Source organism: Kitasatospora sp. MAP12-44 (assembly GCF_029892095.1).
In the GTDB taxonomy this organism is placed as follows: Bacteria; Actinomycetota; Actinomycetes; order Streptomycetales; family Streptomycetaceae; genus Kitasatospora.
This window is the reverse complement of the sequence record NZ_JARZAE010000004.1, coordinates 6,574,232-7,025,529: the sequence shown is the minus strand read 5'-3', so window position 1 is coordinate 7,025,529 and position 451,298 is coordinate 6,574,232. Positions and strand designations below refer to the sequence as shown.

Annotated in this window: 412 protein-coding genes, 8 tRNA genes, 5 pseudogenes and 1 riboswitch (2 of these 426 running past the window's edge); of the genes and pseudogenes, 230 read left to right on the top strand and 195 right to left on the bottom strand. The window is 72.0% G+C overall.

The window, feature by feature from the left end:
• The 8 genes from pucD to P3T34_RS32000 all read left to right on the top strand — a co-directional run.
• Window positions 1–2,012 carry the 3' portion of a xanthine dehydrogenase subunit D gene (gene pucD, locus P3T34_RS32035; RefSeq protein ID WP_280669533.1) on the top strand. The gene continues 349 nt to the left of window position 1, outside the view, so only the last 2,012 of its 2,361 coding nucleotides appear in the window; the start codon falls outside the window, past its left edge; the stop codon is at window positions 2,010–2,012.
• A gap of 251 nt (window positions 2,013–2,263) precedes the next feature.
• On the top strand, window positions 2,264–3,754 hold the full coding sequence (locus P3T34_RS32030; protein ID WP_280669532.1) for an NCS2 family permease: 1,491 nt from the start codon (window positions 2,264–2,266) through the stop codon (window positions 3,752–3,754).
• A gap of 106 nt (window positions 3,755–3,860) precedes the next feature.
• Window positions 3,861–5,039: an XdhC family protein gene (locus P3T34_RS32025; RefSeq protein WP_280669531.1), complete on the top strand. Its 1,179-nt coding sequence runs from the start codon at window positions 3,861–3,863 to the stop codon at window positions 5,037–5,039.
• Window positions 5,040–5,109: 70 nt separating this feature from the next.
• Complete coding sequence (locus P3T34_RS32020) at window positions 5,110–5,688, top strand: helix-turn-helix domain-containing protein (RefSeq protein WP_280669530.1); 579 nt, start codon at window positions 5,110–5,112, stop codon at window positions 5,686–5,688.
• Between the two features lie 157 nt (window positions 5,689–5,845).
• Window positions 5,846–6,742 carry an SDR family NAD(P)-dependent oxidoreductase gene (locus P3T34_RS32015; RefSeq protein ID WP_280669529.1) on the top strand — a complete coding sequence of 299 codons (897 nt, stop codon included), beginning with the start codon at window positions 5,846–5,848 and terminating at the stop codon, window positions 6,740–6,742.
• 149 nt (window positions 6,743–6,891) lie between these two features.
• Window positions 6,892–7,539, top strand: coding sequence for an RNA polymerase sigma factor (locus P3T34_RS32010; protein ID WP_280672517.1), 648 nt, complete (start codon window positions 6,892–6,894; stop codon window positions 7,537–7,539).
• Window positions 7,536–8,453: a hypothetical protein gene (locus tag P3T34_RS32005; protein WP_280669528.1), complete on the top strand. Its 918-nt coding sequence runs from the start codon at window positions 7,536–7,538 to the stop codon at window positions 8,451–8,453. Before P3T34_RS32010 ends, P3T34_RS32005 begins: the two co-directional genes overlap by 4 nt.
• Window positions 8,454–8,961: 508 nt before the next feature.
• Window positions 8,962–10,167 carry a globin domain-containing protein gene (locus P3T34_RS32000; RefSeq protein WP_280669527.1) on the top strand — a complete coding sequence of 402 codons (1,206 nt, stop codon included), beginning with the start codon at window positions 8,962–8,964 and terminating at the stop codon, window positions 10,165–10,167.
• A 33-nt stretch (window positions 10,168–10,200) separates the two neighbouring features.
• Here the strand turns inward: P3T34_RS32000 and P3T34_RS31995 are convergent, their stop codons facing one another.
• Entirely contained in the window at window positions 10,201–11,604 is a 1,404-nt protein-coding gene (locus P3T34_RS31995) for an amino acid permease (RefSeq protein ID WP_280669526.1), read from the bottom strand.
• Between P3T34_RS31995 and P3T34_RS31990 the strand changes: the two genes are divergently transcribed.
• Window positions 11,524–11,730 (top strand): hypothetical protein, encoded by a 207-nt coding sequence (locus P3T34_RS31990; protein ID WP_280672681.1) that lies wholly within the window; start codon window positions 11,524–11,526, stop codon window positions 11,728–11,730. The two genes, P3T34_RS31995 and P3T34_RS31990, sit on opposite strands and share 81 nt — an antisense overlap.
• Before the next feature lie 23 nt (window positions 11,731–11,753).
• Here P3T34_RS31990 and P3T34_RS31985 read toward each other — a convergent pair whose 3' ends face one another.
• From P3T34_RS31985 to P3T34_RS31970, 4 genes are read right to left on the bottom strand one after another with little or no spacing between them, the layout of a single operon-like run.
• Window positions 11,754–13,493, bottom strand: a complete 1,740-nt coding sequence (locus P3T34_RS31985; RefSeq protein WP_280669525.1) for an SDR family oxidoreductase — start codon at window positions 13,491–13,493, stop codon at window positions 11,754–11,756.
• The gene (locus P3T34_RS31980) at window positions 13,490–14,335 is read right to left on the bottom strand and encodes a M24 family metallopeptidase (protein WP_280669524.1); all 846 of its coding nucleotides are present in this window, start codon (window positions 14,333–14,335) and stop codon (window positions 13,490–13,492) included. The genes P3T34_RS31985 and P3T34_RS31980 overlap by 4 nt, the downstream gene beginning before the upstream one ends.
• A gap of 26 nt (window positions 14,336–14,361) precedes the next feature.
• Window positions 14,362–15,438 (bottom strand): PDR/VanB family oxidoreductase, encoded by a 1,077-nt coding sequence (locus P3T34_RS31975; RefSeq protein ID WP_280669523.1) that lies wholly within the window; start codon window positions 15,436–15,438, stop codon window positions 14,362–14,364.
• A gap of 19 nt (window positions 15,439–15,457) precedes the next feature.
• Complete coding sequence (locus tag P3T34_RS31970) at window positions 15,458–16,345, bottom strand: metal-dependent hydrolase (RefSeq protein WP_280669522.1); 888 nt, start codon at window positions 16,343–16,345, stop codon at window positions 15,458–15,460.
• A gap of 240 nt (window positions 16,346–16,585) precedes the next feature.
• Here P3T34_RS31970 and P3T34_RS31965 point away from each other — a divergent pair, with 240 nt between their 5' ends.
• The 9 genes from P3T34_RS31965 (at window position 16,586) to P3T34_RS31925 (ending at window position 21,081) form a co-directional block, all read left to right on the top strand.
• Window positions 16,586–16,777 carry a ferredoxin gene (locus P3T34_RS31965; protein WP_280669521.1) on the top strand — a complete coding sequence of 64 codons (192 nt, stop codon included), beginning with the start codon at window positions 16,586–16,588 and terminating at the stop codon, window positions 16,775–16,777.
• 240 nt (window positions 16,778–17,017) lie between these two features.
• A complete protein-coding gene (locus tag P3T34_RS31960; protein WP_280669520.1) occupies window positions 17,018–18,514 on the top strand; it encodes a PQQ-binding-like beta-propeller repeat protein in 1,497 nt (498 codons plus the stop codon).
• Window positions 18,515–18,608: 94 nt separating this feature from the next.
• A tRNA-OTHER gene (locus tag P3T34_RS31955) sits at window positions 18,609–18,700 on the top strand.
• A gap of 1,006 nt (window positions 18,701–19,706) precedes the next feature.
• A tRNA-Arg gene (locus tag P3T34_RS31950) sits at window positions 19,707–19,798 on the top strand.
• Window positions 19,799–19,971: 173 nt separating this feature from the next.
• Window positions 19,972–20,063 (top strand) — tRNA-Arg (locus P3T34_RS31945).
• Window positions 20,064–20,236: 173 nt separating this feature from the next.
• Window positions 20,237–20,328: transfer RNA gene (locus P3T34_RS31940), tRNA-OTHER, on the top strand.
• A 173-nt stretch (window positions 20,329–20,501) separates the two neighbouring features.
• Window positions 20,502–20,593: transfer RNA gene (locus tag P3T34_RS31935), tRNA-Gln, on the top strand.
• Window positions 20,594–20,766: 173 nt separating this feature from the next.
• Window positions 20,767–20,858: transfer RNA gene (locus tag P3T34_RS31930), tRNA-OTHER, on the top strand.
• A gap of 132 nt (window positions 20,859–20,990) precedes the next feature.
• Window positions 20,991–21,081, top strand: a tRNA-Gln gene (locus P3T34_RS31925).
• Window positions 21,082–21,150: 69 nt separating this feature from the next.
• Here the strand turns inward: P3T34_RS31925 and P3T34_RS31920 are convergent.
• Complete coding sequence (locus tag P3T34_RS31920) at window positions 21,151–21,906, bottom strand: MerR family transcriptional regulator (protein WP_280669519.1); 756 nt, start codon at window positions 21,904–21,906, stop codon at window positions 21,151–21,153.
• Between the two features lie 96 nt (window positions 21,907–22,002).
• Between P3T34_RS31920 and P3T34_RS31915 the strand changes: the two genes are divergently transcribed.
• Entirely contained in the window at window positions 22,003–22,491 is a 489-nt protein-coding gene (locus P3T34_RS31915; protein ID WP_280669518.1) for a DUF6194 family protein, read from the top strand.
• A 42-nt stretch (window positions 22,492–22,533) separates the two neighbouring features.
• Here the strand turns inward: P3T34_RS31915 and P3T34_RS31910 are convergent, their stop codons facing one another.
• Window positions 22,534–23,031, bottom strand: coding sequence for a hypothetical protein (locus P3T34_RS31910; protein ID WP_280669517.1), 498 nt, complete (start codon window positions 23,029–23,031; stop codon window positions 22,534–22,536).
• 429 nt (window positions 23,032–23,460) lie between these two features.
• Here P3T34_RS31910 and P3T34_RS31905 point away from each other — a divergent pair, with 429 nt between their 5' ends.
• Window positions 23,461–24,369 (top strand): oxidoreductase, encoded by a 909-nt coding sequence (locus tag P3T34_RS31905; protein ID WP_280669516.1) that lies wholly within the window; start codon window positions 23,461–23,463, stop codon window positions 24,367–24,369.
• Between the two features lie 17 nt (window positions 24,370–24,386).
• Here P3T34_RS31905 and P3T34_RS31900 read toward each other — a convergent pair whose 3' ends face one another.
• The 11 genes from P3T34_RS31900 to P3T34_RS31850 all read right to left on the bottom strand — a co-directional run bounded on the left by P3T34_RS31900 (window position 24,387) and on the right by P3T34_RS31850 (window position 35,783).
• Complete coding sequence (locus P3T34_RS31900) at window positions 24,387–25,259, bottom strand: LLM class F420-dependent oxidoreductase (protein ID WP_280669515.1); 873 nt, start codon at window positions 25,257–25,259, stop codon at window positions 24,387–24,389.
• 109 nt (window positions 25,260–25,368) lie between these two features.
• Window positions 25,369–26,118, bottom strand: coding sequence for an IclR family transcriptional regulator C-terminal domain-containing protein (locus P3T34_RS31895; RefSeq protein ID WP_280672515.1), 750 nt, complete (start codon window positions 26,116–26,118; stop codon window positions 25,369–25,371).
• 201 nt (window positions 26,119–26,319) lie between these two features.
• A complete protein-coding gene (locus P3T34_RS31890) occupies window positions 26,320–26,787 on the bottom strand; it encodes a hypothetical protein (protein ID WP_280669514.1) in 468 nt (155 codons plus the stop codon).
• A 4-nt stretch (window positions 26,788–26,791) separates the two neighbouring features.
• Complete coding sequence (locus tag P3T34_RS31885; protein WP_280669513.1) at window positions 26,792–26,983, bottom strand: hypothetical protein; 192 nt, start codon at window positions 26,981–26,983, stop codon at window positions 26,792–26,794.
• Window positions 26,984–27,356: 373 nt separating this feature from the next.
• The gene (locus tag P3T34_RS31880; RefSeq protein WP_280669512.1) at window positions 27,357–28,070 is read right to left on the bottom strand and encodes a Crp/Fnr family transcriptional regulator; all 714 of its coding nucleotides are present in this window, start codon (window positions 28,068–28,070) and stop codon (window positions 27,357–27,359) included.
• Between the two features lie 190 nt (window positions 28,071–28,260).
• Window positions 28,261–29,721: a catalase gene (locus P3T34_RS31875; RefSeq protein WP_280669511.1), complete on the bottom strand. Its 1,461-nt coding sequence runs from the start codon at window positions 29,719–29,721 to the stop codon at window positions 28,261–28,263.
• Window positions 29,722–29,763: 42 nt separating this feature from the next.
• Window positions 29,764–31,029, bottom strand: coding sequence for an allantoicase (alc, locus tag P3T34_RS31870; RefSeq protein ID WP_280669510.1), 1,266 nt, complete (start codon window positions 31,027–31,029; stop codon window positions 29,764–29,766).
• An 8-nt stretch (window positions 31,030–31,037) separates the two neighbouring features.
• On the bottom strand, window positions 31,038–32,405 hold the full coding sequence (allB, locus tag P3T34_RS31865) for an allantoinase AllB (RefSeq protein WP_280669509.1): 1,368 nt from the start codon (window positions 32,403–32,405) through the stop codon (window positions 31,038–31,040).
• Between the two features lie 96 nt (window positions 32,406–32,501).
• Complete coding sequence (locus tag P3T34_RS31860; RefSeq protein WP_280669508.1) at window positions 32,502–33,641, bottom strand: glycerate kinase; 1,140 nt, start codon at window positions 33,639–33,641, stop codon at window positions 32,502–32,504.
• A 343-nt stretch (window positions 33,642–33,984) separates the two neighbouring features.
• The gene (locus tag P3T34_RS31855; protein ID WP_035796059.1) at window positions 33,985–34,881 is read right to left on the bottom strand and encodes a 2-hydroxy-3-oxopropionate reductase; all 897 of its coding nucleotides are present in this window, start codon (window positions 34,879–34,881) and stop codon (window positions 33,985–33,987) included.
• A 44-nt stretch (window positions 34,882–34,925) separates the two neighbouring features.
• Entirely contained in the window at window positions 34,926–35,783 is an 858-nt protein-coding gene (locus tag P3T34_RS31850; RefSeq protein ID WP_280669507.1) for a TIM barrel protein, read from the bottom strand.
• Window positions 35,784–35,961: 178 nt separating this feature from the next.
• On the opposite strand from P3T34_RS31850, the gene P3T34_RS31845 reads away from it, so the two are divergent.
• The 6 genes from P3T34_RS31845 (at window position 35,962) to P3T34_RS31820 (ending at window position 40,216) form a co-directional block, all read left to right on the top strand.
• Complete coding sequence (locus P3T34_RS31845; protein WP_348534764.1) at window positions 35,962–36,216, top strand: thiamine-binding protein; 255 nt, start codon at window positions 35,962–35,964, stop codon at window positions 36,214–36,216.
• Window positions 36,213–36,596, top strand: coding sequence for a helix-turn-helix domain-containing protein (locus P3T34_RS31840; RefSeq protein ID WP_280669505.1), 384 nt, complete (start codon window positions 36,213–36,215; stop codon window positions 36,594–36,596). The genes P3T34_RS31845 and P3T34_RS31840 overlap by 4 nt, the downstream gene beginning before the upstream one ends.
• 175 nt (window positions 36,597–36,771) lie before the next feature.
• Window positions 36,772–37,302, top strand: a complete 531-nt coding sequence (uraD, locus tag P3T34_RS31835; protein WP_280669504.1) for a 2-oxo-4-hydroxy-4-carboxy-5-ureidoimidazoline decarboxylase — start codon at window positions 36,772–36,774, stop codon at window positions 37,300–37,302.
• Between the two features lie 94 nt (window positions 37,303–37,396).
• Window positions 37,397–37,732, top strand: coding sequence for a hydroxyisourate hydrolase (gene uraH / locus P3T34_RS31830; RefSeq protein ID WP_280669503.1), 336 nt, complete (start codon window positions 37,397–37,399; stop codon window positions 37,730–37,732).
• Between the two features lie 18 nt (window positions 37,733–37,750).
• Window positions 37,751–38,665 (top strand): factor-independent urate hydroxylase, encoded by a 915-nt coding sequence (gene pucL, locus P3T34_RS31825; protein ID WP_280669502.1) that lies wholly within the window; start codon window positions 37,751–37,753, stop codon window positions 38,663–38,665.
• Window positions 38,666–38,833: 168 nt separating this feature from the next.
• Window positions 38,834–40,216, top strand: coding sequence for an 8-oxoguanine deaminase (locus P3T34_RS31820; RefSeq protein ID WP_280669501.1), 1,383 nt, complete (start codon window positions 38,834–38,836; stop codon window positions 40,214–40,216).
• Window positions 40,217–40,417: 201 nt separating this feature from the next.
• On the opposite strand, the gene gcl is transcribed toward P3T34_RS31820, so the two are convergent.
• On the bottom strand, window positions 40,418–42,205 hold the full coding sequence (gene gcl, locus P3T34_RS31815) for a glyoxylate carboligase (RefSeq protein ID WP_280669500.1): 1,788 nt from the start codon (window positions 42,203–42,205) through the stop codon (window positions 40,418–40,420).
• A gap of 317 nt (window positions 42,206–42,522) precedes the next feature.
• On the opposite strand from gcl, the gene P3T34_RS31810 reads away from it, so the two are divergent.
• From P3T34_RS31810 to P3T34_RS31800, 3 genes are all read left to right on the top strand, one after another.
• Window positions 42,523–43,524 carry a transposase domain-containing protein gene (locus P3T34_RS31810; protein ID WP_280669499.1) on the top strand — a complete coding sequence of 334 codons (1,002 nt, stop codon included), beginning with the start codon at window positions 42,523–42,525 and terminating at the stop codon, window positions 43,522–43,524.
• 152 nt (window positions 43,525–43,676) lie between these two features.
• Entirely contained in the window at window positions 43,677–44,024 is a 348-nt protein-coding gene (locus tag P3T34_RS31805; protein WP_280669498.1) for a peptidase inhibitor family I36 protein, read from the top strand.
• 83 nt (window positions 44,025–44,107) lie between these two features.
• Window positions 44,108–45,052: a hypothetical protein gene (locus P3T34_RS31800; protein WP_280669497.1), complete on the top strand. Its 945-nt coding sequence runs from the start codon at window positions 44,108–44,110 to the stop codon at window positions 45,050–45,052.
• Here the strand turns inward: P3T34_RS31800 and P3T34_RS31795 are convergent.
• Together P3T34_RS31795 and aceB are read right to left on the bottom strand one after the other, a co-directional pair.
• Window positions 45,049–45,438: a gamma-glutamylcyclotransferase gene (locus tag P3T34_RS31795; protein ID WP_280669496.1), complete on the bottom strand. Its 390-nt coding sequence runs from the start codon at window positions 45,436–45,438 to the stop codon at window positions 45,049–45,051. The genes P3T34_RS31800 and P3T34_RS31795 overlap by 4 nt on opposite strands.
• An 85-nt stretch (window positions 45,439–45,523) precedes the next feature.
• Window positions 45,524–47,176: a malate synthase A gene (gene aceB, locus P3T34_RS31790; RefSeq protein WP_280669495.1), complete on the bottom strand. Its 1,653-nt coding sequence runs from the start codon at window positions 47,174–47,176 to the stop codon at window positions 45,524–45,526.
• A gap of 190 nt (window positions 47,177–47,366) precedes the next feature.
• On the opposite strand from aceB, the gene P3T34_RS31785 reads away from it, so the two are divergent.
• On the top strand, window positions 47,367–48,158 hold the full coding sequence (locus P3T34_RS31785; RefSeq protein WP_280669494.1) for an IclR family transcriptional regulator: 792 nt from the start codon (window positions 47,367–47,369) through the stop codon (window positions 48,156–48,158).
• Between the two features lie 37 nt (window positions 48,159–48,195).
• Window positions 48,196–48,633: a hypothetical protein gene (locus tag P3T34_RS31780; RefSeq protein WP_280669493.1), complete on the top strand. Its 438-nt coding sequence runs from the start codon at window positions 48,196–48,198 to the stop codon at window positions 48,631–48,633.
• Between the two features lie 10 nt (window positions 48,634–48,643).
• Here P3T34_RS31780 and P3T34_RS31775 read toward each other — a convergent pair whose 3' ends face one another.
• The 4 genes from P3T34_RS31775 to P3T34_RS31760 form a co-directional block, all read right to left on the bottom strand.
• A complete protein-coding gene (locus P3T34_RS31775; protein WP_280669492.1) occupies window positions 48,644–49,849 on the bottom strand; it encodes a family 16 glycosylhydrolase in 1,206 nt (401 codons plus the stop codon).
• A 4-nt stretch (window positions 49,850–49,853) separates the two neighbouring features.
• Window positions 49,854–49,967: riboswitch (cyclic di-AMP (ydaO/yuaA leader) on the bottom strand.
• Window positions 49,968–50,166: 199 nt separating this feature from the next.
• Window positions 50,167–50,901, bottom strand: a complete 735-nt coding sequence (locus P3T34_RS31770; RefSeq protein WP_280669491.1) for a LuxR C-terminal-related transcriptional regulator — start codon at window positions 50,899–50,901, stop codon at window positions 50,167–50,169.
• Between the two features lie 55 nt (window positions 50,902–50,956).
• Window positions 50,957–52,030, bottom strand: coding sequence for a class I SAM-dependent methyltransferase (locus tag P3T34_RS31765; RefSeq protein ID WP_280669490.1), 1,074 nt, complete (start codon window positions 52,028–52,030; stop codon window positions 50,957–50,959).
• Between the two features lie 98 nt (window positions 52,031–52,128).
• Window positions 52,129–52,323: a DUF1059 domain-containing protein gene (locus tag P3T34_RS31760; RefSeq protein ID WP_280669489.1), complete on the bottom strand. Its 195-nt coding sequence runs from the start codon at window positions 52,321–52,323 to the stop codon at window positions 52,129–52,131.
• 196 nt (window positions 52,324–52,519) lie between these two features.
• Between P3T34_RS31760 and P3T34_RS31755 the strand changes: the two genes are divergently transcribed.
• Window positions 52,520–52,855: a MoaF N-terminal domain-containing protein gene (locus P3T34_RS31755; protein WP_280669488.1), complete on the top strand. Its 336-nt coding sequence runs from the start codon at window positions 52,520–52,522 to the stop codon at window positions 52,853–52,855.
• Window positions 52,856–52,909: 54 nt separating this feature from the next.
• On the opposite strand, the gene P3T34_RS31750 is transcribed toward P3T34_RS31755, so the two are convergent.
• Window positions 52,910–54,115: an alpha/beta hydrolase-fold protein gene (locus tag P3T34_RS31750; protein WP_280669487.1), complete on the bottom strand. Its 1,206-nt coding sequence runs from the start codon at window positions 54,113–54,115 to the stop codon at window positions 52,910–52,912.
• A gap of 92 nt (window positions 54,116–54,207) precedes the next feature.
• Complete coding sequence (locus P3T34_RS31745; protein ID WP_348534714.1) at window positions 54,208–54,870, bottom strand: TetR family transcriptional regulator; 663 nt, start codon at window positions 54,868–54,870, stop codon at window positions 54,208–54,210.
• Between the two features lie 151 nt (window positions 54,871–55,021).
• On the opposite strand from P3T34_RS31745, the gene P3T34_RS31740 reads away from it, so the two are divergent.
• Window positions 55,022–55,786, top strand: coding sequence for an SDR family NAD(P)-dependent oxidoreductase (locus P3T34_RS31740; RefSeq protein WP_280669485.1), 765 nt, complete (start codon window positions 55,022–55,024; stop codon window positions 55,784–55,786).
• 75 nt (window positions 55,787–55,861) lie between these two features.
• Here P3T34_RS31740 and P3T34_RS31735 read toward each other — a convergent pair whose 3' ends face one another.
• Genes P3T34_RS31735 through P3T34_RS31720 form a run of 4 tightly spaced genes read right to left on the bottom strand, consistent with a single transcriptional unit; the run spans window position 55,862 to window position 58,211 of the window.
• The gene (locus P3T34_RS31735; RefSeq protein ID WP_280669484.1) at window positions 55,862–56,785 is read right to left on the bottom strand and encodes a phosphotriesterase; all 924 of its coding nucleotides are present in this window, start codon (window positions 56,783–56,785) and stop codon (window positions 55,862–55,864) included.
• On the bottom strand, window positions 56,782–56,913 hold the full coding sequence (locus P3T34_RS31730) for a hypothetical protein (RefSeq protein ID WP_280669483.1): 132 nt from the start codon (window positions 56,911–56,913) through the stop codon (window positions 56,782–56,784). Before P3T34_RS31730 ends, P3T34_RS31735 begins: the two co-directional genes overlap by 4 nt.
• A 35-nt stretch (window positions 56,914–56,948) precedes the next feature.
• Entirely contained in the window at window positions 56,949–57,536 is a 588-nt protein-coding gene (locus tag P3T34_RS31725) for a DUF4865 family protein (protein ID WP_280669482.1), read from the bottom strand.
• A 36-nt stretch (window positions 57,537–57,572) separates the two neighbouring features.
• Window positions 57,573–58,211: a TetR/AcrR family transcriptional regulator gene (locus P3T34_RS31720; protein WP_280669481.1), complete on the bottom strand. Its 639-nt coding sequence runs from the start codon at window positions 58,209–58,211 to the stop codon at window positions 57,573–57,575.
• A gap of 81 nt (window positions 58,212–58,292) precedes the next feature.
• On the opposite strand from P3T34_RS31720, the gene P3T34_RS31715 reads away from it, so the two are divergent.
• Together P3T34_RS31715 and P3T34_RS31710 are read left to right on the top strand one after the other, a co-directional pair.
• The gene (locus P3T34_RS31715) at window positions 58,293–58,631 is read left to right on the top strand and encodes a tetratricopeptide repeat protein (RefSeq protein WP_280669480.1); all 339 of its coding nucleotides are present in this window, start codon (window positions 58,293–58,295) and stop codon (window positions 58,629–58,631) included.
• Window positions 58,632–58,829: 198 nt separating this feature from the next.
• Window positions 58,830–59,378 (top strand): GNAT family N-acetyltransferase, encoded by a 549-nt coding sequence (locus tag P3T34_RS31710; RefSeq protein WP_280669479.1) that lies wholly within the window; start codon window positions 58,830–58,832, stop codon window positions 59,376–59,378.
• A 60-nt stretch (window positions 59,379–59,438) separates the two neighbouring features.
• On the opposite strand, the gene P3T34_RS31705 is transcribed toward P3T34_RS31710, so the two are convergent.
• The 5 genes from P3T34_RS31705 to P3T34_RS31685 form a co-directional block, all read right to left on the bottom strand.
• Window positions 59,439–59,810 carry a nuclear transport factor 2 family protein gene (locus P3T34_RS31705; RefSeq protein ID WP_280669478.1) on the bottom strand — a complete coding sequence of 124 codons (372 nt, stop codon included), beginning with the start codon at window positions 59,808–59,810 and terminating at the stop codon, window positions 59,439–59,441.
• Window positions 59,811–59,946: 136 nt separating this feature from the next.
• Window positions 59,947–60,171, bottom strand: coding sequence for a hypothetical protein (locus P3T34_RS31700; protein WP_280669477.1), 225 nt, complete (start codon window positions 60,169–60,171; stop codon window positions 59,947–59,949).
• Window positions 60,172–60,174: 3 nt separating this feature from the next.
• Complete coding sequence (locus P3T34_RS31695) at window positions 60,175–60,372, bottom strand: nuclear transport factor 2 family protein (protein ID WP_280669476.1); 198 nt, start codon at window positions 60,370–60,372, stop codon at window positions 60,175–60,177.
• A 111-nt stretch (window positions 60,373–60,483) separates the two neighbouring features.
• Window positions 60,484–61,269 (bottom strand): hypothetical protein, encoded by a 786-nt coding sequence (locus P3T34_RS31690; RefSeq protein WP_280669475.1) that lies wholly within the window; start codon window positions 61,267–61,269, stop codon window positions 60,484–60,486.
• Between the two features lie 104 nt (window positions 61,270–61,373).
• The gene (locus P3T34_RS31685; RefSeq protein WP_280669474.1) at window positions 61,374–61,820 is read right to left on the bottom strand and encodes a DUF1772 domain-containing protein; all 447 of its coding nucleotides are present in this window, start codon (window positions 61,818–61,820) and stop codon (window positions 61,374–61,376) included.
• Window positions 61,821–61,911: 91 nt separating this feature from the next.
• On the opposite strand from P3T34_RS31685, the gene P3T34_RS31680 reads away from it, so the two are divergent.
• Window positions 61,912–62,490: a TetR/AcrR family transcriptional regulator gene (locus tag P3T34_RS31680; RefSeq protein ID WP_280669473.1), complete on the top strand. Its 579-nt coding sequence runs from the start codon at window positions 61,912–61,914 to the stop codon at window positions 62,488–62,490.
• A gap of 136 nt (window positions 62,491–62,626) precedes the next feature.
• Here P3T34_RS31680 and P3T34_RS31675 read toward each other — a convergent pair whose 3' ends face one another.
• Entirely contained in the window at window positions 62,627–63,316 is a 690-nt protein-coding gene (locus P3T34_RS31675; protein WP_280669472.1) for an alpha/beta hydrolase, read from the bottom strand.
• 347 nt (window positions 63,317–63,663) lie between these two features.
• On the opposite strand from P3T34_RS31675, the gene P3T34_RS31670 reads away from it, so the two are divergent.
• The 7 genes from P3T34_RS31670 to P3T34_RS31640 all read left to right on the top strand — a co-directional run bounded on the left by P3T34_RS31670 (window position 63,664) and on the right by P3T34_RS31640 (window position 72,045).
• Window positions 63,664–64,083: a hypothetical protein gene (locus tag P3T34_RS31670; RefSeq protein ID WP_280669471.1), complete on the top strand. Its 420-nt coding sequence runs from the start codon at window positions 63,664–63,666 to the stop codon at window positions 64,081–64,083.
• A 314-nt stretch (window positions 64,084–64,397) separates the two neighbouring features.
• Complete coding sequence (locus P3T34_RS31665; RefSeq protein ID WP_280669470.1) at window positions 64,398–65,111, top strand: hypothetical protein; 714 nt, start codon at window positions 64,398–64,400, stop codon at window positions 65,109–65,111.
• Window position 65,112: 1 nt separating this feature from the next.
• The gene (locus P3T34_RS31660) at window positions 65,113–66,735 is read left to right on the top strand and encodes a DNA polymerase Y family protein (RefSeq protein ID WP_280669469.1); all 1,623 of its coding nucleotides are present in this window, start codon (window positions 65,113–65,115) and stop codon (window positions 66,733–66,735) included.
• Window positions 66,736–66,813: 78 nt separating this feature from the next.
• Complete coding sequence (locus P3T34_RS31655) at window positions 66,814–70,116, top strand: error-prone DNA polymerase (protein ID WP_280669468.1); 3,303 nt, start codon at window positions 66,814–66,816, stop codon at window positions 70,114–70,116.
• Window positions 70,117–70,196: 80 nt separating this feature from the next.
• On the top strand, window positions 70,197–70,424 hold the full coding sequence (locus P3T34_RS31650) for an RNA polymerase subunit sigma-70 (protein ID WP_280669467.1): 228 nt from the start codon (window positions 70,197–70,199) through the stop codon (window positions 70,422–70,424).
• Window positions 70,425–70,430: 6 nt separating this feature from the next.
• A complete protein-coding gene (locus P3T34_RS31645) occupies window positions 70,431–71,003 on the top strand; it encodes a Clp protease N-terminal domain-containing protein (RefSeq protein ID WP_280669466.1) in 573 nt (190 codons plus the stop codon).
• A gap of 52 nt (window positions 71,004–71,055) precedes the next feature.
• Window positions 71,056–72,045: an aldo/keto reductase gene (locus P3T34_RS31640; RefSeq protein WP_280669465.1), complete on the top strand. Its 990-nt coding sequence runs from the start codon at window positions 71,056–71,058 to the stop codon at window positions 72,043–72,045.
• A 21-nt stretch (window positions 72,046–72,066) separates the two neighbouring features.
• Here the strand turns inward: P3T34_RS31640 and P3T34_RS31635 are convergent, their stop codons facing one another.
• The 6 genes from P3T34_RS31635 to P3T34_RS31610 form a co-directional block, all read right to left on the bottom strand.
• Window positions 72,067–72,789 (bottom strand): winged helix-turn-helix domain-containing protein, encoded by a 723-nt coding sequence (locus P3T34_RS31635; protein WP_348534712.1) that lies wholly within the window; start codon window positions 72,787–72,789, stop codon window positions 72,067–72,069.
• 95 nt (window positions 72,790–72,884) lie between these two features.
• Window positions 72,885–73,076, bottom strand: coding sequence for a hypothetical protein (locus tag P3T34_RS31630; protein ID WP_280669464.1), 192 nt, complete (start codon window positions 73,074–73,076; stop codon window positions 72,885–72,887).
• 137 nt (window positions 73,077–73,213) lie between these two features.
• Window positions 73,214–73,789 (bottom strand): ATP/GTP-binding protein, encoded by a 576-nt coding sequence (locus P3T34_RS31625; protein WP_280672511.1) that lies wholly within the window; start codon window positions 73,787–73,789, stop codon window positions 73,214–73,216.
• 43 nt (window positions 73,790–73,832) lie between these two features.
• Entirely contained in the window at window positions 73,833–74,180 is a 348-nt protein-coding gene (locus P3T34_RS31620) for a DUF742 domain-containing protein (RefSeq protein ID WP_348534763.1), read from the bottom strand.
• A gap of 65 nt (window positions 74,181–74,245) precedes the next feature.
• Window positions 74,246–74,653 carry a roadblock/LC7 domain-containing protein gene (locus P3T34_RS31615; RefSeq protein WP_280669462.1) on the bottom strand — a complete coding sequence of 136 codons (408 nt, stop codon included), beginning with the start codon at window positions 74,651–74,653 and terminating at the stop codon, window positions 74,246–74,248.
• Window positions 74,650–77,292 carry a nitrate- and nitrite sensing domain-containing protein gene (locus tag P3T34_RS31610; protein ID WP_280669461.1) on the bottom strand — a complete coding sequence of 881 codons (2,643 nt, stop codon included), beginning with the start codon at window positions 77,290–77,292 and terminating at the stop codon, window positions 74,650–74,652. The genes P3T34_RS31615 and P3T34_RS31610 overlap by 4 nt, the downstream gene beginning before the upstream one ends.
• A gap of 326 nt (window positions 77,293–77,618) precedes the next feature.
• Here P3T34_RS31610 and P3T34_RS31605 point away from each other — a divergent pair, with 326 nt between their 5' ends.
• Together P3T34_RS31605 and P3T34_RS31600 are read left to right on the top strand one after the other, a co-directional pair.
• The gene (locus tag P3T34_RS31605; protein ID WP_280669460.1) at window positions 77,619–79,445 is read left to right on the top strand and encodes an AMP-dependent synthetase/ligase; all 1,827 of its coding nucleotides are present in this window, start codon (window positions 77,619–77,621) and stop codon (window positions 79,443–79,445) included.
• Between the two features lie 163 nt (window positions 79,446–79,608).
• A pseudogene (locus P3T34_RS31600) lies at window positions 79,609–80,926 on the top strand (carbohydrate-binding protein).
• A 66-nt stretch (window positions 80,927–80,992) separates the two neighbouring features.
• Here the strand turns inward: P3T34_RS31600 and P3T34_RS31595 are convergent.
• The 3 genes from P3T34_RS31595 to P3T34_RS31585 form a co-directional block, all read right to left on the bottom strand.
• Window positions 80,993–81,790 carry an SGNH/GDSL hydrolase family protein gene (locus P3T34_RS31595; protein ID WP_280669459.1) on the bottom strand — a complete coding sequence of 266 codons (798 nt, stop codon included), beginning with the start codon at window positions 81,788–81,790 and terminating at the stop codon, window positions 80,993–80,995.
• A gap of 409 nt (window positions 81,791–82,199) precedes the next feature.
• Window positions 82,200–82,808, bottom strand: coding sequence for a hypothetical protein (locus P3T34_RS31590; protein WP_280669458.1), 609 nt, complete (start codon window positions 82,806–82,808; stop codon window positions 82,200–82,202).
• A gap of 264 nt (window positions 82,809–83,072) precedes the next feature.
• Entirely contained in the window at window positions 83,073–84,104 is a 1,032-nt protein-coding gene (locus tag P3T34_RS31585; protein ID WP_280669457.1) for a hypothetical protein, read from the bottom strand.
• Between the two features lie 238 nt (window positions 84,105–84,342).
• Here P3T34_RS31585 and P3T34_RS31580 point away from each other — a divergent pair, with 238 nt between their 5' ends.
• From P3T34_RS31580 to P3T34_RS31570, 3 genes are all read left to right on the top strand, one after another.
• The gene (locus P3T34_RS31580) at window positions 84,343–85,512 is read left to right on the top strand and encodes an exonuclease SbcCD subunit D (RefSeq protein ID WP_280669456.1); all 1,170 of its coding nucleotides are present in this window, start codon (window positions 84,343–84,345) and stop codon (window positions 85,510–85,512) included.
• Window positions 85,509–88,544: an SMC family ATPase gene (locus P3T34_RS31575; RefSeq protein WP_280669455.1), complete on the top strand. Its 3,036-nt coding sequence runs from the start codon at window positions 85,509–85,511 to the stop codon at window positions 88,542–88,544. Before P3T34_RS31580 ends, P3T34_RS31575 begins: the two co-directional genes overlap by 4 nt.
• 158 nt (window positions 88,545–88,702) lie before the next feature.
• On the top strand, window positions 88,703–90,802 hold the full coding sequence (locus P3T34_RS31570) for an RICIN domain-containing protein (protein ID WP_280669454.1): 2,100 nt from the start codon (window positions 88,703–88,705) through the stop codon (window positions 90,800–90,802).
• A gap of 77 nt (window positions 90,803–90,879) precedes the next feature.
• On the opposite strand, the gene P3T34_RS31565 is transcribed toward P3T34_RS31570, so the two are convergent.
• From P3T34_RS31565 to P3T34_RS31555, 3 genes are all read right to left on the bottom strand, one after another.
• Entirely contained in the window at window positions 90,880–91,107 is a 228-nt protein-coding gene (locus P3T34_RS31565) for a hypothetical protein (RefSeq protein ID WP_280672680.1), read from the bottom strand.
• 62 nt (window positions 91,108–91,169) lie between these two features.
• Window positions 91,170–91,592 carry a YjbQ family protein gene (locus P3T34_RS31560; RefSeq protein WP_280669453.1) on the bottom strand — a complete coding sequence of 141 codons (423 nt, stop codon included), beginning with the start codon at window positions 91,590–91,592 and terminating at the stop codon, window positions 91,170–91,172.
• A 201-nt stretch (window positions 91,593–91,793) separates the two neighbouring features.
• Window positions 91,794–92,060, bottom strand: coding sequence for a hypothetical protein (locus tag P3T34_RS31555; protein ID WP_035796144.1), 267 nt, complete (start codon window positions 92,058–92,060; stop codon window positions 91,794–91,796).
• Window positions 92,061–92,838: 778 nt separating this feature from the next.
• On the opposite strand from P3T34_RS31555, the gene P3T34_RS31550 reads away from it, so the two are divergent.
• On the top strand, window positions 92,839–93,894 hold the full coding sequence (locus P3T34_RS31550; RefSeq protein ID WP_280669452.1) for a glycosyltransferase family 2 protein: 1,056 nt from the start codon (window positions 92,839–92,841) through the stop codon (window positions 93,892–93,894).
• A gap of 9 nt (window positions 93,895–93,903) precedes the next feature.
• On the opposite strand, the gene P3T34_RS31545 is transcribed toward P3T34_RS31550, so the two are convergent.
• Window positions 93,904–95,493 (bottom strand): Na+/H+ antiporter, encoded by a 1,590-nt coding sequence (locus P3T34_RS31545; RefSeq protein WP_280669451.1) that lies wholly within the window; start codon window positions 95,491–95,493, stop codon window positions 93,904–93,906.
• Between the two features lie 180 nt (window positions 95,494–95,673).
• On the opposite strand from P3T34_RS31545, the gene P3T34_RS31540 reads away from it, so the two are divergent.
• Window positions 95,674–96,342: a lysophospholipid acyltransferase family protein gene (locus P3T34_RS31540; protein WP_280669450.1), complete on the top strand. Its 669-nt coding sequence runs from the start codon at window positions 95,674–95,676 to the stop codon at window positions 96,340–96,342.
• Between the two features lie 13 nt (window positions 96,343–96,355).
• On the opposite strand, the gene P3T34_RS31535 is transcribed toward P3T34_RS31540, so the two are convergent.
• Both P3T34_RS31535 and P3T34_RS31530 read right to left on the bottom strand, forming a co-directional pair.
• Window positions 96,356–96,447: transfer RNA gene (locus P3T34_RS31535), tRNA-Gln, on the bottom strand.
• A gap of 196 nt (window positions 96,448–96,643) precedes the next feature.
• On the bottom strand, window positions 96,644–97,087 hold the full coding sequence (locus P3T34_RS31530; protein ID WP_280669449.1) for a GNAT family N-acetyltransferase: 444 nt from the start codon (window positions 97,085–97,087) through the stop codon (window positions 96,644–96,646).
• A 185-nt stretch (window positions 97,088–97,272) separates the two neighbouring features.
• On the opposite strand from P3T34_RS31530, the gene P3T34_RS31525 reads away from it, so the two are divergent.
• Genes P3T34_RS31525 through P3T34_RS31515 form a run of 3 tightly spaced genes read left to right on the top strand, consistent with a single transcriptional unit; the run spans window position 97,273 to window position 99,004 of the window.
• Window positions 97,273–97,629, top strand: a complete 357-nt coding sequence (locus P3T34_RS31525) for a YciI family protein (protein WP_280669448.1) — start codon at window positions 97,273–97,275, stop codon at window positions 97,627–97,629.
• Window positions 97,629–98,870 (top strand): RNA polymerase sigma factor, encoded by a 1,242-nt coding sequence (locus P3T34_RS31520; RefSeq protein ID WP_280669447.1) that lies wholly within the window; start codon window positions 97,629–97,631, stop codon window positions 98,868–98,870. The genes P3T34_RS31525 and P3T34_RS31520 overlap by 1 nt, the downstream gene beginning before the upstream one ends.
• Window positions 98,867–99,004 carry a hypothetical protein gene (locus tag P3T34_RS31515; protein WP_280669446.1) on the top strand — a complete coding sequence of 46 codons (138 nt, stop codon included), beginning with the start codon at window positions 98,867–98,869 and terminating at the stop codon, window positions 99,002–99,004. Before P3T34_RS31520 ends, P3T34_RS31515 begins: the two co-directional genes overlap by 4 nt.
• Before the next feature lies 1 nt (window position 99,005).
• On the opposite strand, the gene P3T34_RS31510 is transcribed toward P3T34_RS31515, so the two are convergent.
• The 5 genes from P3T34_RS31510 to P3T34_RS31490 form a co-directional block, all read right to left on the bottom strand.
• A complete protein-coding gene (locus P3T34_RS31510; RefSeq protein ID WP_280669445.1) occupies window positions 99,006–100,838 on the bottom strand; it encodes an ABC transporter ATP-binding protein in 1,833 nt (610 codons plus the stop codon).
• Window positions 100,839–100,955: 117 nt separating this feature from the next.
• A complete protein-coding gene (locus tag P3T34_RS31505) occupies window positions 100,956–101,729 on the bottom strand; it encodes an SDR family oxidoreductase (RefSeq protein WP_280669444.1) in 774 nt (257 codons plus the stop codon).
• Complete coding sequence (locus tag P3T34_RS31500; protein WP_280669443.1) at window positions 101,726–102,646, bottom strand: SDR family oxidoreductase; 921 nt, start codon at window positions 102,644–102,646, stop codon at window positions 101,726–101,728. The genes P3T34_RS31505 and P3T34_RS31500 overlap by 4 nt, the downstream gene beginning before the upstream one ends.
• Window positions 102,646–103,587, bottom strand: a complete 942-nt coding sequence (locus P3T34_RS31495; protein ID WP_280669442.1) for an alpha/beta hydrolase — start codon at window positions 103,585–103,587, stop codon at window positions 102,646–102,648. The genes P3T34_RS31500 and P3T34_RS31495 overlap by 1 nt, the downstream gene beginning before the upstream one ends.
• Window positions 103,584–105,122 carry an NAD(P)/FAD-dependent oxidoreductase gene (locus P3T34_RS31490; RefSeq protein WP_280669441.1) on the bottom strand — a complete coding sequence of 513 codons (1,539 nt, stop codon included), beginning with the start codon at window positions 105,120–105,122 and terminating at the stop codon, window positions 103,584–103,586. Before P3T34_RS31490 ends, P3T34_RS31495 begins: the two co-directional genes overlap by 4 nt.
• 160 nt (window positions 105,123–105,282) lie before the next feature.
• Here P3T34_RS31490 and P3T34_RS31485 point away from each other — a divergent pair, with 160 nt between their 5' ends.
• The 4 genes from P3T34_RS31485 (at window position 105,283) to P3T34_RS31470 (ending at window position 109,827) form a co-directional block, all read left to right on the top strand.
• A complete protein-coding gene (locus P3T34_RS31485; protein ID WP_280669440.1) occupies window positions 105,283–106,041 on the top strand; it encodes a MerR family transcriptional regulator in 759 nt (252 codons plus the stop codon).
• 182 nt (window positions 106,042–106,223) lie between these two features.
• Complete coding sequence (locus P3T34_RS31480; RefSeq protein WP_280669439.1) at window positions 106,224–107,477, top strand: MFS transporter; 1,254 nt, start codon at window positions 106,224–106,226, stop codon at window positions 107,475–107,477.
• Between the two features lie 116 nt (window positions 107,478–107,593).
• Window positions 107,594–108,934 (top strand): MFS transporter, encoded by a 1,341-nt coding sequence (locus P3T34_RS31475; protein WP_280669438.1) that lies wholly within the window; start codon window positions 107,594–107,596, stop codon window positions 108,932–108,934.
• Window positions 108,935–109,020: 86 nt separating this feature from the next.
• Window positions 109,021–109,827 (top strand): inositol monophosphatase family protein, encoded by an 807-nt coding sequence (locus P3T34_RS31470; RefSeq protein WP_280672509.1) that lies wholly within the window; start codon window positions 109,021–109,023, stop codon window positions 109,825–109,827.
• Between the two features lie 52 nt (window positions 109,828–109,879).
• Here P3T34_RS31470 and P3T34_RS31465 read toward each other — a convergent pair whose 3' ends face one another.
• The 4 genes from P3T34_RS31465 to P3T34_RS31450 all read right to left on the bottom strand — a co-directional run bounded on the left by P3T34_RS31465 (window position 109,880) and on the right by P3T34_RS31450 (window position 115,464).
• Complete coding sequence (locus P3T34_RS31465; protein ID WP_280669437.1) at window positions 109,880–111,106, bottom strand: cytochrome P450; 1,227 nt, start codon at window positions 111,104–111,106, stop codon at window positions 109,880–109,882.
• A gap of 32 nt (window positions 111,107–111,138) precedes the next feature.
• The gene (locus P3T34_RS31460) at window positions 111,139–111,861 is read right to left on the bottom strand and encodes a tRNA-dependent cyclodipeptide synthase (protein ID WP_280669436.1); all 723 of its coding nucleotides are present in this window, start codon (window positions 111,859–111,861) and stop codon (window positions 111,139–111,141) included.
• A 730-nt stretch (window positions 111,862–112,591) separates the two neighbouring features.
• Window positions 112,592–114,079 (bottom strand): pyridoxal-dependent decarboxylase, encoded by a 1,488-nt coding sequence (locus P3T34_RS31455; protein WP_280669435.1) that lies wholly within the window; start codon window positions 114,077–114,079, stop codon window positions 112,592–112,594.
• On the bottom strand, window positions 114,076–115,464 hold the full coding sequence (locus P3T34_RS31450; RefSeq protein ID WP_280669434.1) for a diaminobutyrate--2-oxoglutarate transaminase family protein: 1,389 nt from the start codon (window positions 115,462–115,464) through the stop codon (window positions 114,076–114,078). The genes P3T34_RS31455 and P3T34_RS31450 overlap by 4 nt, the downstream gene beginning before the upstream one ends.
• A 148-nt stretch (window positions 115,465–115,612) precedes the next feature.
• Between P3T34_RS31450 and P3T34_RS31445 the strand changes: the two genes are divergently transcribed.
• Entirely contained in the window at window positions 115,613–116,221 is a 609-nt protein-coding gene (locus P3T34_RS31445) for a methyltransferase domain-containing protein (protein WP_280669433.1), read from the top strand.
• 82 nt (window positions 116,222–116,303) lie between these two features.
• On the opposite strand, the gene P3T34_RS31440 is transcribed toward P3T34_RS31445, so the two are convergent.
• Entirely contained in the window at window positions 116,304–117,197 is an 894-nt protein-coding gene (locus tag P3T34_RS31440; protein ID WP_280669432.1) for an aldo/keto reductase, read from the bottom strand.
• Window positions 117,198–117,274: 77 nt separating this feature from the next.
• Here P3T34_RS31440 and P3T34_RS31435 point away from each other — a divergent pair, with 77 nt between their 5' ends.
• Window positions 117,275–117,790, top strand: a complete 516-nt coding sequence (locus P3T34_RS31435; protein WP_280669431.1) for a hypothetical protein — start codon at window positions 117,275–117,277, stop codon at window positions 117,788–117,790.
• A 7-nt stretch (window positions 117,791–117,797) separates the two neighbouring features.
• Here the strand turns inward: P3T34_RS31435 and P3T34_RS31430 are convergent, their stop codons facing one another.
• Window positions 117,798–118,775 carry a hypothetical protein gene (locus P3T34_RS31430; RefSeq protein ID WP_280669430.1) on the bottom strand — a complete coding sequence of 326 codons (978 nt, stop codon included), beginning with the start codon at window positions 118,773–118,775 and terminating at the stop codon, window positions 117,798–117,800.
• Between the two features lie 78 nt (window positions 118,776–118,853).
• Window positions 118,854–119,921: an RNA ligase (ATP) gene (locus P3T34_RS31425; protein ID WP_280669429.1), complete on the bottom strand. Its 1,068-nt coding sequence runs from the start codon at window positions 119,919–119,921 to the stop codon at window positions 118,854–118,856.
• A 301-nt stretch (window positions 119,922–120,222) separates the two neighbouring features.
• Between P3T34_RS31425 and modA the strand changes: the two genes are divergently transcribed.
• From modA to P3T34_RS31400, 5 genes are all read left to right on the top strand, one after another.
• A complete protein-coding gene (modA, locus tag P3T34_RS31420) occupies window positions 120,223–121,050 on the top strand; it encodes a molybdate ABC transporter substrate-binding protein (RefSeq protein WP_280669428.1) in 828 nt (275 codons plus the stop codon).
• A 2-nt stretch (window positions 121,051–121,052) separates the two neighbouring features.
• A complete protein-coding gene (locus P3T34_RS31415) occupies window positions 121,053–121,859 on the top strand; it encodes an ABC transporter permease (protein ID WP_280669427.1) in 807 nt (268 codons plus the stop codon).
• Complete coding sequence (locus P3T34_RS31410) at window positions 121,859–122,920, top strand: ABC transporter ATP-binding protein (protein ID WP_280669426.1); 1,062 nt, start codon at window positions 121,859–121,861, stop codon at window positions 122,918–122,920. The genes P3T34_RS31415 and P3T34_RS31410 overlap by 1 nt, the downstream gene beginning before the upstream one ends.
• A gap of 71 nt (window positions 122,921–122,991) precedes the next feature.
• Window positions 122,992–123,735: a dienelactone hydrolase family protein gene (locus tag P3T34_RS31405; protein WP_280669425.1), complete on the top strand. Its 744-nt coding sequence runs from the start codon at window positions 122,992–122,994 to the stop codon at window positions 123,733–123,735.
• Between the two features lie 17 nt (window positions 123,736–123,752).
• Window positions 123,753–124,028: a DUF6295 family protein gene (locus P3T34_RS31400; protein ID WP_280669424.1), complete on the top strand. Its 276-nt coding sequence runs from the start codon at window positions 123,753–123,755 to the stop codon at window positions 124,026–124,028.
• 3 nt (window positions 124,029–124,031) lie between these two features.
• On the opposite strand, the gene P3T34_RS31395 is transcribed toward P3T34_RS31400, so the two are convergent.
• Both P3T34_RS31395 and P3T34_RS31390 read right to left on the bottom strand, forming a co-directional pair.
• Window positions 124,032–124,757: a peptidyl-tRNA hydrolase gene (locus tag P3T34_RS31395; RefSeq protein ID WP_280669423.1), complete on the bottom strand. Its 726-nt coding sequence runs from the start codon at window positions 124,755–124,757 to the stop codon at window positions 124,032–124,034.
• Window positions 124,758–124,766: 9 nt separating this feature from the next.
• On the bottom strand, window positions 124,767–125,687 hold the full coding sequence (locus P3T34_RS31390) for a hypothetical protein (RefSeq protein WP_280669422.1): 921 nt from the start codon (window positions 125,685–125,687) through the stop codon (window positions 124,767–124,769).
• Between the two features lie 110 nt (window positions 125,688–125,797).
• On the opposite strand from P3T34_RS31390, the gene P3T34_RS31385 reads away from it, so the two are divergent.
• Window positions 125,798–126,169 carry a YbjQ family protein gene (locus P3T34_RS31385; RefSeq protein ID WP_280669421.1) on the top strand — a complete coding sequence of 124 codons (372 nt, stop codon included), beginning with the start codon at window positions 125,798–125,800 and terminating at the stop codon, window positions 126,167–126,169.
• A 24-nt stretch (window positions 126,170–126,193) separates the two neighbouring features.
• On the opposite strand, the gene paaE is transcribed toward P3T34_RS31385, so the two are convergent.
• From paaE to P3T34_RS31355, 6 genes are all read right to left on the bottom strand, one after another.
• A complete protein-coding gene (gene paaE / locus P3T34_RS31380; RefSeq protein ID WP_280669420.1) occupies window positions 126,194–127,261 on the bottom strand; it encodes a 1,2-phenylacetyl-CoA epoxidase subunit PaaE in 1,068 nt (355 codons plus the stop codon).
• Entirely contained in the window at window positions 127,261–127,758 is a 498-nt protein-coding gene (gene paaD / locus P3T34_RS31375; protein ID WP_280669419.1) for a 1,2-phenylacetyl-CoA epoxidase subunit PaaD, read from the bottom strand. The genes paaE and paaD overlap by 1 nt, the downstream gene beginning before the upstream one ends.
• Window positions 127,752–128,627: a 1,2-phenylacetyl-CoA epoxidase subunit PaaC gene (gene paaC / locus P3T34_RS31370; protein ID WP_280669418.1), complete on the bottom strand. Its 876-nt coding sequence runs from the start codon at window positions 128,625–128,627 to the stop codon at window positions 127,752–127,754. Before paaC ends, paaD begins: the two co-directional genes overlap by 7 nt.
• A 13-nt stretch (window positions 128,628–128,640) precedes the next feature.
• Window positions 128,641–128,928: a 1,2-phenylacetyl-CoA epoxidase subunit PaaB gene (gene paaB, locus P3T34_RS31365; RefSeq protein WP_280669417.1), complete on the bottom strand. Its 288-nt coding sequence runs from the start codon at window positions 128,926–128,928 to the stop codon at window positions 128,641–128,643.
• Window positions 128,921–129,904, bottom strand: a complete 984-nt coding sequence (paaA, locus tag P3T34_RS31360) for a 1,2-phenylacetyl-CoA epoxidase subunit PaaA (protein ID WP_280669416.1) — start codon at window positions 129,902–129,904, stop codon at window positions 128,921–128,923. The genes paaB and paaA overlap by 8 nt, the downstream gene beginning before the upstream one ends.
• A 121-nt stretch (window positions 129,905–130,025) precedes the next feature.
• A complete protein-coding gene (locus tag P3T34_RS31355; protein WP_280669415.1) occupies window positions 130,026–131,327 on the bottom strand; it encodes a M20 family metallopeptidase in 1,302 nt (433 codons plus the stop codon).
• A 689-nt stretch (window positions 131,328–132,016) separates the two neighbouring features.
• Between P3T34_RS31355 and P3T34_RS31350 the strand changes: the two genes are divergently transcribed.
• Window positions 132,017–132,319, top strand: coding sequence for a GNAT family N-acetyltransferase (locus tag P3T34_RS31350; protein ID WP_280669414.1), 303 nt, complete (start codon window positions 132,017–132,019; stop codon window positions 132,317–132,319).
• Between the two features lie 98 nt (window positions 132,320–132,417).
• Here P3T34_RS31350 and P3T34_RS31345 read toward each other — a convergent pair whose 3' ends face one another.
• Window positions 132,418–134,928 (bottom strand): RICIN domain-containing protein, encoded by a 2,511-nt coding sequence (locus tag P3T34_RS31345; RefSeq protein ID WP_280669413.1) that lies wholly within the window; start codon window positions 134,926–134,928, stop codon window positions 132,418–132,420.
• A 303-nt stretch (window positions 134,929–135,231) separates the two neighbouring features.
• Between P3T34_RS31345 and P3T34_RS31340 the strand changes: the two genes are divergently transcribed.
• A complete protein-coding gene (locus P3T34_RS31340; protein WP_280669412.1) occupies window positions 135,232–136,239 on the top strand; it encodes an aldo/keto reductase in 1,008 nt (335 codons plus the stop codon).
• 111 nt (window positions 136,240–136,350) lie between these two features.
• Complete coding sequence (locus P3T34_RS31335; RefSeq protein WP_280669411.1) at window positions 136,351–136,950, top strand: TetR family transcriptional regulator; 600 nt, start codon at window positions 136,351–136,353, stop codon at window positions 136,948–136,950.
• Between the two features lie 7 nt (window positions 136,951–136,957).
• On the opposite strand, the gene P3T34_RS31330 is transcribed toward P3T34_RS31335, so the two are convergent.
• Window positions 136,958–137,284 carry a hypothetical protein gene (locus tag P3T34_RS31330; RefSeq protein WP_280669410.1) on the bottom strand — a complete coding sequence of 109 codons (327 nt, stop codon included), beginning with the start codon at window positions 137,282–137,284 and terminating at the stop codon, window positions 136,958–136,960.
• Window positions 137,285–137,464: 180 nt separating this feature from the next.
• On the opposite strand from P3T34_RS31330, the gene P3T34_RS31325 reads away from it, so the two are divergent.
• The gene (locus P3T34_RS31325; RefSeq protein WP_280672507.1) at window positions 137,465–139,381 is read left to right on the top strand and encodes a putative Ig domain-containing protein; all 1,917 of its coding nucleotides are present in this window, start codon (window positions 137,465–137,467) and stop codon (window positions 139,379–139,381) included.
• A gap of 164 nt (window positions 139,382–139,545) precedes the next feature.
• Entirely contained in the window at window positions 139,546–140,088 is a 543-nt protein-coding gene (locus tag P3T34_RS31320) for an ADP-ribosylglycohydrolase family protein (protein ID WP_280669409.1), read from the top strand.
• Window positions 140,089–140,190: 102 nt separating this feature from the next.
• Here the strand turns inward: P3T34_RS31320 and P3T34_RS31315 are convergent, their stop codons facing one another.
• Window positions 140,191–140,457 carry a GlsB/YeaQ/YmgE family stress response membrane protein gene (locus tag P3T34_RS31315; RefSeq protein ID WP_280669408.1) on the bottom strand — a complete coding sequence of 89 codons (267 nt, stop codon included), beginning with the start codon at window positions 140,455–140,457 and terminating at the stop codon, window positions 140,191–140,193.
• Between the two features lie 212 nt (window positions 140,458–140,669).
• Between P3T34_RS31315 and P3T34_RS31310 the strand changes: the two genes are divergently transcribed.
• The 10 genes from P3T34_RS31310 (at window position 140,670) to P3T34_RS31265 (ending at window position 148,628) form a co-directional block, all read left to right on the top strand.
• Complete coding sequence (locus P3T34_RS31310; protein ID WP_280669407.1) at window positions 140,670–141,374, top strand: response regulator transcription factor; 705 nt, start codon at window positions 140,670–140,672, stop codon at window positions 141,372–141,374.
• Window positions 141,375–141,710: 336 nt separating this feature from the next.
• Complete coding sequence (locus P3T34_RS31305; protein WP_280669406.1) at window positions 141,711–142,889, top strand: HAMP domain-containing sensor histidine kinase; 1,179 nt, start codon at window positions 141,711–141,713, stop codon at window positions 142,887–142,889.
• Window positions 142,890–143,013: 124 nt separating this feature from the next.
• Window positions 143,014–143,454 (top strand): hypothetical protein, encoded by a 441-nt coding sequence (locus P3T34_RS31300; protein ID WP_280669405.1) that lies wholly within the window; start codon window positions 143,014–143,016, stop codon window positions 143,452–143,454.
• Window positions 143,451–143,696, top strand: a complete 246-nt coding sequence (locus tag P3T34_RS31295; RefSeq protein WP_280669404.1) for a hypothetical protein — start codon at window positions 143,451–143,453, stop codon at window positions 143,694–143,696. The genes P3T34_RS31300 and P3T34_RS31295 overlap by 4 nt, the downstream gene beginning before the upstream one ends.
• A gap of 424 nt (window positions 143,697–144,120) precedes the next feature.
• Entirely contained in the window at window positions 144,121–144,687 is a 567-nt protein-coding gene (locus P3T34_RS31290; RefSeq protein WP_280669403.1) for a cysteine dioxygenase family protein, read from the top strand.
• Window positions 144,681–145,073: a rhodanese-like domain-containing protein gene (locus P3T34_RS31285; protein WP_280669402.1), complete on the top strand. Its 393-nt coding sequence runs from the start codon at window positions 144,681–144,683 to the stop codon at window positions 145,071–145,073. Before P3T34_RS31290 ends, P3T34_RS31285 begins: the two co-directional genes overlap by 7 nt.
• 152 nt (window positions 145,074–145,225) lie before the next feature.
• Window positions 145,226–146,338, top strand: coding sequence for an ATP-binding cassette domain-containing protein (locus P3T34_RS31280; RefSeq protein WP_280669401.1), 1,113 nt, complete (start codon window positions 145,226–145,228; stop codon window positions 146,336–146,338).
• On the top strand, window positions 146,328–146,996 hold the full coding sequence (locus P3T34_RS31275; RefSeq protein WP_280669400.1) for an ABC transporter permease: 669 nt from the start codon (window positions 146,328–146,330) through the stop codon (window positions 146,994–146,996). Before P3T34_RS31280 ends, P3T34_RS31275 begins: the two co-directional genes overlap by 11 nt.
• A complete protein-coding gene (locus tag P3T34_RS31270; RefSeq protein WP_280669399.1) occupies window positions 146,993–147,661 on the top strand; it encodes an ABC transporter permease in 669 nt (222 codons plus the stop codon). The genes P3T34_RS31275 and P3T34_RS31270 overlap by 4 nt, the downstream gene beginning before the upstream one ends.
• Before the next feature lie 52 nt (window positions 147,662–147,713).
• Entirely contained in the window at window positions 147,714–148,628 is a 915-nt protein-coding gene (locus P3T34_RS31265; RefSeq protein WP_280669398.1) for an ABC transporter substrate-binding protein, read from the top strand.
• Between the two features lie 105 nt (window positions 148,629–148,733).
• On the opposite strand, the gene P3T34_RS31260 is transcribed toward P3T34_RS31265, so the two are convergent.
• Entirely contained in the window at window positions 148,734–149,480 is a 747-nt protein-coding gene (locus tag P3T34_RS31260; protein ID WP_280669397.1) for a transglycosylase SLT domain-containing protein, read from the bottom strand.
• Between the two features lie 540 nt (window positions 149,481–150,020).
• On the opposite strand from P3T34_RS31260, the gene P3T34_RS31255 reads away from it, so the two are divergent.
• Together P3T34_RS31255 and P3T34_RS31250 are read left to right on the top strand one after the other, a co-directional pair.
• Window positions 150,021–151,778, top strand: coding sequence for a carbohydrate binding domain-containing protein (locus tag P3T34_RS31255; RefSeq protein WP_280669396.1), 1,758 nt, complete (start codon window positions 150,021–150,023; stop codon window positions 151,776–151,778).
• 116 nt (window positions 151,779–151,894) lie between these two features.
• Complete coding sequence (locus P3T34_RS31250; RefSeq protein WP_280669395.1) at window positions 151,895–152,704, top strand: hypothetical protein; 810 nt, start codon at window positions 151,895–151,897, stop codon at window positions 152,702–152,704.
• Window positions 152,705–152,713: 9 nt separating this feature from the next.
• Here the strand turns inward: P3T34_RS31250 and P3T34_RS31245 are convergent, their stop codons facing one another.
• From P3T34_RS31245 to P3T34_RS31235, 3 genes are all read right to left on the bottom strand, one after another.
• Entirely contained in the window at window positions 152,714–154,129 is a 1,416-nt protein-coding gene (locus P3T34_RS31245; RefSeq protein ID WP_280669394.1) for an FAD-binding oxidoreductase, read from the bottom strand.
• Between the two features lie 37 nt (window positions 154,130–154,166).
• The gene (locus P3T34_RS31240) at window positions 154,167–155,117 is read right to left on the bottom strand and encodes an alpha/beta hydrolase-fold protein (protein WP_280669393.1); all 951 of its coding nucleotides are present in this window, start codon (window positions 155,115–155,117) and stop codon (window positions 154,167–154,169) included.
• A gap of 124 nt (window positions 155,118–155,241) precedes the next feature.
• The gene (locus tag P3T34_RS31235; RefSeq protein ID WP_280669392.1) at window positions 155,242–156,465 is read right to left on the bottom strand and encodes a serine hydrolase domain-containing protein; all 1,224 of its coding nucleotides are present in this window, start codon (window positions 156,463–156,465) and stop codon (window positions 155,242–155,244) included.
• Window positions 156,466–156,696: 231 nt separating this feature from the next.
• On the opposite strand from P3T34_RS31235, the gene P3T34_RS31230 reads away from it, so the two are divergent.
• Window positions 156,697–157,566: an NAD(P)-dependent oxidoreductase gene (locus tag P3T34_RS31230; RefSeq protein WP_280669391.1), complete on the top strand. Its 870-nt coding sequence runs from the start codon at window positions 156,697–156,699 to the stop codon at window positions 157,564–157,566.
• A gap of 63 nt (window positions 157,567–157,629) precedes the next feature.
• Here the strand turns inward: P3T34_RS31230 and P3T34_RS31225 are convergent, their stop codons facing one another.
• Entirely contained in the window at window positions 157,630–159,582 is a 1,953-nt protein-coding gene (locus P3T34_RS31225) for a phospholipase C, phosphocholine-specific (RefSeq protein ID WP_280669390.1), read from the bottom strand.
• A gap of 152 nt (window positions 159,583–159,734) precedes the next feature.
• Here P3T34_RS31225 and P3T34_RS31220 point away from each other — a divergent pair, with 152 nt between their 5' ends.
• Complete coding sequence (locus tag P3T34_RS31220) at window positions 159,735–160,319, top strand: alpha/beta hydrolase (protein WP_280669389.1); 585 nt, start codon at window positions 159,735–159,737, stop codon at window positions 160,317–160,319.
• An 8-nt stretch (window positions 160,320–160,327) separates the two neighbouring features.
• A complete protein-coding gene (locus P3T34_RS31215) occupies window positions 160,328–160,930 on the top strand; it encodes a class I SAM-dependent methyltransferase (RefSeq protein WP_280669388.1) in 603 nt (200 codons plus the stop codon).
• A gap of 34 nt (window positions 160,931–160,964) precedes the next feature.
• On the opposite strand, the gene P3T34_RS31210 is transcribed toward P3T34_RS31215, so the two are convergent.
• Together P3T34_RS31210 and P3T34_RS31205 are read right to left on the bottom strand one after the other, a co-directional pair.
• Window positions 160,965–161,171, bottom strand: coding sequence for a DUF397 domain-containing protein (locus P3T34_RS31210; RefSeq protein WP_280669387.1), 207 nt, complete (start codon window positions 161,169–161,171; stop codon window positions 160,965–160,967).
• Window positions 161,161–162,000, bottom strand: a complete 840-nt coding sequence (locus P3T34_RS31205; protein ID WP_280669386.1) for a helix-turn-helix transcriptional regulator — start codon at window positions 161,998–162,000, stop codon at window positions 161,161–161,163. The genes P3T34_RS31210 and P3T34_RS31205 overlap by 11 nt, the downstream gene beginning before the upstream one ends.
• Before the next feature lie 159 nt (window positions 162,001–162,159).
• On the opposite strand from P3T34_RS31205, the gene P3T34_RS31200 reads away from it, so the two are divergent.
• From P3T34_RS31200 to P3T34_RS31185, 4 genes are all read left to right on the top strand, one after another.
• Window positions 162,160–162,399: a hypothetical protein gene (locus P3T34_RS31200; RefSeq protein ID WP_280669385.1), complete on the top strand. Its 240-nt coding sequence runs from the start codon at window positions 162,160–162,162 to the stop codon at window positions 162,397–162,399.
• A gap of 53 nt (window positions 162,400–162,452) precedes the next feature.
• A complete protein-coding gene (locus tag P3T34_RS31195) occupies window positions 162,453–162,701 on the top strand; it encodes a hypothetical protein (protein WP_280669384.1) in 249 nt (82 codons plus the stop codon).
• Window positions 162,702–162,768: 67 nt separating this feature from the next.
• Window positions 162,769–163,623 carry an oxidoreductase gene (locus P3T34_RS31190; protein WP_280669383.1) on the top strand — a complete coding sequence of 285 codons (855 nt, stop codon included), beginning with the start codon at window positions 162,769–162,771 and terminating at the stop codon, window positions 163,621–163,623.
• Window positions 163,624–163,665: 42 nt separating this feature from the next.
• The gene (locus P3T34_RS31185; RefSeq protein WP_280669382.1) at window positions 163,666–164,088 is read left to right on the top strand and encodes a nitroreductase/quinone reductase family protein; all 423 of its coding nucleotides are present in this window, start codon (window positions 163,666–163,668) and stop codon (window positions 164,086–164,088) included.
• 93 nt (window positions 164,089–164,181) lie between these two features.
• Here the strand turns inward: P3T34_RS31185 and P3T34_RS31180 are convergent, their stop codons facing one another.
• The 4 genes from P3T34_RS31180 to P3T34_RS31165 form a co-directional block, all read right to left on the bottom strand.
• Window positions 164,182–164,940 carry a GNAT family N-acetyltransferase gene (locus P3T34_RS31180; protein ID WP_280669381.1) on the bottom strand — a complete coding sequence of 253 codons (759 nt, stop codon included), beginning with the start codon at window positions 164,938–164,940 and terminating at the stop codon, window positions 164,182–164,184.
• A gap of 45 nt (window positions 164,941–164,985) precedes the next feature.
• Complete coding sequence (locus P3T34_RS31175; RefSeq protein WP_280669380.1) at window positions 164,986–166,029, bottom strand: LD-carboxypeptidase; 1,044 nt, start codon at window positions 166,027–166,029, stop codon at window positions 164,986–164,988.
• Between the two features lie 114 nt (window positions 166,030–166,143).
• Window positions 166,144–167,631, bottom strand: coding sequence for an MFS transporter (locus P3T34_RS31170; protein WP_280669379.1), 1,488 nt, complete (start codon window positions 167,629–167,631; stop codon window positions 166,144–166,146).
• A gap of 103 nt (window positions 167,632–167,734) precedes the next feature.
• On the bottom strand, window positions 167,735–168,424 hold the full coding sequence (locus tag P3T34_RS31165) for a TetR/AcrR family transcriptional regulator (protein WP_280672502.1): 690 nt from the start codon (window positions 168,422–168,424) through the stop codon (window positions 167,735–167,737).
• A gap of 287 nt (window positions 168,425–168,711) precedes the next feature.
• Between P3T34_RS31165 and egtA the strand changes: the two genes are divergently transcribed.
• The 5 genes from egtA (at window position 168,712) to P3T34_RS31140 (ending at window position 174,202) form a co-directional block, all read left to right on the top strand.
• Window positions 168,712–170,058 carry an ergothioneine biosynthesis glutamate--cysteine ligase EgtA gene (egtA, locus tag P3T34_RS31160; protein WP_280669378.1) on the top strand — a complete coding sequence of 449 codons (1,347 nt, stop codon included), beginning with the start codon at window positions 168,712–168,714 and terminating at the stop codon, window positions 170,056–170,058.
• A gap of 32 nt (window positions 170,059–170,090) precedes the next feature.
• Complete coding sequence (egtB, locus tag P3T34_RS31155; protein WP_280672500.1) at window positions 170,091–171,398, top strand: ergothioneine biosynthesis protein EgtB; 1,308 nt, start codon at window positions 170,091–170,093, stop codon at window positions 171,396–171,398.
• Window positions 171,398–172,171 (top strand): ergothioneine biosynthesis protein EgtC, encoded by a 774-nt coding sequence (gene egtC, locus P3T34_RS31150; RefSeq protein ID WP_280669377.1) that lies wholly within the window; start codon window positions 171,398–171,400, stop codon window positions 172,169–172,171. Before egtB ends, egtC begins: the two co-directional genes overlap by 1 nt.
• Window positions 172,168–173,145, top strand: coding sequence for an L-histidine N(alpha)-methyltransferase (egtD, locus tag P3T34_RS31145; protein WP_280669376.1), 978 nt, complete (start codon window positions 172,168–172,170; stop codon window positions 173,143–173,145). Before egtC ends, egtD begins: the two co-directional genes overlap by 4 nt.
• Before the next feature lie 136 nt (window positions 173,146–173,281).
• On the top strand, window positions 173,282–174,202 hold the full coding sequence (locus P3T34_RS31140; RefSeq protein ID WP_280669375.1) for a diiron oxygenase: 921 nt from the start codon (window positions 173,282–173,284) through the stop codon (window positions 174,200–174,202).
• A 39-nt stretch (window positions 174,203–174,241) separates the two neighbouring features.
• On the opposite strand, the gene P3T34_RS31135 is transcribed toward P3T34_RS31140, so the two are convergent.
• Window positions 174,242–175,606, bottom strand: a complete 1,365-nt coding sequence (locus P3T34_RS31135) for a hypothetical protein (protein ID WP_280669374.1) — start codon at window positions 175,604–175,606, stop codon at window positions 174,242–174,244.
• A 534-nt stretch (window positions 175,607–176,140) separates the two neighbouring features.
• Here P3T34_RS31135 and P3T34_RS31130 point away from each other — a divergent pair.
• Genes P3T34_RS31130 through P3T34_RS31115 form a run of 4 tightly spaced genes read left to right on the top strand, consistent with a single transcriptional unit; the run spans window position 176,141 to window position 180,426 of the window.
• Complete coding sequence (locus P3T34_RS31130) at window positions 176,141–178,057, top strand: nucleotidyltransferase domain-containing protein (protein WP_280669373.1); 1,917 nt, start codon at window positions 176,141–176,143, stop codon at window positions 178,055–178,057.
• Entirely contained in the window at window positions 178,054–179,187 is a 1,134-nt protein-coding gene (locus P3T34_RS31125; protein WP_280669372.1) for a hypothetical protein, read from the top strand. Before P3T34_RS31130 ends, P3T34_RS31125 begins: the two co-directional genes overlap by 4 nt.
• Entirely contained in the window at window positions 179,165–179,959 is a 795-nt protein-coding gene (gene fabG / locus P3T34_RS31120; protein ID WP_280669371.1) for a 3-oxoacyl-ACP reductase FabG, read from the top strand. The genes P3T34_RS31125 and fabG overlap by 23 nt, the downstream gene beginning before the upstream one ends.
• A 35-nt stretch (window positions 179,960–179,994) precedes the next feature.
• Window positions 179,995–180,426 (top strand): NUDIX hydrolase, encoded by a 432-nt coding sequence (locus P3T34_RS31115; protein ID WP_280669370.1) that lies wholly within the window; start codon window positions 179,995–179,997, stop codon window positions 180,424–180,426.
• 58 nt (window positions 180,427–180,484) lie between these two features.
• On the opposite strand, the gene P3T34_RS31110 is transcribed toward P3T34_RS31115, so the two are convergent.
• Window positions 180,485–182,362 carry an NAD(P)-binding protein gene (locus tag P3T34_RS31110; RefSeq protein ID WP_280669369.1) on the bottom strand — a complete coding sequence of 626 codons (1,878 nt, stop codon included), beginning with the start codon at window positions 182,360–182,362 and terminating at the stop codon, window positions 180,485–180,487.
• A 133-nt stretch (window positions 182,363–182,495) separates the two neighbouring features.
• On the opposite strand from P3T34_RS31110, the gene P3T34_RS31105 reads away from it, so the two are divergent.
• Together P3T34_RS31105 and P3T34_RS31100 are read left to right on the top strand one after the other, a co-directional pair.
• Window positions 182,496–183,737, top strand: coding sequence for a cytochrome P450 (locus tag P3T34_RS31105; protein WP_280669368.1), 1,242 nt, complete (start codon window positions 182,496–182,498; stop codon window positions 183,735–183,737).
• 102 nt (window positions 183,738–183,839) lie between these two features.
• Window positions 183,840–184,706, top strand: a complete 867-nt coding sequence (locus P3T34_RS31100) for a metallophosphoesterase (RefSeq protein ID WP_280669367.1) — start codon at window positions 183,840–183,842, stop codon at window positions 184,704–184,706.
• Here the strand turns inward: P3T34_RS31100 and P3T34_RS31095 are convergent.
• Both P3T34_RS31095 and P3T34_RS31090 read right to left on the bottom strand, forming a co-directional pair.
• Window positions 184,703–185,431 (bottom strand): polysaccharide deacetylase family protein, encoded by a 729-nt coding sequence (locus P3T34_RS31095; RefSeq protein ID WP_280669366.1) that lies wholly within the window; start codon window positions 185,429–185,431, stop codon window positions 184,703–184,705. The genes P3T34_RS31100 and P3T34_RS31095 overlap by 4 nt on opposite strands.
• Complete coding sequence (locus tag P3T34_RS31090) at window positions 185,431–186,576, bottom strand: glycosyltransferase (protein WP_280669365.1); 1,146 nt, start codon at window positions 186,574–186,576, stop codon at window positions 185,431–185,433. Before P3T34_RS31090 ends, P3T34_RS31095 begins: the two co-directional genes overlap by 1 nt.
• A 371-nt stretch (window positions 186,577–186,947) precedes the next feature.
• Here P3T34_RS31090 and P3T34_RS31085 point away from each other — a divergent pair, with 371 nt between their 5' ends.
• The 5 genes from P3T34_RS31085 (at window position 186,948) to argS (ending at window position 193,352) form a co-directional block, all read left to right on the top strand.
• Complete coding sequence (locus P3T34_RS31085) at window positions 186,948–187,625, top strand: response regulator transcription factor (protein WP_280669364.1); 678 nt, start codon at window positions 186,948–186,950, stop codon at window positions 187,623–187,625.
• Window positions 187,626–187,662: 37 nt separating this feature from the next.
• Window positions 187,663–189,021, top strand: a complete 1,359-nt coding sequence (locus P3T34_RS31080) for an ATP-binding protein (protein WP_280669363.1) — start codon at window positions 187,663–187,665, stop codon at window positions 189,019–189,021.
• Window positions 189,022–189,103: 82 nt separating this feature from the next.
• Entirely contained in the window at window positions 189,104–190,075 is a 972-nt protein-coding gene (locus P3T34_RS31075; protein WP_280669362.1) for a CAP domain-containing protein, read from the top strand.
• A 71-nt stretch (window positions 190,076–190,146) separates the two neighbouring features.
• On the top strand, window positions 190,147–191,610 hold the full coding sequence (locus P3T34_RS31070; RefSeq protein ID WP_280669361.1) for an NAD-binding protein: 1,464 nt from the start codon (window positions 190,147–190,149) through the stop codon (window positions 191,608–191,610).
• Entirely contained in the window at window positions 191,607–193,352 is a 1,746-nt protein-coding gene (argS, locus tag P3T34_RS31065) for an arginine--tRNA ligase (RefSeq protein WP_280669360.1), read from the top strand. Before P3T34_RS31070 ends, argS begins: the two co-directional genes overlap by 4 nt.
• A 75-nt stretch (window positions 193,353–193,427) precedes the next feature.
• Here argS and P3T34_RS31060 read toward each other — a convergent pair whose 3' ends face one another.
• Entirely contained in the window at window positions 193,428–193,721 is a 294-nt protein-coding gene (locus P3T34_RS31060; protein WP_280669359.1) for a hypothetical protein, read from the bottom strand.
• Window positions 193,722–193,968: 247 nt separating this feature from the next.
• On the opposite strand from P3T34_RS31060, the gene P3T34_RS31055 reads away from it, so the two are divergent.
• Window positions 193,969–196,062: a prolyl oligopeptidase family serine peptidase gene (locus tag P3T34_RS31055; RefSeq protein ID WP_280669358.1), complete on the top strand. Its 2,094-nt coding sequence runs from the start codon at window positions 193,969–193,971 to the stop codon at window positions 196,060–196,062.
• A gap of 7 nt (window positions 196,063–196,069) precedes the next feature.
• Here P3T34_RS31055 and P3T34_RS31050 read toward each other — a convergent pair whose 3' ends face one another.
• Window positions 196,070–196,420 carry a hypothetical protein gene (locus tag P3T34_RS31050; RefSeq protein ID WP_280669357.1) on the bottom strand — a complete coding sequence of 117 codons (351 nt, stop codon included), beginning with the start codon at window positions 196,418–196,420 and terminating at the stop codon, window positions 196,070–196,072.
• A gap of 171 nt (window positions 196,421–196,591) precedes the next feature.
• Between P3T34_RS31050 and P3T34_RS31045 the strand changes: the two genes are divergently transcribed.
• Both P3T34_RS31045 and P3T34_RS31040 read left to right on the top strand, forming a co-directional pair.
• The gene (locus tag P3T34_RS31045) at window positions 196,592–196,783 is read left to right on the top strand and encodes a hypothetical protein (RefSeq protein WP_280669356.1); all 192 of its coding nucleotides are present in this window, start codon (window positions 196,592–196,594) and stop codon (window positions 196,781–196,783) included.
• Window positions 196,784–196,971: 188 nt separating this feature from the next.
• Entirely contained in the window at window positions 196,972–199,017 is a 2,046-nt protein-coding gene (locus P3T34_RS31040) for a transglycosylase domain-containing protein (protein ID WP_280669355.1), read from the top strand.
• A 99-nt stretch (window positions 199,018–199,116) separates the two neighbouring features.
• On the opposite strand, the gene P3T34_RS31035 is transcribed toward P3T34_RS31040, so the two are convergent.
• From P3T34_RS31035 to P3T34_RS31025, 3 genes are all read right to left on the bottom strand, one after another.
• Window positions 199,117–200,655, bottom strand: coding sequence for a hypothetical protein (locus P3T34_RS31035; protein ID WP_280669354.1), 1,539 nt, complete (start codon window positions 200,653–200,655; stop codon window positions 199,117–199,119).
• Window positions 200,656–200,852: 197 nt separating this feature from the next.
• Window positions 200,853–201,275, bottom strand: a complete 423-nt coding sequence (locus tag P3T34_RS31030) for a hypothetical protein (RefSeq protein WP_280669353.1) — start codon at window positions 201,273–201,275, stop codon at window positions 200,853–200,855.
• A gap of 126 nt (window positions 201,276–201,401) precedes the next feature.
• Window positions 201,402–201,809 carry a DUF3224 domain-containing protein gene (locus P3T34_RS31025; RefSeq protein ID WP_280669352.1) on the bottom strand — a complete coding sequence of 136 codons (408 nt, stop codon included), beginning with the start codon at window positions 201,807–201,809 and terminating at the stop codon, window positions 201,402–201,404.
• A gap of 117 nt (window positions 201,810–201,926) precedes the next feature.
• On the opposite strand from P3T34_RS31025, the gene P3T34_RS31020 reads away from it, so the two are divergent.
• Window positions 201,927–202,415, top strand: a complete 489-nt coding sequence (locus P3T34_RS31020) for a glutathione peroxidase (protein ID WP_280669351.1) — start codon at window positions 201,927–201,929, stop codon at window positions 202,413–202,415.
• A gap of 47 nt (window positions 202,416–202,462) precedes the next feature.
• On the opposite strand, the gene P3T34_RS31015 is transcribed toward P3T34_RS31020, so the two are convergent.
• Complete coding sequence (locus P3T34_RS31015) at window positions 202,463–203,671, bottom strand: cytochrome P450 (protein WP_280669350.1); 1,209 nt, start codon at window positions 203,669–203,671, stop codon at window positions 202,463–202,465.
• Between the two features lie 10 nt (window positions 203,672–203,681).
• Window positions 203,682–204,092, bottom strand: coding sequence for an HIT family protein (locus tag P3T34_RS31010; RefSeq protein ID WP_280669349.1), 411 nt, complete (start codon window positions 204,090–204,092; stop codon window positions 203,682–203,684).
• Window positions 204,093–204,286: 194 nt separating this feature from the next.
• On the opposite strand from P3T34_RS31010, the gene P3T34_RS31005 reads away from it, so the two are divergent.
• Entirely contained in the window at window positions 204,287–205,807 is a 1,521-nt protein-coding gene (locus P3T34_RS31005; protein WP_280669348.1) for a HAMP domain-containing sensor histidine kinase, read from the top strand.
• Here the strand turns inward: P3T34_RS31005 and P3T34_RS31000 are convergent.
• The gene (locus P3T34_RS31000; RefSeq protein WP_280669347.1) at window positions 205,784–206,740 is read right to left on the bottom strand and encodes a LysR substrate-binding domain-containing protein; all 957 of its coding nucleotides are present in this window, start codon (window positions 206,738–206,740) and stop codon (window positions 205,784–205,786) included. The two genes, P3T34_RS31005 and P3T34_RS31000, sit on opposite strands and share 24 nt — an antisense overlap.
• Before the next feature lie 82 nt (window positions 206,741–206,822).
• On the opposite strand from P3T34_RS31000, the gene P3T34_RS30995 reads away from it, so the two are divergent.
• From P3T34_RS30995 to P3T34_RS30970, 6 genes are all read left to right on the top strand, one after another.
• Entirely contained in the window at window positions 206,823–207,527 is a 705-nt protein-coding gene (locus tag P3T34_RS30995) for a succinate dehydrogenase cytochrome b subunit (RefSeq protein WP_280669346.1), read from the top strand.
• The gene (locus P3T34_RS30990) at window positions 207,524–209,473 is read left to right on the top strand and encodes a fumarate reductase/succinate dehydrogenase flavoprotein subunit (RefSeq protein WP_280669345.1); all 1,950 of its coding nucleotides are present in this window, start codon (window positions 207,524–207,526) and stop codon (window positions 209,471–209,473) included. Before P3T34_RS30995 ends, P3T34_RS30990 begins: the two co-directional genes overlap by 4 nt.
• On the top strand, window positions 209,470–210,198 hold the full coding sequence (locus tag P3T34_RS30985) for a succinate dehydrogenase/fumarate reductase iron-sulfur subunit (protein WP_280669344.1): 729 nt from the start codon (window positions 209,470–209,472) through the stop codon (window positions 210,196–210,198). Before P3T34_RS30990 ends, P3T34_RS30985 begins: the two co-directional genes overlap by 4 nt.
• Before the next feature lie 88 nt (window positions 210,199–210,286).
• Window positions 210,287–212,395, top strand: a complete 2,109-nt coding sequence (locus P3T34_RS30980; protein WP_280669343.1) for a restriction endonuclease — start codon at window positions 210,287–210,289, stop codon at window positions 212,393–212,395.
• Between the two features lie 190 nt (window positions 212,396–212,585).
• A complete protein-coding gene (locus P3T34_RS30975; protein ID WP_280669342.1) occupies window positions 212,586–213,362 on the top strand; it encodes an alpha/beta hydrolase in 777 nt (258 codons plus the stop codon).
• A 396-nt stretch (window positions 213,363–213,758) separates the two neighbouring features.
• Window positions 213,759–214,751: an RNA ligase family protein gene (locus tag P3T34_RS30970; protein ID WP_280669341.1), complete on the top strand. Its 993-nt coding sequence runs from the start codon at window positions 213,759–213,761 to the stop codon at window positions 214,749–214,751.
• 92 nt (window positions 214,752–214,843) lie between these two features.
• Here P3T34_RS30970 and P3T34_RS30965 read toward each other — a convergent pair whose 3' ends face one another.
• Entirely contained in the window at window positions 214,844–215,464 is a 621-nt protein-coding gene (locus P3T34_RS30965) for an ATP-binding protein (protein WP_280669340.1), read from the bottom strand.
• Between the two features lie 181 nt (window positions 215,465–215,645).
• Here P3T34_RS30965 and P3T34_RS30960 point away from each other — a divergent pair, with 181 nt between their 5' ends.
• The 6 genes from P3T34_RS30960 to P3T34_RS30935 all read left to right on the top strand — a co-directional run bounded on the left by P3T34_RS30960 (window position 215,646) and on the right by P3T34_RS30935 (window position 219,006).
• Entirely contained in the window at window positions 215,646–215,927 is a 282-nt protein-coding gene (locus P3T34_RS30960; protein ID WP_280669339.1) for a hypothetical protein, read from the top strand.
• Window positions 215,920–216,183, top strand: coding sequence for a hypothetical protein (locus tag P3T34_RS30955; protein WP_280669338.1), 264 nt, complete (start codon window positions 215,920–215,922; stop codon window positions 216,181–216,183). The genes P3T34_RS30960 and P3T34_RS30955 overlap by 8 nt, the downstream gene beginning before the upstream one ends.
• 178 nt (window positions 216,184–216,361) lie before the next feature.
• Window positions 216,362–216,637 carry a hypothetical protein gene (locus P3T34_RS30950; RefSeq protein WP_280669337.1) on the top strand — a complete coding sequence of 92 codons (276 nt, stop codon included), beginning with the start codon at window positions 216,362–216,364 and terminating at the stop codon, window positions 216,635–216,637.
• Window positions 216,597–217,142 (top strand): DUF6879 family protein, encoded by a 546-nt coding sequence (locus P3T34_RS30945; RefSeq protein WP_280669336.1) that lies wholly within the window; start codon window positions 216,597–216,599, stop codon window positions 217,140–217,142. Before P3T34_RS30950 ends, P3T34_RS30945 begins: the two co-directional genes overlap by 41 nt.
• 39 nt (window positions 217,143–217,181) lie before the next feature.
• Complete coding sequence (locus P3T34_RS30940; RefSeq protein WP_280669335.1) at window positions 217,182–218,033, top strand: helix-turn-helix transcriptional regulator; 852 nt, start codon at window positions 217,182–217,184, stop codon at window positions 218,031–218,033.
• Between the two features lie 397 nt (window positions 218,034–218,430).
• A complete protein-coding gene (locus P3T34_RS30935) occupies window positions 218,431–219,006 on the top strand; it encodes a hypothetical protein (RefSeq protein ID WP_280669334.1) in 576 nt (191 codons plus the stop codon).
• A 50-nt stretch (window positions 219,007–219,056) separates the two neighbouring features.
• Here the strand turns inward: P3T34_RS30935 and P3T34_RS30930 are convergent, their stop codons facing one another.
• From P3T34_RS30930 to P3T34_RS30920, 3 genes are all read right to left on the bottom strand, one after another.
• Window positions 219,057–219,266, bottom strand: a complete 210-nt coding sequence (locus tag P3T34_RS30930; protein WP_280669333.1) for a DUF397 domain-containing protein — start codon at window positions 219,264–219,266, stop codon at window positions 219,057–219,059.
• A gap of 125 nt (window positions 219,267–219,391) precedes the next feature.
• Entirely contained in the window at window positions 219,392–219,601 is a 210-nt protein-coding gene (locus P3T34_RS30925) for a DUF397 domain-containing protein (protein WP_280669332.1), read from the bottom strand.
• Window positions 219,598–220,428, bottom strand: a complete 831-nt coding sequence (locus P3T34_RS30920) for a helix-turn-helix transcriptional regulator (protein WP_280669331.1) — start codon at window positions 220,426–220,428, stop codon at window positions 219,598–219,600. Before P3T34_RS30920 ends, P3T34_RS30925 begins: the two co-directional genes overlap by 4 nt.
• A 107-nt stretch (window positions 220,429–220,535) precedes the next feature.
• Between P3T34_RS30920 and P3T34_RS30915 the strand changes: the two genes are divergently transcribed.
• From P3T34_RS30915 to P3T34_RS30895, 5 genes and pseudogenes are all read left to right on the top strand, one after another.
• Complete coding sequence (locus P3T34_RS30915; protein ID WP_280669330.1) at window positions 220,536–220,775, top strand: hypothetical protein; 240 nt, start codon at window positions 220,536–220,538, stop codon at window positions 220,773–220,775.
• A 16-nt stretch (window positions 220,776–220,791) separates the two neighbouring features.
• A complete protein-coding gene (locus P3T34_RS30910) occupies window positions 220,792–221,079 on the top strand; it encodes a hypothetical protein (RefSeq protein ID WP_280669329.1) in 288 nt (95 codons plus the stop codon).
• Window positions 221,076–221,324, top strand: a complete 249-nt coding sequence (locus P3T34_RS30905; RefSeq protein WP_280669328.1) for a hypothetical protein — start codon at window positions 221,076–221,078, stop codon at window positions 221,322–221,324. Before P3T34_RS30910 ends, P3T34_RS30905 begins: the two co-directional genes overlap by 4 nt.
• 288 nt (window positions 221,325–221,612) lie before the next feature.
• A pseudogene (locus tag P3T34_RS30900) lies at window positions 221,613–221,837 on the top strand (glycosyl hydrolase family 28-related protein); the annotation flags it as partial.
• A 120-nt stretch (window positions 221,838–221,957) separates the two neighbouring features.
• Window positions 221,958–222,911, top strand: a complete 954-nt coding sequence (locus P3T34_RS30895; RefSeq protein ID WP_280669327.1) for a hypothetical protein — start codon at window positions 221,958–221,960, stop codon at window positions 222,909–222,911.
• On the opposite strand, the gene P3T34_RS30890 is transcribed toward P3T34_RS30895, so the two are convergent.
• On the bottom strand, window positions 222,905–223,558 hold the full coding sequence (locus P3T34_RS30890; RefSeq protein ID WP_280669326.1) for a class I SAM-dependent methyltransferase: 654 nt from the start codon (window positions 223,556–223,558) through the stop codon (window positions 222,905–222,907). The two genes, P3T34_RS30895 and P3T34_RS30890, sit on opposite strands and share 7 nt — an antisense overlap.
• A gap of 89 nt (window positions 223,559–223,647) precedes the next feature.
• Between P3T34_RS30890 and P3T34_RS30885 the strand changes: the two genes are divergently transcribed.
• Window positions 223,648–224,628, top strand: coding sequence for an aldo/keto reductase (locus P3T34_RS30885; RefSeq protein WP_280669325.1), 981 nt, complete (start codon window positions 223,648–223,650; stop codon window positions 224,626–224,628).
• Here the strand turns inward: P3T34_RS30885 and P3T34_RS30880 are convergent.
• Window positions 224,535–225,830, bottom strand: coding sequence for a glycosyltransferase family 87 protein (locus tag P3T34_RS30880; protein ID WP_280669324.1), 1,296 nt, complete (start codon window positions 225,828–225,830; stop codon window positions 224,535–224,537). The genes P3T34_RS30885 and P3T34_RS30880 overlap by 94 nt on opposite strands.
• Window positions 225,824–227,260 (bottom strand): polyprenol phosphomannose-dependent alpha 1,6 mannosyltransferase MptB, encoded by a 1,437-nt coding sequence (mptB, locus tag P3T34_RS30875; protein ID WP_280669323.1) that lies wholly within the window; start codon window positions 227,258–227,260, stop codon window positions 225,824–225,826. The genes P3T34_RS30880 and mptB overlap by 7 nt, the downstream gene beginning before the upstream one ends.
• A gap of 252 nt (window positions 227,261–227,512) precedes the next feature.
• On the opposite strand from mptB, the gene P3T34_RS30870 reads away from it, so the two are divergent.
• From P3T34_RS30870 to P3T34_RS30835, 8 genes are all read left to right on the top strand, one after another.
• Window positions 227,513–228,274, top strand: a complete 762-nt coding sequence (locus P3T34_RS30870) for an ABC transporter ATP-binding protein (protein ID WP_280669322.1) — start codon at window positions 227,513–227,515, stop codon at window positions 228,272–228,274.
• 52 nt (window positions 228,275–228,326) lie between these two features.
• The gene (locus P3T34_RS30865) at window positions 228,327–230,936 is read left to right on the top strand and encodes an ABC transporter permease (RefSeq protein ID WP_280669321.1); all 2,610 of its coding nucleotides are present in this window, start codon (window positions 228,327–228,329) and stop codon (window positions 230,934–230,936) included.
• A 199-nt stretch (window positions 230,937–231,135) separates the two neighbouring features.
• Window positions 231,136–232,125, top strand: a complete 990-nt coding sequence (locus tag P3T34_RS30860; RefSeq protein WP_280669320.1) for a DUF4129 domain-containing protein — start codon at window positions 231,136–231,138, stop codon at window positions 232,123–232,125.
• Between the two features lie 141 nt (window positions 232,126–232,266).
• Window positions 232,267–233,286, top strand: a complete 1,020-nt coding sequence (locus P3T34_RS30855; RefSeq protein WP_280669319.1) for a DUF4129 domain-containing protein — start codon at window positions 232,267–232,269, stop codon at window positions 233,284–233,286.
• A 298-nt stretch (window positions 233,287–233,584) separates the two neighbouring features.
• Window positions 233,585–234,097 (top strand): hypothetical protein, encoded by a 513-nt coding sequence (locus P3T34_RS30850; RefSeq protein WP_280669318.1) that lies wholly within the window; start codon window positions 233,585–233,587, stop codon window positions 234,095–234,097.
• A 119-nt stretch (window positions 234,098–234,216) separates the two neighbouring features.
• The gene (locus tag P3T34_RS30845; protein ID WP_280669317.1) at window positions 234,217–235,230 is read left to right on the top strand and encodes a MoxR family ATPase; all 1,014 of its coding nucleotides are present in this window, start codon (window positions 234,217–234,219) and stop codon (window positions 235,228–235,230) included.
• Window positions 235,227–236,558 carry a DUF58 domain-containing protein gene (locus P3T34_RS30840; protein WP_280669316.1) on the top strand — a complete coding sequence of 444 codons (1,332 nt, stop codon included), beginning with the start codon at window positions 235,227–235,229 and terminating at the stop codon, window positions 236,556–236,558. The genes P3T34_RS30845 and P3T34_RS30840 overlap by 4 nt, the downstream gene beginning before the upstream one ends.
• Window positions 236,559–236,614: 56 nt before the next feature.
• Window positions 236,615–237,148: a hypothetical protein gene (locus P3T34_RS30835; RefSeq protein WP_280669315.1), complete on the top strand. Its 534-nt coding sequence runs from the start codon at window positions 236,615–236,617 to the stop codon at window positions 237,146–237,148.
• A 102-nt stretch (window positions 237,149–237,250) separates the two neighbouring features.
• Here P3T34_RS30835 and P3T34_RS30830 read toward each other — a convergent pair whose 3' ends face one another.
• The 4 genes from P3T34_RS30830 to P3T34_RS30815 all read right to left on the bottom strand — a co-directional run bounded on the left by P3T34_RS30830 (window position 237,251) and on the right by P3T34_RS30815 (window position 240,000).
• The gene (locus tag P3T34_RS30830; RefSeq protein WP_280669314.1) at window positions 237,251–238,132 is read right to left on the bottom strand and encodes an ABC transporter permease; all 882 of its coding nucleotides are present in this window, start codon (window positions 238,130–238,132) and stop codon (window positions 237,251–237,253) included.
• A complete protein-coding gene (locus P3T34_RS30825; RefSeq protein ID WP_280669313.1) occupies window positions 238,092–238,958 on the bottom strand; it encodes an ATP-binding cassette domain-containing protein in 867 nt (288 codons plus the stop codon). The genes P3T34_RS30830 and P3T34_RS30825 overlap by 41 nt, the downstream gene beginning before the upstream one ends.
• On the bottom strand, window positions 238,955–239,413 hold the full coding sequence (locus P3T34_RS30820; RefSeq protein WP_280669312.1) for a MarR family transcriptional regulator: 459 nt from the start codon (window positions 239,411–239,413) through the stop codon (window positions 238,955–238,957). The genes P3T34_RS30825 and P3T34_RS30820 overlap by 4 nt, the downstream gene beginning before the upstream one ends.
• A 62-nt stretch (window positions 239,414–239,475) precedes the next feature.
• Window positions 239,476–240,000, bottom strand: a complete 525-nt coding sequence (locus P3T34_RS30815; RefSeq protein ID WP_280669311.1) for a GNAT family protein — start codon at window positions 239,998–240,000, stop codon at window positions 239,476–239,478.
• 241 nt (window positions 240,001–240,241) lie between these two features.
• On the opposite strand from P3T34_RS30815, the gene P3T34_RS30810 reads away from it, so the two are divergent.
• The 18 genes from P3T34_RS30810 to P3T34_RS30725 all read left to right on the top strand — a co-directional run bounded on the left by P3T34_RS30810 (window position 240,242) and on the right by P3T34_RS30725 (window position 259,444).
• Window positions 240,242–241,414, top strand: a complete 1,173-nt coding sequence (locus P3T34_RS30810) for a homoserine O-acetyltransferase (RefSeq protein WP_280669310.1) — start codon at window positions 240,242–240,244, stop codon at window positions 241,412–241,414.
• Between the two features lie 14 nt (window positions 241,415–241,428).
• Window positions 241,429–242,853, top strand: coding sequence for a PLP-dependent transferase (locus P3T34_RS30805; RefSeq protein ID WP_280669309.1), 1,425 nt, complete (start codon window positions 241,429–241,431; stop codon window positions 242,851–242,853).
• A complete protein-coding gene (locus tag P3T34_RS30800) occupies window positions 242,850–244,148 on the top strand; it encodes an ATP-grasp domain-containing protein (RefSeq protein WP_280669308.1) in 1,299 nt (432 codons plus the stop codon). The genes P3T34_RS30805 and P3T34_RS30800 overlap by 4 nt, the downstream gene beginning before the upstream one ends.
• Window positions 244,145–245,431, top strand: coding sequence for an MFS transporter (locus P3T34_RS30795; RefSeq protein WP_280669307.1), 1,287 nt, complete (start codon window positions 244,145–244,147; stop codon window positions 245,429–245,431). Before P3T34_RS30800 ends, P3T34_RS30795 begins: the two co-directional genes overlap by 4 nt.
• Window positions 245,428–246,132, top strand: a complete 705-nt coding sequence (locus tag P3T34_RS30790) for an alpha/beta fold hydrolase (protein ID WP_280669306.1) — start codon at window positions 245,428–245,430, stop codon at window positions 246,130–246,132. Before P3T34_RS30795 ends, P3T34_RS30790 begins: the two co-directional genes overlap by 4 nt.
• The gene (locus tag P3T34_RS30785) at window positions 246,129–246,407 is read left to right on the top strand and encodes a phosphopantetheine-binding protein (RefSeq protein WP_280669305.1); all 279 of its coding nucleotides are present in this window, start codon (window positions 246,129–246,131) and stop codon (window positions 246,405–246,407) included. The genes P3T34_RS30790 and P3T34_RS30785 overlap by 4 nt, the downstream gene beginning before the upstream one ends.
• Window positions 246,404–247,699, top strand: a complete 1,296-nt coding sequence (locus tag P3T34_RS30780; protein WP_280669304.1) for an acyl carrier protein — start codon at window positions 246,404–246,406, stop codon at window positions 247,697–247,699. Before P3T34_RS30785 ends, P3T34_RS30780 begins: the two co-directional genes overlap by 4 nt.
• Window positions 247,696–249,240 carry a class I adenylate-forming enzyme family protein gene (locus tag P3T34_RS30775; RefSeq protein ID WP_280669303.1) on the top strand — a complete coding sequence of 515 codons (1,545 nt, stop codon included), beginning with the start codon at window positions 247,696–247,698 and terminating at the stop codon, window positions 249,238–249,240. The genes P3T34_RS30780 and P3T34_RS30775 overlap by 4 nt, the downstream gene beginning before the upstream one ends.
• Window positions 249,224–250,519: a type III PLP-dependent enzyme gene (locus tag P3T34_RS30770; protein WP_280669302.1), complete on the top strand. Its 1,296-nt coding sequence runs from the start codon at window positions 249,224–249,226 to the stop codon at window positions 250,517–250,519. Before P3T34_RS30775 ends, P3T34_RS30770 begins: the two co-directional genes overlap by 17 nt.
• Before the next feature lie 4 nt (window positions 250,520–250,523).
• The gene (locus P3T34_RS30765; RefSeq protein ID WP_280669301.1) at window positions 250,524–250,775 is read left to right on the top strand and encodes an acyl carrier protein; all 252 of its coding nucleotides are present in this window, start codon (window positions 250,524–250,526) and stop codon (window positions 250,773–250,775) included.
• Window positions 250,772–251,968, top strand: coding sequence for an acyl-CoA dehydrogenase family protein (locus P3T34_RS30760; protein ID WP_280669300.1), 1,197 nt, complete (start codon window positions 250,772–250,774; stop codon window positions 251,966–251,968). The genes P3T34_RS30765 and P3T34_RS30760 overlap by 4 nt, the downstream gene beginning before the upstream one ends.
• Window positions 251,961–253,124 carry an acyl-CoA dehydrogenase family protein gene (locus P3T34_RS30755; RefSeq protein WP_280669299.1) on the top strand — a complete coding sequence of 388 codons (1,164 nt, stop codon included), beginning with the start codon at window positions 251,961–251,963 and terminating at the stop codon, window positions 253,122–253,124. Before P3T34_RS30760 ends, P3T34_RS30755 begins: the two co-directional genes overlap by 8 nt.
• The gene (locus P3T34_RS30750) at window positions 253,121–253,792 is read left to right on the top strand and encodes a 4'-phosphopantetheinyl transferase superfamily protein (RefSeq protein WP_280669298.1); all 672 of its coding nucleotides are present in this window, start codon (window positions 253,121–253,123) and stop codon (window positions 253,790–253,792) included. The genes P3T34_RS30755 and P3T34_RS30750 overlap by 4 nt, the downstream gene beginning before the upstream one ends.
• Window positions 253,793–253,794: 2 nt before the next feature.
• On the top strand, window positions 253,795–254,715 hold the full coding sequence (locus P3T34_RS30745) for a hypothetical protein (RefSeq protein ID WP_280669297.1): 921 nt from the start codon (window positions 253,795–253,797) through the stop codon (window positions 254,713–254,715).
• Between the two features lie 2 nt (window positions 254,716–254,717).
• Window positions 254,718–256,268, top strand: a complete 1,551-nt coding sequence (locus tag P3T34_RS30740; protein WP_348534711.1) for an AMP-binding protein — start codon at window positions 254,718–254,720, stop codon at window positions 256,266–256,268.
• Between the two features lie 56 nt (window positions 256,269–256,324).
• Window positions 256,325–256,828 (top strand): flavin reductase family protein, encoded by a 504-nt coding sequence (locus P3T34_RS30735; protein WP_280669295.1) that lies wholly within the window; start codon window positions 256,325–256,327, stop codon window positions 256,826–256,828.
• Between the two features lie 3 nt (window positions 256,829–256,831).
• On the top strand, window positions 256,832–258,115 hold the full coding sequence (locus P3T34_RS30730; protein WP_280669294.1) for an aspartate kinase: 1,284 nt from the start codon (window positions 256,832–256,834) through the stop codon (window positions 258,113–258,115).
• Between the two features lie 63 nt (window positions 258,116–258,178).
• Entirely contained in the window at window positions 258,179–259,444 is a 1,266-nt protein-coding gene (locus P3T34_RS30725; RefSeq protein ID WP_280669293.1) for a homoserine dehydrogenase, read from the top strand.
• A 20-nt stretch (window positions 259,445–259,464) separates the two neighbouring features.
• Here P3T34_RS30725 and P3T34_RS30720 read toward each other — a convergent pair whose 3' ends face one another.
• A complete protein-coding gene (locus tag P3T34_RS30720) occupies window positions 259,465–259,950 on the bottom strand; it encodes a GNAT family N-acetyltransferase (RefSeq protein ID WP_280669292.1) in 486 nt (161 codons plus the stop codon).
• A 175-nt stretch (window positions 259,951–260,125) separates the two neighbouring features.
• Between P3T34_RS30720 and P3T34_RS30715 the strand changes: the two genes are divergently transcribed.
• A complete protein-coding gene (locus P3T34_RS30715) occupies window positions 260,126–260,662 on the top strand; it encodes a GNAT family N-acetyltransferase (protein ID WP_280669291.1) in 537 nt (178 codons plus the stop codon).
• Here P3T34_RS30715 and P3T34_RS30710 read toward each other — a convergent pair.
• The gene (locus P3T34_RS30710; RefSeq protein ID WP_280669290.1) at window positions 260,652–260,951 is read right to left on the bottom strand and encodes a hypothetical protein; all 300 of its coding nucleotides are present in this window, start codon (window positions 260,949–260,951) and stop codon (window positions 260,652–260,654) included. The genes P3T34_RS30715 and P3T34_RS30710 overlap by 11 nt on opposite strands.
• Before the next feature lie 93 nt (window positions 260,952–261,044).
• A complete protein-coding gene (locus P3T34_RS30705; protein ID WP_280669289.1) occupies window positions 261,045–261,590 on the bottom strand; it encodes a 2'-5' RNA ligase family protein in 546 nt (181 codons plus the stop codon).
• 144 nt (window positions 261,591–261,734) lie between these two features.
• Between P3T34_RS30705 and P3T34_RS30700 the strand changes: the two genes are divergently transcribed.
• Window positions 261,735–262,709 (top strand): zinc-binding dehydrogenase, encoded by a 975-nt coding sequence (locus tag P3T34_RS30700; RefSeq protein WP_280669288.1) that lies wholly within the window; start codon window positions 261,735–261,737, stop codon window positions 262,707–262,709.
• Window positions 262,710–262,984: 275 nt separating this feature from the next.
• Here P3T34_RS30700 and P3T34_RS30695 read toward each other — a convergent pair whose 3' ends face one another.
• From P3T34_RS30695 to P3T34_RS30665, 7 genes are all read right to left on the bottom strand, one after another.
• A complete protein-coding gene (locus tag P3T34_RS30695; RefSeq protein WP_280669287.1) occupies window positions 262,985–264,223 on the bottom strand; it encodes a styrene monooxygenase/indole monooxygenase family protein in 1,239 nt (412 codons plus the stop codon).
• A gap of 78 nt (window positions 264,224–264,301) precedes the next feature.
• The gene (locus P3T34_RS30690) at window positions 264,302–264,883 is read right to left on the bottom strand and encodes an ATP/GTP-binding protein (RefSeq protein WP_280672498.1); all 582 of its coding nucleotides are present in this window, start codon (window positions 264,881–264,883) and stop codon (window positions 264,302–264,304) included.
• A gap of 34 nt (window positions 264,884–264,917) precedes the next feature.
• Window positions 264,918–265,346, bottom strand: a complete 429-nt coding sequence (locus tag P3T34_RS30685) for a DUF742 domain-containing protein (protein WP_280672496.1) — start codon at window positions 265,344–265,346, stop codon at window positions 264,918–264,920.
• 116 nt (window positions 265,347–265,462) lie between these two features.
• Complete coding sequence (locus P3T34_RS30680) at window positions 265,463–265,927, bottom strand: roadblock/LC7 domain-containing protein (protein WP_280669286.1); 465 nt, start codon at window positions 265,925–265,927, stop codon at window positions 265,463–265,465.
• Window positions 265,924–267,945 carry an ATP-binding protein gene (locus P3T34_RS30675; protein ID WP_280669285.1) on the bottom strand — a complete coding sequence of 674 codons (2,022 nt, stop codon included), beginning with the start codon at window positions 267,943–267,945 and terminating at the stop codon, window positions 265,924–265,926. The genes P3T34_RS30680 and P3T34_RS30675 overlap by 4 nt, the downstream gene beginning before the upstream one ends.
• 693 nt (window positions 267,946–268,638) lie before the next feature.
• Window positions 268,639–270,528, bottom strand: coding sequence for a peptide-N4-asparagine amidase (locus P3T34_RS30670; RefSeq protein WP_280669284.1), 1,890 nt, complete (start codon window positions 270,526–270,528; stop codon window positions 268,639–268,641).
• Window positions 270,529–270,743: 215 nt separating this feature from the next.
• Complete coding sequence (locus tag P3T34_RS30665) at window positions 270,744–270,971, bottom strand: hypothetical protein (protein WP_280669283.1); 228 nt, start codon at window positions 270,969–270,971, stop codon at window positions 270,744–270,746.
• A gap of 123 nt (window positions 270,972–271,094) precedes the next feature.
• Between P3T34_RS30665 and P3T34_RS30660 the strand changes: the two genes are divergently transcribed.
• From P3T34_RS30660 to P3T34_RS30650, 3 genes are all read left to right on the top strand, one after another.
• The gene (locus P3T34_RS30660) at window positions 271,095–271,574 is read left to right on the top strand and encodes a gamma-glutamylcyclotransferase (protein ID WP_280669282.1); all 480 of its coding nucleotides are present in this window, start codon (window positions 271,095–271,097) and stop codon (window positions 271,572–271,574) included.
• 141 nt (window positions 271,575–271,715) lie between these two features.
• Window positions 271,716–272,876 carry a PP2C family protein-serine/threonine phosphatase gene (locus tag P3T34_RS30655; RefSeq protein WP_280669281.1) on the top strand — a complete coding sequence of 387 codons (1,161 nt, stop codon included), beginning with the start codon at window positions 271,716–271,718 and terminating at the stop codon, window positions 272,874–272,876.
• Between the two features lie 105 nt (window positions 272,877–272,981).
• Window positions 272,982–273,698, top strand: a complete 717-nt coding sequence (locus tag P3T34_RS30650) for a flavodoxin family protein (RefSeq protein ID WP_280669280.1) — start codon at window positions 272,982–272,984, stop codon at window positions 273,696–273,698.
• Window positions 273,699–273,702: 4 nt separating this feature from the next.
• On the opposite strand, the gene P3T34_RS30645 is transcribed toward P3T34_RS30650, so the two are convergent.
• On the bottom strand, window positions 273,703–274,986 hold the full coding sequence (locus P3T34_RS30645) for an IS21 family transposase (protein ID WP_280669279.1): 1,284 nt from the start codon (window positions 274,984–274,986) through the stop codon (window positions 273,703–273,705).
• A gap of 424 nt (window positions 274,987–275,410) precedes the next feature.
• Here P3T34_RS30645 and P3T34_RS30640 point away from each other — a divergent pair, with 424 nt between their 5' ends.
• The 3 genes from P3T34_RS30640 to P3T34_RS30630 all read left to right on the top strand — a co-directional run bounded on the left by P3T34_RS30640 (window position 275,411) and on the right by P3T34_RS30630 (window position 277,566).
• Window positions 275,411–275,668, top strand: coding sequence for a hypothetical protein (locus P3T34_RS30640; RefSeq protein WP_280669278.1), 258 nt, complete (start codon window positions 275,411–275,413; stop codon window positions 275,666–275,668).
• Window positions 275,665–276,468: a DUF2637 domain-containing protein gene (locus tag P3T34_RS30635; RefSeq protein WP_280669277.1), complete on the top strand. Its 804-nt coding sequence runs from the start codon at window positions 275,665–275,667 to the stop codon at window positions 276,466–276,468. Before P3T34_RS30640 ends, P3T34_RS30635 begins: the two co-directional genes overlap by 4 nt.
• Before the next feature lie 255 nt (window positions 276,469–276,723).
• Window positions 276,724–277,566, top strand: coding sequence for a siderophore-interacting protein (locus P3T34_RS30630; RefSeq protein WP_280669276.1), 843 nt, complete (start codon window positions 276,724–276,726; stop codon window positions 277,564–277,566).
• A 21-nt stretch (window positions 277,567–277,587) separates the two neighbouring features.
• Here P3T34_RS30630 and P3T34_RS30625 read toward each other — a convergent pair whose 3' ends face one another.
• A complete protein-coding gene (locus P3T34_RS30625) occupies window positions 277,588–277,815 on the bottom strand; it encodes a DNA mismatch repair protein MutT (protein WP_280669275.1) in 228 nt (75 codons plus the stop codon).
• Window positions 277,816–277,846: 31 nt separating this feature from the next.
• Here P3T34_RS30625 and P3T34_RS30620 point away from each other — a divergent pair.
• Both P3T34_RS30620 and P3T34_RS30615 read left to right on the top strand, forming a co-directional pair.
• A pseudogene (locus tag P3T34_RS30620) lies at window positions 277,847–278,116 on the top strand (UTRA domain-containing protein); the annotation flags it as partial.
• Between the two features lie 298 nt (window positions 278,117–278,414).
• The gene (locus P3T34_RS30615) at window positions 278,415–279,566 is read left to right on the top strand and encodes a M48 family metalloprotease (protein ID WP_280669274.1); all 1,152 of its coding nucleotides are present in this window, start codon (window positions 278,415–278,417) and stop codon (window positions 279,564–279,566) included.
• Between the two features lie 55 nt (window positions 279,567–279,621).
• Here the strand turns inward: P3T34_RS30615 and P3T34_RS30610 are convergent, their stop codons facing one another.
• Window positions 279,622–280,665, bottom strand: a complete 1,044-nt coding sequence (locus P3T34_RS30610; protein ID WP_280669273.1) for a glycosyltransferase — start codon at window positions 280,663–280,665, stop codon at window positions 279,622–279,624.
• Window positions 280,666–280,888: 223 nt separating this feature from the next.
• On the opposite strand from P3T34_RS30610, the gene P3T34_RS30605 reads away from it, so the two are divergent.
• Window positions 280,889–281,716, top strand: coding sequence for a hypothetical protein (locus tag P3T34_RS30605; RefSeq protein ID WP_280669272.1), 828 nt, complete (start codon window positions 280,889–280,891; stop codon window positions 281,714–281,716).
• A gap of 156 nt (window positions 281,717–281,872) precedes the next feature.
• Here P3T34_RS30605 and P3T34_RS30600 read toward each other — a convergent pair whose 3' ends face one another.
• Window positions 281,873–283,066, bottom strand: a complete 1,194-nt coding sequence (locus P3T34_RS30600) for a transposase (protein WP_280669271.1) — start codon at window positions 283,064–283,066, stop codon at window positions 281,873–281,875.
• 89 nt (window positions 283,067–283,155) lie between these two features.
• Here P3T34_RS30600 and tnpA point away from each other — a divergent pair, with 89 nt between their 5' ends.
• Window positions 283,156–283,584: an IS200/IS605 family transposase gene (gene tnpA / locus P3T34_RS30595; RefSeq protein ID WP_280669270.1), complete on the top strand. Its 429-nt coding sequence runs from the start codon at window positions 283,156–283,158 to the stop codon at window positions 283,582–283,584.
• Window positions 283,585–283,768: 184 nt separating this feature from the next.
• On the opposite strand, the gene P3T34_RS30590 is transcribed toward tnpA, so the two are convergent.
• The 3 genes from P3T34_RS30590 to P3T34_RS30580 form a co-directional block, all read right to left on the bottom strand.
• Window positions 283,769–284,995 carry an MAB_1171c family putative transporter gene (locus tag P3T34_RS30590; RefSeq protein ID WP_280669269.1) on the bottom strand — a complete coding sequence of 409 codons (1,227 nt, stop codon included), beginning with the start codon at window positions 284,993–284,995 and terminating at the stop codon, window positions 283,769–283,771.
• Window positions 284,988–285,461 carry a ParH-like protein gene (locus P3T34_RS30585; RefSeq protein WP_280669268.1) on the bottom strand — a complete coding sequence of 158 codons (474 nt, stop codon included), beginning with the start codon at window positions 285,459–285,461 and terminating at the stop codon, window positions 284,988–284,990. The genes P3T34_RS30590 and P3T34_RS30585 overlap by 8 nt, the downstream gene beginning before the upstream one ends.
• A gap of 299 nt (window positions 285,462–285,760) precedes the next feature.
• Window positions 285,761–286,333 carry a CGNR zinc finger domain-containing protein gene (locus tag P3T34_RS30580; RefSeq protein WP_280669267.1) on the bottom strand — a complete coding sequence of 191 codons (573 nt, stop codon included), beginning with the start codon at window positions 286,331–286,333 and terminating at the stop codon, window positions 285,761–285,763.
• Window positions 286,334–286,469: 136 nt separating this feature from the next.
• Between P3T34_RS30580 and P3T34_RS30575 the strand changes: the two genes are divergently transcribed.
• Window positions 286,470–286,943, top strand: a complete 474-nt coding sequence (locus tag P3T34_RS30575) for a VOC family protein (RefSeq protein WP_280669266.1) — start codon at window positions 286,470–286,472, stop codon at window positions 286,941–286,943.
• 95 nt (window positions 286,944–287,038) lie between these two features.
• The gene (locus P3T34_RS30570; protein WP_280669265.1) at window positions 287,039–288,001 is read left to right on the top strand and encodes a pyridoxamine 5'-phosphate oxidase family protein; all 963 of its coding nucleotides are present in this window, start codon (window positions 287,039–287,041) and stop codon (window positions 287,999–288,001) included.
• 32 nt (window positions 288,002–288,033) lie between these two features.
• Here P3T34_RS30570 and P3T34_RS30565 read toward each other — a convergent pair whose 3' ends face one another.
• The 3 genes from P3T34_RS30565 to P3T34_RS30555 form a co-directional block, all read right to left on the bottom strand.
• The gene (locus P3T34_RS30565; RefSeq protein WP_280669264.1) at window positions 288,034–288,495 is read right to left on the bottom strand and encodes a nuclear transport factor 2 family protein; all 462 of its coding nucleotides are present in this window, start codon (window positions 288,493–288,495) and stop codon (window positions 288,034–288,036) included.
• Between the two features lie 84 nt (window positions 288,496–288,579).
• Window positions 288,580–290,079, bottom strand: coding sequence for a glutamate synthase subunit beta (locus P3T34_RS30560; RefSeq protein WP_280669263.1), 1,500 nt, complete (start codon window positions 290,077–290,079; stop codon window positions 288,580–288,582).
• A 110-nt stretch (window positions 290,080–290,189) separates the two neighbouring features.
• Window positions 290,190–291,053 (bottom strand): SAM-dependent methyltransferase, encoded by an 864-nt coding sequence (locus tag P3T34_RS30555; RefSeq protein ID WP_280669262.1) that lies wholly within the window; start codon window positions 291,051–291,053, stop codon window positions 290,190–290,192.
• A 201-nt stretch (window positions 291,054–291,254) separates the two neighbouring features.
• Between P3T34_RS30555 and P3T34_RS30550 the strand changes: the two genes are divergently transcribed.
• Together P3T34_RS30550 and P3T34_RS30545 are read left to right on the top strand one after the other, a co-directional pair.
• On the top strand, window positions 291,255–292,856 hold the full coding sequence (locus tag P3T34_RS30550) for a carboxyl transferase domain-containing protein (protein WP_280669261.1): 1,602 nt from the start codon (window positions 291,255–291,257) through the stop codon (window positions 292,854–292,856).
• 160 nt (window positions 292,857–293,016) lie between these two features.
• Window positions 293,017–293,838: an amidase domain-containing protein gene (locus P3T34_RS30545; RefSeq protein WP_280669260.1), complete on the top strand. Its 822-nt coding sequence runs from the start codon at window positions 293,017–293,019 to the stop codon at window positions 293,836–293,838.
• Between the two features lie 146 nt (window positions 293,839–293,984).
• Here P3T34_RS30545 and P3T34_RS30540 read toward each other — a convergent pair whose 3' ends face one another.
• Complete coding sequence (locus P3T34_RS30540; protein ID WP_280669259.1) at window positions 293,985–295,019, bottom strand: XRE family transcriptional regulator; 1,035 nt, start codon at window positions 295,017–295,019, stop codon at window positions 293,985–293,987.
• A gap of 365 nt (window positions 295,020–295,384) precedes the next feature.
• On the opposite strand from P3T34_RS30540, the gene P3T34_RS30535 reads away from it, so the two are divergent.
• From P3T34_RS30535 to P3T34_RS30515, 5 genes are all read left to right on the top strand, one after another.
• Entirely contained in the window at window positions 295,385–295,918 is a 534-nt protein-coding gene (locus tag P3T34_RS30535; RefSeq protein ID WP_280669258.1) for a DUF4328 domain-containing protein, read from the top strand.
• Between the two features lie 165 nt (window positions 295,919–296,083).
• Window positions 296,084–297,064, top strand: a complete 981-nt coding sequence (locus tag P3T34_RS30530; protein ID WP_280669257.1) for an SPFH domain-containing protein — start codon at window positions 296,084–296,086, stop codon at window positions 297,062–297,064.
• Window positions 297,065–297,084: 20 nt separating this feature from the next.
• Complete coding sequence (locus tag P3T34_RS30525; protein ID WP_280669256.1) at window positions 297,085–297,399, top strand: hypothetical protein; 315 nt, start codon at window positions 297,085–297,087, stop codon at window positions 297,397–297,399.
• A 10-nt stretch (window positions 297,400–297,409) separates the two neighbouring features.
• Entirely contained in the window at window positions 297,410–298,057 is a 648-nt protein-coding gene (locus P3T34_RS30520; protein ID WP_280669255.1) for a GPP34 family phosphoprotein, read from the top strand.
• A 94-nt stretch (window positions 298,058–298,151) separates the two neighbouring features.
• On the top strand, window positions 298,152–298,646 hold the full coding sequence (locus P3T34_RS30515) for a GNAT family N-acetyltransferase (protein ID WP_280669254.1): 495 nt from the start codon (window positions 298,152–298,154) through the stop codon (window positions 298,644–298,646).
• On the opposite strand, the pseudogene P3T34_RS30510 reads toward P3T34_RS30515, so the two are convergent.
• Both P3T34_RS30510 and P3T34_RS30505 read right to left on the bottom strand, forming a co-directional pair.
• A pseudogene (locus P3T34_RS30510) lies at window positions 298,643–299,299 on the bottom strand (SDR family oxidoreductase); the annotation flags it as partial. The gene P3T34_RS30515 and the pseudogene P3T34_RS30510 sit on opposite strands and share 4 nt — an antisense overlap.
• 66 nt (window positions 299,300–299,365) lie before the next feature.
• On the bottom strand, window positions 299,366–299,779 hold the full coding sequence (locus tag P3T34_RS30505) for a hypothetical protein (RefSeq protein WP_280669253.1): 414 nt from the start codon (window positions 299,777–299,779) through the stop codon (window positions 299,366–299,368).
• 243 nt (window positions 299,780–300,022) lie between these two features.
• Here P3T34_RS30505 and P3T34_RS30500 point away from each other — a divergent pair, with 243 nt between their 5' ends.
• From P3T34_RS30500 to P3T34_RS30480, 5 genes are all read left to right on the top strand, one after another.
• Window positions 300,023–302,824: a BTAD domain-containing putative transcriptional regulator gene (locus P3T34_RS30500; protein WP_280669252.1), complete on the top strand. Its 2,802-nt coding sequence runs from the start codon at window positions 300,023–300,025 to the stop codon at window positions 302,822–302,824.
• Window positions 302,825–303,064: 240 nt separating this feature from the next.
• Window positions 303,065–304,609: an MFS transporter gene (locus tag P3T34_RS30495; RefSeq protein ID WP_280669251.1), complete on the top strand. Its 1,545-nt coding sequence runs from the start codon at window positions 303,065–303,067 to the stop codon at window positions 304,607–304,609.
• Window positions 304,606–305,208: a helix-turn-helix domain-containing protein gene (locus tag P3T34_RS30490; protein WP_280669250.1), complete on the top strand. Its 603-nt coding sequence runs from the start codon at window positions 304,606–304,608 to the stop codon at window positions 305,206–305,208. Before P3T34_RS30495 ends, P3T34_RS30490 begins: the two co-directional genes overlap by 4 nt.
• A gap of 119 nt (window positions 305,209–305,327) precedes the next feature.
• Window positions 305,328–305,822, top strand: a complete 495-nt coding sequence (locus P3T34_RS30485) for a DUF1003 domain-containing protein (RefSeq protein WP_280669249.1) — start codon at window positions 305,328–305,330, stop codon at window positions 305,820–305,822.
• A 158-nt stretch (window positions 305,823–305,980) separates the two neighbouring features.
• Complete coding sequence (locus tag P3T34_RS30480; RefSeq protein ID WP_280669248.1) at window positions 305,981–306,442, top strand: molybdopterin-dependent oxidoreductase; 462 nt, start codon at window positions 305,981–305,983, stop codon at window positions 306,440–306,442.
• Window positions 306,443–306,446: 4 nt separating this feature from the next.
• On the opposite strand, the gene P3T34_RS30475 is transcribed toward P3T34_RS30480, so the two are convergent.
• Window positions 306,447–308,480 carry an NADPH-dependent 2,4-dienoyl-CoA reductase gene (locus tag P3T34_RS30475; protein ID WP_280669247.1) on the bottom strand — a complete coding sequence of 678 codons (2,034 nt, stop codon included), beginning with the start codon at window positions 308,478–308,480 and terminating at the stop codon, window positions 306,447–306,449.
• 169 nt (window positions 308,481–308,649) lie between these two features.
• Here P3T34_RS30475 and P3T34_RS30470 point away from each other — a divergent pair, with 169 nt between their 5' ends.
• Entirely contained in the window at window positions 308,650–310,035 is a 1,386-nt protein-coding gene (locus P3T34_RS30470; RefSeq protein WP_280669246.1) for a protein kinase, read from the top strand.
• 6 nt (window positions 310,036–310,041) lie between these two features.
• On the opposite strand, the gene P3T34_RS30465 is transcribed toward P3T34_RS30470, so the two are convergent.
• Entirely contained in the window at window positions 310,042–310,698 is a 657-nt protein-coding gene (locus P3T34_RS30465) for an alpha-ketoglutarate-dependent dioxygenase AlkB (RefSeq protein WP_280669245.1), read from the bottom strand.
• A 189-nt stretch (window positions 310,699–310,887) separates the two neighbouring features.
• Between P3T34_RS30465 and P3T34_RS40000 the strand changes: the two genes are divergently transcribed.
• Both P3T34_RS40000 and P3T34_RS30455 read left to right on the top strand, forming a co-directional pair.
• Window positions 310,888–312,135, top strand: coding sequence for a helix-turn-helix transcriptional regulator (locus P3T34_RS40000; protein WP_348534710.1), 1,248 nt, complete (start codon window positions 310,888–310,890; stop codon window positions 312,133–312,135).
• Between the two features lie 193 nt (window positions 312,136–312,328).
• Window positions 312,329–314,254, top strand: a complete 1,926-nt coding sequence (locus P3T34_RS30455) for an AfsR/SARP family transcriptional regulator (RefSeq protein ID WP_280669244.1) — start codon at window positions 312,329–312,331, stop codon at window positions 314,252–314,254.
• 278 nt (window positions 314,255–314,532) lie between these two features.
• Here P3T34_RS30455 and P3T34_RS30450 read toward each other — a convergent pair whose 3' ends face one another.
• From P3T34_RS30450 to P3T34_RS30430, 5 genes are all read right to left on the bottom strand, one after another.
• Window positions 314,533–315,006 carry a cupredoxin domain-containing protein gene (locus tag P3T34_RS30450; protein WP_280669243.1) on the bottom strand — a complete coding sequence of 158 codons (474 nt, stop codon included), beginning with the start codon at window positions 315,004–315,006 and terminating at the stop codon, window positions 314,533–314,535.
• Between the two features lie 96 nt (window positions 315,007–315,102).
• Window positions 315,103–315,864, bottom strand: a complete 762-nt coding sequence (locus P3T34_RS30445) for a ferritin-like domain-containing protein (protein ID WP_280669242.1) — start codon at window positions 315,862–315,864, stop codon at window positions 315,103–315,105.
• Window positions 315,865–315,930: 66 nt separating this feature from the next.
• Window positions 315,931–316,818, bottom strand: a complete 888-nt coding sequence (locus P3T34_RS30440) for a ferritin-like domain-containing protein (RefSeq protein ID WP_280669241.1) — start codon at window positions 316,816–316,818, stop codon at window positions 315,931–315,933.
• A 196-nt stretch (window positions 316,819–317,014) separates the two neighbouring features.
• Window positions 317,015–317,776, bottom strand: a complete 762-nt coding sequence (locus tag P3T34_RS30435) for a YcnI family protein (RefSeq protein ID WP_280669240.1) — start codon at window positions 317,774–317,776, stop codon at window positions 317,015–317,017.
• 75 nt (window positions 317,777–317,851) lie between these two features.
• Entirely contained in the window at window positions 317,852–318,622 is a 771-nt protein-coding gene (locus P3T34_RS30430; protein WP_280669239.1) for a hypothetical protein, read from the bottom strand.
• Between the two features lie 108 nt (window positions 318,623–318,730).
• Here P3T34_RS30430 and P3T34_RS30425 point away from each other — a divergent pair, with 108 nt between their 5' ends.
• Window positions 318,731–319,564 (top strand): pentapeptide repeat-containing protein, encoded by an 834-nt coding sequence (locus P3T34_RS30425; RefSeq protein ID WP_280669238.1) that lies wholly within the window; start codon window positions 318,731–318,733, stop codon window positions 319,562–319,564.
• Between the two features lie 33 nt (window positions 319,565–319,597).
• Here P3T34_RS30425 and P3T34_RS30420 read toward each other — a convergent pair whose 3' ends face one another.
• Window positions 319,598–320,143, bottom strand: a complete 546-nt coding sequence (locus tag P3T34_RS30420) for a DUF3515 family protein (RefSeq protein WP_280669237.1) — start codon at window positions 320,141–320,143, stop codon at window positions 319,598–319,600.
• Window positions 320,144–320,366: 223 nt separating this feature from the next.
• Between P3T34_RS30420 and P3T34_RS30415 the strand changes: the two genes are divergently transcribed.
• The 4 genes from P3T34_RS30415 to P3T34_RS30400 all read left to right on the top strand — a co-directional run bounded on the left by P3T34_RS30415 (window position 320,367) and on the right by P3T34_RS30400 (window position 327,149).
• Window positions 320,367–321,056 carry a hypothetical protein gene (locus P3T34_RS30415; protein ID WP_280669236.1) on the top strand — a complete coding sequence of 230 codons (690 nt, stop codon included), beginning with the start codon at window positions 320,367–320,369 and terminating at the stop codon, window positions 321,054–321,056.
• 112 nt (window positions 321,057–321,168) lie between these two features.
• Window positions 321,169–323,991: an apolipoprotein N-acyltransferase gene (lnt, locus tag P3T34_RS30410; RefSeq protein ID WP_280669235.1), complete on the top strand. Its 2,823-nt coding sequence runs from the start codon at window positions 321,169–321,171 to the stop codon at window positions 323,989–323,991.
• Window positions 323,992–324,195: 204 nt separating this feature from the next.
• Window positions 324,196–325,578: an MFS transporter gene (locus P3T34_RS30405; RefSeq protein ID WP_280672494.1), complete on the top strand. Its 1,383-nt coding sequence runs from the start codon at window positions 324,196–324,198 to the stop codon at window positions 325,576–325,578.
• A 44-nt stretch (window positions 325,579–325,622) separates the two neighbouring features.
• Complete coding sequence (locus P3T34_RS30400; RefSeq protein WP_280669234.1) at window positions 325,623–327,149, top strand: terpene cyclase/mutase family protein; 1,527 nt, start codon at window positions 325,623–325,625, stop codon at window positions 327,147–327,149.
• A gap of 70 nt (window positions 327,150–327,219) precedes the next feature.
• Here P3T34_RS30400 and P3T34_RS30395 read toward each other — a convergent pair whose 3' ends face one another.
• Window positions 327,220–327,924, bottom strand: a complete 705-nt coding sequence (locus P3T34_RS30395; protein ID WP_280669233.1) for a DJ-1/PfpI family protein — start codon at window positions 327,922–327,924, stop codon at window positions 327,220–327,222.
• Between the two features lie 154 nt (window positions 327,925–328,078).
• Between P3T34_RS30395 and P3T34_RS30390 the strand changes: the two genes are divergently transcribed.
• The 3 genes from P3T34_RS30390 to P3T34_RS30380 all read left to right on the top strand — a co-directional run bounded on the left by P3T34_RS30390 (window position 328,079) and on the right by P3T34_RS30380 (window position 331,969).
• Window positions 328,079–329,083 carry a helix-turn-helix domain-containing protein gene (locus P3T34_RS30390; RefSeq protein WP_280669232.1) on the top strand — a complete coding sequence of 335 codons (1,005 nt, stop codon included), beginning with the start codon at window positions 328,079–328,081 and terminating at the stop codon, window positions 329,081–329,083.
• A 278-nt stretch (window positions 329,084–329,361) separates the two neighbouring features.
• Window positions 329,362–331,092: an LCP family protein gene (locus tag P3T34_RS30385; protein WP_280669231.1), complete on the top strand. Its 1,731-nt coding sequence runs from the start codon at window positions 329,362–329,364 to the stop codon at window positions 331,090–331,092.
• Between the two features lie 130 nt (window positions 331,093–331,222).
• Complete coding sequence (locus P3T34_RS30380; RefSeq protein WP_280669230.1) at window positions 331,223–331,969, top strand: hypothetical protein; 747 nt, start codon at window positions 331,223–331,225, stop codon at window positions 331,967–331,969.
• On the opposite strand, the gene P3T34_RS30375 is transcribed toward P3T34_RS30380, so the two are convergent.
• Genes P3T34_RS30375 through P3T34_RS30365 form a run of 3 tightly spaced genes read right to left on the bottom strand, consistent with a single transcriptional unit; the run spans window position 331,970 to window position 335,102 of the window.
• Window positions 331,970–332,851 (bottom strand): hypothetical protein, encoded by an 882-nt coding sequence (locus tag P3T34_RS30375; RefSeq protein WP_280669229.1) that lies wholly within the window; start codon window positions 332,849–332,851, stop codon window positions 331,970–331,972.
• A gap of 20 nt (window positions 332,852–332,871) precedes the next feature.
• The gene (locus tag P3T34_RS30370) at window positions 332,872–334,701 is read right to left on the bottom strand and encodes a GMC family oxidoreductase (protein WP_280669228.1); all 1,830 of its coding nucleotides are present in this window, start codon (window positions 334,699–334,701) and stop codon (window positions 332,872–332,874) included.
• Window positions 334,698–335,102, bottom strand: a complete 405-nt coding sequence (locus tag P3T34_RS30365) for a hypothetical protein (RefSeq protein ID WP_280669227.1) — start codon at window positions 335,100–335,102, stop codon at window positions 334,698–334,700. Before P3T34_RS30365 ends, P3T34_RS30370 begins: the two co-directional genes overlap by 4 nt.
• 239 nt (window positions 335,103–335,341) lie before the next feature.
• On the opposite strand from P3T34_RS30365, the gene P3T34_RS30360 reads away from it, so the two are divergent.
• The gene (locus P3T34_RS30360) at window positions 335,342–336,142 is read left to right on the top strand and encodes an SURF1 family protein (protein WP_280669226.1); all 801 of its coding nucleotides are present in this window, start codon (window positions 335,342–335,344) and stop codon (window positions 336,140–336,142) included.
• Window positions 336,143–336,150: 8 nt separating this feature from the next.
• Here the strand turns inward: P3T34_RS30360 and P3T34_RS30355 are convergent, their stop codons facing one another.
• On the bottom strand, window positions 336,151–336,843 hold the full coding sequence (locus P3T34_RS30355) for a cupin domain-containing protein (RefSeq protein WP_280669225.1): 693 nt from the start codon (window positions 336,841–336,843) through the stop codon (window positions 336,151–336,153).
• A 173-nt stretch (window positions 336,844–337,016) separates the two neighbouring features.
• Between P3T34_RS30355 and P3T34_RS30350 the strand changes: the two genes are divergently transcribed.
• Window positions 337,017–337,151, top strand: coding sequence for a hypothetical protein (locus tag P3T34_RS30350; RefSeq protein ID WP_280669224.1), 135 nt, complete (start codon window positions 337,017–337,019; stop codon window positions 337,149–337,151).
• 132 nt (window positions 337,152–337,283) lie between these two features.
• Window positions 337,284–338,768 carry a M1 family metallopeptidase gene (locus P3T34_RS30345; RefSeq protein ID WP_280669223.1) on the top strand — a complete coding sequence of 495 codons (1,485 nt, stop codon included), beginning with the start codon at window positions 337,284–337,286 and terminating at the stop codon, window positions 338,766–338,768.
• On the opposite strand, the gene P3T34_RS30340 is transcribed toward P3T34_RS30345, so the two are convergent.
• Window positions 338,765–339,733, bottom strand: coding sequence for a LysR substrate-binding domain-containing protein (locus tag P3T34_RS30340; RefSeq protein WP_280669222.1), 969 nt, complete (start codon window positions 339,731–339,733; stop codon window positions 338,765–338,767). The two genes, P3T34_RS30345 and P3T34_RS30340, sit on opposite strands and share 4 nt — an antisense overlap.
• A 242-nt stretch (window positions 339,734–339,975) precedes the next feature.
• Between P3T34_RS30340 and P3T34_RS30335 the strand changes: the two genes are divergently transcribed.
• Window positions 339,976–341,982 carry an Ig domain-containing protein gene (locus tag P3T34_RS30335; protein ID WP_280669221.1) on the top strand — a complete coding sequence of 669 codons (2,007 nt, stop codon included), beginning with the start codon at window positions 339,976–339,978 and terminating at the stop codon, window positions 341,980–341,982.
• A 190-nt stretch (window positions 341,983–342,172) separates the two neighbouring features.
• Window positions 342,173–343,318, top strand: coding sequence for an AI-2E family transporter (locus tag P3T34_RS30330; protein WP_280669220.1), 1,146 nt, complete (start codon window positions 342,173–342,175; stop codon window positions 343,316–343,318).
• 22 nt (window positions 343,319–343,340) lie between these two features.
• On the opposite strand, the gene P3T34_RS30325 is transcribed toward P3T34_RS30330, so the two are convergent.
• Window positions 343,341–343,589, bottom strand: coding sequence for a DUF6296 family protein (locus P3T34_RS30325; RefSeq protein ID WP_280669219.1), 249 nt, complete (start codon window positions 343,587–343,589; stop codon window positions 343,341–343,343).
• A gap of 124 nt (window positions 343,590–343,713) precedes the next feature.
• Here P3T34_RS30325 and P3T34_RS30320 point away from each other — a divergent pair, with 124 nt between their 5' ends.
• Window positions 343,714–345,279, top strand: coding sequence for a glycosyl hydrolase family 28-related protein (locus P3T34_RS30320; protein WP_280669218.1), 1,566 nt, complete (start codon window positions 343,714–343,716; stop codon window positions 345,277–345,279).
• Here the strand turns inward: P3T34_RS30320 and P3T34_RS30315 are convergent.
• The 12 genes from P3T34_RS30315 to P3T34_RS30260 form a co-directional block, all read right to left on the bottom strand.
• Window positions 345,224–346,927 (bottom strand): enoyl-CoA hydratase-related protein, encoded by a 1,704-nt coding sequence (locus P3T34_RS30315; protein WP_280669217.1) that lies wholly within the window; start codon window positions 346,925–346,927, stop codon window positions 345,224–345,226. The genes P3T34_RS30320 and P3T34_RS30315 overlap by 56 nt on opposite strands.
• A 108-nt stretch (window positions 346,928–347,035) precedes the next feature.
• On the bottom strand, window positions 347,036–347,455 hold the full coding sequence (locus P3T34_RS30310; protein ID WP_280669216.1) for a TOBE domain-containing protein: 420 nt from the start codon (window positions 347,453–347,455) through the stop codon (window positions 347,036–347,038).
• A 143-nt stretch (window positions 347,456–347,598) separates the two neighbouring features.
• Entirely contained in the window at window positions 347,599–350,349 is a 2,751-nt protein-coding gene (locus P3T34_RS30305) for a SpoIIE family protein phosphatase (protein WP_280669215.1), read from the bottom strand.
• Window positions 350,350–350,416: 67 nt separating this feature from the next.
• The gene (locus P3T34_RS30300) at window positions 350,417–351,370 is read right to left on the bottom strand and encodes a hypothetical protein (RefSeq protein WP_280669214.1); all 954 of its coding nucleotides are present in this window, start codon (window positions 351,368–351,370) and stop codon (window positions 350,417–350,419) included.
• Window positions 351,371–351,450: 80 nt separating this feature from the next.
• A complete protein-coding gene (locus P3T34_RS30295) occupies window positions 351,451–352,938 on the bottom strand; it encodes an APC family permease (RefSeq protein ID WP_280669213.1) in 1,488 nt (495 codons plus the stop codon).
• A 320-nt stretch (window positions 352,939–353,258) separates the two neighbouring features.
• Window positions 353,259–353,666: an SHOCT domain-containing protein gene (locus tag P3T34_RS30290; RefSeq protein WP_280669212.1), complete on the bottom strand. Its 408-nt coding sequence runs from the start codon at window positions 353,664–353,666 to the stop codon at window positions 353,259–353,261.
• A gap of 162 nt (window positions 353,667–353,828) precedes the next feature.
• A complete protein-coding gene (locus P3T34_RS30285; protein ID WP_280669211.1) occupies window positions 353,829–356,027 on the bottom strand; it encodes a putative Ig domain-containing protein in 2,199 nt (732 codons plus the stop codon).
• A 351-nt stretch (window positions 356,028–356,378) separates the two neighbouring features.
• Window positions 356,379–357,887: a HAMP domain-containing sensor histidine kinase gene (locus P3T34_RS30280; RefSeq protein WP_280669210.1), complete on the bottom strand. Its 1,509-nt coding sequence runs from the start codon at window positions 357,885–357,887 to the stop codon at window positions 356,379–356,381.
• Window positions 357,884–358,552: a response regulator transcription factor gene (locus P3T34_RS30275; protein ID WP_280669209.1), complete on the bottom strand. Its 669-nt coding sequence runs from the start codon at window positions 358,550–358,552 to the stop codon at window positions 357,884–357,886. Before P3T34_RS30275 ends, P3T34_RS30280 begins: the two co-directional genes overlap by 4 nt.
• Before the next feature lie 79 nt (window positions 358,553–358,631).
• Window positions 358,632–359,465 (bottom strand): putative protein N(5)-glutamine methyltransferase, encoded by an 834-nt coding sequence (locus P3T34_RS30270; protein WP_280669208.1) that lies wholly within the window; start codon window positions 359,463–359,465, stop codon window positions 358,632–358,634.
• Window positions 359,466–359,503: 38 nt separating this feature from the next.
• Window positions 359,504–360,406 carry a DJ-1/PfpI family protein gene (locus tag P3T34_RS30265; RefSeq protein WP_280669207.1) on the bottom strand — a complete coding sequence of 301 codons (903 nt, stop codon included), beginning with the start codon at window positions 360,404–360,406 and terminating at the stop codon, window positions 359,504–359,506.
• Complete coding sequence (locus P3T34_RS30260; RefSeq protein WP_280669206.1) at window positions 360,403–360,993, bottom strand: cysteine hydrolase family protein; 591 nt, start codon at window positions 360,991–360,993, stop codon at window positions 360,403–360,405. Before P3T34_RS30260 ends, P3T34_RS30265 begins: the two co-directional genes overlap by 4 nt.
• Window positions 360,994–361,248: 255 nt before the next feature.
• On the opposite strand from P3T34_RS30260, the gene P3T34_RS30255 reads away from it, so the two are divergent.
• Together P3T34_RS30255 and P3T34_RS30250 are read left to right on the top strand one after the other, a co-directional pair.
• Window positions 361,249–361,953 carry a hypothetical protein gene (locus tag P3T34_RS30255; RefSeq protein WP_280669205.1) on the top strand — a complete coding sequence of 235 codons (705 nt, stop codon included), beginning with the start codon at window positions 361,249–361,251 and terminating at the stop codon, window positions 361,951–361,953.
• A 176-nt stretch (window positions 361,954–362,129) separates the two neighbouring features.
• Window positions 362,130–363,140, top strand: a complete 1,011-nt coding sequence (locus P3T34_RS30250) for a LuxR C-terminal-related transcriptional regulator (protein WP_280669204.1) — start codon at window positions 362,130–362,132, stop codon at window positions 363,138–363,140.
• A 33-nt stretch (window positions 363,141–363,173) separates the two neighbouring features.
• On the opposite strand, the gene P3T34_RS30245 is transcribed toward P3T34_RS30250, so the two are convergent.
• The 22 genes from P3T34_RS30245 to hemA all read right to left on the bottom strand — a co-directional run bounded on the left by P3T34_RS30245 (window position 363,174) and on the right by hemA (window position 387,818).
• Entirely contained in the window at window positions 363,174–363,899 is a 726-nt protein-coding gene (locus tag P3T34_RS30245) for a class I SAM-dependent methyltransferase (protein ID WP_280669203.1), read from the bottom strand.
• Window positions 363,900–363,903: 4 nt separating this feature from the next.
• A complete protein-coding gene (locus tag P3T34_RS30240) occupies window positions 363,904–364,344 on the bottom strand; it encodes a hypothetical protein (protein WP_280669202.1) in 441 nt (146 codons plus the stop codon).
• A gap of 38 nt (window positions 364,345–364,382) precedes the next feature.
• Window positions 364,383–364,832 carry a hypothetical protein gene (locus P3T34_RS30235; protein ID WP_280669201.1) on the bottom strand — a complete coding sequence of 150 codons (450 nt, stop codon included), beginning with the start codon at window positions 364,830–364,832 and terminating at the stop codon, window positions 364,383–364,385.
• A complete protein-coding gene (locus P3T34_RS30230) occupies window positions 364,829–365,161 on the bottom strand; it encodes an acyl carrier protein (RefSeq protein ID WP_280669200.1) in 333 nt (110 codons plus the stop codon). The genes P3T34_RS30235 and P3T34_RS30230 overlap by 4 nt, the downstream gene beginning before the upstream one ends.
• Before the next feature lie 34 nt (window positions 365,162–365,195).
• Window positions 365,196–366,947 (bottom strand): acyl-CoA dehydrogenase, encoded by a 1,752-nt coding sequence (locus tag P3T34_RS30225; RefSeq protein WP_280669199.1) that lies wholly within the window; start codon window positions 366,945–366,947, stop codon window positions 365,196–365,198.
• Window positions 366,944–368,698, bottom strand: coding sequence for an acyl-CoA dehydrogenase family protein (locus tag P3T34_RS30220; protein WP_280669198.1), 1,755 nt, complete (start codon window positions 368,696–368,698; stop codon window positions 366,944–366,946). The genes P3T34_RS30225 and P3T34_RS30220 overlap by 4 nt, the downstream gene beginning before the upstream one ends.
• Complete coding sequence (locus P3T34_RS30215) at window positions 368,695–370,479, bottom strand: fatty acyl-AMP ligase (protein WP_280669197.1); 1,785 nt, start codon at window positions 370,477–370,479, stop codon at window positions 368,695–368,697. Before P3T34_RS30215 ends, P3T34_RS30220 begins: the two co-directional genes overlap by 4 nt.
• A gap of 71 nt (window positions 370,480–370,550) precedes the next feature.
• Window positions 370,551–371,936, bottom strand: a complete 1,386-nt coding sequence (locus P3T34_RS30210; RefSeq protein ID WP_280669196.1) for a condensation domain-containing protein — start codon at window positions 371,934–371,936, stop codon at window positions 370,551–370,553.
• On the bottom strand, window positions 371,926–372,723 hold the full coding sequence (locus tag P3T34_RS30205) for an alpha/beta fold hydrolase (protein ID WP_280669195.1): 798 nt from the start codon (window positions 372,721–372,723) through the stop codon (window positions 371,926–371,928). Before P3T34_RS30205 ends, P3T34_RS30210 begins: the two co-directional genes overlap by 11 nt.
• Before the next feature lie 115 nt (window positions 372,724–372,838).
• Window positions 372,839–373,045 carry a hypothetical protein gene (locus P3T34_RS30200; protein ID WP_280669194.1) on the bottom strand — a complete coding sequence of 69 codons (207 nt, stop codon included), beginning with the start codon at window positions 373,043–373,045 and terminating at the stop codon, window positions 372,839–372,841.
• A gap of 238 nt (window positions 373,046–373,283) precedes the next feature.
• Window positions 373,284–373,706, bottom strand: a complete 423-nt coding sequence (locus P3T34_RS30195) for a FixH family protein (protein ID WP_280669193.1) — start codon at window positions 373,704–373,706, stop codon at window positions 373,284–373,286.
• Window positions 373,703–375,151: a hypothetical protein gene (locus tag P3T34_RS30190; RefSeq protein WP_280669192.1), complete on the bottom strand. Its 1,449-nt coding sequence runs from the start codon at window positions 375,149–375,151 to the stop codon at window positions 373,703–373,705. The genes P3T34_RS30195 and P3T34_RS30190 overlap by 4 nt, the downstream gene beginning before the upstream one ends.
• A gap of 93 nt (window positions 375,152–375,244) precedes the next feature.
• Complete coding sequence (locus P3T34_RS30185; protein ID WP_280669191.1) at window positions 375,245–375,973, bottom strand: DUF4097 family beta strand repeat-containing protein; 729 nt, start codon at window positions 375,971–375,973, stop codon at window positions 375,245–375,247.
• Window positions 375,974–376,047: 74 nt separating this feature from the next.
• Window positions 376,048–376,695, bottom strand: coding sequence for a response regulator transcription factor (locus P3T34_RS30180; protein ID WP_280669190.1), 648 nt, complete (start codon window positions 376,693–376,695; stop codon window positions 376,048–376,050).
• On the bottom strand, window positions 376,683–378,005 hold the full coding sequence (locus P3T34_RS30175; protein WP_280669189.1) for a sensor histidine kinase: 1,323 nt from the start codon (window positions 378,003–378,005) through the stop codon (window positions 376,683–376,685). Before P3T34_RS30175 ends, P3T34_RS30180 begins: the two co-directional genes overlap by 13 nt.
• Before the next feature lie 128 nt (window positions 378,006–378,133).
• Complete coding sequence (locus P3T34_RS30170; protein WP_280669188.1) at window positions 378,134–378,985, bottom strand: ester cyclase family protein; 852 nt, start codon at window positions 378,983–378,985, stop codon at window positions 378,134–378,136.
• Window positions 378,986–379,157: 172 nt separating this feature from the next.
• Window positions 379,158–381,056, bottom strand: a complete 1,899-nt coding sequence (locus tag P3T34_RS30165; RefSeq protein WP_280669187.1) for an ABC transporter ATP-binding protein — start codon at window positions 381,054–381,056, stop codon at window positions 379,158–379,160.
• A gap of 31 nt (window positions 381,057–381,087) precedes the next feature.
• Complete coding sequence (locus tag P3T34_RS30160) at window positions 381,088–382,818, bottom strand: ABC transporter ATP-binding protein (protein WP_280669186.1); 1,731 nt, start codon at window positions 382,816–382,818, stop codon at window positions 381,088–381,090.
• 22 nt (window positions 382,819–382,840) lie between these two features.
• A complete protein-coding gene (locus tag P3T34_RS30155) occupies window positions 382,841–383,338 on the bottom strand; it encodes a MarR family transcriptional regulator (protein ID WP_280669185.1) in 498 nt (165 codons plus the stop codon).
• A 26-nt stretch (window positions 383,339–383,364) separates the two neighbouring features.
• A complete protein-coding gene (locus tag P3T34_RS30150; protein ID WP_280669184.1) occupies window positions 383,365–384,879 on the bottom strand; it encodes a BTAD domain-containing putative transcriptional regulator in 1,515 nt (504 codons plus the stop codon).
• On the bottom strand, window positions 384,879–386,480 hold the full coding sequence (locus P3T34_RS30145; RefSeq protein WP_280669183.1) for a fatty acid--CoA ligase family protein: 1,602 nt from the start codon (window positions 386,478–386,480) through the stop codon (window positions 384,879–384,881). Before P3T34_RS30145 ends, P3T34_RS30150 begins: the two co-directional genes overlap by 1 nt.
• Window positions 386,481–386,582: 102 nt before the next feature.
• The gene (gene hemA / locus P3T34_RS30140; protein WP_280669182.1) at window positions 386,583–387,818 is read right to left on the bottom strand and encodes a 5-aminolevulinate synthase; all 1,236 of its coding nucleotides are present in this window, start codon (window positions 387,816–387,818) and stop codon (window positions 386,583–386,585) included.
• A gap of 267 nt (window positions 387,819–388,085) precedes the next feature.
• Between hemA and P3T34_RS30135 the strand changes: the two genes are divergently transcribed.
• Window positions 388,086–389,621: a long-chain fatty acid--CoA ligase gene (locus P3T34_RS30135; protein WP_280669181.1), complete on the top strand. Its 1,536-nt coding sequence runs from the start codon at window positions 388,086–388,088 to the stop codon at window positions 389,619–389,621.
• A 21-nt stretch (window positions 389,622–389,642) separates the two neighbouring features.
• On the opposite strand, the gene P3T34_RS30130 is transcribed toward P3T34_RS30135, so the two are convergent.
• Window positions 389,643–390,134, bottom strand: a complete 492-nt coding sequence (locus tag P3T34_RS30130; protein WP_280669180.1) for a MarR family winged helix-turn-helix transcriptional regulator — start codon at window positions 390,132–390,134, stop codon at window positions 389,643–389,645.
• Between the two features lie 238 nt (window positions 390,135–390,372).
• Window positions 390,373–390,615, bottom strand: coding sequence for a DUF6059 family protein (locus tag P3T34_RS30125; protein ID WP_280669179.1), 243 nt, complete (start codon window positions 390,613–390,615; stop codon window positions 390,373–390,375).
• A 191-nt stretch (window positions 390,616–390,806) separates the two neighbouring features.
• On the opposite strand from P3T34_RS30125, the gene P3T34_RS30120 reads away from it, so the two are divergent.
• The 9 genes from P3T34_RS30120 (at window position 390,807) to P3T34_RS30080 (ending at window position 401,719) form a co-directional block, all read left to right on the top strand.
• Window positions 390,807–391,175, top strand: a complete 369-nt coding sequence (locus P3T34_RS30120) for a hypothetical protein (RefSeq protein ID WP_280669178.1) — start codon at window positions 390,807–390,809, stop codon at window positions 391,173–391,175.
• Between the two features lie 69 nt (window positions 391,176–391,244).
• Complete coding sequence (locus P3T34_RS30115) at window positions 391,245–392,675, top strand: FAD-binding oxidoreductase (RefSeq protein ID WP_280669177.1); 1,431 nt, start codon at window positions 391,245–391,247, stop codon at window positions 392,673–392,675.
• 13 nt (window positions 392,676–392,688) lie between these two features.
• Window positions 392,689–393,462 (top strand): SDR family oxidoreductase, encoded by a 774-nt coding sequence (locus P3T34_RS30110; protein ID WP_280669176.1) that lies wholly within the window; start codon window positions 392,689–392,691, stop codon window positions 393,460–393,462.
• A 122-nt stretch (window positions 393,463–393,584) separates the two neighbouring features.
• The gene (locus P3T34_RS30105) at window positions 393,585–394,547 is read left to right on the top strand and encodes a GNAT family N-acetyltransferase (protein WP_280669175.1); all 963 of its coding nucleotides are present in this window, start codon (window positions 393,585–393,587) and stop codon (window positions 394,545–394,547) included.
• A gap of 37 nt (window positions 394,548–394,584) precedes the next feature.
• Entirely contained in the window at window positions 394,585–396,186 is a 1,602-nt protein-coding gene (locus P3T34_RS30100) for an FAD-dependent monooxygenase (protein ID WP_280669174.1), read from the top strand.
• Between the two features lie 82 nt (window positions 396,187–396,268).
• On the top strand, window positions 396,269–397,774 hold the full coding sequence (locus P3T34_RS30095) for an FAD-dependent monooxygenase (protein WP_280669173.1): 1,506 nt from the start codon (window positions 396,269–396,271) through the stop codon (window positions 397,772–397,774).
• Window positions 397,775–397,879: 105 nt separating this feature from the next.
• The gene (locus P3T34_RS30090) at window positions 397,880–398,857 is read left to right on the top strand and encodes an NADPH:quinone oxidoreductase family protein (RefSeq protein ID WP_280669172.1); all 978 of its coding nucleotides are present in this window, start codon (window positions 397,880–397,882) and stop codon (window positions 398,855–398,857) included.
• A 197-nt stretch (window positions 398,858–399,054) separates the two neighbouring features.
• Window positions 399,055–400,086 carry a methyltransferase gene (locus tag P3T34_RS30085; RefSeq protein WP_280669171.1) on the top strand — a complete coding sequence of 344 codons (1,032 nt, stop codon included), beginning with the start codon at window positions 399,055–399,057 and terminating at the stop codon, window positions 400,084–400,086.
• Window positions 400,087–400,117: 31 nt separating this feature from the next.
• Complete coding sequence (locus P3T34_RS30080; protein ID WP_280669170.1) at window positions 400,118–401,719, top strand: FAD-dependent oxidoreductase; 1,602 nt, start codon at window positions 400,118–400,120, stop codon at window positions 401,717–401,719.
• A 67-nt stretch (window positions 401,720–401,786) separates the two neighbouring features.
• On the opposite strand, the gene P3T34_RS30075 is transcribed toward P3T34_RS30080, so the two are convergent.
• Complete coding sequence (locus P3T34_RS30075; RefSeq protein ID WP_280669169.1) at window positions 401,787–403,379, bottom strand: FAD-dependent monooxygenase; 1,593 nt, start codon at window positions 403,377–403,379, stop codon at window positions 401,787–401,789.
• A gap of 207 nt (window positions 403,380–403,586) precedes the next feature.
• Between P3T34_RS30075 and P3T34_RS30070 the strand changes: the two genes are divergently transcribed.
• The 17 genes and pseudogenes from P3T34_RS30070 to P3T34_RS29990 all read left to right on the top strand — a co-directional run bounded on the left by P3T34_RS30070 (window position 403,587) and on the right by P3T34_RS29990 (window position 419,410).
• On the top strand, window positions 403,587–404,036 hold the full coding sequence (locus tag P3T34_RS30070) for a DUF1772 domain-containing protein (RefSeq protein WP_280669168.1): 450 nt from the start codon (window positions 403,587–403,589) through the stop codon (window positions 404,034–404,036).
• On the top strand, window positions 404,033–404,563 hold the full coding sequence (locus tag P3T34_RS30065; protein WP_280669167.1) for a hypothetical protein: 531 nt from the start codon (window positions 404,033–404,035) through the stop codon (window positions 404,561–404,563). Before P3T34_RS30070 ends, P3T34_RS30065 begins: the two co-directional genes overlap by 4 nt.
• A 41-nt stretch (window positions 404,564–404,604) precedes the next feature.
• The gene (gene asnB, locus P3T34_RS30060) at window positions 404,605–406,473 is read left to right on the top strand and encodes an asparagine synthase (glutamine-hydrolyzing) (RefSeq protein ID WP_280669166.1); all 1,869 of its coding nucleotides are present in this window, start codon (window positions 404,605–404,607) and stop codon (window positions 406,471–406,473) included.
• Window positions 406,474–406,666: 193 nt separating this feature from the next.
• Window positions 406,667–408,613, top strand: coding sequence for a BTAD domain-containing putative transcriptional regulator (locus tag P3T34_RS30055; RefSeq protein WP_280669165.1), 1,947 nt, complete (start codon window positions 406,667–406,669; stop codon window positions 408,611–408,613).
• A gap of 180 nt (window positions 408,614–408,793) precedes the next feature.
• A complete protein-coding gene (locus P3T34_RS30050) occupies window positions 408,794–409,165 on the top strand; it encodes a TcmI family type II polyketide cyclase (protein ID WP_348534709.1) in 372 nt (123 codons plus the stop codon).
• Window positions 409,162–409,587, top strand: coding sequence for a cupin domain-containing protein (locus tag P3T34_RS30045; RefSeq protein WP_280669164.1), 426 nt, complete (start codon window positions 409,162–409,164; stop codon window positions 409,585–409,587). The genes P3T34_RS30050 and P3T34_RS30045 overlap by 4 nt, the downstream gene beginning before the upstream one ends.
• Window positions 409,584–410,864, top strand: coding sequence for a beta-ketoacyl-[acyl-carrier-protein] synthase family protein (locus P3T34_RS30040; RefSeq protein WP_280669163.1), 1,281 nt, complete (start codon window positions 409,584–409,586; stop codon window positions 410,862–410,864). The genes P3T34_RS30045 and P3T34_RS30040 overlap by 4 nt, the downstream gene beginning before the upstream one ends.
• Entirely contained in the window at window positions 410,861–412,123 is a 1,263-nt protein-coding gene (locus P3T34_RS30035; protein WP_280669162.1) for a ketosynthase chain-length factor, read from the top strand. The genes P3T34_RS30040 and P3T34_RS30035 overlap by 4 nt, the downstream gene beginning before the upstream one ends.
• Before the next feature lie 26 nt (window positions 412,124–412,149).
• A complete protein-coding gene (locus P3T34_RS30030) occupies window positions 412,150–412,413 on the top strand; it encodes an acyl carrier protein (protein ID WP_280669161.1) in 264 nt (87 codons plus the stop codon).
• Window positions 412,413–412,859, top strand: a pseudogene (locus P3T34_RS30025) (SRPBCC family protein); the annotation flags it as partial. The gene P3T34_RS30030 and the pseudogene P3T34_RS30025, both read left to right, overlap by 1 nt.
• A 12-nt stretch (window positions 412,860–412,871) precedes the next feature.
• The gene (locus P3T34_RS30020) at window positions 412,872–413,609 is read left to right on the top strand and encodes an SDR family NAD(P)-dependent oxidoreductase (protein ID WP_280672490.1); all 738 of its coding nucleotides are present in this window, start codon (window positions 412,872–412,874) and stop codon (window positions 413,607–413,609) included.
• A gap of 29 nt (window positions 413,610–413,638) precedes the next feature.
• Window positions 413,639–414,388, top strand: coding sequence for an SDR family NAD(P)-dependent oxidoreductase (locus P3T34_RS30015; RefSeq protein WP_280669160.1), 750 nt, complete (start codon window positions 413,639–413,641; stop codon window positions 414,386–414,388).
• A 1-nt stretch (window position 414,389) separates the two neighbouring features.
• On the top strand, window positions 414,390–414,716 hold the full coding sequence (locus P3T34_RS30010) for an antibiotic biosynthesis monooxygenase (RefSeq protein ID WP_280669159.1): 327 nt from the start codon (window positions 414,390–414,392) through the stop codon (window positions 414,714–414,716).
• Window positions 414,713–415,072 carry an antibiotic biosynthesis monooxygenase gene (locus tag P3T34_RS30005; protein ID WP_280669158.1) on the top strand — a complete coding sequence of 120 codons (360 nt, stop codon included), beginning with the start codon at window positions 414,713–414,715 and terminating at the stop codon, window positions 415,070–415,072. Before P3T34_RS30010 ends, P3T34_RS30005 begins: the two co-directional genes overlap by 4 nt.
• Entirely contained in the window at window positions 415,056–416,309 is a 1,254-nt protein-coding gene (locus P3T34_RS30000) for a cytochrome P450 (protein WP_280669157.1), read from the top strand. Before P3T34_RS30005 ends, P3T34_RS30000 begins: the two co-directional genes overlap by 17 nt.
• A 301-nt stretch (window positions 416,310–416,610) precedes the next feature.
• Window positions 416,611–417,048: a cytidine deaminase gene (locus tag P3T34_RS29995; RefSeq protein ID WP_280669156.1), complete on the top strand. Its 438-nt coding sequence runs from the start codon at window positions 416,611–416,613 to the stop codon at window positions 417,046–417,048.
• 154 nt (window positions 417,049–417,202) lie between these two features.
• Window positions 417,203–419,410 (top strand): WD40 repeat domain-containing protein, encoded by a 2,208-nt coding sequence (locus P3T34_RS29990; protein WP_280669155.1) that lies wholly within the window; start codon window positions 417,203–417,205, stop codon window positions 419,408–419,410.
• A gap of 71 nt (window positions 419,411–419,481) precedes the next feature.
• Here the strand turns inward: P3T34_RS29990 and P3T34_RS29985 are convergent, their stop codons facing one another.
• Complete coding sequence (locus tag P3T34_RS29985) at window positions 419,482–420,924, bottom strand: hypothetical protein (RefSeq protein WP_280669154.1); 1,443 nt, start codon at window positions 420,922–420,924, stop codon at window positions 419,482–419,484.
• Between the two features lie 323 nt (window positions 420,925–421,247).
• On the opposite strand from P3T34_RS29985, the gene P3T34_RS29980 reads away from it, so the two are divergent.
• From P3T34_RS29980 to P3T34_RS29970, 3 genes are all read left to right on the top strand, one after another.
• The gene (locus P3T34_RS29980; protein ID WP_280669153.1) at window positions 421,248–421,676 is read left to right on the top strand and encodes a hypothetical protein; all 429 of its coding nucleotides are present in this window, start codon (window positions 421,248–421,250) and stop codon (window positions 421,674–421,676) included.
• 132 nt (window positions 421,677–421,808) lie between these two features.
• The gene (locus P3T34_RS29975) at window positions 421,809–422,489 is read left to right on the top strand and encodes a class I SAM-dependent methyltransferase (protein WP_280669152.1); all 681 of its coding nucleotides are present in this window, start codon (window positions 421,809–421,811) and stop codon (window positions 422,487–422,489) included.
• Window positions 422,490–422,516: 27 nt separating this feature from the next.
• On the top strand, window positions 422,517–423,923 hold the full coding sequence (locus tag P3T34_RS29970; RefSeq protein ID WP_280669151.1) for a prolyl oligopeptidase family serine peptidase: 1,407 nt from the start codon (window positions 422,517–422,519) through the stop codon (window positions 423,921–423,923).
• Window positions 423,924–424,065: 142 nt separating this feature from the next.
• Here the strand turns inward: P3T34_RS29970 and P3T34_RS29965 are convergent, their stop codons facing one another.
• Together P3T34_RS29965 and P3T34_RS29960 are read right to left on the bottom strand one after the other, a co-directional pair.
• The gene (locus P3T34_RS29965) at window positions 424,066–424,398 is read right to left on the bottom strand and encodes a DUF397 domain-containing protein (protein ID WP_280669150.1); all 333 of its coding nucleotides are present in this window, start codon (window positions 424,396–424,398) and stop codon (window positions 424,066–424,068) included.
• Window positions 424,398–425,249, bottom strand: a complete 852-nt coding sequence (locus P3T34_RS29960) for a Scr1 family TA system antitoxin-like transcriptional regulator (RefSeq protein WP_280669149.1) — start codon at window positions 425,247–425,249, stop codon at window positions 424,398–424,400. The genes P3T34_RS29965 and P3T34_RS29960 overlap by 1 nt, the downstream gene beginning before the upstream one ends.
• A gap of 222 nt (window positions 425,250–425,471) precedes the next feature.
• On the opposite strand from P3T34_RS29960, the gene P3T34_RS29955 reads away from it, so the two are divergent.
• Window positions 425,472–425,936: an ATP-binding protein gene (locus P3T34_RS29955; protein WP_280669148.1), complete on the top strand. Its 465-nt coding sequence runs from the start codon at window positions 425,472–425,474 to the stop codon at window positions 425,934–425,936.
• Between the two features lie 360 nt (window positions 425,937–426,296).
• On the opposite strand, the gene P3T34_RS29950 is transcribed toward P3T34_RS29955, so the two are convergent.
• From P3T34_RS29950 to P3T34_RS29915, 8 genes are all read right to left on the bottom strand, one after another.
• The gene (locus tag P3T34_RS29950) at window positions 426,297–427,184 is read right to left on the bottom strand and encodes a glycosyltransferase family 2 protein (protein ID WP_280669147.1); all 888 of its coding nucleotides are present in this window, start codon (window positions 427,182–427,184) and stop codon (window positions 426,297–426,299) included.
• 148 nt (window positions 427,185–427,332) lie between these two features.
• Window positions 427,333–427,803 (bottom strand): GNAT family N-acetyltransferase, encoded by a 471-nt coding sequence (locus P3T34_RS29945; protein WP_280669146.1) that lies wholly within the window; start codon window positions 427,801–427,803, stop codon window positions 427,333–427,335.
• 133 nt (window positions 427,804–427,936) lie between these two features.
• The gene (locus tag P3T34_RS29940) at window positions 427,937–428,536 is read right to left on the bottom strand and encodes a hypothetical protein (protein ID WP_280669145.1); all 600 of its coding nucleotides are present in this window, start codon (window positions 428,534–428,536) and stop codon (window positions 427,937–427,939) included.
• A gap of 1 nt (window position 428,537) precedes the next feature.
• On the bottom strand, window positions 428,538–429,581 hold the full coding sequence (locus P3T34_RS29935) for a hypothetical protein (RefSeq protein WP_280669144.1): 1,044 nt from the start codon (window positions 429,579–429,581) through the stop codon (window positions 428,538–428,540).
• 256 nt (window positions 429,582–429,837) lie between these two features.
• Window positions 429,838–430,056 (bottom strand): MbtH family NRPS accessory protein, encoded by a 219-nt coding sequence (locus tag P3T34_RS29930; protein ID WP_280669143.1) that lies wholly within the window; start codon window positions 430,054–430,056, stop codon window positions 429,838–429,840.
• An 89-nt stretch (window positions 430,057–430,145) separates the two neighbouring features.
• Window positions 430,146–431,435 carry an aminotransferase class I/II-fold pyridoxal phosphate-dependent enzyme gene (locus tag P3T34_RS29925; RefSeq protein WP_280669142.1) on the bottom strand — a complete coding sequence of 430 codons (1,290 nt, stop codon included), beginning with the start codon at window positions 431,433–431,435 and terminating at the stop codon, window positions 430,146–430,148.
• A 19-nt stretch (window positions 431,436–431,454) separates the two neighbouring features.
• Window positions 431,455–432,756, bottom strand: coding sequence for an MFS transporter (locus P3T34_RS29920; protein ID WP_280669141.1), 1,302 nt, complete (start codon window positions 432,754–432,756; stop codon window positions 431,455–431,457).
• On the bottom strand, window positions 432,749–451,298 hold the 3' portion of the coding sequence (locus P3T34_RS29915) for a non-ribosomal peptide synthetase (RefSeq protein ID WP_280669140.1). It continues 3,023 nt past the right edge of the window; only the last 18,550 of its 21,573 coding nucleotides appear in the window; the start codon falls outside the window, past its right edge; it ends in the stop codon at window positions 432,749–432,751. Before P3T34_RS29915 ends, P3T34_RS29920 begins: the two co-directional genes overlap by 8 nt.

Below are 451,298 nucleotides of genomic sequence, written 5' to 3'. Positions count from 1 at the left end.
TCGCGATCGTCGCCGCCGACCACCCGGAGACGGCCCGCCGCGCGGTGAAGAAGATCAAGGTCGAGTACGAGGTACTCACCCCGATCACCACCGAGGAGCAGTGCCTCAACCCCGAGGTGTACGGCTACGTCCACGAGCCGCACGAGTTCAAGTCGCACGGCCACGGGAACATCTGCCACAGCCAGAAGCTGGTGCACGGCGGCGGCGTGACCGACGAGATCCGCGCGCTGGCGGACGTGGTGGTCAGCGGCCACTACGAGGTCGGCATGCAGGACCAGGCCTTCCTCGGCCCGGAGTCCGGCCTGGCCGTGCCCGCCGAGGACGGCGGCATGGACCTCTACGTCGCCACCCAGTGGCTGCACGTGGACCGCCAGCAGGTCGCCCCCGTGCTCGGCATCCCGGAGGAGAAGCTGCGGCTGACCCTCGCCGGTGTCGGCGGCGCCTTCGGCGGCCGCGAGGACCTGTCGATGCAGATCCACGCCTGCCTGCTGGCGCAGCGCACCGGCAAGCCGGTCAAGATCGTCTACGCCCGTGACGAGTCCTTCTTCGGCCATGTCCACCGCCACCCCGCGAAGATGTACTACGAGCACGGCGCCACCCGCGACGGCAAGCTCGTCTACGCGGACGCCCGGCTGGTGCTGGACGGCGGCGCGTACGCCTCCGCCTCCCCCGCCGTGGTCGGCAACGCCGCGTCGCTGGGCCACGGCCCGTACAACATCCCGAACGTGCGGATGGAGGCGATCGCGCTCTACAGCAACAACCCCTCCTGCGGCGCGATGCGCGGCTTCGGCGCCGTCCAGGCCTGCTTCGGCTACGAGACGCAGATGGACAAGCTCGCCGCCGCCCTCGGCATGGACCCGGTCGAGCTGCGCCAGCTGAACGCGATGTCGGAGGGCGACTCGATGCCCACCGGCCAGGTCATCGACTCGCCGGCCCCGGTCGCCGAGCTGCTGCAGCGGGTCAAGGACATGCCGCTGCCGCCGCCGCTGGACCTCGCCAACCTCGACGTCCGCACGCTGCCCGGCGCGCTGTCCAACACCTCGCACGGCGAGGGCATCGTGCGCGGCATCGGCTACTCGGTCGGCATCAAGAACGTCGGCTTCTCCGAGGGCTTCGACGACTACTCCACCGCCCGGGTGCGCCTGGAGGTCATCGGCGGCGAGCCGGTCGCCATGGTGCACACCGCGATGGCCGAGGTCGGCCAGGGCGGCATCACCGTGCACGCCCAGATCGCCCGCACCGAGCTGGGCGTCGAGCAGGTCACCATCCACCCGGCCAACACCGAGGTCGGCTCGGCCGGCTCCACCTCCGCCTCGCGGCAGACCTACATGACGGGCGGCGCGGTCAAGTACGCCGCGGAGGCAGTGGCCCAGGCGCTGATCGAGAAGGGCCGCAAGCGCTACGGCTGGACCCACAACGACCTGTCGCTGATCGGCGGCAAGGTGGTCTCGGAGTCCGCCGGTGTGCTGGTCTCGATGGTCGACCTGCTGGGCGAGGACGCGATCGACCTGACGCGTGAGCACCACCACCGCCCGACCGTCCCGTTCGACAAGGAGACCGGGCAGGGCTTCGGCCACGTCCAGTACACCTTCTGCGCCAACCGCGCGGTGGTCGACGTGGACGTCGAGCTGGGCCTGGTCAAGGTGGTCGAGTTGACGGCCGCTCAGGACGTCGGCAAGGCGCTGAACCCGCTCTCGGTGATCGGCCAGATCCAGGGCGGCTGCACCCAGGCGCTCGGCCTCGCGGTGATGGAGGAGATCATCGTCAAGGACGGCAAGGTCCGCAACGCCTCCTTCACCGACTACCTGATCCCCACCATCCTGGACGTCCCGCCGATCCCGGTGGACATGCTGGAACTGCCCGACCCGAACGCCCCCTACGGGCTGCGCGGCGTCGGCGAGGCCCCCACCGTCTCGGCCACCCCGTCCATCGTGGCCGCCATCCGCCAGGCCACGGGGATCGCTCTCAACCGGATCCCGGTCCGGCCGGAGCACCTCACCGGGACGCTCTAGCCCCACCCCCAACCTCCCCGGGGCGGTGACCGTCTTCCCCACCGCCCCGGGGGTGCACCACCCAACACGCAGTTTCGTAGTGCACCATCCCGCTGCCTCTCCCACGCCGGGGCTCTGCAGCGGTGCGCTCCACCCCGCACCGCAGGCACTACAGAGTGCACCTCGTGAGCCGAGCAAGTCCCCCACGCCGTCTGCCTTGACGCCATGGTCGGCTCGCCCACCCCAATCCCCTTTGAACCTTGGGAGTGGACATGTCCCGGATCCCCACGGAGCCAGGCACCACTGAAGAGATCCCCGCCCAGGCCGGCACCCCCACGCCGCCCTCGGAAACCCCACCGAAGAACGCGCTCGATGCGTACTTCAAGATTTCCGCCAGAGGCTCGACCTTCGGCAATGAAATGCGTGGCGGCCTCACCACCTTCATGGCGATGGCCTACATCCTGCTGCTCAACCCGATCCTGCTCGGCGGCGCCGACAAGACCGGCTTCCACCTGAACACCGGTCAGCTGACCACCGCCACCGCGCTGGCCGCGGCGGTCACCACCATCCTGCTCGGCGTGGTCGGCAACGTGCCGCTCGCCGCCGCCGCGGGGCTGAGCGTCTCCGGTGCGGTCTCCGCGATCGTGGTCCCGCACACCACCTGGGCACAGGCGTTCGGCCTGTGCATCATCTACGGTCTGCTGATCGTGCTGCTGGTCGTCTCCGGCCTGCGCGAGAAGATCATGAACGGCATACCCCTGCCGCTCAAGCACGCGATCACCATCGGCATCGGCCTCTTCATCTCGATGATCGGCCTGGTCAAGGCCGGCTTTGTGCACCACGGCCCGGACCCGTACGGGCCGCCCGTCTCGCTCGGCCCCGCCGGCACCCTCACCGGCTGGCCCGTCCTGATCTTCTGCGTGACCCTGCTGAGCATCTTCGTGCTGCTCGCCCGCAACACCCGCGGGGCGATCCTGATCGGCATCGTCGGCGGCACGGTCCTCGCCTTCATCGTCCAGGCCGTGGCCAAGCTGCCCGCGACCGCCTGGACCAGCTCCGTCCCGAAGTGGCCCGGCAACCCCGTCGCCGCTCCGAACTTCGGCCTCTTCGGCCACGTCGACATCTTCGGTGCGTTCAGCGGCAAGGGCATGGGCGCGATCAGCGCCTCGGTCGCCGTCTTCACCCTGGTGCTGGCCGGCTTCTTCGACGCGATGGCCACCATCATCGGCGTCGGCACCGAGGCCGGCCTGGCCGACAAGCAGGGCCGGATGCCCGGGCTCAGCAAGGCCCTGCTGATCGACGGCACCGGCGGTGTGATCGGCGGCTTCTCCGGGGCCTCCGGCCAGACAGTCTTCGTCGAGTCCGCCACCGGCGTCGGTGACGGTGCGCGCACCGGCCTCGCCTCGGTGGTCACCGGTGGCCTGTTCGCCCTGATGCTCTTCTTCTCCCCGCTGGCCGGCGTCGTGCCGGTCGAGGTCGCCTCCGCCGCGCTGGTCGTCATCGGCTCGATGATGATGAGCCAGGCGCGCCACATCGACTGGAGCGACCGCGAGGTCGCCATCCCGGCCTTCCTGACCGCCGTGCTGATGCCGTTCACCTACAGCATCACGGCGGGTGTCGCCGCCGGTGTGATCACCTACGTTGTGATCAAGGCCGGTAAGGGCAAGTGGCGCGAGCCCGGTCCGCTGATGTGGATCCTGACCGCCGTGTTCGTCGTGTACTTCGCGCTCACCCCCGTCAAGGAGTGGCTGGGAGTGCACTAGCAGTCAGCAGTACCGCCGCTGTGCGGGGCCACCGGTCCCGCACAGCGGCTCCCGCCATTGATCCGCTTCCTTGATCACCACCAACACCGCGTTAGGAGCCACGGACATGCAGGACATCGCCGAGCAGTTGCAGGTCTGGCACGCCGCCGGGCGCTCGTTCGCGGTGGCGACGGTGGTGGGCGTCTCGGGCAGCGCGCCGCGCGACCCCGGGGCGGCGCTGGCGGTGGATGCCGACGGCGAGGCGATCGGCAGCGTCTCCGGCGGGTGCGTGGAAGGGGCCGTGTACGAGCTGTGCCGGGAGGCGATCGCCTCCGGGGAGCCGGTCCTGGAACGCTTCGGGTACAGCGACGAGGACGCCTTCGCGGTGGGTCTGACCTGCGGCGGCATCCTCGACGTGTTCGTCCAGCCGATCGTGCCGGGCGCCGACGCGGCGCTCGACGCGGGCATCGTCTACATCGCCTCCGGCACGCCGGTGGCACTGGCCCGGGTGATCGAGGGCCCGGCGGCCCTGCTCGGCGCGACGGTGGCCGTCACCGCCGACACCCACCACGGCTCGCTCTCGCCGGCCCCCTCGACGACCGGCGCCCTGGAGCGCTCCGCCGTCGCCGAGGCGCGGGCCATGCTGGACGCCGGGAAGACCGGCAAGCTCACCCTCGCTCTGGACGGGCGCCCGTGCGACCCGACGGACCAGGGCACTCTGACCTTCTTCGTCGAGTCCTACGTCCCCGCGCCGCGGATGCTGGTCTTCGGCGCCATCGACTTCGCCGCCGCGGTGGTGCGGATCGGCAAGTTCCTCGGCTACCGCGTGACGGTCTGCGACGCCCGGCCGGTCTTCGCCACCGAGCGCCGATTCCCGGACGCCGACGAGGTGGTGGTCGACTGGCCGCACCGCTACCTGGACTCCCAGCTCGGCGCGATCGACGGCCGGACCGTACTCTGCGTGCTCACCCACGACGCCAAGTTCGACATCCCGCTGCTGGAGCGCGCGCTGCGCCTGCCGGTCGGCTTCGTCGGCGCGATGGGCTCGCGCCGCACCCACCTGGACCGCAACGCGCGGCTGCGCGAGGTCGGCCTCACCGACGCCGAGATCGCCCGGCTGCGCTCGCCGATCGGCCTGGACCTCGGTGCCCGTACGCCCGAGGAGACCGCCGTCGCGGTGGCCGCGGAGATCGTCGCGCACCGCCGCGGCGGCGGCTGCCTGCCGCTCTCGGCCGGCCACGGCCCGATCCACCACGACCTGGAGCGCGCCGACGACTCGCACGCCCAGCAGCACGCGGCGGCCTGACGGGTCACCCGGCCGCACGCCTCGGGCGGCCGTAGCTCTCGGGCTGCGGGCGGCCGCTTATGCTGGGGCCGTGACACCGAGAACGGGGCAGGGGACAACGCTGCGGGCGGATGCCGCGCGCAACCGCGCCCGGGTCTTGCAGGTCGCCCGCGCGCAGTTGGCCGCCGGCGACCGCTCGTTGCAGCTGAACGCCATCGCCCGGCTCGCCGGTGTCGGCGTGGGGACCGTGTATCGGCACTTCCCCAACCGCCATGCGCTGATCGAGGCGCTCTCGGCGGAACGCTTCCGGGAGTTGGTCGCAGAGGCGCAGGCGGCGGCCGCCACCGAGGACGCGCTCGCGGGCCTGCACCGCCTCCTGCGCTTCGCGCTTGACCGCGCGCTGGACGAGCCCGGCTTTGCGGCCGTACTGGAGTCCAGGGGCGATGCCGACGCGCAGACCTCGGAAATGAAGGCCGAGCTCGACCAAGCCGTCGCCGATCTGCTGGGCCGCGCCCGCCAGACCGGCACCATCCGGAGCGGCATCGAGGCGGATGACGTGCGCCGCCTGCTCTGCGGCGTCGAGCATGCCGTGCGCTCCGGGGACAGCGACCCGGTGCGCCGGGAGCTCTACCTCAGCACCCTTCTCGAGGGTCTGCGCCCTCCTCGCTGACCGCAGCACGCCCGCGGCATCCCAACCGGCCGGTGCCGGGAAACCCGCCGGGCCGACCCATTCCTCGTTAACCGGATAGGTATCCGTTTGTAGTAGCATGCCCACACAGAAGCGGATAGCTATCCGAATAATCCGCCATCGGCGAAGGGGCAGAGCAATGAGCCAACGGGCAGTGGTGACAGCGGGCACCGGGGGTATCGGCCTGGAGACCGCGAAGGGACTCGCTGAGCACGGGTTCGCCGTCACCGTGGTCGGCCGCAGCGCCGAGCGCGGCGCGAGCGCCGTCCAGCAGATCGCGGCAGTCGCAACCGGGCCCGCACCGCGATTCGTGGCTGCCGACCTCGCAGCGCTCGACCAGGTACGTGCGCTGGCCGCGCACCTGGCGGCGGAGGGTCCGCTGGACGTGCTGGTCAACAACGTCGGCGCGATGTTCGCTCAGCGGCAGCAGACCGTCGACGGCATCGAGGCGTCGTTCGCCGTCAACCACCTCTCGCCCTACCTGCTGACCGAGCTGCTGCTCGACCAGCTCCAAGCAGGTAGGCCGGGCCGGATCGTCAACGTCACCTCTGGCGCGATCAAGGTCGCCAAGCGCACCTTCGACGCCGTGGAACCACCGGGCGGCTACTACGGCTTCCACTGGTACGGCCGCGCCAAGCTCGCCAACCTCGCCTATACCCTGCACCTGGCCGAGCGCCTGCACGGCACCGGCGTCACCGTCTTCGCAGCCGACCCCGGCGGCGCCGCGACCGACATGACCAACGGCACCATGACCTCGCCGAAGATCGTCTCCCCGGCACTGCGCCTGCTGTGGCCGCTGGTCCGCCGGACCTTCGAACGCTCCACCGCCGGCCCGGCAGCCGTTGCCGCCCGGCCGTCCGTCTTCGCCGCCACGGATGCCTCGCTCGACGGGCGGACCGGCCTGCTCATCGGGCCCGAGGCCCGGCCGGTCCCCGCCTTCCGCGGTAGCACCGACCTCCAGGTCATCGACAACGTCCTCAGGCTCAGCCGGGAGTTGGCCCCCCTGCAAGGTGGTCCCGGAGCTCAGCCGAGGTGAGGAGACGCGATCGTGCGGGGTGTAGCGGGGTGTAGCGGGGTGTAGGGGCACCCCTGCGGTCGAGCCGTCACGGACCGATGGCCGATGATGGCGCAGTGCTAGAAGCAGACCAGTTCGGCGCCGATGGCGGCGCCGACCCGCCACCGCCGCTGATACCCGACCTCTCCGAGGCCGTCCGCGCCGCGCAGGGAGGCGATGAGGAGGGCTTCCGGCAGCTCTTCCGTGCCGTCCAGCCGCCGCTGCTGCGCTACCTGCGGGTGCTGCTCGGCGGGGACGGCGCGGACGCCGAGGACATCGCCTCCGAGGCCTGGCTGCAGATCGCCCGCGACCTGCACACCTTCCACGGCGACGCGGACGGCTTCCGCGGCTGGGCCGCCACCATCGCGCGCAACCGGGCGATGGACCACCTGCGTGCCAAGCGCCGCAGACCCGTGGCGGACCTGCCGGTGGAGTACCTCAGCGAACTCCCGGCCCGGGACGACACCGAGGGTGCCGTACTGGCCGCCGCCGGTACCGAGCAGGCGCTGGCGCTGATCGCCGGCCTGCCCAAGGACCAGGCCGAGGCGGTGCTGCTGCGCGTCGTCCTGCAGCTCGACGCCGAGAGCGCCGCCCGGGTCCTGGGCAAGCGCGCCGGAAGCGTCCGGATGGCCGCGCACCGGGGCCTGCGCAAGCTGGCCGCACTGGTCGAGTCCGCCGGCGCACTGCCCACGCCGCGGACCCCCGTGGGAACTGCGAAAAAAAGTTCTCCCGAAGGTGTGACACAAACCGGTGCGACGACGCTGAAGGACATGAGATGAGCACCAACCGACCCGGTCGGATCGACCGCGCCGCCGCCGAGCAGCTGCTCAGCGGTGCCACGGACGGCAGACAGGGCGGTCCGGGCGCCCTCTCCGAGCTGCTCGCCGCCGCTGCCGCACCTGGCACGCCGCGCGAACTGGTCGGGGAGCAGGCCGCTCTGGCCGCGTTCCGGGAGGCCGCTCGGCTCGCGCCCAGCCCTGCTCCTGCTCCCTCCCAGCCCCGGAGACGATCGATGGCCGACTGCGCACCTGCGCGGTTCCTCAGCGCGAAGATCGCTGCGGCCGCGCTCACCGCGACGGCCCTCGGCGGCGTCGCGGTGGCGGCCGGGACCGGGAACCTGCCGGTGGCCTTCGGGGGTTCGCCGGCCGGCACACCGGTGGCCCACCCCTCGCCGCTCGCGTCGATCAGCCCCTATGGGCAGCACCCCGGCTCCGGCCGCCCGAGCCCCGACGGGCACGGGCGAAGCACCGGACAGCCGGACGACGGGACGGCGCCGACCGGCCCGGCCGCGCTCTGCCGGGCCTGGGCCGGCGCCGGGCAGCCCACCGCGGACCCCGAGTTCGCGCCGCTGCCGCACGAGGCGGGCGGCGCGGGGAAGGTCCGGGCGTACTGCGCGAAGCTGCTCGGCGCCGACGGCGGTGCTTCGGATGGCGCCTCGGACGGTGCTTCGGGCAGCGCTTCGGGCAGCGCGGATCCCAGGGGCGGTGGCAACGCGCAGGGCAACGGCGGCCGTCCGAGCGACGGCGACTCGGCGCACGGGAAGAACGGCGGCGACGGTCGTCCCACCGCCAAGCCCACGACCAGCGCCTCGGCCGACCCGACACCCACCCGCGACAGACCGGGCCAGGGCGAGCAGTCGCCCACCTCGGTGCGGCCGGCGATGGCCTGGAGCGGCCAGCCGCCGGCGCACTGACCCAAGAACTCCGGACGGATTGGCGGTCTCCCCGGACACGCCGTCCGCCCGGGAACCCGGCGGCACCGACCGTGCGTGAGTCGACTGCCGCCGCCGGAGAACTGGTGGGCTCCCCCGGGCTCACCAGCTCTCCGACGTAAGCCCTGGGCCCGATCCGGTTGGGGTCGACCGGATCGGGCCCGGGCGCTGCACACTCGGACGCGCTGCACACCCGGACCGCCTGGCGAGAGCTGGACGCGGCAGCACCACACGACCCACACGTCACAACCGCCAAGGGCGAGTGACGCCGCGATCGCTCTACGTGTATGGTGCCAGGAGCGCTCGAACATGGTTTCCCGGGACGGTAGTTGTGCATTCTTGGGGGAGATCTTGTCATGCTCTTGACATGGTCCTGCCTTGACAGTAAGCCCCGACACCGACGGGACGGACAGTGCAAGACGCAAGGGCGGCGACCTTTTCTCGGCGCCAAGGACATCAGCCGCCAAGGGCTCTGACGAATCGCCACCACATGACTGACGACCTGACCCTGATCCGTGAGAGCTTCGCCCTGCTGCGGGACTCCGGGGACAAGCTGACCGCGCACTTCTACGCGACCCTCTTCCTGCACAACCCCGAGGTCCGCGCCTTCTTCCCGCCCGCGATGGACAGCCAGCGCGACCGGCTCTTCCAGGCCCTGGCGGGTGCGGTCCGGATGCTCGACCGGCCCGAGGAGCTCACCACCTTCCTGCGCCAGTTGGGCCGCGACCACCGCAAGTACGGTGTGCAGAGCGCCCATTACGACGCGGTCGGCTCGGCCCTGCTGGCCAGCCTGCGCAAGTTCGCCGGGGAGGCCTGGACCGAGGAGTACGAGCGCGCCTGGGCGCAGGCGTACGGGCAGATAGCCGACGCGATGAGCGGCGCGGCCGAGGAGGAGGCCGGCCTGACCCCCGCCAGCTGGCTGGCCGAGGTGGTCGGGCACGAGCTGCGCACGCCCGACCGCGCCGTCCTGACGCTGCGCCCGGACGCGCCCTTCCCCTACCGCGCCGGGCAGTACACCACGGTGGAGACCGCCCGCTGGCCCCGGGTCTGGCGGCCGTACTCGATCGCCAACGCCCCGCGCCGGGACGGCCTGCTGACACTGCACGTCAAGGCGGTGCAGGCCGGCTGGGTGAGCAACGCGCTGGTCCACCACACCCAGGTCGGCGACGTCGTGCGGCTCGGTCCCGGGCGCGGCACGATGGTGCTGCCGGACCGGCCGGCCCGGCGGGTGCTCTGCGTGGCCGGCGGGACGGGCCTGGCGCCGATCAAGGCGCTGGTCGAGGACATGATCGCGCGCAACCGCCCATTGACCCTGCACCTGTTCGTCGGCGTCCGGCACGAGGCCGACCTCTACGACCTGCAGTCGCTGCGCCAACTCGCCGCCGTCTTCCCGCGTCTGCTGATGGTCACGGTGGTCTCCGACGAGATCGGCTACTCCGGTGTGCAGGGCCGGCTGCCCGAGGTGGTGCCGGCGCAGGGCCACTGGGGCGAGCACGAGGTCTTCGTCAGCGGCCCCGACGACATGGTGGTCAGCATGGTCGAGCGGTTCCAGCGCGACGGCCTGCCGGCGGAGCGGCTGCACTACGAACTCAACACCACCCCCGAGGCGTTGGACATCACCATCGGACTGCTGGATGCCGTGGCGCCGCCGCCGCGCCCCGCCGGACCGGCCTGGGGCCGCTTCGATCGACCCTAGCCCGGCTTCGATCGGCCCTAGCCCGGTCGCGTGCTACCCGAGCGCGGCGGCCTTGCGCCGGCGGTCGACGATCGCCGCGGCCGCCAGCACCACGGCGGCGGCCACCAGTGAGAGGACCATCTGGATCCGTCCGTCGTGGTCGGTGAACATGTAGCCGACCACGAAGCCGATCAGCCCGATGGTCGCCCAGGTGAGGTACGGGTAGAGCCACATCCGCACGGTCAGCCGCTCCGGCGACTCGCGCTCGATGATCTTCCGCATCCGCAGCTGCGAGAAGCAGATCACCAGCCAGACGAAGAGCGCCACCGCGCCGGAGGAGTTCAGCAGGAACTGGAAGACCGTGCCCGGCGAGGTGTAGTTGAAGAAGACCGCCAGGAAGCCGAAGACCACCGAGGAGAGGATCGCCGTGCGCGGCACCCCGCGCGCGCTGACCGTCGCGAACGCCTTCGGCGCATCCCCGCGCTGCCCCAGTGAGAAGGCCATCCGGGAGGCCGTGTAGAGGCCCGAGTTGAGGCAGGACAGCACGGCCGTCAGGACGATCACGTTCATCACCTGCGCCGCGCCGGGGATCCCGACGTGCTCCAGGACCGCGACGTACGGGCTGCCCAGCAGCTTGGCGGAGTTCCACGGCAGCAGCGTCACCACGATGGCGATGGACCCCAGGTAGAAGATGCCGATGCGCCAGATCACGCTGTTGGTGGCCCCCCTGACCGCCTTCTGCGGGTCGGCCGACTCACCGGCGGCCAGCGTGACGATCTCGCTGCCCATGAACGCGAAGACCACCGTCAGCATGCCGTGGAACACCGCGCCGACGCCGTGCGGCAGGAAACCGCCGTGGCCGGTCAGGTTGGTGGTCCCGACCGCGTGGGTGCCGGGCAGCAACCCGAACACCGCCAGCACGCCGACCACGATGAAGGCGGCGATCGCCACCACCTTGATGCCCGCGAACCAGAACTCGAACTCCCCGTAGGAGGCGACCGAGAAGAGGTTGGTGGCGGTCAGCACCGCCATCACGAGCAGTGCGAACGCCCACTGCGGGACGCCCGGGAGCCACCCGTTGAGGATCTTCGCCCCCGCGGTCGCCTCCACCGCCAGCACCACGACCCAGAAGAACCAGTACAGCCAGCCGATGGTGAACCCCGCCCACCGCCCGAGCGCGCGGTCCGCGTACGCGGAGAACGAGCCGCTCTGCGGGTCCGCCGCGGCCATCTCGCCGAGCATCCGCATCACCATCACGACCAGCACCCCGGCCAGCGCGTAGGAGAGCAGGATCCCCGGTCCGGTGGCCGCGATTCCGGCACCCGAGCCGACGAAGAGTCCGGCACCGATCACGCCGCCGATGGCGATCATCGAGAGATGACGGTTCTTCAGTCCAGCCTGCAACTGCCCACCGGGGGCCGCTTCGTGGACGGAACTGGAGTCGATATCGGTGGTCATGGCCTTCTGCTGACCTTCCTGCGTGACGGCATTGCAACGCCAGGAAAGATAACCCGAATATTCGAATTCCGTAACCCCGCCGATTCCCAACAACATCACCACGGCGAATACTTGAGCATTATTTGAGGATAGCGAAATACTCGGCCGACTCAGCCCAGGTCGAGGCGGGCGGCCAGCCGGAGCAGGCCGGGTGAGATCCGGCCGAGCAGCCGGGCCGCCTTGGCCTCGAAGGTGACCGGGACGACCGCCTGACGGGTGCGCACCGCGCGGACGATCTCGGCGGCGACCTTCTCCGGCGGGAACCCCCGGCGGGCGTAGAGCTTGGAGGCCCGCGCCTGCTTGGCGGCCTGCTCGGCGGCCGACAGGCCGGAGAAGGTGGAGGTCCGGGTGATGTTGGTGTTGACGATGCCGGGGCAGATCGCGCTCACCCCGATCCCGGTCGGGGCCAGTTCGGCGCGCAGGCAGTCGGAGAGCATCAGCACGGCGGCCTTGCTGGTGGCGTAGGCGGCCAGCATCTTGGAGGGCAGATAGGCCGCCGCCGAGGCCAGGTTGACGATGTGCCCGCCCTCGCCGCGCTCGGCCATCAGCGTGCCGAACGCCCGGCAACCGTGGATCACCCCCCAGAGGTTGACGTCCAGGACCCGCTGCCACTCCTTCTCGGTGGTCTGCAGGAAGGTCCCCGAGTGGCCGATCCCGGCGTTGTTCACCAGGACGTCCGGCACCCCGTGCGCGGCCGCCACGATCCCGGCGAACGCGTCCATCGCCGGGCCGTCGCTCACGTCGACCTGGTAGGCGGTGGCCACCGGGCCCAGCAGCGAGGCGAGTTCGGCGGTGCGCTGGGCGGCGGTGAGGTCGAGGTCGCAGACCACCACCCGGGCGCCCTGCTCGGCGAAGGCCAGCGCGGTGGCCCGGCCGATGCCGCTGCCGCCACCGGTGACGACCACCAACTGCCCTTCCTGGCGAGCCGGTTCACCGCCGGACTCGATCTGCTCGGCGAACTCCCTTACCATCCCGGCCACTACGGTTCCCTTCTCCAGCAACGCGGACCAGTGGGTGGCCCGCACCTCGCGCCTGGTGAGTCGCGGCACCCAGCGCTCCAGCCCCTCGGAGAGGAAGCCGCTGACGTAGCGGTCCCGGGTCAGCGTGATCAGCTGCACCGGCACCCGGGTGGGCCGCTCGCGCGGCTCGCGCAGTCGCGGCCGCATATTGGCGCGGTACAACTCGATTCCCCGCACCGCATCCTGACGGAGCGTCTGCTGCGGATGGTCCGGGCGTGGGGTGACCGCCTCCAGGTCGCGCAGCACCCGAGGCCAGGCCCGGGCCAGCCCGAAGCGCCAGGTCGCCGGCGCCAGGAAGGGCAGGTGGAAGGCGGTGATGTACCAGGAGTGTGCGCCCTGGACCAGGAGTTGGCGCAGGTGGCGCGGGGTCGGCCGGCGCAGCCGGTGGCGGATCCAGAAGCCCATGTGGTCCAGGCACGGCCCGGACATCGTGGTGTAGGAGGCCAGTCGCCGCTCGGAGCCGGGCTCGGTGACGGCCTCCCAGGACTGCAGCGAGCCCCAGTCGTGGGCGACCACGTGCACCGGGCGGTCCGGGCTGACGGCGTCGGCCACCGCGAAGAGGTCGGCCGCCAGCAGCTCCAGGCGGTAGTCCTCGCGCCGGGCCGGCACCCCCGACTCCCCCGCGCCGCGCACGTCGTAGCGCACCACGTGGTGGTCGGCGGCCAGGTCGGCGGCGACGTCGTCCCAGACCCGGTGGGTGTCGGGGTAGCCGTGCACCAGCAGCACGGTCGGCGCGGCCGGGTCGCCCTGCTCGAAGACGGCCAGGGCGAGGCCCGCCGAGTGCACGGTCCGGCGGCGGGTGGCGTGCTGGGGCGTGGCGTGCTGGGTCATCGGGCTGCCTCCGCAAGGGTGTTCCAGCGCCGCACGTGCGGCAGGTCGTCGTCGAGCCAGTAGGCGTCGTCGTCGGTGACCACCAGCAGCTCCTCGAACTTGATGCCGACCTCACGGAAACCGATGTGCGGCTCGACCGCCCACAGGCCCGGGGTGGGCGCGTGGCGGGAGGACCGGCCGTCCGCCCAGAGCGGTGAACGCCCGTGCAGGCGCTCGCTGATGAGCTCCCGGCCGAGCGTCTGCAGGGTGCGTACGCCGAAGCCCAGCAGGTTGACCCCGGCCGGCCCGCGGCTGACCGTGCGGGTCACCTGGTGGCCGATCACCCGCCCGGGGTAGACCTGGTGGCGGTTGTCGTAGCCGTGCGCGGCGATCTGCGCGTCCACGGCCGCGTAGACCTCGCTCAGCGGCTTGCGGGCGCGCACCTCGCGCAGGATCAGCTCCCGGTAGACCTGGAGGTCCAGCGCCAGCCGGTCCCAGACCGGGTTGTCGCCGACCTTGCCGCCGTAGCCGATGTCGGCGGTGTAGCCGTCCACCACCGGCGCGCAGTCCAGCACGTACGGCATGCCCTCGCGCAGCACCCGGCCGCCGGCGAAGAACTGCAGCGGGGTGTGGAAGTGCCGGAACGCCGTCCGGTCGCCGAACCAGGCGAACGGGATGTGGAAGAAGTCCTGCACCCCCTCGGCCACCAGGCAGTGCCGCAGCTTGGCGGTGGCCTGCCGCTCGGTCACCCCCGGTTCGATCCAGGCGGCGACCGTCTCGGCGCAGCGGTAGGCGAGTTGCTGGACTTCGCGGAAGCGGTCGAGATCCTGGGTACTGAACGGAAACGTCGGAATCGTCGGCACGGAAGCACTCCTCACAGGTCCACTCCTCACAGGTCCAGGACGAGATGGTCGCCTTCGGCGGCCCGGGAGACGCAGGGCAGCAGGGCGCCGTCCGCCCGCTCCTCGGCGGTCAGCCGGCGGTCGCGGTGTTCGGGGGTGCCGGCCAGCAGCTGCACGCGGCAGGTGCCGCAGAAGCCCTGGTGGCAGGAGTACGGCAGGTCGGGGCGGGCCGCGCGCAGCACGTCCAGCGCCGAGCGGTCCGCCGGGACGTCCAAGGTGGGCCCGTCCGCACCGAGTTGGACGGTGAACGGCTTCCCGTCGGTGATCGGCGCGGCGGCGAAGCGCTCGAAGTGCAGGGCGGTGGCGGGCGAGGCGTCCATCGCCCGCTGGACCGCGGCGAGCATCGGGGCCGGGCCGCAGCAGTACACGGCACTGCCCGGCCTGGCACGTTCCAACAGCTGGGCACCGGTGGGCACTTCGCTGACCAGCAGGCTGACCCGCTCGGGGGCCAGTGCGCGCAGCTCCTCGACGAACGGCATGCTCGCCTCGCTGCGCCCGGCGTAGCGCAGCTGCCAGTCCAGGCCGCGCCGCTGGGCCTCGCGGGCGATCGGCAGCAACGGGGTGATGCCGATCCCGCCGGCCAGCAGCAGCAGCTTCGGCTCGCCGCAGAACGGGAAGCCGTTGCGCGGGCGCCGCACGGTGAGCCGGGCGCCGACGTGCAGTTCGTCGTGGATCTCGACGGAGCCGCCGCCGCCCTCGGCGAGCCGGCGCACGGCGATCCGGTAGGTGGCGCGGTCGGCGGGGTCGCCGCAGAGCGAGTAGTGCCGCTCGCGCCCGGAGGGCAGGGTCAGGCGCAGGTGCGCACCAGGCTGCCAGGCGGGCAGCGGGCCGCCGGCCGGGTCGGCCAGCCGCAGTTCGACCACGTCCTCGGCGACCTGGCGGTGCCCGGTGACCGCCAGGGTGAGCGGCAGCCCGCCCAGCGGCTCGGGCCGGCGGGGGTTGCGGCGCAGCAGCGGGCGGCCCAACGCGGGGGTGTAGTGGTCGCCGAAGGCGGTGAGACCGCGCATGAAGCGGTCCAGCCGCGGGCGGCCGTAGAGGTCGCCGGGCGCAGTGGTGAGGTCCATGGATCGGGCGCTCCGGGGCTCAGCGGGCAACGGCGGCACGGGCGGCCGGGGAGGTGGCGAGGTAGCTCAGCGCCTGGGCGCTGGATCCTTCCTGGGTGGGATGGTAGCCGCGCTTGAGGTAGCGCAGACCGGAGCGCAGCGAGCGCACCGGGTCGGGCAGCATCCCGCGCCGCGCGGTCGCGTGCGCCTCGCGCCAGCTGGGCCTGATCCGCCCGTCCAGCGTGGGATCGGCCGCCAGCAGGAAGCGCACCCCGCGGACCCACAGGTGCACCAGCAGCGGTCCGGAGACCAGCATGCCGCGCACCCGGCGCAGATAGCCCGGGTCCAGGTGGACCATCAGGTCGTACGCCACACTGCGGTGCTCGACCTCCTCCGCGCCGTGCCAGCGCAGCAGGTCCAGCATCGTGGGGTCGGCCTTCGCGCGGTCCAGGCCGGGCGAGTTGAGCGCCCAGTCGCCGAGGAACGCGGTGAAGTGCTCGATCGCGGCCACGAAGGCCACCCGCTCGATGATGTTCTCCCGCCGCTGGCGGGCGCTGAGCCCCGGCTTCTCGCCGAGCACCCGCTGGAAGAGCCAGCTGATCTGCCGTACGTACGGCCGCGGGTCGAGCCCCTGCGTCATCAGGTGCTCCAGCACCCCCTGGTGCGCCTCGGCGTGGATTGACTCCTGGCCGATGAAGCCGAGCACCTCCTCGCGCAGCTGCTCGTCCCTGATCATCGGCAGGGCCTCCTTGAAGACCCGGATGAACCACCGCTCGCCCTCGGGGAGCAGCAGGTGCAGCACGTTGATGGTGTGGGTGGCGAACGGCTCGTCCGGGATCCAGTGCAGCGGAAGCCGCGACCAGTCGAACTGCACGTCGCGCGGTTCCAGCACGAGGTTGTCGTGCACCTCGTGGGCGGTACCGGACATGGGGACCCTCCTGACCTGCGGGGGTGATGGGCGCAGTTCAAACTACTGGCGGGTACGACGCTCCACAAGGGTTTCGGCCATTCTTATCGACAACTAGTCTAATAGCGCGAATGGACCCCATCGCCGGCGTTGATCACACCAATCCCCTGACGGCCCATCACTCGGCTCCCTAGACTCCGATGGTCCCGGACTGATCGTTTTCCGCAGCCGGGACCGACGTCACCGGATGGGAGTTCACAGATGAAGATCACAATTGATTCGGACACGTGCATCGGCGCTGGACAGTGCGCACTGATCGCGCCCGGGGTGTTCACCCAGGACGACGACGGCTTCGGCACCCTGATCCCCGGTAAGGAGGACGGCGCCGGCGACCCGCTGGCCCGCGAGGCGGTCCGCAGCTGCCCGGTCCAGGCCATCACCATGGACGAGTAGCCCAGCCGGAACCTCGCGAGAACCGGCGGGCGCGGGCCTGCTCCGCAGGGCCGCGTCCGCACCGCGCTGCCAACACCCCACCCTCTTACGGATCTTGACGGACTCTGCCATGATCATCCGAGGTCGGCGCCACCGGGCGGCCGACGTGTCCCGGGGGTGTGAGCAGTGATGACGGGGGAGCCGAGCGACCGGACCGATAGATCCGACAGGTCCGACAGGTCCGACAGGTCCGGCGGATCGGTGTGGGCGTGGTTCAGCAAGGGTGGGGACGTCAAGCTGGTGATCACCGGCGGACTGTTCGGCGCCTTCTTCGGGACGCTCGGGTTGGGTTCGCTCCTCGGGTCGGACTACGGCTACGGAGGGGTCAGTCTCGAGGCCTTCGGGCTCATCAGCATCCTCGGACTGATGGTCAGCGGCGCCGGTCTTGTCGTCGCGCTGATCCGTCCGCGCCTGGGCCTGCCCTCGATCGCCGTCGGTGCGCTGGTCGGCCTGGGCGTCTTCGTCCTCTTCGCCGGCGCGGGCCTGGGCCCCAGCTGGAAGGCTCCGCTCGACCGGCCCACGGACGTCCGCGCCGTCGGCAGCTGGACCAGCGGTGACCTCGTGATCCGGGCCCGTCCCGACCAGGTGGTCGCGTACCGCAGCGCCACCGGCGAGGTCGCCTGGCGTTGGACTCCGCCCGGCGAGGACTCCGTCTGCGCGATGAGCCGCGAGACCGGGCACGGCATCGGGTTGATCGGCCACGCCGGCCTCGACCAGCCGTGCGCCGCCGTGGTCGCGCTCGACCTGTCGAGCGGCACGGCCCGCTGGACGGCCCAACTGGACGCGCCGGCCCGCTCCGGCGACTCGGCCGCAGCCGGCGTGCTCGCCATCGCGGGCGACAGCGCCGTCCTCCAGGAGAACACCGACTGGCGCGCACTGAACCTGGCCAACGGCTCGGCGGCCTGGCGCAGCGCCCCCGCCCCCGGCTGCACACCGCTGCGCGTCGCGGGTGGCGCTGGTGGTGGCGGCGCGGGTGGCGCTGGTGGCGCGAACTCCGTGGTGACCGTCGCGGATTGCGGCTCCGCCGCCCCGGTGCTGCGCTCCCTGGCGGCGCAGGACGGCAGGGAGCAGACGCAGGTCGCGCTGCCGACCGCCAACGGGCTGAACGACCTGGCCGTGCTCTCCACCGCCCCGCTCACCCTGTGGGTCGACGAGAACGGCGAGCGCGGTACGCACGCCGTGCTCAGCTACGACCAAGCAGGCCACCTGCGTTCCTCGATTCCCGTCTCCGGTGACGAGTACGACCTGGACATCCTCCTCGGCGGATCCACCGACTCGTTCGCATCCTTCACCGCCCGCCCGCTGTACAGCGCACTGGTCGTCGGTGACCTGCTCATCGTGCCGGCCGAGAAGCCGAACGACGTCACCTTCAGCCGGTCGAAGAACGGCATCAACCGCAACGCCACCGGTCGCCTGGTCGCCTACTCGCTCGCCGACGGCAGCAAGCAGTGGACAGCGGGGTTGGACGACCAGACGATCGGCCTCGCGGTTGATCCCGCCGGCACCGGAATCTGGGCACTGACCCAGAACACACTGTCCCGGATCGACGTCGCCATGGGACACCGGTCCACGAGCCTGGGCATCAACGGCGGCGTCTCGTACCTGCCGGTGGACCTCTCAGTCTCCGCCGGCAACCGGTTCACCATCGTCTCCGAAGACGGCACCAGCAACGAACCACCGGTCGTCGGCCTGCACTGACGGAACGCGTCAGATGGGGGTCAGCCAGGTATCAGCGCCGACTGGCACAGTTCTTCCTGTGAACGGGACAGGCGGAAGCCCGGACCGGGAGCACGGATAGGTGCCCGGAGCGGTTTATCGGGGACCGGAGCCTCGGCTCCGGTCGGGTCCTTGCGGCCCACGCAGGTTCGAATCCTGCCCTCTCCGCCCAAGTCGACCGGCCCATACGTCAGGCAGCCTGTCGCGGTGGACGGCATCACACCCCTGGCGGGACGGCGAACGGGTCATACCCCTCGGGCATGAAACAGCCGTAGTCCTGTAGTGGTTGCGGATCGTTCAGCACGATGTGCTTGCACTCGCCCGCAGGTGAGAGTCCGTCCGGGCAGTCCGGAATCCGTTAGCCGGGGAGTCCGGCGGACGCTGGTGCGTCGGCTGCGAGCCGACCGAATCGGTCCAGCAGAGCCCACACAGCGTCATAGACATCGCAGATGTCCTCGGCTGCCCTCCGGATCGACGATCACTACGTCCTGGCGCATCCGAACGCTGATCGTCATACCCGCCGTCGGGGCTGGCATCTCATCCACCGAGCCACGGTACTGCGTCGGAAGCGCGACCGACCGCGGATTCGGCCAGCAGGGCACGCCCCGGCTCTGAGATCCACTGGGCACCGAGCCATCTCGTGAAGCCCCCGGTAGGACAGGTCCGCCAAGATCATGTCCGTAGCAACCAGAGGCTGCACATTGGTCACCCATGTCGCCACGCTCGACGTCCCGCGCCATGTGGTGGAGTTCCTCGCTCACCTGCTGGGGAACTCCCAGACGCTCCCCGGACGCTGGGACCGTTTCGGCAGGCCGTGCTGGTGCTGCGCTGCTTCCGCGACCGCGGTTGCGTGCACTGCTCGGCCCGCAACGCCGGCGCCTCCCAGGCCACCGGCTACCACTACCAAGGGCCAGTCCGAGCAAGCACGTCACGCTCAGCCCGACCCGCATCGGCGACATCGCCCGCGCCGCCCTCGTCCTCAACGGGACCAGCCCTTTCCGCCCAAGTAGGTTGCCGCCCCGGGAGATTGTTCCCCTCGGGCGGCTGCCGCGCGTCCGCAGGAAGTCGACCAGCCCGACGTCCCACGCGTCAGGCGACGGTCAGTCGGGTATCAGCGGTGGCTGGCAGAGTTCTTCTTGTGAACGGGACGGGCGGAAGCCCGGACCGGGAGCATGGATAGGTGCCCGGAGTGGTTTATCGGGGGCCGGGGCTTCGGCTCCGGTCGGGTCTTTGTGGCCTTCGCAGGTTCGAATCCTGCCCTCTCCGCCCAAGTAGGTTGCCGCCCCAGGGAGATACTCCCCCGGGGCGGCTGCCGTACGTTCGCAGGAAGTCGACCAGCCCGACGTCCCACGCGTCAGGCGACGGTCAGTCGGGTATCAGCGGTGGCTGGCAGAGTTCTTCTTGTGAACGGGACGGGCGGAAGCCCGGACCGGGAGCATGGATAGGTGCCCGGAGTGGTTTATCGGGGGCCGGGGCTTCGGCTCCGGTCGGGTCTTTGTGGCCTTCGCAGGTTCGAATCCTGCCCTCTCCGCCCAAGTAGGTTGCCGCCCCAGGGAGATACTCCCCCGGGGCGGCTGCCGTACGTTCGCAGGAAGTCGACCAGCCCGACGTCCCATGCGTCAGGTGACGGTCAGTCGGGTATCAGCGCCGGCTGGCAGAGTTCTTCTTGTGAACGGGACGGGCGGAAGTCCGGACCGGGAGCATGGATAGGTGCCCGGAGCGGTTTATCGGGGACCGGAGCCTCGGCTCCGGTCGGGTCCTTGCGGCCCACGCAGGTTCGAATCCTGCCCTCTCCGCCCAAACACATCGCCGCCCCAGGGAGATACTCCCCCGGGGCGGCTGCCGCGCGTTCACAGGAAATCGACCGACCCGACGTCCCATGCGTCAGGTGACGGTCAGTCGGGCATCAGCGGTGGCTGGCAGAGTTCTTCTTGTGAACGGGACGGGCGGAAGCCCGGACCGCGAGCATGGATAGGTGCCCGGAGCGGTTTATCGGGGACCGGGGCTTTGGTTCCGGTCGGGTCCTAGCGGCCCACGCAGGTTCGAATCCTGCCCTCTCCGCCCAAACACATCGCCGCCCCAGGGAGATACTCCCCCGGGGCGACTGCCGCGCGTTCACAGGAAATCGACCAGCCCGACGTCCCACGCGTCAGGCGACGGTCAGTCGGGCATCAGCGCCGGCTGGCAGAGTTCTTCTTGTGAACGGGACGGGCGGAAGCCCGGACCGCGAGCATGGATAGGTGCCCGGAGCGGTTTATCGGGGACCGGGGCCTCGGCTCCGGTCGGGTCCTAGCGGCCCACGCAGGTTCGAATCCTGCCCTCTCCGCCCAAGTGCGTCACCACCCCGGGGGGCGGCTGTCGTGTGTTCAGGGAAGTCGGCGGGTCCGACGTTCCGGGCGTCAGGTAGGTGTCAGGGGTGGCTGGCACAGTTGTTCCCGTGAACAGGGCGGGCGAGCATGGATAGGTGCCCGGAGCGGTTATCGGGGGCCGGGGCTTTGGCTCTGGTCGGGTCCTTGCGGCCCACGCAGGTTCGAATCCTGCCCTCTCCGCCCAAGTAGGTTGCCGCCCCGTGGGGCTGTCGTACGTTCAGGAAGTCGGCGGGTCCGACGTTCCATGCATCAGGTAGGTGTCGCTGGTGGGTGGCGACTGGATGTGTCGGCCCCGGACATGTGGGGTGCTGAGGTTGCCAGTGAGAGCACAGCGCTGAGCGCGGCAGCGCCGTCGAGGAGGGCTTTGGAGCGGGCCGCGATGCTGGCGTCTCTGGCAGCCAGCGCGGAGGCGACATCCTCCGATCGGCGGGCGCGCCGTAGCTCCGGGATCAGGGCCCGAAGGGGTGCGATGCGGTAGCCGGCCTTGCGCAGTTGGTGAACGATCCGTACATCCCGGACTTGGGCGGGTGTGTATCGGCGCGTACCGCGCGCGGGGTCGCGGTCGGGGACGACAAGCTCCTCCGCGTCCCAGTACCGCAACGTCGAAGGGCGCACGCCGAGAGCGGCGGCGAGTTCGGAGACGCTCATCGAGTCCGATGCACGTACGTCTTCGATCGGCTCGCTGGAGATTGCCCGGGCGGCCTCCTTGGCCAGCCTCAGTTCCGTGCGCTCTGTGTCGAGTCGGGCGTGCGCCGCATCGAGAAGGGCGAGCATCAGCTGCGAGGCGGGGTACTGGTGAACGGCCCGAACGATCTTCTTGGCCTCGGTCGGACCCGTGCCTGCCGCGAGTGCCCGGTAGGCCAGCGCGGACTGGAGATGTATCTCTCCATAGATCCGGTAGCCCGTGGCTGTGCGCGTCGCAGCCGGAAGCACACTGTCGCGTTCAAGATTGCGAACCTGTTGGACGGAGCACCCGGCACGCCGTGCGACATCGACGGTGCGCATGTCACCCGATTTGAGACCTGACATCTTGAATCCCCTGAATCCCCTGGGTCTTAGGCTCGAAGTCTCCACTAGGACTTCAATGCAACGCTTGAGCACATGACCATAGACGAGATCATCAGCTTCATGGAGGGCCTCGATGGTGTCCTGGCCATCAGGCCGGCACCCGGTGACGGCTCGCCGGAAATCAGCTGGGGCGACACCTTCTTCTCCTACGCACCTGACGGCGTCACCCCGACTATGAGCCAGCCGTTCGCGACAGTCGTGACCAAGAACTACCCCGGCGACGAGGCATCAGGTCTGGACCGCCCGGGCACCTTTCGCGTGAACATCTCCGCCGGGAAGGAACCGTTCATTCGGTGGACCGGTCACGCACCACGCGAAGCAGCCACCACCGAGGTCGACCCCAGCGCCGTCGACACTGTGACTGCGCACCCCGTCTACGGCACCGTGGGCTGGCTGGCAGTGGTGAACCCGGGCTCGCGCACGGAAGCGGCGACCTGTGAACTGCTGCGTGCGGCCTATCACCTCGCACGCGCACGCTATGAGCGACGCGCTGAATCGACGCCATGCGCAGAGTCGCAATGAAGTGGGCGTGATCACGGACTAGACGGGCCGAAACTCAGGCCGCTATCCTGTCGACATGTCAACCACGGGGAACCACAAGCCTTCTGAGGCGATCTTAGCACCTAATGGCCTGTCGCACAAGTCGTCCCGCTGGGTCACCGGTGGGCTGGTGCCCGAACGCGGGCCTCGGCGCACGCTGGCGCTGGCGAGCTTCGTCAACCAGGTCGGCAGCGCGGTGTTCATGGTGAGCGCCGCGCTGTTCTTCACCCGCCCGGGATGGGCGTCGGCGCGCTGGTCGGCCTGCTCTCCGGGATCCCGGTCGGGTGGCTCGCCGACCGGCGCGGCCCGCGTGAGGTCTACCTGTTGACGCTGACGGTCCAGGCCGGCGCGATGGCGGCGCTGGTGCTGGTTCAGTCGTTCTGGCTGTTCGTCCTCGTGGTCTCGCTCACCGAGCTGGCCGGCTCGGCCAGTGCGGCGGCCAAGGCGCCGCTGCTGCGCGGCGGTCAACCTGGCCGGCAGCATCGGGGCCGTACTGGCCGCGCTCGTCGTCCAGTTGGACACCCGCACCGCCTACCGGTGCCTGGTGCTGGGCAACGCGCTCAGCTTCCTGGTCACCGCGGCCATCGCCTACCGGCTGCCCTCCCTGCGGCCCGTCCAGGAGCCGCCGGGGAGCGGGCGGTGGACCGCGCTGCGGGACCTGCAGGTCCGGGTGAGTCGCGGGATCGACGGCAACCGCCGCCTCGTTCGAGCTCCGCTACAGCCTTGCGCCGGCGCACGCGCAGGGGCAGTACTCGGGCGTCTCCCGGCTGAGCAGCGGTCTGGCGGACGTCGCGACGCCCTCTGCGCTGGGCCTGCTCTGCATCACCTGGGGTGCGCCCGGCTGGGCCGAGCAGTCGCGCCCCGCCTTTGCTCCTGCCGCCTGAACTCCACCCCCTCCACGAAAACCTCCACGAAGACGTCCACAAAAACCTCCACGAAAGGCCTTTCCCGATGAAGGACACCACCGCGACCGCGACCGCAACCGCCGCCGGCAGCTGGCGGCTCGGCGACCTCGACGTCAACCGGCTGGGCTTCGGCGCGATGCGGCTGACCCAGCACGGCCCGGCGTTCGCCGAGAACGCCCCGCCGAGCGACCGCGCGCAGGCCATCGCGGTGCTGCGCCGCGCCGTCGAGCTCGGCGTCAACCACATCGACACCGCGGCCTTCTACTTCTCGCCGCTGCGCTCCGCCAACGAGCTGATCAACAGCGCGCTCGGCCCCTACCCGGACGACCTGGTGATCACCACCAAGGTCGGTCCCGGCCGCGGCCCGTCGGGCGACTGGCACCACGCCGGACCGGAGCAGCTGCGCGGCCAGGTCGAGGAGAACCTGCGCCAGCTCGGCCGCGACCACCTCGACGTGGTGAACCTGCGGATCCTCGGGAGCGCCTCGATCGCCGAGCGCTTCGGCGTACTGGCCGACCTGCGCGAGGCCGGGCTCATCCGCCACCTGGGCGTCTCCAACATCAACGCCGAGCAGCTCGCCGAGGCCCGGGCCATCGCTCCGGTGGTCTGCGTGCAGAACCGGTACAGCGTCGACTCCCGGCGCGCGGACTCGGACGACCTGCTGCGGACCTGCGGCGAGCTGGGCATCGCGTTCGTGCCGTTCTTCGCGATCGCCAGCGCCGGGCGCGAAGGCGGCACGAAGACCACCGAGAGCGAGGAACTGCTCGCGATCGCGCGGGCGCATGGCGCGAGCCCCGCGCAGGTCCGACTGGCGTGGACGCTGGCGCAGGGCCCGCACGTGCTGGCGATCCCGGGCACCGGCAACCCGGACCACCTGGTGGAGAACGTCGCCGCCGGCACCCTGCGGCTCTCGGCGGACGAACTGGCCCGCCTGGACGCCCTCGACCAGGAGTGACCAAGCAGAGCTAGGCCTCAGCCGATCGCGGCGATCCGGGGGACGACGCGCTCGGCGAGCAGCTCGGCGAACTCCACCGGATCGCGGTCCGGCGCCACCTCCAACTCGTCGATGCCGAGCCGCGCGTAGCGCTCGGCATTGGCGAGGAAGCCGTCGACGTCATCGAGGAAGGGTCCGACGGCCATCGCGGTCTTGGTGATGGAGTCGTAGTCCCGGCCCTCGTCGGCGCAGTGCGCGCGCAGCACGTCGAGCTTGGCCGCCACCTCCTCGGGGCTGCTGGCGAAGAGGTTGCAGGCGTCCCCGTACCGCGCCACCATCAGCAGGGTCTTCTTCTCTCCCCCGCCGCCGATCACGATCTGCGGGTACGGCCGGCTGAGCGGCCCGGGCACGCACAGCGTCTCGGCGAGCTGGTAGTGCCGGCCCTGGTACGGCCCGTTGTCCTCGCTCCACATCTGCTTGCAGATCTGCAGCGTCTCCTCCAGCCGCTCGAAGCGCTCGCTCACCGGCACCACCGGCACCCCGAGCGCGCGCTGCTCCCGCTCGTACCAGGAGGCGCCGATGCCGAAGCGGGCGCGACCGCCGCAGAGCACGTCCAGGGTGGCCACGATCTTGGCGAGCAGGCCGGGGTGACGGTACATCACTCCGGTGACCATCACGCCGAGCGTCATCCGCTCGGTGACGGCGGCCAGGTAGCCGAGCGTGGTGTACGCCTCCAGCATCGGCTCCTCGGCGGACCCGCCGAGGATCTCCATCTGGAAGTAGTGGTCCATCACGGTGAACGCCGAGATCCCGGACTCCTCGGCGATCCGCGCCGTTCGGGCCAGGGTGCCGGCGATCCGGGCCGGGTCGGTCGGGGTCGAGTAGTTCCAGTAGTGCAGGCCGAGCTTCACCGAGAAACCTCCAGTCAGCGGGAAACCCCCGCCCCGAAGTTACTCGACCTGGTCGCCGCGCCCGGGACAACGCGGCCACGGAGCACCCGATTTGATCAGACCACCATGGTCAGACCGCCATGGCCAGCATCAGCGGCGCCGCCCGCTCCGAGAGCAGTTCGGCGGCGGCCCGCAGCCGGTGGGCGTTGTCGACCGGCATCGACATGGCCAGGCAGCCGACCGTGCTGCCGGCGATGACCGGGACGGCGGCGCAGACCGTGCCGAGCGCGTACTCCTGCAGGTCCAGCGTCGGGACGGTGGAGGGCTGGCGCTCCAGCCGGTGCATCAGCTGCTCGGTGTCGGTGATGGTGCGCGAGGTCAGCCGGGCGATCGGGTGCCGCGAGAGGTGGTCGAGGCGGCCGTCGTGGTCGAGCTGGCTCAGCAGGCACTTGCCGATCGCGCTGGCGTGCGCGGTGGCCTTGAAGTCCACCCACTCGTGCACCGCGGGCGCGTCCTCGCCGAAGGCGACCGCCTCCACCGTCAACTCGCCGTCGTAGTACCGGCTGAAGTAGACGGCGGCGCCCAACTCGTCGCGCAGCTCGGCGAGCTTGTGGTTGAGCCTGATCCGGATCAGCTGCTCGCGGTTGGACTGGCCGAGCATCGCGAAGGTGCCGCCGAGCACCCAGCCGCCGTCGTAGGGCTGCAGATAGCCCTCGTTGGCCAGGACGGTGGTCAACTCGCGGACGGTGCCCGCGGGCAGCCCGGTCTCCCGGACGAAGTCGCCGAGCGTGGCGCCGCAGGAGTGCCGGTCCGCCACCTCCAGCAGCCGCAGGGCGCGCCGCAGGGAGGCGTGCGGCCCGGACTCACCCTGGTCGAGCATGATCTGACGACCCTGGCCGTGTGCCGGCATCGGCCTCCCCTTTCCGCTCCCGAGCTACCACCCTCAGCCTATCCATGACGTGCCGTCCACACCCCCTGGTCGCAAGAGATTCCCGCAGGTGACGGGTATTGGCCGATTGGCATATGCCAGACGCAGCTGCCCGGACCCCGCACAGCCGAATCCCGGCGCCGCCGCGCGCGTTCAGCGCCCCCGGGCCAGCCGTTGGAGGTCCGCGCGGTCCTTGGGCCGGTCCAGCCACCGCTTCCAGCGGACCGTGTCGGCCATGGTCAGGAACCGCAGAGCGCCGATCGGCTCCGCCCGCGCCAGCAACTGCCCGACATCGCCGAACAGCTCCGGGAACCATCCGTCAAGCACCTCGAACCGGCCGTCGACCAGCCGGATCGCCCTCGTCCCCCCGTACGGAGCCGGCTGCGGTCTGCCCAGCTCCATGGCACGCTGCCAGGCCAGCCCGCGCGCCACGATGTCGAGATCGGAGATCTCCTCGCGCAGCCCGCGCAGATAGAACGGCGCGCTGCCGGCGATCACGAAGTCCTCCACCGGAAGGCCCAGTTCGGCGAGCCGGTCGAACGGGGCGGTCGACAGGCGGGACAGCAGCACGGGCAGCCGCGCCACCGCGGGGCCGGGGGACGACTGCTCCGTGCTGCTCACCGCGCTAGCTCCGCAACGCGGCGAAAGCCGCGATCAGCGGCGGCAGCGCGGCCAGGAAGCCTGCCAGCGCCGTGATCACCACCGCTGCCTTGACCGGGGCGGTCCGGCTCATCCGGGCCACCGCGAAAGCCGCCAGTGCCAGTGCGGCGAGGACCACGATCCCGCCGACCAGCACCGGCCACACATCCGACTGCACGTCGCCTCCTTGAAGTTGTCAGCTGCCGAGCCCTGGATCACGACCGCCGGCCGACGCCTTGGTAGGAGGCGTCGCGGGTGCCGTCGGCGGCGATCCGACCTCCACGGTAGGGCGGGGCCGCCGCCGACTCCAGGGCTGCCGGCGAGCAGTGCGGCAGGCGCGAAAGGCGCTCAGAACCTGTAGAACGACAGAGTCTTGGCCCGAACCGGAGGTCTAGCCTGGTCAGGTCGTCACTGGTGTTCGCTGCCGAGCCCGGTCCGGCGTTCCACGCAGGCGGAGCCGCGGGGGTGGTAGCCCGCTGCTCCCGCCTGCTTTCGTCTACCGCGCAGGCGTGCGTTCGACGTAGCCGAGCTCAGCACGCGCTCAGCAGCGCTCACTCCGCGGCCAGTTGCTCCAGTGCGTCCAAGTCACGGACCAGCAGGCGGCGGTAGCCGGTCTCGATGACGCCGCTCTCCCGCAGCTGGCGCAGCGCCTTGGCCACTGCGGCCTCGGAGGACGAGACCAGCCCCGCCAGGTCGGACTGGCTCAGCGGAACCGTGATCGCGACGTGCTCGCCCAGCGCCTCCCCGTACGAGGCGGCCAGCTCGACCAGCGCCCGGGCGAGGCGCACGGAGACCGGGGAGCCCGCCTGCTCCACTCGCACCCGGTTGGCCGAGCGCAGCTTGAAGCTGAGCGAACGCATCAGCGCCATCACCACCTCGGGCTCGCGCCGGAACAGGGCGACGAAGGCGTCGTGCGTGATGACCCGGGCGGTGACCCGGCCGACCGCGGTGACGGTGGCCGAGCGCGGGCGGTCGTCCAGGACGCCGAGCTCACCCACCAGGTCGCCCGCCGCCCGGATGGTGAGCAGCGTGACGTGCCCGTTGGCCGTCACTCCGGTCACCTTGACCAGGCCGCTCAGGATCAGCAGCAGGTGGGCGGCCTGGTCCCCCTCCCGGAGCAGCAGGTCGCCGGGTTCGTAGGCGTACAGCGCTCCCTCCGCCAGGACCGCCTGGCGGGCTCGCGCGGACAGCAGGTTGAGGTAGGAGCCCGACGGCCAGAGCCGTTGGTGCTGCGCCGACTCGCCGTCGTCGCCGCCGTTGTCCATGCGCCACCTCCTCGACACGCTCCGGGATCCGCGGATCCCGATGATCTCAGAGGAACCCCGCCTGCGGTACGGGGAGCGGGAAATGCGATGGACCCTCCCCACTGTCCGAGGGGAGGGTCCATCCGAGGGTGCGTCAGAGAGTCTTCAGCGAGCGAGAGCCCTCAGCGAGAGCGAGTCCTCAGCGAGGCGGTCAGGCCTCGTCGCCGGCGCGGAGCTTGGCGACGGCGGCCTCCAGGCGGCGGCCGTAGTTCTCGTCCGCGGCGTGGAAGTGCGCGAGGTTCTTCTCGACGATGTCGTCGCGGGTCACCTGGGCCAGGAAGCCCGCGATGTTGTTGATCAGGCGCTCCTGCTCACCGGCCGACATCACGCGGAACAGCTCGCCCGCCTGGAAGAAGTCGTCGTCCTTGGTGTGCGCGGGGGTGGTGTACGTGCCGGTGTGGCCGTTGAGGGCCACCGGCGCGGCCAGCGCGCTGTCGGTCTGGGCGGGGCCGTCGTACGAGTTGGGCTCGTAGTTCTTGCCGCGGCCGGACTTGTTGACCGCAGCGAAGCCATCGCGGCCGTAGTTGTTCGCCTCGGTCGCCTTGGGGGCGTTGACGGCGAGCAGGGTGTGGTTGACGCCGAGGCGGTAGCGCTGGGCGTCCGCGTAGGCGAAGAGCCGGCCCTGGAGCATCTTGTCCGGGGACGGGCCGATGCCGGGAACGAAGTTGTTCGGCGAGAAGGCCGACTGCTCGACCTCGGCGAAGACGTTCTCGGGGTTCTTGTTCAGGACCAGCCGGCCGACCTTCTGCAGCGGGTAGTCCGCGTGCGGCCACACCTTGGTGAGGTCGAACGGGTTGAAGCGGTAGTCGGCCGCCTCGGCCACCGGCATCAGCTGGACGTACAGGGTCCAGGACGGGAACACACCGCGCTCGATGGCCTGGTGCAGGTCGCGCTGGTGGCTGTCGGCGTCGGAGCCCACCACCTCGGCGGCCTGGGCGCCGTCCAGCGAGCGGATGCCCTGGTTGGTCTTGAAGTGGTACTTGACCCAGAAGGCCTCGCCCGCCTCGTTGACCCACTGGTAGGTGTGCGAGCCGTAGCCGTTCATGTGGCGGTACGAGGCCGGGATGCCGCGGTCGCCGAAGAGCCAGGTGATCTGGTGCGTCGAGGCGGGCGAGTGCGCCCAGAAGTCCCAGACGTTGTCGGCTTCCTGGATCCCGGTGAAGGGGTCGCGCTTCTGCGAGTGGATGAAGTCGGGGAACTTGATCGGGTCCTTGATGAAGAACACCGGGGTGTTGTTGCCGACGAGGTCGTAGTTGCCCTCTTCGGTGTAGAACTTCAGCGCGAAGCCGCGGGGGTCACGCACCGCGTCGCTCGAACCGAGGTTGCCCGCGACGGTGGAGAAGCGCAGGAAGACCTCGGTGCGCTTGCCCACCGAGGCAAGGAAGTTGGCGCGGGTGAACTGCGAGACCTCGTCGGTGACCTCGAAGTAGCCGTACGCGCCCGAACCGCGGGCGTGCACCACGCGCTCCGGGATGCGCTCGCGGTTGAAGCGCGCGAGCTTCTCCAGCAGCTGCTGGTCCTGGATGAGCAGCGGGCCGTACTCGCCGGCGGAGGCCGAGTTCTGGTTGTCGGCGATGGGGGCGCCGGACTCAGTGGTCAGGATCTTGGACATAGCGGTCCTTCGGAAAGAGAGGCGGTGCGTGGAGAGAAGAATTCAGACGCCCAGCAGGCGCCAGATCGCGGCGGCCCGGCGGGAGGTCTCGGTGCCGTCGGGGCCGTCGGCGGGCTGCAGGGCCGTCACGGCGGCGGTGAGCTCGGCCGGGGCGGCGAGCGGACGGGCCGTGGCGAGGGTGGTCGCCTCGGCGCCGGTCAGGCCGGCCTCGGTGAGGGCCTGGACGGCCTCGGCGGCGGGCAGCGCGTTGAACCAGCGCAGCGCGAGGGCGGCGCGGCCGGCCTCGGTGAGCCGGCCGGTCAGCCGCAGCCGGGCCAGGCCGCCGTCCGGGTAGACGTTGATCCGCACGTGGGTGACCGGGCGGCCTACGTCCAGGCGCAGGCGGTGGCGGGTGTCGGGCTGCAGGCGGGTGCGCGGCAGGATCTCGAACCAGCCGTCAGGGTCGGTGGACGGGTCCCCACCGGAGGTGGCGTCATAGCCCACCAGGTCGGCCCAGCCGGGGGCGTTGGCGACGAAGTGGGTGGTGTCCACCTCGGCGGCCAGGACCTCGCCGCCCCCGGCCAGGGCGATCTGTACCCAGTCGTTGGCCTTGTCGCGCCGACGCCGGGTCTCCCAGCCGTCGCCCATGACGGAGGCGCGACCGGGAGAGTTCAGGTTGTGCGGGGAGGAGAAGTAGCGGTCCGAGGCGGCCTCGGCCACGCCGCCGTACTCCTGGGCGGCCAGGTCGAAGGTGAGGCCGTCCAGGTCGCGCGGGTCGGGCAGCACCTCGCCGTGCACCCGCAGGCGGGCCACGCCGCCGTCCGGCCAGATGTTCAGCCGGACGTGGGTGTAGCGGGTCGGGTCGCTGACCTCGAACGCGTGGGCGGTGTCGCCCTGCAGCGCGGTGCGCGGGACCAGATCGGTCCACTCGGCGCCGTCCAGCTCCTCGACCGACGGGTGGCCGGGTATCGAGGCGGCCTGCACCGAGCCGGACTCCGGGTAGTTGCCAGTGAAGTGCGCGGTGTCCACGATCACGCCGTGGATCCGGCCGGCCACACCGAGCCGGACGATCGCCCAGTCGTGGTCCTCGTCGGTGGGGTGCGGCTGCTCGGCGCTGACGCCGCGCCGGCGCTTGCTCTCCCAGCCGTCCATGATCTGGCCCTTGTGGCCGAAGGTGTGCGCGCGGAACTCGGCGGCCTTGGCGACCAGGAGGTTCTCCGCGTCGGCGAAGGTGTCCTCGTTGGTGGCCACCACGCCGGCGCCCAGCAGGCGGGAGGCGAGGTTGACCAGCTCGGTGAAGGCGGCGGCCGGGGTCTGACTGGTACTCATCTCGCTCCTCAGCGGGTACGAAGGATCTGCCGGCCGAACGGTTCGGCGTCCACGTCCACCACCTGGCCGCGCAGCCAGGTGGTCTGCACGGTGCCGGTCAGGGTCTTGCCGGCGTACGGGGTGACGGGGTTGCGGTGGTGCAGGGCGTCCGGGTCGACGGCGAATTCGCCGTCCGGGTCGAAGGCGACCAGGTCGGCGTCGTTCCCGACCGCGATGGCGCCCTTGGTGCCGGTCAGGCCGACCAGCGAGGCCGGACCGGCCGCCATCCAGCGGACCACGTCGGACAGGCTGTGGCCGCGCTTGCGGGCCTCGGTCCAGATCGCCGGCAGGCCCAGCTGCAGGGAGGCGATGCCGCCCCAGGCCTTGGCGAAGTCGCCGCTGCCGCCGTACTTCTGAAGGAGCTTCAGATCCGGGGTGGAGGGCGAGTGGTCGGAGACGATCGCGATGAACTCGCCGGCCGCCAGGGCCGCCCAGAGCAGGTCGCGGTTGGACTCGTCGCGGATCGGCGGGCAGCACTTGAAGGCCGTGTCGCCGTCCGGGACCTCCTCGGCGGCCAGCGTCAGGTAGTGCGGACAGGTCTCCGCGGTCACCTGGACGCCGTCGGCGCGGGCCTGGCGCAGCAGCGGCAGCACCGCCGCGGACGAGACGTGCAGGATGTGGACGCGAGCGCCGGTGCGCCGAGCAGTGTCCAACAGCCGTGCCACGGCGGTGGATTCGGCGTCGTCGGGGCGCGAGGCGAGGAAGTCGCGGTAGTGCGTGCCGGGCTGCTGCGGGGCCGCCTCCAGCACGGCGGGGTCCTCGGCGTGGATGATCGCCAGGGCGCCGATCCGGGCCTGCTCGGTGAGCGCGGCCTCCAGGTCGGCGGCCTCCACGTGCGGGAACTCGTCCACGCCGGAGGGGGCCAGGAAGCTCTTGAAGCCGAAGACGCCGGCCTCGTGCAGCGGCTCCAGATCGCCGGTGTTGCCGGGGATCGCGCCGCCCCAGAAGCCGAGGTCGACCCAGGCCTGACCCTCGGCGATCTTCCGCTTGGCGTCCAGACCGGCCACCGTGGTGGTCGGCGGTATGGAGTTCAGCGGCATGTCGATGACGGTGGTGACACCGCCTGCGGCGGCGGCCCGGGTGGCGGTGGCGAAGCCCTCCCACTCGGTCCGGCCCGGCTCGTTGACGTGCACGTGGGTGTCGACCAGGCCGGGCAGCAGGGCCACCTCGCCGAGGTCGGTGAGGTGCGCGTCGCCGACCAGCAGCGAGCCATGGGCGGCGATCTGCTCGATCCTGCCGTCCCGGACCAGCACGTCGGCCGGGCGCTCACCGTCCGGGAGGACCACCCGGCGCGAGCGGATCACCGCGGTCGCCACTGGCAGCTCGCTGAGCGGCATCTAGACCTCCGGAGTGGGGGTTTCAGGTGGGGTGGCTCGGAGCCTAGGCCCGCCTTCAACAAAACGTCAATGTAGGAAAGTACTACTGTCCGAAAACTAGGCCAGCAGGTCGGCCGCCAGTCGCTCCCCCGCGACCTCGGCCAGTTCCGCCGCCTTGATGAGGCTGTCCCCCGGCTGCTCGGCCAGGTCGGTGAGCGCGTACGCGGCGACGAAACCCGCCCCGCGCCACTCGCTCTCCGACAGTTCGAGCCGTCCAGCCACAGCGGCCACCGGAACCCCCGCCCCAGTGGCCGCCGCGGCGACGCCGGCGGGGGCCTTGCCATGGAGCGTCTGTGCGTCCAGGCACCCCTCGCCGGTCACGACCAGGCGTGCCCCACGCACGGCCTCGTCGAAGCCCAGCAGCTCGAGCAGAAGCTCGATGCCGGGCCGCATGGTGGCGCCGAGCAGGGCCAGGGCGGCGAAGCCGACCCCTCCTGCAGCCCCGGCGCCGGGGGCGTCTCGGAAGTCCTCGCCGGTGGTGGCCGCGACCACGTCGGCCCAGCGGGTCAGCCCGGCCTCCAGGACCAGCAGGTCCTCGCCGTCGGCGCCCTTCTGCGGGCCGTAGACGGCGGTGGCACCGCGCCGGCCGAGCAGCGGGTTGTCCACGTCGCAGGCCACCACGACCTCGATGCCCTTGAGCGTCTTGGCGATCGATCCGGGGTCGATGCGGTGCAGCCGGCGCAGGGCCGCACCGCCGGGGGGCAGTTCGGCGCCCTCCGAGTCCACCAGGGAGACGCCCAGCGCCTGGACCATGCCGGCGCCGCCGTCGGTGCAGGCGCTGCCGCCCAGACCGAGCACGATCCGCCGGGCACCGAGGCTGATCGCCCGTCCGATCAGCTGGCCGACCCCGTAGGAGCCGGCCGCGAGCGGCGCGGTGCGTCCGCCGGGGAGCCTGGCAAGCCCGGAGGCCAGCGCGAGCTCGACCACGGCGGTCTCGCCCTTGACGGCGATCGCGGCGTCCACCGGCAGGCCGGTCGGACCGGCCACCTTGGCGGGTATCCGGGTGAAGCCGGCCGCCAGCGCGGCGGCCAGCGTTCCCTCGCCGCCGTCGGCGACCGGGAGCTCGCGGACCTCCAGCTGGGGCGCGACCTTGCGGATGCCGGCCGCCAGGCGGGCGGCGACCTCGGCGCCCTCCAAGGTGCCCTTGAACTTGTCGGGAGCTACGACCACATGGCCCTGGGTGGGGGTGGCGGGCATGGTGGGGCCTCACTTCCGAGTGGCGCTGGGTGACGTGCTCTCAATGATCGGGGTGCGACCCCCTCCCCGCCGTTCCTCCCGTCCCGCTTCCGACGTACGGGAGGCTCCCCTCGGCGAGGGAGGGGGCCGGGCGGCGCCTGCACGACCGAAGTGCGGTGCGCCGCCGGTTGGCACGGCCAGCGGGGCAAGGATGAGCACCACCGCCCCGCTGACCGATAAGGCCCTCCTGGTGACGCGGGCACGACCGGACAGGTACACGCCACCAGGAGGAGTTTCAGGTGTAACCACAAGAGGTGCCGCGCGCAGCGCGCCCCAAGAAGGGTGGCGGCGGGCGACGGGTGGGTTACTTGACCTCGCGGCCCGCGAGGCGCTCGACGCCGCGCAGCAGGGCCGAGTGGTCCAGCGAGCCGTCACCGTTGGCGCGGGCCGAGGCGACCAGCTGGGCGACCAGCGAGCCGACCGGCAGCGGGGCCTCGACGGCGCGCGCGGCGGCCGTCACGATGCCCATGTCCTTGTGGTGCAGGTCGATCCGGAAGCCCGGCGCGAACTCGCGGTTGACCATGTTGGCCTTCTTGCGGTTCAGCACCGTGGAGCCGGCCAGGCCGCCCGCGAGGACGTCCAGCGCGGCCTGCAGGTCGACGCCCGCGTTCTCCAGGAAGACCACGGCCTCGGCCACGACCTGGATGTTCACGGCCACGATGAGCTGGTTGGCGGCCTTCACCGTCTGACCGGCACCGGCCGGGCCGACGTGGATGACCGTGGTGCCCAGCGCGTCGAAGAGCGGCTTGGCCTCGGCGAAGTCCGCCGCCTCGCCACCGACCATGATGGACAGGACGGCCTCGATGGCACCGGCCTCGCCACCGGAGACGGGGGCGTCCAGGGTGCGGATGCCCTTCTCCTTGGCGGCGGCGGCGACCTTGATCGAGGTCTGCGGGGTGATGCTGCTCATGTCGATCACGAGCGAGCCGGCCTTGGCGTTCTCCAGGACACCGCCCTCACCGAGGATGACCTGCTCGACGTGCGGGTCGGCCGGGACCATGGTGATGATCACGTCGGCGCCGGTCACGGCGTCGGCGATGCTGGTCGCGCCCTTGCCGCCGGCCGCCACCAGGGCGTCGATGGCGGACTGCTCGAGGTTGAAGCCGGTGACGGTGTGCCCGGCCTTGACCAGGTTGGCGGCCATCGGGCTGCCCATGATGCCGAGACCGATGAAGGCGATGGTGCGGGGGGTGGCGCTCACAGCGCTGATCCCTTCGTAGCTGGGGAGGGTGGGATGCACAGTGGTCAGGCGGAGCGGAGCTCGCGCGGCAGCCACTCGAAGCTGTCGGCGCTGACACCGGTGGACGGGCGGTACTCCAGGCCGATGCGGCCCTGGTAGCCGGCCGCGTCGAGGCGGGCGAACAGGTCGTCGAAGTCCAGCTCGCCGGTGCCGGGCTCGTTGCGGCCCGGGTTGTCGGCGATCTGCACATGGCCGATCTTGTCCGCGTGGGTGGCGATGACGGCGGCCAGGTCCTCGCCGTTCACCGCCAGGTGGTAGAGGTCGCAGAGGAACTTGGCGTTGCCCAGGCCTGTGGCGGCGTTGACCTTGTCGACGATCGCGACGGCGTCCTCGGCGGTCCACAGCGGGTAGTCCGGGGCGTCCACCTTGTTGAGCGCCTCGATCAGCAGGACGGCGCCGATGCCGTGCGCGGCCTGCGCGGCGAGCACCAGGTTCTCCAGCGCGAGCTGGTCCTGCACGGCCCGGTCCACACCGTCGACCCGGTTGCCGTAGAGGGCGTTGAGCCCCGTGGCGCCGAGCGACCCGGCCAGCGCGGCGGCCACCGGGACGTTCTCCCGGAAGCGGTCCCGCTCGGCGGGGAGCGAGACGGTGCCCTTGGCGCCGACCGTGAGGTCGTCCACGAAGTTGAGGCCGGTGAGCCTGACACCGGCGTCCGTGAAGGCCTTGCGGAGCGCGTCCTGCTCGGCCTCGGACGGGGTGTGGTCGGCCCCGAAGGGCCACCACAGCTCGGCGGCGGTGAAGCCGGCGGCCGCCGCGGCGGCGGGACGCTCCAGGAGCGGAAGCTCACTGAACAGGATCGACAGGTTGACCGTGACGCGGCCATTCAAGGACGCGTGCTTGGAAGCGGCAGTCACGTCAATCACCTTTCACTCTTCCGACAACCTCATTCCATGATGCGGAAGAGGGATTCTGCTTGGTGGAAGCATGGCACGAGGACCCGAGCCAGTGTCAAGACCGCCGCAACAATTTGTTGAAGTGGAGTCCGATCGACCGGCCCCTTCCCCCCCAGCAGCCGCTCGCTACAGTGAGCAGGTGCGATTGATGGTGGAGTTCACGACAGAACCGTTCGAACTGGTCAACTTTCCGGACCACGCCGTGGCGGCCCGCCGCGCGGTGGACGAGGCAGGGCTGGCCGTCTCGGTCGGCCCGTTCGGCACCAGCGCCGAGGGTGCGGCCGACCGCGTCCTCGCGGCGGTGGACCGGCTGCTGCGCGAGAGCCTGGAGGCCGGCGCGAGCCGGATCTCCTTCCAGGTCAGCGTGGTCCCCGACGCCCCGGAAGGAGTGGGTACGCAGTGACCGACGCCATGGAACACCCGCTCACCGCGGCGATAAAGCCGCTGCTGGACGCGGTCGGCGCGACGGCGCTGGCCGTCTCCGAGGCCAAGCCCGACGACGTCGTCCTGGAATGGGACGGCGCCCCGGCCGTGGCCGTCCGGCTGCCCCACCTCAGCAACGCCCTGGACAGGCTGCTCGCCGAGATGACCCGGCAGTTCGACGGCCGTCCGCTCACCGAGCTCGACCGGCTCGAGAAGCAGCGCGTCGTCGCCCTGCTGGAGGAACGCGGCGCCTTCACGGTCCGCCATGGCGTGGAGACCGTGGCGTCCGCACTGGGCGTCAGCCGGTTCACGGTGTACAACTACCTCAACCGGCAGGTCGACGGCCCGAAGGCCGACTGACCAGGCCAGTCTCGCCGAATGCCGTACCCCGGCACACTTGGCGGATCGCACACGAAACCGCCCGGTCACCACCGGCGGTTCGAAACGTAACCACCAAGGCTTCAACAAAGTGTTGACGACCGGGGGTGGTGGATCTAGCTTTTGCGGGTGGCACCACTCTTCAGGAGGTCCACCCGTGACCAACCACCACCCCGCGTCGTCCGACGCAGCCGACGCCCTCGCGGCGTTGGCGGCGGCTCCGGCCGCCGAGTTGGAGAAGCACCTCTTGGAGGTCTGCTCCAGCCCCGCCTGGGCCGCCGCCGTCGCGGCCGCCCGCCCCTGGTCCGACCGCCACGCCCTGCTCACGGCCAACCTGACGGCCATGGCGGGACTCACGGTCGCCGACCTCGGCGACGCCATGGCCGGTCACGCCCGGATCGGCAAGCCCAAGCCGGGCGACGCCACCTCCGAGCGCGAGCAGGCCGGCATCCACGGAGTGGACTCCGCGCTCCTCGATGAACTGCACGAGGCCAATGCCGCCTACGAGGCGAAGTTCGGCCACGTGTTCCTGATCTGCGCCACCGGGCGCACCGCCGCGACCATGCTGGCCGCGCTGCGCGAACGGTTCCCCAACGACGCGGCCACCGAGGCCGAGATCGTCCGCGGCGAGCTTCGCAAGATCAACGACATCCGTCTCAACCGCTTGTTGGACGAGACCGCCAGCTGATCTGACTAATCGCCCGCCCGTCGCCCGCCACCACCCTTCCAACGGCGCGCTACGCGCGGCACCCATCTCAGCTACCAGTGAGGTCACTTCAGCCATGACTGGCATCTCCACGCACGTGCTCGACACCAGCCTCGGCCGCCCGGCCGCAGGCGTCCCGGTCGAGCTCGCACTGAACACCGAGGGTGGCTGGAAGGTGCTCGGCACCTCCGCCACGGACTCCGACGGCCGGGCCAAGGACCTGCCGGCCGTGGAGGCGGGCTCGGTCGTCCGGCTCCGGTTCGACACCGCCGCCTACTACGCGGCGACGTCGGACGAGGCGCCGTTCTTCCCCGAGGTCTCGATCGTCTTCACGGTCGCGCCCGCGCAGCACCACTATCACGTGCCGTTGCTGCTGAACCCCTTCGGATACTCCGTCTACCGCGGAAGCTAGAACCTAGGAGCCAACGCCATGGCCCACGTGCTCGGTCAGAACCAGTACGGCAAGGCAGAGAACCGGATCGTCCGGGTCTACCGCGACAGCACCCGTCACGAGATCAAGGACCTGAACGTCTCGGTCGCCCTCTCCGGCGACCTCGACGACGTCCACCTCACCGGCTCGAACGCCAACTGCCTGCCCACCGACACCACCAAGAACACCGTCTTCGCCTTCGCGAAGGAGCACGGCATCGAGTCGGCGGAGGCCTTCGGCATCACGCTGGCGAAGCACTTCGTGGACAACAACGAGCCGATCCACCGTGCCCGGATCCGGATCGAGGAGTACACCTGGGACCGGATCAAGACCCCGGACAACTCCTCGCGCTTCATCGGCTCCGAGGAGGTCGGCCACTCCTTCTCCCGCAACGGCGGTGAGGTCCGCACCTGCGAGATCACCTACGACGGCACCACCGTCCAGGTGATCTCCGGCCTCAAGGACCTGGTCGTGATGAACACCACGAACTCCGAGTTCTGGGGCTACATCAAGGACAAGTACACCACCCTGAAGGAGGCCTACGACCGGATCCTCGCCACCCAGGTGACGGCTCGCTGGAAGTACTCCTTCACCGGCGTGGACGACGAGGCCCAGCCGAACTGGAACCGGTCCTACAGCCACGTCCGCCGGCACATGCTGGAGGCGTTCGCGGAGACCTACTCCTACTCGCTGCAGCAGACCCTGCACGCGATGGGCACCCGGGTGCTGAACAACCGGGCCGAGGTCGACGAGGTCCGCCTCGAACTGCCCAACAAGCACCACTTCCTGGTCGACCTGGAGCCGTTCGGCCTCAAGAACGACAACGAGGTGTACTACGCCGCCGACCGGATGTACGGCCTGATCGAGGGCACCGTGCACCGCGAGGGCGTCGTCCCGGTCATCCCGGTCGCCTGACCGCGAAGCGATCCGCTCCGTACCGCCCCCACCACCGCCTCCCCGCGGGCCCGGACGGTACGGAGCATCGTGGCGCCCGAGGGATTCTCGCACCGCCGTCCCGCCCTCGGGACAACACCAGCTCCGACGGCGGTCGCTCCTCCCCCACCGCTCCCTAGGAGAGACACCATGGCCGTCCAGCCTCCGCCCGCCGACCAGCGGATCGTGATCGAGAACGTCGCCATCGCCACGGTCGATGCCAACGACACCGAGTACACCCGGGGCCACGTCGTGATCCTCGGCAACAAGATCGAGTCGGTCGGCGACGGCCCCGCGCCGCAGTGGCTGGACAACGTGGTGCGCCGGATCAACGGCGAAGGCCATCTGATCACCCCGGGCCTGGTCAACACCCACCACCACTTCTACCAGTGGATCACCCGCGGCCTGGCCCAGGACAACATCCTCTTCGACTGGCTGGTCGCGCTCTACCCGACCTGGTCGCGGATCGACGACAAGCTCGTGCACGCCGCCGCCCAGGGCTCGGCCGCCGCGCTGCTCAAGTCGGGCTGTACCACCGCGAGCGACCACCACTACGTCTTCCCCAAGGACGGCGGCGACATCCTGGGCGCCGAGATCGAGGCCGTCCAGGAGCTCGGCATGCGCTTCACCGCGCTGCGCGGCTCGATGGACCGCAGCAAGAAGGACGGCGGCCTGCCGCCGGACCACGCGGTCGAGAAGACCGAGGACATCCTGATCGCCTCCGAGGCCGCCGTGGACCGCTACCACGACGCCTCCTTCGACTCGATGCTGCAGATCGCCATCGCGCCCTGCTCGCCGTTCTCGGTCTCCACCGAACTGATGCGCGAGGCCGCCCTGCTGGCCCGCCGCAAGGGCGTGCGGCTGCACACCCACGGCTCGGAGACGGCCGAGGAGGAGCAGTTCTGCAAGGAGCTGTTCGGCATGGGCCCGACCGACTACTTCGAGTCCACCGGTTGGCTGGGCGAGGACGTCTGGATGGCGCACTGCGTCCACATGAACGACTCGGACATCGCCAAGTTCGCCGAGACCGGCACCGGTGTCGCGCACTGCCCGTCCTCCAACGCCCGCCTGGCGGCCGGCATCGCGCGCGTCCCGGACATGCTCAAGGCCGGCGTGCCGGTGGGCCTGGGCGTGGACGGCACCGCCTCCAACGAGTCCGGCGAGCTGGGCACCGAGCTGCGCAACGCGCTGCTGATCAACCGCCTGCACGGCAGCCCGAAGGCGCTCACCGCGCGCAGCTCGCTGCGCCTGGGCACCATGGGCGGCGCTCGGGTGCTGGGCCGGCAGAACGAGATCGGCTCGATCGAGGTCGGCAAGCTCGCCGACCTGGCGCTCTGGAAGATCGACGGCATCATGCACTCCTCGATCGCCGACCCGGTGGCCGCCCTGACGCTGGGCGCGTTGCCGCCGCTGTCGGTGCTCTTCGTCAACGGCAACGCCGTCGTCGAGAAGGGCAACCTGACCACGGTCAACGAGGACCGGATCGCCCTGGCCTGTGCGAAGGCCGCTCGCGAGCTCGCCGCCCGCGGCTGATCCCTTCCCCTGAACTCCGGGCCGCCCAGGGACGGTGCGTGTCCCGGACTCCGTCCGCCCCAGCCGGGGCGTACGGACCGCAGCCCCGGACCCACGGCGAGGGTCCGGGGCTGCGGCGTGCCCGCCTGTGGTACCCCTCCCCCGCCCAACGCGAAGGGCCCCGCAGACGCAAGCGTCTGCGGGGCCCTTCGGTCGGTCAGATCAGACCTTCAGCGGCTTGATCGCCGTCGGAGCGTGGCCCGGCTCGGTGGCCAGCTCCTCGAACTCGCTGATGTCGCTGATGTCGGCCGTCTTGCTCATCGCGATGTTGGTGATCCGCTCCAGGATCGCCTCGACCACGACCGGCACCTGGAACTCGGCGGCGAGCTTCTTGGCCTGCTCGAAGGCGGCGCCCAGCTCGTTCGGGTCGGTGACCCGAATCGCCTTGCAGCCCAGGCCCTCGACCACCTTGACGTGGTCGACGCCGTAGACGCCCAGCTCCGGGGAGTTGATGTTCTCGAACTCCAGGTTGACCTGGAAGTTGATGTCCAGGCCGATCTGCGCCTGGCGGATCAGGCCCAGGTAGGCATTGTTCACCAGCACGTGGACGTACGGGATCTTGTGCTGGGCGCCGACGGCCAGCTCCTCCAGCATGAACTGGAAGTCGTAGTCGCCGGAGAGCGCGACGACCGGGCTCTCGGGGTCGGCGGTGGCGACACCGAGGGCGGCCGGGATGGTCCAGCCGAGCGGGCCGGCCTGGCCGCAGTTGATCCAGTGGCGCGGCTTGTAGACGTGCAGCATCTGCGCGCCGGCGATCTGGGAGAGGCCGATGGTGGTGACGTAGCGGGTCTCCGGGCCGAACGCCTTGTTCATCTCCTCGTACACGCGCTGCGGCTTCATCGGCACGTTGTCGAAGTGGGTGCGGCGCTGCAGGGTGGCCTTGCGCTCCTGGGTCTCGGCGACCCACGCGCTGCGGTCGGGCAGCTTGCCGGCGGCCTTGAGCTCCTTGGCCACCTCGATGAAGAGCTCCAGCGCGGCCTTGGCGTCGGAGGCGATGCCGAAGTCCGGCGCGAAGATCCGGCCGATCTGGGTGGGCTCGATGTCCACGTGGACGAACTTGCGCTCGCCGCGGTAGACGTCCAGCTTGTAGCCGGTGTGGCGGTTGGCCCAGCGGTTGCCGATGCCCAGGACGAAGTCCGACGCCAGGAAGTTCGCGTTGCCGTAGCGGTGCGAGGTCTGCACGCCGACCATGCCGGCATTCAGCTCGTGGTCGTCGGCGATGGCGCCCCAGGCCATCAGGGTCGGGATCACCGGGGTGCCGGTCAGCTCGGCGAACTCGACCAGCAGGTCCGCGGCGTCGGCGTTGAGGATGCCGCCACCGGCGACGATCAGCGGGCGCTCGGAGTCCAGCAGGAACTGGATCGCCTTCTCGATCTGCGGGCGGGTCGCGGCCGGCTTGTAGACCGGGAGCGGCGCGTACGTCTCGGGGTCGAACTCGATCTCGGTCAGCTGGACGTCGATCGGCAGGTCGATCAGGACCGGGCCCGGACGGCCGGAGCGCATCAGGTGGAAGGCCTGCTGGAAGACGCCGGGGACCTGCGCGGCCTCCAGGACGGTCGTCGCGGCCTTGGTCACCGGCTTGGCGATCGAGGCGATGTCGACGGCCTGGAAGTCCTCGGTGTGGAGCTTGGCGACCGGAGCCTGGCCGGTGATGCACAGGATCGGGATCGAGTCGGCGATCGCCGAGTAGAGGCCGGTGATCATGTCGGTGCCGGCCGGGCCCGACGTGCCGATGCAGACACCGATGTTGCCGGCCTTGGCCCGGGTGTAGCCCTCGGCCATGTGCGAGGCGCCCTCGACGTGCCGGGCGAGCGTGTGGCGGATCTCGCCGGATGCCTTGAGGGCGGCGTAGAAGGGGTTGATCGCAGCGCCGGGCACGCCGAATGCGACGTCAACGCCCTCGCGCTTGAGGATCTCCACCGCCGCGCGGGCGGCTGTCATTCGAGGCATCGGGTTACTCCTGCGGTCAGTTCCACGATACGGAAATTTGGTTTTGGTATGCGAAATAAAGGTAGGACGCAGCCCGACGAGGCGTCAAGAGTCCAGTGGGCCCATCTTCAACAACTCGTTGAAGCTCCACCATTGGCGATCCCACCAGGAAGACCCCCCGATCTCCCCGCAAAGCCGTACGGAACGCACCATCCGCATGCGCAGCACCCGCGCGCAGGCAGCTTGGGGCCACGCACCTAGGTGCCAGCTCAGGACCGGTGACACCGCCGACGGGGTCGGAAAAGCTGGCCGCTCCCCGCCCACGCAGAGGAGTCGCCGTGTCCGATGTCGCCGATGTCGCAGGGATCGGCCTGCTGATCCACACCTACCCCGCGGACGCGGTCGACTCCGCGGTCGCCGCCTGCGGGCGGACCGAGCAGCGCAAGCGCCTGCTGTCGGCGCGGTTGATGGTCTACTTCGTCCTCGCCATGGCCCTGTTCTCCCCCGCGCCCTATCTGGACGTGATGCGCCGCCTCACCTCCGGGCTGCGCTGGGGAGGGCTCTGGGCCGACGAGCGACTGCCCAACAAGGCGAGCATCTTCCAGGCCCGTGAGCGCCTGGGCAGCGGCCCGCTGCACGCGCTCTTCAGCTCCGCCGTCCGCCCGCTGGCGGCGCCGGACACCCCGAACGCGCACTGGCGCGGTCGGCGCGTCCTGCTCCTGCAGGAGGAGCAGGTCGAGCTGCCCGAGAGTTCGGGCGAGACCGCCCGGCTGCGGGTCAGCGGACTGGTGGAGCGCGGCAGCGGGGCGGTCCTGGACGTGGCCCTGCTGGACGGCGAGTCGCCCAGGACGCTGCTGCGCTCGGTCGGTCCGAGAAGCCTGCTGCTGGTCGACCGGCTGCCGCTCGACCCCGAACTGATCGCCACCGCCACGGCCGGGGGCATCGCGCTGGTCTGGCGCCTGCCGGCCGTCCGGATTCCCGTCCAGAGCGAACGGCGCTCGCCCGACGGCTCGTTCCTGGCAGGCCTGGGCGGCCGACTGCTGCGGGTGATCGCGCCCGATGTGGTCACCACCCTGCTCGATCCGGCCGTGCCCGCCGCCGACTTGCTCGACGTCCTCGCTCGCGGCGCCGAACAGCACGGCGCCCTGCGGGACGCCCTGCTCGGCGGCGCCCAGCAGCACGGGCCGCTGACCAGTCGGACCCCCGACGGCGTCCGCCAGGAGGTGTACGGGCGGCTGCTGGTGCACTACGCGATCCGGCAGTCCATGCAGTACGCCCGGTCCGCGATGGAGCCGGCGGCGGGTCAGCGCGCCCGAATTCGCACGACAATGCCCGGATAAAGACCGGTCCGACACCTGTAAGCAGCCGCTAAACAAACGGCATTGCCGCCCGAATGGGCCGCGCGTAAATTTTCAGGTGTCGGCAGGGGGAACAACCCGGAACCCCGGAACCTGCCGAAAGGAATGCCCAGCACTTCAACGGAGGAAAACCCATGCGCATCAAGTCTGTCGTCGGTCTCGGCGTCGCTGCCGCCGCTCTCGCCACCCTGGGCCTGGCCGGCACCGCTTCGGCCAACTCGGTCACGCTCTACTACAACTCGAACTACGCCGGCGAGTCGGTCACCTTCTACGGCAACGTCCCGAACCTCGCGGGCTACTCGTTCCCGTCCGATGGCTCCGTGAAGAACAACGCGGCCTCGGCCTGGAACAACGACAGCAGCTACGCGTTCATCTGGTACAACTCCAACTACGCCGGCTCCTACGACACCCTGGCCCCGTACAGCGGCGAGGCCCGCCTGGTCAACACCTACAACGAGGACGCCGCCATCAGCTTCTCCTGATGCAGGGTCGGCCGGTCGGCCGGGGGTTCGCCCCGGCCGGCCGCCGCCATCGTCCCCACCCGGTTCGACGAGGAGTCCCCGGCATGTCCCGTTCCTTCCGCATCCTGCCCGCCCTGCTGGCCGCCGTGAGCTGCGCGGGCGTGCTGGCCTCGGCCTCCGGCTGCTCCGGTGCCGCCGATGCCGCCGCCCCCTCGCCGGCCGCCACCCCCACCGTCCTGAACAGCACCGCGCTGCGGCTGCCGACCGCCGACTACCAGCTGAGCCCGGACACCTCGCTCCAGCTCAGCAAAGCCTCGGAACTCCTGATCTCAAGTTGCGTAAAGCGCTACGGTCTGACCTTCAATGGCACTCCCCCCACTGCAAAGAGCGGACCCGCGACGCAGACCGAAATGCGATACGGGGTGACCAGTCCGGAGCAGGCGAAAACCACCGGATATCATTTCGGACCGGCCGACCAGGGATATCTTCCGAATTCCGCCCCGAAAAAGGAGGCACCGGAGAACACGGACCCGGGGTACCAACTCGTACTCGCCGGGAACGGAACTCCCGGAAAACCCGGAACCGCCACGACCTATCACGGTCAACCGGTCGGCCCGAACGGCTGCGCGGGCGAGATGCACACGAAACTGCAGGACGGTGCGACCTTCCTCGGAGAGGCCGCACTGGTCCAGCAGATCAGCGACGAGAGTTTTGCCGACTCCATGAAGGTGCCGGCTGTGCAGAAAGTGTTCGAGGCCTGGTCCACCTGCATGCTCGCCAAGGGGTTCCACTACGCCACCCCGCTGGACGCGGTGAACGACAAGGCCTTCGGCGGCCCGACGGCGAGCCCGACCGAGCTGCTGACCGCCCAGGCGGACGTGGACTGCAAGCAGCAGGGCAACGTCGTCGGCGTCTGGTTCACCGCCGAGGTGGACCGCCAGCGGGCCCTGATGGCTCCGCACGCCGGCGAACTGGAGACCATCAAGAACCAGATGCAGGCCCAGGCCGCGGTCTTCGCGGATGTCCTGCGCAGCGGCGGCGCGGGTTAGAACGTCCTGCCGAGGGTGGCCAGATAGGCCCGCCAGCCGCCGAACTCGGTGATCTCCTTGTGCACGCCGCGCTCCAGCTCGCCGCGGGCCAGGACCATCGAGAAGCAGGCGCTGCCGTCCTCCAGCTTGATGATCCCGAACTCCAGCTCGCGCGGCTCACCGGGCAGCACCACGTCACGCAGCAGCTCCGGGCTCACCTCGTACAGCTCGCCCTCTATCGCGGTGGTCACCGACGGGTCGGGCAGCAGGCCGGGGCAGACGTCGCGGATGGAGAAGAAGCGGTGGCCGGGCGCGGTGCGGACGACACCGAGCAGCGGGGCGTCGCCGAGCAGGGCGTTGAACTCGCCGCCGCGCATCGCCTGGCCGTTGAGGAACATGCGGACCATGAGGGTGGAACCTTTCGGAGAGAAAGCGCACGGTCCACTGGGGACAGGTTGCCCCGGTGGACCGTACGAAACGGCAGTAAGCGGCTCAGCCGAGCAGTGCGTAGCCTGGCAGCGTCAGGAAGTCGACGAAGTCCTCCGCGAGCGAGACCTGCTCGAAGAGTTCGCGGGCTTCGGCCCACCGGCCGGCCTCGTACGCATCGTCGCCCAACTCCGTACGCAGCGTGGCCAGTTCCGCGGACACCAGGCTGCGGACCAGCTCGGCGGTGACCTTCTCACCGCTGTCGGCCAGCACCACGCCGTTGTGGATCCACTGCCAGATCTGCGAGCGGGAGATCTCCGCGGTCGCGGCGTCCTCCATCATGTTGAAGATCCCGACCGCGCCCAGGCCGCGCAGCCAGGCCTCGCTGTAGCGCAGGCCGACGGCGACGGCGTTCTGCAGGCCGGCCTCGGTGCACTCGCCGCCGGAGCCAGCGATGTCGAGCAGCTGACTGCCCGTCACCTGCTCGCTGGAGCCCGGGTTCTCCTTCTGGTTGGGCCGCGCGCCGAGCACCGCGTCGAACGAGGCGCGGGCTACCGGCACCAGGTCGGGGTGGGCGACCCAGGAGCCGTCGAAGCCGTTGCCGGCCTCGCGGTCCTTGTCGGCCTTGACCTTCTCCAGCGCGGCCGCGTTGACCGCGGGGTCCTTGCGGGAGGGGATGAAGGCGGCCATCCCGCCGATCGCGTGCGCGCCGCGCTTGTGGCAGGTCTGCACCAGCAGGCGGGCGTAGGCGGCCATGAACGGTGAGGTCATGCCGACGCTGTTGCGGTCCGGCAGGATGTACTGCTCGCCGGCGTCGCGGAAGTTCTTGACGATCGAGAAGAGGTAGTCCCAGCGGCCGGCGTTGAGCCCGGCGGCGTGGTCGCGCAGCTCGTAGAGGATCTCGTCCATCTCGAAGGACGCGGTGATCGTCTCGATCAGCACGGTCGCCCGGATGGTGCCGTGCGGGATGCCGAGCTTCTCCTGCGCGTAGCTGAAGACCTCGTTCCAGAGCCGCGCCTCAAGGTGGCTCTCGGTCTTCGGAAGGTAGAAGTACGGGCCGGAGTTGGGGTCCTCGGGACCCTTGGCGATCAGCCGCGCGGCGTTGTGGAAGAAGTAGAGGCCGAAGTCGAAGAACGCCCCGGCCACCGGGACGCCGTCCACCAGCAGGTGGTTCTCGTCCAGGTGCCAGCCGCGCGGGCGGACCACGACGGTGGCGAGTTCGGCGGCGGGCTTGAGGGTGTACGCCTTGCCCTGCTCGGAGGTGAAGTCGATCCGGCCCTCGTAGGCGTCGATCAGGTTGAGCTGACCGGAGACCACGGCCTGCCAGGTCGGCGAGGTGGCGTCCTCGAAGTCGGCCAGCCAGACCTTGGCGCCCGAGTTGAGGGCGTTGATGACCATCTTGCGGTCGGTCGGGCCGGTGATCTCCACCCGGCGGTCCTGCAGCGCGCGCGGCGCCGGGGCGACCTTCCAGTCACCGGCGCGCACATCGGCGGTCTCGGGCAGGAAGTCGAGCCGACCGGCCTGGGCGATCTCCGTTCGTCGGGTCTTTCGTCGGGCAAGGAGCTCCTGCCGGCGGCCTTCGAAAGTACGGTGCAGGCCCACCACGAACGCGACCGCCTCCGGAGTGAGCACCTCCTCCGCACGGGGGACGCGCGGTCCGGCGACAGTGACGACCGGAGCGGCGGGTGAGGCGCCGACAGGTCCATTGTCTGTAGCCATGGGCAGGACACTCCTTGGACGGTTGAGCCTGTTAAGGGAGCTCCGGTGGGAACTTCCTTGATCTGAACCCGCCTACTGGCGAGTTGGATTCTGTAAGGTGGAGACTAGTTTCCGCGATACAGAATTTCAACGGTTTGTTGAGGTAGATCGCTGGGAGCCTACTCCTCCCCCGAGAGCAAAGGGAACGCCGGTGGCCAGCACCCCTGCCGCATCGACAGGCTCCGACCGCAGCGCCGGTAGCGTGCAGTCCGTCGAGCGCGCCTTCCAGCTCCTGGAGGCGCTGGCCGACTCCGGCGGCATCGCCACCCTCAGCGAGCTGTCGACCACGTCGGGCCTGCCGATGCCGACCATCCACCGGCTGGTTCGTACCCTGGCGCAGCAGGGTTATGTCCGCCAGGACACCGCTCGTCGCTACACCCTGGGCCCCCGGCTGATCCGGCTGGGCGAGACGGCCGGCCGGCTGCTGGGCAGTTGGGCCCGCCCGTACCTGGCGGAGCTGATGGAGGCCACCGGCGAGACCGCCAACCTGGCGGTGCTCGAGGGCGGCGACGTGGTCTATGTGGGCCAGGTGCAGTCGCGGCGCTCGATGCGGATGTTCACCGAGGTCGGCCGGCGGGTGCAGCCGCACTGCACCGGCGTCGGCAAGGCGCTGCTCGCCCAGCTCCCCGAGGACGAGGCGCGCGCCGTACTCGGCACCCAGCCGCTGCCCGCCCACACCGCCTTCACCGTCACCGACCCGACCGCGCTCTTCGCCCAGCTCGCCGAGGCGCGCGAGGCCGGCTATGTGGTCGACGACCAGGAGCAGGAGATCGGGGTGCGCTGCATCGCGGTGGCCGTTCCGGGCGCGCCGACCCCGACCGCCCTCTCGGTCTCCGGCCCCGAGGCGCGGATCCGCGCACTGGAGGAGCAGGCCGGCAGCGCCTCGCTGGTGCCGGTGATGCGCCAGATCGCCGAGCGGCTCGGCCAGGTGCTCGCACCGTAACGACACGTGCGCGCGCGGTGGCGTAGCGTCGATCGGCATGACGCCTCTGCTGACCCCGCTGCTCACCACCGCGCTGCTGCTCGCCCCCGCGAGCGCCGACCTCAGGCCTGTGCCGCTCCCCGCGGTCGAGGCCCAGCCGGGCGGCACCGCGACGGTGCACGCGCTGGTCGCCAACGGGGGGCCGGACACCGCCGGGGCGTTCACCGTGGTGCTCCGGCTGCCCGCCGGGGCGACGGCGATCGGGCCGTACTTCCCCGCGGCATGCACGGTCGACCCGAGCGCGACGCGGGTCCGCTGCCCGTTCCCGGCCGGGCTGCCCGCGCTCGGGTCGGCGACGGCGCTGGTGCCGGTGCGGATCGCCGCGCAGGCCCGCGGCACCCTGCGCGGCCGGATCACCGTGCAGAGCGCCGCCGACCCGGATCCTTCGAACAACACGGCGGAGTTCGAGATCCAGGTCGGCGGCGCGGGGGCCTGACGGGTAGTGCTTAGCGGTACACGCGGACGTAGTCGGCGGCGAAGCTGATCGGGGCGGTGCCCTGCGGGCCCGGGTGGTACTCGCCCGCGCCGACCGACAGGTTGAGGATCAGGTAGGCCGACCAGTTGGCGCCGACACCGGTGTTGTCGGAGTAGACCTTGACCCCGTTGACGTACCAGTCCACCGAGTTGGCGCCGTAGTACGTGCCGATGGTGACCCACTGGCCCGGCTTCACCGCGCCGGCGTTGGTGTAGTAGTCCTGCCCGGGGTTGACGTGGTTGGTCAGCTCCAGCAGGTTCGGGTTGTCCGGGTGGTACTCGAAGGAGTCGACCTCGTTGCCACCGTTCTGCCAGGTCCACAGCGCGGGCCAGGCGCCGGAGCCGGTCGGCAGCTGGACCCGGGTCTCGGCGTAGTCGCCGGTCTTGACCTTGAAGCCCTCAGCGGTGCCCTCGGTGGTGAGCAGCCCGGTGGTCCAGGCCTGCTTGCCGTTCTCCAGGATGTGGCTGCTGGGCTGGGCGGTGAAGGTGGCCACACCGTTCGCCGTCTGCACGTCGGACGGGTCCAGCCAGTCGAGCTTGTTGTCGTCCGGGTTGTGGGTGCCGTACTTGTACGAGCTGGTGGTGGCCGACTGCCAGTGCGGGTCCTGGGCGAGCGGGGTGTTGAACTCGTCGGACCAGGTGAGGGTCTTGCCCGCGACGGGCGAGGCGGGCGCGGGCGCGGGGGTCGGCGCCGGAGCGGGCGTCGGGGTCGGGGTCGGCGCGGGCGCGGGGGCAGGCGTCGGGGCCGGGGCGGGCGCCGGCGCGGGCTTCGAACCGACGGTCAGGGTCTGCGTCGTCAGGTTGTGCCAGGTCCCGGCGATGTCCTGGTAGAAGCCGAACTCACTGTACGTACCGGTCGGGAACGTCCGGGCGGCGGTGGTCAGCGTCAGACCGCCGGGGCAGATCCGCGCGTTGGAGAGCGAGCCGGGGAAGTCGAGGTTGTTCCCGGCCGCGTCCCGCACGCCGACGCCCACCGTGCGCGCGGTGAAGCAGCTGGAGGAGTGCAGCGTGAGGGAGGCGGTGGTCGCGCTCCCGGCGGGTGCGGTGGTCGGGGTCAGCCGGTCCTGGGTGACGCTGAGCGCGCTCGCGGCCTGCGCCTGGACAGCCACCGGGACGGCCAGCAGGCCGACCACTCCGGCTATCGTGCCAAGGCGTGCGGGGGTACCAGAAAAGATCATGGGGTTCCTCTGCGACGCCTGCGGGGTGAGCTGTCGGGTTCGGGCCCTGAGAGGTCGGCCCGGCCGTCGACGGACGGCTTCACCCCGAGTCGCGGCCACGCGCGCACATGCGCAGGCGGGGTCGCGGCAACTGACCTGGTTCCCCCACTCCTGCCCATGCGGTGCCGTGGTGCCCGCCGGCGGGTGGGCAGGACTCGGCGTCCCGGCGGCAGGGCCCGCCAGAGGCGGACGGACTGCAGCCTAGGCAGACGGTCCGCATACGGACAAGGAGCTGTCGGAAAGCTCACACGGGCTTTACAACAGCCCCGGGAGCACGCTCAGCGCCGCTGCGCGGCCTCCCGCCAGAGCGTGGCCGCCGCAACCCGGCTGTGCACCCGCAGCTTGGCGTAGGCGTGCTCCAGGTGCTTGTCCACGGTCCGCTCGGAGACCTCCAGACGGCGGCCGATCTGCCGGTCCGTCAGGCCCGACGCGAGCAGGTCGAGCACCGCGGCCTCGCGTGCCGTGACCTCCGCCGGCAGCCGTACGGGCGGCGCGAGGCGGTCCAGCGCGTGGGTCAGCCGGGCCCGCAGCAGGGTGGCGCTCGCGAGGTCGGCGTCACCGAAGTCGGTGCCCGCGCGATTCACCACCAGGCAGACGGTCCGTCGCCCGCTGCGCGCCCAGCCGGCCGGGAAGGCCATCGCCAACTGGTACTCGACGCCCGCCGGGCACAGCGCCTCGGCGTAGGTGCCCAGTCGGTGGTACTCGGTGCGGGACTGCAGGTCGGAGCGGCGCAGCGGCACGCCGGTGCCGGTGTCGGTGTGCCGGAAGAGCGAGTCATCGCGCGCGTACCGGAAGAAGCCGGCCACCGCCTCGGGGCTGAACAGGTCGGCCGGCGCGGTGACCGGGTGGCGCCCGGTCGGCGTACGGGTCGACCAGGTGAGGCTGTCCCCCGGGACGGCCCCGAGCAGCGCCGGGAACAGCGCCGGAAGGAGCGTCTCCTCGTCGACGGCATCGAGCAGGAGGTCGATCACGGCGAAGATCCGCCGCAGACCCGCCTCCCCGGACGGAGCCACTCTTGGAGCGTGCTCCGTCCGGGGAGGCGGGTCAAGCCGGGCCCGACATTCCGGCTTACCTGCTGGCGGCGTACACCCGGTTCACCGGGCTCTCGGCGGCCAGCTTCCAGTGGTGCAGTCCGGCTTCGTCGGCGATCCGCCGCATGGCGCCCTCGCCGGCGTGGTTGCCCATCGCCTGCGGCCCGTGCTGGGCCAGCGCCGAGGGCAGGCAGACGGCGACCGACGCGGAGACCACCGCGCGGCCGATCGGGTTGGCGTTCTCCCGGACGTCCGCCGAGACGTTGGGCTCGACGATCATGCAGCTGCCGTCCGCGGCGAGCGCCTCCCGGGCGTGCTCCAGCGCGCTGCCCGGGTCGCCCATGTCGTGCAGGCAGTCGAAGAAGGTGATCAGGTCGTAGCCCTCGCCGGGGAAGTCCTGCGCGCTGGCCACCTCGAAGCTGACCCGGTCGGCCATCCCCTGCTGCTCGGCGTTGCGGCGGGCCGCCTCGACCGAGGGCTGGTGGAAGTCGAAGCCGTGGAACGTCGAGGCCGGGTAGGCCTCGGCCATCAGCAGGGTCGACCAGCCGTAGCCGCAGCCGATGTCGGCGACCTCCGCGCCCTTGCGCAGCTTGCCCTCGGTGCCGTTCATCGCCGGGATCCACTCCGGGACCAGCGAGCCGCTGTAGCCGGGGCGGAAGAACTTGGCAGTGCCGGCGAAGAGCGCGTTGCTGTGCTCCTCCCAGCCCACCCCGCTCCCCGTGCGGAAGGCCTCCATCAGGACGTCCTCGGTGCCGTACAGCGCCTGCATCATGGTGAAGAACCCGGCCGCGTAGGTCGGCATGGACGGGTCGGCGAGCACCGCGGCGTGCTCGTCGGGCAGCAGGTAGGCGTCCTTCTCGGGGTCGTACATCACGTACTCGCCGGCCACCTGCGCGGCCAGCCACTCCCGGACGTAGCGCTCGTGCAGGCCGGTCTTCTCGGCGAGCTCCATGGAGCTCATCGACCCCGAGCCGGCCATCGCGGTGTACAGCCCCAGCCGGTCGCCCAGCGAGGTGCACAGCCCGGCCGCCGCCGCGCCGCCGTCGGCCACCACCCGCATCAGGAACTCCATCACCTTGTCCTGGTCCAGGTTCTCCATCTGCATGGCCATCGGGACCGCCTCCTCGTCGCCTCCCCCCACTCCAGCAGGCAGCGGGAACCCCGCGCCATACGGGGAATCCCGTACGGCGCGGGGTCCGGGTGACGCTGTCAGGTGTGCTGGAGGATCAGCTCGTCCTTGAGGCCGGCCCTGATCTGGGCCCGCAGCTCGGCGGAGTCCGCGTGGCCGTGCACCGAGACCGCGTGCTCGGTGGCGCAGCGCACGACCTCCTCCTCCTCGCCGGAGATGGCCAGTGAGCAGTTCATCTCGCTCGGGTACTCGCGGCAGTCGGCAACCTTGCGCATGATCGACCTCCCGACGTCCCGCCGCGCCGCGCTGACCGGCGGGCCACCAGCTGGCCGGAGGACCGGCATACGGCGGTACGGGCGTGTCGCACGGCCATTATCCCTCCGACGGCACGGTCCGATAGCTTGGAGACGCAAAGCCTTTGGGGGGCGATCGTCTCCCTCACCCGGCCCGGAAACGAGGAACTCCGCCAGCATGACCGAGACCGATCCCCTGCCGGGCTTCGCCGGCCGGACGTACCTCTTCCAGGTCGACAACGGCGCCGCCTTCCGCAACTCCTACTCCAGCGACGGCTCGCGGCTGCGCTGGGAGGGGCTCGGCGAGTCGGCCGGGCAGTGGGACGACGTCGCGCTGCACGTGGCACGGGTCGCGCCCGAGGTGTACTTCGTCAGCTGGACGGAGAAGAGCGGCCTCACCGTCAGCCATGTGATGGACCTGGCGGCGCTCACCGTGCGGGTGTTCTGGACGTACGAGGGCGAGGGCGGCCGGGTCGGCGAGCTGCACACCGGGACGCTGCGGCCGGTGGCCTGAGCCCGCTGACGGCTTCCAGCTGACGGGGCCTCCGGTCTCGCCGCCTCGCCGGGTTCAGGACGGTGGCGCCAGGTGCTGCGAGAGCCACTCCAGTGAGCTGGGCATCAGCCGGCTCCAGGTCTGGAGGTTGTGGCCGCCCGCTTCCAGCATGCTGTACGAGATCGTCATCGGGCCCTGGACGGCGGCCACGAACCGGTCGGTCTGCTGCCGGTAGTCGCCGTCGCCCTGCTTGGTGCCCGCCACCAGCACCGAGACGGCGGGCGCCGGCAGGTTCTTCAGCCGCCACACCAGGTCGGCCTGGTCGCGCAGTTGCTGACTCCCGGCGAAGAGGTCACCGGTGGTGTCGTCCTCGGCCGCCTTGTAGTAGCCGGAGAGCGAGACCGCGGTCGGGAAGACCTCGGGGTGACGCATCGCCAGCTTGAGCGCGCAGTAGCCGCCGGTCGAGTCGCCCATCACGCCCCAGCCGCGACCGTCCGGGATGACCCGGTACGAGGCGGCGATCACCTTCGGCACGTCCTGCGAGAAGTACGCGTCGGAGGGCGGGCCGCCGGGGACGTCCTCGCACTCGGTGTCGCGCGGCATCGCCGGGGAGGGACGCATCAGCACCAGCACGGTCGGCTGCATCTTGCCGGACAGGTTCAACCCCAGTGCGGTACCAGGGTAGTTGAGCCCGGTGACCAGGTTCCTGGCATCCCCCGGGAAGCCGGTCATCACGACCACGGCGGGGAACTTCCGGTTCGCGTAGGCGGGCTGGAAGTACTGCGGCGGCAGGTAGACATAGGCGTCGGTGGTCAGGCCGGACTGCGCTCCGGTGATCCGCACGGCGTCGATCTGCCCGGCCTGGGCCGGCTCCCGGCCGACCGCGCCGCCACCCTGGACGTCCTCCCTGCCGAGCGGCTGCACCGGGATCGGCCGACCACCGGACCCGCGGCCGCCAGACCCGCCGCCGGACCTGCGGCTGTCGGCGCCGATCCCGGCGAGGTCGGCACTGGTCGGCAGCTTGCTCTGGACGGTCACCGGCGAGGTGTCGCCGCCGCCCAGCAGTTCGTCCCAACTGCCGTAGAAAGCAAAGTAGTTGTTGGCCAGCAGGCCGAGCGCGACCAGCAGGGTCAGCTGGGTGGCCAGCAGCGCGGCGATCCGTCCGAGCACCGCCTGCCAGCCCTGCCGGGCCAGCCGGGGCCAGATCCGCACGGTGCCGGCCATCGCCGACAGGGCCACCAGGATCGCCAGTGCCAGCACCTTGTGGCTTGTCAGACCCATGTACGCCCTACTCCCGCTACTCCCGCGCCGTGTCTACCGGTGTCGTACACCGGCGTATACCCTGCCCAGCGGTTCCCTACCGGTGCGTCACCCTAGTCGGTCGGGCGGCCCTCCCCCGACCCGGCGGGCCCGCGGGCGTCGTCCCAGAGCCGCAGGCCGGCGGTCAACTCCCTTACGCAGCGCGCCGCCAGCTCGCCTGGCGAACCGGGTCCGGTGACGTCCACCTCGGTGGCCGCCCAGCTCTCCAGGGCGACCCGGATCGCGGCGGTGGCAGCGGCCGCCGCGAGCCTGATCTCCAGCGGGTCGGCGGCCGGGCCGCAGCGGGCGGCCAGCACCGGCACGAGTTCGTCCTCGGAGTTCTGGTGGACGGCCTGCCAGACGATCCGCAGCCCGGGGTCGGTCAGCAGCCGGCGGGTGGCCTGCAGGCCCTGCGCCATCTGCGGGTCGCCGGGCGTCAGCGCCTCGACCGCCGCGCGCTCCAGCACCTGCGGCACCGGCAGGTCGGCCGGGCCGCTCACGATCAGCTCCACCCAGCGCCGTCCACCGGCCGCGAGCAGCGGGGCGACGGCCTCCTCCTTGGTGCGGAAGTAGCGGTAGAAGGTGCGCAGCGCGACGCCCGCGCGGCGCGCGATCTCCTCGGCGGTGGTCGCCTCCGCGCCGCGCTCGGCGAAGAGCTCGGCGGCCGCGGCGGCGATCTCCAGCTGGGTCTCGGCACGGCGGCGCTCGGTCAGCGAGGGGCGGGTGGGTTCGCTCATGCGTCCCACGCTACGCCCGATGCCTACTTGGCGCATGTAGCCATGCTGGCGTACAACGCCATGGTGGCACGTTGTGCCATTCGAGCGTACGGTGGCAGAGCGGGTCCACGGGAGCCGTCCCCCTTTTTGAGCTTTTGAATGGAGCACCACCATGCAGCGCTTCACCGGTCGTCGAGTCCTCATCACCGGCGGCGGCTCGGGCATCGGCCAGGCCACCGTCCACCGGATCCTCGCCGAGGGCGGCCGGATCGTCACCGTGGACGTCAACGAGGCCGGCCTGCTGGCCACCGCCGAGCGGGCCGCGGCCGACGGCACCGCCGACCGGCTGACCACCGCCGTCCTGGACATCTCCGACGAGGACTCGGTGCGCTCGGGCGTGGCCGCCGCCCTGGACACCCTCGGCGGCCTGGACGTCCTGGTCAACGCGGCCGGCATCCTGCGCTCCTCGCACACCCACCAGACCAGCCTGGAGTTCTGGAACACCCTGCTGAAGGTCAACCTGACCGGCACCTTCCTGATGGTGCGCGAGGCGCTGCCCGCCCTGCTGTCCACCGGCAGCGGCGTGATCGTCAACTTCAGCTCGACCTCGGCGACCTTCGCCCACCCCTACATGGCCGCCTATGCCGCGACCAAGGGCGGCATCCAGTCGTTCACCCACGCGATCGCCCAGGAGTACTCCAAGCAGGGTCTGCGCGCGGTCTGCGTCGCCCCCGGCAGCATCGACAGCGGCATGACCAACAACCCCGGCCTGCCCGCCGACACCGACTTCAGCCTGCTCGCCAAGCTCGCGCCGGCCCTCGGCCACGGCTTCGCCGGGCCGGACACGGTGGCCGGCGTCATCGCGATGCTGGCCAGCGACGACGGCGCCTTCATCACCGGCACGGAGATCCGGATCGACGGCGGCACGCATATGTGAGCGGGCGGCTGCCGAGCGGGCGGCTGTGAACAGGCGGCTGCCGAGCGGGCGGCTTGAGCGGGCGCTCGCGCCTGGTCAGCGGCTGGGCCCCCAGTGCGCCGCGAAGGCCCGAGCGGGGTTGCCGCGGAAGATCAACTCAGCCTGCTCCGCGCCCAGTTCGCGGATGATCCGCGGACGCAGCCCGGTCAGCAGGAACGGCATCCCCGGACCGCCGCCGCTCGCATGCCGGGCAGCGGCGGTCGTGGTGTCACCGCCCAGCAGCAGGCGGTCGCCGTGGCCGGCCTCGACGAGCGCGATCATCACGTCCAGCAGCCGCCAGTCGGTGGCGTGGTTGGCCGTCGACGGCCCGTCGAACGCCAGGTACGCCCCCGCCTCGGCGAGCTCGCGGTGCACCCTCGGGTCCGGGAATCGGTTGAGGTGCCCCAGCACGACGGACTGCGGCGGCACGCCGAGCCGCCCGCAGAGCAGTTCCAGGACGTCGAGCGCGCCGGTGCCCAGCTCGTGGTGGACCCCGATCGGCGCCCCGGTCGCATGGTGCGCCTCGGCGGCGGCCGCCATCACGATCCGGGCGTGCTCGTCCAGGCCGTGATATCCGCCGGCCACCTTGATCAGCCCGGCCCGCGGTCCGTCGCCGCGGATGCCCGCCGTCAGCTCCGCCGTGAAGAGCTCGGCCAGCCCGTCGTAGAGCTCCGCGGGCACCAGCCGGTCGTAGTGCGCCGCCCGGTGCAGCCCGGTGGCGGCGACCAGGTGGATGCCGCTGCGGCGGGAGAGCTCCGCGAGGTGGTCGGCCCCGCGCGCCATCCCGTACGGGGTCCACTGGACGACCGCCCGGCCGCCGGCCGCGTGGAACTCCGCCAACTCGGCCGCGGCGGCCCGCGGATCGTCCAGCTCCTGGCCGGGCAGCTGCGGGCTGCGGAGGAAGAGGTGGTCGTGCGCGTCGCAGACGCCCAGCTCGGCCGGGTCCAGGTCGCCGAGCACCGTGCGGACGGCGCCGCTCACCGGTCCAGCCCCGCGAACGTGGCGGCTGCCACCCGGAGCGCGGCCAGCGCCGCGTCCTGGGTCTGCTGGTCCTGCAGCTGGTAGCCGACCTCGCGGTCGAGCACGCGCTGGGTCATGCTCGGGGTCATGCTCTGGGTCTCCCGTTGCTCGGTTTGTCGATTCATCACCAGTGCCGCCTCTGGGGCAGGTTGTCCAGTTCGGGGCTGCTCAGGTGCAGGACCTGGTAGTGGTCGCCGTCAGCGCCGTCAGCGCCGTCCGGCTGCTCGACCCAGAGGGTGAAGGTGACCAGTTCCCAGCGCTCGGTGTCGATGGCCAGCGCGGTGGAGTGCACACCCGGTTGCCGGTGCGGCAACTCCGCGAGCGCCCGTTCGATGGCCTCGGCCGGATCGCACGCCGGCGGGACGGACTCGACCCGCCGAATCGCCGTACGCGGCACGCTCGTACGCGCCGGGCCGTCGCGGAACGCCAGGCCGAGCCAGGAGCGGACGGCCGGGCGGCCGAAGTCGTTGCTGAGCGCCCGGAAGCCCGGACCCCAGAGGAAGCAGTTCATCCCCTCGGCCGAGTGCCAGAGGTAGAACGGCGCGTACTGGTTGACCGGCGAGCCGGCCACCCCGCGCTCGCGGATCAGGAAGGCCTTCAGGCCGAGCCCCGCAAAGTCGTCCAGCAAGTGGCCCTTGTCGGCCACTCGTTGACGGATGATCCGCATGTCGTAGTCGGCCGGGAGGGTGATCTCGTACTGCATGGCCTGCACGGTCGTGCCCCCATCTCTCGATCTCTCGCCTGGTCTTCAGCTCTTGCCGTCTCCGTCGGTGCTGCAGTCGGTGCTGCCGTCGGTGCCGCAGGCGGTGCCGCTCACCTGGGTGGCCAGCAGCGCGAGCGCGCCGCGGATCGCCTGGCGGAAGGGCTCCTCGGAGCCCGCGGCCCGGGCGAGCACGTAACCGCCCTGGACCACGGCCACCACTGCGGCGGCCAACTCCTGCGCCGGCGGCCCGGGCAGCAGCTCACCGCGCCGGCGCCCCTCCTCGATCACCCCCGCGATCAGCTCGCCCAGCCGGTCGAACGTCTCCCGCACCGGTGCCCGCAGCGCCTCGTCGGCGATCACCTCCGGATCCTGCGCCATCCGCCCGACCCGGCATCCGCGCAGCACGTCGCGCTCGCGCAGCAGGTACCCGGCGATCCGCTCGTACGCGGTGCCGGGTGCGGACAGCTGCGCCTGCGCCTGGCCGAGCAGCTGCTCGGCGCTGCGGCGCATCGCGGTGGTGGCGAGGTCGGGCTTGCCGCTGAAGTGGTGGTACATGCTGCCCTGGCCCACCCCGGCGCGCTGCTGGATCGCCTTGGGACTGGTGCCGACGTAGCCGCGCTCCCAGAGGAGCTCCTGGGTGCTCTCGATGAGCCGTTCCTGCGTTGCCATGATCAGAGTGTACATACTAGTAGGTACAGCGGGAATAGTTGAATCTTCACCCGTTGTTGTTGTGGACCAGACCCGACCATCTGAGGAGCGACCGACGTGACCGCCTTCACCACCACACCCGCCGAGGAGTACGCGCGCGCTCAGCTGTTCTTCGACTCCAGGGCCTACGCCGACGCCGCCCTGATCCTGCGCGAACTGGTCGCCCAGGAGCCGGGCAACCTCTCGGTCCGACTGCTGCTCGCCCGCAGCTACTACCACTCGGCCCAGCTCACCCGCGCAACCGCGGAGCTGCACCGCATCCTGGAGCAGGACCCGGCGGAGAGCTACGCCCGCCTGATGCTCGGCCGCACCCTGCAGCGCCGGGGGCACCACGACGAGGCCCGCCCGCACCTGCGGCTCGCGGCGGCGATGACCGGCGACCTGCCGGAGCAGTAGCCGCCGGGCGGGGCCGGCGGGCGGGCGGGCCACGACGGAGCGGCTGACAGAATCTGTTAACCGTCAGCCGTCAGCCGTTATCCGTCAGCTGTCATCGGTCAGGTGTCACCCGTTGCTCGACCCGATCCGCAGCCAGCCGCCGCAAAAGTCGGCTGGCCCGACTTCTCCCGCCCAGCAGGGGAACGGGATGATGCCCGGATGACCGATCACCTCTCGCCCCACGTCTCGCCCTCATCGCCAACCGTGGAGCGGCTCACGCACTACACGAAGGTCGAACAGAGCCAGATCCTCGGCGACGGCGCCGACCCCTTCGGCGTGGCCGATCTCGGCTTCAAGTGGCTGCCCAAGGAAGAGCACTTCGGCATCAGGCGGGCAGGACGCCTCGTGGCACACACCGGCCTGTTGAGGATCCCCCTGTCGATCGGCGGGGTCGACACCCCGGTGGTGGGCGTGGGCGGCGTGGCCGTCGCGCCTGACCAGCGAGGACGCGGACTGGCACGGCTGGTGGTAGCGGGCGCCCTGGACCACGCACGGACGATGGGACCGACGTACGGGCTGCTGTTCTGCCGTCCCCCGCTCGTGGCCCTCTACCAGCGGCTCGGCTGGCGGGCGCTCGAGCAGGACGTCCAGGTTGATCAGCCAGCGGGACCCGTGATCATGCCGCTCCACACCATGTGGACGCCACTGCACGATGCCGAGGCCAGCTGGCCCGCCGGCACGGTACGCCTGCTCTCACTCCCCATGTAGGGGAGCCCTGGCACAGACGAGGCCGCCGGCTCCGACCGGCGGAGCGCCCGGACCGTCGCGCTAGGACGGTTGGGCTCCCCCGCCGACGAAGGTGTAGAGCTCCACGATGACGCCGTCCTTGCAGTGGGCGATGTCCATTCCGGTAGCGACGGGCGGTTGACCGGCGGGGCCGAACTGGAAGCCCAGGTGGCCGAGATCGTCGTTGACGGAGACGGGACCGTCGGGCCGGAAGACCCAGTCCGGGGCCTGCGCACGCAGCTCCGTGGCGCGCTGGGCGAGCGCCTCTCGGCCTCGGACGACGCGGTCGGGTTCGTGCCACACGACGTCCTGGGCGTAGGTCTGCGCGATGGCCGCGTTGCGGCGCTCGGCGTCCGGTTCATTGAAGACGTCGAGGAGGTTGCGGCGCATCAGGTCGGCGACGGCGCTGTTCATGGGCGGTCCTCCGGGTTGGCTTGCAGGGTGAGTTGTGGCCCGGCCGGCAGTCTCACGCGACGTACGCACGGTCTCCCCCGATTACTCCGAATGCGGCATGTCCCCCGGCCCTCCATGCCGCGCTACTCGGACGTCCTCAACTCATCAGCTCGGGCGCGAAGTAGTCACGCAGTCGAGCGATCTTCCCGTCCCGGATGCGGAAGATCTGCACCAGCGAGACAGCCACGTCCTCCCCGTCTCCGTCGCCGTCTCCGTCCCCGTCGAAGATCGTGTCGATCTCGGCGATGAACACGTCGGGATCAGCGGTGGTGTGCAGCACATATCCGGACTTCTCAAGGTTCGGCGAGCGGTGGTCCTTCACCGGTTACTCGTAGTACGCCGCCATCGCGCTACGGATCGCGTCGCGACCCACCAACCTCCTGGGGAAGGTAGCGCCGGCAGGCATGAGCGGCGCCTCGAAGACACCGTCCGCGGCGAAGGTCTCGGCAAGAGCATCGGCGTTCCGGGTCATGGCCCCGGCGTAGAGGTAAGTCTCGAAGATCTGCTGCGGCGTTCGGGACACGGCGGGCTCCCTGGAGTCGGACTTGGACTCGGACTTGGAAAGCCAGACAATCACAGTGACGCTCTCCGGGAACGCCGACCCTCGACTCGTTCATCGACGTCATCAACGACCTCAGCCAGATCTCCGTCCTGCTCCAGCCGCCGCGTTGTGCAGGTGCTCCAAGGCCGTCCGTATCTGGCGGTGACCGGCTTCGCTGCTGGACCACAAGCGCGTACGGCGGCGCGGGTTCGCGCGATCCCAGGTGTCGTAGTCCAGGACGGCGACGGTCTCCGACAGCCGCCATCGTGAGGAGCCCCACGAGGCTTCAGGGACTTCGACGAGGCCGTCGATGAGTTCGACAGCTGCGGCAGTTGAGGCAGCTGCGGCGTCTGACGCAGCTTGACTGTCCATGGGCCACGGCCTCCATGTCGCGACTGCGTCGGTGAGGGCATGGGATTCGATCAAGTGCGGGATCGATGGGGCGGTCGGGAGGTAGGGGCTGCCGCCGTCGACGTCGGTGCCCACGCTCCCGTCGGTGTGGATCAAGTCCCGGCAGGGCTTCGACACCCGCTCCCCGGTCCACGCGAAGTACCACCCGCCTCGCCTGGGATCCGGCCACGCCCGGGTGTTCAGGCCGAAGTGGTCGTATTCCCATCCGCAGGACGTCTCGTGCCGCTCCCCGTTCACGACCCAGCTGCGCCGAACCGAGTAGCGGAGGCCGCCGAACTTCTGCTCGAAACCCTCGCACCGGAGGATGAGCTCCATGGGAGCGGGAACGAGCCTGCCCGCGTGGTCGCGCACCCGCCAGAACTCGATCGGCGACCCGAACCGGGAGGGACTCTCACGTCGGCCCGCACGGCGCAGGAACTCCTGTGCACGAGTGGAGAGTTCGGATGGTTCTTCCAGGATGTGCAGCACCCTGAACTTCATTTCCCTGGGAAGGTGTGACGGTCAGGCAGCCACGATACCGGGCGCTGGCGCAGGCTCGGGGAGTGCGCCCCGCGCGGTCTCGACCCGCGGGCTCAGGTGAGGGCGGCGGCCAGCAGGGCGAAGGCGGCGATGATGACGGCGACGCGGGCGTAGTGGAAGCGGTCCCAGCGGTTCATCTGCTCCTTCCAGTCCTCGGGCCGGTTCTCGGGGGTCCACGTCTTGCCCTGGTTGTTGATCGGGACGAGCAGCAGGAGCGACATGATCACGCTGAGGATCAGCAGCGCGCCGGCGATGACGACGAGGCCGGTGCCGTGGCGGTGCCATCCGGCGATGGCCCAGACCGCGCTCAGGACGAGCGAGCTGATGTACCAGACCGGCATCGCGGCGCCGAGCATCCGGCCGCCGTGGGCGCGGCCGAGTTGGCCGCTGTCCTCGGGGAGTGCGTTGAGGATCGGGTTGATGACGAAGGCGACGGAGAACTCCACCCCCACCATCACTCCGACGACCACGATGGTGACGACCTTGAGTGCGTCGAGCATGATGACCCCTCCTGGGATCTAGCGCTGCTAGGTGATGAGGCAACGCTAGTACTGCTGCCGCTCTCTTGTCTAGCAGTGCTAGGATCGGGTCATGTCGGTACAGGAACGCAAGGAACGCGAACGGGCGAGCCGCGAGCGCCTCATCGTGGCGACGGCCCGCGAACTCGCCGAGCGGCAGGGCTGGGACGCGGTCACCACCCGCCGGCTCGCCGAGCGCATCGAGTACAGCCAGCCCGTCCTCTACAGCCACTTCCGCGGCAAGCGCGAGATCATCGGCGCCGTCGCCCTGGAGGGTGCCGCCGAGATGGCTGCGGCGCTGCGGGCCGCGACCTCCGCCGCGGACGGCCCTCGCACCCGGGTCACCGCCCTCGCCCGGGCCTACCTCGACTTCGCCGAGCGCAACCCGGCGGTCTACGACGCCATGTTCCAGCTCGACGGCGGCCTGGCCTTCGCGGCCGAGGACACCCCGGAGCCGCTGAAGGACGGCTTCGCCGCCCTGCTGGAAAGCCTCGGCGAGGTCGCCGGGGACGGCGTCCACCCGGGACTTTTCACCGAGGTGTTCTGGGCGGCCCTGCACGGGCTGGCCACCCTGACCCGGGCGGGACGACTCCCGCCCGCGGAAGCCGAGCGACGGGTGGAGCTGCTGGTGGACCGGCTCGCCATCGTCTGACACACCGTCCGGGCGACCGGGGTCTCCCGGCCCTTCCGGCCCGACAACAAGTCCACAGGTCAAGCACCCAGCAGCCGCTGGCCCGTCAACGTATGACGGTGTCGCCAGGTGCTGCTGGGACGGCCCTTGGGCCTTCCTACACCGATTTCGCGGCGGTACGGATCATGTCGAGCACGAGGCTGGGGTCGGAGAGCATCGGGACGTGGCTGGTGTCGGCCTCGACGGTGGTGGAGCCCATGCGCTTGGCCATGAATCGCTCCAACTCCGGATTGATCGCGTGGTCCTGCTTGCCCACGATGTACCAGCTGGGCTTCGACTTCCAGGCGGGGTTGTCGGTCTTGGCGGTGGCGAGCAGATCGGCGGGCGGCGCGCCCTGGGTTGCCCAGACGAGCTGCTGGTCCGGCTCGGGCAAGTCTCCGCAGAAGTGCGAGATGCCGTCCCGAGCGATCCAGATGCGCCCGTCCTCGACCTCAAGGTGGGAGAACAGCGGCGGGGCGTCGTACTTGGCGATCAGGTCCTGCGCCGTCTCGCCGGCGTCCGGGCCGAGAGCGGCGATGTAGACCAGTCCGGCGACGCGGTCGTCGGTTCCGGCCGCGCTGATGACGAATCCGCCCCACGAGTGGCCGACGAGGATGGCCGGGCTGCTGACCCGCGCCAGCGCGCGGGAGACCGCGTCGACGTCGCCTTCGAGGCTGTCGAGGGTGTTCTGGGCGGACACCACCTCGTGCCCCTCCTGCTGAAGGGTGGGGATCAGCTTGCTGAAGCACGAGCCGTCGGCCCATAGTCCGTGGGCGAAGACGATGCTCGGCTTGGTCGGCGTCGACACAGTGCGCTCCTCTGCTCGGCACGGATCACAGATCCGCACTCTTTGATCTCTGCTCCGAGTCGACACCAGGGAGGGCCAGGACGCACCTCCGGCAAACCAATCGGACATCCGATGTTGCGACGTGGTCGCTGGCTTTCGGACTCGCCAACTGCGCGAACAACCGCCGGCCATCGCGAACGTGCGAGTCGGCCCACCAGCGAAGACGCAGTTCACGTGTGTGCCGGTGAGCTTCGACCTCACTCTTGCGAGGGGTTTGCCGCCAGAAGCTGCCGATGATGTGGTGCGTACCCATACGGTCCTCCTTGGTCGGGTTCATTGGAGCCGACGGACGTTGGAGAGGACTTCGCATGTTCGAGAACAAGAAGATCCGCGCGGTGGTCTGGGCGGGTGCCGCCGTCAGCCTCGTCACCGGAGGGGTGTGCGCCGGGGTGGCGGGGGCGGCTTCCCCGGCCCCGACCAAGGCGACGGCCCCGTACGCGCAGGCGGCTGCGGTGGTCAACGCCGACGGGACCATCGACCGGTCCAAGGGCGTCGCGGCGGTCACCAAGGTCGCCACCGGGCGGTACTGCGTGGAGCTGGAGGACAAGACGCTGGACGTGTCGAAGCTCGTTCCCGTCGCCACCCTCCAGCTCTACGGCTTCGAGTACAACGTCCAGGTGGTGCCGCGGCCGGACCCGACATGCGGGTCCCGTGCGGACACCATCCTCGTCGGCACCGGCAAGCAGAACGTGTGGGCGGACCTGCCGTTCGACCTCGTCGTTCCGTAACCCGCAGCAGCGGCGCGGCCCGTCACAGCGGACTTCACGCCGCACCGTGACGGCCTACCGGCCCGGTGCACCGTAAGCGCGGTAGCCCGCTGACGCCGCCCGCGCATCCCGCGCGGGCGGCGTCAGTCGTGAGTTGGATGTGCAACTGAGGGCGACAGGCGCGGGTCATTCAGCACCTGTGGCTACCGTCCGTCTCGGCGACCTCGCCAGCCGTCGTGAACATCCGCCAACAATCGCGAACGGTCACAAGTCGTCGGCGGATTCGGGGCGGATTCGACTTGTATCTTTGCGAACGAATGTTCGATGCTGGAGGTGTGACCACTCCCGTGCTCCTCCCGCAGGCGGTGCCGGTGTCGGCGCCTCTGGGGGGCGGGCCGGCATCCGGGGCGATGCTGGCGGGGGTGCTGCCTGAGGGTGGGGTGCGCCGGGGGGCGGCGGTGTCGGTGGTGGGGGATGTGGGGCTGCTGCTCGCGCTGGGGGCCGGGGCGGCGGGTGGCGGCGGGTGGTGTGCGGCGGTGGGGCTCCCGGAGCTCGGGCTGCTCGCGGCCGACGGGTACGGGATCGATCCGCAGCGCTTGCTGCTGGCGGACGCCCCGGGGCAGCACTGGCCGGAGGTGGTGTCCGCACTCGCGGGGGCGGTCGAGGTGATCCTGCTCCGCCCGTCCGGGTCGGTCGCGCCGCAGCTGGCTGCCCGGCTCGGTGCGGTGCTGAGGCGCAGCGGGTGTGTGCTGCTGGTGGCCGGGGGGTGGCCCGGGGCCGGGTTGCGGCTGAGTGTGCGCAGCAGCCGGTGGGTCGGTCTCGGAGCCGGCCACGGACTGCTGGCCGGGCGGCAGGCGGAGGTGCTGGCGCAGGGGCGCGGGGCGGCGGCGCAGGGGCGTGCGGTGCGGTTGTGGCTGCCGGACGAGCACGGGGTGGTCCGGGCGCTGACCGCGCAGGAGTCGCGGGAGTGGGTGGACAGCGCGGCGGGCAGCACGGCGGACGACGCGGCGGGCAGCGCAATGGGGCGGGTCGGGTTGACGGCGGTGTGAGATGACAGCTGCCGAGGACGAGGTGGACGCGCTGCGGGTGCTGGTGGTCTGGTACCCCGACTGGCCGATCGCCGCCACCGGCGGGGTGGCGGAGGCGGCCGGGTCGGAGGCGGCCGGGCCGGGGGCGGCCGGGCCGGGGGCGGCCGGGTCAGAGGCGGCAAGGCCGCTGGCCGTGGTCGAGGGCGGGCAGGTGTCGGCCTGTTCGGCGGCGGCCCGGGAGGCGGGGGTACGGCGCGGGCAGCGGGTGCGGCTCGCGCACCGGCTCTGCCCCGAGCTGCGGCTGCGCGAGCGCGATCAGGAGGCCGAGACCCGGCGGTTCGAGCCGGTGGTGGCGGCGGTCGAGGCGTTCACGCCGCGGGTCGAGGTGCTGCGGCCGGGGCTGTGCGCGATCCAGGTGAAGGGGCCCGCACGGTACTTCGGCGGGGAGCAGGCGCTGGTCTCGGCGATCGCGTCCGCCCTCGCCGGGCTCGGCGAGGACGGCGCCGGGCCGACCGGGGCGCGGGTGGGGGTGGCGGACGGGGTCTTCGCGGGGGTGCTCGCCGCACGAGCCGGGGCGATGGTCCCCGCCGGGCGGACGGCCGACTTCCTGGCGCCGTACCCCGTCGAGGTGCTCGACGACGAACCGCTGGCCGGGCTGCTGGTACGGCTCGGGATCGCGACGCTGGGCGACTTCGCGCGGCTGCCGGCGGCCACCGTCGCCGACCGGTTCGGCCCGACGGGCCTGGCCGCCCACCGGCTGGCCCGGGGGCTGGAGGCCCGTCCGCCCGTCACCAGGGCGCCGGGGCTCGACCTGGCGGTGGAGCAGCTCTTCGACCCGCCCGAACTCCTCGCCGAGCCGCTGGTCTTCGTAGCTCGCACCCTCGCCGAGCGCCTGCACACCGCACTCGCCGACGCGGGGCTGGCCTGTCGGCGGGTGAGCGTCGAGGTCAGCTGCGCGGACGGGCGGACGGCGGCACGACTGTGGCAGCACGAGGGGCGGCTGCCCGCGTCGGCCCTGGCCGAGCGGGTGCGTTGGCAGCTGCAGGCCTGGCAGGGCAGCGGGTTCTTCGGTCCGGAGTCGGGCGGGTTCACCGCGCTGCGGCTGGTGCCGGACGAGCTGGTGGCCGACCACGGTCGGCAGTTGGCGCTCTGGGGGCAGGCGCTGGCCGAGGACCGGGTGGAGCGGGCCGCCGCCCGGGTGCAGGCGCTACTGGGGTACGGCGGGCTCTGCCGGGTCGAACCGAGGGGCGGCCGCGGGCCGGGCGAGGTCCTGGTCCGGGTGCCCTGGGGCGATCATCCACCGGCCGCCGCCGATCGGGACGCCCCCTGGCCTGGACGGTTCGGGCACCCGGCGCCGGCGGTCGTGCTGCCGGTACCGACGCCGGTGGCGGTGCTGGCGGCGGACGGCGCGGCGGTCCAGGTGACCGGACGGGCCGAGGTCTCGGCGCCACCCGCCCGATTGGCGTGGGATGGACAGGCGTTCGCCGTCACGGGGTGGGCCGGGCCGTGGCCCGCCGTCGAGCGGTGGTGGGAGCCGGGGGCGAGTCGCCGGCGGGCCCGGCTCCAGGTCGCCCTCGCGGACGGACGGGCCCTGCTGCTGGCCGTGGAGGGCGGCACCTGGGCGGTGGAGGCGGCCTATGCCTGAGAGCCGAGAGCCGAGAGCCCGTGGAGGGAGATGTGCCGGAGACCGGCACAGCGAAGATCGGAACAGAGCAGGGTCACCATGGGATTCGACAGCCAGTCCAAGCTCTCCTGGAGCGAACTCCATCGCCGGATGGCCGGGCACCGCAGACGTGAACCGGTGGAGCGGGCCGAGCCCGTCGCCACGGTCCTCCAGCTCCCGAACGGCCGACCGCCGCAGTCCCAGCCCCAGCCCCAGCCCCAACCCCAGCCGCCACGGCCTGCGCGGGCCGAGCCCTGGGCCGAGCTGCACGTCCACTCCGCGTTCAGCTTCCTGGACGGCGCGAGCGAGCCGGAGGCGCTGGTCGAGGAGGCCGTCCGACTCGGCGTCGAGACCCTCGCGGTCACCGACCACGACGGACTGTACGGAGCCGTCCGACTCGCCGCGGCCGCCCGCGCCGCAGCAGGCCACCTGCGCACCGTCTTCGGCGCCGAGCTCAACCTCCGCTCCCCACACCCGCACCCGCACCCACACCCACACCCGCGCCGCCCGAGCGAGCACCTGCTCGTGCTGGCCCGCACCCCGGAGGGCTACCGCCGCCTCTGCGCCGAGATCAGCGCCGCCCAGCTGGCAGGCGAGGGCAAGGGCCGCCCGGCGTACGACTTCGACCGGCTCGCCGACGCCCACCAGGGCCAGTGGGCCATCCTCACCGGCTGCCGCAACGGCCGGGTGCGGCAGGCCCTCGCCGAGCACGGCCCAGCCGCCCGATCCACCCAAGGCGCCCTGCGCGAACTCCACTCCCTCGCCGACGCGTTCGGCCAGGAGAACGTCTACGTCGAGCTGATCGACCACCGCCTGCCCGGCGACGACCCGCGCAACGACACCCTGGCCGCCCTGGCCGCACAGGCGGGCCTGGCCGTGGTCGCCTCCAACAACGTGCACCACGCCTCCCCCGCCCAGGGTCAACTCGCGCAGGGGCTGGCCGCGTTGCAGGCCCGCAGGACGCTCCAGGAGGCAGCCGGCTGGACCAGGGCGGCGGGCACCGCCCATCTGCGCTCGGGCGCCGAAATGGCGGCCCGCCTCGCCCGCTTCCCCGGCGTCCAGCAGGCCACCGCCGAGCTCGGCCGCGCCTGCTCCTTCGAATTCTCGGTACTGGCACCGAAGTTGCCCGGCTTCCCGGTGCCGCCCGGCGAGACCCCGATCAGCCATCTGCGCGCCCTGACCGCGCGCGGCGCGGCGCAGCGCTTCGGCCCCGGGCATCCGGACCACCGCATCGCGGCGGAGCAGCTGGCCCACGAGCTGGACGTCATCGAACAGCTGGACCTGGCAGGCTACTTCCTGACCGTCCACGACCTGGTGGAGTTCTGCCGCCGGACGGACATCTGGTGCCAGGGCCGCGGCTCGGCCGCCAACTCGGCGGTCTGCTACGCCCTGGGCATCACGGCGGTCGACCCGATCCACTACCGGCTGCTCTTCGAGCGCTTCCTCAGCATGGACCGGGACGGCCCGCCGGACATCGACCTCGACATCGAACACCGCCGCCGCGAGGAGGTCATCCAGTACGTCTACCAGCGGTACGGCCGCGAGCACGCGGCGCAGGTCGCCAACGTGATCACCTACCGGCCGAAGCTCGCGCTGCGCGACGCGGCGCGAGTCCTCGGCTATCCGATGGACCAGGTGAACGCCTTCTCCCGGCAGGCCGACTTCCGCTCGGCCCCCGGACCGGACACTCTCGTGCCCGATGACGTCCTCGCGCTCAGCAGTCAACTTCACGGCCTTCCACGGCACTTGGGCATCCACTCGGGCGGCATGGTGCTGACCGAGGAGCCGATCGGCGAGATCTGTCCGACCGAGTGGGCCCGGATGCCGGGCCGGTCCGTGCTGCAGTGGGACAAGGAGTCGACGGCCGGGGCAGGGCTGGTCAAGATCGACCTACTGGGCCTCGGCATGCTCTCCGCCCTGCACGACGCCTGCGACCTGGTCGCCGAGCACCAGGGCATCCGCTACGACCTGGCCACCATCCCCGCCGACGACCCGGACGTCTACGAGATGCTCTGCCAGGCCGACAGCGTCGGAGTGTTCCAGGTCGAGTCGCGTGCCCAGATGTCCACCCTCCCCCGACTGAAGCCGCGCACCTTCTACGACCTGGTGGTCGAGGTGGCGCTGATCCGGCCGGGGCCGATCCAGGGCGGCTCGGTGCACCCGTATCTGCGCCGGCGGGCCGGGCTGGAGGCGGCCGACTGCCCGCACCCGTTGATGGAACGGGCCCTGGGCAAGACCCTGGGCGTGCCGCTCTTCCAGGAGCAGATGATGCAACTGGCCATCGACTGCGCCGGGTTCACCGGCGCGGAGGCCGACCGGCTGCGCCAGGCGATGGGGGCCAAGCGCTCCCATCAGCGAGTGGCGGAGCTGCGCCGCAGGCTGCTGGACGGGATGGCCGCCCGGGGCATCCCGGATCCGGTCGCCGAGGACATCTTCACCAAGATCGAGGCTTTCTCCAACTACGGCTTCCCGGAGTCGCATTCGATCAGTTTCGGCTATCTGGTGTATGCCAGCGCCTGGCTCAAGTACCACCACCCGGCGGCCTTCACCTGCGCATTGCTGGCCAACCAGCCGATGGGGTTCTACTCGCCGCTCAGCCTGATCGCGGACGTCCGGCGGCACGGGGTGACGGTGCACCCGGTGGACGTCAACGCCAGCCGGGCCCGGCCGACTCTGGAGGGGCTGCCGCAGGCCCCGGCGATCCGGTTGGGTCTGGCGACCGTCCGGGGCCTGGGCGACGAGCAGGCCCAGCAGGTGGTGGACGGACAACCGTACGGGGGGCTGGAGGAGTTCGCGCACCGCACCGGCTTGCCCGCCGCGATCCTGGAGGCGCTGGCCACCGCCGGCGCCTTCCGCTGCTTCGGCCTGACGCGCCGTCAGGCACTGTGGGCGGCGGGAGCGTTGGCCACCGGCGGCGGCGCCGATCTACTGACCGGGACGACCCCGGGCCTAACCGCCCCCGCGCTGCCGGCGATGACACCCGTCGAGGAGACCATCGCGGACCTCTGGGCGACCGGCTCCTGCCCCGCCAGCCACCCCGTCGAGCACGTCCGGCGGATCCTGGACGGCTGCGGCGCGCTGCCCGCCCGCGCCCTGCCGGACGTCGCGCACGGCACCCCCGTCCTGGTCGGCGGACTGGTGACGCATCGCCAGCGCCCGCCCACCGCAGGCGGCGTGCTCTTCATCAGCCTGGAGGACGAGACCGGTCTGATCAACGTGGTCTGCAGCCGCCCGGTCTGGGAGACGCACCGCCGGACGGCGCTGGACCGAGCCGGCCTGCTGGTCCACGGTCGCGTCGAGCGCAACCAGGGCGCGATCAACCTGGTCGCCACCCGGCTGACCCCGCTGCGGGTGGCCGTTTAGGGCTTGCCCGGGCCCTAGCGTTCCACGGGCGACTGTCAACCAGGGTTGACAGTCGCCAGGTGTCAACCTAAGTTGACACCATGAGCGAGACCAACCAGCTCGCCGCAGATGCGAGCAGCCGCGACCCCGCCGTCGGCCTGCGGGCCGTCCGTGCCCTGCGCGACCTTGCCGACCGGCTGGAGGACCTCCAGGTCGACAACGCCCGGGCGCACGGCTGGTCCTGGCAGGAGATCGCCGCCTGCCTCGGCGTCAGCCGGCAGGCGGTGCACAAGAAGCACGCCCGACGCACCTTCGGAAAGGACGAGTGACCGACCATGCTGGAACGATTCTCCGACGACGCCCGCCGGGCGATCCCGCTGGCGCTGACCGAGGCCGACCGGCTCGGCCACACCCACGTGGGCACCGAGCACCTGCTGCTCGCCCTGCTCCACCTCACCGACGACCCGGCCGTCGACGTGCTGATCCGCTCCGGACTCGACCTGGAGACCGCCCGCGCGGCCGTGGTACGGCTGCTCGCGGCCGGCCCCAGCGCAGTGGACGCCGAGGCGCTGGGCGCCATCGGCATCGACCTGGCGGCCGTCCGTGAGGCGGTGGAGGCCGCCTTCGGACCGGGCGCGCTGGACGGACCGGGGGACACCGCGGGCGAGCCGCGCCGCGGCTCCCGCCTGCCCCGCGTCGGCGGACGCAAGCCATGGACCCGACCGGCCAAGAAGGTCCTTGAGCTGGCCGTACGCGAAACCACCGCACTCGGCGGCCGCACCATCCGCCCCGGCCATCTCGTCCTCGGCCTGCTCAAGGAGGGCGACGGCGTGGCCGCCAGGGTCCTGCACCAGCACGGGCTCGACTTCACCGCCGTACGCGCCGCCGTCCTACCCGCGCTGCGCTGACCGGAGACTGCGCCAACGCCGCCGGACCGGTCCGGCCTGGCAGGATGCCGGTATGAGCTATCTCGCGGCCGACTCCCGCTACGCCTCGATGACCTACCGCCGCGCCGGGCGCAGCGGCGTGCAGCTGCCCGCCGTCTCGCTCGGCCTGTGGCACAACTTCGGTGACACCCAGCCACTGGAGGTGCAGCGCGCCGTGCTGCGCCGGGCCTTCGACCGGGGCGTCACCCACTTCGACCTCGCCAACAACTACGGGCCGCCGTACGGCTCGGCGGAGAAGAACTTCGGCACGCTGTTCGCCCAGGACTTCCGCCCCTACCGCGACGAGCTGTTCATCGCCTCCAAGGCCGGCTACGACATGTGGCCGGGCCCCTACGGCGACGGCGGCTCGCGCAAGTACCTGCTGGCCAGCCTCGACCAGTCGCTCGCTCGGATGGGCCTGGACTACGTGGACGTCTTCTACTCGCACCGCCACGACCCGGACACCCCCCTGGAGGAGACCATGGGCGCGCTCGCCTCGGCCGTCCGCCAGGGCAAGGCGCTGTACGCGGCGATCTCCAACTACCCGGCCGAGCAGCATCGCGAGGCGGTCGCGATCCTGCGCGAGCTGGGCACGCCGGTGCTGCTCAACCAGGCCCGCTACTCCCTCCTGGACCGGGCGGTCGAGGAGGGAGTACTGGAGGCGGTCGGCGACACCCAGACCAGCCTGATCGCCTACTCCCCACTCGCCCAGGGTCTGCTGACGGACCGTTATCTCAGCGGTGAGGTGCCGGCCGGCTCGCGGATGTCGGTGGGCCACTTCCTCAAGGAGGAGGTGCTCACCGGCGCCAAGTTGGAGCAGCTGCGGGCGCTCGCCAAGGTGGCCGAGCTGCGCGGGCAGAGCCTGGCGCAGCTCGCGCTGTGCTGGGTGCTGCGCGACCCGCGGGTGGTCTCGGTGATCATCGGTGCCAGTAGCGTGGCCCAACTCGACCAGAACATCGACGCGTTGGCGGCCGGGCCGCTGAGCGCCGACGAACTGGCCGAGATCGACCGGCTGAGCCGTTGAGCAGGCCTGGCCGGGCAGGGATCAACTAGCGCTGGCCGGCGCGTACTTGTAGCCGACTCGGCGTACCGTGACGATGCTGTCGCGGTACGCCGCGCCCAGCTTGCGCCGCAGTCGCGCGACGTGCACGTCGACCGTGCGCCCGTCGCCGACGTGGCCGTAGCCCCAGACCGCGGTGACCAGGTAGTCCCGGGTGTGCACCCGCTGCGGGTGCTGGGTCAGGTGCGCGAGCAGCTCGAACTCCAGGTAGGTAAGATCGAGCAACTCCCCGTCGACATAGGCACTTCGGCGCTCCAGGTCGACGCTGATCCCGTGCGCCGCCGGCCTGGCCGTCGGCTGCGGCGCGGCGCTGGGCACGGGCAGCGGGTCGACGGCCGCCGCCGGCTCGGTCGGCACCAGCACCAGGTAGCCGACCAGCGACTGCGCGCCGCCCTGCACGCCCAACTGGGCACCGTACTGGGCGAGTAGACCCTGCGAGAGGGCCGAGTGCGGAAGTGCGGCGACCACCGCCGCGCCGGCCGGCAGTGCGTTGAGCAGCTCAGGGACGACCGGCACCGAGGCGAGCGGCACCGAGGCAAGCGGGGCCGCCGCGCTCGGCGGCTGCGCCGAGGTCCGGGGTGCTGAGGTGCGGGGTGCCGCGGCCGGATGCCATCGCTCGGCAGCCGAGGGCGCCGAGGAGACCGAACGGACCGCCCGCAGGTGCGGGGTGGCGGCGGGAGCGGAGAGGATGGCAGTGGAAGAGGACATGAGGCAGCTCTTTCGCGCGAGACGGTGGGTGGGGATCGTCTGCGCATCGGACGGACTCGGCGGTCCTCAGCTGAGCGGGGGTCGATGACCTGCGGTCAGCTGCGGGCGGTCCGGGACGCGCGAGGCGAGCCCGGACAGGTCTGGTCGAAGAGGTGCGGCTGCCGGGACGGCCAGAACGGCTCGAGGTCCTGACGGCCTCGGCTGCTGTCCACGGTGGTGTGCATGCCCCCATTGAAGCAGATGCCGACGGCGCGGCACGGCATCGCCGGCAAACGCTGCGCACTCATGACTCGCCTCCCCCAACGATCCGCCCGGCGCGGGTCGCGCGCCTCGGTGTGATGATCCAAGCGTTCCACGCCGACCGCCCGCAGGGCAACTCCGTGTCCAGCCCGTGGGCTGCGCGACCTGCAAACCGACCGCCCGCTCAGCGGCGGCGATCGGCGGCGTGCTGGACGAGCCGGACCAGCAGCTCCTTGCCGTCCTCGCGGCGCCGCGCGTCGCAGAGCACCACCGGGACTCCGGGGTCGAGGTCGAGCGCGGCCCTGACGTCCTCGACGGCGAAGACCTCGGTGTCCTCGAAGCAGTTGACCGCGACCACGAACGGGATGCCGCGCCGCTCGAAGAAGTCCACCGAGGGGAAGCAGTCGGCGAGCCTGCGGGTGTCGGCCAGCACCAGCGCCCCCAAGGCGCCGAGCGCCAACTCGTCCCAGACGAACCAGAACCGGTCCTGTCCGGGAGTGCCGAAGAGGTAGAGGGCCAGCCCGGGGCGCAGGTCGATCCGGCCGAAGTCCATCGCCACCGTGGTGGTGCGCTTGGCCTCCACCCCAGCCGTGTCGTCGAAGGACCGGCCCAGCTCGCTGAGCCGCTCCTCGGTACGCAGCGGACGGATCTCGCTCACCGCGCCGACCAGAGTGGTCTTGCCCACCCCGAATCCGCCCGCCACCAGGATCTTCAGCGCGACCGCCTGCGCACCGGGAATACCACTGGGACGCCGCTGGATTGACGATGCATCAGAAATGGCATCAGCAACGGCGCCAGAGCGGTCAGAGCGCACGGAGTCCATTGATCACTTCCCGGAGCAGGCGCTCGTCCGGGAGTTCGGCGAGCGGGACGGGGCGGGTGACGTCGATCAGCTCGGCGTCGTGCAGGTCGCCGAGCAGCACCCGCACCACACTGACCGGCAGGTCGGTGTACGAGCCGAGCTCGGCAACGGTGAGTGCCCCGCGCCGGCACAGGTCCAGGATCGCGTGGTGCTCGGGATCCAGGACAGGGGTGGGCAGTTGGTCGTTCCGATCGGCCGAATCACGCAGCGCGATCATGGAGATCAGGTCGAAGAAGCCGTCGCCGACCGGCCTGGTCCGACCACGGGTCATCGAGAAGAGCCGGACCATCGGCCCCGCCTCGTCATCGAACCACTGCTCGTCCGCGGCTGCTGGGCCGCCCACCCCCGAGCCTCTCATCCGGTCGGCGTCCGCGGATCCGAGGCCAGGTGCTCGCCGACCCGCTTGACCAACAACGCCATCTCATAGGCGATCTGGCCGATGTCGGCCTCCGCGTCGCACAGCACGGCCAGGCAACTGCCGTCCCCGGCAGCCGTGATGAAGAGGAAGGCCTCGTCCAGCTCGATCATGGTCTGCCGCACACCGCCCACCCCGAAGTGCCGGCCGGCACCCTTGGCCAGGCTGTGGAAGCCGGCCGCGACCGCAGCCAGGTGCTCGGCGTCCTCCCGGCCCAGTGCCTGCGAGGCGCCGGTGGCCAGACCGTCACTGGAGAGGATGACCGCGTGCCGCAACGAGGCGACCCGTCCTACCAGGTCGTCCAGGAGCCAGTTCAGGTCGCCGGACGGCGGGGTCATTGCGGTCATCGATCATGTCCTTCCAGTGCTGCGGGTGGTGCTGGTCGTGGAGCTGCCGGCAGAGCCGGTGGTACGGGAGAGGAGGTCAGCGCCCGGCGCACGTCGCGGACCGACGGCGCGGGGGCGGCCGGCGACGGTACAGGAGGCGCAGGGGGCGCGGGGGTCGCAGCAGGGGCCCGAGCCGGGCGCCCGGGATCCGCCCGACCGCGACTGAAGCCGCGCTGGAACGAGGCGAAGGTGGCCCGGGCCTCCTCCGGCGACCGCTCGCGGACGGCCTGCTCCGGCTGTTCGGCGCGGCCGGCGGCGTCCTTCAACTGCGGTGCCAGATTGGCCTGTCGGACCCGACGTGGCAGCAGCCCACCGCCCGGCGGGTCGGCCGGGGCGTCCGGCGAGGCAGCCACGGCAGGCGACGCCGGAGCTGACTCAGCAGGTGCGGGGTCCGCGTCCTGGCCGGGGCGCCGGTGCCGACCGGTGCCGCCGGAGGCGGGCACCAGGACCGGTCCGCCGGTCGCCCGCCGCCGCGGCAGCCCTCCGGGCGTCCGCGCGGGCTCGGCGGCGGCCGGCTTCGGACCGGTGACCGACCGCTGCTGGCCCTTCACCCTCGGCTCCAACCGCCGCGGCCCGCCCTCACCACCGGCCACCGCCACCAACTCGCGCTGCCGCGCGGGAGCGACAGCGGGACCAGGGGAGGGAGCAGAAGCAGCAACGGGAGCGGGAGCAGGGACGGCGGCAGGCGGCTCGGCGATCCCGCCCGACACGTCGGCCAGCAACTCGCGCGGGATCAGCACCACCGCACTCGTCCCGCCGTACGGCGAGGGCCGCAGCTGCACCCGGATGCCGTGCCGCCGGGCCAGCCGGCTGACCACGAAGAGCCCCAGCCGGTCGGTGTCGGCGAGGTCGAACTCCTGCTCCACCTCAAGCCGTTGGTTGATCTCCGCGAGCGCCGACTCGCTCAGCCCGAGCCCGCGGTCGTCGATCTCCAGCGCGAAGCCGTGCGCGACCACCTCGCCCTGCACCGTCACCTGGGTCTGCGGGGGCGAGAAGACCGCGGCGTTCTCGACGAGTTCGGCGATCAGGTGGGTGACGTCGGCGACCGCGCTGCCGAGCAGCCCGGTGCCGGGGAACGGCCGGACGATGACTCGGGCGTAGTCCTCCACCTCGCCGACCGCCGCGCGGACCACGTCGACCATCCGCACCGGCTTGCGCCAGGCCCGGCCCGGCGAACCGCCGGAGAGGATGATCAGGCCCTCGGCGTGCCGGCGCATACGGGTGGTCAGGTGGTCCAGCTTGAAGAGGTCGTCCAGTTCGGCCGGGTCCTCGGTGCGCCTCTCCATGGTGTCCAGCAGGGTCAGCTGCCGGTGCAGCAGCACCTGGCTGCGCCGGGCCAGGTTGACGAAGACCGCGGAGACACCGCGCCGCAGGTCGGCCTGCTCCACTGCGGCCTGGATCGCGGCCCGCTGCACGGAGTTGAGGGCGCGGCCGACCTGGCCTATCTCGGCCGAGCCGAAGTCCAGATCCGGCGTCTCAGCGGCGAGGTCCACCAGCTCGCCGTGCCGCAGCCGGCGCATCACCGAGGGCAGCCGCGAGCCGGCCAGCTCGTTGGCCGCGTTGCGCAGGCCGATCAGCTCGCGGACCAGGCCTCGGCCGATCCGGAAGGAGATCATGATGGTGAGCACGATCGCCAGCAGGCCGACCACACCGGCTATCGCCCCGCGCCAGACCAGGCCCATCGCATAGGAGGTGGCTCGGGCGCCGATGCTGTCGGCCAGTTGGGTGTTGACCCCCGCGATGTCGTCCAGGGTCAGATCGGCGGTGCGCCGCCAGGCCTGCGTACCGAGGTCGCGGGCGGCGAAGGTCGGGTCGGTGGAGCTCTGGAACTCCCGCTCGGCGAGGTCCAGTTCGGCCCAGTCCGCGCCGGACCTGACGGTCTGGTAGGCCGCCTGGTCGGCCGGGTCCAACTCGCCTATGTAGACGGTGAACAGGGCCTGCTGGTCGTGCATCGGGTCGAGCACCAGCTGGTACTCCCCCGCGCTGGGCACGGCGCTGGCCTGCAGGCCCTCCATCGCCGCGTCCTCCTGGGAGAGGTACTCGCGGGCCCGGCCCAGTTCGATCAGGATGGTCCCCTGGCGGGGCAGTTGGCCGCTCTGGGCGCTGATGAAGGCGCCCTGGAAGTCGAAGCTGGGCTTGACCAGGTCGCTGTACTGGCTGAGCGCGAACTCCCAGGCCACCCCGTTGCGCCCGACCTGGCCGCGCAGCACGGCGAGCTGGCCGCTCACCGCGAGCACGTCCTGGAGCCGGGCCCGCTCGGCGGCGCTGAGCTTGCCGGCGTCCGAGCCGCTGAGCCGGCTCTGCAGGGCCTGCAGATCCTGGTCGGTGACGGTCTGGGCCTTCTGGTAGTCGTCCTGGACGCCCTCCGCCTGAGGCCTGGCCAGCAGGAGGACGGCGGCCCGGCGTTCGACCTGCAGATCGCGGGTCAGCTGGTCCACCGGCGCGCCGAAGGTCTGGTAGGTCGATGCGGCAGCCAGCTGGTTCCAGACGTCGCTGGTGGTCGCCAGCGTGGCGTAGGCCCACAGGCCCACGAGCGCGACGATGGGCACCAGGAGCAGCGCGATGATCTTCGCGCGGATCGAGCTGCTGCGCAGACGCATGAAGTCCTCGGTCGGATGTGCCCGGGGTGGACGGTCGGTCCACATCGGGCGAGCGGGGCATACGGCAGGCCGAGCAGGCCCGACGGATGCGTCAAGCCGGTGGATCTGCGCGAGCTTACTACTCCTTCCATGCTCGTTCGAAGGGGTCCGGAGCAGGGGTTTGAGAAGACTGCACAACTGTCGTTGGCAGGCGCATGACCACTGGCACAACCGGTCCCAGCTGGTGCCGATCCGGCGCAGGGATCCACACAGCCCTGGGCAGCGCCGCCACGATCCGATAGCTTCAAACCCGGGCCCCGGCAGGGGCGGAGACGGCCAGGAGGATCGTGCACGAGCTGAGCACCCCGCCGCTGGCACCGCCCGCGCCGGGCGGGCTCGCGGACTCGGTGTACGAGAGCGCCGAGCACAGCCCCGACCTGCTGCTGTACTCCAGGCGCAGCGCGGACCGCGGCGGCTGGACCGATGTGAGCGCGCTGCGCTTCCGCGACGAAGTCCTCGCTCTGGCCAAGGGCTTACTCGCCCGCGGCGTGCGCTTCGGCGACCGGGTCGCCCTGATGTCGCGGACCAGGTACGAGTGGACGGTGTTCGACTACGCCCTCTGGTCGATCGGCGCGATCTCGGTACCGGTCTACCCGACCGCCGCCGCCGAGCAGGTCCGCTGGATCCTCGCCGAGACCCATGCGGTGGCCTGCGTGGTCGAGCACGAGGACCACGCGATGACGGTCGGAGCGGTCTGCGACGCTCTGCCGCACCTGGCCGACATCTGGCAACTGGACGAGGGCTGCGTGGCGCGGCTCGTGGAGGACGGCCGATCCGTCCCCGACGCCCTGGTGCACCGCCAGCGCCTGGCGGTCACCGCCGAGTCGATCGCCACCGTCATCTACACCTCCGGGACCACCGGCCGTCCCAAGGGCTGCCTGCTGACGCACGGCAACTTCACCGCCGAGGCGGACAACGTGCTGGCCGGCTGGAGCGGGCTCTTCAACGAGAACAGCAGCGAGCAGGCCAGCTCACTCCTCTTCCTTCCGCTCGCGCACGTCTACGGACGGATGGTGCAGGTCGCCGCGCTGCGCGGCGGGGTGCGGATCGGCCACGTCGGCGACCTCGGCTCGGACGCGCTGCTGCCCGCGCTGGCCTCGTTCCGCCCGACCTTCCTGCACGCCGTCCCCTATGTATTCGAGAAGCTCTACGCGCAGGCCCGGCACGCCGCCGAGGTGGCCGGGCGCGGCGAACTCTTCGAGCGGGCCGCCGAGGTGGCGATCCGCTGGGCGCGGGCCAACGAGCGCCGGGCGCTGGGCCACGGCACCGGGCCCGGGCCGGGGCTGCGGGCCCGCCACCTCGCCTTCGACCGGATGGTCTACCAGCGGATCCGGGCCGCATTGGGAGGCCGGGTGCGCAATGTGATGTGCGGCGGCTCCACGCTCAGCCGCGACCTCGGGCTCTTCTTCGCGGGCGCCGGGATGACCGTCTACGAGGGCTACGGGCTGACCGAGACGTCGGCGGCGATCACCGCCAACCCGGCCGGCAAGCCCAAGTTCGGCACGGTCGGCAGGCCGGTGCCCGGCGCCTCGCTGGTGATCGCCGAGGACGGCGAGGTCTGGGTGCGCGGCGCCTGCGTCTTCGTCGGCTACCTCAACCACCCGCGCTGCACGGCCGAGGCGCTGCGCGACGGCTGGTTCGCCACCGGCGACCTCGGCTCGCTCGACCAGGACGGCTACCTGACCATCATCGGCCGCAAGAAGGAGCTGATCGTCACCAGCAGCGGCAAGAACCTGGCGCCCGCGGCGCTGGAGGAGCGGGTGCGGATCCATCCGCTGGTCTCCCAGTGCCTGGTGGTCGGCGACAACCGGCCGTACGTGGCGGCGCTGATCACCCTGGACGCCAGGGCGCTGGAGCACTGGCGGCAGACGCACCGCCGCCCCCCGCAGGACGAGTGGAGCACGCTGGCCGACGAGGAGCTGCACGCCGAGATCCAGCGTGCGGTGGCCGCCGCCAACACCGCCGTCTCGCGCGCCGAGTCGATCCGCGCCTTTCGCCTGCTGCCAAGGGACTTCACCGTCGAGCAGGGGCTGCTGACCCCCTCGCTGAAGCTGCGCCGCAAGGCCATCGAGGACTGGTACGCGGCGGACATCGAGGAGCTCTACACCCCCTGACCGTCCGTCCTTGGAACCTTAAGAACAGGGTAAGCGGCCGCGCTGCCTCTTGACCGCCGAGTTGGTCTAGTCCATTTTTATGGGACGTTCGTGCGCCAGCCGCCCCGCGCGCCCCCACATCGCGCGGGACGGCTCCCCCACTGCCGCCCACTGGAGAGTCCCGATGGATCGCGCCACGCCAGCTCCCACCTCAGCCCTCCCCGCCCCCGCCGCCGTCCGCGCCCCCGGCGCACGCCGCCGTCGCACCGCTGCGCTCGTCGCCGGCCTCAGCCTGCTCGCGGGCGGCCTGGCCGCCGTCGCGTCCGGCGGCTCCGCGCTCGCCACGACCACCACCGCGGCCACCGCCGGTGCGCTGGGCAGCAACTGGTACGCCTCGGCGCCGTACCTGATGCCCGAGGACAACACCCCGCCGGACGCCGCCGCGGGTGATGGACGCGACCGGCCAGAAGGCCTTCCAGCTGGCCTTCGTGCTGGACTCCGGCGGCTGTACGCCGGCCTGGGGCGGCACCTCCTCGATCGACACCGACACCACCATGCCCGCCGTGATCCAGACCATCCGCAGCAAGGGCGGGGACGTCTCGGTCTCCTTCGGCGGCTACGGCGGCAACAAGCTGGGCCAGGGCTGCGGCACGCCCGAGGCCACCGCCGCCGCGTACCAGAAGGTGGTCACCAAGTACGGCCTGCACGCCATCGACTTCGACCTGGAGGAGCCGGAGTACGAGAACACCGCGGCGATCCACAACGAGATCGGCGCGGCCAGGATCCTCCAACAGGACAACCCCGGCATCTACATCTCGATCACCACCGCCGGCACCACCGCCGGGACCGGCTGGTTCGGCACCCAGATGCTCAACGAGGCGAAGTCGCAGGGCTTCACGCCGAACAACTTCTCGATCATGCCCTTCGACGGCGGCTTCAACGGCGGTGCCGCACAGACCGCCGCGCTGGTCAGCTTCAACGGCATCCTGCAGAGCACCTTCGGCTGGGACGCGGCCACCGCCTACGCCCACGAGGGCGTCTCGATGATGAACGGGCGCACCGACGCGGCCGAGTACTTCACCCAGGCCGACTTCCAGACCGTGCTGGACTTCGCCACCGCGCACGGGTTGGCCCGCTACACCTTCTGGTCCGTCAACCGGGACCGGCAGTGCACCGGGGCGGTCGACCCCGGGCTCTCCGGCGCCTGCTCCAGCGTGACGCAGAACGACTGGGACTTCACCAAGTACACGGTGAAGTTCGCCGGTGCGACGCCGCCCACCACGCCTCCCACCACCCCGCCGGCCACTCCGCCCACCACTCCCCCCACCTCCCCGGGTGGCGGGACCTGCACGGCCGCGCCGTGGAGTGCGACCACCACCTACACCGCGGGCAGCAAGGTCTCCTACAGCGGGCACAACTACCACGCCAAGTGGTGGACGCTGAACGAGATTCCGACCGCCAGCGGCCAGTGGGGAGTCTGGGGCGACGACGGACCCTGCTGACCGTCGCAGCACGCCGCCGCCCCCGAGCAGTCGACTGCTCGGGGGCGGCGGCGCCTTGAGGTCGGGTCAGGAGGCGTCTGCGGTGAAGACGGGCAGGTAGCCGTACTCCTGACCGCTCTGGGTGGGGTGGTAGCTCTCGTCGATGGGGAACGTGGTGCTGTTCAGCCAGGGGTCGCTGTTGCAGATCTCGTGGCCCGAGAAGCTGCTGCGGACGTCACCGAAGGTGAAGCCGGCCTTGGCGGCGTGCTGCGCTATCACCGAGTCCAGCGCGTCGGCGGCGCCGTTGATGGCGCTTCTCGAGGTGTCGCCGATGCCGAACCAGCAGTTCCCGCCGATCTGGTAGAGCTCCGGGTAGCCCATCACCACGACGTGCGCGTTCGGCGCGTCGGCGTGGATCGCCGAGTAGACCTGGTCGAGCAGCCCGGGCAGTGTGCTCTTTGCGTAGGCCTCCGCGCTGTTCACCGCGCTGAGACAGGCGCTGGTGCCCTCCAGCACGCAGGTCTCCATGGTGCTGGCGAAGCCCGCGTCGTTGCCGCCGATGGTGATGCTGACCAGGGTGGTGGCGGAGCTCAGGGCGGAGACCTGGCTGTTGAGCACGTCACTGGTCACCGCGCCCGAGCAGGCGACGGAGGTGTACGAAGACGGGGCGTGCGCGTTCGCCCACAGTTGCGAGTAGGCGTTCGTGCTGCGCTCGCAACTGCCGCTGCTGCTGGTGTAGCTGCCGGCTCCCACACCGGACGAGTAGGAGTCTCCCAGCGCTACGTAGTTGACCGACGCGGCGTTGGCGGGTGACGCCATGACGATGGTGGCCACGGCGAGCGAGAGCGCCATGACGGCGCCGGACAGAGTGCGGACGGGACGCATCGGACCTCCACGAGGGCGGGGACTGTGACACGGGTCACTCTGTGGTACCAGTCACGCAGTGTTCTGGGAAGTGCCCATGCCAAAGTTGTTGACGCGAATTCTCGTTCGAGGGTGCGAAGTTGGCCGCGCGGTCGGCCCAGCGCACCCGAAGTCGGCTGATGTCGGGTCATATCACCGCGCATGGACATCTGCTGATCGCTGTTCAGTCTTTTCGTCGCACGCTCGCCACACAACGGACATCGCACGCCGCTCGACCGATGCAGACCGCAAGCAAGACGGAAGTAGGAGGAAAGCGGACGAGGAGGGGCGAAGCGGACAGCCCGACAGCCGCTCCCCTGGTGACTGTCAGTGACGGAACGTCAGGACGTCACACGGACTCGCCGCGGTCAAGCGGGGGCGATGTGAGGGATCAGTCGGATATCGCGGAGAATCGGCAGCCGTCCAGCGGGAGTTCCTCGATCACCTCGTTGGCCGCCGCCGGAACACCCAGGTGCAGAGCGGCCGCCCGCACCGCGACCCGGGCCTGCCGCAGACCCGGCGCACCCCAGCCGAGCAGCTCGACGGCCAGGCCGGGGGCGACCAGCAGTCGCCGGTAGTGCCGGCCGGAGGCCGGATCGGGCACGCTCGGTCCCACCGCGTGCAGCGACGCCGCCATCCGCACCCGCGCGCACTCGTGGCCGTTGTTCGCCGAGCCGACCCGGTCGTAGAGGTAGCCCAGGTAGTGCGCGGGGCCGATCCGCGCCTGCGCCTCCTCGGCCGCCTCGCGGGCCAGCGCCGCGCCCGGGTCGCCGCCGTCCTCGCTCTCCAGCGAGCCGCCGGGCAGGCTGACGATGCCGTCCCGCGGGTTGATCAGTGTCAGCACCCGGCCGTCGGGCACGAAGAGCCAGCCCCAGGACTGCTTCACCGGCAGCCACTCGGGCACCGCCTCGTCGGGACGCCAAGGCCAGCCCGCGGCCGGACGGCGCCGGACGCGGCCGAGCAGGTCCGCGATCTCCGCGCTGTACTCAATCCGCTGCATGCATCCCCCTCCGGTGTCGGGCTGGTCGGGCCGGTCTCGGGCCGGTCGGTCCGGCCGCTCTGGTGCGGTCACTGGTGCCTGCGCGGGGGCCGGGGCCGGGGCCGGCACAGGTTTCGGCTGTCGGGCGGCGGCGCGCGGGCACGCGCCACCGCGGGGTCCGACCTGTTGATCTTCCCCGAACACGCGGTCGATGAACAGTCCTCGCAGCCGCACGGGGCAAGCATGCCGCCCCGGACAGGCCCCTTGACACGGGCCGACCGGAACTCACTCCATCGCCTCACCGCCCCGCTCGGCCGCCGGCTGCGGCAGGACGAAGCCCGGCCGCACCCGCACCGGACCGGCCACGCCGACCGGCCCGCCGACCCCGCCGACCGGCTGCCGGGCCAGCAGCCCCCGCACGCCGTCCGCATCCAGCGCCGTGAGCCGCCCGTCGGCCAGCGCCCAGCCGCGGACCGTCCCCGGCCGCTCCCGCGTGCCCGGGCGCCCGGCCCGCCGACCCCGCCCGCTCCGCGCGCCGCGGGGGCGGGTGCTGTGCACCAGCAACTCGCCCGTCAGCCCGGCCGCGCAGGCGGCGGCGAGCGTGACGCAGAAGGCCTCGGCGCCGCGGGTCGGCTCGTACAGCGCTCCGTGCTCTACGCGGAGCTCCACCGTCGTGGCCGCCTCCCGCTCCCCTCCCCCTCCCCCGGCGCCGCCGCGCGGCGGGCTCGCCCGGTCCGTGCCCGTCCGCAGCACCAGCCGGTGGCAGCCGCCGCCCAGCCCCTTGACCAGCGCCAGGTAGACCGCGGTGACGTACGCCAGCAGCTCCTCCGCCAGCTCCCACCACCCGTCCGGCGACCCCAGCGCGTCGAGCAGCGCCTGGTAGGCCGCCGTGATCCGCACCCGCGCCAGGTGGTCCGCCACCAGCTCGGGCAGCAGCCCGGCCAGCCCCGCGCCGTCGTAGCGGAACGGCTCCCCGGCGAGCTCCGGATCGGCCGCGTACGCCACCCGGGCGGCCGGGCTCTGCGGGGCCATGCCGTGCGCCGCGCAGAAGTCCGCGAAGTCGAGCGGCTCCAGCACCCGCAGGTGCACCTCAAGGCCCTGCTCGAGCGCGGCCCGCAACTGGCACTCCGTCCGGTGCAGGTAGCGCGGGTAGTCGGTGTCCCCGAAGATCCCGTAGCGCGCCAGGCTGCGGAAGTCGACGAGGTCGGCCGCCACCGCGAGCGCCACCGGCTGCACCAGCGGCGCACCCCCGCCCCCGCCGACCAGCAGCCCCAGCGGTCGCCCGGTGGACCTGTCCCGCTGCGCGTTCTCGGACATGACTGCCTCCCTTGATCACCACACCGGACCACCCACTGGCCCGACGCCGCCGACCATACACAGAGCGACTGACACTCCACTTTCCGTGACGATCAGCAACCATCAGGCATCTCACCCGCACTGTCAGTGCTCGTTGCTAGGGTCGCCGCAGTAGCCATCCATCCCTACGACCCCATCCCTCCGCCCCGTCTCTCACCGCCCGTCGTCCCCCGCCCCCGCGGCCCTCCCGGAGCACCTCATGCGACTGCTGCACACCTCGGACTGGCACCTGGGCCGCTCCTTCCACCGGGAGAACCTGCACGACGCCCAGCGCGCCTTCCTCGACCACCTGGTCGCGGTGGTGCGCGAGCGGCAGGTGGAGGCCGTGCTGGTCGCCGGTGACGTCTACGACCGCGCGCTGCCCGGCCTGGAGGCGGTCGGGCTCTTCGACGAGGTGCTGCACCGGCTGGCCGACCTGGCCGTGCCCGCCGTCTTCATCAGCGGCAACCACGACTCGGCCCGCCGCCTCGGCGTCGGCGCGGGCCTGATCGGCCGGGCCGGCATCCATCTGCGCACCGACCCGCAGGGCTGCGCGACCCCGGTCGTCCTGCGCGACGAGCACGGCCCGGTCGCCGTCTACGGGCTGCCGTACCTCGAACCGCTGCTGGTGCGCGAGCGCTTCGGCCTGGAGCGCGGCGGCCACGCGGCCGTGCTCGGCGCGGCGATGGACCAGGTCCGGGCCGATCTGGCCGACCGCCCGGCGGGCACCCGCGCGGTCGTCCTGGCGCACGCATTCGTCACCGGCGGCGCGCCCAGCGACAGCGAGCGCGACATCGCGGTGGGCGGTGTGGCCGCCGTCCCGGCCGCCGTCTTCGACGGGGTGCACTACGCCGCGCTCGGCCATCTGCACGGCGCCCAGACCCTCGCCCCGCACCTGCGCTACAGCGGCTCCCCGCTGGCCTACTCCTTCTCCGAGGAGTTCCAGGAGAAGTCGATGTGGCTGGTCGACCTGGCCGCCGACGGCACGGTGGCCGCCGAGCGGATCCCCTGTCCGGTCCCCCGCCCGCTGGCCCGGTTGCGCGGCACGCTGGCCGAGCTGCTGGAGGACGAGACGTACGAGCGGCACGAGCAGTCCTGGGTGCAGGCCACGCTGACTGACCCGGGCCGCCCGGCCGACCCGATGGAGCGTCTGCGACGGCGCTTCCCGCACACCCTCCAGCTGCTCTTCGAACCGGCCGAGGAGGCCGGCGACGGCCTGCCCTCCTACGCCGCCCGGGTGCGCGGGCGCAGCGACCTGGAGGTCGCGATGAGCTTCGTCCGCCACGTACGCCCGGGCGTCGAACTGGACGAGGCCGAGCGCGACTGGCTGCGCGAGGGGTTCGAGCAGGTCCGGGAGTCCGACGACCGCAACCGGGAGCTGCCCCGATGAGACTGCACCAGCTGACCGTCACCGCCTTCGGCCCGTTCGCCGGCCGCGAGCAGGTGGACTTCGACGCGCTCTCCACCGGCGGGCTCTTCCTGCTGCGCGGGGCCACCGGCGCCGGCAAGAGCAGCGTGCTCGACGCGGTCTGCTACGCCCTCTACGGCGAGCTGCCCGGCACCCGCAAGGCCAACCGGATGCGCAGCGACCACGCCGAACCGGACCGGCTGACCGAGGTCCGCCTGGAGCTGACCCTGGGCGGCCGCCGCCTGGAGATCACCCGGATCCCCGAGCAGCGGCGCCCCAAGAAGCGCGGCACCGGCTGGACGCTGGAGAAGGCCCAGACGCTGCTGCGCGAGTGGACCGCCGACGCCGGGGAGGGCGTGCCGGGCTGGCGGGCGGGCAGCAGGTCCCACCAGGAGACCGGCGAGGAGATCCTGCGGCTGATCGGGATGAGCCGCGAGCAGTTCTGCCAGGTGGTGCTGCTGCCGCAGGGCGATTTCGCGCGCTTCCTGAAGGCGGACGCCACGCACCGCGGCGAGTTGCTCGGCAAGCTCTTCGACACCGCGCGGTTCGGCCGGGTCGAGGGCTGGCTCGCCGAGCGCCGCCGACAGCAGGAGGCGGCCGTGCAGGCGGGTCGGCGCCGGCTGCGCGAGCTGGTCAGCCGCACCGGGCAGGCCGCCGGTCCGGGTGCCGAGCCGGCCGCCGAGTGGATCCCGGCGGAGGGCGAGGCGGGCGCGGCGGACGGCGAGCTTGCCGCGGCAGCGCTGGGCTGGGCGGCGGTGCTGCGCAGCGGCGCGGCCGAGCGGCTGGCGGTCGCCGAGTCCGCGCTGGCCGGAGCCGAGCAGCGCCAGCGGGCCGCGCAGCGCGCGCTGTCGCAGGCCGAGGAGCTGGCCGGTCGCCAGCGCCGCCACCGTGAGGCGCTCGGCCAGGCGGCCGAGCTGGCGAAGAGCGAGGAGCAGGACGCCGCCGACCGGCAGCGGCTGACGCTGGCGCAGGCGGCCCTCGGCGTGGAGTCCGCGCTGCGGCTGCGGGCGACCGCGGCGGACGGTCACCGCCGGGCCCGGGCGGCAGAGCAGGAGCAGCGCCGCCTGCTGGCGGCTGTCTCAGATCTGCCGGACGCCGCGGTCGCCGAGCTGACCGCCGCCGAGGCGGCCGTCCGGGAGGCGATCGGCCGGCTGAAGTCGGCTGCCGACGACGAGCGCCGCTGCACCGAACTGGCCGCCGAGGAGCGCACCGAGGCCGCCGACCGGCGCGCGGCCGAGGAGCTGGCCGAGGAGGCCGAGGGCTGGCTGGCCGGCTACCAGGCCGAGTCGGACGCGCTCACCGAGCAGGAGGCCGCGGCCCGGGCGGCCGCCACCCGCACCGAGCAGCTGGACGCCCGCCGGATCGAGACGCAGGCGCGCCTTGAGGCCGCCCGCCGGCGTGACGCGCTGCGCGCCCGGGCCGCCGAGGCCGAGACGGGCCAGCTCGTCCTGCACGAAGCGGCGTTGCAGGCCAAGGAGTACACCTTGGAGCTGCGCCGCCGCCGGCTGGACGGGATGGCCGCCGAGCTGGCCGGCCGGCTGCGCGCCGGGGAGGCCTGCCGGGTCTGCGGGTCCGCCGCGCACCCGGCGCCGGCCGTGCCCTCCGGTGCGCCGGTCGGCCCGCAGGACGAGGAGCGGGCGGCCGGTGTCCAGCAGTCCGCCGAGCGCGCGCTGGCCACCGCCCGGGACGAGCTGACGCAGGTGCAGGTGGAGGCGGCCACGGCGGCCGGCACCGCCGGCGAGGAGCCGGTCGCCGAGTTGGCCGAGCAGTTGACCGTGCTGACCCGTGAGCACCGGGCCGCCCGGCAGGCCGCCGAGCAGCTGACCCTGCTGCTGCAGCGCCGCGAGCGGCTGGAGCAGGGGCAGCAGCACTACAGCACCCAGCTGCACCACGGCCGCGAGCGGGTGGCCGCCCGCACCGCGCGCCTGGAGACGCTGGCCGCCGAGCGGCAGGAGCTGTCCCAGCGGGTCGCGGCGGCCCGCGGCGACGCACCGTCGGTGGCCGAACGGGCGTCCGGCCTGGATCGGTTGGCGGGCCGGCTGGGCGCGGCGGCGGCGGCCGGGCGGGCCGCGGCCGAGAGCGCGGACCGGCTCGCGCAGGCCGAGGCGGAGCTGACGCGGGCGGCCCGGGCGGCCGGCTTCGGCACGCCGCAGGAGGCCGAGGCCGTCCGGCTGTCGGACGAGCGGCAGGCGCAGCTGCGCCATCACCTGGAGCGGCGGGCCGCCGAGCGCTCGGCGGTCACCGGTCTGCTGGCCGATGCCGAGCTGGTCGCGGCGGCGGCCCGCCCGCCGGCCGATCCGGCGGGCGCGCAGGGCGCGCTGCGCGCCGCCACCGAGCGGCTGACCCTCGCCTCCGCCGCCGAGCACAGCGCCCGTACGCGCTGTGCCGAGCTGGCCGGCCTCGGTCGGCAGTTGACCGGTCTGGCTCGCGAACTGGCCCCGCTGCTGGCCGAGTTCGGCCAGATCACCCGGCTCTCCCAGCTGGCCGGCGGCACCGGCGGCGACAACCGCCTGAAGATGCGCCTGGAGTCGTATGTGCTGGCGGCCCGGTTGGAGCAGGTCGCGGCGGCGGCCAGCGCCCGGCTGGTGCGGATGTCCGGCGGTCGCTACACCCTGGTGCACAGCGACGAGCGGACGGCCGGCGGCCGGCGTTCGGGCCTGTCGCTGCTGGTGGTGGACGCCTGGACGGGCACCGAGCGGGACACCGCCACGCTCTCCGGCGGCGAGGGCTTCTTCGCCTCGCTGGCCCTGGCACTCGGCCTGGCCGACGTGGTCACCGACGAGGCGGGCGGCATGCCGCTGGACACCCTGTTCATCGACGAGGGCTTCGGGACGCTGGACGAACAGGCGCTGGAGGAGGTGATGGACGTGCTGGACGGCCTGCGCGAGCGCGACCGCGCGGTCGGCATCGTCAGCCATGTCGCGGATCTGCGCCAGCGGATCCCGGCCCAGCTGCTGGTCCGCAAGGGCCGGCACGGCTCAACCCTCCAGCTCACCGGGCCGGAGGCGGGCTGAGCGGGCTGAGAGCGTCAGTACGGGATCACTTCTGTCAGTTCCTGTCACACCCGTTGACAGATTCAAACAAAACCAAATAATTCTCGACATGGGACCCGGCTGACCCCACCATTTCGGCGTCCCTCCGACGGAAGGCGTTTGGAATGTTTGAATCCCGGTTGACCGATTCGCGGCCGCGGCTGCTACGCCTGGGAGCGGTCTCACTCTCCTCGGCCCTGCTGGTGCTCGGTTCGCTGACCGGCGCGGCCCCCAGCGCCACCGCCGCCGCGGCCACCCCCACGCCGCAGCTGAACAACGGTCTCGCCCTGACGCCGCCGATGGGCTGGAACTCCTGGAACTCGCTCGGGACAGGGGTCAACCAGCAGCAGGTGATCGACACCATCGACTACATGTCCGCCAACGGCCTGGTGGCGGCCGGCTACAACACGGTGACGATCGACGACGGCTGGTCCAAGAGCTACCGCAGTGGGCAGAGCAGCCCCTTCGCCAAGACCGCCTACGGCTCGATGCAGCTCTACGACGCCAACGGCAACCCCGTCAGCGGCACGGACGGCACCGGCAACGACCCCACCAGCGGCCACCTGACCCCGGACCCGGGCAACTTCCCGAACCAGGTCGTCAACGGGCAGACCATGAACGGCATCCAGTACCTGGCCTGGTACGCCCACAGCAAGGGCATGAAGTTCGGCCTCTACGGCACCGACACCTACACCACCTGCCAGGGCCACCCCGGCAGCCTGGGCCACGAGAGCACCGACGCCGCCGACTTCGTCTCCTGGGGCGTCGACTACGTCAAGTACGACGACTGCCCGTACGGGCCGCCGATCACCGGCCCGGACGGGCACAACTACGGGACCCAGGGCGAGGGCAAGGAGCTCACCGAGTCCATGTACGCCCGGGTCCAGGCCTTCCAGCACGCGCTGGACGCCGCCTCGGCCGCCCAGGGCCGCCCAAAGGTGGTGCTGAGCGTCTCCGCCCAGCCGGTGCACTCCGGCATCCCGTACCTGGAGAGCCCGACCGACCCGGCACGCTCGGACTCGGTGATCGCCGCGGCCGGCACCCCGCAGTACAACGCCCCCGGCTACGCGCCCACCGGCGTCTGGTGCGGCCAGGTCGCCAACCTCTGCCGGATCGGCGGCGACCGCCAGAGCGACCTGAGCGGAGTGCTGTACGGCGCCGCGCTGGGCACCTCGCTGCAGTACGCGTCGAACATCAAGCCCGGTAGCTGGAACGACATGGACATGATGTTCGCCGGTTGGAACGACGTCTACGGCCTCTACGGCGTCACCGACACCTGCACCTGCCACAAGCCGTTCACCGACACCGAGTCGGCCACCGAGATCTCCATCCTCTCGATGATGGCCGCGCCGCTGATCTCCGGCGCGGACCTGCGCACCGCCGCCGCCTCCCAGCACACCTCGAACGGCACCACCTGGTCGACCGGCCTCAGCAGCACCTCGCTGGCCATCTACAAGAACGCCGGCGTGATCGCCGTCGACCAGGACGCGCTGGCCAAGCCGGCCACCCTGGTCGGCTCGGCGCCGAACTCCTCCACCGCCCCGGTCGTCCTCAAGCGCCAGCTCTCCAACGGCGACACCGCCGTACTGCTGATCAACCAGGACCCGGCCAACACCCAGACGATCAGTACCAGCCTCAGCGCGCTGGGCCTGAACGGCAGCAGCTACGCCTACCAGGACCTCTGGTCGCAGGCCACCGGCACCTTCACCGGCGCCATCAGCGCCTCCGTCGCCCCGCACGGCGTGGCGATGTACCGGATCAGTGGCGCCACCACCAACCGCACCCCCGCGATCGTCGGCGACGGCAAGTACCACAGCCTCTCCAACGGCGGCCCGAGCGGCAACGTCCTGGAGGTGGCCGGCACCTGCAGCGCCCCCGCGAGCGGCGGCGCCGACATCAACACCTGGTGGTCGACCCACACCTCCGAGCAGTGGACCTTCACGGCCAACGGTGACGGCACCAGCCACCTCACCGACAACTGCGCCACCGGCACCCAGGTCCACGGCACCCTCACCGCCACCGGCGGCGCGGGCTCCCCGGTCAGCGTGCTCAACGCCTACGACCCGAACAACGCCTACCAGCAGTGGGTGGTCACCCAGAACACCGGTACCGGCGCCCTGACGATCACCAACAAGGCCACCGGTGACGTGCTCGACACGGCGAGCGGCGCGGCGGGAGCCGCCGCCGTGGTGAACCCGGGCAGTACCAGCAGCACGCAGAGCTGGCTCGCCGTCAGCTGAGGCGGCCCGCTCGACCGGCCGGTCCGAGGCCTGACCTGCGTCCAGGGCTCGGGCCGGCCGGTGCTGTTGCTGCGCCGTCAGCCCGAGCAGGCGCCGCGCTGGGCCTGCTGCCAGGCGCAGACCGGGCAGAGCGTGCTGCCCGGCTGCTCGGCCGCGAACTCGGTCGGCTCGCCGCACAGGACGCAGTCGGCGCGCGGACCGGCGCCCTCGGCGCCCGGCGTCAGCGCGGCCACCGCGTCCGGCACCTTCGGCACATCCCGCACAGACACGGGAGCGGCGCAGTACGTACTCGATTCGTCCGTCACGCCGCCTTCCTACCCGCTGCGCACCGCCCGGGGCAAGTAGGCGAATCGGTAAGCGGCAGCGCTCAGCCCAGGAACGACAGCCGCACGGTCCGACGCGGATTGTCCCGGTTGGTGTCGATCAGCACCACCGACTGCCAGACGCCCAACGCCACTCGCCCGCCGATCACCGGCAGGGTGGCATGCGGGGCGACCAGGCCGGGCAGCACATGGTCGCGGCCGTGGCCCGGGCTGCCGTGCCGGTGGCGCCAGCGGTCGTCGGCGGGCAGCAGGTCGCGCAGCACCGCGAGCAGGTCGTCATCACTGCCGGCACCCGTCTCCAGCACCGCCACACCGGCGGTGGCGTGCGGGACGAAGACATTGAGCAGCCCGTCCCGCCCGGACGCGATGTCGTCGAGGAAGGCCGTGCAGCGATCGGTGATGTCCAGGGCGACCTCCTGGTCGCCGGTGATGATCTCGAAGGTCTGGGAGTGGAAGGTCTCGGCCATGGCGCCATCCTGGCCCATGAGGAGAAGAATCCGGTGAAGAATTCGGGCATATCGGGTGAGTGGACGCCGAGTGCGCCCGAACCCTGGACGGGCGGACCGGCACGGCCCGACAATGCCCGCTGCGCGGGCCGACCACTCCCGGTTCCGGGCATGCAAAAGGCCCGGTGGTCGGTCTCCCTCCCACCGGGTCCGCGGCCGACGCTATCCGCGGCTGCCGAAGAGGCTGCGCTTCAACCGCCGCAACGGGGCCAGCAGCAACACCCGCGCCGTACGACGCGGAGCCGCCGGAGTGCTCACGCCACGCGGCGTCAGCTCCCTTATCAGGCCGAGCGCTTCGGCGGTGTCAACCACCGAGAGCGCGGGCGCACCGAGCACGGCCAGGTGCCGGTCGATCCGCCGACCGGTCGCGCCGACGCCGCACTGGATCGCCGGCACTCGGGGCCTGTTCCGCACTTGCATGTGTTCCATGAGATTCCCACCCCTACGAGGCGCCAGGGCCGTGAGGCGAAGACTATCCGTGAGGGACGGTCTTCGCGCAACCGTCCTGGTGTTCTGCCACCGTATCGTGTGATGACAACTCACGTGTCACCAGGGACCAATGGCGTCGGTCACGACTGCGCATCGATGGGGCGAATCCGTCGATACGCCCGACTCCCCTTCCTGTACCGGCCCCTGACCAGGCATCGGACCCGAAACGGCGCTCGACTGACAAGGGGTCAGGCCGGGCGCACCACGGGGGCGGGCAGCGGCGGAGCCGGGCGCAGAGCCAGGCGCACGGCCGGACCGGCGGCCGACCGGGAGAGCCGCGGAGCGACCCACTGTCCGACCCGCTGTCCGACCCGCTGTCCGACCCGGCGAGCCAGGTCCGGCGGGCTGAAGAGAAATATTCGGAAATTGAACGCACACTGGGATTGACTGGAACGTTACGTCCAAGCAATATCGTGCAAGCAGGAGACTTCGGGCTTAACGCCCGCCAAGTTGTTCGACTGATGAACACACTGCCGTTATTGCTTCCGTCACCTCAGAGCCACTGTCCGGCCACCTCAACGCTGCGGTGGCCAGGCTCGAACCAGGTCGACGGACCGGCGGCCGGCCGCTGAGGGTCGGCCGGGCCGCCACCAGGCTGCCGGTGCCACCGCCGTACGGGCGGAGGCACCGGCGGTCGCACCCTGGGCCGTCCGATGCCCGCCGCTCGCTAGAGTGTGCTGGTCAGGCATCCGGCCCTCCCGTGGAGACAGAGAACAGCGTGCGCGTCCTCCTCAGCATCGTGCTCCCCGTCCACGGCGTGGAGCGCTTTCTGCCGCGCTGCCTGGACTCCATCCTCGGCGGACCGGCTGCCGCGGACGGCCACGAGGTCGAGGTGATCGCGGTCGACGACCTCTCCCCCGACGGCTGCGGCCGGATCCTGGACGAGTACGCCGCCGCCGACCCCCGCCTGCGCGTCCTGCACCTGGCCGAGAACCAGGGGCTGGGCGGCGCCCGGCTGGCCGCGCTGCCCGAGGCGCACGGCGAGTACATCTGGTTCGTCGACAGCGACGACTGGCTCCCCGAGGGCACCCTCGAAGCCGTCCTCGCCGAGCTGCGCGCCGAGCGGGCCGCGGCGCAGCCCGTCGACGTCCTGCTCACCGGCTTCAGCCATGTCTACCCCGACGGCTCCACCGAGCCCAACCCCTGGCGGCACGTGCTGGCCGGCTCGCCGCTGGAGGCCGGCTGCACAGCGGCCGAGCACCCGGCGCTGCTGCAGAGCGTGCTGTCGGTCTGGAACAAGATCTTCCGCCGCGACTACCTGGACAGCCTGGGGGTCTCCTTCGGGCGCGGCTACTACGAGGACATCTCGGTCACCTACCCGGCGCTGGTCGCCGCCCGGCGGCTGCGCTACCTCGACCGCTCCTGCTACAACTACCGCCGCGGCCGCCCGGGGGCGATCACCGCGACCTCCTCCCCCAAGCACGCCGACGCCTTCGCCCAGTACGACGCGATCTTCGCCTTCCTGGACCGGCACCCGAGCGAGCTGCGCACCCTGGTCTTCGAGCGGACCGTCAAGCAGGCACTGACCGTCTACGACACCCCCGGGCTGGTCCCCGCCGAGCTGCGCAAGGACTTCTTCCACCGGATCGCCGCCCACTTCGCCCGGCACCGCCCGGCCGGCTACCGCTTCCCCGGCGGCCTCAGCGGCCTGCGCTACCGACTGGCCGCCCGCGACGCCCGGTTCGCCTACGACGAGCTGCGCCGCACCGGTCGGCTGCCGCGCACCGTCAAGGAGAGCCTCGTCCCGGCCCTGCGGCGCGGCCTGCGCGCTTGACCTGACGTCTCAGACCTCGCCCAACCCCGCCTCCTCCAGGTCCAGCGTGTGCTGCAGGACGCCCCGGGTCGCGTCGCTGATCCGGTGCTCCTGGTAGAGCCGCTGCAACTCGGCGCTCTCGGCTGCGATCAGGTCGCGGCGCAGGCGGCGGTAGGCGGTCACGGTGGCCACGTCCTCGGACGGCTCCTCGTCGGAGAGCTGCATCCGGGCGTGGTCGAGCCGGGCGCCGAGGTCGCGGCGCATCCGATCGGCCACCACGTCCGGCACGCTCTCGGCGCCGACCATCTCGTCCAGCCGGCTCAGCGCGACCCGCAGAACGGCCTTGGCCGCCTGCGCCTCCTCGCGCGCAGTGGCCTCCGGCTCCAGCGCGATGCCCGACGCGCGCACCACCGGCGCGAGCGTGAAGCCCTGGACGACCAGGGTGAACGCGACCACCGCCGTGGTGAGCACCAGCACCAGCTCGCGGTAGCGCAGTGGCGTCCCGTCCTGGGCGAACAGCGGCATGGTCAGCGCGGCCGCCAGCGGCATCACACCGCGGGTGCCGGCCCAGGTCATCACCGCGGGCACCCGCCAGTTGAGCCCGCCGGACAGCTCCTGGTCGCCGCCGCGCAGGCGCAGCCGGTGGGCGATCCAAGCGGTCGGGAAGATCCACACCAGCCGCAGCAGGATCAGCACCAGGCCGATCAGCAGCGCCTGCCAGCGCCAACCGCCGCCGCCCTGCGCCAGATCGTCGATCAGCCCGGGCAGTTCGAGGCCGATCAGCGCGAAGACCACGCTCTCCAGCATGAAGACCACCGTGCGGTAGACGGCGTGCACCTGCAGCCGGATCCGGGCGTTGGTCAGCCGGTGGCCGCGCGCGCCGAGCACCACGCCCGCGACCACCACGGCCGTCACGCCCGAGGTGTGCAGATCCTCCGCCAGGACGTACGCGACATACGGGGTGACCAGCGCGATGACGGTCTCCAGCACCGGGTCCTCGGTGCGCGCCCGGATCAGCGAGACCAGCGCCGCCACCAGCCAGCCGATCACCGCGCCGCCGCCCGCCAGCAGCACGAACTCCCCGGTCGCCGAGGCCAGCGAGACCGAGCCGGCCGTCACCGCCAGGCTGATCGCGACCTTGAAGAGCACCAGGCTGGTGGCGTCGTTGAAGAGGCTCTCGGACTGCACCAGGGTCTGCACCCGCGGCGGCAGCGCGAGCTTGCGCCCGAGCGCGGTGACGGCCACCGGGTCGGTGCTGGCCAGTACGGCGCCGAGCACGAAGGCCATCGCCGGGGAGAGCGGGGTGAGCGCGGAGGCTATCGCGCCCACCGTGAAGGCGGAGGCCAGCACCAGGCCCAGCGCCAGCACGGTGACGGGCCGCCAGACGGCTTTGAGCTCGCGCCAGGAGATCTCCTCGGCCGAGGCGTAGAGCAGCGGCGGCAGCACGGCGACGCTGATCACCTCGGGCTGCACGGTGATCCGCGGGACGAACGGCAGCAGCCCCACCAGCACACCGGCGACCACCAGGAGCGACGGCGCGGGGATGCTCCAGTGCCGGGCCCCGGTGGCCACGGCCGTGGCCAGGATGACGAGCAACAGCACTGTTGTGACACCGCTCACCCTCGTGACACCTCCCCTCGGGATCGAGCACTCGGGGCGGCTCGACCCGCTTATTGTATGAACCGTCGGACCGGCGTTTCGGGCTTTTGCCTGGTCATCAGGTGGGGCCCGGACGAACGGATGCCTAACGAATGTCGTACTGTGCGACGATCAACGCAGGCTGGCGCCAGGGGAGGGACCATGATCCAGATCGTCACCAAGCTGGTGCTCAAGCCGCTGGCCCGGTTGATCTACCGGCCGGTGATCGAGGGCCGCCGCAACGTGCCCCGCAAGGGCCCGGTGATCCTGGCGAGCAACCACCTGTCGTTCATCGACAGCATTGCGATCATCGTCGCCTCACCCCGCCCGGTCTGCTTCCTGGCCAAGGACGAGTACTTCATCGGCAAGGGGATCAAGGGACGGCTGCGCAAGTCGCTCTTCGAGGCGATCAACGCCGTCCCGGTCGAGCGCGGCACCGTCCACCTCGCACAGGCCGCGCTGGACGCCGCACTTGAGGTACTGGAGGACGGCAACGCCTTCGGCATCTACCCCGAGGGCACGCGCTCGCGCGACGGCCGGCTCTACCGCGGCAAGACCGGCGTCGCCTGGCTGGCGATGACGGCGGGCGCCCCGGTGGTCCCCGTCGCCCTGGAGGGCACCGAGCAGCTCCAGCCGGTCGGCACCCGGATCCCGCGCCTGCGCCGGGTCACCGTGCGCTTCGGCAAGCCGCTGGACTTCACCGAGCTGCACGGCCAGGCCCGTTCGGCCAAGGCCCGCCGCCAGGTGACCGACGAGGTGATGGCCGCCGTCCACGAGCTCTCGGGCCAGGAGCTGGCCCAGGTCTACAACGAACTCCCCAAGGCCGCCTGACCGCTGACTCCGGCGGAGAGGGCAGGATTCGAACCTGCGAAGGCCACAAGGACCCGACCGGAACCAAAGCCCCAGCCCCCGATAAACCACTCCGGGCACCTATCCATGCTCCCGGTCCGAGCTTCCGCCCGTCCCGTTCACAAGAAGAACTCTGCCAGCCAGCGCTGACACCCAACTGACCGTCACCTGACACATGGAACGTCGGACCCATCGACTTTCCAGACGCTGTCAGCCGCGCAAGTCGCTCAACTGCGGGGCTGCACAAGGGCCGCACCGGTCAGCAGGCGTTCGGTGCACGACGTCACGATGGGCGAGCGAGGTACGCCGTTTTGGCGTCCGGGGAGAACCCGCATGCTCGGTAGAACGCGTGGGTGGCAGGCCTGCGCGAACCCGTCATCAGCATCGCTTTGTAGCAGCCTGCGTCCCATGCGGCTTGGAGGGTGCGGGCCATGATCTGCCGGCCAAGACCTGTGCCCCGCAGGGTCTCCTCGACGACGACGTTCTCGATGACCGCGTACGGCGACACGGATCGCGTGAGGTTCGGAATGATGTTCAGGTACGTCGTGGCGACGACGACCCCATCGACCTCGAGCACGAACAGGTGCAGGCCGGGCGAGCCCAGAATCTGCGCGAATGCCACTGCGTCGGATCCGTCCTGCAGAACCGGGTCCGCCGGGTGCAGTTGCCGGTAGAGGCGCTGAAGGTCTTCGAAGTCGCCGGGCCCGGCCTCGCGGAAGAGAATCATGTCCGCAGGCTAGCGCTCCGGTCGTAGACCGTGATCTTCAGGCGGGAAGCGCGAGGCTGCACGAGGCGGCTCTCGTCATAGTGGGGAAACGGAACGTCGGGCTGTCGATCTGCGAGGGTGGCGTTCGTATAGGTGGTGAGAGGCCGGCACGACGGCGCCGGCTCCGAACCGAGGAGGACGTCATCATGAAGCAGTACCTGATCAGCGTGATCCAGCCCACCGGCGCGACGCAGCCCGAGCCTGAGGCTCTGGCGGCGATCATGCGGTCGGTCGAGGCCTTCCAGCAGGAGCTCAAGGACGCCGGGGCGTGGGTGTTCTCCGGGGGTCTGCACGCTCCCACCACGGCGACCGTCCTCCGCCTCAAGGGGAACGACGTGCTCGCCACCGACGGGCCCTTCGTCGAGGGCAAGGAGTATCTGGGCGGCCTCACCATCATCCAGGCCCCGGATCTCGACGCCGCGCTCGACTGGGGGCGCAAGGCGGCCCGGGCGACCACGCTGCCGATCGAGGTGCGGCCGTTCGTGGGTGGGGCAGCGAGCTGATGTCCGAGCTGCCGCCGGCCCTGGCCGCGTCCGAGATCGAGCGCGTCTTCCGGGCGGAGTACGGGCGGGCGGTGGCGGTGCTGGTCCGCGTCTTCGGTGACATCGACGTCGCCGAGGACGCGGTCCAGGAGGCGTTCACCACGGCGGTCGGCAGCTGGCCGACCGCCGGGCTGCCGCCGAGCCCGGCGGGCTGGATCATCACCACCGCGCGCAACCGCGCCATCGACCGGCTGCGGCGCGAGGCCGGCCGCGCGGACCGGCAGGCGCAGGCGGCAGCCCTGCTGGACGCGCGGCGGGCGGAGGGGGAGGAAGCAGCCGAGGAGGGCGCCGTGCACGACGACAGGCTTCGGCTGATCTTCACCTGCTGCCACCCGGCGCTCGGCACCGGCGCCCAGGTCGCGCTGACCCTGCGCCTGCTGGGCGGGCTGAGCACCGCGGAGATCGCCCGCGCCTTCCTGGTGCCGGAGCCGACCATGGCGCAGCGGCTGGTCCGGGCCAAGGGCAAGATCCGCGACGCGGGGATCCCGTACCGGATCCCGTACGACGCCGACCTCCCCGACCGGCTGCAGGCTGTCCTCGCCGTCGTCTATCTGATCTTCAACGAGGGTTACCTGGCCAGCTCCGGCGACCGGCTGCTGCGCGAGGACCTCTGCGCGGAGGCGATCCGGCTGGGGCGGCTGCTGGTGGCGCTGCTGCCGGACGAGGCGGAGGCGCTGGGGCTGCTCGCGCTGATGCTGCTGACCGAGTCGCGCCGCGCCGCCCGGGTCGGGCCGGGCGGTGAGCTGGTACCGCTGCCCGAGCAGGACCGCGCGCGGTGGGATCGCGGGCTCGTCGCCGAGGGGCAGGCCATCGTCCGGCAGTGCCTGCGGCGCAACCAGCCGGGGCGCTACCAGCTCCAGGCGGCGATCAACGCCGTGCACAGCGACGCGCCGACCGCCGCGGACACCGACTGGCGGCAGATCCTCCGGCTCTACGACCAGCTGCTCGCCCTCGCGCCTACCCCGGTGGTGGCCCTCAACCGTGCGGTCGCGCTGGCCGAGGTCGAGGGACCGGCGACGGCACTCGCCGTCGTCGACACCCTGGACCTGGACCGCTACTACCTCTTCCACGCGATCCGCGCCGACCTGCTGCGACGCCTGGGCCGATCCGCCGAGGCCGTCCAGGCGTACGACGCGGCGATCGGCCGCGCCACCAACGCCACCGAGCGCGCGTTCCTGCAGCACGAGCGCGACCTGACGTGACGCGACGCCGGCCCTCGGCGCGCGACCTGCTGCTGGTCGTCTACCGGCGGCTCCCGGCCCGGCACGAGGGCGTCCAGCTCCTCGGCGACGAGCAGCTGCTCGACTTCTACCTGGAGCGCACCGCCTTCGAGTGACTCAGCGCGCAGCGGCCGGCTCCTGCGCCGGCTCCTGCGCCGGGGACTCCCGGCGGAGCAGCGCCGCGTAGCGGCCGTCGCGGGCGAGCAGTTCCTCGTGGGTGCCCTGTTCGGCGATCCGGCCGTGGTCGAGGACGACGATCTGGTCGGCCTGGCGGACGGTGGAGAGCCGGTGCGCGATGGTGATCGTGGTGCGGCCGACCGCCAGCGCGTCGATGGCCTGCTGCACCGCCCGCTCGGTCCGGTTGTCCAGCGCGCTGGTCGCCTCGTCCAGGATCAGCACCGGCGGGTTGCGCAGGATGGTGCGGGCGATCGCCAGACGCTGCTTCTCGCCGCCGGAGAAGCGGTAGCCGCGCTCGCCGACCAGGGTGTCGTAGCCGTCCGGCAGGCCGGCGATGTGGTCGTGGATCTGCGCCGCGCGGGCCGCCTCGACGAGCTCGGCGTCGGTGGCGTCGGGCTTGGCGAAGCGCAGGTTGTCGGCGACCGAGGCATGGAACAGGTAGGTCTCCTGGGAGACCACGCCGACCGCCCGGGAGAGCGTCTCGAAGGCGAGGTCGCGCACGTCGGTGCCGTCGATGGCGACCCGGCCGTCCGTGACGTCGTAGAGCCGGGGCACCAGGTAGCTGAGCGTGGTCTTGCCGGAGCCGGTCTCACCGACCACCGCGAGCGAGCCGCCGGGCGGGACGGTGAGGTCGATCCCGGCCAGCGTCGCGGTGGGGTGCTGGGCGTCGTAGCCGAAGTCCACCTGCTCGAAGCGGACCTCGCCGCGCACGTGCGGCAGGCTGACGGGTTCGGCCGACTCGGAGATCTCCACCGGGAGGTCCAGGTACTCGAAGATCCGCTGGAAGAGCGCGAGCGAGGTCTGCACGTCCACGCCGGTGGCCAGCAGGCTGACCGCCGGGCGGAACAGCGCCTGCTGCAGCGAGACGAAGGCGACCAGGGTGCCGATCGAGACGATCGGCGCGCCGCCGGCCGAGGTCAGGCCGGCCGTCAGGTAGATCAGCGCGGGCATCGCGGCCAGCACGATCTGGATGACGTTCATCCGCCAGCGCCCGGCCATGCTGGAGCGCACCTCCAGGCCGGCCAGCTCCTGCGACTGGTCGGTGAACTCGCGGGAGAGCGAGTCCGAGCGGCCCATGGTGCGGCCGAGCAGGATCCCGCTGACCGACAGCGACTCCTGGACGGCGGAGGACATCAGCGCGAGCTGCTTCTGCCGCTGCGAGGTGATCTTCTTGCGCTCGTTGCCGACCCGGCGGCTGATCCAGACGAAGAATGGGAGCAGCAGCAGCGAGACCACCGTGAGCCGCCAGTCCAGCGCGGCCATCGCGACGACCGTGGCCACCACGCTGGTCAGGTTGGAGACCAGCGAGGTCGCCGTGGAGGTGACGGTGGACTGCATGCCGCCGATGTCGTTGGCGATCCTGGACTGCACCTCGCCGGTGCGGGTGCGGGTGAAGAAGGCCAGCGACATCCGCTGCAGGTGGGCGTAGACGGCGGTGCGCAGGTCGTGCATGACGTGCTGGCCGACCGTGGTGGAGATCAGCGTCTGCAGGACGTTGAAGACGCTGTTGACGACGCCGGTCGCCACCATGCCGAGCACCAGCAGGGCGAGCAGGCCGGTGCGGCCCTGCGGGATCGCCACATCGAGCACCGCGCGCAGCAGGAACGGGGAGACCACGGACACCACGGCCGAGGCCCCGACCAGCAGCCCGACCACCGCCAGCCGTCCACGGTAGGGGCGGAAGAGCCCCAGGATGCGACGCAGCTGGGCGGGGGGCTGCGGATCGTCCGCCGAGCGTTCGGGCGGTGTCCATTCGACGCGGTCAGGCCTCACAGGACCTCCAGGGTAGGCAACATGGAGAGCATAGCTCATTGTTAGCTGTGCTAATAATGAGCTATGCCCGCCAGCTATTCCCGCTTCCCTGGGTACGAGGGTCAGTGGGTACGGGGGTCAGTTCGTCCGGTACGTTCGCGCCGCCTTCGAGGACATTCCGCCCAGCTTGCCCGCCGGCAGCAACCGGGCCACCGCGACCACCGCCTTGTAGCGCTTGCCCGGCACCGAGAGGGTCCGCCCGTGCGCCAGGTCGCGCAGCGCCTCGTCCACCACCCGCTCGGCCGAGAGCCAGCCCCAGGCCGGGATGTTCGACGTCCCCATGCCGGCCCGCTCGTGGAACTCGGTACGGGTGAAGCCCGGGCAGAGCGCCATCAGCCGCACACCGCTGCCGGTCAGGTCACGCGCCACACCCTGGGTGAAGTTGACCACCCACGACTTGGTCGCCCCGTACGTGCCGCGCGGCAGGAAGGCCGCCACCGAGGCCACGTTGACCACCCCGCCGAAGCCGCGCTCGCGCATCCCCGGCAGCGCGGCCGAGGTGAGCCGCAGCACCGCCTCGACATGCACCTTGAGCATGTCGAGCTCCTGCTCCAACGGGACCGTCAAGTAGGCGCCCCGGTTGCCGAATCCGGCGTTGTTGACCAGGATGCCGACCGGCCGCACGGTGTCCGCCAGCCGCTGCTCGACGGCGGTGATGCCCTCCTCGGTGGCGAGGTCGGCGGTGAGCACCTCCGCCTCGACGCCGTGGTTCTTGCGCAGTTCGGCGGCGCAGGCCGTCAGCCGCTCGGTGTTCCGGGCGACCAGGACGAGGTCATGGCCGTCCTTCGCCAGCCGGCGGGCGAAGGCGGCACCGATTCCGGCGGTGGCACCGGTGATGAGAGCAGTAGTCATGAGGTGACGCTAGCGCCACTGGCCTCACCGGGTGCGGCGTGGGCCGCATCGTCGGCGGCGCCGCCCGCGCCGACCGGTCGCAGCCGGCTGGTCGCGGTCGCCTTCAACCGGGGTGCCAGCCGGGCCACCTCGCGCGCGCCGACCGAGGCGATCAGCCCCGGCAGCATCCAGCGCATCGGCTGCATACCGCGCAGCCAGGCCTGCGCGTACACGTGCGGCGAGCGGCGGGCGATCCCGGCGACCAGCCGGTCGACGGCCGGGCCGATCGGGTACGTGCGGTTGGCCGGCCACGGCAGCCGGGCCCGCATCTCGCGCAGCACCTCGTCCTGGTCGGCGCCGCGCACCATGTCGGTGTCGGTCCAACTCAGGTAGCCGACACCGACCTTGACGCCCTGGTGGGCGACCTCGGCGCGCAGCGCGTGGGCGAAGGACTCGACGCCCGCCTTGCTCGCGCAGTACGCGCTCATCAGCGGCGCCGGGGTGATCGCGGCCAGCGAGGCGATCTGCAGCAGGTAGCCGCGGCTCTGGGTCAGGGCCGGCAGGAAGGCGCGGGCGGTGGCGACACTGCCCAGCAGGTTGACCTCGATCACCCGGCTGAACGCGGCGTGGTCGCTGTCCAGCAGCGGGCCGCCGATCGCGATGCCCGCGTTGGCGACCACCGTGTCGATCCGGCCGTACCTCGCCAGGATCGCCTCGGCGGTGGCGCTCAGCGCCGCCAGGTCCGTCACGTCGGCCTCCCAGCTGGAGGCGTCCGGGCCGCAGAGCGCGGCGGCGGCCTTCAGTTCGGCCGGCTCCAGGCCGACCAGGGCGACCTTGGCTCCGCGCTCGGCCAGCCGGCGGGCCATCAGGGCGCCCAGGCCCCGGGCCGCGCCGGTGACCACGACGACCTGGGAGTCGAGCGAAGGCGGCGGGGTCATCAGCTCACGGTCCTCTCGGGGGTGACAACAGCGGCAGGGGTCAGGTGGGCGCCGACCAGCCGGCGGATCTCGGCGGCGACCTCGGCGGGCCGCTCGATGGGCGACATATGGCCGACGCCGGGCAGCTCCAGCAGCCCCTCCGAGGCGGACAGCGCCGCCCGCATCCGGCGCGCGTGCACCGGCGGGGTGAGCCGGTCGGCGGTGCCGACGACGATCGCGGTGGGCGCCGCCAGCTTCGCCAGCCCGGCGGTGACGTCCAACTCGCCCAGCACGTCGGCCCAGCGGGCCCGGACCATGGTCGGGCAGGCCTGGACGATCCGGGCCGAGGCGTCGGCCCGGTCGACGGGGGTGGCCGGGCCCATCGTGCCGTACTTCAGCAGCGCGCGGGAGAGCGCGGTGACCGGCCCCAACGGCAGCCGGGAGCGCAGCAGATGACGGTGCAGCACGCGGCGCAGCGCGGACGGGCGGACGGCCGGCAGCACCAGCAGTTCCTCGACCAGCTCGCTGGGGCCGGTGCTGACCAGCAGCGCCGCCGCCGTCCGCTCGGCCACCGCGGGCCGGTCGCCGGCCGCCATGATGGTCATCCCGCCCATGCTGTGCCCGACCAGCACCGCCCGCTCGCCCGCCGGGACGACCGCGCGGACGACGGCCTCCAGGTCGTCGGCGAGCGCGGTGGTGGAGTAGCCGCGCTTGGTGGCCGGGCTGTCGCTGCGGCCGTGGCCGCGCTGGTCGTAGGCCACCACCCGGAAGGAGTCGGCGAGTTGGTGCAGGACCGGGGCCCAGAACGCGACCGAGCAGGTCCAGCCGTGCACGAGCACCACCAGCGGCGCTCCCTCGACTCCGTACTCGGCGGCGTGCAGCCGGCTGCCGTCGGCCGAGCAGATCGACAACTCCCGTACGGGGGTGGGCAGTACGCAGTCGGCGGGGGTGACGGGGCTCACGCGGAGACCTCCTGGGCCACAACTGCGGGGGTGCTGCGCTTGATCAGTTCGTACTCGGCGAGGTCCAGCCGGCGGGTGGCCCGGCGGAAGGCGCTGGTGGAGCCGGGCCACAGCACGGTGTTCTTACCGCCCTCGTCCAGGTACCAGCTGCGGCAGCCGGTGTTCCAGACGGTGCGCTCCATCTTGTGCTGCAGGCGCTGGTTCCACTGCCGCTGTGCCCGCTCGGTGGGCTGCAGCGCGGTCGCGCCGACCGACTCCAGGGTGCTCAACGCGTCCATCAGGTAGTTCAGTTGGGACTCGATCATCAGGATCATCGAGCTGTTGCCGAGCCCGGTGTTGGGCCCTATGACAAAGAAGAGATTGGGGAAGCCGTGCACGGTCGAGCCGCGCAGCGCCTCCATGCCGCCCTTCCACGACTCGGCCAGCGAGCGTCCGTCGGCGCCGAACACCTTGGCGCCGATCGGCATATCGGTGACGTGGAAGCCGGTGCCGAAGATGATCGTGTCGACCTCGTGCGCGCTGCCGTCGGCACCGACCAGGGTGGAGCCGCGCACCTCGGCGAGCCCGGTGCTGACCACCTCGGCGTTGGGCGCGGCCAGCGCCGGGTAGTAGGCGTTGCTGATCAGGATCCGCTTGCAGCCGATCCGGTAGTCCGGGGTCAGCCGCCCGCGCAGCGCCGGGTCGGCGATCGAGCGGGCCAGGTGGCGCTCGGCCACCCGCTGGACCATCCGCAGCGCACCGGGGCGCCGCACAAAGGCGTCCACCTGGAGCTCGCGGACGGCGAAGAGCGCGGCCCGGCGCAGCGTGGTGGTGGCGGGGACGGCTCGGTGCAGCCAGCGCTCGGCGCCGCTGATCTCGCGGTCCACCTTGGGCAGGACCCAGGCGGGGGTGCGTTGGAAGACGGTCAGCTTGCCGACCTTGGGCTGGATCGACGGGATCACCTGGATCGCCGAGGCGCCGGTGCCGACGACGGCGACGCGCTCGCCCGTCAGGTCGTGTCCGTGGTCCCAGCGGGAGGTGTGGAAGACCTTGCCGGGGAAGTCGGCGAGCCCGGGCAAGTCGGGGACCTGCGGGTCGGAGAGCGGTCCGGCAGCCGAGACCAGCGCGTCCGCCGTCCACTCCCCCGCCGTGCTGGTGACCCGCCAGCGGGTCTGCTCGGACTCCCAACGGGCCTCGGTGACCTCGGCGTTGAAGCGCAGGTGCGGGCGCAGGCCGAAGGTGTCGGTGACCTTCTCCAAGTAGGCCCGGATGTCGGCCTGGCCGGAGAAGCTGCGCGGCCAGTCGGGGTTGGGGGCGAAGGAGAAGGAGTAGAGGTGCGAGGGGACGTCGCACGCGCAGCCCGGGTAGCTGTTGTCCCGCCAGGTGCCGCCGACCGAGTCGGCGCGCTCCAGGATCACGAAGTCGGTGATCCCGGCCCGGCGCAGCCGGACACCGGCGCCGAGGCCGCCGAAGCCGGAGCCGATGACGGCGACGCGGACATGCGGGACGGCCGGCACCGGGCCGGGGCGGGTGCGCTGCTTGGGGCTGGCTGCCATGCGGCGGGGTCCTCTCTGGGCGCTGCGGTTGCTGACGATTCTCTCCCCCAGCAATCGCGCCAGTATCCACTGGCGCGATTGGCAGCGTAGCCCTTGTCGACAGCGGGTGGAAGAAGGACGACCGGTCCGATTTCAGACGCTGCCGCCCTATGCTGGCGGCGTGGCGGAGATCGAGAGCGAAGCAGCAGGTCCGCGCGAGTTCCGCGTCGAGGAGCTCGCGGCGGCCGCCGGCATCACCACCCGCACCCTGCGCTTCTACCGCGAGCGCAAGCTGCTGCCGCCCCCGCGCAAGGAGGGCCGGATCGCCTGGTACGGCGAATCCCACCTGGCCCGGCTGCAGATGATCGCCGAGCTCCTTGAGCGCGGCCACACCCTGGGCGGCATCACCGAGCTGATCGGCGCCGGCGAGAGCGGGCGCGACGTCGCCGAACTGATCGGCCTGCAGGCCGCGATCATCGCGCCCTGGTCGGACGAGACCCCGGTCTCGCTCAGCTGGGAGGAGCTGGCGGCCACCTTCGGCGACCAGCTCACCGAGTCCGCCACCGCCGAATCCCTCGCCCAGGGCTACATCACCGTCCAGGAGGACGGGGTCACCCACGTCAGCCGCCGCCTGATGGACGCCACCGTCGCCCTGGTGGCCGAGGGCGTGCCACTGAGCGCCGTCCTGGACGCGAGCCGCAAGGCCCAGGAGTACGCCGACGCGGTCGCCGACGTCTTCGTCGCCCTGATCCGCGACCAGCTGCTCGGCGCCCTGGCCGGCGAACACCCGCTCCCCCCAGGCGAGGCGGCCCACCTGACCGAGCAGCTCACCCGGATCCGCCCGCTGGCCCGCACCGTCGCCGATGCCCAGTTCGCCCTCGCCATGGACCGCCGGGTGCACGCCGAGTACGACGACGTGGTGCGCCACCGCAGGCGTTGAGAGGTTCTTGGGTGGATCACCCAGGCCGCACGGGTGGTGACGGTGGGTGGCTGGATGATCGGACCATACCCGCGCGGCGCGGCGCCTTCATAGGGTGAGGACTCACCCGCTGGTTGACGGTCTGTCGGGGTCGGCATGGGGGAGGCGGGCGCCCCGGCCCGGCCCCTGGGGGGGCGACCGGCGTGAGTGCGGTGGGGAAGTTCCGTGAGACCTGGGAGTTGACGGGTGGCCAGGTGCTGGCCTGGTCGCTGCTGGGGCGGTTGCCGGCGGCGATGTGCCCGATCGGGACGCTGCTGCTGGTGAGCCAGAACACCGGCAGCGTCTGGCGCGGGTCGGCGGTGGCCGGGGCGCTGGCGGTGGGGCAGGCCGGGGGCGGGCCCTGGGTGGGCCGGCTGGCGGACCGGCGCGGGCAGCGGCCGGTCGGGCTGGTCGCGGCCACCGTCAACGCGCTGGCCATCCTCGCGCTGGTGGCCGCCTCGCACTACGGCGCGCCGCTGGGCTGGCAGGTGGCGCCGGCCGTGCTGGTCGGGCTCTCCGTCCCGCTGGTCGGGCCGCTCTCGCGCAGCCGCTGGCTCTGGCTGGCGCGCGGCCGCCCCGAGCGCCGGGCCTCGGCGCTCTGGCTGGACGGGCTGCTCGACGAGGCCAGCTTCACCAGCGGCCCGGCCGTGGTCGGCGTGCTCGCCACGCTGGCCGGACCGGGCGCCGGGATGCTGCTGGCGGCGGCCCTGGTCGGCGTCTGCTCGACGCTCTTCGCGCTGCACCCCTCGGCCCCGCCCGGCAGCCGCGGCAGCACCCGCAGCGCGCCCGCCGAGCGGCTGCTCACCCTCCCGTACGGGCTGCTGCTGGCGGGCATGGCGCTGCTGGGCGTGGTCTTCGGCTCGCTCCAGGTCGGCGTCACCGCGACCACCACGCACCTGGGCCACCCCGGCGCGGCCGGGCTGCTGTACGGGCTGATCGGCCTGACCAGCTCCTTCGCCGGCGTCGCCGTGGCGACCGTGCCGGCCCGCTTCGACCTGCCCGGACGCCTGCGGGCGGGGACCGGCCTGCTCTTCGCCGCCTCCCTGCTGGCGCCGCTGATCGGCAGCAGCCTGGGCGGACTGGCCGTCGCGGTGGGATGCGTGGGGCTCGCGGTCGCGCCGCAGATGATCACCATGTTCGGCCTGGTCGAACGGACCGTCCCCGGCGGGCGGCTGGGCGAGGCGATGGCGGGCCTGGTCAGCAGCATCACGCTGGCCCAGGCGGCGGGCACGGTGGCGGCCGGCTGGGCGGTGGACGCCTCCGGTCCGAGCGCGCCCTTCGGGATCACCTGCGCGGCCGCGGCGACCGCGCTGCTGCTGGCCGCGTGCACGGCGACCGGCGGGCGCTACCGCCGCACAGCGCAGTCGGCGCCCGTCCAGGCCGTGCCCGAGGGCGGGATGACAGCCGGGCACCGCTGAGCCACTTGCCGGTCGGTCGGTCGGTCTAAATATGTTGACGTCGAGATTGAATCTCCGGCACGCTGCCCCCGAATCTCTTGATGTCGAGATACTTTCCAGCGGAACGGAGGCCGCCGATGCGGCGCGGCGGACAGAACCAGCAGGCCGAGCCGCCGGGCGGCGGCCTGCTGAGCCAGCTGCGCCGTCCGCCCGGCGGCCGGGACGCGCGGATCATGCTGCTCGCGCAGCTGCTGGACCGCACCGGGACGGGCGTGTGGGGCGCGGCCTCGGTGCTGTACTTCACCTTCGTGGACGGCCTGGACGCCCGCCGGCTCGGCCTGCTGCTGGGCGCGGCCGGGGTGGCGGGCATCGCCGGCTCGCCGCTGGCGGGCCGGCTGGCCACCCGCTTCCCGGTGCGCCCGCTGCTGATCGGCTGCCACCTGCTGCGCCTCGGCACGACCTGCCTGCTGCTGGTGTGCGGCCACTTCGACGTGCTGCTTCCGGTGGTCGCCGCCACCTCGCTGGGCGACCGGGCGGCCAAGACGCTGGAGATGCTGTTCGCCACCCGGGTGGCGGGCGAGCGGCGCTCCACCTACCAGGCGCTGTACCGCAGCGCGGGGAACGCCGGCTGCGCGCTCGGCGCGGGGATCGCCGCGATCGGCCTGGCCGTCGGGACCCGCCTTGCCTACGACGCGCTGATCCTGGCCAACGCGCTCTCCTTCCTGCTGGCCGCGGTGCTGGTCCTGCGCACTCGCGAGCCGCGCGACCACGCGCCGGCGACCACCCGCAGCGCCGAAGCACTGCCGAACGGACCGAGCCCGTGGCGCGACCGCGGCTACCTGCTGTTCGTGCTGCTGGACATCCCGCTGAACCTGGACGACTCGATCCTCAACGTCGGGCTGCCGCTCTGGCTGGTGCACCACACCAAGGCGCCGCACGCGTTCGTCCCGGCGTTCCTGGTGATCAACACCGTGCTGGTGGTCGTCCTGCAACTCCACGTCTCGGCACGGGCCGAGGGGCCGCGCCGGGCCGCGTGGGCGGTGCTCGCGTACGGGCTGACGCTGCTCGCCTGCTGCCTGGTCCTGGCCACCGCCACCGGCGGCGGGGCCGGGACGGCCTCGGTCGCGCTGCTGCTCGCCGCGGTGCTGGTCACCGGGGCGGAGCTGATGCGCTCGGTGAGCTCCTGGGAGCTGGCGGTCTCGCTCGCACCGCCGCGGGCGCGGGCGGGCTACCTGGGCGTGGCGGGCATGTCGCAGTCTGTCCAGAAGTCGGCCGGCCCGCTGCTGCTGACCGGCGCCGTACTGACCGCCGGCCCGGCGGGCTGGCTCGCACTCGGCGCCGCCGTCGCCGGCCTGTCCGCCGTCCAGCACCGCACCTGCCTGCGCCGCCTGAACAGCGCATCGCCGACCCCGCTCCCCCTGCCCCGCAGCACCGAGCTGGGACCGCGTCAGGTCGCCAAGCCTGCCGAGCGCCGGTAGGGGGCGTTCGCGCGGTGGTCGCCGCAGGTCGCGTGGGGCCGGGCGTGCGAGAGTGGTAGCAGCGAAGGGAGAGCGGACGCGTGCTCATGGAGAAGGTGGCGGAGATCCTCACCGAGGCGTCCGCGGAAGTCGTCGAACCCCGGTTCCGGGCGCTGGTGGCCGGCGAGGTGATGGAGAAGTCCCCCGGCGATGTGGTGACCATCGCCGACCGGGAGGCCGAGGTGCTCATCTCCCGCCGGCTGCGCGAGCTGCTGCCCGTCCCGGTGGTCGGCGAGGAGGCGGTGGCCGCCGACCCTTCCGTCGCCCGCGCGCTGCACACCGAGCCCGCCTGCTGGCTGGTCGATCCGGTGGACGGGACCGCCAACTTCGTCGCCGGGCGGCCGGACTTCGCGCTGATGGTCTCGCTGATCCGCGACGGCGAGGCAGTGGCCGCCTGGATCTGGCAGCCGATGACCCGCACCGCCTACGCCGCCGAACTGGGCGCGGGCGCCTGGCGCGACGGCAAACGGCTCACCCGGGCTGCGGCCGCCGCCGACGCGCCGCAGCAGTGGCGCGGCTCGATGAAGCCGTGGTTTCGGACCCAGGACCACTTCCCCGGGCTGGGCGACCGGGTGCGCGCCTTCGGCCAGGTGACCGGGGGTCGGCGCGCAGCCGGCGTGGAGTATCCGCAACTCGCGGACGGTGAACTGGAGTTCCTGCTCTACTGGCGCACCCTGCCGTGGGACCACGCGCCCGGCTCGCTGCTGGTCCGGGAGACCGGCGGGGTCTCGGCCCGACTGGACGGCTCGCCCTACCGGGCGGACCCGCCGGGCGGCGTGGACGGCCTGCTGGTCGCCTGCGACCCGGCGACCTGGGAGCGGACCAGGGCGATCCTGCTCGGCCTGCACGACTGAGTGGGCAGGGCGGACCGGTGGATCACTCTGCCGGTCCGCCCCGCCGACAGGCCTACCAGAGCACCGGCAGGCGCTCCGGCAGACGCTTGATGAAGCCCGGCCGCCAGGCCAGCTGCTCGACCGGCAGCGCAAGGCGCAGCAGCGGCAGCCGCTCCACCAGCGCCGTCAGCGCGATCTCGGCATGCGTGCGACCGAGCGCCGAGGCCGGGCAGAAGTGCTGGCCCGCGCCGAAGGCCAGGTGCGGGTTGGCCTCCCGGTCGAAGTCGATCTTCTCGGGGTGCGGGAAGACCGCCGGGTCGTAGTTGGCCCCCTCGATCAGCACCAGCACCAGCTCACCCGCCTTGATCTCCACCTCCCCCACCCGGACGTCCGCCAGCGCGATCCGCGGCAGGGCGTCGCCGATCGACAGGTTGTAGCGCAACAGCTCGTCCACCGCCCGCCCGATCACCTCCGGTTCGGCCCGCAGGCGGTCGGCCAGCTCCGGCTGCTGCGCCAGCGCGATGATCGCGTGCTGCAGGAAGGCCGAGGTGCTGACCGCGCCCGCGCCGAAGAGCGAGAGTGCGACGGTGGCCAGCAGCTCGTCGCTGACCTGGTCCGAGACGTCCGGCGAGCGGCGCAGCTCGACGAAGCGGCCGAGCAGGCCCTCGGTCGGCTCGGGATCGGCGTTCAGCCGCTCCAGCAGGTAGCCGAGGTCCTTGTACCAGTTGGGAGTCGAGGCCTCGAACGGCGCCGGACTGGTGATGAAGGCGACATCGATGCCGGACATCAGCCGGCGCCAGTCGTCGGTGGGGATGCCCAGCAGCCGACAGTGCAGCGCGGCGGAGTACGGCTCGGTGAAGCCGTCCCGCAGGTCGGCCGGCGGGCCCTGGGCGATCAACCGGTCCAGCAGGTCGTGCGCCTGCGCCTCCAGCCAGCCGCCCAACTCCTTGTCCGCGCGCGGCGAGAGGGTCTTCATCACGGCGTTGCGCAGCCCCGCGCTGTTGATGTTGCCCATGTTGTTGACCACCTCCGGCGGGATGGTCAGCGCGTACTGGCGCGGGACGCCCGGGTTGGCGGTGTCCTTGAGGCTGAACCGCTCGTCCTCCAGCACCTGCTTGGCCAGCTCATAGCTGCTGACCAGCCAGGCCTCGTCGCCGGTCATGGTGCGGACCCGGGCGACCGGCTGCTCCGTCCGCAGCCGCTCGGCCTCCTCGGGCAGGATGTCGCCGCGCCGGGAGAGCGGGAACTCCGGCAGGAACTCCGCCAGGGACGAAGGGTCGCGCTGCGCACTCGTGGTCATGGTGCTTCTCCTCGTGGTGAATTGATTGATCGTCAGGCGGCGGCAGCACGCGGGGGCTCGACCCCCGGACGGACCACCGCATAGGCCTGCTCCGGGACCGCCCGAAGCCCCTCGCTGCGCCCGAACAGCACCGGGGTGAGCGGGAGTTCGACGTGGTAGCAGGAGACCGAGGTGGGCACCCCGAGCAGGCCCGGGGTGTCCAGGAAGAACGGCAGTTCGGCGCAGATGTAGCGCAGTCCGGCGGCGAGCTGCTCCGGGCTCGGCTCGTCGCCGTCGGGCGTGCGGCCGGCCAGGAAGGAGCGCGCCATCCCCTCCGCGGCGCGCCGGAAGACCGGGTCGCCGCGCAGGCCGTCCTCGACGGTGGTGCGCAACTCCTGGTAGCGGGCGTGCGGCAGGAAGTCGGACAGCGCCCGGACCCGCACCGCCGTCCAGCCGGCCTCCTCCACCCCGCGCTGGATCCGCCGGGCGGTGGTCTTGATCTCCTTGGCGGCCCGGCGCTGGGCACGCTCGGGGGTGTAGCCGTACGCCTCGAACTGGGTGTCGACGTGCAGATCCGCGTAGACGATATCCACCGAATCGAAGAACTCCCGTGCCCACAGGATGAGTTCGGATATCCGCTGCGGGCTGAAGTAGCTGTTCCCGGGGCTCACCCCGATCAGCAGGTGGTCTCCGCGCTCCCACACCTGGCGGCAGCGGTCGGAGAAGGGGTGTGCCTCGAACGTGCTGGGCTTGGTGCTGATGAGCGAGTCGCTCATACCGCGGCCTCCGCGTCGCATGGCTGAGTTCACAGCAGAAGTCAGGAAAAGGTAAAGGGGGAGTGTTCGGCACCTCGGGTGCCGAGCCGCGCGCTGCCGTTCACGGGAGCGCGGGAGAACGCACATCCAGGCGCGAGCGCACAGCGGCAGGCGAATGCTTGACGCTCGTTCATCTGGATGTGACGCTGAATTCATGTCCGGCGGTCACCACGGCCCTCGGGCCGTTCCGGATCCGCGCCGAATCCGCTCCGGATCCGCGCCGACGGAAGGTCTCGAACCCCGTGCGAGTTCGGCTCAGTAAAGCGCGCGACCTGCCGGTGATAAGGCCGGCGACGCCTGGATGTCCGGCGTGCCGTCGGGGGTGGACACCACGGACGCCGGGGCCGTCGCCGGCCGCGCCCGATCGCTACGACATGCCGCAGCCACCGCGGACTCGCGGTTGCGCATGACGGGTCCCCCTCGCGCCGCGAGTCCCTGAGAGCCGTGTGCTCCCGGTGTGGCGGCGACTACTGGAAGTGACGTTACCGCCGTGGTTCAGGCAGTACGCAAGTCCTGTCGAGGGGTTGGCGAAATGTCGTCCAGGGGCGGCCGAAAACGTACGAGGGAATTCGCCAGGATTGGTCAGCAGCCCATCGGGAACGCGCAGCCCGGGGAATATCCCCGAGGCCACAGCGATCCCCTGGCTATTCCTCCAATCGACCCGCTGGAATTCCCCTTCGGATGGTATGGATCACCAGTTACCGGTCCCCCCGGAATCGGCCTCCAGCAGCCGGCCGGTACCGACCACCTCGTCCAGCAGTCGGGCCAATTCCGCCTCGCTCGTGTGCGGATTCAGCAGCGTGAGCTTGAGCCGCACCAACCCGGGTCCGGCTCCCGGCAGTTCGGTGCGGCCGAGGACCGCCCGACCGCCGGCCAGCAGCCGCCTGCGCAGCTCGCCGTTCAGCTGGTCCACCCCCGCCGGATCCAGCCCCGGGGCGCGGTAGTGGAACACCACCGTGGTCAGCAGCGGTTCGCAGTGCAGGACCAACTCCGGTCGGGCACGTACGAGTTCCGCACCGGCCAGGGCCAGGTCATGGCAGCGGTCGACCATCTCGCCGAGCCCCTGGCGGCCCAGCGTGCGCAGGGTGACCGCGATCTTGAAGGCGTCGGCCCGCCGGGTGGTGCGCAGCGAGAGGCCGAGCAGGCTCGGGTAGCCGGCCTCCTCGTCGTCCGCCGGGTTGAGGTAGACCGCGCGGCGGGCCAGCGAGGCGTAGGTCTCGACCCGGCGGGCCAGGAAGATCCCGGCGGCGGCCGGCTGCCAGCCCAGCTTGTGCCAGTCCAGCGAGACCGAGTCGGCCCGGGCCACGCCGTCCAGCAGCGGGGCCAGCCGGTCAGAGAGCAGCGCGCCGCCGCCGTACGCGGCATCCACGTGCAGCCAGGCGCCGTACTCGGCCGCCAGGTCGGCGCACCGGTGCAGCGGGTCGATCGCGCCGGTGTCGGTGGTCCCGGCGGTGGCGACCACCGCGATCGGCCGCTCACCTGCCCGGACGGCCGCCGCCAGCGCCTCGGCGAGCGCGTCGCCGTCCATCCGCAGTTCGCGGTCGACCTCGACGGGGACCACCGCGCGCTCCCCGAGGCCCAGGACCGCGGCGGCGCGCTGGATCGAGAAGTGCGCCGCCCGGGAGGCGAAGATCCGCGGCCGCAAGGCCTGGTCGACGCCGTCCAGTTCGGGGGTCCCTGGCAGCGTCCGGTCCCGGGCGAGCATCAGCCCCAGCAGGTTGGACTCGGTGCCGCCGGAGGTCACCACCCCTGCGGCGAGTTCGGGCCGGTAGCCGACCAGGACGGCCAGCTCCTCCAGGAGTTCGGTCTCCAGCACGGTGGCGGCCGGCGCCTGGTCCCAGGAGTCCAGCGAGGGGTTGAGCGCGTCGACGGCCAGGTCGGCGGCGACCGCCACCGCCAGCGGCGGGCAGTGCAGGTGCGCCGCGCAGAACGGATCGGCGGGGTCGGCAGCGCCGTGCGCCAGCAGCTCGGTCAGCCGCTCCAGCACATCGGACTCGGTGCGCTGGAACTCCCCGCGGACCAGCGCGGCCAGGGCCGCCGGGTCACCGGGCGGCAGCGGGCCGCCGCGGCGCTCGGCGCCGGCCTCGAGCGCGGCCAGGACGGTCTCGAGCAGCGGTCGCAGTGCCGCCGCTCCGGCCACTCCCCCGGCCAGCGGCGGGAGTTCGGGCATCGTACTCATCGGACCTCCCCCGCGCCGGGCGCGGACGCGACGGCGATCGCCTCGGCCAGCCGCTCCAGCACCGCCCTGGCCTGTTCGTCGGTGATGGTCAGCGGCGGCAGCAGCCGCAGCACCGCGCCGTGCCGGCCGCCGAGTTCGACGATCAGCCCGCGCGCCAGGCACGCCTCGCGGACCCGGACCGCCAGCGCGGGGTCCGCCGGCCGGGCACCGCAGCCGTCCACCTCGACGGCGGGGTCGACCAGTTCGACGCCGATCATCAGCCCGCGCCCGCGCACGTCGCCGATCACCGGCAGGGCGGCGCGCAGCGCGACCAGCTCCGCCATCAGCCATCCGCCCACCTGCCGGGCCCGGTCGGCCAGCGCATGGGCGGCGACGTAGCGCAGGGTGGCCGCGCCGGCCGCCATCGCCAGGGTGTTGCCGCGGAACGTCCCGGTGTGCGCGCCGGGCCGCCAACTGTCGTACTCCTCGCGGTAGACCACCACCGCGAGCGGCAGACTGCCGCCGATCGCCTTGGAGAGCACCATGGCGTCCGGCATGATCCCGCTGTGCTCGACCGCCCACATCGTGCCGGTGCGGCCGACGCCGGTCTGCACCTCGTCCACGACCAGCGGGATGCCGCGCTCGGCGGTGATCCGGCGCATCGCACGCAGCCAGCCGTCCGGCGCCGGTACCGTGCCGCCCTCGCCCTGCACCGGCTCCAGGATCATCGCGGCCGGGCGCAGCACGCCGCCCGACGGGTCGTCCAGCAGCCGCTCGGTGTAGACCGCCGCCATCCGCTCGCCCTGCTCCCCGCCCAGCCCGAACGGGCAGCGGTAGGAGTAGGGGTAGGGCAGCCGGGTGACCTCGCCGCCACTGGGCAGCGGGGCCTTGGCGGCGAGATTGCCGCTGACCGCGAGGGCGCCCGCCGTCATGCCGTGGAAGGCGCCGGTGAAGGCGAGCGCGCCGCGGCGGCCGGTGGCGGTCTGCATCAGCTTGAGCGCCGCCTCGACCGCGTCCGTCCCGGCCGGGCCGCAGAAGTGCACCCGGGCGCGGTCGGCGAAGGCGGCCGGCAGGCTCTCCAGGAGCGCGGTGGTGAAGTCGTCCTTCTCCGCGGTGGCGAGGTCAAGCAGGTGCAGCGGAGCGCCGCTGTCGAGGGTGCGCCGGATCGCCTCCAGCACCACCGGGTGGTTGTGGCCGAGCGCCAGGGTGCCGGCGCCGGAGAGGCAGTCCAGGTAGCGGCGGCCGTCGGCGCCCTCGACCGTCATGCCGTGCGCGCGCACCGGCACGATCGGGAACGAGCGCGCGTACGTGCGGGCGGCGGACTCGCGGACCCGTTGGCGACGCAGGATGGCCTCGCCCGGCACGGCGGGGGCGGCTGGACCGGCGGGCGCGACTGGTGGGCTCAAGGCAGCTCCAAAGATAGGTAAGGCTAACCTCAGTTTATGGCCCGCCCGCTGCCTCACCCGGTATTTCAACGACACACTCGGCCGCAGGTCACGGGTAGGCTCCCGGGCAGTCCATACGCTTCCGGGCCGTCCAGAGGAGTGAGCACCGATGCCGACCGACCACGCCGAACAGCTCGCCCGTACCCGGGAGTTCTTCGCCTCCCGCGCGGCGGACTGGGAGATCCGCTTCCCCGACGACGGCCCGCGCTACGCCGCCGCCGTCACCGAACTCGGTCTGCGCCCCGGGCAGACGGTGCTCGACGCGGGCTGCGGCACCGGGCGCGCACTGCCCGAACTGCGGCGGGCGGTGGGGGCGGCGGGCACCGTGCTCGGCCTGGACCTGACGCCGGAGATGCTCCAGCAGGCCGCCGCGCTCGGGCGGCGCGCGGCGGCCTGCCTGGTGGCGGCCGACTGCGGACGGCTGCCGCTGCGCGACGGCGTGCTCGACGCGGTCTTCGCGGCCGGCCTGATCTCCCACCTGCCGGCCCCGCAGGGCGCGCTGGCCGACCTGGCCCGCGCCACCCGACCGGGCGGCCGGCTCGCGCTGTTCCACCCCGTCGGCCGGGCCGCGCTGGCCGCCCGGCACGGCCGCGCGCTCACCCCCGACGACCTGCGCGCCGAGCCCAACCTGCGCCCGCTGCTGGCGGACGCGGGCTGGCGGCTGACGCACTACGCGGACCTGGACGACCGGTACCTGGCCCTCGCCGAGCGCGCCTGAGCCCGACCGGCACATGGTGGGCGTCGCGACGCCGCCCACCATGTGCCGGTCGGGCTGTGCCCGCGCCCGGGTCCTCAGGCGCTCAGACGGCAGCGCTGAGCGCCTCGAACTCCGCGTCGCTCAGCCGGATGCGGGCCGCCTCGACGTTGTCCTCCAGGTGCGCCACCGAGGACGTGCCCGGGATCGGCAGCATCACCGGCGAGCGCTTGAGCAGCCAGGCCAGCGCCAACTGCGAGGGGGAGGCGCCGTGTTCGCGCGCGAGCGCGTCCAAGGCGCCGCCCGGGCGGGCGAGTTCGCCGGTGGCCAGCGGGAACCACGGGATGAACGCGATGCCGTGCGCCTGCGCGTGGTCCAGCAGCTCCTCGGACTGCCGGTTGGCGAGGTTGTAGAGGTTCTGCACCGAGGCGATCACGGCGTGCCGCCCGGCCTCCTCCAGCTGCGCCACGCTGACCTCACTGAGGCCGATGTGCCGGATCTTGCCCTCCTTCTGCAGCAGCACCAGCTCGCCGAGCTGCTCGGCCAACGGCACCTTGGGGTCGATGCGGTGCAGCTGGAAGAGGTCGATCCGCTCCACTCCCAGATGACGCAGGCTCAGCTCGGCCTGCTGGCGCAGATACTCGGGCCGGCCCACCGGGTGCCAGGCGTCCGGTCCGCTGCGGGTCAGCCCGGCCTTGGTGGCGATCACCAGCTCGTCGGCGTATGGGTGCAGGGCCTCCTTGATCAGCAGCTCGGAGACGAACGGCCCGTAGGAGTCGGCGGTGTCGATGAACGTGACGCCCAACTCGACGGCGCGGCGCAGCACCCGCACCGCCTCGTCGGGATCGCGGGGCTCGCCCCAGATGCCCGCGCCGGTGAGCTGCATGGCGCCGTAGCCCAGGCGGTGCACGGGCAGGTCGCCGCCGATGGCGAAGCTGCCGGAGGCGTGGGCGGGCTGAGCGGATGCGGCAGTGGATCCGGCAGTGGGTTCGGTCGTCATGACGGCCTTTCAGGTTGCCTCGGTTATCGGATTGCATCTGCAAAATACCGGCCAACTCCCCCGTATGCTCGGGCTTTATGATCGCAATATCGCGTCGCCTCCCGATCACCGCCGCCCTTGCCGGCCTCCCGCTCCTGCTGGTCACCGGCTGCGGATCGAGCCCTTCGAGCACGGCCACCGCACCGATCCCGCCCGCCGCCGCCCCCGCGGTGACCGGCACGCCGAGCAGCAGCGACGGCACCAGCGGCGGCACCCTCACGCTGACCGGGACCGGCGGCGCGGCCTTCCACTTCGACAACGCCGCCTGCCTGGGCAAGAAGGACCCGGCCGGCGACATCGTGCTGACGGCGACCAGCAGCACCGACGGCGCGACCGCCGTCCTGAGCTTCCAGAGCGGCAAGCCCTCGCTGCTGCTCACCCCCAGCGGCAGCAGCGGAACGATCTGGTCGACCGCCGGCGACGCGGCCCCCGGCACCGCGAGCCGTACGGTCGACACCATCACCCTCAAGGCCATGCCGGTCTCGCAGCTCACCGGCCAGAGCGCCACCGCCAGCGGCACCCTCACCTGCTCGGGCACCCAGGCGCTGCTGTAGCCGCCGATCAGTCGTAGTCGGAGCCGCTGACCGCCCAGGCCAGGCCGGTGGCCGGGTCCTCCAGGGCCAGGTGCAGGTGCCAGATCTCGTCGGCCGGGTCGCACCAGGTGAAGCAGCGCATCCGTGCCACCAGGGCGTCCACCTCCTCGGCGGGGGCGGCGCCGAAAGGGTCCGCCATCGCGGCCAGCGCGCCCCACACGGCGATCCTGCCGCGCGCTGCGCCGCCCGGCTCGCCGTAGGCGCCGGCTCCGGAGGCGGCCCGCACCAGCGCCGGGTAGGCGAGGGCGAAGGGGATGTAGCCGCCGGTCGCGGGTGCTCCGCTGGGTGCCAGCAGGGCGGCCGCGTCCGGGGCCGAGCCGCGCAGGCAGCGGGTGCTGAGCCAACTGGACAGGCCGCGCAGCGCGGCGGTGGCGGGCTGGTCGGGGCCGGGCAGCGCGCTGCCCGGGGCCGGCAGCCGGATCGGGCCGAGGCCCTCGCGGGTGTCCGGCAGCGAGAAGAGCGCGGTGGCCGCCGCGCCGCCGCGCCGGTAGCTGGTGACCCGGCTGCCCGGCTCCCAACCCGCCTGCTCCCACGGCCGCAGCGCCAGCGGCGGGTTCGTGCCGGTCAAGGTGCTGTCCGTGAGGTCCTCGCCGAGCAGCACCCGGGTGTGCGCCACCAGCGTGCGGATCGGCTCCCCGGGCAGCAGCGGGTCCAGCACCGCCCAGCTGTGCCGGCTGGCCAGCACCTCCCAGAGCGGCCCGACCCGGCCGTCGTACTCCCCCGCCACCGCGCCGGGACCGGCCGACGGGTCGAAGAGGCCGGCCCCGACCTCGGCCGGCGCGGCGAAAGCGAGTTCGTGGCCGAAGGCCGCCGCCTCGCGCGCCGCGGCCCGCTCACCGCTCAGCGCCGCGGTGGCCGCCCGGGTCTGCCGGTAGATCCCGAGCAGCTCCGCCCAACTCCCCTGGGCGGCCAGGGCACGGAGCCTGCGGTCCTCATGGGTGATCATATTTGCAGCGTACGTGCCTCCCGCCGACACGCTCTGACACCACGTCAGCTCGGTGCGTCGCCGCGCCGGAGGCATGTCTCACTCATACTCGGTGCCGCCCTTGCGGGTCAGGTAGGCGCCGCTGACCACCTTGGCGATGGCCCGGCCGCCCAGCGTGAAGCTGTGCCGCTCCACGACCGGCCGGATCACCACGCCCTCGCGCAGGTGCAGCTGCCGACCCGAGACGGTCTCCCGACCGTCCGCCAGCGCCAACACGGTGGCCGTGTCGAACGGCCCGCTCCACAGCTGCGGCACCAGCGGGAGCCGGCCGGTGAGCAGCTCGGCCGCATCCAGCCAGTGCAGCTGCCCGTCGATCACGGCGGAGACGTCGAAGACCGCGTAGCCGGGCAGCTCGGCGCGGCCCGAGGCACCGTAGCCGAGGTCCTGCACGCCCGCGCCGAAGACCTCGCCGAAGATGCCGACCCTCTCGGCGCCCAGCCGCTCGGCCAGTTCGGCGGCCACTACGGGCACGCCGTGCGCCCTGACGGCCCGCCAGTACAGATTGACCGGGTCCTCCTTGAGTGCCAGGCCCTGGGCCCCGATGCCCTTGGAGGAGACCTGCACCGCACCGCTGCCGGCGTGGTAGGTGAGCAGGCAGCAACTGCCGTGCAGCTTCTCGGTCAGCACCACCTGCTCCCCCGGCTCGAAGGCGTCCGGGAAGCGCTGGAAGTTCTCGATGTCGACCCAGGGCAGCAGGTCGGGGGCGGCCTCCACGTCGCCGCTCATCGTGGTCGGGATCGGCGGCGACCACTTGGTCACACCCAGCTCGGCGGCGAAGTCGCGGCCCTCGGCCGCGGCCGCGACCAGGTCGACGCCGGCCAGCGCGCCCGGACGGCAGACGATGCCCTGGGAGAGCTCGCCACGCAGCCGCACCGCCCGGACCCGGTCGGCGTCGGGGCCCGCCAGCCGTCCGGTGAGGCCCAGTTCCTCGATCAGTGCGGCGGGCAGCACCGACTGCTCGGGGAGGTAGACGGCGTACTCACCGGTGCGGTAGGCGCCCTTGGCGACCACCGCCCGGTAGAGGCCGACCTGGGCCAGCTCCAGAGCATCCGCGTTCGGATGCACCAGGACGGTGAGCCGTTCGGCTGTGACGCGCAGCGTGGACATTTAGGGTTTCCTCCCCGTGGGTAAGCCCCTACTCTGACGAACCGTCGGGGCATCCCGCCAGGGCTTTTCCCACGGTTCGCACAGGTCGCGGGGGCTTCGGGGGCCGGTTGGCCTGTGCGAAGGCACAAGGGATTTCAGGCTTGCATTTGCGGCACTATGATCGGCACGGCGCCCGCAGATACGACAGTATTGAGAACCCATGCGGCGCCTGGGCCGCCCCCTTTCGCCGCACGACGCGGCGGACCGGCCCGCACCGACCGCACCCCGCGCCCTGACGGCGCGGCAGAGGGGATATCTACCGATGACCACCACCCGGTCCCGCACCGCCGCCGCCTCGCTCGCCGTGCTCGCCCTGGCCGTTGGCCTGACCGCCTGCAGCTCCTCCAAGAGCTCGATGTCCTCGACCTCCGCCGCGAGCGCCTCGAGCGCCTCGACCTCGTCGGCGCCCAAGGTCACCGGCACCATCACGGTCTTCGCCGCCTCCTCGCTCACCGGGACCTTCACCGACCTGGGCAAGGCGTTCGAGGCCGCCAACCCCGGCAGCACGGTGAAGTTCAACTTCGGCGGCAGCTCCGCGCTGGCCCAGAGCATCGTCTCCGGCGCCCCCGCCGACGTCTTCGCCGCCGCCAGCCCGGCGACCATGAAGACCGTCACCGACGCCAAGGACAACGCGAGCACCCCGAAGAACTTCGTCAGCAACACGCTGGAGATCGCCGTTCCCAAGGGCAACCCGAAGAACCTCACCAGCCTTCAGTCGCTCGCCGCGCCCGGCGTCAAGGTCGCGCTCTGCGCGACCCAGGTGCCGTGCGGCTCCGCCGCGCAGAGCGCACTGACCGCGGCCGGCGTCAAGCTCACGCCGGTCACCCTGGAGCAGGACGTCAAGAGCGCCCTCACCAAGGTCGAGCTCGGCGAGGTCGACGCCTCGATCGTCTACCAGACCGACGTCAAGGCCGACGGCGGAAAGGTCGACGGGGTCGACTTCCCGGAGGCCGCCAAGGCCGTCAACGAGTACCCGATCGCCGACCTGGCCAAGGCCCCGAACGCGGCCGGCGCCGCGGCGTTCATCGCCTACGTCGAGTCGGCCCAGGGCCAGCAGGTGCTGGCCGCGGCGGGCTTCAAGGCGCCGTGACAGTGATCGCCACGGCAGCGGCGAGGGCGAAGCGGGGCTTTCGGGTCCCGCTCGCCCTGCTGCTGCCCGCCCTGCTGGGCCTGGTCTTCCTGGTGCTGCCACTGGTCGCCCTGCTGATCCGGGCGCCGTGGAGCGCGATGCCCAGCCAGCTGTCCAGTGCGGCGGTCTGGAGCGCGCTGCGGCTGTCGCTGGTCTGCGCGACCAGCGCGACCGCCGTGTCGCTGGTCCTCGGGGTGCCGCTGGCCTGGCTGCTGGCCCGCACCGAGTTCCCCGGACGGCGGCTGATCCGCGCCCTGGTCACCCTGCCGCTGGTACTCCCGCCGGTGGTCGGCGGCGTGGCGCTGCTGCTGGCGCTGGGACGCAACGGGATCGTCGGGCGCTGGCTGGACTCGGCCTTCGGCATCACCCTGCCGTTCACCACCGCCGGGGTCGTGGTCGCCGAGGCATTCGTGGCGATGCCGTTCCTGGTGATCAGCGTGGAGGGCGCGCTGCGCGCGGCCGACCCGCGCTACGAGGAGGCGGCGGCCACCCTCGGGGCCTCGCGCCTGACGGCCTTCCGGCGGGTGACCCTGCCGATGATCGCACCGGGCGTGGGGGCCGGTGCGGTGCTGGCCTGGGCCCGTGCGCTCGGCGAGTTCGGCGCGACGATCACCTTCGCCGGCAACTTCCCCGGCACCACCCAGACCATGCCGCTGGCGGTCTACCTGGCGATGGAGACCGACCCGGAGGCGGCGATCGCGCTCAGCCTGGTGCTGCTCGCCGTCTCGATCGCGGTCCTGGTGGGCCTGCGCGACCGATGGATGAGCTGATGACGACGCACTCGCTGGACGCCCACCTGCACGTCGAGCGGCCCGGCTTCTCGCTCGACCTCGCGCTGACCGCCGGCGCCGGCGAGGTGATCGCCCTGCTCGGACCGAACGGCGCCGGCAAGTCCACCGCCCTGCGCGCACTGGCCGGCCTGCTGCCGCTCAACGCCGGCCACCTGCGGCTGGACGGCGCCACGCTGGAGGACCCCGCGACCGGTCTGCACACCCCGGCCGAGCAGCGGCCGGTCGGCGTGGTCTTCCAGGACTACCTGCTCTTCCCGCACCTCAGCGCGCTCGACAACGTGGGCTTCGGCCTGCGCTGCCAGGGCCGCTCCAAGAAGGAGTCGCGCGCCGAGGCGCTGCCCTGGCTGGCCCGGATGGGCCTGGAGGAGCACGCCGGCGACCGCCCCGGCAAGCTCTCCGGCGGTCAGGCCCAGCGGGTCGCGCTGGCCCGGGCGCTGGCCGTCCGCCCTCGCCTGCTGCTCCTCGACGAACCGCTGGCCGCCCTGGACGCCCGCACCCGGCTCGACGTCCGCTCCCAACTGCGCCGCCACCTGGCCGAGTTCTCCGCCGTCGCGGTGCTGGTCACCCACGACCCGCTGGACGCCATGGTGCTCGCCGACCGGCTGGTGGTGATCGAGGACGGCCGGCTGGTCCAGGCCGGTACGCCCGCCGAGATCTCTCGGCGCCCGCGCACCGACTACATCGCCCGGCTGGTCGGCCTGAACCTCTATCAGGGCACCGCCGAGGGGCACGTGGTGAAACTGGAGGGCGGCGCGGTGGTGACCAGCTCGGACGAGCTCTCGGGACCCGCCTTCGTGGCGTTCCCACCCTCGGCCGTCACCCTGCACCGCAGCCGTCCCGACTCCAGCGCCCGCAACTGCTGGGCGCTCACGGTGGTCGGCCTGGACCTGCACGGCGACCAGGTCCGCGCGGACCTGACCGGCGAGCTCCCGCTGGCCGCCGACCTCTCCCCGGCCGCCGCCGCCGAACTCGACCTGGCCCCCGGCGGCACGATCTGGGCCACGGTCAAAGCCGCCCAGACGCACGCCTACCCGGCCTGAGGTGGAAAGCGGGACCCGATACGCTGCCGATCAACGGATCCTGTTCTCCCCACCGAAGGGCCCCGGCAGCCATGTACGACGCGATGATCGCGGAGACCATCACCATCACCGGCCACGGCGGCGACGCGATCGAGGCGTACTCCGCCCGGCCGCTGACCCCCGGCCCGCTGGGCGGCGTCGTGGTGATCCACCACCTGCCCGGCTACGACGCGAGCACCAAGGAGATGGTGCGCCGCCTCGCCGCCGAGGGCTTCAACGCGGTCTGCCCCAACCTGTTCAGCCGCGAGGCCCCCGGCGCCGCGCCGGACGACGCCTCCGCGACCGTCCGCGCGCTGGGCGGCGTGCCGGACGAGCGGCTGGTCGGCGACGTGGCCGGCGCCGCCGCGTACCTGCGCGCGCTCAGCTCCGCCAACGGCCGGGTCGGCGTCATCGGCCACTGCTCGGGCGGGCGGCAGGCCTTCCTGGCCGCCACCCACCTGGAGCTTCAGGCCGCGGTGGACTGCTACGGCGCCTTCGTCACCGGCACGCCGCCGGAGGGCTTCCCGGTGCAGGTCGAGCCGATCGGCCACCGCGTCAAGGACCTCTCCTGCCCGCTGCTCGGCCTGTTCGGCGCGGAGGACAAGTACCCCTCCCCCGAGGCGGTCGCCGAGCTGGAGGACCTGCTGAAGGCGGCCGGCAAGGAGTACGAGATCCACAGCTACCAGGGCGCGGGCCACGCGTTCTTCGCGGTCGACCGCCCCAGCTACCGCCCGGAGGCCGCCACCGAGGGCTGGGCCCGGATCCTCGACTTCTACCGCCGCCACCTCGGCGCCTGAGCGGAGAGCAGCCACCCATGTGCACCTACCTGACCGAGCTGGCCGAGATCCAGGGCAGCGGCAAGAGCGCGACCGGCTACATCCCGCTGACCACCGCGATGGTCTGCGTGGACCACCCGCAGCACGCGCCCTTCGAGCACACCGTCAACATCGACTTCCTCAACCCCGCGCTCGGCGCCTCGGCCCGCGTCGCCGTCGAGCTCACCGAGGAGTCCGCGCTCGCCCTGGTCGACGCGATCCGCGCCGCCCTGGCCTCCGCCCCTCCCGGCCTGGCCTCCGCCACGCAGTCGTAGCGGCTATCCGCGGCGCAGGGCCGGGTGGTCCGCGACGACGGTGCAGGAGCCGGGGGCGATCTCGGTGAAGCCCGCGTCGCGGACCACGGGGAGGTCGCCGGCCGTCAGGTCGGCCCAGCGGTCGGGGGTCGCGGTGCGGACGGCCAGGGCGAAGCCGACCTCGGCCCACTCCTTGCGCTGGGCCTCGTCCAGGCGCCACCAGGTGAGCTGGGCGGCGTGGCCGGTCTGCGCCATGGTCTTGCCCGCGCTCATCTCCAGCTCGGGGTTGAGCCAGAGCACCGGCAGGCCGGGCGCGGGCGCGGCGGGCGGGGCGGGGTCGTCCAGGTCGGTGCCGGAGACCTGGAGCTTGGCCAGCTCCTTGGGCCAGCCGTCCAGCGGGACGGGCGGGAAGACCCGCACCTCGGCGGTCTCGCCGGTGACCGTGATGCCGGGCAGCTCGCCGGCCTTGCGCCACTCGCCGCCGCGGGCCCGGCGGACCACCTTGCGGATCCGGGCGTCCTCCCAGGCGTGCACCAGCTCCGCCCACTCGCCGTCACCGGCGGCGCGCGGGTCGGCGAGCAGAGTGAGCACGGCGCGCGCGGAGGTCTCCAGCGCGTCGGTCCGGGCGGGCGGTTCGGCCCGCTCCAGGCGGACCAGCAGCGGCAGCACGTACTGCGGGTTGGCGTCCCGGTCGGCGAGGTCGGCGGGATCGGCGGTGGCGGGGCTGGGAGCGTCGAACGGTGAGGTCACCCGGACAGGCTACCGGCGGTACCCGCGGCCCGGGTCGCGCTCCTCGGCCTCCTCGTACGGCAGGAACCAGCCCTCGGGGTGGGTGGCGGCGAGCACGTTGTCCAGCCGGACCGCGCTGTCCTCGTCCGCGTCCTGACCGGCCAGGTCGTAGACGCCGAGCAGCTCGTCGCCGCAGCCCTCCCAGTCGTAGTCGTACAGGTCGGCCGGCAGATCGCCCATCAGATCGGCCACCGCCTGCGGCTGGGAGCCGAGCAGCGAGCGCGCGTCCAGCAGGGCCAGGCGCAGCGCCAGCTCCTCGCCGGGGCAGCGCGGCAGCGGCCACTCGCCGAGACCGAGGTCCTCGGCCAGGTCGTCGAAGGCCCGGGCCATCGCGCGCCGCCAGGAGCGGTGCAGCACCCAGCTGCGGCGCGGCAGGCGGGCGAAGACCGCCCAGTCGTGCTCGTCACCGTCGGTCACCGGCTCGTCGCCGTGCTCCTCCAGGTCGTCGTAGGCGGCGTCGGCCAGGGCGAGCAGCTGGGTGTGCAGCAGGCAGGCGGTGCGCGGGGTGAGCGACCAGTCGCCCGGCTCGCCGTCCTCGGCGTCGAGCGGGAAGAGCTCGGCGAAGTCGGGGGCGAAGTCGTCGGTGGTGCTGATCTCCAGCGTCCCGCCGAGCGGTTCGATGCCGGGCAGCGCGCCGACCAGGCGGTCGGGGTGGAGCAGCGCGCCGAGCGCGGCGTGCGGGTCCTCGGCCACCTCGCGCAGCAGCTCACGGCGCTGCGCGGCCGGGTCGATGCCGACGAACTCCAGCTCCTCGACGGCTGCCAGGGCCGCGGCCCGCAGCGCGGGCCAGTCGGTGATCCGGATGCCCAGCACCACGGTCGCCTCGATCTCCAGCGCGCCCGGATTGTCCGTCGCTCCCGACCCCTGCGGATGACCGCTTCGCTCTCCCATGCGCCTACGGTACGGCCTTTCCGTGCGCCACTCACCGGTCGGCGGCAGGAATTCGCTCCTCGCGGACGTGGCTGCCGGGCGGCGAAGCGCTGTTCGCGCAGGATGGGCGCATGAGCAACCTTGACGAGTACGGCGGCGGGCAGGCCCCGAACGCGGACATCCTCGTGGTGACCACCCAGGACATCGCCGGTCACCGGGTGGATCGGGTGATCGGCGAGGTCTTCGGCCTGACGGTGCGCAGCCGGCACCTCGGGACGCAGATCGGCGCCTCGCTGAAGTCAATGATGGGCGGTGAGTTGAAGGGCCTCACCAAGACCCTGGTGGAGAGCCGCAACCAGGCGATGGAGCGGCTGGTCGAGCAGACCAGGGCGCGCGGCGGCAACGCGGTGCTGATGATGCGCTTCGACGTCACGGAGGCTGCCGACCTCGGGACCGAGATCTGCGCCTACGGCACGGCGGTGGTGATCAGCCCGATCGCCTGACCACCGCCGACGGCCCGTACCGGCTCAGCGGTCGTAGTCGACCGTCACCCGGTCGGTGACCGGCCGGGCCTGACAGGTCAGCACGTAGCCGGCCGCCAGCTCCTTCTCCTCCAGGGCGAAGTTGCGGCGCATCGTCACCTCGCCCTCGGTCACCAGCGCCCGGCAGGTGCCGCAGACGCCGCCCTTGCAGGCGAACGGCAGGTCGGGGCGGGCGTGCTGGGCGCCGTCCAGCACGCTGCGGTCGCGCGGCAGCCGCAGCTCGCTGCGCCGCCCGTCCAGCACCAGGGTGACCGCGCTGAGCTCGCCGTCGGGCGCCTGTTCCTCGGGCCTCTCGGTGATCGGCTCGTCCTCGGCGTGGAAGAGCTCCTGGTGCACCGCCGCGCCCGGGACCCCCAGCTCGGTGAGCAGCTCGCGGGCGCCGGCCACCATGCCATACGGGCCGCAGAGCCACCAGTGGCCGACCGACTCGACCTCCACCAGCGCCTTGAGCAGCGCGCCGACCCGCTCCGCGTCCAACCGGCCGCTGAGCAGCTCGGCGTCGCGGGCCTCCCGGGAGAGCACATGGACCAGCTCGAAGCGGGTCAGGTAGCGGTCCTTGAGGTCGGCCAACTCGTCGGCGAACATCACGGTGTCGCTGCGCCGGTTGCCGTAGAGCAGCGTGACCCGCGCGTCGGGGTGGGCGGCCAGCACCGAGCCGGCGATCGAGAGCATCGGGGTGATCCCGGAGCCGGCGGCGATCAGCACGTGCTCGGCCGGGACGCTCAGGTCGGCGGTGAACGTGCCGCTGGGTGCCAGCACCTCGACGGTGTCGCCGACCGCGGCCCGGCGCACCAGCTGCTCGGAGAAGAGCCCGCCCGGCACCTCGCGCACCGCGATCCGCAGCGGCCCGCCGACCGGTGAGCAGATCGAGTACGAGCGACGCTCGTCGGCCTGCTCGGTGAGCAGACGCAGGGTCAGCGTCTGGCCGGCCCGGAAGGTGAAGTCCTCGGCCAGCTCGGCGGGCACCTCGAAGGTGAGGGCGACCGCGTCCTCGCACAGGCGGTCGACGGCGGAGATCCGCAGGGGCTGGAACTGCGGTCGGCGGGGCGCCATCAGATCTCCTTCATACGTTCGAACGGCTCGCGGCAGGCGCGGCAGCGCCAGAGCGCCTTGCAGGCGGTGGAGCCGAAGCGGGACAGCTCCTCGGTGTCGGCCGAACCGCACTGCGGGCAGTCGACGGAGAGCCGGGTGGGCCCCAGGCGCAACAGCCCGGACGGCGCCGCCGCGGTCGGGCCCGGCGGCGCGATGCCGGCCTCGGCGAGCTTGCGGCGGCCCTCGGCGGTGATCAGGTCGGTGCTCCACGGCGGGTCCAGGCGCAGCCGCACCCGGACGTCGGTGTAGCCCGCCGCGCGCAGCCGGCCGTCCACGTCCGCGGCCATCTCGGCGACGGCCGGGCAGCCCGAGTAGGTCGGGGTCAGCCAGACCGTCACGGCCTCGCCCTGCTGCTCCACGCCGGCCAGCACGCCCAGGTCGGCCAGCGTCAGCATCGGCAGCTCGGGGTCGGGGACGGTCGCCGCGACCTCCGCCGCCGGGAGCAGGGTGGTCACCATGTCGCCCCCGGGTGCTCGCGGGCCACCGACTGGAACTCGGCCAGCAGCGGGCCGAGTGCCTCGGTGTGCACGCCGTCGCGACCGGCCCGGCCGCCGATCCGGGCCAGCGGCAGGGCGCCGGGCACCGTCAGGCCGGCGCCGGTGATCACCTCGGTGAGCGAGCGGAGCACCGGTTCGCGCAGCACGGCGGGGTCGAAGCCGAGCCGCTGCTCCACCGGGTGCGCGGTGAACAGCTCGTCCAGCAGCGGCCAGACCGCGTCGAGCCCGGCCTGCATCCGCTCGCCCGAGTAGGCGGTGCCGTCGCCGAGACGCAGCGTCCAGGAGGCCGCGTACTCCTGGTGGTAGGCCAGCTCCTTGGCGCCGCGGACGGCGACCGCGGCGAGCACCGGGTCGCTCGCGTCGGCGAGCAGCTCGTAGAGCGCCCGGCGGGCGGTGGCGAAGACCAGCAGCCGGGCCACCGAGAAGGCGAAGTCGCCGTTCTCGGCCTCGACCAGCCGCACGTTGCGGAACTCGTGCTCGCTGCGCCAGTAGGCGAAGTCGTCCTCGGTGTGCCCGCTGCCGTCGGCCTGGCCGGCCCGGGTGAGCAGCAGCCTTGCCTGGCCGAGCAGGTCGAGGCCGAGGTTGGCGAGGGCGACCTCCTCCTCCAGCTCGGGCGCCCGGGTGCACCACTCGGTCAGCCGCTGCGCCAGGATCAGCGCGTCGTCGCCGAGCAGCTGGCAGTAGAGCGAGAGGTCGGCCCCGTCGACGTCCGGCGGCACGGTGGTGTCGACGCCCAGCAGCGGATCGGCGAATCCCGTGCCGTAGGCCCAGCGGGCCTCGGCCTCGTGGTCCGACTCGGCGAGTGTCAGGTAGACGTGATCGTCCGTCATGGTGGTCCCCAGGTCAGATGTGCGGGACATCCTCGGGGATGTCGTAGAAGGTCGGGTGGCGGTAGACCTTGTCGCCGGACGGCTCGAAGAACGCGTCCTTCTCGTCGGGCGAGGAGGCCGTGATGGCGCTGGAGCGGACCACCCACAGGCTGACGCCCTCGTTGCGCCGGGTGTAGAGGTCGCGGGCGGCGAGCAGCGCCATCCGGTCGTCGGCGGCGTGCAGCGAACCGACGTGCACATGGTTCAGGCCGCGCCGGGGGCGCACGAAGACCTCGTAGAGCGGCCAGTTGGACTCAGACATTGCTCTCCTCGCGCTCTTTCCGCTTCGCCTGCTGCTTCGCCGCGTACGCCACGGCGGCTTCCCGCACCCAGGCGCCGTCCTCGTGCGCGGCCCGGCGGCGGTCGACCCGCTGGGCGTTGCACGGGCCGTTGCCCTTGATCACCTGCTGCAGCTCCGCCCAGTCCGGCACGCCGAAGTCCCAGCTGCCGCGCTCCTCGTTCCAGCGCAGCTCGGGGTCGGGGAGGGTGATGCCCAGGTGCTCGGCCTGCGGGACGGTCATGTCGACGAAGCGCTGGCGCAGCTCGTCATTGGTGTGCCGCTTGATCCGCCAGGCCATCGACTGCTCGGTGTTCGGCGAGTCGCCGTCCGGCGGGCCGAACATCATCAGCGACGGCCACCACCAGCGGTCGACCGCGTCCTGCGCCATCCGGCGCTGGCCCTCGGTGCCGCGCATCAGCGTCATCAGCAGCTCGTAGCCCTGCCGCTGGTGGAACGACTCCTCTTTGCAGACCCGCACCATCGCCCGCGCGTACGGCCCGTAGGAGCAGCGGCAGAGCGGGACCTGGTTGCAGATCGCCGCGCCGTCCACCAGCCAGCCGATCACACCGACGTCGGCGTAGGTCAGCGTCGGGTAGTTGAAGATCGAGGAGTACTTCTGCCGCCCGCTGATCAGCTTCTCGGTCAGCTCGGCGCGGTCCACGCCCAGGGTCTCGGCGGCCGCGTAAAGGTAGAGCCCGTGGCCCGCCTCGTCCTGGGCCTTGGAGAGCAGGATCGCCTTGCGGCGCAGCGAGGGGGCCCGGGTGAGCCAGTTCCCCTCCGGCTGCATGCCGATGATCTCCGAGTGCGCGTGCTGGGCGATCTGCCGGATCAGCGTGGCCCGGTAGGCGTCCGGCATCCAGTCCCGCGGCTCGATCCGCTGCTCGGCGGCGATCACCGCATCGAACCGCTCCTGCAGGGCCGACTGCTCGTGCTCGGCTTCCGACTGCGCTGCCACCATGGCGACTACCTCCCGACTGACCGTTCGGTCGGGTCCATTGTGTAGTCGTTCCCCTTCCCGTGACAAGCGCTTGCCGAGACAGGCGGGGGCGGACCCGTCTCAGGTCCGCCCCCGCCGCAGCTCAGAGGCGGCTGCCCAGGCGTGGCAGCGGCACGGCCAGCAGACCGGCCAGCAGGGCGATGCGCGGGCCCAGCTGGTCCAGTTCGATGTGCTCGTCGCGGGCGTGCGGGCCCGCGCCGACCGCGCCGAGGCCGTCCAGCGTCGGCAGGCCGCGGGCGCCCGCCAGGTTGGTGTCCCCCGCGCCGCCGGCCGGAGCGCCGTCCAGCTGCTGGCCGAGCGCGGCGGCCAGCGAGCGGACGTGCCGCAGCAGCTGGTTGCCCTCCCGCTCGGGCCAGGCCGGACGGGAGGAGAGCACCTCGGTACGCACCAGCGCGCCCGGCCGCAGCGCGGTCAGGTGGGCCAGGTTGTCCAGGGTGCTGGCCTGGGCCTCCGGCGTCGAGAAGCGCAGGCCGAGCTCGGCCTCCGCCTGGCCGGCCACCACGTTGGCTCTGGTGCCGCCGCGGATCCGGCCGGTGTTGAGCTCGGTGCCCGGCTGGCAGGCCAGCCCGCGGACGGCGACCAGCTGGTCCACCAGCTCGTCGACCGCCGAGGTGCCGTCCTCCGGGTGGTTACCGGCGTGCGCCTCGTGGCCGGTGACGGTGAGCTTGACCCGGGTGCTGCCACGGCGGGCGGTCTTCAGCCGGCCGTCCTCGTGCGGCGGTTCCAGGCCCAGGACGGCGGCGGCGCCGGGGAGCTGGCGCTCCACCACACGGCGGCCGTCCGGGCTGCCGATCTCCTCGTCCGCGGTCACCACCACGCGCACCGAGCGGTGCGGTCGCAGGCCGAGGTCGGCGAGGAGCGCGAAGGCGCCTTCGAGGAGGGCGAGGCCCGCCTTCATGTCCAGCACGCCAGGACCGCTGAGCACGCCGTCGTGCTCGGTCACCGGCCAGTCGGCGAGGGTGCCGGCCGGCCAGACGGTGTCGTGGTGGCCGACGAAGAGCAGGTGCGGGAGGCTCTCGTCCTGGCCGGCCCAGTTGAGCAGCAGGTGGTCGCCGGCCGGGCCGCGCTCGCGGCTCACCTGGGCCCCGGTGGCCCGGTAGCCGGCCGCCAGCTCCTCGGCCAGCGCGTTCAAGCGCTCGGCGTCGCCGCTCGGCGACTCCAGGCGGGCCAGGTCGGCGCAGCGGCTTGCCACCGCGGTGGAGAGGGTGCGGGCGCGGGCGGCGATGGTGCGGGGCAGGCCTGGCAGCGCCTCGGCCCTGGGGGCCGGGTCCTCACCGCCTCCGGCGGGCGCGGCGGCGGGCTCGCCGGAGCCGGACCCCGGCGTCGGCGACGGCGCGCCCGGCTCGGTGGACCGGTCCGCGGTACTCGCGGGGTTCGGGCTCACCGGACACCCCCGAGGTGGCTTCCCGTATTCAGCGGAACGGCCAGGGCACACGGGCGCAGAGTGCACGACACGCGCAGGGGACCCACCAGGCTCCCCGGCCCCGTGCCTGCGGGCGGCCGGGAGTTGCGTGGTGCGATGGAACGGCTGGTCGACATGCGTCCTCCTCGCTTGATCCGGCGGTCCCGGCTCACCCAGGACCCCCGTGGACACCGGCCTCCACTCCGCGGCGCGGGATCGCGTCGCGAGATGAGGAAGCCGAGAGGTGAGCCTAGAAGAACCGTTCGGATTCCTGCGAGGTGGCCCTGCCCCGCGAGCGGGAGCCGAGCGTGTCGCGAGCGTCGCGCGGGTGTGTCGTGGCTGCGTCGTGGCTGCGTCGCTGGTGTGGCACGGGGTGTCGCGCCGGGTGTTTTCGCGGCGTGTCGCGGGGAGCCGCCGAGTGGATCGGCGGGTCGCGTCCACCCCTCCACGATGGACCTGCGCGCGGCGCTCGGCAGGGCGAGGACAGCGCGGCGCACCCGATCCGCGCCGGACGGGTGACGGCGCGCGGGTGGTGCGCGGGTGGTGCGCGCCGGTGACGGCGGACGGGTGACGGCGCGCCCGGGTGCCGCGAGCCCCGGCGACCGGCGGGGCCGGTGCCCGGATGATGCGAACGGTGCAGCGGCGGACCGGAACCAGGGAGTGCGTGGCGGATGAGTGTGACCGTGAAGGACAACCCGTCGGCGAACCGCTTCGAGGCGGAGGTCGACGGTCGGCCGGCCGGCTTCGCCCAGTACATCCGCGGCGACCAGCTGGTCATCTACCCGCACACCGTGGTCGACCCGGTCTTCGAGGGCCGGGGCATCGGTGGCGCGCTGGCCCGGACGGCACTGGACGACGCGCGGGCGCGCTCGCTGGCGGTGCTGGCGACCTGCCCGTTCATCCACGCCTGGATGCAGCGCCACCCGGAGTACCAGGACCTCGCCTACCGGAACCAGAGTCAGGTCCACGACTGAGACCGGCCGGTCCCGGACACGCCGAGGGCCCGCCGTACCCGCCGCCGCGCTCGCTGCCGCGCTCGCGATGGTGGGTACGGCGGGCCCTCGGCTGCGGCCTATCCCGTCTTCACCAGCTGCCAGCGCTGGTTGGCGCCGCCGTCGGCGGGCCACTGGATCGCCTTGGCGCCCATCAGCAGCGACGCGCCGTCGATGTCCAGCAGCTGGCCGTCCGAGCGGGACTCCAGCGTGTAGCCGCCGCCTGCGGCCGGGACCACCAGCCACTGCTGGTTGGTGCCACCGTTGGGCGTCCAGAGGTCCAGCTGGGTTTCCGGGACGGCACTCAGGTTCGGCACGTCCAGCGCCTTGCCGCTCGCCACGCCGGTGACCGTGTAGTAGCCGTCGCCGGTCGAGGCGAGCCGCCACTGCTGGTTGGCGCCGCCGTTGCCGGGCCACTGGATGACCGGGGTGCCGTCGGTGGTGCCCTGGTTGGCGGCGTCCAGCAGCTGGCCACTGTTCGCGCCGACCAGCTGGTACGTGCCGTCCAGCGGGGTGGCGGGGCCCGGGGTGATGCTCAGGTTGCTGAACTGGGCGCCGTAGTAGCCGCCGGTGCCCAGCGCGATCTGACCGGCGCCGTAGCTGCTGTCGCTCACCGTGGCGACCGCCGTACCGTCGACCTGAGCGGTGATGCTGCTGCCCTGGAAGGTGAGCGCGAGGTTGTGCCAGCTGCCCAGACCCGGCGCGGGCACCGTGCCGCTCGCCAGGGTGGTGAAGGCCCAGGTGCCGTTGCTCTTGAGCAGGGTCCAGGTGCCGGTGTCGCTGATCTTCAGGTTGTAGGCGTTCAGGCCGTTGTTGTTGCGGCCCTGGGTGCCGACCCGGCCGAGCAGCTCGGCGGTGCCGGCGTGCTGGAGCAGCACGTCGGCGCTGACGGTGTAGTTGGTCCAGCTAAGGTCGCCCATCAGGCTGTACGGCTGGTCGGCGGCCTCGTCGGTCCAGCGGATCGGGGTGGTCGGGGCCTGCTGCTGGAGGCAGCGCCCGGCCCGGCCGCCGGCGCAGGGCTCGGTCTCGAACGCGCCGTTCATCGCCGAGAAGTAGCGGGCCTCCTGACCGGTCGCGGTGCCCGCCAGCGAGTCGCTGTACGGCAGCGCCAGCACAGCGCGCTGCGGGGAGGCGACGGCGGCGGCGCCCTGGCCGGTCGTGGTGGTGACGGTGTAGATGTGGCCCGGCTGCAGGGTGAGCTGGTAGCCGCCGGCGGTCGGCGTGAGGTCGGCGCCGGGGACCAGGTGGGCGGTGGCGGCGTTGCTGGAGAAGTCGGTGGACCAGACGTGCAGCGCGCCGGCCGGCAGGCCGCCCGCCACGTTCAGGGTGACCGTCTGCGCGGCCGTCGCGTCCATGGTCTCGAAGACCGTGCTCCAGGCGGTCCTGCCGGGCGCGGCGTAACTGACGTAGCTGCCGTTGGCCCGGTTGCCGCCCAGGTAGCCGGAGGCCGAGTCGAGGTACTGCCAGCCGGGCGCCGTGAACTGGCTGGTCTGCGCGATCGCCCAGGTGCTGCGGGCGACCTCGTAGTTGCCCGACCAGGGCTGGTTCGCGGTGACCAGGCCCATCGTGTTGAAGCCGAGGTTCTGGTAGAGCGAGGCCACCAGCGGCCAGTTGATGAAGGCGGTCATCTTGGCGTCGAGGTAGCCGCGGTTGATGGCGCGGGCGATCGGGGCCGCGCCGGTGTCGGCGTCCTCCGAACCGTTCTCGCTCGCCCAGAGCTGCTTGCCGGTGGCGATGGCGTCGGGGGTGCTGGAGCAGCTGGTCATCGCGGACATGTAGCCGCACGGGTAGTGCGTGCCGACGATGTCGACGGCGTTGTCGAGCGCGCTGTCGGAGCGCATCGCGGTGGCGATGCTCCAGTCGTCGTCGGCGCCGACCACCTTGGTCGCGCCGAAGCCCTTGGCGGCGAGGGTGGCGTGCAGGTTCTCGTACCAGGCGGCGTTGTAGCCGCGCTCGTTCCAGCCGCCGAGGTAGTCGATGGCGAGGCCGTGCTGCTGGGCGCAGCCCATCCAGGACATCAGGTAGTCGATCATGTCCTGGGACCAGAAGTTGCCGTTGCCGACCCAGCCCGGGGCGCCCCAGGAGAGGGCGTAGAGCTTGATGGCGGGGTTGCGGGCCTTGGCCTGCTCCATCAGCCACCACTCGTAGCCGTTGTTGCAGTCGACGGTGCCGCGGGTGTGCTCGATGGAGGACTCGGCGCCGTCGGTGGAGTTGGTGTCGCCGCCGATCTCGACCTTGAGGATCTGCAGGTCGGCGCCGGCTCCGGGCTTGAAGAGGTCGTCGAGGATCTGGGTGCGCTGCGGTTCGGGGTAGTCGAGCAGCAGGCGGGAGTTGCCGCCTCCGCCGCTGATCGCGCCGACGCCGTCGAAGGTGCGGCCGGGGGAGCTGCCGTCGACGGTGATGGCGGTGTTGGTGGCGGTGGCGCGGGTGGTGTTGGTGGCTGGGGTGGCGGCCTTGGCCACGGTGGTGGGGGTGGCGGCCTGGGCGGGGGCCCGGCCGCCGATCAGGGCGAGGCAGAGGGCGAGGACGGCGAGCGCCGCCGCCGTGCTCCCCGCTCTGGTGGTGCCGGTGGTGGGGGAAGGGGTTCGCATCGTGCTGCAGCCTCCGATGGCTTCGCCGGACTCGGCCATGCGCGCGAATGGTGGATTACGCAGATTGATCACTCTCACCCGAACTCAAGTAATCAAAAGTGAACAGTAAGGAGCAGGTTATGCACCGTCAAGACACGTGCAGACACGGCGAGTTGCCAGCGCCCGAGCAGGCCAAGGGGGTGAGCTATGGACTATGGACTGACAGATATTGAAATCTGTCATCCGTCATGCCATAGTTGTCAGCGAAGCCACTACCGGCCACCCACCCCGCCCCACCCCGCCCCACCCCGCCTGGAGCCCCACATGACCACCGCCCTCCCCACCCGCAAGCTCGGCAGCACCGGCCCCACCACCTCCGCCCTCGGCCTCGGTGCGATGGGCATGTCCGACATGTACGGCCCCGCCGACGAGGCCGAGTCCATCGCGACCCTGCACGCCGCGATGGACGCCGGCGTCACGCTGATCGACACCGGCGACTTCTACGGCATGGGCCACAACGAGCTGCTGATCCACGAGGCGCTGCGCGGCCGCGACCGCGACGCCGTCCAGATCAGCGTCAAGTTCGGCGCCCAGCGCGGCCCGGACGGCGCCTGGCTGGGCTACGACGCGAGCCCCGCCGCCACCAAGACCGCCCTCGCCTACACGCTGCGCCGCCTGCGCACCGACCACATCGACATCTACCGCCCGGCCCGCCTCGACCCGAACGTCCCGATCGAGGAGACCGTCGGCGCGATCGCCGACCTGGTGCAGGCCGGCTTCGTACGGCACATCGGCCTCTCCGAGGTCGGCGCCGACACCCTGCGCCGCGCCGCCGCCGTCCACCCGATCAGCGACCTGCAGATCGAGTACTCGCTGATCTCCCGCACCCTGGAGGCCGAGGTGCTGCCGGCCGCCCGCGAGCTGGGCATCGGCATCACCGCGTACGGCGTGCTCTCGCGCGGCCTGCTCAGCGGCCACTGGGCCAAGGACCGCGAGGTGACCGGGGCCGACTTCCGCGGCCACAGCCCGCGCTTCCAGGGCGACAACCTGGCCCACAACCTCAGCCTGGTGGAGGCGCTGCGTACGATCGCCGACGCCAAGGGCGTCAGCGTCGCGCAGGTGGCCATCGCCTGGGTCTCCTCGCGTGGCGAGGACATCGTGCCGCTGGTCGGCGCGCGCCGTCGCGAGCGGCTGGCCGAGGCGCTCGGCTCGCTGTCCGTCCGGCTCAGCGGGGACGACCTGGCGGCCATCGAGACCGCCATCCCGGCGGGCGCCGCCCTCGGGGACCGGTACGCTGCGGCACAGATGGCCAGCCTCGACAGCGAGCACTGAGCGCCACCGCGGGCGCTCCGCACCCGCACGGCACCCGCTCGGCACCCGTGTCGCGGTGCGGCCACCGACCGCACCGCGACCGCCGCCGGATCCCTAAGGACGTACCACCCCGTGACCACCGACAGTGCCCTGACCCCCGAGCAGATCCTGAGCGCGGCGGAGGACGTCCTGCGGCGGTTCGGCCCGGCCAAGGCCACCGTGGTGGACATCGCCCGGACCCTGGGCGTCAGCCACGGCAGCGTCTACCGCCACTTCCCCAGCAAGGCCGCCCTGCGGGAGGCGGTCACCCAGCGCTGGCTGGACCAGGCGCACGACAGCCTGCAGGCGATCACCGCCGAGAAGGGTCCGGCCCGCGAGCGGCTGCACCGCTGGCTGAGCACGCTGTTCGCCGCCAAGCGGCGCAAGGCGCTGGTCGACCCCGAGCTCTTCGCCACCTACCTGGCACTGGTCGGCGAGCACAGTGCCATGGTCGACGCGCACGTCGAGGTGCTTACCGGCCAGATCGCCGTGATCCTCCAGGACGGCATCTGGCAGGGCGAGTTCACCCCCGTCCATGTGCAGACCACGGCCCGCGCGGTGTTCCAGGCCACCACGCGCTTCCATGACCCCGCGCATGCCCCGGAGTGGGCGAACGATCGGTCCACCGCAGACTTCGAGGCGCTCTGGGCGCTGCTCAGCGCCGGCCTGACGGGTCGCCCGAATACCGTCTGACGGTGGCTCAAACCAGCTCCCGCGCCGTGGAGTTGATGATTTCGACTCGGCAAAGGATCCGCCCCGGACCTTGCCGCTTGTCGTGAACGCGCACTAACGTCAGCCCCGCACCGAACCGGCTACGCCGGATTGGTGCGGGCTGATTCATGTCATGCCCCTGCCATCCGAAGTTCGGCGCTCGCACCCCCACCCGCGATCCGGCCGCAACGAAGCGGCCGGCCGCGCCGCCGCACAGCGCCACCAGCACCAGCACCAGCACCTGCGTCCGCGCGGCATGCACCCCTGCGCGGCAGCAGACCCGGCCGGTGGCCACCCAGCAGCCGGCCATCCGCACGTGCCGAGATCCACCAGCACGGGCGCGCGCCCTCATGCACCGGCCTCAACCCAAGCCGGATGGGCCGCGACCCCGACCCCCACCGGAGGACTTCTCTTGCGCACCCAGACACCCAGCGGCCGACGTCAGCACAAGCTGCGCGCGGCGACCGCTGCCCTGCCGGCCTTCGCGCTGACCGCGATGGGCCTGCTGGCCTTCACCGCTCCCGCGGCCCAGGCCGCCGGCGCCTCCAGCGCCGGTCAGCACGACGTCAAGCGGCTCTGCGCCGCGCCGACGCACCCCGGCCAGATGGCCTGCCTGGCCCTGGCCCGCACCAACGTCGTGGAGCCGCACGTCCTGTCGCCGAACGCGACGCCGTCCGGCTACGGCCCGTCCGACCTGCAGAGCGCGTACAACCTGCCCGCCAACGGCGGCGCCGGCGCCACCATCGGCATCGTGGACGCGCAGGACGACCCCAGCGCGGAGTCCGACCTGGCCGCCTACCGCACCCAGTACGGGCTGCCCGCCTGCACCACGGCCAACGGCTGCTTCAAGAAGGTCAGCGAGACCGGCACGACCAGCTACCCGACCAGCGACACCGGCTGGGCCGGCGAGATCTCGCTGGACCTCGACATGGTCTCCGCCGTCGCGCCGAACGCCCACATCATCCTGGTCGAGGCCACCTCGGCGAACATGGGCGACCTGGGCGCCTCGGTCAACGAGGCCGTCACCCTGGGCGCGAAGTACGTCTCCAACAGCTACGGCGGCAGCGAGGACTCGACCGACCTCAGCTCGGACAGCAGCTACTTCAACCACCCGGGCGTGGCGATCACCGTCTCCGCCGGTGACTCCGCCTACGGCGCCGAGTACCCGGCCTCGTCGCAGTACGTCACCTCCGTGGGCGGCACCTCGCTGAGCCGCGACTCCAGCACGCGCGGCTGGGGCGAGACCGTCTGGTCGACCAGCAGCACCGAGGGCACCGGCTCCGGCTGCTCGGCCTACGACCCCAAGCCCAGCTGGCAGACCGACACGGGCTGCTCGATGCGCACCGTCGCCGACGTCTCCGCCGTCGCCGACCCGGCCACCGGTGTCGCGGTCTACCAGACCTTCGGCGGCTCCGGCTGGAACGTCTACGGCGGCACCAGCGCCTCCTCGCCGATCATCGCCTCGGTCTACGCCGACGCCGGCACCCCGGGCGCCTCGGACTACCCGGCCAAGTACCCGTACCAGCACACCAGTTCACTGAACGACGTGACCAGCGGCAACAACGGCACCTGCTCGCCGAGCTACCTGTGCACCGCCGGCCCCGGCTACGACGGCCCGACCGGCCTCGGCACCCCGAACGGCCTGGCGGCCTTCACCGCCGGCGGCTCGACCGGTGGCAACACCGTCACGGTGAGCAGCCCCGGCAACCAGTCGACCACGACGGGCAGCTCGGTCAGCCTGCAGGTCAGTGGCAGTGACTCGGCCAGTGGCCAGACGCTGACCTACTCGGCCACCGGTCTGCCGACCGGCCTGTCGATCAGCTCCTCGGGCCTGATCAGCGGCACCGCCTCCACCGCCGGCACCTACAGCGTGAGCGTCAAGGCCACCGACACCACCGGCGCCAGCGGCTCGGCGTCCTTCACCTGGACCGTCAGCACCTCCACCGGCTGCTCCGGCGCCGGCTCCAACCTGCTCGGCAACCCCGGCTTCGAGACCGGCTCCGCCTCCCCGTGGACCGCCACCGCCGGCGTCATCAACGGTGACACCGTCTCCGAGCCCGCCCACTCCGGCAACTACGACGCCTGGCTGGACGGCTACGGCGCCGCCCACACCGACACCCTGTCGCAGACCGTCACCATCCCCGCCGGCTGCCACGCCTCGCTCACCTTCTGGCTGCACATCGACACCAACAAGACCAGCACCACCGCGGCCGACAAGCTCACCGTCTCGGCCAACGGCACCACGGTGTCCTCCTTCTCCAACCTGAACGCCAACAACGGCTACTCCCTGCACACCTACGACCTCTCGTCCTACGCCGGCAAGAGCGTCACCCTGAAGTTCAACGGCGTCGAGAACTCCTCCTCGGCCCAGACCAGCTTCGTGATCGACGACACGGGCATCACCACCTCCTGACACCAGCTGTTCGCTGACACCTGACACCTGATCAGCGCCCTTGGGGCCGTGGCTTCCCGCCACGGCCCCTCGGGCTTTTCGCCGCCGGTCGAAAACGGCTGGCCACCTGAGTGAGCAGTGAGGCAGAATCATCGCGCCCAAGTCATTCTCACTCGGAGGACAACGTGTACACCGCCCCCGTCGCCGCACTCGACAGCCTGCAGGGGCTGACCCTCGGCGACGCCTTCGGTGACCGCTGGTTCTCCGTGGCGCCGGACGAGGCGGCGGCCGCCCTGGCCGCGCGGCTGGTGCGGCCGGCGCCCTGGCACTGGACCGACGACTCCGCCATGGCGCTGGTGCTCGTCGGGCACCTGGTCCGGCACGGCGGGATCCACCAGGACGAACTCGCCGCCGGCTTCGCGGCCGAGTACACCGCCCACTACGGCCGCAAGTACGGCCCGTCGATGCACCAGGTGCTGCGCGCCGTCCAGGAGGGAGCCGACTGGCGGGCCGTCACCTCGGGGATGTTCGGTGGCCAGGGCTCGCACGGCAACGGCGCGGCGATGCGGGTCGCCCCGCTGGGCGCCTGGTTCGCCGACGACCTGGCGGCCGTCGCCGAGCAGGCCCGGCTCTCCGCGCTGACCACCCACGCCCACCCCGAGGCCGCGGCCGGCGCGGTCGCCGTGGCGCTGGCCGCCGCACTGGCGGCGTCCCGGCCCATTGGCTGACGGCCCGCGAGGGGCTGCCCGCATGGGTAGCCGCCGTGCGGCCGTCCTGACGGGGTCGGTGAGGCTGCCGGGGGGCAGCCTCACCGACCGCCAACAGCGCTCTCAGCGACGGGAGTTGCCGAAGACCAGCCGGTAGGCGACCAGCAGCACGAACGAGCCGGCGATGGCCGCGCCCCAGGTCTTGAGGTCGAAGAAGTGGGTGGCCACCGACTTGTGCAGGAAGTGCGAGGAGAGCCAGCCCCCGACGAACGACCCCGCGATGCCGATCAGCGTGGTGACGATCACGCCGCCCGGGTCGCGCCCCGGCAGCAGCAGTTTGGCGATGGCCCCGGCGACCAGGCCCAGAATGATCCAGCTGAGGATGCCCATGATGCTTCTCCTGCCCTCCGGTGGTGCTCGTAACCCGGGCCTCGGTGCGCACCGGTACGCGTTGGTAGACGCAGCGGACGGCCCGCCCGGTTGCCTGGGCCCGCTCCCCCGATGATGTGCATGAGAAAGCCTCTCATCCGCGCATGCGACCGTAGGCGCCCCGGCGGCCGGCCAGGCCCCCGGATCCCTTGCACGCCTTGGAAGGAGCGGCGATGGGCAGCGGCGAGAGCACCGGACGGGTCCTGGTGGTGGACGACGATGCCGCGATCCGCCGATCGCTGGAGCGCGGACTGCGGCTGAGCGGCTTCGCCGTCCGCTCGGCCGACGGCGGCCTGGCCGCCCTGCAGCAGATCGCCGCCGAGCCCCCCGACGTGCTGGTGCTCGACGTCTCGATGCCCGACCTCAGCGGCACCGAGGTCTGCCGGCGGCTGCGCGAGCAGGGCACCGACACCCCCGTGCTGATGCTCTCCGCGCTGGACGAGCTGGCCGACCGGGTGGCGGGCCTGCAGGCCGGCGCGGACGACTACCTGGTCAAGCCGTTCGCCCTGGAGGAGCTGGTGCTGCGGCTGCACGCGCTGCTGCGCCGCCGCCCGCCGGCCGTCGCCGGTCTGCTGCGAGCCGGGCCGCTGGAGATCAACCCGGACACCCGCGAGGTCCATCGGGACGGTGTCCCGGTGCAGTTGACCCGCCGCGAGTTCGAACTGCTGGAGCAGCTGGCCCGCAACGCCGGACTGGTGCTCACCCGCGACCAGTTGCTCGACCGCGTCTGGGGCTACGACTTCGACGTCCGGACGGACGCGGTGGACACCTTCGTCAGCTATCTGCGGCGCAAGCTGGAGGAGGGCGGCCGGCCCCGGCTGATCCACACCGTGCGCGGGGTCGGCTTCGTGCTGCGCGTCCCGGGGGCGCACGGATGAGACTCGCCACGCGCATCGCGCTCTGCACCGCCCTGACCGTGCCGCTGCTGGTGCTCGGCGCCGACGCCGCGCTGCTCGGCCTGGTCACCCACGACCTGCGCAACCAGCAGGACAGCCGGTTGCAGGACCGGGCGGCCGCCGCCCTGCCGGACGCCCGGACGCTGCTCAACGCCGACCGGGCGGGCCGCCCCCAGGTCGAGGCCAACCAGCACCGCAAACTGCTGGACTCGGCGTCGGACGTCGGCGTCCGGGTGGCCGACGCCAACGGCACCCTGGTCACCCAGGGCGGCCCGCAGCCGGGCGACGCTGTCGGCCTCCCCGCGCCGGGCGCGGGGGGTGACGACCGTACGCGGCCGCGCGGCGGCCGGCGGTGGCGCGGCCGACGCGGCGGCGCGCAGCTGGCGGGTGCTGGCCGTCCGGGTCAACGGCGCCACCCCGGGCACCCTCTGGGTCTTCGTCCCGACCTCCGTCACCGACCCGCAGGTGCAGGCCGTACGCGGCCGGGTGCTGCTGATCGCGCTGCTCGCGGCGCCGGTCTCCGGCCTGATCGCGCTTGCGGTGGCCGGGCGAGCCACCGCCCCGCTGCGCCGGCTCGGCCGCCGCGCGGCGGCGCTGGACCCGCGGGCCGGCGCGGCCGGCTTCGGCCACGAACGCACCGGGGTCGGCGACATCGACGACCTCGCCGCCGTCCTGGAGAGCGTGCTGGCCCGCTACGACGAGCAGGCCGAGCGGACCGCCCAGGCGCTGGAGACCGCACGCTCGTTCTCCGCCGCCGCCTCGCACGAGCTGCGCACGCCGCTGATGAGCCTGCAGACCAATCTCGACGTGCTGACCGCGCACCCCGAGCTGTCCGCCGCCGAACGGGCCGACATCCTGGCCGACTTGCGCGGCGACCACCGCCGGATGCTCGAACTGCTCACCGCGCTACGGACCTTGGCGCGCGGCGACCTGGTGGAGGTGGAGGCCTTCGGCCCGCTGGACCTGGCCGAGCCGGCCGCCGCCGCGGTGGCCGAACTGCACCGGCGGCGCCCGGAGATCGCCGTCGACTTCAGTCCGCAGCCCCGGATCGACCCCGGCAGCTACCCGGAACTCGCCTCCGGCATCAGGGTGTTCGGCTGGGAGGCCGGACTGCGGATCGTCTGCGACAACCTGTTGGCCAACGCCGCCGTGCACGGCCACGCGCCCGGCCAACCAGCCCGGATCGCCGTCCGGTTGGACCGCCAGGACGGGCAGGCGGTGCTCACCGTCGACGACAGCGGCCCCGGCATCGCCCCGCAGGACCGGGCGGCCGTCTTCGACCGCTTCCACCGCCGCCGGGACAGCCCCGGATCGGGCCTCGGACTGACCCTGGTCGCGCAGCAAGTCGCCCTGCACCGGGGCACGGTGACCGTCTCGACACCGCCGGACGGGCGGGGCTGCCGAATGGAGGTGCGGCTGCCGCTGATCTCCTCCGACGCCAACACGGTCGCCCTGCCGGCCCGCCGGGACTGGATCGGCGCGGCCCCCTCCGGCTGACGGGTCTCCGAGCGCCCTCCGGAGACCCACAAGGAATCCACAAAGAGCCTCTCTACTCTCCGGACCGACGGGGCGGTACACAGCCCCGTCGGACCTGCCCAGGAGAGACCCGGAGGAACCCGTCATGACCTCGTACCGCAAGGCGGCTGCCACGCTCGGCGCCCTCGCCCTCAGCGGCGCGCTGCTCGCGACCGCCGCCCCCGCCCAGGCCGACGCCGCCCCGGCGGCGGCGCCGTCCGCCAAGACGCTCCCCGCCCCCAAGGGCGACGGTGCCCGCAGCATCTGCAAGCGCCTGCCCAAGCTCCAGCAGCGCATCGACCACTCGCTGACCCGGCTCAACGGCCCGGTCACCGAGGCCGGTTCGATCGCCCGCCTGCAGCAGCGCGTCGACAACGCCAAGACCGCCGGCCAGACGGAGGTCTACACCTACCTCAACGACCGGCTGACCTTCCGCAAGAGCCTGGTCCCGACCCTGCAGACCCGCCAGAGCGACCTCAAGTCGGTGGCCGGCTGGTGCTCCACCCAGAACTTCGGCTCCACCACCTCCACGCCGGCCGCCCAGTGAGGCGCGCCCTCGCCGCCGTCGCGGTGGCCATCGCCGCACTGACCCTGACCGCCTGCGGCGGCGGCGCGGGCACCGCCACCCCGCCGGCAGCCACACCCCCGGCCGCCACCGCTACCGGCTCGGCCACGGCCCCGGCCGCCGGCAGCAGCGCCGACCAGCAGCTCAACGAGATGCAGCAGAAGGTCGACGCCGCTGAAAGCGCCGCCTCGGCGGCCGACTCGGACGCCGCGCAGAACAACTGAGACCGACCAGTACGGATCACGACACCGGCGCCGATGACGGAAGGCGAGGACACCTCCTCCCCCGTCACCGGCGCCGGTGTCGTTGCCAGTGACGGTGACGGGGGAGGGCGCGACCAAGCGGCCCACGTGGCGCCACTCCGGATGGTGGACCTCGCTTGACTCCCCGGTAGCCGGTCGACGAGGATCACAGCATGGAACACGGCACCGCTCTCGTCTGCCGCCTGCACGTCGATCTGCGACGCCAGGCGAGCGACATGTGTGCCTGCTGCCGCTGAACTTCCGCCGGCCCCGCCCCCTGTGACCACTGCCAGGGCGCACGGCTGCTCTCCCCACGCACCCGTCCTGTCTGCTGGCGACCCGCGACGTCCCGTACGTCGGCGGCGTGTCCGGTGGGCGCACTCCGCTTCCCTCGTGAGGACCTCAGATGAGCGTCGACCTCGCGCCGGCCCAGACCGATCCGCCGGCCCAGTCCCCTGTCAGCCCCGTTGCCACCGTCGTCCCCGTCGCGCCCGGCGCCCTCGAATCCCCCGGCGTGCCCGCGCTGACGCCCGCTGAACTGCGCGTCCTGGTGGCCGAGCTGGCCGAGCGGCCGGCCGAGTGGATCCACCTGGTCCGCCTGTCGGTCGACGAGCGCTGGTACCAGCGGCTGCGCCTGGCGGACGACCACGAGGTGTGGCTGATCAGCTGGCTGCCCGGGCAGTCCACCGGGTTCCACGATCACGGCGGCTCCCGTGGCGCCTTCACCGTGGCGCTGGGCGAGCTGGAGGAGCTGTCGCTCGGCGGGCCGGAGGGCGAGCTGCACACCCGTCGGCTGAGCGCGGGCGACGTCCGCGCGTTCGGGCCGGAGTTCCTGCACGACGTCCGCAACACCGCCGCGGGCCCGGCGGTCACCATCCACGCGTACTCTCCGCCGCTCGGCGAGATGGCGCTCTACGAACTGCGCGCCAGCGGCCTGCGGCGCACCGCGGTGGAAGGACCGGAGCAGTGGTGAGTGTCGACGACCTGGTGGCGCGTTCGCGGGCGGGCGTGCACCGGCCCGGGCCGCAGGAGACCCGGCAGGCCCAACTGGCGGGTGCGCTGCTGGTGGACATCCGCCCGGCCGCGCAGCGGGCGGCCGAGGGGCAGATCCCCGGCGCGCTGGTGATCGAGCGCAATGTGCTGGAGTGGCGGCTGGACCCGACGGGCAGTCACCGGCTCCCCGAGGCGACCGGGTACGACCTGCCGGTGATCGTGCTCTGCTCGGCGGGGTACGCCTCCAGCCTGGCCGCCGCCTCCTTGCGCGAGCTGGGGCTGCACAAGGCGACCGACCTGGACGGCGGCTTCGTCGCCTGGGCCGAGGCCGGGCTGCCCACCGAGCCGGGGGCACCGCTGGAGTGATGCCGGCCGGCCCGGACCGGCGAGTCAGATCCGTCACTGATCACCGATCAGGGGTTTCCCGCCGCTCCGAGGCGGGAACCGTGCGGCGGGGCTCCGCCCCGACGAGGCTTCACCCGACCGGTGCCCGCGGGCACCACAGCTAGGAACTTTCCGTGATCAGATTCGACGGCGCCGGCAAGCGCCACCCCGACGGCACGATAGCCGTCGAGGGCCTGGACCTCACCGTGCCTGCCGGGCGGACCACCGTGCTGGTCGGTCCGTCCGGCTGCGGCAAGACCACCATCCTGCGGATGGTCAACCGGATGGTGGAGCCGACCTCGGGCCGGGTGCTGCTGGACGGCACGGACGTCACCGAGCTGGAGGCGGCCAAGCTGCGCCGCGGCATCGGGTACGTGATCCAGCAGGCCGGACTCTTCCCGCACCGCAAGGTGCTCGACAACATCGCCACCGTGCCCTATCTGCTGGGCTGGGACCGCAGGAAGGCCCGGGCCCGGGCGATGGAGATGCTCGAACTGGTCGGCCTGGCACCGGAGACCGCCAAGCGCTACCCGTTCCAGCTCTCCGGCGGCCAGCAGCAGCGGGTCGGGGTGGCGCGGGCGCTGGCCGCCGATCCGCCGCTGCTGCTGATGGACGAACCGTTCAGCGCCGTCGACCCGGTGGTGCGCGCCGGACTCCAGGACGAACTACTGCGCCTGCAGTCCGAGTTGAACAAGACGGTGCTCTTCGTGACGCACGACATCGAGGAGGCCGTCCGACTCGGCGACCAGATCGTGGTGCTGCGCGAGCACGGCAGGATCGGTCAAGTCGCCGATCCGGCAACTCTGTTGTCCGCACCGGCCGACGAGCAGGTGGCCGCCTTCCTGGGCCGCGACCGGGGCCTGCGCGGGCTCGGCCTGCGCACGGCCGACTCGATCGCCCTCACGCCGCTCCAGGAGCCCTTCGCGGGCTGGACGTTGGAGCTGGACGAGGACGGACGGCCGACCGGCTGGACGGGCCACGGCGAGCATCGGACGCCGAGCGTCTTCGACCCGGCCGTGGACACCCTGCGCACCGCGCTGGACGCCACCGTGCTGTCACCGGTCGGCGCGGCCGTCGCGGTGGACGCGGACGGCCGGGCCGTCGGCATCGCGCCGCGGGCGGCCGTACTGGACGCCCTCGACGCGCTGCACGCCCGCCCGCTGAACCTGTCGAAGGACGAGGTCGAGGTCAGGGACAACGCCGACGTCGAGGACGCGGCCGGGGACGAGGCCGGCCATGGACGGTGAGCCCCTGGTCCGCTGGTACTGGATCGGCGACCATCTCGGCTACCTGTGGGGCCTGCTGGTCGACCACGCGGTGATCTCACTGGTCCCCGTGCTGCTCGGCCTGCTGCTCGCGCTGCCGCTGGGACTGCTCTGCACCCGCCTCCCGCGGCTCTACCAGCCGCTGGCCGCGACCTTCAACGTGGTCTACGCGCTCCCCTCACTGGCGGTCTTCGTGGTGCTCATCCCGTACACCGGCCTGGCCACCCAGGCCACCGTGATGATCCCGCTGACCTGCTACGCGCTGGCCGTGCTGCTGCCGACCACGGTGGACGGGCTGCGCGCGGTGCCGGAGCCGGTCCGGCAGGCCGCCACCGCGATGGGCTACGGCCCCTGGCGCCGGCTGACCGCGGTCGAACTCCCCTCGGCCGTACCGTACGTGGTGGCCGGCCTCCGGGTGGCCGCGGTCTCCAGCATCTCGCTGGCCAGCGTCGGCGCGCTGATCGGGCGCGGCGGGCTCGGCTACCTCTTCATCGACGGCTTCCAGCGCACCTTCCCGACCCCGATCGTGGCCGGGATCGTGCTGGTGGCCCTGCTGGCCCTGGTCACCGACGGCGTGCTGCTGCTGGCCCGCCGGCTGCTCGCCCCGTGGGCCGGGCGCGAGACGGCGGTGCGGCGATGAACTGGCTCTCCTGGATCTCCGACTTCTTCAACTCGCCCGACCGGCGAAGCGGCCCGGACTCGATCCTGCACCGGGTGGGCGAGCATCTGACGCTCTCCGGTGAGGCGCTCTGCTATGCCGCCCTGCTGGCCATCCCGCTCGGCCTGCTGATCGGCTACAGCGGCCGCGGCGCCGCGCTGGTGACGGCGCTCAGCGGCACCGCGCGCGCTCTGCCGACGCTCGGCCTGGTCACGCTCACCGTGCTGCTCGCCGGGGTCGGCGACACCGCCGTGCTGGTCCCGCTGGTCGCGCTGGCCGCGCCGGTGCTGCTGGTGGCGGCCTGCGAAGGCGTCCGCGGCACCGATCCGGACCTGCGGGACGCGGCGCGTGGCATCGGGCTGACGCACCGTCAAGTCCTGTGGCAGGTCTGCGTCCCGTCCGCACTGCCCGCGCTGCTGGCCGGCCTGCGCACCGCCACCGTGCAGGTGATCGCCACCGCGACGGTGGCCGCCTACGTGGGCCTGGGCGGGCTCGGCCGGTATGTGATCGACGGTCTTGCCACCCGTGACTTCCCGCTCACCGTCGGCGGCGCGCTGCTGGTGGTGCTGCTCGCGGTGGCGGCCCAGCTGCTCTTCGCGGCGCTCAGCCGGTTCGCGCTGCCCGCCGGACTGCGCAAGCGGCAGTAGCGGCGGCTCTGAACTCCACTCTTCTGACTGTCCCCGGAAAGGACACCACACCATGTCTTCGCGCTCCCGCGCCACCACCTCCCTCGTCCTGATGGCGGCCATCGCCCTGGCCGCCACGGCGTGCAGCTCGTCCAAGAGCGACCCGCTGGGCGGTGGCGCCTCCCAGGCCACCGGCAGCGGATCGACGGTGACGATCGGCTCGGCGAACTACCCCGAGAACGTGCTGCTCGCCTCGATCTACTCGCAGGCGCTGCAGGCCAAGGGCATCAAGGTCGACGAGAAGTTCAACATCGGCAGCCGGGAGGTGATCTACGGGCAACTGCAGAGCGGCAACCTGACCATCCTGCCGGAGTACAACGGCGGGCTGCTGCAGTACCTGGACGCCAAGTCGACCGCCAGCACCGCCGCCGACGTCGACGCGGCGCTGCTGAAGGACCTGCCGTCCTCGCTGGAGCTGCTCAACCCCTCCACCGCCGAGGACAAGGACTCCCTGACGGTCAGTCAGGCCACCGCCGCCAAGTACAACTTGAAGAGCATCCCGGACCTGGCGGCGCAGGCGGCGAACTTCACCATCGGCGGCGAGCCGGAGTTCAAGTCGCGGCGCGAGCAGCAGTTCAAGGACGTCTACGGGCTGACCTTCAAGGACTGGAAGCCGACCGCGGACACCACCGCCAACGCACTCAAGGACGGCTCGCTCCAGGTCGGCGACGTCTTCACCACCGACCCGCGGATCAGCTCGCTCGGCCTGGTGACGCTCACCGACCCCAAGGACCTGTTCGGCGCGCAGAACGTGACGCCGCTGGTCTACAAGGCCGGCGTGAACCAGACGGTCACCGACACGCTGAACGCGGTCTCGGCGAAGCTGGACACCCCCGGGCTGCTGGCGCTGATGAAGAAGGTGTCGATCGACAAGGACGACCCCTCGGCGGTCGCCAAGGACTGGGTGAAGGCCAGCGGCCTGAGCTGAACCAGCATCCCCCTGGCGCATTCGGCAGACGCCAGAGCCCCGCACCGCCGCCCGAGGGGGACGGCGGTGCGGGGCTCGCTGCGCGCTGGATCAGTACCGGCTGGATCAGTACCAGCTGTGGGCCTGCCAGAAGGACCAGGCGGCGTTCGGGCTGCCGTAGCGCTCGTTCATGTAGCTCAGCGTCCACTTGATCTGGGTCACCGGGTTGGTGCGCCAGTCGGAGCCGGCCGAGGCCATCTTGCCGGCCGGCAGCGCCTGGCCCAGGCCGTAGGAGCCGGAGGACGGGTTGGTGGCCTGGAAGTTCCAGCTGCTCTCGTGGCTCACGATGTTGCTGAAGGCGGCCCACTGGCCGGCCGGCACGATGCTCTGGGCCAGCGCGCGGACGCCGCTCGGGCTGGTGTTGGTGGCGACCACCGGGGCGGGCGCGGGCTGCTGCGGGGCGGGAGCCGGGGCAGGAGCGGGAGCGGGAGCCGCAGCAGGGGCGGCCGGCGCGGGCTGCTCAGCGGGAGCCGGAGCCGGAGCGGGCTGCTCCGCCGGGGTGGCGGGCTTGGACTCGGCCGGCGTGAGGTACTGCGCGGCGTTCACCGTGTGGCCGGCGCCGCCCGGGGCGGGCTGCAGGTACGGCGCGGCGCCGAGCGTGCCGGCGTCCGCCGAGCGGCCCGCGGTGTCCAGCGAGAGCTTGAGGGCCCCGGGGTGGCCCTCGGCGACGGTGACGCTCGGGGCGTCGGCGGTGGCACTGTCGGTGGGGAGCGCGAGCGCCACGGCGGAGACGGCACAGAGGGTGGCCAGGCCTGCGGAGCCGACCAGCACGGAGGATCGTCGACGCACGGTGGACATCAGGGCGCTGCGCATGCTGCTTTACCTCGTTCGGTCGTTTCGGGCCCCGGGCGCACAGCAGTAGAGCGGCAGCGCGGCTGCGAGCCGCGCGCTGTGATGGCGCGTCGGTGGCCGTCGGCACCCCGATCTCGGTCGGTGCCATAGGGAGGCGCTCCACCGGAACAAGTGGCACCGGCAGGAGACCGGTGCGGGGCGGCGCGCTTGGCGACTCGTCCAGGTTTAACGTGGCCGCCGGTCGGGCGGCAAACAGCGCTCCTACGACGCCCGATAGCAGGTCAGGCAGGCCGGGCCGGGGAATCCCTGCGGCGGAGGCGATCGCAGCGACGATCCGCGATCGTGGACGGCCGGGGCCTGTGGCAGGTGTCACCCGGGCGCTCACCGAGTGCCAGACGTCCGGTACGGAGTGCCACCGGGCGCTCCGGGGGCCGGCGGCGGACTGTTAGGACTCTTGACAGATCACTGGTCTAGTCCAAACATGGGCTCGGCTCCCCCGCACTCGGCTCCCCTGCACTCGGTCTCCGCCCACCCATCCCCCCACATCTGCTGGAGCACTGCATGCGACTTCACAGATCCATCCAGGCCCTGCTGACCGCCGGCTGCACGCTGGCCGCCTCGGCCGGCCTGCTGGTGGGCACCGGCGCCGCCGCCCAGGCCGCCACCGGCACCCCGCTGCCCAGCCACGTCTTCGCCCCCTACTTCGAGGCCTACAGCAGCGACGACCCGGCCGCGCTGGCCGCGCAGTCCGGCAACAAGTACCTGACGATGGCGTTCATCCAGGCCGCCACCAAGGGCTCCTGCACCCCGTACTGGAACGGCAGCACCAGCACCCCGATCGCCACCGCGCAGTACGGCGCCGCGATCAGCAGCATCCGGGCGGGCGGCGGCGACGTCATCCCGTCCTTCGGCGGCTACGCGGCCGACAACGGCGGCACCGAGATCGCCGACAGCTGCACCGACGTCAACTCGATCGCCGCCGCGTACGAGAGCGTCATCACCACCTACAACGTCAGCCGGATCGACCTCGACACCGAGGACAACTCGCTGACCAACACGGCCGGCATCGACCGCCGCAACAAGGCGATCAAGGTGGTCGAGGACTGGGCCGCGGCCAACAACCGCACCGTCCAGTTCTCCTACACGCTGCCCACCACCACCAGCGGCCTGGCCGACAGCGGGCTCAACGTGCTGAAGAACGCGGTCAGCAACAACGCCCGGATCGACGTCGTCAACGTGATGACCTTCGACTACTACGACGGCGCCACCCACGAGATGGCCAACGACGCCGAGAGCGCGGCCACCGGGACGTACAACCAACTCGCCTCGCTCTACCCGGCGAAGACGGCCGCCCAGTTGTGGGGCTCGATCGGCGTCACCCTGATGCCCGGCGTCGACGACTACGGCACCGCCGAGACCACCACCGTCGCGGACGCCGCCGCGGTGCAGCAGTGGGCCACCGGCAAGGGCCTCAACACGCTCGCCTTCTGGGCGCTGGAGCGCGACAACGGCAACTGCACCGTCGGCACGGCCGGTTCCGACACCTGCTCCGGCATCGCGCAGGGCACCTGGGACTTCAGCCACGCCCTGGAGCCGTTCACCAGCGGCGGCGGCACAACGGCCAACGACTTCTCGCTGAGCGCCTCCCCGGCCGGCGGCTCGGTCAGCGCGGGCGGCTCGGCCGGCGCCACCGTGAGCACGGCGGTCACCTCCGGCAGCGCGCAGAGCGTCGCACTGACGGTCTCCGGCGCACCCGCAGGCGTCACCGCCACCCTCAGCCCCACCAGCGTCACCGCCGGCGCCTCCGCCACGCTGAACGTCACCACCAGCGCCGGCACTCCGGCCGGCAGCTACCCGCTGACCGTCACCGGCACCGCCGCCTCCGGCAGCCACTCCGCCACCTACACCCTCACCGTCACCGGTGGCACCGGCGGTGGCGGCGGCCTGGTCAACGGCGGCTTCGAGAGCGGCAGCCTGAGCCCCTGGACCTGCCAGCCGGGCGGCGCGGTGGTCTCCACCCCCGTCCACTCCGGCAGCCACGCGCTCCAGGTCACACCGACCGCGAGCCAGACCGGCGAGTGCGACCAGAGCGTCACCCTGGCGCCCAACCACGCCTACACGCTGAGTGGTTGGGTCCAGGGCAACTACGCCTACCTGGGTGTCAGCGGTGGCGCCACCGGCTCCACCTGGGCCTCGGGGAGCAGCTGGACCAAGCTCTCGGTCCCGTTCACCACGGGCGCCTCGGGCACCGTCACCGTCTACCTGCACGGCTGGTACGCGCAGGGCAACGTCTTCGGCGACGACTTCTCGATCTCCTAGCCATGAGCCCTGAGCTCCGGGGCTCTGAGCTCTGAGCCCCGGGGCCCGGGTACGGCGGCGGCGCCCGTCGAGCCCGGGCCCCGGGGCGTTCGAGGCGTGTTCTAGGCTTCCGGACCATGACCGACTGGCCGCAGAGAGAACAGCCCGCGACCGCCGAGCCCGACTGGGCGGCCCTGGCGGAGCGCCACGACCGGGACACCCGGCGGCGCAAGCGGCTCCGGCTGCTGACAGCCGGCGGGGTGGCGACGGCGGCCGTGGCCGCGATCACCGTGACGGCGGTCGTGGTGAGCGGCGGCTCCGGCCACGGCAGCCGAACGGGCGGCGCCAGCACCGCGATCGACGCGGTCGGCGGCCGCACTCCCCCAACGAGCGCGAGCACCAGCGCGAGCCCCAGCCCCGCCACCGGCCCCAGCACGCCCGCCGACCCGCTGACGCTGATCTCCGACGCCCGTACCGACACCGCCCCGCTGGACCCCGCCGCGCTCTTCGCCGCCGGCACCCTCTCCTCCGGCGGCAGGATCTGGACCCGGATGGCGCTGGACTCCGTCACCCCGTGCTGGAAGGCCACCACCGGCGGGCTCGGCAACGTCCTGGCCGCGCAGAACTGCCAGACCGTGCTGCGCGCGACCTACGCCAGCGGCGCCGGCGCGGTGACCGTCGGCGTCGCGGTGTTCGCCGGCAAGGAGCAGGCGACCGCCGCGCAGCAGGCGAGCAAGGGTCAGCTGCAGGGCCTGGTGCCGACGGGTGCGGTCTCCTTCTGCACTGCCGCCGGCTGCGCCAACACCCATGGCACGATCGGCCGTTACACCTACTACTCGGTGTCCGGCACGCTCAAGCCCGGCGGCACGGCGCCCGACGCCGACGCGGCCGCGGCCGGCCCCGTCTTCGCGGACTACGCGAGCACCCGCCTGCTCGCCCGGGGTTAAGGTCCGGACTCACGTCAGCAGCTTGCCGGGGTTCATGATGCCCTGCGGGTCGAGAGCGGCCTTCACGGCGCGCAGCAGTGAGAGTTCGACCGGCGACCTGGTGCCCGGCAGGGCGTCGGCCTTGAGCACCCCGATGCCGTGCTCGCCGCTGATGCTGCCCCCGAACTCCGCCACCAGCTCGAAGAGCAGCGCCGAGATCTCCGCCCGGTCGATCCCCTCCCGCAGCAGCACGTTGAAGTGCACGCCGCCGTCGCCGACATGGCCGAAGGCGTTCACCGTCAGCTCGGGATGCCGCTCCGCCAGTCGACGCTCCGCCGCCATGATGAAGTCGGCGATGGCGCCCAGCGGCACGCCGAGGTCGTGCTTGATCGCGCCGCCCGCGCGCTTCTCCGCCTCCGGCAGCGACTCGCGAAGTCGCCACAGGGCCTGGGCCTGCGGCCGGTCCAGGGCCGGTACGGCGTCGGCGACCAGCCCCCGTTCGCTCGCCTCGGTGAGGAACCGCTCCAGCAGGGCGGCGAGTCCGTCGGCGTCCCTGGTGGCGGTGGCCTCCACCAGCAGGTAGGCCGGGTGTGGCGCGCCGAACGGGTCCTTCGTTCCCGGGACTTGGTCGATCAGGAGGTCAAGTCCGATGCGGGTGAACAGTTCCAGCGCAGTGAGCTTGTCCTCCAGCAACTCACGTGCGCAGGAGAGCAGTTCGGTGAGTACGGCAAGGTCTGGCAGCGCGAGCAGCGCCACCGCGCGGTGGCGCGGGAGCGGGAAGAGCCGCAGGGTGGCGGCGGTGACGATGCCGAGGGTACCCTCCGAGCCGATCAGCAGCTGCTTGAGGTCGTAGCCGGAGTTGTCCTTGCGCAACGCGCGCAGCCCGTGCCAGATCCGGCCGTCCGGCAGCACCGCCTCCAGGCCGAGCACCAGGTCGCGGGTCATCCCGTAGCGCAGCACGTTGCTGCCGCCCGCGTTGGTGGCGATCGTGCCGCCGATCCGGCAGCTGCCCTCCGAGGCGAGCCGCAGCGGGAAGAGCAACCCGGCCTCGGCTGCGGCCTGTTGGACGTCGGCGACGATGCAGCCGGCCTCCGCGGTGAGCGCGAAGTCGGCCGGGTCGACCGAGCGGATCCGGTCCAGCGCGCGGACGCTGAGCACCACCTGCTCACCCGTCCCCAGCGGCATGGCGCCGCCGACCAGCCCCGTGCCGCCCGCGAACGGCACCACTGGCACGCCGTACCGGGCGCAGACCCGGACGGCGGCGGCCACCTGCGCGGTGTCGCGCGGCCGCAGCACGGCCGCCGGGTGGGCGGGCAGCAGTCCGCGCTCGTCGCGGACGAAGCCGGCCGCCGGATCGGACGGGTCCAGCACCCCGGACGGCCCCAGCGCGGAGCGCAGGGCGGCGAGGGCGGCGGGCAGATCGGTCGGCTGGGTCGGCTGGGTCACCCGCTCATCGTCCCAGCCCGGCCGGGTCGGGACACGCTCATTGTCGAGGGACGGTGAGCGCGTGGCCCAGGAAGTCCATCGCCGCCGGGAGCACCCGCCGCCAGAAGCCGTCGGTGTGCTCGCCGCGCGGGAAGTGCGCCTGGCTGACGCCGCCCTGGGCGGCGAGTTGGCGGGCGGCGGGGCAGAACGGGTCCTCGGTGCCGCACCAGAGGGCCAGCGGCGCGCCGTGCGGCTGGTCGAGGTGGAGCAGCGGCTCGTCCTCGCGCCAGTCCGGCTCGGAGTCGAAGCCGTCGACCGTCCGGGCGTCGGCCCAGTCGCGGAAGAGCGCCGGGCTCAGCAGCGCGACCGGGCCGAAGCCCGCGCCGCGGCCGCGCGCGTAGCGCAGCGCGCCCGAGCCGCCCATCGAGATGCCGAGCGCGCCGCTGACCGAGCCCGCTGTCGCGCCCGCTTTCGCGCCGGCCCGTGCGGTGGCGAAGCCGCGGGCGGCCAGCCAGCCGGGCAGTTCGTCGAGCAGCATCCGCTGCGGATCGTCGCCCGCCGTCCGGCGGTGCCAGTAGCTCGCGTCGCCGCCGTCCACCGCGACCAGCGCGAACGGCGGCGCCCCGGCCGCCACCGCCGTCGCCAGGAACTGCGGCATCCCGAGCTGCACCATCGCCTGCGCGTCGGCGCCGCGCCCGTGCAGCACCACCGCCACCGGCAGCGCGCCGGGCCGGGCCGTACCGGGCGGGGTCATCGTGATCAGGCGCACCGACTTGCCGCGGGCGGCCGAGGCGACCAGCTCGTCGGTCATCGGCCCGGGGGCGATCTGCGGCACGCTGCCGTCCGGCCCGGTCAGCCCGATCGCCCGACGCAGCGTCACCCCGCCCGGCAGCAGGTCCTCCGCCATCGCGGTGCCCGCGCCGGCCCCGAGCACCGCGAGCCCGCCGACCGCCCCGCCCGCCCACAGCAGCCGCCGTCTGGTCAGCAGCGTCCCAGCACCCGTACTCATCGCTCTCCCCCGTCATAGGTCCAGGTCAACGGGGTGATGCTAGCCGCACACCACCCCGTTGCCCCCGGCCTGGAAGCCGGCTGTTACGGACTCATGACGTACTCTCAGCAGCGCTGTTCCGCGGTCAGCCCTCGGCCGGGAGCTGGTAGATGTGGTCCGGGGTGACGACGGAGGTGACCGCGTTGGCGATCACGGTGCTCGGCTCAGAGCCCTGGTACAGGATGTCGGTGTTGATCAGGATCACCATCGTGGCCTTCTGCTCCGGCAGGTACATCGTCACGCTCTCGTAGCCGGGCAGCGAGCCGTTGTGGCCGATCCAGCCGTGGGTGTTGAACAGGCCCAGGCCGTACCCCGCGCCGTCGAAACCCGGTACGGGGATGAAGTTCTCCCGCTGCTCCTGGGTGGCCCGGGAGAGCAGGGTGCCGGTGGCGACGTCCTTGGCCCAGTGGTGCAGGTCGTGCAGGTCGGAGATCATCGCGCCGGCCGCCCAGCCCCAACTCGGGTTCCAGTGGGTGGAGTCGGCGATCGCACCGCTCAGCGTCTGGTTGGTGTACCCGTGCGCGTGCGGCTTGGGGAACTCGGCGCCCTGCGGGAAGAGCGTGTGGTCCAGGTGGGACGGCCCGGTGACCCGCTGGTGGATGAAGTCGGCGAGCGGCATCTTCCCGAGCTTCTCGACGAGCAGGCCGAGCAGGATGTAGTTGGTGTTGGAGTACTGGAACTGCGTGCCCGGGGGGAAGACGTTCGGGTGCTTGAAGGCGTACGCCAGCAGCTCCTGCGGGGTGAACGGGCGGGTCGGGTCGCTGAGAAACGCCTGGACGAAGTCCGGGTCGGCGCTGTACGAGAACAGGCCGCTGCGCATCTCCAGCACCTGACGGATGGTGATGTTCTGGCCGTCGGGGACGCCGTCCAGGTACTTGGCGATCGGATCGTCCAGCCCGACCAGCCCCTCGTCGACCAGCTCCAGGACGGCGGTGGCGGTGAAGGTCTTGGTCTCGCTGCCGATCCGCATGTTGAGGTCGGGCTTCATCGGCGCCCCGGTCGCGGTGTTGGCCACCCCGGTCGACCGGATGTAGCTGCCCTTGCCGGGGAACCACAGGCCGACGGTCACGCCGGGGACGCCGGTCTCCTGCTGGGCGCCGGCGATCGCCGCGTCGATGCGGGCCACCAGCTCGGGGTCCAAGCCGTGCGGCGGGCAGTCGTCCGCGTACGGGTCGGTGGTGGAGGCGGCGCCTCGGCCGGCGGCCGGCGGCGGGGCGGCCACCGCCGGGGACGCGGTCAGGGCGAGGGGAGCCAGGGTGGCGAGGGCGAGCAGGGCGGTGGCGAGTCGGCGGGCGGGGGCACGGCGCATGGAGGCGTCTCTTCCGGTGGGAGGGGAGCTTGCCCGCCAACGTCACCACCCGCTCCGACCCCGCCCCCCGCGCGCCTGCGGTCACCGCTCGGCGAGTCCACCCGTACGGACCTGACGCGGGGGGTTTGGGCGGGCGGAGGGGGCTTGCCGGGACGTGCGGGCCGCTGCGGGCGTCATTTGGCTACGATCGGGAGCGGACGCATCGTCAGAGCAGCCAGAGGAGTGACCTCGTTGAACGTCGGATTCGTCGGACTTGGCAGCATGGGCCGGGAGATGGCGGGGCAGCTGCTCGCCGCAGGTCACCGGGTGCAGGTCTGGAACCGTTCGCCGCTGCCGGTGCGGGCGCTGGTCGGGCGCGGGGCGCAGGCTGCCGACAGCCTGCCCGAGGTGCTGCGCAACGAGGTCGTGGTCTCGATGCTCTCGGACGACGCCGCGGTGGAGTCGCTGCTGCTCGACGAGGAGCTGCTGGCCGGCGCCGGGGCCGAGGTGCACGTCAACATGGCCACCGTCTCGCCGGCGCTGGCCGTCCGAGCCGCCGAGCTGCACGCCCGGCACGGCATCGGCTATGTCGCGGCGCCGGTGCTCGGACGGACCGACGTGGCCGCGGCCGGGAACCTCAACATCATTGCCGCTGGCGCCAGTTCGCTGATCGACCGGGTGGCGCCGCTGTTCGACGCGATGGGCCGCACCACCTGGCGGCTGGGCGAGCGGCCGGAGTTGGCCAATGTCGCCAAGATCAGCGCCAACTTCCTGCTGGTGTCGGCGATCGAGGCGTTCGCGGAGGCCGCCGCCCTCGCCGAGGCGTCCGGGCTGGCTACCGAACAGCTGCTCGCGATCCTGACCGGCACCATCCTGCCCGGCCCGGTCTACTCCGGCTACGGCGCGATGATCGCCGAACGCCGGTACGAGCCGGCCGGGTTCCGGCTCGCGCTCGGCCTCAAGGACATCGGCCTCGCGCTGGACGCGGGCGCCGAGGCCGGGGTCCCGCTGCCGTTCGGCGAGGTGCTGCGCGGGGCGCTGCTCTCGGCCGTGGCGCACGGGGACGGCGACCTCGACCTCGCCGCGCTCGGGGAGGCCGCCCGCCGCCGGGCTGTCCAATGAGACAGTGCTGCTTGCCCTTTCGGGCAGGCAGCACTGCGGCTACGGCTACGGCTACGGCTACGGCTACGGCTGCAGGCGACCCGCGAAGCGGCGCTCGAAGCCGTCGCCGGTGTCGGCGGTGACCGTGTAGTCGTACCGTCCGGCGGCGGTCGGTACGAGCGCGTCCTGCGCGCTGCCGCCGGGCTGCACGGTGACCGTGCGGGGCGTCGAAGAAGGCGCTCCGAAGGCCGAGTTGACGCCGATGGTGAAGACCACCGGACTGCTGCCCTGGTTGCTGAGAGTGATCTGCACGCCGCCCGGGGTCTCGACCGAGGAGACCTCCGGGTGGCCCTTGGCGGTGTTGGTCCAGGTCCGGACGTCGCCCTTGTAGCCGCGCAGGAACCCGTCCGGTCCGTGCGCGTCGATGTCGTACGGGCCGCCGCTGACGCCGAGCGCGCTGAAGAAGTCGCTGACGCTGCCGCCGACCGGCAGGGTGTAGCGCCAGGCGCCGAACTGGCGGAAGTTCACCACGTACATCGAGATGCCCGCGCCCAGCGTGCCCAGGTTGTCCAAGGTGATCCAGAGCTGGCCGGTGGAGGTGTCGGTGCGCGAGGAGGAGCCGAAGCGGTAGCCGGTCGGCAGCGACGGGCGGTCGCCCGGCTCGACCTGCGGCTGCCGCTGGATGATCGGCGGGAAGAGCGGCGGCAGCAGCAGCTTGTCCTGCTGGGCCAGGTCGGCGAGCAGCTGCTTGGTGTCCGGCAGCGCGGGGAAGGTCCGGTTGCTGGTGGTGAAGTCGAAGGCCGACATCAGGTCGCCGCAGACGGTGCGCCGCCACGCGGAGATGTTGGTCTCCTTGACGCCGGTCCAGTTCTCCAGGAAGCGCAGCACCGAAGTGTGGTCGAAGACCTCGGAGTTGACCTTGCCGCCGCGACTCCAGGGCGAGATGACGATCATCGGCACGCGCGGCCCGAGGCCGATCGGGACGCCGGCCACGAACTCGTCCGGTGTGCCGTCCGGCGCCACCGGGGGTACCACGTGGTCGAAGAAGCCGTCGTTCTCGTCGTAGTTGAGCAGCACGACGGTCTTCGCCCAGACCTCCGGGTTGGCGGCCAGCGCCTGCAGCACGTACGAGGAGGTGAAGTCCGCGCCCTGCGCCGGCGGGTAGTTGGGGTGCTCGGACTGCGCGGTCGGGGCGACCACCCAACTGACCGCCGGGAGCGTGCCGTTGGCGACGTCGTTGGCGAAGTCGTCGGCGCCCCGGCGGGCCATGCCGTTGATGTAGAGCGGCGAGTCGGTCGCGGCGCTCTGGAACGACTTGAACCAGGCGAGCGCGTTGTCGTCGAAGTTGTCCTGCTGCTGGTAGACCTTCCAGGAGATGCCGGCCGCCTGCAGCCGCTCCGGGTAGGTGGTCCAGGTGAAGCCGCTCTTGGTGTTGTCGGTGGCCGGGCCGCCGGCGGTGCCGTTCGGGTCGATCATGCCGGACCAGAGGTAGAGCCGGTTCGGGTCGGTGGAGGTCAGCGCCGAGCAGAAGTACTGGTCGCAGACGGTGAAGTTGTCCGCGAGCGCGTACTGGAACGGGATGTCCTGGCGGTTGTAGTAGCCCATGGTGTACCAGGTCTTGGCCGGGATCCAGTTGTTGTACTGGCCGTTGGCCCACGCGCTGTGGGTGCCGGCCCAGGAGTGGTCCAGGTCGAAGATCCGCTGGGCGTCGCTGGTGGAGGTGTCCAGGTGCCAGGGCAGCAGCGAGGTGCCGCCGACCGTGCCGAGCATCTTCTGCTGCAGCACGTCCGAGCCGCCCGGGAAGCGCACCCGCGAGGTGTCGCCGTAGCCGCGCACGCCGTTCAGGGTGCCGAAGTAGTGGTCGAACGAGCGGTTCTCCTGCATGAGCACCACGACATGCTCGACGTCGTCCAGTGTGCCGGGCACCGCCGGAGCGGCCAGCGCCTGCTGGACGGTGCCGGGCAGTGCACCGAGGCCGAGCGCGGCGCCTGAGGCAGCGGCAGAACCGAGCAGCGCGCGACGGGAGATCGGGGACACAAGGCCTCCAGAGAGGTGGACCGAGGGGGAGTTACTTGCGGGTAAGCGATGATTCCAGCGATGGGTGAACAGCGGAAGACCCGGGGACAGCCCTTGAGGTGTCTGTACATGTCATCCGACCTGGGTGACCATCAGATCGTTACACTGTGGGGGTGACCGACACCGCCACCGTTCTCGTCCTGCCCGGCTACCAGAACTCGGGCCCCGCCCACTGGCAGAGCCACTGGGAGCAGGAGCACCCCGCCTATCTGCGCGTCGAGCAGGAGGACTGGGACGCTCCGCAACTCGACAGCTGGGTCGCCACCCTGGACCGGGCAGTCGCCCTGGCCCCGCCCGGCCCGGTGGTGCTGGTCGCCCACAGCCTCGGCTGCATCACCGTCGCCCACTGGGCGACCCGGCAGGAGCAGCTCGCTGGGCAGGTGAGCGATGGGCAGGTGATCGGCCGGCAGGTGATCGGCGCGCTGCTGGTCGCGCCCGCCGACATCGACACGGTGGACATCGCCGAGCTGAAGAACTTCCGGCCCGTGCCACTGCGGCCGCTGCCGTTCCCCAGCATCGTGGTCAGCAGCAGCAACGACCCCTACGCCGACCCCGAGCGCTCCCGGCTGTTCGCCGAGAGCTGGGGCTCGCGCCTGGTCGCCCTCGGCTCGCTCGGCCACATCAACAGTGACTCCGCGATGGGCAGTTGGCCCGAGGGCCAGGCCCTGCTCGCCGAACTCCTCGCCACCGCAGGCTGACCGGCCTCATGTCCACGCACGGCACCGCCTCCCACCACGCCGCCGCCGACCTCCCGCCACTGGTACGGCGAGCACTCGCGGCCGCCGACGCGCACGGCTTCGCGAACTCCTGCCGCCCCGAACAGGGCCTGCTGATCCGCGCGTTGGCCGGCGGCGCGAGCGCACTGATCGGCGAGAGCGGGACCGGCTGCGGAGTCGGCCTGGCCTGGCTGGCGAGCGGCGCTGCGCCCGGCGTGCGGCTGATCAGCGTCGAGCGCGACCCGGTCCGCGCCGCCGTCGCCTCGGCGGTCTTCGCCGACCAGCCGCACGTCGAGGTGGTCTGCGGGGACTGGAGCGAGCTGTACGGCCTCGGCCCGTTCGACCTGCTGGTCCTCGACGGCGGCGGCCAGGGCAAGGGAGTCGAGCCACCCGCCGATCCCGTCCGGCTGCTCACCGCCCACGGCACCGTGGTCATCGACGACTTCACCCCCGCCACCACCTGGCCCCCGCTGCACGAGGGCCAGCCGGACACCGCCCGCCTGTACTGGCTGGAGCACCCGGCGCTACGAGCCACCGAACTGCGCCTCGCCCCGGACCTAAGCTCCGTGGTCGCCACCCGCCGCCGGCCTTGAGTCTCCGGTGACGCTGCTGCGCCGCCCCCTCTTGTCAGACGGCGCCGAAGTCGCCCGCCTTGACGCCCGCCACGAACGCAGCGAAGGAAGCAACGGGGAATACCAGCGCGGGGCCCTCAGGGTCCTTGGAGTCACGGACGGGCATGAGGTCGGCATAGCCGTCCGCCACCTCGACGCATCCGCCACTCCCGTTACTGTAAGTGCTCTTGCGCCAGGGAGCGCTAGTCAGGTCAACCTGCATGGCTCTCAAGTTCCTTCCGTACCTCTCGGATCATGCTCAGGGATGCAGCCTGCGGGAGCGCTTCAATTTGAAGTCGATCGTAGTCCCTGTCCCAGGTCCCGACCTCTTCGGCGTCGCGCTCCAGGTAACCCCTTTTCACGGTCTCCATGTAGCCGACCATCGCTCGATTGGACATGGTCAACAGGACCATCGGATGCGTGAACGGGTGATCGGCCGCCAGGCTGTAGGGGGATACCTGGATGATCACATTCGCGAGTTGCGCCAGGTTTTCCAAGTGCCGGAGTTGTCGGGCCATGACCGCACAGCCGCCGATGGGGCGAAGCAGGCAGCCCTCGTCAACCACCGCATGGAGGATCGGTGCCGGCTCTCGATCCAGTTGACGCTGCCGCGCGGCCAGGATGCTTACGCGGTCGTCGACTTGAGTTTGCGTGGCACTGCCACGCCGGATGTTGCCCGCCTCCCAAGCCTGCGCGTACTCAGTCGTCTGCAACAGTCCTGGGATCATCCGGAACTCGACCAGTCGAATGACTGTCGCCTCGGCCTCCTTGCTCATGTACTCGGGGAACCCCTCAATCAGGCCGCTGTGCTTGAGGTTCCACCACATGAGCTCCAGCGTTCCGCCGGTCTCCAGCACCCGGTCCGCGCTCACCGCGAAGGAGTGGGTGGGAACGCGGGTAGCTCTTTCGACGCAACTCACCCAGCTGTCGGAGAAGCAGATCAGCTTCCCGAAAGCGACTTGCGAGAGCCCCTTCGCCTCCCGTGACCTGCGGAGCTGTACCGCGAAGGCAGCCAGTGGAGATGACGCAGGGTCAACTTCGGTTCGGCGCATGGTCGATCACCCCTTCGAATTGGATCCCACTCACCCAGATGTCGAGTGCGAAGCCCTTTCCACGGTACTCCTCTCCGTCGATTCTTGTAGTGGAACGACTACACAGAGGAGTCGCTCGGGTGGGGCGCGGCCAGCGATGGGAACAGGAGTCCACATCAGATGTCACAACTGAGCAGGATCACCGCACGGATGCGCAAGCAAGCAGCCGACGCGCTCGCGGAGTTGATCGACGCCCTCGTGCTCGCCGGCATCGTTCTGCCGTCAGCGGGGATCGACGGGCAGTCTGCCTTCACCGGCAGGGTGCTGGTCGACCTCGGTAGGGCCCGGCCGGACGTGGTCGTGCAGTTGGCCAGGGTCATCCGGGCGGGGGCCGAGGCCCTGCGCGCTTCCGATGGTTGAGAACGCAGGCGGTCAGGCCGAGTTGGACCCGTTGTGCGAAAGGAACTGAGCACGTGAGCACCACCAGCACCACCACCACCGACCACATTCCCCCCACCGGCTCGTACGTCGTCGACCGCAAGTCGCTGTGCATCCTGCTCGTCATGGACTACCGCGCGGGCGAGCTCTACCTCCGTCCGCCCGGCGGAGGCGTCGAGGTGACCCGCCAGCCGTCCCAAGTGCGCCCCGCCGACCGCAGCGAGACGCTGCGCGGCAGGGTGGCCAAAGAGAACCTGGCAGCCGAGCACGGCTGCGCCGGATAGCCGGGCCGTCCAGCACCTCGGCGTTGTAGGGTCGGCGCAGCAGAGATCGACTCAAGGGGGCGCCTTCATGACGGACACTCAGAACGCTGACCACGCCCGCCGTTGGCTGATCACCGGCGCCAACAGCGGGTTCGGGATCGCCTTCGCGCGGGCTGCGCTGGCGGCCGGCGACATCGTGATTGCCGGGGTGCGGCGACCGGAGAGCATGGCGGCGCTGATCGCCGAGTTCCCGGGGCGGATCACGGCACTGCGGCTGGACGTGACCGATGCCGAGCAGTGCGCGCAGGCCGTGAAGAGCACGGTTGAGGAGCACGGGCGGATCGACGTGCTGGTCAACAACGCGGGGTTCGGAATCGTCGGTGCTCTCGAGGAGACCACCGAGGACGAGCTGCGCAACACGATGGAGGTGATGTTCTTCGGCGCGCTGCGGCTCACCCGCTTGGTGCTGCCGCACATGCGGGCCCGGCGCAGCGGGACGATCGTCCAGGTCACCAGCATGGGCGGGATGCTCGCCTTCCCCGGCGTCAGCGCCTACTGCGCCGCGAAGGGCGCCCTGGAGCTGGCCAGCGAGGCACTGGCCGGCGAGGTCGCGCCGCTGGGAATCAAGGTGCTGATCGTCGAACCGGGCGCCTTCCGCACCGAGTTCGCCGGACCGGCGCTGAAGTCCGCGCACATGATCGAGGACTACGAGCCCACAGTCGGCGCCGTCCGGGCCGGCCTCTCCGGCAGCCATGGCCAGCAGCCGGGCGACCCGGCCAAGGCGGCGGCCGCCCTGCTGGCCGCCCTGGACCTGCCCGAACTCCCCCTGCGCCTCGCTCTGGGCGAGGACGCGGTCACCGCGATCCGCGGCAAGCTGGCGGCCGTGGGCGCCGATCTGGACGCCACAGCCGCACTCAGCCTGAGCACCGCGATCGACGCCTGACAGCTCAGACCCTCTCGACACTCTCCCCAAAGGACTGATTTCATGTCAGAACGCTTGCAGTACAACCAGTCGGTGATCGACGAGTTCCGCAGCGCCGAGGGCGTGGTGGGCGGAAACTTCGCGGGCGTTCCCCTCCTCCTGCTGACCACCACCGGTGCCCGCAGCAAGGAGCCGCGCACCATGCCGATGGCGTATGCGACGGACGGCGACCGGCTGGTGGTGTTCGCGGCCAACGGCGGCCGGGAGAACCACCCTGGCTGGTACCACAACCTGGTGGCGGACCCGTCGGCCCTGGTCGAGGTCGGCACGGAGACCTACCGGGTGACCGCGACGGTGACCGAGGGCGCGGAGCGCGAGCGGCTGGTGGCCCAGCAGGTGTTGCGTGCACCGCTGTTCGCGCAGTTCCAGGAGCAGGCCGCGCCGCGGCAGATCCCGGTCGTGACGCTGACGCGCGTGGATGCCTGACGAACTGTGGGACACCGTCGAGCGACTCGTCGGGTGGCTCGACGGTGCCCGCACACTGCCGGAGGAGACCGAGAAGATCCTGCGGATGGCGCCCTACTCCGCGAGCGACACGTACAGCCGGGTCCCGTGCGGCTGGAATCCGACCCGCTCGTAGACCCGGCGCGAGCCCTCGCCCGAGTACTCGAGCCAGACGGATTCCGCGCCGCCGGCGAACATCGCCTCGGCGAGCGCCGCGGTGACGGCGGCGGCGATGCCCCGGCCGCGGAAGGCCGGGCGCGTCCCGACCCCGGCCAGTTCCGAGGTCCCGACGGCCGGTGCGGAGGTCATCGCTCCGCCCGCGCAACCGCCGTCGGGGGAACGGACGAAGCGGACGGCGCCGCCCGATTCATGGGTCCGGCGCAGCCGGGCCGCGCCCTCCGGGGAGGAGGCGAACTCACCCGAGAAGGCCTCGGCCAAGGCTCCGTCGATCGCCGTGAAGTCCTCGTCGGTGGCTGGGATCTCCACGACCGGCCGGCCAGGACCAGCCTGCGGCACGGCCAGTGTGGCGGGCGTGCAGAGCAGGTACTCGTGCACCGCCTCCCGGGTGAAGCCGGCCTCGCGCAGGGCGGGCTCCACGGCGGGGGCGGCGTCGGGGGCGAACTCCAGGCGGGGCTTGAGCCCGTGGTCGCGGAAGGCCGCGATCAGGGCTGCGACGTCGGCAGCGGTCGGCTCGGCGCCGGGCAGCGGCGTCGCGTAGTTGATGTACGGGCTGGTGGTGCCGGGGTCGAACCCCGCGACAAAGCCCGCGGTCTCGACGACCAGGGGGCGGCGGCGGAGGTTGGCGACGGCAAAGCGCTGGACGTCGGTGTCCACGATGATGTTGACCTCACGTTGAAGCGTTGAAGCGTTGAAGGAATCTCAGTAGTCGACGGTGATCCTGCGGGCCGGGCCGTCCACCCGGATCCGGCCGCCGCAGGGGATCACCAGCTGCGGGTCAGTGTGGCCGAAGTCGACGTCGAGGACCACCATCGCGTCCGGCGCGTAAGTCGCCAACGCCCGTAGCACCGCCTCCTGCTGGGCCTCGCGGTAGGCGGCGCGGTCCGCCGGCTCCAGGGGCTGCCCGAGGCTCCAGCTCTTCGCCCGCGCCATCAGCACCGCCGGGAACTGGCGCAGCAGTCCGCGCTCGCCCATGTTGCGCAGGATCCGGTAGACCTCGTCGGCGCTCGGCAGCTCCTCCGAGGTCTCCAGATAGAGCACCTGCCCCGCGTACTCCTCGACCGGTCGGATCTCCCGGTCGGCCATCAGCATCCAGGACAGGATTTCCAGGTTGCCGCCCCACCCCAGGCCCTCGACCACCCGGTCCGCGTGGTGCCAGCGCCAGCCATCGCCGGGCTCCATCGCGGGCTCCGCGTCGAAGGTCGCCGGCTCGGCCCAGGTGCGTTGCACGTCACCGAACTCCACCGCGGGCCGCAGCTGGTAGCTCCCGGAGTCGAAGAGCGCCGCGCGCAACGACTCGGCGGTCAGCGGGTGCAGCGCCCCCGGGCGGCCCAACTCCACCATCACCGAGGCGCCGTGGTAGCTGACGATGCCCAGGTTGCGCAGGAAGAGCAGCAGGTTGGTGTTGTCGCTGTAGCCGAAGAACGGCTTGGGGTTGGCCCGGATCAACTCCTTGTCCAGCAGCGGCAGTACGGTGATCTGGTCGTCGCCGCCGATGGTGGCGATGACGGCCTTGATCCGCGGGTCGGCGAACGCGGCGTGGATGTCGTCCGCGCGCTGCTGCGGCGTCGAGCCGAACAGCCGGGTCGCCGGGTACTCGACCGGCAGCAGCCCGAACTCCTCGCGCAGCCGGCGCAGCCCCAGCTCGTACGGCAGCGGCAGCCGGCCGGGGAGGCCCGACCCGGGCGAGATGATGGCGACGTGGTCGCCGGGGCGCGGCTTGGGCGGGTGCACGGGTGTCGTCATGCGGCGATCGTACAAACCGCTGATCCGCTCCGACCAGCGCTTTTCCCAGCAGTACGGCGCGGCCCCCGCCCGCAAGTCCGGGAGGGGGCCGCGCCGTTCAGACTCCAGCAGGCATCAGTGCGCCATGACCGGGACGAAGTCTTCCTTCTCGCCGTCGGCCGCCGCCGGGCGGTGGCCCATGTGGCCGGCGTTCAGGAAGGTGAAGGCGATCAGCGAGGCGAGCGCCAGGATGCCGGCCGACCACCAGATCGCGGTGGCGAAGCTGTGCACCTCGATCTGCAGCATGGCGTTGGTCTTGCTGGTGAAGTGCGTCGGGTGGAAGGACTTGGCCGCACTGGCCACCACCGTGCTGAGCAGCGCGGTGCCGATGGCGCCGCCGACCTGCTGCGAGGTGTTGACCATCGCGGAGGCGACGCCGGCGTCCTGCGGCTGCACCTTGAAGGTCGCCAGGCTCATAGCGGGCATGAACGCGGTACCCATACCGAGGCCCATCAGGACCAGGCCCGGCAGGATCAGCCAGTAGGACGAGTCGACCTTGATCTGGGTGAGGATCGTCAGACCGCCCGCCGCGACCAGGAAGCCGGGGCCCATCAGCCAGCGGGCCGGCACCCGGTTCATCAGGCGCGCGCCGATCTGGGTGGAGCCGGTGATCATGCCGGCCACCATCGGCAGGAACGCCACACCGGTCTTGACCGGGGAGTAGCCGAGCACGTTCTGCAGGTAGTACGTGAGGAACAGGAAGAGGCCGAACATCCCGATGACCGCGAGGCCCAGCGAGAGGTAGACGCCACCGCGGTTGCGGTTGAGCACCACGCGCAGCGGGAGCAGCGGGCTCTTGACCTTGCCCTCGACGAAGACGAAGGCGGCGAGCAGGACGGCCGAGGCGACGAACAGGCCGATGGTGACGCCCGAGGTCCAGCTGTCCTCCTGGGCCTTGGTGAAGCCGTAGACCAGGGAGACCAGGCCACTGGAGACCAGCAGCACGCCGGGTATGTCCAGCGGGTTCTTGTTGCGTCCGACAGCCGGCTCGCGGATCACCAGCACGGCGCCGGCGGCGGCGAGGACGGCGAACGGGACGTTGACGAAGAGGGTCCAGCGCCAGTTGAGGTACTCGGTGAGCAGGCCGCCGAGGATCAGGCCGATGGCACCGCCACCGCCGGCGATCGCGCCGTAGATGCCGAAGGCCTTGGCACGCTCGTTGGCCTCGGTGAACATCACCGAGAGCAGCGAGAGCGCGGCGGGCGCGAGCATCGCGCCGAACACGCCCTGCAGGGCGCGCGAACCGATCAGCATGCTGATGTTGGCGGAGGCCCCGCCGAGGGCGGAGGCGGCGGCGAAGCCGGTCAGCCCGATGATGAACATCCGCCGGCGGCCCAGCAGGTCGGAGAGCCGCCCGCCGAACAGCAGCAGACCGCCGAAGGCCAGCGCGTAGGCGGTGATGACCCACTGGCGTCCGGTGTCGGAGAAGCCGAGGCTGCGCTGCGCGGACGGCAGGGCGATGTTGACGATGGTCGCGTCGAGCACCACCATCAGCTGGGCGAGACCGATGAAGGCCAGCGCCTTCCAGCGCCGTGGATCGGCCTGGGGGACGGTTTCAGACATGGGGATACTCACCTAACGGTGCTGGAAGTTGCGGCGGTTCAGGAAGCCGGAACAGAACGTGAACTGAAGCTGGTACGTGAACTAAGAGCAAGCTGGACGTGACCTACGAGCGGACGGCGGCGATGCGGCCGCGCAGGTCTTCCAACGTAGCGGCCCGGCCGGGGAGTTCGGACACCCCGGGGGCCCGCAGGCCGTCCAGGAAGAGGTGCAGATGGCGGTGGACGAAGGAGCCGAGGTCGACGCAGGCCGTCCCGGGCAGTGGGCGGGTGAGCTGGGCGATGGCGACGAACACGTCACCGGGCCCGACGTCCGTCCGCAGCTGGCCGGCCTCCCGGGCCCGCTGCATCAGCTGGTCGACGACCGCCTCCAGCCGTTCGCGGACGGCCCAGAGCTCCTCGTCGAGGTCGGGGTCAGGGCGAGCGGTCAGGAGCGAGCAGAGCGCGCCGATCCGTTCGGCGGCGGCGACGTGGACGAAGCGCCGTAGCGCGTCAAAGGGCTCGGAGCCGTCCGTCAGCCCCTGCTCCGCCTGGGCCAGGACGCGGTCCATGATGGAGCGGGCGACTTCGTGGATCAGCGCGGTGCGGTCCGGGAAGTTGCGGTAGAGCGTCGCGTTGCCGACGCCGGCCCGCTTGGCGATCTCGTCCAGCGGCGCCTCGGCACCGCTCTCGGAGAGCACATCCCGGGCTGCGGTGACGATCCGCTCCCGGTTGCGGGTGGCATCCGCCCGGAGGCGGGGTGTCGTCGACTTCGCGCTCGGTTCGGCCGACCCGGCCTTGACAGTGCAGCCCGCCAACGCGCTGCGGACGGCTTCGATCGCACTCACCACGACACTCCTCTCCTGGGCAGGGAACCCGGACTTTCCGGGGACCAGCTCCCCACTTAGTCCTACTGTACGGCAAACGGGGAAGTTCTCCCCAGATATTTCTCGCCCGCCTGTGACCTGGCTCACATCACCCGGTTGCCATCGCTGACCAGCGGCGATTCCGTTCCTACCGGTGGGTATCCGGCAAGGCCGTGTGGCCCGTCGCAAACTGGGCAGGAAGACCGGGTTGCTTCCCCGGACGGAGGATGGTGAATCAAATGAAACCCGCACGGCCGCCGAGCCCGCAGTTGGACAGCCAACCGCAGACGCCTCCGACGGTGACCGAGCTGACCCAGTCGGCCGCCGAAGCCTATGTGGCGAGCGTCTGCTTCAAGATCGGCCCGCCGAGTCGGGTCGGCGTCGAACTCGAGTGGCTGGTCCACGACACCGACAGTCCCGACGCCACACCCGCGCCCGACCGCACGCTCGCCGCCCTCGAAACGCTGCGAATGTGCCAGGATAACCCGCTCCTCCCCCACGGCTCCCGGATCACCAGGGAGCCTGGCGGACAGGTCGAGCTGAGCTCCCCGCCCGCCGACGGTCTGATCGACTGCCTCGACACCACCGCCCGCGACCTCGCCCTGCTGCGGGCCGCCTTCGCCGGCCAGGCCTTGACGCTCACCGGCTACGGCGCCGAACCCCACCCGCGCGAGCGCCGGGTCCTGCTGCGCCAGCCCCGCTACCTCGCCATGGAGGAGTTCTTCGGCCGGGCCGGGCCGTGGGGCAAGATCATGATGACCACCACCGCCTCCACCCAGGTCTGCCTGGACGCCGGCACCGAGCAGGGCGGCCCGCACGGGTACCGCCAACGCTGGGAGCTGGCCCACAGCCTGGGCCCGGTGCTGGTCGCCGCCTTCGCCAACTCCCCGATGCTGGACGGCCGTCCGACCGGCTACCGGTCCACCCGGCAGGCCGTCTGGTCGCGGATGGACCCCAGCCGCACGCTGGCTCCGCCGCCCGACGGCGACCCGCGGGCCGCCTGGGCCCGCTACGTCCTGGACGCCGCCGTGCTCTGCGTGCGCCGGGCCGACGGCCGGCCCTGGAACGCACCGGCCGGCCTGACCTTCCGCGACTGGCTGCGCCGCCCCGCGGGCCGGCGCCCGACCGTGGCCGATCTCGACTACCACATCACCACGCTGTTCCCGCCGGTTCGCCCGCACGGCTACCTGGAACTGCGCATGATCGACGCCCAACCCGGCGACGGCTGGGTGGTGACCACGGCGCTCACCACCGCGCTCTTCGAGGACCCGCGCGCCGCCGACGCCGCCATGGAGGCGCTGGAGCCGCTGGCCCGGGCCACCGAGGAGCCCGGACCGCGCGGCGCCGCCTGGAGCCGGGCGGCCACCCGCGCGGTGGACGACCCGGTGCTGCGCCGAGCAGCCCTGGGCTGCTTCGCCGCCGCCGACGCCGCACTGCCCGGGCTCGGCGCCAGCGAGCAACTGCGAGCCAGGGTCGCCGAGTTCGCCGACCACTACACCGCGCGTGGCCGATGTCCGGCCGACGACCTGCTCGACACGTCCGGCGCGGGCCGCTTCCCCGCGCCCCAGGAGGCCGCACCGTGCTGAACCCCGACCCGACCACCCTCAGCGACGAGCAGCTGCGCGAGGCGATCGCCGGCGAGCTGCTGGCCGCCCGGGCCCGCACCAGCGGCCTCACCGACTGCGTCGACGACGGCGAACTCACCGCCCAGCACTCCCCGTTGATGTCGCCACTGGTCTGGGACCTGGCGCACATCGGCAACCAGGAGGAGCTCTGGCTGCTGCGCAACGTCGGCGGCCGCGACCCGATGCACCCCGAGATCGACCAGCTCTACGACGCCTTCGAGCACCCGCGCGCCGAGCGGCCCAGGCTGCCGCTGCTGCCGCCCGCCGAGGCCCGGGCCTACGCCCACGAGGTGCGCGGGCGGGTGCTCGACCTGCTGGACGGCGTCGAGCTGTCCGGACCGCCGCTGCTGCAGGCCGGCTTCGCCTTCGGGCTGATCGCCCAGCACGAACAGCAGCACGACGAGACGATGCTGATCACCCATCAACTCCGCGCCGGCGCCCCCGCGCTGGCCGCAGCCGCCCCGCCGGCCGCCGTGCACGCCGACTGGCCGTCCGAAGTCGTCATCCCCGCAGGGCCGTTCACCATGGGGACGGACACCGAGCCGTGGGCCCTGGACAACGAGCGCCCCGCACACCAGGTGCAGCTGGACGCCTTCGCGCTGGACACCACCCCGGTGAGCAACGCGGCCTACCAGCTCTTCATCGAGGACGGCGGCTACCACGACCCGCGCTGGTGGACGCCGGCCGGCTGGCGGCACCGGATGGACGCCGGGCTCACCGCGCCGCTCTTCTGGTCCCGCGAGGACGGCCAGTGGCTGCGCCGGCGCTTCGGCCACACCGAGCCGGTCCCACTGGGCGAGCCGGTGCTGCACGTCACCTGGTACGAGGCGGACGCCTACGCCCGCTGGGCCGGACGCCGACTGCCCACCGAGGCCGAGTGGGAGAAGGCCGCCCGGCACGACCCGGCCACCGGCCGCTCCCGCCGCTTCCCCTGGGGCGACGCCGCGCCGGGCCCCGAGCACGCCAACCTCGGCCAGCGCCATCTGCAGCCGGCCCCGGTCGGCAGCTACCCGCAGGGCGCCTCGCCGCACGGGGTACGGCAGTTGATCGGCGACGTGTGGGAGTGGACGTCGAGCGACTTCGCCCCCTACCCGGGCTTCCGGGCCTGGCCCTACCGGGAGTACTCCGAGGTGTTCTTCGCGAAGCCCGGCGAGCCGGCGCCCTACAAGGTGCTGCGCGGCGGCAGCTTCGCGGTCGCCCCGGTGGCCTGCCGCGGCACCTTCCGCAACTGGGACCACCCGATCCGGCGGCAGATATTCGCCGGCTTCCGGACCGCTCGGAGTCTCGGAGCTGCTGCCTGATGTGTCGTCATCTCGCTTATCTGGGTGCGCCGTTGTCGCTGGCTGAACTGGTGATCGAGCCGCCGTTCGGGCTGCATCGGCAGTCCTGGGCACCCCGGATGCAACGGTACGGGACGGTCAACGCCGACGGCTTCGGCCTGGGCTGGTACGCGGACGGCGATCCGGTGCCGGCCCGCTACCGCCGAGCCGGGCCGATCTGGGCCGACGAGAACCTGACCGAGCTGGCCCGGGTGGTGCACACCCGGGCCCTGCTGGCCGCCGTCCGCTCGGCGACGGCCGGCACCGCGGCCGGCGAGGCGGCCGCCGCGCCCTACGCGGACGGCAGTTGGCTCTTCAGCCACAACGGCGCGCTGACCGGCTGGCCGGGCGCCGTCGGTACGCTGGCCGCGCTGCTGCCGCCGGCCGAACTGCTGACCCTGGCCGCGCGCTGCGACTCCGCGCTGGTCTGGGCGCTGCTCGCGCACCGGCTGCGCGCCGGGCAGCAGCCCGCCGCAGCCCTGGCCGTCACCGTGCGCGACATCGTGCGGCACACCGAGGCACGGCTCAACCTGCTGCTCACCAACGGCCATGTGATCGCCGCGACCACCTGGGGCGACACGCTCTTCTACCGCCTGGAGCGCGGCCGTTCGGTGCTGGTCGCCTCCGAGCCCAGCGACGACGGCCCCGGCTGGGTGCCGGTGCCCGACCGATCGCTGCTGCTGGCCACCGCGGACGCGGTGACCATCCGACCGCTGGACCCTGCTGACCTGACGCGAGAGGACCACCCGTCATGACCGCCTTCGAGCTGACCCGGCTGCTTCCCGCCGACCACTTCGCGCGCGCGCTGCGCGCGGACGTCCGGTTCGGGCTGACCGCGGAACCGAAGTGGCTGCCGCCGAAGTGGTTCTACGACAGCAGGGGCAGCGAGCTCTTCGAGGAGATCACCCGGCTGCCCGAGTACTACCCGACCCGCGCCGAGCGGGCCATCCTGACCGCCCGGGCCGGCGAGATCGCCGAGGCCACCCGGGCCCGGACGGTGGTCGAACTGGGCTCGGGCTCCTCGGAGAAGACCAGACTGCTGCTGGACGGACTGCATGCGCTCGGCACCCTGGAGAGCTACGTCCCAGTGGACGTCAGCGAGAGCGCCCTTCAGGACGCCGGCCAGCAACTCGTCAAGGAATACCCCGAGTTGAGCGTGCACGGGGTGGTCTCCGACTTCACCGCCAGCCTCGACCTGCCGCACGCGGTGAACGCTCCGCGCCTGGTCGCCTTCCTCGGCGGCACGCTGGGCAACCTGCTGCCCACCGAGCGGGCCGCCTTCCTGCGCGCCCTGCGGGCCGAACTGGCACCCGGCGACGCGCTACTGCTCGGCACCGACCTGGTCAAGGACGAGCGCGTCCTGGTCGCCGCTTACGACGACGCGGCCGGGGTGACGGCGGAGTTCAACAAGAACGTGCTCAATGTGCTGAACCGCGAGCTGGACGCCACCTTCGACCCCGACGCCTTCGAGCACGTGGCCGTCTGGGACGCCCGGCAGGAGTGGATCGAGATGCGGCTGCGCTCGCGCGAGGCGCAGACCGTGAAGATCCCGGCGCTGGACCTGGCGGTGCAGTTCGCCGCGGGCGAGGAGCTGCGCACCGAGATCTCGGCGAAGTTCCGCCGCGAGCGGGTCGCCGAGGAGCTGCGGTCGGCCGGCTTCGCGCTGACCCACTGGTGGACCGACCCGGAGGGCCGGTTCGGCCTCTCGCTGGCCGAGCCGATCGGATAAAGCACAGGCCAGAACCGTCCCGGGCCCCCACGCCGACCGCGGCGCGCGGGGCCCGGGCCGCTCTGTGCAGACCCTTGGAACACCCTTATTGACACCGAGTCTTGTTAAAGCCCCGGATCGCTGCTTCACTCTTGCCGTGGCCTACCGAGACTCCTCCCCCGCCTCCGCCCTGGCCCTGGCAGCCCGCGAGCAGAACGCCGAGCGGCTGCTGAAGGTCTCCGCCAAGCACTCCCACGACCCGCTGACCGAGATCGACTGGGACGCCCCGATCGACCCCGACCAGTTCGCGATACCCCCGCACCGGGTCTCGCTCTACGGCACCCACCTGTGGGACCGCCTGAGCCCGCGCCGGCAGGCCCAGTTGAGCGTGCACGAGCTGGCCAGCGTCACCGCGGCGGGCATCTGGTTCGAGCTGATCCTGATGAACGGGCTGGTCCGGCACGTCTACGACAGTGACCTCACCACCCAGCACGCCCAGTACGCGCTGACCGAGGTCGCCGACGAGTGCCGCCACTCGACGATGTTCGCCAGGTACATCACCAAGACCGGCTACCCCTCGGCCCGCCCGAGCAGGCGCGCGCAGCGCCGCGGCAAGCTTCATCTGCTGCTGAACGACACCACGTTGACCTTCGCCGGGGCCATCTTCGTCGAGGAGTTCACCGACGCGATGCAGCGCGAGATGATCCGTGACGAGAGCCTGCAGCCACTGGCCCGCTCGGTGGCCCGGATCCACGTGATCGAGGAGGCCCGCCATATCGGCTACGCCAAGCCGGAGTTGGAGCGGCGCTGGGCCAGGATGAGCCCGGCCAGGCGTGCCGTCTTCCGCCAGGTGCTCGGCGTGCTGGCCTACGAGGCGGTGAACGAGGCGATCAACCCGCGGGTCTACGCACTGGCCGGCCTCGACCCGCGCGAGGCCCGGACGGTCGCCACACAGAACCCCAACTGGCAGGCCACCAAGGCCAACTGGGCCCGCAAGGCGGTGGCCTTCTTCACCGACCTCGGCATCATCGACCACCGCTCGCAGGCAATGTGGCGCCGCGCCTCACTGCTCCCGTAGCGCTCCACCTGGTCTGCAAGATCCTCCCGACTCTGCTGGTCAGGCCAGGAAGACAGCAGCGCGCTCGTCCAGCTCCTGGGCTGCTGCGATCCCGCGGCTCTTGAACTGGGCCAGGCTCTTGCGCATCTCCAGCACCGCTCGGCGGGTCCGGACGGAGTGGACGCCGGTCATGCTGTCGAGCGCCCGGTTCCAGGTGCCGCATGCCTGTTCGATCCCGCCGTCGGCCAGCTCCATCTTGGCCTGGGCCACCAGGTCGAGGGCCTGGATGCGGGCGTACGTACTGGCGGGCCTGGTCGCCGCGGCTGCCGCGTAGTTCTCCGCCGCACCCTTGCGGTCGCCGAGGCGGGAGAAGACCTTTGCACTGCGGGAGTTCACGGTCGCGCGGGCCGGCCCCCAGGAGCGCGCCCAGTACGGCATCTCGTCGGTGTCGGCGCCGTCCAGCAGGTCTCGGGCCCGCTGGACGGCTTGGACGGCTGGCCGGCGCTGGTTGGTGGCCGCCAGCCCGTGCGCGTGAGTCACGGTGAACAGGGCTTCGGTTGCGGCGTCGACTCGGCCGACCACGCGGGAGAGGGCCGTGTCGGACAATGCGATCGTCTTGGTGGGGTGATGGAGCCTCATGCCCTGCTGGGCCAGGGTTCGCAGGACGAAGGCATCGTGCCCGACGATCCCCGACTCGACTGCCAGGGCGTACGACTGGTGGTAGTACCGCTGGGCGAGGCCCTGTTCCCCGGCGTCGTACGCCTTCCAACCGGCCAGGTGGACGCCGACGGCCGCCGCCGACAGCATCTGCTGACGGTCCTCGTGCGTGCGGAACGTGCCCCGGCACAGGGCGGCCACGTCGGAGTGCAGGTACTGGATCAGAGCGGACCGGCCGTGCTGGCCGCCGTGGCGTTCGTCGATCTCGGTGAACATGCTGATCATGTCGCGGACGGCAGCGACCTCGGCGGGCCCGGCCACCGAGCCACGGCGGACAGCAGCGGTCCGCTCGGCGTTCTCGCGTACGTGGTCCAGGGGCAGGTGCATCGCGGCAACGGAGAACGCCGACGCGGCCAGGAACTTTCGACGGTCCAAGTCAGCTCTCCACACCCTCGCGAGGACGCCCACCGGGTCGGGCCCGATGGTCAGCCCGAGACCCGGGTCGGATTCTTCCACCGACCGTAGCCCGAGTTCGGCGGGGGTGTAGCTCCGTCTCGTCCTGCGGAACAGGGCCTCGCAGATGAAGGCGGGAGTGTCGCCCTCCGGGTCGGCTCCCCGGAGCCACTTGTGGACGGTCGAAGGGTTGGTCCGCAGCTGTATGCCGACCTCGGCCGCCACCTTCACCACTCCACGGGCGAGGGCGTCGAACGTCATCTCCGCGTCGACGATCGCTGCTTCGAGCTTGTGGTTCGTCACGGGTGCGGCCATGGGCTGTCCCTTCTCACCATCGGAGCGCAGTAAACACGGTAAAGACAACCGGCCCATCGTGGCAGGTACTTGGACGAAGGAACGGGAGTTGACTTGGTGTCAGCCGCTCGGGGTCGCGAGTGACACCGGCTGCGGGGTGTTCCCGTGCGGCTGCTTCCGATCGCCGACACCTGGACAGCCCTCGCTGCCCGGACACTCCGCCGCCGGCCTGACCCTCCTTGATCTCCTCGGTGCTGTTGGGCGTGCGCACGCCCAACAGCACCGAGGTCCGGCGGAGCCACGCTCCGCCGTCGGGGCCGTGGGCCCCTGCACCACCAGCCGCCCGGTGCTCCGCCGGGCCGGACTCCCACTCCTTCACCGAGAGGCGATTCGCCATGCCGCGAACCAGCACACCGACCCTGGAGGCCCCGCAGCCTCCGTCGCCCCCGCCGCCCGCTCCTCCGGCCCCGCCGGTCCCGCAGCCGCCGGGGCCCGCCGGACGGGACCGTCCCACCGCTTCACCAACGCAGGACAGCACTCCCGTGGAGGAACCTCGTGTCCATCGCCGAGCACGACCCGAACCACACCCCGCCCGCCACGATCGCCTTCAGCGGGCCGGACAACACCGGCAAGACCAAGCAGATCGGCATCCTGGCCCGCCGGATCGGCTCCGACGCGCTGGCCACCGGCCCGCTGGACGCCCACGACCCGCGCTGGGCCGCCATCAAGGACAAGGGCATGGCCGCCTGGTGGTTCGGCAACGGGTCGATCGACGAGGTCGCCGACGTACTCGCCAACTCCTACCTGGAGCGCGCCCGCACACCCGTCAGGACGGCGATCCGGTTCATGGACCGGGGCGTCCCCATGCTGGAAGCCTCCCTCGCCGCCACCGTGGCCGTCCGCGAACAGCTCAGCGCCGACCAGGCCGCCGACCGGGCCCGCGCGCTGCTGGAGCCGTTCGGCGACGATCTGCGGGCAGCCGAGGCCGCCGAGCACGGCATCGTCCTGCTGCACGACGGCGACCCGGTGATCGGCACTGCCCGCAGCCTCTCCCACGAGCGGAGCGTCACCCCCGCCTACGCGGACTACCAGCGCCATCTCCACCAGCAGATCCACCGCCTGGTGCGCGAGGGCCGGTTCGCGCACACGGTCGTCCTCGGCGAGCGCCGCGTGATCGCCGTACAGGACGAGATCCGCCGCCACCTGCACCCGCTCAACCCGGTCGTGCCGCCCGGCGCCCTTTCCAACGTCCGAGTGGTTGCCCTCGGCGGGATGACCGAGAGCGGCAAGAGCACGGCGGGCGAGTACCTGCGCACGCGCCACGGCTACGGCCGCCTCAAGATCGGGCATCTCATCGAGGACGCCGCCCACCGCGCCGGCATCACCGACCCGTACCGGATCGGCGCCGTCGTGCGGGCCGAACTCCTCGTCGACGGACTCGACCGGTTCTGCTCGGCCCACCACTTCCTGGACCGAGTGGCCATCGAGTCGCTGCACGACCACGACGCGACCACCGAATTGCGGCGATTGCTCGGCCGACAGCTGACCGTCCTCTACCTGGACACCTCGCCCGGCATGCGGGAGAAGCGCGGCACGGCAGGACCGGCCGACGTGGTGGAGCGCGACGCCGTCAAGGCCCGTCGGGGCGCGGCGGGGATCTCCATGCTCGCGCACGAGATCATCCACAACGACGGCACCCGCCTCCAGTTGGAACGACGCCTGGACGGCATCGCCCTGGCGGACCGCTGGCCGATGCGGCACCCGGCCACGGCACCGGTCAACAGCCTCGGCCTGCCGGTCAACCTGGAGTCCTACCTGTCCGCCCTGCTGGACCGCACCACGAAGGCCCCGGCCATCATTGACCTCCTGGCGGTCACCGGCAGCGGAGCGCGCGGCAAGTACCAGCACGGCTGGAGCGACCTGGACGTCTTCGTCATCGCCGAGCAGGCCAGCTTGCCCCAGCTGCGGCGCGAACTCGCCGAACTGGAAGCCGAACTCGGCGGCGTCAAGCTCGGCATCACGGTCCTCACGCAGAACGAGTGCCGCACCGGCGCGGTCACCTCCCGCCTGCTGCACGTCCTCGCGCTGATCGGCTCCGGCTCCCTCACCCCGCTGTGGTGCCGCCCCGGTCTGACGCTGCCCGCCCCGGACCTGACCGCAGACGTCGCAGCCAGCGTCGAGGCCGGCGTCCAGGCCGCCGTGGAGATCCGCCGCCAGTTCCTCAAGGGCGCCCCGGACCTGCGGGCCCTGTTCAAGATCACCGCTCTGCTGGCCAAGGTGATACTCCGCTTCGAGGGCACCGAGTGCCCCTCCGACGACGACGCCCTGATCACCTTCCTGGAACGTGAGCCGGGCACCCGAGCCGACCTGCGGCACCGGGCCCGCGACGATCACGACGCTGCGGTGGAGCTGGCCACCGCCGTGCTGGGCCACTGGCTGGCGACCCTCGCCCTGCCCACGAGCCGCCCGTGAACATCCAACAGCCCCGGACGAAGAGGGTCTTTCGTAAGGGGCTCGCCCCGGCCGCCGCCGAGGCCGAAACCAGCGGCTGGCACCAGGTCGCAGGACACCTGCCGGTGCCTGACCTGCTGGGCCGGACCCGACTGGCCGACCGGCACCTCGTGGCTTACCAGGACGTGTTCGCGGGTGGCCGGTGCGACGCGCTGCTCGGCGACCTCATCGCCGGCGCCGACCGTGACCCGGCCACCGTCCCACGCGTCGAGGCGCTGATCGACGCCGTCTGCGACAGCCTCCTCGCGGCAGTCGAGGCCACCGGCCGCCTCGAACCGCTGTCGGCCTGCGTCCCGGGCCTCTACGCCGACCGCATCCGCCCCGGCGGCCGGATCGACACCTGGTACCTCGGCAGCGCCCTCACCATCCCTGCCCCACGCACGGGCACTCCGCTGCCGCTGGCCCAGCTCAACGGCTATGCCCTCACGGTCAACGACCTGCCGCTGCGGCTCGACCTGCCGCAGATCGTCCTCGCCGCCCGCGACGGCCTGCGGCCCGACCGCCGCTGGATCACCGCGATCACCCAGGGCGATCCGACCGAGCCCAACATCGCCGACCCACTGTGCTGGCTCGACTTCGAGTACGCCGGACGCAACACCCTCGTCGGCGAAATCGCCAACCTGCTCTGGTACTTGCTCGCCATGGGCGGCTGGCTGGTGCCGACGTACCAGCCCGACGTGTACGCCCGCACCCTCCACCTGCACCTCCCGCCCTGCACCACACCGCACCTCGCCCACGTCGAGCAGTCGACACGCCATCGGCGCCTGGAAGTTCACTACACCTGGCCAGTTGGCCCTGGACGGGAAGCTGCGATCACCCGCCTCACCCACCGGATCAGGACCGACCTCGCCAACGCCGCCGGCCTGAGCCCGGACGGCTTCCTCGCCGAGATCCGGCACTTCCTCACCATGCGCATCCTCGGCGTCATCCCGCCCGCCAGGCTCACCGACAGCGACCTGCTCCTGCTGCTGGCCAAGCTCGCTCAAGCCCAGGACCCCGAGACGATCGGCGAGACCTTCACCCGCACCGACCCTTACCAGCCGTCCGGCCCAGACGATGGGAACGACCATGACCACACCCGCGCTGCTTGACCTGCCGCTCGCCGCCCGTCCCCTCCAGGGACGCGTGGCCCTGGTGACCGGCGGCGCCACCGGCATCGGCGCCGCCATCGCCCGTGCCCTGGCCTCCGCCGGCGCGACGGTCGCCGTCAACCACCTCGCCCAGATCACCCAGGCTCGCGCCGTCCTCGCCCACGTGCGCCGCGAAGGCCGTACCGGCATCGAGATCAGCGCCGACCTCACCGACCCGAACGCCGTCGCCATGATGACCAGCCAGGTCGAATCCGAACTCGGCCCGGTGGACATCCTGGTCAACAACGCGGGCGCCTACCCGCGAACCCCGTGGGACCAGCTCGGCCAGACCGAGTGGGACCACGCCATCGAGACCAACCTGACCATCCACTACCGAGTTTGCTGGGCTGTCACCCCGAGCATGGCCGATCGCCGGTGGGGCCGGATCGTCAACATCGGCAGCGTCAACGCCCGCGCCGGACGCGCGGGACTCACCGCCTACAGCACCGCCAAGGCCGGACTGATCGGCCTGACCCGCTCGCTGGCCAGGGAACTTGGAGCCGACGGCATCTGCGTGAACACTGTCCTGCCGGGAGCCATCCAGGTCGAAGCAGAGAACGCACTGCCCACCCACCACCGCGCCCGCCCCGAGGACCAGGTCCGACGCCAGTGCGTCCCGCGCCGAGGCCGGCCCGAGGACGTCGCGGCGGCCGTCGCCTTCCTCGCCTCCCCGTCCGCATCGTTCATCACCGGTCAGTCGTTGCACGTCGACGGGGGATGGATCCTCAACTGACCAGCCCCGCACCGCCACACAGGAAGCAGAGCACCATGCAAGAGCGCGTCCGAGCCGTCCTCCTCACCCCCGACAACACCCTGTTGCTGATCAAGCGCATCCGACCCGGCATCCCCCCGTACTGGGTCATCGTCGGCGGCAAGGTCGAAGCCACCGACGCCAGCCGCGAGGACGCCCTGCGCCGCGAGGTCCGCGAGGAGATTGCCGGAGAAGCTGAGATCGTCCGCCTGCTGCACACCATCAAGACCGACGACGAACGCCAAGACTTCTACCTCGCCACCATCGCGAAGTGGAACTTCGAGGACCGCACCGGCCCCGAATTCAGCCAGGAAGGCCGCGGCGAGTACGTGTTGGAGGAGATCCCCTTCACCGCCGAAGCCCTCGACGCCGTGAACCTTCTGCCCAAGGACTTCGCCTCCGTTCTGCGCGAGGCCATCGAACGGGGCGAACTCCTCACCGCTCAGTAAGCGGGCTCGGCGTCGCCGCGCATGAAACGTGCGAGCGCGCTGGTGTCGATGGACTGCATCAGGCGCCCGCGGGGGCGGCCGCCTCGTCGGGCTGGGCGGGGATCCGGCCGGCGGGCGGGTCGAGGCGGGCGAACTCTCCCGAGGTCTCCGGGGCAGCGGTGTTCAGGCGCCCGAGCCCGCTGCGGGTGGCGGCCAATACCACCCGGTCGCCCGGCCGCAGCCCGCGGCTGCGATCGGCGTACCCCCACTGGTAGTTGTCCGGCTGGCGGGCCAGCCGGACGGCCAGCACCCGCAGGCCGCCGAGCGCCTCGATGTCGTTGCGGCTCATCCCCACCAGCGCGCCGCCGTCCTCCGCCGTCAACTCGGCGACCAGCAGCACATGCCGGAAGACCGAGAGCGTGCCGAGCACCTCGCGGCCCATCAGCGCCGCGGCGAAGGCGGGCGCGGCCAGGTAGGAGACCGAGCGCGAGGCGACATTGCCCAGGGTCGCGTAGACGTGATGAGCGAAGTCATCGTCGAAGAGCCGCACCACGATGCGAACGCTCTCTCGTAATGCCCGGGCCTCCAACGCCGCCTCCAGGTTGACCGCGTCGTCGTTGGTCACCGCCACCACCGCCCGGCTGTGCTGCGCCCTCGCCCGGCGCAGCTGGTCCTCCAGCGGCCCATCGCCGACCAGCACCGGTATCCCCAGCGCCCGCACCGCCGCGATCCCGCGCGCCTGCGGGTCGCGCTCCACGCAGGCCACCGGCACGCCGAACTCGCGCATCAGGGTGGCCACCCGCGTCCCGACGTTGCCGAGCCCGACCACCACCACATGCTCGCGCAGCCCGGCGCTGGGGCTCTTGGGCAGCCCGCGCCGCCCCGAGGCCAGCGCCTCGACCATGATCGCGGTGGCCACCGGCACAAAGGTGATGCTGCAGAAGGTGATCACCACCTGCGCCACCCGCTGCCAGCCGCCACCCGTCCCGCCGCTCGGATCGCCGTACTGGTCGGGCTGGGCCGCGCCGGCCGCATCGAGCAGGGTGATGTAGACCGTCCAGCCGAAGTCCCGGTTGAAGGCCCAGATCACGCCGAAGGAGGCGGCGATCGCCGCGAAGGCGCTGAAGAGCACGATCCGCAGCCGGGCACTGGTGAAGTAGAGCAGGGTGTCCTGCAGCCGGTAGCGCAGCCGGGAGGGCCAGGAGACCCGCAGCGGCGGCTCGGTGGGGAGCGTCTGCAGCACGGCGACGCTGCCGTCGTCCCCCGGCGCCCGCTCACCCGGCCGGGCGCCGGAGCCGACCGCGATCGGCCCGCCCTCGCCGAACGCGGCGGCCAGCCGGATGAACTCGCTGGAGGCGGGCCCGGTGTCGGGCAGCAGGCGCAGCCGGGTGAGGTCCTGCCGGTCTATCCCGTCGGCGGCCACGCACAGGTGGCCCGCGGTGATGTCGGCGTCGTACGCGACGTAGATGAAGCGGTCGCCGACCTGGACGGAGTTGGGCCGGTCCAGCGCGCCGTTGGCGAAGGCGGGCGCGGCGGTGGCGGAGCCGGAGAGCGCGGCGCAGTTCCGCAGCAGCTTCTGGATCTGCTCGCCCAGCCGCTGGTTGTACATCCGCAGCACGATCCGAAGCTCGGGGTTGCGGCCCTGGGCGCTGAGCGCGGCGTGGATGTTGGCCTGGTCGTCACCGTCCACCAGCGCGATCCCGCGGGCGGTGCCGACGCACGCGGCGCGCAGCGCCTCGTCGGTGACGCCGCTGTACTCCAGGACGGCGGTGACGCCGTCGAGCCGCTCGATCCGCGGGGCGTGGTCACGGGTGCGGTCGGGGACGATCGCCAGCACCGGGACCTCGTAGTGCTCGACGAGTTCGAGGATCAACCGGTGCGCCAGCGCGTTGCCACCGCAGACGATGTAGTGGTCGGAGTAGCTGACCGGAGGCGCCCCCGTTACTGCCTGTGTCATACGCCCCAACAGTACTGGCGATCGGACCGCGGCGCCGATGATCCGCCAACTCACCGATGGAGACGATCTCCTGACAATACGTGGTCGATCTGCTTAGCTGATCGGCGTCCCCGCTACCCCCAGGAGGCCGTCCGTGGAACCCGCCCGCTGTCCCTACGCCATCGACCTCACCGGCCGCGACATCCAGGGTGAGGCGCGCCGCATCCACCAGGACGGGCCGGTGGCCCAGGTCGAGCTGCCCGGCGGCGTGGTCGCCTGGTCGGTCGGCAGCCAGCAGCTGATCAAGGAGCTGCTGACCGACCCCCGGATCTCCAAGAGCGCCCGCCAGCACTGGGCCGCCTTCGTCAACGGCGAGATACCCGCGGACTGGCCGCTGGCCCCCTGGGTCGCGGTGGAGAGCATGTTCACCGCGTACGGCAGCGAGCACCGCCGGCTGCGCAAGCTGCTGCTGGGCGCGTTCACCCCCCGGCGCAGCGAGGCGCTGCGCCCGCGGATCGAGCAGATCACCGCCGAGCTGCTGGACGAGCTGGCGACCACCGAGCCCGGCACCCCCGCCGACCTGCGCGAGGGCTACGCCTACCCGATCCCGATCCGGGTGATCAACGAACTCCTCGGCGTACCCGACTCGTTGACGCCGAGCGTGCGCCACTGCGTGGACAACTTCTTCAACACCTCGATCGGCCCGGCGGAGGCCCAGGCCAACTTCCTTCAGATGCAGGGCATCCTGGGCGAGCTGGTCGCGCTGCGCCGCAAGGAGCCGGCCGACGACCTGACCAGCCGGCTGATCAGCGTCCGGGCCGAGGAGGAGAGCGGCGACGGCGCCGGGCTCACCGAGTCCGAACTGATCGACACCCTGATGCTGCTGATCAGCGCCGGGCACGAGACCACCGTCAACCTGCTCGACAACGCCATCCACCTGCTGCTCACCCACCCCGAGCAACTCGCGCTGGTCCGCAGCGGGCAGGCCTCCTGGGACGACGTGATCGAGGAGGCGCTGCGGGTGCAGGCGCCGGTGGCCAGCCTGCCGCTGCGCTACGCGGTGGAGGACATCCAGGTCGGCGACGTGCTGATCCGCCAGGGCGAGGCGATCCTGGTCGGCTACGCCGCGGCCGGGCGCGACCCGCAGCTCTACCCGGACGACGCCGAGGTCTTCGACGTGCTGCGGCCCGCCAAGGAGCACCTGTCCTTCGGCCACGGCGTGCACTTCTGCCCGGGCGCGCCGCTGGCCCGGCTGGAGGCGGCGATCGCCCTGCCCGCGCTCTTCGACCGGTTCCCGCAGCTCACCCTGGTCGGGGGCGACCTCGGCCACGTCGAGTCGTTCATCTCCAACGGCCACCCGGCGCTGCCCGCGGTGCTGCGCCCGGCCGACGCCTGACATCCATAAGAGCATCCCCCCGCCAACCACGGCAGCACCACCGCGACTTACCCTTGGCCCCGGCAGAGACACTGCCGGGGCACCGACCCATGGAGGACGGCGTTGGACCAGCAGCAGGACGGCACGGGGCGGCTGCTCGCCATCAGCGACCTGCACGTCGCCTATGAGGCCAACCGGGCGCACGCCGACGCGCTGGTCCCCACCTCTGCGCAGGACTGGCTGCTGGTGGCCGGCGACATCGGCGAGCAGGTGGCCGACATCGAGCAGGTGCTGCGCGGGCTGGCCGAGCGGTTCGCGACCGTGGTGTGGGTGCCGGGCAACCACGAGCTCTGGTCGCCGGGCCACGACCCGGTGCAGCTGCGCGGCGAGCCGCGCTACCGCCATCTGGTGGAGATCTGCCGCACGTTGGGCGTGGTCACCCCGGAGGACCCGTACCCGGTCTTCCGAGGCATCGGCGGCCCGGCGGTGATCGTCCCGCTCTTCCTGCTGTACGACTACACGTTCCGTCCCAAGGGCGCCGACACCAAGCAGGAGGCGCTCGACATCGCGTACGCCGCGGGCGTGGTGTGCGCGGACGAGCAGCTGCTGCACCCCGATCCGTACCCGACTCGGGACGACTGGTGCCGGGCCCGGGTGGAGCTGACCGAGCAGCGGCTGACCAGCGAGCTGGACGGCAGCCTGCCGGCGGTGTTCGTCAACCACTACCCGCTGGTGCGCACGCCGATGGACGTGCTGCACCACCCGGAGTTCGCGCAGTGGTGCGGCACCGAGCTGACCGCCGACTGGCACACCCGGTTCCGCACCGCCGCGATGGTCTACGGCCACCTGCACATCCCGCGCACCACCTGGTACGACGGGGTGCGCTTCGAGGAGGTCTCGGTGGGCTACCCGCGCGAGTGGCGCCGCTGGGGCGAGCAGCCGCCGCGGCCCCGGCAGATCCTGCCGGGGCCTCCCCCTCCAGTGCTCTAGCGCAGGCCGTGCTCGCCCAGCGGGCCGACCTTCAGGCCCTGCTCGGTGCACAGGTCGAGCAGCCGGGGCAGCGCACCGAGCGCGGAGCGCCAGGCGCCGGGCGCCGAGGTGACGTCCGAGTCGTGCAGCAGGACGGTGCCGCCGGCCAGCGGCGCGCGGGTCAGCGTGCGCAGCACCGAGTCGGGCGTGGCGCGGGCCGTCCAGTCCTGCCCCCAGTGCGTCCAGAGCACCGGGGTCAGGCCGCACTCGCGCGCGGCGTACAGCGCGGAGGCGCTCAGCACCCCGTACGGCGGGCGGTAGTAGCGCGGCGGCTGCCCGGTGACGTCCGCCACCAGGTCGCGGGCGCGCGCCACGTCGTCGCGGGTGGAGCGCGGGCTGCGCAGCAGCAGCGGGCGGTGCGCCCAGCCGTGCACGGCGACCTCGTGCCCGGCCGCGACCAGCTCACGGCCGAGGTCGGGGGCGCGCACCAGCATCCGGCCGAGCACGAAGAAGGTGGCGCGGACGTCGGCCTTCTCCAGCTCCTTCAGAAAGAGCGGCGTGGAGGCCGGGTCGGGGCCGTCGTCGAAGGTCAGCGCCACATGCCCGGGGTCGCCGGGGCCGCTGAGCCGGGGGGCGAGCAGCGGGCGCAGCGCGCCGAGCGAGGTGAGCGCGGGCAGGCTGTGGGCGACGGCGAGGCCGCCGGCGATGGCGGCCCCGGTGCGCAGCAGCGTGGTCGAGCGGGTCATCAGGCCACCTCGAGGACGGGCGCGACGGCGGGGGCGGAGGCCTGGCCGGGAACGGGCAGCGCGAGGCCACCGGCCAGCGCGGCTATCACCTGCTCCGCCGGGGCCACCTGCGGCCGGGGCAGCGGGACGGCCGGGTTGGCCAGCGCGGCGGTCAGCGCCGGCTCGAGCCGGCTCGGCTCGCGGATCCACACGGCGAGCCCGGCGTCGTCCAGCGCGGCGGCGTTGGTGACGCCGTGGCCGGGCAGGCAGCGGTAGCTGACCACCGGGACGCCGCTGGCCATCGCCTCCAGCGAGGTCAGGCCGCCGGCGTTCTGCACCACCACGTCGGCCGCGCGCAGCAGCGCGGGCATGTCGTCCACCCAGCCGAGCGCCACACCGGTGCCGGCCGCGGCCAGCCGCGCGCGCAGCCCGTCGTTGTGCCCGCAGACGGTGACCGGGACAGCCACGCCCGCGGCCGCGATCTCGCTCGCCGTCTCCTCCACCTCGCCGACACCCCAGGAGCCGGCCACCACCAGCGCCACCGGGCCGTCGGCGGGCAGGCCGAAGCGGGCCCGCTCACGCAGCCGTTCGGCGGCCGAGCGGACCGGACGGCAGGCCGGGCCCACCAGCGGCCCGCAGACCTGGACGTCCGCCGCGCCGTGCCGGACCGCCTGCTCGGCGGCCACCGGGTGCAGCGCGAGGTGCAGGTCGACGCCCTCCGCGACCCAGAGCGGGTGCACGGACATGTCGGTCAGGAAGGTGACCACCGGCACATGCAGCGCGCCGCGCCGACGCAGCCGGCCCAGTGCCTGGCTGGCCAGCGGGTAGGTGGAGACCACCGCTCCGGTGTCCGGCCCCACCACCGCCCTGGTCCGCCGGGCGCCCGCGACCGCGGACAGCCAGCCCACCAGCGCGGCGGACAGGTGGTGGCGCTCCAGCGCGCGCAGCAGCCAGCCCCAGGCCCACGGAGCGACCTTCAGCTCCAGCGCGTAGCTGCCGCGCAGCAGCCGGCCGCAGCCGCGCGGCAGCAGGTCGAGGAAGTCGTGGCACTCGGCCTCGAAGCCGGCCGCCCGAAGCCGGCGCACCAGCTCACCTGCCGCGCCGTCGTGGCCTGCTCCCACGCTCGCGGACACGACGGTGATCCGGTTCGACGCTCTCGACCGCATCAGGCTCCTTCCAGAGGGGCCTGACGGATCGGGCCGCGCGCTCGCGACCGTGCCCGCTGGGCCGAAGACATGGGTGGGGTGGTGGCATCGGCGCGGCGGGGGCGACTGTCGCAAACCCCGCCCGGCACGTGACCGTAGGGCGTCGAACGATATCCGGGATATATCCCGGCCGGACACCGGGTGTCCGGGGACCGACGGACCGGTGGCCGCGGACCGGCCTCACAGTTCTTCATGTCCATGCCCCTTTGGCATTCGGATGGCCGAATACCGGCGCGCAACGCACAGCATGGGTCCCGCTTGCTGAAGCCAAGCTGAAGGTTCCTGAAGGGATCTTCAGCCAACTCGCCGCAACGCCTGCGATCCTTGTCGACATGCGCGTATTGGTGGTCGAGGACGAGCGGCGGCTGGCCGCCGCTCTGCAGCGGGGTCTGCAGGCCGAGGGAATCTCGGTGGATGTGGCCCACGACGGCCCGCAAGGTCTGTGGATGGCGGGCGAGCACGACTACGACGTGATCCTGCTGGACATCATGCTGCCGGGCATCAACGGCTACCGGGTCTGCGCACGACTGCGGGCGGCCGGCAGCGAGGCGGGCATCCTGATGCTCACCGCCAAGGACGGCGAGTACGACGAGGCCGAGGCCCTGGACACCGGCGCCGACGACTTCCTCTCCAAGCCCTTCTCCTACGTGGTCCTGCTGGCCCGGCTGCGCGCACTGGCCCGGCGCACCGGCCGCCGCCGGCCGCAGAACCTGGAGTTCGGCGACCTGCGGATCGACCCCGCCCGGCACTCCTGCAGCCGCGGCGGCACCGAGATACGGCTCACCGCGCGCGAGTTCGCGGTGCTGGAGCACCTGGCCCGGCGGGCCGGCGAGGTGGTGCCCAAGCGGGAGATCCTGGAGCAGGTCTGGGACACCGCCTTCGAGGGCGACCCCAACGTGGTGGAGGTGCACGTCAGCGCGGTGCGGCGGAAGATCGACGCGCCGTTCGGCCGGTCCGCGCTGGAGACCGTCCGGGGCGCCGGCTACCGGCTGGCGACCGACGGTGGCTGAGCAGCAGCCGCCGCGGCGCAGACGCAAGCTGCGACCGATGACCGTACGGGCCCGGGCGACCCTGGGCGCCTGCTCGGTGGTCGCCGTCGCGCTGGCCGCCTCCTCGTACGCGCTGGTCGGGCTGCTGGACGCCAACCTCCTGCAGAACGCCGAGACCGACGCCGAGCACCAGGCCGACACCGTCGCGCAGCTGGCCATCGCCGGCCGCCTCGACCCGCTGCTCCAGCCGACCCACGGCGCGGACTTCCTTCAAGTGGTGAACGCCACAGGCAAGGTCCTCACCTCCAGCCAGAACCTCAGCGGCAAACCGGCCATCTCCAGCCAGCGCCCCACCACCCCGGGCACCGTGCGCAACACCTGGGACGTCACGCGGATGGGCGAGGAGCACCGCCAACGCGTCGTCCAGGTCACCACCGAGACCCCGAACGGCCTGGTCACCGTCTACGCGGGCACCTCGCTGCGGGACGCCGACGCGGCCGACGCCACCACCACGGCGGCGCTCGCGGTCGGCGTGCCGCTGCTGCTGCTCACCGTGGGCGCGGTCACCTGGTGGGTCACCGGCCGGGCGCTGCGGCCGGTGGAGGCGATCCGCGCCGAGGTCGCCGCGATCAGCGACCGCGACCTGCACCGCAGGGTCCCGGTGCCGCCCACCCAAGACGAGATCGCCCGGCTGGCCAGCACCATGAACGACACCCTGGACCGCCTGGAGTCCTCCGGGGTGCGCCAGCGCCAGTTCATCGCCGACGCCTCGCACGAGCTGCGCAGCCCGATCGCCGTGCTGCGCACCCAGCTGGAGGTGGCGCAGGCGGTGGCCGACCCGGAGCTGCGCCGCGAGTTGATCAGCGGCGCCCTGGAGGACACCGCCCGCCTTGAGCAGCTCGCCGCCGACCTGCTGCTGCTGGCCAGGATGGACGCCGCGGGGCCGGTCTCCGCCCAGCGGGTGGACCTCGGCGACCTGGTGCGCGAGGCCGTCGAGTCGCGGCGCGGCGACCGCGTCCCGGTGGCACTGGAGCTGGCGCCGGGGATCGCGCTGGACGGCAACCGGCTGCTGCTCACCCGCCTGGTGACCAACCTGCTGGACAACGCGCAGCGCTTCGCCGAGCAGCAGGTCGCGGTCTCCCTGCTGGTCGAGCCGGACGGACCGGCGGGCCCGGGCGCCGTCCTGGAGGTCACCGACGACGGGCCCGGCATCCCGGCGGCCGACCGCGAGCGGGTCTTCGAGCGGTTCGCCCGGCTCGACGACTCGCGCAGCCGCGACCACGGCGGCGCGGGCCTGGGCCTGGCCATCGCCCGCGACCTGGCCTCCCACCACGGCGGCACGCTGCGCGCCCAGGACGCCCCGCGCGGCGCCCGCCTGGTCGCCCGCCTCCCGGTCCCCCGGCCGCCCACCGATTAGTTTTCGGATTTTCTGTTATCGACCCCACCGCCACGGATCTCCCAGGGTGGACAGGCCGGCTGACGGAGAAGGTGGAACACGGGTGGGCACGCACAGTAACCGCGCAGGGGCGAGCAGGGCACAGACCGGCGACGGGGAGCAGCCGAACGTGGGCCAGCTGCCGCTGGTGCACACGCTGGAGGCTCCGCCGACCACGGCCCACGGCTCCCCCGCGCCGCGTTCGCGGGCCGCCGGGCACCGCGCGGGCGGCGGTTCCCGCCGTCGGCCGGCGGGCGGACGGCGCAGGCGCGGCGGCACGGGCGGACGGCGCCGCACCGCGGTCGCGCTCGGCGTGCTGGCGGCGCTGACCGCCGCCGGGGTGACCTGGAACAGCCTCTCCCCCGGGCAGGCCACGCCGGTCGACGCGAGCGGCGCGGCGGCAGCGCAGCCCGACACCCTGGCCGCGCAGCTGCCGGCGGGGGCGCCGACCGCGCCACCCGGCGTTGCCTCCCCCAGCGCGACCACCCCGGTGCCGCACGCGCCCGGCGCCTCCCCCGTCACCACCCCCACCGCGGCTCACACCCCCACCGCCTCGCCCGCCACGTCCGCGCCGGCGCCGGTGCTGGCGCCGCCACCGGTGCATGCCAGCACCTCGGCGCATCCCTCGCCCACCCCCACCGCGACCCCCTCGGGCGACTACGCGCAGCAGGTGCTCGCCCTGGTCAACATCCAGCGCGCGCAGAACGGTTGCGGCCCGGTGACCGCCAACGCCAAGCTCCAGCAGGCCGCGCAGGGACAGTCCGACGACATGGCGGCCCGCAACTTCTTCGACCACACCAACCCGGACGGCGCCGGTCCGCAGCAGCGCATCGACGCGACCGGCTACCAGTGGAGCACCTGGGGCGAGAACATCGCGATGGGACAGCCCACCCCGGCCTCGGTGATGGACAGTTGGATGAACAGCCCCGGCCACCGGGCGAACATCCTGAACTGCGCCTTCAAGGAACTGGGCGTCGGCGTGCACCTGGGCCCCGGCGGCCCGTGGTGGACCCAGGACTTCGGCGCCCCCGCCTGACCCCGACCCGCCGCCCGGCCAGTTGATCACCCTTGCTACGGTGAAAGCGCACCGAGAGCAAGGGGAACCTGATGGTGCACATCACCGTGCTGGGCGGCGGGATCGGCGGACTCTCCGCCGCACTCTTCCTGGGCCGCCGCGGACACCAAGTGACCGTCCTGGAAAGGGAGATCCGCCGCGCCCGCGCCGATCTCGACCGGGACTTCCTCGACTGGCAGCGCCCCGGCGTCCCGCAGGCCGTCCAGCCGCACGTGCTGAACGCCCCCGTACGCACCGTGCTGCTGGCCGAGGCGCCCGACGTGTATGACGCGATGCTGCGTCTGGGAGCCCGGGAGCAGCACGAGTTCGACTGGTTCGACGAGCATCCTCCGTACCGGCCCGGGGACGAGCAGCTGGTCCGGGTCAAGGCCCGGCGGATCGTGCTGGAGGCGGCGCTGCGTGAAGCAGCCGAACAGCAGCCAGAAGTGACAATCCATCAAGGTATAGCAGTCACAGGCCTGTTGACCGACGGCGGCAAGCGCGTCACGGGTGTGCGCAGCAGCGCCGGGGTGTTCGGCGCCGAGCTGGTGGTCGACGCCGGCGGCCGACGCTCGCCCGTCCCCGGCTGGATCGCCGAACTGGCGGGCCGGGCGCCGCTGGTGGAGAGCCACCGGATCGGCATCGGGTACTTCTGCCGCTGGTACCGGCTGCGGCCGCAGGCGCCGGAGGATCCCGGCCGGGTGCCCGGCGGAGCGGCCGCCGCGTTCGCGACCGGCGGGGTGTTCCCCAGCGACAACCGCGTCTTCGCGGTCGCCCTGACACTCTCCACCGCCGACCCCACCCGAGGCGCGCTGCGCGATCCGGCGGTCTTCGAGGCGGTGGCCCGGACCTTCGCCGGCTGTGCGCACTGGCTGGCGCTGCCGCACGACCCGATCGGCCCGGTGCGCGCGATGGCCGGCCTGGAGAACCGCTGGACGTCCCTGGTGGACGCGGACGGCCCGCTGGCCACCGGGCTGATCGGGATCGGTGACACGATGGTGCACACCAACCCGACGCACGGCCAGGGCCTGCCGCTCACCCTCTGGGCCGCCCAGTGGCTGGCCCACCACGTGGATCAGCCGGGCGGCACCGACCTGGAGACCGACTACCACCGCTGGGCGGTGGACACCCTCAAGCCCTGGTTCGACCGCCAGGTGGTGGCCGACCGCAGCCTGCGCGACCAGCTCGCGGGCCGCGAGCCCGGCCCACGCCCAGGCGCCGACCCGATCGCGGCCGCGCTGCCGTGGTGTGCCCTGGAGGACCCACTGGTGATGCGCGCCCGCGCCCAGGCCAGGCACCTGCTGCTGACGCCCGCACAGGCCTACGGGGCACCCGAGGTCCAGGAGCGGGTGGCCCGCTGGATCGAGGCGAACCCCGGCTTCACACCCCCGCAGGACAGCCCGAGCCGCGAGCTCTGGGAGCGGTTGACCACTGGAAATTACCGCGACACGGTCCTCACCGATCCAGCAGACTGGCCCGACTTCGCAGACTCCGCACAGAACGGCTGCCCTTCATGAGCTCGGTCCCCTCCCTCGCTGCCACCGTGCACGCCGGCCTCCAGCAGGCCATCGGCGTCGCACTGCCCGACGCTCCGGACTGCGACCCGCAGCTGCGTCGCAGCGACCGAGCGGACTTCCAGGCCAACGGCCTGCTCGCCACGGCCAAGGCCCTGAAGGCCAACCCGCGCGCACTGGCCGACCGGGTCGCCGCCCAGCTGAGCGCCGCCCGGCCGGCCGGCCTCGGGGTGCTGGCCGCCTGGGAGGTCTCCGGCCCCGGCTTCCTCAACCTGACCCTCACCGACGCCGCGCTGCTCGCCCAGGTCGAGGCCCGGCTCGCGGACGACCGGCTCGGCATCGGCCCGCTGCCCGGCACCGGCGTCACGGTGCTCGACTACAGCCAGCCGAACATCGCCAAGGAGATGCACGTCGGCCATCTGCGCTCCACCGTGATCGGTGACGCGCTGGCCCGGATCCTCTCCTTCGGCGGCGAACAGGTGGTCCGGCGCAACCATCTCGGCGACTGGGGAACCCAGTTCGGCATGCTGATCCAGTACCGGGACGAGTTCGGCCAGAGCGGGGACGACGTCTCCAGCCTCGACGCCCTCTACAAGACCTCCCGGGCGCACTTCGACGCCGACCCGGACTTCGCCGAGCGGGCCCGGCGGCGGGTGGTCGACCTGCAGGCCGGCGACCCGGCCACGGTGGCGTCCTGGCAGCGGATCGTGGACGAGTCCAAGCGCTACTTCGCCACCGTCTACCAGCGGCTCGACGTCCTGCTCGAGGACGCCGACGCGGTCGGCGAGAGCCACTACAACCCCCAGCTGGCTTCCATCTGCGCCGAGTTGGAGGAGTCCGGGGTCGCGGTGCGCTCGCAGGGCGCGCTCTGCGTCTTCTTCGACGGCATCCTGAACCCGGACGGCGAGCCGGTGCCGCTGATCGTCCAGAAGAGCGACGGCGGCTACGGCTACGCCACCACCGACCTGGCCGCGATCCGGGAGCGGGTCGCCGACCTCGGCGCCGACCGGCTGCTGTACGTGGTGGACGCCCGGCAGGCGCTGCACTTCCGGATGGTCTTCGACACCGCGCGCCGGGCGGGCTGGCTGCCGCCCGAGGTGACGGCCGCCCACGTGCCCTTCGGCATGGTGCTGGGCACCGACGGCCGGCCGTTCAAGACCCGGTCGGGCGACACCGTCCGGCTGGTGGAGCTGCTGGACGAGGCGGTCGAGCGGGCCTCGGCCGTGATCGCGGAGAAGAACCCGGAGCTGGCACCGGAGCAACTGGCCGAGCGGGCGGCCCAGGTGGGCATCGGGGCGCTCAAGTACGCGGACCTCTCCAACGCCCGGACCAGGGACTACGCCTTCGACATCGCGCGGATGGTCTCGCTCACCGGGGACACCGGGGTCTACCTGCAGTACGCGCACGCCCGGATCCACTCGATCCTGCGCAAGGCACCCGCCGACTCCATCGGCCGCGCCCACCCCGAGGTCGCGCTGCTGCCCGCCGAGCGGGCGCTGGCGCTGCTGCTGGACGAGTGCGAGGCGGCACTGGCAGCCGTCGCGGAAAGCCGGGAGCCGCACCGGCTCTGCACCTATCTGTACCAACTGGCCGTCTCGTTCAGCGCCTTCTACGAACAGGCGCCCGTGCTCAAGGCCCCCGATACGGCGACCCGGGAGAACCGGCTGCTGCTCTGCCGGCTCACCGCCCGGACCCTCGCGCTGGGCCTGGGCCTGCTGGGGATGGCCGCCCCCGAACAGCTCTGACGCAGCTGACGCGCTGTGGAGCCGCCTGCCCGGCCGGCATCCCGCTCCCCACCGAGCGGCCGGCCGGGTCGGCTCTCACGCCGTGGTCGCGGGCGGTACGTCGGCCTGCTCGCGCCCGGCGTGCTCGTAGCCGCGGGCGAGGTGCGCGGCGCACGCCACCACCACCCAGGCCAGCCCGCCCGCGTGGGTGTACGCGTGCCCGGCGGTGAGCAGCTGCTGCTCGTCACTGCCGCAGTGCAGGCAGGCGTTGGCGTGCAACTGCTCGCCGGTGACCAGCAACTGCTGGGCGGGGCCCTCGATCGGGTGGTAGTCGATGGGAATCGGCGGTCGAGCAGCGGTGAGCTGGTGGAACGTCAGATCTGCGGTCATCGGATCAGCTCCAGAGGAAGGTCTCCAGGGTCCCGGGCGGATCCGGGATCGGTCACCCTGTGCGCCCGCTCGACTCCGCCCATGTGCCCAGCCTGGCCCTGACGGAGCCCCGCCGCACCCCGGACCGCCAGATTGCCACCCTTCCGGTCACCTTTTCGTACTTAGGACCGACCCGCAGAACTCCTGCGCGCCCGGTTGATCGAACCCGCCAGCGGTGCGCCGACCAGCGAATGACAAGGTGTCAGCCATGCAGACGATCACGTTGCCGCAGCAGCTCGCCCGCACCCGTCGCTTCACTCTCGGTGCGCCCGACCACTTCACCGTCGCCCCGGACGGCTCGACCGTGCTCTTCCTGCGCAGCCGGGCCGGTGACGATCCGCTCGGCTGCCTGTGGGCGCTGGATCCGGACGCCGGCGGCGCCGAGCGGCTGCTGGTCGACCCGGCCGAGCTGCTGGGCGGCGCCGCCGAGCAGCTCTCCGAGCAGGAGCGCACCCGGCGCGAGCGCAGCCGCGAGCAGTCCGGCGGCATCGTCGCCTACAGCACCGACGCGGCGGCCGGGCTGGCCGTCTTCGCGCTCTCCGGCAACCTGTGGACCGTCGACACCGCCACCGGCGCGGCCCGCCGGCTGCCCGCCGAGAGCCCGGTGGTCGACCCGCGCCCCGACCCCACCGGGCGCCGGATCGCCTACGTCAGCCACGGCGCCCTGCGCGTCATCGAGGCGGACGGCACCGGCGACCGCGCGCTCGCCGCCCCGGACGGCCCCGAGGTCGTCTTCGGCCTTGCCGAGCATGTCGCGGCCGAGTCGATGGGCCGCCACCGCGGCTACTGGTGGTCCCCCGACGGCGCCGCGCTGCTGGTCGCCCGGGTCGACAGCAGCCCGGTGGCGCTCTGGCACCTCGCCGATCCGGCCGATCCCGGCCGCCCGCCGCGCACCATGCGCTACCCCGCCGCGGGCGGCGCCAACGCCGAGGTCACGCTCTGGCTCACCGCGCTGGACGGCTCCCGCACGCCCGTCGACTGGGACCGGGCGGCCTTCGAGTACGTCGCCGCCGCCGGCTGGGACGCGCACGGCCCGTTCGCCGCCGTGCAGAGCCGCGACCAGCGCACCGTGCGGGTGCTGGCCGTCGACGGCGCCGACGGCTCGACCCGGCTGCTGCACGAGAGCCGCGACGAGCACTGGGTGCAGCTGATCGACGGCCTGCCCGCCCGCACCGCCTCCGGCGCCCTGCTCACCGCGCTCGACGCGGGCGACACCCGGCGCCTCGCCGTCGACGGCGCCCCCGTCACCCCTCCCGGCCTCCAGCTGCATGCCGTCCTCGGCACCGACGGCGACACCGTCCTGTTCGCCGGCTCCGCGGAGCCCACCGAGACCCACCTGTGGAGCCACCACCCCGCCCACGGCCTGCGCGCGCTCAGCACCGAGCCCGGCACGCACACCGGCGTCCTGCGCGGCGGCACCCTGGTGCACACGGCGCGCTCGCTCGACCGGCCCGGCAGCCGGGTGACCGTGCTGCGCCCGGGCCGCCCAGCCGTCGAGATCGCCTCGCACACCGAGCGGCCGGTGCTCGACCTGCGGGTCACGCTGTTCAGCGCCGGGCCGCGCGAGCTGCGCACGATGCTCTTCCTGCCGTCCTGGCACCGGACCGGCGACGCCCCGCTGCCCGTCCTGCTGGACCCGTACGGCGGGCCGGCCGTACAGAAGGTGACCGCCGACCAGGGCGGCTGGACCTACCAGTCGCAGTGGTTCGCCGAGCAGGGCTTCGCGGTCCTGGTGACCGACGGCGCCGGCACCCCCGGGCGCGGGCCGCGCTGGGAGCGCGAGATCCACGGCGACATCCTGCCCCCGGTCCTGGACGACCAGGTGGCCGCCCTGCATGAGGCCGCCCGCCGCCACCCCGAGCTCGACCTCTCCCGGGTCGCCATCCGCGGCTGGTCCTTCGGCGGCACGCTCGCGGCCGCCGCGGTGATCTTCCGCCCCGAGGTCTTCCACGCCGCCGTCGCGGGCGCCCCCGGCACCGACTTCCGGCTCTACGACACCCACTGGCGCGAGCGCTTCCTCGGCCACCCCGACCAGTACCCCGAGCGCTACGACCGCCACTCGCTGGTGCTCGCGGCAGCACGGCTGACCCGGCCGCTGCTGCTGGTGCACGGCTTCGCGGACGACAACGTCTTCACGGCGAACACCCTGCGACTGTCCAGCGCCCTGCTGGCGGCGGGCCGCCCGCACGAGGTGCTGCCGCTCAGCGGGGTCAGCCACGCCGCGCCCACCGACGGCTCGCTGCTGGAGAACATGCTCGGCCACCAGGTGGAGTTCCTGAAGCGCTCGCTGCCTGCCTCCTGAGGTTGTCCTACGGCTGGACGTCGCTGCGCCCGGAGACCCAGGCGAGCGCGTCGTGCACGCCGCGCGCGTAGTCGCGGGCCTCCTGATCACCGGACGGGTCCAGTTGGCGGACCTGGGCGGCCTGCTGCTCGGCGCCGAGCTGCGCCGGGCAGGGGCCCTCCGGCCCGGTGGCCAGGCTGTCGGTCACCGGGGCGAGCGAGCTGCGCCCCAGTGCCCACAGGTAGCCGTCCAGCGAACCGCGGTGGAACCGGGACGGCTCGAAGGGGGTGTCGCCGATGTACTCCAGGCGCGCGAGCGCGCTCTCAACCTGCTCCCGGGAACGCGCCCCGACCCGGGACGTCACATCGTGGCTGGTCATGAGGGCAGATTAAGCGCGCGGGGGCACCCGGGGCGCTCCCGGACGGCCAATCCAGCGAACCCAGCGGGCCCCGGCGGCCAGTTTCCAGGTGCGCGGCGCGGCGCTTCGGCTGCACACTCGTGAGAACAGAGCCGTCAGGCCCGGCCGCCCCACGATCCATGGAGGCATCCCATGTCCGAGTCCATCGACAGTGAGTCGCTGCCCACCCCCGACCGTCTGCTGCACACCGGATCCGAGAACCAGATCGACCCCGAGGACCTCGTGATGGCCACCGGTCGGGACGTCACGCCCGAGCGGGTCGAGCGGGCTCGCCTGGCTCTGGAGCGGGACGGAGCCGTCGCCATCGAGCGGGTGCTGCCGTAGCGCTTCCGTAGCGCCTCCGTCCGCCGACGCGTCGCGGTACCGGCTGCCACTGTGAGTGACAGCCGGTACCGCGGCGCGTCGGCGCGCAAGCGATGATCCTTCGTGGACGGAATTTGTCGCAGGCTTGTGACACAGGAAGCGCGGCGATTGGTCCGATTTACTCATCTTGCGTGCTTAAGGTCTAAGGCATGCCTTCGTCGAAATCTGGATCCTTCGTACACAAGACCAGGCTGACCGCCACCTTCCTCAGCGTCAGCGCGGTGGCCGGCGTCCTCACAGCGGGCCTGGCTCTGCCGGCCCTGGGGGGCGTCGGACTGGGCGCGAAGGCTGCCGTCGAGGACTTCAACAGCCTGCCCGACGACTTCACCACCCCGCCGCTCTCGCAGGCCTCGACCATCTACGACGCCGACGGCGGCGTGATCGCCACGGTCTACGACCGGGACCGCACGGTCGTGCCCAGCGACCAGATCGCCCCGATCATGAAGTCGGCGCTGGTGGACATCGAGGACAACCGCTTCTACCAGCACGGCGCGATCGACCCCAAGGGCATACTCCGGGCGATCAACAACAACGCCACCGGCAGCGGGACCCAGGGCGCCTCGACGCTGACCCAGCAGTACGTGAAGAACGTCTTCGTCGACGAGGCCGGCAACGACCAGGCGGCGGTGCTCGCGGCCCAGGCCCAGACCGTCGGCCGCAAGATCAAGGAAATGAAGTACGCGATCCAGGTCGAGCAGACGCTCACCAAGGACCAGATCATCACCAACTACCTGAACATCACGTTCATGGGTGAGCAGGCGTACGGGGTCGAGGCGGCCTCCGAGCGGTACTTCAGCGTCCACGCCAAGGACCTCTCGCTGCCGCAGGCCGCGCTGCTGGCCGGCATCGTGCAGTCGCCCAGCGGCTACGACCCGATCGCCAACCCCAAGGCGGCCAAGGAGCGGCGCGACACCGTGCTGAAGAAGATGGCCCAGTACGGGACCATCACCCAGGCCCAGGCCGACCAGGCGATCGCCTCCCCCATCACGCTGAACGTCACGCGCCCGCAGCAGGGCTGCATCACCGCGCAGCAGGGTGAGGGCTTCTTCTGCGACTACGTGAAGAACGTGGTGGTCAACGACCCGGCGTTCGGTGACAGCGCCGCCGCACGCCAGGCGCTGTGGAGCAAGGGCGGCTTGCAGATCCACACCACGCTCGACCCCAAGGCGCAGGCGGCGCTGCAGTCCTCGGTCACCAGCCACGTCTATGCGACGGACAAGGCGGCCACCGCGATGACCGTGGTGCAGCCGGGGACCGGCAAGATCCTGGCGATGGGCCAGAGCCGCCCGTACGGCGTCGGCGCCAACCAGACCACGATCAACCTGAACGTCGGCAAGTCGATGGGCGGCGGACAGGGCTTCCCGACCGGCTCGACCTTCAAGCCGATCGTGGCGGCGGCGGCGCTGGAGAACGGCATCAACCCGTCGCAGTCCTACCCCTCGCCGTACAGCATGCCGTGGCCGGACATGAAGAGCTGCACCGGTACCAGGGTGAGCGCCTCCGGCACCGTGCACAACGACTCGACGTCGCTGGTCGGGCCGTTCACCATGGCACCGGCGATGGCGCAGTCGGTGAACACCTACTTCGTCTCGCTGGAGGCGGACGCGGGGCTGTGCAACGTGGTGCAGATGACCAACAAGCTCGGCATCACCCAGCAGGCGGGCGGCCAGGCGATCCAGCAGGTGCAGTCGATGACGCTGGGCTCCAACAACCTGACACCGCTGGAGATGGCCAACGTCTACGCCACCTTCGCCGCGCACGGCAGCTACTGCGCGCCGACCGCGATCGACTCCGTGACCACGGCGGACGGCAAGCCGATCGCCGTTCCGCAGGCCAACTGCACGCAGGCGATGTCGCAGAACACCGCCGACGCCATCACCACCATGCTGAAGGGCGTGGTGCAGGACGGTACCGGCAGCCCCGCCGGTCTGACCGACCGCGACAGCGCCGGTAAGACCGGTACCACCAACAACGGCAACCAGGTGTGGTTCATCGGCTACACCCCCGAGGCCGCCGGCGCCACCGTGGTCGGCAACACCGAGGGGACCAGCTCGCTGAACGGCCAGCGGATCGGCGGACACTACGTCGACCAGGCCTTCGGTGGCACGCTGGCCGGCCCGATCTGGCGCGACACGATCAGCGGGATGCTCCAGGGCACGCCGCCGAGCCAGCTGGCCTCGGTGCCGCTGCAGTAGTCCTGGACTGCGGGAAACGGCAGGGGCCCGGCCCCGAGGATGATCTCCTCGGGGCCGGGCCCCTGGTGTGTGCGTCGGCGACTACCGCGACTACTGGGACTACGCGCGGGCCTCGGCGACGGCCGTGCCGAGGGCCTCCTTGATGCGGGGGCCGAGGCGGGCGAAGCCGAGCTCCTTCATCGCGGCGCGGAGCAGCTCGTCGTCGCTGCGCTCAACGTCGTCGCCGTCGATCCAGCGCACGACGGCGACCAGCTCGGCCGGCGTGTAGGCGGTCACCGGACGCCCGGGGGTGAAGTCGGGCTTCCGCGGCCGCCGCGCACGCTTGGCGGGAGCGAGCTCGGGGGCGGGCTCCGCCTCGACCACGGCCTCGACCACGGGGGCGGGGGCGGGGGCAGGCTCGGGCTCGGGCTCGGGCTCGGGGGTAACCTCCGCCACGGGCTCGACGATCGGCTCGGCCTCGACCACCGGCTCGACCTCAACCTCTGCGGCGACCTCGGGCTCAACCTCGACCACCGGCTCGACCTCAACCTCTGCGGCGACCTCGATCTCGACCTCGACCACGGGCTCCACCTCAGCCTCGACCTCGGCGAGCGGCTCGGGGTGCTCCGTCGGTGCTTCGTCGAGGGCCTCGCGCGGGCCGGCCGCCAGCACCTGGCGAGCGGCGTCCGCTGCCGCCTCCGCCTCGGCGTCGACCTCGTCGTCCACCTCGGCAACAGGCTCGACAACAGCCGCAGCCACAGCCCCCGCCTCGGCGTCGCCCGCATACCGGCGGTAGGCCGCCTCCGTCGCGGCGCGGTCGGCACCGGCGGCGGTGAGCTCGGCGAGCAGCTCGTCCAGTCCGGCTGCCTCCAAGGCCGTGCGCAGGGTGCGGAGTTCGGGCAGCCGGTAGAGCGTGCCCTCGTCCGCGGCCAGGCGGTCGACCAGGTCGGCGAGCTCCGCGAACGGGAGCGCCGGGAGGTCGCGGTCCGGCAGCAGGCGGCCGAGCTCGCGCAGCGCGGCGGTCAGCGCGTCGACCGCCTGCGCGGTGGCCTCCAGCTGTCCACCGTCCATCGGCCGGACACCGGAGCCGTCGCCCAGCGCGGCCCAGTCGGTGCGCTCGGCCGCGGCGGCGACCAGCGCCGCGTGCAGCGCCTCGCGCCGGGGCCGGTCCACGACCGCCAGCGCGCGGGCCTGCGCCCGGAGCTTGCGGCGTCGGCCCCAGGAGAGCTTCAGCCCCCGCTCCTTGCGCCAGGTGCCGCTGGCGGTCGCCGCCGCCAGGGCGTCGAGGTCCGCGTCGTACGCGCTGACGCCGAGCGTCGCGGCGGTGTCCTGGAGCCTGCGGCCCAGGGCCACCAGGGCGTTGACCTCGGCGATGGTGGCCGGCTCGCGCAGCACGGAGTCGGCGGCGAGCGCGGTGGCGGCCTCCAGAAGCCCGCTCAGGCCGCCGCCGCGCACCTCGGCGAGGACGGTCGAAGCGGCTCGCGCCTCCTCCGGACCTGCGACGGTGTCCAGCGCGGCGTACCAGGCGTGGGTGTCAGCGGCGAGGGTGAAACCGCCCAACTCGGCGAACCTGAGCAGGTTCTCCCGGGCGTCGTCAGGTCCGTGGTCTGTAGTGGGACCGCCCGAGCGGTCCTGGGGCGGTACTGCAGCGTTCTGCACATGAAGCACTGTCATCGGGACGTCCGGTTCGTGACGGGGAAGGGCGGGGGAGGTCGGGGGGTGGACTCTGGTAGGTCAGAATACGGGTGAGCGTTCGACCCTTGCACGCAGCGACCACCCCGCGTGCAACTGTGCCGCCCTCGGCCGTTCCGCAGGCATCGTGACACGCGCCGCTGCTCCGACGGAGGTCAGCGAGGTCAGCGAGCCTCCGGCCGCGCGCCGGTCAGGCACTGGAGCAGATAGAGCAGGCCGAACCGGGCCCGCTCGCCGTCATGGAAGGGCGCCAGGTCGTCCGGCGTCGGCCTGGCGTCGGCTCGCCGCAGCACCGACTCGACGACAGCCTCCGCCGCCTCGGCGCCGTCCAGGAGCTGCAGTAGCGGTGCGTCCGCGACCGGGAGGACGCCGCCCAGTTCGGCCATCGGCACGGACCGCGCGGCCATCTCGGTGCCGACGGCGGTGGCGGTGTGCGAAGCCATCAGCAGGGCGCCCCGGGGACCGGTCCTGCCGAGCCAGTCGGTGAGCTGGCGGACCGCCGCGCTCCCCCGGTCGGCGGCGATCAACTCGCACAGGTGCGCGGCGAACTCCTCGACTTCCCGAACCTCTCCCTGCCCTTGCCCCATCAGCCACTCCCGCCCTCTGCTCCCCAGCCCCCGCGGATCCAGTCTGCCGGGGGCGGGCATCGCTCGGCTACAGGGGGACTCGTGACGTGCCGTCAGAACTGCTGCTGGGCAAGGAAGAAGAGGGGTTCAGGCGATCTCGTAGTCGAACCAGATCCGGTGCGTGCCGTCCTCGTCGATCGCCATCCCGCCAGTACCGGAGATCCCGGCCAACTCCCCGGTGCCGCTGGCGGGCACCACGACGAAGAACTCGGCGGACCGGTCGCTGCCCGAAGTCGTCGCCGAGTGGGCGAAGTTGAAGGCACCCGCCCGGCCGTTCAGCGAGCCCTCGAAGGACTCCATCGCCACGTACGTCCCGACGCCGGCCGCCTGGTCGAACGCGGCGGTGAAGAGCGTCGCGGACCGGCCGGCCACCTCGCCCTCGTACTCCTTCTCCATCGTCGCCACACCGACCGGGACGGCGGTCGGCACCGCGGGATCCGGGGTCAGTTCGGTCGGAACGAAGGCCTTGACGGTGAAGGTGCCTGAAGCTCTCATGCGCGAGATCGTAGCGGCGCGCCCGCTCCGGGGTGCCGAACGTCGAACCGGCCGACTTCCCGGGTTGGTTACGGTGGGGGGTGCAAGAGGTGCACCACACGACCGAATGGAAACACCGTGAGCCTGTACGACATCCCGCTGCACACCCTGACCGGTGAGGACGCCTCGCTCGGCGACTACCGGGGGCGCGCGCTGCTGCTGGTGAATGTGGCCTCGAAGTGCGGTCTGACGCCGCAGTACGCGGGGTTGGAGCGGCTGCAGGCGAAGTACGCCGAGCGCGGGTTCAGTGTGCTGGGCTTCCCGTGCAACCAGTTCGGCGGCCAGGAGCCCGGCAGCGCCGAGGAGATCCAGACCTTCTGCTCCACGACCTACGGCGTGAGCTTCCCGCTGTTCGAGAAGCTGGAGGTGAACGGCGAGGGCCGTCACCCGCTGTACACCGAGCTGACCCAGGTCGCCGACGAGGCGGGCGAGGCCGGCGACGTGCTGTGGAACTTCGAGAAGTTCCTGGTCTCCGCCGACGGCACGGTGGTCGCGCGGATCCGTCCGCGCACCGAGCCGGAGGACGCGTCGGTCGTCGCCGCGATCGAGGCCGTACTGCCGGCCTGAGGCTGAGTGGTGAGCGGGCGCCCGGTGAGCGGGCGCCCGCCGTCGGGTCAGTAGCGGACCGGGAGCGCCAGCAGCCCGCGCGAGCGCAGCGAGGGCCGGTGGCGCAGCTCCTCGCGCGGGACGGCCAGGGCGAGGGCCGGAAAGCGGCGCAGCAGGGTGGCGATGGCGATCTCGCTCTCCAGCCGGGCCAGCGGCGCGCCGAGGCAGTAGTGGATCCCCTGGCCGAGGGCGAGGTGGCCGCCCGCCTCGCGGGCCAGGTCGAGGCGGTCGGGGTCGGCGAACTGCTCGGCGTCGCGGTTGGCGGAGGCGATCGAGAGCAGGACGGTCTCGCCGGCCGGGACGGTGACCCCGCCGATCGCCAGGTCCGTCAGCGTGAAGCGGCGGATGGCGAGCGGCGCGGGGCCGTCGTAGCGCAGCAGCTCCTCGACGGCGTTGCCGATCAGGCCGGGCTCGGCGAGCAGCGCGGCCCGCTGGTCGGGGTGTTCGAGCAGCGCCAGGGTGGCATTGCCGATCAGGTGGACGATGTTCTCGTAGCCGGCGAAGAGGATCAGGAAGGCGAGCGAGGTGAGTTCGTCCTCGCTGAGCCGGTCGCCGTCCTGCTCGTCGCGGACGGCGATCAGGGCGCTGAGCACGTCCTCGCCGGGTTCGGTGCGCTTGCGGGCGATCAGGCCGGCGAAGAACTCGATCATCGCGCCGACCGCCGCCCTGGCGGCCTCGGGCCGGGTGGGGTCGGGGGTGATCAGGGCGTCGGTCCAGGTCCGGAAGTCGCGGCGGTCCTGCGGCGGGACGCCGAGCACGTCGCAGATGACGGCGATCGGCAGCGGCGCGGCGTAGGCGGTGATCAGGTCGGCGGTGCCGAGCGGGGCGACGGCGTCGAGGAGCTCGTCGGCGATCCGCTGGATCGGCTCGCGCAGCTGCTCGATCCGGCGGGGCGTGAACGCCTGCGACACCAGGCGGCGGATCCGGGTGTGGTCCGGCGGGTCCATGTTCAGCAGGTTGGCGTCCAGCGCGGGCGGCAGCGCCAGGCCCCGGTAGTTGCCGGGCCGCGCGTGGCGCTTGTCGAGCGAGAGCCGGGGGTCGGCGAGCGCCTGCCGGACGTCGGCGTAGCGGGTGACCAGCCAGATCGGCAGGCCGTCGGGGCCGGTGATCCGGTGCACCGGTCCGGCCTGGCGGAGCTGCGCGTAGCCGCCGTACGGGTCCTCCATCAGGGTGAGCGGGGACAGCGCTGACGTCTGCTCAGGCGGGGTGGTCTGCATGGCCGCCAGCCTAACCAAGCGCTGCGCGCAGGCGGTCGGCCACCTCGGCGGCGTGGGCGTCGTCGGAATAGCGGGTGCGCGGCCAGAAGAAGCCGCGCAGGCCGTCCTTCGGATTGCGCGGGACGACATGCACGTGCAGGTGCGGGACCGACTGGCTGATCCGGTTGTTGGCGGCGACGAAGCTGCCGGCCGCCGCCATGCCGCGCTCGACGGCGGCGGTGACGCGCTGCACCCGGGCGAAGAAGGGCCCGACGACGGCGGGCGGCAGGTCGGTGAGGGTCGCGTAGTGCTCCCGGGGCACCACCAGAACGTGGCCGGGGAAGAGCGGACGACGGTCCAGGAAGGCGACGGCCACCTCGTCGTCGAGGACCAGGTGGGCCGGCGTGCTGCCGGCGACCACGGCGCAGAAGTCGCAGTTCACCCGGCTCATTGAAGCAGCAGGGCGGCCCAGACCGCGCTGACCGTGGATTATCTCGCCCTGTTCAGCTGACTCTCAGGGATTTCTCATCGCCGACATGGAGCTTTGCCACAGGCGACGGGGGTCTTCCGCAGAGCGAGAGGTGCTCGCGCACGGCAGGTACCGCTTGCCCGGGGAATTGAGAGCAAGGGGCGGGCATGGCCGATCAGGTGCGGGACGAACAGGGTGCGGCAGCGGGCTGGTACCGCCGGATGTCGCTGCGCGGACGGCTGGCGCTGCTGACGGCCGTCGCCGTCTCGCTGGCCGTGGTGCTCTGCGCGACCGCCAGTTGGTTCTTCGCCCGCGACCAGATGCTGACTCAGGTCGACCAGACGCTCCAGCAGTCGGTCGGTCCCACCAGCAACAACACGCTGCGCCACCTGGCCGGCCTGTGCACCGAGAACCCGACGTACGACACCGGTCCTGCCGTGCCCACCGTCGTCTTCGGCAGCGGCCGGGCCTGCCCGCCGAACGACCCCAAGGCGGTGGTCATCACCCCCGGCGACGTCCGGATCGCGGGCGGCCGGACCTCGGGCCCCGACGCGCAGAGCGCCTTCCGCTCGGGGCGGACCAAGACCGGCCAGTCCGTCCAGGTGTACGTGGTGAGCATGCCCGTGCGCCTCACGGACGGCACGACGCTGCCGATGGCGCTGCTGGTCTCGCAGCCCTTCGCCCCGGTGCAGGACGCCCTGGACCACCTCGCCCTGCTGCTCACCGGGTTGGCCGTCCTGGTCACCGGCGGGTCCGCGCTGGGCGCGCTGTGGGTCGCGCACACCGCGCTGCGCCCGGTGGGCCGGCTCACCGAGGCGGTGGAGGAGATCGCCAGGACCCAGGAGCCCGGCACCACGATCGCCGTCTCCGGCACGGACGAGATCGCCCGGCTCGGCGAGTCGTTCAACGCGATGAGCACCGCGCTCGCCAGCTCGCGGGACCGGCAGTCGCAGCTGATCGCCGACGCCGGGCACGAGCTGCGCACCCCGCTGACCTCGCTGCGGACCAATGTGGACCTGCTGGTGCGCAGCGAGGAGACCGGCCGGGCGCTGCCGGCCGAGACCCGCAGCCGGATGCTGCGCACCATGAAGGCGCAGATGGTGGAGCTGTCCACGCTCATCGGCGACCTGCTGGAACTCTCCCGCCCCGCGCGCGCCAGAGGCTCCAGACCGCCGCAGATCGTCCCGCTGCACGACCTGGTCGCCCGCGCGCTGGACCGGGCCCGGCTGCGCGGGCCCGAGCTGGTGTTCCGCAGTGAACTCGAGCCCTGGTACGCCCGGGTGGACGTGCACGCGATGGAGCGGGCGGTGATCAACCTGCTGGACAACGCGGTGAAGTTCAGCCCGCCGGGCGGTGCGGTGGAGGTGCGGCTGCGGTCCGGGACGCTGACGGTGCGCGACCAGGGGCCGGGGATACCCGCCGAGGATCTGCCGCACGTCTTCGAGCGGTTCTGGCGCTCGCCGGCGGCCCGGCAGCTGCCGGGGTCGGGGCTCGGGCTGGCAATGGTGGCGCAGACCGTGCGCGACGCGGGCGGCGAGGTGTCGCTGGCGGACGGCGGGACGGGCGGTGGGACGGGCGGTGCGCTGGACGGCGGGACGGGCGGTGCGCTGGCGACGCTGCGGCTGCCGGGCGCTCCGACGCCCCCGCCGCCGCTTGAGCCACCCTCACTTGCTGGGCGGCAGGAGTAGCCGGGTCCCCGGGGGGAGGGCGCCGGTCCGGGCGGCGTCGGTCAGGTGGCTCAGCAGGACGGTGTGCAGAGCTGCCGCCGCACGGGTCGGCGGCAGCTCGCGGCCGTGCGCGAGGGCGATGGTGCGGCCGAGGCCGGGGTCGGCGAACGGGGTGACGGTGAGGCCGGAGCGGGCCGCCACCATGCCGGGCAGGACGGCCGGGCCCAGGCCGGCCCGGACGAAGCCGAGGACGGCGTCCATCTCGCCGCCCTGCACCGCGAACTCCGGCTCGAACCCGGCCGCCCGGCAGGCCGCCAGGGTGGCCTCGCGCAGGTCGTAGCCCTCGCGGAACATCACCAGCGGCCGGCCGCGCAGGTCCTCGATCCGGGCAGGCGGGCGTCCGCGCGCAGGGGTTTCAAGCTCAGCGGCTTCGGGCCCGGCGGAGACCAGCACCAGATCCTCGTGCAGCAGTTCGGTGACCGCGAGCCCCGGCTCCTCCCCCGCCTGCGAGGTGATCACCAGCGCGAGGTCCAGCTCGCCGGCCGCCAGGATGCGCACCAGGTCGCGCGAGCCGTCCTCGCGCACCAGCAGCTCGACGCCGGGGTAGCGGGCGCGGTAGGCGCGCAGCACGTCCGGGACGAGGCTGGTACACAGGCTCGGCGGCGCTCCGAGCCGGACCCGGCCACGCCGCAGCTGGACGGTCTCCTGCACCGCCGACCGCGCGCTCTCGGCGTCCGCCAGGATCCGCCGGGCCAGCGGCAGCAGGGCCTGCCCGGCGTCGGTCAGCGCGATGTTGCCGCGCTCGCGGTGGAACAGCTCGGCGCCCAACTCCCGTTCCAGCGCCCGGATCTGCTGGGAGAGCGAGGGTTGGGCGACATGCTCGCGGTCGGCCGCCCGGGTGAAGTGGCGGGTCTCGGCCACGGCCGCGAAGTAGCGGAGCTGCTGGAGCTGCACCCTTCCAGCATAGGCCAAGCCTATCGTCACGAGCTCCACCATGTCTTGGACGCACAGTGACCGGCTGCCTAGCGTGGTCGGCATGGCACTCGCGACTGGAACGGGCCGACGCCCGTCCACCCTGACGACCCTGTGGCGGTCGACCGTCGGCAAGAAGGCGGCGATGGCGGTCAGCGGCGTGGTCATGCTGCTGTACCTGGTCTTCCATATGCTCGGCAATCTGAAGATCTTCTTCGGCCCGGGCGAGCTGAACGGCTACGCGGCCTGGCTGCGCACGATCGGCGAGCCGTTCCTGCGCTACGGCTGGTTCCTCTGGATCGCCCGGCTCGCGCTGACGGCCTCGGTGGTGGTGCACGCGGTCGCCGCGTACCAGCTCAGCCGGCGCGACCGGCTGGCCCGGCCGCAGCAGTACGCGCACCGGCGCCGGCAGACGAGCTACGCGACCCGGACGATGCGCTGGGGCGGGGTGATCCTGGCGCTCTTCATCGTCTGGCACATCCTCGACCTGACCACGCTGACGGTGAATCCGCACGGCGTGCCCGGGCATCCGTACCAGAACATCGTGGCCTCCTTCTCCACCTGGTACGGCGGCGGAATCTACTGCGTGGCGATGCTGGCGCTCGGGCTGCACGTGCGGCACGGGTTCTGGAGCGCGGCGCAGACCCTGGGCCTCAACAACCCGCGCCGGGACCGGGTGTTGAAGGCCTGCGCGAACGGTCTCGCGCTGGTGCTGACCACCGGGTTCCTGTCCGTCCCGGTGGCTGTGATGATCGGAGTCGTTCGGTGAGCACTTTTCTCGACTACAGCGTGGGCGAGCCCGTCGCCGACACCAGGGCGCCGGGCGGGCCGATCGAAGGGCGGTGGGACCAGCGGCGGTTCGAGGCCAAGCTGGTCAACCCGGCCAACCGGCGCCGGCACACCGTGATCGTGGTCGGCACCGGGCTCGCGGGCGGCGCGGCGGGCGCCACGCTCGCCGAACAGGGCTACCACGTCGTGCAGTTCTGCTTCCAGGACTCGCCGAGGCGCGCTCACTCGATCGCCGCCCAGGGCGGTATCAACGCCGCCAAGAACTACCGCAACGACGGCGACTCGATCCGCCGACTCTTCTACGACACCGTCAAGGGCGGAGACTTCCGCTCCCGGGAGTCCAATGTGCACCGGCTGGCCCAGGTCTCGGTGGAGATCATCGACCAGTGCGTCGCGCAGGGCGTGCCGTTCGCCCGCGAGTACGGCGGGCTGCTGGACACCCGTTCGTTCGGCGGCGTCCAGGTCTCCCGCACCTTCTACGCGCGCGGCCAGACCGGGCAGCAACTGCTGCTCGGCGCGTACCAGGCGCTGTCACGCCAGATCGCCGCCGGGGGTGTGGAGATGCACGCCCGCACCGAGATGCTCGACCTGATCGTGATCGACGGACGGGCGCGCGGCATCGTCGCCCGCGACCTGGTCACCGGACGGATCTCCACCCATCTCGCGGACGCCGTGGTGCTGGCGACCGGCGGCTACGGCAACGTCTTCCACCTCTCCACCAACGCCAAGAACTCCAACGCGACGGCCGTCTGGCGCGCCCACCGACGCGGCGCGTACTTCGCCAACCCGTGCTTCACGCAGATCCATCCGACCTGCATCCCGCGCTCCGGCGACCACCAGTCGAAGCTGACCCTGATGAGCGAGTCGCTGCGCAACGACGGCCGGATCTGGGTGCCCAAGGCGCTCGGCGACCGGCGCCCGCCGAACGAGATCCCGGAGGCGGAGCGGGACTACTACCTGGAGCGGATCTACCCCGCCTTCGGCAACCTGGTGCCGCGCGACATCGCCTCGCGCGCGGCCAAGACCGTCTGCGACGAGGGCCGCGGGGTCGGCCCCGGCGGGCAGGGGGTCTACCTCGACTTCGCCGACGCCATCGCCCGGTTGGGGCGCGACGCGGTGGCGGAGAAGTACGGCAACCTCTTCGAGATGTACCAGCGGATCACCGCCGAGGACCCGTACCGGATGCCGATGCGGATCTACCCCGCGATCCACTACACGATGGGCGGCCTCTGGGTCGACTACGACCTGCAGACCACCCTGCCCGGCCTGTTCGCGATCGGCGAGGCCAACTTCTCGGACCACGGCGCCAATCGGCTCGGCGCGAGTGCGCTGATGCAGGGCCTGGCGGACGGCTACTTCGTGCTGCCGGCCACCCTCAACGACTACCTGGCCCGGCTTCCGGCCACTCCTGCCGCTTCTCCCGATCATCCGCACATCGCGGCTGTGGAACGTGAAGTGACGGAGCGTCTGGAGCGCCTGCTGGCGGTGGACGGCGACCGGACGCCCGAATCCTTCCACCGCGAACTGGGCGAACTGCTCTGGGACGAGTGCGGCATGGCCCGCTCGGAGGCCGGGCTGCGCAAGGCGCTGGACCGGATCCCGGAGCTGCGCGCGGAGTTCTGGCGGCGGATCAAGGTGCCGGGCACCGGCGAGGAGCTCAACCAGTCGCTGGAGAAGGCCAATCGGCTGGTCGACTACCTGGAGCTCGCCGAGCTGATGTGCCTGGACGCGCTGCACCGGACCGAGTCCTGCGGCGGCCACTTCCGCCTGGAGAGCCAGACCGCCGACGGCGAAGCAGCCCGCCGCGACGAGGAGTTCGGCTATGTCGCCGCCTGGGAGTTCGGCGGCCCCGGCAGGCCGCCGGTGCTGCACCGCGAAGAGCTCGTCTTCGACTACGTCCACCCCACCCAGCGGAGCTACGCATGAACCTCACCCTGCGGATCTGGCGCCAGGCCGGACCGGACGCGCCCGGCGCGCTGACCCGCTACCAGGTCAGCGGGATCAGCCCGGAGATGTCCTTCCTGGAGATGCTGGACACCCTCAACGAGGAGCTGATCCTCGGCGGCGACCAGCCGATCGCCTTCGACCACGACTGCCGCGAGGGCATCTGCGGCGCCTGCGGCATGGTGATCAACGGCCAGGCGCACGGCCCCGAGCGCACCACCACCTGCCAGCTGCACATGCGGCACTTCCAGGACGGCGACACCATCGACGTCGAGCCGTGGCGCGCGGCCGCCTTCCCGGTGGTGAAGGACCTGGTGGTGGACCGCTCGGCGTTCGACCGGATCATCGGCTCCGGCGGCTACATCACCGCGCCCACCGGCAGCGCCCCCGACGCGCACGCCACGCCCGTACCGAAGGAGGCGGCCGAACTCGCCTTCGAGCACGCCGAGTGCATCGGCTGCGGCGCCTGCGTGGCGGCCTGCCCGAACGGCTCGGCGATGCTCTTCACGGCGGCCAAGGTGGTGCACCTCAACGTCCTGCCGCAGGGCGCACCCGAGCGCGGCAGCCGGGTCCGCTCGATGGTGGCGCAGATGGACGCCGAGGGCTTCGGCGGCTGCACCAACACCGGCGAGTGCGCCACCGCCTGCCCCAAGGGCATCCCGCTGTCCGGCATCTCTCTGCTCAACCGGGAGTTCCTGCGGAGCTGAACCCACGGCAGCACCCCCACCCCGGCGGCGGCACTAGGGTGATCCGCGCAGAGCAATGCGGTGTGGTGTGGTGGGCGAAGGGGTGGGCGTGGCAGGGCGGCGGAGCAGCGGGGTGCTGGCGGTCTGGGCGGAGGCGCAGCGGCAGGAGCAGCGGCGACTGGAGGCTGGGCGGCGGGCCCAGGCGGCCGCGCAGCGGCAGGCCGAGCTGGCGGCTCGGACGGCGCAGCGGGCTTCGGAGCGGGCGGCGGTGCGCGGTGAGCGCGAGGCGCTGAAGGCCTACCAGCAGGACCGGGAGGCCGAGGCCGCTCGCCAGACCGCCGAACTCGTCGGCCGGGTCGAGGAGTTGCAGACCGTACTGCGCTCCGGCCTCAAGCAGCCCGGCTTCAGCGTGGACACGCTGCTCGCGCCGGTCCAGCTGCCCGGCTTCGACCCGGGCCCGCTCGGGACCCCGATTCCGCTGCCCGACCCTGCCCGCTACCAGTCGCCGCCGCCCCGCGGGCTGCTGATGCAGCGGCGCCGGTACGAGGAGGAGCAGGCTCAGGCGCGGGCGCAGTTCGAGTACGAGTGGCAGCAGGCCCAGGCCGCCGAGGCGGACCGCCGGCTGCGGCTGGCCGAGTACCAGCGGAGCTTCCTGGCCTGGGAGGCGGAGCAGCGCCGGCAGGACGCGGAGCGGATCGCCCAGATCGAGGCCCAGCTGCTGCGGCTGCGGGCGGGCGATCCCGACGCCGTCCAGGAGTACTTCACCGCCGCGCTCTACGGCTCGACCGGCTGGCCGGCCGGATTCCCGCGCCGGCTGACGGCCGACTGGGAGCCCAGCACCCGTCAGCTGTCGGTCAGTTGGGAGCTGCCGCCGTTCGAGGTGGTGCCGGCCTGCGCGCGGGTGCGCTATGTGAAGACCGACGACCGCGAGAACGAGATCGCCCGCCCGCTCGGCGAGCGCCGGCGGCTCTACCGCGAGGTGCTGGCGCAGAGCGCGCTGCGGGTGCTGCACGAGCTGTTCCGGGCCGACCGGCACGAGCAGCTCGCCTCGGTCGCGCTGGACGGGTTGGTGGACGGCGTCGACCCGGCCACCGGGCAGCAGGTCGAGCGGGTGCTGCTGGCGCTGAACGTCGGGCGGGTCGACTTCTCGCGTGTGGCGCTGGGCCGGGTGGTGCCGGTGGACTGCGTGGCGGGCCTGGGCGGCCGCCTGTCGGTACGGCCCGACCTGCTGGAGGAGGTCCGGGCGGCGGACCGGCTGCCGGCTCGCCTCGAGGAGGTTGTTCAGCCGGCCGAGGATCCGGACGGTCCGGACCTCTTCGCGATGGATCCGATCGCCTTCGAGGAGCTGATCGCCGAGCTCTTCAAACGCCGGGGATTCCGGGTGATGACCACCGCTCGCAGCGGGGACGAGGGCGTCGACGTCCTGGCCGAGGACCTCGACCCGCTGACCGGCGGAAAGATCGTCATCCAGGCCAAGCGCTACCGGCACACCGTCCCGCCCACCGCCGTCCGGGACTTGGACAGCACCGTCCGCCACCACGGCGCGCGCCAGGGGATCCTGGTCACCACGGCCGGCTTCGGGCGGGGCTCGTACAGCTACATCCAGGGCAAGCCGCTCTCCCTGGTGACCGGTCCTGAGCTGGTGAAGGTGCTGGCCGAGCACGGACTGCGCGGGCGACTCGGCGGACCGCCACCCGCGACGGCCGCCCTCGAGGTCGAGATCGGCTGGCAGGAGCACAGCCCGGACGGCGCCCCGGTGGAACTGGACGTCTGCGCCTTCCTCTGCGCGGGGGGCCGACTGGTCGACGACGACCACTTCGTCTTCTTCAACAACCTCGCCGACCCCGCCGGCGCCGTCTCACTGACGGCGGCCAGCACGACGGCACCCGGCGGCACGCGGTCCGTCCGCCTGTCGCTCGCCCTCGACCGGCTGGCCCCCGCCGTGGACGAGATAGCGCTGGCCGTCGCCACCGACGACCAGTCACCGCCCCCGCTGCCGCTGGGCTCCGTCAGTGGCCTGACCCTGCGGGCCCGGCGCGGTCCGCAGGACGCCGCGCCGGTCCGCTGGGAGGGCGCCACCGCCGGCGTCCCGCAGAGCGCGATGGTCATCGGCTCGTTCCGCCGCAGCCCGACCGGCTGGCACTTCGCCCCCTCCGGCGACACCGTCCCCGGCGGCCTCCTCGGCCTGGCCCGCCGCTGGGACGTCACGGTGGGCTGAGCGGAAATGGATTGGACGGGATGATGCTCGGGCTTGTAGCTTGCAGTCGACCGCGACAACGCCCGAGGAGGTGAGACCCCATGAACGCTGTATCGATGTGGGTGCTCCCCCTTGCCGTCACGGTCGGGCGATTGACGTAGGTGTCGCCGGGAGCGCCTCGACACAAGGCACTCCCGAAAGGCAACACCCCATGAACTCTCTGCAATTCACCGCCGAGTCGTCGTCGAACGGCATGGTCGAACGCCACTTCACCGTCGGCGGCATCCCCGGCGTCCCCGGCGTCCTCTGGTCGCCGGCCTCCGGCGTGGCCGATCGCGCGCCCCTGGTCCTGATGGGCCACGGCGGCGGCGCCCACAAGAAGCACCCGGCGATGGCGGGCCGGGCACAGCGCCTGGTGACCGGCTGCGGCTTCCATGTCGCCGTCATCGACGCGCCCGGTCACGGCGACCGGCCGCGCACCGCGCAGGACGAGCAGGACATCGCCGTGCTGCGCAGGGCGCAGGCGGCGGGCGAGCCGGAAGGGCCGATCATCGTCCCCTACAACGCCCGCCTGGCGGAGCTCGCCGTGCCCGAGTACAAGGCGACCCTGGACGCCCTCCAGGAACTCCCGGAGATCGGCACCGACGGGCCGGTGGGCTACGTCGGCATCGGCCTGGGCACCGCGATCGGCCTGCCGCTGGTGGCGATCGAGCCCCGGATCACGGCCGCGGTCTTCGGCATGCACTGGCCCGATGCCCTGGTCGAGAAGGCGAAGCAGATCACCGTCCCGATCGAGTTCGCCATGCAATGGGACAACGAGCGCATCCCGCGCGAGGCCAGCCTCGCGCTGTTCGACGCCTTCGCCTCGCAGGAGAAGACGCTGCACGCCAACGCGGGCAAGCACTTGGACATGCCCAGGTTCGAGGTCGACAGCTCGGTCCGGTTCTTCGCCCGCCACCTCGGCCGGGCGCTGACCTCACCGGCCTGACAGTGAGCTGTAGCGGCGTCCGTCCGGCTTGCCGGCCGGACGTCGCTACCGCCGACCGAAGACCGACTACCCCAACTACCAACCGAATGCGAGCCCTGGCACGAGCAGCCCGGCCAAGCCGCCGTACGGAATGCGCTGCAGGACGGTCCCATCCCGTTCCGACACGATCCCGGACTCGGTCAACCGCGCTCTCGTCCGGCCGGACCGCGCAACCACCCCTGGCGGTACCGCGGATGTGGAACTGCTCGACATGGCTGCGCCATCCCCCTCGACTGATCATCTGATCGTGATCGTGATCGTAAAGCCTGCCGTCGAGATGGCCACGAGGCCTTGTCACGCAGCCTTGCTACGAGTAACCGCTGGCGCGCTCCCGCGTGTTCGGGGCACGATGCGAGGATGGAGCCGTACAGCCCGTACCCGAAGATTCCCGAGCGCCAGGGCCTCTCGAACTATCGCGCCCAGGCCTGGGCCGTCACCGAGAAGGCGCACGGCGCTCACGTTGCCGTGAACTGCCGGCCTGACGGGAGTGTGCTGGCCGCCAGCCGCAAACGTCCATTGGGCAGCGCGGAGTTGGACGGCTTCTTCGGCCTCTCGCGGATCTGGCCGCAACTCAGTGTCGCGGCCCAGCGGTACGCCGCGCTGCTGCGTGGGCACTACGGTCCCGACGCCGAGGTGACGGTGTTCGGCGAGCTGGCCGGTGGTCACTACCCGCACCCTGACGTACCCGCGGTGCCCGGCTATGAGCCCGTGCAGACGGGCGTCTGGTACTCGCCTCGCGTGGAGTTGCTGATGTTCGACACGGCGGTGGACACCGCTGGAGATCGGGTCTGGATCAGCCAGCAGCGGATGCGCGATGCCGCCGTGCGCGCCGGGCTACTGTGCGTTCCGCTGCTCGCCGTCGGGCCGCTGCACCGCGTCCAGGGCGTAACTCCGGGCGGCAGCACACTCATTCCGGCGCTGCTCGGCTTGCCTGCCATCCCCGACAACCGCGCTGAGGGGATCGTGGTCGCGGTCGCGGAGGAGTGGCGCGGGGAGGCGCGCCCGCAGGCCAAGGCGAAGATCGACCGGTTCGCGGAGGACTCCCGCTACGACGGTTCCCGGCCGTACGCGCCGCCGCCGGACGGTGCGGCCGGGCTGCCCGCGTGGCTGCTGGCCGAAGCCGTCGCACTGCTCGCCCCCGCACGAGCGGCCGCCGCGGTGAGCAAGCTCGGCCCCGGCGTTCCGTTGGACGCGGTGGCGCAGGAGATCGTCGCCGATGCGCTGGCCGATCTGGACACCGCCGTCGGCGGCCTGGCCGAGCACGCCGAGCCGTGCCGACGGGCCCTCATACCGGCGGCGCGGGTTCTGGCGCAGCACGACGCAGAAGACCGCGCCACCCGGCGGCTGTAACACGCCGACCGCGCCACGGCGCGGAGGCTGCCTGCCGCCAAGCGCTACGCGCCCCGCCTTGTCGCCGCGCTCGCCGCTCTGCTCCGGCGGATCTAATCCTCGTGACGGACCTCGACCGAAAGTTCTCGCCACGAAGCAGGCAGCCGTACCAGATCGACGACAGCGGGCGCACCGTTGGCCCGTACAGTCCCGTCCGGACGAAAGTGAACTATCGTCCCGGTCTCGTCGCTACCGGGGATGGGCACCAGGTCAGTGACCGGCACACCGTGTTCATATCGCTGCGTCCAGGCGCCGTTGCGGCGTCGGTTGGTATGGACGAGCCATTCACTCAATGCTGCGACGACGGAGATGCCACGGCGTGGATGCCCGTCGGGAAGTAGCTGCGCATCAGGAGAGTCGAAGAACCGCAAGTCCTTCGTCGACATGACCGGCTTTCTCACCACGCGGCCACGGTCATCGACACGAGTGGCGGTGCCGCGGCCGTCGTCGGACACAGACACCGAGCCATCACGGTGGAAGGTGACAACGCACCGGCCGCCGCTACTGGACTGCGCCTCATCGGCCGCATAGGCGATGACCTCAAGAACCAGGTGCTGCACGCCGCCAGGGGCGAACGTAGCCGGATCGCGGCGGATGCGTGCGAGATGGTCGCCGTCCACGGCGATCGCCCAATCGTGCGTCGAGTTCTGCAGCGGGCTCGTTGGAGTGTCCATCCGAACAGTCTTCCAACTGGAGGCGACGCACTCCAGCCAACCCATACATCTTGACAATACTTCGCCTGCCCCTAAGTGCTGACCGTCTGAAGTCGCCCCCGCCGCCGTGCCACCCGGTAGCGTGAGCACATCCCAGCAGGGAGTCACCGCCATCGCCACGGCACAGCGAACGGACCGCGCCATGACCGCACAGCCGATCGAGCACTACGGCTCACCGGACAACCACAGCCCCCAGACGATCCGCGAGTTCCGCGCGGTCCTCACTGGGTCGGACCTGATCCGATTCAACCGCGAGATCGACGACGTGCCCCTGCACGAGATCCGCCAGTACCTCAAGGGCTGGCAGCACCTGTTGCACCTGCGGACGATCCCCGAGATCGGCGAGGCGCTGCGCACCGCCGGCTCGCGGCCCCGCACGCCGATCGGCGAGATCTTCCCCGAGTGGGAGGACGTCAGTGTCTGACCTGCTCGCCATCTCGCTGGAAGACTCGGCGCGGGTCTCAGCCATCGCCATGACGCCGGGGCAGCGCAATAAGTTGATCTACACCCTCCAGTGTCTTCAGCGGGACCCGGAGATCGGCATGCCGTACACGGCTGGCGACGACGTGTCCGGCCGGGTCGTCGTGGTGCCCAGGGACGACGCAGTGCCGGGCATGAACATCGTCTACCGCATCCTCGATGGGGAGATCATCGTCGTTCACATCCTGGCCGGCCCATGACGGACTGACTCCAAGACTCCCATCGCGCCCCCAATACGCCCTCCCATCAGGCAGGTTTGACAATTGCTCCGGCTGTAGCACGCCGGCCGCGCCACGGCGCAGTGTGTTGTGTCAGCAGCTGGTGGGTAGGGCTGACAGGCCGCAAGTAGCCGCAACCGACTCGGCACAGGAGATGGCCATGAGCCTAGAGTTCTTCGGGATCGACCCTGAGACGGAGAAAGACGGCTCGCCCACGGTGTGGGTCGAGGACGAGACTGCGGATCTGATCTTTCAGGGCGAGACAGCAGATACGTTGCTGGCCGCTGAAGTTGGCGGCAAGAGCTGGGCACCCGGCCACTCGGCCGGGATTCCTGCTCACGAGTCAGTCATTCGGATCCCGGCACGCATGGTGCCGATCATCAGGAAGGCGTGCGATGCCGCAGAACGCAGGGCAGCCGGTGGTGCCCAGCTTTGATGACCTGCTGGCCAGGGCGCAACGGTCAGCCGTGCATCTGGAGATGCGAGACGCCTACAGCGTCGGTGGCGAGTCCTCCGGCTTCAGGCGGTGGCAGAAGACCGGCGAGCGGGACAACGACCCGAACTCGGACTACTGGCGGCCGTGGGTCGAGCAGATCGCAGCGACTGTTGCCCGCGGCGTAGTGATCCGCCGCGCCCGGATCGTGTCAGAGCCTGTGACCGACTACATCCGGTACGAACACGGCGGGACCGTCGTCAACCTCGCATCCGGGGAACAGGTCCGGTGGTTGTCGAGGCGTCAGGCGTCAGACCTGGCACTTCCGGGAAATGACTTCTGGGTCTTCGATGGAGAGACGGTCGTCTTCAACTATTTTACCGGCTACGGAGATTGGGCGGAGCCTCCGAAAGAACTGCGGGCTGAGCCGGCTGTGGCGAAGTTGTGCGTAGACGCCTTCGAAGCAGTCTGGGAGCGGGCCATCCCGCACGACCAGTACAACGTCTGACCCTCGCCGCAGCAGCTACGAACACCGGACACTCAGCTCATGCCGTCAGCTTCCCCGTCATCCAGCGCCCAAGCCGCACGGAAGGCACTCGCAGATCGACTTCAGGGCATCCGGAAGGCTGCGGGGATCAACGGGCGTGAACTGTCTGCCCGGTGTGGCTGGCACCCTGCCAAGACCTCACGCATCCAGGACGGCAAAGCCGCGCCGTCCGAGGCTGACATCAGGACGTGGTGTGCGGCGTGCGGAGCCGGAGATCAGGCAGAGGACCTGATCGCGGCGTCAAGGGCCGTCGAGTCCATGTACATGGAGTGGCGAAGGCTTCGGGCCGGCGGTCTTCGGAGTCTCCAGGACTCGTACGCCAAGCTGTACGAGGAGACCAGGGCGTTTCGCTTCTACACCTCGGACGTGATCCCTGGGGTTCTCCAGACCTCGGCCTATGCCACGGCGATCATGTCCCGCTTCGCCGATGCGAGCCGGACGCCCGACGACATGGAACGGGCCATCGCCGCCAAGATGGAGCGAGCGAGGGTGATCCATACAGGCAATCACCGTTTCGTGTTCGTCGTTGAAGAGTCCGTGCTGCGCTACCGCCTCGGGAACGCGGAGACGATGGCCGGTCAACTCGGGCACCTGCTCGCCGTTATCCCGCTGCCGCGTCTCAGCTTGGGGATCATCCCATTCACAGCTGAGCGGACGATCTGGCCCGTGGAGTCCTTCCGGGTCTACGACGATCAGCGAGTGCAAGTCGAACTCGTCTCAGCTGCCGTGAACGTGACGACGCCGAGCGAGGTGCGCGAGTACGTGCGAAGGTTCGCTGAGCTGCAATCACTTGCCGTCTATGGGGCGGGGGCTCGGGCTCTGATCACGGCGGCGGTAGAGGCTCTGGGCTGATCAGAGCCGCAACTACCCGCAACTTTCTTGAGGCTGGCTGCTGGCTCTTCCTACGCTCATGACGAGCGATCGCCCGCCCGGCCCGATGCCGCTGCAGGGCAACGCCACCGCCAACGACGTCGAGTAGGAGGAACCCATGCGTATCGAGATCATCGTGTCCAAGCACAAGGGAGCCGAGAAGCCCCCGCCGAAGCACCAGGGCAACCCCGCCCCGGAGAACCCCAACCCGCCGCAGAAGTAGGGGTGGCAGGCGTGCCGATCCACCCAGGGAAGCCTCACCCCGACCCGGTGCCGCCACCGCCGACCCCGAGCCCTGCCCGCAAGGGCTGACAGAATGGCAGGCCCCTCACGGTGTGCCACGTGAGGGGCCTGCCCCCACTTGCAAGGGAGAGCGTCAATGACTGACGACCGTCTTGTCATCTCGTACGAGTCGCGCCATTTCGCCGACGTGGACTGGTCGTTGAAGGCGGACCGCTGGACGGCGAACTTCTACGAGAACGGGGTTGCCCGGGTGTTCGGTACGGCAGAGATCACCCGCGTCGTCCCCGGCGTCACCCCGAACCCGCGCGCGGCCCTGGCGAACGACCCCGGCTATCTCGAACGCATTCCCCGCGTGATCTTCACCGAGGATGGCGGCCTGGCCCCAGCGCTGGCCGAGATGGAGCCGACGCTTCTGCTCTTGCTGGAGTCGGTCCACGTCACGGACGAGTGGCGCGGCAAGGGGGTGGGCATGAGCCTGGCCGTCACCGCGCTCCGTCGGTTGGCCGTCCCCGGGACGGTTGCCATCTGCTATCCGGCACCGCTTCACGACCACGGGCCGGACGAACCGTGCAGCTACGAGTCTGACGACCCGGAAGTCCGGCGGCCGGACGAGGAGGCCGTGGCCAAACTCCGGAAGGCGTGGGAACGGCACGGGTTCCGCCCGATCGGCGAAGGCGTGTACGCCCTGGCTCTGGACTGTCCGGCCCCTTGAACCGTCCCCGCCGGCGGCCGTAGAACGAGCAGCGGGGCGGCCGGAGTTGATCAGACGGACCCGAACTCGCCCGCCTTGATGCCGGCGACGAACGCGGCGAACACGTCAGCAGGGAACACCAGGGCCGGGCCGGACGGGTCCTTCGAGTCACGGACGGGGACGATGCCGGGGAAGTTGGGCGCGGCCTCGACGCAGCTGCCGCCGTTGCCGCTGTAGGACGACTTGAACCAAGCAGCGCCGGACAGGTCGGTGTGGGTCATGGCGGACTTCCTTCCCTACCTTGTGAACCGCGTTTCAAGGTCTCTGCATACCCAGCAGCGCACGTACTGAAGCCCCCGTGAGGCCTGAGCGGCTTCACAGGGGCCAGTGGCGTGGCAGGAGTTGGTCAGACGGTCCCGAACTCGCCCGCCTTGACGCCGGCGACGAACGCGGCGAACACGTCAGCGGGGAAGACCAGGGCGGGACCGGACGGGTCCTTCGAGTCACGGACGGGGGTGACGCCGGGGAAGTTGGGGGCCACCTCTACGCAGGTGCCGCCGTTGCCACTGTGGGACGACTTGAACCAAGCGGCGCCGGTCAGGTCTACATTGGTCATGATTGAAGTTCCTCTCGGGCCTTGCTGATCAGGGTCAGAGATGCAGCCTGCGTGAGCGCTTCCACCTGGAGCTGATGGTAGGCCCTTTCCCATGCGCTGATGGTCTTCTCCCGCCTGACCACGTGGCCTTCGTCGGCCGACTCGGCATAGCCGACCACGGATCGGTCGGCGAAGGTCAGCAAGGTCATGACAGCAGTAAACGGAACGAGCTCCGCCATCCTGAACGGCGCCACCTGGATGATCACTTGCGGCCGCGCCGCGAGGGCGACCAGGTGGTCAAGCTGGGCCCCCATGGTCTTCGCGCCACCGATCGGCTGCCGTAGGCAGTTCTCGGCAATGACGGCGTGGATGAGCGGCGGCATTTCCCGCTTGAGGAGTCGTTGCCGGGTGGTGAGGAACTTCAAGCGCTCGTCTGCTTGCTCCTGGGTGGCGCCCGCGCGGGCAACTCCTGCCGCTTCGATCGCGGCGGCGTAGTCCAAGGTCTGGAGAAGTCCCGGGATCCGGTTCGGTTCAAAGATCCGGATCTCCACCGCCCGCGTCTCCTGCGCCGCGTGCTCGGGGAAGCCTTCGATGAAGCCCCGTCGACGGGCGCCGATCCACATCAGTTCAAGCGTCTGGCCGGTCCCAAGCGCCGCATCTGCCGACTTCGCGAACTTCAACGAAGTTGATTTGCGCCCTGTTTCTACCGCCGAGACGTAGCTCGCCGAGCACTTGATGCGCTCGGCCAGCTCAGCCTGCGACCAGCCACGAGCCTCCCGGGAGCTGCGAAGCTGCGAGCCGAAGGCGGCGCGCGGAGATGATTGGGGGTCAAGTTCCTTGCGGTTCAACGGTCATCACCAACAATACCTAGCCGATGGACAGGTTGAAGAGTTTCCGATCCTACGTCACAGTGAGCACCCCCGGTAGTGGTTTCGCTACAGAGAGGAACTGACTCATGTCCATCCTGAGTAGGCAGATCCATGCCCAACGCCAGCAAGCACGCATCGCAGTAACGAAGTTGACCGCCGCGCTGACCCGCGCAGGGTCGCCGCTTCCATCCGTCGGCATCGACCCGGCTTCGGCTCTGACCGGCACCGTCCTGGTCGACCTCGGTCGTGCCCGGTCGGATGTGGTCATTCAGATCGCCGAACTGATCCTTGAGGGACTGGACGCCCGTGACAAGCAACAGAGTTGAGTCCCAAGAGGACCGGATGGTCCGCGAGCTCCGCGAAGCCGCGCAGCGGGCCGTCGACGCGCTGGTGGATGCGCTGGAGCTCAACGGCCTGCCGCCGCTGCCCGGCCTGGAGGGGGGCAGGGTCACCCTCCACCCGCGTGGCGTCCACATCGAGATCGGCGGGTGCAATGTGCGCACCGTGCAGGCGATCGCCGATTTTCTCAAGGATCACGCGCGCTGCTCGGGCCGCGTTCTCCCCGGCACGGTCGTCGTGCCCACTGGACTGGCCGAACTGCCCACTGTGCGAATGGAATTGAGCGAATGATCAGCACCAGCACCAACGATCCCGACGACGTCCCCCCGACCGGCTCCTACGTCGTCGACCGCAAGTCGCTGCGCATCCTGGTCATCATGGACAACCGCCACGGCGAGCTCTACCTCCGCCCACCCGGCGGCGGCATCGAGATCACCCGCACACCCGACCAGATCCGCCCCGCCGACCGCGCCGAAACCCTGCGCGGCCGCGTCGCCAAAGCCAACCTCGACGCCGAACACGGCTGCGCCGGCTGACCGACCCCACCCCCGCCGACCCCCACCCCCCACCGCCGCCGAAAAGATCTTGACACCCGGATTCCCAGCTGTGATCTTGTCGAGGCCCTGCACGAAGCCCGACATCAAGAGGATCCCGCCGTGATGCATTCAGATGAGACCCCCGGCAACTCGGCGCGCCGAACATTCCTCACCAGGACCGTCGCCGGGCTCGCAGGCGCAGGGGCTGCTACCACCCTCCTGGCAGCGACCCCGGCCCAGGCGGCAGTGCTGCCCACCACTTCACTGGACTGGTAAGACGTCAAGAACTACGGTGCGATCGGCGACGGCACCACCGACGACACCGCAGCCCTTCAGAGCGCCATAGCCGCCGCTGCCACAGCCGGCGGCGGCACGGTCTATCTTCCGACCGGACGGTACAAGATCACCGGCGCGCTCCCGATCTCCAGCGGGCTGCGGATCATCGGCGCCGGTCAGAAGGCCTCCGTCATCACCTCCACCTCCGCCGGGAGCATTTTCTCCTTCCCGGCCCCTGTCGCTCCCTCCACCGCTACCTCCTGGTGGGAAGTCGCCCATCTGACGGCGGTCAACTCCGGTGGCCACATCTTCCAGGCCGCGATCAACCTGTCGGCGTTCCACGTCCACCACTGCTCGTTGCAGAGCAACAGCAACATCGGCTCGATCTGGACGCAGTCGTCGGGCCAACTGGTCGAGGCGTACTTCAGTTACTGCGACCTCTCCCAGGGCGGTTCCGCGCCCAGCGTGGCCGCCTTCAACCTCGTCGATCCCAACGGCGGCTTCAACGCCTGCGTCTGGGAGAAGTGCGTCTGCACGATGGAGAACCCGTCGACGGCGTACTTCTTCAACTGGGTCTCCACGAACAGCGAGAACTTCTCCTACGGCAACGTGTGGCGCGATGTCGTCTTCGAGCAGTGCGCTGCTGGAGCCATCTACGCCCTCGCGCACTTCGGGGCGGTGCTGGACAACGTCTCGCTGTGGGACTGCAATCAGTTGGGAGCGGGATCGACTTCCACGGCCGATCTCATCTACTTCGGCAGGAACGCCTCGAACCTCGGGTCGCGCGGCATCAGCATCAAGAACTGCATGCGATCGGACTCCACGCTCGGCACCGGCAAGTACGACATCGCCTTCGACGCATGGACCCAGCAGGTACTCATAGAGAACTACCGGGCCACTCCCGACAACGCGGCGATCAACCTCGGGGGCCTCACCGGAGCGCAACTGGTGGGCCTCTCGGTCGGGGTGAGGGTCGATGGGGCCACGCCGACCGTGACCGCCGCCAGCTGTGCGGGCACGAGCGCGCCGACTCCGACCGTCAACGCCGGCCCGGCGGGAATGTACGGGAGCCTCACCTGGGGCACCGGCACGTCGACCCAGGCGGGCGGACAGGTCGCTGTCACCTTTGGAGCACCCGCGGCCCACCTGCCGGCCGTGACCGTCGGCGCTTCGAACGCGGCCGCGGCCGGCCTGCAGCTGTACGTCACGAACGTGACCACCACGGGCTTCACCATCGCCAGCGCTGTCGCGCCGGCCTCCAGCCAGCCGAACACCGCCTACAGCGTCAACTGGCAGGCGACCTGTCAGTGATCCTCACCTGAGACCAGGACCACGGTGCTCCAGCTCACGCCGTCGCGGCCGTGCAGATCGGCGCGCCCGCTGACGTCCAGCTCGTGCAGGCCGAAGCGTTCGGCGAGTTCGAGGGTCTCGGCCACGGTCACGTCGAACATCCGCCGACCGGGCGGGACCGGGCCGTGCCGCAGGGTGATGACCACCCGACCGCCGTCGGCCAGCAGTTCACGGATCCGCCGCATCGCGTCGAGCCGCTCGCTCCGGTCCAGGTGCATCCACACGGCGGTGAGCAGGACGAGGTCGAACGCGCCCGCCAAGCGGTCCAGCGCGGGAAGCACGTCGTCGACCCAGTCGATCGCCGATCCCGCGTGCAGCCGTCGGCCGATCGCCCGCAGCTCCGGTGTGGGCTCCACCGCGGTTACGCGGTGGCCGAGTTCGGCCAGGGCAGCCGCGTCACGACCCGTGCCCGCGCCGATGTCCGCGATCCTGCTCGGCGCCGGCGGGAACCAGCGGAGGGCATCGCGGTGGACCTCGTCGAAGGTGACGCTCTCGTACTGCTGCGCCAGCTCGTCAGCCGCGGGACCGTATCCCGCGCTGCCGGCCGGTCGCCGCCCGGCCGCTGTCGCTTCCTCAGCCCTGTCGAAAGCCCTGTCGAATCTCTGCACGCACGAACGGTACGCCACGGTACGCCACCGTGCGGCGCGGCGCAGGTACGGTGGCGGGGACGTCAACTCCGAGTAGGGAGCACTCCCCCGTGTCCTTCGAGCACCTCCTGGCCGCCGCGCCGACACCTCGATTCGGGCTGGGCCTGGCCGCGCTGGGCCGGCCCGGCTACATCAACCTCGGCCGGGCCGAGGACCTCCCGGTCGAGCGCACGGTGTCCGCGCTGCGTGAACGCGCCCACGAGGTGCTCGACGCCGCCTACGCGCAGGGCGTGCGCTACCTGGACGCGGCCCGCTCCTACGGTCGCTCGGAGGAGTTCCTCGCCGAGTGGCTCGAACGCCGGCCGGAGGTCGGGGACGTCGTGGTCGGCAGCAAGTGGGGCTACACCTACACGGCCGACTGGCGGGCCGATGCGCAGGTGCACGAGGTCAAGGACCACAGCGTGCAGTCCTACGACCGCCAGGTGGCCGAGAGCCGCAGCCTGCTCGGCAAGCGCCTTGACCTCTACCAGATCCACTCCGTCACGCCGGACAGCCCCGCCCTCACCGACCCCGTTCTGCACCGCCGGCTGGCGGGGCTGGCCGCCGAGGGCGTGCGCATCGGGCTGTCGACCAGCGGCCCGTCCCAGGCGGACGCCATCCGTGCCGCGCTCACCGTCACGGTGGACGGTGAGCCGCTCTTCCGCAGCGTGCAGGCCACCTACAACCTGCTCGAACCCTCGGCCGGTGACGCCCTCGCCGCGGCGCACGACGCCGGCTGCCTCGTCATCGTCAAGGAGGGCATGGCCAACGGGCGCCTGGCCGGCCGCGCCACCGACGCGGTGGAGTCCGCCGTCCTGCGCCGGGTGGCCGAGGAGGCGGGCGCCGGCTGCGACGCGGTCGCCCTGGCCGCCGTCCTCCACCAGCCCTGGGCCGACGTGGTGCTGTCCGGCGCCGCCACCGTCGATCAGCTCGGCAGCAACCTGCGGGCCGCCGCCGTTCAGCTCGACGCGGACCAGCTCGCGGGACTGGCCACGCTGGCCGAACCCGCCCGCGCGTACTGGCAGCACAGGTCGGGGCTGCCCTGGAGCTGAGCCTCGCACCGGCAGGGCAGGGGGCGGCTCCCCCGGTCGCCGGGTGGTGCGGGCAGCGGCAGCGGAAGGACGAGCAGCAGGGCGACGGTGAGCAGCAGGTAGGCGTTGGCGCCCAGGAAGTCGCCGAGGCCGCTGGTCGGTTGGTGCCAGAGCCAGACCAGGCCACTGGTCAGCACCAGGTAGCCGGCCCCGGCGCCGGTGAGCAGCAGCTGTCGGCGCCGCCGGCTCGGGGCGCGCAGCCCGGCGTCGGCGAGGGCGAGCAGCGCGGGGAGCGTCCAGACCAGGTGGTGCACCCAGGCGATCGGGCTGACCAGGCAGGACGCCAGGCCGGTGAGGGCGAAGCCGGTCGCCTGGTCGCCGCGCCTGGCGGCTGTGCGGGACCGGTAGGCCCAGACGGCGAGCGCCAGCAGCACGGCCGCCAGCCAGGGGCCGCGGCTGGGCGCGGTCGGTGCGAGCCGGGCCAGCATGCCCTGGAGCGACTGGTTGGAGACGTAGTCGAGCCGGCCGATCCGGCTGGTGTTCCAGAGCGCGTCGGTCCAGAAGAACCGCGAGGCCTGCGGTGCGAGCAGCTGGCCGAGCAGGGTCGCGCCGAGGGCCGTGCCGGCGGCGACCAGCGCGGCTCGCCGCCGTCCGGCGATCAGCAGGTAGCCGATGAAGAGGACCGGAGTGAGCTTGAGCGCGGCTGCCAGGCCGGTCCCGATTCCTGCGAACCGGCCCTTCCTGTCCGCAAGTTGGCGGTAGTCGGCGAAGACCAGGGCCATCAGCAGCAGGTTGATCTGGCCGAAGCTGAAGGTGTCCCGCACCGGGTTGAGGATCGCGAAGGCGCAGGCCGCCAGACCGAAGGCGAACCACCGGTCCCAGCCCTGGCGGCGGGCGATGGGATCGACCAGCCAGTACAGCAGTGCGGCGCTGGCCGCGACGCTCAGTACGGTGGCGACGGCGATCGCGGTGTGCCAGCCGACCAGGGCCATCGGCAGCATGCAGAGCGCTGCGAACGGCGGGTAGGTGAAACCGTAGCCGGTGCCTGGGCGTTGGTAGTCGTACAGCCGGCCGCCGTGGATCCAGTGCTGGACGGTGCCGTAGTAGACGCCCACGTCGAACCAGCCGCGGTGGCCCGGGATGACGGCGAGGAAGATTCCGGCGGCGGCCGCCAGTGCGGACAGGACCGTTAGTTTCAGCAGTAGTTGACGATACGTCACCATCCTGATCGGTACTCCTTGATCGGTGCGCCGAGCAGCCGCAGACTGCACAGGACGGCCAGGGCGGCGGCACCGCCCGCCAGGGCGATCGCCAACTGCTCGCGGTCCGGGGTGAATCCGTCCGGCACGACCACGAGGGCCAGCAGGCCGCTGACGACCGGTGCCCAGCTGCGGACCGGGCCTTCGGGGGCGGCCGCGGCTATCAACACGACGGCCCAGAGCGCATACCAGGGGCGGATCGCCGGCCCGAGGGCGACCACCGCCGCCAGGCCGAGCCCCAACGCGTAGACGGCGCCCAAGTGTTGGTTGCGGATCCGGATGGCGAGCACGGCGAGCACGACCGCGGCGGCCGCCAGCCCCAACCAGCGTGCGGCCGCGACGGCCATCGGGGCGAGCCCGGGCAGCCAGATCGCCAGCACCCGGCCGACGGCCCAGCCGAGCGCGCCGGTCAGCGACCAGCTCCCGGCCGAGACGGGAACTGTCAGCGCGTGGATCCAGCCGTAGCCCGTCCCGGTCAGCAGGGTCACCGCGACCGTCGTCAGCGAGGCCACCGCACCGGTGCCGAGTGCGGCACGCAACAGCCGGGCCCGACCATGGAGTTGGCCACTCCACAGCAGCAGCACGACCGGCAGGCCGAGCACGGCCGGCAGCTTGACCAGGGCCGCGAGAGTCACCAGGAGGCCCGCCGGCACCGGGTGGCCACCCAGAGCCGCCAGGAGGCCGCCCACCAGCAGGGCGAGCAGCAGGGCGTCGTTGTGCGCGCCCGCCAGCAGATGGAAGAGCAGCAGCGGGTTGAGCGCGCCGAGCCAGAGCGCCGCCGCGGGGTCCACCCCGCAGGCGCGGGCCAGCGCGGGCAGCAGCACCACCAGCACGCCGGTCGACACGACCGCGACCAGGCGCAGGCCGAACACGCCGGTGTGCAGCCCCGGGCCGAACAGCCGCTCGGTGGCGGAGGCGACGGCGAGGAAGACCGGCCCGTACGGCGCCGGGGTGTGCTGCCAGACGCCGGGCACCTGGTCGGCCAGCGGCCCGCCGAGCGCGGCCGGGCCGTGCGTGTAGACGTCCACCCTGGCCTGCACCAGCGCGCCCTGGGCGAGGTAGCTGTAGACGTCCCGGCTGAACAGCGGCGGGCCGAGCAGCAGCGGCGCGGCCCAGCAGGCGAGCGTGTGCAGCAGCCAGCGTTCGCCGGGGCCAGTCGCTGGACGGCGGCCCGGAGCAGCACCGATCACCAGGCCCAGCAGCAGCCAGCCGGCGACCAGCAGCACCATGCCGAAGTACGCGAGGAACAGGCCGAGTTCGGCCAGGTACGGCGGGACGCCCACCGGCCCCGCGCCCGAGGCCAGTCCGCCCACCGCGAGCGCCGCCGACCCGGCCAGCCCCAGGCGTCGGCAGTGCTGCGCGTCGGCGGTCAGGCCCAGGCCCGGGTTCGGCATGCGGGGAACGCTGACGTGATGCCATGACCGGGAGGCGGCATCCAGGCACCCACCGCATGACGTTTTATCTGACGGTCGGTCTCAGGGGTGGATGTCATACCAGCGGAGGAGAAGAACCCCCGCCGACCCTCCATGCGGGGTAGCGGCAACCGTCCGCGGGGGCGACAGATCGGGGGGTGACGGCAAAGAGACTGTAAAGGAGCAGACCAGCGCCCAACCCAGGATCAGCGCCCAACCCGCAGGAGATTCCCGATGACCATGACAGCGACCGCCACGTACGCCGCCGCCGGAGCCACCGGTCTGAGCAAGGTCTACGGTGAGGGCGAGACCCGGGTGGTGGCGCTCGACCAGGTGAGCGTGGAGTTCCGGCGCGGCGAGTTCACCGCGATCATGGGGCCGTCCGGTTCCGGCAAGTCGACCCTGATGCACTGCATGGCCGGCCTGGACACCGCCAGCGCGGGCTCCACCCGGATCGGCGACATGGAGCTGGTCGGCCTGCCCGACAAGGCGCTGACCAAGCTGCGGCGCGACAAGATCGGCTTTGTCTTCCAGGCCTTCAACCTGCTGCCGACCCTCACCGCGCTGGAGAACATCACGCTGCCGATGGACATCGCCGGTCGCAAGGTCGACCAGGTGTGGCTGGACCGGGTGGTGGACACCGTGGGCCTGTCCGGGCGGCTCGCGCACCGGCCGAGCCAGCTCTCCGGCGGCCAGCAGCAACGCGTGGCCTGCGCCCGGGCGTTGGCCAGCCGACCCGAGATCGTCTTCGCCGACGAGCCCACCGGCAACCTGGACTCCCGTTCGGGCGGCGAGATCCTCTCCTTCCTGCGCAACTCGGTGCGCGAGCTGGGCCAGACCGTGGTGATGGTCACCCACGACCCGGTGGCGGCCTCGTACGCGGACCGGGTGGTCTTCCTGGCGGACGGCCGACTGGTCGACGAGCTGCAACTGCCCACCGCCGACAGCGTGCTGGACCGGATGCGCCGCTTCGACGCCAAGGGCCGTACGAGCTGACCTCCGTCGCCTCCGCCCGCCCGTCCAGCGACCTCCCCCAGAACTGAGACCCATGTACCGCACCGCTCTGCGCAACGTCCTGGCCCACAAGGCCCGGCTGCTGATGACCGTGCTCGCCGTGCTGCTCGGCACCGCCTTCGTGGCCGGCACCCTCGTCTTCACCGACACCCTCGGCAGCGCCCTGAAGTCCGAGAACGCCAAGAGCTACATCGATATCGCCGTCACCGTCAGCGACCGCGACGCGGTGAGCAACGGCTACGACCGTGGCGGCCGCAGCAGCGCCGGCACGGCCGCCGGCCTCACCGACGACGTCCGGCGCAAGATCGCCGCGCTGCCCGGCTCGGCCGACGCCCGCGGAGTGGTCAGCGGCTTCGCCGGGATCGCCGACAAGCACGGCTCGCTGATCGGCGACGGCTTCTCGACCACGGGCACCAACTACGTTCCCGGCCCGGACGGCAAGGACAGCCGCTACCCGCTGGTCGACGGCCGCGGTCCGGTCGCGCCGGGCGAGGTGGCGCTGGACGCCAGGACCGCCGAGAAGGGCGGGTTCAAGGTCGGCGACACCGTACGGGTGGCCGTCAACGGCCCGGTGATGCAACTGAAGCTGGTCGGCACCCTGCACACCAATGACCCGCGGATCTCGGCCGGCGGCTCGCTGGCCGCCTTCGACACCGCCACCGCGCAGACCCTCTACCTCTCCCCCGGCCGGTTCAACGAGCTGGACGTCAAGGGCAGTCCGGGCGCGGACGACGACGCGCTGCTGACCGCGGTCAAGGCGGCGCTGCCGTCCGCCGGCGACTTCGACGCGCAGACCGGCAAGCAGCTGGCCGCCGAACAGGAGCGCATGATCGCCGAGGGCACGAAGGGGATGAGCAAGGCGCTGCTGGCCTTCGCCGGGATCTCGCTCTTCGTCGGCGTCTTCATCATCGCCAACACCTTCACCATGCTGGTCGCCCAGCGCACCCGGGAGCTGGCCCTGCTGCGCGCGGTGGGCGCCTCGCGCAAGCAGATCACCCGCTCGGTGCTGGCCGAGGCGCTGCTGGTCGGCGCGATCGCGTCGGTGGCCGGGCTGATCGCCGGCGCCGGCATCGCGTCCGGGCTGCAGTGGCTGATGACAAGCGTGTTCGACTCCGGTCTGCCGGACGGACCGCTGGTGATCTCGCCGAACACCGTGCTGACCGCCGTCGGCACCGGCGTGCTGGTGACCGTGCTGGCCGCCTGGCTGCCGGCCCGACGGGCCTCGCGGATCGCCCCGGTGGCCGCGATGAGCAGCATGGACCAGCCCGCGACGCAGAAGAGCCTGCTGCTGCGCAACACCATCGGCGCGGTCCTGGCGCTGATCGGCCTGGGCGCGCTGGTGGCAGGTCAGGCCGGCGGGACCTCCGCCCTGGTCGCGCTGGGCGCGGCGACCACGCTGCTCGGCGTGTTCGTGCTCACCCCGCTGCTCTCCCGCCCGCTGATCGCGCTGTTCAGCCCGCTGCTGCGCCGCGTCTACGGCACCCCCGGCAAGCTGGCCAGGGAGAACGCACTGCGCAACCCGCGCCGCACCGCCGCCACCGCCTCGGCGCTGACCATCGGCGTCACCCTGATCACCGCGCTGACGGTGGTCGGCGCCTCGGTCAACCACGCCGTGGACAAGGCCTCGGGCACCGACCTGAAGGCCGACTTCTCGGTCTCGATGGCCAACTACTCGCTGCTCTCCCCCGAGGTGGCCACCCAGATCGCCAAGGCACCCGGGGTCGCGGCCGCCAGCCCGCTGCGCAGCGTGGCGGTACAGGTCGGCGGCGACACCCGCTGGCTGACCGGTGTGGACGCCGGCACGATCGGCCAACTCGCCTCGCTGACCGTGCGGGAGGGCTCCGCCGACGCGCTGAAGCAGGGTCAGCTGCTGGTCGGCCATGACTACGCCGCCACCGAGGGCGTCAAGCTCGGCGACACGCTGGCAGTGACCTACCCGGACGGCAGCGCCGGCCGGTTGACGGTCGGCGGGGTGCTGGCGCCGAACACTGTGCTGGACGGGCTGATAGCACCGGACGCGCTGGTCGCACCGCACAGCAGCAGCAGCCCCGCTGCGGGAGATGCTGCGGGAGGTGCTGCGGGAGCTCCTCAGGCAGCCGGACTGGAGAAGGTGCTGGTCAAGGGCGAGGACGGCCCGAGCAAGGGGCTCAAGCAGGCACTCAAGGACGCCACCGGCGGCAACCCGCTGATCACCGTCAAGGACCAGCAGGACATCAAGGACGAGTCGCGGCAGATGGTCAACGCCGTGCTGAACATCATGTACGGGCTGCTCGGGATGTCGGTGCTGGTGGCCGTCCTGGGCGTGATCAACACGATGGCGATGTCGGTGTTCGAGCGGCGCCGGGAGATCGGCATGCTGCGCGCGATCGGTCTCGACCGGCGCGGCGTGCGGCAGACCGTCCGGCTGGAGTCGCTGCTGATCTCACTGCTGGGCGGGGTGCTGGGGATCGGGCTGGGCATCCTGATCGCCTGGGCGGGTACCGGGCTGATCGGCAGCAGCTTCCGCAGCATGGAGCTGGTCGTTCCGCCGCTGCAGGTGCTCGGGTTCCTGCTGGGCGCCGCGCTGATCGGCCTGCTGGCCGCGCTCTGGCCGGCCCGGCGGGCGGCCAGGCTGGACATCCTGGACAGCATCAAGGCCGCCTGACGGCTGGGCAGTTGACTGCGGGCCGGGCACTGCGCCCGGCCCGCAGTCGTGCGTGCACGTGCTGCCCGTCTCGCGGGCGACTCCGATCCGGATAGTGCTCATTCGATGGGCGCTGTGCGAAGCTGCCGTTCTGCGTGAAGGCGTGAAGGCGTGAAGGCGTGCCAGGCGCCGGCAAGGGTACGGGGGACAGGACATCGGCATGACAGCACCACACGACCAGGCGGAGCGACGACGTGCCGGGGCGCCGGCGATCGCGGTGGCTGCGGTCACCGTCGCCGGGCTGGTCCTGGCCGCCCTGCTGCTACGCCCCGACGGCACCGCGTGGACCGCCGCGCGCGGCCCGCTCACCGGGAACTTCTTCCTGGCCGTGCTGCTCGCCTTCGGCTGGCTGCTCGGGCTCACCGGGCTGACCAGCCGCTACCGCGCCGCCGTCCGGGGCGTGCAGGGCCTGTCGCCCCGGGCCGAGCGGCTCAAGGACGCGACCCGCGTGCTGCTGCCCGTGCTGGCCGTCACCGTTCCGATCGTGCTGGTGGTCCTCGCCTCGCCCGGCCGGGTCGCGCAGCCCCCGGGTAACCGGAACGGTTCGGGGCCGTCGCCGCAACCGGCTGGCGGGCCGAGCGCGCCGCCGACTCCGCCGGTCCAGCACAACAAGGGCGGCAAGGGCCTGAGCGTCGATCTGGTGCTGCTCTTCGAGATCGGCGTCGGGCTGTTGGCGCTGGCCGCGCTGGTGGCGGGGCTGACCGTGCTGTGGCGCCACCGGAACAACCTCTGGTCAGTGCCCGCGCAGGCGGCGGCGCCGGAGGGGGCCGACGAGGAGGCGCTCGCCGAGGCTGTCGAGTCCGCGCGCCGGGCCCTGCACGGCGACGACGCGCGGACTGCCGTGATCGCCTGCTACGCGGCGATGGAACAGTCGCTGGCCGCCTCCGGAACCGCCCGCGAAGCTTCCGACAGCCCCACCGACCTGCTGGCCCGCGTCGTCGCCAACGGCACGCTGCGCGACACCGACGCCACCGAACTCACCGAACTCTTCCGCGAGGCGCGCTACTCCAGCCACCCGATGGGCGGGGCGCAACTCGACCGCGCCCGCGCCGCACTCGACGCCATCGCCGCCACGCTCGCCGAGCGGGCACTGATCGCCGAACGCATCGCGGGCTCGGAGGACGCGGAGACCTCGGACGCCTCCCCCTGAACGAAACCGTCGTACGTGCACGCCCTGCCCGAAGGGGCATTGACCATAGGGATGCTGACAACCGGGCGGGCGCTGTGCGAAGCTGCCGGTCTGCACAGCATGCGTGTCGTGCAGGCGCAAGGGCACGGGGGGAACCGCAGCATGACAGCACCACAGGACTCGGCGGGCCGCGAGAACGCGGATGACGGTCGGCCGGTCCGCCGTACGGCCGGAACCGGCGGGTCGGCGCCGCTCGCAACGCGGGCAGTCGCGGCGCAGGCGGTCGCACTGGCCCTGGTGGCCGTGGCCGGGCTGGTCCTGGCCGCCGTGCTGCTGCGGCCCGACGGCGCCGCGTGGACCTCCGCGCGCGGCCCGCTCAGCGGGAACTTCACCCTGATGCTGCTGCTCGCCTTCGGCTGGCTGCTCGCGCTCACCGGGCTGACCGGCCGGTACCGCACGGGGGTGCGCGGCGCTACGAGCCTGTCGCCCCGCGCGGAGCGGCTGAAGGACGCGACGCGATTCCTGCTGCCTGCGCTGGCCGTCGCGCTGCCGATCGTGCTGGTGGTCCTGGGCACGCCCACCGTGACGCAGCACCCGGACCTGAAGGTCGTGATACGTCGGCCGAGGGATCCGGGCGGGCCCACTGGCGGTCACCCCGCTGTGTCGTTGGAGATCCTCGTCGTGCTGGTGGCGCTGGTCGCCCTGGCGGCTGCGGTGATCATGCTGTGGCCGAGTCGGCGCCGCAAGCGGGCAGCGCGCCCGAACCGGCGGCCGCTGCGGCCCGAGACGGCGGCGGTGGTCGACGAGGCGACGCTCGCCGAAGCCGTCGAGTCCGCGCGCCGGGCCCTGCACGGCGACGACGCGCGAGCCGCCGTGATCGCCTGCTACGCGGCGATGGAACAGTCGCTGGCCGCCTCCGGAACCGCCCGCGAAGCCTCCGACAGCCCCACCGACCTACTGGCCCGCGTCGTCGCCAACGGCATCCTGCGCGACACCGACGCCACCGAACTCACCGAACTCTTCCGCGAGGCGCGCTACTCCAGCCACCCCATGAGCCAGCCACACCTGCACCGCGCCCGCACCGCACTCGACGCCATCGCCGCCACGCTCGCCGAGTGGGCACTGATCGCCGAACGCACCGCGGGCTCGGAGGCCTTGGCTACGTCAGAGGTCTCACGATGAAGCCGTCCGAGCCCGACGAGTCCGGGACATCGCGATGAGCGCAGCCAAGCACCATGAGTGTGAGGTCTCACGATGACGGCTCAGGCACAACGAAACCGGGGCATCGCGATGAACGCGCCCCACCACGACGAGTGCGAGGTCTCACGATGGCGTCGAGCACGACGAACCCGGGGCCTCACCATGACCACGCCCCACCACGACGAGTGCGAGGTCTCATGATGACACCTCGAGCACGACGAACCCGGGGCCTCACCATGACCACACCCCACCACGACCACGACGAGACCGAGGTCTCACGATGACGCACCCCGACCACGACGGCTCAGGCGTCGCCGCCGGCTCGATCCGTGACTCGCTGACCGTGCTCGGCCTGGTGGCGGGCGGAGCCGAACTCGCGTTCGCGCTGGCCGGCGGGCTGGCCGGAGCCGCGATGGGCGCGGCCGTGCTGGCTGCCGTCGCCCTGCCGACCGCCCGCTACGTGATCGGCGCCGCCGCCGAGGACAGCGGCTACCGCAAGAACCTGCGGATGATGGGCAGCCACTCACCCAGCATCAACGACTGGCACTGGACCGTCCGCAACGGCCTGGACGAGAACGGCTTCACCCACGTGCTGCGCCCCCGGCTGCAGCGCCTCTACGCCTCCCGGCTCTCCGAGCAGCACGGCGTCTCCCTTCTCAACGAGCCGGCCGCGGCCGCCGCCCTGGTCGGCCCCGAACTCTGGCCCTGGCTCGACCCCGAGCAGCCGGCCCCCGACACCACCGTGCCCGAGCCGGTGCTCGTCGCCCTGGTCGCCCGCCTTGAGGCGCTGTAATCCCCGCGCAGTCCCCACGTAGACCCCGCGTAGTGCCCGCGCAATCCGTCCAATCCGTCCAATCCGCGCAATCCGTGCGACCCGCGCAGTTCCCATATCCCGGTAGGAGCTCTTCGACCATGCTGCACACTCCCGATGCCCCGCTGACGCCGCAGGAGGCCGGCCTGCGGGCCCGCCAGGTGCTGGACGAGATCGGACGAGCCGTGGTCGGCAAGCCCGAGGCGCTCGAACTGGTCATGCTCGGGGTGCTGGCCGGTGGCCATGTGCTGATCGAGGACCTGCCCGGGCTCGGCAAGACCCTGCTGGCCCGCTCCTTCGCCACCACCCTGGGCCTGGACTTCCGACGCATCCAGTTCACCCCGGACCTGCTGCCCTCGGACGTCTCCGGCGCGCCGTTCTACGACCAGAACAGCGGCGAGATGGTGTTCCGCCCGGGCCCGCTCTTCACCCACCTGCTGCTGGCCGACGAGATCAACCGGACGCCGCCCAAGACGCAGGCCGCGCTCCTGGAGGCGATGGCCGAGTCGCAGGTCACCACCGACGGGACGACCCGGCGACTGCCGGACCCGTTCGTGGTGATCGCCACCGCCAACCCGATCGAGTACGAGGGGACGTACAGCCTGCCCGAGGCGCAGCTCGACCGGTTCCTGCTGCGGGTCCGGATGGGTTATCTCGCACCGGAGTTGGAGGGTTCCATGCTGCGGGCCCGGCTCGACCGGGCCGCGCCCGAGGCGACGCTGCGGGCGCTCAGCAACCCGGCCGAGGTGCTGGCCATGCGGGCCGCGCTGGAGCAGGTGGAGGTCGAGGACGACCTGGTCGACTACATCATCGCGCTGATCAGCGCGACCCGGGTGGACCCGCAGATCCAGGTCGGCGCCTCGCCGCGCGGCGGTCTTGCCCTGGTCCAACTCGCCCGCGCCCGCGCGGTGCTGGAGGGCCGTGACTATCTGACCCCGGAGGACGTCAAGGCGGTGGCGGTGCCCGCGCTCGCCCACCGGATCACCCTCAAGCCGGAGTTGTGGGTGCGCCAGGTCGAAGCGGACGACGTGGTGGCCAAGTTGGTCGCCTCGGTGCCGACTCCGCAGACCGTGCCCCGCCCCCAGCCGGTGCAGGACCGGGCTCCGCAGTCGTGACCACCGATCCGCGGGTGCTGGCCCGGGCACTCAACAGCGCCGACCCCGACGCGCCGAGCGAGCCACCGCCGCCGCCGACGGACCGCTGGCGGCTGGGCGAACGGGCGCTGCGGCTGGCCACGGTGGCCGCCGCCGCGGCCGCGGCCGCGCTGGTCACCGGACGGCCCTGGCTGCTCGCGGTGGCCGCCGGGCCGGCCGTACTGCTGGCGCTGGCCGCGCCCCGCAGCCGGCGTCCGGTCCGGCTCGGGGCCGCGGTGACCGCCGAGCCGCGGCGCTGCTTCGAGGGCGACACCGTCGAGGCGCGGATCACGCTCGACCACGACGGCGAGGCCGGCCTGATCGACCCGGCCATCACGCTCGGGCCCGGAATGCGGCTGACCGAGCTGGAGGTGGTCGGCTCGGTGGTCATCCTGCGGCTGACCGCCGGTAGTTGGGGCCGCTGGTCGCTCGGCACGGTGGACGTCGACCTCTACGACACCGGCGGGCTGGCCCGGCGTACCGTACGGGCGGAGCTCGGCACGGTGGACGTCTACCCCGTCCCGTCGGCGGGTCGGCTGACCCCGATCCCGGTCCGGCTGCCGGAGCGGCTCGGCGAGCACACCACCCGGCAGAGCGGCGAGGGGGTGGAGGTGGTGGGGGTGCGTCCGCACGTCTGGGGCGAGCGCCAGCGGCGCATCCACTGGCCCTCGACCACCCGGCGCGGGTCCATCCAGATCAACCAGTTCGCCGCCGAGCGCACCTCCGACGCGGTGATCCTGCTGGACGCGCTGACCGACCTGCGCGACCCGGCCAGTGGCCGCTCCAGCCTGGACGAGACGCTGCGCGCCGCCACCGGGTTGACCCGCGCCTATCTGCGCAAGCACGACCGGGTCGGGCTGGTGTCGGTCGGCGGTGCCGTGCGCTGGCTGCGGCCCGGCACGGGCGACCGGCACTTCTACCGGCTGGTGGAGAGCGTGCTGGAGGTCCGCAAGGATCTCGGCTACCGCAACCCCGACCTGCACCGACTGCCGCCGCCGGCCCTGCCGGCCGGTGCGCTGGTCTACGCGTTCACGCCGCTGGCCGACCAGCGGATCCTGGACGTGCTGCGCGACCTGGCCGACCGCGGCAACCCGCTGGTCGTGGTGGAGATCCCGACCGGCGACCCGCACGTCGAACCGGACGACCGGATCGGCGCCACCGCGCTGCGCCTGTGGCAGGCGGACCGGCGGGCGATGCGCTTCGCCCTGCAGAACCGCGGCATCCCGGTGGTCACCCACACCGCCGGCGAGTCGCTCGACCTGACGCTCGCCCCGCTGCTGCGCAGCCGGATCCAGGGGCGGGCGCGATGAGCGAAGGGGTGGGCGCGATGAGCGAAGGGACGGGCGCGATGAGCGAAGGAGCTGACGTGACCAGCGAAGCAACAACCGCCGGCCGCAACCTGCTGCCCCGGTGCCTGGGCCTGGTGCTGGCCGTGGCCGCCTGCGCGCCCGGCGGGCCGGCCGGGTGGACGGTCGGGCACGCGGTGCTGGCGCTCGTCGTCGCTCCGTTCGGATGGTGGGCCGGTCCGCCGGTCACCGGGCGTCCGGTGCGTCGCTCGGCCCGGCTGCTCCCCCGGATCGCCCGGCACCGCAACACCCTGCTGGCGGTCGGCGCGGTGCTGCTCGCCGCACTGAACGCGCCGTCGGCCTGGCTCGCGGGCGCCTTCACCGCGCTGCTGCTCGGCTATCTGCTCTACGTCGACGCCCGGACGCACGGCCGCCGGCCGACCGGCCCGCTGCCCGCGCTCGCCGCGTACGGCGCGGCCACCGCGGTGCTGCTGGCCGCCGTCCTGCCGACCGGCACCTCGTCCTGGGCCCGGCTGCCGGCCGTCCTGGGCGTGGGCCTGGCGACCCTCGCGCTGGGCTCGGCGCTCTGGTCGCACCGCCCCGAGGACGACTGACGGCCCAGGAGGACGAACACGACTGACGACGAACACGACTGACGACGAACATGACTGACGGCCCGTCGATATGACGGGCCGTCAGTACATTCGCCGAGAGGCCTACCTCGCCAGCCGTCCGAGGAGCGCGGAGGCCGAGGCGATGCCCAGACCGGCCGCCAGGACCAGCACGCCGAAGTCCATCCCGAGGTGGGCCGGAGTGCCGATCAGCAGCCCGCGCAGCGCGTCCACCTCGTAGCTCAGCGGGTTCGCCTTGCTGACCGCCTGCAGCCAGCCGGGCATCAGGCTGACCGGGTAGAGCGCGTTGGAGCCGAAGAACAGCGGCATGGTGATGGCCTGGCCGATGCCCATCAGCCGGTCGCGGGTGAGCACGATGCCCGCGATCGACATCGAGAGGCAGGAGAAGAAGGCCGAACCGAGCAGCACCACCACGGCGACGCCGAGCAGTTTGGCCGGGTTCCAGGTCATCGCCACACCGAGCAGGGCGGCGATCACGACCACCACCAGCGCCTGGATCACCGCCTTCACACCGGCCGCGAAGGCCTTGCCGGTGACCAGCGCCGCGCGCGGCGTCGGGGTGACCAGCAGCTTGGTGAGCACGCCCGAGTCGCGCTCCCAGATGATCATGATGCCGTAGAAGATCGCGATGAACATCGCGGACTGGGCGATGATCCCGGGCGCCAGGTAGTCCAGGTAGGGGATCCCGTGGGTGGGGATCGCCTTGAGCCGGGTGAAGGTCTCGCCGAAGATCAGCAGCCACAGGGCCGGCTGGACGGCGCGGGTGTAGAGCTCGGTGCGGTCGTGGCGCAGCTTCTGCAGCTCCACGACGCACATCGCCAGGATCCGGCCGAGCACCACTCGCCAGCCCGAGCGGGCCGGCGGCGGGATCAGCAGCAGGCCGAGGTCGCGGCGGGGCGCTGCCGCCGCGCCGGTGGCGGGCTGGTCAGCCGACTCGGGACGCGGTGCGACGGGTACGACGGACATCGTTGAACTCACCTTCCTTCTCCTGGTTGGCGAGCGTGCTGCCCGCGAAGTGCCGGAACACGTCGTCCAGGGTCGGCGGTTCGGCCAGCGCGAGCTGCTCCCCCACCTCGGCCCGCAGGTCGTGCGGGGTGCCCAGCGCGCGGATCCGTCCGCGGTGCATCAGGGCGACCCGGTCGCAGTACTGATCCGCCTCGTCCATGTAGTGCGTGGTCACCAGGACGGTCATGCCGGTGGCGGCCCGCACCTCGTCGATGCACTCCCACAGGCCGGTCCGGGCGATCGGGTCCAGGCCGATGGTCGGCTCGTCCAGGACCAGCAGGCGCGGCGCGCTGACCAGCGCCTGGGCCAGCTCCAGGCGGCGGACCATGCCGCCCGAGTAGGTGGAGACCAGGCGGTCGGCGGCCTCCGTCATGTCGACCGCCGCGATCGCCTGGGCCACCCGCTCGGCCCGCTCGGAGCGCGAGACATCGAAGACCCGGGCGAACAGCGAGACGTTCTCGCGGCCGGTCAACCCGCCGTCGGCGGACAGCTGCTGGGGTACGTAGCCGAGCGTGCGGCGGACCTGCATCTGCCGCCGGGCCGGGTCGTTGCCGAAGACCTGGACCATGCCGGGCGGGATGGGCAGCAGGGTGGTGATGGAGCGGATCGCGGTGGTCTTGCCGGCGCCGTTGGGGCCGAGCAGGCCGAAGACCTCGCCGGTGTGCACCGTCAGGTCCAGGCCGTCGACGGCCTTGGTCTGGCCGAAGGAGTACTCGAGACCGGTGCAGACCACCGCCTCCGTGGTGGCAGCCGGGTCCGCGGCGCTGCGTTCGTCGGTCGTGCTCACGCGTCCTCCTCCTCGCGGTCGCGCAGCCCGGCGGCGAGCCGCCGCAGGGCCGGCAGTGCGGCGGCCAGCGCCGCCTGGTCGTCCGGCGAGAGCTGCGCCACCTGCTCACCGACCAGGGCCTCGCGCCTGGCCGTCCAGACGCGCAGGCGCTCGACGGCCTCGGGGGTGGGCAGCAGCAGCGCCGCCCGGCGGTCCTGCGGGTCGGTCTCGCGGCGCAGCAGGCCGTCCTTCACCAGCTGGTTGACCAGGGTGGAGACCGAATTGTCGGCCAGGCACAGCTCCTTGGCGGCGGCCGAGACCCGCAGCCCCGGGCTCGCCTCGACCAGCCGCAGCAGCTCGACCTCGGCGCCGCGCAGCCGCGGAGCGGTCAGGTCGAGCCGCAACCGCCGTCGCAACAGGCGCTGGATCCCGGCCAGTAGGCCGGCCAGATCGTTGCTGAGTCCCACTTCCATCATGCTGTCATTTTAGCTCTTAATAAGAGGTATCTGTCTAGGCCTTCCCCAGCTCACCAAGCGGCTCAGCGCCAGTCGGAGGCCAGCAGACCGAAGATCACCTCGTCGACGAACTGCCCGCTCACCCAGGCGTTGCGGCGCAGCAGACCCTCCTGGACGAAGCCGGCTCCGAGCGCCGCGCGGCTCATCGCGGCGTTGTCCGCCAGCGTCTCCAGCTGCAGCCGCTGCAGTCCGCGCACCGTGAAGCCGTAGTGGCACAGCACCCGCACCAGGTCGCCCGCCAGGCCCCGACCGCGGAACGCCGGGCGCAGCGAGAGCCCGAGGTGCGCCGTGCGGTTGTGCGCGTCGATGCCCCAGAGCAGCGCCGAGCCCGCCAGCTCCCCCGAGGCCAGCTCGACCACCGAGAAGATGGCGACGTTGTCGGCGGGCTCCTTGACAGTGAACGGCGAGGCCGGTCCTGCGGGGATGGGCCGCCAGGGGCGGGTGTCGGAGCGCGAGCGGGTGGCCACGTCCTCGTAGAGCTCGGCGTGCAGAACAGCGACGTCGCTCTCGTGCCGGGCCCGGAGCCCGATCTTCTCACCTTGCAGCATGCGACATTCCTATCGGGCCGGCACCCTGTGATCAACCGGGTTTGGGGTCCGGCGCGGCCCGGGACGGTGTCCGGCGGTGTCCCCTTCCTGACACCCGGAGGCCTCGTTCAGACAGCCAGTTGATCTGGTTCCGCACCCGCCGTGCTGGTGTTCTTGGTGGTGCCACCTCACCACGGCAGGCGCGAATATCGAGCACGGCAGCGTTGAGCGCCTACACGAAGACACTCGCGAAGGCCTATCCATGACCCAGCTGTTGAGCCATAGTGCAACCCGACAACCGACGGCTCCGAAAAGCCCACCACCGGCCACCGGGGCCTGGCTGCCCGGACATCCGGTCGGCCGCCGACAATGGGCCGACCTGCCGACGCCGCTCCGGCTGGAATCGGGCGCGGTGCTGCCCGACGTGCGTATCGCGTACGAGACTTGGGGAGAACGGGCGCCGGACGGCTCGAACGCCGTCCTGCTGCTGCACGCGCTGACCGGCGACAGCCACGTCGGCGGACCAGCCGGGCCCGGGCACCCGACCGCCGGGTGGTGGGACCAGTTCGTGGGCGCCGGAAGGCCGTTGGACCTCGACCGCTGGTTCCTGGTGGTCCCCAACGTGCTCGGCGGCTGCCAGGGCAGCACCGGACCGTCCTCGGCCGCGCCCGACGGACGGCCCTGGGGCAGCCGGTTCCCGGCACTGACCGTCCGGGACCAGGTGAACGCGGAGATCGCGCTCGCCGACGCGCTCGGCGTGGACACCTGGGCGGCCGTCATCGGCGGCTCGATGGGCGGCATGCGCGCCCTGGAGTGGGCCGTCGGCGCGCCCGAGCGGGTCCGCCGGCTGGGCCTGCTGGCCTGCTCGGCGGTGTCCTCCGCCAACCAGATCGCCTGGTCCTCACCGCAGTTGCACGCGATCAGGAGCGATCCCGGCTGGCACGGCGGCGACTACCACCACGCCCGCCCCGGGCAGGGACCGCACCGCGGACTCGGCATCGCCCGGCGGATCGCGCACATCACCTACCGCGGCGAGCTCGAACTCAACGCGCGGTTCGGGCGCCGCCGACACGTCGGCGACGACCAGCGCACCGATGAGCGGTACGCCGTCGAGTCCTATCTCGACCACCACGCCGAGAAGTTGACGCACCGCTTCGACGCGGGCAGCTATCTGGCGCTGACCGAGGCGATGAACAGCCACGACATCGGCCGCGACCGCGGCGGCGTCGTCGCGGCGCTGCACCGGATCCGGGCCCGCACCGTGGTCGCCGGAATCAGCAGCGACCGGCTCTTCCCGCTGCCGCAGCAGCGGTTGATCTCCGAAGCGGTGGCGGACTGCGCCGGGTTCAGCATCGTCGACTCGCCCGTCGGCCATGACGCGTTCCTCGCCGAGGGCTCACAGATCGGCGCGATTCTGACCGGAATCCTTCAATGACCGCGAAGGAAGAAATGACCGCGAGGGAAGAAATGACCGCCAGCCGCACCAGCCACGCACAGTCGGAGCCGGAGCCGGATTCACTGTCGGATCCGGATTCGCTGTCGGATCCGGGCGACCAGGCCACCTGGAGCTTCGAGACCCGGCAGATTCACGCCGGAACGGCACCCGACCCCACCACCGGCGCCCGCGCGGTCCCGATCTACCAGAGCGGCTCCTTCGTGTTCCGGGATTCCGAGCACGCGGCGCGGCTGTTCAACCTGGAGGAGAAGGGCCACATCTACTCGCGGATCCAGAATCCGACGCACGAGGCCGTCGAGCTGCGCATCACCGCCCTGGAAGGGGCAGTTGAGTCCGTCGCGGTGGCCTCGGGACACGCGGCGGTGGCGCTCAGCGTGCTGAACCTGGCGAGCGCGGGCGACCATGTGGTGTCCAGCGCGGCGCTGTACGGGGGCACGTACAACCTGCTGCGCCATCTGCTGCCGGACTACGGCATCGAGACGACCTTCGTCAACGACCCGGACGACCTGGAGGAGTGGCGGCGGGCGATCCGGCCCAACACCAAGCTGCTGTTCGGCGAGACGATCGGCAATCCCCGCAACAACCTGCTGGACGTCGCCGCGATCGCGGACGTCGCGCACGCGGCCGGGCTGCCGTTCGTGCTGGACAACACCGGCCTGACCCCCTACCTGCTGCGGCCGGTGGAGCACGGCGCGGATGTGGTGGTGCATTCGAGCTCCAAGTACCTCTCCGGGCACGGCACGGTGATCGGCGGCGTGGTCGTCGACTGCGGGACCTTCGACTTCGGCGCGCACGCCGAGCGGTTCCCGCAGTTCAGCGAGCCCGACCCGAGCTTCCACGGCCTGCGGTTCTGGAAGGAGTTCGGCCCCGGCGCGTACGCCCGCAGGCTGCGGTTGCGGCTGCTGCGCGACCTCGGCCCGGCCACCACGCCGTTCACCAGCTTCCTGGTGCTGCAGGGCCTGGAAACGCTCTCGCTGCGGATGGCCCGGCACTCGGCCAACGCCCTTGAGCTGGCAGCCTGGTTGGAGAGCCGGCCTGAGGTCTCGGCAGTGCACTTCCCGGGCCTGGCGTCCAGCCCCTGGTACGACAGCGCCCGCCGCTACCTGCCGAACGGGGTGGGCGGGGTGGTCGCCTTCGAGCTGCACGGCGGGGTCGAGGCGGGGGTCCGCTTCGTCGACGCGCTGCGCCTGGTCAGCCACCTGGCCAACATCGGCGACGTACGCACCCTGGTGATCCACCCTGCCAGCACCACGCACAAGCAGCTCTCCGCGCAGGAGCAGCTCGACACCGGGCTCGCCCCCGGCCTGATCCGGCTGTCGGTGGGCCTCGAAGCGGTCGCCGACCTCAAGGCCGACCTTATCGCCGGGCTGCGCGCCGCGGCCCCCGCCCAGCAGCCCACCGCGGGGAGCACCCGATGAAGCACCTGCTGTTCGTCGAGTCAACCGGCCTGGGAATCCACGCACTTGAGTACGCCCGCAAGCTCGGCCACCGCACCACCCTGCTCTGGTCGCCGAGTTACGACTTCTTTGCCGCCCCCGAGGTGCGCCGGCAGGCGCGCGAGTCGGTGGACCAGGCGATCCGGGTCGAGGACATTCAGGATCCGGTTGCCGTGCTGGCCGCCCTGCACGGCGCCGGGATCCACACCGGGGAGATCGACGCGGTGCTCACCACCCTGCATATGTGTGTGCTGCCGGCCGCCGAGCTGGCCGAGGCGATCGGCGCCCTCGGCACCTCCCGCGAGGCGATCAACTCAGCCCGGGACAAAGGGCGTTGCCGCACCATTCTGCGCGAGCAGCAGATCCCGAGCCTGGGCTTCGCGGTGGTCACCGAGGCCGCGCAGGCACTCGCCGCCGCGGCCGCCATCGGCTACCCCGTGGTGGTCAAGCCGGTCAGCGGGCTCGGCAAGACGGTGACCGCCATCGCGCACTCGCCGCAGGAGGTGAGCGCCCACTTCGCGCAGGCCGACGCCCGCTGCGCCGAGCTCGTGCCGGGGCTGGCCGCCGAACTCGACGACCGCTTCATCGTGGAGGAGTTGGCGGTCGGGCCGCTCTACTCGGTCGAAGTGGCCACCGACGGCGTGTCGTTCACCCCGCTGGCCGCCGTCCGGCGCAAGACCGGCCTGGACAACCCGGTGCTCGAACTCGGCTCCACCATGCCCTGCGGCCTGGACTCCGAGGCCGAACGCGAACTCGGGGCGTACGCAGTGCGGGTCTGCCGGGCGCTCGGCCTGGACCTCGGGATCTTCCACGTCGAGGTGATCGGCACCGCCGACGGCTTCCGGCTGGTCGAGGTCAACCCGCGGATCGCCGGCGGGACGGTGCCCGAGGTGATCCGCGCGGCGACCGGGCAGAACCTCTTCGAGACGCTGGTCACCCTCTTCGACGGTGGGCCGGTGCCCGCCGAGCCGTACCCGGTGCGGACCGCCGCCAGCCACACCTTCCTGGCCACCGCCGAGGACTGCACGGTGCGCGGCGACCTGCCGGCCGACTGGTTCGAGGCCTTCCGGCCCCGGCTGCACTCCGGCGACAGCAGCATCGAGGCGGGCAGCCGCCTGCGCCGGATGGACGGCAACTTCGACACCTACGGGGTGGTCCGGGTGACCGCCAAGGACTTCGCCCGGGCCGAGCTGGACTGCACGCAGATCAGGTCCGAGATCGAGGAGCTGCTCGGCGTCAGGATGACGCCGGTGGCCCCGTCGGGAGGCCCGTCATGACGCCCGCCGGCGGTGCGCGCGCGCTGTTCGGCTCGCCGCGCTTCCTGGTGCTCTGGGCGGCCATGCTGATCAGCTCCACCGGCACCTTCTTCCTGCTGCTCACCGTCTCGGCGCGACTGCTCGACCAGCACGGCTCGGGGCTGAGCGCCTCGGCGGTCTTCGGGTTCCAGTGGATCCTGCCGATCCTGCTGGTCACCACCGTGCGCCGGGCCTGCGAGGGCGCCCGGCTGCGGCGGACCGTGGTCTGCGTCGAACTGGGCGGCGGGCTGGTCTCGTTGACCATCGGCGTGCTGCTGCAGCACGGCTTGGTGGCCGCGGTGCTTGGCTGCTTCCTGGTGCGCGGCCTGCTGGAGGGGATCACCAAGACGGCGCGGGTGGTCTACGCCCGCCGGCTCTTCGACGGGCCGACCCTCAAGCTCGCCTCCTACACCTTCAACAACTCCTACTACCTCGGCAGTGCGCTGGGCGGGGTGCTGGGCAGCCTGCTGGCCGGCCACGTGTCGGTGGAGACGGCGGCGGCCGTCGACGCCTCCACCTTCGTGGTCTCGGCGTGCTGCTACCGCTGGCTGCCGCAGGTCTCGGCGCCCCGGGCCGCCACCGCCCGAAGCGATGAGCCGAGTCGGCTCGGACTGCGGCGCCAGATCGCGGGTGTGCTGCGCGGACGGCCCGGCCTCACCCGCGCGGTGGTCTATCTGATCGTCGCGGTCGGCGCCTTCCAGGGCTTCCACAGCACGGCCCGCACGGTCGTGCCGATCCGGGTGCTGCACCTGGGCGACGCCTCGGTGATGCACCTACAGATCGTCTGCGGGCTGGCGCTGGTCCTGGGCGCGATCGCCGTCCCGGTCCTGCTGCGGCGGATGGCGCCGGGCCGGCGGCTGGGCCTGGCGGCGAACACCGCAACTGCCGGGGCGATGGTGCTGCTGCCGTACGCGAGTGGGCCGTTGACGCTCTTCGCCGCCTACTTCGGCTACCTCTTCCTCTTCGAGTTCGCCTTCACCGCGGCGCAGGCCGAGATCATCCAGGACTGCCCGCCGAGCGAGCTGGTGCTGCTCACCAGCTTCACCAACGCCACCGGCAACGGGCTGCTGGTGCTCTGCACACTGCTGACCGGTGGGCTGTCGGACGTCATGGACTTCCGCCTGGTCGCCCTGCTGCTCGCGGTCCTGGCGGCGGGCGCGGGCCTGGTCGCCGAAGTCCGGGTCCGCCGCCAGGTCGCGATCGCCGCACCGGTGGCCGCCTCAGCGCTCCGGCGCCCGCCGCTGGCCCGAACGGATGCCTCATGAGAACCCTCGACCACCCCCTGCTCAGCTCCTTCAGCCGGCGGCCCGGTCCGCTCAGCTCCGTGCTGCTGCACCCGGCGGGCGGCGGCCTGGGGCAGTACGTCGGCCTGGTCTCCTGGCTGGCCCGCCGGGGCGTCGTGCACGGGGTGCGGGCGCCCGGCCTGTTCGGCGACGAGCAGCCGGACGACAGCCTCCAGGCGATGACCGAGCGCTACCTGGCCCTGCTGCAGGCCCTGCCCGCGCCGCCCGACCTGCTGATCGGCTGGTCCCTCGGCGGCCTGCTGGCCTGGGAGTTGGCCGCCCGACTGGCCGGCGGCGGACCGCCGCCCGCGGTCGTCATGGTGGACAGCTTCGCCGAACCGTGGTCCGCCTACCACCGATCGCACGACGAGCTGATGGCGGCCATCCTGCGCGGGGCGGCCCTGCCGCTCGACCCGGCGGCCCAGCAGCGTGCTACCCGGACCGCCGACGCGCACCTGACGGCATGCGCCGCCCACCGGGTCACCAGCCGGCAGCCCGGGCGGACCCTGCTGGTGGCCTGCGCCGCGCCGGAACGCGACGAGCAGATCGCCCAATGGGAAACCCGTACCAGTGAACTGACGGTCCGCCACCTCGACTGCGGACACTTCGAGGTGTTCCAGCCGGAGCACTTCCGCGCGCTGCTGCGCCACCTCGACGACTTCCTCCCCTGGAGCCCCCGATGACCACCCATCTGGCGACCGGCGACGTCCGCGACTGCGTCAAGCGCCTGCTCGGCGCGCAGTGCGCCGCAGCCCTCGACCCCGCCGACATCCGCGACGACGAACCACTGGCCGGCGGCCTGCTCGCCCTCAACTCCCTTGCCCTGCTGCAGATCCTCGTCGAACTGGAGGACGAACTGGAGGTGCTGCTGCCCGACGACATCTTCGTCGGCCGCACCTTCCGCACCGTGCAGGACCTGATCGCGGTGGTGCTCGGCGCGACGGAGGCGGCGCTGTGACAACCACAACCACGACCACGAGCACGAGCACGACCGCCGACACCTCCGCCCCGCTCTCGACCCTGCCCGCCGAACTCTTCGACTGCCTGCAGGTCAACCTGGGCCTGCTGGCCGACCGCTGGCACGGTGGCGGCACCCATCTGCGGCTCGGCGCGGCACTGCGCCTGGACCCGCGGCCCGGACCCGGCGGCCTGCCCACCGTGGAGCGCAGCACCGAGCAGCAGCTCGCCGAGGCGCAGCAGCGGCTCGGCCTGGTGCTGCGCGAGCTGCGCACCGAGAGCTCGGGCGCGGCCGTCCGGCCCGGCCCCGGCTGCTACCTGGTGGCCGACGCCTACCACCTGCCCTGGGTACCGTACTTCGGGCGGCGGCACCTGGAACACAGCTTCCTGGCCGAGACGGACCCGAGCGGTGCGATCACCATCGTGGACGGCTACCACAACGAGACGCCCTGGGGCAGCGCGCGACCGGGCCGCTGGACGCTGGACGCGGCGCGGTTTGCGGCCGCGCTTCCCGGCCCGGTGACGGTGGCGGAGTTCGCCCCCGACCCGGCCGGGCCCGGCGCGGCCACCGACGCCTCAGGTCCGGGCGCCGTCGAGCCGATCGGCCCGGCCGCCGTGCTGACCTATGTCGGCGCCTATGCCGAGCACTCCGACCGGGCCGCCGCGCTGGAGCAACTGACCCTGGAGACCTGGCTGCTGGCCCGCTCCCGCAAGCTGCACGCGGCCTTCGCCCAGGCCACCGGGGCCACCGGGGCGACCGGGGCGAGCACGGCGCGCGTGGCGGAGCACCTTCGGGCCTGGGACGCGCTGACCGAGCAGGTGTACCTCGCCTACCGCCGGGTCGAGCGCGGCCGGGCCGAGCCGCAGGGGCTCCTCGCCCGCCTCGCTCTGCTGCTGACCTCGGACGCCGAGGTCTTCGGGTCCCCGGTCGAGCAGCCCGCCTCTCCCTCGCAGAGCGACCCGTCCGACCAGTCCGCGCAGTCCGCGCAGTCGGTCGAGGAGCTGCGCCGCACGGTGGCCGCCGTGGCGGCGGCGGTGCTCGGCGCGACGCCGGAGCAACTGCTGGCCGGGCAACCACTCAGCGAGCTGGCGACGTTCAGCTCCTTCCGGATCGTGGAGATCGTCGAACGCCTGGAGCACGAGCTGGGCATCGAGTTCGACGCCGACGACCTCGTCCCCGAGAACCTGCACCAGGTCGACGCCCTCTGCGCCGTCGTCCAGCGTTCACCGTCAACCGGCGCCAGGCCGGCACCCGCCGCTGCAGCGCTTCCGCACCAGGGGAAGGTCCGATGAGCACCCAGCCAGCGATATCCGTCCTGCACCAGCTGCTCGACCGGGCCGCCGACCGGTGGCCCGAGCGCCCGGCCGTCACCAGCGGCGAACAGAGCCTGACCTACCGCGAGTTGGACGAATCCAGTCGGCGGCTCGCGCACTGGCTGGCCGACGGCGTCGGACTGCGGCGCGGGCAGCGCCTGGTGGTCAGCGCGCCCACCTCCACCCTGCTGCCGGTCCTGGTCTATGCGGCCTCCCGGGTCGGCGTGGCCTTCTCACTGCTCCACGAGCAGGTCCGCGGGCTGCAGTTGGAGCACATCCTGGACGACTGCGAACCGGCGCTGCTGGTCAGCGACTGCGAATCGTCGCTGGCCGCCGCCGAGTTGCGCGGCATCACCGCGCTGGACGTCGAGTCGGCTGCCCGGCACGCCTTCGACCCGGCCTTCGACGTGCACGCCGATGCGCACGCCGCACTGCCGCCGGCCCCGCTGGGCGTCGACCCGGTCTGCCTGATCTACACCTCCGGCACCACCTCGCTGCCCAAGGCCGTGGTCAGCACCCACCAGCAGATGGTGTTCGCCATCCAGGCGATCCAGCACGAACTGGCCTACCGCACCGAGGACGTGGTCTACAGCCCGCTGCCGCTCTCCTTCGACTACGGGCTCTACCAGCTCTTCCTGGCCGTGCACGGCGGAGCACACGTCTGGCTGGGCCGGCCCGCCGAGGTGGGACCGGCGCTGCTGGCCAACCTGCGGCGCTCGCAGGCGACCGTGCTGCCCGCCGTCCCCGCCGTCGCCGACGCGCTGGCCCGCCTGCTGCGCCGGGCCGGCGACCGCACGCTCCCGCTGCGGATGCTCACCAACACCGGCGCCGCGATGCCGCAGGAGGCACTGGCCGCGCTGCGGGCGGCGATCCCCGCGCTGCGGGTGCACCTGATGTTCGGGCTCACCGAGTGCAAGCGGGCCACCATCATGCCCGCCGACGAGGACCTGACCCGCCCCGGCTCCAGCGGGCGGGCGCTGCCGGGCACCGAGGTGTTCGTGGTGGACGACGAGGGCCGGCGCCAACCCCCGGGCGAGGTGGGCGAGATCGTGGTCCGCGGCCCGCACGTGATGGCCGGCTACTGGCGCCGCCCCGAGCTGAACGCACAGCGCTTCCACCGGGTGGAGGGCCTGCTGCCCGAGCTGCGCACCGGCGACTACGGCTGGCTGGACGCCGACGGCTTCCTCTACTTCACCGGCCGGCGCGACGACATCTACAAGGAGAACGGGTTCCGGGTCAGCGCCACCGAGGTGGAGGCCGCGGCCCGCCGGCTGCCCGGGGTGGACTCCGCCGCCGTACTCGCCCCGAGCGGCGGTGAGCCGGCCCGGCTCTTCGTCACCGCGGTCGACGGGCTGAGCGCCGCCGAGGTGCTGGTCGGGATGCGCGAGCAGATCGAGGAGTTCAAGATCCCCCGGCACTGCCTGGTCCTGCCTGAGCTGCCGCTCACCGGCAACGGCAAGGTCGACCGCAAGGCGCTGGCGGCTCGGGTGCGGGAGGCCGGCGATGTCCGCACCCGCTGACACACTGGCCACCGCGCTGCCCGTGGCACTGGAGGCCCTGGCGGGCGTGCCGACCCCGGCGTACGTCTACGACCTGGCCGAAGTACGGCGCAATCACGACCGGTTGCGGGCCGCGCTGCCCGAGCGGGCCGGCCTGTACTACTCGCTCAAGGCCAATCCGCACCCCGCGCTGCTCGCCACCCTGCGCGAGTGCGGCGCGCACCCCGAGGTCTGCTCCACCGGCGAGCTGGACGCGGCGCTGGCCGCCGGCTGGCCGGCCGGTGACGTCCTCTACAGCGGTCCTGGCAAGCGCGACGCGGAGGTCGCCGACGCCCTGGAGCGCGGAGTGCGGCTCTTCTCCGTCGACTCCCCCCATGCCATCGAGCAGTTGGACCGCCTCGCGGCGGCCCGCGCGCTGGCGGCCGAGTGCCTGCTGCGGGTCAACGACGACCAGCCGGTGCCCGGCCAGGGCCTGGCGATGACCGGAGTGCCCTCGCAGTTCGGCGCCGACACCGGCTGGGTGCTGGCCGAGCCGGCCCGGTTCACCGGCGGCGCGCACGCCAAGGTGGTCGGACTGCACCTCTACATGGGCAGCAACCTGAGCGAAGTGGGCGCCCTGCTGGGCCAGTTCCGCCAGGCCCTGGACACCGCCCGGCGGTTGGCGGCGGTTCTGGCCGAACACGGCGTACGGCTTCGACTCCTTGACCTGGGCGGTGGGTTCGGCGCTCCGTTCGCCAAGTCCGGTGCTGCCGTCGACCTTTCGGAGCTGCGCGGTCCGCTCACCGAGCTGCTGGCCGAGCTGGGGAGCTGGTCGGCGCGGCCGCCCGACGTGTCCTTCGAGTCCGGGCGCTATCTGGTCGGCACCGCCGGCACCCTGCTGACCGCCGTGCTGGACGTCAAGCGCTCGCATGGCAGGACCATCGCGGTGCTGGAGTCCGGCATCAACCACCTGGGCGGCAATCCCGGGCTGCGCCGGCTGCCGCCGCTCTCGCCGCACGTGCTGAGCCAACACTCCGAGGGCCAAAGCTCGGAGGGCGAGTCGAGCACGAGCACCATGGTGACCGGCCCGCTGTGCACGCCGCTGGACACCTGGGCGCGGGACGCCAAGCTGCCCGCGCTGCGCCCCGGCGACCTGGTCGCGGTGCCCAACGTCGGCGCCTACGGCCTGTACGCCAGCCTGGTCGCCTTCCTGGGCCACCCGCTGCCCGTGGAGGCCGTGGTCGACAGCGACCGGCCCGACCGCGCCCCGGAGATCTCCCGTCTGACCCTGACCCGCACGTCCGAGCCCACTCAGGAGTGAACCAATGGACCCGCGCTTCGTCGAACTGCTCACCCCCTTCCTCAAGTTCGCCGCCGGTCGGGAGCTTTCGCCCGAATCCGGCCTGCGCGAGCTCGGCCTGGACTCCATGCAGGCCATCGAGCTGCTCTTCGCCATCGAGGACACCTTCGCCGTCTCCCTGCCGGACGAGGACATGAACGACACCACCTTCGCCACCGCCGGCAACCTGTGGAACGCCATCCTCGGGGCGCTGCAGACCTCGGCGAGCCCGGCATGACCGCGCCCGTCCTCGAAGCCCGCGCCGCCGGGCGGCTGCTGCCCGAGCTGCTGGCGGAGCTCACCGACCGGGTCGCCGCCGCGGCCGCCACCGAGCTCGCCCGAACCGACCGGGAGGCGCTCTTCCCGCTCGCCGCGCTGGAGGAGCTGCGCCGCACCGGGCTGCTCGGCCTGCTGGTGCCCGTCCAGTACGGGGGCCTCGGCGGCAGCACCGCCGACCTGATCGAGGCGAGCATCAAGCTGGGCCGGACCGACCTGTCGGTGGCGATGGTCTTCGCGATGCACTGCCAGCAGGTCGCCGCCGTGGTCCGACATGGCAGCGACCGGATCCGCGCCGAGCTGCTGCCGGAGGTCGCCGCCGGGCGCAGCTACCTGGCCTCGGTCACCACCGAGGCCGGCAAGGGCGGCCACCTGCTGACCGCGCAGTCCGAGCTCGACACCGCGGACGGCGAGCTCGTGGTGGACCGCTTCGCCCCGATCGTGACCGGCGGCGAGCACGCCGACGCCTTCCTGCTCACCATGCTCAGCCCCGGCGCCACCTCGCCGAGCCAGGTCTCGCTGGTCTACGCCCGCCGCGACCAGCTCGGCGTGGAGGCCTCCGGCGACTGGCAGCCGCTGGGTATGCGGGCCAGCCACAGCGTGGCGCTGCGGTTGCGCGGGCGGGTGCCCGCACACCAAGTGATCGGCGAGCACGGCGACTTCCGCACCATCGTGACCTCGGTCTTCGGGCCGCTGGCGCACCTGGGCTGGTCGGCCTGCTGGCTGGGCACCGCGGCCGGGGCACTCTCCCGGGTGCTGCGGCTGCTGCGCGCACCGGAGAGCCGGGGCCGCGTCGATCTGGACTCCGAGCTGCTGCTGACCCGGCTCTCCCGATCCCGCCAGCGGCTGGACACCGTGTACGCGCTGCTGATGCGGACCGAGCAGACCGTGGCACGCGGCACCGACCTCAGCCGGCCCAGCATCCAGCTCCAGCTGAACGCGCTCAAGATCACCGCTGCGGAGGAGTGCTACCGGGTGGTCGACGAGTTGGTCGACGCGGTCGGCATGCGGCACGGCTACCTCAAGGACTCGCCGACCCGGCTGGAGCACTCGCTGCGGGACCTGCGCTCGGCGGTGCTGAACTACAGCAACGACCGGCTGCACCTGGCCGACGGCAAGCTCGCCCTGCTCGACCCGGAGGTGCGGTTTGCCTGACCACCTCGCCCTCGCGGACCAACTCGCCCTGGCGGGCCGGCTCGACGAGGCCGCCCGGTTCCGCCAACGCGTCGAACAGGCCCTGGCCGACCTCCCACCGCCGACCCCACTGCCGCACCTGTGGCGGGCACTGGGCGAGAGCGGCGTGCCGGCCGGGCTCTACCGGCGCGGCGGCCCGCTCGGCCCGGTCGCCGAGCCGGCCCACCTCGCCGCGCTGCTGCGCGCGGTGGACGCCCGCGGCGACAACGGCGTGACGCTGGGTGTGCTGGTGCAGGCGGCGAGCGCCGTGCCGGTCCTCGGCTCGGGCGCCGGCGACGCCTGCGGCACCGCCTACCAGCGGGTGCTGGCCGGGACGGCCACCGTCGCACTGGCCGCCACCGACGCGGCCGCGCCCGGCTCCGACCTGGCCGGGCTCGGCACCGAAGTCACCATCGACGAGCGCGGGTTGACGCTGCGCGGGGGCAAGCGGTGGATCACCGCCGCGTGCTGCGCGGACTACCTGCTGGTGCTGGCCAGGCAGCGTCCCGGTCGCCACTTCACCAGCTTCAGCTGGGTGCTGGTTCCCGCCGACGCCGACGGCCTGACGGTGCGCGCGGCCGACACCGACCTGCTCGCCGGGTCGGGCACCGGTCACGTCGAGTTCGACGACGTACGGCTGCCGGCCGACCACCTGGTTGGCCGCCCCGGGCGCGGACTGGCCGTCTTCGCCCGGCACATGGGCACCGAGCGCCTGGCCGGCGCGTACTGGGCCGTCGCGCTCACCAGCCGGGTGCTGGCCGAGACCCAGGCGCGGCTGGCCCGGCGCACGGTGGACGGCCGACCGCTCTGGCAGCACGAGGCGATCCGCCAGGACCTGGCGACCTGCCTGGTCAAGGTGGCCGGACTGCGCGCGCTGCACGAGAGCCTGGGCGAGCAGATCGTCGAACGGCAGGATCTCGCGGCGGCCGCGCTGCTGAAGTCCGCAGTCGGGCTGACGGTGGACGCGGTGCTCTCGCGGTGCGCGCAGCTGCAGGGCGCCGACGGGCTCGCCCGCGGCGGCGTCCAGCAGATCCGGGCCGAGGCCGGGGTGTGCGGGATCGGCGGCGGAGCAACGGAACTGATGCTCAGTCATGTTGCCGACAGCGCTGAGCAGTTGCTCGAAGGCCTGCGGTCATGACCGGGTCCGTTGCTTCGGCTGCCAGGCCGGCCGGCTCCGTGACCGGGTCGGTCAGGGAGGTCGCAGCCGGCGTCTGGGTGCTCAGCGCGCCCCGACCGTGCTGCGCCGAGAGCGCGGCGCACCCGGCCGATCTGGCCTCGGCGCGCGTCATGGCACCGAGGCGGCGCTCCGAGTTCCTGGCCGGTCGGGCAGCGCTGCGCCAACTGCTGCGCACCGTACGGCCCGACCTCGCGGACGCGGCCGTCCGGGCCGACCCGCGCGGCCGGCCCGTCCTGGCCGGGCACCCGGAGGTCGGCATCAGCGTCTCGCACGACGGCGACACCGTCGCGGCCGCCGTGGCACCCGGGCGGCGGGTCGGCGTGGACGTCCAACTCCCGCCCGTCGCACCGTCCGACAACCTGTTGCGGCGCTGCCTGCGCGAACGCGCCGACCAGTTGGCCGCCCTGCCGCCGGCCGGCCGTGGCGGGGAGCTGGCCTGGGTCTGGACGGTGCAGGAGGCCTGCGTGAAGGCCACCGGCGACGGACTGGCCGGCCGTCCCTGGTCGATCGACGTCCCGCTCGGCCGGCGCCAAGGCCGCTGGGGCCCGTACACCTGGGTCAGCCTGCGCGACCACTCGCCCATCCCGCTCAGCTGCGCCTTCACCGACCCGCCCGCCGACTTGGAGTGACGATGCGCCTGACCACCAGGGCGGCCACGCTGCCCCGGCTCAGCTGCTACAGCACCAATCTGGTCGCCTGCCTGGAGCAGGACGACCCCGACATCCGCCGACGGATCGGTCACGCCGTACGGCTCGCGGTGCGCACCGACCTGCCCGCCGGCGAGCTGGCCTTCGTCCAGCACACCCCCGTGGATGCCACCGCGGACGGCCGGACGCTGGCCTACCGCGGCAGCCCCGAGTGGTCTGCCGCCCGGGCCGGGCTGATCACCGAACTCGCCTGTCGGGACAGCGTGCTGGCGGTCGGCAACACCGCGCAACTGAGCTGGTCGCCCGGCTACGGCCACCCTGGCGCGCCGCACTGGCTACTGCTGCACGAGTACCGCGACGGGTGCTGGCTGGTCGCCGACCACTTCAGCGCGCTCACCCCGCACGGCGAGCAGGAGCCGTATCTGAGCTGGCTGGAGGACGCGGAGCTGGCCCGCGCGCTCACCCCGCTGCCGGCTCCGGCGCCCGAGGTGGTCCGGCGCGACGCGCTGGCGCTGGGCCGGGCCGTCCAGGTGCCGCCGCCGGGCCACTACCGCTGGCTGACCCGGGCCGCCGAGCCGACTGCGCCCGATCAGGCGCAGTGGACCACCGAGCTCGCCGAGGCCCTCGGCCTCGTGCACACCGCCCTGACCGCCCAGCCGGCCGCCGCCGGCCGCTACGCCGACGACCTCTGGGCCGCCGGCCGGCACTACGCCCACCGCTACATCGTGCTGGTCGCCGACGACGCGCTCGACCCGCGGGCCGCCGTCAACGCCACGGCCGCGTGGGGCGAGCTCGCCAAGACCCTGCGCTTCGCGGCCCGCTCCGCCGAGCGCGGCCGCCCGCGCACCGGCGTCGTCGACCAGGCCTTCGCCCACCTGCTGCGCGCCCTCCCCCAGGACGGATGACCATGCAACGGACCCTGTACGCCCGGTTCGCCGCCTCGGCGGCGCGCCACCCCGATCACCCGGCCCTGGAAATCGGCCAGGACCGGCTGAGCTACCGGGAGTTGGGCCTGCTCGCCGAGGGCCTGGCGGCCCGCATCCTGGCGGCCCACGGTGGCGCGGCCGGCTGCGGTGGCGCCGCGCCCGCCCGGATCGGCCTGCTGGCCGAGCGCAGCCCACTCGCCTACGCCGGCTACCTCGCCGTGCAGCGCCTGGGCGCCACGGTGGTGCCGCTCAACCCGGCCTTCCCCGCCGCCCGCAACGAGCGGATCGCCACCGCCGGCGCGCTGGACCTGGTCCTGCTGGAGGGCGAGCCGCCCGCCACGTTCCCGGTGCCACTGCTGCAACTGTCGCAGCACGCCGGCCCGGTGGCCGCGCTGCCGCCGTACCGGGACGAACCCACCGGCGCCGCGTACCTCTTGTTCACCTCGGGCTCCACCGGTGAGCCCAAGGGCGTGCCGGTCACCCAGCAGAACGCCGACACCTACCTGACCCATGTGATCGAGCGCTACCAAGCGGGACCCGGCAGCCGGATCTCGCAGACCTTCGACCTGACCTTCGACCTCTCGGTCTTCGATATGTTCACCGCCTGGGGCAGCGGCGCCACCCTGGTGGTGCCGACCCGCCAGGACCTGCTGGCGCCCGTACGATGGGTGGCCGAACGGGAGTTGACGCACTGGTTCTCGGTGCCGTCGATGGTCTCGTTCGCCCGCCGGATGCGCGCACTGAAGCCGGGTCGGATGCCCTCGCTGCGCTGGAGCCTGTTCTGCGGCGAGCCGCTGACCCTGCAGCAGGCCGAGGCCTGGGCGGCGGCGGCGCCCGGCAGCGTCCTGGAGAACCTCTACGGTCCCACCGAACTGACCATCAGCTGCGCCGAGTTCAGGCTCCCTTCGGACCGCGCCCAGTGGCCCGAGCCGGCCAACGGCACGGTACCGATCGGCGCACTGTTCCCCGGCCTGCCGCACCTGGTCCTCGGCGAGGACGGACGGCCCGCCGACCAGGGCGAGTTGGTGGTGCGGGGCGCGCAGCGCTTCCCCGGCTACCTCGACCCGGCCGACAACGCCGGCCGCTTCCTCAGCTTCGACGGCGAGCGCGCCGGCGGCTACGACGGCACCGAGCCGCTCACCGACCAGCACTGGTACCGCACCGGGGACCGGGTCGGCCGACTGGACGGGCAGCTGGTCCACCTCGGCCGACTGGACCAGCAGGTCAAGGTGCACGGCTACCGGATCGAACTCGGCGAGGTGGAGGCCGCGTTGCGCAGCCGGCCCGGGGTGCGCGACGCGATCGTGCTGGCCGCCCCGAACGGACGCGGCGAGAGCACCCTGACCGCCGCCTGCACCGGCGGCGGCCTCGACCCGGCGGAGCTGACACAGGCCCTGCGCGCCCAACTCCCCTGGTACATGGTGCCCGGAGAGATCACCGTCCTCGCGGAACTCCCGCTGAGCGCCAACGGAAAGATCGACCGCCGCGCGGTCGGCGCCACCCTTGCCGCCCTCGCCGCCCCTCAAGGCTGAGCAACTCCGGTACAGATCAGCAGATATCAGCAGACCTGACACCTTACGGAGCATCAATGAAGACCCAGGGACTCATCCCGGCCCAGGCGACCGTCAGCCCCGAGGACTACCGCTACGCGATCTCCCGGCTTCCCACCGGCGTCACGGTGATCACCGCGGCGGGCCCCGACGGCCCGGCCGGCTGCACGGCCAACGCCGTGATGTCGCTCTCGATGGACCCGCCGAGCCTGCTGGTCTCGCTCACCGGCGGCAGCCGCACGCTGGACCGGATACTGGCGGCCGGCGCCTTCGCGGTCAATGTGCTGACCTGGTCGGACCGCGCGCTGACCCAGCAGTTCGCCACCGGCACGGCCGCTGAGCGGTTCGCGGGGGTGCCCTGGGACATGGTGCACGGGGTGCCGGTGCTGACCCGCTCCTCGGTCAGCGTCGTCTGCACGGTCCGCGAGGCCGTGCCGCTGCTCGACCACACCGTGGTGGTCGGCACGGTCGCCTGGGCGCTGGCCAACGACGCCGAGCCGTCGGTGCTCTACCGCCATGAGCTGTACGCCGTGGGCGGGTGAGCGGTGATGCTGGTCGTCCAGAAGTACGGCGGCTCCTCGCTGCAGAGCATCGAGCGGATCAAACGCGTCGCCGAGCGGGTGCGCCAGACGCGCCGCGACGGTCACGACGTGGCGGTGGTGTGCTCGGCGATGGGTGACACCAGCGACGAGCTGATCGAACTCGCCGGCCAGGTCTCGCAGGCGCCGCCCGCAAGGGAGTTGGACATGCTGCTGACCACCGGCGAGCGGGCCTCCAACGCACTGCTGGCGATGGCCGTCGACGCGCTCGGCGTGCGGGCGCGCTCCTTCTCCGGCGGGCAGGCCGGGGTCCGCACCGACTCGGCGCACGGCCGGGCCCGGATCGTCGAGGTCGACCCCGCCCGGATCCGGGCGGCCCTGGACCAGGGCACGGTGGCGCTGGTCGCCGGCTTCCAGGGGATCAGCGCGGAGACCGGGGACGTCACCACCCTGGGGCGCGGCGGATCCGACATCACCGCCGTCGCGCTGGCGGCCGGGCTGAAGGCCGACATCTGCGAGATCTACACCGACGTGGACGGCGTGTTCAGCGCCGATCCGCGGGTCGTTCCGCACGCCCGACTGCTGCCCTCGGTCAGCTACGAGGAGATGCTGGAGATGGCGGCGGGCGGCGCGAAGATCCTGATGACCCGCTGCGTGGAGTACGCGCGGCGCCACCAGGTGCCGCTGCACGTCCGGTCCTCCTACACCGACGCCTGCGGCACCTTCGTCACCGGCTCTGCGACCGAGCCGACCGAGCTGCCCGCGCTGCCCGCGCCTGGTGACCCGGCTTCGCCGGTCGTCGTCGGGATCGCCCACACCCGCGCCGTCACGCTGCTCACCGTGGAGCCCGTGCACGAGGCCGGCGCCGCCGAGATCGCGGCGCTGCTGGCCCGGGCCGGCATCCCAGCCGACCCCGCGCCGCGCTTGCGCGAAGGCTCGCAGTCCGCCCAACTCACCTTTGCGGTAGCCGAGTCGGACGCCCGGCAGGCGGTCACCCTACTGCGCGACCAGCAGGACCGGCTCGGCTTCGACCGCCTGCACCAGGACACCGGGTTCGGCCGGATCTCGGCGGTCGGCGCGGGCCTGCGCTCGCGTCCCGACGCGGTGTCCACCTTCTTCCGCACGCTCGCCGAGGCCGGTATCGAGGTCGGCTTCCTGTCCGCCTCGGGCATCCGGATCTCCGGCATCTGCCGCGCGGACCAGCTCGAGGAAGCCGTCCGGACCCTGCACAGCGGGTTCGGCCTCGACAGCGAGACCACCGCCGCCGTCTACGCCGGCACGGGACGCTAGACCTCGACGCCAGACCTCGACGTTAGACGCCCCCATCGTCAAGTGCCGGAGAAAGGAAGGGTCATGAACTCCCGACCGTTGAAAGTGGCTGTGCTGGGGTGCGGGGTGGTCGGGACGGAGGTCGTCCGCCGCCTGCACGGTGCGGCGTCCGAACTGGGCCGCCGGATCGGCGCGCCGATCGAACTCGCCGGGGTGGCGGTGCGCGACCTGGACCGCGCGCGCGGCACCGGCATCGATCCCGCGCTCTTCACCGACGACCCCTTCGAGCTGGTCAAGCGCGCCGACGTCGACATCGTGGTCGAGCTGGTCGGCGGACTGGAACCGGCCCGCTCACTGGCCATGGAGGCGATGGCGCACGGGGCCTCGGTGGTCAGCGCCAACAAGGCGCTGATCGCCGCGCACGGACCCGAGTTGCACGCGGCGGCCGCCGACCGGGGCGTGGACCTGCACTACGAGGCGGCGGTGGCGGGCGCCGTCCCGCTGCTGCGCACGCTGCGCGAGTCGCTGGCCGGCGACGACATTGAGCGGGTCGTCGGGATCGTCAACGGCACCACCAACTTCATTCTGGACCGCATGAGTTCGACCGGAGCGGAGTTCGCCGAGGCACTGCGGGAGGCGACCGCGCTGGGCTACGCCGAGGCGGAGCCGTCGGCCGACGTGGAGGGGCACGACGCGGTGGCCAAGGCCGTCATCATGACGGCGCTGGCCTTCCACACCCGGATCTCGCCGGCCGAGGTCCACCGCGAGGGCATCACCGCCGTCACGGCCGCCGACATCTCCCAGGCCCAATCCCTGGGCCACGAAGTGAAGTTGCTGGCGATCTGCGAACGCGACCGCCGGGACGGCGCCGTCGCGGTGCGCGTGCACCCCACCTGGGTCCCGCGCGGCCACCCACTGGCCTCGGTGCACGGCGCGGACAACGCCGTCCTGGTGGAGTCCACGGGCGCGGGCCGGCTGCTCCTGCAGGGCGCGGGCGCGGGTGGCACCCCCACGGCCAGCGCGGTCCTCGGCGACCTGGTCGCCACCGGCCGGCGCCGCGCACTGGGCTCCACCGCCGCCCCCGCACCACTCCAACTCCCGGGCCAGCTACGGCAGATCGGCGAGATCCCGACACGCTGCCAACTCAGCCTCGGCACCCTGGCGGTGGCGGACGTGGTCGCAGCGCTCGACCGCCACGAGATACCGATCGAGACCGTCCTGCACGCCGGCGAGGACCTCTGCGTCCTGACCGGCCCCGCCCCCCACGCCCGGCTGACCGCAGCCCTCGACACCCTGCAGACCCTCAACCCGACCCACCGCGCACCACGCTTCACGCGCCTGCTGGACTGAGAGGCCAGCCCACCAGCTCGCTACACCAGGTCCTTGGTCATGAACACCCGGCTCGTACCGGGCGGATCACAGGGGACCTCACCGAAGACGCGCCAGCCATGCCTCCGATAGAAGCCGGGCGCCTGGAAGCTGATGGTGTACAGCACGCCGGTGCGGCAGCCACGCCGACGGGCCTCCTCCTCCGCCTGCCGCAGGATCTCGCTGCCGACGCCGGAGCCGCGAAGCTCGGGCGGCAGGTGGAACAAGTCCACAAAGAGCAGACCCAGCGACGTTCGACCGGTGAGTCCGCCAACCACCCGCCCCGTCTCCGGGTCCCGGACCAGCACCGCGAGCGCTCGCCGATCCCCGGTACCCGCCTCCTGAACGTTGAACTCGTCGAGCGCGTCCGAGATCAGTGCAACATCGTCCGCGTCGGGTCGGTCCGTGACGAAAATGCTTGTCACCGGCCCGCAAACCAGCGCCGACCCGCCCTCGCCGGAGACGGGGGACGAAGCTGCGTACGCCATTCGATCAGTCATCCGCCGAACATAGCGACAGGGTCTGACACCGGCACCGGCCACTCCCCAGTGCTGCTCCGCAGAAGTTCGTGGAGGGGTGCAGGGGCCCAGGGATGGTGTTGAACCCACTGTCAGTAATAGGCTGTGGGCGTCTTCATCTATTACTGAGCTGAAGGGGTGGATCGTGCCGACGCGTTCCCAAGTCGCGGAAACCGATCGACTGATCCTGGCGCGTCCTGATCCGAGTGATGCTCCGGCAGTCTTCGCGGTGCATGGGGACCCGGCCACGAACCTCCACAACCCGCATGGGCCTCACCGGTCGCTCGACGAGAGCGAGGCATTCCTGCAGACGATGCTCGCCGACTGGACCCGTGACAGCATCGGCTACTGCGCCGTGACGCGTCGCGAGGACCCGGGCACCGTCATCGGATTCGCGGGGATCCGAGTCAGCCAGATCGAGGGCAAGCGCGTGCTCAATCTCTACTATCGGTTCACTCCTTCGTCCTGGGGATACGGGTTCGCCGGGGAGGCGGCCCGCACAGCCTTGGGCCTGGCGCGTTCGCTCTTCCCGGACACTCCCGTGGTGGCGCTCATCCGGGAGGACAACCTGCCCTCGCGGCGCCTGGCCGAGCGCCTCGGATTTGAGTCCAGTCACGGCAGCAGGGATGCAGAGGGCCGGTGCGTCCACGTGCTCTCCTCGCCCGGATGTCTCACGCCTTGAGCGGGATGCCTTCATAGGCCCACTTGTAGGGTCTCGCGGTCTCGTTGCGGTTGATTGCGTAGGCGGTCAGCTTGTCGATGAGGTCCTCGCGGCTGGAGAAGTCGCCGTGGCGGATCACGCGTCGGGTCATCGCGGAGAAGTACAACTCGCTGTAGTTGAGCCACAAGGCTGTGGCGGGGTCCAGTGCGCCGGGCGGTGCGGGACGGCCGGGGTAGCGGCGCGAGCGGGCCGCTGGTGCGACACCAACTATGCGGTCAGCTGCCGGAAGGACTGTCCGGGTCAGCGTCACCGTGACAGTGATCCGAACGGTGGCTGATGTCGATACGCTAGCCGTCGCTGTGGCAGCGAGCTCGCGCAGGCGGAAACCCGAGGATTGGGCAGGTCATCCCCGAAGGGCGAAGGACGCTCGCTGTCGCCATGTCCTGCCGTCGGTCACCATGAGCTCAACCGACGAGACGCGCGCCGCTATCGGAAGGATGCCCGTCAGGGCTGCCTCGACCTCGTCCAGGACTTCGGCTTCTTGGCTCTGCGCGACGGTCAGATGCGGGACGAGTTCCGCGAACCGGCCTTCGAACGGCGGGACTTCCGGCCACCGATCGGCGACCGCGTGGGTGAGTTGCAGAAACTGCCGCTGCCCGTCGGACTCAGGGGCGAGATACAGGATTCCGGGGAACCGTCCGAAGGTCTCGAATCGCACGTCGAAGGCCGGGTAGCTGCCCAGGGGGTCAGCGATGGCAGCACGGATGTGAGCGTCTATCAGATCCTCGTGGAGGAAGGGGAAGAGCACGGTCACGTGGGCTGGAACGCCGGATCGGGCTGAGGGGTCAAGTCGTTCACGCCATGCACCGACGGCAGGCTCGGCCTCCGGGATCCTGACGATGAGTCCGGTCTGTCCCGCCTGGAGCGTGCTGGAACTGTCCTGTGCCATGGAACCTCATGGTGCCACGCGGCAAGGAACGACGTCGCATGCGGGAGGCTCGGGGTCCTGGATGGCACTTGCGGAGTGTTCGGTGAAATCCATACACTCAAGGTGTTCGGTTTTAGGTGAACACTCTGACGACGGGTGGCAGTCATGCGCGCAGTACTGGTCGAGAAGTTCGGTGGTCCGGAGGTCCTCACGCTGGCCGACGTCCCCGTGCCGAAGCCCGGGCCCGGTGAGGTGAGCATCGAGGTCGCGTACGCGGGCGTCAACTTCGCGGAGCTGAAGGCGCGCTCCAGCGGGTACCGGGTGGCCTCGCTCCCCCACCTGCCCGGCCTGGAGGTATCCGGGCGGATCCGGGAGGTCGGGGACGACGTGACGGGGTTCCGCCCCGGCCAGGAGGTCGCGGCGCTGACGGCCTCCGGCGGCTACGCCGAGGTTGCCGTCGCCTCCGCGAACGCGGTCTTCGCCCTGCCCGCCGGCATCTCGCTGCGCGTCGGCGCCACCCTGCCGACCGTGCTGCCGACCGCGCACGCACTGCTGCACGAGGTCGGACGGCTGCGCACCGGCGAGACCGTCCTGGTCCACGGCGCGGCCGGCGGTGTCGGGACCGTCGTCGGGCAACTCGCCAGGCACGGCGGGGCGGCGGCCGTCTACGGCGTGGTCTCCAGCACCGCCAAGGTGGAGCACGCCCTGAAGGCAGGATACGACGAGGTGTTCGTCGGCGACGACTTCGACGACGACGTGTACCGGATCACCGGCGGCAGAGGCGTGGACCTGATGCTCGACCCGGTGGGCGGCGACACCTTCCGCCGCAACCTGGAGACGCTGGCCCCCTTCGGCCGACTGGTCTCCTACGGCAACGCGAGCGGTGCGGCACCCTGGCAGGTAGGGCAGATCCAGCTCACGCCGGGCCGCTCGGTGGCCGGCTTCTCGGTCCTCACGCTGGCCAAGAGCGACCCCGCGCTGCTGCGCGAAATCGCTTCCAGGGCCTTCCAGTTGGTGGCCGATGGCACGGTCGAGCTGCCGATCACCGCGGAGTTCCCGCTCACCGAGGCCGCCGCCGCACACCGCCTGATGGAGACCCGCACCACCACCGGCAAGCTCCTGCTGCGCATCGCGGACTGAGAACGTAACAGAGCAGCTAAGACCGACCGGCAAATGGAGGGTGGGAGAAGAAGGGGGTCCCCCCGGCCGGAGGCTGGGGGAGGGTCGAGGGCCGAGTCCAGGCGGTGCCGACGAAGGAGCCATGGCGGAGCCCTGGCGACTGAGGAGAAGCCGTCTGGGCGAGAGCCATCGGGCCGCGACGCCGCCCTCCATTTGCCGGTCGGTCTAAGCAACAACCGACTGCCCCCGGCGCGTCAGCGGGCCGGGGGCAGTCGGGCGGGATGGCGCGGGGCGGGTCAGCCCTGCGGCGTCACGGACGCGAGGTAGGCGCCGGCGAGCTCCGGGTCGTAGAACCACTGCTCGAAGTCGGCCGCGTTGTTGAAGCCGTTGGCGAAACGCTTGGCCACGGGCGGGAGTTGGCCGGCCGCGCCGATCAGGTTGAGGACGTGCTCCGGCGGCGGGGCGAGCATCGCGTTGGTCCACTTCGTCACGTGCTGGGCGTCGTCCCAGTAGCGGTCGAAGGCGGACTGCATGAACTCACGGTCGAAGGGCTTGTCGCCGTGCGCCAGGATGGCGGCCAGGTAGACGGCGGCGCAGCGTGCGGCGTTGTTGGAACCCTGGCCGGTGATGGGGTCGTTGGCGACCACCACGTCGGCCACGCCGAGCACCAGGCCGCCGCTGGGCAGCTCGCCGATCGGGTTGCGCACCACGGGGGCGTAGCGGCCGGCCAAGGTGGCTCCGGCGTCGGTCAGTTCGACGCCGTTGCGGGCCCGGTCGTACTCCCAGGGGGTGAAGGTCTTCATCAGGTCCAGGGTGAGCCGCAGGTGCTCGCCCGGGTCCTTCACGTTGCCGAAGACGTCCAGCGGACCGCCGGGGATGCCCTCCCAGAAGAGGATGTCGCACTCGCCCGCGCCGGTCAGCGCCGGGATCACGAACAGCTCGCCGACTCCGGGGACCAGGTTGCAGCGCACGGCCTTGAAGTCGTGCTCCGGGCGCGGGCCGAGGCCGCTCACATAGGAGACGGCGAGGGCTCGCTGCGGGGTGTCGTACGGCGAGCGGGCGGCATCGCGGCCGAACATCGAGACCAGCTCGCCCTTGCCGGCCGCGACGAGCACCAGGTCGTACGTCCGCGAGAAGTAGTCCAGGTCGGAGACGGCGACGCCGTGCACCACGACCTGGCCGCCGCGCTGGGCGAAGGTCTCCAGCCAGGCGGCCATCTTGATGCGCTGGTCGACGGACTGGGCGAAGCCGTCGAGGCGGCCGACCCAGTCGATCACCCGGGAGGAGTCGGGCCCGGCCACCGAGACGCCGAGGCCCTCGACTCTCGGGGCCTCGTCCTCCCAGAAGTTGAGGCCCAGGTCACGCTCGGTCTGCAGGGCTGTGTCGAACATGCACTGCGTGGACATCACCCGCCCGTCCCGCACCTCGTCGGCGGTGCGGTTGGTCATCACCGTGACGTCGTAGCCGTTGGACTGGAGACCCAGCGCGAGCTGGAGCCCGGCCTGACCGGCTCCGACGATCAATATCCTGCGCATTGCTGTCTGCCTTCTTGCTAGAGGTACGAGTACAGGGAGGAGAACCAGAACCCCGAGAGCCCCCGAGAACCCCGGGGATCACACCAGCTCGGCGGCGGCCGCCGGCTCCTCGGCCAGTGCGTGCACCACCAGGGCGGTCAGCACCTCCACCGTCGACTCGCGCCTGCGGGCGTCGCAGAGCAGCACCGGGATGTGCTCCGGCACCGCGAGCGAGTCGCGGACGGCGTCGGCGGAGTAGACGGGGGCGTCGTCGAACTGGTTGACGGCCACCACGAACGGCAGGCCGCTGCCCTCGAAGTAGTCCAACGCCGGGAAGGAGTCGGCCAGTCGGCGGGTGTCGACGAGCACGATGGCGCCGACTGCGCCACGCACCAGGTCGTCCCACATGAACCAGAAGCGGCCCTGGCCAGGGGTCCCGAAGAGGTAGAGCACCAGATCCGGCGCCAGGCTGATCCGGCCGAAGTCCATCGCCACCGTGGTGGAGGTCTTTGCCGGGACGGCGGCGGTGTCGTCCACGCCGAGGCTCGCCTCGGTCATCACGGCCTCGGTGGTGAGCGGCGATATCTCGGAGACCGAGCGGACCAGCGTGGTCTTGCCGACGCCGAAGCCGCCCGCCACCACGATCTTGGTGGAGGTGGCGTGGCCGGACACCAGCGGCACGCCCGGCGGGACCGCGGACCGGCCGGCCGCCGTCTCAGAGCTTGCGAAGTCCACCCAGCACCCTCTCCAGCAGATCCCGCTTCGACGTTCCCGGCACCTCGTCCCCGCCGTCCAGCGCTCCGCCGTCCACCGAGTCGGCGCCGTGCACGCGGATCCGACCCTGGTCGGCGAGGTCGCTGACCAGCACCTTCACCACACCCAGCGGGATCCGCAGCAGCGCCGAGATCTCGGCGATGGACCGCATCTGACCGCGGCAGACGTCGCTGATCGCGGTGAGCTCGGGCAGGCTGCGGTCCGCCGGGTCGGCGGGGCGGTTCAGCGCGGAGACCAGAGTCTCGACCAGCAGGACCCGGCCGAACCTGGTCCGCCCACGGGTGATCGCGTACGGGCGCACCCGGGACGAACGCCCCTGGCCCGGCCGGGCCGTGTCGGTCCGGCGGCCACGGACGGGCCCGCCCTGCAGCGGTCCGGAACCACCGCCGGCTCGACCGCCGATCCCACTACCGCTGTTGCTGCTATTGCTGCTGCTACTGCTGTTGTTGTTCGCGGTGCCGGGCATGTCTCCCACCTCCTCTGGGCTCATCGGACGGCCATCGCCCGGTGGAGTTCGCTGCGCACCTGGGGTGTCAGCGCGTGACCGGCGCGCTCGACGAGCAGCGCCATCTGGTAAGCCAGCACGCCCAGTTCACAGGTGAGCGTGGCGTAAACGCCGAGGCAGGAGCCGTCGCTGATCGCCATGACCACCAGGTGGCCCTGGTCCATCGTCACCATGGTCTGCCGGACGCCCCCGTACTCCAGGACCCGGGCCATACCAGCCGCCAGGCTGGTCAACGCCGAGACGATGGCGGAGAGTTCGTCGCTGCGGACCCCGGTGTGCGAGTCCGCAAGCAGCAGGCCGTCGGACGAGACCACGACGGCCTCCGCGACCCCGGCCACCGTGCCGAGGAAGTCGTCGAGCAGCCAGCGGACGTTCTTCGCGGCCTGGCTGACGGGCGCGGGGCCGGCCGGTGCCAGTGCCGACCGTGCGGAGTCGAAGTCGGTCATCGATCCTCTCCCTCTCCGGAGGTGGCGCGCTGTCCTTCTGCCGTGCTCGGTGCGGGGTCCGCCGGCGGACCGGCCGCCGCCGACTCGCGGGCGGCCTGGCGCAGGCCGCTCTGGAAGCCGCCGAGTCTGCGGCGCAGTTCCTCGGGCGATATCCCGGAGCGCTGCGGAGCGGGCTCGGGCTCGGGCTCGAGCTCGGCGGGCGCGGACTGCTCGGGTACGGGCTGTACGGGCTGCGCGGGTGGCTGCAGCGCGTGCCGGGGGCCGGCGGCGGGGGCCGGGGCCTCGGGAGGAACGGGAGCGGCGGGGGTCGCCTCCGGCTCCGCGGCGAACCGCCGCAGCCCGGACGCGGGCGTCTCACCGGTGCCCGGCAGCCCGTTGCCGCGCGGCACACGGCGGGGCAGCCCGATGTCGGTGACGGCTCCACCGGTCGCGGCATCGTCGGACGCCGTCTCGGGGAGCACCACAGGCACGGGAGCGGGAGCGGGCGCAGGCGACGGCTCAGCAGCCGGAGCCGCAGGAGCAGGCGCAGGCGCGCTCAGCGCCGGCTGGGCCGGCTTGCGGCGCGGCAGCAAGGGAAGCTCCGCATCCGTCACCGCCGCACCCGCACCCGCACCCGAGCCCGCCGCCGGCAGCGTGCCCAGCGGCACCGCCCGCGCGGCCGCCTCCGCCACCCGCGCCTCCACCGCGCGCGCCGTCGCCGCAGCCGTGGTCAGGCTGCGCTCCGCGCGCCGCTGGTCGTCCAGGTCCGCGGTGCTGGCCGCGGCGTCCGCCTGCAGCGCCTGGTGCGGCAGCACCACCATCGCGGTGATGCCGCCGCCCTGCGCATTCTCCCGCAGCTGCACCCGGATGTCGTGGCGCCGAGCCAGCCGGGCCACCACGAACAGGCCCATGCTCCGCCCGGTCAACGCACCGGCCAGCAGCGCGTCCCGCCGCTCGGCGCCCGGCTCGGAGGGCTCGGCCAGCTGCTCGTTGAGCGCCCGCAGCCGCTCGGCGGGCAGGCCGATGCCGCGGTCGGTGACCGAGATCATCACCTCGCCGTTGTCCAGCTGCCAGCCGCCGACCTCGACCTGGTCCTGCGGCGGCGAGAACGCCGTGGCGTTCTCCAGCAGTTCGGCCAGCAGGTGGCTGGTGTCATCGGCGACCGATCCGGTGAGCCGGACGGCGGCCAGGAAGCCCAGCTTGACCCGCTCGTAGCGCTCGATCTCGGAGACGGCGGCCCGGACCACGTCCAGCAGCGTCACGGTCTTGCGGCTGCGGTGGCTGTTCTCCATCCCGGCGAGCAGCAGCATGTTCTCGCTGTTGCGGCGCATCCGGGTGGCCAGGTGGTCGAGCCGGAACAGGCTCTCCAGCTGCGCCGCGTCGGCCTCCCGGCCCTCCAGCGCCTCGATCAGCACGAGTTGGCGCTCGACCAGGGTGAGCGTGCGCATCGCCAGGTTCACGAAGGTGGCGTCGACACTGCCCTGCAGCTCGTCGCGCTCCTTGACCAACTCGTCGCGTTCCCGGCGCAGTTCATCGCGCTCACGAAGGAGTTCGTCGCGCTCCCAGAGCAACCGCTCGCGCTCGCCGAGCTGTTCGCGCAGCTGCTCGTCCAGCCGTCCGGTGGTCTCCGCGTGGGCGGCTGCGGCCTCGGTCCACTGCTTGGTGAACTCCTCGTGCCGACGCAGGAGTTCGTCGCGCCCCTGGAGCAGCTGCTGGCGTTCGCCGGCCAGCGTGCGCAGTTGGCCGAGCTGTCCGTCGCGCTCGGCGAGCAGTCCGGAGCGCTCCTCGATCAGGGCGCCGAGGTTGCGGGCCGCCTGGTCGCGGGCCCGCTCCAGCGGCCGCGCGGTGACCCGCCGGACCACCACGGCCGTGCCGCCGAGCAGCACGACGGCCGCAGCCGAGCCGGCGACCAGGAGTGCCGGGCCGCTGCCACCGCTCCCGCCGCCGGAGAGGCCGCAGCCGGAGATCGCGGTGAGGGCCGGCAGTCCGATCAGGGGGCCGACCAGTCGGCGGCGGAGCTGTCTCGCGCGGCGTCGCATCAGCCGCCCTGCAGCGATCCCACCGTCAACGGGCTGACCGTCGACGAGCTGACCGTCAACGGGCCGGACGTCGACGGGCTGACCGTCGACGAGTTCAACGGCGCGCTCACGCGGCTCACCAGGCACCCGAGCAGTGCGGCGGCGCTCCGTAATCCTCTTACGCAACGGTGCTCTCAATCTCGTCAGACCACAAGTGCCCAGACCACGCCTGGCCTTGGACATCGCTCTCAGGAAGACGGCCGCACCCCGTTCCGCCGCTGACACCCGCAAGAGTGAAGCGTAAACCAAGGTCGACAAACAAGATCAACTCTTTCACGGGTCTTAGCGAATTCTTCACGTCGAGCCCCCAGAGTTGACGTTTGCGCAGGTCGCGGATCTATCACCGAGCCTGCCGAACAACCGGTCGGCAACGGCGATGTGACGCATATCTCACCTGCGCGATGATTCGGTTCAATCCTCAACCGCGCAGCATCCAGCCTTCTTTCCGGGCCTGCTCGACCGCCGCTCAAGAAGCACTCGCGGCCACCGGCTACGGACCGATCGCAGATCACGGATTCGCTCGTAACTCCATTCCCGCGACCGGAAATCCGCCCCTCTCCGCAATTCCGGTTCCTATATCCGGACACGCGTGAGCACCCGTTCCCCCACCCGGCGACAGGTGGGGGAACGGGTGCGACCGATACGGAACCTCCGCTACCGGCAGGACCGTTGGAGGTCCAGCGTGAGATATCCGTGGTCGGCGGCGAGCTGGTGGTCGTAGCAGCCGCCGTCGGCCGTCCGGCCCACGTAGTGCTCCGCGTCGCTGCCGTCCGCCTGGACGAGCGTGCCGGACTGCCGCTCCAGCACGCCCTGCGCCGTCAGCTCGTCGTCGGTGGAGGCGCCGGGCCGCCAGCTCCAGCCCTGCAGGGTCTGGTCGGCCAGGTGCCGGGCCACGGTGACCTGACCCTTGGCCAGGTAGCTGTCGGCGTCGGCGCCGGGCACGTACGAGCTGGTCACGTCGATCGGGTAGGACCAGCTGCTGCGGGTCACCTGCGGCCGGCCGTAGCCGTGGTCGCTGTCGGCGCTGGGGCCGGCGCTGGGGTTGGCACTGGGGTCGCCGCCGCGGTCGCCGCTGCGGTCCGTGCTGGTGACCGTCCAGCCGCTGTCGCGCTGCGAAGTGACCTGCTGCTGCCCCTGGTCGGCGATGGTGTCGCTGTTGCGGTACTCGCCGTGGTGGTCGATCCGCGTGCTGACCCGGCCGTGCGAGGTGTCCACGTAGCCGGCCACCGTCCAGTCCCGGTCGCCCGTCACGGTGATCAGGTCGGCGCCGGCCGGGGTGGTGCTCTGCGTGGTGTCGAGCTGCGGCGCGGCGGTGACGGTGTCGGTGGTGACCGCGCCGGTGGTCTGCTTGGCCAGCGGGTCGGTGGTGAGGAAGAGGCTGCCGTCGAGCGTCCAGCCGTCACTGATCCCGGCCGGCGGAACGAGCGTGACGGTGTGTGGCTTGCCGTCCGTCAGGGTGCCGGCGAACGGGGTCAGGTCGACGTCGTAGGGCAGCGTGCGGAACGCGTCGATGCTCGGGATCGGCCGCCACATCAGCGGGCTGATGCCGCCGGTGTAGATCGCGGGGAACGGCTGCACCGTCCCGGCGAGTCGGCCGTCCACCATGACCTGGACCTCGCGGTAGGTGCCGCCGCCGCACAGCCCGTAGTCGGGGTGCGCCGCCGCGTAGGCGTCCGGCACGTTGGAGTACCAGAACTCCTCGCAGCCGCCGCCCCGCGCGTACACCTGGAGGTGGGCGGCGGTGAGGTTGCGCGGGAACATCAGCGTGGAGGTCGCGGTCTGACCCTTGGTCAGCGTCCACCAGCCGGGCGCGGTGGTCGACTGCGAGACCGGGAGCACCTGGTCGGCGGTGGCGGCCGGCGGGTTGGACCGGTCGGCCTGGTAGTAGGTGACCGTCATGGTCATGTGGTAGACGCCGGTGTAGGTGGAGTTGACGATGTTTCCGAGGTCGACCACCAGCGGCTGCGGGGTGCGCAGCAGCGGGATGAAGCTGCTGAGGTCCTGGTCGACGTGCCAGTGGATGCCGGCCGGGTCGGGCTCAGGGGTGCTGGTGCGGAACACCTCGGAGCCGCCGATCCAGACGCCCGCGAGCCGGTCGTACTGGCGGCCGGCGACGCTGCCGGACCAGTCGAGCACCACCTTCGACCACGGCCCGGGGCAGTTCGCGGGCGGGGCGAGGGTGCCGGTGAAGGGCTGGCCGTAGCTGTTGGCGAAGTCGTGCTGCATCGCCGTGACGGTGCAGTGCGGGGTGTTCGGACGGCTGACGGGCGGCAGCGCGGTGGTGGGGTCGGCGTAGTTGGTCTCGACCTTGCCGGGCGACGGCGCGGGCGCCGCGTCAGCGGGAGCAGCGGGAGCAGCCGGGGCCGCATCGGCGTGTATCAGCCCCCGCCCGGACGCGGGCGCGGACGCGGATGCGGGCGCCAGTGCTGCGGCCGAAGCTAAGGCCGAGGCCGAGGCGACCGGGAGGCAGAGCGCCGCAGCGAGCGCCAGCACCACGGCGGGGACGGCGAGAGCGCGCGGGCGGCGGTGCGGGAGTGTCTTCATGGGGCTCCTCCGGCGGCGGCCTCGCACCGTACTGCTTGCGTGCTCCGCGACCGCGACGACATTGATGCGCTTGGCATGTACTCATGCGCAGCGATCACTGTCAAGGCCTCGAGCGCCCTCAGGCACCTTCAGGCACGCCCTTGACGCCCCTGACGCGCAGAACCGCCGTACCCGGCGTCAGAACACCGGGTACGGCGGCGAAACGCAGCGGGCCGTCAGTGGTGCAGCTGGGCGGCGAGCGTCCGGCACCAGCGGGCGAGCGCCTCGCGCTCCTGCACCCGCCCCTCACAGAGCGCGCCGACCTGCGCGTCGCTCATCCGGTTGGGGCCGTCCATGGCCAGCAGGTGACCCAAATCGTCCAGCAGCTCGGCCAGTCGTTGGGCATCGGTGTGTTCGATGGTGGCAGCAGCCTCGGTGTGACCGATCGTGACGGATCCAGGCATCACGCACTCCTTCTCTCGCCCCACCCCCTCGTCCCCACGGTACGACCCCGGCGCGGCACCCGCACCGGGGGGGCGGAATCATCGGACCCGCCCGCACCCGGCCCACCGAGGAGACCTCCGACCGTGCACCTCCCCTTCTTCGTCTACGGCACGCTGCGCCCCGGCGGGCACTACCACGCGCGCTACCTCGGCGGCCGCTGCGAGGCCGTCCGCCCGGCGGTGCTGACCGGGGCCGCGCTGCACGAGGGCCCGGGCTACCCGTACGTCGTCCTCGCTCCTGACGACCCGGGGCAGCGCGTCCACGGCGACCTGGTCACCGTCCGCCCGGCCGACTACGCCGCCGTGCTGGCCGCGCTGGACGAGCTGGAGGACTGCCGCCCGGACGGCAGCGGCGAGTACGTCCGGCTGCGGCTGCCCGTCCTGACCGGCCTGCCCGACCTGCCCGCCCCGGCAGGCCTCACCGCCCCGGCAGGCCTGACCGCCCCGGCAGGCCTCACCGACGCCTGGGTCTACCTGGCCGGCCCCGCCGAGGCCGCCCGGCTGCGCGCCGCGCCCGCCCCGATACCCTCCGGCAACTGGCTGGACCGCGACCGGCGTCCATAAAGGCCACCCCGCCCGCCGCCACCGGCACCCCGCCGACCGCGTCGCGGTGCGGTGGCGGCGGGCGGGGTGTAGTCAGGAGAGGTGCCCGAGCGGCAACAACCCGAAGCGTCTCCCCGGCCCCGACCACCCGTCGGCGCCCTGGTGCTGCTGCCGCTTGTGCTGATCGTGGTGATCACCATCATCGACATCCTGTCCCCGCCGAACATCCACCTGGGCCCGCTGCTGGTGGTGGCTCCCGCGATCACCGCCTCGTTCGCCAGCACCCGGCTCACCGCTGTGGTCAGCGTGCTCGCGGTGACCGCGCTGACCATCATCGGGGTGCTGCGCGACGGGCTGACCACCTCCAACCACGAGACCCAGATCGTCGCGCTGATCGTCGTCTCCGGCCTGGTAGTGCTCTTCAGCGCGATCCGGGACCGGCATGCCCGCGAACTGGTCCAAGTGCGCTCGGTCTCGGAGGCGGCGCAGCGCGTCCTGCTGCGGCCGCTGCCGGCCCGGATCGCCTCGCTGCGGATCGCCTCCGTCTACCTGGCCGCCGAGGCCGAGGCGCAGATCGGCGGCGACCTGTACGCGGCCACCCGCACCTCCACCGGCACCCGGCTGCTGGTCGGCGACGTCCGCGGCAAGGGGCTGGCCTCGCTCAGCGACGCCGCCCTGCTGCTGGGGGCGTTCCGGGCGGCCGCGCACCTGCAGACCACCCTGCCCGAGCTGGCCGCCCACCTGGACGCCAGCCTCAGCTGGGACCTCAACGAGGAGACCGGGGGCGAGCCGGGCGAGTCGTTCATCACCGCCGTCCTGCTCGACATCCCGGACCGGGGCACCGCGATCCGGGTCGTGAACTGCGGCCATCCGCCGCCCCTGCTGCTGCGCAAGGGCCGGGCGCTCGCGCTGGAGCCGAGCCACCCGGCGCCCCCGCTCGGCCTGGGCGACCTGGCGGCCTCCCCGTACCGGCCCGACGTCTTCGACTTCGAGCCGGGCGACCGGCTGCTGATCTACACCGACGGCGTGATCGAGGCCCGCAACGCCAACCGCGACTTCTACCCGCTCGCCGACCGGGTGGCCGCCTGGAGCAGCGAACACCCCGTCGCCCTGCTCCAGAACCTGCGCCATGACCTGCTCGCGCACGCCGGCGGCCACCTGGGTGACGACGCCGCCATGGTCGCCGTCGAACGCCTGACCGACCAGCCCGGGCCTGCCGACCCGTTAGGCCCTCTGGACCCACTAGACCCGTTGGAGCCCTTGGACCCGCTGAACCCCCTGGACCCGCTGGACCCGCTGGACCCGCTGGACCCGTCGAGCTGAATGGCGCAGCCCGTCGGGCGCTCCCGGGACGGCGCTGATCGACTGGATGCACGATGCGAGCCCACTCTCCCCATGCAAGCAAGGCAAGCAGGAAGCGAACTGACTATGGCAGACACAGCTGCGACCTACGGTGACCTGCGGGCGCTGGTGATCAACTGCACGCTCAAACGCTCCCCCGAGCGCAGCCACACCGAAGGCCTGATCGACGTGAGCCGCAGCATCATGGAACGCCAGGGCGTCCAGGTCGAGGTGCTGCGGGCGGTGGATCACGACATCGCGACGGGTGTCTGGCCGGACATGACCGAGCACGGCTGGGAGACCGACGAATGGCCGGTCCTCTACTCGAAGGTGATGGACGCCGACATCCTCACGCTGGCGGGGCCGGTGTGGCTGGGCGACAACTCCTCGGTGATGAAGCAGGTCATCGAACGCCTCTACGCCTGCTCCTCGCTGCTCAACGAGGCCGGGCAGTACGCCTACTACGGCCGGGTCGGCGGCTGCCTGATCACCGGCAACGAGGACGGCGCCAAGCACTGCGCCATGAACGTCCTCTACAGCCTCCAGCACCTCGGCTACGTCATCCCCCCGCAGGCCGACGCCGGCTGGGTCGGCGCGGCCGGCCCCGGGCCCTCCTACCTCGACCCCGGCTCGGGCGGCCCGGAGAACGACTTCACCAACCGGAACACCACGTTCATGACCTGGAACCTCCTGCACCTGGCGAGGATGCTCAAGGACGCCGGCGGCATCCCCGCCCACGGCAACCAGCGCTCCGAGTGGGACGCCGGCTGCCGCTTCGACTTCGACAACCCCGAGCACCGTTGAGCCGTCAGGTGGCGCGGCCGGTCAGCGGCGGCCGCGGATCGGGTCCCCGATTCGTCGGCCGACTGTCCCGCTGGGCCGGCACCCGCATCGCCGTGGCGGTCGGCCCGTCCGCCCCTCGGCAGCCGGGCGCGCCCCCGGTTCGCCCGCGCAGCGCATCCGCCTCGGCCAGTGCCTTCTCGGACGGCGGCCGCGGCGTCACCCTGCGGCAGGACGGGGCGTCCGCGCGCGCCGATGTCGTCGGCCACCGCTCCAGGATGGCGACGACACCACTGTGCTCGACGACCGTCAGCCCGGCCCCCGGCTGGGCGAGCGCATACCGGGCGATGACGGCTCCGGCGACGGTGGCGATGGAGAGGTAGGGCTGGTCGAGTCGCCGCCGGACCTCCAGCACGGCGCCGGCCAGGTGGTTCGGTACGGCGTAGAGGTTGCCGCGGAACGGCACCAGGCCCTGGGCCGTGACCGTACGACGGTCGCGGACCCAGATCGGGAACGGTGCGGCGGGCAGTTCTCGAAGCGGTTCGGGGGCCGAAGTCGGGCCGCCCGCACGCGCGTTGCCGACCGCCTGAGCCTCGGGGTCCAGACCCGCCGCGAGCCGGTCCAGACTGTGCTGTGCCTCGTCCAACGCGGTGCCGTCCGCCAGTGCGCTCCACCAGGACCGGGTGGCCCGCTCGGCCTGCTCGGATGCCGGGGGTAGTCGGCCATCGTCTGGGAGGAACTCGACTCTCGCACCGTAGTACCTCGCCACCTGCCGCAATGCCGGCGTCACGCGCTCGCTGCCGGGGCAGTACACGGCCGGGGTCCGGCCGAGCCACCAGCACTCGGCGGTTCCGCCCAACCGCCTCAGCACGTGCTCCATCGCCTCGACGAGGTGCGGCAGATCGGTGTCCTCCGCCAGAGCTCCGCGCCAGCGGCCGGAGCGGGCGAGCGATCCCAGCAACAGGTGCGGATGCCTGCCGCAGCCCCATCCACCCGGTGGCTCGGGAAGCTCCAGCCAGTCGAATCGGACCGCCTCCTCGCTCCGTCGACCACTGCCCGGGCTGCTCCCGGCGGGACCGTCGCCCTCACACTGCTCGCAGGGCAGCCGGGCGTGGTGTTTGCGCAGAGCACGCGTGAACGTCGAGTAGCCGCTCGGGTAGCCCAGCTCGACGATCTCGCCGAGGAGAACGGCGGCGGGAAGGTGCGGGTCGTCCGCCAGCCGTTGGCGGCAGTACGGAAGAAACTGGAGAAATCCGTCCGGGGGGCGAATTCGGATGCCCGGGGTCCGCTGTCCGCCGAGATACGCTCGCACCGTTTTCCGATCACGCCCGAGATGCCTGGAAATCGCGGCGACGGACCATCCTTCGCGATGGAGCCTGAGCGCCTCCATGTATTCCTCCCAGCTGATCAAGAAACCCCCTGACGATCGAATCCGGCACCTCACAGCAGTGCAAATATGCCGGAGGCAAGGCGGAAATATAGCACGGAAGGTCGATGATCAATCGACGGAAACGTTTCTGCCGATATACGGCGGCCGGGTATTTTCAGTGAGCACCGGCAGCGATGAGTATGGAATGATCCGCCCCGCTGGGAATGCGGACACCGTGAGCGATCGACTAAAAAAGTACCACCCCCCGCGCCACCCCAGGTAATTTCGCCGAGCGCCACGGGGACCGAATATGAAACGACGCCCGGATGAGGTACGAACCCGACTGCGGCCGTCTCGTTGATGAACCATGACCTCAACATCCCAGCCCTGCGCATTCGCGCCCTCCGAACGAGACCCGGTCGCCAGGATCGGTGAGTGGCTCTTCGTCCCCGACAGCCGGAACGCCGCGGGTGACGTGCGCCCCGGCTACCTGTCGCGCACCGGGGAGCGGGTCTCGCTGCCGCACACCTCCTGCCTGCTGGCGGACTTCCTGCGGAAGATCCACCGACTGGAGAGCGACCTCGCGATGCGGATCAGCCCCCCTCTGTTCTCGGTCGAACCATGACGCCGCTCTTTGGCTACGTCGAGGGCCACATCGAGGGCTACGTCGAGGGATACGCCGAGGGATACGCCCAGCCCGACGACCCCCGGACAGCGCCCCGCGACCGCGTCCGGGACGGAACCTACGGACCAGGCATGCGGTACGACGAGGGCCTCGGCTGCGCCGTCGGCCTCGTATACGGCGACGCGCCCTCGTTCAACCCGGTCGCCGATTCGGCGGTCGGGTGGGAGGCCGAGGCGGCGTTCGTTCCGCATCCCCGGATGCCGACGGACCGGGCCGTGCCGGTCATGACAGGCCCGCCCATGGCAGGCTCGCCCATGGCAGGCCCGGCGGCTCCTGGGCGCCGACGCCGACAGCCGGCCAGGCCGGCCTGGCCGGAGGTGATCGGCTCACTGTTCGGCGCGTTGACGGCGGTCACGGTCGCCGCGGTCTGCGTGCTGGGTTGGGCGTTCTCCTACGACCCGTTGCGGGCCTTGGCGTACTCGCGAGTGCCGCGCGGACTGTCGCAACTGTGGCCGGTCATCGTCTACGGACCGTGGCTCGCGGGGTGCCTGTCGGTCCTGCGTGCCGCCCTGCACGGACGTCAGCCCGTCCACTCCTGGGTCGTGGTCGTGCTGTTCTCCGGTCTCGCGACAGGACTGTGCGTAGCGGATGTCTCGCGGACGCTTCCCGACCTCGTCGTGACCGGACTGCCTCCCCTCACTGCCGTCATCTCACTGCATCAACTCGTCCGCCAGCTCACCACCGCCCGGGGTATGGGCCGACGGCCGGGCCGACAGGCCGCGCACAAATCCCCGCGCTGAACCGCGCCTGCGCCTGCGCCTGCGCCTGCGCCTGCGCCTGCGTCCAGCGCGTCGCGAAACGGCTGTGCCATGCAAACGGGTGCGCCCTGAAAGCAGTTTCCCGCAGCTCTCGGCAGCACCTTCAGGGCGCCTCGCAGACGCTCCGCGGCCCCCGCCCGGCCGGCGACCCCCCGCCGGCCGCTTGCTCCACCCTTCGGGCAACCAGCGTCCTGGTGTTAACTTAGGGCAACCTAAACACATCGCCAGGGGGGCGTTATGACAGAGCAGCCGGCACGCAGGACACCGCAGGCCCACGAGGCACAGGTGCTGCGCAACGAGCGGATCGCTCCGCACATGGTGCGCCTCGTCCTCGGGGGCACCGGGCTGGAGAGCTTCACCGGGTCGGAGTTCACCGACCACTACATCAAGCTGCTCTTCCCGGCCGAGGGCGTGAGCTACCCGGAGCCCTTCGACCTGGCCCGCATCCGCGAGGAGTTCCCGCGCGAGCAGTGGCCGGTCTCCCGGACGTACACCGTGCGGGACTGGGCCCCGGGCCTGGGTGAGCTGACCATCGACTTCGTGGTCCATGGCGACGAGGGCCTCGCGGGGCCGTGGGCGGCCCGGGCGCTGCCGGGTGAGACGGTGCGCTTCTCGGGCACCGGTGGCGGCTACGCACCGGACCCGAGCGCCGACTGGCACCTGCTGGCGGGCGACGAGAGCGCGTTGCCCGCGATCGCCGCGGCACTCGAACGGATGCCGGCGGGCGCTGTGGGGCACGCCTTCGTCGAGGTGTCGGGCTCCGAGGAGGAGCAGAAGATCGTCACGCCCGACGGCATCAGCGTGAACTGGCTGCACCGGGGCGACCGTCCGATCGGCGAGGCCCTGGTCGAGGCGGTGGGCGCCCTGGACTTCCCCGCCGGCGAGGTGTCCGCCTTCGTGCACGGCGAGGCGGGCTTCGTGAAGGAGCTGCGGCGCCAGCTGCGCCTGGAGCGCGGCATCGGGCGCGAGCGGCTCTCGATCTCGGGCTACTGGCGGCTCGGCCAGAGCGACGAGGCCTGGCGGGCGAGCAAGCGCGAGTGGAACGCCCAGGTGGACGCCGAACAGGAACAGGGCGCCTGACCCTGCGCACGTCGCCGGCCGTCAGCCGCTGACCACCCGCCGCCCGTCGTGCGCCCGCACCCGCGCCGCCTGCTCCGCCCCGAGCGCGTCCAGCACCCGCACCGCATAGACCTCCGCCATCCGCGCACCCACCTCCTCCGGGGTGAGCCACGCGACGGCGCTGGCCTCATCGGTCGGGTGCGGCCGGCCGGCCTCGGGGCGGCAGCGGAAGACCAGGGCGACGATGCCGCGCGCCAGGTTCTTGTACACACCGGTCAGGCGCTGCACCTCCACCGCGACCCCGGAACTCTTCACCGAGAACCCGGGCGGCGGAGGCATCTACGCCCGCCTGGAGGAACACGGCTACCTGCTGGCCGAGTTCGGCGAGACCGTCCAGGCCCGACTCGCCACCAAGGCCGAGTGTGTCGCTCTGACCCTGAGTCCTGGCTCGCCCGTGATCCACCTCGTCCGGGAGGCCGTCGCCGAGGCCGGCCGCTTCGTGGAGGTCTGTGACACCGTCATGGCCGCCGACCAGTTCGTTCTGGACTATCGCTTCGCTGCCGAGTCTTGACCCCTCGTCAACTTATTGCTGTCGAACACCAGATCATTGCCCTGGTCGAGTTGACTCATATGCGGGAGGTGGGCGGGGGTGGGGCCCAGTGGCGTGCGGCGGGGGTGGCGTGATCCCGGGGGGGGCGGGGCGGCTCGGGATGCGGGCTCGCTGGAGGAGCTCGCCGACCGGCTGATCGGCGACGCCCGCCGATCCACGCACCGCGCGGACGACGTCGCCGTGCTGCTCACCCGCACGTCGCCGCCGGCCAACGGTCCCAGGCGGCGTAAAGGCCGGAATTGCCTGGAAGGATCGGGGGATGGACACCGATCGCCCCGACTTCACCCCCGAGCAGCTCGCCCGTGGCCGGGCGCTGCGCCGCGCGCAGGTGCCGTGGCTGCTCGGCGGGCGCGCCGCCGCGCTGGCGCTCAGCCTGCTGCTCGGCCTCACCTCGGTCGGCGCCGGGCTGGTGGAGTGGGCCGGGCGGCTGTTCGGTGGCTCCTGGACGGCCCAGGTGCTGGCCGGCACCGCCCTGCTGGTGCTGCTCGGCCAGCTGGTCGGGCTGCCGTTCGCGGCCCGGATACACGCGGTGCGCTCCGCCTACGGACTCGTCACCCAGAGCTGGAGCGGCTGGGCGGTGGACCTGGCGCGCGGACTCGCGCTCACGCTGGCGCTGGCGCTGCCGGCCGCGCTCGGCCTCTTCGCGCTGACCGGCTGGTCCGCGCACCGCTGGTGGCTCCCGGCGGCGGGGGCGGCGGCGCTGCTGACGGTGGCCGTCTCGTTCCTCTTTCCGCTGGTCGTCGAGCCGCTCTTCAACCGCTTCACGCCGATGCCGGACGGTGAGCTGCGCACGGCGCTCCTCGCGCTGGCCGCGCGGGACGGGGTGCCGATCCGGGACGTCCTGGTCGCCGACGCCTCGCGGCGCACCACCGCGCTCAACGCCTACGTCTCCGGCCTGGGCTCGACCCGCCGGGTGGTCGCGTACGACACGCTGCTGAGCACCGCCGAGCCGCGCGAGGTGGAGCTGGTGGTCGCCCACGAGCTCGGCCACGTCAAGCACCGCGACGTGGCCGTCGGCACCGTGCTGGGCGCGCTCGGCGCGGCCGGCGCGGTCTGCCTGCTGGGCCTGCTGACCTCGCTGCGGCCACTGCTGGACGCGGCCGGCGTCCCAGGCGTCGCAGACCCGCGCGCGCTGCCGCTGCTGGCCGCCTGCGGCGCGCTGCTCGGCACCGTCGCCGGCCCGGCGCAGAGCGCCGCGAGTCGCCGGATCGAGGCCCGCGCAGACCGCCACGCGCTCGAACTGACCGGCGACCCCGAGCAGTTCATCGCCATGCAGCGCCGGCTCGCGATCACCAACATCGCCGACGTCGACCCGCCGCGGGTGCTGGAGGTGCTCTTCGCCAGCCACCCGAGCACCGCCCGCCGGATCGCCGCCGCCCGGGCGTGGGCCCGCGCCTCGGCCCACGCCTGAGCCACTGCTGCTCCTGCTCCTGCTCCTGCTCCTGCTCCTGCTCCGACCCCTACGCCTACGCGACGTCCGTGCGACGTCCGGCGCGGGAGGTGACCGCCGTGCGGGCGATCTGGGAGAGCTTGGCCAACTCGAAGGCACCGTACGAACCGCCCGCGAGCAGCGAGAACTTCACGCCCTCGCGCCCGCCGGGGCGTTTGAAGCCGTCCGGCACCCAGCGCTGGTAGTGCTCGGCGGCGCGGTGGAAGAACTGCGGGCGGACGGCCCGCGGGACGCAGCCGGCCAGGTCGAAGACGAAGAGGTAGTGCCGGATCATCCGGATGAACAGCGCCGAGTGCAGGGACTTCTCGGACCTCGCGTCGAGCAGCGCGAAGCTGCGCTCGTACTGGTCGAAGATGTCGAAGTGGCTGCTCCCGGGCGAGCCGGCCGGGTGCACCGTCTCGCGGCGGCGCAGCTGGACGAGTTCGCGGTCCAGGACGGCCAGCCGATCGGCCGTCAGCATCGCGTGGTGCACCAGCGGCACCTCCTCGTAGCGGCCCTCGGGGAAGGCCAGCGAGGCAGCGGACCAGAGCCCGCGGCTGATCAGCCGGTCCCAGGCGAAGGCGGGAGCGCTGAGCAGTTCGGGGTGGTCGGACAGGCCGAAGGCGTCCGGCCCGGCCTGCGCCAGCAGTGCGGAGGCGGCGCCCGGCCAGATCCGGCCGGCCTGCAGTCGGGTGTGCCCGAAGAGCAGCACGTCCGGCTGGCGGGCTTCCGGCTCGGCGCTGGAGTCCTCCAGCTCGCGCAGCCGGTCGGCCAGGGTCAGGAAGGCTCCGGGCGCGACCAGGTGGTCGCTGTCCAGGAAGAGCAGGTAGCGGCCGTTGGCGTGGGCCGCCCCGGCGTTGCGGCTGTGGCCGACGCCGACGGCCGCGTTCAGTCGGAGCACCGTCACCCGCGGCTCGTCGACAGCCTGCGAGAGCTCGCTCGCACAATGCGGCGAGGGGTCCGTCACGACAATGACCTCGAAGCCGCCGAAGGACTGGTCGAGAATCGAGTCCAGGCAGCTGGACAGCTGACCTTGCTGGTCGTGGGCGGGAAGGACGACGCTGATCAGTGGTTCCGGCATGAGGCTCGAAGGTAAGCGGGTGTCAGGGACCCGGCAAGGTGCGACAAGTGACAAACCGGGCAATCACCGCGAACCACCCCACCCGTGCACCGGATCCTCACCCGTCGGGCCACGGACCACCACAGCCTGAAAACCAGCTGACGGCACCCACCGCCACCGGCCATCATTCCTCGAAACGGCAGGCCGACCAGGAGGACGGGACCCCATCACCAGGAACCACGACGTGGCCGGCGACGGTCTGAAACTGCACCGACGGGTGCTGCGGCTGGACGGGCGCCCGTACACCGTCCTGGGGCTGCGACCGGGGGCGACCGCGCGGTTCGCCACCAACCGCTTCCACGAGACCTGGCACCTGCTCTCCAGCAAGGCCGGCGCGCAGCTGCTGGCCCGGTTGCTCTGGGGGCTGAGCTACGAGCGCCACCCCGGCACACTGATCGTGATCGACCGGCCGTTCCTGGACCCGACGCCGTTCGAGGGCGAGGCCAGCGACCCGATCGTGCTCGTGCCGCGCGATCTGACGCCGCTGAGCGAGGCGGCGGCCCGCGCGCTGCGCCGCAGCCTGCCGCTGACGACGCCGCCGGACGGAACGGTCCGCTGGCGCACGCACGGCCTCGACCTGGCGCTCGCCGACCGGGCGGCCTGGCGGCAGCAGGTGGAGCGCGAGTGCGACGGGCGCAACGACCTGACAAGCCTGGTCACCCGGCGGGGCGGGTTGGTGACCCTGGCGGCTCCGCCGGTCAGGCTGCGGCACTGGGCGGTCGCGACGGCGGAGCTCGACGCGAATCGGCCGCCGTGCCCGGGCATGGACTACACCTACCTCACCGACAACTGGCGGGCCGACGGCGAGGTGCAGATCTTCCACCGCTACCGCGCGATGGTCTCCAGCGCGACGGTCGCCCGCCGCGAGGTGCTGGCGGCGGGCGACCGTCAGGAGCCTGCCGAGGCCGTCCGCGAGCGGATCTGGCGCCGGGCCGCCGAGGTGCGGCGCCGCCGCACCAGCGGGCAGCCGGTCAGCAGTGGGCAACCGGTCAGCAGTGGTGCGGGCCGCTGACGGTGCAGTTGGGCCTGGCCGGGGCGGCCGAGGCCGCGGGGGCTGAGATCGCCACCACGGCGACCAGGGCGGCCACCGAGCAGGCGGCGGCGACGGCTTTCCTGACAATGCTCTTGGCCGTGACTCCTCCCCGCCCTAAGGGGACGGGGCTTCCTGTTACGCCGGGTTGGCGTCGCAGTGGACCAGCCCGGCCCGTAGAACGTTGATGGCACCCACCGTGTCCGCGTGGTCCGTGTGGCCACACCGTACGCAGTGGAACTTTGCCTGAGTGGTTCGGTTCTCCCCGGAGACGTGGCCACACGCGGGTTGTGGGCACGTCCGGGAGGTGTTGCGGGGGTCCACCGCGATAATCGTCCGGCCGGCGCTTGCAGCCTTGCTGGTGAGGATCGCGAGGAACACCCCCCAACCCGCATCTGTGATCGACTTGTTCAGCCCGGCCTTCGAGGCGGCACCATTGGGCAGGAAGCCGCCCGGCCGCGCGGGGTCCGGCTTCGGCTTCGGCGTCCGCACCATGTTGCTGATGCTCAGCTTCTCGTGCGCGATCAGATCGTGCCGGCGCACCAGGGTGAGGGCGGTCTTGTGCGCGTGGTCGAGCCGTTGGCGGCGGACCTTGCCGTGCAGGTCGGCGACCTTCTCGACGGCCCGGCGGTGCTTCTTGGCGCGGTTGTCCCGGCAAGCACGGGGGAAGGTGGCCAGGTGCCGCTGAGCCTGCGCGAGGGCCTCGGCGTTCTCCCGGCCGAAGCGCGGGTTGGAAACGAAGCCACCGTTGGAGTCGGCGAGGAAGTTGGCGATGCCCAGGTCGATGCCGACCACCGAACCGGTGGGTTCCAACGGTTCGGGCTTGGACTGCTCGGCGGTCAGCACTACATACCAGCGCTTGCCCTCGCGCTTCACCGAGACGGTCTTGACCTTGCCGACCACCTGACGGTGCTGGTTGACCTTGACGTGCCCGACACCTTGGAACCGGACCCTGGGAGGGTGACCGGGCATCGAGTCCCACCGGCAGCCGTCCCCGTCCCTGGGGAAGTCCACCGTGTCGAACCAGTTCACGCCCCGGAAGCGCGGGTATCCGGGCTTCTCGCCGGACTTGACCCGACGGAAGAACGCGGCGAACGCCTTGTCCAGACGCCGAAGCGTCGCCTGCTGGCTGGAGAACGACCACCGGCCCTGGCGCTGCGGGTCGAACGCCCGAATGTCTTTGAGCTGCGCCGACTGCTGGCCGTACTTAACCGTCGTCTTCGAGGCGTGACGGTAGGCGTCGCGCCGTTCCTCCAAGGCCCCGTTGTAGAGCGAGCAGTGGTCGACCAGCATCGCGGCGAGGGCCTGGACCTGACGGGCGGTGGGTCGCATGAGGAACTTGTACGCACGGATCTGCGTGTCCAACGGGTCCACCCCCCTTCCTGATCGCAGGTCACCTTAACACCTGTCAAACTTGGCGCATGTCACCACGCTGGGAACCAGATCCTGATATCCGCCGGGGAAACCATGTCGTCTATCACCTGCACGCACACTTGGTGTTCGTCACCAAGTACCGGCGTGAGGTCTTCAACGACGAGATGCTGACGCGCTGCGAGGCGATCATGCGGGACGTATGCGAGAGCTTCAGTGCGGAGCTGCGGGAATTCAACGGCGAAGGCGATCACGTCCACCTGCTGGTGCACTACCCGCCGAAGGTCGCCCTGTCCAAACTGGTCAACAGCCTCAAGGGCGTCAGCTCCCGCTACCTGCGGGCCGAGTACACCGGACGGATCAACCGCATCGGGACGGGCTCGGTATTCTGGGCACCCTCGTACTTCGCAGGGTCCTGCGGCGGCGCGCCGCTAAGCATCGTGAAGGAGTACATCGAGAACCAGAAGCAGCCGGCCTGACGCTGCGCACCAGTCTTCGCAGCGAACTTCGCCGCTTCGCGGCTCCGGGCCAAGGATCGCATTCCCGCCCGGCCTAAAGGCCGGGATTCCCTGCGAAGATAGGGGGATGGGAGCCTCCTGACTGCCCCTTGGTCAATCACCTGGCCAGCGAGCGTAGGTTTATGACGGATGTTCAGCATTCATTTCAGCTCATGACATTGCCAAGGCCTCGACTCCCCGTTGCGGCGTCGGCGAAGGCAGCCGAGACCCGCACCAGCCACTCGACCTCGCACTCTGCCGCCAGGCCGGCCGGATGAGAATCGGCGAACTCACCTGCCCCGGTGGACCGTTCGCCCGAAGAAGCCCGGGCCAGCGCGCGGACGATCACCGCCGCCTCGGCCGCCGGCCCTGCGGAGCCGGCGGCCGACTCCTCCAACTCCGCTCCCAGCGGCGGCAGATGGGGGCGGAGCAGCAGCAGTCCGTCGCGGATCTCGATCACCCGCCGGTAGAGCGCGAACTGCACGTCGCGGGGCAGCCGCCGGGCGCGGCGACGGCCGGGCGGGGCCAGCGCGATCTCCGGGAAGGCCTGGTACAGCGCGGTCCACAGCGGCGCCAGCGCGAGGTGGCTGCGGCAGGCCCAGCGCCGACGCCGTAGGGGCGCCGCCGCCCTGGCCCACCCGGTGGCCGTCCCACCCGCGGCGATCAGCGTCACGCAGAGGAAGCCCAGGACCACGGAGACCAGGTCCTCGCCATCCGTCTGCCGACCGGTGGCGAGCGCCTGCCGGACGTCGTCGAAGCCCCAAGCGGTCCACAGCACGCCGACGGCCGCGCTCCAACCGATCAGCCGCAGGCCGATCCGCAGCACCGACGTGCCGGCGAACCGTGAGCGGCTGCGGATCTGCCGTGCCACGGTGGCCAGTTGCCAACCCACGTAGAGCAGGCTGGTGGCGTCGTAACCTGCCAGGGCCGCGCGGTCGGCGGTCGGGACGGACACCTCCCCGGCCACCGAGCGGACGTGCGCGGCCAGGAAGAAGCCGACGGCCAGCACCAGGCCGACCGCGAGCGCGAGCACCGTCACGCTGGGAACGCCGCGCGGCCGGGGCAGTGGCAGTGGCAGTGGCTCGCGCGGAACTACCGGCTCACGCGGGGACCGTGGCTCGCGCAGGGCTGCGGCGAGCAGGCCGAGGAAGCAGGCGGCGGTCATCCGCAGGGCGTCGCCCACCAGCATGGCGAGCCCCGGCAGGCCGGCCGTACGCTCGATCGCCGCGGCCGTGTCCGGCGCCAGCACGAGCAGCGCCGCACCGAGGCAGAACGCGAAGTCGGCCGCGAACCGCAGGGCCGGCAGCCGCCGTTCGCCCCGGAGCAGGACCCAGCGGTGCGCCCCGAAGGCGAGGAGGACTGCGGCCGCGGCGTAGATCACCGGGTCAACCACGCGCGCCGCCACCCTCCGCCGACGGGCCCGCCTTGCGGCGGCGCCTGGGCGGTGGGCCGAAGAAGGGGTCCAGCTCAGCGGCGCCCCGCGCCGCCCCGGGCTCGAGCTCGGGCTCGGGCTCGGCCGCCGAATTCGCCCACACCGCGCGGTTCATGATCATCGAAGCCAGTAGTTCGGCCTCCTGCTCCTGCGGCTCGGAGTAGACCGTCCGACCGAGCACCCGCCGTACCAGGTCAGCGGAGAGATGGGGCATCAGCTCACCCGAGGCGGTGTCGGCCTCATCGGCGTGGCCGCAGAGCAGGTGAGCCACTTCGTGCAGCAGGATGTGCTGCCGGTGCAGCGGCGAGGTGTCGCTGGCGTAGACGATGTAGTCGGCCGAGCCGGTGGCGACCAGGAGGCCGCAGGGGATGCCCGGTTTCCACGATATCGGAAGTAACTCGATTGGCCTGCCGCGCTGTTCGGCCACTCGGCGGACAAGTTCCGTGGCATCGAAGGGTTCCGGCAGCTCCAAGGACCGGTCGAGTCGGCGACACCGCCCCAACTGCTCCCTGTGCTCACGGTATCGACGCCCCAGACGCATCCCGCACTCTCCTCCCCATGGCCGACCCCAGGTCGGCATCCTCGCTCCGCCGACTCGGGCGGCCCGTTAGGGACTACCGCAGAACCGTAGCCGCGAAGCCTCCCACCCGCCGCCGACCCGGCGGCCGGGCGACCCCCGAATCGGGGGCTTGACTCCCCCGTATCAATGCCTCAGCTCCCGTGCGCTCAGCCCGACTTGGTCTTGGCGTAGTGGCGCGAGGCCTTGGCGCGGTTGCCGCAGGAGGCCATCGAGCACCAGCGCCGGGTGCCGTTCTTCGAGGTGTCGTAGAAGTGCAGCACGCAGTCGGGGTGCGCGCAGCTGCGGATCCGGTCGGGGGATTCCGCCAGCAGGCGCAGGTAGTCGTCGGCGGCGATCCAGGCCGGCAGCCAGTCGGCGGCGTCCGCCTCGGCCCGGTGCTGCGGCCCGTCCGGCCCCAGCGTCCGGCTGATCCAGCCGTGCGCGAGCACCTCGTTGAGGGCCAGCACGGCCTGCGGCTCGCCGGGCACGTCCGCCAGCCGGGCGATCGCCTCGCGGGCGGCCAGCAGCGCGTCCAGCGTGGCGCGATCCGCGACGGCCCGGTCGGCGAGCCCGTTCCAGGCCAGCCAGCGGGCCAGGCCGGCGACGGAGTCCAGCAGGTCCTGGGGGGTGCCGCCACCGTTCCAGCGGGTGTTGAGCAGGTCCAGCGAGAGCGGCTCGCCCGGCAGTGGGCGCGGGTCAAGTGGGCGCGGGTCGGTCGGCGGTGCGTCGTACTGGGACATCGGGCCCTCCTGCGGTCGGATGGATCATTCTAACCGGCATCCGACCTCAAAGCGGTTGACCCCACCCGAACCTAACCCCCATACTTCAGAAGAACGGTTAAGCGAGCCGGCCCGGACACCACCACGGAGGCATCTGATGACCCACCCCACCGACCCCACCGGCCCCACGTCCCTGCGGACCGGGCACATCGGTCTCAACATCACCGACCTCGACCGGTCGCTCGGCTTCTACCAGCAGGTGTTCGGCTTCGAGGTGCTGGGCAAGGGCGAGGACCCCGAGCGGCGCTGGGCCTTCCTCGGCCGCGGCGGGCAGCTGATGGTCACGCTCTGGCAGCAGAGCGCGGGCAGCTTTGCCACCGCCGCCCCGGGGCTGCACCACCTCGCGTTCCAGGTGGACAGCGTCGAGGAGGTCAAGGCCGTGGAGCAGGTGCTGGTGAGCATCTCCGCCACCTTCCAGTACGACGGCGTGGTGCCGCACAGCGAGGGCGCGAGCTCCGGCGGGATCTTCTTCACCGACCCGGACGGCATCCGCCTGGAGGTCTCCACCCCGGCCGCCACCGACGCCGGCCCGGCCCCCAGCGGCACCGCCCCCACCTGCGGCTTCTTCTAGGGCCCGTGCGGGCGACAGCCCGCAGCCCAGGCATCCCATCGGCCCCGGAATCCCATCGGGCCCAGGAATCCCATCAAGGCAACCGGAGGCACCCCGTGACCGATCCCTACCACCGCGGCGAGCACGAGGTGCAGCGCCGGGCCGGCCGGCTGCCGCGCTCGGGGCCGTCCGCACGGGTCGGCGGCGGCCCGCGGATTCCCGAGATCGCGGCCGCCTTCCTGGCCGCCCAACCAATGCTGGTCCTCGGCGCGGCCGACGCCGAGGACCGGCTCTGGGCCACCCTGCTGACCGGCACCCCGGGCTTCCTGCACGCCGACGGGCCTGCGGCGGTACGGATCGCGGCTCGTCCGCTGCCCGGCGATCCGCTGCACGCGGCGTTCGCGCTTGCGCTCGCGTCTGCCGAGCCCACCGAGGTCGGCATGATCGCCATCGAACCGGCCAGCCGGCGCCGGATGCGGATGAACGGCCGGGCCACCGCCACGGGCACGGACGCCGGCACCGGCACCGGCACCGGCGCCGGCGAGCGTGGTCTGCGGGTCGCGCTGGACCAGATCTACTCCAACTGCCCCAAGTACATCCAGAAGCGCGGCTACCGGTTCAGCCAGGCGCACCCGCTCCCCGCCACCAACGGCAGCGAACTCACCACCGCCCAGCAGGAGTTGATCCGCTCAGCAGACACCTTCTTCATCGCCACCGCCGACTCCGAGGGGCACACCGACGCCTCGCATCGCGGCGGCCTCCCCGGCTTCGTCGCGGTGCCCGCGCCCGACCGGCTGGTCTGGCCCGACTACCCCGGCAACGCGATGTTCAACACGCTGGGCAACCTCGCCGTCCACCCGGCCGCCGGACTGCTCTTCGTCGACTGGCGGACCGGCACCACCCTCCAGCTGACCGGCACCGCCCGCACCGACTGGGACGAGCAGCGCGCAGCCGCCGTGCCGGGCGCCGAGCGGCTGGTGGAGTTCACCGTCACCGCCGTCGTGGAGACCCCGGGGGCCAGCCCGCTGCGCTGGGACGAGCCCGAGTTTTCCCGCTTCAACCCGCCCGCCGCCGCCTGACCTCGGCCGGTGCCCCGCTCACCGCTCACCGCTCAGCCGAGGCGCTCGGTGTCTCCGCCGAAGGGCAGCATGGTGCGCCGGCTCGCCAGCAGCCAGCTGCCGTCGATCCGGTGGAAGGTGTCCTCGTAGTGGCCCACATTCGCGGGCAGCCGGGGAGCCACCATGCCGCCGGTGTACCCGTCGACGCGGTAGGTCGCGAAGTAGCTGGTGGCGTGGGCCCGGGTCGCGGAGTCCACGGTGACCAGGACGTTGGTGCACATCCGGCGGGAGAGCCGGTCGGCGGGCCGCGAGCCGAAGTAGGCGCGCAGTGCTTCGCGCCCCTGCACCCGGCGGTCGCCGTGCGGCCACTCCCACACTCCGTCCGGAGTGAACAGCTCCGCCACCGTGCCGGGCTCCCCGAGGTCGAGTCGGCGGACGAACTCGACGATCAGGCGCTCGCAGGCGCGCTCGGCGAGCAGCTGCTCCAGCGGGTCAAAGGGCGATTCGATGATCATCTGCTCTTCTTACCAGCCGAACGAGCGTCCTGCGGAGGTATTTTCCGGTCGGGGCGGTCGGAACGGTCTGAGCGGTCGGAACGCTCAGAGGACGAGCGGCCGGTCGCTGGCGGTGATCGGGGCGGGCAGCGCGGTGGAGCCGGTGAGGTAGCGGTCGACGGCTGCGGCCGCCGCCCGGCCCTCCGCGATCGCCCAGACGATCAGCGACTGGCCCCGGCCCGCGTCGCCCGCCACGAAGACGCCGGGACGACGGGTCGCGAAGTCCCGTCCACGGGCGAGGTTTCCGGCCGCGTCCAGCTCCAGGCCGAGCCGGTCGACCAGCGCACTGCCGTGCTCCGGCCCGGCGAAGCCCAGCGCGAGCAGCACCAGTTCCGCCCGGATCACCCACTCGGTGCCGGCCCGAGGCTGCCGTGCGCGCGGCTCGACCTCCACGCAGTGCAGCGCCCGGACGTCGCCGTGCTCGTCGCCCTCGAAGCGCAGCGTCGCCGCAGAGAAGACCCGCCGGTCGTCAGCATCAGCAGGGGCAGGGGCGCCGGAGGCGAACGGCTGGGCCGCGGCCTCCTCGTGCGAGGCGGTGAGCCGATAGACCTTGGGGTGCACGGGCCACGGCTGATCGTCCGCCCGCGCCTCGTCCGGGCGCGGGTTGATGTCCAGCTGCGTGACGCAGGACGCGTGCTGGCGCAGCACCGTCCCCAGGCAGTCGGCGGCGGTGTCGCCGCCGCCGACGATCACCACATGCCGGCCCTCTGCACTGATCGGGGAGCGCTCGAAGTCGCCCTCCTGCACCCGGTTCGCCAGCGGCAGGTACTCCATCGCCTGGTGGATGCCGCGCAGTTCGCGGCCCGGCACCGGCAGCTCGCGCCAGGCGGTCGCCCCGACGGCGAGCACCACGGCGTCGTACGGTGCGAGCAGCTCCTCGGCCGCCGGGTCGTCGCCGACCTCCGTGCCGGGGCAGAACCGCGTGCCCTCCGCCCGCAGCTGCTCGATCCGCCGGTCCAGGTGGCGCTTCTCCAGCCGGAAGGCGGGGATCCCGTAGCGCAGCAGGCCGCCGATCCGGTCGGCCCGCTCGTACACGGTGGTGGCGTGCCCGGCCCGGGTGAGCTGCTGCGCGGCGGCCAGTCCGGCCGGGCCGGAGCCGACCACGGCGACGCTGTACCCGGAGAGGCGGGCGGGTGGCCTGGGCGTCTCCAGGCCGAGCTGCCAGGCCTGGTCGGCGATGGCGGCCTCGACGTTCTTGATCGTCACCGGGTCGCCGTCGATGGCCAGCACGCAGGCGCTCTCGCAGGGCGCCGGGCAGAGCCGGCCGGTGAACTCGGGGAAGTTGTTGGTCGCATGCAGATGCGCGCTGGCGTTGGCCCACTCCTCGCGGGCGGCCAGGAAGTTCCAGTCGGGGATCAGGTTCCCCAGCGGGCAGGCCTGGTGGCAGAACGGGATGCCGCAGTCCATGCAGCGGCCGGCCTGCTCGCTGATGATCGGCAGCAGACGGCGGTCGGCGTTGACCTCGTTCCAGTCCCGGACCCGCTCCTGCGGAGAGCGGCGCTCGCGCAGCCGACGCGGAGTGCTGAGGAATTTCGGATCGGCCATCGGCCGCCTCCGTCAGCCGGACGGTAGTTCCCACCACCCTACGTCCGTCCCCGCGCCGCCGCCCAGGTCAGGCGACACGCGGCAGGCACGGGCATCGGGCGTCACCAGCCTCAGGGTTTGACGGCGACGCCCGCGTAGCCGGAGACGTGGTGCCAGTCCGCAGGCAGCTGCGACTGCTCGGCACGCCACAGCGGCAACTGCACCAGACCGGGTTCGACCAGGTCGAAGCCGGTGAAGAAGTCCGCGATCTGCGCCCGGTCGCGCAGCACCAGCGGCGCGCTCGCCTTGCTGTAGATGCCGGTGCTGGCCCGGACGGTGGCCGGCTCCATGAAGTCCTGGCTGCCGTGCGAGAGGATCAGCAGGCTGCCCGGCGCCAGCGCGTCGCGCAGCTGGGACACCACCCGCGTCGCCTCCTCGTCCTGGATGAAGTGCAGCACCGCGACCAGCATCAGGGCCACCGGCTGCGCCAGGTCGATGGCAGCGAGTAGCCCCGGGTCGGCGAGGATCGTGGCCGGGTCGCGCAGGTCGGCCTGGATCACCGTGGTGTGCCCGGCGGGGTGGTTGGCCAGCAGAGCGCGCGCGTGGGTGAGCACGATCGGGTCGTTGTCGACATAGACGACGCGGGCGTCCGGAGCGACCCGGTGCGCGACCTCGCTGGTGCTGCCGACCGCCGGGATGCCGGTGCCGATGTCCAGGAACTGCCGGACGCCGCGCTCGGCGGCGAAAGTGACCGCGCGGCCGAGGAACTGACGGTTGAGTCTGGCCCCCAGGCGGGCGAACGGCACCGCTGCGATGATCTTCTCGGCGGCCTCGCGATCGGCCGGGAAGTTGTCCTTGCCGCCGAGGTAGTAGTCGTACATCCGCGCGGGGTGGGCTATGTCGGTGTCGAGCTCGGCCGGCGGCTCCCAGTCGTCGGTGTTGGCCCACAGCCAATCGTCCTGGACCACGCCGTCCCGCACTGTGTCGTCGTGCACTGTCGTCCGCCCCCACGTCTCTGATGCCGCGTCACTGCACGGCGATGCTAGCCGACGCCTCCGGTTTGTGACGGACTGATGCCAAAGCCTGCCCGATCGGCCCCGGCTCCGCCCGTCCGATTCCCGCAAGAGTCGACGGAACGTCAGGGGTGATCAGGAACACGCTGCCTGCGGGCCTCCCCCTACGCGAGACTGGCCGACGTGGACGAATCGATCTCACCCGCCGCCGCCACCTCCGACGCCGAGCCGCGTACCGCGCCGCCCGCCGACCCGCGCCCGGCGGCGCTGCGCTTCGCCGAACTGGTGCTCGACCAGGGCTCCTTCACCAGTTGGGACACCCCGCCCCGGCACCCGCGCAGCGGCCCGTACGCCGATGCGCTGGCCCGGGCCCGGGCCCGCAGCGGAGCCGACGAAGCCGCACTCACCGGCGAGGGCACCATCGCGGGGCGACGGGTCGCGGTGCTGCTCAGCGAGTTCACCTTCCTGGCCGGCTCGATCGGCAACGCCACCGCCACCCGGCTGCTCGGCGCGATCGAGCGGGCCACCGCCGAGCGGCTCCCGCTGCTCGCCTTCCCCGCCTCCGGCGGCACCCGGATGCAGGAGGGCACGCCCGCCTTCGTCCGGATGGTCGCCATCGCCAACGCCGTCACCGCGCACAAGGCCGCCGGACTCCCCTACCTGGTGCACCTGCGCCACCCCACCACCGGTGGCGTACTGGCGTCCTGGGGCTCGCTCGGCCAGCTGACCACCGCCGAGCCCGGCGCACTGGTGGGCTTCCTCGGCCCGCGGGTCTACGAGGCGCTGTACGGCGAGCCGTTCCCCGAGGGCGTGCAGCGCGCCGAGCACCTGCGGCTGCACGGAACGGTGGACGCCGTGCTGCCCCCGGACCGGCTGCACCGACGGCTGGCCGACATCCTGGACGTCCTGGACGCCCGCCCGGGCGGGGTGCTGCCACCGGCCGCAGACCCGACGAACACCCCCGCGAACACCGCCGCGAACACCCCGGCGGAGCAGGACATCTGGCAGTCCGTCCAGCTCACCCGGCAGCCCGGGCGCCCCGGACTGGTCGAGCTGCTGGCGGAGGCCGACACCGTCGTCCCGCTGTCCGGCACGGGCGCCGGCGAGCGCGACGACGCGCTGCGACTCTCGCTCGCCCGCTTCGGCGCGGTCGACGGAGCGGGCGGGATCGGCTGTGTGGTCGTCGGGCACGACCGGGCGGCCGCCGCGCTGCACGGACCGATCGGCCCGGCCGGCCTGCGCACCGCACGCCGGGGCATGCGACTGGCCGCCGAGCTGGGCCTGCCGCTGCTGACCGTCATCGACACCCATGGCGCCGAGCTCAGCGTGCACGCCGAGGAACGCGCGCTGGCCGGCGAAATCGCCCGCTGCCTGGCGGAGTTGAGCACGCTGGACGCTCCCGTCGTCAGCCTGCTGCTCGGCGAGGGCACCGGCGGCGCCGCACTCGCCCTGCTGCCGGCCGACCGTACGGTCGCCACCGAGCACGCCTGGCTCTCGCCGCTGCCGCCCGAGGGCGCCTCGGTGATCCTGCACCGCACCCCCGACCGCGCCCCCGAACTGGCCGTGCAGCAGCGGATCGGCGCCGCCGAGCTGCATCGCGAGGGGGTGGTGGACCGGGTCCTGCCGGAGCCGGTGCCGGGCTCCGAGGATCCGGACGGCTTCGTCCGACGGATCGTCAGCGCGCTGAGCGAGGAGCTGGCCACCGCGGCGGCGGGCGACTACCCCGCAGCGCGGCTGGAGCGCTTCCGCCGGCTCGCACTGGAGCAGACGGAGCAGACGGAGTAGGCGCAGCAGGCGGAGTAGGCGAAGTGGCCACTCATCAGGGCGTCACAATATGATCAAGGTCTGAACCATTGACACGTTCAGGATCGTTTCATCTGATGCGAACTACTGTTCTCACGCATCATCACTTGTCGCTCTGCCGCTAAACCCAGGAGTCATGACCATGCGTCGCGCCCTTCTCAAGCGCCTTGCCGCCACCGGCCTCGCCGCCGGCCTGCTCGTCGGCGGCACCGCGGGCCTCGCCTCGCCCGCCTTCGCCGATGACACCACTCCGGTCACCACCCCGGTCGCCGGCCCCGCGGCCTCCGACCCGTTCAGCGACGCGCTGCGCGCCGTCGAGGTGCAGTACGCGGACAGCCACTGGGCGTGGACCGCCTGGAACGACAGCACCCCTGTCGCGTTCGGTGCCGACCAGGACAACTTCCAGTGCGCCGAGTTCGTCGCACGGGCGCTCGCCGCCGCGGGCCTGGTCCCCGGCCTGGGCCCGGACGACCCGCAGGACGCCTACTTCAACTACGCGGCGCCCAACGGCAAGACCTACGACCTGCTGCTGATCAGCGACCTGCCGCAGTACCACAACCTGTACGACTACCTGATGGACAGCGGCCTCGGCACCGACGTGGGCGACCACCCGGAGCTGGCCCGCCCCGGCGACGTCGTCGTCACCTACGCCGGCCCGGGCGTGACCAAGAGCCACACCGGTCTGGTCGCCACGGCCGCCACGGCCACCAGCGAGCCCCTGGTCGACGCCCACAACCGCGCCCGCCTGGACTACGGCTACCACTTCTACGCCCCGTCCCACCTGGTCCAGATCAACCCGCTGGGCCTGCTGAAGCTCTTCCTCCCCGCGAACACGCCCGACGAGTTCATGGTCAAGCCCGCCGCGCCCAGCGCCTCGCCGACCACCACCCCGGGCGCCACCTCGAAGCTGCGCGTGCTCACCCCGAGCACCGGCTACCAGGACCCGGCCGGCCCGCAGGTCTGATCCCACCCGGGTCAGGAGCCCAGGTCCGCAGCTCAGGACCCGGGCCCCTGACCCGGCCTGAGGGATAACGCGTGGACGTCCCGCACGCGGAAGGCGCTCACCGTGCTGCTCGTGGTGAGCGCCTTCCGCGTGTCATGAGTCACGAGTCAGGCTGGGACGGCCCCGGTCCGCTGCGCGAACGCCCTCAACCCGGGCAGCGCGACGGGCCCGTACAGCAGGTCCGCAGTCAACGCCCGCAGCGCCGGCCGGCGGACCTCCTCCGGCGCGGCCTGCTCCACGGAGCGCAGCGCCCCGAACGTCCGGCGGTGATCGCCGAGCTGGTGCCACATCCTGGCCGCATCCGTGCCGGCCCTGGCCTGCCGCTCCGCCGACGGCCACGACACCCCGGACAAGCGCTTGGCATACGGGACGCCCTCGTCCGGGGTGCCGAGCGCGTTGTGGATGCCGATCCAGTAAAGATCCACCTGCGCCGTCGTCGCGTCGACGGTGAACAGCCTCCGCGACCGGACGACCGGGATCGTGCGGACCGTCTCCTCGGCACCGGCCATCAGGTCGAGGGCCTCGCCACGCTGGGCGTTGCACGCGGCCGTGTACGCCGCGGTCATCAGCAGCGTCGCGGCGACAGCCCGCTGCTCGGCCGGCTGACCCGAGCCGAGCTGGGCGGCGGTGCGGCGCAGCAGGTCCACCGCGGCACCGGTGCGGCCGGCCCGCCTCATCGTGATCGCCAGTACGCGGGCGGCCTCGCCGAGCACCACCGGGTCACCTGATGCCCGTGCCGCGGTCAGAGCCCGGTCGGCGGTCGCCCACGCCACCTCGGCGTGCTGCTTCACCGCGAGCTCGGTGGCGAGAACGTACCCGCGGGCGACCGCGGCGTGCGCCTCCTCCCTGGCCCGGCCGGACGAGGCGTCACGAGTGGCCTCCGCCGCACCCAGCAGGGCGGGCAGCTGCCGGCCCAGGGAGTCGTAGCGGGCGGCGCCGAAGTCCCGGTGCGCTGCCGCCAGGCCGGTGGCGAGCCGCGGCAGAGTGACGGGGGCCGCAGCTGCAGGTTCGAAGAGCGCCTGTTCCAGGCCGGCCGCAGGGTCGACGGCTGGGGCGTTGCGGGGCGCCGCAACGGCAGGTGTACCGGCCGCGATGGCGATGCCGATGCCCGCCGCGCCGGCGAAGAGTTCTCTGCGGAGCACCGCATCCTCCTGAGGGTGGTGGGCCGATCGATCCACCGTAGCGGCCCCGTGTGGGCCATGGTCGGTAGCAGCGACAGTGAGCCCCAACTGGCCGAGCGGGATGCTGAGCTGCGTGGCGATCAGTGCCACCGTCTGCCAGCTCGGCTGCAGCACCCCCGACTCGGCCTGAGGGATAACGCATGGACGTCCCGCGAAGATCGCCCCTATATTGCAGGCGATATCTGCGCGTGACCCGCACCGCAGCTGTGCTTGGGGGCCCCGCAGTGAACTCTCCATCGATCGACGCCGCGCCGACGACGCCTCGCGCCCTAGTACACCGCGGACTGATCACAGATCCGCGGCGACTGGGCATCACCACCAGTGCGTTGATCATCGCTCAGATCGCCCTGGTGTTCTGGGGAGGAATAGCCCGCGGAGACCGCCCCGAGCCGGCCGGGCAGTTCGTGACCCTCCAGAGTCTTCTGTCCACGGCCACCATCGTGGTCTTCGTCATCTGGTTCCGTCGCTGCCGACTCAATGCGCAGGCATACGCCCCCGGCGCGCACAAGTACACCTCCGGCTACGCGGTCGGCGGCTGGTTCATCCCGGTGGCGATGTGGTGGATCCCGCGCCGGATCACGGTGGACGTCTGGCGGGCCAGCGGCCTCGCCGGCACCTGGCCGGTCAACGTGTGGTGGGTCGCGTGGCTCGCCAAGTGGGCTGCGGTCGTCGCCACTCCCTACCTGTCGGTGGACTGGACCGCGTTCTCGCCCCTCATACAGGTGACCAACCTGGTCGCCGCCGTACTGGCCGTCCTGATGATCCAGCGGCTCAGCGCGGCCCAGGCCGAGAAGTACCGCGCGGACAAGGACCATGCCGCCCAGGCCTTCCGGAGACGATCCCCGTTCGACGCAGCCTGATCCGACCACCCCAACCGCCCGACCGGCCCGCCAGCCGGTCGGGCGTTTTCATTGTGCCGGCGGGGTTTCGGGGGGCCGAAAAAGTGATATCACTATGCTAGATTCGCGCCAGCGAGGACGAAGGCTGAGACCGGAGTCCAGGACCCGATGAGAGGAGTCGGCCCGATGGCCGCTCACGACAGCAACGCTCCCGCCTCTCCCAGCTCCCCCGTGCCCCCCGTCGACGGGTTCGCCGTTGAGATGCCCGCGCCCAAGGTCACCGAGCGGGTGATCACCGGTGCTCCCGGGCTGCCGATACTCGGCCTGGTGCTGCTCTGCCTGCTGGGCGGCGCGGCGATGACGATCACCGGCATCGGCCTCCTGAACGGCAGCGGCGGCAGCGCCGCCGGGGTCACGCTGGCCTGCGTCGGCCCGGTGATCGCCGTCTTCGGCATGATCGTCTCCCGCGGGCTCACCGCCATCGCGCCCGGTCAGGCGCGGGTGGTGCAGCTGCTCGGGCGCTACCGGGGCACGATCCGCGCGGACGGCCTGACCTGGGTCAACCCGTTCACCACCCGACGCCGGATCTCCACCCGGATCCGCAACCACGAGACCGAGACCGCGAAGGTCAACGACGCCGACGGCAACCCGATCCAGATGGCCGCCGTCGTCGTCTGGCACGTCGAGGACACCGCGAAGGCGCTCTTCGAGGTGGACGACTTCGTCGAGTTCGTCGCCATCCAGACCGAGACCGCCGTGCGGCACATCGCCAACAGCTACCCGTACGACGCCCACACCGAGGGGCAGATGTCGCTGCGGGACAGCGCCGAGGAGATCACCCGGACGCTCTCCGCGGAGATCGGCGCGCGGGTCGCCTCGGCGGGCGTACGGGTGGTCGAGTCGCGGATCACGCGGCTGGCCTACGCGCCGGAGGTCGCCCAGGTGATGCTCCAGCGCCAGCAGGCCGGCGCCGTGGTCGCGGCCCGTCGGCTGATCGTCGAGGGCGCGGTCGGCATGGTCGAGCTCGCCCTGGACCGCCTGGCCGAGCAGAACGTGGTCGAGTTGGACGAGGAGCGCAAGGCCGCCATGGTGAGCAACCTGCTGGTGGTCCTCTGCGGCGATCGGGGCACCCAGCCCGTGGTCAACACCGGTTCGCTCTACCAGTAGCCACTAGGAGGAACAGCCCGGTGGCAACCGAGCGGAAGAAAATCCTGCTGCGCCTCGACCCCGCCGTCCACGATGCGCTCGCCCGCTGGGCCGGAACCGAGTTGCGCAGCACCAACGCGCAGATCGAGTTCCTGCTCCGCCGCGCGCTCACGGACGCCGGCCGGATGCCGGGCGGGGCCGCCGGCCTCCCCCGACGCGGCCGGCCCCCCAAGGCCGCCCCCAACACAAGCACCACCCCAGAGCCAGAGCCGGAGCCAGGGCCAGAGCCGGAGCCGGAGCCAGAGCCGGCGACCGAGCCCGACTCCGAGCCCGAGCCCGACTCCGACGAGCTGTGAGGAGACACCGATGGACCTGCCCGACACGCTCCCCGGCAAGCTGTACCTGCTCGCGCTCAACCCGGAGAAGGGCCGCCCGGTCGGCCGAGCGGACCTTGGCCTGCTGCTACGCGCGGCCGCCCTGACCGACCTGCTTCAACGCGGCCTGCTGCTGGACGTCCCGGGCACGGGCGGACCCAGCGTCGACGGTCGCGCGCCGCAGGAGCTGAGCCCCGTCCTCACCGAGTTGCTGGGACGGATCTCCGAGAGCAAGCCGCGCTCCTGGGGCTGGTGGATCAGACTGCGCGACCGCCCGGCCGGTACCGCCCGGCCCGCCCGTGCCGTCCGCGACGAGCTGGCGGCAGCCGGCTGGATCCGACTGGAGGAGCACCGACTGCTGGGCCTCTTCCCGTCCACCCGGATCAGCGAACGGGACCCGCGGGTGCGCAAGGCGCTGCTCGCGATCGTCTCCACCACCCTGCGCGGCCGGCTCTCCCAGGTCGAGCAGGCCGACGCGGCGCTGGTCGCTCTGGCCGGCGCCGCGCAGCTGCGGACCGTCCTGACCTGGCGTCAGCGCCGCGAGTACCGCGAGCGGCTGGCCGAGTTGACCGCCCGCTCCGGCCCCATCCCGCGCGCGCTGCGCGCAGCCATCCGCGAGCGCAACACGGTGTCGTCCTGACGCGGCGCCGGGGACGCGGCGTCGTGACGCGGCGCCCGGGACGCGGGACAATCCGGCTGCGCGCCGACCGTCGCGCATGGTAGTCATGGCGACCATGGATGATCTTGTGACAACCCGGCTGCTGCTGCACCCGATGAGCATCACCGAGGCGGAGCACGTGGTGGCGGGCGTGCCGGGCGACAGCGACCGGTGGGCCGACGGCTACCCGTCCGCGGGGGTGCTGGCCGGGGCCCGGGGGTTCTTGAGCACCTGCGCCGCCGCCGGCGGTGACCCCCGACCGTTCGGCGCCTACCAGCTGCTCCGCCGCGAGGACGGCCTGGCGATCGGCGGCCTGGGCTTCCACGGCGCCCCGGACGAGGACGGCTGTGTCGCGATCGGCTACGGCCTGATCCCGTCCGCGCACGGCCAGGGCTACGCCTCCGAGGCCGTCCGCGCCCTGCTGGCACTCGCCCGCGCGCACGACATCACCGCCGTCACCGGCAACACCACGCACGACAACGTCCCGTCGCAGCGCGTGATGACCGCCGTCGGCATGCAACTCGTCGAGGACGACGGGCGGTTGAAGCACTACCGGATCAGCATGCGCTAACGCCCCAGCACCGCACCGCCGTTGAGGCCGATGACCTGGCCGGTGAGGTAGCCGGCGGCGGGTGAGGCGATGTAGTCGACGGCGGCGGCCACATCCTCGCCCGTACCGGCGCGGCCGACCAGGGTGTCGGCGATCTTGCCCGCGTGGAACTCCGGGGTCCACTGCTCGCCGAAGATCTCGGTGTCGGCGACGTATCCGGGCGCGAGGACGTTCACCGTGATGCCTTCGGGCCCCAGTTGGCGCGCCAGGCCGAAGGCCCACCCGTGCAGCGCCGCCTTCGCGGCGGCATACGAGCCGGCCGAGTGCGGCCCCGCGCCGCCGCGCTGGGCGGCGGCCGAGCTGATCATGATCAACCGGCCGCCGGGCCTGCGCAGTTGGCCGAGCAGGGCGGTGGTGAGCAGGACGGCCGTCAGCAGGTTGGTGTCCAGGTCCCGCCGCCAGGCCTCGGCCAGACCGGACAGGCTGTCGTCCACCGGTGCACTGATCACCGCGCCCGCGTTGTTCACCAGGACGTCCACCGGGCCCAGTTCGGCGATCGCAGCCGCGGCGGCGGTGACCTGGTGCGGGTCGGTGAGATCGGCCTGGACCGGGACGATCCTGGCCGCGCCGACCGCGCGGTCGATCTCCGCCCTGGCCTGCTCCAGCACCTCCGGGCGCCGCCCGGCCGAGCACGACGCCCGGTCAGCACTCCGGGATCTGGTGGGTGCAGAAGAGCGAGGTCAGCTGCAGGAATGCCACGGCGTCGTCTCGTCGGTGATGACGTTCCCCGACGGGTCCTCCTCGTACACGAACTCCCTGATGCACTTCCCGACGCCGTTGACGCTCGACGGTCCGGCGTACCAGCTGAAGTTCCCCTGGTTGTAGTTGCCCCAGGTTCCGGCGTTGGTCATGATCTGGATCGCGGTGCTCGTCGGAGTGCCCGCGTAGGTGGACTTCACGAACACCGAGCAGTTGTTGGTGCCGTCGAAGTAGTCGTACACCGTGCCGTTCGCGACGGAGTGTGACCACGACGGACTGCCGGCGCAGCCGTACCCACCGGCGTGGGCAGCCGGCCCGGTGGCCACGGTCATCCCCAGTGCGGCCAGACCGGCCACCGACAGGGTCGCTATCGACTTGCGGATGTGCATGGACATTGCCTCTCTGCAGGGGGCGGGATGGGAACGAGATCCCTCCCGATCTCAGGTGCGCCCCGGCCTGGGTCCCCGATCCCAGGCCGGGGCGCAGGGCGAGTCTGGCCGAAGTCGCGTAGCAGTTCGCTAGCAGACTGGTAGCATCCGGCTGTTCCGGAGCGGGGGCGGTACCGGCACCAGGGGGCTGGCGTGGAGTTCGGGGTGCTGGGTCCGCTACGGGTGTCGGACTCGAGCGGCGAGATAACCGTGGGCGGCGCACGTCTGCGGGCGCTGCTCGGCTTGCTGCTGATGCGCGCCGGACGGACCGTGACGCGTGATCAGCTCGCCGAGGCGGTGTGGGACAGTCGTCTCTCGTCCCGGAGCCCGGCGGCCCTGCCCAGCTATGTGATGCGCCTGCGGCGCGCCCTGGGCCGGGAGGCGGGTAGCCGCGTGGTGACCAGGAGCGGCGGGTACGCCGTCGAGCTGCGCGACGGCGAGCTGGACCTGGTCACCTTCCAGGACTCGTGCGAGCGGGCGCAGACGCTCCGGGAGCTCGGCGACCTGGGTGCCGCGGAGCGAGTCCTGGGTGAGGCGCTGGGGCTGTGGCGCGGGGAGCCCGTGGCCGACGTGCCGGACAGCGCCGTGCTTCGCCGCGAGGTCGAGGCGTTGGAGAGCGCACGGATGCGGGCCCGGCACCAGCACATCGACCTGCGGCTGCGGCTGGGGCAACATGCCGACCTGCTGGGCGAGTTGGGTGCACGCGTCGAGACCCAGCCGTTCGACGAGCGGATGCGAGCCCAGCTGATGCTCGCGCTGCACCGCAGCGGGCGGCGCGCCGACGCGCTGGAGGTCTTTCAGACCGGTCGGCGCATGCTGGTGGAGCAGCTGGCGATCGAACCCTGCTCGGAGCTCCAGGAGTTGCACCGGGCGGTGCTGGCCGATGATCCTTCGCTGTTGCTGCCGGGCCACCCGGGAGCGACTGCGGTCCCCACCGCGCCGGGAGCGACTGCGGTCCCTGCCACGCCAGGGGCGGCTGCGGTCCTCGCCGCGCCGGTGGCTCGGCCCGGGTTGGCCCGCCCGGCGCAACTGCCCGCCGACCTGGCGGATTTCACCGGCCGCTCAGCGCTGGTGGCACGCCTGGAGGAGCTGCTCCACAGCACGGCCGACCACCGCCACGACGGACCGCTCGTGCTCACGGCACTCGACGGAGCCGGCGGTATCGGCAAGACAGCCTTGGCAGTTCACGTCGCCCACCGCGTGCGCTCGCGGTTTCCCGACGGCCAGCTCCAGGCCGATCTGCACGGTGCCGGCGCGCCGCCGGCGGATCCGAGCGACCTGCTCGGCCGGTTCCTGCGCGGCCTGGGGGTCGCCCAGGATGACATCCCGCCGGACTTCGAGGAGCGTGCCGCGCTCTACCGCAGCACCTTGGCGGAACGACGCGTGCTGATCCTGCTCGACAACGTCAAGGACGCCGCCCAGGTACGCCCGTTGCTCCCGGGCTCGGGCTCCTGCGCGGTGCTGATCACCAGCCGCAGCGCCCTGCCCGGGCTGGACGGAGTGCGGCGACTGACCGTCGACGTGCTGGACGACCGCGAGGCGTTGGAGCTGTTCACGCGCATCGTCGGCAGTGCGGCGGCCGCGGCGTTCCCCGAGGCCGTCGCATCGGTGCTCAGGAGCTGCGCCGGACTGCCGCTGGCCATCCGCATCGCCGCCAGCCGCCTGGCGTGCCAACCCGGCTGGACCGTGCAGACCCTGGCCGACGAACTCCGGGACGAGAGCAGGCTGCTGGACGCGCTCCAGGTCGAGGACCGTGCCGTCCGCTCCAGTTTCGCGCTCGGAATCAGCGGCCTGTCGCGAGGTGATGCCGAGGCCTTCGGACTGCTCGGGCTGTGGAACGGCCCGGACATCACTCCCCCCGCGGCCGCGGCACTGCTGGACGTCGAGACCCGCGGCGCCCAGCGCACCCTCGATCTCCTCGCCCGGCTCCACCTCCTGGAGGCCGGCCGGCCGCACCGGTACGCGTTCCACGACCTGGTCCGGGTGTTCGCCCGGGAACGGGCCGCCGCGGACGTGCCGGCCGAGGGACGCGAGGCGGCCCTGGACCGGCTGCTCGCCTGGTACCTCAACAGTGCGGACGCCGCGGCCCGGGTGATGACCCCGCAGCGCCGCCACGCGGTATCCGACCAGGTCCAACCCGGCCGGCAGCGCCTTGAGTTCGACTCGTACGACGCGGCGCAGAACTGGCTCGACGCCGAACACCGCAACCTCATGGCGGCGCTCGGCACCGCCACCACGACCGGACGCCACGACGCCGCGATGCGGCTGCCCACCGCACTGTGGGAACTGTTCAACCACCGGGGCCACTGGGACGACTGGATCGCCGCCTGCACCCTGGGCCTGACCGCGGCGACGCTCGTCGGCGACGACCGCTCCAGGGCGAGCCTGCTGATCGATCTCGGCTCGGCACAGCTGCGGGCCGGGCGGCTGGCCGAAGCGGTCGGCTCGTACCGGAGCGCCATCCCGATGCGACATGCCCAGGGCGACACGCGCGGTGAGGCGGCCGCACGCTACAACCTCGGAAACGCCTACTTCGAGCTGCAACGCCTGGATGAGGCAAGGGAGATGCTGGAGGCGGCACTGGCGCTCCACCGATCGATCGGCAACCGGTTCGGCGAGGGCGCGACGCTCAGCGGGCTGGGACAGGTCGCCCTGGCACTCGGCGACCCCGACCGCGGTCTGACGCTCCACACCGAGTCGATGGCGGTCTACCAGGAGCTCGGGGACCGCTACAACACGGCGATCGCCTACGAGCAGCTCACCCTGCTGCTCTACAGCGCCGGACGGCCGGCGGAGGCCGTCACCGCGGCACGCCAGGGCATCGAGGCCAACCACGAGGTCGGGCACCCGCACCTGGAGGGAAGGTGCTGGGAGTACCTGGGCATGGCCCTGGCCGCGCGCGGCGACCGCGAGGAGGCGGTGTCCGCGTTCCACCGGGCCCGGTCACTGCTGGCCGACTCGGACCCGGGCGCCGAGGCACGGATCACCAGGCTGCTGGCACTGGAAGCGTGATCCGCAGCTGCGGTCCTGCCGTGATCAGGCGCCGCCCGCAGCCCACTTGGCGAGCCACGCGAAACACCGCTGGGCGGCGTCGACGTGGGCTCGCAGCCTGCCGTCTCGGGTAACTGGAGACTCAAGCGGTCCCCCACGTTCAGCGACCCCGGCTATAGGAGACACGGACAAGCCATGTCATCATCTGAAGACATCAGGCGATGACAAAGTCGCAGCAAAGCGACCGAGGGGCGGAAAACCGTGGACAGCGACAGCAGCGACACCGGGATAGGACGACGCACGCCACGGGAACGGGCCCTGGTGCCCGTACTGGTCTTCCTCGGCATGGTGGTCGCCGTGATCAGCAGCCTGGGCGCGCCACTGGTGCCGACCATCGCCGTCAGCGACCACGTCTCGCTCTCCGACGCACAGTGGTCGCTGACCATCACCCTGCTGGTCGGCGCGGTCGCCACCCCCACCATGGGCCGGCTCGGCGACGGACCCCGGCGGCGGCAGGTGATCATCGGCGCGGCGGCCGTCGTCCTGCTCGGCAGCGTGCTGGCCGCGCTCCCGCTCGGCTTCGGCTTTCTGGTGCTCGGCCGCGGCCTGCAGGGCGTCGGGCTCGGCCTGACGCCGCTGGCCATCGCCACCGCCCGCGACTCCCTGCCCACCGAGCGGGCCCGCCCCGCCGTCGCGCTGCTGTCGATCACCACGGTGGCCGGCGTCGGCCTCGGCTACCCGCTCACCGGGCTGATCGCGCAGTCCTTCGGCGTGCACGCCGGCTTCTGGTTCGGCGCCGCGATCAGCGCGCTGGCCCTGGCCGCCGTCGCCCTGGTGCTGCCCAGCACCGGCGGACGGGCCAAGCACCCGCTGGACGTGCTCGGCGCGGTCCTGCTCGGCGCGGCGATAGCCGGGCTGCTGCTGGTCCTGAGCGAGGGCGACAGCTGGGGCTGGGGCTCGCCGCGGCTGCTCGCGCTGGCCGCCGCCGCGATCGCCCTCGCCGTCTGGTGGACCCTGCACGAGCTGCGCACCGTCCACCCCCTGGTGGACCTGCGGCTGGCCCGCCACCCGGTGGTGCTGACCGCCGACGTGACCGGCCTGATCGCGGGCATCGGCATGTATCTGCTGATGTCGCTGGTGACCCGCTTCGTGCAGACCCCGGCCACCGCCGGGTACGGCTTCGGGGCGTCCATCGTGGTCACCGGGCTGGTCCTGCTGCCCTTCTCGGTCGCCAGTGTGCTCTCCAGCAAGGTCGTGCCGGTACTGGCCCGGCGCACCTCCTCGTCGGTGGTGCTGCCGGTGGGCTGCGCGGTCTCGCTGCTGTCGATGCTGGCCTTCGCGTTCGCCCGGCACAGCCTGTGGGAGCTGTTCGCCACCATGGCGATCGCCGGGCTCGGGGTCGGCTGCACGTTCGCGGTGATGCCCGGGCTGATCGTCAGCTCCGTCCCGGCGCACGAGACCGGCAGCGCCATCAGCTTCAACCAGGTGCTGCGCTACGTCGGTTACTCCACCGGCAGCGCGCTGAGTGCGGCGATGCTGCAGGCGCACACCCCGGCCGGGCAGCTGCTGCCCACCGGCTCCGGCTACCAGAGCGCCGCACTGCTCGGGTGCGCGGTGTGGGTGGTGACGGGCGCGGTTACGATCGTCCTGCTGCGGCGCGGAGCCTCGGCGGCGGGCGCCGGACAGGTGGTCGCGGGTGTGGAGCCGGACGAGGAGCTGCTGATGGATGAGAGCATCGCCGACGCGGCGACCGCCGAGGAGATCCCGTCGGCCGCAGGCCCCCGGGCTGACCTGGGCGCCCGTTGAGCGCCGAGAACGTACGGGCCGACAACGTACGGGCCGACGGCCCGCCCGCCCGGCGCCGCGACGCCGCCCGCAGCCGCGAACTGCTGCTGGAGGCGGCCGGCGAACTCTTCGGCGAACGCGGCTTCGACCGCACCACCACCCGGGAGATCGGCGAGCGCGCCGGAGTGGACCCGGCGCTGATCGCCCGCTACTACGGCGGCAAGACGCAGCTCTACATCGCCGTGATGCGCGCCGAACAGGGCGACACCACCCCCGCCGACCTGCTCGCCCCCGAGCGGCTGCGCGAACTGCTCGCCCGGATCAGCCGGCGCGGCGCCGGCCCGGTCTTCCGGGCCGCCGCGCTCCCGCACGACGACCCCGCCGTCCAGGACGCCGCCCGCGCCCAGCTGCACGACCGACTGGTCACCCCGCTGCGCGAGCACTTCACCCGCGAGGGCCTGGACCGCCCGCAGCTGCGGGCCGAGGTGGCGGTCGCCGCGTTCGTCGGCGTGGTGCTGGCCCGCAGCGGCGGCGCGTTCGACGAGCTCGCCGCCGCCGAGCCGGACGAACTGTTCGAACTCGTCCGCGACCTCCTGGACGGCACCCTGCCACGCGGCTAGGCGAGGAGCCGCAGGTCAGCGTAGAGCAGCCGCTCGGCGACGGCCCAGGGCTGAGCGGCGTCCGGGGCCGGGTGGGCTGCTGAATTTCCGGGAGCGCGGTGCTGGCACAATCCCAGCCCATGACCGTTCAGCAGCAGATCAACGTACTCAAGGGCACCACCGGCAAGCTCCATGGCTGGCACCGCCACCCGGGCGTCCGCAGCCCCCACCAGCTGACCCTCGGCGAGCGCTCCGCCGACAAGATGCGCAACGGCATGGGCTCATGGGCCTTCGTCTTCGGCTCCCTCGCGTTCCTCGCGGCGTGGATGCTCTTCAACGGCAGACACGGGTTCGACGCCTATCCGTTCATCCTGCTCAACCTGATCCTCTCCTGCCTGGCCGCCATGCAGGGCGCCATCCTGCTCATCGCGGCCAAGCGCAGCGACCAGATCTCCAGCGAGCTGGCGCAGCACGACTACGAGACGGACGTGCAGGCCAAGGAGCTGCTGGAGCGGCTCACCGCCAACTTCGAGATCCTCACCGCCCAGCACCAGGCGCTGCACCAGGAGATCTCCAAGGTGCACGCGAAGCTCGCCGGCCAGGACGCCGAGGAGTTCCCGCCGCTGCCCAGGTGAGACGGCTGAGGGGGCTGAAGAGGGGGCTGAAGAGGTCGAGCCATGGCGAATGCGACTGAAATATCGATTTCACCATGGCATCTGAGAGTGTCGGAAGTGACAGTCGGGTACCACCTCCCGCGGGGCAGCACGGAGCCGCCCCCGGGAAAGGACCGCCGATGCCCCCTTCCAGCACGTCCACCGGCACCGCCGCCACCCTGCTGCTCCACGGCCACCTGGACGAACCCGCCGAACTGACGGTGGAGCACCTGCGCTACCTGCCCGTCCACCGGGTGCAGGTGAGCTTCGACTGCCGTACCAACGGTGAGCAGCGGCACGGCTTCGAGGGTCCCAAGCTCTGGGACGTCCTGCGCGCGGCCCGCCCGCGCATCGACTTCAGCGGCCGCAAGCCGCGGCTGCGCTACCTGGTCGCCGTCACCGGGGCCGACGGGCACTGCGTGGTGCTCTCCTGGGCGGAGGTCGACCCCGAGTTCGGCGGGCGGCCGATCCTGCTGGCCACCAGCGTCGACGGCGCTCCGCTGGACGGCGTCGGCCCGCAGCTCGTGGTCCCCGCCGACTCCTGCGGCGCGCGCTTCGTCACGGGGATCACCAGCCTCTGGGTCGGTCCGGTCAGCACCTAAGGCTCTACAGAGCCGCCGCCAGCTCGGTGCCCTGGCGGATCGCCCGCTTGGCGTCGAGCTCGGCCGCGACGTCGGCGCCGCCAATCACATGCGGGGTGCGGCCCGCGGCGAGCAGCGCCTCGTACAGCTCGCGGCGCGGCTCCTGGCCGGTGCACAGCACCACGGTGTCGACGGCCAGCAGCTGCGGTGCGCCGTCGACGCTCAGGTGCAGGCCCTCGTCGTCGATCCGGTGGTAGGTGGCACCGGCGACCATGGTGACGCCGCGGTGCTTGAGCTCGGTGCGGTGGATCCACCCGGTGGTCTTGCCGAGGCCTGCGCCGACCTTGCTGGTCTTGCGCTGCAGCAGGTGGACAGCGCGCGGCGAGCGGCGCCGGCGGGGTTCGAGCACGCCGCCCGGGGTGCTGTGCTCGGCGTCGATGCCCCACTGCTGGTAGAAGACCGGCGGGTTGAGGGCGGCCGCGTCGCCGGGGTCGGTGAGGAACTCGGCGACGTCGAAGCCGATGCCGCCCGCGCCGAGGATCGCGACCCGCTCGCCGACCGGCGCCTTGTCGCGCAGTACGTCCAGGTAGCTGACGACGCTGGGATGGTCGCTCCCCTCGATGCCGGGGTCGCGCGGGGTGACACCGGTGGCGATGACCAGCTCGTCGAAGGCCGCGCCGGCGGCGGAGCCGGTGAGGGTCTCCACGCTGGCGGCGGCGCCGAGCCGGACGTCGACGCCGAGCCGGTCCAGCTCGTGGCGGTAGTAGCGCAGCGTCTCGTCGAACTCCTCCTTGCCGGGGACCTTGCGGGCGATGTTCAGCTGCCCGCCGATCTCGTCGGCGGCGTCGAAGAGGGTGACCTGGTGGCCGCGTTCGGCGGCGGTGACGGCGCAGGCGAGGCCGGCCGGGCCGGCGCCGACCACCGCGACGCGCTTGCGCAGCCGGGTGGGTGCGAGCACCAGCTCGGTCTCGTGGCAGGCCCGGGGGTTGACCAGGCAGGAGGTGATCTTGCCGCTGAAGGTGTGGTCCAGGCAGGCCTGGTTGCAGCCGATGCAGGTGTTGATGCCGGCGGCCCGGCCGGCCGCGGCCTTGGCGACGAAGTCGGGGTCGGCGAGCAGCGGGCGGGCCAGCGAGACCAGGTCGGCGCAGCCGTCGGCGAGCAGCTGCTCGGCCAGCTCGGGGGTGTTGATCCGGTTGCTGGTCACCAGCGGGATGCTCACCGCGCCCATCACCTTCTTGGTGACCCAGGCCCAGGCGCCGCGCGGGACGGAGGTGGCGATGGTGGGGATCCGCGCCTCGTGCCAGCCGATGCCGGTGTTGATGATCGTGGCGCCGGCCGCCTCGATCTCGCGGGCGAGGGTGACCACCTCCTCCAGGGTGGAGCCGCCGGGGATCAGGTCGAGCATGGAGAGCCGGTAGATGATGATGAAGTCCGCGCCGACCCGCTCGCGCACCCGGCGGACGATCTCGACGGGGAACCGGATCCGGTTGCGGTAGGAGCCGCCCCAGTCGTCCTCGCGCCGGTTGGTGGGGGCGGCGATGAACTCGTTGATCAGGTAGCCCTCGGAGCCCATGATCTCCACGCCGTCGTAGCCGGCCTGGCGGGCCAGCTGCGCAGTCCGCGCGAAGTCCTCGATCGTCTGCTCGATCTGCTCCGCGGTGAGCTCGTGCGGGGTGAAGGGGCTGATCGGGGCCTGGATCGCGCTCGGCGCCACCAGGTCCGGGTGGTAGGCGTAGCGGCCGAAGTGCAGGATCTGCATCGCGATCCGGCTGCCCTCGCGGTGGACGGCGGCGGTCACGGTCGCGTGCTGGGCCACCTCGGCCTCGGTGGTCAGCTTGGCGCCGCCGGACCAGGGGCGGCCGGCCTCGTTCGGGGCTATCCCGCCGGTGACGATCAGGCCCACACCGCCGCGGGCGCGCGTCGCGTAGAACTCGGCCATCCGCTCGAAGCCCTGCTCGGCCTCCTCCAGGCCGACGTGCATCGAGCCCATCAGCACGCGGTTGGGCAGCGTGGTGAAGCCCAGGTCGAGCGGGCTCAACAGGTGCGGGTACTCGCTCATCAAGGGCTCCTCACGCCGAAGTCGTCGCCTCACGGTAGGTTGCCGAACCACCCCTATGCAACTAGTTGCATAAAACAGCCGGGCCCGGACGCAGACCGGTCGGACTCACAGGGAATCCACAAGAACGCGCGATAATCTCGCCCCTGCCGACGATGAGGAGAGGCCGCACGTGAACGGACGGGCACTGAACGGGCGTTACGTGCTCGTGGAGATACTCGGCGTCGGCGGGATGGCCACCGTGTGGCGCGGCGTGGACAACGTGCTGGGCCGGCCGGTCGCGGTGAAGGTGCTGAACGGCGGCCTGGCCGACGACCCGCGCTTCGCCGAGCGCTTCCAGCGCGAGGCGCAGCACGCCGCGATGCTCGTCCACCCGGGCATCGTCACCGTCTTCGACTCGGGCGTGGACCAGGGATCGCCCTACATCGTCATGGAGTTGGTGCACGGAGAACCGCTGAGCCAGCTGGTCGCCGGCACCGGCGGCCTGCCGGTCAGACGCGCGGTCTCGATCGCCGCGGCGGTCTGCGAGGCGCTGGCGGTGGCGCACGAGGCCGGTCTTGTGCACCGGGACGTCAAGCCCGCCAACATCATGATCACCGACGACGACGGCGTGAAGGTGGTCGACTTCGGCATCGCCCGGGTCAGTTCGTCCAGCAGCCGGCTCACCCAGACCGCGATGGTGCTCGGCACCGCCGCCTACCTCTCCCCCGAGCAGGCCACCGCGAAGCCGGTGGACGGGCGCTCCGACCTGTACGCGCTGGGCTGCGTGCTGGTGGAGATGCTGACCGGCCAACCGCCGTTCCTCGCGGACACTCCGGTCGCCGTCGCCTTCAAGCACGTGTCGGAGCCGCCCGAACCGCTCACCGTCCAGCGGCCCGAGGTGCCCCCGGCGCTGGAGGCGGCCGTGCTGCGCCTGCTCGCCAAGGACCCGGACGACCGGCCGGCGGACGCGGCCGCCGCCCGGGCCGAGCTGCTCGCCTCGGTCACCGAGCCGACCGCGGAGCAGCAGTACCAGTACGTGCAGCAGCAGCCCGCCGGCACCGCCGAGCAGCCCGCGCTCACGCCCCCGTCCCGCACCCGGGGCGGTCGCAGCACGCGCCCGCTGGTGTTCGGCGCGCTCGGCCTCATCGTCCTCGCCGCGACCACCGCGTTCGCGCTGGACCGGCCGAGCCCGCACATCGCTGCGAGCACCACCGCGAACACCGCCGCGAGCGCGGCCACCGGCCCGGCCCGGACGACGGCGCCGATCGCGCCGGTGGACACCACCGACAAGCAGAGCCCGGCGATCGGCCTGCAGCAGCTGAGCACCCAGGTCAACCGGGCCCAGCTGCCCGCCGACCGGCAGCAGAACCTGGTCAAGTCGCTGGACACCGCCTCCACCGCACTGGCCCAGGGCCACCCCCTGCTCGCCGAGCCCCCGCTGCGCGACGCCCAGGACCAGGTACGCGAACTGGTCAAGCGCCGGACGGGCGACGCGGCCGCCGAGCAGAACTGGCTGCGCCAGCTCGGCGTGCTGCTCACCGCCGTCCACAAGGAGAGCACCCAGCCCACGCCATAGACCCCGCTACGTCAGGCCGGTGACCCGCAGGGTGAGGTTGAGCCGGCCGGCGGCCAGGCCGGTGCGCGGATCACCGGTGCGCGGGTGCACGCGCGGGACGCCGTGGTAGGCGAAGCGGGACGGGCCGCCGAAGACGAAGAGGTCGCCGGAGGCGAGTTCCAGGTCGGTGTACGGCTTGGCCCGTCCCTCGGTGTTGCCGAAACGGAAGACGCAGCTGTCGCCGATGCTGAGCGAGACCACCGGGGCGTCGGAGCGTTCGTCGTGGTCGCGGTGCATGCCCATCCGCGCCTGGTCGTCGTAGAAGTTGATCAGCGCGGTGTCGGGCGTGTAGCCGTCACCGGCCGCCGGGTCCTGGTAGGCGTCCACCAGGGCGCGCCGCCCCCACTCGACCAGCCAGTGGGGAAACTCCGCGACCCGCGCGCCGTTCACATCGTCCGCGGTCCGGCTGTAGCGGTACGGCTGCCAGTGCCAGCCGAGGCAGACCGTTCGTACGGACATCACACCGCCGCCCGGCAGTTCGGTGTGCCGGATCGGCACCGGACCGGTGGCCCAGCCGCGGCAGGCCGCCACCAGCTCCCGCTGCTGCTCCAGGGTCAGCCAGCCGGGAACGTGCACCGCGCCGGGGGCGAGCACCAGGCGCGGTCGCGGGATGAGTGCGGACATCAGCGCGCCCGAGTCTCAGGAGTCACACCCGCCAGGGTAGGCCGCACCACGGCGCGCACCCCTATATTGACCACGCGTCATCAATGCGTACCTCACGGTGGACGGGGGACGCAGGGCGTCGCCGTGCCCGTAAGGCGGGGGCGGTAGAAATAGCGTGCATTCACCCCCATGAGGAAGACAGGAGGTCCCATGGCCCGCAGACCACGGCCGATCGATCCGACCGACGGTCCGTTGCAGGCGTTCGCTTACGACCTCCGGAGGGTGCGCGAGGAGGCCGGAAACCCGACCTACCGCGCGCTCGCCGGACTGGCCGGATTCAGTGCGACCACGCTGAGCGACGCCGCCGGCGGCGTGCGTCTGCCGAGCCTTGAGGTGACGCTCGCCTATGTCGGCGCGTGCGGCGGCGACGCGACGCGCTGGGAGAGCCGCTGGCGGGAGCTGGACCGCCTGCTGGAGAGCGAACGCGAAGCCGCTGCTCCGGCCGCCGACCCGATACCCGAAGCGGAATCACCGACTCCGGAAGACCCCGCCGCCCCGCAGTCAGGGGCGGGCGTCTTCCGGATCGAGTCGTCCGGCGGCGGCGGCGAGCTGCCGCAGCCGCCTGCCTGGCGCCGGCCCTGGGCGCCATGGGCGGCGGTCGGCGCGGTGATCGTGCTGCTGGTCACCAGCCTGTTCGTGGTCCGGCTCTCCGGCTCCGGGCACCCCGTCGCCACACCCACCGCCGCCGCGCCGGCGGCCCCCTGCCCGGCGTCCAGCCCGGTCCCCGGCGGGTTCCCCGGCAGCACCTACACGGTCAAGACCAACGTACGGGCCGGCGCCAGCCTGACCGCGGCGGTCATCCAGCAGGTGCCGATGAAGTGCCAGCTCTGGTTCACCGGCTACTGCCTGGGCGATGTCACCGTCGACGCCACCGAGGGCATCCCCGACATGCGCTGGCTGGAGCTCAGCGGCGGCGGGGTGATCGCCTCGGCGATCATCCACGGCAATCCGCCCAGCACCATGCAGCCCACCCCGTGCACCGACAGCGTCCCGGCTCCCAGCGCGATCTCGCTGGCGGTCGCCCCCGAGGCCGGCGACGCCGACATGGTCAACCTGGTCGCCACCGGCCCGCAGCTGTGGCTGGCCGGCTTCGCCGCGTACTACGTGGCGCCGGGCGGCGGCACCGCGCAGGGGCCGGCCTGGCACCAGCTCGGCTTCAGCGACCAGACGCAGCTGGCGGCCGAGTGGCGCTTCGGCACCCTGCGCGCCGACCCCAGAAACGCCGGGCCGATCCCCGTGGTGGCGACGGCCTGCCTGGCCGGCCTGGCGCCCACCTCGGTCGCCGACGCCCGGCTGTTCAATCCGCAGGCGCCGGCCACCACCCAGCCGGCGGTGCTGAGCCCGGCCGAGCTGGCGAAGGGCGAGCAGACGGCCTGCGGCTACTACCACCCCGGCTGAGCCGGGCCGATCCACCGGAACTCTCCGCTGTCGATCGATCACGCGCGGTTCACCGTTGTCCGGAGTTGATTGTCCGGCCCGCTCGAACCGTCCCGGACAACGCCCGCCGGGATAGAACGGAACCGCTGGTCGGACCGGCTGCCGCCGGTCCGACCACCGTTCTCGGTTGATCGACAGATGAGGGGAAGGCCGGATGGATTTCGGGATCCTCGGTCCACTGCTGGTGCGGGACGACGCGGGGCTCCGCAGCGTCCCGGCGGCCAAGCAGCGCGTCCTGCTGGCAGCCCTGCTGGTACGGCCCGGGCAGCTCACGCCGGCCGAGCTGCTGGCGGAGACCGTCTGGGACGGCCGGCCGCCGCGCAGCGCCTCCACCGCGCTGCGCAACTACGTGATGCGGCTGCGCCAGGCGCTCGGGACGGCCGGCGAGCGGATCGAGACCCGGGCCGGCGGCTACCTGATCCACGTCGAGCCCGAGGAGTTCGACGTCCAGCGCTTCGCGGCGCTGCGCGACCAGGGCGTGGCCGCGCTGCGCCGGGGCGCCTTCGAGCTGGCCGCCGGCCGGCTCGACGAGGCGCTCGGCCTGTGGCGCGGCTCCGCGCTGGTGGACGTGCCCTCCGACCTGCTGCAGCGCGAGGAGGGCGAGCGGCTGGCCGAGGACCGGCTGCACGCGGTCGAGGCGAAGCTGGAGGCCGAGCTGCGGCTGGGCCGCCGGTCGGTGATCTCCGACCTGCGCACGCTCACCGCCGCGCACCCCGGGCGCGAGCGGTTCTGGGCGCAGCTGATGACCGCGCTCTACCGCGACGGCCGCCAGTCCGAGGCGCTGACCGTCTACCAGCAGGTCCGGCGGATCCTGGACGAGGAGATCGGCGTCGAGCCGGGCAGCGAGCTGCGCGAGGTGCATCAGCGGATCCTGTGCGCCGATCGGCTGATGGACAACCCGATGGCCAGCGAGATCTCCGAGCCGCTGACCTCCGTGCAGGCCGCCTCCGGGCCACGGGCGGGCGAGCAGGCCGCCGAGCTGGTGGTGACGCCCTTTCAGCTCCCGCCCGACCTGGCGGACTTCACCGGTCGCGCGGCCGAACTGGCCGAGCTCACCGGCCGGCTGACGGCGTCCGGCCGGACGGCCCCGTTCGTCGCGGTGCTCTCGGGTCAACCGGGCGTGGGCAAGAGCGCGCTGGCCGGCCGCCTCGGGCATGCCGTCCGCTCGGCCTATCCCGGCGGCGTGCTCTTCGCCGACCTGCACGGGTCCGACCGGGACCCGGCGCTGCCCTGCACGGTGCTCGGCAGCTTCCTGCTGGCGCTGGGCGTCCCGCTGCGGACGCTGCCGGTCGGTCTGGACGCGCGGACCGCGCTCTACCGCTCGGTGCTGGCCGACCGGCGGGTCCTGGTGGTGCTGGACAACGCCCGGGACAGCGTCCAGGTCCGCCCGCTGCTGCCGAACACCGCCGCGAGCGCCGTGCTGGTCACCAGCCGCACCCGGCTCATCGATCTGACCGGCGCGCATCCGCTCGCGCTGGAGGTGCCGTCCGCGCCGGAGGCCGCCGAGCTGTTCGGCCGCCTGCTCGGCCCGGCACGGGCGTCCGCCGAGCCCGCCGCGACGGCCGAGCTGACGGCCGCCTGCGGACGGCTGCCGCTGGCCCTGCGGATCTGCGCGGCGCGGCTGGCCGCCCGCGGCTCCTGGGACGTCCGGCACCTGGCCGACCGGCTGGCCGACGAGCCGCGGCTCTTCGACGAGCTGCGGGTCGGCACCCTGGACGTCCAGGCGGCCTTCGTGCTCAGCCACGACGCGCTCGCGCCGGAGACGGCCCGGGCCTTCCGGCTGCTCTCGCTGCCGGACGCCGCCGTGCTGGAGGTGCCGGGCGCGGCCCGGCTGCTGGACGTCGCACCGGCGCACTGCGAGCAGCTGCTCGAACAGCTGGTCGACGCCCACCTGCTGGTCTCCGGCGCCCCGGGGCACTACGGGTACGAGAGCCTGCTGCGCGCGTTCGCCCGTCGCCAGAGCCTGCTCCGGGACTCCGAGCAGGACCGGGCGCGGGCGCTGGGCCGCACCCAGCCGCGACTCGCCCTGGTGCCCAGCCAGCGGACCGGCGGCCGGTCATCGCTGCTTGCGGCGCTCTGAACCTCCGGCCGGCACGGTCGTCCAGCTGGTGTCCCGAGCAGCGGAGAGCTGTCGCACCTGTGCGCGCATATGTTGCGACCTCGGCATTCCAAGGGAGAGAGCCTGAACCGCGTCCGGGTACCGACCCCTGTACGGCACCCGGATCGCGGTCAAGAGCTCATGGGAGCGACAGCCGCCGGGGCACGTGCCCCATGAGCTGTCTCCGCCATCTTGCGCCCCAGCCGTATCGCCGCCGTCTCGGCGCCGTAACGCGGCAGGCGGCCCGGGGTCGGGGCGGCTCACTGCACCGTCAGGGTGCCCTTCATGAACTGGTGGATCATGCAGAAGTAGGGGTAGCCGCCGGCCGTCGCGGGCGCGGTGATGATGGCCGACTTGCCGGGGTCCAGGGTGCCGGCGTCGAAGGCCTTGGGGGTGCTGAGGGAAGTCAGCGTGTGCGCGGTGGTGTCCTGGTTGGTCACCGTGATCGTGGTGCCGGGCGCGACGGTGAGGTCGGCCGGGATGAAGGTGAAGTTCTTGATGCTGATCGCCGCACCGGAGGCACTGACCGCGGCCGAGGGCGCTGAAGAGGCCGCGGAGGACGCCGCGGAGGACGCCGCGGAGGATGCGGCGGCCGCGGACGAGGTGGCGGCCCCGGACGAGCCGGCCGTCGTGGAGCCGCCGCCGCTGCTGGAGCAGCCCGCGAGGCTCAGCAGCGCGAAGGCCGCGCCGGCCGCCAGGGCGGACCGTCGCGGGCGGAGGAGGGTCAGGGACATGGCTACGGCCTTTCAGGGAGATGCCGGAGATGCCCTGGCGGGTCGGGACCGGGAGGGGGTGCCCGGTGCCGACCCGCCAGGGGGCTCGGAGGTGCGTCAGACGGTCAGCAGGCTGGTGCTGGCGGCCGCGTCGGTGGGCAGGAAGTCGTCCGGGACCGGGTACTGGCCGAGCACGTAGTTGAGGATCGCGGCGTGCATCGCCTCCACCGGTGCGATGGTGGCGGCAGTGGCGATCCCGGCCGGGTTGGTGATGCTGAAGGTCGCGAAGAGGTAGGTCTGCGCGGCCTGGTCCTCCAGCGACAGCGCCAGCCTGGCGACCGTGGGCACGTCGGTGGCCGCGCCCAGCGCCTGCAGCGTCTGCGCCTGGTTGGACAGCGGCACATCGGTGATCGCGGGCTTGCCGGCGCCGGTCAGCACCGCGTTCCAGGCCTTGGCGTGGTCGGCGTGCTGCGCCATCGCGGTGGTGATGAAGTTCGCCACCGCCGGGGGCACCGTGCCCAGCTTGCCCGCCGTGGCCGCGTCCAGCGCCGCCTTGTACGCGACCACCGCCTGGTTCTCCAGCGCGGTGGACAGCGCGACGATCTGCAGGTCACCGGTGTACAGGCCGGACCCGGACGGGGAGGCCGCCATCAGGGAGGTGCCCGGCGAGGGGGAGCCGCTGGAGCTGGTCTTGTTGCTGGAGCAGGCGGCCAGCACCAGCGCCACACCCGCGCCGCCGGCGCCGAGCAGGAAGCGCCGGCGTCCGGCGTCCCGCGCCTCGCCGCCGCGCTGCTGCTGCTGCTTGGTTCGGATCTCCTCCGCGAGGTCCACCGCGCCGGCCCGCATGGCGGGCAGCGTCTCGCGGTGGGCCTGCTCCATCTCCCGGGGTGAGCGAGGAGAGTTCGCCTTCGCTGATCGGCAGCTGCCAGCTGCCCCGGCGAGTGGTCACTGCACGGCCCCTTCGCTGATCGGCGACGCGTCCTTGGTCGGGTAGAACGCGTCGGGGAAGCCGACGCTGCCGGCGGCTGCGGGCAGCTTGGCCGGGTCCACCGGGATCGTGATCAGGTCGGCCGCGTTGGCGGCCAGCAGGGCCTGGACGGCCAGCAGGACGGACCTGTGCTGCGCCTCCACCGGCGCCACCGAGGCGAAGAGCTTGCGCAGGTCGGCGCTGCTGACCTGGCTGACGTTGGCCGTGTAGGTCTGCGCGGCCACGTCCTCCAGCGTGAGGGCCAGCTTGACCACGTCCGCCGGGGTCTTGATGGTCGGCAGCGCCTGGTCGACGATCGCCTTGTACTTCGGGTCCGGGTTGTTCTGCGCCTGGCCGCCGGCGTTGGTCGCCGCGGCGTTGAAGGCCTGCAGGTGCGCCTGGTGCTGCGCGGTCGTCTTGGTGATGAACGCCATGACCGTCTTGTTGCCGTTCTGGATGAACGGCAGCCCGGCGGCGGTCTGGTAGACGCTCACCGCCAGGGTCTCGATCGACGCGGCGGTCTGCAGCGCCATGATGTCGTTCGCGACGGACAGCCCCGACGCGGACCCGGACGCGGAGGCCGATGCCGACTCGGATGCCGACTCGGACGCGGAGGGCGACTCGGAGGCGGAGGCGGAGGCGGACGGCGACTGGGCGAAGGCACGCGAGGTGCCCAGCAGCGCCGCCATCCCGGCCATGCCCACCAGCGCGCCGCCGCGCTGCCACCAGCGGCGCCGCTCGGACTCGGTGCTCTGCCCGAAATCGGTCAGTGCGCTGCGCGTGAGCTTCACGGCGTCGCTGTTCAGATCCTCTGACTGCTCGATGAGTTCTTCGAGCAATCGGGTGTCGATGCGCTCTCGGCCCATCTCTCCCCATCTCTTCGGATGCCCGTCCTGCACGGGCATGTCTGAGCAGCATTCGGTGCGAAGACACCTGCGAATGGCCCTGGTCACCCGTTTGTCGGTGGGGTTCATCCCCGCGGGGGAACGATTAGGCCCAAACGCTGCGCAGACGGAGCATCGGTGGTCGGGCCCGGGGAGGTGCCCCGGGCCCGACCCCGCGTCACTCCCCGGTGCTACCCCCGGTGCTGCCGGCCGAGCCGCCGCCGGTGCCGGCCGGCCTGCGGCGCAGGCCCAGCACGGCTCCGGTCAGCACGCCCAGGACGCCGATGACGATCCCGGCGACGCCCAGCGAGCGGGCCGTCGAGTCGTCGGCGGCGCTCTTGGTGGTCGCGGCGGCGCTCGGGGCGGCGGCGGCCGGTGCGGCGCCCCCGTCCGGCACGGCGGCGGTCAGGTGCAGGGTCGGCGCCGGGTGGTCGGGCTCCGGCTGCCCGGGCTGGGTGGTGTCGATCCAGCGGACCACGGTGCCGTTGGAGTACGTCTGCAGCGCCTTGAAGACCAGCTGGTCGGTGCCGGTCGGGAGCTGGCCGAAGTCCACGGTGAAGTCCTGGTAGTGGCCGGGCGCGATGCTCCCGCCGGTCCAGGTCACCTGGGAGACGACGTCGGTGATGGAACCGTCGTCGGTCTTGATCGGGGTGGCCAGCTTGGTGGTCACGATCTGGTCGGTCCAGCCCGGGACCGGCGCGATCAGCGCCGAGGCGATCGGGTGGTCGGTCGGGAAGTAGAGCTCGACCTTGGTCGTGCTGGCAGTGTCGTCCTCGTTCGGCACCCGAAAGGCGAAGGACTGGTCCGAGGCGCCCTGCGGGGCTGCGGACGGCTGGACGGTGACGTGCGCCGAGGCCGGGCCGGCGACGAGCAGCACGGTGGCGCAGGCCAGCGCGGAGAGCGCGGCGGCGCGGCGGGGCAGACGGGTGTTCTTGGACATGAGCGGTGTTCTCCATCCGGAGCTGGGCAGCCGTCGGCGACAGCCGAGGGGCGGTTGCCCGATGACAGGGGGGACTTAGAACGTCGCCCCGGTCGGTGGGCCGCGCCGGATCACCGAGTGCCGCAGCGGGGCGGGCAGCCTGAGCCACCCGTCGTCCGTGCCGGGCGGGATCGGGCGGGCCGGCGGCGCGGCCCAGCCGCCCGGACGCGCGGCGGCGAGCAGCCGGGCGCCGCGCAGGGCGGCCGCGCAGGCTCGCCCGGCCGCCTCGGCCGCCTTGGCGCCGAGCCGGACCAGCCGCCAGATCGCGGCCTCGCCCCGGCGCAGCCACCAACCCGCCGCCAGTGCGGCCAGCAGGTGGGCGGCGAACATCTGCGGGCTCATCCCCAGCAGCCCCGCATGCGGGGCGACGGCGGCCGTCCCGACACTCGCCGCCGCGGGCTGCTGGACGGCGGCCATGCCGGGCATCCCGGCCATGTCCGACATCCCGGTCATCTCGGCTATCCCGGAGGCCCCGGACGCCGCGTGCGGGGAGAGGTGGGTAAAGAGCATGTGCAGGGCCAGCTGCGCGACGCCGAGCCCGCCGCAGAGCGCGGGCAGCGAGCGCTCGCTGCCCGCCGTGCCGACCGCCGCCGCGCCCACGGCCAGCCAGCCGAACAGCAGAGCGGGCAGCGGTATGGCCGTCCCCGCGCCGGTGGCCAGCACGTGCCCGGCCGCGGCCAGCGCGACGCACACCGTGGCGAACGGCACCGCCCGCACGGCACGCAGGCCGAACCCGGCCCGGACCGGCGGCAGCGGTGCGGCCGTGGCGGGGGCGGAAGCGGCGGAGGCGCGGGCGGTGGCTGGCATGGCGGGGCCATCCTGCCATCCGTGCCCTGGGCTCCACCGGGGATCCCCGAAGTTTGACGCTAGGCTGCCCGCTGAACTCAGATGTTTGCGTACAGGAGACCGCGCCCGGTGCCAGAGAACCACGACCACCCAGCCCCGCCCGGCGCCGAGCTGCGGGCCGACTGCGAGAGCTGCTTCGCACTGTGCTGCGTGGTGCCCGCCTTCTCCGCCTCGGTGGACTTCGCGATCAACAAGAGCGCCGGGCAGGCCTGCCGCAACCTGCAGCAGGACTTCCGCTGCGGCATCCACACCCAGCTGCGCCCCAAGGGCTTCCGCGGCTGCACCGTCTACGACTGCTTCGGCGCCGGGCAGCAGGTCTCCCAGGTCACCTTCGGCGGCCAGGACTGGCGCCAGGCCCCCGGCACCGCACGGCAGATGTTCGCGGTCTTCCCGATCATGCGCGACCTGCACGAGCTGCGCTACTACCTGACCGAGGCCCGGGCGCTGCCCGCCGCCCGTCCGCTGCACGGCGAACTCAGCCGCGCGCTGGAGCAGACCGAGCAGCTGGCCCAGGGCAGCCCCGAGGCGCTGGTGGAGCTCGACGTGGCCGAGCACCGGCGCGAGGTCAACGGGCTGCTGCTGCGGGCCAGCGAGCTGGCCAGGGCAGGCGTCAAGAAGAAGAAGAAGGACCACCGCGGTGCCGACCTGGTGGGCGCCAAGCTCAAGGGCGCCGACCTGCGCGGCGCCAGTCTGCGCGGGGCGTATCTGATCGAGGCCGACCTGCGCGGCGCCGACCTGCGGACGGCCGACCTGATCGGCGCGGACCTGCGCGGCGCCGATCTCAGCGGGGCCGACCTGACCGGGACCGTCTTCCTGATCCAGTCCCAGCTGGAGGCGGCCCGCGGCGACGCGGCCACCAAGCTCCCGCCGACGCTGACCCGCCCGGCGCACTGGGCCGCGTAGCCCTGCCGACGCGCCGCAGCGCAGGCCCTGCGGCTACGAGGTGCTCGCAGCGCCGAGCTGCCCGCTGAGGTCGGGGACGGTGGCCTTGACCGCGTCCGAGATGGAGCTCAGCGGGTCGAGGTAGTTGGGGTAGGCCTTGGCCGGCACGCTCACCTCGACGTAGGCCAGCCGCAGCGTGCAGGTGAAGCGGTAGCCGCCGTGGCCGTCCTGCTCCAGGTACCACTGCACGTCGTTGACGTTCGGGCCGGTCGACTCCTGGTTGGCGAGCTTGTCCAGGGCCTTCGGGCGCGGCACCCCGCAGCGCAGCACCGTGCGCGGCGTGCTGTTCCAGACGGCGACGTCCGCGGAGGGGGAGGTCCTGGTGCGGCCCTCGATGGCCTGCGGCAGCGCCTTCGCCAGCGCCTGGCAGTAGCCGACGGCCTTGGCGTCCGGCGTCGGCGCGGTCAGCGGCGGCTGCCAGTCCCCCCAGCTACCGAGCAGGAACGCGGAGCAGGCCAGCAGCCCGAGCGGCAGGGCCAGCCAGCGGATCGGGGCGGGCAGCGACGTGAGTGCGCGGATCGGACGCTGGAATCGGGCCACCGCTCCATCGTAGGTGCCCCCTCCACGGCCGATCGCGCACCCTCCCCGGGCCCACTCGCTCATCAGCCAAAGTGAAGACGATTTCAGACAATTCCCTTTCTTCATTCATATCAGCTGATGACACCAGCTGCTCCCGCTGCCTCAATGGACCCAGCGACCACCGCGCTCCGGACACCCCAGCCAGCGCTTCCCACCCCGTGAAGCCCAACCGAAGGGTCCCACCATGACTGTGCTCAACCGCCTCCTCGGCACTGCGCTCGCCACCGGTGCACTCCTGCTGGCCGGTGGGGTGCTGCCCACCGCCGCCCAGGCGGCCACCCCGCAGCAGGCCGACTACGGCGGCTACGCCACGGCCACCAGCCCCGGCGGCGCCGAGCAGGCCGCGTACAGCCACGCGTACAGCGCGGCCGCCGCGGCGGGCTTCGCGCAGAGCCAGTGCCTGCCGCTCGGGCTCCCGTCGGTCGACGTGATCAACGAGCTGGCGGTGCGGCCGCAGATGCTCCCGTGGCCGACGGTCTGGGAGGCCGACGTCCAGGTCCAGTGCGCGAGTGCGCCGGTGGCGGGCAGCGTCAACCTCAACCGGTACAACGGCCCGGAGCACCTGACCACCACCGGCACCGCCCCGGCCGGCTACTACCTGGAGGGCAGCCTCGGCTTCGTGTACACCGGCCAGGCCGCCGGCACCGCCCCGCTCTACGCCTGCGAGGTCGGCACCGACACCTTCTCCTCGCGGGCCGCCGACTGCGAGGGCCAGCGGTACCTCGGTCTGCTGGGCTACGTCTACACCGCCCCGCCGGCCGGTGTCGCCACCCGGCCGCTGATGCGCTGCCGCGCCGCCGACCACTTCGACTCCAACGACGTCAACTGCGAGGGCCAGATCATCGACGGCCTGCTCGGCTACACGCTGGCCTGACCCGCCCCTGCTCCCCCTGCCCCTGCCCCTGCCCCCTGAGACACGTCGCGCGTACGCCCGGGTGCCCCCCTGTCCCCTGGCGTACGCGCGGCGGCAGCCGGACGATGGGCGCATGGGCAATCGCGCGGTGACCGCACAGGACCCGCCGTCCGCGCCGGGTCCCGGTTCGGTGCGACAGGATCTGGCGGGCCCGCTGCGCCCGCTGGTGGCCGGCCAGTGCCTGGGCCAGGGCGCGGACGGGCTGGCCCAGATCGCCTTCGCCCAGTTCGCCCTCTTCGACGTCGGCCACGGCGCCACCCCCGGCCGGATCGCGGCGGTGCTCGCGGTGACCCTGCTCCCGTTCAGCCTGGTCGGCCCGATCGCGGGCGTGCTGATCGACCGCTTCGACCGGCGGCGGACGCTGATCGCGGTATCGCTGCTGCGCGCACTGCTGGTGGTCGGCGGCGCCGCCGTCGTGCAGGCCCGCTCGACGGCGGCGGCCTATGTGATCGTCGTCCTGCTGCTCTCCACCTCACGCCTGGTGCTCACCGCCAAGGGCGCCGCACTGCCGCGCACTGTGCCGCGCGACCGGCTGGTGCCCGCGAACGCGCTCTCCGCGATCGCCGGGATGAGCGCCGCGTTCATCGGTGCGGTCGGCGGCTCGCAACTAGTCGGCCACTCCGCGGTGGCGGGCTTCCTGGTCGCCGGACTGCTCTACGCCACCGCCGCGGCGGCCTTCACCACCGTGCCGCCGCTGGGCGGCGAGGGCGGCGGCCGGCTCGGCGACCCGCTGCTGCCGCGCCTGCGGAGCACCCTGACCGACCTGGCGGACGGCGCGCGGGTGGTCGCGCGTACGCCGGAGATCCGCCGGCCGATGCTCAGCGTCACCGTGCACCGGCTGCTGCTCGGCGCGGGCTTCGTGGTGCTGATCCTGGTCGCGGACAGCGAGTACCGGCTGCGCGCCTCCGGATACGGGATCGCGCTGGCCGTCACCGGGATCGCCTCGTTCGCCGGCAGCGTGGCGGCCACCCCGCTGGCCGCGCGCTTCGGGGCCCGCGCGCTCGTCCCGGCGGCGTTCCCGCCGGCGGCCGCGGCCGTGTACGTCGGCGGGCTGTCGCCCACGCTCGGGGTGCTGATCGCCTGCGTCGGCATGGTCAGCTTCGCGTTCGCGGTGCTCAAGGTGGCGGCGGACGCGCTGATCGGCGGGGCCACGCCGGACGCCGTCCGCGGTCGGGTCTTCTCGATCTACGACGTGCTCTACAACGTGGCCTTCGCGCTCGCGGGCCTCGCGATGGTGCCGTGGTGGCACCAGGGGCGCGAGCGGGCGCTGCTCTGGTGGGTGGCCGCCGCGTTCGCGGTCGGCTGGGCGGTGGTGACGGCGGCCGACCGCGGCGTGCGGCTCGTACCACCGCTGCGTCGGGCGCCCCGCGCGCCCCGGCGGGGGCTGTGGCACCGACCCCGCCCGAGCTGGGCGCGGCTGCGCGGGCGGGTTTCGGCGCTGCCGGCCGGCGCGCTGCTGGTGCTGGTCTTCCCCGCGCCCTCGTGGTGGTGGCTGGCCTGGTTCGCGCTGGTGCCGCTGCTCCTCGTGGTCCGGGCCGCGCCCACCCGGCGCGAGGCGATGGTGCGGGCCTGGTGGGGGGCGGCGGCGTTCGTGATGGCGACGCAGTACTGGCTGACGCCGAACATCGGACCGGCGATCCTGCTGATGGGCGCGCTGCTCGGCGCGCTCTGGCTGCCCTGGGGCTGGGCGGTGCACCGGCTGCTCAGCGCTCCGGTCAGCGGGGGGCGCTCGGCCGCCGCGCTGCTGGTGGTGCCGAGCGCGTGGAGCTGCGCGGAGGCGGCGCGCTCCTGGCAGAGCCTCGGCGGACCGTGGGCGCTGCTCGGGACCAGCCAGTGGCGCCAGCCCGTGCTGCTCGCCTCGGCCTCGCTCGGCGGGGTGTGGCTCACCGGGTTCCTACTGGTGACCGCGAACACCGCGCTGGTGGTGGCCTGGCTGAACCGCCGCTGGTGGACGCGCGGCACGGCGCTGCTGGTGGCCGGCGCCTGCGCCGCGACCGGGCCGGTCTGGTACGCGCTGCGCACCGAGCCGCCGGTGACCGGCAGCGTGCGGGTCGCGGTGGTCCAGCCCGGGGTGCTCGACTCCCCCGCCGCCCGGGAGGCCGCCGAGGAGGCGGCGACGGCTGGGCTCCCGCCGGGCGCCGACCTGGTGGTGTGGGGCGAGAGCAGTGTCGACGCCGATCTGAGTGGCGACCCGGCCCTGCTGGCCAGGCTGCAGGCGCTCTCCGCGACGGCCGGCGCGGACCTGCTGGTGAACGTCGACGCCCCCTCGGTCTCGAGCGGGGGCTGGTACAAGCAGTCCGTGCTGATCAGCCCGAACGGGGAGGCCGGCAGCTACGAGAAGAACCGGCTGGTCCCGTTCGGCGAGTACATCCCGCTGCGCCCGCTGCTCGGTTGGACCGCCGACCTCAGCAAGGCCGCCCAGACCAACCGCCTGCGCGGCCACGGGCTCGTGGTGCTGCACACCGGATCGCTCAGCTTCGCGCCGCTGATCTGCTTCGAGTCCGCCTTCCCCGACATGGCCAGGGACGAGGTCGCCAAGGGCGCCCAGCTGATCGTGTACCAGACCAGCACCTCGACGTTCCAGGGCAGTTGGGGTCAGCCGCAGCACGCCTCGCTGGCCGCGGTGCGGGCCGCGGAGACCGGGCGCCCGGTCGTCCAGTCCGGACTGACCGGCGTCAGCGCCGCCTTCGACGCCCAGGGCCGCCAACTCGCCTGGTACCCGCCCTCGTTCCGCGGCGCCTTCACCGTCACCATGCCGCTGGCCTCCGGGCGTACCCCCTACGACCGCACGGGCGACTGGGTCCTCGCCCTCGCCTTCACCACCCTGGCCGGCGCGGTAACCGCCACCACCCTCCGCCCGCGCTCGGCCCGCCCTCCCGGCCAGGGCCTGTCCTAGAGAGACGGCGGTGCACTGCCGATCGGTCGGCGCCATATTTTCCTGCGGAACATATCTGCATGCGACTACCTCGCCTTCCGAATATGTCGCAGGCCGATGTAATCTCAGCATGTGAACACCAGCAGCTCCCCCGGACCCGCCGGCGCGGCGATACGCGAGGCGGTGGTCCCCCGGCCCCGGCCGGCGGCGCCCCGCCTTCGCGCTCTGCTGACCACCGAGCGACCGCGCCCGGACCGGATCCGCGAGCACCCGCTGGCCTGGCGGCTGGCGGTGGCCACGGTCTGCTTCGGCGCGTTCATGGGCCAGCTCGACGCCAGCATCGTCACGCTGACCTACCACCCGCTGCGCACCGAGTTCCACAGCTCGCCGGCCGGCGTCGAGTGGGTCTCGCTGGCCTACCTGCTGACCCTGGTGGCCTTCCTGGTCCCGGTCGGCCGGCTCTCCGACGCGCACGGCCGCAAGCTGATGTACCTCTACGGCTTCGCCGTCTTCACCGCGGCCTCCGCCGCCTGCGGACTCGCCCCCAGCCTCACCCTGCTCGTCGTCTTCCGCGTCGTCCAGGCGCTCGGCGCGGCGATGATGCAGGCCAACAGCGTCGCCCTGGTCACCACCAGCGCGCCGCCCGGGAAGATGCGCGCCGCCCTCGGCATCCAGGCGGCCGGCCAGGCCGTCGGGCTGGCGCTCGGCCCGACCATCGGCGGCGCACTGGTGGCCACCCTCGGCTGGCGCTGGGTCTTCGGTGTGAACGTACCGATCGGCATCCTCGCCCTGATCGCCGGCCACTACCTGCTACCGCGCACGCGCGGCTGTGTGCGCTCGACCCGGATCGACGTGCCCGGCGTCGCCCTGCTGGCGGCGACCACCACCAGCGCGCTGCTCGCGCTCTCCGTCGCCTCCGGTCTCGGCCTGCCGGTCTGGACGGCGGGCGCGCTGGCCGTGCTGTCCGCCGGCTCCGGCTGGGCCTTCGTCCGCCGCCAGCGGGACGGCGCCAACCCGCTGGTCGACCTGCGGCTGCTGCGTACCGGCCGGATCGGCCCCGGGCTGCTGGCCGGGCTCTGCGGCTACCTGGTGCTGTTCGGCCCGCTGGTGCTGGTCCCGGCCGGCCTCGCCCGGCACGGCAGCTCGGCACTTTCGATCGGGCTGGTGCTGACCGCACTGCCGGTCGGCTTCGCGCTCGCCGCGACCTGCGCCGAGCGCCTGCTGCCGCGCGGCTGGGGCGACACCCGCCGCTGCCGGGCCGGCGCGGCGGGCTGCGTGGCGGCGCTGGCGCTGCTCGCGGTCGTGCCGCAGCAGGCCGCGACCCTGCCCGGCCCGCTGGCCCTGCTCGGCCTGGCCCTCGGCACCTTCGTGCCCGCCAACAACGCCCTGGTGATGAAGGCGATCCCGGCCGGTTCGGCCGGCACCGGCGGCGGCATGGTCAACATGACCCGCGGGCTCGGCACCGCGATCGGGGTCGCGGCCGTCACGCTCGCGCTGCACCTGGTACCCGGCGACGCCGGAGCGCGCACGGCCGTCGGCACCCTGCTGGCCTTCGCCGTGCTGGCGCTGCTGACCACGCTGCCACCCCGTGCTCCCCGATCGAGCTGACCGGTTTTCCACCGTCGGTACTCCTTGCGCTACGCTCCGCAGTCATGGCCGAGAAGGACGCCGAGGTACTGCGCTGCCGCGACCGGCTGGCCCAGCGGGTGGCCGCCCGACTGGGTCCGGACGGGCTGATCGCGGCGCCGTGTGAGAGCCGGGTGCTGGAGTCCGCCCTCGCGCTGCGGCTGCTCACCGCCGAACAGGCCGAGCCGGCGGCCGCTGCCCGGCTGACCGGCTACCTGCGCAGCACCCTCACGCAGTCGCCACCGGACCCGCTGCAGTGCGCGATCGCCCGCGCCGCGCTCGGCGGGGGCACTATCGGCGGGGCCCCCGGCGGCATGGCGGCGCTGGGCACGCGGAACGCGCGGGACGCGCTGGACGCCGTCGCGCAGCTGAGCAGCGAACCCGAGCATCTGCTCCTGCGGATCGCGGCGGCGGAAGTCGGCGCCATCGACTTCCCGCGCACCGGCCCATCCGCCCCACCCGCCCCCGCCGCGCTCGCCCCCGCCGGCTTGGAGATGACGGCGGTCAGCGTGCTCGCCGCCTACGGCAGCGGCACCCCGCACGCGGTCAGCGGCCACGACTGGGCCACCCTCGCACCGGCCTGCCGCCCCGGTCCGGCCCGGGAGAACACCCAGCTGGCCCGGCTGCTCGGCCTGCTCGCGCTGCGCAACAACCCCGCCTACCGCCCGGCCGTGCGACGGGCCCTGCCCTACCTGACCGCCGGCCTGCGCCCCGACGGCGGCCTGCCGTTCATCGCCGGGATGGACGTGCGCGCCACCGCCGTCGCCGGTCTGGCGCTGGTCGGCGCCCGCCACCCCGGTCCGCATCCGGGCGTGCTGGCCGACGCACTGGCCGCCCGGCAGAACCCCGACGGCGGCTTCGGCTGCCACCCGGGGCTCGCGCTCAGCGACGTCGACGACACCGCCCGCTGCCTGGCGTTCCTGCGCACCGTCGCGCCGGGTCGCCACCACGGCACGATCACCGCCGCCGAGGAGTACCTGCTCAGCCGCCACGCCCCGGACGGCGGGTTCCGCGACCTCGCGACCACCGCGGCCGTCGCCCACGCCCTCGCCGCCGACCCGGCCCACCACCGCGCCGTGGAGCGGGCTGTGGACTTCGTCACCGTGCACCAGCGGCCGGACGGCGGCTTCGAGCGCCGCGGCGGCCGCACCGCCGCCGCGACCGCCTTCCACGCCGTGCAGGCCCTGGACGCCACCCGGCCCGCCGCCCGGCAGCTCGCCATCGGCTTCCTGTGCGCGGTGCAGAACGAGGACGGCGGGTTCGGCCACCGGTGCGGCGATCCCAGCGACCCGGTCAGCACCGCCTACGCGGCGGCCGCGCTCAGCCGCTCCCCTGCCGCCGGCCCGGCGCTGCGCCGCGCGCTCGGCCACCTGGTCGGCTGCCGGCAGCCGGACGGCGGCTACCGCGGCCGACCCGAGCAGGTGGCGCCGCGGCCGCTGCCGTACGACGTCCCGGTGCTGGCCGAGAGCTGCGTACTGCTGGGCCTGGCGCACGCCACCACGCCCGCGCCCGCGAGCGACCGGACCGTACTCGCGGCGGCCACGGGCGGGTGAGCAGCGGCCGGGGGCGGGTGAGCGGCGGCCACGGGCGGGTGGGCGGCGGCCACGGGCGGGTGGGCGGCGCTCAGGCGCTCAGGCGGGCGTGCAGCTCGGGGTGGTCGGCCAGCGCCACGGCCAGCAGGTCGGCCGCGGTCTGCCGGTAGGCGCCGGTGTCCGCGGTCGCCCAGTCGATGCCGCCGAACGGCGCCTGCGGGTCGTACTCGATCAGCAGCTGCACCGTCCGCGCGGTCTGCTCACCGGCCAGCCTGGCGACCAGGTGCAGCGCCATGTCGATACCAGCCGACACGCCGGCGGCCATCAGGAACGGCCCGTCCTCCACCCACCGTTCGGCCACCGGGGTGGCGCCGAAGCCGGGCAGCAGGTGGCGGAACATCCAGTGGGTGGTGGACCGGCGGCCCTCCAGCAGACCGGCCGCCCCCAGCAGCAGTGAGCCGGTGCAGACCGAGCCGACGAGCTGCGCCCGGGTGGCCGTGCGCCGCAGCTCGGCCAGCAGCGACTCGTCGGCCATCGCGGTCAGCGTGGGCAGCAGGCCGCCCGGCACGATCAGCGCGTGCGGCGCGGGCACCTCCTCGAAGGTGTGGCTGGGCAGCAGCGAGAGCGGCGTGTCGGTGGCCATCGGCTCGATGCGCTGGGCCAGCACGACGGTCCGGAAACCCGGCACCAGGTCGGCGAGCGCGCTGCACACCTGCAGCGGGCCGACCAGGTCCAGCGCGGTGATGCCGGGGTAGAGCGCGAACGCGATGGTCTTCACGTCGTCGTCATCGAACATGTCGTTCTCCGTTGGCGGTTGGCGGTCCGGGCGGTCGTTCCGCCCGCTCCGCACCGTGCCGCCCGGGCCGCGACGCGGGCAACCGGCCGGGCCCGCTGACGTCCCAAATCCTGCGATACCTGTCTGTCGGACATCTCGGCTATGCTCACGGGCCATGACGACCGATGCCCGGCGGGTGGTGATCGCCGGTTACCGGAACGCGGAGCTGCTGGACATCGCCTGCGTGAGCGACACCTTCGACGCGGCGAACCGGCTGGGCGCCGACCCGCCGTACCAGGTGCGGCTGGCGACCGTGCGGGGCCAACCGGTGCCGTGCAGCTCCGGGTTGGTGCTGGCCGCGCAGTCGGCGCTGGAGAAGCTCCGCGGCCCGCTGGACACCCTGCTGGTGGCCGGCGGGCTCGGCCACCGGGCGGCCGCCGCCGATCCCGAACTGATCTCCCAGGTACGGCGGTTGGCCGCCGTCAGCCGCCGGGTCGGGTCGGTCTGCACCGGCGCCGACGTGCTGGCCGCCGCCGGGCTGCTGGACGGCCGCCGGGTCACCACCCACTGGGCCTTCGCGGCCGAACTCGCCGACACCTACCCGGCGGTGCGGGTGGACCCCGCGCCGATCCACATCCGCGACGGCGCGATCTACACCTCGGCCGGCGTGACCAGCGCGCTGGACCTGGCGCTCTCGTTCGTCGAGGACGACCACGGACCGGGCCTGGCCCGGTCGGTGGCACGGCAGTTGGTGACCTATCTGCAACGCCCGGGCAACCAGGCGCAGGTGAGCATGTTCACCGCTCCTGTGCCGACCGAGCACCGCGCGGTGCGGCGGCTGGTGCGGCACATCACCGCGCACCCGGCGGACGACCTCGGCGCGCCCGCGCTGGCCGCCCGGGCCGGCCTCAGCACCCGGCAGCTGTCCCGGATCTTCGCCGACCAGCTCGGCAAGTCGCCTGCGGAGTACGTGCGTTCGGCGCGCGCCGAGGCCGCCGCCCGACTGATCGGCTCGACGACGCTACCGCTGGCGGTCGTCGCGCGGCAGTGCGGCTTCGGCTCGACCGAGACCCTGCGGCAGGCCTTCCTGAGCCACTACGGCGTCTCACCCTCCGCGCACCGAGCGGCCTGTCGCACGGCGGCCCGATCCGATCCGGGCGACCGAACGCCAGCCGATTAGTGATAGTTAGCAGCGGTCTGTCCAGGTCATGGGCGCGTACATGGCGAAACGATGTCGGAACGGTGTTGGAACCTGTCGGGAACCGACAGCTTTCGACATGCGTCTTTCGGTTGGCCAATGGCGAAAAGTCACTCCTCCGCGAGGCTTCGGCACCGGAAAGTGCCACGCCGGCCCTCCCCAGCAGGCAGGCCACTGTGTGATCTACCGAAGAAAACTTGCTAAGTTGCGCAACTGATGCACCACTGGTGCCGATCGGTCGAGGAATGAGGACACCGGGCATGACCGAGATACCGCAGGGCCAGTCCGGGGAAGGCCGCCGCGCGCGCCGCGTCGCGGGTTCGACCCCGTCGCCGGCCGCCGGTGGCCGCGCGGCGGCCCGCAAGAACACCAAGAACGGCGGACGCGGCAAGAAGCCGCGCCGGGTGCTGCGGATCGTGGCCTACACCAGCGCCGGCGCCATCCTGCTGACCGCCGGCGTGGGTGCCTACGCCTACCAGAAGCTGAACGGCAACATCCACAGTGCCCCGCTCTTCGCCGGGACCTCGGGTGACGCGGGTCACGAGACGCCGGACGCGTTCGGCCGGACCCCGATCAACATCCTGGTGATCGGCTCCGACACCCGCGACAACGCCGCCGACTGCGCGATCGGCGGCGACTGCGGCAGCGGTGCCAACGCCGACGTCGAAATGGTCCTGCACGTCTCGGCCGACCGCAGCAACGCCACCGTGATGAGCGTCCCGCGCGACACCGTGACCCAGCTGCCGGGCTGCACCGACACCCAGAACCACACCTCGATGAAGGCCCACACGGACATGATCAACAGCACCCTGGACTACGGTCCCGGGTGCACGGTCGCCGCCGTCCACCAGCTGACCGGCATCCCGATCGACCACTTCATCACCGTCGACTTCTCGGGCGTGGTGCAGATGTCGGACGCGGTCGGCGGCGTGCCGATCTGCGTCAGCGACAACGTCTACGACCCGTACTCGCACCTCAAGCTGAAGAAGGGCGACCACACCCTGAAGGGCATGGCCGCGCTGGCGTTCGTCCGCTCGCGGCACGGCTTCGGCGACGGCAGTGACCTGGGGCGTACCGTCGCGCAGCACATGTTCCTCGGCTCGATGGTCCGCCAGCTCAAGAGCGCCGGCACGCTGACCAACCCTTCCGCCGTCTGGTCGCTGGCCAACGCCGCCACCCAGGCGCTGACGGTCGACACCGGCCTGAGCGGCATCCCGCAGCTGATGGGCCTGGCGAACGACCTCAACAAGGTGCCCAGCGACCGGATCACCTTCACCACCATGCAGAACGAGCCCGACCCGAGCAACAACGCCCGGATCATCGTGGCGCCCGCCGCGCAGAACCTGTTCAAGACGATCATCAACGACCAGTCGCTGACCACCGGTAGCGGCGACAAGTCCTCCGCCGCCGCCCAGGCCACCGGCGCGGCCGCCGCGCCCGCGCCCGCCCCGGCGCCCACCAGTGCGGCGCCCAAGCCCGCCGGAGCGCCGGCCGCGGACATCGCCGTCCAGATCAAGAACAGCAGCGGTGTCAGCGGCCGCGGCACCGTCGTGCTCAACTCACTGATCGCGCAGGGCTACAGCTCGCGCAGCACCGACGTGAAGGGCATTCTCACCAGCCGGACCACCGTCAGCTACACCGCCGGCCGGGAGGCCGACGCCAAGGAGGTCGCGGCCTCGCTCGGGCTGCCCGCCTCCGCCGTCGTCCCCGGCGAAGGCAGCGGCATCACGCTGATCATCGGCTCCGACTGGACAACCGGCACCACCTTCGGCGGCTCCACGGGTACCACGCCGTCCGGCGGCGGCGCGCCCGCCGCACCCGCCCCCGTCGACACCCAGGCCGCCCTTAACAACGCCAGCGCCCAGACCGCCGACGACAGCAGCAAGTGCGCCCAGGTCGGCACGCAGCGCACCGTCGAGATCAACGGCGTCGGCATGACCCCGATCCAGGCGTACTCCAAGAGCCCCGACGTCCCCGACTCGGCTCCCTGATCCGACTCGGCCCACGCCGACCACGCCGACCACGCTGAGAAAGCCGCCCGCGCACCGTTCCCCGGTGTGCGGGCGGCTTCCGCTTGCCAGTGGCTTCCGCTTGCCAGTGGCAACCGGCAGACTGTCCCGCATGCGTGAACTCCTCGACGGCAGCGGCGACATCACCGGCTTCCTCGCCTCCTGGTACGGGCCGCCCGACCGACCCAGCGCGGACGCGCGGCCGGGCTCGGACCGGCTGCCGCCGGCGCTGCGCACGTGGTATCGGATCGCCTCCGGCTACAGCCGGCCGGTCCTGTTCAACCACCGGATCGTCCCGGCCGCCGAACTGTCCGAGGACGACAGCCTGTTCGCGTTCTGCGCCGACGACTTCGGGTGGCAGGACTTCGGCGTCGCCCCCGGCGGCGGCGACCCGCTGGTGCACCACCGGCTGGTGGACGAGGACGCCGGCTGGGAGCCGAACGACCAGGGACTGCGGCTGTCGCAGTTCCTGCCCGCAATCCTGCTGCACGAGACCGTCCACGGTGCCCGATTCACCGCCAGCGCCGACAAGTTGACGCTCCAGCAGAGCGAGCAGCTGCTTGCCCCGCTGCGCCGGCTGGACGGCCCCGAGCTGTTCACCGCCCAGTACGCCGCGGGCCACGAGCTGCTCGCCGCCGCCTGGCCGGACGAGGGCGGCTGGTCCGTCCGATTGGCCGCCCGGACCGAAGCGCTCCTCGGCCACGCCGAGGCGGTGCCCCAGGCGCGCTTCGGTCCGGGCGAGTGGTATCCGGGCGAGTGGTATCCGGGCGACCGTCAGCAGGCCGACCGTCAGCAGGGTGAACAGCCGCCGCAGGAAGCCGCGTTGGCGTCCGTTCAGGCGCCTGCGCCGCCCGCGTAGTCACTGCTGGAGGTGGCCTGGGAGGTAGTAGGGGTGATTGTGCGCGGCGACCGGCGGCGACTGGTACCACCAGACTCCGGCGGCGGGCCGGTCCGCGATCAGCCCGGTCAGGTGCTCGCCGACCTCGCTCGCGCCGTCGGCCACGCTCAGCCGGATCCGGTCGGCGCCGGCGGCGTCCACCGTGTGGTGGCGGTAGGGGTGGTAGACGTTCATCGGCCCGGCCAGCGGCCGCCCGTCGGCGTCGGTGCCGTAGCCGGTGATCGGGGTGTTGTTGACCGGGTCCGATGCCAGGCCGGCGAGGTCGGCGGTCAGCGAGAACAGCTCGGTGTCCCGCCGCTCCAGCGCCGTACCGTCCGAACTCAGCTCCGCGGAACGGCAGGTGACGCTCCAGCGCTCTCCGGACGGCCCGTTCAGTGAGGGCATCTCGGCCTCGAACCAGGCCGGGTACTTGGGCTCGCCGTAGAGCCTGGTGCCCGCGTCGATCGCCATCGGGTTGTCGCACAGCACATGCAGCCGGGCGATGCCGAGCAGCTTGGTCTGGTCGTGCCCGTGGGCGAACTCCTGGTACGACAACCCGGCGACCCGGTCCGCCTCGCCCGCCGGGTGGGCGATGATGCTGTACTCGATCTCCTGGGTGACGCCGCCGCCGTTCGGGTACTGCGCGAAGTAGAGCTGGTAGTTGAGGGTGACGCAGGCACGGCCGCCGAAGTCGGCGGCGGCCAGCGCCGGATGCCGTTTGGCGAGCAGCGCGCGCACCGGGTCGGGGTCGACCAGGTAGTCCACTCCGATGTTGTGCAGGGCGCCGTAGTGGAACGGCAGTTGGTACGGCGCCGGGACGGGCGGTCGACCCAGCGGCCCTGATCGGCCGATCAACTCGGACATGGCGGCGGCTCCTTGTGGGATCAGGTGGACAGGGATATCCGGTGACGGTTCGTCAAATCCTGGTGGATCCGCTCACAACTGAGCAGCGCCATGGCCGCCATGGTGAGCGAGGGGTTGGAGGTGCCGACCGAGGGCATGCTGCCGCACCCCACCGCGTACAGGCCGGGGTGGTCCCAGCAGCGCTGGGCGCTGTCGACCACCGAGGTGGCCGGCGAGTCGCCCATGATGTGGGTCCCGGCGCCGTGGCCGGCGCCGTGGAACCGCAACGGCGCGCCCTGGTACTCGAAGTAGCCTGGCAGGCCCGGGTGGTGGGCGGTGTGGTCCTCGGCCCCGAGCAGGGCGAAGAGCTGGTCGGAGACCGCCTTGGCGGCCGCCATCCCGCGCTTGACGTAGTCCGACAGCCCATAGGTCAGCACCGGGCGCGGGTTGCCGAGCAGGTCGCGGCGGGCGTGGTCCAGGGTGACCCGGTTGGCCGGATCGGCCTCCTGCTCCATCTCGAACTGCAGCGCGAACTGCCGACCGATCCGGTCCCGCGCGGCCTGCCTCAGCTCCTTGCCGAACAGCCCGATGCCGGTCGGCGCGGCCGGGTCGCCGCGGTGCAGCAGCTCGGCGATGTCGCCGTCCACCGGCCCGACGGCCCAACTCCAGCCCCAGTTGCCGATCTCGATCCGGAACGGCGCGCGGTGCGCCCGTGCCGCGCCGAACCGGAAACCCTCGATGCCGGAGGTCGAACCCGGGCCACGGTAGGGGCCTGTCTGCTCGGGCATCAGCCCCCAGGTGAGCAGGACCGGATGGTCCATCAGGTTGCGGCCGAGCTGGTCGCTGCTGTTGGCCAGGCCGCCCGCGAGCATCAGCCGGGCGTTCTCGACGGCATGCGCGGCCAGCACCACGACGTCCGCGTGGACGGTGTGCCGGGTGTGCCGCGGCGAGGCCGGGTCGCGGTACGCCTGGTACTCCACGCCGGTGGCGCGGCCCCCGGCGTCCACCAGCACCCGGCTGACCACCGCCTGGGTGCGCAGCTGCACCGTGGGCGGCCAGCGGCGCTGCGTGCTGAGCGGCGTGTACTTGGCGCCCGTCGGGCAGACCGGGATGCAGCTCGCGCTCCCCGCGCAGGCCGGTCGGTCGGCCGCCGCCTCGGCTGCCTCGGCCGCCTCGGCGGTGGCCGGGAAGGTGGCCGGGGTGGTGGCGCGGCCGGACGGGGTGCCCACCACGCGCAACTCGACCGGCGTCGGACGCGGATCGGCCGGATCGCGCACGGACCGGCCGTCCAGCCCCGCCGCCACCACCTGGTCCAGATAGCTGGGCGGCACCGGCCGCATCGGGAAGACATAGCCCTCCGGCAGCGGCAGGCCGACCCGCACCCGCTGCTCGTCGGCGTCGGCGGCCACCCCGATCTCGCGCTCCGCGGCCCGGTAGTACGGCTCCAGCTCGTCGTAGCCGATCGGCCAGCTGCGAGCGGGCCCGAAGTCACCGGCCCGGAAGTCCTCGGGGTGCATCCGCGGGGTGAGCCCGGTCCAGGCCAGGCCGCTGCCACCGTTGGCCCGCAGATAGCCGCTGCCGTACGGGAGTTCACCATTCTGCAGCAGGTGACCGGTGGCCCGGTGGCCGCCGCCGTCACGGGCCGCGAGGTCCAGCACCTCGGGCGAGGGGACGACGGCGTTGGGCGCCAGCGCCGAGCCGGGCACCTTGGCGACGGCGGTCCGGAAGGCCTGAAGCTGCTCGGCCGGCGGCTGCTCGGCCCCGGCCTCCAGGACCAGCACCCGCCATCCGCGCCTGCCCAGCCGATCCGCCACCAGCGACCCGGCGAACCCGGCGCCGACCACCACCGCGTCGAACCGCTCCGCGGTCATCGTCCCGCACCCCCACGCGCCACGGCCTGCGGCGGCAGCGCCCAGCTGCCCGGCCCGGCCCCCTGCGTCCCGGGCGCGCGCCCGTCGAAGGTGCGCCAGACCAGTCCCTGCTCGTAAGCCCGCGCCGACACCACGGCCGCCGGCTCCAGCGGCCAGGCCCCCAGGTACCACAGCTGGGTGACCGCCCGGGCCGCCGCCAGCAGCTCCCGGTCCGCCGGCTCCCCCAGCTCCGCCGGCTCCCGCTGCTCCAGAGCCTGCGCCAGCCGCCCGTACCGCTCCGCACCGAGCCGCTCCACGACCACCCGCAGATACTCGCCGGCCATCCCCGTCGCGACCAGCTCCCCCTCGTCGAACCCGGTCAGCTTGACCGACACCCCCACGAACCGCTCGACCTGCCCCATCCCCCAGCCCCGCCCCTCCGCGCCGCAGGCCCGGACCGCCCCGGCACCAGGCCGATCCTTCCTCCGCCGTGCACGGACCATGCGCGCCGATCACATTCGATCGTTTTTATCTGCCCACGACCGCTTCTGCCTCACTCTGAGCGTCCTCGCCGCAGGCCACGCTGGGGGGCAGCGGCGGGACCGTGCGGGGACGGAGGTACCGTCGTGTGGTGTTCCGCATCCTGCTTACGAGGCGGTGGGTGATCCTGACCCTCGTCTTCCTCGCGCTCATTCCCGCCATGACCTGGCTGGGTCTCTGGCAGTTCCACCGCTACCAGCAGACCAACCGGCAGAACGGGAGCATCAACGCCAGCCTGGCCGCGCCGCCGGTGGCGATGGACGTCATCTCCAAGCCCGGCGGCACCGTGCCGGCCGACGACACGTACCGCACCGTCACCGCCGTCGGGCACTACGACACCGCGCACGAGTTCGTGGTCCGCCAGCGCACCGACGCCGCGGGCGACTCGATCGGGTTTTACGTGGTGACGCCGCTGGTCACCGCGCAGGGCGAGGCGGTGCTGGTGAACCGGGGCTGGGTCGCGCCGGCCGGCGGCGGTTCGGCGAGCGACTACCCGCCGGTGCCGCCCGCTCCCTCGGGGCAGCTGACCGTGACCGGGCGGCTGCGGCCGGACGAGACCAGCGCCTCCACCGGCATCCGCGAGCGCTACGGGATGCCCCCGCGGCAGTACATGCTGATCAACAGCGGGCAGCAGGCCAAGCAGCTACCCGAACCGGTGGTCGCGGGCTACCTGGAGTTGACGGCGACCAGCCCCACCCCGCCGGCCTCCGACCAGGCCGAACAGGTACCCAGCCCGAGCGGCTCCAACAGCAGCCAGTCCGGCGACGACGCGGTGGTCGGCAAGGGCGTGCACCTGCCGTACGCCATCCAGTGGTGGCTGTTCGCCCTGCTGATCCCGGCCGGCTGGGTGGTCCTGTTCCGCCGCGAGCTGCGCGAAACCCGGGAGAAGCGCGAGAGCGCGGCGGCGGAAGCGGCGGCCTGACCGAGGGGTCAGGCCGGGACGGCGCTCAGGAGGAGCTGGCGGGTGGCGGGCTGGGGGCGGCGGGCGTCGTGGTCGCGGAGGGCGAAGGTGAGGTGGACCGAGAGCCCCTCGCTGCCGGTCGCCGCGTGCGCGGAGCCGCGCGGCAGGTAGAGCAGCCGACCCGCCGTGAGCTCGGTGTCCAGGACGTCGGCGCCGGGGCCGGGGTGGATGCGCCAGCTCTTGGCGCCGTTGAGCTGGACGAGCAGCAGGTCGCCGTCCTCGTGGCGCGCGGCGAGGCGCTCGGCGCCGAAGGCGGTCGCGGACAGCGAGGCCTCGACCTTGCAGCCGAGCAGCCGCCCGAGCGCGCCGGACAGCGCGGCCACCTCGGCGTTCCACTGGTCGATGCGCGGCAGCAGCACGGTGCAGCCGTCCTCCAGCTGCCGGATAAGCGCCAAGGGGTCGGCCACCGGAACCGCGTAATTCGCGGCGCTTTTCCCGGGTCGGCAGAAATCCAGCGCCGGAACCATTTCGCCGCCCCGCAGAACGGCCACCTGCGGCGGGCGAATTCCGCCGCCGAGCAGCCGCCGATACCAGGACAGGCCGAGCGCGGGGCCGCACCACGGTGCCGTCAGCACGGTCGAGGTACTCGGTGCGCCGCGGCGGTGGCCGCGCAGCTCGGCGCAGAAGGCGTCGAGCCAGCCGGTCGGCGGGGTGTCCGTCATCAGTGATCGCTCCGTCCGAGGCCACCTTCGCGCACCGGTCGGGCGCGTTCTGAACAATCCCTATTCTGACGGTTCCGAGACCGGCAAATCGCATTTTTTGGTGCCCGATCAGGCAATATCGGTGCCCGCCGGTGCATTGTCGTCGGTGCTTATAGCCCAAGGAAGGACACCCGATGACAGCGATAACAGGCAGCACGGCCGCGAACCCGACGCAGGATCCGGCCGCCGTCGACGAGCACCCGGACTGCCCGTGGCCCGACGGCCCGTGCGTCCACGACGACCCCGCCAAGGCCCACCCGGCCCCCTGATCGCACCCACTCCCCCCGGCCGTCGCAGCACCCCGCTGCGACGGCCGGACCATGCCTGCGGCATGGCACCGAGACCTGGTCCCCCGGTCCGTCTACGATCCGCCGGGGGGCCAACCAGAAACGGTGATCCGCATGCCCCTCTCCCGCTGTTCTCCCCTCGGCGCGCTCACGCTGGCGGCCGTCTGCTGGCTGGGGACCCTGCCCGCGGCGGCCGCAGGCGCGGGCGCGCCGGACCCGGTGTTCCCGGGGCTCGGCAACAGCGGGTACCGGGCGCTGCGGTACGACCTCGACTTCAGCTATCTGCCCGCGACCAGGACCGTCGACGGGACGACCACCATCACCGCGCGCAGCAGCCGACCGCTGGACCGCTTCGAGCTCGACAGCCTGGGTCTTGCCGTGCACAGCGTGCTGGTGGACGGGCAGCCGGCCGGATTCGCGCTGCACGACGAGAAGTTGGCGATCACCCCCGCGCGGGCCGTGCCGGCCGGCGCCGTACTGACCGTCCAGGTGCGCTACACCGCCGACCCGCGGGCACAGCTGCCGCACAGCGGGTGGGTTCCCACCCCCGACGGGTTCGCGGTGGCCGGGCAGCCGGACAGCGCGCACACGGTGTTCCCCTGCGACGATGTCCCCGGCGCCAAGGCCGAGTTCACCATCCGGGTGAGCGCCCCGGACGAGCTGCTCGGGGTGGCCAACGGGACGCTGGACGGCAGCACGGAGCAGCAGGGGCGCACCACCCGCACGTACACCTCGCGCGAGCCGATGGCCACCGAGCTGGTGCAGGTCACGGTGGGCCGCTACACCGTGCGCGAGCGGCAGGGGCCGGCCGGCGTCCTGCTGCGCGACGTCGTGCCGACCGCGCGGGCGGCCGCGCTGGAACCGGCGCTGGCGCTGACGCCCGGCCAGCTCGGCTGGATCGAACAGCGGCTCGGGGACTTCCCGTTGGAGTCGTACGGCCTGCTGCCCGTCAACACCGACGACCCGGACGCGTTCGCCTTCACCGGCCTGGAGACGCAGACCCTGACGCTCTACAAGCCGGGCTTCCTCGAGCAGCCGGAGGCCGAGATCGGCTCGCACATGATGCACGAGCTGGTGCACTCCTGGTTCGGCGACAGCGTCACCCCGAGCACCTGGGCGGACCTGTGGCTGAACGAGGGTCACGCCGACTACTACGGGCTGCTCTACCGCTACGACCAGGGCTGGCCCGACTCGCTCGGGCTGGACTCGCTCGACGAGCGGATGCGGGACACCTACGCCCAGGGCGACCAGTGGCGCCACGACTCCGGTCCGGTGGCCGCGCCGAGCGCGCCGGCCACCCTCTTCGACAGCCAGCGCTACCTGGGCGGCGTGCTGGTCCTGTACGCACTGCGCCAGAAAGTCGGCGACGCCGACTTCCAGCGCATCGAGCGGACCTTCCTGCAGCGCTTCCACAGCGGGACGGCCGGCACCCAGGACTACATCGCCGTCGCCTCCGAGGTCTCCGGGCAGGATCTCAGCGGCTTCCTCGGCGACTGGCTCTACGGCACCCGCACCCCGCCGATGCCCGGCCACCCGGACTGGACGGTGGCGGCGGCGCAGACCCAGCGCGCCACTCCGCGGGGGACCGCCACGTTCTAAGGACGTCCCCAGAGGGACTGCTTGACGATCGGCTCGCGCTCCAGCACGCCGCGGGCGGCGAGCCGCTCGGCGGAGTCGAGCACCGCCTGCCGCAGTGCGAGCAGCACCGCGCCCACCGCCGGCGACGGCTCACCGGCCGAACTCCGGTACAGCACACGGGTTTCGAACGTGCCGGTGACCGGGATCCCGGTCACCGTGCGGCGCTCCTGCTGCGCGGCCGAGCTGGCCGGCACGATCACCGCTCCCAACTGGGCCGCCAGCATGGCGCGCACGGCGGCGGCGGTGACCGCCAGATGCTCGCGTGCGGGCCGTAGGCCGTGCTCCCGGGCGAACCGGGCGAAGGCGTGGCCGCGCGCGGAGTCCGGCGGGGCGCTGATCCACGGCCGTCCGGCCAGGTCCGCGACCGACACCGGGGTCGGCGACCAGCTCTCCGGCACCACCAGCCGGTACTCGTCCTCCATCGCCACCCGGCACTGCGCGCCGTCCGGGACCGGCGGAGCGTGCTCGCGGTCAGCGGTCAGCACCACCACGTCCAGCAGGCCGCGGCGCAGCTCCTGAAGGCTCGCCGGGTGCTCGGCCTCGCGCAACTCCACCGTCAGGCCCGGGTATCCGGCCGCCAGCAGCGGGACGACGGCGGTGCCCACGGTGGTCAGCACACCGAGCGTGACGCCCAGGGTGACCCGTCCGCCGAGCTGCCCGTGCTCGGCCAGGTCCCGTGCGGCCGAGGCGAGTTCATCGGCTATCCGGGCCCCCCGAGCGGCCAGCGCCCGCCCGGCCTCGGTCAGCTCCAGGCGACCGCCGGCGCGGTCGAGGAGTGCGACCCCCGCCTGCTGCTCCAGCCGGGCCAGCGCCTGCGAGACGGCCGAGGGCGTCACCGCCAGCCCCCGCGCGGCCGCCGCGATCCCGCCGGCCCGGGTGACGGCATGCAGCACCAGCAGCCGCTTCGGATCCAGCTCGAGCTCCACGGTCCCCGCCTCCGTCACCATCCCACCTGGCATCAGGTTAGCCGTGTTCAGTCGTGCGCGAACGTGTTGACTCTTGTGCGCAGTGCGACATGTGCAATATAGTATTGCACTGATAGAGCGTCACAATGCGCCGGATTCGGTCGCGTTCTCGATCCCCCCCTGCATCCGCGCAACGCCTCCCACTGTGAACGCCCGTCACCGCACTCTCCCGTGTTCCCCCACCTGAAAGGGACTGTGTCAACGTGACCAGACTCAACTCCGGTCTGTTCCGGCGCGGCAAAAGAGCAGTGTTCACCAGCCTCGTCGTGGCCATGGCCGCCGCCGGGCTCGTCAACCCGCTCTCCGCCACGGCCGCTCCGCACATCGGCGCCGCCATCGCGATAGCGGCCAAGCCCGGCACCCCGAAGATCCCGGCCGCTCCCGCCGCGACGACCAAGCGCGTGGCGGGCCGGCTGAACGCCGCCAGGCCCGCTCCGGCCGGCGCCGCCAAGGGCTCGGGTGGAACGGTGAAGCCGCAGCTCAGCGATGGTGCGGACCCGGGCCCTGGCGGCGACGGGAACGTCGCCAACGAGTACGACCTGCCGCTGACGTACAAGGGCAGCCAGGACTCGACCGGTGTGGTCATCGGTGCGCCGAAGGTCTACCTGGTGGTCTGGGGCTCCCAGTGGGGCACGCCGTCCACCAACTCCACCGGCGACACCGTGCTGTCGCACGACGCCGACCAGGCCGTCCCGTACCAGCAGGACTTCTTCAAGGGCCTCGGCAGCTCCGGCGACGGCTGGAGCGCGGTGCTGACCCAGTACTGCGAGGGCATCGCCAGCGGCAGCATGCAGTGCCCGTCGAACGCCGCCCACATCCCCTACCCCGCGCCCGGCAGCGTGCTGGCCGGCGTCTGGGTGGACAACGCCGCGCCGGCCCCGCAGTCGGCGAACGAGCCGCAGCTCGGCGCCGAGGCCCTGGCCGCCGCCCAGCACTTCGGCAACACCACCGCGGCGCAGAACCGCAATGTGCAGTACGTCATCGACTCGCCGCAGGGCACCGACCCCGACAAGTGGCGCGAGCTCGGCTACTGCGCCTGGCACGACTTCCAGCGCTCCTCCTACGGCTCGCTGGCGTACACCAACATGCCGTACCTGACCGATGTCGCGGGCTGCGGCACCAACTGGTTCGGTGAGAACACCCCGCGCGGCCGGCTGGACGGCTACGGCATCATCGGCGGCCACGAGTACGCCGAGACCGTCACCGACCCGAACACCCCCGGCGGTTGGACCGACGCCACCGGCCAGGAACTCGGCGACAAGTGCGCCTGGATCCCGCAGGGCTCCAACGGCGGCCTCTTCACCGAGAACCTGTCGACCGGCTCGTTCCCGCTGCAGACCCTGTGGTCCAACGCCGACCACCTCTGCATGGCCTCCGACCCGATCTACACCGGTCCCTCCCTCGTCCTGAGCACCATGTGCGACCGGACCGACGCCCCCAACTCGCCGCTCTCGATCCCGGCGATCGCCGCGGACGCCACCGGGTCGGCGGTCAGCTACAGCGCCACCGGCCTGCCGGCCGGCCTGAGCATCAACGCGAGCACCGGCGTCATCAGCGGTAGCTCGGCGGGCACCGGCGGCTACCAGCGGATCACCGTCAACGCCAAGGACGCCCAGGGCAAGACCGCCACCGCGGGCTTCTGGGAGGACGTGACGGCCGGCGGCCAGCACGGCTGCAGCGGCATCGAGCAGCTGACCGACCCCGGCTTCGAGAACGGTTCGGCCGACGTCGACCACACCGTGATGACCGACGCGTGGAGCCCATCCGGCTACAACGTGATCACCCCGTCCAGCCTGCACGCGGCGCACTCGGGCCAGTGGTACGCCTGGCTCGGCCAGGACGCCGGCAACACCGACTCGATCACCAACTACCTGAACACGTACCCCGGTTACACCTCCGCCAACTTCTCCTTCTACCTGGACACCGAGACCACCAACACCTCGGCCAAGCCGGACACGCTGTCGCTGATCGCCATCGACCAGTACACCGGCCAGCCGCTCGGCACGGTCAGGACCTGGAGCAGCGCGGGCTCCACCCCCGGCTACCAGTACCAGTCGGTCGACCTGACCCCGTTCATCAACCAGGTCGGCTTCGGTACGGACCATCGGTCTGCAGCTCGTCTCGAACGAGACCGGCGCCACCCCCACCACGGCCTTCCTGGTGGACGACGCCTCGGGCCGCGAGTCCTGAACCACCTGCACCGCCCGTAGGACCTGCACCACTCGCACCGCCCGTCGCAGCCGGATCCCGGCTGCGGCGGGCGGTTGCGCCGTTCCGGCCCCGAGCCAGCCATTCGGGGGGTAGCTCGTGGCGCGCGGACCTCGGCGCGCCGCAGCGATCTACGGTTTGCCGGTCGGGCTCACACAGCCGCCGCCAGTCGTGCCGACCAGGAGGTGCCGGATGCCAGCGCCGAGCAGAGGGCCGAGCGGATCGCCCAGTGGATCGCCGGGCAGCAGGAACGCCGCTCGCCGGGCCGCCCTGGCCCGGCGACCGCCGGTCGAGCCGCCGGGGCGGGTCGGGCCCGGGGTGCAGCGGGCGGCCGGCTACGCCTGGCGGCTGCTGGTGATCGGCGGCGCGCTCTACGCGGTGCTGCTGGTGGTCAGCCGCCTGGTGCTGCCCGCGGCCGCGGTCTTCGTCGCCCTGGTGATCACCGCCATCCTGCGGCCGGTGGCCGACCTGCTGCACCGGGTGCTGCCGCGGGTGCCGGCCGTCGTGGTGGCCGTGCTGGGCTCGCTGCTGCTGCTCGCCGGGCTGCTCGCGCTGGTCGGCGAGACGGTGGCCGGCGAGTGGAACAAGCTGGCCCACGACTTCAGCGGCGGGATCGACCGGATCGAGAAGTGGCTGGAGGGCTCGCCGTTCCATCTGCACCCGGGCGCCCTTGCCGGGCTCCAGGCCAAGCTCAGCTCCTTCGTCGCCACGCACCGCGCGGCGCTGGTCAGCACGGCGGTGAACGAGGCCGGACACGTGGTGCAGATCGCCACCGGCGGGGCGCTGGCGCTGTTCTGCGCGGTCTTCTTCATCCACTCGGGCGACGCCATGTGGCGCTGGGCGCAGCTCCGGCTCCCGGCGGGCTCGCGGGCCGCCACCGCGCGGGCCGGGCAGGCCGCCTGGCGGACCTTCGCCGGCTACACCCGGGGCATCATGATCATCTCTGCCACCAATGCGACCCTGGTCGGGATCGCGCTGGTGGTCCTCGGGGTGCCGCTGGCGCTGCCGCTGACCGTGCTGGAGTTCTTCGCCACCCTGATCCCGCTGATCGGCTCGCCGGTCGCCCTGGCGGTCGCGGCCGTGGTGGCGCTGGCGGCGAAGGGGCCGGTCACCGCGCTGATCGTGCTGGCGCTGATCGTGGTGATCGGCCAGATCGAGGGGCATCTGCTGCACCCGCTGGTGATGAGCTGGGCGGTGCGGATCCACCCCGTCGTGGTGGCGCTCTCGGTGGCCGCCGGCGGCATCCTGTCCGGCGTGATCGGCGCGGTCGTCGCCGTCCCGATCGTCTCGGTGGCCTGGGCGGTGATCTGCGAGCTGCACGGCCCGGCCGTGGAATGAGCTGAGTGAGTGCCCGCAGGGGTCAGCGCTGCGCCGGCAGCGGGACTGCGTGCAGGCACTTGGCGGCGGTCGCGGCGCCCTGCTCGGTGGTCAGCGGCTCGGCGATGCCGTCGGCGCTGATCTGCACCAGGAACTCGCCCGCGTCGTCCGCGTAGACCGGGCGCCCGTCCATGCCCACCCGCTCGGTCAGCGTCACGGTGACCACCCGGGGCGGTGCGTGTGTCCCCGGGGTGCCCGGCAGCGTGACGGCGTAGCGCTCGATCGTGGTCATGGCAGCCTCCCGACCTCACCAGTCACCTTACCGGGAAAAAGAAATTGATACCGGCGGACTCTTTGGTAGGGTCCGTCCGGCCTCTTACTGATGGTTGTTCAGATCCCTACAGAATGGAGAAGCTGTGACCAGCGACTCGATCGACAAATCAGGTCAATCCGGAATCAGCACGAGCAGGCGGTCGATTCTGGGTCGCACCTTTGCCGGTGCCGCCGGAATCGCCGCGCTCACGATGGCGATGCCGGACACGCCGGCCGCGGCTGCCGGCGCCGGCCAGGGCATCACCGACTGGGTCAATGCGGTCACCCAGTTCGGCGCGGACCCCAGCGGGGCGACCGACAGCACCAGCGCGATCCAGCAGGCGCTGAACTCGCTGTCGGCGACCGGGGGCGTGGTCTACCTGCAGGTCGGCACCTATGTGTGCAACCAGGCCAAGCTGACCGCGGTGGACGGCGTCGCCCTCCAGGGCGCCGGCCACGCATCGGCCATCCATTTCGACGGGACGGTCAATCCGACCCTTTTCGGAATGGGTGACACGACACGGCGGAGTTTCTGCATCCGCGATATCGGCATCATTCAGACGAATGCCTCGGCGGCGGGCACGGCCATCGATGCGAGCTATTTCATCAACTCGGACTTCACCCGGCTGCTGATCGCCGGCACGACCGCTGCGCCGAACATCGGCATCGATATCAACGGGGGCAGCGCCTACTACAACTGGGTGAACTGGTGCCAGGTCAACGCGGCCGGGACCAATGCGATCGGGATCCGGATCAGCAACGGCTCGAACAACAACCACGTGGTCGGCGGGCGGGTGTTCCTGCCGGCCGGTGACCCCAGCAACACCGGTTACTACATCAATGCGAAATCCTGCTCGCTCCAGTCGCCGAACTGCCAGGAAGCCGGCGGGGTCGGCATCGACGTGGGACTCACCGGCGTCGCCACCACCATCACCGACGCGTATCTCGAGGACAACGCCGTCGCCAACCTGCGGTTCGCGGCCGGGGTGCTGTCGCCCACCGTCATCGGCGGCACGATCGAGAACGACACCCAGTTCACGCCCAACATCGTCGACAACGGCGCCATCAGTCCGATCATCCTGAACGCCAGGACCTCGCACGGCGGCGACATATACGCCCACACCAAGGCGATGATCGGCAACACCTGGCAGGCGGAGGACCACGGCCTGATCTCCTGGGCCTACGACCCCGCGGCCATTTCCGCCAGCTCGGACCTGGTGTCCGGTACCGCGTACTTCGTCAAACTGCCGGTGCGGTACGTCACGACGATTTCGGCCGTCTGGTTCGACGTCGCCGCGGCCGCGACCGTGACGACGCCCGGCACCAACTTCTTCGGTCTCTACCACCTCAGCCCCGGCTCCAACACGGTCGTCCAGCTGGCCGCGGGAAGCGCCGACAACGTGCTCAAGTCGGTGGGCATGCAGTCGGTCCCGATCACTCCCCAGGTGGTGACCCCCGGATACCTCTACGCGTGCGTCATGGCCGGCGGCTACACGGGCACCGTGTCGCTGGGCCGCAATGCCGGCAGCGGCGCGGTCGGCAATCTCAACCTTCCGGTCGCGGGATACCGGTTCTTCCAGAACACCACGGGAAACACCACGGCCCCGGCGTCGATCAACCTGCTGACCAACGCGACTCCCCCTGCGGCCTTCTGGGCGGCGGTGAGCTGAGCTGCTCGGGGTTGCCGGCCGGGCGCTCCTTGCGGACGAAGGCGCGGCGCAGCGCGTGGTACGGCTGGCTCGGGTCGAAGAAGATCCGGTGCATCCGGGCGAGTTCCTCCGCCCGGTAGGCGGCGAGCGGCTTGGCGGCGCCGTCCTCCTCCAGGCGCGCCTTCTTCCGGGCGATCCGCTCCTGCACGGTCCCCAGCGCCGCCGTACGCGCCGCCAGGGCCCGGACGTCCGCTGCGAAGCGTCCGGGCCCGCACTCCACGATCCGGTCCACCAGGCCCAGCGAGCAGGCAGTGGCCGCGCTCACCGGTAGCGCCTCCTCGGTCAGCCGCCGGGCCAGGGAGGCGCCCACCCGGCGCGGCAGGGTGTAGGTCCAGTACTCGGAGCCGTACAGCCCCATCAGCCGGTAGTGCGGGTTGAGCACGACGCCCGAGCGGCACCACACCTCGTCGGCGGCCAGCGCCAGCATCACCCCGCCCGCGGCGGCGTTGCCGCCCAGCGCCGCGACGACCAGCCGGTCGGTGGTGGTCAGGACCGCCTCGACCAGGTCGTCCATCGCCTGGATGTTGGCCCAGGACTCCTCGGCCGGGTCGGCGGCGGCCTCGATGACATTGAGCTGGATGCCGTTGTTGAAGAAGTCCCGCCCGCCGCCGAGCACCAGCACGGTGGTCGGGCGGGCGCAGGCGACCCGGTAGGCGGCGAGCAGGCGCCGGCACTGCCCGGTGCTCATCGCGCCGCCGGGGAAGGAGAACCGCAGCACCCCGACCGGGCCGTCCTCCTGGTACTCGATATCGCGCCACCCGTCGGCCTCGGGCAGCTGCGGCAGCCTGCTCCCCAGCGCCTGGACGGCGGGGAGCTTCACCCCGAGCGGTCCGCCGGGGAGCCTGCGGGCGCGCAGCTCGGGGATCCACACCGCGCCGTCCGCGGTGGCCCGGCAGACGGCGCCGGCCCCGGTCGCCAGCAGCTCGCCCGGGCGCCCGCGCAGCCGCTCCTCGGGGTGGCCGCCGTGCAGGAACCACTGCGCCCCGCACAGCTCGTCGAGCACCCCGGGCTGCGAGTCGGCTGCCCGCAGGGCGCGCAGCACCGCCGCCGTCCCGTCCCGCTGCCAGTCGATCCGCCGCAGGCTCTGCGCGAAGTACGGACGGGTGCGCCCGACGGCGGCCAACTCGGCCTGCCGCTCGGGCCGGTAGCCGCCCGAGCCGAAGCGCCGCACCGCCAGCAGCACCGCCTCCACCGCGGCATCGGAGACCTCGTTGCGGTAGAAGTCGCTCTTGCCGACTTCCGGCGGCACCGCACAGGCCACGGTCGCCCAGACATCGCCGCCGTCCATCACGCCGTCGGCCTGCAGCACGGTGACGCCCCACTGCGCCGCTCCCTCGTGCAGCGCCCAGTCCAGCGAGGACGGCCCGCGGTCGCCGACCGGCCCGGGGTGCACGATCAGACAGGTGTACGCGGACCACAGGTCGGCCGGCAGCGCGCTCCGCAGCATCGGCGCCACGATCAACTCCGGCCCGAACTCGGCCACGGCCGCGCGCAACTCGTCATCCCCCAGGGCCAGTTGGACACCCACCAGGTGTCCCCGGTCCCGCAGTTCGACGAAGACCCGCTGGGTCAGACTGTTGAACGCGCTCGCGACGAGCAGAATCCGCACGACTGCCTCCCGGCCGCCCGCGCACGGGGAAGGCAACGGGCCCGGCCGTCAGCGATCCTTAACCCCCCGCCCTGCCCAACCCCGAACGCGCGCCCAGGAGTCACCCGTTCAGGCGGTGGCGAGGGCGACCTCGGTGGACTTGATCAGGGCGACGACCGGGGAGCCGACCTTCAGGCCGAGTTCGGTGACGGCATCGCGGGTGATGGCCGCGGTGAGTTCGCCGCCCTCGATGGAGACCCGGACGGTGGCCATCGCCTCGCCGGTGGTGACGGCGCTGACGGTGCCGGGGAGTTGGTTGCGGATGCTCAGGCCGCTCACCGGACCGGTGGCGAGCGCGACCTCGGTGGACTTGACCACAGCGCGGACGGCGCTGCCCTCGGCGAGGCCGAGTTCCTTGACGGCGTCCACCGTGACGGCTGCGGTGATCTGCTGACCGCCGTCCAGCCGGGCCCTGACGGCTGCCATCGCCTCGCCGGTGGTGACGGAGGTGACGGTGCCGGGGATCTGGTTCCGAATGCTCAGGCTCATGGGGACGACCTCACAGAGAAGGAATCGGTGAAATAACGGTATCGGGCATTTTCGGGCGGCGCGGAAAGCGGGTCTCAGCTGCGAGCCGGCAGCCTGGAATGGGCTTGGAAATGCGGGACGCGAATTCCCAAGCGAAATCAATTTCACCCGCCCGGCCCTGCCTCCCGCAGCGTCTGCTCCGCCCAGATCACCTTCCCCGTCGCGGTGTACCTGGTCCCCCAGCGCTCGGCGAACTGGGCGACCAGGAAGAGCCCGCGCCCGCCCTCGTCCAGGCTCGCCGCGTAGCGCAGGTGCGGGGAGGTGCTGCTGCTGTCAGAGACCTCGCAGATCAGGGAGCGGTCCAGCAGCAGGCGGACCCGGATCGGCTCGTCCGCGTAGCGGATGGCGTTGGTGATGAGCTCGCTCAGGATCAGCTCGGTCACGAAGGCCAGCTCGTCCAGGCCCCAGGCGGCCAGCTGCCGGCTGACCGCGGCGCGGACGTTGGAGACGGCGGCGGGGTCAGAGGGGACCTCCCACTGCGCGATCCGGTCGGCACCGAGCACCCGGGTGCGGGCCACCAGCAGGGCGACGTCGTCGGTCGGGTGGGCGGGCAGCAGGGCGTCCAGAACCGCGTCGCAGGTCTCCTCGGGGTCGGGGCCGGAGGCCTCCAGGGCGCGCTTCAGCCGTTCCAGGCCCTCGTCGATGTCGCGCTCGCGGTCCTCGACGAGCCCGTCGGTGTAGAGCACCAGGCGGCTGCCCTCGGGCACCCGCAGCTCCGCCGCGAAGAACGGCAGCCCGCCCAGGCCCAGCGGCGGGCCGGCCGGTACGTCGGCGAACTCCACCGTGCCGTCGGGGTGGACGATCGCGGGCGGCGGGTGGCCGGCCCGGGCCGTGGTGCAGATCCGCGAGACCGGGTCGTAGATCGCGTAGAGGCAGCTGGCGCCGGTCACCGGGTCGCCGCCGCCGGTGGTCGTCGGGTCCTGGTCCAAGCGGCTGACCAGGTCGTCCAGGTGGCCGAGGAGTTCGTCCGGCGGCAGGTCCAGCGTGGAGAAGTTGTGCACCGCGGTGCGCAGCCGGCCCATGGTCGCGGCGGCGTGCAGGCCGTGGCCGACCACGTCGCCGACCACCAGCGCGACCCGGGCGCCCGGCAGCGGGATCACGTCGAACCAGTCACCGCTGACGCCCGCCTGCGCCGGCAGGTAGCGGTGGGCGACCTCCAGGGCGTTCTGCGCGGGCAGACCGTGCGGGAGCAGGCTGCGCTGCAGGGTGACGGCCATCGCGTGCTCGCGGGTGAAGCGGCGGGCGTTGTCGACGCAGACCGCCGCGCGGGCCACCAGCTCCTCGGCGAGCGACTGGTCGTCCGCGTCGAAGGGCTCGGACTCGTTCCAGCGCCAGAACTTGGCCATCCCCAGCAGCACGCCGCGGGCCCGCAGCGGGCACCGGACGACCGAGTGGACGCCGAACTCCAGCAGCCGGCCGGCTCGTTCGGGGTCCTGCGCGAGCCAGGCGGTGGAGGAGCGCAGGTCGGGGTCGAAGCCGGCCTGCCCGGTGTCCAGGTTCCAGGCCTGCGGGGTGGTGGGCAGGATGCTGATCTGCTGGCCGACAGGGTAGAGCGGCGAGTCGTCGCGTACGCCGCTGAGCGCCGCCCGGCGCATCGGCACGCCGCTGCCGCCGACCGGCTCCTCGCCGCGCAGCACGGCCTCGGCCAGGTCGACGGTGACGAAGTCGGCGAAGCGCGGGACGGCCACCGTGGCGAGCTCCTCGGCGGTGCGGGTGACGTCCAGCGTGGTGCCGACGGCCACCGTGGCGTCATAGAGCAGCTTCAGGCCGCGGCGGGCCGTGTCGGCGGTGTCCGAGACGGCGTGCAGCTCGGTGGAGTCACGCAGTGTGGCCACCGTGCCGGGCGGCCCGCCGTTGCGGTCGGTGGAGCGGATGTTGACCACCAGCAGGCGGTCCCCGGTCAGCAGCACCCGGTCGCTGACGCCCTCGCCCGAGGCCAGCAGCTGAGCAGCCGCGGGCTCCAGGCCGAGCGCGGTGAGCGAGCGGCCCTCGGCGTCCGCGGGCAGGGCGAGCAGCCGGCGCGCCTCGTCGTTGGCCAGCAGCAGCCGGCTGTCGGCAGCGATGATCAGCACGCCCTCGCGCACCGCGTGCAGCACCGCGTCGTGGTGCTCGTACATCCGGGTCATCTCAGCCGGGCCGAGACCGCGCGTCTGGCGCCGCACCCGCCGGGCGGCCAGCGCGGTGCCGGCCATCGCGAGGACCAGCGCGCCACCCGCGGTGCCGAGCAGCAGCGGGAGTTGGTGGTCGACCACGCCGTTGACCTTGCTGATGGTGATGCCGGCCGAGACCGCGCCGACGATCGTGCCGTGCGGGTCGTAGACCGGGACGATCGCCTGCACGAGCGGGCCGATGGTCCCCTTGATCTGCTCCACCACCACCTGGCCCTGCAGGGCCGGTTGGTAGTCGCCGACGAACTTCTTGCCGATCCGGTCCGGTAGCGGGTGGGTGTAGCGGATGCCGTCGGTGTTGATCACCACGATGAAGTCCACCCCGGAGGCGATCCGGGCGGCCTCGGCGCGCGGTTGCAGCACCGCTGTGGGGTTCGGCGACTCGATCCCGGCCACGATGCCGGGCGAGTTGGCGAAGGTCTGGGCGACGGCGACCGAGCGGTCGCGGGCGTCCGTGGTGCTGGCGTGCTGCGACTGCAGGACCAGGGCCAGCACCGCCGCCACAACGAGCAGCAGGACCACGCCCACCTGCAGCGCGAACACCTGGCCGGCGACGCTGCGCAGCGCGCGCACGATCCGTGAGCGACGGCGGGGCCTGCCCCCGTCAGCAGACGGGGGCTCCTGCCCGCCGCGCAGACCGCGACCGGTGGGCAGGGCGGCCGAGGATCGGGCCATCAACCGGGCCATGAGCCCATTGTCTACCCGGTAACGGCCCCGGGCCGCCGGCGGCGGGCCGGGGCAGGGCCACCCGGGGTCACCGGCTGAGGCGCTCGTACCAGCGGCGGAACAGTTCCTCCGGCTCGTCGGTGTAGGACCAGGGGGCCCGGGTCGGCCGGTTGCCGAGCAGCCGGAAGACGGACCTGGCCTGCTCGCTCATGCCCGCCAGCACCAGGGCGTGGGCGACGAAGTTGAGGTCCGCGACGTCCTGGGCAAGCTCGTAGTTGCGGTGGGCCAGCCAGCGCTCGCAGGTCCGGTTCAGGTCACGGACGGCGACGTCGCTGCGCCAGTGCTGGGAGAGGCTGAGCGCGCTCGCGCCGCCGCTCTGCTGCAGGCCGCGGAAGTGCTCGGCCCGGGCGGCCTGGGTGAGCGCGAGCAGCGGCGAGCCGAGCGGGGCGAAGGAGGCGGTGTCCCAGGCGAAGTCGTACATCTGGGAGTGCGAGCCGTGCCAGCGCGCGGAGATGTGGCGCAGGACCTGGTGGTGGCCCTCGCGGTTGTCGTGGTCGCGGGCCTGCAGCTCGCGCCACCACTGGTTGGAGTGCGGGTGACCGCCCGCGTAGAGGCGGGCCACGGTGAGCAGCGAGACCCACGGCATCGGGTCGTCCGGGTAGCCGCCCGCGGCCTGCAGGCAGATCCGCACCACCCGGTCGAGCCGGTCGCGGTCGGTGGCGTCGCGGTCGGGGGTGGGCGAGGGGCCGGTCGCGATGGCGTTGAAGAGGCGCATCACCTCGGTCTCGGCCCGCACCACCATGGCGTCCGGGTTGGCCGGCTCGGCGGCCTGCCAGGTCTCGACGGTGCGGTTGCCGGCCGCGGCATCGGCCAGCAGGCGGACCCGGTGGGTGCGGCGGTCCCAGTCGCGGCCGGTGTCCCGCAGCAGGTCGCGCGCGCCCTGCCAGCGGCCGACCAGGACGTCCTGGCGGGCTTCGGCGAGGAGCCGGTCGCCGAGGGTCGGATCGTAGAGGGACGCCTGGGGACGGCGCGCTCGGGCCACGGGGTTCTCGATCTCCAGTTGGGGACGGGCAGGGTGGGTCCGACGGTGGGCCCGCCCGACCGGGCGGGCCCACCCGGTGTCTACAGGTCGGTCGCGAGCCCCGATTCGGCACCCGACAGCGCCAGGTCGCTGCCCCCGTAGCGCGCCTCGATCTCGTCCGCGTCGGTCGCGTCCAGGCGCGCCGGGCGGTAGTACGAGCTGCCCTTCGTCCAGTACCAGGCCATCGGGATCAGGCCCAGCGCCAGCGTGCCCAGGCCCAGGCCCAGTTGCAGGCCGGTGAAGTTGAAGAGCGCCTCGACGAAGACGAAGCCCATGAAGAGCGCGCCGGCCAGCGGCCAGATGCCGATGAAGATCGCGTTGGAGACCGACTTCAGCAGCAGTCGGCGGTAGGCGACCACCACCGCGAGCCCGGCGAGCGCGTAGTAGAAGGCGATCTGCAGGCCGATCGCGTTGATGGCGGCGGTGAGGATGGTGTTCACCGAGCCGATCGCGTTGGATCCGATGAAGAGCAGCAGCGAGACCACCGAGACCACCGCGATCGCGACCCACGGGGTCTGCCAGCGCAGGTGCGACTTGCCGAAGACGGCGGGCACCGTGCGGTCGCGGCCCATCGCGAAGAGCGAGCGGGAGACCTGGATCAGCGTGGTCTCCAGGGTGGCGATGGTCGACAGCACCACCGCGACGACCAGCACCTTGCCGCCCCAGCCCGGCCAGACGATCTCGCCGATGTCGGAGAGCAGCGTGCTGCTGTTGGTCTGGATGTCGTTCTGGCTGATCAGCAGGTTGACCGAGATGGTGACCACCTCGAAGATGGCGAACGCGGTGACCACGCCGAGCAGGCCCCCCAGACCGGCGTTGCGCTTGCTGTTGCTGGTCTCCTCGCTGAGGTTGGCGGTGACGTCCCAGCCCCAGAAGTAGAACGCGGCGATCAATGCGGAGGCCGCGAAGCCCTTCACTCCGCCGAAGTGGCCGAAGCCCCAGAGCCAGGACCAGGAGAACACCGCCGCGCCGCCGCCGTGCACAAGCGCCGCCACCCCGAAGACGACCAGGATCACGATCTCGATGCCGGTCATGATCCACTGGGCGTGCGCGGTGATCCGCGCCCCCATCAGCACCAGTGCGGCCATCACCAGGAACCAGCCCGCGCCGACGGCGGTGGCCAGCGCGGTGTTGTTCGCCAGGCTCGCCGAGAAGAGCGAGAGCGTGTACGAGCCGGCCGGCAGCGAGCCGGCGACCATGAAGAGGGTGGCCGAGACCACCAGCGCCCAGCCGCTCATAAAGCCCAGCGAGGGGTGCAGCGCCCGGCCGACCCAGGAGTAGCTGGCGCCCGCGTTGACGTCGATCCGGCCCAGGTAGTTGAAGGCCCAGGCGATGCCCAGCATGGGAATCGCGCACCAGAGCAGCGCGGCCGGTGAGAAGAGACCGGCCGCTCCGGCCAGCGTCGCGGTGGTCGCGGCGAGCGAGTACGCGGGAGCACTGCCCGCCACCGCCATCACGATCGTGTCGAACGTCCCGAGGACGTTCGCCCGCAGGCCCGTTCTTCCTCCGGAGGAGTGGGGGGTGCTCATCGGTGGCGCCTTTCCTGGCATGCCGCATACCGCGCCGGCGGAAGGCGCGTTGAAGACGGGTTTCGGAAGCCCGACGGCCTGGCGGGCCGGGAACCGCCACCTCGGGGAAAGCGGAGGCGGGGGCTGGCCGTGAGTATTTCCACTGGCCAAATAGCTGTCAAGGTATAGAGGTTGACTCCAGGTTAAATGTGCAGCAGGTGTGCCCGGACGGGAAAACCGGCGATCCGCGCGCACTGGTGGTCTGTACCACCTGACCTGCGACGCAGCGCCGAAAAACGCCGGACACCTCCCCGCGGGGAGGTGTCCGGCGGATCGGGAGCTCAGGCGAGCAGTTTGTCCTTCGCCTTCTGGTACTCCTCGTCGGTGAGGGCGCCGCTGGTCTTCAAGTCCGCGAGTTTGGCGAGTTCCTCGACATGGCTGCGCGGGGCCTCGCCGCCGCCGTCGGGGCCGGCCGCGTCCTTCACATAGGCCTTGAAGGCGGCATCGGCACGCTTGGCCTGTTCGAGGTCGCGCTCGTGCATCGACCCGCCGCGCACGATCAGGTAGACGAGGATGCCGACCAGTGGCAGCAGGATCACGAAGACGGTCCAGGCCGCCTTGTGCCAACCGCCCATGTCGTGACTGCGGAAGATGTCAGTGATGATCTTGAAGAGCAGGAAGAACCAGAGGACCCAGAGGAAGAACTCCAGCATCGTCCAGAACAGGTCCAGCAGCGGGTAGTTGGTCATGGGTGCTCCGTCTCGGCAGGCCACCGTCCCGTCGGCAGCACAGAAGGCCCCCTGAAACGAGTGATATCACCACATATCAACCGCCGCATGTCGACATGGCACAGCGCTGCCCCGGGGACGTTCCCGTCCCCGGGGCAGCGCTTCAGGCTCCTACAGCTGGTGTCAGGAGGTGGTGATGCCCGTGTCGTCGATCACGAAGCTGGTCTGGGCCGAGGAGGAGTTCTCGACGCCGTTGAACTTCAGGGTGACGCTCTTGCCGGCGTAGGACGAGAGGTCGTAGGTGTGCAGGGAGTAGCCGTTGTTGGCGTTCAGGTTGGAGAAGGAGGACACCGTGGTGCCGTTGGCCGAGACGGTGAGCTTGTCGGCCGCGGTGGTGCTGGTCTTGTTGGTGTCGATGTGCAGCCAGAAGGTGAGCGAGGCGTGGCAGCCGGCGGGGATGGTGACGGTCTGCGACAGGGTGTCGGTGTGGGCGGCGCCGTAGCCGTCCAGCCAGGCGTCGTAGTTGCCGGAGTGGGCGGGCTCGGAGACGGTGTCACCGTTGATGACACCGGCGGTGGCGGTCCACGGGGAGGCGGAGCCGGTCTCGAAGCCGGGGTTGCCGAGCAGGTTGGAGCCGGCGCCGGAGCAGCCGGTGGAGGTGCTGACGGTCCAGGTGAAGGACGCCGAGCCGCTGGCACCGGTGGCGTCGGTGGCCTTGACGCTCACGCTGTAGGTGCCGGCGGTGGAGGCGGTGCCGCTGATCAGGCCCGAGGAGCTGATCGACAGGCCGGTCGGCAGACCGGTGGCCGAGTAGGTCAGCGTCTGGCCACTGGCCGAGTCACTGCCACTGACCTGCAGGCTGACCGAGCTGCCCGTCGTGGTCGACTGGTTGCCGGGGCTGCTCACCGTGACGGTGTTGCCACCGGTCGAGCCGCTCTCGGTCCAGCTGAAGGAGGTGCTGCCCGAGGCGCCGGTGCTGTCGGTGGCCTTGACGGTCACCGAGCTGGTGCCGGCGGCGGTCGGGGTGCCGGAGATCAGGCCGGTGGAGGCGTTGATGCTCAGGCCCGCGGGAAGACCGGTGGCCGAGTAGGTCAGCGTCGCGCTGCCCGAGTCGGAGGCACTGATCTGCAGCGAGGCGGCGGTGCCGACGGTGCCGCTCTGGGTGCCCGGGTTGGTCACCGTGACGGTGTTGCCCTGGCCGCCGCCCACGATCGGGTGCGAGATGGAGCACGCGTTGGTGTCGTTGGACCAGCTCGCCTGCTCGGCGAAGGTACCGGCGGTGCCCATGGTGACCATGGCCGCGCCACCGGCGGTGCCGGGCGCCAGCCACGCGCACTCGTCGGAGTTCTCCTGGCCGTTGAACGAGCTGCCGCTGACCTGGTTGGTCCAGCCGCCGGCCGGGAACTGGTCGGACATCATCTCGTGCCACTCGTGGCCGAGGGTCATCGTCCAACCGTCAAGGGTTCCGGGCGAGTTGACGAAGCCGACGCCGCAGCCCGAGCCCGAGTCCATGTTGTACGGCTGGTTGCTGAACGCGAGGTCGCCGTAGGGCGAGTTCACCGCGCCACCGGTCAGCGAGCTGTCACCGGTGTAGTCGTGCCAGGCGCAGTACTGGCCCTGGTAGCTGTCCGGGTTGGTGCCGGTCGGCGACATGATCACGTAGTACGCGTGCCGGTTGGCCGCGGCCGTGGTGTTGCCGAAGTGGGCGGCGGCCTTGACGGCCTCCTGGCCCAGCTGGTTGCCGGTCGTGGCACTCGGCGAGGCGGCCGAGTTGTCGTAGTACACGCCCGAGAGCACACCGCCGGCCTGGTACGGCACGAAGCTGGCGTTCGAGGGGCAACTGGTCGCGCCAGCGGCCACGTTCGGGCCGTCACACCACTGGGTCAGGTCGGCCGACCACAGCTCATTGCCGGTGCCGATGCCCTTGAACATCTGCTGCGCGGCACCGGCAGCGCCGTCCGCGTCGCCGGAGAACTTCGCGTCGCCGTTGCTGTCGGTGCTCTGGGTCCCCCACTGGGAGCCGTAGAACACCAGGTAGACCTGGGACTTGCCGTCGTTGACGCCGACACCGTTGGTGCCGCCGCCGTAGGACAGCGTCTCCGGTCCGGTCGCCACGTTCGGCGTCGCCTGGGATGCCGCCCACGACTTCATCTTGGCGTTCGTCTGAATGGTCGGCAGCGCACCGTGACGGTAGGCGTGCTGGTACTCCGGGCTGTACGGGTTGGCAGCCGTGCTGGTCTGCGCCGCGGACGACGCGCCGGTCGCCAGGGGTGCGGCGACGGCCGCGCCGGAGCCGGCCATACCGGCCGCGGCGATCGCGAGCGAGGCCAGGCCGGTGACGACCGACCGGCGCACGCGGCGTGATGCCTGGGGTGTACCCATCGTGGGGGATTCCTCTCATGCTGATGTCGCGTCCGCCGGTTGGGCGGCACGGGATCAGGTGCATGCAACGGGAAGGGCAGGCTTCACCGGACGTGGTGATTGCGTTTCACCTCAGCCGGTACCGACCGAGCGCGGTACGGCCCGGGCAGGGGTGAATGTCGACAGCGCGACGACGTCACGGAGTGAGGGTTGATAGTGACGCGTCAAGTTTCCGGTGGTGCCGGGCAGAAGCAAACCAGAGTTGGCGAACAGGGGTCAACACCCGTGCTACCAGGCATTTTTGAGGTAATCCCTCAGGTCTGGTTAAGCGCGCAGGTGGGCCCGGATGCATCGCACCGGAAGGCTCGGGCCTTACTTTTGGCGAGCGGGTACCAGCTCCAGGACGACGGTCAGGCCGCCCCCGGCGGTGTCGGTCAGCCGGACCGTCCCGCCGTTCGCGGTGGCCAGCCGGTGCACGATCGCCAGGCCCAGGCCGGAACCGCCCAAACCTGAGCCCGAGCGTGAACCACCGTACCCGCAGGGGTTTGGGCCGAGGACACCGAGGCCCCCGCTGGACTCCGTGCCCCTGACGTGGGCGGTGGCGAAGCGGCGGAAGGCGGCGCGCCGCGCCGCGGCGGTCATCCCCGGTCCGTCGTCCACCACCAGCAGCCGGACCACGGGTTGGCCCTGGGCGCCGGTGCCGGGAGCGGCCTCGATCCGCAGCGTGCCGCCCTCGGCCACCGCCTCCAGGGCATTGGCGATCAGGTTGTCCAGGACCTGCTCCAGGTCCCCCTCGCCGAGTGCGGCGGCCACCGCCGTCCGGCACCGCGCGGTGAGCGCCACCCGGCGCTCCTCGGCCACCGGCTCCCAGGCCGCTAGCCGCTCGCGCACCACCTCGTCCACCCGGACCGCGACCGGGCGGGGCACCGCGCTCTCGGCCCGGGCGGCGGCCAGCAGACCGTCCACCAGCCGGGAGAGCCGGGCTATCTCGCCCTGGGCGCCGGCGAGTTCGGCGGCGGTGTCGTCGTCCGCGTCGGCGCCGAGCAGGTCCAGGCGCAGCCGCAGCGCGGTGAGCGGGGTGCGCAGCTGGTGCGAGACGTCGGCGATCATCGCGCGGTGGCCGTGCACCAGGGCCTCGGTGCGGGCCGCCATGGTGTTGAAGGTGGTGGCCAGCCGGCGGACCTCCCGGGGCCCGGCCCCGGCGGGCGCGCGCACCTCCAGCGCGCCCTGCCCCAGCCGCTGGGCCGCCTGGTCCACCGCGTGCAGCGGGCCGCCCACCCAGCGGGCCAGCCCGACCGAGACCAGCGCGCCGCCGATCAGCACGGCGGCCGAGGTGAGCGAGAGCCAGCCCCAGACCATCTCGGTCCGGTCGCTGAGCGGGTCCGCCGACCTGGAGAGCACCGCGACCCCCGCCAGGTCGTCCGACTCCCCCACCGGCACCACCACCAGCACCCGGCCGGCGACCAGTCGGGTCCGGGTGCGGCGGTCGGCGAGCGTGGCGGCGACCAGCGCCGCGGCGGGGCTCGGGTGCCGGGGGTCGACGGTGGCCACGGTGGTCGCGGTGTCCACGGTGGTCGCGCCGTCGGCGGAGGCGGCGGCGGTGCAGGCCGTCCGGGCCAGCAGCCGGGCGGCCACCGTGTAGACGGCCGCGCAGTCGCCGCGTCGCTGGGCCTGGTCGAGCCGTCGGTGCATCGCCGCGTCGGACTTGTGGTCCGACAGGTGCTCCTCGGCGGCGGCCGAGAGCTTCGCGGCGGCGGCCTCGGCGGTGCTCCGGAACGAGGTCTGCTCACGCTCCGTCAGCAGCCAGCCGAGCGGCGCGACCGCGAGCACCAGCAGGACGGCGATCAGCGCCAGGACCGTCCAGGCGATCCGGCGGGTCACGGCGGGTCCAGCGGCTCGCCGAGCCGAAAGCCCCGGCCGTAGACGTTCTCGATCAGCCCCGGTATGCCCAACTTCTTGCGCAGCGAGGCCAGATGGACGTCCAGCACCTTCGCCGGGCCATAACGGTGGGCGTCCCAGGCGCGTTCCAGGATCTGCTGCCGGGCGACCACCCGGCCCGGATCGACCGCCAGGCACTCCAGGATGTCGAACTCCTTGGCGGTGAGCGGGACTTCCGCGCCGTCGACGGTGACCCGGCGGGTGCGCGGGTCGACCGTCAGCCGTCCGTGGCGCAGCGGCCCCGGCGCCGCCGCCGGGTGGATCCGCCGCCGCACCGCGCGGATCCGGGCCAGCAGTTCGGCCAGGCCGAAGGGCTTGACCAGATAGTCGTCCGCCCCCTCGTCCAGGGTGGCCACCCGGTCGCCCTCCTCGCCCCGTGCGGTCACCACGATGATCGCCACCCCGGAGTGCCGGCGCAGTCGGCGGCAGACCTCGACGCCGTCCAGGTCCGGGAGCCCCAGATCGAGCAGCACCACGTCGGGCACGGGCTGCGCGGTGAGCGCGGCGCGGCCCGTCCCGACGGCGTCCGCCGCGTACCCCGCGCGCTCCAGCCCACGCACCATCGACCGCGCGATGCCCGGGTCGTCCTCGACCACTAGCACCCGCACGACGGGCTCCCCCTCGCCGGCTCTCTCGCCGGCTCTCTCGCCTTCTTTCGCCCCCTGCATGCCCGGAGCCTACGGCCACCTACAGTGGCGGGGCAGGCCTGGTGGCGATCAGCACCGTGGCGTCCAGCTCGTCGTCGGTGGCGATCCGGACGGACAGCCCGGCCGCGGTCAGTGCCTCGACGGCGTAGGGCACTTGGCGCTCGCTGGTCTCGAAGAGCAGGTGTCCGCCCGGGGCCAGCCAGGACGGCGCGGCGGCGGCCACCCGGCGCAGCACCGCGAGGCCGTCCGGGCCGCCGTCCAGCGCCACCCGCACCTCGTGCTCGCGGGCCTCGGCCGGCAGCAACTCGATCTCGGCGGTGGGCACATAGGGCACATTGGAGAGCAACACGTCGATCCGCCCGCGCAGCGCGACGGGCAGCGGCTCGAAGAGGTCGCCCTCGTAGACCCGGCCGCCGGCCGGCCCGACATTGCGCCGGGCGCACTCCACCGAGGCGTGGTCCACATCGGCCGCGTGCAGCTCGACGCCCTCCACCGCCGCCGCCAGCGCCACCCCCAACGCGCCCGAGCCGCAGCAGAGATCGACCACGACGGGCCGCGCCGGAGCGAGTTCGGCCGCCTGCTCCACCAGGAACTCGGTGCGCCGGCGCGGCACGAACACCCCCGGGTCCACCGCGATCCGCAAGCCCCGGAACTCCGCCCAGCCGACCACGTGCTCCAGCGGCAGTCCGGCCACCCGCCGCTGCACCATGCTCTCCAGCTCGGCCGGCGTCCCGGCCGCTGCCGCGAGCAGCAGCTGCGCCTCCTCCTCGGCGAAGACGCACCCGGCAGCCCGCAACCGGACGACCACCTCGGCTTCGGAGAGCGGCGCGGGGTCGGGGGCGGATGCGGAGCGGGTCACGTGGGGAGCCGACATGAAGGCCTTTCGGGGCGCTGGCAGTTAGATCGGGGAGCCTACCTCGCGCGAAGGCGGCGGAGCATGCGGGCGTCCTGGAAGCCGACGGCGCGGGCGCTGGCCTCGATGGTCGCGCCCTGGGTGATGAGGTGTTCGGCGCGCTCGATGCGCAGTTCCTGCTGGTAGCGCAGCGGTGTCAGGCCGGTGGCCTCGGTGAAGTGGCGGGTGAGGGTCCGTTCGCTGACGCCGGCGGTCGCGGCGAGGTCGGGCAGCGCGAGGCGGCTGGTGAACCGGGCGTCGATCAGGTCCTGGACCCGGTGGACGGCGTCGCTGAGGTGGGCGCGGTGGCGCAGCATCGCGCTGGTCTGCTGCTCGTCGCCGTTGCGGCGGGCGTAGACGACCATCGACCGGGCGACCCGGGCGGCGGTGCCCGGGCCGTGCCGGACGGCGACCAGGTGCAGGGCCAGGTCGATGCCGCTGGCGATGCCGGCCGAGCTGACCACCCGGTCGTCGACCACATAGAGCACGTCGCGCACCACGCCGGCCCGGGGGTAGCGGCGGGCGAGCTCGTCCTGCAGGTCGTGGTGGGTGGTGCAGCGGCGGCCGTCCAGCAGCCCGGCCCGGCCCAGGGCGTCCGCTCCCGCGCAGATGCTGGCCACCGTGCCGCCCGCCGCGTGGTGCGCCGCCAGCCGCTCCAGCGTCGCCCGCTCCAGCGCGCCGTGGGTGTGCAGGGCCGGCGAGCTCCAGCCGGGGACGACGAGCAGGTCCTGCGCCGTCAGCTCCGGCCACTGGGTGCGGGCCCGCAGCACCACGCCCTGGGCGGTCGGGACGTCCTCCCGCTCGGCCACGTAGTCGAGTTGGTAGCCGTGGCCGAGTCCGGCCGCCGTCGAGAAGACCTGGGCCGGCCCGGCGAGGTCCAGCAGGTGCACCTGCGGGACCAGCAGGAAGACCACACGGGTCACGATCCGGTCAGCTCCTCCACGGTGGCGATCCGAGCGAAACGGCCCGCCAGCGCGTACTCGGTGCGGGCGATGATCTCGTCCGTGCCCAGGGTACGCGGGTCGGCCAGGATCTCCGCCAGGCTGCGGCCGGCCGGCGCCTGCCAGTGCTCGATGGGGTGGGTGGCGGTCGCGTCGGTGACGAAGGTGACCTGGTAGCCGAAGTCGGACGCGACCCGCGTGGTGGTCTCGCAGCACTGCTCGGTGCGGATGCCGCAGACCACCACCTCGCCGATGCCGCGCTCGGTGAGCAGCTGCTGCAGGTTGGTGGTGGTGAACGCGTTGTGCGCGGTCTTGGTGACGACGGGCTCGCCCTCGGCCGGCTCCAGCCCCTCGATCAGCCGGACGTGCCCGAGCGCGGGGTCGAAGGCCGTGCCGCTGCCGTGGTCGGCGTGCAGCACCCAGACGACCAGCTCGCCGCGCGCCCGGGCGGCGGCCACCAGACGGTTCACCCGGGCGACGATGTCGGGGTTGGAGACGGCCGCCCAGTTCTCCAGCCGGCGGAAGGACTCCTGGACGTCGATGACAATCAGTGCGCTCTTCTTCTTCATGCCCCCATCCTGGCGCCGCCGGGCCCCCTCCGCGAAGGCCGGATCCTGCCTGGGAGCGGACCGATCCGGTCACCGTCTCGGATCGCCCGCGGGCACCGTCGACCCCGGCTCCCGCTTCAGGGGTCCCCCTGGGGGGGAACCCCGATATCCCCCTGAGAACTAGCTGATGTGTAGTTAGATCATTGTTCGTTCCCTGAGGATCGTCCTCAGGGGCCTGTCAACGCCCCGGAGTGAACGGCGGCGAGGAGGACGGCAGTGAGCACCCGGGTGATGAACCTGACGCGCAGCGCGGCGGTGTCCGAATGGGGGGCGCTGTTCAGCGCGGTGCGCGGGCGGTTGATGGAGAGACGACTGGCCGCGATCCCGTTCACCGTGCTGGCGACCTTGCTGGTCCTGCTGTTCGGTGTGCTCCAGCACCTGCCCGGGGGCGCCGCGCTGGCCGCCCGGCTCGGGGTGGTCTGCGCGGCGCAGCCGTTCGCCCTCTCGCTGCTGCGCACGCCGCTGTCGCTCTTCGTCCCCGCGCTGGACCTGCCGGTCTGGGGGGCGATGCTCCAGGTCCTGGTGGTGTTCGGGATAGCCGAGCTGGCGCTCGGCCTGCGCCGGACGCTCGTCGTCGGCTACGCCTGCACGCTGGCCGGGACGCTGTTCACCCGGATCGGGGTCTCCCACGACTCCGGGCTGCCGGCCCATCTGCCGGCCTGGTTCGCGCACGTCCGGGACACCGGGCCGTCGGCGGCCGTGGTGGGCCTGGCACTGTGCGCCGCCTGGCGCTACGGAGCCTGGTACACCGGGGCCGGCGTGATCGCGGTGATGTCCGTCGAGGCGATCCTGCTGCCGAACCTCGCGGGCCTGGAGCACCTGGCGGCCCTCACCTGCGCGGCACTGATCGTCGGCCTGTCCGCCGCGGCAAGGCGTTTCTTCCCATCGGTGTCCCCCGTCAAGACCGCCGGAGCACTATGAGACAGTAAGATCCGTAGTCGATCATTCTTGCCGAGGTGCGGGGGCCCGCGGCTAATTTGCATACCACCCTCCGCTTCGAGGCTCCCTTGAGTGAGAATCAAGCGTCGTGAGTGAGTGCCGGTGGCAGCGGGGGCTGCTGTATGTGACGCCGGTCGGCGAAAGGGTTGGTGCAGAGCGTGTCCTTCAGACTCGACTTGCTGGGGCTCGACACGGACGCGGCAGCCGTCTACCAGGAGATGCTCAGAGACACCGACGCGGGCATCGCGCAGATCACCCAGGTGCTCGGCTGGGAGGAACCACGGGTCCGTCAGGCACTCGGCGAGCTGGAGGAGTTGCAGCTGGTACGGCCGTCCTGGCAGGTCCCCGGCGAACTGCGCGCGGTGGAGCCCGAGGTCGGGTTGGTGGCGCTGCTCTCCCATCAGGAGGCCGAGCTGCGAAAACAGCAGGAGGCCATCGAGGCCAGCCGGCTGGTGGTGCGGCACGTGGTCGCCGAGTACACCCAGTACACCCGCTCCCAGCAGGAGCTGAGCGTCGAGGTGCTGACCGGGCTGGACGCGATCCGGCTCAGGATCCAGACACTGGTGGCCAACTGCGAGAGCGAGCTGATGGCCCTGGTGCCGGGCGGCGCGCAGTCGCCGGTCAACATGGAGAACAGCCGGCCCACCGACAAGGAGTTGCTGGGACGCGGCGTGAAGATGCGCTCGATCTACCTGGAGAGCGTCGCCAACGACGCCGCGACGGTCGAGTACGCGCGCTGGCTCACCGAACTCGGCGCCCAGGTCCGCACCGCGCCCACCCTGCCGCCCCGGATGGCGATCTACGACCGCCGGGTGGCCATGGTGCCGGTGGACCCGGATGCGCCCGGCGCCGGCGCCATGCTGGTGCGCAGCCCCGGCATGGTGAGCGCGCTCTGCGCGCTGTTCGACCACGTCTGGGCCGGGTCGCTGCCGCTGGGCCGGCGCCCGGAGCCCAGCGAGCACGGGCTGACCACCCAGGAGCAGGCGGTGCTGACGCTGCTCGCCCGCGGCTACGCCGACGAGGCGGTCGGCCGGCGCCTGGGCGTCTCCGTCCGTACCGGGCGCCGCATCACGGCCAGCCTGATGGCCCGCCTGGAGGCGGGGAGCCGGTTCCAGGCGGGCGCGGTGGCCGCTTTACGCGGGTGGATCGATCTGGACACGCTCGCCTGAGCGAGTCGGCCCGCCTGAGCGGGTCCGCGCGGCTCAGCTGAGCCGCAGGTGGCCCGCCGTGGCCGGCTGGAGGGAGTCGGCGGTGAGGTCGGGGATGGCCTGCACGTACGGGCGCAGCCGGGCGTAGTAGGCGAACGGCGGGCCGATCAGCTTGCCGACCCGCAGCCCCGCCTCCTCCGCGTGGCCGATCAGCCGGGCGGGCCGGATCTGGTGGCGGTCCATGAACTCGCCGACGACCAGCCGCCCGCTCGGCTTCAGCACCCGGCGCAGCTCACGCAGGGTAGCCGTCGGGTCCGGGATCTCGCCGAGGGCGGTGACCAGGTAGGCGGCGTCGAAGGTGGCGTCCTCGAAGGGCAGCAGGTGGGCGTCGGCGAGGGTCGGGTGGATGGCGGCGATGCCCTGCTCGGCGGCCCGGCGCATCACGTGGTCGAGCATCGGCTGCTGGATGTCCACGATGTCCAGCCGCCCGGTGGCGCCCAGTTGCGGGGCGACGTGCAGGGACTGCAGCCCGGTGCCGGGGCCGATCTCCAGGATCCGCTCGCCGGGCTTGCTCTGCAGCATGCCGTCCAGGCGGCGCAGCGAGAGGAAGGGCAGCGGCAGGTCGAGCAGCCAGTGCTGCGCGTACGGGTAGGGCGCGGAGTCGAAGGCCCACCAGGCGCCGACGGCGGCCGCGACCGCCGTCCCGGCCGCGACCCGGCGGACGGCCTTGCGGTGCTTGGACGAGGTCAGGGTCGAGGTCAAGGACGAGAGGGCGCTCATGGTGTCAGTTCTCCAGGGAGGTACGAGGAAAGCGGCCGGCCGGGCGGACCGGGCGGGCGGAGGCGGGCTCGGCGGCGGTGAGCAGCAGGCAGCAGACCGCCAGCGCGAGCTGACCGCCCTCGACCAGCAGCGGCCCGTTCGGCGTGTGCCCGGACGGCGAGGTGGACATCCCGAACCAGATCTTGGCGGCCACCAGGGTGGCGTTCATGATCGCCACCGGGAGGGCCCGGGGGTCGCGCCGGTGGGCCAGCCAGCAGGCCCCCGCCAGCGCGGCCAGGCCCGCAACGTCCAGGCCGACCCAGGCCAGCTGCCAGTGCCGGGCCGACACGGTGGAGGGCAGGCAGAGGCCGAGGTAGAGCATCCACGGGATCATGGCGACGGCGGCCGCCAGCACGATCCGGGGTGCCCAACGCGTGGCCACGGCCACGGGAACGAACGAGAACATGAGCAACTCCCCTCTCGGTCAGCGGTGCTGTCGTGTGCTCAACGATCCCGCAGCGGGGCCGCCGGGTCCTCAACGCTGGTACCCGTTTCGATGGTGGTGCTGGCTCCACCTCCGGCGGCGGCCCCGGGAGCTGCCGCCCGCAGGGCGATCGCGAAGCAGAGCAGCGCCCCGGACACCTCGAAGAAGGAGTCCACCACCGCCTGGCCGAACTCCAGGCCGGCCGGCGAGGTGCACACGTCGAACCAGGCGTCGATCAACAGGAGGGTGCCGGTCACCACGCCGAAGGGCATCGCCCGGCGGTCCGCGCGCCGGGCGAACCACCCGGTGAGCGCCAGGCCGCCGGTCAGCACGTAGTCGAAGCCGAGCCAGGTCCGGGTCCAGTGGTAGGCGGTGATGGTGGCCGGGAAGGCGCTGCTGACACTCAGCGCCCAGGGCACCACCATCGCCAGTGCCGCGACGAGCACCGCCCAGCCGCGGCGGGCGCTCACCGCGGGTCGGCCTGATCCGTCTGGTCCGCCGCGTCGCCCTGGTGCAGCTCGGCGACCTGCTGGTGGACCAGCTCGGCGATCGCGTCCACGGTCGGGTGGTCCCAGGCCAGCGTGGGGACGACCGGGATGTCGAACTCGTCCTCGATGTCGCCGCACAGGGTCAGCGCGTAGAGCGAGTCCAGGCCGTACTCGGCCAGCTTGACGGTGCTGTCGATCTCCTCGGCCGGGCGCTGGAGGTAGAAGGCGACTCTGCCGAGCAGCCAGTCGCGAATCTCCTCGGTGCTCATCGGCTCGGACGAGGTGGTGGGGGTGGTGGTGGGGGTAGCCATGATCGGGGACTTCCTTTCAGTGACGGAATATCGGCTAGGCGAGTAGCCGGCCGGTGAGGTCGAAGGAGCGGTTCTCCCGTTCGCGGGAGAGCAGTTCGGTGAAGACGCGCTGCTCGGTGCCGGCGCCGGCGGGCGGCAGCGGCAGGCCGAGCCGGGCGATCAGCCGGCGCAGGGCCAGCGTCAGCCAGGCGCTGTCGCGCAGGAACGCGGTCGGGTGCTGGTGGTTGTAGCGCCACACGCCCAGGCAGGCGGCCGCGGCGAGCAGGATGCTGTAGCGCTCGGCGAGTTGGAAGCCGATCGGCTCGGCCAGCGGCGTGCGGTTGCGCGGTGCCAGGTCCGCGCAGCTCGCCCTGAGGGCGCGCAGCTCGGCGACCAGCAGCTCGCAGAGCGGGCCGAGTTCGGCGTCGCCGCGCAGCTCCTCGGCCAGCACCGGGAGCGTGCCGAGCAGGCTGTCCTCGGCGCCCGCCGAGATCCCCAGCGCGCCGAAGTCCAGCTCGGGCAGCGGCTCGCGCAGCCTGAAGAGCGTGGCCGGGGCGCCGTCGGAGGCCAGCCAGCTGCGCCGGGCGAGCCTGGGCAGCTGGGGGATGACGGTGGCCTGGCAGACGGTGGCGCCCGAGTGCGCGAGCGAGGCGACCGGCAGGTCCCGCAGGTGCTTCTGGAAGATCCCGTACCGCCCCTCGCGCAGGAAGGACCGCGCCCCCAGCACCACCGCCAGCGAGTCCACCGACTCCTGGATCAGCAGCGGCACCAGGTACTTGGCGGCCGGCGCCAGCACCGCGCTCTGCCCGGGCAGCACGTGCAGCGCGCGGCAGACCACGGTGCTGAGGCTGTCGGAGATCAGCAGGTCGGCGAAGGCTCCGGCCAGCACCGAGCGGGCGTGCGGGAGTTCGGAGACCGAGCGGTGGTAGAGCCGGCGCTCGACGGCGAACCGGGTGGCGGTGCGCAGCTGGGTGTCGAAGCAGCCGATGGTGGCGCCGGTCAGCGTCGCCTTGGTGACCTGGAAGGCCCGCAGCACCGTCTCCAGCGCGCCGCCGACCTCGCCGACCACCGCCGACTCGGGCACCGGGCAGTCCAGGAACTCCACTCCCCCGAGGTGGATCGCGCGCAGCCCCGAGGTGCGGTAGCGCGGCAGGAAGCGCAGCGTCTCGCGGGGGACGGCGCGCATGTCCAGCAGCAGCAGCGAGTGGTCGCGGCTGCCCGAGCCGTCCCCGGTGCGGGCCAGCACGGTGACGGTGTCGGCCCGGTTGACGTTGTTGATGACCTCCTTGCGCCCGCTCAGCGCGAACCCCGCGCCGCTGCGGGTGGCCGTCACCTTGGACCTGGTGAGGTCGTGGCCGGAGCCGAGCTCGGTGTAGGCGCCGGCGCACTGACCGCCGTTCAGCAGTACGTCGGCCAGTGCCTGGCGCTGCTGCGGCGCGCCGGCCGCCCAGACGGTCGCCGAGGCGATCAGGTTGATCGCGCCGTGGCCCAGGCCCAGGGCGGCGTCACGCCGGAAGACCGCGCGCAGGGTGCGCGCGAGGTGGTCGGCCTGGCGCAGCCGTCCGCCGTGCCGCGCGGGGACGAACTCCGCGCCGATCCGGTAGGTGTCCAGCAGGCTGCGCCCTGCCGGCAGCAGCTGGCCGCGTTCGTCGGCGTCCAGGAAGGCCGTGAAGCCGGTCGGGTTGCCGGGGTCGTCCGGGTCGCCGAAGAGGGCCTCCAGCGGCTCCACCCTGTCCGGGTCGTCATGGTCCCGGTCGTCGTGATTCCAGAGCTCGCCGGGGGCCGGGCGGTGGTCGGTGAGGGTCATGCGCTCTCCTCCTCGCACGGGTAGGGCAGCAGCGAGGGCAGTCGGGATCCGGCGTGCTGGGCCAGCAGCGGCGCGGCCAGCCGGTCGAAGACCTCGCCGTCGCCGGCGGGCCCGGGGGTGCGCTCGATCAGGCCGAGCGCGCGGGTCAGCGCCGCCTCCAGCCAGAGTCCGCCGGCCCACAGCTGCTCGGTCGAACTGCCGCGCATCGCCTGGTGGTTGCGCAGCCACAGCTGCAGCGCGGCGGCAGCCGCGTAGCAGCCGGTGTAGCTCTCGGCCAGCTCGAAGACCTCGGCCGGGACGTCCAGGGCGGTCGGCCGGTGCTCGGCCGCCCGCGCCATCAGGCGGTCGCAGGCGGCACTGATCCGGGTCGCCAACTCCTTGAGGGAGTCCGGTACTTCATCGAGACCGCGGAGTTCGGCCAGGGCGGCCGGCAGCGACTGGACCACGCTGGATCCGGAGCGGGAGACCAGTTCGAGGCGCTCGCGGTCGAAGGTGCTCAGCGGCTCGTCCAGGGTGGTCGCCATCCGCAGGCCCACCTGGTCCACCCGGGCTCGGCGGTGGCCGCGCACCAGCGCGGGGAACTGGTTGACCAGCGAGTGCAGGTTGACCACCGTGCTGCCGTCGAAGATCCCGACGATCCGGTGGTCGCGCTGCACCTTCTGGAAGCGTCCGTGCCGGTAGGTGTCGCCGACCAGCAGCGCGCGCGAGCCCATCACCTTGGCCAGCCGCGGCAGCATCCGCTCGACCAGGGTCGGCACCAGGTACTTGGTGATCGCGGAGCTGACCGGCAGCTCGGCGGTGAGCGCGTGGATGGCCCGGCCGGAGACCAGCGAGACCGCCTCGGCGAGCAGCTGGTCCGCGTAGGACTCGGTGAGCAGCCGCCTGGTCTGCGGCAGATCCACCAGCGGGCGGCCGAAGTTGTGGCGCTCCAGCGCGTACTCGACGGCCATCCCGAGCGCCTGGTCGCCAGCTCCCAGCGAGAGCGAGGCGCAGAGCGTGCGGGTGAGCTGGAGGCTCTTGAGCACGATCTCCAGGCCCTCGCCCTCGCCGCCGACCAGCGCCGAGGCGGGCACGGCGGCGTCGGTGAAGGCGATCCCGCTGATGTCCGCGCCGCGGATGCCGTGCAGCCGAACGGCGGGCAGCGGGCGGTGACTTGCCGGATCGAGGGTGCGGCGGTCCACCAGCAGGACGCTGAAGCCGCGCGGCCCGCCGTCGGGGTCGGTGCGCGCCAGCACGCAGACCTGGTGGCCCCGGGTGGCGTTGTTGATCAGCCACTTCTCGCCGTTGAGGAGGTAGCAGCGCTCCCCACCGCCGGCCTCCGGCTGCGCCTGGAGCTCGCCGGCCAGCAGGTCGCTGCCGTGCTCGCGCTCGGTCAGCCCCCACGAGACGATCGTGCCGTCGGCGATCTGCGCGCCCAGGCGGCGGGCCTGCTCGCTCTCGCCGCCGACCCAGACCGAGACCGCGCCGAGGAAGGTCTTGCCGTGCGCGATCGCCACCGTCAGGTCGCGCCGCGAGACCACCCGCATCAGCTGCATGGCCTCGTCGTAGCCGCGCAGGTCGCCGCCGTGCTCGACGGGGACATAGGCGCGCGGCAGGCCGAGGAAGTCCAGCTCGCGGCAGATCTCCAGCGGGAACTCCTCGCCCTCGTCCAGGGCGGCGCTGCGGCGGTAGCTGAACAGCCGTCCGTCGTCCTCGGGGTCGCCGAGCCGGCGGTCGAGCGTGGCGGCGGCGGTGTACGGGCGGTGCCTCATGAGTTCGCCCCCTCGAGGACGGGTTCGAGGACCGGCTCGGGGGCACTGCGGTAGCGCCGGACGATCTCCGCGTCGAGGTCCTGGTGGACGGCGGTCAGGCCGTCGCTCAGGAAGAGCTCGCGCATCACCGAGCGGCGGACCTTGCCGCTGGTGGTGCGCCGGACCTGGCCGGGGCGCAGGAAGACCAGGTTGGAGACCCGCACACCCAGGCGCTCGGCCAGTTCGGTGCGGATCCGGCGGGAGAGCTCGGGCAGGTCGACCGGCTCGCCTCGGTGCGGGCGCACCTCCTGCATGACGACGATCTCCTCCTGCGTCGAGGGAACGGCGCAGACGCTGCCCTGCAGGCCCTGGAAGCCGGGGTGCATGCTCTGCACCAGCCGCTCGATGTCGTGCGGGTAGAGGTTGCGGCCGCGCACGATCAGGACGTCCTTGAGCCGGCCGGTGACGTAGAGCTCGCCCTCGTGCAGGACGCCGAGGTCGCCCGTGCGCAGGTACCCGTCCTGCCCGTCCGCCGTCCGGGCGCCGAACGCGCGGGCGTTCTCCTCGGGCCGCTGCCAGTAGCCCTGACTGACGCTCTCGCCGCGCACCCAGATCTCGCCGACGGCGCCCTCCGGGAGCACCTCGGCGGTGTCGGCGTCGACCACCACCACCTCCAGGTCGGTGGGCGGGCCGCTGCTGACCAGCAGCTGGCCGCCCTCGTCGGCGGTCGGCGCGAAGCGGTGGGCCTGCAGGGCCTCGGCCTCGACCCGGGTGAAGACCGGGCCGTGCTCGGGCGGGGTGCCGGTGATGAAGAGCGTCGCCTCGGCCATCCCGTAGCAGGGCTTGAACGCCTCGGGGCTGAAGCCCGCCGGGGCGAAGCGCTCGGCGAAGCGCAGCAGCGTGCCGGAGTCGACCGGCTCGGAGCCGTTGAGGGCGAAGCGCAGGCTGGAGAGGTCCAGGGCGGCGAGCTGCTCGTCGGTGACGGTCCGGGTGAGCAGGTCGTAGGCGAAGTTGGGGGCGGTGGTGAAGGAGCTGCGGTACTGCTGGATCAGCTCCAGCCAGAGCCGCGGCCGGCGCAGGAAGTCGGTGGGCGAGAGCAGCACGATCTCACCGCCCAGCGCCAGCGGAGCCAGCAGCGTACCGACCAGGCCCATGTCGTGGTAGTGCGGCAGCCAGCTGCACACCTTGGTCTGCTCGCCGGCGCCGAACGAGCGGCTGATCAGGCCGACGTTGTGCCTCAGCGCGCCGTGGCTGACCACCACGCCCTTGGGCTCGCTGGTGGAGCCGGAGGTGTACTGCAGGACGGCGATGCTGTCGGCGGCCAGTGCCGGGGGCGTCCACCGCGCGGCGGCGTCCTCCCCCAGGTCCAGCTCGTCGGTGGCCAGCACCGCCAGCTCGCCCAGGCCCTCGGCGCGCAGGAACTCGCCGACCTCGGCGTGGCGGCGGGTGTCGGTGAGCACCAGGACGGCGCCCGCGTCGCGGGCGATCCCGCCGGTGCGGGTGTCGCGGCGGCCGCTGCTGTCCGGCACCGGGGCGGGCACCGCCACCACGCCCGCGTACTGGCAGCCGATCAGCGCGGTGACGAAGTCAAGACCGGCGGGGTAGAGCAGCAGCACCCGGTCGCCCGGCGCGCAGTGACCGGCCAGGAACTGGGCGAAGGCCCGGGCGTGCTGGTCGAGTTGGTGGTACGTCAGCTGCTCGCTGGCGAGACCGCCGGCCCTTGTCTGGGCGAAGACCACCGCCGCCTTGGTGGACAGCTCGCGGGCGTGGCTGGCGATCCGGTCCACTATGGTCTCGGACACGGCCGGGTACTCCTTTCGATGGGCGGATCGACGGGCCGATCCGCGAGGGCGGTGGGTCAGCAAGCAGGTGCTCAGACGGTGCTGACGGCCGCCGTCGCGCGGCCCCAGATCCGGGCCCGCGAGACGGCGGTGTCCGGGTTGGCGGTGGCCAGTTCGACCGCCCGGACGAAGTGCGCGGCGAACTGCTCGACGGTGCCGCGGTCGTAGAGCTCACTGTCGTAACGGAAGTCCACTACCAGGACGTCCTCGGTCTGCAGCACGTCCACGCCGAGATCGACCTGGCCCTCCTGCTGCGGCAGCCGGTAGGCCGAGAGCCGCAGGCCCGCGTACTGGCTGACCTCGTCCTCCTTGGTGCTGTCGAGGACGGCCTGCAGCGGCTCGGGCAGGTGCGAGGTGGCCAGCATGTTGAAGGTGACCCGGTAGACCGCCGACTCCCCGGCCTCGCGGGTGGCGGCCAGGATCCGGGCCAGGTGCGCGAACGGGTAGCGCAGCCCGGCCATCGCCTTCTTGAGCTGCTTGTTGGCCTCCACCGCCGCCTCGCGGAAGGTGGTGGTGCCTCCGATCGCGGCGCGGAAGACGATGGTGTTGATGTAGTTGCCGACCAGGCTGCGCGAGCGCGAGCTGAGCCGGGTGGTGACCGGGGCGCCGATCAGGAAGTCGGCGGTGCGGATGTGGCGGTGCAGGACACCCTGGAAGACGGCCAGCAGAAAGGCGAACGAGGAGACCTCGGACTCCAGCGCCACCTCCCGCAGCCGGCTGGTCGGCTCGGCCGGCACGATCACCCGGCAGGTGTCGCCGGTGAAGGACTGCCGGGCCGGACGCGGCCGGTCGGGGTGCAGGCTGACGGCGGCGGCGCCCTGGCAGAGGTCCTGCCAGTGCTTCTCCAGCACCGCGCCGAGCGGCGAGGAGACCAGCCGCCGCTCCTTGATCACATATTCGTCGTAGGAGTCGGCCAGCGGTTCGAGGCCGACCGGCCCGCCCGCGCGGATCTGCCGGTAGAGCTCCAGCAGGTCGGCGAGCAGCACGGAGTCCGAGGCGGCGTCGGTGGCGATGTGGTGACCGGCGATCAGCAGCACCGAGTCCTCGGGCGCCCGGGTGTGCAGCACGATCCGGAACGCGCCGGCGTCGGCCAGCAGGAACGGCGCCCGCAGCCGGGCGCGGACGGCCGCGTCCAGCTCCTCGACCGTCGCGCCGGGCAACGGGCAGAGCTCCAGCGGGCACAGGCTCTCGGCATCGACCAGCCGGACGGGCTGGCCGTCCTGCTCGGTGAAGACCGAGCGCAGCATGTCGTGCCGCCGCCCGAGTTCGACCACGGCCCGCTCCAGCGCCGGGACGTCCACGGCGGATCGGATCCGCACCGCGACACCGGTGTTGTAGGCGGCGGAGTCGGGGGCCAGCTGGTGCAGGAACCACTGCGCTTCCTGGTTCTGCGACAACGCGTGCAGCTCAGCGAGCACGGCCGCCTCCCACCGGGGTGGCGCCCAGCACGCGGCGCAGGCGAAGGTCGTCCTGGAGGTGGCCGACCACCTGGCGGACCAGCTCGGCCTCGTGCTCCTCCAGGTAGAAGTGGTTGCCCGGGAACGAGCGGAACTCGAAACGGCCACTGGACAGTTGGGCCCAGGCCCGGACGTCATCGGGCGGACAGTCGTGGTCCTGGTCGCCGACGTAGCCGACCACCGGGCAGCCGACCGCGGCCGGCGCCGGCGGACGGTAGGTCTCGATCAGCCCGTAGTCCGCGCTCAGTGTGGCGAGCGCGATCTCGCGCAGTTCGGGGATGTCGAGCAGGCCGGCCGTGGCGCTGCCCAGCCGGTTGACGTGGCTGATCAGCGCCTCGGCGTCCTGGTGGTCCGTTCCGGCCTCCCGCGCCAGCTGCGGCGCGGGGTGGCCGGAGACGAACAGCCGCAGCGGGCCCACCCCGTGGCGCTGCTCCAGCCGCAGCGCCACCTCGTAGGCCAGGGCGGCGCCCATGCTGTGGCCGAAGAGCGCCACCGGAGTGTCCAGGTAGGGCTGGAGTGCGTCGGCCAGTTCGTCGGCGAGCTCCTCGAGCGAGGCCGGATGCGGATCGATGAAGCGGTTGTGGCGCCCTGGGTAACAGGCTGTCAGCAGGCCTATGCCGGTTGGCAGTTGATCCGCCCAACCCCTAAAGGCACTCGGTGCGCCGCCGGCATGCGGGAAGCAGACCAACCGCATATCCGGCGCAGGCGATCCGGCCTGCACGAACGAGTCTGCATGCGCTGCTGCCATCTGATGTCCTCCGTGGCATCCACTGTCACCGAAGAATTCCGGTGCGCTCGATCGGAAAGCTATCCGGCAGCCCTATATTCTCGCCATATATCGGCCGAGCGGAATGCCGTGGGTATTACTCCCAGCCGGTGGTGTTGCCACCCGGGGCCGGGGCCGGCACGGCATTGCCGACCTGGGTGGGAGTCGTGTCGGCGACAACGCTCTGCTGCGGCCGTGCCTGTGCGGTGTCCAGCTGGGCGACGGCGCCGACAGCGGCGGCGGAGAGGAGCACAATGCAGGCGATGCGCTGGGCCAGAACGGTCACGGCGACATTCTTGAGCATGTGGGTATTTCCTTTTCTCAAAATCGCTTTTGGACCCCGCTCACGGGCGGGCCACTAGGGCCCTGCCGCACCATTCCAGGTGCTCCGTGAACTTCGTCCCCCTGTTGACTCAATTCAACACCGGTAGGGGTCCGCTGTCCCGGCTAGGAGGTGGCAAGGGGCTGTCATTGCAGCCCGTTGTCAGCTCCCGGCCAGGACGAATCAGCTCAGATGAGGAGGAATCCATCGGTCACATCGGTCAGGAGGCGGGAACGGTCACCGGGACGGTCACCACCTCGCTGCCGGCCGCCCCGTAGAGGTGGACCGAGAGCTGCCAACTGCCTGCCATCAGGAACAACTGACCCTGCGTCCGGTACTGGCCGGGGCCGGTGGCGGCGGCGGTCAGCGCGGGCATCGCGTGACCCATGCTCGGCATCAGCGCGTCCACGGTGACCTGCGACAGCTGCACCGGGCCGTGATCGCGCCGGTCGACGGTGATGTCGGCCTGGTCGGAGCCGGTGTCCGGGTGCGGCAGGCGCACCTGGACGGCGTAGTCGGGGGTCGCGGCCGCCACCTGGACAGCACGGGACCCGCCGCCGTGCGGCCAGAACATCAGCAGCAGGACGAAGGCCATCACGGCGGACCCGAGAAACGCTTGAGTACGGATGGAGGGGACGGTCATGGGGTGTCTCCGGTGACGTCGACGGTGAGGGCCACCGTGTGGATGCGGAAGCCCCGCTCGTACTGGATCCACACCGGGTAGCGGCCCGGGGCGGGGAAGGAGAAGACGAAGTGCAGCAGCGGCCCGTACTGACCCACCGTCTCGTCGGGGATGACGGCGCCGGGGACGGCCAGCGCGGCCATCGAGGCCGTCTCGTGCACATGGCCGAAGAAGTCGCTGCCGGGCGCGCGGACGAAGAGGTGGCCGGACATGCCGAGCCAGCCCTGCAGGTCGCTCTCGGGCGCCGCGGCGGTGCCCGCGTGCAGGGTGATCTCGGCCGGCCGACCGGCCACCGGCCGACTCGGGGACAGCGTGACCTGGGAGTCCTGCGCGGTGTCCAGACCCGGCTGCGGCGCGGCCGGCTGCGCAGACGTGGACGGGGCGGTGCCGCCGACGTCCAGGGTGGTGGTGAGCAGCTGGCTGCCGCTGTCGACCCGGGTGATCTCGGTCTGCACCAGGTAGTGGCCCGGCCGGGGCAGGGTGAGGCGCAGCAGCAGGTCGCCGGGCTGGACGGGGACGGGGTGCAGGTGCGCGAAGTACGTGAAGTCCTGACTGGTGATCACCGTGTGGGCGAGCGCGCCGTGGTGGACCACCAGGTCGTTGATCGGCGCGCCGCTGGCGCCGTCGCTCAGTTGGAGGTCCAGCGCGAACGCGCTCCCGGCCTGCGGGGCGGCCGGGACGGTGGAGAGCAGCTGGTCGGCGAAGGCGCGGCCGTTGGCGGTGGTGCCGTCGGCGTTGACCAGCAGCTTCTCGGTCGGCGAGCCGGCCGCATTGGTCGCCGTGAAGTCGCCCGAGAGCAGCGCGGTGGTCGAGGCGACGGTCAGCGCCACGGCCACCAACGCGGCCAGCGGCACCGCCAGTCGGCGCCGGCCGCAGACCGCGGCGGCGAAGACGCCGAGCAGCAGCAGGCCCGCGACCAGCAGCGCCGGGTAGGCGATCCGCTCCCAGGGCGCCGCGCGCGGCATCAGCACCTGGAAGGGCAGCCGCATGGTGTCCTGGCCGTCGGCCACGTCCAGCTCCCATGGACCGGTCCGGTCGACGAAGAGCGAGGCCGGGTAGGTGCCCGGTCGGCCGGGGACCAGCCGCACGGTCGCCTGCCCCTGCGTGTCGGCGCCCGGCAGGCCCTGCGAGGCCAGCACGGAGAGCGTCAACACCGCGGCGTGCACGGGGTCGTGGGCGATCACGTCGACCTGCAGCGGGCCCGGCACGGACTGCTCCTGGCGCAGCACCACGGTCAGCTCGTTGCCGCCGAAGCTGGCCGCGATCGATACGTCGGCGTACTGGCTCACGCCGTCCGCGGCCGCCGGCCCGGCCGCCGCCAGGGCGGCCAGCACCAGGAGCAGCACCAGGGCGGCGCAGCGGCGCACGGGGCGGGCGAGGCGAGCGAGTAGAGACGTGAGCGCCATGCGCACCTCCGCGGGTCGGGGCCGGGCCCCGACGACGGCGGGGGACGATTCACCCTCGCCAGCGCGTCTATACTCCGTCGATACTGCTTAGGCTCAGTAGCCCAACTTGCCTTGGCCGTTGCCGAGTTCGACCGTGATCAGGCGGTCCGAGGCTGGATCGTCCAGGCCGTCGGCGATCCGCAGGCCGCTGCCGGCCGCCGAACCGGCCACCCGGTAGCGGCTGTTCGGCGGGACGACCACCGCCAGCTCGCCCGAGCCCAGCGAGGCGGAGACCTGGCGCGGCGCGGCGGCGAACTCCAGGCTGACCCCGCCGGAGTGACTCTGGGCGTCGACCATCGGCGAGGCGAGCGCGCCGGCCTGGATCGCGCCGGAGTCGCTGAGCGCCCGCAACCGCCCCTGGGCGTCGGCGACGGTGACCGCCCCGGAGCCGGTCTGCAGCTGGAGGTCGCCCTGGAGGTGCGCCAGATCCAGCGAGGCCGAGCGGGTCTGCGCGTCCACCGACACCTGCGGCGGGACCTCGATCTCCAGCGCGACGGTGGCGGCCAGGCCGTCCAGGTCGGGCCCGGGGCTGGTGACCCGGATGCTCAGGGTGTCGCCGTCCCAGCTCTGCTCGACCTCGGGCGCGCGCAGCGTCCAGCTGCGAGTGGAGTGCACGTGCACCTGGTCCACCGGGCCCGGGCGGAGCACCACCGAGCCGTCCGGCACGTCCAGGCGCAGTGCGGTGACCCGGTGTTGGAGCCGGACGTCGTCGATCCGAGTGGTGTGGCCCAGCCAGGCCCAGCCGACCACCGCGGCCGGCACCAGCAGCACCACGGCCGTCACCGCCGCCACCGCTATCCAGGCCCGCTCACTCCCCCCGTCCCCGGTATCGCCCCCGGTATCGCCCCCGGTATCGCTCACGCCTGGACGCCCAGGAAGCGGAGGACCGCCAGGACCCGGCGGTGCTCGCCGTCGGCGACCGAGAGATTCAGCTTGGCGAAGATGTTGTTGATGTGCTTGGCGACCGCACTGTCGCCCACCACCAGCGCCTGCCCGATGCCCGCGTTGGAGCAGCCCTCGGCCATCAGCGCCAGCACCTCCCTTTCGCGGGGGGTCAGTTGGTCCAGCGGGTCGCTCTTCTTGCGCACCAGCAGCTGGGCGACCACCTCCGGGTCCAGCGCCGTCCCGCCACCGGCGACCCGGTGCAGGGCCTCGATGAACTCGGCGACATCCGCCACCCGGTCCTTGAGCAGATAGCCCACCCCGCGGGTGTTGCCGGACAGCAGGGCCGCCGCGTAGCGCTCCTCGACGTACTGCGACAGCAGCAGCACGGCCGTACCGGGCCACTTCTGACGAATCGTCAGCGCGGCACGCATCCCCTCGTCGCTGTGCGAGGGCGGCATCCGGACGTCGGTGACCACCAGCTCCGGGCGCACCTCCTCGACCAGCGCCAACAGGGCCTCGGCGTCGCCGACATCGCCGACGACCTCGATCCCGGCGGTCTGCAGCAGCTGGACGAGTCCGGCCCGCAGCAGCACGGAATCCTCGGCGATCACAGCTCGCACGGCAGCTCCACGGTGATTCTGGTCGGTCCCCCGAGGGGACTGCTGATACGGAAGGTGCCGTCCACCGAGGAGACGCGCTGGGTGAGCCCGGTAAGGCCGCTCCCCCGCGCCGGGTCGGCCCCGCCGCGCCCGTCGTCGATCACGGTCACCCGCAGGATATCCGCGGCGCGCTCCAGGTGGATGTCGGCCCGGGAGGCCTCGGCGTGCTTGGCGATGTTGGCCAGCGCCTCGGAGACCACGAAGTACGCGACGGCCTCGATGGCCGGCTCGGCCCGGCCCTCGGCCTCCGCGGAGACGTGCAGCTTGACCGGGAACGGCGCGCGGGCCGCGATCCCCGACAGCGCCGCGTCCAGGCCCTGCTCGTCCAGCACCGCCGGGTGCAGGCCGCGGACCAGGTCGCGCAGTTCGGAGAGCGCCAGCTTGGCCTCGCCGTGCACCTCGGCGAGCAGCCGCTGCACCTCGGGAGGGAAGCCGGGGTTGGTCGCCCGGGCGATACCGATCTTCATCGCCATCGCGACCAGGCGCTGCTGGGTGCCGTCGTGCAGGTCCCGCTCGATCCGGCGGCGCTCGGTGTCGGCCGCCGCCAGGACGGCGGCCCGGCTGACCGCGAGGTGATCCACCCGGCGCTGCAACTCCCGTGCCCGGTTGGGGCCGAGCAGCCTGCGGGCCCAGCGGGCATCCACCCGGGCCACCACGCCGGCCACCAGCGGAGCGGCGAACAGCAGCGCGATCCCCAGCACCCACGCGACGGCGGCCGACTCCGGCTGCGTCCGCAGACTCAGCGCGCTCGCCGAGGGCAGCAGCAGGCCGTAGCACGGCAGCAGCGCCAGCGCCGCCCCGCACGCCCAGAGCCCCAGGGTCAGCAGCGCGCCGAGCGCGGCGGCCGGCCCGGCCAGCACGTGGTAGCCGACCTGGCGCCAGAGCGCTTCGGAGCGCAGGGTCGCCACCACCGCGCGCCAGTGCGTGAGGCGCGGAGCACCCTCGGGCTGGCGCGGCAGGCGAACCGACGACAGCGCGGCCAGCCGGCTTCGCTGCAGCCTGGTCAGCAGCGGGACGCAGGTGACCAGCAGCACCGCGACGACGGCACCGAAGACCACCGTCGCCAGCAGCATCACGGTCAGGCTCACCGACAGCGGCGCGGCGGTCAGCCCCAGCAGCAGCGGCGCCAACGTGGCCACCACCCCCGCCGCATGCAGCGGCACCCCCGCGACGACGAACGCGGTATCCCGCCACACCCCCGCCGACCACGGCAGCCGCCCGACCGCCCACCGCGCGCGCAGGCGGCGGGCGGTGGGCGCGGTGGCAGACATGACGATCAGTCTAGTACGCACTACTGACAGCACCGGCGGGAAAGCGTGTCTGGCCGACCACCCGCGCTGGACCGTGCACCGGACACCTCCGTGAACATCCGCGGAGCAGCACTAGCCCTGCCCGGCCGCTAGCCCTGCCCGGCCGCCGTGAAGGAGCGGATCGGGATGCCGACGTCCTCGAGCCCGGAGTAGTCGACGACCTCCCAGTGTTCGGCGACCTTGCCGTCGACCAGGCGGAACTGGTCGGAGGTGTGCATCAGCAGGGCTTTGCCGGTCGGGCCCCGGCCGCGCGAGGAGCCGGTGAAATGGCCGCGCCAGGTGGCGAACACCATCACGCGGTCGCCCGAGGCGAGCACCTGGTCAACGGTCGCGGTCAGGTCGGGGTACCGGGCGAAGTTGCCGGCGAAGTACTCCTTGAACGCCTCGACTCCGTTGGGGACCGCGGGCATCTGGGCATTGTGGTGGATGTAGTGCTGTTCGTAGTAGGCGTCGGCGCGCTCCAGACGGTGCTCGCACAGCACCTCCCGGTAGGCCGCCAGGATGACGGCGGCGTTGGCCTCCTCGGTGGCACTGTGCGGACCGAGCAGCTGCGGCCGGTCCGGGCCCGGCCCCTGGCGGGCGGTCATGCCGAAGGTCCGCAGGATCGAGTAGTCGACGACGGCCCAGTGCTCGACGACCAGGCCGTCCCGAAGTCGGAACAGCTCGCTGGTGTGCAGCTCCAACTCCCTGCCGCCGGCGGGTTGTCCGGCGAGCGGTCCGCGCTGGGTGCCGCGCCAGATCAGGAAGGCCATCACCCGGTCGTTGTCGGCGACCATGACGTCCAGGGTCACCGTGAGGTCCGGGAAGCCCTGGAGCAGCTCCTGCCAGAAGTCGTGCAGGCCGGTCGGTCCGGGCGAGACGCGCGGGTCGTGCTCCAGATGGCCCGGCGCGTAGAACTCGTCGAGCCGGTCGAACCCATGCCCGGCGTGCATCTCGTTCACCAAGCGGCGGACCGACCTGGCGTTACGGTCTGTGTCCGGTCCCGTACTGGACTTCCTGGTCACCGTCTTACCTGCCTCAACGTCGTCGATACGGTCTGCTCGGCCAGGATCGCCGCCGGGCCTCCAGGAGTGTTCAAGGAGTGTTCAAGGCGCCGTGAAAACGGTCGGTCAGTCAGTCGACCGCGGTGAGGGCCTGGGTGAACTGTGCGGCGTACAGCCGGGCGTAGGCGCCCTGGGCGTCGAGCAGGTCCTCGTGGGTGCCCTGTTCGACGATGCGGCCGGACTCCATCACCAGGATCACGTCGGCGTCCCGGACGGTGGAGAGGCGGTGGGCGATGACGAAGCTGGTCCGGCCCTGGCGCAGCGACTGCATGGCCTGCCGGATGAGCACCTCGGTACGGGTGTCCACCGAGCTGGTCGCCTCGTCCAGGATCAGGATCGCGGGGTTCGACAGGAAGGCGCGGGCGATGGTGATCAGCTGCTTCTCACCGGCGCTGACGCCGGAGGTGTCGCCGCTGAGGACGGTGTCGTAGCCGGCGGCCAGGGTCCGCACGAAGTGATCCACGTGGGTGGCCTGGGCGGCGGCGACGACCTCGTCGTGGGTGGGGTCCTCGGCGCCGTAGGCGATGTTCTCGGCGATGGTCCCGCCGAAGAGCCAGGCGTCCTGCAGGACGACGCCGAAGTTCGAGCGGAGGTCGTCACGCGACATCGCGGCGATGTCCACGCCGTCGAGGACGATGCGGCCGGCCGTGACGTCGTAGAACCGCGTGATCAGGTTGACCAGAGTGGTCTTGCCGGCGCCGGTGGGCCCGACGATGGCCACCGTCTGACCGGGCTTGACCGCCAGCGAGAGGCCCTCGATCAGCGGTGAGCCGGGGGTGTAGTCGAATGAGATGTCCTGGAACTCGATGTGGCCGCGGACCAGGCCGGGCTTGGCCGGCTCGAGCGGGTCGGGCTGCTGCTCCGGCTCGTCGAGCAGGGCGAAGACGCGTTCGACGGAGGCGACTCCGGATTGGATCACGTTGGCCATGCTCGCGGCCTGGGTGAGCGGCGCGCTGAACTGCCGTGAGTACTGCATGAACGCCTGCACGTCGCCGATGGACAGGGTGCCGGAGGCGACCCGCAGACCGCCGATGACGGCCATCAGGACGTAGTTCAGGTTGCCGATGAACATCGTCGCGGGCTGGATCGCGCCGGCGATGAACTGGGCCTTGAAACCGGTCGTGCGCAGCGCCGTGTTGTGTTCGTCGAAGGTCTCCATGGCCTCCTCCTGGCGACCGAAGAGATTCACCAGGGAGTGGCCGGTGTACATCTCCTCGATGTGGCCGTTGAGACGTCCGGTGATGGCCCACTGCCGGCCGAACTCGGCGCGCGAGCGCTTGCCCACGATGGTCGCCACGTAGATGGAGACCGGCACGGTCACCAGCGCGATCAGGGCGAGCAACGGCGAGATCAGGCACATGACGACCAGCACGCTCACGACCGTCAGCAGGGAGTTGACGACCTGACTGAACGTCTGTTGAAAGGTCTGGCTGACGTTGTCGATGTCGTTGGTGACCCGGCTGAGCACCTCGCCGTGCGGCTGCCCGTCGAAGTAGCGCAGCGGCAGGCGGGAGAGCTTCGCCTCGGCCTGTTCCCGCAGGCGGAAGATCGAGCGCTGCACGATCACCGCGGTCACGCGTCCCTGCGCGAGGATCAGTAGCGCGGCGACGACGTACACGGCCAACGCGAGGAGCAGGATGTTGCCGACCTGGTCGAAGTCGATTCCCTGGCCGGGCACGGCGTGCAGCGCGGTCAGGGCATCGGCCTGGGCGCGGTGGCCCTGGTCGCGCAGTTCCTGGGCGGCCTGGGCCGTGGTCGTACCGGCTCGCAGGTGGCCGCCGACGGCGCCGGCGAAGATGAGGTCGGTGGCGTGGCCGAGGATCTTCGGACCGATGACCGACAGGGTGACGCTCGATGCGCAGATGAGCAGGGAAACCGCCACCAGTGTTCGTTCGGGACGCAGAATGGCGAACAGGCGACGGCTGCTGCCTCGGAAGTCCCTTGGCTTCTCAGCCTTCTGACGACTCATAATTGCCTGCCCTCGTTTTCTTTCGTCAGCATCAGACAGCCTCGCTATCGACAAGTTGGGAGAGCGCGATCTCCCGGTAGGTCTGGTTGGTGTTCATCAGTTCGTCGTGTGTTCCGGTGCCGACAACCCGCCCCTCGTCCAGGACGACGATGCAGCCGGCGTCGCGGACCGTGCTGAGCCGCTGGGCGACGATGACGGTCGTGGCGCCGGCGGTCTCGCGGGCCAGGGCGCTGCGCAGGGCGGCGTCGGTGGCGTAGTCGAGGGCCGAGAAGGAGTCGTCGAAGAGGTAGATCCGGGGCTGGTGGACCAGGGCGCGGGCGATCGCGAGCCGCTGGCGCTGGCCGCCGGAGACGTTGGTGCCGCCCTGGGAGATCGCGGTCTCCAGCCCGTCCGGCATCTGCTCGACGAAGTCACGGGCCTGGGCGATCTCCAGGGCCCGCCAGAGTTCCTCGTCGGTGGCGTCGGGCTTGCCATAGCGCAGGTTCGAGGCGACGGTTCCGGAGAACAGGAACGGGCGCTGTGCCACCAGCGTGACGGCCGAGGAGATGGCCTCGGGGGCGAGGGTGCGCACGTCGCAGCCGTCGATGCTGACGGTCCCGTCGGTGGCGTCGACCAGGCGCGGAATGAGGTTGAGCAGGGTGCTCTTCCCGCTGCCGGTCGGGCCGACGATCGCGGTGGTCCGGCCCGGGCGGGCGATCAGGTCGATGCCGCTGAGCACCGGCTGTTCGGCCCCGGCGTAGCGGAACTCCACACCCCGCAAGTCGAGTTCACCTGCTCCGGAGGGCGTGGCCGGCTGGGAGGGACGCCTGATGCTGGGCTCGGTGTCGATCACCTCGATGATCCGCTCGGCACAGACCGCGGCCCGCGGGACGGACATCATCATGAACGTGGCCGTCATGACGGACATCAGGATCAGCACCAGGTAGGTGAGGAAGGCTGTCAGCGATCCCACCTGCATGGCGCCGGAGGCGATCCGATGCCCGCCGAACCAGAGGACCGCCACGGAGGAGCCGTTCATCACCAGCAGGACGGTCGGGTACATCAGCGCCATCAACCGGCCGACCCGCAGATTGGCGACCGACAGCTCCGTGTTGATCTTGGCGAAGCGCCGCTGCTCGCGCCGGTCCCGGACGAAGGCCCGGATCACCCGGACGCCGCTGATCTGCTCGCGCAGCACCAGGTTGACGTGGTCGATGCGGGTCTGCATGACGCGGAACTGCGGCCCCATCCGGCTGACGATCACCGCGACAGCGGCGGCCAGGGACGGCACCGCGATGAGCACGATGACCGCGATCCCGGAGTCCTGCCGCAACGCCATGGCGATGCCGCCGATGCAGGTGAGCGGGGCCACGACCATCAGCGTGAGGGTCATCTGCACCAGCGTCTGGACCTGTTGGACGTCGTTGGTGCTGCGAGTGATCAGCGAGGGCGTGCCGAAGTGGTTCAACTCGTGGGCCGAGAAGCTCTGCACGCGGGCGAAGACAGCCGCCCGTACGTCGCTGCCGACGCCGACGGCGATCTGCGAGCCGAGGTAGACGGCGATCAGTGAGCAGAGCATCTGCGCCGCGGACACCGCGGTCATCAGGGCGCCGCTTCGCACGATGAAGGAGGTGTCGCCGATGACGACGCCCTTGTTGATGAGATCCGCGTTGAGGGCGGGAAGGTAGAGCGTGGCCAGAGTCTGGGCTAACTGGAGCAGGAGCACCAGAGTGATGGCTCCCCGATAGGGCGCCAGGTGGGTACGTAGCAGTCGGATCAGCATGGGCAGTCTCCCGGATGCTTGGTCAGGGTTGCGGCGGATGCGCCGGCGGCAGGCCGAGTTCGATGGAGAAGCGCTCGACGGCGGCGATCAGGAATTGCCGGATCGCCGGCTCGTCGGCCGGGTCCACCGGCTCGAACAGGACGTCGAACCTCTCGGAGAGTTCACCGGCGGACATCGCGAGTCGCTGCCGGCCCGCCTCGGTGAGGAACAGGCGGACCACCCGTCGGTCGGTCTCCGAGCGGCGCCGCTCGATCAGCCCGTCCTTCTCCATGGTGTCCACCACGCCGGTCAGGGTCGGGGCCGCGACCATGGCGACCCGCGCGATGTCCTTTGAGGTCTGGCCGTCCTCGCTGTCGAGCTGGCGCAGGACGTTGAACGCCGTCCATCCGATGCCGAGGCGGTCGTTGAGCAGTCGCAGCCACACGCTGCCGGACAGTCTGGCGGCATGAGCGAACAGCTGCCCGAGTGAGGTGTCACTGAACGGCTCGTCGTCGGGGGTCGCCCCTTCGTTATAGTTCATTGCCTAATGATTAGGCTATGAAGTTCTTAAGTCAAGCCGATGCCGGACCCGTGCAGCGCCGTGTCGGCCGGGCGCGCCGGCGGTGCGTCCAGCGTGATGGTGGTCGTACGCGACCGACCGCCACCCCAAGCCGGCCGGACCTCCAGCAGCTCTGGCCGAGCTGCCACCACAAGCAGCAGCGGCACCGACGAGGTCGTGCTGACCACGTCGTCGAGGAAGTCCAGCAGCACCCCGTTGTCCCAGTGCACGTCGTCCAGGACCGCCACCAGCGGCCGCACGGCCGCCATCTGCTGCAGCGCTCCCCGGTACGCGGCCAGGCTCTCCGAGCCCGGCCCGGCGTCGGCCCCGAGCCCGCCCCGGCGCGCCGCGCCGGCCGGGGACCTGACGATCTCCGCAAGGGCGGCCAGCCCCTGGCCGACGCTGGGCGGCGGAGTGCGGCCGACCAGGCACCGGACGGCTCCCTCGTCCTTGCGGAGCATGCTCCGGAACTCGGAGATCAGGCGGCTCTTGCCGCTGCCGGGTGCGCCCAGGATGGTCACCAGGTGGGGTTCCCGGCGGCGCTGGGTCAGCCGGAGCACGCTGCGCAGCATCTCCAGCTCGGGGCCGCGGTCGACCAGGCTGACCGGTGGCGCGGCGGCCGGCGGCGAGGTGCCCGGCGGCGCCCCGGTGCGCACCGAGGTGCGCACCGGGGAGGCGACCGGCCGGAAGGCCACGGCCGGGGTTCGCGCCGCCGGCCCGGTGCCGGACAGGTCCAGCGCCGGGTCCTGGTTCAGGATCGCCTGCTCCAGGCTCCGCAGGGTCCGGCCAGGCTCCAGGCCCAACTGGTCGAGCAGTCGCGACCGGTGGCGGCGATAGACGGTCAGCGCGTCGACCTGGCGACCGCAGCGGTACAGCGCCAGCATCAGCAGGCCGCACATCCGCTCCCGGGTCGGGTCGAGGTCGACCGCGACCTCCAGCTCCCAGGCGGCCTCATGATGGCGGCCGGACGCCAGGAGGGCTTCGAAGCAGTCCTCCCAGGTGGTCATCCTGGCGCTCTGCAGGCCGGCCAGCTCCGGCCAGCGGACCCCGGACTCCTGCAGGTCCTGCAGCGCGGAGCCGCGCCACAGGGCGAGCGCCTCCCGCAGCAGACGGGCCGCCGACTCCGGAGAACCGGCGGCCAGCTCCGCCTGCCCCTGCTGTGCCAGACGCCGGAAGTGGCTCAGGTCCACACCGTCGGGATCAAGCCTCAGCAGGTAGCCGGGCGCCCGGCTGAGCAGCTCCGCATGGGCCGTGCCGATGTCGCCGGCGGCCAGGGTCGCCCGCAGCGCGGAGACGGCGTTCTGCAGCACTTTGCGCGCCGTCGGCGGCGCGTGGTGCGGCCAGAGCGCCTTTACCAGGTCGCTGGTGGCCACCACACGGTTGGCGTGCAGCAGCAGCAGGCCCAGGACCGCGCGCTGGCGGATCCCGCTCAGCGGCAGGCGCGCGCCGTCGCCGCCCGTGACCTCCAGGGGCCCGAGCACCCGGAACCGGGGTGAGGGCTCGCTCGGGGCGGGCGGGTTCACTAGTCGTCCAACACGGGTGCCGACTCGTCCCAGGACTGCAGCAGGCGCCGGTCCACCTTGCCGGCCTGCGTCAGCGGCAGTTCGGGGTGACGGACGACACGAACGGGGGCGTGCAGCGGCGACAGCGCCTGCGCGACGTGCTTGCGCAGGACCTCGGCGGTGCAGACGGCGCCGGGGCGCATGACCACCGCGGCATGGACGTGCTCCAGCCGGTCGTCGTCCCGCATCGGGTAGACGCACGCGTGCACGACGTCCTGATGGGTCATCAGGGCCAGTTCCACCGAGGCCGGGTAGATCTTCGTGGCACGGGACTTGATGAGGTCGTTCATCCGCCCGACCAGGTACAGGTAGCCCTCGGCGTCCTGGTAGCCCAGGTCCCCGGTGTGCAGCCACCCGTCACGCAGGGTACGCGCGGTCAGCTCCGGGTCTCCCAGGTAGCCGGCCATCATGTTCGGTGAACGGAACCAGACCTCGCCGGTGCGGCCCCGCGGGAGGACCTGTTCCGTGTCGGGGTCGCAGATCCGCAGGTCGACCTCGGGATACGGGCGGCCCACACTGGCGAGCAGCTCCGGCCGTTGATGGTCGGCGGGGCTCAGCAGGGTGATCCGGCCGCCCTCACTGGTCCCGTAGTTCTGCATCAGCGCGGCGCCGAACGTACGGACGGCCTCCGCCAGCCGGCCGGGCGCCGCCGGGCAGCCGCTGTACATCAGCTGGCGCAGCGAGGAGACGTCGGTGCCCGCGAGCTCCGGCTGGTCGAGCAGGGCATAGAGCTGCGGGACCGACATGTAGGTGCCGGTGACTCGCTCGGCCTCGATGGCGCGCAGCGCCTGGGCCGGGTCGAAGCGCTCGTGCAGCACGACGTTGCCGCCCGCGCCGATCACGATGTCCAGGATCACCCCGACGGCGTGGCTGACCGGGGTGGCCACCAGGAAGGTGATCGTGCCCACGCTCGCGAGCGTGGGGTAGGCGGAGAGCACCGTGCTGTTCCAGGCGGTGAAGGACTGGCAGATCCCCTTGGGCTCTCCGGTACTGCCACTGGTGTACGTCACCACGGCCGGGTCCGGCGCGGCGAACGCGGGCGGCTCGCTCCACTCGGCGCCGGACGCCGTGGTGAGGTCCGTGATCCCCGCGCCACACGCTCCGAAGCCGGCCAGCCGGATCGGGCGGTCCAGCAGCCGGACCGCCTCGCGCCCCTGGTCGGCGTGGGCCGGGTCGACCAGCAGGAGGTCGGCCGCGCTGTCGCGCAGTGCCTGCGCCTGCGCCACGGCGGGGAGTTGCGGGGCCGACGGCCCGGGGTTCGTCGAGCGCACGTGCACGACGGTGACTCCCAGCAGGTGGGCCGCGTAACGGGCGGTGAGCGCCAGGGGGCTGTTCGCCTCCGTCAGCAGGCCGACCGTGGATTGCGACCCGATCCCGAGCAGGCGCAGGCCCTCGGCGGTACGGATGATGCTCTGGCGGAACTCCAGCGCGCTGACCCAGACTCCCTGCCAGAGCAGCACGGCGTCGTCGCCGCGCTGCTCCAGGGTCGCCAGGATGGCCGCGACGTAGTGTTTGTCTGCGTACAGCGACGCTGTGGAGCCGCCGGAAGGATGTGCTGTCACTGCGTTCCAATCGTGGGCGACGGTGGTGCGGACCACCGGATCGTCCCGGACCCACCTCAAAAGCCGTTGGTGTCGACCTGGGAACGCAGCGGGCGGCCCTGCTCAGGCGGCGATCCGCGGGGGGCGCACGGTCCGCGGGATGTCGAGCTCGCGCCAGATCTGGTCGAGCGCCTCGGCGAGCTTCTGAACGTCGCTGGCGGTGTGCACGGCGCCGGGCGCCACCCGCAGGATCTCCGCGCCGGTGCGCACGCTGGGGGCGTTGATGGCCTGGACGTAGTCGCCATGACGGCCGAGCAGCAGGGCGGATGCCTTGCGGCAGGTGGCGTCGTCGCCGACGAAGATCGACACGATGTGGGACTGGTCGGAGACGAACGGGATGTCCCGCTCGTCGAGCAGCCGGTGGAGCAGCTGGGCGTTGGCCGCCAGCCTGGAGCGCTCGACGTCCGAGGAGCGCAGGTACTGGACGGCGGCCAGCGCGCCGGCCGCGATGGCGGGCGCCAGCGAAGTGGTGAAGATGAAGGAGCGGGAGAAGTTCCGGACCGCCTCGATCAGCATCCTCGGTCCGGCGATGTAGCCGCCGGCGGTGCCGTAGCCCTTGGCAAGGGTGCCCATGACGACGGTGAACTCGTCGGCCAGGCCCTCGCGAGCGGCGATCCCCGCGCCTTCGGGCCCGTACATGCCGACGGCGTGCACCTCGTCGATGTAGGTGGTCGCCCCGTGGAGCTTGGCGATTCGGGCGATCTCCGCCAGCGGCGCGACGTCACCGGACATCGAGTAGACCGACTCCAGGACCACCAGCTTCGGGCGCGCGGGGTCTGCGGCGGCCAGCAGCTGGTGGAGGTGGGCGGTGTCGTTGTGGCGGAAGATCTTCTTCTCGGCGCCGCTGTGGCGCAGTCCGTCGATGATGGAGGCGTGGTTCAGCTCGTCGGAGAAGACCAGGCAGTCGTCCTTGCGGCCGGCGAGCACCGACAGCGCGCCGTCGTTCGCCGTGTACCCGGAGCTGAAGATCAGGGCGGCCTCCTTGCCGTGCAGTGAGGCCAGCTCGTGCTCCAGCAGAACGTGGTAGTGGTTGGTTCCGCCGATGTTCCGCGAGCCGCCCGAACCCGCCCCGAATTCGTCGACGGCCTGCTTCATCGCGGCCAGGACACTCGGATTCTGACCCATTCCGAGATAATCGTTGCTGCACCAGACACTGACCTCCGAGGAACTGCCGTCGTACCGGTCCCGCGCGACGGCGCTGGGAAAGCGCCCGGCGATACGGTCGATTTCGAGAAACTCGCGCCGCTGGCCGTTCATCTCATCCAGCTGCTGCGCGAAGAAGTCCATCAGGTCGGTCATGGATTCCAACTCCCTTGAGGAAGACTGTGATTGGTTTCTTTGGTCGATCTGCGGCCCACCCTAGAAGGCGCCCCCGGCGGCTGTACAGGCCGGTTATCCCGGCTGCGTCCACTGTCCGGTAATCGGCGCTCCATCGGAGGGCCAAGGAGAGCCGGTTACCGGACGAATACCGGCGGGTGGAAATCCGCGACCCACACCGGGGCCGACTCGTGGGATGCTCCTTGTGCCCAATTCGGGCCCTTTCCGTTCGGGTGAGCGAGGATTGCCATGTCTATTTCGGTCGCGGCGATATTGGCCGACACGGCGGCGCGCAGGCCGGAGCACCCGGCCCTCGTGTGCGGGGCGCAGCAGGTGTCGTACGGCGAACTGTGGACCCGGTCCGGGCAGTACGCCGCGGTGCTGCACGAGCAGGGAGTCGGCCCCGGGGACAAGGTCGCCCTGCTGCTCGGCAACACGGCGCACTTCCCGATGGCCTACTTCGGCGTGCTGGCGCTGGGCGCGGTCGTCGTACCGGTGAACGCGCTGCTCAGGGCGGACGAGATCGACTACGTCCTGCGCGACTCGGGGGCGAAGGCACTGGTGTGCGCCGCGCCGCTGCTGGAGCAGGGTCTGCCCGCCGCCGAATCGGCCGACGTCGCGGTGCTCACCGTGCTGGAGGAGGGCGACGTCGGCCGGCCACGACTGGACGTGCTGGCCGAGCGGGCCGTGCCGATCGACCGCCCGGTGCCCTGCCGGCCGCAGGACGTCGCACTGATCCTCTACACCTCGGGGACCACCGGCCACCCCAAGGGGGCGATGCTGACGCAGCTCAACATCGTCATGAACGTCACCGTCTCGATGCTCTCGCCGTTCGACCTCGGCGCGGACGACGTGGTGCTGGGCTGCCTCCCGCTCTTCCACACGTTCGGCCAGATCTGCGGCATGGCCACCACCTTCCGGGCCGGCGCGACCCTGGCGCTGATGGAGCGGTTCGACGGCCCCGGGGCGCTCGACCTGATGGTGGCTCGCGACTGCACCGTGTTCATGGGGGTGCCGACGATGTACCTCGCCCTGCTCGACGCGGCGGCGGCCGACCCGCGGCGGCCGGCCCTCGATCGGGCGTTCTCCGGCGGGGCCTCACTCCCCGTCAAGATCCTGCAGGAGTTCCAGCAGGTGTTCGGCTGCGAGATCTACGAGGGGTACGGCCTGACCGAGACCTCGCCCGTGGTCGCCTACAACCAGCGGGCCTGGCCGTGCCGGCCCGGCACCGTGGGGCGGCCGATCTGGGGGGTGGAGGTCGAGATCGCCCGCGCCGAAGTGGAGGAGCGGATCGAACTGCTGCCCACCGGCGAACTCGGCGAGGTCGTCATCCGGGGCCACAACGTGATGGCCGGGTACCTCAACCGGCCCGAGGCCACCGCCGAGGCGATCGTGGACGGCTGGTTCAGGTCGGGCGACCTGGGCCGCAAGGACGCCGATGGCTACCTGTCCATCGTCGACCGCAAGAAGGACATGGTGCTGCGCGGCGGGTTCAACGTGTATCCACGGGAGGTCGAGGAGGTGCTGGTGCACCACCCGGCCGTCGCCCAGGTCGCGGTCGTCGGACTCACTCACGAACGCCACGGCCAGGAGGTCTGCGCGGTCGTGGTGGCCAGGCCCGGTTTCCGGCCCGGACCCGAGCTCGCCGAGGAGATCGTCGCGTGGGGCAGGACCCGGCTCGCCGCGTACAAGTACCCGCGCAACGTGGAGTTCGTCGACGCCTTCCCGCTGGGGCCCAGCGGGAAGGTCCTCAAGCGCGAGCTCGTCGCCCGCCTCACCGCGTGAGCGGGGCCGGCCGTGCTCAGATCAGGAGTCGGCGGCGCGCTGCAGCTGGGCGAGCGTGTCCACGTACTTGATCAACAGGCGGGCGAACTCGAGTCGCTCCTGGTCCGGCCACTCCTCGGTGATCCGCTCGTAGGAGGCCCGCTGGTGGTCGCGGAAGCCCCTGAGCATCTCCTCGCCCGCCTCGGTGAGCCGCAGGATGGTGCGGCGGCCGTCGAGCTGGGAAGCGACGCGGAGCAAGCAGCCGGCCGAGATGCAGTCGGAGACCATCCGGCTGGCCACCGAGGGGTCGACGGCGAGCCGCTCGCCGATCACACCGACCGTGATCTCCTGGCCGTCCTGGGCCGCGCCCTCCTGGACGATATTGAGCACCAGGGTCCTGGTGAGGTCCTTCGGGGCGACCTTCTTCACGACGTTGAGCGCCGCGTTGCGCCGCAACCGGGAGAACGCCGGCCCAACCGCGTCGAGAAGCTCGTCGGCTCGGGACGAGCTCTGCTGCTGCGGCGTGGTCTCCATAGCTCTCCATTCTAGGCGAGTCGATGACTGGTCGAACATCTGCAGGACGACAAGTGATTGCTGATTGACAAGCATGTGGAAGAGTACATGCATACATCGTTTTCGAGGTCCAGACCGGTCAACGCGGCGTACATGCTGAGCCCCGCCTCGGTGAGCTGCTTGCGGGCCGCATCGACGCCGTCGGGCGAGACATGGGCGCACGGCGGCCGGGGCGGCATGGCCTTGGCTCCGCGCCTGGTCATCGCCAGAACCGGGTCGGTCTCTTGGGAAAGAGCTCGGCCCAGAGCAGCGACTCCGCCCGGCTGAGGGAGCTCTCGGGACACAGCCTCTCGGGGTGCCCCGCGGGAGGCCCCTGGAGCAGGGCGCGGTGGTCATCCGGGTGGCACGACGCCTCGGGCAGGTGCAGCACCCCGTAGGCGACGATGGCCCGCCCCACCGGGCACAGGCAGCGTTCGAAGATCAGCGTCCAAAACCGTCCCATCCGTCCTCCCCATCGCTCCCGGGCACTGTGGGGGGCCGGTCTGAAGGCTCGTTCGAACGCCTCTGAATCGCCAGAGCATCCCGACTGCCCGCCAGCGGCTTCAGACCGCTCCGACGGTTCTTCGAGATCGCCGGGCCAGCGTTCGGGTCGGCGCGCAGAAGCGCCCATCCACGGCAGAAGGAGAGGCAGTCATGGCGGACGAGAGGTTGCTGGGGACTTGGACCACTGTGCTGGACGACAGTGGCAAGTCGGTGGTCGGCCTGGTCGCGTTCACCGGCGACGGCGCGGTGGTGTCGACCCAGGTGAACACCAAGAACATCGGTCTGGGGAACTGGGAGAGCACCGGCCCCGACGCCTTCTCGTACAACTTCCACATCCTGGCGGTGAACGAGGAGGGCGTGCACGTCGGAGAGGCACACATCCGCGTCGAGGCGGCCCTGCTCCCCGATGGCAGTTGGGAGGGCACCGGCGGTGCCAACTTCTACGACCCGCAGGGCAAGCTCCTGCGCGGCCACGACGGGGCCAAGGTGACGGCCCGCAAGTTCGGCATCGACAAGTAGCCGCACGCCGACCGTGCGGACCGGCCGGCGTCCGCCGGGACGCCAGCCGGGCGCTCATCTGGAGGGATCATGCTGCGCGACCGACTCCAGGGCGATCTCGTCCTGCCGTCCGACCCGGGCTATCCGTTCGCCCGGCAGCTACAGAACACCGAGTACGACACGGTCTCGCCCCGCGCCATCGCGTACTGCGAGAGCGCCGAGGATGTCCGCGCCTGCCTCGCCGATGCCCAGGAGCAGGGATACCGGGTGCATCTGCGCAGCGGCGGGCACAGCTTCAACGGGTGGTCCACCGGCTCGGGCCTGGTGGTCGACGTGTCCCGGATGAACCGGGTGCTCGCCCTGGGATCGACCGTCCGACTCGGCGCGGGCGCCCAGTCGCTGGACGCGCTGGACGTCCTGAAGCGCCAGGGGCGGCAGATCGTCACTGGCACCTTCCCCACCGTCGCCGCGGCCGGCTTCCTCACCGGAGGCGGCATCGGCTGGCAGACCCGGATGTTCGGGGTCGGCTCCGACCGGATCGTCGGGGCCGACGTGGTGCTGGCCGACGGCCGGTTCGTCCACTGCTCGGCGACCGAGGAGCCCGATCTCTACTGGGCGCTGCGCGGCGGGGGCGGCGGCAGCTTCGGCGTGGTCACCGAGTTCGAGGTGCGGCCGATCGACGCCCCCGAGATGACCGGCTTCGAAACGCTGTGGGAGTACCGGGACGCGCCGGAGCTGCTCGCAGCCTGGCAGGACTGGTGCGTGGCCGGGCCCGACGAGCTGGGCACCTCCCTGGTCGTACTGCCCGGCATGTTCGGGCCGGCCGGGCTCCCGGTAGTGAAGATCTGGGGCGTCCATCTGGGATCCAGCCGCGAACTGGAGTGCCTGCTCGACGAGTTGGCCGAGCGGGCCGGGGCCAAGCCGATGATCCGCGAGGTGCGCCCGCGCGGGGCGTATGCGGACGTGATGCACGAGGCGCTGTGCGACTCCAAGACGGTCGAGCAGTGCCACCGCACCGGGACCAACCCGGTCGCGCAGGGCCATCGCCACCCCTACACCCGCCAGAGCTACCGTTTCACCGCACGGGCGGCCTCCGTCGCCGAGGCATCGGCGCTGTTGGAGGCTTGGGACCCGTCGATCGAGCGGGAGCGCTACCTGTTGTGCATCGCGGTCGGCGGCGCCGCCAACCGGATCGACCCGACCGAGACCGCGTACGCCCACCGCGACGCGCGCTTCCTGGTCGGCTATCAGATCGCCAGCCGCGAGCCCGAGCCGTCCGCCGGGACCGCGGCCGAGCTGACCGCCTGGGCCGACCGCTGCGAGGCCGCGCTGGCCCCGCTGGGCTGCGGCTCCTACATCAACTTTCCCAGCTCCCGGGTGCCGCAGGACTGGGAGAGCGCCTACTACGGCCGGAACGCGGCCCGGCTGCGCGAGGTGAAGCGGACCTACGACCCGTACGAGTTCTTCCGGCACCGGCAGAGCATCAGCAGCCAGGCCCCGCAAAGTGGGGCCGGCTCATGAGGAAGGAAGGCACATGAAGACGGAACTGCGGGACAAGGTGGTCCTGGTGACCGGCGCCTCCTCGGGCATCGGCCGGGCGACCGCGATGGCGTACGCACAGGAGGGCGCCAGGGTCGCGATCACCTACCACGGCAATCGGGAGGGCGCGGAGCTGACGGCCGACCGCGTCAAGGAGGCCGGCGGCACTCCCCTGGTGGTTCGCTACGACCTGGCGGACGTGCGCTCGATCCGGGACGCGGTCGGCGAGGTGGGGCGGGAATGGGGCGGCATCGATGTACTGGTGGCCAATGCCGTGGTGTGGAGCGAGGCGATCCCCCGACCCGGTCGACCCGTACCGCGATTCGAGGACGTCCCACCCGAGCAGTGGCAGGAGGTCCTGCACACCTCGCTGGAGGCGGCCTTCCACACTCTTCAGAGCGCGCTCCCGGTGATGCGCGGGCGGGAGTGGGGCCGGGTGGTGCTGATCGGTGCGGGGCTGGCCGACACCGGCAAGCCCGGCGCCGGCGCGTACGGCGCCGGCAAGTCCGGCCTGTTCGGCCTGATGCGCAGCCTGGCTTGGGAGTTGGGGCCGGAGGGGATCCTGGTCAACATGGTCGTACCCGGCCAGACCGCGACCGAGACCGTCCGCGCCAACGTCCCGCCCGGCTTCCTGGAGGAGAAGGGGCGCAGTCTCCCGTCCGGGCGCATGTCGCAGCCCGAAGACGTCGCGCGCGCCGTGGTCTTCCTTGGATCCGCGGCGAACGGCAACATCAACGGCGAGACCCTGCGGGTCACCGGAGGCGCCTGACCTCGGCCTGGTCGCTGATGGCCCATGCGGTGGACGAGTCGACGAGACCACCACCCCGATCCGGACCATCGCCCCAAGGCTCCTGGACGTCTCTTCGAGAGCGGCCGGAGAGGCTGACGGCCATGGAGATTCGCAGCCTCGACGGAGACGACCCGAGCACGGTCGCCGCCCTGCTCCCGGGCTTTCGGGAGACCATGAGCGTGGAACTGCCCGGTGACCCACCGGTGACCGAGGCCCTGCTGGCCAGACTGCTGCAGCGTCGGCACGGCGCCGACCGGATCCTGCTGGTCGGCTACCTCGACGGACAGCCCGCAGGGTGCCTGAAGCTGGGCATCGACCTGGCCGATCCGGCCGGGCCCGGGCACGGTTCGCTCTGGGTGTTCCCGGGGTCCCGGCGCCGGGGCTGCGGGCGGGCCCTGCTCGCCGCCGCCGGCGCCGAACTGCGCGCCCGCGGTCGGACATCGCTACTGCTGGACGCACCGGCGGGCCCGGCAGCTCGGGCCTTCGCCGACCAGGCGGGCGCCGAGCGGACCGGCACCGCGCTGCGCAGCCGGCTGCTGCTGGCCGGTCCGGCCCGGACGGTGATCGAGTCCGCGGCCGGCCAGCCGGTACCCGACTACCGCCTGGTCCACTGGACCGGGGCCTGTCCGCAGGAGCTCGTCGCCTCCTACGCCGACGCCTGGGGCGCACTGGACGCACCGGTCAACGGGCAGGCCAGGCCGCGCGATCCGTCCCCCGCCGACGTGCGGGCCCGCGAGGCGGAGGCGGTCCGGGCGGGCCACCGGCTGTACGGGGTGGCCGCGCTGGCCCAAGGCGGCGACCAGGTCGTCGGGTACGGAACGCTCTTCGTGCGGGACGGGCCGATGGCCGACACCGGCGAGGTGCTCGTCCTTCCCGAGCACCGCCGCCGCTCCCTCGCCACCTGGCTCAAGGCCGACCTGCTGCTCAGCGCGGCCCGCGCCAACTCAGGGCTCGCCCTGGTGCAGGTGTTCAACTCCACCTCCAACACCGCGGTCGTGGCGCTCAACCGCAAGCTCGGCTTCACCACCGACTCGACCTGGGACACCTACGCGCTCACGCTCTGACCCGCCCTGCCCCAACACGAGAGGGACGACACATCCGATGAGTTCCGACGAAGCACCCGTACTGATCGTGGGTGGCAGCCTGGTCGGCCTGTCGACCGCGCTCTTCCTCGCCTACCACGAGGTGCCGTGCACCCTGGTGGAGCGCCACCCCGGCACCTCGGTGCACCCGCGCGCGGTGGGCTACTACCCGCGCACGGTCGAACTACTGCGCCAGGCCGGCGTGGAACCGGCCGCGCTGCGGGCGGCAGCCGGCTTCGAGTCCCATCGGACCAGGGCCGGGGTGGAGTCGCTGGCCGGCGAAGTGCTCTTCAGCCGAGAGGAGTTGGACGGAGCCGACAGCCTCACCGACCTGACGCCCAGTCGACTGCTGCTGCTCCCGCAGGACCGGCTCGAACCACTGCTGCGCGCCCGGGCCGAGGCCCTGGGGGCCGATCTGCGGTTCGGCACCGAGCTGCTCTCCTTCGACGAGCAGCCGGGCAAGGTCACCGCGCAGCTCGCCTCCGCCGAGGGCGTCACCTCCTTCACCGGCAGCTACCTGGTGGCCTGCGACGGGCCGCGCTCCGCCGTCCGGGAGGCGCTCAAGGTGGACCGGCAGGGTCGCGGTGTGCTCTCCCGGCACGTCAGCATCGCTTTTCGCGCAAACCTGGGGGGCGTGCTGGGCGAACGCCGTTACAGCGTGGTCCATGTGAAGAACCCGCAGGTCACCGGCATTCTGGTGCATGACGACACGCTGACCGAGGGCACTCTGATCGTCGGCTACCGGCCGGAGGACGGCGAGAGCCTGGACGACTTCACCGACGAGCGCTGCGCCGAGCTCGTCAGCGCGGCGATCGGCTCGCCCGAGGTCGAGGTCACCATCCGCTCCCGATTCCCCTGGGACATGGCCGAGCAGGTGGCCGAGGGCTTCGTGCACGGCCGGGTGCTGCTCGCCGGCGACGCCGCCCACGTCATCCCGCCCACCGGCGGCTACGGAGCCAACACCGGCATCGCCGACGCGCACAACGCGGCCTGGAAGCTCGCCCTGGTCATCCGGGGCAGCGCGGGCCGCGCCCTGATCGACACGTACGACGCGGAGCGTCGACCGATCGGCGAGTACACGGCGGCCCAGGGCTCACTGCAGCTCGCGGTGCGCTCCGGCACCGCCACCCCGGAGCAGCAGGAGGCGGCAGCCGACGCGCTCACCGTCACGATGGGGCAGTCCTACCGTTCCACCGCGGTCGTGCCCGAGACCGGCACCGAGCTGCTGCCGATCGCCTCCGACCCGCGCACTCTGGGCGGCGAGCCCGGCACACGGGCGCCGTACGTGGTGCTGGCCGGTGCCGGCGGCCCGATCGCCACCCTGGACCTGTTCGGGCCGGGGTTCACCCTGCTGGCGGGCGAGCGCGGCCAGGCATGGGTGGCCGCCACGGCCGAGGCGGGGCGACGGCTGGGGATCGACCTGGCGGCCCACCGGGTGGGCGGCCCGGAGTTGGCCGACCCGGCCGGGCGGTGGGGCGAGGCGTACGGGGTCGGACCGGAGGGCGCCGTGCTGGTTCGGCCGGACGGCTTCGTGGCCTGGCGGGCGCCTGCGGCGCAGGCGGCGGGGGCCGCGGCGGACGTCTTGGCAAAGGTGCTGCGCGTCGTTCTCTCGCGCGACTGAGGCGAGTCGATGACGACAGATGAGCATCTATATGCTCGCACTTATCTGCATGACTGAACGCATGTATATGAAGGGTGAAAACGTGTCCACTGATCAGGACTTCGACGTCCTCATCGTCGGCGGCGGGCCGGTCGGCCTACTGCTCGCCGCGGAACTGCGGATCGCCCGCGTCCGCGCACTCGTCCTGGAGCGGCTGCCCGAACGCTCCCCGTACTCCAAGGCGTTCGGGCTGCACGCCCGCTCGCTGGAGTCGTTGGACCGCCGCGGCCTGCTCACTCGCTTCCGCGAGGGCGCCCGCTCCTGGGACAACGGGCACTTCGCCGGCCTGGACGTCTGGGTCGACTTCTCCAGTCTCGACAGCCGGCAGAACTACGCGCTGCTCTCCGAACAGGCCCGCACCGAGCGGCTGTTGGAGGAGCATGCGGTCGAGGTCGGCGCCGGGATACGGCGCGGCCACGAGGTCACCGAGGTGCGCCAGGACGCGGACGGTGTCGAGGTGGAGGTGACCGGCCCCGAGGGCCCCTACACACTGCGCGCCAAGTTCCTGGTCGGCTGCGACGGTGGCCGCAGCCTGGTGCGCAAGGCGGCCGGCATCGCGTTCCCCGGCAGCGGCGGCCGGGTCACCGCCCGGCTGGGCGACGTGATCCTGCCCGACGGCGAGAACGCCCCGATGGGCATGGAGCGCACCGCGCGCGGCCTGCTGTTCTGCGTACCGCTGGACGAGACCCACCACCGGATCGCCACCTTCGACTTCGAGCAGGGCAAGGAGCCCGGCAGCGAGCTCACCATGGACGAGCTCACCGCCAGCCTTCGGGAGGTCTGGGGCGAGGACCTCGGCGCCCGTGAACCACGCTGGCTGTCCTGGTTCACCGACTCGGCCTGCCTGGCCGACCGCTACCGCGAGGGCCGGATCCTGCTGGCCGGCGACGCCGCCCACACGCACTTCCCGGTCGGCGGCCAGGGGCTCAACCTGGGCCTGCAGGACGCGCTCAACCTCGGCTGGAAGCTCGCCGCGACGGTGAAGGGCTGGGCCCCCGAGGGCCTGCTCGACAGCTACGGGGCGGAGCGCCGGGAGCCGGCCCAGCAGGTGATCGCCAACACCCGTGCCCAGATCGCCCTGATGAACCCCGACCCCTACGTCACTGAGCTGCGCAGCCTTTTCACCAGCCTGATGGGCCACGAGCAGGTCAATCGGCAGCTGGCCGAGATGCTCAGCGGCGTCACGGTTCGCTACGAGCTCGAGGGCCCGGAGCACAGGCTGCTCGGTGACTTCGCCCGCGACCTTGACCTGCGGACCGCGCAGGGCGAGCGGACGCTGCCCGAGTACCTGCACCGCGGCACCGGCCTGCTGCTCGACCTGGCGGGCCGTCCGGAGATCGGCCAGGCATACCAGGACTGGGCCGACGGCCTCTCCCGGGCCGGCCGGGTGCAGCACGTCGAGGCACAGTGCACGCAGGAGTCCGGGCTGGTCGGCCTGCTGGTGCGCCCGGACGGCTACGTGGCATGGGCCGCCGACCACGAGGCCACCGGTCCGGAACTGCACAAGGGGCTGAGTGAGGCACTCACCCGCTGGTTCGGAACCGTCTGATCACATACGCCGACTTGCACTTCATGCATGTATATGTAGACTGAAACTACATGCATGACAGCACGCATTTACTTACCGAGTGACACTTCCGTCAGGAGAACGCTCATGCGCATCGTCCGCCACTACGAGCACGGGGCCCCTTCGGTCCTGCATGTCGAGGAAACCGAGAAGCCGCAGCCCGGCCCGGGCTACGTGCTGATCCGCACCGAGGCTGTCGGCGTCAACTTCGCCGAGGTCCAGCGCCGCCAGGGCATCCCGATCGGCGGCCACGCCGAGTTGCCCGGTGCCCCCGGCGGCGATGTCGCCGGCACCGTGGAGGCGCTCGGCGAGGGAGTGCACAACGTCCGGGTCGGTGACCGCGTGGTGGTGGACGTCGCCCGCGACGCCTACGCGGACTACGTCGTCGCCGATGCCTCCTGGCTGATCGCCATCCCCCAGGGCATGGACGCCGGCCAGGCGACGCTTCTGCCGAGCCCGGCGCAGACCGCGTACCACGCGCTGAAGGAGTCCGGTCAGCTGAAGGCGGGCGAGATCGTGCTGATCGATGCCGCGTCCGGCGGCGTCGGCCACCTCGCGGTCCAGATCGCCAAGGCGATGGGCGCCGGCAAGGTGATCGCCACCGCCAGCTCCCAGGCCAAGCTGGACTTCGTTCGCAGCCTCGGCGCCGACGTGACCATCAACTACACGGATGCCGACTGGGACGAGCAGGTCAAGGCCGCCACCGACGGCCGAGGCGCCGACGTGGTGCTGGAGACCGTCGGCGGCGACATCCTCACCAAGAGCGTCGGCCTGACGGCCCAGTTCGGCCGCCTGGTCTTCTACGGGGCCGCTGGCGGCGACCTCCAGCCCATCCACCCGCTGGCGCTCAGCCGGATGAAGACGGTGGCCGGCTTCGCGCTCTACGCGATGCTCTACAACCGCCCGGAGGCGATCGCGGCAGGTCAGCGTGACCTACTCGACATGATCACCAGCGGCCGGGTCCGCCCGATCGTCCACGAGCGGCTCCCGCTGGAGGACGCGGCCAAGGCCCACGAGTTGATGCAGGCGCGAACGCACCTGGGCAAGATCGTGCTGATCCCCTGACGCCTCCTCGAGCCGGTGGCCGGTCGCATCCCCCGTATGCGGCCGACCACCCGACGGGCCGCCTTCCGGCATCGCCGGAGGCGGCCCGTTCGCGTTCCCGCAGGAGGGCCGACCAGCGTTCAGCACTCCTCGATCCCACCTGGACAACCGGCAGCCATCGTCGAGCAGAGCAGGATCGACCTGACCTGGAGGCGCACGTGACCACAACCGACAACCCGACGACTGCACCGCCCGTGGACCCGGGTCCGCTGATCCGGATGACCATCGCGGACTGCGGGGCCAAGGTGCTCCACAGCGCCGTCACCCTCGGCGTCTTCGAGGCGCTGGCCGAGGGGCCCACGGACGGCATCCGGGTGTCAGAGCGCACCGGACTACACCCCCGGATGGCCCAGGACTTCCTCGACGCGCTCGCCGGCCTCGGCCTGTTGGAGCGGGTCGAGGGGCACTACCGCAACTCCGCGCTGGCACAGGCGTATCTCGTGCCGCAGGGAACGTCCTACCTGGGCGGCTTCGTCGAGCTCACCAACGACACCCTCTACCAGACCTGGGGCCGACTCACCGAGGCGCTGCGCACCGGTGAGCCGCAGCTCCTGGACCCGGACAAGGGCGGCTTCGTCGGGGACAAGCACCGCGACCCGGCCAAGATGAAGCGATTCCTGGCCGGCCTGGACGCCTACAGCGACCGGATGGGCGCCGAACTGGCGCGCCGGGTCGACTGGAGCCGGCACGGCTCGTTCCTGGACGTGGGCGGCGCCCGGGGCAACCTCGCCGCCGTTCTCGTCCAGGCCCACCCGCACCTCACCGCCGGCTGCTTCGACCTGGAGCGCACCCGGCCGCTGTTCACCGAGCACATCGGCCGGCTCGGGCTGGCCGACCGGGTCACCTTCCACGGCGGGGACTTCTTCGCCGACGCGCTGCCGCAGTCCGACGTCGTGCTGCTGGGCCACATCCTGCACGGCTTCGACGACGAGCGTCGCCGGACCCTGTTGCGGCGGGTCTTCGAGGCGGTCCGTCCCGGCGGCGAGGTGGTGGTCTACGACCGGATGCTCGACGACGACCGCAGCGACCCGGAGCGGCTGCTGAGCAGTCTGCACATGCGGCTGGTCAGCCAGGACGGCTCCGAGTACCGGGTTGCCGACTGCCGGGCCTGGCTGCGTGAGGCCGGCTTCACCGAGACCGCCGCCGAACCGATGCTCGGCACCCACACCCTGGTGACCGCCCGCCGGTGACCGGGCCGGACCCAACTTCCAAGGAGAGAGCATGAAACAGCAGCAGGTGCCGGTCCTGATCGTCGGCGGCGGCCTCACCGGTCTGTCGGCGGCCGTCTTCCTGGCCGAGCACGGAGTTCGCGCGATGCTGGTGGAGAAGCATCCGGACACCTCCGCGCACCCCAAGGCGCGCGCCATCAACCCGCGCACCATGGAGCTCTACCACGCGGTCGGCATCGCGGACCGGGTCCGGGCCGGGCGCTCCCCCATCTCCGGCAACACGGATCTGGTGCACGTCGAGACGCTGGCCGGTGCGGAGCGGGTCAAGATGCCCAACGCCTCGCCCGAGGACATCGGCCGGATCAGCCCCGCCCAGTGGACGCTGATCGACCAGAACCAGCTCGAGCCGATCCTGCGCGATCGGGCGCTCGAGGTGGGCGCCGACGTGCGCTTCCACACCCGGGCGGACGCGCTGGCGGAGGACGCGGACGGGGTGACGGTCAGGCTTACCGACCTGGGCACCGGTCAGGAGTCCGAAGTCCTGGCCCAGTACGTGATCGCTGCGGACGGCAGCCGCAGCCCGATGCGCGAGCTGCTGGGGATCGCGGCCCACGGGCCGGGCACCATCACCAACCTGGTGTCGGTCTTCTTCGACGCCGACCTCACCGAGCCGCTGCGGGGCCGGCGGATCATCGCCGCCTACGTCAACAACCCCGAGGTGCGCGGCACGATCATCCCGATCGACAACGACCGGCGCTGGGTCCTCAACGTCTCGTACTTCCCCGACCGCGGCCAGAGCGCCGAGGACTTCACCGAGGAGCGGTGCGTCGAGGTGATCAGGGCCGCGGTCGGCGTGCCCGACCTGCCGCTGAAGATCGAATCGACCCACCTGCCCTCCTGGGACATCTCCTCGCGAGTCGCCGACTCCTTCGCCACCCGCCGGGTCTTCGTCGCCGGCGACGCCGCGCACGTGATGCCGCCCACCGGCGCGTTCGGTGCCAGCACCGGCATCCAGGACGCCTACAACCTGGCCTGGAAGCTGGGCCTGGTGCTGGCCGGCACAGCCGGTCCGCAGCTGCTGGAGAGCTACGACGCCGAGCGCCGCCCGGTCGCCGAGCAGACGGTGCGCCAGGCGATGCTGCGGTTCGCCGTCCGCGAGGGCAAGCAGCTCCAGGAGGTGGCACCGGAGTTGCTGGACGAGACCACGGTGACCTTCGGCTACTGCTACCCGCAGGGTGCCTTCGTCGCCGAGCCGGGCGCCGACACCGCGCTGATCGAAGCCCCCGACCGGCCCAGCGGGCGCCCGGGCGCGCGGGCACCGCATGTCGCCCTGGAGGCAGCCGGGCGCAGCCTGTCCTGCCTCGACCTGTTCGGCAGCGGATTCGTCCTGCTGGCCGACAGTGCGGCCGGCCGGTGGACCGACGAGGCCACCCTGAGCGCGGCCCGGCTCGGCGTGCGGCTCGCGCTGCACCGGATCGGCGCCGGCGGCGAATCCACTGATCCCGAAGGGAACTTCCTCGCGCGCTACGGTCTGACGGTGGGCGGCGCCGCACTGGTGCGGCCGGACGGGTTCGTCTGCTGGCGCACCACCGGTCAGGGGGCCGACGCCGCGGCCGAGGTCGGCGAGGCCCTGCGGCGGGTCCTCGCCCGCTGACCCGGACACGGCGACGGGGTGTCCTCCACTGCTCGTGGAGGACACCCCGTCGGGTTTTCCAGGGACGTCAGCCCTTCAGCAGACGGCGCAGAACGTCACCGAGGACACCGGCCGGGTCAGCCGGCGGCGTGGCCGTGCGCCAGGCGATGAACCCGTCCGGTCGCAGCAGCACGGCCCCGGCCTGGCCCACCCCGTATGCCTTGAGGAACCTCTCGACCGTCTCCGCCGGTTCCGCGGCGCCGACCAGGCGGCAGCGCAGGTCGAGACCCGTGGCGGCGCGGACGGCTTCAGCCGCGGCCGGCCAGCGCGCGCCGACCGGACCGGCCAGCAGCAGGAAGCCGCCCGTCAGCAGGTCGTGCAGGGGGGTGCCATGGCCCTCGGTGTGCAGCACCAGGTGCGGTGCCCGGGTGCCCGGGCGACCGCTGGGCTGGGTCGGGTCTTCGACCGGAGCGCCGTCGTCCGGTCCGTCCTCGACGAGCACCGCACTCGAACGGTAGACGTGGCCGAACAGCACCGTGATCTCCGGACGGTGCCGGGCGGCCACCTCCGCGTCCAGGCCGCTGCGCTGCAGATACCGGATGACGCCCTGCTCCACGGTGAACTCGGCGATCGGCGCGCGCTCCTGCTGATAGCTGTCCAGCAGGGCGGGGGCGGCCTGGCCGCGCAGCACCAGGGCGAGCTTCCAGGCGAGGTTGTGGGCGTCCTGGACACCCAGATTGCCGCCGAAACCGCCGGTGGGCGGCATCACGTGCACACAGTCGCCGGCCATCAGCACCCGGCCGCTGCGGAAGCTGTCCGCGACATCGGCGGCGATCTCCCAGCTGCTCGCGGACTCCACCGTCACGGCCAGGTCCGGCGCCCCGACAGCGGCCCGGACGAGCTCGACGCACTCCTGGACGGAGTACTCCTCGTGGCTGCCCTCGGCCGACAGACTGGGGGCCAGCACCCAGCGGTCCGAGTCCGGGCCGTCGAGTCGACCCAGCACCCCCTTCACCTGCTGGTTGCTGACGAAGCAGAGAAAGAAACGGCGCCCGGCGACGTAGCGGTCCAGGTCGGCGCGGAAGACCACGCTCATCTGCCGGCCGAGCACACCCCGGCCGTGCGACCCGATGCCCAGGCCCTCCCGGATCGGGGCGTGGAAGCCGTCGGCGGCGACCAGGTAGCGGCAGCGCACCGTGCGCCGCGAGCCGTCGCGCACGTCCCGCAGGACCGCCGTCACGCCCTCGTCGTCCTGCTGATGGCTGATCAGCTCGGTGGCGAAGCGGATGTCCGCGCCGAGTTCGCGGGCGCGCTCCAGGAGCACCGGCTCGAAGCGGTCCTGCCCGATCAGCGTCCAGCCGGTGGCCGCGACCTCGTTCGGGTCATGGCGGAACGGGCCGTCGAAGCGGCCCAGTTCGGCCCCGGCCAGTGACTCCACCTGCAGGATGTCCCCGTACTGGGCGTGCGGTGTCTCCCTGGCGCGTACCGCCTCCTCCAGGCCCAGCGCGCGCATCAGCTCCATCGTCCGTGGGCTGGCCGCCTGCGCCCTGGGGTGGGTCGACACCTCGGGGTGACGTTCCACCACTATCGGCCGGACACCCTGTCCGGCCAGGAAGAGGGCCTGTGCGAGGCCCACCATGCTCCCGCCGACGATCAGCACGTCGGTCCACTCGTCCACCATCGCCTGCTCCTGTCTGCCACGGAGTTCTGGACATACGAGGGAGAGTCGATAGGGCGAACCTAGAACCACGCTCGTGCGACGGCAGGATGTCGGGACGCTGTCCGGGCATGGCGTTCAATCAAATTTCAGCGCTGTCCCACCTCCTCTGGTGATGCTCGTCCGCAAGTGGAGGATCGGACCAGTGGGGGCGAAGGGATGGCAGCAGCCGTGGTTGAAACACTGAGCGTGGTGGCCCTGGTGGGCAGCGGACTGGTGGCGGGGGTGCTGTTCGCGGTCGCGATCAGCGTGATGCCCGCGCTGATCGCGATGACCCCTGAACGGTATATCTCCACCCACAAGCTGTTGGGGCGCTACTACGACCGGATCATGCCCTTCATCGTCACCGGCTCGACGGCGATCGACGTGGGGCTCGCGGTCAACGCCTCGGGAGCCTCCCGCTCGCTCTTCGCGATCGCGGCGCTCTGCCTGGCCGCGGTGGCGGTCGTTTCGCAGACCCGCAACGTGCCCATCAACCGAGGGGTCAAGGGCACTCCGCCGGGCGACCCCGGCCCGGGCTGGGAGGATCCGCGGTTCCAGTGGCGTGACTGGAACCTGGTCCGGACCGGCTGCGCACTGGCCGGCTGTGCCTTCACCGCCGTCGCGGTGGTGCTGTCATGACGGATCGACTGATCGAACGGGCACTGCGCACCGGGCCGGAGAGCGAGCAGGCCGACGCGCGGATGCGTGAGCTGCTCTCCCGTCCCGATCCCGGCCCGGTGGCCGAGTATCTCGCGCTGCTGCACTTCAGCGGCCGGCGCAGCGGCCGCCGCTACACCGTGCCGGCCGGAGTGCACGGGATCGGCACCGCACTGATGATCGCCACCGGGAGCTCCTGGCGGCACAACTTCGCCGGCGGCCGCGAGGGCGAGCTGACCTGGCGCGGGGTGTGCCGCCCGGCCGGTTTCCTGCTGCTGCGGGATCCGGAGCTGACGGCCCGCGGCTACCTGGAGCTGTACCGCCGCTACGGCGCCGCCACCGCGCAGCGCCGCCTCGGCATCGCCGTGGCCGAGGGGTCGGAGCCCGAGCTCGACGACTTCAGGGACGCGGTCGAGCGCTGCGGTCTCTCGCTGGTCGAGGTGACCCTTCCAGCGGACCGGGCGACTCCGCTGCGAACTCCGCTTTCCGACAGTCCACCAGCCCGCTGACCGGCTGGCTGGAACCGCTACTCACGAATGAGGACAAGACCATGAGTGGGATTGCTGGTTGGGTCGATTTCGAACGGGACATGTCCCGCGAGACGGCCACCGTACGGGCGATGTCCGCGACGCTGGCCCATCGCGGTCCGGACGGCGCGGGAGAGTGGATCGAGGGCCACGCGGCGCTCGCCCAGCGGCGGCTGGCGCTGCTGGACCTCGATGCCGGCGCCGGCCCCGCGATCGCCCCGGCGGCCAACCCGGCGGCCGTGCTGACCCTGGACGGCGCGATCACCAACCACGTCGAGCTGAGCCGGGAGTTGGCCGCCAAAGGTCACCGGTTCGCCGGCCGGTCGGAGGCCGAGGTGGCGCTGTACGCCTACCTCGAGTGGGGCCCGGACTTCCTGACCCGATTGGAGGGCCTGTTCGCGCTGGCCGTCTGGGACGTCAGGCGCCAGGAGCTGCTGCTGGCCCGCGATCGGCTCGGCGTCAAACCGCTCTGCTACTACCGGACTTCCTCCGGCATCCTGTTCGGCTCCGAGCCGAAGGCGCTGCTCGCGCACCCCGAGGTCCGCCCGGTCGTCGACGCGGACGGGCTGCGCGAGCTCTTCGCCCACAGCCGCAAGCCCGGGACCGGCGTCTTCCAGGGCATGCGCGAGGTACTGCCCGGCCACCGGCTGGTGCTGGGGCGCTCGGGCGGCGCGGAGCAGCGCTACTGGGAACTGTCCGCCCGCCCGCACACCGACAGCCTGGACACCACGGTGGCCACGGTGCGCGAACTGCTGGCGGACGCCGTGTCCAAGCACCTGCGCGCGGACGTGCCGGTCGCGGCAATGCTCTCCGGCGGCATCGACTCCAGCGCGCTGACCGCGCTCGCCCAGCAGTCGCTTCGGCAGTCCGGCGCCGGGACGCTGCGAACGTTCTCGGTGAACTTCGCCGGCTACACCGAGAACTTCGAGCCGCACCCCACCATGCGGGCCACCCCTGACGCACCTTTCGCCGATCTGGCCGCGCGGCACATCGGCACCACCCACACCGAGATCCTGCTGGACACCGCGGCCCTGGCCGAGCGTCAGGTGCACGCGGCGGCCCTGCGCGTCCAGGACGCGCCCTCGCCCCTGGGCGACATGGACGTCTCCCTGCTGCTGTTCTTCGGCGCGCTGCGCCGGGCCGGGGTGAGCGCGGTGCTCTCGGGCGAGACCGCCGACGAGGTGTTCAACGGCTACTTCTGGGCGTACGACCCCTCGCACAGCAACTCGCAGACCTTCCCGTGGGTCTCCTTCGAGCGCGGCCACGACGCCGCCGCCGGCGGGCTCGGCTGTTCGCTGGTGGACCTCGGGCTGCGCAAGCAACTGAACTTCCTGGAGTACGCGGACCAGCACTACCGCGACGCGCTCACCGAGGTCCCGCACGTGCCTGGCGAGAGCCCGCAGGAGCGCCGGGCCCGCGAGGTCAGCTACCTCGCGCTGACCCGCTGGGCGCCCACCCACCTCGACCGGGCCGACCGGATGAGCATGGCCCACGGCGTCCAGCTGCGGCCGCCGTTCTGCGACCGCGCCCTGGTCGAGTACGTCTACAACGTGCCGGCCACGCTCAAGCGGGTCGACGGCCAGGAGAAGAGCCTGCTGCGCACGGCCGTCGCCGACCTGCTCCCGGAGCAGGTGCTGAACCGGCGCAAGAGCGCGTACCCGACCACCCAGGACGCGGTGTACGGGGAGCTGGTGCGAGCCAGGTTCGCCGAACTGGCCGCGGACTGCGGCAGCGCGGTCGCCCCGCTGCTCGACGAGCAGGCGACTGCCGCGGCGCTGGCGGCCGATGGCGCTCCGCAGGGCCCGTTCGCCTGGGTGGAGCGGGCCAGCATGGAAATGATGATCCAGCTCGACACTTGGCTGACGGAGTACCAGGTCGATCTTCGACTCTGACCGGTACGAACGACATGCCTGTTGCATGTGCTGGCCCCGGAAAATATGGTACGGAGGTGGCTGCTGCGCGAGCGGGCGAAGGGGTGCTTACACCCTGCCGGCGATTTGCTCACGAGCGCAGCACCTTTGACCTGCTTCGAGTCCGGACTGATGGACCGATTGATCAGGGCAAGCATTTCTAGGGGGGAATGCAGTGTTGGAGATTAGCCTTCTGGGATCGTTACGCGTATGCCGGGACGAGGAGGATGTCACCCCGTCCGCGCCGAAGCTTCGCCAGGTGCTGGCGCTGCTGGTGCTGAATACCAACGCACTGGTCAGTCTTGACCAGTTGTGCGAGGAGTTGTGGGAGGACAGCCCGCCGCTCACAGCCGTCACCACTCTGCAGACCTACATCTACCAACTGCGTCGAAGGCTGCGGCTCGCCAGCGGTCAGACCGGCGAGGCATTCGGCACCGTTCCGCCGAGCGGCAGACCCGCGCTGCTCACCCGTGTCGGCGGCTACGAACTGCAGCTGGATGACAAGAAGTCGGTCGATGCCTTCCGCTTCGAGCGACTGGTCGAACAGGGCAAGGCCGAGCATCGCAGTGGCGCCCGTGAGCAGGCGGCCGGCACGCTGCAGGCGGCGCTCGCCCTGTGGCACGGACAGGCGCTGGTCGGCGTGGCCGACGGCCGACGGCTATCCGCCTGGTCCACCCAGCTCGAAGAGCGGCGTCGCGGCGCGATGGAGCGCCGGTTCGCCATCGAGCTGGAACTCGGGCGGCACCGGGCAGTGTTGGACGAACTGTCGGACGCCGTCCGGTCCCACCCCACCGACGAGGCACTCGCCGGCCAGCTGATGAGGGCGATGCAGCGCTGCGGCCGCCGCCCGGAGGCACTGGACGTCTTCCGCGCCCTGCGCACCAGGCTCGTCGACGACCTCGGGCTGGAGCCCTCCGACGCGCTCCAGCGGCTGCACCAGGAGGTCCTCACCGATCGGGGAGGGGGCGCCGGCACGACGAAGGCGGTCCCCCGGGGCGTCGCGCCGGAGCGTCCCCCGCATCAGGAGCCCGCCCAACTTCCGGCACAGATGGACGACTTCGTGGGCAGGGAAAGTGAGATCGCCCAACTGGAGGACTATCTGGGCGACTCCGACCGGGCACCCCAGGGCAGCACTCGGGTGGTCGAGGTCCACGGCGCCCCCGGCGTCGGCAAGACCAGCTTCGCCATCCGAGTCGCCCACCGGGTCCGACAGTACTTCCCGGACGGCCAGTTGTACGTCGACCTCTCCGAGGCCGGCAAGGGGACCGCGGTCCTGGCTGAGCTGCTGAGATCCAGCCTGAGCTCCTTCGGGCTGGCCAAGGACAAGCTGCCGACCGGGATCGACGAGCTCAGTCGCCTGCTGCGCAGCCATACCGCGGACCGCAGGATGCTGATCGTGGTGGACGAGGTGGTCTCCGCCTCCCAGCTGCGTGCCTTCATCCCCGGCGGGCCTGGGTGTGCGGTGATCTCCACCAACCGCTACCGCTCGCACAGCCTGGGCATCGGGCGCAAGGTCATGCTGCCGGCGCTCGGTGCGGCCGACTGCCGCCAGCTCTACAACCGGGTCGCGGGCGGCCGGCGCTGGCAGGACGAGCCGGCCGCGGTGGGCGAACTGCTGAGAATGTGCGAGGGGCTGCCACTGGTCATCCGGGCCGTGGCCGAGCGGTTGACGGCCCGGCCCGGGTGGTCCGCGGTCCGACTGCTGGAGCGGCTGCGCAACAACGAGTCGGCGATTCTCAAACTCCCCGCCGGTACCCAGTCCCTGGTGAGCACGATCGAGTCCAGCTATCGGCATCTGCCGGACTCGCACCGGGACTTGCTGAGTCTGCTGACCTGCCGCCAACAGGCATACTGGCAGGTCGGTCAGGTCGCGGAGCTGCTGTCTCGGCCCACGGGGGATGCCGAGACCCTTCTCGAGGACCTGGTCGACGTGCACGTGATGGACGAGCTCCCGAACACGGTTCCGGAGGGCCGGCTGGACATCGAGCCGGCCTATACCGTGCCCCGCCTCACCAGGCAGGCCCTGCTGCTGCTGCAGCGGTGCAGCGCGCAGGATCCGCAGACCCCGCAGGCCCACGATGGAGATCGTCTGACCGTCGCCTCGGCCTATCCGATGCGATGATTCCGACAACTCACCTTTGTAGAGAGTGAGTTGTTGGCTCGATATAGCGGCCCGTCGCGCCTGTGGCGCGACGGGCCGCTGCGCGCTGCGGCGGCGACCGAGCGGTTTCAGACGTCCTTCAGACGCATTCGAACCTCGGCGACCAGCATGGCCGGGTACCGACGAGCAACGGAGGGCATCGTGCATCGAACACTGATCGTGGCGAGGATGGACCTCGCCGACGCCGAGGGCGTGGCCCAGGTCTTCGCCGATTCGGACAGCACGGAACTACCGCACCTGGTGGGTGTGTCCAGGCGGAGCCTGTTCGCCTTCCACAACCTCTACTTCCACCTGGTGGAGGCGGAGCGGGACATCGCGCCCGATCTCTACAAGGCGCGCAGTCACCCGCTGTACAACGAGATCAACACCCGGCTGGGGCAGTTCATCTCACCGTACGACCCGAACTGGCGTGAGCCCAAGGACGCCATGGCCGTCCCGTTCTACTCCTGGACGCCTGACCGCGGTTCGCAGATCACCCGACCGGGCGGCGCCAACCTGGGCGGTGGCGCATGAGCGAGTTCGCCACCAAGGTCGCCGTGGACTCCGTCGAGGCCAACACCAAGCGGGGCGGCGACATCCGGGTCACCCTCAGCCCCAAGACCGTGGGGTGCACTTCCGGGTTCGGCGGCGTGCTGCGGCTGGCGCCCGGTGAGTACGTGACCGAGCATCTGCACCCGTACTCCGAGGAGTTCCTGCACATCGTCCGAGGCACCGTGACGATGAGCCTGGACGGTGAGCCGATCGAACTCGGGCCGGGCGACTCGCTGCTGGTCCCGATCGGGATACGTCACCGGTTGGTCAATGCCGGTGACGAGCAGGCCGAGGCCGTCTTCCACCTCTCCCCGCTCGCACCCCGGCCCGAGCTCGGCCACGTGGACATCGAGCCACCGCTGAACGCTGCGGGCGGCAACCCCGACGTGGGGGGCGCCCGATGACCCGCCGTGCCGTCATCACCGGCGTCGGCGTGGTCGCGCCCGGTGGCATCGGGCGGGACACCTACTGGGACCTGCTGTCCGCGGGACGCACCGCCACCCGCCGGATCAGCCTCTTCGACGCGGGCAACTTCCGCTCTCGGGTCGCCGCCGAGTGCGATTTCGACCCGCTGGCCGCCGGCCTCTCGCTGCGGGAGATCCGGCGGATGGACCGCGCGGCGCAGTTCGCCGTGGTGGCCACCCGCGAGGCGATCGCCGACAGCGGCATCGCACTGAGCACGGCCGACCCCGCACGGGTGGGGGTCAGCCTGGGCAGCGCGGTCGGCTGCACCATGGGACTGGAGGAGGAGTACGCCGTGCTCTCCGACCAGGGCCGCAACTGGCTCGTCGACCACACCTACGGCGTCCCCCAGCTCTACGGCTACATGGTCCCCAGCACGCTGGCGGTCGAGGTCGCCTGGCAGGCGGGGGCGGAGGGACCGGTCGCGCTGATCTCCACCGGCTGCACCTCGGGGCTGGACGCGGTCGCCCACGGCGTGCAGCTGATCGAGGAGGGAAGCGCCGACATCGTGCTGGCCGGCGCCACCGAGGCACCGCTGTCGCCGATCACCCTGGCCTGCTTCGACGCGATCAAGGCCACCACCCCGAACAACGACGACGCCGAACACGCCTCCCGGCCGTTCGACGGTCGGCGGGACGGCTTCGTGCTCGGCGAGGGCTCGGCGGTGCTGGTGATCGAGGAGGCGCAGGCGGCCAGGCGCCGGGGCGCCGAGGTGTATGCCGAGGTCCTCGGCTTCGCGGGCCGCAGCAACGCCTTCCACATGACCGGCCTCAAGCCGGACGGGCGGGAGATGGCCGAGGCGATCAAGACCGCCATGAACCGGGCCGGACTCGACCCCGAGGACATCGACTACATCAACGCCCACGGGTCCGGCACCAAGCAGAACGACCGCCACGAGACCGCCGCGTTCAAGCGCAGCCTGGGCCACCGCGCGTACGAGGTGCCGGTCAGCTCGATCAAGTCGATGATCGGCCACTCGCTCGGCGCGATCGGCTCGTTGGAGATCGCCGCCTGTGCGCTCGCGCTGCGCCACCAGGTCGTTCCGCCGACGGCCAACCTCACGGTGCCCGACCCCCAGTGCGACCTGGACTACGTGCCGGTCACCGCTCGCGAGCACCGGATGGACCATGTGCTCAGCGTGGGCAGCGGGTTCGGCGGGTTCCAGACGGCCGTCGTCCTCGGCCGGCCGGAAGCGGTCGCGGGGAGGTGCGCGGCATGAGCGCGTCGGGACTGACGACGAGCCGGCGCGGCCGGCCCGTGGTCACCGGGCTCGGAGTGGTGGCACCCACCGGTATCGGGGCCCGCCAGCACTGGGAGTCGGTGCTGGCGGGCAAGAGCGGGCTCGGTCGGATCACCCGGTTCGACGCCGGCGGCTATCCCGTGCGGGTCGCCGGCGAGGTCTCAGGGTTCCAGGCCAACGACGAGGTGCCGGGGCGACTGGTCCCGCAGACCGACCGGTTCACCCACTTCGCGCTGGCCGCCACCGAGGCCGCCCTCGACGACGCCGGCGCCGACCCGGCGGACCTGCCCGAGTACGAGTTGGCCGTGGTCAGCACCAGTTCCTCCGGGGGTACCGAGTTCGGGCAGCGCGAGATGGAGCAGCTCTACCAGAACGGCTCGTCCTGGGTGAGCGCCTACCAATCGATCGCCTGGTTCTACGCCGCGACCACCGGCCAGGTCTCCATCCGGCACGGCATGCGCGGCCCCTGCGGGGTGCTCTGCTGCGAACAGTCCGGCGGCTTGGACGCGCTCGGCCAGGCCCGTCGCCTGCTCGACACCGGTTCGCGGCTGGTGGTGAGCGGCGGTACGGACGCCTCGCTCTGCCCGTACGGGCTGGTGGCGCAACTGTCCACCGGCGAGTTGTCCACCGAGGACGACCCGGCCCGCGCCTACCTGCCGTTCGACGCCTCCGCCTCCGGGTTCGTCCCGGGTGAGGGCGGTGCCTTCCTGGTGGTGGAGACCGCGGCCTCGGCCGCCGAGCGCGGTGCCTCCCACTACGGTGAACTGCTCGGCTACGCGGCCGGGTTCGACCCTCCCCCGGGATCGGACCGGCCGCCGGTGCTGGCCTCGGTGATCCGCCGGGCGCTGGCCGACGCGAGGCTCGCCCCGGGCGAGGTGGATGTCGTCTTCGCGGACGCCTGCGGAATCCCGGAGCGCGATCGCATCGAGGCCCGCGCCATCACCGAGGTGTTCGGCCCCGGCGCGGTGCCGGTGACCGCGCCCAAGACCCTCACCGGCAGGCTCTACGCCGGCGGCGCAGCCCTGGACACCGCCACCGCCCTGCTCGCGCTGAGCGCCGGCGTCGTGCCGCACACCGCCGGCCTGGGCCGACCCGCGCCGGACTGCGAGATCGACCTGGTGCTCGACCGGCCGCGGCAGACCAGCCCGCGGACCGCCCTCGTGCTCGCCCGCGGATACGGCGGATTCACCTCAGCGCTGCTGGTGGGTGCCGGGGACCGCAAGCACCTCAGGAAGTGACCGAACATGACGAAAGGCGGTATGTGATGAACCGGTTCAGCGTGGACGACCTGTTGCGGATCCTGCGGGCGGGTGCCGGGACGGACACCCGGATCGAGGTGGCCGTGGAGCAGCTTACGGACACCCCGTTTGCGGAGCTCGGATACGACTCCCTGGCCCTGCTCGAACTCACCAGCCGGATCGAGCGCGAGTACGGTATCGCGATCCCGGACGGCGAGGTGGAGCAGAAGGAGACCCCGGGTCAGGTCGTCGAGTACGTCAACTCCCTTCTCACCGAGGTGGCCTGCTGATGGCCGGGCACACCGACAACGCCATCGTCATCGACGCTCCGATGGAGCTGGTGTGGTCGATGACGAACGACGTGGCGTCCTGGCCGCGATTGTTCAGCGAGTACGCCTGTGCCGAGATCCTGGAGCGCGCCGGGAACACCGTGACCTTCCGGCTCGCCCTGCACCCGGACGAGAACGGCCAGGTCTGGAGCTGGGTCTCGGAGCGGACCGTCGACCCCGCCACCCGCACGGTCAGCGCCCACCGGGTGGAGACCGGCCCGTTCGCCCAGATGAAGATCCACTGGGAGTACGTCCAGCAGACCGACGGCGTCCTGATGCGCTGGGTCCAGGACTTCGCGATGAAGCCCGGAGCGCCGCTCGACGACGCCGGGATGACCGCCCGGCTCAACCGCAACACGCTGGTCCAGCTGCGGCTGATCAAGGACAAGGTCGAGCTTGCCGCCCGGGCCGACCGCCAGCTGGCCGGCAGGCGGTTCCTGGTCACCGGGGGCACCCGGGGTATCGGCCGTGGCATCGTGCTGGCCGCCGCCCGGGCCGGCGCCGACGTGGTCACCTGCTACCGCAGCCCCGGTGAGAGCGTGAACTCGCTGGAGCGCGAGCTGGCCGAGACCCCCGGCAAGCACCGGGTGCTGCAGGCCGACGCCGCGGACGAGCGCGACGTCGCGCGGCTGCTCGCCGAGTGCGAGGCGAGCCTCGGCGGCGTCGACGTGGTGGTCAACAACGCCGGCGCCTTCCAGCCCAAGCTCTACCCCGAGCTCGGCTCCGCCGACTGGGCCGCCACCGTCCAGGGCAACCTGACGGCCGCCCACCTGGTCACCCAGCGGGCACTGCCGCTGTTCGACGGGGGCGGATCCATCATCAACCTGGGCTCCACCGTGGCCCGGATCGGCATGGTCGGCGGCGTGCACTACACCGCCGTCAAGCAGGCGCTGGTCGGCATGACCCGTTCGCTGGCCCGTGAGCTCGGCCCGCAGGGCATCCGGGTCAACACCGTCTCGCCCGGACGGATCGCGACCGAGGCGCTCGACGAGCTGCCGGCGGAGGCCGCCGAGCAGCAGCGCCGGCTCTTCTCCTCGTTCGCCGCGCTCGGCCGGCTCGGCACCGTCGAGGAGGTCGCCCAGGTGGTGCTCTTCCTCGCCGGCGACCAGGCCGCGTACATCACCGGCCAGAACATCCACGTCGACGGCTGCGTCTGACCGTCGCCCCCTTTAGGAGGGACATTCCCATGGAACTCGCATTGCACGGCAAGAAGATCCTGGTCACCGGGGGCACCCGCGGCATCGGCCGAGCGATCGTGCTGGCCGCCGCCCGGGCCGGCGCCGACGTGCTCACCTGCTACCGGCAGGAGAGCGAGGCCGTCGAGAGCCTGCTCCAGGCACTGAAGGAGATCCCGGGCGAGCACCACGCCGTCCGGGCCGACGTCGGCGAGATCGCCGAGGTCGACAAGCTGGTCGCGCTGGCCAAGGAGCACTACGGCCGACTCGACGGCGTGGTCAACAACGCCGGTGTGATCAGCCACATCCCGTTCGCGGACCTGCCGGCCGACGAGTGGTCGCGCATCATCGACACCAACCTGACCGCCGCCTACCGCGTCATCCAGCAGGCCCTGCCGCTGCTGGGCACCGGCACCTCGATCGTCAACATCGGCTCGCGCGGCGCCGCCGCCGGGATACCGCTGCGGGCCCACTACACCGCCGCCAAGGCCGCCATGATCGGGCTGACCCGCTCGCTGGCCAAGGAGCTCGGCCCGCGCGGCATCCGGGTCAACGTCGTCGCACCGGGCGTGATCGAGACCGAGGCATTCGACACGATGCCCGCCGAGCGCGCCGCCGGCCTGCGCGCCACCTACGCGCAGAAGACCGCGCTGGCCCGGCTGGGTACCGTCGAGGAGCTCGCCGCGCCCGTGCTCTTCCTGCTGAGCGACCTGGCCGGCTACGTCACCGGCGAGACCGTCAACGTCGACGGAGGAATCTGAGATGGCCGCCTCGGCCTTCCGGGTGATGCTGCGGATGCAGATCAAGCCCGGGATGGAGCAGGACTTCGAACGGGTGTGGCGGGAGGTCGGCGACTCGGTCACCGACCACCCCGCCAACCTGGGCCAGTGGCTCTCCCGCGGCGCCGAGGAGGAGGGCGTCTACTACATCGTCAGCGACTGGACGGACGAGCTGCGGTTCCGCGAGTTCGAGACCAGCGAACGCCATCTCACCCACCGGGAGAAGCTGCACCCGTACCGCAGCGGTGGCTCGATGACGACCATGCACGTGGTCGCCGCCCTTGCCGGGTCCGCAGGCTGCGCCCGGTGACCGGGGGCGCCGTCGAGGTAGTGCTCTACCACCTGAGCGAGGACCCCGACGCGGTCCTCGCCGCCTATCACGAGGCCAGCCGCCGGATGGCCGGTACGGCCGGCCTGCTCGGCAACGAACTGCTCACCGCCGTGCACCATCCGTCGTGCTTCGTGGTGATCAGCCGCTGGGCGGACTGGGAGTCCTTCGCGCGGTGGGAGGGCGGGGCGGAGCACAAGGAGCAGACCGCCCCGCTGCGACCGTTCCGCGACGGCAAACGGGATCGGCCGTTCGAGATCTACCGAGAACTCGCGAGCTACGGAGCCGGCCGCTGCGAGTCGGCCACGAAAGGAGCCCCAAATGTCGGACCGGCCTGAGCCAGACCAGCCGATCGACCTGTTCACCCCCGGCTACTACCAGCAACCGCACACCGTGCTCGCCGAGTTGCGGGACGCAGCGCCGGTCATCCCGGTGATGGCCCCGAACGGACTGCGCACCTGGCTGGTGACCCGCTACGACGACGCCCGCGCGCTGCTCGTCGATCCGCGGCTCAGCAAGGACATGCAGGCCGGCCGGGGGCTGATCGGGAAGAACTTCGTCGACCCGGCGAAGCAGGCCGCGTTCGCGCGTGAGCAAGGCGAACGCAGCCAGTTCGCCCACGAGTTGAGCGTGCACATGCTGGACAGCGACCCGCCGGACCACACCCGGCTGCGCCGCCTGGTCGGCCGGGCCTTCACTGCCAGGCGGGTGGAGTCGCTGCGCCCGCGGATCGTCGAACTGACCGACCAGCTGCTCGACGGGTTCGACGGGCAGCCGCGCGTCGATCTGATGGAGGCGCTCGCCTTCCCGGTGCCGTTCACGGTGATCTGCTGGCTGCTCGGCGTTCCCCCCGACGACCGCGTCGAGTTCCGCCGTTGGTCCAACCTGCTCGTCTCCGGCGCCGGCACCGACGAGGTCCGCGATGCCAGCGTCTCCATGATCGGCTACCTCCGGTCGCTGATCGACGACAAGCGCTCCGCGGGGGCGGACGACCTGCTCAGCGACCTGGTCGCCGCCACCGACGACGGCGACCAGCTGAGCACCGACGAGCTCATGGCGATGGCCTTCCTGCTGCTGGTCGCCGGCCACGAGACCACGGTCAACCTGATCGGCAACGGCACCCTGGCCCTGCTCACACACCCCGAGGCACGAGCCCAGCTCGCCGCCGACGGCACGCTGTGGCCCGGCGCCATCGAGGAGTTCCTGCGCTACGACGGCCCGGTCTCCAACACCACCTGGCGCTTCACGACCGAACCGGTGAAGGTGGGTGACGTGCTCATCCCCGAGGGCGAGTTCGTGACCATCTCGCTCAGCGCCGCCGGACGGGACCCGAACCGCTACTCCGAGCCCGACCAGTTGGACATCACCCGCGCCCACAGCGCCAACCTGTCCTTCGGCTACGGCATCCACCACTGCCTGGGCGCCCCACTCGCCCGCATGGAGGGCCTGATCGTCATCAGCCGGCTCTTCCAACGCTTCCCCGACCTCCGTCTCGCCACCGAGCCGGACCAGCTCCGCTGGCGCCACAGCCTGATGATGCGCGGCCTCGAAGACCTCCCGGTCCACCCCGCCTGAACCCACTCACTCCCGACTCGCGCATGACGGCCCGACTCCCCCAAGGGAGTCGGGCCGTCATGCAATCACCAAGATCTACCGCGAGTTCTGCGACCGCCACTATCAAGCGGCACGGCTTCACCAAGCGGTACGGGTTCCCCGACGTCCGCACGCGGGTGATCCCCTCGCCGGAACGGGGCGCCCTGGGCACACTGCTCATCACCGCCCGGACCGCGGCCTGATGAAGGAGCCCGACGATATTCGCTTGCGCACCATCGTCACTCGGGTCAACGTCTCCTGACACCAAACGAAGGCAGGGACGATGACCACGCAGACCCACGACGTCGACCACGAACTCATCCAGGCCGCGGCCCACGTCGCGCGCACCCGCTGCCGGGGCGACAACCACACGATGGCTGCCGCGGCCCGCGCCCTGGACGGCCGGATCGTCACCGCGGTGAACGCCTACCACTTCACGGGAGGCCCCTGCGCCGAGCTGGTCCTCATCGGCGCGGCAGCCGCCCAAGGCGTCTACGAGCTGGACACGATCGTCGCCGTGGGCGACCGCGATCGGGGTGTCGTTCCCCCGTGCGGTCGATGCCGCCAGGCCCTCCTCGACTACTTCCCGACCCTCAAGGTCATCGTCGGTGCGGACGACCGCCTCCGGACCGTTTCCATCACCGACCTGCTTCCCGAAAGCTACGTCTGGGCTGACCACCAGCTCGACGCTGAGCAGACCGCGCCACTCAGCACGAGCTGACAGCTCACCCAGTGGGCTCTTGGTGCGGTTTGCGGCCGTCGTGTGCCTGCGCTCGCGTCCTGGCGGTGCCCTGCCATGTGCAGGCGGGGGTTCTGGCTGTCGTATGTCTCGGTGCTGCGGTGCTGCGGTGCTGGGTACGGCTACTGTGCCGGTCATGTCTGATGATCTGCGGGACATCCGTCCGAGTGCTGAATCCGCCGTGTCCGTTGGGCAGTTGGCCGATCCGGGGTTCCTGGTGAACGCGGACCCGGGATCGGTGATGGCGTTGCTGGATGCGGCGTCGGGTCCGGCGGCGCGATTGACCGCGTCGGTGTACCGCGCCTCGACACACCTGCATCGTGACGTCACTGCGGGGGTACGCCGACAGCTGCTGGCGCTGGACGCGGCCCGTTACGGGGACCGGGAGCTGTCGGCACGGATCACCGCGGTACCGGTGGAGGACGAACCCGCCGCAGCGTGGGGCGTCGAGTGGGCCACCGGCTCCCAGCTCGACCGGTCCCTGCGTCGTATTCCGACCGCCCACACCGAACCGTTGCTGGCGGTGGCGACAGCGGTGGTCGACGGCCGCCCCGTGGCCATCACCGGCAGTTCTGACCGGACCGCGCGGGTATGGGACCTGACCACCGGCCGGCAGATCGGCCAACCCCTCGCCGCCCACACCGGCGAGGTGTGCGCGGTGGCGACGGCGGTGCTCGACGGCCGCCCCGTGGCCGTCACCGGCAGTTCTGACCGGACCGTGCGGATATGGGACCTGACCACCGGCCGGCAGATCGGCCAACCCCTCACCGGCCACACAGCTGCGGTGGCGACGGTGGCGACGGCGTTGCTCGACGGCCGTCCCGTCGCGATCACCAGCGGCGGCGATGAGACGGTGCGGGTGTGGGACCTGACCACGCGCGAGCAGATCGGCGAACCGCTCACCGGCCACACCTCTGCTGTGTACTCGGTGGCGACGGCAGTGCTCGACGGCCGTCCCGTCGCGGTCACCGGCAGCCACGACGAGACCGTGCGGGTATGGGACTTGACCACCGGCGAGCAGATCGGCGAGCCGCTCACCGGCCACAAGGAGGGGGTGCGAGCGGTGGCGACGGGGGTGGTCGACGGCCGTCCCGTCGCGGTCACCGGTGGCCATGACGAGACCGTGCGGGTATGGGACCTGACCACGCGCGAGCAGATCGGCGAACCGCTCACCGGCCACGACGGCTGGGTGTTGTCGGTGGTCACCACAACGATCGAAGGCCGCCCCTGCATCGTCAGCGGAGGCGAGGACTGGACGCTCCGGGTGTGGGATCCGGCCACGGGCAAGCAGGTCGGCGAGCCGGTGATCGGCCCTACCGACAAGGTGCGGGCGATGGCGACGGCGGTGCTGGACGGCCGGCCCCACGTGATCGCCGGCAGTCAGGACGGGATGGTGCGGGTGTGGGACCTGAGCTCAGGAGGCCAGGTGGGTGAGCCGCTCACCGCCCACACCTGCTGGGTGGTGGCGACGGCGACGGCGGTGGTCGACGGCCGTCCCGTCGCGGTCACCGGCAGTGCTGACGGGACCGTGCGGGTATGGGATCTGACCACCGGTCGGCAGATCGGCCGGTACCTCACCGGCCAGGACGACTTGGTGTGGGCGGTGGCGACGGCGGTGGTCGACAGCCGTCCCCACGCGATTGCCGGCTGCCAGGATGCGACGGCGCGAGTGTGGGACCTGACCGCAGGCGACCCGGTGGGTGAGCCGTTTGCGGGTCACGACGGCTGGGTGGTGGCGGTGGCGACGGCAGTGGTCGGCGGCCGCCCTGTAGCGATCACCGGCAGCTTCGATGGCGTACGAGTCTGGGACCTGCCTGCGGGTCAGCAGATCGGCGAGCCCCTGACGGGTCACATGGGCGATGTCAACGCGGTGGCAACGACGGTGGTCGACGGCCGCCTCGTGGCGGTCACCGGCGGCGAAGACGGCACGGTGCGGGTCTGGGACCTGACGGCAGGTCGGCAGATCGGCCAACCCCTCACCGGCCACACCGACGATGTGAACACCGTGACGACGACGGTGATCGACGGCCGCCCCGTCGCGGTCACCGGCGGCGAAGACGGCACGGTGCGGCTCTGGGACCTGACGGCAGGTCGGCAGATCGGCCAACCCCTCACCGGCCACACCGACGATGTGAACGCCGTGGCGACGACGGTGATCGACGGCCGCCCCGTGGCGATCACCGGCGGCGACGATTGCACGGTACGGGTCTGGGACCTGACCACCGGCGGCCAGGTCGGGCCGGAGTTGGTGTTCCCGCTGCGGGTCTGCGCGCTGGCCGTGGTGCCGGATGGTCGGTTGGTGGTGGGCTTCGGCTGGGAGGTCGCGGCGTTGGCCCGCCGTTGACCGGGCCCCGTACACAACGTCTGCGCGACCTCCAAGTCGCGGCTCGAAGTACTACTACCGCTTCACCGTACTCACGGCGACTTTTTGACGCCCTTCTTGGCGTAAAGCTCGCCCTCGGCGGTGAGGTCCTTGGTCACCCGGAGGCCGTTGGCGCCGACCGTGGTGAACTTCGTGGTACCGCCGTAGCCCACGTTGATGTCCCTGTTGGCATAGAGCACGCCGTGCGCCACCAGGTCTCCCTCGACGCTGAGTCCGGACTTGGCGGCGAGCTCTCTCGTCACGCGGAGGCCGTTGACGCCAACCGTGGTGAACTTCGTGGTGCCGCCGTCGCTGACGTTGATGTCCCTGTTGGCATGGAGCACGCCGTTTGCCACCAGGTCTCCCGCGACGCTGAGGCTGGACTCGGCGGTGAGCTCTCCCACGACGCGGAGCCCGTTGACGTTGACCGAGGAGAACTTCGTTCGCCCGCCCTCACTGACGATGACGTTGCTGTTGGCGACGAGGAAGCCGTTCGCGACGAGGGTTCCCGTGACACTGAGCTGGTAGTCGGCGGAGAGGTCCCCCAGGACGCGGGCCCCGGTGACGCCGACCGTGGAGAACTTCGTTCGCCCGCCCTCACTGACGGCGAGGTTGTCGTTGGCGTACAGCGGTCCGTTCACGATCACCGTGGACTGGGCGGCGATGCCGCCGCGCACGGTCAGTGAGTCCAGGGTGGGATTGGGGACGGTGAGCGTGAGAGTGGCGTACTGGTAGACCGGGGTGAAGCCGTTGGCGGCTCCCTGGGACCCCGAGAGCACGGTTGCCGCGACGATGAACGTGGTGTCGCTGAAAATGCCGTTCGGGAGGCTGAAGGACGTGGCGGAACCCTGCTGGATGGGGCTGCTGGATTTGCCGTCGTACAGCTGGAAGTCGGTGCCGTTGCTCTCCCAGGTGAGGTGGATGGGGCCACCGGAGGTGAAGCTCGTCAGCGGCGCGCTAGTCGCGGCCTGGCTGCCCCGGGCCAGGAAGCTGTGCAGGTAGAAGGCGGGTTCGACGACCGTCAGGGTCCGCCTGCTGTACTTCTGCGTGTAGCCGGCACCCGCGGAGGTCTTCGAGCGCTCCAGGATGCGGTAGGTGAGCGGGCCGCCGGAGGAGAGCAGACTGCCGCTGAGACCGAAGTTCAGCGGGTAGTTGATCAGGTCTCGCTGCGGGTTCTGCAGCTGGAAAGTGATGAGGTAGTACGAGCCCACAGGAGCCCCGGGGAGTTTCAACTTCTGCCCGGTGTCCTTCCGGACCGAGAAGGTCCAGTCACTGCTGCTGCTGGCAGGCACCGGCGCCTGGGCGAAGTACGCCCGATCGCGGGTGTCGTCCGCCGGCACGGCGATCTCGATGCGGGAGCAGTGAACGGCCTGGTTCCCGGGCAGGACGGCCAGGTTGATGGTGGCCGGGGTGGGGAAGTCGGCATCCGCCTGCAGCGGCGCCGGGCTGGTGGAAGTGCGGTACTTCAGCAGCGGGGAGGTCGACGAAGGCGGCACGAGCGGAACCTTCCTGCAGGCGGAGAAGAAGAGTTGCCGACAGAGTTTCACCCAGCCTCGCGGGCGTCCCACGGACTGCGCAAGGCCACCAGATCGACCAGAGCTCACTTTCGGACACTCAGCGGGCCGCCGTTGTCCTGGTGCGAATCACGGCGTTGAGGAAGCGGCGGAGGAGCAGGCCGACGTCCCGTGCAACTTCGTTGAGAGCCCCCGGTGTTGCTCCCTACCGTCGTAGCAGTCGCCCGGGAGCTGACAGGGAGCCAACTCCGTCGGGAATCCCCGGGCGGCCCAGCACCATCCGACCGAAGGTATCGGAGGGCACCATGGCTGCACCGACCGTCACCCGCGACCCGCACACCTACCTCTCCCCGCAGGAGTGGGAGCGAGAGATCCAGCTCCTCACCCGCGACCACCACGACTGGGACATCGTCATGGCGGAGCGTGTGTTCTGCCAGGCCGTCGCCTATCTCATCACCGTCATGCAGTCAGACGTCGTGGGGGTGGGATGCGGGGAACTGGTCGACGAGGGCGTGCACCAGCTCATCCTCGACACCAAGATCTACCGCGAGTTCTGCGACCGCCACTACGGGAAGTTCCTCGACCACATCCCCTACATCGACCGCAAGGCCGACGGCACGGTGATGCGAACCGCCGAGGTCATCGCCGCCTTCGGCTTCGCGGTCGACTGGCCGCTGTGGGAGAAGGACGCAGCGAAGTGCTCGCCGTGCGCGCCGGGGCAGAAGTGCCACTGAACGGCTGAGTGCGCTGAAGGCCCGGCCTCCCTCTGTGGGCGGTCGGCCTTCGGCATGCCCTTTTTGCGATCAAATCCGACTAAAACCAGGCGAATTGGCGATCAAGAGGAGGTGTGAGTAGCGTTCCGCGACATGAGTCTTGCGCCCCCTGAGCACAGCGCGCCCACGACCGCCCCGCAGTACTGGGACAAGTACCGGCCGCAACGGACGCAGCGGCCGTGCGCCACCCGGTTCGACTGGACCGGACTGGACGACGGCGCCCCCGGTGCGGAGATCCTGGGAGAGCCGAAGACCGCGCTGGACCTGGGACCCGCCGAGGGTGAGAACGCCGCCTTCCTGGCCCGCAACGGCATCGAGGTCACCGCCGTGGACTTCTCCGCCGTCCAGGTCGAGCGCGCCCGCGGGTTCTGGGCGGACCTTCCCACCTTGGAGTTCATCCACGCCGACGCTCTCGACTTCCTCGACCAGGACGGCCGGCTCTTCGACGCGATCTACTCCACCTGGGGCGCCGTCTGGTTCACCGACCCCGACGAGCTGTTCCCCCGGATCGCCAAGAGGCTCGCTCCCGAAGGCGTCTTCGCGTTCTCCCATCGCGAGCCGAGCCCGGACCAGTACGGCGCGCAGCAGATGGCCGGCACGTGGCTGGAAGGCCGCGAGGACGAACTGATCGTCCTGCGCTGGCAGCACACCCCCGAGCAGTGGGGTGACCTCCTCAAACGGCACGGCTTCACCGACGTCCGCACGCGGGTGATCCCCTCGCCGGAACGGGGCGCCCTGGGCACGTTGCTCATCACCGCCCGGACTGCCGCCTGAATTTGGCGCGCTGTGGGGTGGTGGCCGATGGGTCGCAGCCGCGAGCGGTTCGTCCAGCACCGGACGACCATGCGGGTAGCCTTCGAGCCCGGGTACATCGACGGCCGAGGGGAACCGATGACCGGGGAGAACGGCGGGCCGCTCGCGGCGAAGTGGGTGGCGCGCAAGCAGGTGTCGCACGATGAACTACTCACTGCGGACGGTTTCCTGTGGTGGATCCAGTCCGATCCCGACCTGGGCGGGGCCCGCCGGTTGATGCGCGCGAGCCCATCCGGCCCGGCCCAGGCGCAGACGCCGCCCGGAGTGTCGGTGGGCGGCTGGCTCCACGCGTACGGTGGCGGCTCTTTCGCGGTCGCCGCCGACGCCCAGTGGGTGGACGCCGACTGCGCGCCCGCACCGTGGGAGGGCGGGTACAGGTCGTACGCCTTCACCGACTTCGGGCAGATCGTGCTGACCATCCACGACGGCATCCGCGCCGAGCTGGCAACCGTCGACCGCGACGGGCTGCTGCTCCGGCACGCCACCGACCTGACCTCGATCAAGCCCTACGTCGCTGCTCTTGGCCATCAGGTGTTCCTTATCGGGTCAACCCCGACCAGCCGACCGTCCGTGCGCGTGATCGACCTCGGCGAACCGGACGGGACTCCGGCGCTGCCGGTCGGCCCCAGCATCGGCGGCGTCCCTGCCCCGGCAACCGCTTCGCCTCCGGTCATCCGCACCGCCCGCTCGGGTGAGCTGTCCATCCGCTACCTGCTGCACCAGCCCGACGGTGGGTTCCCCGCTCCGCTGATCGTGCGCGCCCACCCGGGGCCCACCGACGACGTCCCCTTGCGCCTGGACTGGGCCGTGCAGTTCTTCGTCAGTCGCGGCTTTGCCGTCGCAGAGGTGGCCTACCGCGGCAGCACCGGCCAGGGCAGGGCCTTCCGGCAGTCCCTGCACGGCCATTGGGGCGAGTACGACGTCGAGGACTGCGCAACCGTCGCCCGCCAGCTGCTGGAGAGCGGCCGGGTGCGGCGAGACGCCGTCTTCATCACCGGAGCCAGCGCCGGCGGCTACACCGCGCTGCAGGCCGCCTGCCGCCAGGGCCCGTTCACCGCAGCGACCGCCACCTCCGCGATCATCGACCCGGCACGCTGGGAGAAAGCCGTCCCGCGCTTCCAACGGCCCCACGCGGCGATCCTGGCCGGCCCGGCCGGGGAGGTCCGCGCGGAGGCTGTCCGCGTGCCGGTCCTGCTGATCCACGGAACGGCCGACGAGATCGCCGCAGTCGACGACACCCGCCGACTCTCCAACGACCTCACGGCACTCGGCCGCCCCCACGAGGCCCTGTTCCTGGAGGGCGTCGGCCACTACCTGTCCGCGCCGGCCGCGCTGGAGCGCGCGCTGCTGGCCGAGCTCGACTTCTACGACAGGCTCATGCTCCGCGAGCCGTAGCCGTAGCCGTAGCCGTAGCCGTAGCCGTCGCGGCTCGGTCCGCCGCCGGTAGGACAACGCGCGTGTACTCGCGCAACTCCGGTGAGGGGATGCTCGAACAGGAGGAGGCTGTTCGGGGGCTTCGCGGGGTGGGGTGGGGTGCTCAGGCCAGGGAGGTGATCTCCGTGCGGGCGGCATCGAAGGCGATGCTGGTGTCGCCGGTCTCCAGGGCCTTGAGGACGGCGAGACGGACGTTCTCGCCGAGGTGGAAGCGCGGGTCCTTGCCGAGAGCGATCTCCAGCAGCACGGCGATGCGCTCAGCCTGGTTGAAGGCCAGGTAGTCGAGGTCTGGACGCTTGGTGTCGCCCACCCAGATGTCGCCGTTGGGGAACTCGGCTACGTCGACGCAGTTGGTGGAGTCCTCCGAAGCGAGTGGCTTGCCCCAGCCGTCGAGGCTCTCGGAAACGTCGTGACTGTAGGGGTCGTGCCGGTCCATCAGCTGATCTCTTTCAGTCGGGTTTTAAGGACTGCGGCGGTGTCAGCATGTGTCAACGCCAGATTGCGGATGCGTTTGAACACTCGGTTGAACCGGATGCTCTCGATCGCGAATTCCCGGGCGTTCCGCTGGCTCAGCCCTTCGCTGAAGACGTACTGGGGTGCATCCGGAGTGTCGAAGCTCAGGCGGTCCACGCAGGCCGCACCGGGCCTACCAGGGCGGCCTGCGGAAGTGGGCACCATCTGGAGAGTGACGGTGTCCGGAAGTTTGAGCAGGTGCTCCAACTGGTCGGCCATGATCTCGTGGTCGGCCGAGGAGTCGAGAGCGGCCTGGGAGAAGATGGAGTGGACGCGCAGACGACCATCCAACATGCGCCGCTGCCGCGCCTCTCGGATGTCCAGATAGAGCTCCACATCGTCCGCGCCGGGGGCCGACCAACCGCTTTCGATGATCTCACGTGCGTACGACCGGCGTTGGAGGACCAGTCCGAACGTGTCGTGAGTCAGTTCCTCCTGGAGCGTGGCATTGGCTTCGACAGTGAGACGCCCCGCAAGGGCCGGCGTGATCAGGTGCTTGTACGGAGTCCACCAGACTTCGACACGGCCTTCGGTGAGCAGGCTCATCAAATCCTCGCGCTCGGTACCACCAGTGCCGAAGTAGTCAAGGAGACGCGTGAGTTCCTTCTCTGCGACGACTCGCTTCCCACGCTCGATCTTGCTGAGGTTACCCGGGTCGACCTTGGCGCCACGGCCCACCTCGTGCAGAGTCCTCCGGCCTCGGATCCTCCGCAGCTCCGCGCCAAGGGCCTCGGCGTTGACAGCCGAGATCGTCTCCTTCTCACGCTCAGGCATGGGCCTCCTTCCTGTCACTCCGTCAGTCTGCGTCCCTGATAGATGAGTTGCAAGGCTGACCTTTGCCAAAATCGTACTGCTCTGTCCACGGGTTTGGCTTGCCATCGCCGCCACACTGGGTCCACACTCATAACGCCACGCACCGCAGTCACTTCGCTACGGAGCGTTCCCAAGTCACGCACGGGCGGCTCAATGCCCCTCCGTGCCGCGGTTGGAGGAACCATGGGCGTTGACCACGATCACGACGTACGAACCAGCGTCTTCGTAGCTGTACCGGAGTCGGTGCCGATAGCGCGGCGTTTCGCCGTGGATGCCGCCCGAAAGAGTGGCTGGGCCGAGACGGACGTGATCGCGCTGCTCGTCAGCGAGTTGGCTACCAACTCGGTGCACGCCGCAGGGGCGTTCGCCGTCGTCGTCTTCACCCCCTGCGAGGACGATGCCGGCCACCTGCGCCTGCGGATGGAGGTGGTGGACGACTGCCTGGTACGGCCGGTCGACCGGGGCATGGCGCCGGACTCGGCCGAGTCGGGGCGCGGCATCCCCATCGTGGCGGCGCTCGCTGAGGAGTGGCACTCCGAGGAGCGGGGGAACGGCAAGGCCGTCTGCATCACCCTCAGGGAGGAGGCCCAGCATGAGCGTAGACGCCGATACCGGGCGGGCAACTCCCCTGCTGCACTCGCCTCCTGACGTGCCATGCGAAGGGGCGAGCGCCCTGTCGGCCGAACGACTGCTCGCCTGGTGCGGGCGCCGGTGGACCACCCGAGCCAAGCCCTGCCCGCTTCACTGGCCGAATTGCCCACTGTGCAAGGCCAATTGATCAACTCTACCGAGAAGGAGCAGCACGCATGACTCACGCCACCGCCGACCAGCCGTTCAGCCTCCGTGACGCGCGGGCCGAGCTGCGCCGCCTGGGACGGGCGGCCGACAGGCAGGCCCGAAGCGGCGCGTCCGAGGAGGAGCTGGATGTCACGCTGAGGGCGATGCGCGCTGTGCACGAGCGCATCGCGGCTGGTTCATCTTCCTCGTCAGGTCCAGCGTGTTGAGAGGTCAGATCACCGGCGGACGGCCCAGCCGCGTCATCCGCACCACCGTGCTCCACCGCATCGGACGTCGCGGAGGACAGGCCGTCCGAACCCCCTCGAAGAACCCGGACCACCACGCCCTGAGCCCGGACAGCGGCGGCCGGCGGACCAGCGTGTACAGCGCCCAGGAGGTGAGGTAGACCGGCACGAGGACGGCGGGCAGGTGCCGCTTGGCCAGCCAGACCCGGTTGCGTGCCGTCATCCGGTAGTAAGCGGCGTGACGGGCCGGGTCGGTGCGGGGGTGCTGCAACACCATGTCGGCCCGGTAGTGGATCTCCCATCCGGCATCGAACGCGCGCCAGGCGAAGTCCGTCTCCTCGTGCGCATAGAAGAACGGCGCCGGGAAGTCGCCGACCTGGTCGATCACGCTCATCCGGATGCCGTGGCCGCCGCCCAGGAAGGTGGTGACCTCCCCGGACACCATCGCATCCGAGGCACCGAAGCGGGGAACGTGCCGACGCTGCGTGAACCCGGTCTCGTCCGCGATCCGGAAGGACACCACCCCGAGACGCGGGTTCTGCTCGAAGGCTTCCCGGATCAGCCGGAAGGTGTCGTTCCTGGGCAGCAGCCCGTCATCGTCGAGGACCACCAGGACGTCTACGCCGCCGAGTTCGCGCAGCCGCTGCACACCGGCGTTCCGGCCACCGGGAATGCCCAGGTTCTCCGGCAGTTCCACGGCATCCACCCACGTCGGCAGCTCCGGGAGCCTCACCCCCTGCCCGAGCACCACCGTCCTGACGCCCTCGCCCTCCTGGGCCGCCACCGACTCCAGGAGCGCAAACAGCTCCTGCTGCCGATCGCCCATCGTCAGCACCACCACGCCCAACGTGACGCCCGTCGCACCCGAACCCATCGAGGAGCCTCCATGATCTCGCGGACACCGGACCCTGCGGAGGTAACGCCGTTGCGCGTACTCGCCGAGACCGCCCGGCAGCCGGCCCACCAGTCCCGGTGTCCGGCAACGATGCTGCCACAGGTCTACCGTCGGACTGTCGCCGGAATCAGGCGACGGTCCGGCGGTAGACCTGTCGTGAACCGCCTTCAGGGCCCGGAGTCGTGACCTCGGCGGCAGCGAAGCCGAGACGCTCGTAGAAGGCACGCGCCCCGCTGGCCACGGCGCCCGGGTGGTCCGCCCCGAAGGTGACCACCTCGATGCTGGTACCCGGCCCCCGGGCGAAGCTCCGTGCCGCCTCTGCCATCAGCGCACGGCCTACGCCCTTGCCGCGCGCCTGCTCCGAGACGACGAGCCAGTGGACGTGATTGGTCGGGGCCTTCGCGCCGAACAGGAGGCCGCCGAGGAGACCTGGCTGCTCCGAGGACACGGCGACAAGTGCCGTGGAGCGGCGGATGTGCTTGTCCACCGCGGCGCGGAAACCGGGGTCCTCCACCATCGGGCCGAACCAGTGCTCCACCTGGGCCGCCAGGCCGAGGAAGCCGGCGCTGTCCTGCTCACCTGCACGTCTGACGATCATTCGAGCAGTCTGGCAGCAACAGGGCACAGGCTGGCCGATGGGGCACTGACATGACAAGTGGGCGGGTGTAGTGGGTTCCCCCCATCAGGGGTTTGGGAGAACCGACTGCACCCGCCCATCAGCGACCAGGCGGCTAGGCAGCCCAAACCCACTCGTTCGCGTGGCGGTTGCGGCGGCCGCGGAGCCAGAGGAGGAAGCAGATCGGGATGGTGGCGATCAGTGGGAGCAGGGCCAGGCCCCAGCTCAGGGTCAGCGAGGGGCCCGGGCGGGGGCCGACCGGGAGGGCGAGGGTGCCGGTGCCGGAGCCGGAGGAGCCGTCGACGGTGAACTGGAGCTTCCAGGTGCCCTGGGCGGGGAGCTGGTAGGTGTCCAGGCCCCAGCGGCTGTGGTCGCGGGTGTAGACGCGCAGCATGTGGTCGGTGTTGCGGCGGTGCAGGAAGTCCGTTCCGGCCGGCGAGTACATGGTGAGCGCGGCCTTGTGGCCGGCGATGCCGCCGTCGGGCAGGAAGGTGAAGTCGAGCGCCTTGTCCGCGAGTACCGGCCACTCGGAGAACGAGACCTGCACCTGGTACGGGCCGGCCGTGACGTACTCCGAGTGCACCACGGGCGCCGGGCCGACGGCCTGCGCGGCCGGGGCGGTGCTCAGCGCCAGCACGGTGACGGCGGCGGCTGCGGCCACGGCCCGGCGCAGCACAGCGCGCACAGCGCTCAGCGCGCTCATCCTGGTCCACATATCAGTTCTCCACGACGGTCAGCGGGGCCGGGGCGGGCTCCTGGGCGGGCAGCGGCTGGGCAGGCAGCGGCTGGGCGTCGTCCAGGCCGGTGAGCCGGCGCAGCGGGAACGAGAAGCGGTAGCCGAGCAGCGCGGCTCCGGCGCTCAGCAGGCCGGCCAGCGCGAGCGTGGTCGGGGTGAGCTGGTCCTTGATCTGCAGGCCGTAGACGACGGCCATCGCCACACCGAGCACACCGCCGGCGATCACCAGCGCGCGCTGCGGTGAGGCCTTGGCACGGCAGCGGTTGAGCAGGACGAGGTCGAGCAGGATCGCGATCAGCGGCAGCACCAGCGGGTCCAGCGCCGGCATCTGCGGCACGGTGGAGACACCGTCGCGGAACGGCAGGCCCACGCTGGCGGCGTAGGTGCTGGTGGCCCACGGGACGAAGAGCCACTGGAGGCCGACGATCGCCCCGAAGGCGAGGCCGGTCAGGCTGACCCACCCGGGCCGGCGCACCACGCAGCCCACCAGCGTCAGCGTCAGGAAGGCCACCGTGGTGACCGAGACCTCGAACGGCTGCGCCCAGAACAGTGCGAAGACCACGGTGATCATGGAGAGCGCCGAGCTCAGCACCAGGCCCACCCGGCCGAACAGGGTCTGGTGCTGGGCCGCGAAGACCACGATGGTGCCCACGCAGATCGCCACGCCGCCCAGCGCGAGGCCCACGTGCGGCGGCGAGTTGAGGGTCACGTCGAAGCCGTACTCGGTGTGCCACCACAGGTCGGCCATGCCGTAGAAGAGGTCGACGGCGCCGCCGATCCCGGCGATCAGGAAGCCGACCGGCGCGCGGAAGGTGCCGAGCACCTTGACCGCGACGGTGCCGTCGCTCTGCTCGGGGGCGCGGCGCTCGGCGCCGGTGCGCAGCAGCACCACGATGGCGGCGGCGAACCCGGCCACCGAGGGACCCGCGTAGATCAGCAGGTGCGGCAGGGTCAGGAAGGTGTCGGGGCCGACGTCGTTGTGCCACTGGACGTCCCAGACCACGCCGAAGCCCTGGGAGATCATGCAGATCAGCATGAGCAGTCCGCCGATCTGCTCCGCCCGCGGGACGCTGCGGGCGGAGACAGGAACGGGGACAGGAACGGGGAGGGCGGCGGGAACGGAAGCGGCGGCGGAAAGGCCAGCGGTAGCGGATTCTGTTGCGGTTGCGGTCAAGGTCAACTCTCATTTCTTCCAGGGCCGGGAACGCCGCAGGGCCGCCGGGGGAAGCGGCCCTGCGAGTTCAAGGGGACGGGCAGTGGGGGCCGGTCCGGGGTGCTGGTCAGACCGCCGCGTTCTCGTCCATCCAGCTGCGCAGGCTGGCCGGACGCATGTCGGTCCAGACCTCGGCGATGTGGGACAGGCACTCCTCGCGGGTGCCCTGGGTGCCCTCCGCGCGCCAGCCGGCCGGCAGGTCGCGGTCGCTCCACCAGATCGAGTACTGCTCCTCGTGGTTGAGGACGACGCGATACGTCGGCGCGTCGGTCGCGGTCACGGACATGGGTGCTCCTCGGGATGATGGCTGGTGGCTTGGGGTGAGGGCCCGGTGGGACGGCGCCCTTCTGGTACTGACTACCTTCGAGCGGCGCGCTATACCGCTCCTATATCCAGCAACCGCCCGCCGGCGCCGGCGGTGGCGGTGGCGGAGGTGCTGCCGGCGAGATCGGCGTCCAGGCCGCGGGCGAGGCGCCGGACCATCTCCTCGACCAGCAGCTGCGGGGTGGCCAGATTGAGCCGCAGGAAGCCCGGACTGCCGTAGCCGGCGCCGTCGCTGACGGCCAGGCCGCCCACGCTCAGCACCCGCTCGGCCAGCTCGTCCGCGCCGAGGCCGAGCCGGTCCGCCGTGCGGCGGCAGTCCAGCCAGGCCAGGTAGGTGGCATCCGGCAGGTGGTAGCCGAGCTCCCCCAGGCCGTGCGCGGGGAGCAGCTCGGCGAGCAGCCGCCGGTTGCCGTCCAGGTAGCGCAGGGTCTGGCTCAGCCAGCGGTCGCCGACGGTGAAGGCCGCCTCGCTGGCCGCCGCGCCGAAGATGCCCACGCCGTCGCGCAGCCGCGAGGGTTGGGCCAGCAGCGCGTCCGCCGTGCCGGGGCCGTTCGGCACCCCGAACGCGCACTTCAGGCCGGCCACGTTCCAGCCCTTGCTGGCCGAGATCCCGGTGACGCTGCGGACCTGCTGGGCGGCCGGCAGCGAGGCGAACGGCACGTGCCGGCGTCCGGCGAAGACCAGCGGGCTGTGCACCTCGTCGCAGAGCACCGTCACGCCGTAGGTGCGGGCCAGTTCGGCGATCGCCGTCAGCTCCGTCACCGAGCAGACCATGCCGGTGGGGTTGTGCGGGTTGCACAGGATGTAGATCCGGGCGCCGGCCCGGAACGCCCGCTCCAACCCCACCAGGTCCAGCTGCCAGCGCCCCTCGCGCAGCAGCATCGGGTTGGGCACCAGCTCGCGGCCGCGCTCGGCCACCGCCTCGAAGAACGAGGGGTAGGCCGGGATGTCCACCACCACCGCGTCGCCGACCTCCGAGAAGGCCTCGATGCCGGCCTCCAGCACCCGCATCACGTCCGCGTAGAACAGGATCCGGGACGGCGGCACCCACCACTCGTAGCTGCGCAGCAGCCAACCGGACAGCGCCGCCTGCGCCGGACTGTCGTCGGTGTACGAGAAGGCGTAGCCCATGTCCCCGCTGGCGGCCAGCCGGCCGACCGCCGTACGGATCTCCTGGGCGACCGGGAAGTCCATCTCGGCGATGTAGACCGGCTGCACGCCGGAGTCGTGGCGGCGCCACTTCTCGCTGGTCCGGGTCCGCAGCGCCGCCAACGCGGAGTGGGGATCGGTGGATTCGGCGATCGGGGTCACACTGAGCGAATGAAGGGCTTTCCCGGTCATCCTGGTTCTGTCCCTTTCTCTACGCGGCCCGCGCCGCGGCGGCGGCGTCCTCGCGGGCCTGGTTGCGGGCGGTCGGGCTGGTCGTGACCGTGACGGTGAGCAGCAGCATCAGCACGCTGATCACCAGGCCGGTCCAGGCGATCCCCATCGAGTCGAGCAGTCGTCCGGCGGCCAGCGCGCCCAGCGCGTTGGCACCCGAGGCGAGGAAGCGGCCGGTGCCGTTCACCCGGCCCTGGAGCTCGTCCGGCGTGTTCTGCACCTGGTAGGTCCAGGCCGTCACGTTGAACACCCCGGAGACCAGGGCGATCCCGAAGAGCACCGCGGCCAGTTCGGCGGGCTGGCGGATGAAGACGACGGAGGGGATCAGCAGCGTCCAGGCCGTGCAACCCACCACGAAGGTGGTGCGCAGGCTGAACCGCTTGGACCAGCGCGGCGCCAGCAGGGCGCCGACCAGGCCGCCCGAGCCGCCCACCGCCATCACCGTGCCGACCATCGCCGCCGGATCGCCGTGCCGGCGCACGATCACCATCACGGTCAGCATCAGCATCTGGAAGATCAGGTTGCTGGCGGCGAACATCCCCACCAGCACCCGGGCGAAGCGGTGCTGCCAGAGCCAGCGGACGCCCTCGCGGATCTCCACGTGCAGTGCCTTCGGCGGGCCGCTCACGGCCGGGCGGAAGTTGCCGCGCAGGAAGAGCAGGCAGATCACGGCCGCCAGGTCGGCCACCGCCGTGAAGGCGAACGGCATCCAGCGGGCGAGCATGAAGAGCAGGCCGCTGCCGGGCTGGCCGACCAGCCCGATCGCCGCGCCGCGCGCCTCGTTCTGCGCCATCGCGGTGGACAGCTGCTCGGGCGGCACCACGTTGCGCACGGTGGCGCGCTCGGCGAGGTCGTAGAAGATGCCCCGGGTGACCTCGATGAAGGCCGCGAGCATCAGCTGCGGGATCCAGACGTGGCCGAAGAAGACCGCCAGCGCGACGCCGGTGATCGACAGCCCGCCGAGCACGTCGCACCAGAGCATCAGCTTGCGGCGGTCCCAACGGTCGACCAGGGCGCCGGCCGGGAGCTGGATCAGGAAGTTGGGCAGGGCGCCGGCGAAGGTCACCAGGCCGGTCAGGGTGGCCGAGTTGGTGTACCAGAGGGCCAGCAGCGGATAGGCCGTCATGCCGATGGTCGCGCCGAAGCGGGAGACTCCCGCGCCCAGCCAGAGCCGGATGAAGGCGGCGTTGCGGCGCAGCGGCTTGAGCGGCGCGGCTGCGGGAAGCTCGGCGTCGGCGTCGGCGTCGGTGTCGACGTCCGGGGGGGTCAGGGTGTCACTCACCGTGGGTCTCCCCGAGGTTGGCGCCGGCCACGACCTGCTGCTGCTGCTGCGCTTCGGCGGCGCGGGACTCGCGCTCCTGCGCGGCGTCGGTCGCCTGCCGCCACAGGGTCGAGAACCTGGTCTGGGTGGGCCAGAGGCTGGTGAGGATCTTGGTCACCAGCTCGCGCCCGGTGGTCGCGTTGGTCAGCAGTACCGCGCCCAGCCCCGCGTTCAGCCGCAGGCCGAACATGGCCTGGAAGCCGGTCGCCTGGCCACCGTGGCCGATCTCGAGATCTGCTCCGGTGTTGTCGATGATCGTGCTCCATCCATAGGGGCGGTCGGGTTGCGGTGTGAGCATCTGCTGCGCCAGGGCTTGCGGGAGGAAGGCGTCCGGGAGCCCCAGGTAGGAGCGCCGCACCGCCACGGTCAGTCGGGCGATGTCGCCGGCCGTGCTCCACAGCGCGCCGGCCGCCAGCTCCGGCATCACCTGGTAGCCGCCGGGGACGGGGACGTTGCCGACCTCGTGGCCCCGGGCGTACGGGCGGGCCCCCTCGCGCACGAAGGCGGGGTCGTAGCTGCTGTCCGCCATGCCCAGCGGCTCCAGCACCAGCCGCTGCATCAGGGCCGCGAACGGCTCGCCGGTGAGGTCGGACATCACCTGCTGGACGACCGAGAAGTTGAGCGCGGTCATCGCGAACACCTCGCCGGGCGCGTGGGCGAAGGTCACCGGCGAGGCCGGCGGCTGCCCGTGCAGGATCTCCAGCACCGAGGGGATCGGCTCGCCCGGCTCGTAGCGCTTGAACGGCGGCTGGACGGCGAACCCGGCGCTGTGCGACAGCAGGTGGCGCAGGGTCACCCGGGGTGCCGGGTCGCCGGGGATGCGCCAGGAGGTGAGGTAGCGGTTGACGTCCTCGTCGAGGTCGACGCCGCCCTGCTCGACCAGCTTCAGCAGGCCGACCGTGGTCAGGTGCTTGCTGATCGAACCGGCCGCGAAGAGCGTGCCGGGGGTGACCGGCTGGTCCCCGCCCGCGGTGAGGGTGCCGAAGGTCTCGACCTCTGCCACCTCGCCGTCGCGGATCAGCGCCAGGCTGGCGCCGGGGATGCCGTGCCTGGTCATCTCCTCGGCCAGCTTCTGCGGCGTGGCCGAAGCGCTGGCCGAGGCGGTGCGGGAGGGCTTGATGGAGGCAACGGGCTGCGCCTTGGGGGCGCGCGGAGCGTTCTCCAGCAGCGCGGCGAGCTCGGCGAGTTGCTCGTCGGCCAGCCGGCGGACGGTCTGCGCGTCGTGCACCGAGGCGCTGTGCGTCCAGCGGACGTAGAGCTGGCCGTCGTGCACCCGGGCGTCCACGTCCAGCAGCCTGGGCCGCTGGGCCTGGGCCGGGCGGACCGGCTCGATCAGCTGCGGGACGAAGACCAGCGGCAGCTCGGCGGACTCCGTGGAATCGGCCGGCTCGATGGCCTGCGGGGCGGGCTCGGTGAAGGTGAACCCCACCTCCGGCTGCGGCAGGAAGGCCAGGTCCTCCGCGAGGTCCTGGTCCGCACCGTAGCGCAGCAGGCCGTAGCCGAAGCGCGGCTCCGGCAGCGCCTGCAACTGGCGGGCCACCGCTCGCAGTTGAGCGGGTGCCTGGCGGTTCTGCGGCAGCCACAGGGTGAGCGGGAAGCGGTCGGCGAGCAGGCCGACGGTGCCGGCCGCGTCCGCCGCCTCGCGCGGGTCCGCCGTGACGTCCAGGCTGATCCGCTCGCCGCCCGCCCAACGGGCCAGCGTGCGGCCCAGCGCGGTGAGCAGCAGTGCCTGCGGGTCGTCGGCGGCCAGCAGCGCCTCGGTGAGGGCGGCCGGCAGCGCGGCGCTGAGCGTGCGCGCCTCGCCGTGGGTGTTCACGCCGTCGGCGTGGTCCCTCGGCAGAGCAACGCCCGGCTGCTGGTCCAGCCAGGCCTGGGCGTGCCCGGCCGGCGCCTCGGCGGCGGCCAGCTCGGCCAACTCCCCAGCCAGCACGGACAGCGGGGCCGCCACCGGCGCGGGCTGCGCCGCCTGGTCACCCGCGGCCAGCAGCTGGTGGGCCTGGTTCAACTCGTTCACCAGGACCGGCCAGGAGACCTGGTCGATGGCCAAGTCGTGGACGGTGAGCCACAGTTCCGGCAGGACGTCGGTGTTGAGCATCTTGGCCGAGCCGAAGTGGAAGAGCGAGGCGCGCAGCACCGGCCCGTGCTCCGGGTCGACCAGCGTGGCCGCCTCGGCCACCGCCTGGGCGATCGCCGCCGAGCGGTGCTCGGCCGGGACCTCGCCAAGCTCGACCACCCGCAGCAGCTCGGCGTCCTCCGTGCCGGCGATCGCCGCCGTGGCACCCGCCTGCGGCGACCAGCGCAGCCGCAGCGCCTCGTGCCGGGCAACCAGCGCGTGCAGCGCCCGCTCCAGCAGCTCGGCGTCCGGCCGGTGGCTGAGCGAGAGCCGGACGGACTGGCCGCCCAACACCCCCTCGGTCGCACGCCGCTGGGCCGGCGTCAGGGCCAACTCCACCGACTCCTCGGCGGATCCGCTGATCAGCATGGCCAACTCGGCCAGCGTCTTGGACTGGTAGAGCATCCAGAGCGACAGCTCCAGGGACTCCCGGCGGGCGATCGGCAGCATCCGGACGGCCCGGATCGAGTCGCCGCCCAGCTCGAAGAAGCTGTCGTCGATGCCGATCCGATCCACGTCCAGGCGCAGCACCTCGGCCCAGACCCGGGCGATCCGCCGCTCGGTCGCGCTCCGCGGCGCCACCCGGTCGGCGCCGGCCAGTGCGGCCAACTCCGGTACCGGCAGCGCGCGGTGGTCCAGCTTGCCGTTCGGCGTCAGCGGCACCCTGTCGATCACCACGAAGGCCGCGGGCACCATGTAGGACGGCAGCTCGGAGGCCAGTGCCGAGCGCAGCCCGGCCGGCTCCAGCACCGTCTCGCCCTCGGCCACCACGTAGGCGGCCAGCGTCTTGTCACCGGGGACGTCCTCGCGGGCGATCGCCACGGCGTCGCGCACGCCTGGGAGCTGGCGCAACCGCGCCTGGATCTCCCCGAGTTCGATCCGGTAGCCGCGGATCTTCACCTGGGTGTCGATTCGGCCGAGGAACTCCAGCGTCCCGTCCGGCAGCAGCCGGGCCAGGTCGCCCGAGCGGTAGAGCCGGGCGCCGGGCTCGCCGTACGGGTCCGGCACGAAGCGCTCGGCGGTCAGGTCCGGACGGCCGCGGTAGCCGCGGGCGACGGCCGGTCCGCCGACGTGGATCTCGCCGGGCACCCCGACCGGCACCAGGTTGCCCCGACGGTCGAAGAGGTGGATCTTCTGGTCGCCCAGCGGGGTGCCGATCACGCTCAGCGTGGGGCGGCTGAGGTCGCGGTCGCCCAGCTGGTGGCGGACCGAGTACACGCTGGTCTCGGTGATGCCGTACATGTTGACCAGCGCCGGCTGCTCCAGGCCCAGGCGCTGGGCCCAGGGCAGCAGTTCGGACATGTCCAGGCGCTCGCCGGCGAACACCACCGCCCGCAGCGCGATCCGTCCGACCCGGTCGTCCTGGGCCAGTGCGGCCAGGCCCCGGAACGCGGTGGGCGTCTGGCAGACCACGGTGATCTGCTCGGCGACCAGCACGTCCAGGAAGTCCTCGGGCGAGCGGGCGATCTCGGGTGCGATCACCACCAGGCGGCCGCCGTGCAGCAGCGCGCCCCACATCTCCCACACCGAGGTGTCGAAGGCGTACGAGTGGAACATCGCCCAGACGTCCGCCTCGCGGAAGGTGAACTCCCGCTCGGAGGTGCGGAACAGGCGCATCACGTTGGCGTGGGTCAGGCCCACGCCCTTCGGGGTGCCGGTCGATCCCGAGGTGTAGAGCACATAGGCCAGGTTGGCCGGGGAGGTCCGGTTCACCGGGTCGGTGGCCGGCCGCGCGGCGATCGCCTCGCGGTCCGCCGCCCGGTCGACGACCACCAGCTCGCCGGGGTAGGACTTCGCCAGCTCCGCCGCGTACCCGGAGCTGGTCAGCACCACCGGCGCCTGGGTGTCGGCGAGGATCTGGGTGAGCCGGCCCATCGGGTTGGCCGGGTCCAGCGAGACATACGCCGCACCGGACTTGAGGATGCCGAGCAGGGCCGGCAGCAGCTCCGGACCGCGGTCCAGGCAGAGCCCGACCAGCGAGTCCGTCCCCACCCCCAGGTCGCGCAGGTGGTGCGCGACCCGGTTGGCCCTCTCGTTCAACTCGCGGTACGTCAGGCGGTCCTGGCCGGCGACCACGGCGACGGTGTCGGGGTGGGCGGCCACCCGCTGCAGGAACGCCTCGTGGACGGTCAGCTCGACCGGCTCCGGCTGCAGGCTCCCGCTGCCGGCGAGCAGGACACGGGCCTGCTCGGCGGCCGGCAGGACACCGCTGGTGGCAGGGCCGTGTGGGTCGGCGGCCATGCACTCCAGCACGTGGCGGTACATCCCGCGCAGCCGGTCGGCGTAGTCGTGGGTCACCGTGTCGGTGGCGCTGATGATGTTGAACGCGCCGTTGGAGGCGATCACATGGAACGCGAAGTCCGTCGCGACCGAGTTCCGCTCGGACCCGGCGTCCACCAGCGAGCTGTCCATCTGGTGGAAGTCGTGGAACTCCAGCATCACCGAGACCAGGCGCTGCGTGTTGCCGGCCGCGGCCTGGATGGCGGGCAGCGGGTAGCGGCGGTGGCTCCAGACCTCGATCTCCCGGGCGTAGGTCTGCTCGACCAGCTCGACCCAGGTGTCCGGGGTGCCGCTGTGCGGGAACGGCAGGGTGTTGAGGTGCATGCCCAGAACGCGATCTGCGCCCGCCTCCTCCAGGCGTCCGTGGCAGACCAGGCCGGCGTGGAAGGACTCCTCGGCGGTGAGCGCGCTCATCACCTTCAGGTGGGCGGAGAGCAGCACGGTCTTGAGCGAGGCGCCGGCCTGGGTGGCCAGGGCGCGCAGGCGCTCCTCGATGTCGCGGAAGTCCACCTGGACCCGGTAGCGCTCCACCGGGCTGTCCTGGTCACCCCAGCTCTCCGGGATGGCCATCGGGGTGTGGGTGTCGGTGATCTCCTTCCAGAAGGACTGGTCCTCCGGGCTGTCCAGGGACTCCAACTCGGCTGCGATGTAGTCGGCGTAGCGGACCACCGGCGAGATGTACTCCGGCAGCGGCTCGCCGTCGCGGACGGCGTGGTAGGCCGCCAGGATCTCCATCAGCAGGGAGTGGTAGCTCCATCCCTCGGTGATCGCGTTGCAGTGCGTGAAGGTCAGGCGCCAGGCCTCCGACTCCAGGTGGATGCCGATCCGCAGCAGCGGAGCCGTGGCCAGGTCGAAGAGCGTGTCGCGCTCCTCGATGGCGAAGGCGAAACCGGCCTGCTCCATCTCCTGTGGGTTCAGCCCGCGCAGGTCGTGCACGGCGATCGGGATCTGCGCCACCTCGTGCACCAGCTGGAGCGGCTGCGAGTAGCCGGCCAGGTGGATCGAGGTCCGCAGGGTCTCGTGCCGGGCCGAGACGATGTCGACGGCGGTGCGCAGGGAATGCTGATCGAGCTCCCGACTGTCCGGCAGGCGGAAGGAGTTCACGCTGTGGTAGGTGTTCCGGTCCGGGTTGGCCAGCATCTCGGCGAGCATGCCGGTCTGGATCTGGGAGAGCGGGTAGGCGTCGGAGATGCCGACCGGGACGGCGGCGCGGTCCTCGGGGCTGATCAGGGTGAACGGCTCGACGCTGCGGAAGGGCTGCATCTCGGCGTCGCTGGCGGTGCTGTTGGCGGCCAGGGCGGCGATCGTGCGGTGAGCAAAAATGTCGCGGATGGTGAGGTTGTGGCCCTTCTCGCGCAGGGCGCCGGTGAGGCGGACGGCGCGGATCGAGTCGCCGCCGAGGTCGAAGAAGCTGTCGGCGGTGCTGATCGTGTCCAGGTCCAGGCCCAGGACGTCCGCCCAGGCGGCGGCGAAGAGCTTCTCGGTGTCGGTGGCGGGTGCGACGTGCTCGGCGCTGGCGTAGGCGTCGCGGCCGGGGGTGGGGAGGGCCTTGGTGTCGAGCTTGCCGTTGGTGGTGAGGGGGATGCGGTCGAGGGTGAGGAAGGCGCTCGGGATCATGTAGTCGGGCAGGACGGCGGCGAGGTCCTCGCGCACGGTGTCGGGGGTGGTGCCGACGAGGTAGGCGAGGAGGGTGTTGTCGCGGGCGATGACGACCGCGTCCTCGATGCCGTCCAGGCGGCGGAGCTGGTTGGTGATCTCCCCGAGTTCGATGCGGTAGCCGTTGATCTTCACCTGGGTGTCGATGCGGCCCAGGAACTCAAGGCTGCCGTCGGCGAGGCGGCGGGCGAGGTCGCCGGTGCGGTAGAGGCGGGATCCGGCGGGGCCGTAGGGGTTGGGGATGAACTTCTCGGCGGTCAGGTCGGGGCGGTTGAGGTAGCCGCGCGTCACGCCGGCGCCGGAGATGTGCACCTCGCCGGGGACCCCGACCGGCGCCAGGGCGCCGAAGGCGTCCAGGACGTGCATCGCCGTGTTGGGGATCGGCTCGCCGAGTGGGATGGTGCTCAGCTCGCTGGTGGCCTGCTGGCCGGAGTTGCCGATGGTGATCTCGGTGGGGCCGTACTCCGTCGCCAGGACCGTCTCCGTGCCCGCCAGGGTGCGCCAGCGCTCGGCCAGTTCGGTGGTGAACGTGTCACCGGCCGCGATCACCTGCCCGGCCAGCGTGGACGCCTGCTCGGCGGACAGCTGGTGGGTGAGCAGCTCCAGGTGGGCGGGGGTGAGCTTGATGAAGCTGTACGGCGCGCGGGCACTGAGCGCCTGCGCGAGGTCGGCGGTGTCCAGGTCGTGCGGCAGGAGGTGGACGGGCTGGCCGGTGACCAGCGGGGTGAAGATGTTCGGGATCCCGAGGTCGAAAGTGATCGGCGAGAAGAGCGGCGCACCGCCGGGGGTGGTCGCGTAGGTGGCCTTGGTGAAGGCCAGGTAGTTCGCCAGGCCGCCGTGGTGGGCCATCACGCCCTTCGGCGTGCCGGTCGAGCCCGAGGTGTAGATGATGTAGGCCAGGTTGTCCGGCTGGGTGCTGCGGGCCGGAGCGGTGACGACCGGGTGGGTGTCGAGGGGCTCGTCCAGCAGGACCAGTCGGCCCTGGAACACCCCTGCCAGCAGCCCGAGTTGGCCCGTGGTGGTGACCACCAGCGGAGCCGCGGTGTCGGCCAGGATGTGCGCCAGCCGCTCGGCGGGCAGCTTCGGGTCCAGCGGCAGGTACGGGGATCCCGCCTTCCAGGCCGCGAGCAGGCCCGCGATCAGGTCGGTGGAACGCTCCAGCAGCACGCCGACCGGGATGTCCGGGCCGGCGCCCAGCGCCAGCAGCTGGTGGGCGATGGCGTTGGCCCGCTCGTCCAGCTCGGCGTAGGTGAGCTCCTGGTCCCCGAAGGTGACCGCGATCGCAGTTGGCGTCGCCGCCGCCTGCGCCTCGAACTGGTCCAGCGTCAGCGGCTGTTCGGCCGCCGAGGGAGCGGTTCCCAGAGCCAGCAGAGCGGTTTCCTCGGCGGCCGGGACAGCGCCGTCGAGGGCCGAACCCTCCGGGTCGGCGGCCATCGCCTCCAGCACGCCCCGGTACATCGCGACCAGGCGCTCGGCGGACTCGCGGCTCAGCACGTCGGTGCCGGTGGCGAGGTTCACATAGCCGTTGATCGCGGTGACGTTCAACGCGAACTCGTTGGGAGCAGCGTGGAATTCGGCCTCCACATCGACCCGGTCGGTGTCGACCTGGTGGAAGTCGAGGTACTCGAAGATCACGCTGATCAGTCGCTCCGCCCCGACCCCGACCCCGGCCGCGCGCTGCACGGACGGCAGCGGGTAGCGGCGGTGGCCCCAGATCTCCGTCTCCCGGGCGAAGACCTGGCGGACCAGCTCCGCCCAGGTCGCCGGCGTCCCACTCGAACGGAACGGAACCGGAAGGGTGTTGAGGTGCATGCCCAGCACCTTCTCGGCGCCCGGCGCCTCCAGGCGGCCGTGCACGACCAGGCCGGTGTGGAAGGCGTCCTCGCTGCTCAGCGCGCCCATCACCTTGAGGTGCGCGGCGAGCAGGACGGTCTTCAGCGAGGCCCCGGCCCGGCGGGCCAGCGTGCGCAGGCCGTCCTCCAGGTCGCGGTACGGCACCATGGCGCGGTGGGGCTCGCGCGGTCCGTCCGCGTCGCCCCACGCCTCGGGCAGGGCGACCGGGGTGTGGGTGTCGGTGATCTCCTTCCAGTACGCCTGGTCCTCCGGGCTGTCCAGAGACTCCAACTCGGCGGCGATGTAGTCGGCGTAGCGGACGGCGGGGGCGTCGTAGGCGGGCAGCGGCTCACCGTCGCGGATGGCGCGGTAGGCGTCCAGCAGCTCCATGGTGAAGCTGTGCATGGACCAGCCCTCGGTGACGGCGTGGCAGTGGGTGAAGCTCAGCCGCCAGGCGTCGTCGGCCTCGACGTACGCGCCGATCCGCAGCAGCGGAGCCGTCGCGATGTCGAATCCGGCGGCGCGCTCGTCGGCCAGGACCTTGAGGCCGAAGGCGAGACGGCTGGCGTCGTCCAGGTGGCGCAGGTCCTGCGTGGTGATCGGGATGTCGACGGTGGTGTGGACGAGCTGGAGGGGCTGGGAGTAGTCGGTCAGGTGGGTGGAGGTGCGCAGGATGTCGTGGCGGGCGACGACCGCGTCGGCGGCCTGGCGCAGCGCCTCGGGTGAGAAGGGCTTCGGGTCGGGGATCCGGTAGAAGCTGACGTCCAGGTAGTTGCGCTTCTCCTCGTCGGCCAGCATCTCGACGAGCATGCCGGTCTGGATCTGGGAGAGCGGGTAGGCGTCGTCGATGCCGGCCGGGACGGCGGCGCGGTCCTCGGGGCTGATCAGGGTGAACGGCTCGACGCTGCGGAAGGGCTGCATCTCGGCGTCGCCGGCGGTGCTGTTGGCGGCCAGGGCGGCGATCGTGCGGTGAGCAAAAATGTCGCGGATGGTGAGGTTGTGGCCCTTCTCGCGCAGGGCGCCGGTCAGGCGCACGGCGCGGATCGAGTCGCCGCCGAGGTCGAAGAAGCTGTCGGCGGTGCTGATCGTCTCGGGGTCCAGGCTCAGGACGTCTGCCCAGGCGGCGGCGAAGAGCTTCTCGGTGTCGGTGGTGGGGGCGACGTGCTCGGCGCTGGCGTAGGCGTCACGGCCGGGGAGCGGGAGGGCCTTGGTGTCGAGCTTGCCGTTGTTGGTGAGGGGGATGCGGTCGAGGGTGAGGAAGGCGCTCGGGATCATGTAGTCGGGCAGGACGGCGGCGAGGTCCTCGCGCACGGTGTCGGGGGTGGTGCCGACGAGATAGGCGAGGAGGGTGTTGTCGCGGGCAATGACGACCGCGTCCTCGATGCCGTCCAGGCGGCGGAGCTGGTTGGTGATCTCGCCGAGTTCGATGCGGTAGCCGTTGATCTTGACCTGGGTGTCGATCCGGCCCAGGAACTCAAGGCTGCCATCGGCGAGGCGGCGGGCGAGGTCGCCGGTGCGGTAGAGGCGGCTGCCGGCGGGGCCGTAGGGGTTGGGGATGAACTTCTCGGCGGTCAGGTCGGGGCGGTTCAGGTAGCCGCGGGTGACGCCGGCGCCGGAGATGTGCACCTCGCCCGGGACCCCGACCGGCGCCAGCGCGCCGAAGGCGTCCAGAACGTGCATCGCCGTGTTCGGGATCGGCTCACCCAGCGGGATGGTGCTCAGCTCGCTGGTCGCGACCTGGCCGGAGTTGCCGACGGTGATCTCCGTCGGACCGTACTCCGTCGCCAGGACCGTCTCCGTGCCCGCGAGCCGGCGCCAGCGCTCGGCGAGATCGGTGGTGAACGTGTCGCCGGCCGCGATCACCTGACCGGCCAGGCCGGACGCCTGCTCGGCGGTCAACTGGTGGGTGAGCAGCTCCAGGTGGGCGGGGGTGAGCTTGATGAAGCTGTACGGCGCCCCGGCAGCCAGGGCAGCGCCGAGGTCGGCGGTGTCCAGGTCGTGCGCCAGCAGGTGCACCGGCTGACCGGTCACCAGCGGGGTGAAGATGTTCGGGATGCCGAGGTCGAAGGTGATCGGCGAGAACAGCGGCGCACCACCGGGAGCCGTCGCGTAGGTGGCGGCGGTGAAGGCCAGGTAGTTGGCCAGGCCCTCGTGGTGGGCCAGCACACCCTTCGGCGTACCCGTCGAGCCGGAGGTGTAGATGACGTAGGCGACATCCAGCGGGTGGATCGACCGCTTGGGCGCGGTCGCCTCCGAGCCGTCGACGGCGTCCAGCAGCACCAGCCGCGCCCCCGTCCCGGGCAGCGTCGACGCCAGCGCGGAGGTCGTCAGGACGACCTGCGCCGCCGTGTCGGTCAGGATGTGCGTCAGCCGCTCGGCCGGGAGCTTCGGGTCCAGCGGCAGATACGCCGCCCCCGCCTTCCACGCCGCCAGCAGACCCGCCACCAGGTCCGTCGAACGCTCCAGGTGGATACCCACCGGACCGTCCACGCCCAGCGCCAGCAGCTCGCGGGCGATCCGGTTGGCCCGCCCGTCCAGCTCCCGGTAGGTCATCTCCCGCTCACCGAAGACCACCGCGACGGCCTCCGGCGTGACCGCCGCCTGACCCTCGAACCGGTCGATCACCAGGTCCGCCACTGGCCGGTCGACAGCCGTACCAAGCGCCAGCAGACGGGCCTGCTCGCCCGCCGGGACGACCGCGCCCAGCGGGCTGCCGTCCGCGTCGGCGGCCATCGCCACGAGCACCGTCCGGTACATCGCCGCCAGCTGCTGCGCGCTCTCGTGGGTGAGGGTGCGGGTGGTGCCGGTGAGCTGGATCCGCCCGTTCTGGGCGATGGTGTTGAGCGCGAACTCGTTGACCGCGCCGCCGATGGTGCCGGCGGTGTCGACCTTGCCGGTGTCGACCTGGTGGAAGTCCAGGTAGTCGAAGAGGACGGTGATCAGTCGGTCCGCGCCCGAGGCGCGCTGGATGGCCGGCAGCGGGTGGCGCCGGTGACCCCAGATCTCCGTCTCGGCGGCGTAGGTCTGCTCGACCAACTCGGCCCAGCTGCGCGCGGTGTGCGCGAACGGGATCGGCAGGGTGTTCAGGTGCATACCCAACACCCGCTCGGCTCCAGGAACTTCGAGCCGCCCGTGGGTCACCAGACCGGTGTGGAAGGCGCTCTCGGTGGTGAGCGAGCTCAGCACCTTCAGGTGGGCCGCCAGCAGCACGGTCTTGAGCGAAGCGCCGGCTCGGGTGGCCAGCGCCCGCAGGTCGCCCTCAAGGTCGGTGAAGACGGCCTCGGCCCGCACCGGCTCGGCCTCGCCGGCCGTGGTGCCCCAAGCCTCGGGCAGGGTGAGCGGGGCGTGGGCGTCGGTGATGCCCTGCCAGAACGCGCGGTCCTCGTCGCTGTCCAGGGACTCCAGCTCGGCGGCGATGAAGTCCGCATACCTGACCGTGAGTTCCTCGAAGGCGGGCTGCTCCTGGCCGTCCCGGATGGCCCGGTAGGCGGTGAGGAGTTCCATGGTCAGGGAGTTGAGGCTCCAGCCCTCGGTGATCGCGTGGCTCTGGGTCAGGGTGAGGCGCCAGGCGGCGTCGGACTCCAGGTGCACGGTCACCCGCAGCAGCGGGGCCGAGGCCATGTCCAGCCCGCGGGCCCGCTCGGCACCGGCCCAGGCGAGCTCGCTCTCACGCTGGGTGGCCTCATCCATCCCGCGCAGGTCGTGGACCGCAACGGGAACGTCCACCTCGGCGTGCACCAGCTGCACCGGCTCGCTGAAGCCCTCCAGGTGCATCGAGGTGCGCAGGATGTCGTGACGCTGCACGACGACCCGCAGCGCGGCCTCCAGCGCGGCCGGCGAGAACGCCTGGTCGTCGGGGACCAGGAAGGAGTTGATGTTGATGTAGGTACCGCGCTCGGCGCTGGTCAGCATCTCGACGAGCATGCCGGTCTGCACCTGGGAGAGCGGGTAGGCGTCGACCACACCGGTCGGCAGCGCCGCCCGGTCCGTGGCATCGATCAACTCGAACGGCGCCACCGGCACGAACGCCGTGGCTCCCGAGCCCGGCACCGCGCAGAGGGCGAGCCGCGCGATGGTGCGGTGCTCGAAGATGTCGCGGATGGTCAGTACATGGCCCAACTCGCGCAGCGCACCGGTCAGTCGGACGGCGCGGATCGAGTCGCCGCCGAGGTCGAAGAAGCTGTCGTGGACGCTGACCTGCTCGGCGTCCATGCGCAGCACCTCGGCCCAGGCGCGGGCGATGTCCTGCTCGACCGGCGTACGCGGCGCGACCAGCTGGGTGCTCGCCAGCGCCTTCCGGTCGGGGGCGGGCAGAGCGCGGGCGTCGAGCTTGCCGTTGCTGGTCAGCGGGATGCGGTCGATGGCGACGAACGCGCCGGGGACCATGTAGTCGGGCAGCGCGGCCGCGAGGTGGGCGCGCAGCTCGATCGGGTCGAGCGCCGCGTCGTCGGCGAGGACCACGTAGGCGGCGAGGGTCTTGTCGCCGGGGATGTCCTCGCGGGCGATGACGGCGGCGTCGCGGACCGAGGTGTGGGTGCGCAGCTGGTTGGTGATTTCGCCCAGTTCGATGCGGTAGCCGCGGATCTTGACCTGGGTGTCGATGCGTCCCAGGCATTCCAGGCTGCCGTCCTCCAGGCGGCGGGCGAGGTCGCCGGAGCGGTAGAGGCGGGCTCCGGGCGGGCCGAAGGGGTCCGGGACGAAGCGCTCGGCCGTCAGCTCGGGGCGGCCCAGGTAGCCGCGGGCCACGCCGGCGCCGCCGACGTAGATCTCCCCGGGCACGCCGACCGGCACCAGGTTGCCCTGCTCGTCCAGGAGGTGGATCGCCAGGTCGGAGAGCGGGCGGCCGACGAAGCTGCGGTTGGGCTGGGCCAGGTCCAGCTCGCCCAGCTCGTGGTACGTCGAGTGGACGGTCGTCTCGGTGATGCCGTACATGTTCACCAGCACCGGGCCCGACAGGCCCAACCGGTCCGTCCACGGCAGCAGGTCCCCGGTCTCCAGCCGCTCACCGGCGAACACCACCGCCCGCAGGCCCAGTTCATCGATCCGCGGATCCCCCGCCGCCGCCAACGCCGTCAGCGAACGGAACGCCGTGGGCGTCTGGCACAGCACCGAAACCCGCTCCGCGACCAGCAGGTCCAGGAACTCATCCGGCGAGCGCAGCGTGTCGAACGACGCCACCACCAGACGGCCGCCGTGCAGCAGCGCACCCCACATCTCCCACACCGACACGTCGAACGCGTAGGAATGGAACAGCGTCCACACGTCCTCGGACGAGAACGTGAAGTCGTGATCGGCCGAACGCAGCAGCCGCAGCACGTTCGCGTGGCTCAACGCCACACCCTTGGGCCGACCCGTCGAACCGGAGGTGTAGATGACGTAGATCAGGTTGTCCGGCGTTGCCACCGGCACGGGGTTGACCGACGGGCGGCTCGCGATCGCAGCGGCATCCGTGTCCAGCAGGACGCGCGTCCCCGCGTAGTCCGCCGGCACGCTCTCCAGCACCGAGGTGGTCACCAGCAGCGAGGCGCCAGCGTCCTCCAGGATGTAGCCGAGGCGCTCGGCCGGGTTGGCCGGGTCCAGCGGGAGGTAGGCCGCACCGGACTTGAGGACACCGATCAGCGCGGGCAGCAGGTCAAGACCGCGCTCCAGCGAGACACCCACCAACTGGTCAGGGCCAGCGCCCAGTTCACGCAGGTGGTGCGCGATCCGGTTCGCCCGCTCGTTCAGCTCCCGGTACGACAGCTCCACACCCTCGAAGACGATCGCGACCGCATCCGGTGTCCGCTCAGCCTGCGCCTCGAAGGCCTCGTGCACGCAGCGCTCCACCGGCTCCGGAACCACCGGGTTCCACTCGGCGAGCAGGCGCGCGGCCTCGGCCGGCGCGAACACGCCAGCCGTCGCCGTGGCCATCGGGTCGGCGGCCATCGACTCCAGCACGTGGCGGTACATGCCCGCCAGGCGCTCCGCGTTGGAGCGGCTGACGACCTCGGTGGACCCGATGATGTTGACCGCCTCGGCGCTGCCGGAGACGTGCAGTTCGAACTCGGTGGCGCCGTCGATCAGCGTCGCCCGGACGTCGACCTTGTCGGTGTCCACGTGGTGGAAGTCGATGAAGTCGAACATGACCGGGATCAGCCGCTGCTGGCTGCCGGTGTCGCGCTGGATGGCGGGCAGCGGGTACCGGCGGGTGCCCCACGCCTCGAGCTCGCGGGCGTAGGTGTTCTGCACCAGCTGAACCCAGGTGCGCGCGGAGCCGGTGGTGAAGCCGATCGGCAGGGTGTTGAGGTGCATGCCCAGGACCTTTTCGGCGCCCGGGACTTCGAGTCGGCCGTGGGTCACCAGGCCGGTGTGGAAGGCGGTCTCGGTGGTGAGCGAGCTCAGCACCTTGAGGTGCGCCGCGAGCAGCACGGTCTTCAGCGAGGCGCCGGCCTGGGTGGCCAGGGCGCGCAGGCCGTCCTCGATGTCCGTGAAGCGGACGGGGACGCGGTAGCGCTCGGCCGGGCTGTCCTGGTCGCCCCAGGTCTCCGGGACGGTGAACGGGACGTGGGCGTCGGTGACGCCCTTCCAGTACGCCCGGTCCTCGGCGCTGTCCAACGACTCCAACTCGGCCGCGATGTAGTCGGCGTAGCGCACGACCGGCGCGTCGTAGGCGGGCTGCTGCTCGCCGTCGCGGACGGCGCGGTAGACGTCCAGGATCTCCATCAGCATGGAGTGGTAGCTCCAGCCCTCGGTGATCGCGTGGCTCTGGGTGAAGGTCAACCGCCACGCCTCGTCGGACTCCAGGTGCACGGTGGCGCGGACCAGCGGCGCGACCGCCGGGTCGAAGAGGTCGGCCCGCTGCTGGGCGGCGAACTCGGCACCGGCCGCCTCGATCTGCTCGGCGTCCAGCGCACGCAGGTCGTGCAGGGCGAGCGGCAGTTCGACGGTGGTGTGGACGAGCTGCAGCGGCTGCGAGTAGTCGGTCAGGTGAGCGGACGTGCGCAGGATGTCGTGGCGGGCGACGACGGTCGCGATCGCCTCGCGCAGGGCCTCGGCCGAGAACGGCTCGCCGTCCGGGATCCGGAAGGAGTTGATGTTGTGGTAGCTGCGGCGCTCCGCACCCGCGAGCATCTCGACGAGCATGCCGGTCTGGATCTGGGAGAGCGGGTAGGCGTCGTCGGTGCCGGCGGGGAGAGCCGCCCGGTCCTCGGGGCTGATCAGGGTGAACGGCTCGACGCTGCGGAAGAGCAGGACCTCCGCGTCGCTGGCGGTGCTGTTGGCGGCCAGGGCGGCGATCGTGCGGTGAGCAAAAATGTCGCGGATGGTCAGGCTGTGCCCGCTCTCGCGCAGGGCGCCGGTGAGGCGGACGGCGCGGATCGAGTCGCCGCCGAGGTCGAAGAAGCTGTCGGCGGTGCTGATCGTCTCCAGGTCCAGGCCCAGGACGTCCGCCCAGGCGGCGGCGAAGAGCTTCTCGGTGTCGGTGGCGGGAGCGACGTGCTCGGCGCTGGCGTAGGCGTCGCGGCCGGGGAGCGGGAGGGCCTTGGTGTCGAGCTTGCCGTTGTTGGTCAGCGGGATCCGGTCGATGGCCAGGAAGGCGCTCGGGATCATGTACTCCGGCAGGACGGCGGCGAGCTGCTCGCGCAGCGCCTCCGCCTCCGGTTCGGCGCCGACCAGGTAGGCGACGAGAGAGTTCTCGCGGGCGATGACGACCGCGTCCTCGACGCCGTCCAGGCGGCGGAGCTGGTTGGTGATCTCCCCGAGCTCGATGCGGTAGCCGTTGATCTTCACCTGGGTGTCGATCCGGCCCAGGAACTCAAGGCTGCCGTCGGCGAGGCGGCGGGCGAGGTCGCCGGTGCGGTAGAGCCGGGATCCGGCGGGGCCGTAGGGGTTGGGGATGAACTTCTCGGCCGTCAGGTCGGGACGGCCCAGGTAGCCGCGCGTCACGCCCGCACCGGAGATGTGCACCTCGCCCGGGACCCCGACCGGCGCCAGCGCGCCGAAGGCGTCCAGGACGTGCATCGCCGTGTTCGGGATCGGCTCACCCAGCGGGATCGTGCTCAGCTCGCTGGTCGCGACCTGGCCGGAGTTGCCGACGGTGATCTCCGTCGGACCGTACTCCGTCGCCAGGACCGTCTCCGTGCCAGCCAGGCTGCGCCAGCGCTCGGCGAGATCGGTGGTGAACGTGTCACCGGCCGCGATCACCTGCCCGGCCAGCGTGGACGCCTGCTCGGCGGACAGCTGGTGGGTGAGCAGCTCCAGGTGGGCGGGGGTGAGCTTGATGAAGCTGTACGGCGCCCCGGCGGCAAGCGCGGCGCCGAGGTCGGCGGTGTCCAGGTCGTGCGCCAGCAGGTGGACGGGCTGGCCGGTGACCAGCGGGGTGAAGATGTTCGGGATGCCGAGGTCGAAGGTGATCGGCGAGAACAGCGGCGCACCACCGGGGGCCGTCGCGTAGGTGGCCTTGGTGAAGGCCAGGTAGTTCGCCAGGCCCTCGTGGTGGGCCAGCACACCCTTCGGCGTGCCGGTCGAGCCGGAGGTGTAGATGACGTAGGCGACGTCCAGCGGGTGGATCGACCGCTTGGGCGCGGTCGCCTCCGAGCCGTCGACGGTGTCCAGCAGCACCAGCCGCGCCCCCGTCTCGGGCAGCGTCGACGCCAGCGCGGAGGTCGTCAGGACGACCTGCGCGGCGGTGTCGGTCAGGATGTGCGTCAGCCGCTCGGCCGGGAGCTTCGGGTCCAGCGGCAGATACGCCGCCCCCGCCTTCCACGCCGCCAGCAGGCCCGCCACCATGTCCGTCGAGCGCTCCAGGTAGATCCCCACCGGGCCGTCCACGCCCAGCGACGCGAGCTCACGGGCGATCCGGTTGGCCCGCCCGTCGAGCTCCCGGTAGCTCATCCGCTGCTCGCCGAAGACCACCGCGACAGCCTCCGGAGTCACCGCGGCTTGACCCTCGAACCGGTCGATCACCAGATCCGCCACCGGCCGCTCCACAGCCGTACCGACCGCCAGCAGGCGGACCTGCTCGTCCGCCGGGACGACCGCGCCCAGCGGGCTGCCGTCCGCGTCGGCGGCCATCGCCGCCAGCACCGTGCGGTACATCGCCGCCAGCCGCTCGGCAGAGTCCGCCGTCAGACTGCGCGTGGTCGCGCTGAGGTGGATGCCGCCGTTCTGGGCGATCACGTTGAGCGCGAACTCGTTGACCGCGCCACCGATGGTGCCCGCCCGGTCGATCTTGCCGTCGTCGACCTGGTGGAAGTCCAGGTAGTCGAACAGGACGGTGATCAGTCGCTCCGCACCCGAGGCACGCTGGATGGCCGGCAGCGGGTGGCGCCGGTGGCCCCAGATCTCCGTCTCACGGGCGAACACCTGCCGCACGGTCTCGACCCAGGTCGTCGCCGACCCGGCCGTGAAGGCGATCGGCAGGGTGTTCAGGTGCATGCCCAACACCCGCTCGGCGCCCGGCACTTCGAGTCGGCCGTGGGTCACCAGACCGGTGTGGAAGGCGCTCTCGGTGGTGAGCGAGCTCAGGACCGTCAGGTGCGCCGCCAGCAGGACGGTCTTGAGCGAAGCGCCCGCCCGCCGTGCCAGCGCGCGCAGCCCGTCCTCCAGATCCCCGTACTCGGCCGTGACCCGGAGCGGATCGGCCCCCTCGTCGCTCCCCCAAGCCTGCGGCAGGACGAACGGCGTGTGGCCATCGGTGATCCCCTTCCAGTAGGACCGGTCCTCCTCGCTCTCCAGCGACACCAACTCCGCTGCCACGAAGTCCGCGTAGCGCACGCCCGCGGCCTCGTGGACGGGCTGCTCCTGGCCGTCCCGGATGGCCCGGTAGGCGGTCAGCAGCTCCATGGTCAGGGAGTTGAGGCTCCAGCCCTCGGTGATCGCGTGGCACTGGGTCAGCGTCAGCCGCCAGGCGGCATCGGACTCCAGGTGCACGCTCACCCGCAGCAACGGCGCCACCGACGGGTCGAGCGGCTCGGCCCGCTGCGCGGTGACGAACTCCTGCTGCGCCTGGTGCAGTTCAGCGGTGTCCAGGTCGCGCAGGTCGTGCACGGCAACCGGCACCTCGGCGTTCGCGTGCACCAGCTGGAGTGGCTCGCTGTAGCCGTCGAGGTGCATCGAGGTGCGCAGGATGTCGTGACGCTGCACAACGACCCGCAGCGCGGCCTCCAGGGCGGTCGGTGAGAACGCCTGAGTGTCAGGGATCCGGAAGGAGTTGAGGTTGATGTAGGCACCCTCGACAGTGCTGGTCAGCATCTCGACGAGCATGCCGGTCTGCACCTGGGAGAGCGGGTAGGCGTCGACCACGTCGGCCGGCAGCGCCGCCCGGTCCGCCGCGCCGATCTGCTCGAACGGTGCCACCGGCACGAACGCCTCGGCCGCCGAGCCGGGCACCGCGTGCGCGGCCAGCTGGGCGATGGTGCGGTGAGCAAATATGTCGCGGATGGTCAGCACGTGGCCCAACTCGCGCAGCGCACCGGCCAGTCGGACGGCGCGGATCGAGTCGCCGCCGAGGTCGAAGAAGCTGTCGTGGACGCTGATCTGCTCGACGTCCAGGTCGAGGATCCCCGCCCAGGCTCCGGCGAAGAGCAACTCGGTTGCTGTGGTCGGTGCGACGTGCGCAGCCGTGGCGAAGGCGTCGCGGTCC

Excerpts from the sequence above, each read along its gene's own strand:
- P3T34_RS32030 (WP_280669532.1), top strand. The coding sequence starts at position 2,264 with ATGTCCCGGATCCCCACGGAGCCAGGCACCACTGAAGAGATCCCCGCC.
- P3T34_RS32025 (WP_280669531.1), top strand. The coding sequence starts at position 3,861 with ATGCAGGACATCGCCGAGCAGTTGCAGGTCTGGCACGCCGCCGGGCGC.
- P3T34_RS32015 (WP_280669529.1), top strand. The coding sequence starts at position 5,846 with ATGAGCCAACGGGCAGTGGTGACAGCGGGCACCGGGGGTATCGGCCTG.
- P3T34_RS32005 (WP_280669528.1), top strand. The coding sequence starts at position 7,536 with ATGAGCACCAACCGACCCGGTCGGATCGACCGCGCCGCCGCCGAGCAG.
- P3T34_RS32000 (WP_280669527.1), top strand. The coding sequence starts at position 8,962 with ATGACTGACGACCTGACCCTGATCCGTGAGAGCTTCGCCCTGCTGCGG.
- P3T34_RS31990 (WP_280672681.1), top strand. The coding sequence starts at position 11,524 with ATGACGGTTCTTCAGTCCAGCCTGCAACTGCCCACCGGGGGCCGCTTC.
- P3T34_RS31995 (WP_280669526.1), bottom strand. The coding sequence starts at position 11,604 with ATGACCACCGATATCGACTCCAGTTCCGTCCACGAAGCGGCCCCCGGT.
- P3T34_RS31985 (WP_280669525.1), bottom strand. The coding sequence starts at position 13,493 with ATGACCCAGCACGCCACGCCCCAGCACGCCACCCGCCGCCGGACCGTG.
- P3T34_RS31975 (WP_280669523.1), bottom strand. The coding sequence starts at position 15,438 with ATGGACCTCACCACTGCGCCCGGCGACCTCTACGGCCGCCCGCGGCTG.
- P3T34_RS31970 (WP_280669522.1), bottom strand. The coding sequence starts at position 16,345 with ATGTCCGGTACCGCCCACGAGGTGCACGACAACCTCGTGCTGGAACCG.
- P3T34_RS31965 (WP_280669521.1), top strand. The coding sequence starts at position 16,586 with ATGAAGATCACAATTGATTCGGACACGTGCATCGGCGCTGGACAGTGC.
- P3T34_RS31920 (WP_280669519.1), bottom strand. The coding sequence starts at position 21,906 with ATGCGCACCGTCGATGTCGCACGGCGTGCCGGGTGCTCCGTCCAACAG.
- P3T34_RS31915 (WP_280669518.1), top strand. The coding sequence starts at position 22,003 with ATGACCATAGACGAGATCATCAGCTTCATGGAGGGCCTCGATGGTGTC.
- P3T34_RS31905 (WP_280669516.1), top strand. The coding sequence starts at position 23,461 with ATGAAGGACACCACCGCGACCGCGACCGCAACCGCCGCCGGCAGCTGG.
- P3T34_RS31895 (WP_280672515.1), bottom strand. The coding sequence starts at position 26,118 with ATGCTCGACCAGGGTGAGTCCGGGCCGCACGCCTCCCTGCGGCGCGCC.
- P3T34_RS31880 (WP_280669512.1), bottom strand. The coding sequence starts at position 28,070 with ATGGACAACGGCGGCGACGACGGCGAGTCGGCGCAGCACCAACGGCTC.
- P3T34_RS31875 (WP_280669511.1), bottom strand. The coding sequence starts at position 29,721 with ATGTCCAAGATCCTGACCACTGAGTCCGGCGCCCCCATCGCCGACAAC.
- alc (WP_280669510.1), bottom strand. The coding sequence starts at position 31,029 with ATGAGTACCAGTCAGACCCCGGCCGCCGCCTTCACCGAGCTGGTCAAC.
- allB (WP_280669509.1), bottom strand. The coding sequence starts at position 32,405 with ATGCCGCTCAGCGAGCTGCCAGTGGCGACCGCGGTGATCCGCTCGCGC.
- P3T34_RS31860 (WP_280669508.1), bottom strand. The coding sequence starts at position 33,641 with ATGCCCGCCACCCCCACCCAGGGCCATGTGGTCGTAGCTCCCGACAAG.
- P3T34_RS31845 (WP_348534764.1), top strand. The coding sequence starts at position 35,962 with ATGGTGGAGTTCACGACAGAACCGTTCGAACTGGTCAACTTTCCGGAC.
- uraH (WP_280669503.1), top strand. The coding sequence starts at position 37,397 with ATGACTGGCATCTCCACGCACGTGCTCGACACCAGCCTCGGCCGCCCG.
- pucL (WP_280669502.1), top strand. The coding sequence starts at position 37,751 with ATGGCCCACGTGCTCGGTCAGAACCAGTACGGCAAGGCAGAGAACCGG.
- P3T34_RS31820 (WP_280669501.1), top strand. The coding sequence starts at position 38,834 with ATGGCCGTCCAGCCTCCGCCCGCCGACCAGCGGATCGTGATCGAGAAC.
- gcl (WP_280669500.1), bottom strand. The coding sequence starts at position 42,205 with ATGCCTCGAATGACAGCCGCCCGCGCGGCGGTGGAGATCCTCAAGCGC.
- P3T34_RS31805 (WP_280669498.1), top strand. The coding sequence starts at position 43,677 with ATGCGCATCAAGTCTGTCGTCGGTCTCGGCGTCGCTGCCGCCGCTCTC.
- P3T34_RS31800 (WP_280669497.1), top strand. The coding sequence starts at position 44,108 with ATGTCCCGTTCCTTCCGCATCCTGCCCGCCCTGCTGGCCGCCGTGAGC.
- P3T34_RS31795 (WP_280669496.1), bottom strand. The coding sequence starts at position 45,438 with ATGGTCCGCATGTTCCTCAACGGCCAGGCGATGCGCGGCGGCGAGTTC.
- aceB (WP_280669495.1), bottom strand. The coding sequence starts at position 47,176 with ATGGCTACAGACAATGGACCTGTCGGCGCCTCACCCGCCGCTCCGGTC.
- P3T34_RS31780 (WP_280669493.1), top strand. The coding sequence starts at position 48,196 with ATGACGCCTCTGCTGACCCCGCTGCTCACCACCGCGCTGCTGCTCGCC.
- P3T34_RS31775 (WP_280669492.1), bottom strand. The coding sequence starts at position 49,849 with ATGATCTTTTCTGGTACCCCCGCACGCCTTGGCACGATAGCCGGAGTG.
- P3T34_RS31765 (WP_280669490.1), bottom strand. The coding sequence starts at position 52,030 with ATGGCCATGCAGATGGAGAACCTGGACCAGGACAAGGTGATGGAGTTC.
- P3T34_RS31760 (WP_280669489.1), bottom strand. The coding sequence starts at position 52,323 with ATGCGCAAGGTTGCCGACTGCCGCGAGTACCCGAGCGAGATGAACTGC.
- P3T34_RS31755 (WP_280669488.1), top strand. The coding sequence starts at position 52,520 with ATGACCGAGACCGATCCCCTGCCGGGCTTCGCCGGCCGGACGTACCTC.
- P3T34_RS31750 (WP_280669487.1), bottom strand. The coding sequence starts at position 54,115 with ATGGGTCTGACAAGCCACAAGGTGCTGGCACTGGCGATCCTGGTGGCC.
- P3T34_RS31745 (WP_348534714.1), bottom strand. The coding sequence starts at position 54,870 with ATGAGCGAACCCACCCGCCCCTCGCTGACCGAGCGCCGCCGTGCCGAG.
- P3T34_RS31740 (WP_280669485.1), top strand. The coding sequence starts at position 55,022 with ATGCAGCGCTTCACCGGTCGTCGAGTCCTCATCACCGGCGGCGGCTCG.
- P3T34_RS31730 (WP_280669483.1), bottom strand. The coding sequence starts at position 56,913 with ATGACCCCGAGCATGACCCAGCGCGTGCTCGACCGCGAGGTCGGCTAC.
- P3T34_RS31720 (WP_280669481.1), bottom strand. The coding sequence starts at position 58,211 with ATGTACACTCTGATCATGGCAACGCAGGAACGGCTCATCGAGAGCACC.
- P3T34_RS31710 (WP_280669479.1), top strand. The coding sequence starts at position 58,830 with ATGACCGATCACCTCTCGCCCCACGTCTCGCCCTCATCGCCAACCGTG.
- P3T34_RS31705 (WP_280669478.1), bottom strand. The coding sequence starts at position 59,810 with ATGAACAGCGCCGTCGCCGACCTGATGCGCCGCAACCTCCTCGACGTC.
- P3T34_RS31685 (WP_280669474.1), bottom strand. The coding sequence starts at position 61,820 with ATGCTCGACGCACTCAAGGTCGTCACCATCGTGGTCGTCGGAGTGATG.
- P3T34_RS31680 (WP_280669473.1), top strand. The coding sequence starts at position 61,912 with ATGTCGGTACAGGAACGCAAGGAACGCGAACGGGCGAGCCGCGAGCGC.
- P3T34_RS31670 (WP_280669471.1), top strand. The coding sequence starts at position 63,664 with ATGTTCGAGAACAAGAAGATCCGCGCGGTGGTCTGGGCGGGTGCCGCC.
- P3T34_RS31660 (WP_280669469.1), top strand. The coding sequence starts at position 65,113 with ATGACAGCTGCCGAGGACGAGGTGGACGCGCTGCGGGTGCTGGTGGTC.
- P3T34_RS31655 (WP_280669468.1), top strand. The coding sequence starts at position 66,814 with ATGGGATTCGACAGCCAGTCCAAGCTCTCCTGGAGCGAACTCCATCGC.
- P3T34_RS31650 (WP_280669467.1), top strand. The coding sequence starts at position 70,197 with ATGAGCGAGACCAACCAGCTCGCCGCAGATGCGAGCAGCCGCGACCCC.
- P3T34_RS31645 (WP_280669466.1), top strand. The coding sequence starts at position 70,431 with ATGCTGGAACGATTCTCCGACGACGCCCGCCGGGCGATCCCGCTGGCG.
- P3T34_RS31640 (WP_280669465.1), top strand. The coding sequence starts at position 71,056 with ATGAGCTATCTCGCGGCCGACTCCCGCTACGCCTCGATGACCTACCGC.
- P3T34_RS31635 (WP_348534712.1), bottom strand. The coding sequence starts at position 72,789 with ATGTCCTCTTCCACTGCCATCCTCTCCGCTCCCGCCGCCACCCCGCAC.
- P3T34_RS31630 (WP_280669464.1), bottom strand. The coding sequence starts at position 73,076 with ATGAGTGCGCAGCGTTTGCCGGCGATGCCGTGCCGCGCCGTCGGCATC.
- P3T34_RS31620 (WP_348534763.1), bottom strand. The coding sequence starts at position 74,180 with ATGGTCCGGCTCTTCTCGATGACCCGTGGTCGGACCAGGCCGGTCGGC.
- P3T34_RS31615 (WP_280669462.1), bottom strand. The coding sequence starts at position 74,653 with ATGACCGCAATGACCCCGCCGTCCGGCGACCTGAACTGGCTCCTGGAC.
- P3T34_RS31610 (WP_280669461.1), bottom strand. The coding sequence starts at position 77,292 with ATGCGTCTGCGCAGCAGCTCGATCCGCGCGAAGATCATCGCGCTGCTC.
- P3T34_RS31595 (WP_280669459.1), bottom strand. The coding sequence starts at position 81,790 with ATGCGTCCCGTCCGCACTCTGTCCGGCGCCGTCATGGCGCTCTCGCTC.
- P3T34_RS31590 (WP_280669458.1), bottom strand. The coding sequence starts at position 82,808 with ATGCAGCGGATTGAGTACAGCGCGGAGATCGCGGACCTGCTCGGCCGC.
- P3T34_RS31585 (WP_280669457.1), bottom strand. The coding sequence starts at position 84,104 with ATGTCCGAGAACGCGCAGCGGGACAGGTCCACCGGGCGACCGCTGGGG.
- P3T34_RS31580 (WP_280669456.1), top strand. The coding sequence starts at position 84,343 with ATGCGACTGCTGCACACCTCGGACTGGCACCTGGGCCGCTCCTTCCAC.
- P3T34_RS31575 (WP_280669455.1), top strand. The coding sequence starts at position 85,509 with ATGAGACTGCACCAGCTGACCGTCACCGCCTTCGGCCCGTTCGCCGGC.
- P3T34_RS31560 (WP_280669453.1), bottom strand. The coding sequence starts at position 91,592 with ATGGCCGAGACCTTCCACTCCCAGACCTTCGAGATCATCACCGGCGAC.
- P3T34_RS31555 (WP_035796144.1), bottom strand. The coding sequence starts at position 92,060 with ATGGAACACATGCAAGTGCGGAACAGGCCCCGAGTGCCGGCGATCCAG.
- P3T34_RS31540 (WP_280669450.1), top strand. The coding sequence starts at position 95,674 with ATGATCCAGATCGTCACCAAGCTGGTGCTCAAGCCGCTGGCCCGGTTG.
- P3T34_RS31530 (WP_280669449.1), bottom strand. The coding sequence starts at position 97,087 with ATGATTCTCTTCCGCGAGGCCGGGCCCGGCGACTTCGAAGACCTTCAG.
- P3T34_RS31525 (WP_280669448.1), top strand. The coding sequence starts at position 97,273 with ATGAAGCAGTACCTGATCAGCGTGATCCAGCCCACCGGCGCGACGCAG.
- P3T34_RS31520 (WP_280669447.1), top strand. The coding sequence starts at position 97,629 with ATGTCCGAGCTGCCGCCGGCCCTGGCCGCGTCCGAGATCGAGCGCGTC.
- P3T34_RS31505 (WP_280669444.1), bottom strand. The coding sequence starts at position 101,729 with ATGACTACTGCTCTCATCACCGGTGCCACCGCCGGAATCGGTGCCGCC.
- P3T34_RS31500 (WP_280669443.1), bottom strand. The coding sequence starts at position 102,646 with ATGACCCCGCCGCCTTCGCTCGACTCCCAGGTCGTCGTGGTCACCGGC.
- P3T34_RS31490 (WP_280669441.1), bottom strand. The coding sequence starts at position 105,122 with ATGGCAGCCAGCCCCAAGCAGCGCACCCGCCCCGGCCCGGTGCCGGCC.
- P3T34_RS31475 (WP_280669438.1), top strand. The coding sequence starts at position 107,594 with ATGCGGCGCGGCGGACAGAACCAGCAGGCCGAGCCGCCGGGCGGCGGC.
- P3T34_RS31470 (WP_280672509.1), top strand. The coding sequence starts at position 109,021 with ATGGAGAAGGTGGCGGAGATCCTCACCGAGGCGTCCGCGGAAGTCGTC.
- P3T34_RS31465 (WP_280669437.1), bottom strand. The coding sequence starts at position 111,106 with ATGACCACGAGTGCGCAGCGCGACCCTTCGTCCCTGGCGGAGTTCCTG.
- P3T34_RS31460 (WP_280669436.1), bottom strand. The coding sequence starts at position 111,861 with ATGAGCGACTCGCTCATCAGCACCAAGCCCAGCACGTTCGAGGCACAC.
- P3T34_RS31455 (WP_280669435.1), bottom strand. The coding sequence starts at position 114,079 with ATGAGTACGATGCCCGAACTCCCGCCGCTGGCCGGGGGAGTGGCCGGA.
- P3T34_RS31445 (WP_280669433.1), top strand. The coding sequence starts at position 115,613 with ATGCCGACCGACCACGCCGAACAGCTCGCCCGTACCCGGGAGTTCTTC.
- P3T34_RS31440 (WP_280669432.1), bottom strand. The coding sequence starts at position 117,197 with ATGACGACCGAACCCACTGCCGGATCCACTGCCGCATCCGCTCAGCCC.
- P3T34_RS31435 (WP_280669431.1), top strand. The coding sequence starts at position 117,275 with ATGATCGCAATATCGCGTCGCCTCCCGATCACCGCCGCCCTTGCCGGC.
- P3T34_RS31430 (WP_280669430.1), bottom strand. The coding sequence starts at position 118,775 with ATGATCACCCATGAGGACCGCAGGCTCCGTGCCCTGGCCGCCCAGGGG.
- P3T34_RS31425 (WP_280669429.1), bottom strand. The coding sequence starts at position 119,921 with ATGTCCACGCTGCGCGTCACAGCCGAACGGCTCACCGTCCTGGTGCAT.
- modA (WP_280669428.1), top strand. The coding sequence starts at position 120,223 with ATGACCACCACCCGGTCCCGCACCGCCGCCGCCTCGCTCGCCGTGCTC.
- P3T34_RS31410 (WP_280669426.1), top strand. The coding sequence starts at position 121,859 with ATGACGACGCACTCGCTGGACGCCCACCTGCACGTCGAGCGGCCCGGC.
- P3T34_RS31405 (WP_280669425.1), top strand. The coding sequence starts at position 122,992 with ATGTACGACGCGATGATCGCGGAGACCATCACCATCACCGGCCACGGC.
- P3T34_RS31400 (WP_280669424.1), top strand. The coding sequence starts at position 123,753 with ATGTGCACCTACCTGACCGAGCTGGCCGAGATCCAGGGCAGCGGCAAG.
- P3T34_RS31390 (WP_280669422.1), bottom strand. The coding sequence starts at position 125,687 with ATGGGAGAGCGAAGCGGTCATCCGCAGGGGTCGGGAGCGACGGACAAT.
- P3T34_RS31385 (WP_280669421.1), top strand. The coding sequence starts at position 125,798 with ATGAGCAACCTTGACGAGTACGGCGGCGGGCAGGCCCCGAACGCGGAC.
- paaE (WP_280669420.1), bottom strand. The coding sequence starts at position 127,261 with ATGGCGCCCCGCCGACCGCAGTTCCAGCCCCTGCGGATCTCCGCCGTC.
- paaD (WP_280669419.1), bottom strand. The coding sequence starts at position 127,758 with ATGGTGACCACCCTGCTCCCGGCGGCGGAGGTCGCGGCGACCGTCCCC.
- paaC (WP_280669418.1), bottom strand. The coding sequence starts at position 128,627 with ATGACGGACGATCACGTCTACCTGACACTCGCCGAGTCGGACCACGAG.
- paaB (WP_280669417.1), bottom strand. The coding sequence starts at position 128,928 with ATGTCTGAGTCCAACTGGCCGCTCTACGAGGTCTTCGTGCGCCCCCGG.
- paaA (WP_280669416.1), bottom strand. The coding sequence starts at position 129,904 with ATGGTGGCAGCGCAGTCGGAAGCCGAGCACGAGCAGTCGGCCCTGCAG.
- P3T34_RS31350 (WP_280669414.1), top strand. The coding sequence starts at position 132,017 with ATGAGTGTGACCGTGAAGGACAACCCGTCGGCGAACCGCTTCGAGGCG.
- P3T34_RS31345 (WP_280669413.1), bottom strand. The coding sequence starts at position 134,928 with ATGCGAACCCCTTCCCCCACCACCGGCACCACCAGAGCGGGGAGCACG.
- P3T34_RS31340 (WP_280669412.1), top strand. The coding sequence starts at position 135,232 with ATGACCACCGCCCTCCCCACCCGCAAGCTCGGCAGCACCGGCCCCACC.
- P3T34_RS31325 (WP_280672507.1), top strand. The coding sequence starts at position 137,465 with ATGGGCCTGCTGGCCTTCACCGCTCCCGCGGCCCAGGCCGCCGGCGCC.
- P3T34_RS31315 (WP_280669408.1), bottom strand. The coding sequence starts at position 140,457 with ATGGGCATCCTCAGCTGGATCATTCTGGGCCTGGTCGCCGGGGCCATC.
- P3T34_RS31310 (WP_280669407.1), top strand. The coding sequence starts at position 140,670 with ATGGGCAGCGGCGAGAGCACCGGACGGGTCCTGGTGGTGGACGACGAT.
- P3T34_RS31300 (WP_280669405.1), top strand. The coding sequence starts at position 143,014 with ATGACCTCGTACCGCAAGGCGGCTGCCACGCTCGGCGCCCTCGCCCTC.
- P3T34_RS31290 (WP_280669403.1), top strand. The coding sequence starts at position 144,121 with ATGAGCGTCGACCTCGCGCCGGCCCAGACCGATCCGCCGGCCCAGTCC.
- P3T34_RS31275 (WP_280669400.1), top strand. The coding sequence starts at position 146,328 with ATGGACGGTGAGCCCCTGGTCCGCTGGTACTGGATCGGCGACCATCTC.
- P3T34_RS31270 (WP_280669399.1), top strand. The coding sequence starts at position 146,993 with ATGAACTGGCTCTCCTGGATCTCCGACTTCTTCAACTCGCCCGACCGG.
- P3T34_RS31265 (WP_280669398.1), top strand. The coding sequence starts at position 147,714 with ATGTCTTCGCGCTCCCGCGCCACCACCTCCCTCGTCCTGATGGCGGCC.
- P3T34_RS31260 (WP_280669397.1), bottom strand. The coding sequence starts at position 149,480 with ATGCGCAGCGCCCTGATGTCCACCGTGCGTCGACGATCCTCCGTGCTG.
- P3T34_RS31255 (WP_280669396.1), top strand. The coding sequence starts at position 150,021 with ATGCGACTTCACAGATCCATCCAGGCCCTGCTGACCGCCGGCTGCACG.
- P3T34_RS31250 (WP_280669395.1), top strand. The coding sequence starts at position 151,895 with ATGACCGACTGGCCGCAGAGAGAACAGCCCGCGACCGCCGAGCCCGAC.
- P3T34_RS31240 (WP_280669393.1), bottom strand. The coding sequence starts at position 155,117 with ATGAGTACGGGTGCTGGGACGCTGCTGACCAGACGGCGGCTGCTGTGG.
- P3T34_RS31235 (WP_280669392.1), bottom strand. The coding sequence starts at position 156,465 with ATGCGCCGTGCCCCCGCCCGCCGACTCGCCACCGCCCTGCTCGCCCTC.
- P3T34_RS31215 (WP_280669388.1), top strand. The coding sequence starts at position 160,328 with ATGTCCACGCACGGCACCGCCTCCCACCACGCCGCCGCCGACCTCCCG.
- P3T34_RS31210 (WP_280669387.1), bottom strand. The coding sequence starts at position 161,171 with ATGCAGGTTGACCTGACTAGCGCTCCCTGGCGCAAGAGCACTTACAGT.
- P3T34_RS31205 (WP_280669386.1), bottom strand. The coding sequence starts at position 162,000 with ATGCGCCGAACCGAAGTTGACCCTGCGTCATCTCCACTGGCTGCCTTC.
- P3T34_RS31200 (WP_280669385.1), top strand. The coding sequence starts at position 162,160 with ATGTCACAACTGAGCAGGATCACCGCACGGATGCGCAAGCAAGCAGCC.
- P3T34_RS31190 (WP_280669383.1), top strand. The coding sequence starts at position 162,769 with ATGACGGACACTCAGAACGCTGACCACGCCCGCCGTTGGCTGATCACC.
- P3T34_RS31185 (WP_280669382.1), top strand. The coding sequence starts at position 163,666 with ATGTCAGAACGCTTGCAGTACAACCAGTCGGTGATCGACGAGTTCCGC.
- P3T34_RS31175 (WP_280669380.1), bottom strand. The coding sequence starts at position 166,029 with ATGACGACACCCGTGCACCCGCCCAAGCCGCGCCCCGGCGACCACGTC.
- P3T34_RS31170 (WP_280669379.1), bottom strand. The coding sequence starts at position 167,631 with ATGTCTGAAACCGTCCCCCAGGCCGATCCACGGCGCTGGAAGGCGCTG.
- egtA (WP_280669378.1), top strand. The coding sequence starts at position 168,712 with ATGAAACCCGCACGGCCGCCGAGCCCGCAGTTGGACAGCCAACCGCAG.
- egtC (WP_280669377.1), top strand. The coding sequence starts at position 171,398 with ATGTGTCGTCATCTCGCTTATCTGGGTGCGCCGTTGTCGCTGGCTGAA.
- egtD (WP_280669376.1), top strand. The coding sequence starts at position 172,168 with ATGACCGCCTTCGAGCTGACCCGGCTGCTTCCCGCCGACCACTTCGCG.
- P3T34_RS31135 (WP_280669374.1), bottom strand. The coding sequence starts at position 175,606 with ATGGCCGCACCCGTGACGAACCACAAGCTCGAAGCAGCGATCGTCGAC.
- fabG (WP_280669371.1), top strand. The coding sequence starts at position 179,165 with ATGACCACACCCGCGCTGCTTGACCTGCCGCTCGCCGCCCGTCCCCTC.
- P3T34_RS31115 (WP_280669370.1), top strand. The coding sequence starts at position 179,995 with ATGCAAGAGCGCGTCCGAGCCGTCCTCCTCACCCCCGACAACACCCTG.
- P3T34_RS31110 (WP_280669369.1), bottom strand. The coding sequence starts at position 182,362 with ATGACACAGGCAGTAACGGGGGCGCCTCCGGTCAGCTACTCCGACCAC.
- P3T34_RS31095 (WP_280669366.1), bottom strand. The coding sequence starts at position 185,431 with ATGACCCGCTCGACCACGCTGCTGCGCACCGGGGCCGCCATCGCCGGC.
- P3T34_RS31090 (WP_280669365.1), bottom strand. The coding sequence starts at position 186,576 with ATGCGGTCGAGAGCGTCGAACCGGATCACCGTCGTGTCCGCGAGCGTG.
- P3T34_RS31085 (WP_280669364.1), top strand. The coding sequence starts at position 186,948 with ATGCGCGTATTGGTGGTCGAGGACGAGCGGCGGCTGGCCGCCGCTCTG.
- P3T34_RS31080 (WP_280669363.1), top strand. The coding sequence starts at position 187,663 with ATGACCGTACGGGCCCGGGCGACCCTGGGCGCCTGCTCGGTGGTCGCC.
- P3T34_RS31070 (WP_280669361.1), top strand. The coding sequence starts at position 190,147 with ATGGTGCACATCACCGTGCTGGGCGGCGGGATCGGCGGACTCTCCGCC.
- argS (WP_280669360.1), top strand. The coding sequence starts at position 191,607 with ATGAGCTCGGTCCCCTCCCTCGCTGCCACCGTGCACGCCGGCCTCCAG.
- P3T34_RS31060 (WP_280669359.1), bottom strand. The coding sequence starts at position 193,721 with ATGACCGCAGATCTGACGTTCCACCAGCTCACCGCTGCTCGACCGCCG.
- P3T34_RS31055 (WP_280669358.1), top strand. The coding sequence starts at position 193,969 with ATGCAGACGATCACGTTGCCGCAGCAGCTCGCCCGCACCCGTCGCTTC.
- P3T34_RS31050 (WP_280669357.1), bottom strand. The coding sequence starts at position 196,420 with ATGACCAGCCACGATGTGACGTCCCGGGTCGGGGCGCGTTCCCGGGAG.
- P3T34_RS31045 (WP_280669356.1), top strand. The coding sequence starts at position 196,592 with ATGTCCGAGTCCATCGACAGTGAGTCGCTGCCCACCCCCGACCGTCTG.
- P3T34_RS31040 (WP_280669355.1), top strand. The coding sequence starts at position 196,972 with ATGCCTTCGTCGAAATCTGGATCCTTCGTACACAAGACCAGGCTGACC.
- P3T34_RS31030 (WP_280669353.1), bottom strand. The coding sequence starts at position 201,275 with ATGGGGCAAGGGCAGGGAGAGGTTCGGGAAGTCGAGGAGTTCGCCGCG.
- P3T34_RS31025 (WP_280669352.1), bottom strand. The coding sequence starts at position 201,809 with ATGAGAGCTTCAGGCACCTTCACCGTCAAGGCCTTCGTTCCGACCGAA.
- P3T34_RS31015 (WP_280669350.1), bottom strand. The coding sequence starts at position 203,671 with ATGCAGACCACCCCGCCTGAGCAGACGTCAGCGCTGTCCCCGCTCACC.
- P3T34_RS31005 (WP_280669348.1), top strand. The coding sequence starts at position 204,287 with ATGGCCGATCAGGTGCGGGACGAACAGGGTGCGGCAGCGGGCTGGTAC.
- P3T34_RS30995 (WP_280669346.1), top strand. The coding sequence starts at position 206,823 with ATGGCACTCGCGACTGGAACGGGCCGACGCCCGTCCACCCTGACGACC.
- P3T34_RS30985 (WP_280669344.1), top strand. The coding sequence starts at position 209,470 with ATGAACCTCACCCTGCGGATCTGGCGCCAGGCCGGACCGGACGCGCCC.
- P3T34_RS30975 (WP_280669342.1), top strand. The coding sequence starts at position 212,586 with ATGAACTCTCTGCAATTCACCGCCGAGTCGTCGTCGAACGGCATGGTC.
- P3T34_RS30970 (WP_280669341.1), top strand. The coding sequence starts at position 213,759 with ATGGAGCCGTACAGCCCGTACCCGAAGATTCCCGAGCGCCAGGGCCTC.
- P3T34_RS30965 (WP_280669340.1), bottom strand. The coding sequence starts at position 215,464 with ATGGACACTCCAACGAGCCCGCTGCAGAACTCGACGCACGATTGGGCG.
- P3T34_RS30960 (WP_280669339.1), top strand. The coding sequence starts at position 215,646 with ATGACCGCACAGCCGATCGAGCACTACGGCTCACCGGACAACCACAGC.
- P3T34_RS30950 (WP_280669337.1), top strand. The coding sequence starts at position 216,362 with ATGAGCCTAGAGTTCTTCGGGATCGACCCTGAGACGGAGAAAGACGGC.
- P3T34_RS30945 (WP_280669336.1), top strand. The coding sequence starts at position 216,597 with ATGCCGCAGAACGCAGGGCAGCCGGTGGTGCCCAGCTTTGATGACCTG.
- P3T34_RS30940 (WP_280669335.1), top strand. The coding sequence starts at position 217,182 with ATGCCGTCAGCTTCCCCGTCATCCAGCGCCCAAGCCGCACGGAAGGCA.
- P3T34_RS30935 (WP_280669334.1), top strand. The coding sequence starts at position 218,431 with ATGACTGACGACCGTCTTGTCATCTCGTACGAGTCGCGCCATTTCGCC.
- P3T34_RS30930 (WP_280669333.1), bottom strand. The coding sequence starts at position 219,266 with ATGACCCACACCGACCTGTCCGGCGCTGCTTGGTTCAAGTCGTCCTAC.
- P3T34_RS30925 (WP_280669332.1), bottom strand. The coding sequence starts at position 219,601 with ATGACCAATGTAGACCTGACCGGCGCCGCTTGGTTCAAGTCGTCCCAC.
- P3T34_RS30915 (WP_280669330.1), top strand. The coding sequence starts at position 220,536 with ATGTCCATCCTGAGTAGGCAGATCCATGCCCAACGCCAGCAAGCACGC.
- P3T34_RS30910 (WP_280669329.1), top strand. The coding sequence starts at position 220,792 with ATGGTCCGCGAGCTCCGCGAAGCCGCGCAGCGGGCCGTCGACGCGCTG.
- P3T34_RS30905 (WP_280669328.1), top strand. The coding sequence starts at position 221,076 with ATGATCAGCACCAGCACCAACGATCCCGACGACGTCCCCCCGACCGGC.
- P3T34_RS30880 (WP_280669324.1), bottom strand. The coding sequence starts at position 225,830 with ATGGTGACGTATCGTCAACTACTGCTGAAACTAACGGTCCTGTCCGCA.
- mptB (WP_280669323.1), bottom strand. The coding sequence starts at position 227,260 with ATGCCGAACCCGGGCCTGGGCCTGACCGCCGACGCGCAGCACTGCCGA.
- P3T34_RS30870 (WP_280669322.1), top strand. The coding sequence starts at position 227,513 with ATGACCATGACAGCGACCGCCACGTACGCCGCCGCCGGAGCCACCGGT.
- P3T34_RS30865 (WP_280669321.1), top strand. The coding sequence starts at position 228,327 with ATGTACCGCACCGCTCTGCGCAACGTCCTGGCCCACAAGGCCCGGCTG.
- P3T34_RS30860 (WP_280669320.1), top strand. The coding sequence starts at position 231,136 with ATGACAGCACCACACGACCAGGCGGAGCGACGACGTGCCGGGGCGCCG.
- P3T34_RS30855 (WP_280669319.1), top strand. The coding sequence starts at position 232,267 with ATGACAGCACCACAGGACTCGGCGGGCCGCGAGAACGCGGATGACGGT.
- P3T34_RS30850 (WP_280669318.1), top strand. The coding sequence starts at position 233,585 with ATGACGCACCCCGACCACGACGGCTCAGGCGTCGCCGCCGGCTCGATC.
- P3T34_RS30845 (WP_280669317.1), top strand. The coding sequence starts at position 234,217 with ATGCTGCACACTCCCGATGCCCCGCTGACGCCGCAGGAGGCCGGCCTG.
- P3T34_RS30830 (WP_280669314.1), bottom strand. The coding sequence starts at position 238,132 with ATGTCCGTCGTACCCGTCGCACCGCGTCCCGAGTCGGCTGACCAGCCC.
- P3T34_RS30820 (WP_280669312.1), bottom strand. The coding sequence starts at position 239,413 with ATGATGGAAGTGGGACTCAGCAACGATCTGGCCGGCCTACTGGCCGGG.
- P3T34_RS30815 (WP_280669311.1), bottom strand. The coding sequence starts at position 240,000 with ATGCTGCAAGGTGAGAAGATCGGGCTCCGGGCCCGGCACGAGAGCGAC.
- P3T34_RS30810 (WP_280669310.1), top strand. The coding sequence starts at position 240,242 with ATGACCCAGCTGTTGAGCCATAGTGCAACCCGACAACCGACGGCTCCG.
- P3T34_RS30805 (WP_280669309.1), top strand. The coding sequence starts at position 241,429 with ATGACCGCGAGGGAAGAAATGACCGCCAGCCGCACCAGCCACGCACAG.
- P3T34_RS30800 (WP_280669308.1), top strand. The coding sequence starts at position 242,850 with ATGAAGCACCTGCTGTTCGTCGAGTCAACCGGCCTGGGAATCCACGCA.
- P3T34_RS30795 (WP_280669307.1), top strand. The coding sequence starts at position 244,145 with ATGACGCCCGCCGGCGGTGCGCGCGCGCTGTTCGGCTCGCCGCGCTTC.
- P3T34_RS30790 (WP_280669306.1), top strand. The coding sequence starts at position 245,428 with ATGAGAACCCTCGACCACCCCCTGCTCAGCTCCTTCAGCCGGCGGCCC.
- P3T34_RS30785 (WP_280669305.1), top strand. The coding sequence starts at position 246,129 with ATGACCACCCATCTGGCGACCGGCGACGTCCGCGACTGCGTCAAGCGC.
- P3T34_RS30775 (WP_280669303.1), top strand. The coding sequence starts at position 247,696 with ATGAGCACCCAGCCAGCGATATCCGTCCTGCACCAGCTGCTCGACCGG.
- P3T34_RS30770 (WP_280669302.1), top strand. The coding sequence starts at position 249,224 with ATGTCCGCACCCGCTGACACACTGGCCACCGCGCTGCCCGTGGCACTG.
- P3T34_RS30765 (WP_280669301.1), top strand. The coding sequence starts at position 250,524 with ATGGACCCGCGCTTCGTCGAACTGCTCACCCCCTTCCTCAAGTTCGCC.
- P3T34_RS30760 (WP_280669300.1), top strand. The coding sequence starts at position 250,772 with ATGACCGCGCCCGTCCTCGAAGCCCGCGCCGCCGGGCGGCTGCTGCCC.
- P3T34_RS30750 (WP_280669298.1), top strand. The coding sequence starts at position 253,121 with ATGACCGGGTCCGTTGCTTCGGCTGCCAGGCCGGCCGGCTCCGTGACC.
- P3T34_RS30745 (WP_280669297.1), top strand. The coding sequence starts at position 253,795 with ATGCGCCTGACCACCAGGGCGGCCACGCTGCCCCGGCTCAGCTGCTAC.
- P3T34_RS30740 (WP_348534711.1), top strand. The coding sequence starts at position 254,718 with ATGCAACGGACCCTGTACGCCCGGTTCGCCGCCTCGGCGGCGCGCCAC.
- P3T34_RS30735 (WP_280669295.1), top strand. The coding sequence starts at position 256,325 with ATGAAGACCCAGGGACTCATCCCGGCCCAGGCGACCGTCAGCCCCGAG.
- P3T34_RS30725 (WP_280669293.1), top strand. The coding sequence starts at position 258,179 with ATGAACTCCCGACCGTTGAAAGTGGCTGTGCTGGGGTGCGGGGTGGTC.
- P3T34_RS30720 (WP_280669292.1), bottom strand. The coding sequence starts at position 259,950 with ATGGCGTACGCAGCTTCGTCCCCCGTCTCCGGCGAGGGCGGGTCGGCG.
- P3T34_RS30705 (WP_280669289.1), bottom strand. The coding sequence starts at position 261,590 with ATGGCACAGGACAGTTCCAGCACGCTCCAGGCGGGACAGACCGGACTC.
- P3T34_RS30700 (WP_280669288.1), top strand. The coding sequence starts at position 261,735 with ATGCGCGCAGTACTGGTCGAGAAGTTCGGTGGTCCGGAGGTCCTCACG.
- P3T34_RS30695 (WP_280669287.1), bottom strand. The coding sequence starts at position 264,223 with ATGCGCAGGATATTGATCGTCGGAGCCGGTCAGGCCGGGCTCCAGCTC.
- P3T34_RS30680 (WP_280669286.1), bottom strand. The coding sequence starts at position 265,927 with ATGACCGACTTCGACTCCGCACGGTCGGCACTGGCACCGGCCGGCCCC.
- P3T34_RS30675 (WP_280669285.1), bottom strand. The coding sequence starts at position 267,945 with ATGCGACGCCGCGCGAGACAGCTCCGCCGCCGACTGGTCGGCCCCCTG.
- P3T34_RS30670 (WP_280669284.1), bottom strand. The coding sequence starts at position 270,528 with ATGAAGACACTCCCGCACCGCCGCCCGCGCGCTCTCGCCGTCCCCGCC.
- P3T34_RS30665 (WP_280669283.1), bottom strand. The coding sequence starts at position 270,971 with ATGCCTGGATCCGTCACGATCGGTCACACCGAGGCTGCTGCCACCATC.
- P3T34_RS30650 (WP_280669280.1), top strand. The coding sequence starts at position 272,982 with ATGGCAGACACAGCTGCGACCTACGGTGACCTGCGGGCGCTGGTGATC.
- P3T34_RS30640 (WP_280669278.1), top strand. The coding sequence starts at position 275,411 with ATGACCTCAACATCCCAGCCCTGCGCATTCGCGCCCTCCGAACGAGAC.
- P3T34_RS30635 (WP_280669277.1), top strand. The coding sequence starts at position 275,665 with ATGACGCCGCTCTTTGGCTACGTCGAGGGCCACATCGAGGGCTACGTC.
- P3T34_RS30630 (WP_280669276.1), top strand. The coding sequence starts at position 276,724 with ATGACAGAGCAGCCGGCACGCAGGACACCGCAGGCCCACGAGGCACAG.
- P3T34_RS30615 (WP_280669274.1), top strand. The coding sequence starts at position 278,415 with ATGGACACCGATCGCCCCGACTTCACCCCCGAGCAGCTCGCCCGTGGC.
- P3T34_RS30610 (WP_280669273.1), bottom strand. The coding sequence starts at position 280,665 with ATGCCGGAACCACTGATCAGCGTCGTCCTTCCCGCCCACGACCAGCAA.
- P3T34_RS30600 (WP_280669271.1), bottom strand. The coding sequence starts at position 283,066 with ATGCGACCCACCGCCCGTCAGGTCCAGGCCCTCGCCGCGATGCTGGTC.
- tnpA (WP_280669270.1), top strand. The coding sequence starts at position 283,156 with ATGTCACCACGCTGGGAACCAGATCCTGATATCCGCCGGGGAAACCAT.
- P3T34_RS30580 (WP_280669267.1), bottom strand. The coding sequence starts at position 286,333 with ATGTCCCAGTACGACGCACCGCCGACCGACCCGCGCCCACTTGACCCG.
- P3T34_RS30575 (WP_280669266.1), top strand. The coding sequence starts at position 286,470 with ATGACCCACCCCACCGACCCCACCGGCCCCACGTCCCTGCGGACCGGG.
- P3T34_RS30565 (WP_280669264.1), bottom strand. The coding sequence starts at position 288,495 with ATGATCATCGAATCGCCCTTTGACCCGCTGGAGCAGCTGCTCGCCGAG.
- P3T34_RS30560 (WP_280669263.1), bottom strand. The coding sequence starts at position 290,079 with ATGGCCGATCCGAAATTCCTCAGCACTCCGCGTCGGCTGCGCGAGCGC.
- P3T34_RS30545 (WP_280669260.1), top strand. The coding sequence starts at position 293,017 with ATGCGTCGCGCCCTTCTCAAGCGCCTTGCCGCCACCGGCCTCGCCGCC.
- P3T34_RS30530 (WP_280669257.1), top strand. The coding sequence starts at position 296,084 with ATGGCCGCTCACGACAGCAACGCTCCCGCCTCTCCCAGCTCCCCCGTG.
- P3T34_RS30520 (WP_280669255.1), top strand. The coding sequence starts at position 297,410 with ATGGACCTGCCCGACACGCTCCCCGGCAAGCTGTACCTGCTCGCGCTC.
- P3T34_RS30515 (WP_280669254.1), top strand. The coding sequence starts at position 298,152 with ATGGATGATCTTGTGACAACCCGGCTGCTGCTGCACCCGATGAGCATC.
- P3T34_RS30505 (WP_280669253.1), bottom strand. The coding sequence starts at position 299,779 with ATGTCCATGCACATCCGCAAGTCGATAGCGACCCTGTCGGTGGCCGGT.
- P3T34_RS30485 (WP_280669249.1), top strand. The coding sequence starts at position 305,328 with ATGACCGTTCAGCAGCAGATCAACGTACTCAAGGGCACCACCGGCAAG.
- P3T34_RS30480 (WP_280669248.1), top strand. The coding sequence starts at position 305,981 with ATGCCCCCTTCCAGCACGTCCACCGGCACCGCCGCCACCCTGCTGCTC.
- P3T34_RS30475 (WP_280669247.1), bottom strand. The coding sequence starts at position 308,480 with ATGAGCGAGTACCCGCACCTGTTGAGCCCGCTCGACCTGGGCTTCACC.
- P3T34_RS30465 (WP_280669245.1), bottom strand. The coding sequence starts at position 310,698 with ATGTCCGCACTCATCCCGCGACCGCGCCTGGTGCTCGCCCCCGGCGCG.
- P3T34_RS40000 (WP_348534710.1), top strand. The coding sequence starts at position 310,888 with ATGGCCCGCAGACCACGGCCGATCGATCCGACCGACGGTCCGTTGCAG.
- P3T34_RS30455 (WP_280669244.1), top strand. The coding sequence starts at position 312,329 with ATGGATTTCGGGATCCTCGGTCCACTGCTGGTGCGGGACGACGCGGGG.
- P3T34_RS30450 (WP_280669243.1), bottom strand. The coding sequence starts at position 315,006 with ATGTCCCTGACCCTCCTCCGCCCGCGACGGTCCGCCCTGGCGGCCGGC.
- P3T34_RS30445 (WP_280669242.1), bottom strand. The coding sequence starts at position 315,864 with ATGGAGCAGGCCCACCGCGAGACGCTGCCCGCCATGCGGGCCGGCGCG.
- P3T34_RS30440 (WP_280669241.1), bottom strand. The coding sequence starts at position 316,818 with ATGGGCCGAGAGCGCATCGACACCCGATTGCTCGAAGAACTCATCGAG.
- P3T34_RS30435 (WP_280669240.1), bottom strand. The coding sequence starts at position 317,776 with ATGTCCAAGAACACCCGTCTGCCCCGCCGCGCCGCCGCGCTCTCCGCG.
- P3T34_RS30430 (WP_280669239.1), bottom strand. The coding sequence starts at position 318,622 with ATGCCAGCCACCGCCCGCGCCTCCGCCGCTTCCGCCCCCGCCACGGCC.
- P3T34_RS30415 (WP_280669236.1), top strand. The coding sequence starts at position 320,367 with ATGACTGTGCTCAACCGCCTCCTCGGCACTGCGCTCGCCACCGGTGCA.
- lnt (WP_280669235.1), top strand. The coding sequence starts at position 321,169 with ATGGGCAATCGCGCGGTGACCGCACAGGACCCGCCGTCCGCGCCGGGT.
- P3T34_RS30400 (WP_280669234.1), top strand. The coding sequence starts at position 325,623 with ATGGCCGAGAAGGACGCCGAGGTACTGCGCTGCCGCGACCGGCTGGCC.
- P3T34_RS30395 (WP_280669233.1), bottom strand. The coding sequence starts at position 327,924 with ATGTTCGATGACGACGACGTGAAGACCATCGCGTTCGCGCTCTACCCC.
- P3T34_RS30390 (WP_280669232.1), top strand. The coding sequence starts at position 328,079 with ATGACGACCGATGCCCGGCGGGTGGTGATCGCCGGTTACCGGAACGCG.
- P3T34_RS30385 (WP_280669231.1), top strand. The coding sequence starts at position 329,362 with ATGACCGAGATACCGCAGGGCCAGTCCGGGGAAGGCCGCCGCGCGCGC.
- P3T34_RS30380 (WP_280669230.1), top strand. The coding sequence starts at position 331,223 with ATGCGTGAACTCCTCGACGGCAGCGGCGACATCACCGGCTTCCTCGCC.
- P3T34_RS30375 (WP_280669229.1), bottom strand. The coding sequence starts at position 332,851 with ATGTCCGAGTTGATCGGCCGATCAGGGCCGCTGGGTCGACCGCCCGTC.
- P3T34_RS30370 (WP_280669228.1), bottom strand. The coding sequence starts at position 334,701 with ATGACCGCGGAGCGGTTCGACGCGGTGGTGGTCGGCGCCGGGTTCGCC.
- P3T34_RS30365 (WP_280669227.1), bottom strand. The coding sequence starts at position 335,102 with ATGGGGCAGGTCGAGCGGTTCGTGGGGGTGTCGGTCAAGCTGACCGGG.
- P3T34_RS30355 (WP_280669225.1), bottom strand. The coding sequence starts at position 336,843 with ATGACGGACACCCCGCCGACCGGCTGGCTCGACGCCTTCTGCGCCGAG.
- P3T34_RS30350 (WP_280669224.1), top strand. The coding sequence starts at position 337,017 with ATGACAGCGATAACAGGCAGCACGGCCGCGAACCCGACGCAGGATCCG.
- P3T34_RS30345 (WP_280669223.1), top strand. The coding sequence starts at position 337,284 with ATGCCCCTCTCCCGCTGTTCTCCCCTCGGCGCGCTCACGCTGGCGGCC.
- P3T34_RS30330 (WP_280669220.1), top strand. The coding sequence starts at position 342,173 with ATGCCAGCGCCGAGCAGAGGGCCGAGCGGATCGCCCAGTGGATCGCCG.
- P3T34_RS30325 (WP_280669219.1), bottom strand. The coding sequence starts at position 343,589 with ATGACCACGATCGAGCGCTACGCCGTCACGCTGCCGGGCACCCCGGGG.
- P3T34_RS30310 (WP_280669216.1), bottom strand. The coding sequence starts at position 347,455 with ATGAGCCTGAGCATTCGGAACCAGATCCCCGGCACCGTCACCTCCGTC.
- P3T34_RS30305 (WP_280669215.1), bottom strand. The coding sequence starts at position 350,349 with ATGGCCCGGTTGATGGCCCGATCCTCGGCCGCCCTGCCCACCGGTCGC.
- P3T34_RS30295 (WP_280669213.1), bottom strand. The coding sequence starts at position 352,938 with ATGAGCACCCCCCACTCCTCCGGAGGAAGAACGGGCCTGCGGGCGAAC.
- P3T34_RS30290 (WP_280669212.1), bottom strand. The coding sequence starts at position 353,666 with ATGACCAACTACCCGCTGCTGGACCTGTTCTGGACGATGCTGGAGTTC.
- P3T34_RS30285 (WP_280669211.1), bottom strand. The coding sequence starts at position 356,027 with ATGGGTACACCCCAGGCATCACGCCGCGTGCGCCGGTCGGTCGTCACC.
- P3T34_RS30270 (WP_280669208.1), bottom strand. The coding sequence starts at position 359,465 with ATGTCGGCTCCCCACGTGACCCGCTCCGCATCCGCCCCCGACCCCGCG.
- P3T34_RS30260 (WP_280669206.1), bottom strand. The coding sequence starts at position 360,993 with ATGAAGAAGAAGAGCGCACTGATTGTCATCGACGTCCAGGAGTCCTTC.
- P3T34_RS30245 (WP_280669203.1), bottom strand. The coding sequence starts at position 363,899 with ATGAGCGCCCTCTCGTCCTTGACCTCGACCCTGACCTCGTCCAAGCAC.
- P3T34_RS30240 (WP_280669202.1), bottom strand. The coding sequence starts at position 364,344 with ATGTTCTCGTTCGTTCCCGTGGCCGTGGCCACGCGTTGGGCACCCCGG.
- P3T34_RS30230 (WP_280669200.1), bottom strand. The coding sequence starts at position 365,161 with ATGGCTACCCCCACCACCACCCCCACCACCTCGTCCGAGCCGATGAGC.
- P3T34_RS30225 (WP_280669199.1), bottom strand. The coding sequence starts at position 366,947 with ATGACCCTCACCGACCACCGCCCGGCCCCCGGCGAGCTCTGGAATCAC.
- P3T34_RS30220 (WP_280669198.1), bottom strand. The coding sequence starts at position 368,698 with ATGAGGCACCGCCCGTACACCGCCGCCGCCACGCTCGACCGCCGGCTC.
- P3T34_RS30205 (WP_280669195.1), bottom strand. The coding sequence starts at position 372,723 with ATGGCAGCAGCGCATGCAGACTCGTTCGTGCAGGCCGGATCGCCTGCG.
- P3T34_RS30200 (WP_280669194.1), bottom strand. The coding sequence starts at position 373,045 with ATGCTCAAGAATGTCGCCGTGACCGTTCTGGCCCAGCGCATCGCCTGC.
- P3T34_RS30195 (WP_280669193.1), bottom strand. The coding sequence starts at position 373,706 with ATGACCGTCCCCTCCATCCGTACTCAAGCGTTTCTCGGGTCCGCCGTG.
- P3T34_RS30190 (WP_280669192.1), bottom strand. The coding sequence starts at position 375,151 with ATGGCGCTCACGTCTCTACTCGCTCGCCTCGCCCGCCCCGTGCGCCGC.
- P3T34_RS30175 (WP_280669189.1), bottom strand. The coding sequence starts at position 378,005 with ATGTCTGCCACCGCGCCCACCGCCCGCCGCCTGCGCGCGCGGTGGGCG.
- P3T34_RS30165 (WP_280669187.1), bottom strand. The coding sequence starts at position 381,056 with ATGAGTCGTCAGAAGGCTGAGAAGCCAAGGGACTTCCGAGGCAGCAGC.
- P3T34_RS30160 (WP_280669186.1), bottom strand. The coding sequence starts at position 382,818 with ATGCTGATCCGACTGCTACGTACCCACCTGGCGCCCTATCGGGGAGCC.
- P3T34_RS30155 (WP_280669185.1), bottom strand. The coding sequence starts at position 383,338 with ATGAACTATAACGAAGGGGCGACCCCCGACGACGAGCCGTTCAGTGAC.
- hemA (WP_280669182.1), bottom strand. The coding sequence starts at position 387,818 with ATGACCGACCTGATGGACTTCTTCGCGCAGCAGCTGGATGAGATGAAC.
- P3T34_RS30135 (WP_280669181.1), top strand. The coding sequence starts at position 388,086 with ATGTCTATTTCGGTCGCGGCGATATTGGCCGACACGGCGGCGCGCAGG.
- P3T34_RS30130 (WP_280669180.1), bottom strand. The coding sequence starts at position 390,134 with ATGGAGACCACGCCGCAGCAGCAGAGCTCGTCCCGAGCCGACGAGCTT.
- P3T34_RS30125 (WP_280669179.1), bottom strand. The coding sequence starts at position 390,615 with ATGGGACGGTTTTGGACGCTGATCTTCGAACGCTGCCTGTGCCCGGTG.
- P3T34_RS30120 (WP_280669178.1), top strand. The coding sequence starts at position 390,807 with ATGGCGGACGAGAGGTTGCTGGGGACTTGGACCACTGTGCTGGACGAC.
- P3T34_RS30115 (WP_280669177.1), top strand. The coding sequence starts at position 391,245 with ATGCTGCGCGACCGACTCCAGGGCGATCTCGTCCTGCCGTCCGACCCG.
- P3T34_RS30110 (WP_280669176.1), top strand. The coding sequence starts at position 392,689 with ATGAAGACGGAACTGCGGGACAAGGTGGTCCTGGTGACCGGCGCCTCC.
- P3T34_RS30105 (WP_280669175.1), top strand. The coding sequence starts at position 393,585 with ATGGAGATTCGCAGCCTCGACGGAGACGACCCGAGCACGGTCGCCGCC.
- P3T34_RS30100 (WP_280669174.1), top strand. The coding sequence starts at position 394,585 with ATGAGTTCCGACGAAGCACCCGTACTGATCGTGGGTGGCAGCCTGGTC.
- P3T34_RS30090 (WP_280669172.1), top strand. The coding sequence starts at position 397,880 with ATGCGCATCGTCCGCCACTACGAGCACGGGGCCCCTTCGGTCCTGCAT.
- P3T34_RS30080 (WP_280669170.1), top strand. The coding sequence starts at position 400,118 with ATGAAACAGCAGCAGGTGCCGGTCCTGATCGTCGGCGGCGGCCTCACC.
- P3T34_RS30075 (WP_280669169.1), bottom strand. The coding sequence starts at position 403,379 with ATGGTGGACGAGTGGACCGACGTGCTGATCGTCGGCGGGAGCATGGTG.
- P3T34_RS30065 (WP_280669167.1), top strand. The coding sequence starts at position 404,033 with ATGACGGATCGACTGATCGAACGGGCACTGCGCACCGGGCCGGAGAGC.
- asnB (WP_280669166.1), top strand. The coding sequence starts at position 404,605 with ATGAGTGGGATTGCTGGTTGGGTCGATTTCGAACGGGACATGTCCCGC.
- P3T34_RS30045 (WP_280669164.1), top strand. The coding sequence starts at position 409,162 with ATGAGCGAGTTCGCCACCAAGGTCGCCGTGGACTCCGTCGAGGCCAAC.
- P3T34_RS30040 (WP_280669163.1), top strand. The coding sequence starts at position 409,584 with ATGACCCGCCGTGCCGTCATCACCGGCGTCGGCGTGGTCGCGCCCGGT.
- P3T34_RS30035 (WP_280669162.1), top strand. The coding sequence starts at position 410,861 with ATGAGCGCGTCGGGACTGACGACGAGCCGGCGCGGCCGGCCCGTGGTC.
- P3T34_RS30030 (WP_280669161.1), top strand. The coding sequence starts at position 412,150 with ATGAACCGGTTCAGCGTGGACGACCTGTTGCGGATCCTGCGGGCGGGT.
- P3T34_RS30015 (WP_280669160.1), top strand. The coding sequence starts at position 413,639 with ATGGAACTCGCATTGCACGGCAAGAAGATCCTGGTCACCGGGGGCACC.
- P3T34_RS30010 (WP_280669159.1), top strand. The coding sequence starts at position 414,390 with ATGGCCGCCTCGGCCTTCCGGGTGATGCTGCGGATGCAGATCAAGCCC.
- P3T34_RS30000 (WP_280669157.1), top strand. The coding sequence starts at position 415,056 with ATGTCGGACCGGCCTGAGCCAGACCAGCCGATCGACCTGTTCACCCCC.
- P3T34_RS29995 (WP_280669156.1), top strand. The coding sequence starts at position 416,611 with ATGACCACGCAGACCCACGACGTCGACCACGAACTCATCCAGGCCGCG.
- P3T34_RS29990 (WP_280669155.1), top strand. The coding sequence starts at position 417,203 with ATGTCTGATGATCTGCGGGACATCCGTCCGAGTGCTGAATCCGCCGTG.
- P3T34_RS29980 (WP_280669153.1), top strand. The coding sequence starts at position 421,248 with ATGGCTGCACCGACCGTCACCCGCGACCCGCACACCTACCTCTCCCCG.
- P3T34_RS29975 (WP_280669152.1), top strand. The coding sequence starts at position 421,809 with ATGAGTCTTGCGCCCCCTGAGCACAGCGCGCCCACGACCGCCCCGCAG.
- P3T34_RS29970 (WP_280669151.1), top strand. The coding sequence starts at position 422,517 with ATGGGTCGCAGCCGCGAGCGGTTCGTCCAGCACCGGACGACCATGCGG.
- P3T34_RS29965 (WP_280669150.1), bottom strand. The coding sequence starts at position 424,398 with ATGGACCGGCACGACCCCTACAGTCACGACGTTTCCGAGAGCCTCGAC.
- P3T34_RS29960 (WP_280669149.1), bottom strand. The coding sequence starts at position 425,249 with ATGCCTGAGCGTGAGAAGGAGACGATCTCGGCTGTCAACGCCGAGGCC.
- P3T34_RS29955 (WP_280669148.1), top strand. The coding sequence starts at position 425,472 with ATGGGCGTTGACCACGATCACGACGTACGAACCAGCGTCTTCGTAGCT.
- P3T34_RS29950 (WP_280669147.1), bottom strand. The coding sequence starts at position 427,184 with ATGGGTTCGGGTGCGACGGGCGTCACGTTGGGCGTGGTGGTGCTGACG.
- P3T34_RS29945 (WP_280669146.1), bottom strand. The coding sequence starts at position 427,803 with ATGATCGTCAGACGTGCAGGTGAGCAGGACAGCGCCGGCTTCCTCGGC.
- P3T34_RS29940 (WP_280669145.1), bottom strand. The coding sequence starts at position 428,536 with ATGTGGACCAGGATGAGCGCGCTGAGCGCTGTGCGCGCTGTGCTGCGC.
- P3T34_RS29935 (WP_280669144.1), bottom strand. The coding sequence starts at position 429,581 with ATGATCTCCCAGGGCTTCGGCGTGGTCTGGGACGTCCAGTGGCACAAC.
- P3T34_RS29930 (WP_280669143.1), bottom strand. The coding sequence starts at position 430,056 with ATGTCCGTGACCGCGACCGACGCGCCGACGTATCGCGTCGTCCTCAAC.
- P3T34_RS29925 (WP_280669142.1), bottom strand. The coding sequence starts at position 431,435 with ATGACCGGGAAAGCCCTTCATTCGCTCAGTGTGACCCCGATCGCCGAA.